At 40.1% G+C, this 425,244-nt stretch carries 370 protein-coding genes, 10 tRNA genes, 1 rRNA gene, 9 pseudogenes and 1 riboswitch; of the genes and pseudogenes, 219 read left to right on the top strand and 171 right to left on the bottom strand.

Features of this window, described 5'->3' with window-relative positions:
• Positions 1-89 precede the first annotated feature (89 nt).
• A 5S ribosomal RNA gene (gene rrf / locus B9T25_RS05125) occupies positions 90-204 on the top strand.
• 107 nt (positions 205-311) lie between these two features.
• Here rrf and B9T25_RS05120 read toward each other — a convergent pair.
• From B9T25_RS05120 to B9T25_RS05105, 4 genes are all read right to left on the bottom strand, one after another.
• Complete coding sequence (locus tag B9T25_RS05120; protein WP_086187388.1) at positions 312-728, bottom strand: roadblock/LC7 domain-containing protein; 417 nt, start codon at positions 726-728, stop codon at positions 312-314.
• 15 nt (positions 729-743) lie between these two features.
• Complete coding sequence (locus B9T25_RS05115) at positions 744-1,280, bottom strand: GTP-binding protein (RefSeq protein WP_086187387.1); 537 nt, start codon at positions 1,278-1,280, stop codon at positions 744-746.
• Positions 1,281-1,294: 14 nt separating this feature from the next.
• Positions 1,295-2,266, bottom strand: a complete 972-nt coding sequence (locus B9T25_RS05110; RefSeq protein WP_086187386.1) for a hypothetical protein — start codon at positions 2,264-2,266, stop codon at positions 1,295-1,297.
• A gap of 67 nt (positions 2,267-2,333) precedes the next feature.
• A complete protein-coding gene (locus B9T25_RS05105) occupies positions 2,334-2,693 on the bottom strand; it encodes a hypothetical protein (RefSeq protein ID WP_086187385.1) in 360 nt (119 codons plus the stop codon).
• A 481-nt stretch (positions 2,694-3,174) separates the two neighbouring features.
• Between B9T25_RS05105 and B9T25_RS05095 the strand changes: the two are divergent.
• The 3 genes and pseudogenes from B9T25_RS05095 to B9T25_RS05085 all read left to right on the top strand — a co-directional run bounded on the left by B9T25_RS05095 (position 3,175) and on the right by B9T25_RS05085 (position 7,815).
• Positions 3,175-4,368: pseudogene (locus tag B9T25_RS05095) on the top strand (MFS transporter).
• 141 nt (positions 4,369-4,509) lie between these two features.
• Positions 4,510-6,930: a YgiQ family radical SAM protein gene (locus B9T25_RS05090; RefSeq protein ID WP_086187383.1), complete on the top strand. Its 2,421-nt coding sequence runs from the start codon at positions 4,510-4,512 to the stop codon at positions 6,928-6,930.
• 339 nt (positions 6,931-7,269) lie between these two features.
• Entirely contained in the window at positions 7,270-7,815 is a 546-nt protein-coding gene (locus tag B9T25_RS05085; protein WP_086187382.1) for a DUF2726 domain-containing protein, read from the top strand.
• 49 nt (positions 7,816-7,864) lie between these two features.
• On the opposite strand, the gene B9T25_RS05080 is transcribed toward B9T25_RS05085, so the two are convergent.
• The 5 genes from B9T25_RS05080 to mdtD all read right to left on the bottom strand — a co-directional run bounded on the left by B9T25_RS05080 (position 7,865) and on the right by mdtD (position 13,381).
• Positions 7,865-8,224: a RidA family protein gene (locus B9T25_RS05080; RefSeq protein WP_086187381.1), complete on the bottom strand. Its 360-nt coding sequence runs from the start codon at positions 8,222-8,224 to the stop codon at positions 7,865-7,867.
• Positions 8,225-8,926: 702 nt separating this feature from the next.
• Complete coding sequence (gene dinB, locus B9T25_RS05075; RefSeq protein WP_086187380.1) at positions 8,927-9,991, bottom strand: DNA polymerase IV; 1,065 nt, start codon at positions 9,989-9,991, stop codon at positions 8,927-8,929.
• Between the two features lie 50 nt (positions 9,992-10,041).
• Positions 10,042-11,064, bottom strand: coding sequence for an MBL fold metallo-hydrolase (locus tag B9T25_RS05070; RefSeq protein ID WP_086187379.1), 1,023 nt, complete (start codon positions 11,062-11,064; stop codon positions 10,042-10,044).
• 63 nt (positions 11,065-11,127) lie between these two features.
• Positions 11,128-11,913 carry a GH25 family lysozyme gene (locus B9T25_RS05065; protein WP_171262721.1) on the bottom strand — a complete coding sequence of 262 codons (786 nt, stop codon included), beginning with the start codon at positions 11,911-11,913 and terminating at the stop codon, positions 11,128-11,130.
• A 76-nt stretch (positions 11,914-11,989) separates the two neighbouring features.
• Positions 11,990-13,381 (bottom strand): multidrug transporter subunit MdtD, encoded by a 1,392-nt coding sequence (gene mdtD, locus B9T25_RS05060; RefSeq protein WP_086187378.1) that lies wholly within the window; start codon positions 13,379-13,381, stop codon positions 11,990-11,992.
• 178 nt (positions 13,382-13,559) lie between these two features.
• Between mdtD and B9T25_RS05055 the strand changes: the two genes are divergently transcribed.
• Complete coding sequence (locus B9T25_RS05055; protein ID WP_086187377.1) at positions 13,560-15,398, top strand: choice-of-anchor I family protein; 1,839 nt, start codon at positions 13,560-13,562, stop codon at positions 15,396-15,398.
• Positions 15,399-15,560: 162 nt separating this feature from the next.
• Positions 15,561-16,526 carry a hypothetical protein gene (locus B9T25_RS05050; RefSeq protein ID WP_086187402.1) on the top strand — a complete coding sequence of 322 codons (966 nt, stop codon included), beginning with the start codon at positions 15,561-15,563 and terminating at the stop codon, positions 16,524-16,526.
• Between the two features lie 63 nt (positions 16,527-16,589).
• Here B9T25_RS05050 and B9T25_RS05045 read toward each other — a convergent pair whose 3' ends face one another.
• Positions 16,590-17,210: a TIGR00730 family Rossman fold protein gene (locus B9T25_RS05045; RefSeq protein ID WP_086187401.1), complete on the bottom strand. Its 621-nt coding sequence runs from the start codon at positions 17,208-17,210 to the stop codon at positions 16,590-16,592.
• A 337-nt stretch (positions 17,211-17,547) separates the two neighbouring features.
• Between B9T25_RS05045 and B9T25_RS05040 the strand changes: the two genes are divergently transcribed.
• The 6 genes from B9T25_RS05040 to B9T25_RS05015 all read left to right on the top strand — a co-directional run bounded on the left by B9T25_RS05040 (position 17,548) and on the right by B9T25_RS05015 (position 26,045).
• Complete coding sequence (locus B9T25_RS05040) at positions 17,548-19,125, top strand: TerC family protein (protein WP_086187376.1); 1,578 nt, start codon at positions 17,548-17,550, stop codon at positions 19,123-19,125.
• Between the two features lie 82 nt (positions 19,126-19,207).
• Positions 19,208-19,675 carry a YchJ family protein gene (locus B9T25_RS05035; RefSeq protein WP_086187375.1) on the top strand — a complete coding sequence of 156 codons (468 nt, stop codon included), beginning with the start codon at positions 19,208-19,210 and terminating at the stop codon, positions 19,673-19,675.
• Positions 19,676-19,735: 60 nt separating this feature from the next.
• Positions 19,736-20,380, top strand: coding sequence for a trimeric intracellular cation channel family protein (locus B9T25_RS05030; RefSeq protein ID WP_086187374.1), 645 nt, complete (start codon positions 19,736-19,738; stop codon positions 20,378-20,380).
• A gap of 136 nt (positions 20,381-20,516) precedes the next feature.
• Positions 20,517-21,836, top strand: coding sequence for an MFS transporter (locus B9T25_RS05025; RefSeq protein WP_086187373.1), 1,320 nt, complete (start codon positions 20,517-20,519; stop codon positions 21,834-21,836).
• Positions 21,837-22,000: 164 nt separating this feature from the next.
• Positions 22,001-24,220, top strand: coding sequence for a DNA topoisomerase IV subunit A (gene parC, locus B9T25_RS05020; RefSeq protein WP_086187372.1), 2,220 nt, complete (start codon positions 22,001-22,003; stop codon positions 24,218-24,220).
• Between the two features lie 145 nt (positions 24,221-24,365).
• Positions 24,366-26,045 (top strand): long-chain-fatty-acid--CoA ligase, encoded by a 1,680-nt coding sequence (locus B9T25_RS05015; protein ID WP_086187371.1) that lies wholly within the window; start codon positions 24,366-24,368, stop codon positions 26,043-26,045.
• A 53-nt stretch (positions 26,046-26,098) separates the two neighbouring features.
• Here the strand turns inward: B9T25_RS05015 and B9T25_RS05010 are convergent, their stop codons facing one another.
• Entirely contained in the window at positions 26,099-26,479 is a 381-nt protein-coding gene (locus tag B9T25_RS05010; protein WP_086187370.1) for a hypothetical protein, read from the bottom strand.
• A gap of 105 nt (positions 26,480-26,584) precedes the next feature.
• Here B9T25_RS05010 and B9T25_RS05005 point away from each other — a divergent pair, with 105 nt between their 5' ends.
• Positions 26,585-26,983, top strand: a complete 399-nt coding sequence (locus tag B9T25_RS05005; protein ID WP_086187369.1) for an MAPEG family protein — start codon at positions 26,585-26,587, stop codon at positions 26,981-26,983.
• A gap of 127 nt (positions 26,984-27,110) precedes the next feature.
• The gene (gene ppa / locus B9T25_RS05000) at positions 27,111-27,647 is read left to right on the top strand and encodes an inorganic diphosphatase (protein ID WP_086187368.1); all 537 of its coding nucleotides are present in this window, start codon (positions 27,111-27,113) and stop codon (positions 27,645-27,647) included.
• Positions 27,648-27,746: 99 nt separating this feature from the next.
• On the opposite strand, the gene B9T25_RS04995 is transcribed toward ppa, so the two are convergent.
• Entirely contained in the window at positions 27,747-29,024 is a 1,278-nt protein-coding gene (locus B9T25_RS04995; RefSeq protein WP_086187367.1) for an OprD family outer membrane porin, read from the bottom strand.
• 581 nt (positions 29,025-29,605) lie between these two features.
• On the opposite strand from B9T25_RS04995, the gene B9T25_RS04990 reads away from it, so the two are divergent.
• Positions 29,606-30,382 carry a TorF family putative porin gene (locus B9T25_RS04990; protein WP_086187366.1) on the top strand — a complete coding sequence of 259 codons (777 nt, stop codon included), beginning with the start codon at positions 29,606-29,608 and terminating at the stop codon, positions 30,380-30,382.
• Between the two features lie 452 nt (positions 30,383-30,834).
• Positions 30,835-31,593, top strand: a complete 759-nt coding sequence (locus tag B9T25_RS04985; protein ID WP_086187365.1) for a TorF family putative porin — start codon at positions 30,835-30,837, stop codon at positions 31,591-31,593.
• Between the two features lie 141 nt (positions 31,594-31,734).
• Here B9T25_RS04985 and B9T25_RS04980 read toward each other — a convergent pair whose 3' ends face one another.
• From B9T25_RS04980 to B9T25_RS04970, 3 genes are all read right to left on the bottom strand, one after another.
• Positions 31,735-32,241 carry a GNAT family N-acetyltransferase gene (locus tag B9T25_RS04980; protein ID WP_086187364.1) on the bottom strand — a complete coding sequence of 169 codons (507 nt, stop codon included), beginning with the start codon at positions 32,239-32,241 and terminating at the stop codon, positions 31,735-31,737.
• A gap of 6 nt (positions 32,242-32,247) precedes the next feature.
• Positions 32,248-33,735, bottom strand: a complete 1,488-nt coding sequence (locus B9T25_RS04975; protein ID WP_086187363.1) for a YifB family Mg chelatase-like AAA ATPase — start codon at positions 33,733-33,735, stop codon at positions 32,248-32,250.
• Between the two features lie 67 nt (positions 33,736-33,802).
• On the bottom strand, positions 33,803-34,030 hold the full coding sequence (locus B9T25_RS04970) for an accessory factor UbiK family protein (RefSeq protein WP_086187362.1): 228 nt from the start codon (positions 34,028-34,030) through the stop codon (positions 33,803-33,805).
• 277 nt (positions 34,031-34,307) lie between these two features.
• Here B9T25_RS04970 and glnK point away from each other — a divergent pair, with 277 nt between their 5' ends.
• From glnK to B9T25_RS04935, 7 genes are all read left to right on the top strand, one after another.
• The gene (gene glnK, locus B9T25_RS04965) at positions 34,308-34,646 is read left to right on the top strand and encodes a P-II family nitrogen regulator (protein ID WP_086174160.1); all 339 of its coding nucleotides are present in this window, start codon (positions 34,308-34,310) and stop codon (positions 34,644-34,646) included.
• Positions 34,647-34,705: 59 nt separating this feature from the next.
• Positions 34,706-36,112, top strand: a complete 1,407-nt coding sequence (locus B9T25_RS04960) for an ammonium transporter (protein ID WP_086187361.1) — start codon at positions 34,706-34,708, stop codon at positions 36,110-36,112.
• 139 nt (positions 36,113-36,251) lie between these two features.
• Positions 36,252-36,710, top strand: coding sequence for a transcriptional regulator NrdR (gene nrdR, locus B9T25_RS04955; RefSeq protein WP_086187360.1), 459 nt, complete (start codon positions 36,252-36,254; stop codon positions 36,708-36,710).
• A gap of 12 nt (positions 36,711-36,722) precedes the next feature.
• Positions 36,723-37,826 carry a bifunctional diaminohydroxyphosphoribosylaminopyrimidine deaminase/5-amino-6-(5-phosphoribosylamino)uracil reductase RibD gene (gene ribD, locus B9T25_RS04950; protein WP_086187359.1) on the top strand — a complete coding sequence of 368 codons (1,104 nt, stop codon included), beginning with the start codon at positions 36,723-36,725 and terminating at the stop codon, positions 37,824-37,826.
• Positions 37,823-39,115, top strand: a complete 1,293-nt coding sequence (locus B9T25_RS04945) for a DNA adenine methylase (protein ID WP_086187358.1) — start codon at positions 37,823-37,825, stop codon at positions 39,113-39,115. The genes ribD and B9T25_RS04945 overlap by 4 nt, the downstream gene beginning before the upstream one ends.
• A gap of 27 nt (positions 39,116-39,142) precedes the next feature.
• Entirely contained in the window at positions 39,143-39,802 is a 660-nt protein-coding gene (locus B9T25_RS04940) for a riboflavin synthase (protein WP_086187357.1), read from the top strand.
• A 119-nt stretch (positions 39,803-39,921) separates the two neighbouring features.
• A complete protein-coding gene (locus tag B9T25_RS04935) occupies positions 39,922-40,467 on the top strand; it encodes a VTT domain-containing protein (RefSeq protein WP_086187356.1) in 546 nt (181 codons plus the stop codon).
• Between the two features lie 120 nt (positions 40,468-40,587).
• Here B9T25_RS04935 and B9T25_RS04930 read toward each other — a convergent pair whose 3' ends face one another.
• From B9T25_RS04930 to B9T25_RS04920, 3 genes are read right to left on the bottom strand one after another with little or no spacing between them, the layout of a single operon-like run.
• Positions 40,588-41,220, bottom strand: a complete 633-nt coding sequence (locus B9T25_RS04930; RefSeq protein ID WP_086187355.1) for a hypothetical protein — start codon at positions 41,218-41,220, stop codon at positions 40,588-40,590.
• Positions 41,221-41,248: 28 nt separating this feature from the next.
• Entirely contained in the window at positions 41,249-41,656 is a 408-nt protein-coding gene (locus B9T25_RS04925; protein WP_086187354.1) for a DNA polymerase III subunit chi, read from the bottom strand.
• Entirely contained in the window at positions 41,649-43,097 is a 1,449-nt protein-coding gene (locus tag B9T25_RS04920; protein ID WP_086187353.1) for a leucyl aminopeptidase, read from the bottom strand. The genes B9T25_RS04925 and B9T25_RS04920 overlap by 8 nt, the downstream gene beginning before the upstream one ends.
• Positions 43,098-43,256: 159 nt before the next feature.
• Between B9T25_RS04920 and lptF the strand changes: the two genes are divergently transcribed.
• From lptF to B9T25_RS04900, 4 genes are all read left to right on the top strand, one after another.
• Positions 43,257-44,357 (top strand): LPS export ABC transporter permease LptF, encoded by a 1,101-nt coding sequence (gene lptF, locus B9T25_RS04915; protein ID WP_086187352.1) that lies wholly within the window; start codon positions 43,257-43,259, stop codon positions 44,355-44,357.
• A gap of 1 nt (position 44,358) precedes the next feature.
• Positions 44,359-45,429 (top strand): LPS export ABC transporter permease LptG, encoded by a 1,071-nt coding sequence (gene lptG / locus B9T25_RS04910; RefSeq protein WP_086187351.1) that lies wholly within the window; start codon positions 44,359-44,361, stop codon positions 45,427-45,429.
• A gap of 122 nt (positions 45,430-45,551) precedes the next feature.
• Entirely contained in the window at positions 45,552-47,099 is a 1,548-nt protein-coding gene (gene gpmI / locus B9T25_RS04905; RefSeq protein WP_086187350.1) for a 2,3-bisphosphoglycerate-independent phosphoglycerate mutase, read from the top strand.
• Positions 47,100-47,125: 26 nt separating this feature from the next.
• On the top strand, positions 47,126-48,301 hold the full coding sequence (locus B9T25_RS04900; RefSeq protein WP_086187349.1) for a S41 family peptidase: 1,176 nt from the start codon (positions 47,126-47,128) through the stop codon (positions 48,299-48,301).
• A gap of 5 nt (positions 48,302-48,306) precedes the next feature.
• Here B9T25_RS04900 and B9T25_RS04895 read toward each other — a convergent pair whose 3' ends face one another.
• The 3 genes from B9T25_RS04895 to B9T25_RS04885 form a co-directional block, all read right to left on the bottom strand.
• Positions 48,307-49,659: a sigma-54-dependent transcriptional regulator gene (locus tag B9T25_RS04895; protein ID WP_416202350.1), complete on the bottom strand. Its 1,353-nt coding sequence runs from the start codon at positions 49,657-49,659 to the stop codon at positions 48,307-48,309.
• A gap of 75 nt (positions 49,660-49,734) precedes the next feature.
• A complete protein-coding gene (locus tag B9T25_RS04890) occupies positions 49,735-51,303 on the bottom strand; it encodes a sensor histidine kinase (protein WP_086187347.1) in 1,569 nt (522 codons plus the stop codon).
• Between the two features lie 32 nt (positions 51,304-51,335).
• Complete coding sequence (locus B9T25_RS04885) at positions 51,336-51,971, bottom strand: response regulator (protein ID WP_086187346.1); 636 nt, start codon at positions 51,969-51,971, stop codon at positions 51,336-51,338.
• A 219-nt stretch (positions 51,972-52,190) separates the two neighbouring features.
• On the opposite strand from B9T25_RS04885, the gene B9T25_RS04880 reads away from it, so the two are divergent.
• Positions 52,191-53,231 carry a D-alanyl-D-alanine endopeptidase gene (locus B9T25_RS04880; RefSeq protein WP_086187345.1) on the top strand — a complete coding sequence of 347 codons (1,041 nt, stop codon included), beginning with the start codon at positions 52,191-52,193 and terminating at the stop codon, positions 53,229-53,231.
• Between the two features lie 207 nt (positions 53,232-53,438).
• Here B9T25_RS04880 and thrC read toward each other — a convergent pair whose 3' ends face one another.
• The 4 genes from thrC to xerD all read right to left on the bottom strand — a co-directional run bounded on the left by thrC (position 53,439) and on the right by xerD (position 57,985).
• Entirely contained in the window at positions 53,439-54,578 is a 1,140-nt protein-coding gene (thrC, locus tag B9T25_RS04875; RefSeq protein ID WP_086187344.1) for a threonine synthase, read from the bottom strand.
• Positions 54,579-54,635: 57 nt separating this feature from the next.
• Positions 54,636-55,940, bottom strand: a complete 1,305-nt coding sequence (locus B9T25_RS04870; protein WP_086187343.1) for a homoserine dehydrogenase — start codon at positions 55,938-55,940, stop codon at positions 54,636-54,638.
• A 123-nt stretch (positions 55,941-56,063) separates the two neighbouring features.
• Complete coding sequence (locus B9T25_RS04865; RefSeq protein ID WP_086187342.1) at positions 56,064-56,879, bottom strand: DsbC family protein; 816 nt, start codon at positions 56,877-56,879, stop codon at positions 56,064-56,066.
• Between the two features lie 188 nt (positions 56,880-57,067).
• The gene (xerD, locus tag B9T25_RS04860) at positions 57,068-57,985 is read right to left on the bottom strand and encodes a site-specific tyrosine recombinase XerD (protein ID WP_086187341.1); all 918 of its coding nucleotides are present in this window, start codon (positions 57,983-57,985) and stop codon (positions 57,068-57,070) included.
• Positions 57,986-58,157: 172 nt separating this feature from the next.
• Between xerD and B9T25_RS04855 the strand changes: the two genes are divergently transcribed.
• The 5 genes from B9T25_RS04855 (at position 58,158) to ftsW (ending at position 63,301) form a co-directional block, all read left to right on the top strand.
• The gene (locus B9T25_RS04855; RefSeq protein ID WP_213032987.1) at positions 58,158-58,421 is read left to right on the top strand and encodes a FeoA family protein; all 264 of its coding nucleotides are present in this window, start codon (positions 58,158-58,160) and stop codon (positions 58,419-58,421) included.
• A complete protein-coding gene (feoB, locus tag B9T25_RS04850) occupies positions 58,418-60,274 on the top strand; it encodes a ferrous iron transporter B (RefSeq protein WP_086187339.1) in 1,857 nt (618 codons plus the stop codon). Before B9T25_RS04855 ends, feoB begins: the two co-directional genes overlap by 4 nt.
• Before the next feature lie 47 nt (positions 60,275-60,321).
• Positions 60,322-60,573 (top strand): DUF6587 family protein, encoded by a 252-nt coding sequence (locus B9T25_RS04845; protein WP_086187338.1) that lies wholly within the window; start codon positions 60,322-60,324, stop codon positions 60,571-60,573.
• Positions 60,574-60,736: 163 nt separating this feature from the next.
• Positions 60,737-62,083 carry a UDP-N-acetylmuramoyl-L-alanine--D-glutamate ligase gene (gene murD, locus B9T25_RS04840; RefSeq protein ID WP_086187337.1) on the top strand — a complete coding sequence of 449 codons (1,347 nt, stop codon included), beginning with the start codon at positions 60,737-60,739 and terminating at the stop codon, positions 62,081-62,083.
• 21 nt (positions 62,084-62,104) lie between these two features.
• Positions 62,105-63,301 (top strand): putative lipid II flippase FtsW, encoded by a 1,197-nt coding sequence (ftsW, locus tag B9T25_RS04835; RefSeq protein WP_086187336.1) that lies wholly within the window; start codon positions 62,105-62,107, stop codon positions 63,299-63,301.
• A gap of 270 nt (positions 63,302-63,571) precedes the next feature.
• Here ftsW and gluQRS read toward each other — a convergent pair whose 3' ends face one another.
• From gluQRS to B9T25_RS04805, 6 genes are all read right to left on the bottom strand, one after another.
• Entirely contained in the window at positions 63,572-64,489 is a 918-nt protein-coding gene (gene gluQRS, locus B9T25_RS04830) for a tRNA glutamyl-Q(34) synthetase GluQRS (RefSeq protein WP_086187335.1), read from the bottom strand.
• A gap of 9 nt (positions 64,490-64,498) precedes the next feature.
• Positions 64,499-65,026 carry an RNA polymerase-binding protein DksA gene (gene dksA, locus B9T25_RS04825; RefSeq protein ID WP_067866069.1) on the bottom strand — a complete coding sequence of 176 codons (528 nt, stop codon included), beginning with the start codon at positions 65,024-65,026 and terminating at the stop codon, positions 64,499-64,501.
• Positions 65,027-65,235: 209 nt separating this feature from the next.
• Positions 65,236-66,045, bottom strand: a complete 810-nt coding sequence (cpdA, locus tag B9T25_RS04820) for a 3',5'-cyclic-AMP phosphodiesterase (RefSeq protein ID WP_086187334.1) — start codon at positions 66,043-66,045, stop codon at positions 65,236-65,238.
• 10 nt (positions 66,046-66,055) lie between these two features.
• Positions 66,056-66,676: an NUDIX domain-containing protein gene (locus B9T25_RS04815; protein ID WP_086187333.1), complete on the bottom strand. Its 621-nt coding sequence runs from the start codon at positions 66,674-66,676 to the stop codon at positions 66,056-66,058.
• A 75-nt stretch (positions 66,677-66,751) separates the two neighbouring features.
• Positions 66,752-68,647 (bottom strand): phosphomethylpyrimidine synthase ThiC, encoded by a 1,896-nt coding sequence (gene thiC / locus B9T25_RS04810; protein WP_086187332.1) that lies wholly within the window; start codon positions 68,645-68,647, stop codon positions 66,752-66,754.
• Between the two features lie 113 nt (positions 68,648-68,760).
• Positions 68,761-68,887: riboswitch (TPP riboswitch) on the bottom strand.
• A gap of 90 nt (positions 68,888-68,977) precedes the next feature.
• Positions 68,978-70,045, bottom strand: a complete 1,068-nt coding sequence (locus tag B9T25_RS04805) for a hypothetical protein (protein WP_213032985.1) — start codon at positions 70,043-70,045, stop codon at positions 68,978-68,980.
• A 316-nt stretch (positions 70,046-70,361) separates the two neighbouring features.
• On the opposite strand from B9T25_RS04805, the gene phoU reads away from it, so the two are divergent.
• Positions 70,362-71,081 carry a phosphate signaling complex protein PhoU gene (gene phoU, locus B9T25_RS04800; protein ID WP_086187331.1) on the top strand — a complete coding sequence of 240 codons (720 nt, stop codon included), beginning with the start codon at positions 70,362-70,364 and terminating at the stop codon, positions 71,079-71,081.
• Positions 71,082-71,160: 79 nt separating this feature from the next.
• On the opposite strand, the gene B9T25_RS04795 is transcribed toward phoU, so the two are convergent.
• Positions 71,161-72,963, bottom strand: a complete 1,803-nt coding sequence (locus tag B9T25_RS04795; RefSeq protein ID WP_086187330.1) for an ABC transporter ATP-binding protein — start codon at positions 72,961-72,963, stop codon at positions 71,161-71,163.
• Positions 72,964-73,097: 134 nt separating this feature from the next.
• On the opposite strand from B9T25_RS04795, the gene B9T25_RS04790 reads away from it, so the two are divergent.
• Complete coding sequence (locus B9T25_RS04790) at positions 73,098-73,715, top strand: alpha-ketoglutarate-dependent dioxygenase AlkB family protein (protein ID WP_086187329.1); 618 nt, start codon at positions 73,098-73,100, stop codon at positions 73,713-73,715.
• Positions 73,716-73,909: 194 nt separating this feature from the next.
• On the opposite strand, the gene B9T25_RS04785 is transcribed toward B9T25_RS04790, so the two are convergent.
• Positions 73,910-74,695: an IclR family transcriptional regulator gene (locus B9T25_RS04785; RefSeq protein ID WP_086187328.1), complete on the bottom strand. Its 786-nt coding sequence runs from the start codon at positions 74,693-74,695 to the stop codon at positions 73,910-73,912.
• A 469-nt stretch (positions 74,696-75,164) separates the two neighbouring features.
• Here B9T25_RS04785 and B9T25_RS04780 point away from each other — a divergent pair, with 469 nt between their 5' ends.
• From B9T25_RS04780 to B9T25_RS04770, 3 genes are read left to right on the top strand one after another with little or no spacing between them, the layout of a single operon-like run.
• Positions 75,165-77,249, top strand: coding sequence for an FUSC family protein (locus B9T25_RS04780; RefSeq protein WP_086187327.1), 2,085 nt, complete (start codon positions 75,165-75,167; stop codon positions 77,247-77,249).
• Positions 77,250-77,251: 2 nt separating this feature from the next.
• The gene (locus B9T25_RS04775) at positions 77,252-77,458 is read left to right on the top strand and encodes a DUF1656 domain-containing protein (RefSeq protein ID WP_086187326.1); all 207 of its coding nucleotides are present in this window, start codon (positions 77,252-77,254) and stop codon (positions 77,456-77,458) included.
• 48 nt (positions 77,459-77,506) lie between these two features.
• Positions 77,507-78,514, top strand: coding sequence for an HlyD family secretion protein (locus B9T25_RS04770; RefSeq protein WP_086187325.1), 1,008 nt, complete (start codon positions 77,507-77,509; stop codon positions 78,512-78,514).
• 99 nt (positions 78,515-78,613) lie between these two features.
• Here B9T25_RS04770 and ruvX read toward each other — a convergent pair whose 3' ends face one another.
• The 3 genes from ruvX to recN form a co-directional block, all read right to left on the bottom strand.
• Positions 78,614-79,057 carry a Holliday junction resolvase RuvX gene (gene ruvX / locus B9T25_RS04765; RefSeq protein ID WP_086187324.1) on the bottom strand — a complete coding sequence of 148 codons (444 nt, stop codon included), beginning with the start codon at positions 79,055-79,057 and terminating at the stop codon, positions 78,614-78,616.
• The gene (locus tag B9T25_RS04760) at positions 79,050-79,604 is read right to left on the bottom strand and encodes a YqgE/AlgH family protein (RefSeq protein WP_086187323.1); all 555 of its coding nucleotides are present in this window, start codon (positions 79,602-79,604) and stop codon (positions 79,050-79,052) included. The genes ruvX and B9T25_RS04760 overlap by 8 nt, the downstream gene beginning before the upstream one ends.
• Before the next feature lie 114 nt (positions 79,605-79,718).
• Positions 79,719-81,380 (bottom strand): DNA repair protein RecN, encoded by a 1,662-nt coding sequence (gene recN, locus B9T25_RS04755; RefSeq protein WP_086187322.1) that lies wholly within the window; start codon positions 81,378-81,380, stop codon positions 79,719-79,721.
• A 616-nt stretch (positions 81,381-81,996) separates the two neighbouring features.
• Here recN and B9T25_RS04750 point away from each other — a divergent pair.
• The 3 genes from B9T25_RS04750 to B9T25_RS04740 all read left to right on the top strand — a co-directional run bounded on the left by B9T25_RS04750 (position 81,997) and on the right by B9T25_RS04740 (position 84,156).
• Positions 81,997-82,320: a pyrimidine/purine nucleoside phosphorylase gene (locus B9T25_RS04750; RefSeq protein WP_086187321.1), complete on the top strand. Its 324-nt coding sequence runs from the start codon at positions 81,997-81,999 to the stop codon at positions 82,318-82,320.
• A gap of 134 nt (positions 82,321-82,454) precedes the next feature.
• Entirely contained in the window at positions 82,455-83,204 is a 750-nt protein-coding gene (rlmB, locus tag B9T25_RS04745; RefSeq protein ID WP_086187320.1) for a 23S rRNA (guanosine(2251)-2'-O)-methyltransferase RlmB, read from the top strand.
• 34 nt (positions 83,205-83,238) lie between these two features.
• Complete coding sequence (locus tag B9T25_RS04740) at positions 83,239-84,156, top strand: DMT family transporter (protein ID WP_086187319.1); 918 nt, start codon at positions 83,239-83,241, stop codon at positions 84,154-84,156.
• Between the two features lie 17 nt (positions 84,157-84,173).
• Here B9T25_RS04740 and coaE read toward each other — a convergent pair whose 3' ends face one another.
• Genes coaE through pilB form a run of 4 tightly spaced genes read right to left on the bottom strand, consistent with a single transcriptional unit; the run spans position 84,174 to position 88,607 of the window.
• A complete protein-coding gene (gene coaE / locus B9T25_RS04735; RefSeq protein WP_086187318.1) occupies positions 84,174-84,764 on the bottom strand; it encodes a dephospho-CoA kinase in 591 nt (196 codons plus the stop codon).
• Positions 84,765-84,778: 14 nt separating this feature from the next.
• The gene (locus B9T25_RS14765) at positions 84,779-85,639 is read right to left on the bottom strand and encodes a prepilin peptidase (RefSeq protein WP_086187317.1); all 861 of its coding nucleotides are present in this window, start codon (positions 85,637-85,639) and stop codon (positions 84,779-84,781) included.
• Complete coding sequence (locus B9T25_RS04725; RefSeq protein ID WP_086187316.1) at positions 85,639-86,865, bottom strand: type II secretion system F family protein; 1,227 nt, start codon at positions 86,863-86,865, stop codon at positions 85,639-85,641. Before B9T25_RS04725 ends, B9T25_RS14765 begins: the two co-directional genes overlap by 1 nt.
• 29 nt (positions 86,866-86,894) lie before the next feature.
• Complete coding sequence (gene pilB, locus B9T25_RS04720) at positions 86,895-88,607, bottom strand: type IV-A pilus assembly ATPase PilB (protein ID WP_086187315.1); 1,713 nt, start codon at positions 88,605-88,607, stop codon at positions 86,895-86,897.
• A 281-nt stretch (positions 88,608-88,888) separates the two neighbouring features.
• On the opposite strand from pilB, the gene tpiA reads away from it, so the two are divergent.
• From tpiA to B9T25_RS14825, 11 genes are all read left to right on the top strand, one after another.
• Complete coding sequence (tpiA, locus tag B9T25_RS04715; protein WP_086187314.1) at positions 88,889-89,680, top strand: triose-phosphate isomerase; 792 nt, start codon at positions 88,889-88,891, stop codon at positions 89,678-89,680.
• Positions 89,681-89,693: 13 nt separating this feature from the next.
• Positions 89,694-90,023, top strand: coding sequence for a preprotein translocase subunit SecG (gene secG / locus B9T25_RS04710; protein WP_086187313.1), 330 nt, complete (start codon positions 89,694-89,696; stop codon positions 90,021-90,023).
• Between the two features lie 53 nt (positions 90,024-90,076).
• Positions 90,077-90,161 (top strand) — tRNA-Leu (locus B9T25_RS04705).
• Positions 90,162-90,207: 46 nt separating this feature from the next.
• Positions 90,208-90,284 (top strand) — tRNA-Met (locus tag B9T25_RS04700).
• A 72-nt stretch (positions 90,285-90,356) separates the two neighbouring features.
• Positions 90,357-90,433, top strand: a tRNA-Met gene (locus B9T25_RS04695).
• 91 nt (positions 90,434-90,524) lie between these two features.
• Positions 90,525-90,601, top strand: a tRNA-Met gene (locus B9T25_RS04690).
• A gap of 211 nt (positions 90,602-90,812) precedes the next feature.
• Positions 90,813-91,337, top strand: a complete 525-nt coding sequence (gene rimP, locus B9T25_RS04685) for a ribosome maturation factor RimP (protein ID WP_086187312.1) — start codon at positions 90,813-90,815, stop codon at positions 91,335-91,337.
• Between the two features lie 39 nt (positions 91,338-91,376).
• Entirely contained in the window at positions 91,377-92,861 is a 1,485-nt protein-coding gene (gene nusA, locus B9T25_RS04680) for a transcription termination factor NusA (RefSeq protein WP_086187311.1), read from the top strand.
• Between the two features lie 10 nt (positions 92,862-92,871).
• Complete coding sequence (infB, locus tag B9T25_RS04675) at positions 92,872-95,589, top strand: translation initiation factor IF-2 (RefSeq protein WP_086187310.1); 2,718 nt, start codon at positions 92,872-92,874, stop codon at positions 95,587-95,589.
• Positions 95,589-95,993, top strand: coding sequence for a ribosome-binding factor A (locus B9T25_RS04670; RefSeq protein WP_086187309.1), 405 nt, complete (start codon positions 95,589-95,591; stop codon positions 95,991-95,993). The genes infB and B9T25_RS04670 overlap by 1 nt, the downstream gene beginning before the upstream one ends.
• Before the next feature lie 453 nt (positions 95,994-96,446).
• Positions 96,447-96,728, top strand: a complete 282-nt coding sequence (locus tag B9T25_RS14825) for a hypothetical protein (protein WP_416202349.1) — start codon at positions 96,447-96,449, stop codon at positions 96,726-96,728.
• A gap of 31 nt (positions 96,729-96,759) precedes the next feature.
• Here the strand turns inward: B9T25_RS14825 and B9T25_RS04665 are convergent, their stop codons facing one another.
• The 14 genes from B9T25_RS04665 to B9T25_RS04600 form a co-directional block, all read right to left on the bottom strand.
• Positions 96,760-97,137, bottom strand: a complete 378-nt coding sequence (locus B9T25_RS04665) for a Na+/H+ antiporter subunit G (RefSeq protein WP_086187308.1) — start codon at positions 97,135-97,137, stop codon at positions 96,760-96,762.
• Between the two features lie 11 nt (positions 97,138-97,148).
• Positions 97,149-97,424: a monovalent cation/H+ antiporter subunit F gene (locus tag B9T25_RS04660; RefSeq protein WP_086187307.1), complete on the bottom strand. Its 276-nt coding sequence runs from the start codon at positions 97,422-97,424 to the stop codon at positions 97,149-97,151.
• On the bottom strand, positions 97,421-97,942 hold the full coding sequence (locus B9T25_RS04655; RefSeq protein ID WP_086187306.1) for a Na+/H+ antiporter subunit E: 522 nt from the start codon (positions 97,940-97,942) through the stop codon (positions 97,421-97,423). The genes B9T25_RS04660 and B9T25_RS04655 overlap by 4 nt, the downstream gene beginning before the upstream one ends.
• 2 nt (positions 97,943-97,944) lie before the next feature.
• Positions 97,945-99,753, bottom strand: a complete 1,809-nt coding sequence (locus tag B9T25_RS04650) for a monovalent cation/H+ antiporter subunit D (RefSeq protein WP_086187305.1) — start codon at positions 99,751-99,753, stop codon at positions 97,945-97,947.
• Entirely contained in the window at positions 99,753-100,118 is a 366-nt protein-coding gene (locus B9T25_RS04645) for a Na+/H+ antiporter subunit C (RefSeq protein WP_086187304.1), read from the bottom strand. The genes B9T25_RS04650 and B9T25_RS04645 overlap by 1 nt, the downstream gene beginning before the upstream one ends.
• Position 100,119: 1 nt before the next feature.
• Entirely contained in the window at positions 100,120-102,963 is a 2,844-nt protein-coding gene (locus B9T25_RS04640) for a monovalent cation/H+ antiporter subunit A (protein WP_086187303.1), read from the bottom strand.
• Between the two features lie 356 nt (positions 102,964-103,319).
• Positions 103,320-104,687 (bottom strand): ATP-binding protein, encoded by a 1,368-nt coding sequence (locus tag B9T25_RS04635; RefSeq protein ID WP_086187302.1) that lies wholly within the window; start codon positions 104,685-104,687, stop codon positions 103,320-103,322.
• Positions 104,688-104,717: 30 nt separating this feature from the next.
• The gene (locus tag B9T25_RS04630) at positions 104,718-106,223 is read right to left on the bottom strand and encodes a UvrD-helicase domain-containing protein (RefSeq protein WP_086187399.1); all 1,506 of its coding nucleotides are present in this window, start codon (positions 106,221-106,223) and stop codon (positions 104,718-104,720) included.
• A 10-nt stretch (positions 106,224-106,233) separates the two neighbouring features.
• Complete coding sequence (gene hisIE, locus B9T25_RS04625; protein ID WP_086187301.1) at positions 106,234-107,016, bottom strand: bifunctional phosphoribosyl-AMP cyclohydrolase/phosphoribosyl-ATP diphosphatase HisIE; 783 nt, start codon at positions 107,014-107,016, stop codon at positions 106,234-106,236.
• Positions 107,017-107,265: 249 nt separating this feature from the next.
• Positions 107,266-108,345 carry a patatin-like phospholipase family protein gene (locus tag B9T25_RS04620; protein ID WP_086187300.1) on the bottom strand — a complete coding sequence of 360 codons (1,080 nt, stop codon included), beginning with the start codon at positions 108,343-108,345 and terminating at the stop codon, positions 107,266-107,268.
• 164 nt (positions 108,346-108,509) lie between these two features.
• The gene (locus B9T25_RS04615; RefSeq protein WP_086187299.1) at positions 108,510-110,129 is read right to left on the bottom strand and encodes an ABC1 kinase family protein; all 1,620 of its coding nucleotides are present in this window, start codon (positions 110,127-110,129) and stop codon (positions 108,510-108,512) included.
• Between the two features lie 12 nt (positions 110,130-110,141).
• Positions 110,142-110,822, bottom strand: a complete 681-nt coding sequence (locus B9T25_RS04610; protein ID WP_086187298.1) for a ubiquinone biosynthesis accessory factor UbiJ — start codon at positions 110,820-110,822, stop codon at positions 110,142-110,144.
• A gap of 10 nt (positions 110,823-110,832) precedes the next feature.
• The gene (gene ubiE, locus B9T25_RS04605; protein WP_086187297.1) at positions 110,833-111,777 is read right to left on the bottom strand and encodes a bifunctional demethylmenaquinone methyltransferase/2-methoxy-6-polyprenyl-1,4-benzoquinol methylase UbiE; all 945 of its coding nucleotides are present in this window, start codon (positions 111,775-111,777) and stop codon (positions 110,833-110,835) included.
• 162 nt (positions 111,778-111,939) lie between these two features.
• A complete protein-coding gene (locus B9T25_RS04600) occupies positions 111,940-112,650 on the bottom strand; it encodes an FFLEELY motif protein (protein ID WP_086187296.1) in 711 nt (236 codons plus the stop codon).
• 205 nt (positions 112,651-112,855) lie between these two features.
• Between B9T25_RS04600 and B9T25_RS04595 the strand changes: the two genes are divergently transcribed.
• Positions 112,856-114,274, top strand: coding sequence for a phosphate--AMP phosphotransferase (locus B9T25_RS04595; protein WP_086187295.1), 1,419 nt, complete (start codon positions 112,856-112,858; stop codon positions 114,272-114,274).
• Between the two features lie 55 nt (positions 114,275-114,329).
• Here B9T25_RS04595 and B9T25_RS04590 read toward each other — a convergent pair whose 3' ends face one another.
• Positions 114,330-114,836, bottom strand: coding sequence for a hypothetical protein (locus B9T25_RS04590; protein WP_086187294.1), 507 nt, complete (start codon positions 114,834-114,836; stop codon positions 114,330-114,332).
• A 182-nt stretch (positions 114,837-115,018) separates the two neighbouring features.
• Between B9T25_RS04590 and B9T25_RS04585 the strand changes: the two genes are divergently transcribed.
• The 3 genes from B9T25_RS04585 to recD all read left to right on the top strand — a co-directional run bounded on the left by B9T25_RS04585 (position 115,019) and on the right by recD (position 124,246).
• Complete coding sequence (locus B9T25_RS04585) at positions 115,019-118,711, top strand: exodeoxyribonuclease V subunit gamma (RefSeq protein WP_086187293.1); 3,693 nt, start codon at positions 115,019-115,021, stop codon at positions 118,709-118,711.
• Between the two features lie 6 nt (positions 118,712-118,717).
• On the top strand, positions 118,718-122,419 hold the full coding sequence (locus B9T25_RS04580; protein ID WP_086187292.1) for a UvrD-helicase domain-containing protein: 3,702 nt from the start codon (positions 118,718-118,720) through the stop codon (positions 122,417-122,419).
• A gap of 63 nt (positions 122,420-122,482) precedes the next feature.
• Positions 122,483-124,246, top strand: coding sequence for an exodeoxyribonuclease V subunit alpha (recD, locus tag B9T25_RS04575; protein WP_171262719.1), 1,764 nt, complete (start codon positions 122,483-122,485; stop codon positions 124,244-124,246).
• A 680-nt stretch (positions 124,247-124,926) separates the two neighbouring features.
• Here the strand turns inward: recD and B9T25_RS04570 are convergent.
• Positions 124,927-126,225, bottom strand: a complete 1,299-nt coding sequence (locus B9T25_RS04570; RefSeq protein ID WP_086187290.1) for a serine hydrolase domain-containing protein — start codon at positions 126,223-126,225, stop codon at positions 124,927-124,929.
• 243 nt (positions 126,226-126,468) lie between these two features.
• Here B9T25_RS04570 and rpsO point away from each other — a divergent pair, with 243 nt between their 5' ends.
• The 3 genes from rpsO to B9T25_RS04555 all read left to right on the top strand — a co-directional run bounded on the left by rpsO (position 126,469) and on the right by B9T25_RS04555 (position 130,509).
• Positions 126,469-126,738, top strand: coding sequence for a 30S ribosomal protein S15 (rpsO, locus tag B9T25_RS04565; RefSeq protein ID WP_004649994.1), 270 nt, complete (start codon positions 126,469-126,471; stop codon positions 126,736-126,738).
• A gap of 253 nt (positions 126,739-126,991) precedes the next feature.
• The gene (gene pnp / locus B9T25_RS04560) at positions 126,992-129,079 is read left to right on the top strand and encodes a polyribonucleotide nucleotidyltransferase (RefSeq protein WP_171262728.1); all 2,088 of its coding nucleotides are present in this window, start codon (positions 126,992-126,994) and stop codon (positions 129,077-129,079) included.
• 194 nt (positions 129,080-129,273) lie between these two features.
• A complete protein-coding gene (locus B9T25_RS04555) occupies positions 129,274-130,509 on the top strand; it encodes a magnesium transporter CorA family protein (protein WP_086187288.1) in 1,236 nt (411 codons plus the stop codon).
• Between the two features lie 91 nt (positions 130,510-130,600).
• Here the strand turns inward: B9T25_RS04555 and B9T25_RS04550 are convergent, their stop codons facing one another.
• The 6 genes from B9T25_RS04550 to B9T25_RS04525 all read right to left on the bottom strand — a co-directional run bounded on the left by B9T25_RS04550 (position 130,601) and on the right by B9T25_RS04525 (position 137,762).
• Positions 130,601-130,867 (bottom strand): YdcH family protein, encoded by a 267-nt coding sequence (locus tag B9T25_RS04550; RefSeq protein WP_086187287.1) that lies wholly within the window; start codon positions 130,865-130,867, stop codon positions 130,601-130,603.
• Positions 130,868-130,965: 98 nt separating this feature from the next.
• A complete protein-coding gene (locus B9T25_RS04545) occupies positions 130,966-131,304 on the bottom strand; it encodes a chaperone modulator CbpM (RefSeq protein ID WP_086187286.1) in 339 nt (112 codons plus the stop codon).
• Between the two features lie 10 nt (positions 131,305-131,314).
• Positions 131,315-132,280 (bottom strand): DnaJ C-terminal domain-containing protein, encoded by a 966-nt coding sequence (locus tag B9T25_RS04540; protein ID WP_086187285.1) that lies wholly within the window; start codon positions 132,278-132,280, stop codon positions 131,315-131,317.
• Between the two features lie 432 nt (positions 132,281-132,712).
• Positions 132,713-133,588, bottom strand: a complete 876-nt coding sequence (locus B9T25_RS04535) for an Hsp33 family molecular chaperone HslO (RefSeq protein ID WP_086187284.1) — start codon at positions 133,586-133,588, stop codon at positions 132,713-132,715.
• A 50-nt stretch (positions 133,589-133,638) separates the two neighbouring features.
• Complete coding sequence (locus B9T25_RS04530; protein WP_086187283.1) at positions 133,639-135,480, bottom strand: monovalent cation:proton antiporter-2 (CPA2) family protein; 1,842 nt, start codon at positions 135,478-135,480, stop codon at positions 133,639-133,641.
• Positions 135,481-135,539: 59 nt separating this feature from the next.
• On the bottom strand, positions 135,540-137,762 hold the full coding sequence (locus B9T25_RS04525) for a primosomal protein N' (protein WP_086187282.1): 2,223 nt from the start codon (positions 137,760-137,762) through the stop codon (positions 135,540-135,542).
• 152 nt (positions 137,763-137,914) lie between these two features.
• Between B9T25_RS04525 and gspF the strand changes: the two genes are divergently transcribed.
• The 3 genes from gspF to B9T25_RS04510 all read left to right on the top strand — a co-directional run bounded on the left by gspF (position 137,915) and on the right by B9T25_RS04510 (position 140,215).
• Positions 137,915-139,120 carry a type II secretion system inner membrane protein GspF gene (gene gspF, locus B9T25_RS04520; RefSeq protein WP_086187281.1) on the top strand — a complete coding sequence of 402 codons (1,206 nt, stop codon included), beginning with the start codon at positions 137,915-137,917 and terminating at the stop codon, positions 139,118-139,120.
• A 39-nt stretch (positions 139,121-139,159) separates the two neighbouring features.
• Positions 139,160-139,597 (top strand): type II secretion system major pseudopilin GspG, encoded by a 438-nt coding sequence (gene gspG, locus B9T25_RS04515; protein WP_004649983.1) that lies wholly within the window; start codon positions 139,160-139,162, stop codon positions 139,595-139,597.
• A 282-nt stretch (positions 139,598-139,879) separates the two neighbouring features.
• The gene (locus B9T25_RS04510) at positions 139,880-140,215 is read left to right on the top strand and encodes a hypothetical protein (RefSeq protein WP_086187280.1); all 336 of its coding nucleotides are present in this window, start codon (positions 139,880-139,882) and stop codon (positions 140,213-140,215) included.
• 256 nt (positions 140,216-140,471) lie between these two features.
• Here B9T25_RS04510 and lnt read toward each other — a convergent pair whose 3' ends face one another.
• A complete protein-coding gene (lnt, locus tag B9T25_RS04505) occupies positions 140,472-142,031 on the bottom strand; it encodes an apolipoprotein N-acyltransferase (protein WP_086187279.1) in 1,560 nt (519 codons plus the stop codon).
• Positions 142,028-142,867 carry an HlyC/CorC family transporter gene (locus B9T25_RS04500; protein ID WP_086187278.1) on the bottom strand — a complete coding sequence of 280 codons (840 nt, stop codon included), beginning with the start codon at positions 142,865-142,867 and terminating at the stop codon, positions 142,028-142,030. Before B9T25_RS04500 ends, lnt begins: the two co-directional genes overlap by 4 nt.
• A gap of 200 nt (positions 142,868-143,067) precedes the next feature.
• On the opposite strand from B9T25_RS04500, the gene tusA reads away from it, so the two are divergent.
• On the top strand, positions 143,068-143,325 hold the full coding sequence (gene tusA, locus B9T25_RS04495; protein ID WP_086187277.1) for a sulfurtransferase TusA: 258 nt from the start codon (positions 143,068-143,070) through the stop codon (positions 143,323-143,325).
• Positions 143,326-143,786: 461 nt separating this feature from the next.
• On the opposite strand, the gene B9T25_RS04490 is transcribed toward tusA, so the two are convergent.
• Positions 143,787-145,499 carry an electron transfer flavoprotein-ubiquinone oxidoreductase gene (locus tag B9T25_RS04490; RefSeq protein WP_086187276.1) on the bottom strand — a complete coding sequence of 571 codons (1,713 nt, stop codon included), beginning with the start codon at positions 145,497-145,499 and terminating at the stop codon, positions 143,787-143,789.
• Between the two features lie 189 nt (positions 145,500-145,688).
• Between B9T25_RS04490 and B9T25_RS04485 the strand changes: the two genes are divergently transcribed.
• From B9T25_RS04485 to B9T25_RS04465, 5 genes are all read left to right on the top strand, one after another.
• The gene (locus B9T25_RS04485; RefSeq protein WP_086187275.1) at positions 145,689-146,315 is read left to right on the top strand and encodes a DUF1285 domain-containing protein; all 627 of its coding nucleotides are present in this window, start codon (positions 145,689-145,691) and stop codon (positions 146,313-146,315) included.
• Positions 146,316-146,365: 50 nt separating this feature from the next.
• Positions 146,366-147,238 carry a glutamate racemase gene (murI, locus tag B9T25_RS04480; protein ID WP_086187274.1) on the top strand — a complete coding sequence of 291 codons (873 nt, stop codon included), beginning with the start codon at positions 146,366-146,368 and terminating at the stop codon, positions 147,236-147,238.
• 134 nt (positions 147,239-147,372) lie between these two features.
• The gene (locus B9T25_RS04475; protein ID WP_086187273.1) at positions 147,373-148,401 is read left to right on the top strand and encodes a DUF4062 domain-containing protein; all 1,029 of its coding nucleotides are present in this window, start codon (positions 147,373-147,375) and stop codon (positions 148,399-148,401) included.
• Positions 148,402-148,468: 67 nt separating this feature from the next.
• Entirely contained in the window at positions 148,469-149,482 is a 1,014-nt protein-coding gene (gene hemH / locus B9T25_RS04470) for a ferrochelatase (protein ID WP_086187398.1), read from the top strand.
• Between the two features lie 21 nt (positions 149,483-149,503).
• Positions 149,504-150,148, top strand: coding sequence for an MBL fold metallo-hydrolase (locus tag B9T25_RS04465; protein WP_086187272.1), 645 nt, complete (start codon positions 149,504-149,506; stop codon positions 150,146-150,148).
• Positions 150,149-150,213: 65 nt separating this feature from the next.
• On the opposite strand, the gene B9T25_RS04460 is transcribed toward B9T25_RS04465, so the two are convergent.
• Complete coding sequence (locus B9T25_RS04460; protein WP_086187271.1) at positions 150,214-150,399, bottom strand: DNA gyrase inhibitor YacG; 186 nt, start codon at positions 150,397-150,399, stop codon at positions 150,214-150,216.
• Positions 150,400-150,483: 84 nt separating this feature from the next.
• Between B9T25_RS04460 and B9T25_RS04455 the strand changes: the two genes are divergently transcribed.
• The 3 genes from B9T25_RS04455 (at position 150,484) to B9T25_RS04445 (ending at position 152,853) form a co-directional block, all read left to right on the top strand.
• Complete coding sequence (locus B9T25_RS04455) at positions 150,484-151,158, top strand: SAM-dependent methyltransferase (RefSeq protein WP_171262726.1); 675 nt, start codon at positions 150,484-150,486, stop codon at positions 151,156-151,158.
• A gap of 7 nt (positions 151,159-151,165) precedes the next feature.
• Positions 151,166-152,368, top strand: a complete 1,203-nt coding sequence (locus tag B9T25_RS04450) for a TIGR03862 family flavoprotein (protein ID WP_086187269.1) — start codon at positions 151,166-151,168, stop codon at positions 152,366-152,368.
• Between the two features lie 74 nt (positions 152,369-152,442).
• Complete coding sequence (locus B9T25_RS04445; protein ID WP_086187268.1) at positions 152,443-152,853, top strand: GFA family protein; 411 nt, start codon at positions 152,443-152,445, stop codon at positions 152,851-152,853.
• Between the two features lie 428 nt (positions 152,854-153,281).
• Here the strand turns inward: B9T25_RS04445 and B9T25_RS04435 are convergent, their stop codons facing one another.
• Together B9T25_RS04435 and B9T25_RS04430 are read right to left on the bottom strand one after the other, a co-directional pair.
• Entirely contained in the window at positions 153,282-153,866 is a 585-nt protein-coding gene (locus tag B9T25_RS04435; protein WP_171262718.1) for a hypothetical protein, read from the bottom strand.
• A 2-nt stretch (positions 153,867-153,868) separates the two neighbouring features.
• Positions 153,869-154,660: a class I SAM-dependent methyltransferase gene (locus B9T25_RS04430; protein WP_086187265.1), complete on the bottom strand. Its 792-nt coding sequence runs from the start codon at positions 154,658-154,660 to the stop codon at positions 153,869-153,871.
• Positions 154,661-154,782: 122 nt separating this feature from the next.
• Here B9T25_RS04430 and B9T25_RS04425 point away from each other — a divergent pair, with 122 nt between their 5' ends.
• The 3 genes from B9T25_RS04425 to B9T25_RS04415 all read left to right on the top strand — a co-directional run bounded on the left by B9T25_RS04425 (position 154,783) and on the right by B9T25_RS04415 (position 157,462).
• Positions 154,783-156,054, top strand: coding sequence for a hypothetical protein (locus B9T25_RS04425; RefSeq protein WP_086187264.1), 1,272 nt, complete (start codon positions 154,783-154,785; stop codon positions 156,052-156,054).
• Positions 156,055-156,198: 144 nt separating this feature from the next.
• Positions 156,199-156,396 (top strand): hypothetical protein, encoded by a 198-nt coding sequence (locus tag B9T25_RS04420; RefSeq protein WP_086187263.1) that lies wholly within the window; start codon positions 156,199-156,201, stop codon positions 156,394-156,396.
• A gap of 112 nt (positions 156,397-156,508) precedes the next feature.
• A complete protein-coding gene (locus tag B9T25_RS04415) occupies positions 156,509-157,462 on the top strand; it encodes a 2-hydroxyacid dehydrogenase (protein ID WP_086187262.1) in 954 nt (317 codons plus the stop codon).
• 50 nt (positions 157,463-157,512) lie between these two features.
• Here the strand turns inward: B9T25_RS04415 and B9T25_RS04410 are convergent, their stop codons facing one another.
• The 6 genes from B9T25_RS04410 to B9T25_RS04385 all read right to left on the bottom strand — a co-directional run bounded on the left by B9T25_RS04410 (position 157,513) and on the right by B9T25_RS04385 (position 161,035).
• Entirely contained in the window at positions 157,513-158,010 is a 498-nt protein-coding gene (locus tag B9T25_RS04410) for a hypothetical protein (protein WP_086187261.1), read from the bottom strand.
• A 205-nt stretch (positions 158,011-158,215) separates the two neighbouring features.
• Positions 158,216-158,605, bottom strand: a complete 390-nt coding sequence (locus B9T25_RS04405) for a hypothetical protein (protein ID WP_086187260.1) — start codon at positions 158,603-158,605, stop codon at positions 158,216-158,218.
• Between the two features lie 240 nt (positions 158,606-158,845).
• Positions 158,846-158,921 (bottom strand) — tRNA-Glu (locus B9T25_RS04400).
• 30 nt (positions 158,922-158,951) lie between these two features.
• Positions 158,952-159,027: transfer RNA gene (locus tag B9T25_RS04395), tRNA-Ala, on the bottom strand.
• 58 nt (positions 159,028-159,085) lie between these two features.
• Positions 159,086-160,594, bottom strand: coding sequence for a glutamate--tRNA ligase (gene gltX / locus B9T25_RS04390; protein ID WP_086187259.1), 1,509 nt, complete (start codon positions 160,592-160,594; stop codon positions 159,086-159,088).
• Positions 160,595-160,732: 138 nt separating this feature from the next.
• Positions 160,733-161,035 (bottom strand): hypothetical protein, encoded by a 303-nt coding sequence (locus B9T25_RS04385; RefSeq protein WP_086187258.1) that lies wholly within the window; start codon positions 161,033-161,035, stop codon positions 160,733-160,735.
• 374 nt (positions 161,036-161,409) lie between these two features.
• Here B9T25_RS04385 and B9T25_RS04380 point away from each other — a divergent pair, with 374 nt between their 5' ends.
• From B9T25_RS04380 to B9T25_RS04340, 9 genes are all read left to right on the top strand, one after another.
• Positions 161,410-162,411, top strand: coding sequence for a sulfate ABC transporter substrate-binding protein (locus B9T25_RS04380; protein ID WP_086187257.1), 1,002 nt, complete (start codon positions 161,410-161,412; stop codon positions 162,409-162,411).
• 247 nt (positions 162,412-162,658) lie between these two features.
• Positions 162,659-163,678 (top strand): sulfate ABC transporter substrate-binding protein, encoded by a 1,020-nt coding sequence (locus tag B9T25_RS04375; RefSeq protein ID WP_086187256.1) that lies wholly within the window; start codon positions 162,659-162,661, stop codon positions 163,676-163,678.
• A gap of 180 nt (positions 163,679-163,858) precedes the next feature.
• Positions 163,859-164,782 carry a 16S rRNA (cytosine(1402)-N(4))-methyltransferase RsmH gene (gene rsmH, locus B9T25_RS04370; protein ID WP_086187255.1) on the top strand — a complete coding sequence of 308 codons (924 nt, stop codon included), beginning with the start codon at positions 163,859-163,861 and terminating at the stop codon, positions 164,780-164,782.
• The gene (gene ftsL / locus B9T25_RS04365) at positions 164,782-165,114 is read left to right on the top strand and encodes a cell division protein FtsL (protein WP_086187254.1); all 333 of its coding nucleotides are present in this window, start codon (positions 164,782-164,784) and stop codon (positions 165,112-165,114) included. The genes rsmH and ftsL overlap by 1 nt, the downstream gene beginning before the upstream one ends.
• 13 nt (positions 165,115-165,127) lie before the next feature.
• Positions 165,128-166,948: a penicillin-binding protein PBP3 gene (gene ftsI, locus B9T25_RS04360; protein ID WP_086187253.1), complete on the top strand. Its 1,821-nt coding sequence runs from the start codon at positions 165,128-165,130 to the stop codon at positions 166,946-166,948.
• A 10-nt stretch (positions 166,949-166,958) separates the two neighbouring features.
• The gene (locus tag B9T25_RS04355; protein WP_086187252.1) at positions 166,959-168,455 is read left to right on the top strand and encodes a UDP-N-acetylmuramoyl-L-alanyl-D-glutamate--2,6-diaminopimelate ligase; all 1,497 of its coding nucleotides are present in this window, start codon (positions 166,959-166,961) and stop codon (positions 168,453-168,455) included.
• Between the two features lie 8 nt (positions 168,456-168,463).
• The gene (locus B9T25_RS04350) at positions 168,464-169,870 is read left to right on the top strand and encodes a UDP-N-acetylmuramoyl-tripeptide--D-alanyl-D-alanine ligase (RefSeq protein WP_086187251.1); all 1,407 of its coding nucleotides are present in this window, start codon (positions 168,464-168,466) and stop codon (positions 169,868-169,870) included.
• The gene (gene mraY / locus B9T25_RS04345; protein WP_086187250.1) at positions 169,870-170,988 is read left to right on the top strand and encodes a phospho-N-acetylmuramoyl-pentapeptide-transferase; all 1,119 of its coding nucleotides are present in this window, start codon (positions 169,870-169,872) and stop codon (positions 170,986-170,988) included. The genes B9T25_RS04350 and mraY overlap by 1 nt, the downstream gene beginning before the upstream one ends.
• Positions 170,989-171,071: 83 nt before the next feature.
• Complete coding sequence (locus tag B9T25_RS04340; RefSeq protein ID WP_086187249.1) at positions 171,072-171,875, top strand: putative RNA methyltransferase; 804 nt, start codon at positions 171,072-171,074, stop codon at positions 171,873-171,875.
• 42 nt (positions 171,876-171,917) lie between these two features.
• Here the strand turns inward: B9T25_RS04340 and ponA are convergent, their stop codons facing one another.
• Positions 171,918-174,449 (bottom strand): penicillin-binding protein PBP1a, encoded by a 2,532-nt coding sequence (ponA, locus tag B9T25_RS04335; RefSeq protein WP_086187248.1) that lies wholly within the window; start codon positions 174,447-174,449, stop codon positions 171,918-171,920.
• Positions 174,450-174,614: 165 nt separating this feature from the next.
• Here ponA and B9T25_RS04330 point away from each other — a divergent pair, with 165 nt between their 5' ends.
• The 19 genes and pseudogenes from B9T25_RS04330 to B9T25_RS14640 all read left to right on the top strand — a co-directional run.
• Complete coding sequence (locus tag B9T25_RS04330) at positions 174,615-175,676, top strand: pilus assembly protein PilM (protein ID WP_086187247.1); 1,062 nt, start codon at positions 174,615-174,617, stop codon at positions 175,674-175,676.
• Positions 175,676-176,317, top strand: a complete 642-nt coding sequence (locus B9T25_RS04325) for a PilN domain-containing protein (protein WP_086187246.1) — start codon at positions 175,676-175,678, stop codon at positions 176,315-176,317. Before B9T25_RS04330 ends, B9T25_RS04325 begins: the two co-directional genes overlap by 1 nt.
• Positions 176,314-177,069, top strand: coding sequence for a type 4a pilus biogenesis protein PilO (locus B9T25_RS04320; protein WP_086187245.1), 756 nt, complete (start codon positions 176,314-176,316; stop codon positions 177,067-177,069). The genes B9T25_RS04325 and B9T25_RS04320 overlap by 4 nt, the downstream gene beginning before the upstream one ends.
• Positions 177,069-177,596, top strand: a complete 528-nt coding sequence (locus B9T25_RS04315; RefSeq protein WP_086187244.1) for a pilus assembly protein PilP — start codon at positions 177,069-177,071, stop codon at positions 177,594-177,596. Before B9T25_RS04320 ends, B9T25_RS04315 begins: the two co-directional genes overlap by 1 nt.
• Before the next feature lie 61 nt (positions 177,597-177,657).
• Entirely contained in the window at positions 177,658-179,778 is a 2,121-nt protein-coding gene (gene pilQ, locus B9T25_RS04310; protein ID WP_171262724.1) for a type IV pilus secretin PilQ family protein, read from the top strand.
• Between the two features lie 36 nt (positions 179,779-179,814).
• Entirely contained in the window at positions 179,815-180,363 is a 549-nt protein-coding gene (aroK, locus tag B9T25_RS04305; protein ID WP_086187242.1) for a shikimate kinase AroK, read from the top strand.
• Between the two features lie 17 nt (positions 180,364-180,380).
• A complete protein-coding gene (gene aroB / locus B9T25_RS04300) occupies positions 180,381-181,466 on the top strand; it encodes a 3-dehydroquinate synthase (RefSeq protein WP_086187241.1) in 1,086 nt (361 codons plus the stop codon).
• A gap of 3 nt (positions 181,467-181,469) precedes the next feature.
• The gene (locus B9T25_RS04295; RefSeq protein WP_086187240.1) at positions 181,470-182,321 is read left to right on the top strand and encodes a hypothetical protein; all 852 of its coding nucleotides are present in this window, start codon (positions 181,470-181,472) and stop codon (positions 182,319-182,321) included.
• A 454-nt stretch (positions 182,322-182,775) separates the two neighbouring features.
• Complete coding sequence (gltB, locus tag B9T25_RS04290) at positions 182,776-187,251, top strand: glutamate synthase large subunit (RefSeq protein WP_086187397.1); 4,476 nt, start codon at positions 182,776-182,778, stop codon at positions 187,249-187,251.
• A gap of 72 nt (positions 187,252-187,323) precedes the next feature.
• A complete protein-coding gene (locus tag B9T25_RS04285) occupies positions 187,324-188,745 on the top strand; it encodes an FAD-dependent oxidoreductase (RefSeq protein ID WP_086187239.1) in 1,422 nt (473 codons plus the stop codon).
• A 380-nt stretch (positions 188,746-189,125) separates the two neighbouring features.
• The gene (locus B9T25_RS04280) at positions 189,126-190,010 is read left to right on the top strand and encodes a metal-dependent hydrolase (RefSeq protein WP_086187238.1); all 885 of its coding nucleotides are present in this window, start codon (positions 189,126-189,128) and stop codon (positions 190,008-190,010) included.
• 157 nt (positions 190,011-190,167) lie between these two features.
• Positions 190,168-190,758, top strand: a complete 591-nt coding sequence (locus tag B9T25_RS04275; protein ID WP_086187237.1) for a LemA family protein — start codon at positions 190,168-190,170, stop codon at positions 190,756-190,758.
• A gap of 67 nt (positions 190,759-190,825) precedes the next feature.
• A complete protein-coding gene (locus B9T25_RS04270; RefSeq protein ID WP_086187396.1) occupies positions 190,826-191,860 on the top strand; it encodes a TPM domain-containing protein in 1,035 nt (344 codons plus the stop codon).
• Complete coding sequence (locus tag B9T25_RS04265) at positions 191,854-192,414, top strand: TPM domain-containing protein (RefSeq protein ID WP_086187236.1); 561 nt, start codon at positions 191,854-191,856, stop codon at positions 192,412-192,414. The genes B9T25_RS04270 and B9T25_RS04265 overlap by 7 nt, the downstream gene beginning before the upstream one ends.
• 206 nt (positions 192,415-192,620) lie before the next feature.
• The gene (locus B9T25_RS04260; protein ID WP_086187235.1) at positions 192,621-193,166 is read left to right on the top strand and encodes a pilin; all 546 of its coding nucleotides are present in this window, start codon (positions 192,621-192,623) and stop codon (positions 193,164-193,166) included.
• Positions 193,167-193,370: 204 nt separating this feature from the next.
• Complete coding sequence (locus B9T25_RS04255) at positions 193,371-193,901, top strand: pilin (RefSeq protein ID WP_086187234.1); 531 nt, start codon at positions 193,371-193,373, stop codon at positions 193,899-193,901.
• 39 nt (positions 193,902-193,940) lie between these two features.
• Positions 193,941-194,675: a TfpX/TfpZ family type IV pilin accessory protein gene (gene tfpZ / locus B9T25_RS04250; protein ID WP_086187233.1), complete on the top strand. Its 735-nt coding sequence runs from the start codon at positions 193,941-193,943 to the stop codon at positions 194,673-194,675.
• Between the two features lie 88 nt (positions 194,676-194,763).
• A complete protein-coding gene (locus tag B9T25_RS04245; RefSeq protein WP_086187232.1) occupies positions 194,764-196,401 on the top strand; it encodes an O-antigen ligase family protein in 1,638 nt (545 codons plus the stop codon).
• 96 nt (positions 196,402-196,497) lie between these two features.
• A pseudogene (locus B9T25_RS14640) lies at positions 196,498-196,593 on the top strand (IS1595 family transposase); the annotation flags it as partial.
• A 128-nt stretch (positions 196,594-196,721) separates the two neighbouring features.
• On the opposite strand, the gene B9T25_RS04240 reads toward B9T25_RS14640, so the two are convergent.
• The 4 genes from B9T25_RS04240 to B9T25_RS14635 form a co-directional block, all read right to left on the bottom strand.
• Positions 196,722-197,819, bottom strand: coding sequence for a DUF1214 domain-containing protein (locus B9T25_RS04240; protein ID WP_086187231.1), 1,098 nt, complete (start codon positions 197,817-197,819; stop codon positions 196,722-196,724).
• A gap of 358 nt (positions 197,820-198,177) precedes the next feature.
• Positions 198,178-200,247, bottom strand: coding sequence for a glycine--tRNA ligase subunit beta (gene glyS, locus B9T25_RS04235; RefSeq protein WP_086187230.1), 2,070 nt, complete (start codon positions 200,245-200,247; stop codon positions 198,178-198,180).
• A complete protein-coding gene (gene glyQ, locus B9T25_RS04230) occupies positions 200,247-201,230 on the bottom strand; it encodes a glycine--tRNA ligase subunit alpha (protein ID WP_086187395.1) in 984 nt (327 codons plus the stop codon). Before glyQ ends, glyS begins: the two co-directional genes overlap by 1 nt.
• Positions 201,231-201,298: 68 nt before the next feature.
• Entirely contained in the window at positions 201,299-202,918 is a 1,620-nt protein-coding gene (locus B9T25_RS14635; RefSeq protein WP_228146853.1) for a hypothetical protein, read from the bottom strand.
• 194 nt (positions 202,919-203,112) lie between these two features.
• Here B9T25_RS14635 and B9T25_RS04220 point away from each other — a divergent pair, with 194 nt between their 5' ends.
• Positions 203,113-204,216 (top strand): HPP family protein, encoded by a 1,104-nt coding sequence (locus B9T25_RS04220; protein WP_086187229.1) that lies wholly within the window; start codon positions 203,113-203,115, stop codon positions 204,214-204,216.
• Between the two features lie 65 nt (positions 204,217-204,281).
• Here the strand turns inward: B9T25_RS04220 and B9T25_RS04215 are convergent, their stop codons facing one another.
• The 7 genes from B9T25_RS04215 to B9T25_RS04180 form a co-directional block, all read right to left on the bottom strand.
• Positions 204,282-204,557, bottom strand: coding sequence for a PspC domain-containing protein (locus B9T25_RS04215; RefSeq protein ID WP_086187228.1), 276 nt, complete (start codon positions 204,555-204,557; stop codon positions 204,282-204,284).
• A gap of 491 nt (positions 204,558-205,048) precedes the next feature.
• Positions 205,049-205,124, bottom strand: a tRNA-Lys gene (locus B9T25_RS04205).
• A 154-nt stretch (positions 205,125-205,278) separates the two neighbouring features.
• Positions 205,279-205,354, bottom strand: a tRNA-Lys gene (locus B9T25_RS04200).
• A gap of 57 nt (positions 205,355-205,411) precedes the next feature.
• A tRNA-Lys gene (locus B9T25_RS04195) sits at positions 205,412-205,487 on the bottom strand.
• A 22-nt stretch (positions 205,488-205,509) separates the two neighbouring features.
• A tRNA-Lys gene (locus B9T25_RS04190) sits at positions 205,510-205,585 on the bottom strand.
• 186 nt (positions 205,586-205,771) lie between these two features.
• Positions 205,772-207,613, bottom strand: coding sequence for a long-chain-acyl-CoA synthetase (locus tag B9T25_RS04185; RefSeq protein WP_086187226.1), 1,842 nt, complete (start codon positions 207,611-207,613; stop codon positions 205,772-205,774).
• Positions 207,614-207,786: 173 nt separating this feature from the next.
• Positions 207,787-211,224 carry an Rne/Rng family ribonuclease gene (locus B9T25_RS04180; RefSeq protein WP_086187225.1) on the bottom strand — a complete coding sequence of 1,146 codons (3,438 nt, stop codon included), beginning with the start codon at positions 211,222-211,224 and terminating at the stop codon, positions 207,787-207,789.
• A gap of 760 nt (positions 211,225-211,984) precedes the next feature.
• Between B9T25_RS04180 and B9T25_RS04170 the strand changes: the two genes are divergently transcribed.
• From B9T25_RS04170 to B9T25_RS04130, 9 genes and pseudogenes are all read left to right on the top strand, one after another.
• Complete coding sequence (locus B9T25_RS04170; protein ID WP_086187224.1) at positions 211,985-212,920, top strand: RluA family pseudouridine synthase; 936 nt, start codon at positions 211,985-211,987, stop codon at positions 212,918-212,920.
• 93 nt (positions 212,921-213,013) lie between these two features.
• Positions 213,014-213,682 carry an HAD-IA family hydrolase gene (locus B9T25_RS04165; protein ID WP_086187223.1) on the top strand — a complete coding sequence of 223 codons (669 nt, stop codon included), beginning with the start codon at positions 213,014-213,016 and terminating at the stop codon, positions 213,680-213,682.
• A gap of 74 nt (positions 213,683-213,756) precedes the next feature.
• A pseudogene (locus B9T25_RS04160) lies at positions 213,757-214,470 on the top strand (helix-turn-helix transcriptional regulator).
• 49 nt (positions 214,471-214,519) lie between these two features.
• Positions 214,520-215,124: pseudogene (locus tag B9T25_RS04155) on the top strand (glutathione S-transferase family protein).
• Positions 215,125-215,545: 421 nt separating this feature from the next.
• Positions 215,546-216,355: a fumarylacetoacetate hydrolase family protein gene (locus tag B9T25_RS04150; protein ID WP_074943727.1), complete on the top strand. Its 810-nt coding sequence runs from the start codon at positions 215,546-215,548 to the stop codon at positions 216,353-216,355.
• A gap of 37 nt (positions 216,356-216,392) precedes the next feature.
• Positions 216,393-217,301: an acetaldehyde dehydrogenase (acetylating) gene (locus B9T25_RS04145; RefSeq protein WP_086187222.1), complete on the top strand. Its 909-nt coding sequence runs from the start codon at positions 216,393-216,395 to the stop codon at positions 217,299-217,301.
• An 11-nt stretch (positions 217,302-217,312) separates the two neighbouring features.
• Positions 217,313-218,332: a 4-hydroxy-2-oxovalerate aldolase gene (gene dmpG / locus B9T25_RS04140; RefSeq protein ID WP_086187221.1), complete on the top strand. Its 1,020-nt coding sequence runs from the start codon at positions 217,313-217,315 to the stop codon at positions 218,330-218,332.
• A 495-nt stretch (positions 218,333-218,827) separates the two neighbouring features.
• Positions 218,828-220,066, top strand: a complete 1,239-nt coding sequence (locus B9T25_RS04135; protein WP_086187220.1) for an OprD family outer membrane porin — start codon at positions 218,828-218,830, stop codon at positions 220,064-220,066.
• 283 nt (positions 220,067-220,349) lie between these two features.
• Complete coding sequence (locus B9T25_RS04130) at positions 220,350-221,207, top strand: alpha/beta fold hydrolase (protein ID WP_086187219.1); 858 nt, start codon at positions 220,350-220,352, stop codon at positions 221,205-221,207.
• Between the two features lie 154 nt (positions 221,208-221,361).
• Here the strand turns inward: B9T25_RS04130 and B9T25_RS04125 are convergent, their stop codons facing one another.
• Complete coding sequence (locus B9T25_RS04125; protein ID WP_086187218.1) at positions 221,362-222,039, bottom strand: DUF1345 domain-containing protein; 678 nt, start codon at positions 222,037-222,039, stop codon at positions 221,362-221,364.
• 284 nt (positions 222,040-222,323) lie between these two features.
• Complete coding sequence (gene hcaR, locus B9T25_RS04120) at positions 222,324-223,223, bottom strand: DNA-binding transcriptional regulator HcaR (RefSeq protein WP_086187217.1); 900 nt, start codon at positions 223,221-223,223, stop codon at positions 222,324-222,326.
• Between the two features lie 282 nt (positions 223,224-223,505).
• On the opposite strand from hcaR, the gene hcaE reads away from it, so the two are divergent.
• The 8 genes and pseudogenes from hcaE (at position 223,506) to B9T25_RS04080 (ending at position 231,481) form a co-directional block, all read left to right on the top strand.
• Positions 223,506-224,873, top strand: a complete 1,368-nt coding sequence (gene hcaE, locus B9T25_RS04115; protein ID WP_086187216.1) for a 3-phenylpropionate/cinnamic acid dioxygenase subunit alpha — start codon at positions 223,506-223,508, stop codon at positions 224,871-224,873.
• Positions 224,870-225,388 (top strand): 3-phenylpropionate/cinnamic acid dioxygenase subunit beta, encoded by a 519-nt coding sequence (gene hcaF, locus B9T25_RS04110; RefSeq protein WP_086187215.1) that lies wholly within the window; start codon positions 224,870-224,872, stop codon positions 225,386-225,388. The genes hcaE and hcaF overlap by 4 nt, the downstream gene beginning before the upstream one ends.
• Entirely contained in the window at positions 225,388-225,714 is a 327-nt protein-coding gene (gene hcaC, locus B9T25_RS04105) for a 3-phenylpropionate/cinnamic acid dioxygenase ferredoxin subunit (RefSeq protein ID WP_086187214.1), read from the top strand. The genes hcaF and hcaC overlap by 1 nt, the downstream gene beginning before the upstream one ends.
• 2 nt (positions 225,715-225,716) lie before the next feature.
• Positions 225,717-226,532 (top strand): 3-phenylpropionate-dihydrodiol/cinnamic acid-dihydrodiol dehydrogenase, encoded by an 816-nt coding sequence (gene hcaB / locus B9T25_RS04100; protein WP_086187213.1) that lies wholly within the window; start codon positions 225,717-225,719, stop codon positions 226,530-226,532.
• Positions 226,533-226,872: 340 nt separating this feature from the next.
• Positions 226,873-227,838: pseudogene (locus B9T25_RS04095) on the top strand (3-carboxyethylcatechol 2,3-dioxygenase).
• A gap of 12 nt (positions 227,839-227,850) precedes the next feature.
• Positions 227,851-229,095 (top strand): 3-phenylpropionate/cinnamic acid dioxygenase ferredoxin--NAD(+) reductase subunit, encoded by a 1,245-nt coding sequence (gene hcaD, locus B9T25_RS04090; RefSeq protein ID WP_086187212.1) that lies wholly within the window; start codon positions 227,851-227,853, stop codon positions 229,093-229,095.
• A gap of 314 nt (positions 229,096-229,409) precedes the next feature.
• Positions 229,410-230,348, top strand: a complete 939-nt coding sequence (locus B9T25_RS04085) for a cation diffusion facilitator family transporter (RefSeq protein ID WP_086187211.1) — start codon at positions 229,410-229,412, stop codon at positions 230,346-230,348.
• 77 nt (positions 230,349-230,425) lie between these two features.
• Positions 230,426-231,481, top strand: coding sequence for an MBL fold metallo-hydrolase (locus B9T25_RS04080; RefSeq protein ID WP_086187210.1), 1,056 nt, complete (start codon positions 230,426-230,428; stop codon positions 231,479-231,481).
• A 5-nt stretch (positions 231,482-231,486) separates the two neighbouring features.
• On the opposite strand, the gene B9T25_RS04075 is transcribed toward B9T25_RS04080, so the two are convergent.
• The 4 genes from B9T25_RS04075 to B9T25_RS04060 form a co-directional block, all read right to left on the bottom strand.
• Positions 231,487-231,888 carry a DoxX-like family protein gene (locus B9T25_RS04075; RefSeq protein WP_086187209.1) on the bottom strand — a complete coding sequence of 134 codons (402 nt, stop codon included), beginning with the start codon at positions 231,886-231,888 and terminating at the stop codon, positions 231,487-231,489.
• Positions 231,878-232,321 (bottom strand): thiol-disulfide oxidoreductase DCC family protein, encoded by a 444-nt coding sequence (locus tag B9T25_RS04070; protein ID WP_086187208.1) that lies wholly within the window; start codon positions 232,319-232,321, stop codon positions 231,878-231,880. The genes B9T25_RS04075 and B9T25_RS04070 overlap by 11 nt, the downstream gene beginning before the upstream one ends.
• A gap of 94 nt (positions 232,322-232,415) precedes the next feature.
• Positions 232,416-233,936 (bottom strand): catalase, encoded by a 1,521-nt coding sequence (locus B9T25_RS04065; RefSeq protein WP_086187207.1) that lies wholly within the window; start codon positions 233,934-233,936, stop codon positions 232,416-232,418.
• Positions 233,937-234,244: 308 nt separating this feature from the next.
• On the bottom strand, positions 234,245-234,889 hold the full coding sequence (locus tag B9T25_RS04060) for a TetR/AcrR family transcriptional regulator (protein ID WP_086187206.1): 645 nt from the start codon (positions 234,887-234,889) through the stop codon (positions 234,245-234,247).
• 80 nt (positions 234,890-234,969) lie between these two features.
• Here B9T25_RS04060 and B9T25_RS04055 point away from each other — a divergent pair, with 80 nt between their 5' ends.
• From B9T25_RS04055 to B9T25_RS04045, 3 genes are all read left to right on the top strand, one after another.
• Positions 234,970-236,619 carry an acyl-CoA dehydrogenase family protein gene (locus B9T25_RS04055; protein ID WP_086187205.1) on the top strand — a complete coding sequence of 550 codons (1,650 nt, stop codon included), beginning with the start codon at positions 234,970-234,972 and terminating at the stop codon, positions 236,617-236,619.
• Between the two features lie 214 nt (positions 236,620-236,833).
• Positions 236,834-238,153 carry a flavin monoamine oxidase family protein gene (locus tag B9T25_RS04050; protein WP_086187204.1) on the top strand — a complete coding sequence of 440 codons (1,320 nt, stop codon included), beginning with the start codon at positions 236,834-236,836 and terminating at the stop codon, positions 238,151-238,153.
• A gap of 201 nt (positions 238,154-238,354) precedes the next feature.
• Entirely contained in the window at positions 238,355-238,546 is a 192-nt protein-coding gene (locus B9T25_RS04045; RefSeq protein WP_086187203.1) for a hypothetical protein, read from the top strand.
• A gap of 8 nt (positions 238,547-238,554) precedes the next feature.
• Here the strand turns inward: B9T25_RS04045 and ptsP are convergent, their stop codons facing one another.
• Both ptsP and B9T25_RS04035 read right to left on the bottom strand, forming a co-directional pair.
• The gene (ptsP, locus tag B9T25_RS04040) at positions 238,555-240,852 is read right to left on the bottom strand and encodes a phosphoenolpyruvate--protein phosphotransferase (RefSeq protein ID WP_086187202.1); all 2,298 of its coding nucleotides are present in this window, start codon (positions 240,850-240,852) and stop codon (positions 238,555-238,557) included.
• Between the two features lie 88 nt (positions 240,853-240,940).
• A complete protein-coding gene (locus tag B9T25_RS04035; RefSeq protein ID WP_086187201.1) occupies positions 240,941-241,417 on the bottom strand; it encodes an RNA pyrophosphohydrolase in 477 nt (158 codons plus the stop codon).
• A gap of 183 nt (positions 241,418-241,600) precedes the next feature.
• Here B9T25_RS04035 and B9T25_RS04030 point away from each other — a divergent pair, with 183 nt between their 5' ends.
• Positions 241,601-242,251, top strand: a complete 651-nt coding sequence (locus B9T25_RS04030) for an HAD family hydrolase (RefSeq protein ID WP_086187200.1) — start codon at positions 241,601-241,603, stop codon at positions 242,249-242,251.
• 403 nt (positions 242,252-242,654) lie between these two features.
• A complete protein-coding gene (locus tag B9T25_RS04025) occupies positions 242,655-242,900 on the top strand; it encodes a DUF2789 family protein (protein WP_086187199.1) in 246 nt (81 codons plus the stop codon).
• 57 nt (positions 242,901-242,957) lie between these two features.
• On the opposite strand, the gene B9T25_RS04020 is transcribed toward B9T25_RS04025, so the two are convergent.
• The gene (locus B9T25_RS04020) at positions 242,958-243,824 is read right to left on the bottom strand and encodes a LysR family transcriptional regulator (RefSeq protein WP_086187198.1); all 867 of its coding nucleotides are present in this window, start codon (positions 243,822-243,824) and stop codon (positions 242,958-242,960) included.
• Between the two features lie 192 nt (positions 243,825-244,016).
• Positions 244,017-244,259, bottom strand: a complete 243-nt coding sequence (locus tag B9T25_RS04015) for a DUF2061 domain-containing protein (RefSeq protein ID WP_086187197.1) — start codon at positions 244,257-244,259, stop codon at positions 244,017-244,019.
• 165 nt (positions 244,260-244,424) lie between these two features.
• Between B9T25_RS04015 and B9T25_RS04010 the strand changes: the two genes are divergently transcribed.
• The 5 genes from B9T25_RS04010 (at position 244,425) to leuB (ending at position 248,720) form a co-directional block, all read left to right on the top strand.
• Positions 244,425-244,616, top strand: coding sequence for a hypothetical protein (locus B9T25_RS04010; RefSeq protein ID WP_086187196.1), 192 nt, complete (start codon positions 244,425-244,427; stop codon positions 244,614-244,616).
• Positions 244,617-244,825: 209 nt separating this feature from the next.
• Positions 244,826-246,259 (top strand): 3-isopropylmalate dehydratase large subunit, encoded by a 1,434-nt coding sequence (leuC, locus tag B9T25_RS04005; protein WP_086187195.1) that lies wholly within the window; start codon positions 244,826-244,828, stop codon positions 246,257-246,259.
• Between the two features lie 19 nt (positions 246,260-246,278).
• Positions 246,279-246,929 carry a 3-isopropylmalate dehydratase small subunit gene (leuD, locus tag B9T25_RS04000; RefSeq protein WP_086187194.1) on the top strand — a complete coding sequence of 217 codons (651 nt, stop codon included), beginning with the start codon at positions 246,279-246,281 and terminating at the stop codon, positions 246,927-246,929.
• A gap of 104 nt (positions 246,930-247,033) precedes the next feature.
• Entirely contained in the window at positions 247,034-247,597 is a 564-nt protein-coding gene (locus B9T25_RS03995) for a hypothetical protein (RefSeq protein WP_086187193.1), read from the top strand.
• A 43-nt stretch (positions 247,598-247,640) separates the two neighbouring features.
• Positions 247,641-248,720 (top strand): 3-isopropylmalate dehydrogenase, encoded by a 1,080-nt coding sequence (gene leuB, locus B9T25_RS03990; RefSeq protein WP_086187192.1) that lies wholly within the window; start codon positions 247,641-247,643, stop codon positions 248,718-248,720.
• A 91-nt stretch (positions 248,721-248,811) separates the two neighbouring features.
• Here the strand turns inward: leuB and B9T25_RS03985 are convergent, their stop codons facing one another.
• Complete coding sequence (locus tag B9T25_RS03985; protein ID WP_086187191.1) at positions 248,812-249,216, bottom strand: hypothetical protein; 405 nt, start codon at positions 249,214-249,216, stop codon at positions 248,812-248,814.
• A gap of 338 nt (positions 249,217-249,554) precedes the next feature.
• Here B9T25_RS03985 and B9T25_RS03980 point away from each other — a divergent pair, with 338 nt between their 5' ends.
• A complete protein-coding gene (locus B9T25_RS03980) occupies positions 249,555-249,917 on the top strand; it encodes a lysozyme inhibitor LprI family protein (RefSeq protein ID WP_086187190.1) in 363 nt (120 codons plus the stop codon).
• A gap of 60 nt (positions 249,918-249,977) precedes the next feature.
• Here B9T25_RS03980 and infA read toward each other — a convergent pair whose 3' ends face one another.
• On the bottom strand, positions 249,978-250,199 hold the full coding sequence (gene infA, locus B9T25_RS03975; protein ID WP_001284370.1) for a translation initiation factor IF-1: 222 nt from the start codon (positions 250,197-250,199) through the stop codon (positions 249,978-249,980).
• A 230-nt stretch (positions 250,200-250,429) separates the two neighbouring features.
• Between infA and B9T25_RS03970 the strand changes: the two genes are divergently transcribed.
• On the top strand, positions 250,430-251,440 hold the full coding sequence (locus B9T25_RS03970) for an AraC family transcriptional regulator (RefSeq protein ID WP_086187189.1): 1,011 nt from the start codon (positions 250,430-250,432) through the stop codon (positions 251,438-251,440).
• 418 nt (positions 251,441-251,858) lie between these two features.
• Here B9T25_RS03970 and truA read toward each other — a convergent pair whose 3' ends face one another.
• The 5 genes from truA to asd all read right to left on the bottom strand — a co-directional run bounded on the left by truA (position 251,859) and on the right by asd (position 257,727).
• Entirely contained in the window at positions 251,859-252,656 is a 798-nt protein-coding gene (gene truA, locus B9T25_RS03965; RefSeq protein ID WP_086187188.1) for a tRNA pseudouridine(38-40) synthase TruA, read from the bottom strand.
• A gap of 17 nt (positions 252,657-252,673) precedes the next feature.
• Positions 252,674-253,636, bottom strand: coding sequence for an asparaginase (locus tag B9T25_RS03960; protein ID WP_086187187.1), 963 nt, complete (start codon positions 253,634-253,636; stop codon positions 252,674-252,676).
• Between the two features lie 48 nt (positions 253,637-253,684).
• Positions 253,685-254,992, bottom strand: coding sequence for a hypothetical protein (locus B9T25_RS03955; protein WP_086187186.1), 1,308 nt, complete (start codon positions 254,990-254,992; stop codon positions 253,685-253,687).
• Between the two features lie 66 nt (positions 254,993-255,058).
• Positions 255,059-256,462 (bottom strand): FimV family protein, encoded by a 1,404-nt coding sequence (locus B9T25_RS03950; RefSeq protein WP_086187185.1) that lies wholly within the window; start codon positions 256,460-256,462, stop codon positions 255,059-255,061.
• A gap of 143 nt (positions 256,463-256,605) precedes the next feature.
• Entirely contained in the window at positions 256,606-257,727 is a 1,122-nt protein-coding gene (gene asd / locus B9T25_RS03945) for an aspartate-semialdehyde dehydrogenase (RefSeq protein ID WP_086187184.1), read from the bottom strand.
• Positions 257,728-257,912: 185 nt separating this feature from the next.
• On the opposite strand from asd, the gene B9T25_RS03940 reads away from it, so the two are divergent.
• Positions 257,913-259,040, top strand: a complete 1,128-nt coding sequence (locus B9T25_RS03940) for an endonuclease/exonuclease/phosphatase family protein (RefSeq protein WP_086187183.1) — start codon at positions 257,913-257,915, stop codon at positions 259,038-259,040.
• A 1,013-nt stretch (positions 259,041-260,053) separates the two neighbouring features.
• Here B9T25_RS03940 and B9T25_RS03935 read toward each other — a convergent pair.
• From B9T25_RS03935 to B9T25_RS03920, 4 genes are all read right to left on the bottom strand, one after another.
• On the bottom strand, positions 260,054-261,160 hold the full coding sequence (locus B9T25_RS03935; RefSeq protein ID WP_086187182.1) for a glycosyltransferase family 4 protein: 1,107 nt from the start codon (positions 261,158-261,160) through the stop codon (positions 260,054-260,056).
• A gap of 38 nt (positions 261,161-261,198) precedes the next feature.
• The gene (locus tag B9T25_RS03930) at positions 261,199-262,134 is read right to left on the bottom strand and encodes a lauroyl acyltransferase (RefSeq protein WP_086187181.1); all 936 of its coding nucleotides are present in this window, start codon (positions 262,132-262,134) and stop codon (positions 261,199-261,201) included.
• 102 nt (positions 262,135-262,236) lie between these two features.
• Positions 262,237-262,998, bottom strand: a complete 762-nt coding sequence (locus B9T25_RS03925; RefSeq protein WP_086187180.1) for a 3-oxoacyl-ACP reductase — start codon at positions 262,996-262,998, stop codon at positions 262,237-262,239.
• Between the two features lie 201 nt (positions 262,999-263,199).
• On the bottom strand, positions 263,200-265,092 hold the full coding sequence (locus B9T25_RS03920) for an ATP-binding cassette domain-containing protein (protein WP_086187179.1): 1,893 nt from the start codon (positions 265,090-265,092) through the stop codon (positions 263,200-263,202).
• Positions 265,093-265,125: 33 nt separating this feature from the next.
• Between B9T25_RS03920 and B9T25_RS03915 the strand changes: the two genes are divergently transcribed.
• The 13 genes and pseudogenes from B9T25_RS03915 to B9T25_RS03855 all read left to right on the top strand — a co-directional run bounded on the left by B9T25_RS03915 (position 265,126) and on the right by B9T25_RS03855 (position 277,610).
• Positions 265,126-265,371 (top strand): SlyX family protein, encoded by a 246-nt coding sequence (locus B9T25_RS03915; RefSeq protein ID WP_086187178.1) that lies wholly within the window; start codon positions 265,126-265,128, stop codon positions 265,369-265,371.
• Between the two features lie 97 nt (positions 265,372-265,468).
• Positions 265,469-266,467 carry a hypothetical protein gene (locus B9T25_RS03910; protein WP_086187177.1) on the top strand — a complete coding sequence of 333 codons (999 nt, stop codon included), beginning with the start codon at positions 265,469-265,471 and terminating at the stop codon, positions 266,465-266,467.
• Between the two features lie 70 nt (positions 266,468-266,537).
• Positions 266,538-266,987, top strand: a complete 450-nt coding sequence (locus B9T25_RS03905; RefSeq protein ID WP_086187176.1) for an ammonium transporter — start codon at positions 266,538-266,540, stop codon at positions 266,985-266,987.
• A gap of 36 nt (positions 266,988-267,023) precedes the next feature.
• Positions 267,024-269,663: a type I DNA topoisomerase gene (topA, locus tag B9T25_RS03900; protein WP_086187175.1), complete on the top strand. Its 2,640-nt coding sequence runs from the start codon at positions 267,024-267,026 to the stop codon at positions 269,661-269,663.
• A 97-nt stretch (positions 269,664-269,760) separates the two neighbouring features.
• A pseudogene (locus B9T25_RS03895) lies at positions 269,761-270,741 on the top strand (NYN domain-containing protein).
• 33 nt (positions 270,742-270,774) lie between these two features.
• On the top strand, positions 270,775-271,533 hold the full coding sequence (locus B9T25_RS03890; protein WP_086187174.1) for a hypothetical protein: 759 nt from the start codon (positions 270,775-270,777) through the stop codon (positions 271,531-271,533).
• A gap of 130 nt (positions 271,534-271,663) precedes the next feature.
• A complete protein-coding gene (locus B9T25_RS03885; protein WP_086187173.1) occupies positions 271,664-272,236 on the top strand; it encodes an HdeD family acid-resistance protein in 573 nt (190 codons plus the stop codon).
• An 82-nt stretch (positions 272,237-272,318) separates the two neighbouring features.
• Positions 272,319-273,461, top strand: a complete 1,143-nt coding sequence (locus B9T25_RS03880; RefSeq protein ID WP_086187172.1) for a glycerate kinase — start codon at positions 272,319-272,321, stop codon at positions 273,459-273,461.
• Between the two features lie 417 nt (positions 273,462-273,878).
• Positions 273,879-275,867 carry an ATP-dependent helicase gene (locus B9T25_RS03875; protein ID WP_086187171.1) on the top strand — a complete coding sequence of 663 codons (1,989 nt, stop codon included), beginning with the start codon at positions 273,879-273,881 and terminating at the stop codon, positions 275,865-275,867.
• A gap of 99 nt (positions 275,868-275,966) precedes the next feature.
• Positions 275,967-276,245 (top strand): RNA recognition motif domain-containing protein, encoded by a 279-nt coding sequence (locus B9T25_RS03870; protein ID WP_086187170.1) that lies wholly within the window; start codon positions 275,967-275,969, stop codon positions 276,243-276,245.
• A gap of 43 nt (positions 276,246-276,288) precedes the next feature.
• Positions 276,289-276,616: pseudogene (locus B9T25_RS03865) on the top strand (ASCH domain-containing protein).
• A gap of 107 nt (positions 276,617-276,723) precedes the next feature.
• Entirely contained in the window at positions 276,724-277,227 is a 504-nt protein-coding gene (locus B9T25_RS03860; RefSeq protein WP_086187169.1) for a DUF6586 family protein, read from the top strand.
• 104 nt (positions 277,228-277,331) lie between these two features.
• Complete coding sequence (locus tag B9T25_RS03855) at positions 277,332-277,610, top strand: hypothetical protein (protein WP_086187168.1); 279 nt, start codon at positions 277,332-277,334, stop codon at positions 277,608-277,610.
• A gap of 50 nt (positions 277,611-277,660) precedes the next feature.
• Here the strand turns inward: B9T25_RS03855 and B9T25_RS03850 are convergent, their stop codons facing one another.
• The 4 genes from B9T25_RS03850 to B9T25_RS03835 form a co-directional block, all read right to left on the bottom strand.
• On the bottom strand, positions 277,661-279,379 hold the full coding sequence (locus B9T25_RS03850) for a cation:proton antiporter (protein WP_086187167.1): 1,719 nt from the start codon (positions 279,377-279,379) through the stop codon (positions 277,661-277,663).
• A 139-nt stretch (positions 279,380-279,518) separates the two neighbouring features.
• Positions 279,519-279,674 carry a 50S ribosomal protein L33 gene (rpmG, locus tag B9T25_RS03845; protein WP_001205031.1) on the bottom strand — a complete coding sequence of 52 codons (156 nt, stop codon included), beginning with the start codon at positions 279,672-279,674 and terminating at the stop codon, positions 279,519-279,521.
• A 12-nt stretch (positions 279,675-279,686) separates the two neighbouring features.
• Entirely contained in the window at positions 279,687-279,923 is a 237-nt protein-coding gene (rpmB, locus tag B9T25_RS03840; protein WP_086187166.1) for a 50S ribosomal protein L28, read from the bottom strand.
• Between the two features lie 161 nt (positions 279,924-280,084).
• Positions 280,085-281,533 (bottom strand): coniferyl aldehyde dehydrogenase, encoded by a 1,449-nt coding sequence (locus B9T25_RS03835; RefSeq protein ID WP_086187165.1) that lies wholly within the window; start codon positions 281,531-281,533, stop codon positions 280,085-280,087.
• Between the two features lie 117 nt (positions 281,534-281,650).
• Here B9T25_RS03835 and B9T25_RS03830 point away from each other — a divergent pair, with 117 nt between their 5' ends.
• The 5 genes from B9T25_RS03830 to B9T25_RS03810 all read left to right on the top strand — a co-directional run bounded on the left by B9T25_RS03830 (position 281,651) and on the right by B9T25_RS03810 (position 285,339).
• On the top strand, positions 281,651-282,361 hold the full coding sequence (locus B9T25_RS03830; protein ID WP_086187164.1) for a TetR/AcrR family transcriptional regulator: 711 nt from the start codon (positions 281,651-281,653) through the stop codon (positions 282,359-282,361).
• A gap of 69 nt (positions 282,362-282,430) precedes the next feature.
• Entirely contained in the window at positions 282,431-283,297 is an 867-nt protein-coding gene (gene purU, locus B9T25_RS03825) for a formyltetrahydrofolate deformylase (protein WP_086187163.1), read from the top strand.
• A gap of 208 nt (positions 283,298-283,505) precedes the next feature.
• Complete coding sequence (locus B9T25_RS03820; protein ID WP_086187162.1) at positions 283,506-284,291, top strand: TonB family protein; 786 nt, start codon at positions 283,506-283,508, stop codon at positions 284,289-284,291.
• A 20-nt stretch (positions 284,292-284,311) separates the two neighbouring features.
• Positions 284,312-284,935 carry a MotA/TolQ/ExbB proton channel family protein gene (locus B9T25_RS03815; RefSeq protein WP_086187161.1) on the top strand — a complete coding sequence of 208 codons (624 nt, stop codon included), beginning with the start codon at positions 284,312-284,314 and terminating at the stop codon, positions 284,933-284,935.
• The gene (locus B9T25_RS03810) at positions 284,935-285,339 is read left to right on the top strand and encodes an ExbD/TolR family protein (protein WP_086187160.1); all 405 of its coding nucleotides are present in this window, start codon (positions 284,935-284,937) and stop codon (positions 285,337-285,339) included. The genes B9T25_RS03815 and B9T25_RS03810 overlap by 1 nt, the downstream gene beginning before the upstream one ends.
• A gap of 68 nt (positions 285,340-285,407) precedes the next feature.
• On the opposite strand, the gene msrA is transcribed toward B9T25_RS03810, so the two are convergent.
• From msrA to thyA, 5 genes are all read right to left on the bottom strand, one after another.
• A complete protein-coding gene (gene msrA, locus B9T25_RS03805; protein ID WP_086187159.1) occupies positions 285,408-285,932 on the bottom strand; it encodes a peptide-methionine (S)-S-oxide reductase MsrA in 525 nt (174 codons plus the stop codon).
• Between the two features lie 118 nt (positions 285,933-286,050).
• Positions 286,051-286,512 (bottom strand): META domain-containing protein, encoded by a 462-nt coding sequence (locus B9T25_RS03800; protein ID WP_086187158.1) that lies wholly within the window; start codon positions 286,510-286,512, stop codon positions 286,051-286,053.
• 99 nt (positions 286,513-286,611) lie between these two features.
• Entirely contained in the window at positions 286,612-287,673 is a 1,062-nt protein-coding gene (locus tag B9T25_RS03795; protein ID WP_086187157.1) for a DUF4105 domain-containing protein, read from the bottom strand.
• 28 nt (positions 287,674-287,701) lie between these two features.
• Entirely contained in the window at positions 287,702-288,214 is a 513-nt protein-coding gene (locus B9T25_RS03790; RefSeq protein ID WP_086187156.1) for a dihydrofolate reductase, read from the bottom strand.
• Positions 288,215-288,334: 120 nt separating this feature from the next.
• On the bottom strand, positions 288,335-289,177 hold the full coding sequence (gene thyA / locus B9T25_RS03785) for a thymidylate synthase (protein WP_086187155.1): 843 nt from the start codon (positions 289,175-289,177) through the stop codon (positions 288,335-288,337).
• Between the two features lie 465 nt (positions 289,178-289,642).
• On the opposite strand from thyA, the gene B9T25_RS03780 reads away from it, so the two are divergent.
• Positions 289,643-290,173 (top strand): CHAP domain-containing protein, encoded by a 531-nt coding sequence (locus B9T25_RS03780; protein WP_086187154.1) that lies wholly within the window; start codon positions 289,643-289,645, stop codon positions 290,171-290,173.
• Positions 290,174-290,286: 113 nt separating this feature from the next.
• On the opposite strand, the gene B9T25_RS03775 is transcribed toward B9T25_RS03780, so the two are convergent.
• The 7 genes from B9T25_RS03775 to B9T25_RS03745 form a co-directional block, all read right to left on the bottom strand.
• Positions 290,287-291,690, bottom strand: coding sequence for an efflux transporter outer membrane subunit (locus tag B9T25_RS03775; RefSeq protein WP_086187153.1), 1,404 nt, complete (start codon positions 291,688-291,690; stop codon positions 290,287-290,289).
• 11 nt (positions 291,691-291,701) lie between these two features.
• A complete protein-coding gene (locus B9T25_RS03770; RefSeq protein WP_086187152.1) occupies positions 291,702-293,681 on the bottom strand; it encodes a MacB family efflux pump subunit in 1,980 nt (659 codons plus the stop codon).
• Positions 293,682-293,683: 2 nt separating this feature from the next.
• Positions 293,684-295,003 (bottom strand): MacA family efflux pump subunit, encoded by a 1,320-nt coding sequence (locus B9T25_RS03765; protein ID WP_086187151.1) that lies wholly within the window; start codon positions 295,001-295,003, stop codon positions 293,684-293,686.
• A 197-nt stretch (positions 295,004-295,200) separates the two neighbouring features.
• Positions 295,201-296,190 (bottom strand): DNA polymerase III subunit delta, encoded by a 990-nt coding sequence (holA, locus tag B9T25_RS03760; protein ID WP_086187150.1) that lies wholly within the window; start codon positions 296,188-296,190, stop codon positions 295,201-295,203.
• Between the two features lie 17 nt (positions 296,191-296,207).
• Positions 296,208-296,744 (bottom strand): LPS assembly lipoprotein LptE, encoded by a 537-nt coding sequence (gene lptE / locus B9T25_RS03755; protein WP_086187149.1) that lies wholly within the window; start codon positions 296,742-296,744, stop codon positions 296,208-296,210.
• A 204-nt stretch (positions 296,745-296,948) separates the two neighbouring features.
• Positions 296,949-299,588 (bottom strand): leucine--tRNA ligase, encoded by a 2,640-nt coding sequence (gene leuS / locus B9T25_RS03750; RefSeq protein ID WP_086187148.1) that lies wholly within the window; start codon positions 299,586-299,588, stop codon positions 296,949-296,951.
• Positions 299,589-299,744: 156 nt separating this feature from the next.
• Positions 299,745-300,053, bottom strand: coding sequence for a DUF4124 domain-containing protein (locus tag B9T25_RS03745; RefSeq protein WP_228146852.1), 309 nt, complete (start codon positions 300,051-300,053; stop codon positions 299,745-299,747).
• Between the two features lie 845 nt (positions 300,054-300,898).
• Between B9T25_RS03745 and B9T25_RS03740 the strand changes: the two genes are divergently transcribed.
• From B9T25_RS03740 to B9T25_RS03640, 21 genes are all read left to right on the top strand, one after another.
• Positions 300,899-302,626, top strand: coding sequence for an acetolactate synthase 3 large subunit (locus B9T25_RS03740; RefSeq protein ID WP_086187146.1), 1,728 nt, complete (start codon positions 300,899-300,901; stop codon positions 302,624-302,626).
• A complete protein-coding gene (ilvN, locus tag B9T25_RS03735) occupies positions 302,623-303,114 on the top strand; it encodes an acetolactate synthase small subunit (protein ID WP_004649846.1) in 492 nt (163 codons plus the stop codon). The genes B9T25_RS03740 and ilvN overlap by 4 nt, the downstream gene beginning before the upstream one ends.
• A 122-nt stretch (positions 303,115-303,236) precedes the next feature.
• On the top strand, positions 303,237-304,253 hold the full coding sequence (gene ilvC, locus B9T25_RS03730) for a ketol-acid reductoisomerase (protein ID WP_086187394.1): 1,017 nt from the start codon (positions 303,237-303,239) through the stop codon (positions 304,251-304,253).
• Between the two features lie 212 nt (positions 304,254-304,465).
• Complete coding sequence (locus B9T25_RS03725; protein ID WP_086187145.1) at positions 304,466-305,275, top strand: XAC2610-related protein; 810 nt, start codon at positions 304,466-304,468, stop codon at positions 305,273-305,275.
• A 1,451-nt stretch (positions 305,276-306,726) separates the two neighbouring features.
• On the top strand, positions 306,727-307,242 hold the full coding sequence (locus B9T25_RS03720; protein WP_086187144.1) for a DUF4402 domain-containing protein: 516 nt from the start codon (positions 306,727-306,729) through the stop codon (positions 307,240-307,242).
• A 68-nt stretch (positions 307,243-307,310) separates the two neighbouring features.
• Positions 307,311-308,012, top strand: a complete 702-nt coding sequence (locus B9T25_RS03715; RefSeq protein WP_086187143.1) for a molecular chaperone — start codon at positions 307,311-307,313, stop codon at positions 308,010-308,012.
• Positions 308,013-308,029: 17 nt separating this feature from the next.
• Positions 308,030-310,369, top strand: coding sequence for a fimbria/pilus outer membrane usher protein (locus B9T25_RS03710; protein WP_086187142.1), 2,340 nt, complete (start codon positions 308,030-308,032; stop codon positions 310,367-310,369).
• Between the two features lie 12 nt (positions 310,370-310,381).
• Complete coding sequence (locus B9T25_RS03705) at positions 310,382-310,792, top strand: hypothetical protein (RefSeq protein ID WP_086187141.1); 411 nt, start codon at positions 310,382-310,384, stop codon at positions 310,790-310,792.
• Between the two features lie 153 nt (positions 310,793-310,945).
• On the top strand, positions 310,946-312,229 hold the full coding sequence (locus B9T25_RS03700) for a glycosyltransferase family 4 protein (RefSeq protein ID WP_086187140.1): 1,284 nt from the start codon (positions 310,946-310,948) through the stop codon (positions 312,227-312,229).
• A 31-nt stretch (positions 312,230-312,260) separates the two neighbouring features.
• Positions 312,261-312,812: a phosphatase PAP2 family protein gene (locus B9T25_RS03695; RefSeq protein ID WP_086187139.1), complete on the top strand. Its 552-nt coding sequence runs from the start codon at positions 312,261-312,263 to the stop codon at positions 312,810-312,812.
• Positions 312,813-312,899: 87 nt separating this feature from the next.
• Entirely contained in the window at positions 312,900-313,100 is a 201-nt protein-coding gene (iscX, locus tag B9T25_RS03690) for a Fe-S cluster assembly protein IscX (protein ID WP_086187138.1), read from the top strand.
• A gap of 117 nt (positions 313,101-313,217) precedes the next feature.
• Positions 313,218-313,649: a nucleoside-diphosphate kinase gene (gene ndk, locus B9T25_RS03685; protein ID WP_004649839.1), complete on the top strand. Its 432-nt coding sequence runs from the start codon at positions 313,218-313,220 to the stop codon at positions 313,647-313,649.
• Positions 313,650-313,771: 122 nt separating this feature from the next.
• Positions 313,772-315,007 (top strand): 23S rRNA (adenine(2503)-C(2))-methyltransferase RlmN, encoded by a 1,236-nt coding sequence (rlmN, locus tag B9T25_RS03680; protein WP_086187137.1) that lies wholly within the window; start codon positions 313,772-313,774, stop codon positions 315,005-315,007.
• 45 nt (positions 315,008-315,052) lie between these two features.
• A complete protein-coding gene (gene pilW, locus B9T25_RS03675; protein WP_213032984.1) occupies positions 315,053-315,832 on the top strand; it encodes a type IV pilus biogenesis/stability protein PilW in 780 nt (259 codons plus the stop codon).
• Positions 315,823-316,611, top strand: coding sequence for a helix-turn-helix domain-containing protein (locus B9T25_RS03670; protein ID WP_086187136.1), 789 nt, complete (start codon positions 315,823-315,825; stop codon positions 316,609-316,611). Before pilW ends, B9T25_RS03670 begins: the two co-directional genes overlap by 10 nt.
• A 24-nt stretch (positions 316,612-316,635) precedes the next feature.
• On the top strand, positions 316,636-317,751 hold the full coding sequence (gene ispG / locus B9T25_RS03665; protein ID WP_086187135.1) for a flavodoxin-dependent (E)-4-hydroxy-3-methylbut-2-enyl-diphosphate synthase: 1,116 nt from the start codon (positions 316,636-316,638) through the stop codon (positions 317,749-317,751).
• Positions 317,748-319,043 carry a histidine--tRNA ligase gene (gene hisS, locus B9T25_RS03660; protein ID WP_086187134.1) on the top strand — a complete coding sequence of 432 codons (1,296 nt, stop codon included), beginning with the start codon at positions 317,748-317,750 and terminating at the stop codon, positions 319,041-319,043. The genes ispG and hisS overlap by 4 nt, the downstream gene beginning before the upstream one ends.
• 30 nt (positions 319,044-319,073) lie before the next feature.
• Positions 319,074-319,775 (top strand): YfgM family protein, encoded by a 702-nt coding sequence (locus tag B9T25_RS03655; protein WP_086187133.1) that lies wholly within the window; start codon positions 319,074-319,076, stop codon positions 319,773-319,775.
• Positions 319,775-320,923 (top strand): outer membrane protein assembly factor BamB, encoded by a 1,149-nt coding sequence (bamB, locus tag B9T25_RS03650; RefSeq protein ID WP_086187132.1) that lies wholly within the window; start codon positions 319,775-319,777, stop codon positions 320,921-320,923. The genes B9T25_RS03655 and bamB overlap by 1 nt, the downstream gene beginning before the upstream one ends.
• 436 nt (positions 320,924-321,359) lie before the next feature.
• Positions 321,360-322,769 carry a ribosome biogenesis GTPase Der gene (der, locus tag B9T25_RS03645; protein WP_086187131.1) on the top strand — a complete coding sequence of 470 codons (1,410 nt, stop codon included), beginning with the start codon at positions 321,360-321,362 and terminating at the stop codon, positions 322,767-322,769.
• Positions 322,770-322,858: 89 nt separating this feature from the next.
• On the top strand, positions 322,859-323,506 hold the full coding sequence (locus tag B9T25_RS03640; RefSeq protein WP_086187392.1) for a 4'-phosphopantetheinyl transferase family protein: 648 nt from the start codon (positions 322,859-322,861) through the stop codon (positions 323,504-323,506).
• Positions 323,507-323,713: 207 nt separating this feature from the next.
• Here B9T25_RS03640 and B9T25_RS03635 read toward each other — a convergent pair whose 3' ends face one another.
• The gene (locus B9T25_RS03635; RefSeq protein WP_086187130.1) at positions 323,714-324,487 is read right to left on the bottom strand and encodes an SDR family oxidoreductase; all 774 of its coding nucleotides are present in this window, start codon (positions 324,485-324,487) and stop codon (positions 323,714-323,716) included.
• Positions 324,488-324,609: 122 nt separating this feature from the next.
• On the opposite strand from B9T25_RS03635, the gene mazG reads away from it, so the two are divergent.
• The 9 genes from mazG (at position 324,610) to yjgA (ending at position 331,263) form a co-directional block, all read left to right on the top strand.
• Complete coding sequence (mazG, locus tag B9T25_RS03630) at positions 324,610-325,371, top strand: nucleoside triphosphate pyrophosphohydrolase (protein ID WP_086187129.1); 762 nt, start codon at positions 324,610-324,612, stop codon at positions 325,369-325,371.
• 10 nt (positions 325,372-325,381) lie between these two features.
• The gene (locus B9T25_RS03625) at positions 325,382-325,789 is read left to right on the top strand and encodes a ComEA family DNA-binding protein (protein WP_086187128.1); all 408 of its coding nucleotides are present in this window, start codon (positions 325,382-325,384) and stop codon (positions 325,787-325,789) included.
• Positions 325,790-325,925: 136 nt separating this feature from the next.
• Entirely contained in the window at positions 325,926-327,386 is a 1,461-nt protein-coding gene (gene pcnB, locus B9T25_RS03620; RefSeq protein ID WP_086187127.1) for a polynucleotide adenylyltransferase PcnB, read from the top strand.
• On the top strand, positions 327,383-327,871 hold the full coding sequence (gene folK / locus B9T25_RS03615; RefSeq protein WP_086187126.1) for a 2-amino-4-hydroxy-6-hydroxymethyldihydropteridine diphosphokinase: 489 nt from the start codon (positions 327,383-327,385) through the stop codon (positions 327,869-327,871). Before pcnB ends, folK begins: the two co-directional genes overlap by 4 nt.
• A gap of 39 nt (positions 327,872-327,910) precedes the next feature.
• Positions 327,911-328,720 carry a 3-methyl-2-oxobutanoate hydroxymethyltransferase gene (gene panB / locus B9T25_RS03610; protein WP_086187125.1) on the top strand — a complete coding sequence of 270 codons (810 nt, stop codon included), beginning with the start codon at positions 327,911-327,913 and terminating at the stop codon, positions 328,718-328,720.
• Between the two features lie 2 nt (positions 328,721-328,722).
• Entirely contained in the window at positions 328,723-329,568 is an 846-nt protein-coding gene (gene panC / locus B9T25_RS03605) for a pantoate--beta-alanine ligase (RefSeq protein WP_086187124.1), read from the top strand.
• 38 nt (positions 329,569-329,606) lie between these two features.
• Positions 329,607-330,458, top strand: coding sequence for an RNase adapter RapZ (gene rapZ / locus B9T25_RS03600; RefSeq protein WP_086187123.1), 852 nt, complete (start codon positions 329,607-329,609; stop codon positions 330,456-330,458).
• Complete coding sequence (locus tag B9T25_RS03595) at positions 330,455-330,724, top strand: HPr family phosphocarrier protein (RefSeq protein ID WP_086187122.1); 270 nt, start codon at positions 330,455-330,457, stop codon at positions 330,722-330,724. Before rapZ ends, B9T25_RS03595 begins: the two co-directional genes overlap by 4 nt.
• Positions 330,725-330,726: 2 nt before the next feature.
• Positions 330,727-331,263, top strand: coding sequence for a ribosome biogenesis factor YjgA (gene yjgA, locus B9T25_RS03590; protein WP_086187121.1), 537 nt, complete (start codon positions 330,727-330,729; stop codon positions 331,261-331,263).
• 92 nt (positions 331,264-331,355) lie between these two features.
• Here the strand turns inward: yjgA and B9T25_RS03585 are convergent, their stop codons facing one another.
• Complete coding sequence (locus B9T25_RS03585) at positions 331,356-332,993, bottom strand: acyl-CoA synthetase (protein ID WP_086187120.1); 1,638 nt, start codon at positions 332,991-332,993, stop codon at positions 331,356-331,358.
• A gap of 231 nt (positions 332,994-333,224) precedes the next feature.
• Between B9T25_RS03585 and B9T25_RS14755 the strand changes: the two genes are divergently transcribed.
• The 3 genes from B9T25_RS14755 (at position 333,225) to infC (ending at position 336,024) form a co-directional block, all read left to right on the top strand.
• Positions 333,225-333,353, top strand: coding sequence for a hypothetical protein (locus B9T25_RS14755; RefSeq protein ID WP_265733486.1), 129 nt, complete (start codon positions 333,225-333,227; stop codon positions 333,351-333,353).
• A 191-nt stretch (positions 333,354-333,544) separates the two neighbouring features.
• Positions 333,545-335,467, top strand: coding sequence for a threonine--tRNA ligase (gene thrS, locus B9T25_RS03580; protein WP_086187119.1), 1,923 nt, complete (start codon positions 333,545-333,547; stop codon positions 335,465-335,467).
• 59 nt (positions 335,468-335,526) lie between these two features.
• Complete coding sequence (infC, locus tag B9T25_RS03575; protein ID WP_416202348.1) at positions 335,527-336,024, top strand: translation initiation factor IF-3; 498 nt, start codon at positions 335,527-335,529, stop codon at positions 336,022-336,024.
• Between the two features lie 114 nt (positions 336,025-336,138).
• Here infC and B9T25_RS03570 read toward each other — a convergent pair whose 3' ends face one another.
• Positions 336,139-336,597, bottom strand: coding sequence for an Hsp20 family protein (locus tag B9T25_RS03570; RefSeq protein WP_086187117.1), 459 nt, complete (start codon positions 336,595-336,597; stop codon positions 336,139-336,141).
• A 298-nt stretch (positions 336,598-336,895) separates the two neighbouring features.
• Between B9T25_RS03570 and B9T25_RS03565 the strand changes: the two genes are divergently transcribed.
• The 3 genes from B9T25_RS03565 (at position 336,896) to B9T25_RS03555 (ending at position 338,352) form a co-directional block, all read left to right on the top strand.
• The gene (locus tag B9T25_RS03565; protein ID WP_086187116.1) at positions 336,896-337,519 is read left to right on the top strand and encodes a glutathione S-transferase N-terminal domain-containing protein; all 624 of its coding nucleotides are present in this window, start codon (positions 336,896-336,898) and stop codon (positions 337,517-337,519) included.
• A gap of 107 nt (positions 337,520-337,626) precedes the next feature.
• On the top strand, positions 337,627-337,911 hold the full coding sequence (locus B9T25_RS03560) for a hypothetical protein (protein ID WP_086187391.1): 285 nt from the start codon (positions 337,627-337,629) through the stop codon (positions 337,909-337,911).
• An 18-nt stretch (positions 337,912-337,929) separates the two neighbouring features.
• Complete coding sequence (locus B9T25_RS03555; protein ID WP_086187390.1) at positions 337,930-338,352, top strand: YqaA family protein; 423 nt, start codon at positions 337,930-337,932, stop codon at positions 338,350-338,352.
• A gap of 34 nt (positions 338,353-338,386) precedes the next feature.
• Here B9T25_RS03555 and B9T25_RS03550 read toward each other — a convergent pair whose 3' ends face one another.
• Together B9T25_RS03550 and B9T25_RS03545 are read right to left on the bottom strand one after the other, a co-directional pair.
• Positions 338,387-339,133, bottom strand: coding sequence for an energy transducer TonB family protein (locus tag B9T25_RS03550; protein WP_086187115.1), 747 nt, complete (start codon positions 339,131-339,133; stop codon positions 338,387-338,389).
• A 104-nt stretch (positions 339,134-339,237) separates the two neighbouring features.
• Positions 339,238-340,333: pseudogene (locus tag B9T25_RS03545) on the bottom strand (MFS transporter).
• A 266-nt stretch (positions 340,334-340,599) separates the two neighbouring features.
• Between B9T25_RS03545 and rpmI the strand changes: the two are divergent.
• Positions 340,600-340,794 (top strand): 50S ribosomal protein L35, encoded by a 195-nt coding sequence (gene rpmI / locus B9T25_RS03540; protein ID WP_067721945.1) that lies wholly within the window; start codon positions 340,600-340,602, stop codon positions 340,792-340,794.
• 12 nt (positions 340,795-340,806) lie between these two features.
• Entirely contained in the window at positions 340,807-341,166 is a 360-nt protein-coding gene (rplT, locus tag B9T25_RS03535) for a 50S ribosomal protein L20 (RefSeq protein WP_086187114.1), read from the top strand.
• Positions 341,167-341,283: 117 nt separating this feature from the next.
• Here rplT and B9T25_RS03530 read toward each other — a convergent pair whose 3' ends face one another.
• The 3 genes from B9T25_RS03530 to lgt form a co-directional block, all read right to left on the bottom strand.
• Positions 341,284-341,655 carry a hypothetical protein gene (locus B9T25_RS03530; RefSeq protein ID WP_086187113.1) on the bottom strand — a complete coding sequence of 124 codons (372 nt, stop codon included), beginning with the start codon at positions 341,653-341,655 and terminating at the stop codon, positions 341,284-341,286.
• The gene (locus B9T25_RS03525) at positions 341,655-342,041 is read right to left on the bottom strand and encodes a hypothetical protein (protein ID WP_086187112.1); all 387 of its coding nucleotides are present in this window, start codon (positions 342,039-342,041) and stop codon (positions 341,655-341,657) included. Before B9T25_RS03525 ends, B9T25_RS03530 begins: the two co-directional genes overlap by 1 nt.
• Positions 342,042-342,126: 85 nt before the next feature.
• Positions 342,127-342,939 carry a prolipoprotein diacylglyceryl transferase gene (gene lgt / locus B9T25_RS03520; protein ID WP_086187111.1) on the bottom strand — a complete coding sequence of 271 codons (813 nt, stop codon included), beginning with the start codon at positions 342,937-342,939 and terminating at the stop codon, positions 342,127-342,129.
• A gap of 93 nt (positions 342,940-343,032) precedes the next feature.
• Between lgt and B9T25_RS03515 the strand changes: the two genes are divergently transcribed.
• Positions 343,033-343,815, top strand: a complete 783-nt coding sequence (locus tag B9T25_RS03515; protein WP_086187110.1) for an NRDE family protein — start codon at positions 343,033-343,035, stop codon at positions 343,813-343,815.
• Positions 343,816-343,859: 44 nt separating this feature from the next.
• On the opposite strand, the gene B9T25_RS03510 is transcribed toward B9T25_RS03515, so the two are convergent.
• The 5 genes from B9T25_RS03510 to tatA form a co-directional block, all read right to left on the bottom strand.
• Complete coding sequence (locus B9T25_RS03510; protein WP_086187109.1) at positions 343,860-346,082, bottom strand: PhoX family protein; 2,223 nt, start codon at positions 346,080-346,082, stop codon at positions 343,860-343,862.
• Between the two features lie 687 nt (positions 346,083-346,769).
• Positions 346,770-347,090, bottom strand: a complete 321-nt coding sequence (locus B9T25_RS03500; protein WP_086187108.1) for a hypothetical protein — start codon at positions 347,088-347,090, stop codon at positions 346,770-346,772.
• A 501-nt stretch (positions 347,091-347,591) separates the two neighbouring features.
• Complete coding sequence (tatC, locus tag B9T25_RS03495; RefSeq protein ID WP_086187107.1) at positions 347,592-348,374, bottom strand: twin-arginine translocase subunit TatC; 783 nt, start codon at positions 348,372-348,374, stop codon at positions 347,592-347,594.
• Positions 348,371-348,838 (bottom strand): Sec-independent protein translocase protein TatB, encoded by a 468-nt coding sequence (gene tatB, locus B9T25_RS03490; RefSeq protein WP_086187106.1) that lies wholly within the window; start codon positions 348,836-348,838, stop codon positions 348,371-348,373. The genes tatC and tatB overlap by 4 nt, the downstream gene beginning before the upstream one ends.
• A gap of 6 nt (positions 348,839-348,844) precedes the next feature.
• Positions 348,845-349,078, bottom strand: a complete 234-nt coding sequence (tatA, locus tag B9T25_RS03485) for a twin-arginine translocase TatA/TatE family subunit (RefSeq protein WP_086187105.1) — start codon at positions 349,076-349,078, stop codon at positions 348,845-348,847.
• A 154-nt stretch (positions 349,079-349,232) separates the two neighbouring features.
• On the opposite strand from tatA, the pseudogene B9T25_RS14535 reads away from it, so the two are divergent.
• A pseudogene (locus tag B9T25_RS14535) lies at positions 349,233-349,385 on the top strand (permease); the annotation flags it as partial.
• A gap of 356 nt (positions 349,386-349,741) precedes the next feature.
• On the opposite strand, the gene rdgB reads toward B9T25_RS14535, so the two are convergent.
• From rdgB to B9T25_RS03430, 11 genes are all read right to left on the bottom strand, one after another.
• Positions 349,742-350,371 (bottom strand): RdgB/HAM1 family non-canonical purine NTP pyrophosphatase, encoded by a 630-nt coding sequence (rdgB, locus tag B9T25_RS03480; RefSeq protein ID WP_086187104.1) that lies wholly within the window; start codon positions 350,369-350,371, stop codon positions 349,742-349,744.
• Positions 350,372-350,483: 112 nt separating this feature from the next.
• Positions 350,484-351,071, bottom strand: a complete 588-nt coding sequence (locus B9T25_RS03475; protein ID WP_086187103.1) for a tetratricopeptide repeat protein — start codon at positions 351,069-351,071, stop codon at positions 350,484-350,486.
• A complete protein-coding gene (gene metW / locus B9T25_RS03470; RefSeq protein ID WP_086187102.1) occupies positions 351,068-351,661 on the bottom strand; it encodes a methionine biosynthesis protein MetW in 594 nt (197 codons plus the stop codon). The genes B9T25_RS03475 and metW overlap by 4 nt, the downstream gene beginning before the upstream one ends.
• Entirely contained in the window at positions 351,661-352,821 is a 1,161-nt protein-coding gene (metX, locus tag B9T25_RS03465) for a homoserine O-succinyltransferase MetX (protein ID WP_086187101.1), read from the bottom strand. The genes metW and metX overlap by 1 nt, the downstream gene beginning before the upstream one ends.
• Positions 352,822-352,922: 101 nt before the next feature.
• The gene (gene leuA, locus B9T25_RS03460) at positions 352,923-354,620 is read right to left on the bottom strand and encodes a 2-isopropylmalate synthase (protein WP_086187100.1); all 1,698 of its coding nucleotides are present in this window, start codon (positions 354,618-354,620) and stop codon (positions 352,923-352,925) included.
• Positions 354,621-354,905: 285 nt separating this feature from the next.
• Entirely contained in the window at positions 354,906-356,009 is a 1,104-nt protein-coding gene (locus tag B9T25_RS03455) for an alpha-hydroxy acid oxidase (RefSeq protein WP_086187099.1), read from the bottom strand.
• Positions 356,006-356,689, bottom strand: a complete 684-nt coding sequence (locus B9T25_RS03450) for a Fe2+-dependent dioxygenase (RefSeq protein ID WP_086187098.1) — start codon at positions 356,687-356,689, stop codon at positions 356,006-356,008. The genes B9T25_RS03455 and B9T25_RS03450 overlap by 4 nt, the downstream gene beginning before the upstream one ends.
• A gap of 114 nt (positions 356,690-356,803) precedes the next feature.
• Complete coding sequence (locus tag B9T25_RS03445) at positions 356,804-359,116, bottom strand: catecholate siderophore receptor Fiu (RefSeq protein WP_086187097.1); 2,313 nt, start codon at positions 359,114-359,116, stop codon at positions 356,804-356,806.
• A gap of 379 nt (positions 359,117-359,495) precedes the next feature.
• Positions 359,496-360,179 carry a Fe2+-dependent dioxygenase gene (locus B9T25_RS03440; protein ID WP_086187096.1) on the bottom strand — a complete coding sequence of 228 codons (684 nt, stop codon included), beginning with the start codon at positions 360,177-360,179 and terminating at the stop codon, positions 359,496-359,498.
• A 108-nt stretch (positions 360,180-360,287) separates the two neighbouring features.
• Positions 360,288-362,585 (bottom strand): TonB-dependent receptor, encoded by a 2,298-nt coding sequence (locus B9T25_RS03435; RefSeq protein WP_086187095.1) that lies wholly within the window; start codon positions 362,583-362,585, stop codon positions 360,288-360,290.
• A 214-nt stretch (positions 362,586-362,799) separates the two neighbouring features.
• Positions 362,800-364,995, bottom strand: a complete 2,196-nt coding sequence (locus tag B9T25_RS03430) for a TonB-dependent receptor domain-containing protein (RefSeq protein ID WP_086187094.1) — start codon at positions 364,993-364,995, stop codon at positions 362,800-362,802.
• 280 nt (positions 364,996-365,275) lie between these two features.
• Here B9T25_RS03430 and tig point away from each other — a divergent pair, with 280 nt between their 5' ends.
• The 4 genes from tig to B9T25_RS03410 all read left to right on the top strand — a co-directional run bounded on the left by tig (position 365,276) and on the right by B9T25_RS03410 (position 369,648).
• Positions 365,276-366,610, top strand: coding sequence for a trigger factor (gene tig, locus B9T25_RS03425; RefSeq protein ID WP_086187093.1), 1,335 nt, complete (start codon positions 365,276-365,278; stop codon positions 366,608-366,610).
• A gap of 190 nt (positions 366,611-366,800) precedes the next feature.
• A complete protein-coding gene (gene clpP, locus B9T25_RS03420) occupies positions 366,801-367,406 on the top strand; it encodes an ATP-dependent Clp endopeptidase proteolytic subunit ClpP (RefSeq protein ID WP_004649780.1) in 606 nt (201 codons plus the stop codon).
• A gap of 27 nt (positions 367,407-367,433) precedes the next feature.
• Positions 367,434-368,744, top strand: coding sequence for an ATP-dependent protease ATP-binding subunit ClpX (gene clpX / locus B9T25_RS03415; protein ID WP_086187092.1), 1,311 nt, complete (start codon positions 367,434-367,436; stop codon positions 368,742-368,744).
• Positions 368,745-368,934: 190 nt separating this feature from the next.
• Positions 368,935-369,648, top strand: coding sequence for a DUF2846 domain-containing protein (locus B9T25_RS03410; RefSeq protein WP_086187091.1), 714 nt, complete (start codon positions 368,935-368,937; stop codon positions 369,646-369,648).
• Between the two features lie 100 nt (positions 369,649-369,748).
• Here B9T25_RS03410 and B9T25_RS03405 read toward each other — a convergent pair whose 3' ends face one another.
• Complete coding sequence (locus B9T25_RS03405; protein ID WP_086187090.1) at positions 369,749-371,275, bottom strand: fumarate hydratase; 1,527 nt, start codon at positions 371,273-371,275, stop codon at positions 369,749-369,751.
• A gap of 705 nt (positions 371,276-371,980) precedes the next feature.
• Here B9T25_RS03405 and B9T25_RS03400 point away from each other — a divergent pair.
• The 3 genes from B9T25_RS03400 (at position 371,981) to B9T25_RS03390 (ending at position 374,697) form a co-directional block, all read left to right on the top strand.
• The gene (locus B9T25_RS03400) at positions 371,981-372,625 is read left to right on the top strand and encodes a class I SAM-dependent methyltransferase (protein WP_086187389.1); all 645 of its coding nucleotides are present in this window, start codon (positions 371,981-371,983) and stop codon (positions 372,623-372,625) included.
• A gap of 237 nt (positions 372,626-372,862) precedes the next feature.
• Positions 372,863-373,465 (top strand): TetR/AcrR family transcriptional regulator, encoded by a 603-nt coding sequence (locus tag B9T25_RS03395; RefSeq protein ID WP_086187089.1) that lies wholly within the window; start codon positions 372,863-372,865, stop codon positions 373,463-373,465.
• A 77-nt stretch (positions 373,466-373,542) separates the two neighbouring features.
• Complete coding sequence (locus B9T25_RS03390) at positions 373,543-374,697, top strand: MFS transporter (RefSeq protein WP_086187088.1); 1,155 nt, start codon at positions 373,543-373,545, stop codon at positions 374,695-374,697.
• Between the two features lie 120 nt (positions 374,698-374,817).
• On the opposite strand, the gene pta is transcribed toward B9T25_RS03390, so the two are convergent.
• The 4 genes from pta to B9T25_RS03370 form a co-directional block, all read right to left on the bottom strand.
• A complete protein-coding gene (pta, locus tag B9T25_RS03385; protein WP_086187087.1) occupies positions 374,818-376,956 on the bottom strand; it encodes a phosphate acetyltransferase in 2,139 nt (712 codons plus the stop codon).
• Positions 376,957-377,013: 57 nt separating this feature from the next.
• A complete protein-coding gene (locus B9T25_RS03380; protein ID WP_086187086.1) occupies positions 377,014-378,231 on the bottom strand; it encodes an acetate/propionate family kinase in 1,218 nt (405 codons plus the stop codon).
• 280 nt (positions 378,232-378,511) lie between these two features.
• Positions 378,512-378,925 (bottom strand): hypothetical protein, encoded by a 414-nt coding sequence (locus B9T25_RS03375; RefSeq protein WP_086187085.1) that lies wholly within the window; start codon positions 378,923-378,925, stop codon positions 378,512-378,514.
• A gap of 122 nt (positions 378,926-379,047) precedes the next feature.
• Positions 379,048-380,313 carry a glutamate-5-semialdehyde dehydrogenase gene (locus tag B9T25_RS03370; protein WP_086187084.1) on the bottom strand — a complete coding sequence of 422 codons (1,266 nt, stop codon included), beginning with the start codon at positions 380,311-380,313 and terminating at the stop codon, positions 379,048-379,050.
• A gap of 304 nt (positions 380,314-380,617) precedes the next feature.
• On the opposite strand from B9T25_RS03370, the gene B9T25_RS03365 reads away from it, so the two are divergent.
• Positions 380,618-381,949: an alpha/beta fold hydrolase gene (locus B9T25_RS03365; protein ID WP_086187083.1), complete on the top strand. Its 1,332-nt coding sequence runs from the start codon at positions 380,618-380,620 to the stop codon at positions 381,947-381,949.
• 26 nt (positions 381,950-381,975) lie between these two features.
• Here B9T25_RS03365 and B9T25_RS03360 read toward each other — a convergent pair whose 3' ends face one another.
• Entirely contained in the window at positions 381,976-382,836 is an 861-nt protein-coding gene (locus tag B9T25_RS03360) for a class I SAM-dependent methyltransferase (protein ID WP_086187082.1), read from the bottom strand.
• Between the two features lie 185 nt (positions 382,837-383,021).
• Entirely contained in the window at positions 383,022-384,044 is a 1,023-nt protein-coding gene (gene nagZ, locus B9T25_RS03355) for a beta-N-acetylhexosaminidase (protein WP_086187081.1), read from the bottom strand.
• A gap of 200 nt (positions 384,045-384,244) precedes the next feature.
• Between nagZ and B9T25_RS03350 the strand changes: the two genes are divergently transcribed.
• From B9T25_RS03350 to B9T25_RS03320, 7 genes are all read left to right on the top strand, one after another.
• Entirely contained in the window at positions 384,245-386,443 is a 2,199-nt protein-coding gene (locus tag B9T25_RS03350; RefSeq protein ID WP_086187080.1) for a carboxy terminal-processing peptidase, read from the top strand.
• A 646-nt stretch (positions 386,444-387,089) separates the two neighbouring features.
• Complete coding sequence (locus B9T25_RS03345; RefSeq protein WP_086187079.1) at positions 387,090-388,679, top strand: peptide chain release factor 3; 1,590 nt, start codon at positions 387,090-387,092, stop codon at positions 388,677-388,679.
• Between the two features lie 158 nt (positions 388,680-388,837).
• Complete coding sequence (locus B9T25_RS03340) at positions 388,838-389,662, top strand: hypothetical protein (protein ID WP_086187078.1); 825 nt, start codon at positions 388,838-388,840, stop codon at positions 389,660-389,662.
• A gap of 67 nt (positions 389,663-389,729) precedes the next feature.
• Positions 389,730-390,692, top strand: coding sequence for an RsiV family protein (locus B9T25_RS03335; protein WP_086187077.1), 963 nt, complete (start codon positions 389,730-389,732; stop codon positions 390,690-390,692).
• Positions 390,692-391,513 (top strand): TatD family hydrolase, encoded by an 822-nt coding sequence (locus B9T25_RS03330; RefSeq protein ID WP_086187076.1) that lies wholly within the window; start codon positions 390,692-390,694, stop codon positions 391,511-391,513. Before B9T25_RS03335 ends, B9T25_RS03330 begins: the two co-directional genes overlap by 1 nt.
• A gap of 286 nt (positions 391,514-391,799) precedes the next feature.
• Entirely contained in the window at positions 391,800-392,534 is a 735-nt protein-coding gene (locus tag B9T25_RS03325) for a Bax inhibitor-1/YccA family membrane protein (RefSeq protein WP_086187075.1), read from the top strand.
• Positions 392,535-392,698: 164 nt separating this feature from the next.
• On the top strand, positions 392,699-393,505 hold the full coding sequence (locus B9T25_RS03320) for an enoyl-ACP reductase FabI (RefSeq protein ID WP_086187074.1): 807 nt from the start codon (positions 392,699-392,701) through the stop codon (positions 393,503-393,505).
• 185 nt (positions 393,506-393,690) lie between these two features.
• Here the strand turns inward: B9T25_RS03320 and secB are convergent, their stop codons facing one another.
• From secB to rsgA, 4 genes are all read right to left on the bottom strand, one after another.
• Positions 393,691-394,146 carry a protein-export chaperone SecB gene (secB, locus tag B9T25_RS03315; RefSeq protein WP_086187073.1) on the bottom strand — a complete coding sequence of 152 codons (456 nt, stop codon included), beginning with the start codon at positions 394,144-394,146 and terminating at the stop codon, positions 393,691-393,693.
• Between the two features lie 42 nt (positions 394,147-394,188).
• Complete coding sequence (gene grxC, locus B9T25_RS03310; protein WP_086187072.1) at positions 394,189-394,443, bottom strand: glutaredoxin 3; 255 nt, start codon at positions 394,441-394,443, stop codon at positions 394,189-394,191.
• A gap of 20 nt (positions 394,444-394,463) precedes the next feature.
• On the bottom strand, positions 394,464-394,871 hold the full coding sequence (locus B9T25_RS03305; protein ID WP_086187071.1) for a rhodanese-like domain-containing protein: 408 nt from the start codon (positions 394,869-394,871) through the stop codon (positions 394,464-394,466).
• A 93-nt stretch (positions 394,872-394,964) separates the two neighbouring features.
• The gene (gene rsgA / locus B9T25_RS03300) at positions 394,965-396,032 is read right to left on the bottom strand and encodes a small ribosomal subunit biogenesis GTPase RsgA (protein WP_086187070.1); all 1,068 of its coding nucleotides are present in this window, start codon (positions 396,030-396,032) and stop codon (positions 394,965-394,967) included.
• A 125-nt stretch (positions 396,033-396,157) separates the two neighbouring features.
• Between rsgA and orn the strand changes: the two genes are divergently transcribed.
• Both orn and B9T25_RS03290 read left to right on the top strand, forming a co-directional pair.
• Complete coding sequence (gene orn, locus B9T25_RS03295; RefSeq protein WP_086187069.1) at positions 396,158-396,709, top strand: oligoribonuclease; 552 nt, start codon at positions 396,158-396,160, stop codon at positions 396,707-396,709.
• A gap of 160 nt (positions 396,710-396,869) precedes the next feature.
• A complete protein-coding gene (locus tag B9T25_RS03290; RefSeq protein WP_086187068.1) occupies positions 396,870-397,655 on the top strand; it encodes a ThiF family adenylyltransferase in 786 nt (261 codons plus the stop codon).
• 189 nt (positions 397,656-397,844) lie between these two features.
• On the opposite strand, the gene B9T25_RS03285 is transcribed toward B9T25_RS03290, so the two are convergent.
• The gene (locus tag B9T25_RS03285) at positions 397,845-398,888 is read right to left on the bottom strand and encodes a hypothetical protein (protein WP_086187067.1); all 1,044 of its coding nucleotides are present in this window, start codon (positions 398,886-398,888) and stop codon (positions 397,845-397,847) included.
• A gap of 156 nt (positions 398,889-399,044) precedes the next feature.
• On the opposite strand from B9T25_RS03285, the gene pheS reads away from it, so the two are divergent.
• From pheS to B9T25_RS03270, 3 genes are all read left to right on the top strand, one after another.
• Positions 399,045-400,025, top strand: coding sequence for a phenylalanine--tRNA ligase subunit alpha (gene pheS / locus B9T25_RS03280; RefSeq protein ID WP_004649748.1), 981 nt, complete (start codon positions 399,045-399,047; stop codon positions 400,023-400,025).
• Positions 400,026-400,153: 128 nt separating this feature from the next.
• Positions 400,154-402,535, top strand: a complete 2,382-nt coding sequence (gene pheT, locus B9T25_RS03275) for a phenylalanine--tRNA ligase subunit beta (protein WP_086187066.1) — start codon at positions 400,154-400,156, stop codon at positions 402,533-402,535.
• A complete protein-coding gene (locus B9T25_RS03270; protein WP_004649746.1) occupies positions 402,532-402,828 on the top strand; it encodes an integration host factor subunit alpha in 297 nt (98 codons plus the stop codon). The genes pheT and B9T25_RS03270 overlap by 4 nt, the downstream gene beginning before the upstream one ends.
• Before the next feature lie 246 nt (positions 402,829-403,074).
• On the opposite strand, the gene B9T25_RS03265 is transcribed toward B9T25_RS03270, so the two are convergent.
• The 3 genes from B9T25_RS03265 to trxA all read right to left on the bottom strand — a co-directional run bounded on the left by B9T25_RS03265 (position 403,075) and on the right by trxA (position 405,692).
• Complete coding sequence (locus B9T25_RS03265; protein ID WP_086187065.1) at positions 403,075-403,344, bottom strand: hypothetical protein; 270 nt, start codon at positions 403,342-403,344, stop codon at positions 403,075-403,077.
• A 424-nt stretch (positions 403,345-403,768) separates the two neighbouring features.
• Positions 403,769-405,037 carry a transcription termination factor Rho gene (rho, locus tag B9T25_RS03260; RefSeq protein WP_086187064.1) on the bottom strand — a complete coding sequence of 423 codons (1,269 nt, stop codon included), beginning with the start codon at positions 405,035-405,037 and terminating at the stop codon, positions 403,769-403,771.
• Positions 405,038-405,365: 328 nt separating this feature from the next.
• On the bottom strand, positions 405,366-405,692 hold the full coding sequence (trxA, locus tag B9T25_RS03255) for a thioredoxin (protein ID WP_004649742.1): 327 nt from the start codon (positions 405,690-405,692) through the stop codon (positions 405,366-405,368).
• 258 nt (positions 405,693-405,950) lie between these two features.
• Here trxA and ppx point away from each other — a divergent pair, with 258 nt between their 5' ends.
• Genes ppx through B9T25_RS03230 form a run of 5 tightly spaced genes read left to right on the top strand, consistent with a single transcriptional unit; the run spans position 405,951 to position 411,086 of the window.
• A complete protein-coding gene (gene ppx, locus B9T25_RS03250; protein WP_086187063.1) occupies positions 405,951-407,471 on the top strand; it encodes an exopolyphosphatase in 1,521 nt (506 codons plus the stop codon).
• Between the two features lie 48 nt (positions 407,472-407,519).
• Complete coding sequence (locus tag B9T25_RS03245) at positions 407,520-408,344, top strand: acetyl-CoA carboxylase carboxyltransferase subunit alpha (protein ID WP_086187062.1); 825 nt, start codon at positions 407,520-407,522, stop codon at positions 408,342-408,344.
• The gene (gene tilS / locus B9T25_RS03240; protein WP_086187061.1) at positions 408,281-409,630 is read left to right on the top strand and encodes a tRNA lysidine(34) synthetase TilS; all 1,350 of its coding nucleotides are present in this window, start codon (positions 408,281-408,283) and stop codon (positions 409,628-409,630) included. Before B9T25_RS03245 ends, tilS begins: the two co-directional genes overlap by 64 nt.
• Before the next feature lie 28 nt (positions 409,631-409,658).
• Positions 409,659-410,489 (top strand): pyrroline-5-carboxylate reductase, encoded by an 831-nt coding sequence (gene proC, locus B9T25_RS03235; RefSeq protein ID WP_086187060.1) that lies wholly within the window; start codon positions 409,659-409,661, stop codon positions 410,487-410,489.
• 27 nt (positions 410,490-410,516) lie between these two features.
• Positions 410,517-411,086, top strand: coding sequence for a YggT family protein (locus B9T25_RS03230; RefSeq protein ID WP_086187059.1), 570 nt, complete (start codon positions 410,517-410,519; stop codon positions 411,084-411,086).
• A gap of 159 nt (positions 411,087-411,245) precedes the next feature.
• Here B9T25_RS03230 and polA read toward each other — a convergent pair whose 3' ends face one another.
• The gene (gene polA / locus B9T25_RS03225; protein WP_086187058.1) at positions 411,246-414,011 is read right to left on the bottom strand and encodes a DNA polymerase I; all 2,766 of its coding nucleotides are present in this window, start codon (positions 414,009-414,011) and stop codon (positions 411,246-411,248) included.
• Positions 414,012-414,173: 162 nt separating this feature from the next.
• Between polA and B9T25_RS03220 the strand changes: the two genes are divergently transcribed.
• Complete coding sequence (locus tag B9T25_RS03220; protein ID WP_086187057.1) at positions 414,174-416,870, top strand: DUF2339 domain-containing protein; 2,697 nt, start codon at positions 414,174-414,176, stop codon at positions 416,868-416,870.
• Between the two features lie 109 nt (positions 416,871-416,979).
• On the opposite strand, the gene B9T25_RS03215 is transcribed toward B9T25_RS03220, so the two are convergent.
• Together B9T25_RS03215 and B9T25_RS03210 are read right to left on the bottom strand one after the other, a co-directional pair.
• Complete coding sequence (locus tag B9T25_RS03215) at positions 416,980-417,906, bottom strand: mechanosensitive ion channel family protein (protein ID WP_086187056.1); 927 nt, start codon at positions 417,904-417,906, stop codon at positions 416,980-416,982.
• An 8-nt stretch (positions 417,907-417,914) separates the two neighbouring features.
• Entirely contained in the window at positions 417,915-418,736 is an 822-nt protein-coding gene (locus B9T25_RS03210; RefSeq protein ID WP_086187055.1) for a hypothetical protein, read from the bottom strand.
• Positions 418,737-418,836: 100 nt separating this feature from the next.
• Here B9T25_RS03210 and gspE point away from each other — a divergent pair, with 100 nt between their 5' ends.
• The gene (gspE, locus tag B9T25_RS03205; protein ID WP_086187054.1) at positions 418,837-420,327 is read left to right on the top strand and encodes a type II secretion system ATPase GspE; all 1,491 of its coding nucleotides are present in this window, start codon (positions 418,837-418,839) and stop codon (positions 420,325-420,327) included.
• A gap of 42 nt (positions 420,328-420,369) precedes the next feature.
• On the opposite strand, the gene B9T25_RS03200 is transcribed toward gspE, so the two are convergent.
• The 6 genes from B9T25_RS03200 to B9T25_RS03175 form a co-directional block, all read right to left on the bottom strand.
• Positions 420,370-420,762: a DUF4951 domain-containing protein gene (locus B9T25_RS03200; protein WP_086187053.1), complete on the bottom strand. Its 393-nt coding sequence runs from the start codon at positions 420,760-420,762 to the stop codon at positions 420,370-420,372.
• Positions 420,763-420,995: 233 nt separating this feature from the next.
• Positions 420,996-421,421, bottom strand: a complete 426-nt coding sequence (locus B9T25_RS03195; RefSeq protein WP_086187052.1) for an organic hydroperoxide resistance protein — start codon at positions 421,419-421,421, stop codon at positions 420,996-420,998.
• A 114-nt stretch (positions 421,422-421,535) separates the two neighbouring features.
• Complete coding sequence (locus B9T25_RS03190; RefSeq protein ID WP_086187051.1) at positions 421,536-422,360, bottom strand: carbon-nitrogen hydrolase family protein; 825 nt, start codon at positions 422,358-422,360, stop codon at positions 421,536-421,538.
• Positions 422,361-422,384: 24 nt separating this feature from the next.
• Positions 422,385-422,903, bottom strand: a complete 519-nt coding sequence (gene gigB, locus B9T25_RS03185; RefSeq protein WP_086187050.1) for an anti-anti-sigma factor GigB — start codon at positions 422,901-422,903, stop codon at positions 422,385-422,387.
• Between the two features lie 113 nt (positions 422,904-423,016).
• Complete coding sequence (gene gigA / locus B9T25_RS03180) at positions 423,017-423,985, bottom strand: RsbU family protein phosphatase GigA (RefSeq protein ID WP_086187049.1); 969 nt, start codon at positions 423,983-423,985, stop codon at positions 423,017-423,019.
• Between the two features lie 113 nt (positions 423,986-424,098).
• Positions 424,099-425,019, bottom strand: coding sequence for a VacJ family lipoprotein (locus tag B9T25_RS03175; protein WP_086187048.1), 921 nt, complete (start codon positions 425,017-425,019; stop codon positions 424,099-424,101).
• Positions 425,020-425,244: the final 225 nt, after the last annotated feature.

The raw sequence follows: 425,244 nt of genomic DNA, 5'->3' as shown, positions 1-425,244 counted from the left end.
TAATCTGTTAATAACTCATTTGGAAAAAGCGAAGGCATACACTGAAAAGTGAATAAATAAGACCCAAGCAAGTATCCATAAACAGTTGTGCTGGCGACAATAGCAAGAGTGAACCACCTGATCCCTTCCCGAACTCAGAAGTGAAACCTCTTCGCGCTGATGGTAGTGTGGGGTTACCCATGTGAGAGTAAGTCATCGCCAGCTCATTATTCCTAAAACACCCCAACTCTAACCAGTTGGGGTGTTTTTTTATGGGGCTAAAGAATAAATCAAAAGAAAAGGCTCTTTTAGAGCCTTTCAATACCCCATTATTAAGAGCTGTAGTGTGTATCCGCTTCTAAAATCTTCTCAGAACATCTTTTAAGCGAAAAAAGTAGCTGTCCGAGTAAAACCTCCTGAGAGGTTAAGGCAACAATAAGCATCGGGTAGTTCTTGTTAGGTACAGCACTCAGGAAGGCTTTACCATTTTTAGCATCTAAAGTGATGCTTTGACAGCCATATAGATTAATTTCACTTAGAAAGGCTTGAACCATGGCGAGAATTGAACTGCTGACAGCAGCTAATTTCCCTGTATTTTCTACATTTTTTTTATAAGCAGAAGTAAGTTCAAAACCATCGGATGAACAAACCATGACATATTCAACACCAGTGACATTGGTCAATATATCTTTAATTTGTTGGTGTGCGATGTGAATTAGTGAGTCGGGTGCGGAGCGTTGTTGGAGCATAGAATAAGTCTTAAGTTAATATGTTATTTGGATTTCGGCATTTGCAATGAGGGATTCAAGCAGTAAAAGTACATCATCTTTTACGCGGGCATCAATAAAGAAAAGTGGATAAGTCGTAGATTGTTGTACAGCCCACTCTCGATAGATCGCGGTGGTATTTTCTGTTTTTATATCAAGATGAGTGATACCAATCACAATATTGTTACTCATCTGCTTAAAACTTTCTAAATATTCATTGAGTTGCTGAATTGGATTATGGACACTATGATCAATCAGGATAATTGTACCCAATGCACCTTTACAGATCATAGACCAAATGAAATTAAAACGTTCCTGACCTGGCGTACCATAAAGCCCCACTTTAATATCATCTTCTAAGGTAATTTCACCATAATCGATGCCGACTGTGGTCAAGGCTTTATGATGAGATGCCGTATCGGTGTTTAAGGCTTCTGTACTTAGGACGTTAATATCTGATATTGTTTGAATTGCAGCGCTTTTACCTGCGCCCATTGTTCCTGCAAATACTATTTTATAGTGTTGTAAAATCATTAAATCAAATGTCCTTAAATGCTGAGTTTTTTACGTAATCTACTGAAAAAGTTCCGTACACTTGATGTATTTTCTGCATTTTTACTTTCGATATTTTGATTTAAATATTGCTGTGTTTTATGTGCTGAAATTTCTTCAATAATATTTAAAATATTTGAAATAAAGAGATAGCGTTGAATAAAATCGGGGCTAATCTCAAGCTGTTGCTGGATATACTCAATGGAATTGCCTTGCTGAAAATAAGCAGAAAGCTTGAGAATATCTTTACGTTCGGCATTTGCAGCAGGTTGAGGCCAATGCTTGAGGCGATAACAACCATGATAAATCGGTGTTTCACCACTTAAATGATCCCAAATCCATTGCCATAAACCAGATTGAAGGTCTTGTACGGTATGTTTATGACGAAAATGAACGATTGAGTTTAAGTCGGCATGTACCAGTTGGAATATTTTATGAGTATTTTTCTTAAAATTTGGATCGATCCAGATGCTATTGGCTAAGGGGTCAATCAGTGCAATTTGAATGTTGTCATCTAACAGGAGCAACTTGCTCTTGTTATTTTCTTGCTTTAATTGAAGCAAGATATTCTGAAAATGAGTATAGTGAATTTTGTTCGTATGCTCATTTTTAGAGATATATGTTGTTGTACTGGTGGGAAATAAAGATGGAATTACGGTATTAAATAACCAATTCCTGAGTGGTAATTGATCGATTAATGGTAAGTATAAATTTTGTTCTTGAATTTGACCTGCTAAATCTAGGTTGTTTGATACTTTTAAAACAAATAAATTATCTTTCTTTATTTTTTTAATATTGGGTAAATCAAAAAAATCATGGTTGATAAGTAATACTTGTAAATTGGTATCTGCAATATTTGTCCAATAGATTGAGTAATCGGCTCCTAAAATATTATCGACAATTGTTTTTAGTTCATTAATGGTGCTTAGATTTAAACCAAATATTGATATATTAATATTTTTTTTCACAATAGGCCTTTCATCATCGATTTATTTATAGAGACTATTTTGAAAGTTAAAATAGTCTCTAAGGTTATTAAGAGAAATCTAATTCTTTTTCAAAACCTTTAAGCTCATGGCGAGCCATCGCTAAATTTGCTTTATTACGATCTAAAACCAAATATAAAAATAATGAGTCATTCGACTCTAATGGGCGAATAAGGTGATATTGTTTACCCAATGTAATTAGAACATCTTCAATAGAGTCAGATAGATTAAGCGCTTTGGCAACTTTACGTTTTGCACGTATTACTTCTGTATTGCCTGCTGCTGCTAATTCTAAATCAATACCGCTATTGCCTTGAGTTGCAAGTGCTAAACCACTTTCGCTATCTACAAGTGCAGAGGCAATAAAACCGTCAATCTCTGTTAGACTTTCTAAAGATACTTTAGCCATGATTTTCCCCGTTTATAATAATGAAATAGAATAGGTTTTATTAGTAACGTTAACCTATTCTTTATAATCAGATATTTTATCCAGCATAGCAATTGCCAAATATTACTATGTTTTTGGTGGTTGTTTTTTATACATTTTGTTTTAGCTATTAATTAATATGTAAAAAATATTAATTTTGTTGTTTTCTTAATCATTATTTTTGGTTTTTATTTTATATATAAATTATATCGGTTATGTTTCGAAATTTAATAAATATTATGCATTTTTCTGATTCATTTTTTATTTCTAACTTGGTGTGATTAAACTTGTACTCTGATTAATTAATTATGGATCGCTGGAGGATTGAATCCATAAGTATATGGATATTCTGGCTAGATCGCCTAGAGGAGGCTCATAAAAAATTTCTGTTTGAAAAAGTGATACATGGTTTTTCTATAAATAAAATAATCAAGCGTATACTCATCTGGCATAAGGAGTTTTTATATCTGATTCAGGTTCAATACCCACCTATATTGAGTATGGTTCCAAACCTTTTTTAGCAATTTTATATTCATTATTCTTAGCAGGTTTTGCCTCATTTTCATCACTGTATTGTGTACAGCCGATTTTTGCTCAATTTTTTGCAGTTTCACCGACACATAGCAGTTTTCCTTTATCATTTTCTACCGTTGCTTTGGCTGTAGGATTACTTTTTACTGGGTTAATTTCAGATTGTTTTGGTCGTAAACGGATTATGGTTTGGGCATTGTCTTTAGCAGCAAGCTTATTAATTCTTAGTTCATTATTTCCTGTTTGGTAGATATTTTTAGCGACTTGAGTATTGATTGGGGCAGCCGTTAGTGGCGTTGCGGCTGTTGCGATGACTTATATTGGTGAGAAAATTGCAGAAAAAGATGTGGGCTTTGCCATGGGATTGTATATTCGGGTATAGCGATTGGGGGGAATGGGCGGGCGTGTCATTGCCGGTGTACTGGTTGACTTCATTTCTTGGCAAATAGCAACGCTGATTATTGGTGTACTTAATTTAGTCATTGCGGTGACTTTTTATATGATATTGCCTGCCTCTAAGCATTTTAAAGCTTATCCTTTTCAATTTTCCCGTTTTAAAGAATCGTTTAAGAAAAATTTAGCTGACCCTAAACTTCGTCTTCTGTTTGCCGAAGGTTTTATTTTAATGGGCTGCTTTGTGACTGTATTTAATTACATGAGCTACCATTTATTAGAACAACCTTTTGAGCTGTCACAGACATGGATTGGTTTGATTTCGATTGCCTATCTGGCTGGAATCTATAGTTCACCGCGGGCTGCCAGTTGGGGGCAACGGTTTGGTCGTGACCGAGTTCTTCCTGTAATGCTAATCATGATGCTACTCGGACTGTGGATTATGCTTATTCCTTCGATTTGGCTGGTGCTATTTGGTCTGATTATCTTTACATTTGCATTTTTCGCAGCACATTCGACGTCTAGTAGTTGGGTTTCAGTGCAATCCTTGCAATATCGTGCGGTAGGCTCATCTTTATATTTGTTTAGCTATTATATGGGATCCAGTTTGTTGGGCAGTAGTAGTGGGCTCATTTGGGGAAATTTTGGTTGGAATGGCTTAAGCTTGTTTACGAGTGCTGTGTTGATGTTGGGACTATTTTTTGCCTTACAATTACGTTATCGATCATCTTGATATCTGACGGAAAATTAAAAATTTAAGCCACTGTTTTAGTATGTTTTTTAATCAAGCAAGATGAATGGAATTCATGGTAAAATGATCGGCTTTCATCTTAGATCTCTCCCGATCGCCATCTGCCAATCGAGATAAATAACCATGTCTACTGCTTATACTGCTCAAACAGCGCCTACTGCGTTGTTTGATTACGACAAATATTGGGCGTCGTGTTTTGAACCCGCACCATTTTTGCCGATGTCACGTGAGGAGATGGATCAACTCGGTTGGGACAGTTGTGACTTTATTTTGGTCTGTGGCGATGCTTATATCGACCATCCATCCTTTTGTTCGGGCATTATTGGTCGTACTTTAGAAGCACAAGGCTTCCGTGTCGGAATTATTGCGCAACCTGACTGGACCAATGCTGAAGCATTCCGCGTTTTGGGTAAGCCAAATATCGCTTGGGGTGTAACAGCAGGTAACATGGATTCGATGATCAACCGTTATACGGCTGACCGTAAAATCCGTTCTGATGATGCTTATTCACCCGATAATCAACCGAATAAACGTCCAGACCGCGCAGCAACTGTGTATTGCCAACGTGTGCGTGAAGCTTACCCTGATGTGCCTGTATTGTTAGGAGGAATTGAAGCCTCTTTGCGTCGTATTGCGCACTATGACTATTGGTCAGATAAAGTCCGTCGCTCAGTATTGATGGACTCAAAAGCAGATTTATTGATGTACGGTAACGGTGAGCGTTCAATCACTGAAGTGATGCATCGTTTAGCACGCGGCGAAAAAATTCACGAAATTACTGATGTTCGTGGCACTGCATTTATCGTTAATAAATTAAACCGTCCATCTAAAGCCAAATTTGTGGAAATTGCATCGAATGATGTTGATGCCATTGGTCGTGTCGACCCGATCATCAATCCTTATGTGATGACTGAAGATTTAGATGGTTGTGAAATTGAAAAAGATAAGGGTAATTCTTTAACCCAATACCAAAATTTCCAAAAAGAACCGGTTGCCAATCCTGTTATCCGCGAAGGCGATAATCTGGATGCAGATACACAAATTGTTCAGCTACAACTTGCACCATCGAAAGCGATTAAACATAAATTACCGCCACGTGAGTTGGCTGTGATTCGTTTACCTGCCTTTGAAGAAGTGTCAGAAGATCCAGTGCTGTATGCACATGCCAATCGTATTTTGCATTTGGAAACCAATCCAGGTAATGCACGTGCCATGGTACAAAAGCATGGTGAACGTGATGTTTGGCTTAATGCACCACCGATTCCGTTAACCACGGAAGAAATGGATTACGTGTTTGACTTGCCTTATGCACGTTTGCCACATCCAGCGTATGCTGAAGCACGTTTCCCAGCCTTTGACATGATTAAATTCTCTGTGAATATCATGCGCGGCTGTTTTGGTGGTTGTACGTTCTGTTCAATTACCGAACATGAAGGTCGTATTATTCAGAATCGTTCAGAAGAATCAATTCTGCGTGAAGTGGAAAAAATTCGTGATACCGCACCGGGCTTTACTGGCATCATTTCGGACTTGGGTGGGCCAACGGCAAACATGTATCGTTTGCAGTGTAAAGATCCTGAAATTGAAAAAAACTGTCGTAAACCATCCTGTGTATTCCCAGGCGTGTGTCAGAACTTACATACAGATCATGCACCGTTAACCCAGTTGTATCGTAAAGCACGTGCCTTAAAAGGCATTAAAAAAATCCTGATTGGTTCAGGTCTGCGTTATGACTTGGCTGTGTTAAACCCTGAATACGTGAAAGAACTGGTACAGCATCATGTCGGTGGTTATTTAAAAATTGCCCCTGAGCATACCGAAAAAGGGCCATTATCCAAGATGATGAAACCCGGTATAGGTGCTTATGACCGCTTTAAACAGATGTTTGATCGTTTTAGTAAAGAAGCAGGAAAAGAACAATACCTCATTCCTTATTTCATCGCGGCACATCCGGGTACGACCGAATATGACATGATGAATCTGGCGATTTGGTTGAAAAAGAATGGTTTTCGTGCTGACCAAGTACAGACTTTCTATCCATCACCGATGGCAACAGCAACCACTATGTATCACACTGGTAAAAACCCACTGGCAAAAGTGGCGCGTTATACCGAAAATGTCGATATTGTGAAAGGTGATAAACGTCGTCGTATTCATAAAGCATTCTTACGTTACCACGATTCAAATAACTGGCCATTACTGCGTGAAGCATTGAAGGAAATGGGGCGTGCGGATTTAATTGGTAACTCGAAACAGCATTTGATTCCAACCTACCAACCTGTGGGAACAGAAGGGCAATACCAATCGGCACGTAAAAAGAACTCGACGGTTGCGGGCGACTCACAAAAACGAAGTGCTGATAATGTGACTCGAAGTAATCAGGAAACGAATCAATCGCGTCCGTCAAATACCAAAAAACGCCCTGAACGAGGGCAGATTTTGACTCAGCATACAGGGTTGCCTCCACGTGAAACTGGGGATACGAAAAAACCGTTTGGTGGTACAAAGCCAAAGGGCAAATCTAAGCCAAAATCGAAAGTTTAATTTCGATTAGAATGAAGAAGGATGCTCAGGCATCCTTTTTTTACCAATAAGAAAAATAAAACAGTTCGTCGGAATTGTAGGACAATAGCTAATAGTCTTATTGAATCAGCGCTGGAGCTTGATATACACTCTTTTAAGGTCTATGAATATTGAATTAGACACCGATGATGAATCTAAAAGAAGTGCAATTTTTTGTTTGTTTTTATAATGATTTTGTCATTATTAAATGTAGTTTGTTTACTTGAAATATTTAATAAAAAGAGTGGCTGTATACTAAATTTCATAACAAACAATCGGTGTGACACCGGCAAGATTATAAAAAATTAAAGGACTAAGAGAATGATGATGTACATTTTTATCGGGAGTTTAATCCTACTGTGTGCACTGTTTATGGCGTGGAAAAGTCTGGGGAATAGTACCAGACAGCAAGATAGTGCTTTAAAACAAAGGGCTATTTTTAATATTAATCAACAAATCACATATGCTCGACTTAAAGAAATACTACCACAGAGCACGATCTTAGCGCATGTCTCATTTGATGCTTTATTGACGACGAAATATTCTCGTACACGGCATAAGTATCGGAATATGGTGGCGGATTTTGTGGTGCTGGATGAAAATCATCAAGTGACTGCCATTATTGCACTGGATGATCCCGCGGTATTGAAGCGTCGACAGAATGCACAATATCAAGATGCACTTTTAGCACTGGCAGGATATCGTGTGATTCGCTATGAAAATGTGCCTGAATATAATCAGTTGAGACAAGATTTTCTGATTGAAAAATTTTCTTATAATCAGTTAGACACTTCGCTAGAAGACCATACAAAGAAGTATAACTTTTATCCAACGTTGGGGCGAAAGAAAATCCGAATTTTAGGCTAATGAAAATAAGCATGAATAAAGAGACTTATCATGCTTATTTTTTATCAATTTAATTTGAAATACGCACAGCCGTAACTGTCATTTCAACTAAAACCTTAGGTGTATATAGCTTAGATTCAACACAGGTTCGGGCAGGGGCATGACCTTTAGCGACCCAAGCATCCCATATTTCATTCATTGCTGCATAATCTTGTTCTATATCTTTTAAAAAAATCAGTACAGATAAAATATGTGTTTTATCTGTACCTGCATCTGCCAATAAGCGGTCAATATTATCGAGTGTTTCTTGCGTTTGCGCCTTAATATCCAGTGAAGTATCGTTGGCCAATTGACCCGCTAAATGTACTAGATTTCCTGAAATAGCCACTTCACAATAACGCTTTTCTATATGTAGACGTTGAACGCTCATAAAATTTGAATCCTGTGTTTTTGGCATTATTGCCTAGACCGCCGTATCGGTTTAGTACCAAACAGTGAAATGAGAATCGGCATGCGCAATATTGGTCAGTAAAATAGCATTAAGGAAATAATTATCCACGTATTTTGTACATTTAATGCAATAAAGACAGAGAACACACCCATTAAATCACCGATGATACACATTTTTTGCTAATCAAAGTGATCTGTAATCTATGCAAAAAGAGCAATATTGCAACAACTGATTGCATTAAGCATCAAGGGCATATTGCGGAAGAGTTGTTTATCGATGTCTAGATTCTAGAGTGCATCATTCAGGGCGAATTTGTTCACCAAATACATAGATAGTTATTTTTTATTTAAAATATTTTTTTGTATGTGTGATGATGAGAATGATCGAGATTCGTAGCAGTGAAACTACGCAGAGTGGCTTTGGGGCGTGATATTTCTAGAGATTTAAAAAAGATATTCGCAGAAGATGCGTAAGAAATAATTCCATGATTAATAACAGAGTTGCCCTGTAATATTCGGATTTGATCGTCACGCCAATCACAGGACAGTATGCTAAAAGTAAAGGTGATTTTTAGCATCTCCGCGACTACATGGATAAATGTATCGCGTCGATAGAGTACCGTAAAAATAAGCGTTATGGGTAATCAATTGGTCTAATTTTATTCTTTTGTTTAAAAATTACTCAAAGTGTTGACCAAAGTGAAAGCTGAGGTTGATCTCGCTGTTCGGAAAGTTGGTAGATCCCAACACCAATTAAGCGAAATTGAGCATGTTCAGAAATTCGCATCTCAATCAGCAGTTGTTGTACCGCATCTTCTAATTGCTGTTTATTTTGTAAGGGCTGTTTAAAACTTTTACTGTGCTGTAAAACTTGGAAATTTTTCAGTTTGAGTTTGGCTGAAACGCCGCGTGCAGAAAGCTTTTTTTTCTCTAAGCTCGTCCAAATTTGCTCAATCAGTTGAGGCCAATAGCTTTGGCATTGAGTCAAAATAAGATCGTCATCAAAAGTAGTTTCTTTTGAAATTTGTCGGCGTTCACGTTCAGTCTGTACTGGGCGTTCATCAATGCCTTGAGCATATAAATACAGCTGTTGACCATATTTACCAAAATATTGAATCAAGATGGCTTCATCCATTTGTTGTAAATCACCCAGTGTTTCTAGTTGCAATGCCTTTAATTTGTCTTGGGTCACTTTGCCGACACCGGGGATTTTTTTCAGCGCTAAATGTTGAATGAAGTTTTGCACCTGACTGGGTTTAATCACACAGATGCCATTGGGTTTATGCCAATCCGATGCAATTTTGGCTAAAAATTTATTTGGTGCGACGCCAGCAGATGCGGTTAAACCGGTCACTTGAAAAATATCGTTCCGAATTTGCATGGCTATTTCCGTTGCACTTGGAATATTTTTTAAATTTTCAGTCACATCTAAATACGCTTCATCTAAAGACAAAGGTTCGATGATGGGGGTGTAACACTGAAAAATCTGATGAATTTGAGTAGAGACATGTCGATATTTTTCAAAATTAGGTTCAATCACCACCACTCGCGGGCACAATTTTTTGGCTTGTGACATTGACATAGCAGAGCGTAAACCGAACTTGCGTGCAGGGTAGGATGCCGCTGCAATCACCGCCCGTGGATGGTGTGAGGAAATCACCACAGGTAAGTCTTTTAAATCAGGGCGGTCTTTGAGTTCGACAGATGCATAAAAGGCATCCATATCGATGTGAATGATTTTTCTCATGCAGCGCTAGATTCTGCTTTGAATATAAGGTTAAGTTGAGTATCTCATTTTCACGGTTTGGAGTGTAGCGCTGGAGTCAGAGGATACGACACAGCTTGACTGAGTAAAACCACTTGTGAGTTCTGCTGTTTAGCTGCCTGAATTAAAATATTTAAACTTTTTTCGCTATTGTCCGCCAAATAAGGCAAAAATTCTAAAGGCTGATCAGCCGCTTTAAAGAAGTTATCCCAGTGAATCGGGACAACCACTTTGGGTTGAAGGGTTCTTAAAGTTTGATCAAGATAGTTTTGCTGGAATGCTTCAGACTGGCGTGAAAGTTGTGCAATACCTAAAAATAAAGTGTCGACCTTTAAGTTTTTTAGTTGCTCTGGAACAGTGCCAGTACTGGCTTTGACCAAGATTTTATAGCCTTGATATTCGATTAAATAATCAAAACTGCCACCTTCTTTAAACTCAGAAAAACGTGCGGGTAAGTGAAGTGGAGCTGTTATTTCCTCCCCTAAATCATTATTGACTGCGGTGGGCGGTGTGTGTCGTGAGGGAATTGCAGTCACACGAAAATTGGCAAAAGTTATGGGTTTCCATGGTTCAATTTGGATTAATTGTTGTTCAAAAACATAGGGGTTACCACGTGCAATATTTAATGTACTCGCGGAACCAATAATTTTAGCTTTGGGTAAAAGTTCTGCCAAAATTGGGATATCAAGTGTGTGATCATAATGTGAATGGGTAACGAATATGGCTTGTGTACGTTGTAACTGATTGTGCTGAATCACGTGTTTAATCAATTCAGGCTGACTGTGGATTTTTTCAAAGAGCACTTTGGTCAGGGATGGTCGAGTAAAAAAACCATCAATCAGGATCTGGGATTTTCCATCATCAAAAAGCAGGGTGGAAACACCAAAAAACTTCACGCTTAGCGTTGAGGGTGTAGCTATTTTCTTCGATGCTTGATATTGCCATTTTTCAAAATTTTCAACTTGACCTGAAGGCTGTAGTAAAAAAATGATCACAGCGACTAAGCACAGCATAAACAGCGCCAAAGAAATCAAAATTCCTTTTTTTATCGACATCAATTTTCCTGTTTTATCATTGTGTTTTGTTTTTATTATTGCGTTTTTGCAGGACTAATCTTGTTATTTTATCGGTAAATTTTCAATACTTTTATGAGGATCAATCTTATTTCTTTCCAAAAAATGGATCCAGTCAGACTGATCACCATTAAAGATATTTAAATCAACCACTTTGGTAATACCTTTGATGCTGCCTTGGTTGGTGTGTTGCCAGAACAGCCATTTTGGGTTGCCTTTTAAATTGGGTTTACCTTGGTATTCGCGTACCCAGAGCGGTGTTTTTGCAAATTGTCCCGCTAAAATAAGGTTATAAAATGACTTGGAAATATAGAAAATCGGTTGTTTGCCATAGTGTTGATACAGTCGATCATGCATGACCTGAATTTCTTTTAGCAGTTGTTCTTTGGTATAGGTATTAATGCAGTTACTGTCATACTCCAGATCAATCACAGGTGGCAGTGCATCGGATTTATTGGGCACGGTGGCAATAAAGTTTTGCGCTTGAATTTCGCCATCACGGCATAAACGATAAAAATGATATGCACCCACCAAAAAACCATGTTCACGGGCTTGCAGCCAGTTCTCCTGAAACTTTCGATCTTTAAAATCACCGCCTTCGGTGGCTTTTAAATAGATAAATTGAAATTTTTGGGGCGATATTTTTTTCCATTGAATATCACCCTGATGATGCGAAACATCAAAGCCTTTGACCGAATATTCCTGTGCTGAGGCAGGATTATGATGTAGGACAAAAACATACACCACGATTGCAATACAAATCAGCCCCAAGCCGACGCAAGAGGCGTAAAGCTTTTGTAGGCTGTTTTTGGCGAATCGTTTTTTAGGCATAACAGTCTTTGCGATAATGAACCTTGAATATGATACGCGATCTGAAGCTTCAGAGTACGTTGTTTCTGAAATCTGTTTAAACGGCTGTATCGCGTGGAATATGCCAGAAAATGTAAGCCGTAATGATGTTAATACAGCCTAAACAAATTAGTGTGTTATGAAATGCAAGGCTGATCTGCGCGCTGCCGTAATATGCAGTGAAAACATTGACCAAAGTACCTGCCAAAGCCACACCAATACTCATTGAGAGCATCATAATCATAGATAAAAAACTGTTGCCACTGCTGGCATCAGCTTGAGGTAAATCTTTCAGCGTTAAAGTATTCATGGAGACAAATTGGATTGAATTTAATATGCCAAAAATAAAGAAATGTAAAGTGCGTAGCCAAAGTGGCGTATCTGCTGTGGTTAAAGCCAAACTGGCAATACAGGCACCGACTAAAACCGTATTGACCAAGAGTACGTGGCGATAGCCAAAACGTTGAATAATCAGTCGAATAATTGGTTTTGATGCCAATGATCCGAGCACTGTGGGAATCATCATTAATCCTGTGATCAATGGACTAAAACCAAATGCCACTTGCAACATCAAGGGTAATAAAAAAGGCAGAGCATTACCGCCCAAACGCGCAAAAAAATTGCCTAAAACACCAATGGCATAGATTTTATTTTCAAATAATTTACTACGAAATAAGGCGTTTTCATGGGTGTGGGCATGGTAAGCATAGATTGCTACTGCAATTAATCCTCCCATGACCAGTACAATGCTGAGCCAAACAGAGCTATGTGGATTAGAGAAATTTTCAATGCCTAAGGACATGCCAATCATGGCAATAACCAAGAGCAGGAAGCCGCTAAAATCAAATTTTTGTACAGTCGGTTCGGTGACATTGGGCATGGCTTTAAACGTGACAATTACACCTAATAGTCCCATTGGGATATTAATCAAGAAAATCCAATGCCATGTAGCAACTTCAACCAACCAGCCGCCTAAAGTAGGGCCAATGAGAGGACCAATTAAACCTGCCAGACTCATCAGACTCATGGCAGATAAAAATTGTGTGCGTGGAATGACTTTCAGCATCGCCAAACGACCGACAGGAAGCAGTAAAGCACCGCCAATGCCTTGAATGACACGGAAAAATAACAGTTGTTCTAAACTTTGTGAAAATACGCAGCCCAAAGAGGCCAAGGTAAAAATAATAATGGATGAAAAATAAATATTACGTACACCAAAACGGTCTGCTAACCAGCCACTTAAGGGAATACAGGCAGCCACAGAAAGCACATAGGCCACCACGACACTGTGCATGCGTAATGGGTCTTCCCCTAGGCTTGCTGCCATGGCCGGAATGGCTGTATTTACAATGGTGGTGTCGAGTGCCTGCATAAAAAAGCCAATCGAGACTAAAAAGACCAACAGTCTAAATTCAGGTTGTAAGGCTTGATGCGATGGCGTGGCGTTCATATTTTGAAGAAGCTGAGGTTTCTAAAGAGTTTAAATGAATCTAGAAAGGTTGTTGTATTAAATCGTTGTTTTCATTTTGCCATAATAATGCAATAAAACAGCAATGCAGCCGTCATGCTGCTGACACATGGTGCTTATAACGTGGTCACAATTTTAATAAAAATGATGGATAAGCATAATGAAGATACAATTTTCGGCACTGATGATTGCTTTACTTTCGGTGGGGATGGTGGCGTGTAATGATGATCAGAAAAATGAAGTTATTGTGACACCAGCAGTCGTTGAGGAGAAAACTCCGAATAGCATTGAACTGGTGCGTATTGGTGGTTATGAAACGGGCATTTTCGGTGCTAGCGCGGCAGAAATTCCAGCTTTTGATGCTGCGAGCAAACGTCTATTTGTGGTGAATGCCAAAAAGGGCATGGTCGATGTACTGGATATGACACAACCTGAAAAGCCTGTACATATTGGGGAATTATCTGCACGTACATATTTGGCGGAATCAGACGTGAATAGTGTTGCGGTGCATCAGGGCATTGTTGCTTTAGCAGTGCAAGCTAAAAATAAAACGGACAACGGCATAGTTGCTTTCTTTAATGCCAAAGACTTAAGTTTTATTAGTCAGGTTGAGGTTGGGGCATTGCCCGATATGTTGGTGTTCACACCAGACAGCAAGAAGGTCTTGGTGGCGAATGAAGGTGAACCGAGTGCTGGATATGCCGTTGACCCTCAAGGCTCAATCAGTATTATTGATGTGAGTAATATCCAACGCCCTCTAGTAAAAACAGCAGGATTTAGCGCATGGAATTCGCAAAAGCAAAGCTTGTTGGAAGCTGGTGTCCGTATTTTTGGACCTGATGCTCGGCAATATGCCAATATTACAACGCAAGGTATTCCAACGACAACGGTTGCTCAAGATCTAGAACCTGAATACATTACCATCAGTACAGATGGCAAAACTGCATGGGCAACGCTACAAGAAAACAATGCCATTGCTAAAATTGATTTAATGAAAGATGAAGTCGTCGATATTTTCCCGATCGGCTATAAAGACCATGGTTTAGCTGAAAATGCCTTTGATGCCAGTGATAAAAATTTAGGCATTAATATTCAAGCATGGTCGGGTGTTTTTGGGATGTATATGCCCGATACAATTGCGCAATATCAGGTCAATGGTCAAACTTATTTGGTGACTGCCAATGAGGGTGATGCACGTGAATGGTTGGTCGATGCGGATCAGTATTTTAAAGGTGATGATTTAAACGCAGGCTATGCTGAAGAAATTCGTGTAAAGCACTTATTTAATAGCAAAGGTTTTAGAAATAATGGTGATTATGCTGCACATTTACGTCAGATTGCGCCAAATGTAAAAGGTGCAAAATTAGATCCATCAGTTTTTTGTCATGCTGTATCCGATGTGAATAGCTGCTTAAATAGCTTAATGAGTGATAGTCAATTGGGGCGTTTAACCATGAGTTGGACACAAGGCTATAAAAAAGATGCACTGACTGGTTTGCCACTACTCGATGAAAAGGGGCTGATGACCTATGACAAACTATATGCTTATGGCGGTCGTTCATTCAGTATTATTGATCCATTTTCGAAAAAAATAGTCTGGGACTCAGGCAAAGAATTTGAAGCAAAAGTTGCGGAAATGATGCCGCAATATTTCAATAGCAATCATGAAGAAGCAAAGTTTGATGACCGTAGTGACAACAAAGGGCCTGAACCTGAAGGCGTTGCATTGGGCAAGATTGGCAATAAAACTTTTGCATTTATTGGGCTTGAACGTCAAAGCGGTATCATGGTCTATGATATTAGTCAGCCGAAAAAAGGACAGTTCGTTCAATATTTTAATGACCGAAAAATGACTGAGCTACCAAATAAACAAGGGGATTTAGGACCTGAAGGTTTAATTTTTATTGCTGCGAAAGATTCACCCAATGGACAGCCACTTTTGGTGGTGGGCAATGAAGTAAGTGGTTCAACTGCAATCTATCAAGTGAAGTTAAGCTAATTCAAAGTGAGAAAAAAGAGCACAAAGTTGCTCTTTTTTTGTGTCGTGTAACAAAACCGTATCACTGTGATGTGATTAAAGTGATACAAAACTGTCATAATCTTGCACAACTCATTCGTCGTATTGGGTGGGGCTTTCATTGGCGAAAAAGGTTTTGTTGTTATGACAATCGAAATTTTGATGATTGTTGGTTTCTGTTTAGCTGCTTATTCAATAGTCGGAAATGATGTACCACAAACATTAGGTACCTTTATTTCATCGAATGCTCATCGTCCGTGGTGGTTACTTTGGCTTTATACCAGTAGTATTTTAAGCGTAGTTTTGTTTTACGGTTGGTGGGTTTCAGGGGTAGGGGATGCATCTTATGGTCGTCTTGAAACCATTCCTTTTCCTGAGTCAGGGATTACTTGGCTGTATATTGTTCCGCCTATATTGCTAATCTTGTTGACCAAGTATGGGATCCCCGTTAGTACTACATTTTTAGTTTTGACCATTTTCTCGCCAAGCAGTTTGGGAGCCATGCTGACCAAGTCGATGATGGGATACGCCGTTGCATTTGTGGTGGCAATTATTATCTATCGTTTTGTGATTAAAGGCATTTCGGTTTATTTCAGCAAAACGCGTGATCACAAACCATCACATATTTGGATTGGTTTACAGTGGGTATCTACGGCTTTTTTATGGAGCCAATGGCTGATTCAAGATTTGGCCAATATTTTTGTCTATGTGCCACGTCAAGTCCCGCTCGCATTTTTGATTTTTGCAATTTTGGTTTTTGTCATTTTATTGGGGATGATTTTCTACCAACGTGGCGGAGCCATCCAAAAAATTATCGACACCAAAACGGGTGTGGCAGACATCCGTTCAGCCACCATTATCGATTTTATTTACGCGCTCATTTTATTGGTGTTTAAAGAGTGGAGTAATATTCCAATGAGTACCACTTGGGTATTCTTGGGCTTACTTGCAGGTCGTGAATTTGCCATGTCTATGCATCTGGCTGAAGTGAATAAATATCGAACTTCGCGCAATGTCAGTAAGGATGCGATGAAGCTGATGGTAGGCTTAATCATGAGTATTGTTTTAGCAACTACCTTACCGTGGTTTTATAAAGTCATCTCAGGTTAATTGCATATTGATGCCTTAAAAAAGCGAGCCATGGGCTCGCTTTTTTGTTGTTACGGTATGTATTTAAATGGCAAAGTGTTTTGGAGCGTTTAGATTTTTAATTGCATTCACAATTTGATCCGCATGATTACAAACAATTAATTTCGCCCGATGCTGTGGCGGTAAGAACCCTTCTTCAACGGCATGATCAAGCTGAGCAATTAAAGCGTCATAGAAGCCGTTTACGTTATATAGCATCATCGGTTTTTGGTGTTGATTCAACTGCCCCCAAGTAGCGACTTCTAAAATTTCTTCAAACGTGCCTAAGCCACCTGGCAGTGCCACAAAAGCACTGGCGCGATCCGCCATCATCGCCTTACGTTCATGCATATTTTTTACAATGTGCAACTCAGTGAGTTGATGGTGTGCAATTTCATAATCAAGCATAAATTCAGGAATCACCCCAACAGTTTGACCACCATGTTGTATAACGGCATTGGCGACTTGTCCCATAAGACCAATACTTGCACCGCCATAGACCAGTCCAAAACCTAGATCAGCAAGACCTTGAGCCAGAGCAATGGCTTTTTCTGTATAAATAGGCTTATTTCCTGAACGGGAACCGCAATAGAGCGCAATTAAAGCTTGAGTCGTTTTAGGCGTGGGATTTTTATGTTTTGGAGTCATTTTTAATACACTGTTCATCATTATATTTTCACCATAACACTTTATGTTTTCAGGCTCTAGCTTAGGCAGAAAATATGACCACACCTGCTTTGGAATGCACAGCTTTGGTAAAAATTTGTTGAAATTTGGTGGTAGGAAAACGCAGTATATTGAAAAAAGGATGAATTTCTACTTCATCTTGTTATACTAAAAATCTGTTTTCCAACAAATGAATCAACATGGGTAGTGGTTGTCATCGCTCCGAACATATCAATTCGTACGAAAAAATTATACTGAATAATGTTCAGAGAACATGCACTGATTTTAATAGCATGACTCTAGAATCAGTCCTCAATCGTATGCAGGAGTACATCCAATGATCTTTGAATGGATGTCAGATCCATCGGCATGGGTTGGTCTTGCAACTTTAGTGGTTCTAGAAATTGTTCTCGGTATCGACAATCTGGTCTTCATCGCAATTTTGGCGGAAAAACTTCCCCCTCATCAGCGCAATGCGGGTCGTATTATCGGCTTAGTTTTAGCTTTGGTGATGCGATTAATTTTGCTGGCTTCAATTGCTTGGGTGGTGACCTTAACTCAACCGCTATTCCATCTTTTTGATCATGCTTTTTCTGGTCGTGATCTGATTCTACTGTTCGGTGGTGTATTCCTTTTGTTTAAAGGCACCATGGAACTGCATGAACGACTGGAAGGCACTCAACCGCAAAAAGAAGAAAATCCTGTACATGCCGCTTTTTGGATGGTGATTGTTCAAATTGTGGTGCTGGATGCTGTTTTCTCGCTCGATAGTGTGATTACCGCAGTGGGTATGGTGAAAGATCTTTCCGTCATGATGATTGCGGTGATTATCGCCGTTGGCATTATGCTGTGGGCATCGAAACCGCTCATGAACTTCGTTAATAAGCATCCAACCGTGGTGATTTTATGTCTCGGTTTCTTAATGATGATTGGTTTCTCACTGATTGTTGAAGGTTTTGGTTACCATATCCCGAAAGGCTATTTATATGCTGCAATTGGTTTCTCTGTGGTGGTTGAGTTTGTCAATCAAACCATGCGCCGCAATCAGGAAAAATTGGTCACTACAACGGACTTACGTTATCGTACTGCCTCTGCCGTGATGCGTATGCTAGGTGGAAAAAATGAATCACAAAATAATGAGTCTGAAGATGTACTGGCCACACGTGCCTTTGCCGATGAAGTGTTTAATGAAGAAAATGGTGCTTATCATAGTGTGATGGTACAAGGGGTACTTGGATTGTCTGAACGACCAGTGAAATCAGTCATGACACCACGTCCTGAATTGGAATGGCTTGATTTAGACGAAGATGAAGCTTCGATTAAAGAACAACTCTTGAGCATGACCCATTCGCGTTTAATTATTGCACGTGGTGAACTGGACAATATTGCAGGGATCGTACTCACGCATAAAATCATGAATGAATACATCGAAACGGGTGTACTCAATTTTGAACGTCACTTACGTGAACCCGTCATTGTGCATGAAAATGCCCAAGTGCTCATGGTGATGGAGCAATTACGCCAAGCACCGCTGCAAATGGCGATTGTGTTAAATGAATATGGTTCCATTGAAGGTATTGCGACGCCGATTGATGTGTTAGAGGCAATTGCAGGTGAATTCCCCGATGAAGATGAACTAGAAACAGCCGCGGAAAGTTTAGAAGATGGCACGCTTATTCTAGAAGGGTCTACCGATATTCGTCATGTTTCCTTATTGTTAGCACGTGATTTAGTTGATGAGTCTGAACAATATTCAACGTTATCAGGTTATATTTTATTCCATTTAGGGCGTTTACCCGAAAGTGGTGCAAAATTGGCAGCAGATGGTTATATCTTTGAAGTGGTCACGATGGATGGTCACAAAATTGATAAAGTACATATCATGCCGCAAGCGGAAACAGGTACAGAAAATTAATTAAATGACGTTATATCATTTTAAAATATACGGATAGATTAAAATAGCTCGTACAGTCGGGCTATTTTTATGGGAAAATTTCATGTCAGAAAGCAGTTGTCCTTGCGGGCGAGGGAATTACATAGAGTGTTGCCAACCATTGCATATGGGACAGCAAAAGGCGCAAAGTGCAGAACAGTTGATGCGTTCACGTTATAGTGCATTTGCTAAACATCTGATTGATTACATTGTCAAAACTACAGCTATGGGGCAGCAACAATTCTTGGATCAAGTTGCAATTGCTGATTGGAGTCAATCCAATCAATGGCTCAAACTAGAAGTCATTCAAGCTAAAGAAAAAATAGATAAAAATCATGCACAGGTAGAATTTAAAGCCTATTACCATGATGGAAAACAAGCACAGCTGCATCATGAAGTCTCTCATTTTGTACAACAGGATGGGGCATGGTATTTCCTTGATCCGACCACGGAGATGCAAATCAGCATGAAGCAAGCTTGCATTTGTGGTTCAGGCAAAAAATTTAAACAATGTTGTGCACAATATCTGTAGTTTTAGCTTAAATTTACCTTAGAATAGCGCGCATCGATTACCCTCAGTGGAAGATGGGCAATGTTACTATTAGTCATTTATATTGTTGCGATTACGGCTGAAGCGATGACAGGTGCACTGTCGGCAGGTCGACGTAGTATGGATTGGTTTGGTGTAACGCTGATTGCCTGCGTCACTGCACTGGGTGGTGGTTCGGTTCGAGACGTACTGCTCGGACATTATCCGCTGACTTGGGTTAAACATCCTGAATATTTAGTTTTGACCTGTGCTGCTGCATTTGTCACGATTTTAATTGCCAAATGGATGCGTCATTTACGTTCTATCTTTCTGATTTTAGATGCGATGGGGTTGATTGGCTTTACCGTGATTGGTTGTCAAGTCGCACTGCAAATGGGTCATGGTTTTGTTGTTTCAGCGGTTGCTGGCGTGTTGACTGGGGTGTCTGGTGGTATCTTGCGAGATATCCTATGTAACGATGTACCCTTGGTATTCCGCCGTGAATTGTATGCCAGTATTTCCTTTGTTTCCGTAATTTGCTATTGGGTCTGTCAAGAGATCGGCTTTTCTCTAGAAGTTACCGTCATTTCCACCCTCATTTTCGGTTTTTCTTTACGTTGTATCGCCATCTATTTTGGTTTGGAAATGCCGAAATTTATTTATAAAGATGATGATGAGCAATCTGCATCCTCTAAAGATGCGTCATAACTATTTGCATAAAAATGATAGATGACTGATGAAATAAAGCAGTCATCCTGTTTAAATGAGCGTATAAAAATAAGTACAACTATAAATCCTGTTGGGAAAGCAGTATGCATTCTTTCACCAAATCAGAGCGCTTATTATGGATTTAGTCTCACGTGTACAACGCTTACCAATCGGTAAATTTCACTATACCTTACTCTGGGTCATCGGACTGGGTTGGATGTTCGATGCGATGGATACTGGGCTTATTTCATTTATTTTGATCAGCATGGCTGAAGAATGGAACATGACACCGACGGAAAAAGGTTGGGTGGTATCGATCGGTTTTGTTGGCATGGCGATAGGGGCTGTTTTATCCGGTGGCTTAGCAGATCGAATTGGACGGCGTACCGTTTTTGCAATGACTCTAGTGATTTATAGTATTGCGACAGCTTTATGTGCTTTTGCACCGAATTTAACTTGGTTATTGCTGTTTCGTTTTATTGTTGGCTTAGGCTTGGGGGGACAACTTCCAGTTGCTGTGACTTTGGTTAGTGAATATATTCCTGCTCAAGTACGTGGACGGTTTATCGTTTTACTGGAAAGTTTTTGGGGCTTAGGTTGGTTGGTTGCCGCATTGGTATCCTATTTTGTGATTCCAAATTATGGCTGGCAGATCGCCTTTTTAATTGGCGGCTTACCCGCTATTTATGTATTTATGATTTTGAAAAAAGTGCCAGAGTCGGTACCGTATTTGATTAACCGTGGACGTATTGAAGAAGCACATGCATTGGTGCAGCAGCTTGAACGCCAGTGCGGTGTTGAGGTTATTGATTATATTGAAGTGCAGCCTGTTGCAGCAAAACAAAATATTTCTTTTCGTCAGCTTTGGTCAGGTGCATTTGCGCGCCGTACCTTAATGTTATGGCTGATTTGGTTTGGTATTGTTTATTCCTATTATGGCATTTTTACTTGGCTACCTAGTTTGTTGGTAAAGCAAGGCTATAGCATTGTGCAGTCTTTTGAATATGTGCTGATCATGATTTTGGCACAGCTTCCAGGTTATGTTGCAGCTGCATGGTTGGTGGAGAAATTGGGGCGAAAAGCGACCTTGGCAGGCTTTATTGGCATGTGTGCCGTTGCCGCTTATTTCTTTGGTCAAGCAGATACAGTGAACATGATTATGCTCTGGGGCTGTTTGATGTCGTTCTTTAATTTAGGGGCATGGGGCGTACTGTATACCTATACTCCAGAACAATATCCGACCAATATTCGTGCCTTTGGTTCAGGTTGGGCTTCTGCGATTGGCCGCATGGGTGGAATTGTTGCACCGATGGTGGTCACTCATATGATGATCATGGAGAATGGTTTTAGTCAGGTCTTTATGATGTTTACTGTCGTATTATTGGCTGTGGCTTTGGTGATTTTAATCTTAGGGGAAGAAACCAAAGGTAAAACGCTAGAATCGATGGGTTTATAAAATTGCTGCATTTTTAGTTGATTGCACATTATAAAATGGATATTTTTACGCCATAAGACACAATTTGTCGCGCAGTATGGGAGACTCCCCTTGTGTAGACAACACCTGCGACTTAGCATAACAACGTAGATACAAAAACGAATTAATTAGGATTTCACGCTTTTATGACCAGCCTTGTGCATCAAGCCACAGAAAATCGTTCCGTAGCAGAATTTACCGAACAAGCTTATCTCAATTATGCCATGTACGTGATTATGGATCGTGCATTACCGCATATTAGCGATGGTTTAAAGCCGGTACAACGTCGTATTGTGTATGCAATGAGCGAGCTCGGTTTAAAGAATAGTGGTAAGCCAAAAAAATCTGCCCGTACGGTCGGTGATGTACTGGGTAAATATCATCCACATGGTGATTCTGCTTGTTATGAAGCGATGGTGCTGATGGCACAGCCCTTTAGTTATCGCTACCCTTTTATTGAAGGTCAGGGCAACTGGGGCTCACCCGATGATCCAAAATCTTTCGCAGCAATGCGTTATACCGAAGCCAAACTTTCACTTTATAGCGAAGTGCTGTTGTCGGAATTGGGTCAAGGTACTTGTGAGTGGCAGGATAACTTTGATGGTTCAATGAAAGAACCGGTCAATTTACCTGCACGTGTCCCGAATATTTTGCTCAATGGTACAACAGGGATTGCCGTGGGCATGGCAACCGACATTCCACCACATAATTTACGTGAAGTGATTAAAGGCACGATTGCTTTAATTCGTAACCCCAATTTAACCGATGAAAAAGTGGCAGAATATATTCCTGCACCCGATTTACCGACCAAAGCTGAAATTATTACCCCCGCGGAAGATTTATTAAAAATTCAAACCACTGGTCGTGGTAGTTATCGCATGCGTGCGATTTATACCATTGAAAAAAATGAAATCGTGATTACTGACTTGCCATATCAGGTTTCAGGTTCAAAAATTATCACTCAAATTGCCGACCAAATGCAGGCCAAGAAACTGCCTTTAGTCAGCGATGTTCGAGATGAGTCCGATCATAAAAATCCGACTCGTTTAGTGATTGTGTTGCGTTCAAATCGTATTGATGCAGAAGGGGTGATGAGCCACTTATTTGCAACCACTGATTTAGAATCGAGCTATCGTGTCAATATGAACATGATTGGGGCGGATGCGCGTCCACAAGTAAAATCGATTCGTCGAATTTTATTGGAATGGATTGAAATTCGTAAAAATACCGTGACCCGTCGTCTACAGTATCATTTGAATAAAATTGAAAAACGCCTGCATATCTTGGCAGGTTTACTGATTGCTTATTTGGATTTAGATACTGTTATTCGCATTATTCGTGAAGAGGATCATCCGAAAGCAGAACTGATTTCACATTTCGGCATTGATGACATTCAAGCTGAAGCCATTTTAGAACTTAAGTTACGTCACTTGGCGAAACTTGAAGAAATGGAAATTCGCCGTGAACAAGAAGAACTAGAAGCGCGCGCTGCTATTATTCGTGAACAATTGGCCAATCCAGAATCATTAAAGAATTTAATCATCACCGAACTTAAGGATGATGCGAAAAAATTTGGCGATGATCGTCGTTCGCCAATCGTACAGCGTACAGAAGCGCAAGCCATCAATGAACAAGACATGTTGCCTGCTGATCCTGTGACGGTAGTTTTGTCTGAAGCAGGTTGGATTCGTTCTGCCAAAGGGCATGATATTGATGCTGAAAATCTCAATTTCCGTGCCGGCGATCAATATTTAAGTCATGCGCAAGGAAAATCAAATCAACGTGTATATGTTTTAGATGAAACGGGTCGCAGTTATGCACTGGCCATTGCGAGTTTGCCATCGGCACGGGGTTTGGGTGAGCCATTAAGCTCCAAACTTGCACCTGCAAATGGGGTGGGTTTTATCCAGATTTTAATCGAGGATGATGAGCACGATATTATTGCAGTGAGTTCTAAAGGCTATGGCTTTAAGTCGAATGCGAAACAACTCGATACCAGTGCTAAAGCGGGTAAAGCGTTCTTAACTGTAGCTGATGATGCTAAAGCATTACCGTTGCAAACGGTGGATGCCAATACGCATTTGGCGATGTTGAGTACCGCTGGTCGTTTATTGCTGATTGATTTGTCAGAATTACCAATGCTGAACAAGGGTAAAGGAAATAAATTGATACAACTTGAAGGCAAAGAACAAATTTTGTCCATGACATTAACGTCTTTAAATGAAATAATTCAAGTGGTTGCAGGACAGCAACAATTAAAATTAAAAGGTGATGATCTTCAAAGATATATTGGTAAAAGAGCCACGAAAGGTCAACTCTTACCACGAGGATATCAAAAAGCAAATAAACTGTTCATTCAAAGATAAAACTAGCATCCATTGATCAAAATACGTTATATATGATGAGTATTCGTGTAAATGGATGTCGTGTTATGCATAAACAAGTTAAATAATGACGCATAACATTGAAAACACTTGAAACTAAGGATTATAGATTGGAGATTAGGGCATTATGGAAAAGATTTGGTTTGCTGAATACCAAAAAACAGGGATTCCTGAAACTGTAGAATTGCCAGCAGAAAATACCTCACTCGTTGATATTTTTGAACGTAATTTTAAAAAATTTGGTTCACGTGATGCCTTTATCTTCATGGATAAAGTCTTAACTTTTGATGAACTAGATGAAGCCAGCCGTAAATTTGCGACGTATTTACAAAGTTTAGGATTGGCAAAGGGTTCCCGCGTTGCAGTCATGATGCCTAACGTCCTTCAATATCCAGTGGTTGCACTTGGTGTATTGCGTGCAGGTTTAGTGTTGGTGAACGTGAATCCACTGTATACCTCGCGTGAACTTGAACACCAATTGAATGATTCTGGTGCTGAAGCATTGGTGATCATTGAAAACTTTGCCACTGTTTATCAAACCATTATTGGTAAAACACCTGTGAAGCACGTCATTGTTGCTTCTGTAGGTGATATGTTGGGTACATTAAAAGGTACACTGGTGAATTTTGTTTTACGTTCAGTACGTAAACAAATTCCAGCTTGGAATATTCCAGGACATATTAAGTTTAATGCTGCAATGTCAAAAGTCAGTGCAAGTAACTATAAACGTCCAAACCTGACTTTAAGTGATACCGCAGTACTTCAATATACGGGGGGTACAACGGGTGTTTCTAAAGGTGCAGAATTAACGCACCGCAACCTTGTTGCGAACTTATTACAGTGTGACGGCATCTTCCAAAGTAAATTTGGCGCACAAGACGGCGCTAAAGATGACCGTATTTTCTGTGCATTACCGCTTTATCACATTTTTGCTTTCATGGTTTGTGCCATGTACGGTATGTATAAAGGTCAAGCGAACGTTTTAATTCCAAACCCGCGTGACTTACCTGCGGTGATGAAAGAATTGCGTAAATACCAACCTTCATTCTTCCCAGCAGTAAACACTTTGTTTAATGCATTGGTGAATAATGAAGAGTTTAGACAGCTCGACCATAGCAAACTTAAAATGGCAATGGGCGGTGGTATGGCGGTGCTTGCGTCCACAGCAGCAGAGTGGAAAAAAATTACCGGCACTAACATCATTGAAGGTTATGGTTTGTCCGAAACCTCACCAGTTGCGACAGCAAACCCACCTAATTCTGAAGAATTCAGTGGCAGCATTGGTGTTCCGTTACCATTAACTGAAGTTGCAATTTTGGATGACGATGGTAATGAAGTCGCATTAGGCGAACAAGGTGAAATCTCGATTCGTGGTCCACAAGTGATGAAAGGCTATTGGAACCGTGCAGATGAAACTGCCAAAGTGATGACAGCAGACAATTTCTTTCGTACCGGTGACATTGGTGTGATGGATTCGCGTGGTTATGTGAAGATTGTTGACCGTAAAAAAGACATGATTCTGGTTTCAGGCTTCAATGTCTATCCATCTGAAATTGAAGAAGTGATTTCGACACATCCAAAAGTATTGGAAGTGGCTGCTATTGGTGTTCCTGATGAAAAATCAGGTGAAGTACCTAAGCTTTTTGTAGTGAAAAAAGATCCGTCTTTAACGACAGAAGAAGTCCTTGCTTTTGCTAAAGAAAACTTAACAGGCTATAAACGTCCTCGTTATGTTGAGTTTATTGATGAATTACCAAAATCTAACGTAGGTAAAATTTTACGTAAAGATTTACGTAAAACTGCATAAAGCAAGTCATAAAAAAAGCGCCGTTTTCGGCGCTTTTTTTATGACTTTAAAAATCAATTTTTTATTAACCAGCGATCAATATACGGGCGACCAATGCCAAAAATACCGACAAAGGTAAACATGGTGCCAAACTGGCGGCTAAAACTGGGTAAATGAAATGCACCATAGCTCAAATAGTTATCTATCAGGCAATATACAAAAATAACCACTAACCAAAGTCGTAAATTTTGCCGCTTAATACTGACCATCCAAAAGGCAATAATTAAGATGATCAGCGTACCAATCGGTGACGCAATATTCATATTGGCACAGATGGTTGCGATTAAGAAAGCAACGATTGGCAACACGATTTTAAGTACACGATCCACTTGACGTTGATGTTGTTGCTGTTTTTCAAGTACATCGAACATTTCTTGTTGATCAGGGTTGATCATAATGGAGCCTTATTCCTCAGTGATAAAAACATTATAATTTAACAAAAATTATTGTTGAAACGCCATGCTATGATATGTGCAGAAAATTTTAATGAGAAAAATGAGATGCAGAGCATAAGCGGAATAGTTTATCTCATCTTAATTGCATGTTTAATGCCTTATGTTTTTACAGTAATTGCAAAAAAAACAGCTGGCTTTAAAGCACGAGATAACCAAAACCCACGAGAATTTTTGGGTAAAACCACAGGCTTGGCCGCACGTGCTAATGCAGTACAGCAAAATAGTTTTGAAAGTTTACCGTTGTTTATTGCTGCAATTTTAATGGCAGAATATATGGTTGTTCCACAAACGGTGATTATGACCTTTGGTATTGCCTATATTATATTTCGAATTCTGTATGGTATTTGCTATTTAGCCAATTGGTCAACTTTGCGCTCTATTGTTTGGCTTTTAGCGCTACTGTGCCCAATTTGCTTATTAATTTTGGTGATTAAATTAACTTAAAGTCGCTCCATCTATGGAAATACATATTTGGGCGTACCAGATGTATAATCACAAAGTTATTTAATTTTCAAAAACCGTTATAATCGTGCCGATTTAAATTAGATTTAACTTGTTAAAGAGTGATGCTATGAGCTACAGCAATATCCCAGCGGGTAAAGATGCACCAAACGACATCTATGTCATTATTGAAATTCCTGCAAATGCAGCACCAATCAAATATGAAATTGATAAAGATTCAGATGCTTTATTTGTAGACCGTTTCATGGGTACAGCAATGTTCTACCCAGCAAACTATGGTTATGTTCCAAATACTTTATCTTTGGATGGTGACCCATTAGACGTACTGGTTGTGACACCACATCCAGTTGAACCAGGTTCGGTAATTCGTTGCCGCCCTGTGGGCAAATTGAATATGGAAGATGATGGTGGTATTGATGCGAAATTAATTGCAGTGCCCCATGATAAATTAACACCACTTTACAAAGATGTTCAGGAATATACAGATCTTCCAGAGCTTTTGATCAAACAAGTTGAACACTTCTTTGCTCATTATAAAGACCTTGAAGCTGGCAAATGGGTAAAACTCAGTGGTTGGGAAGGTTCTGAAGTTGCTAAGCAAGAAGTTTTAAGCTCAATTGAAGCTTATAAAGAAGCGAATAAGTAATTTGAGTTAGATGAGACTTAGCTTTGGTTAAAAAGCCGAGTCCATAAAAAAACCTGCACATTGTGCAGGTTTTTTATTGTTCTTAAATATGCGATGAAATTAGAACAATTTCACAGGAATATCAAGGAATAAACGCCATTCGTTGGTGTCACCGATATAAGCGCCATCATAAGCATTATTTGCACGATAGATTGAGTTACGTACACGTAAGCTAGCATCTTTAGCAAAACCACTTTGTACGGTATATTTTACTTGGTTAAAGAACTCTTGCTCTTTACCTTCTTCGGCTGTACCCGCAACGTTGATATCCCAGCCATAAACATAAGCAGTTGTCCAATTTAGACCAGGCACACCGAATTTGCCTAAGTCTAAGCTGTATTGAACTTGTGCTGATTTTTCATGGTTGCCGATAAAATCAGACAGGTATGAGTTTGGTAGGTAAATACTTTGGAAACCGTCAGCATTTTGACCGTAATCATAGCCAGTGTTACCAGTATTTTGTTGGTAAGCCAGCATAAGATTATGCGCGCCAGTATTATAAGTACCTGAAATAGCCCAAATATTGTTGCTGCGACCAGAAACATCTTTGTTGCCAATTGTTGAAGAATAAGTATTCGCTTTTTCGTCAAATTCGGTGTGGTAGCCGCTGAAGTCATAAGTCAAAGAACTGTTATTTGCTAATGCTTGCTTATAGTTAGCATTTACATAGTGACGTTCAAGTGCATTTTTAGAATCTAAGCCATAGTATGACGCATTGATGGCATCATTTACTTTATATTTAGCACCCCAAACCACTGCACGGTCTAGCTTATTGCCATCCGTATTGATTTGTTCTGACATCTGATTTTTAGTGAATTTACCAGCAGTTAATTCTAAACCGTTAATTTCACGGCTGGTTGCTAAAACACCATCAAAATATTCAGGCACCATACGACCAGTATTGCTGGCAAGTACAGGCAAGTCTAAAACTTGTGTACCGTAACGGATATCAGTATTGGAAATACGTGCTTTAACATTTGCACCGCCACGCGCCCAATGGTCATATGCTGAACCATCATTATGCTGCGGTATCATGTTATTGCCAGCGTTTTTATTTTCGCCTAATTTGAATGATGCATCACCTACCACACCAATACCGAAACCAACCACGCCCTTGGTATAGCCAGACTCTAAATCAAAAATTGCAGATTGAGCTGCTGAACTTGTATCATCAACCCCATTTTTTTTATCACGGTTAACGTAGCCTGTACGGAACAAGACAGATCCTTCTGCATCTTCTACAAAACCTTTAGATTCGCTTTGCTCACTTGCAAATGCAGTAGAAATAAGAGCAGCTTGGATTAAAACTACTAAGGTAAGTTTTTGTGTTTTTTGCATTGGGAGAAAGCCTTATACAAAATAGGAGGAAGAAATTGCCAGAATTGTATACGTAATGTATAGCAAAAAAAGCTTTTTTTTATTGATTTTGTTTCGTTAAACTTATGCATTTTGTTGAATATCATTTTGGCTGTGTTTCTAAATAACAATTGAAAGTATGTTGCTTTGTTTAAATTATTATTTAAAACAATAATATATTTAAATTATGGATGATTTTTTATGTAATTTTTTAAAAAATAAGTCAGTGAAACATCGAGCTTGGTTTCTGTTTTTTAAGGCTTAATACTTTGGTCGTATAATGATCTTTAGTACTCATTGATAGGTCTTTATTGTTGGTTGGTATGATCTGTAGTTGGTTTCTTAACAGGGCTATATTTTTGATATTTAATGTAAAATTCATCTAATTTATAACCAGTAAAAATAGGTTTTTCTTCAGTGTAATCGTTGTATCACGCTAAAATTAAATAAAAAAAGGAGAATTCTCTTTGAAAAGAGCGACTAAAAATTATAAAAAGCTTTAGAATCCGCAGCTAAATTTGTCATCGAAAAAGAATCTTTAGTTGATTCTATAAGGGCTAGCAATGCATCAGAATTCACATAAAATTACGTTATCTTTGTTGTTGAGTATGAGCGCAATGTCTGCATTTGCTGAAGAAAAGACAACTTTAGCAACAGCGGGAGAATTAACAGGTAGTTTTACTGTGGTGAATAAATATATTTACCGTGGTGGTGTGGAAAATGATGATGTTGCTCTACAAGCTGCTGTTAAATATGCACATCAAAGTGGTGTTGCAGTAGGATACTGGGGTTCAACATTAGATTATGATCCATCTGATAATAGTGAAGATAAAGATCATGGTTTTGAACATGACTTTTATCTGGCATATGCTCAAGAGATTAACCAAGCGTGGCGCTATAAAGTTCAGGCTACTGCTTATTATTATCAAGATGGCGGCACCGTTTATGCTGAAAATGGTGATAATCGTAAAACAACAGCATTCGATGTATTGGGTGAGTTAGCCTACAAAGATTTAACTTTAGGTGCGGTGGTGGTACTAACAGACGCCTCTTTTGCCAACGCTGGAGATATCTATTTAAGTGCTACATATAGTTATGCTTTACCGCAAAGTTTTAGGTTAAATACCTCGCTAGGTGCATCTATTTATAATAGCAGCCGTGATGACAGCATGATTGAAACCCAAAATGATGTTGCTTTTAATGAAGCTCGTATCGGAGTTAGTAAAAATATTCCAAATACTGCCGTGACTGCATCTTTAGATTATGTGATTGGGGGTAAGGATCGTTTTGATACAAATTTTGATGATCAGGTGGTATTGGGTCTAAATTTTAATTTTTAAGCTAGAAAGTACTTAGATTTTTTAAAGTGCATAGATTATTTTAAGTTTATGCACTTTTTTTACGCATAATATAAAAATATGATTAAAAAATAGCCTTAAAAAGAGGCGTGATGTAAGTAAATATGAATTTTGATTTAGGGTGAGTCTGAATTTTAATGGCGAACAACCGAGCAAAGATATTGAATCAACGTGATCTTAGATAAAATGCTTTATATGGAAAAATTTATAAAAACTTTACGTGCTTTTGAAAAAGTGAAATAGAAAATTTACGTATAAACGACCGATACTGCCTGTCTTGATGATTGGTTTAAAAGGTTTATGCATGTCCATATTTCAAAAAGCTGCTTTTGCTCGTAAGAGAATTTTGATCTCCAGCCTTTTTAATTTTAAAAAATTGGCATAGTAATTGCTCATAAGAATTGAGTCTATAAAAAATTGTTGGGGATCTTCAAATGCTTAAAAAATTATTGGTTGTTGCGACATTAACTGGTTTATCTGGAGCTGTATTTGCTAATGAAGCACCAGCATTACCATTTGGTTTGTCGGTTAGTGGAACTGCTGCCTTAACTTCAGATTATCGTTACCGTGGCATGACACAAACGTTTAATGATCCAGCTGTGCAGGCGGGTTTTGTATTGTCACATGAGTCAGGCGCATATGCGGGTGTCTGGGGCTCAAATGTCGATTTTGGCGGTACAGCACACATTGAACTTGACCCTTATGTGGGTTATGCAACAACTTTAGACAACTTTGCAAATAAACCATTGTTAGACGTGGGTTTGTGGTACTACGCTTACCCAAGTGAAAGTGACTTAAACTGGTTAGAATTATACGGTAAAGTGACCTTCAAAGATGTGTTGGCAGAGGGTGCAAGCTTGTTAACTGCCGTGAACTATACCAATGATTTTTTGGGTTTAGATGCTAATTCATGGTACCTAAATGCAACTTATTCTGTACCTTTTGGTGCAACTGGTTTTGGCGGTGTCGCTGCATTGGGTTATACCACAGTAGATGAAGATAAATATACCTTTAACGGTGATGACAGCTATATCGATTGGAAAGCGGGTGTAACGTATTCATTTGCTTCAGTTAGTGGTCTAACTGCTGAATTGGCTGCAGTAGGTACAGATATTGATACTGATGGTATGACTAATTTAGGCAAGCGTGGTGTAGAGACGGGTGCTGTCTTCACGCTAACCAAAGCATTTTAATTTTTGATATTTTAATTTAAATTTCAAATTGAAAAGAACCTCTAGAGCTTGGCTTTAGAGGTTCTTTTTATTAAAGATGATTTAGGGGCTTCTGATATTTCATTCCCTTGCGCTAAAAATAAAGCATGGTTCTATTTTTGCTCATGTTGCAGAAAAAGCAGCATGATAGGTCACAATGCCTTGTGGAAATTTGCCATCAAAACTTAATGCTTGAAAATACTCTGCTGGGACATCTTCTAAAATAAGGCTGTTGATGGGCTGAAAACCAAATTGAGCATAAAAATTGGGATCTCCTAAAACAACGCAACCCGCTGCACCCATGGCTTTCAATTGCTTTAATGCCGTATTCATCAGCGTTGAACCTATGCCGTGTTGTTGCCATTCTGGCGAAACTGCAATAGGGCCTAGGCCAAACCAACCATCGGCACCTGAAGAAATGCTAACGGAAGAAATTGCGATATGCCCGACAACGTCTTGATTTAAAACAGCCAGCAATGAAATGGTGAGTTGTTGTGCATCACGTAAAGTATTCACAATGAATTGTTCGATATGAGTGGAATATTGCTGATCTTTAAAGGCTTGTTCAATCACATGTGAAATTGCAGCATAATCAGCAAGGCTTTCATTACGGATGATTAAATTTTGCATGAATGATTAACTCTGTGGTGCACGGTAAGACAAAGCTTCGGTTAAATGTTGGCTTTGAATGTCTGTATGTTGTGATAGGTCGGCAATCGTTCGCGCCACACGTAAAACGCGATGATAGCCACGCGCAGATAAATTTAAGCGCTGCTGCGCCATTTCCATGATGCTTTGGGTTTGGGTGTTTAGTGGTGCAAACTGCTCCAGTTGTTTCGGACTTAAAGCATGATTTAGACAGTTTTGTCGCTGTATTTGTTGCCCATAGGCTTGAATCACGCGTTCACGTACAGTCTGGGAGTTTTCTACGGGGCTTGTATCTTGTAATTCATGCGCTTGCAATGGTGGCACATCCAAATGCAGGTCAATACGATCCAGTAATGGCCCTGAAATACGGTTTTGATAGCGTTTAATGGCATCCGCAGAACATTGACAACGTGTATCTTGATTAAAGGCATAGCCACAAGGGCACGGATTCATGGCGGCAATCAGTTGAAAATTTGCTGGGAAAGTCATTTGCCGTGAGGCACGAGAAATCACAATTTCTTTAGATTCTAAGGGTTGTCTTAAAACTTCTAAAACTTTGCGATCAAATTCAGGTAGTTCATCTAAAAATAGAACGCCTAAATGAGCCAAAGTAATTTCACCAGGTTTCGGATGTGAACCACCACCAACAAGAGCAATAGCCGAAGCGGTATGATGTGGTGCACGAAAAGGGCGCTGTCCAAAAGAGTGCGAAGTATTGGCAACCGAATAAATACGCGCGACTTCTAAATTTTCCTGCATGGCTAAAGGCGGTAAAATACTGGCAAGGCGCGATGCCAATAAGGTTTTTCCTGTACCTGGCGGGCCTTTAAATAGTAAAGAATGCCCACCTGCCGCGGCAATTTCTAAGGCACGTCGTGGACGGCTTTGACCTTTGATATCGGCCAGATCAAATTTGTATTGGTCTAATGTCGCTGGGGTATGTGATTGATATTGTTGAATAGGCTGTTGATTGGATAAATGTTCACAGACATCTTTTAAATGTTTGGCTGCAAATATTTCAAACTGAGGCAATTGTGAGGCTTCTTGCGCATTGTGCTCGGGTAAAACCAGTTGATGCCCTGATTGTTGGCAAGCAATGGCAATACTTAAAACCCCCGTAATGGGGCGAAGTTGGCCATCCAAAGCCAGTTCACCAATGAATTCCAATTGATCCGTGACATGTTCAGGAGTTTGTCCTGATGCCATGAGAATGCCTAACGCGATGGGCAAATCGAGACGTGAACCATCTTTGGGCAAGTCCGCAGGGGCTAAATTAATGGTGAGTCGTTTGGTTGGAAATTGAAAACCACTATTAATAATAGCAGAACGCACCCGATCTTTACTTTCACGTACTGCTGCTTCAGCAAGCCCAACAATGGTTAAAGAGGGTAAACCTTGGCTGACGTGAACTTCGACTTCAATCAGGGGTGCATGAAGTCCAAGCAGACCTCGCGTATAAATTTTAGCAAAAGACATTTTTATTGTTCCATTATGGTGCGTTATTTTTAATCATTTTGTGTCTTTTAATGCACTAAGAAAGTGCTTATTTATTATTCTGGGTTTTAATTTCTAAAGCTTCAACTTGTTTAAGCAGTCCGTTTAATCGGATATTGGCATGATTGAGTGCAGTACGTTGACGATCAATTTCATCTTTTGAAACCAGATCCATTTTGGTAGCAGCTTCACCAAGTAAGGCACGTAAATTATGTTCAAGGTCTTTTTTAGGTTGCTCGATTTGTTCCATGATTGCTTGTAATAAGGTTTCGATCATTGCTGATTCCCTAACGATGGAGAGGTGGTTGCAGTGTAACATTGCTCAAACCTAGACCATAGTCCCATCGATGAGATATGGACTTGTTCGATCAATAAAATCGTCAATTTTATAGTAAAAATGTTGAGTTTTTAAAGATCGGACTACGCTTAAAAGTATAAAATAGGTTATAAAGAAAACTTGTGCTGAAAGTTTTTATTTCCCCTAACCAAAAACGTTTTGGCACGAAATTTGAACATAAAACCTTACTGGTGAAAGAAGCCGAAGGAAAACAAACATGAAGCTCGTAACTGCAATTGTAAAACCCTTTAAATTAGATGACGTGCGCGAAGCACTTTCTGACATTGGTGTTCAAGGGATCACTGTAACTGAAGTCAAAGGCTTTGGTCGTCAAAAAGGGCATACTGAACTTTATCGTGGCGCAGAATATGTTGTTGATTTTTTACCTAAAGTAAAAATTGAAATCGCGATTAGTGATGAAATGGTAGATTCAGTGATTGAATCGATTACGCGTGTTGCAAGCACAGGTAAGATTGGTGATGGTAAAATTTTCGTTACTAACTTAGAACAAGTCATCCGTATTCGTACAGGTGAAACAGGTGCAGATGCTGTTTAATTTGGCACGAAGTTTGCTGAGTACCTGAAAACTCAAAAAAACTAGGTTGGGGGATACGAATGAAAAAAATGCTACTGGCGCTGAGTTTATCTGGCGCACTTTTAGGTGGTTCTGTTGCATGGGCTGAAGAAGCTGCAATAGCACCTACTCCGTCTGAAGATGTCACAGTTGTTGCAACTGCTGATACATCATTAACAAATTCTGAATTGGCTGTGGCAACTATTGCTCCAGTTGAAGCAATAGCAGCACCTGTCGAAGAAGAAGTAAAATTAGATACAGGTGATACGGCATGGATTTTAGTGTCTACAGCACTAGTTTTACTCATGACCATTCCAGGTTTAGCGCTGTTCTACGGCGGTATGGTTCGTAAGAAAAACGTACTGAGCACGATGGCACATAGCTTTGTTGCTGCCGCAGTCGTGAGTATTACTTGGGTCGTGATTGGTTATACACTTGCCTTTGGTGAAGGTAATGCGTTCATTGGTGGTTTAGATAAAATTATGTTATCAGGCATTACCACAGATGCACTCACTGGAACTATTCCAGAAATTCTGTTTGTTATTTTCCAAATGACTTTTGCTATTATTACCGTAGCCATCATTACAGGCTCGATAGCAGAACGTATGAAATTCAGTGCTTTTGTGGCGTTCATTACCATTTGGAGTGTTGTGGTTTACGCACCGATTACCCACTGGGTATGGGGTGGTGGCTGGTTAGGGGACGACGGTGCATTGGATTTTGCTGGTGGTACTGTGGTTCACATTAACTCAGGTGTTGCAGGTTTGGTTGCTGCTTACATGCTTGGCAAACGTATGGGCTTGGGCCGCGAATCTATGGCACCGCATAACCTAGCTTTAACCGTGCTTGGTGCAAGTTTAGTTTGGGTGGGCTGGTTCGGATTTAACGGTGGTTCTGCACTGGGTGCAAACGGTTCGGCAGGTTATGCACTTGTCGTAACTCAAGTTGCAGCAGCAGCAGCAGCGATTGCATGGTTAATTACGGAAAAATTAGTGCGTGGTAAAGCATCAGTACTAGGTGGTGCATCTGGTGCAGTGGCTGGTTTGGTGGTGATTACACCAGCAGCTGGTTTTGTCACTGTAGGTGGTGCATTGGCCATGGGTTTAATTGGTGGTGTGGCCTGCTTCTGGGGCATTACCGCATTAAAACGTGCATTGAAAGCGGACGATTCTTTAGATGCTTTTGGCCTGCATGGCGTAGGTGGTATCGTGGGTGCACTGTTAACAGCAGTATTTGCCAGTGAATTTATCATGGGTGAGAAAGCACCTACAGATATGATGCATCAATTATGGGTACAAACTGAAGGTATACTCGCAACGATTGCTTATTCTGCAGTGCTTACGTTTATTATCCTTAAAGTGATTGATTTGGTGATTGGTATCCGTGTTACTGCTGATGACGAACGTATGGGTCTAGACTTAAGTCAACATGGCGAACGGGTAGAATAATAGATAAACCGCATAATCAATATATTGTGTGAAACAGCCCGAAAGGGCTGTTTTTTTTCCATATCTTGCGTAAGGCTCTACAAAGAGCAGAATTTTTGCTACACTCTAAATCCGATTTGATTTGTTCAATTAAACCGCTATGCATTGCCCATTTTGCAACGCCGCAGATAGTAAAGTGATAGATTCGCGTCTGGCTGCTGAAGGCTGTCAAATTCGTCGACGTCGTGAATGTATCAGTTGCGGAGAACGCTTTACCACTTTTGAAACCTACGAAGTTGTTATGCCACGGGTGATTAAATCTGATGGCAAGAGTGAGCCTTTTGATGAAGTTAAAATGCGTCGTTCATTGATGCATGCTCTGCAAAAACGACCCGTGACCCAAGAGCAAATCGAAACTGTACTGAGCGATATCCAATTACAAATTCGTCGCTTAGGCGAGCGTGATGTGAAGTCTCGTACCATTGGTGAAATTGTCATGCAATCTTTGTTTGCACTGGATCACGTAGCTTATGTGCGTTTTGCTTCGGTATATCAAGATTTCCAAGATGTAGAAGCTTTTCGTCGTCAAATTGAACAAATGCAACAACGTGAACACTAAAAGAGTTTCAAGATGTTTAAGTTAAGCCCAGATTTCATTCAGCAAGATCAAATGTGGATGCAATTTGCCTTAGCAGAAGCAGCGACAGCAATTTATCGAACACGCCCCAATCCAGCCGTTGGATGTGTAATTGTGAAAGACCATCAGATTGTTGGTCGTGGAGCAACAGCACCCGTAGGGGGATCACATGCAGAAGTCTTTGCTTTAAAGCAAGCGGGTGATCAGGCACATGGTGCAACCGCTTATGTGACTTTAGAACCATGTGCGCATTATGGCCGTACACCACCGTGTGCCAAAGGATTGGTTGAGGCAGGTATTACACGCGTTGTTATTGCCTGTTCAGACCCAAATCCATTGGTGGCAGGTAAAGGTATACAAATCCTTGAAAATGCAGGAATTGAAGTATTACAAGGTGTTTGTGAGGCGCAAGCTGCTGCACAAAACCGAGGCTTTCTGAAAGCGATTGCAATGGGCATGCCTTATGTGCGCTTAAAAATTGCTTCAAGCCTTGATGGTCGCACAGCCATGGCATCGGGTGAGTCGAAATGGATTACCGGTACTGAGGCACGACAAGATGTGCAACATTGGCGCGCGATTTCTGGTGTGGTCATCACGGGCATTGAAACGGTATTGGCGGATGATTGTCAGCTGAATGTACGTCAGTTAGACGGTATAGCAGATATCAGCACGATTGTTCAGCCTAAACGTCTGGTGCTTGATCGTCAGGGGCGTTTACCGCTTAATGCAAAAATACTACAGCAACCTAATACAGTGATGGTGATGGGGCCATTGCGTCAGGAACTTGCCGATTTAGGCGTGTTACAATTTACCGTACAGCCTTTAACAGACTTGCTACAGCGCTTAGCGACACAGCATCAAATTTATGATGTGTTGGTGGAAGCAGGGGCAACATTATCGACTGCCTTTTTACAAGCGCGGTTGGTCGATGAAATGATTAGCTATGTTGCACCGACCTTTTTAGGTCAAACGGCACGTGCGATGTTTAATGCGGAATTTAATCGTATGGCAGAGCAACTTCGATTTAAGCTCATAGATGTCACCCAACTGGGAAATGATGTGCGCTTAAGGTTAATTCCTTCTCAAGAGACAGTATGAATTCAGAGTCTTCGGTTTATCATAAACGTCGTCATTCAGCACGTACCACAGACGAATATCTTTTCAATCAGCTTGTTCCGTATTTAGGCAATAAGCGTCGTTTATTACATCTGATTTTAGAAGCGCTTGAGAGCACGGGAACATTAAAGAGTAAAGATGGTCGTGCGCCAATTTTTGCCGACTTTTTTGCAGGCTCAGGTGTGGTTTCACGTCTGGCGCGTCAAAATGGTTATCGGGTGATTGCCAATGACTGGGAACCGTATAGCCATGCACTCAATAGTGCGATTTTATCTTGCACTGAAGCACCGGCATTTAAGGAGTTGGGTGGTTATCAAAAAGCCATTGATTACTTAAACCGCTTACCTGAAGTGAAGGGCTGGGTCACGCATAATTTGTGCCCACGTAATGATGAAATTTATGATCCCACCCGCGATCGGTTGTTCTTCAAACGTCGTAACGGCATGCGTATTGATGCGATTCGTCAGCAGATTGCGACTTGGCAGGCGCAAGGGGCAATTGATGATGTCGAGATGAGTGCTTTACTGGCACCGTTACTTTATTCTGCCAGTTTTGTCAGTAATACCAGTGGTGTATTCAAAAGTTTCCATCATGGTTGGGGCGGTAAAACGCAAACCGCTTTAGAGCGAATTGAATCCTTACTTTGGCTGACACCGAGTCGTTTTTGTGCCATTGGTGAACCGAAAAAACCCGCTGCAGAAGTGTGGTGTGTCGATGCACAGCATTTAGCCAATCAAATGAGTGGTTTTGAAGTGGATGTTGCTTATCTAGACCCGCCGTATAATCAACATGCTTATAGCAGTAACTATCATGTACTCAATGCCTTAACCTTATGGGATCAGGCAGATTTACCTAGTCCAGATACCAAGGGTTATAAAAGTGGTATTGACCGAGCATGGCGTAAAGAGCGTCCAAGTCAGTACAATTCTTCTAAATATGCCAAAGAAGCCTATGAAAAATTGGTCGCTACCATTAATGCACGTTATATTCTGACCAGTTATTCTACCGATGGTAATATTGAAGCAGCTGATTTGCTGCAAGCGAATTTAAAACGTGGTCGGGTAACTTTACTCACGCAAGACGTGCCACGTTATCGTGTGAGTAAACAGCGTCAGTCAGAGCGTGCACGGGTGTTAGAGTTTATTGTAATTACCGATACCCATGCCAAATCAGGGCCGCCATTACGCCAGCTTTTGGGTCAGTTGTATCATTTTGCAGAACTGGGTGGGGTCGATACCACTGGTGTGAGTACACAATTGGCATTGTGGTAAAACAAATACGGAAGTAGAGAACAAGTTATGTTTACAGGCATTATTGAAAGTCTAGGTAAAGTAGAAAGCTTACAAAGTGTAGGCGGTGATGTGCGTTTACGTATTGGCACTAACCTCGACATGTCTGATGTGCATTTGGGTGATTCGATTGCGACCAATGGTATCTGCCTCACCGTGATTGAATGGGGGGAAAACTGGTATGCGGCTGATGTGTCACGTGAAAGTTTAAATCGCACCACACTCGGCACTTGGAAAGTGGGTCAGCCTGTAAATGTCGAAAAAGCCATGCTGCCAACGACACGCTTTGGCGGACATATCGTTAGTGGTCATGTTGATGCCGTGGGTGAAATTACCGTAGTACGTGAAGATGCACGTTCAATTTATTATGAAGTGACTGCGCCTGCTGAAATTGCAAAATATTTAGCGGAAAAAGGTTCGGTGACCGTCGATGGGATTAGTCTGACCATTAACCACTTACGTGGCAGTGTGATTAGCTTGAATTTGATTCCACATACCGCAGATCGAACCAATATTGGCACGTGGAAAACCGGCGCTAAAGTCAATTTAGAAGTCGATATTTTAGCCCGTTATATTGAGCGTTTATTGCTGGGTGATAAAGCAGCTGAGGTGAAGCAGCAATCAAAACTCAGTATGGCATTTCTTGCAGAAAATGGCTTCTTGAAGTAAAAAACCATAGAATAGAAAACAGTCTTATTGAAAAATTAGACTGTTTTTTTTGTTTTGATGAATGGTTTTGAATGGGTTATGCCATTCATAGGGCTCAAGTTTAAAGTGGATAGGTGAAAATGCTTGATTTTTTAATGCATATTGAACAGTGGTTGCCTACTTTGCTGGATCACTATGGCCTTTGGATTTACGCTATTTTATTTCTGATTATCTTTGCCGAAACCAGTTCTGTGTTTATGTTTTTCTTACCTGGGGATAGCTTGTTGCTAGCGATTGGCGCACTCTGTTCAACCACAGCAATCATCCATTTACACTATATGGGATTGTTACTTTTTACTGCGGCTGTACTGGGTTATATTGTCAATTATTATACTGGTCGGGTTTTGGGCTTTAAATTTTTTCATGCCCATGCAAAATTTTTAAAACCTGAATATATAGTCAAGACCAATCATTATTTTAGTAAACATGGTGGAAAAACCATTTTGGTGGCTCGTTTTATCCCTTTTGTCCGTTCTTTTGCGCCGTTTGCTGCGGGTGCAGGGCACATGAATATTTTCAGTTTTATGTTGTATAACTTAGTTGGCGGATTGATTTGGATCAGTTTGTTATTAGGGCTGGGGTATGGTGTTGGGAATATGCTTGGATTTGCCGTAGACGCATTTTAATTTCTAAAGCATTTTTAAATAAGCAAAGCCCACCGTAGTGGACTCTTTTGATGGTATGAATTCTCAGTGTTTGGTCATTCATCTTCCACTCACAACATAAGCCAAAATAAGCATCAAAACTTATATTTTTGGCTTTTCCGTTGAAAAGTTAGAATTTTTTAAAATATACTCGATTTCTTCTTGACTAGCCTGCTGTAACTTAGTACGAAATACAGAGACTGTTTGTTCAATCAAGGTTTCAGCTTCTAACTCTAAACGTAATCGAACATTTTCTAGTTCCGATAGCATGCTAGTGTTGCTAATCGACGGCATGCCTTTAGCAAAATTCAATGCCACACCTTCAGGATTCTTATGATAACGCGCCGTATAGGTTTGAATTTCACGATCTAAATTTTGCCGAATCAGGGACAGCGTTTGGCTTTGCTCAGCAAATTGTCGCGCTTCATCTGACTGTAAGGCTTGAGCATAGTCGGCTTGTGCAGCACGTTTTTTGGCTAAAGATTGTTCTAGCGCACGTTGATGGCGTAAACGGGCATCTTCAATCAATTGTGCCTTACGTTCTACATAAGCACGTTCAATTTTCTCAAAAGATTGTTGTTGTGCGTGCTCGTCCTTTTCTAACCATTTTTGAATATTAGTTTCAGGTTTGAGCACATTACAGACGCGGTGTAGGTCATCAATAAATGCCTGACGAACAGCATCAGGTACGTCTAACCAGCGCTGTTTAAAATCTTGACCGACATTTAATGCCACCGCATATCTCCTTAATTGGGTTGATCGGCTAAAGTTTGAAAGTGCGTGGTTCAATACCTAAACATCGGTATTGTTTAAATTTTTCACGACCCAGTTGTTTTGCCGATTCATTATTTTCGATGATTTCTATAATGTGACTAAATTTATCAATCTGTTCAAGCGCTTGATTGTTAAAATTAAACACGATCCAGTCCGATTGTTCTGGCAGGCGAGATGAAATACAAATTGTAGCCGATTCCTGATCAATACCATGCGGCATAAAACTGCTGGGATCAAAACTCCACAATCGTTCATCGAGCTGCTGTTGTAAGTCTGAGTCTGTACAATATAACCAAATACGTTCAGGCTGTTTCAGAATCTTACGGCACAAACGGCAAGTGCTTTCCACTTGCCGTTCGGGACTTTTTTCAAATAAGTAAAAGCTTACTTTAGCCATTGGACTGCGCACGATTGGCTAAAAACTGTAGCAATAATGGCACAGGACGACCAGTTGCACCTTTAGCCGAACCTGAGTTCCATGCAGTACCAGCAACATCTAAATGTGCCCAGCGGTATTCACGCGTGAAGCGCTGTAAGAAGCAGGCTGCGGTGACGGAACCAGCTTTAGGGCCACCAATATTGGCAATATCAGCAAAGGGCGAATCAAGTTGTTCTTGGTAATCGTCAATGACGGGCATGCGCCATACACGGTCAAATGATGTTTGTCCCGCAGCATGAATTTCAGCAGCCAGTTCATCATCTGGGGTGAATAGACCAGTCAGTACTGAACCTAAGGCAACCACACATGCACCAGTTAAAGTTGCAATATCAATGACTAATGCAGGATTAAAGCGTTTGATATAAGTTAGGGTGTCGCATAAGACCAAACGACCTTCCGCATCGGTATTTAAAATTTCTACTGTTTGACCGCTCATGGTTTTGACGATATCCCCCGGACGCGTTGCACGACCAGAAGGCATATTTTCAGCGGCAGCAATTGCACCAACCACATGAATGGGTAATTTTGCTTCACATAGCGCACGCATTGCACCTAACACAGATGCAGCACCACACATATCGTATTTCATTTCATCCATACCCGCACCAGGTTTGAGTGAAATACCGCCAGTATCAAAGGTGACCCCTTTACCCACCAAGACCACAGGGGCTTGTTCGGTATGGGCTTTATATTCAAGGGTAATCACACGACCGGGACGATCCGACCCTTTGCTCACTGCAAGGAAGGCATTCATGCCTAAATCAGCCATTTGTTGTTCATTAATCACCGTGACTTTGAGCAAGTCAGGATATTGTGCAGCGAGAGCTTGTGCTTGCTCTGCTAAATATTCAGGGAAGCAAATATTTCCCGGGCGATTGCCTAAATCACGCGCCCAGTTTTGACCTGATTGCACAGCATGAATCAAGTTAAGTTGTTGTGGGTTCAAGGTACTGTTGTTCGAAATCAGATGAATATTTTCGAGTATGAATTCATTTTTTTTCGATTTGTATTCATCAAAAGCATATGCAGCTTGGGTTAAAGCCAAGGCAAATAAATAATGTTGATCTGCTGCTAATGCGGAAATATCAATACTAATCTGTTTGAATTTTTTTTGTGACGTTTTGATAATGCTTTGCGCGATTTTTGCTAACTTATTCGGTTGTAGATCAGCGGCTTTATCCATGCCGATGAGTACAGTATTACTACATACAGATACTTTCCCGATGAGTGGTAAGCTTTCGGTTAAACTTGCTTTAAATTGTACTGCTTCGACTAAAGAGCTTAAGTTGTTGATTTCATAAGATGTCGCTGCCTTTTGTAGCTGCTCAGAATCGACTAATATCAACAAATATGGGCTAGATGCATTCTCTTGGAATGACGTATTAATTGTTAGTTTCATGTTCTGTATTCATGCCTTTGAATGTTTGCAAACCATTAAACCATTGAAACATTTCTATGAATAGAGTTTCAATGCGCAACAACAGTATAGGTTTTATATTTTCACCATTCGGGTAAACTAAGCCTAGTTTTTATTTGCCTCTTTTTTGGAAGAATTAATTTGATTATTCGGCGTTATTTGGTCAAGCAAGTGGTGTCTACATCCTTGGTTGTAATTGCCTTATTGACCTTAATCATGATGGGTGGTCGACTGATCAAGTACTTTGGTGTTGCGGCGCAAGGTCGTTTAGACGTTAGTATCCTGTTTAGTATTATTGGTTATCGACTGCCAGAATTTTTGACTTTAATTCTTCCATTGGGTTTTTTTATTGGCTTGATGTTGGTTTTTGGGCGCTTGTATGTTGACCATGAAATGGCGGTACTCAATAGTAGTGGTGTCAGTCGGCATCAGCTAGGGCGTTTACTGATTCCGCTGACCGTGGTTTTTCTTGTCGTACAATCGGGGCTAATGATTTGGATGTCTCCTTGGGGGCTGCGTCAGTTTGAGGAATTGACAACCAATCAAGCGGTGAGGACGGGCTTCGATTTGGTTCGCCCGAAGGAGTTCATTTCATCGGGCCCCTATACCATTTATGCCGGCGATTTGTCAGAAGACCGTCGTAATCTAAAAGATGTCTTTTTCTATCAACGTGCCCAAAAACCTGGTAAACCTGATGTAATGATTTTGGCGAAAGAAGCAACTCGTGTCGAAGTCGCCAATGAAACGGCCAGTATTGTCGATTTGGTCGAAGGGCGTCGTTATGAATTTTTTCCAGGCAAACCTAAATATAGCCAAGCAGAATTTCAATCCTATCGTTTACGGTTAGAAAGTGACACAGAAGCTAAATTTGAAAGTGCCGAAGTTGAAGCACTACCTATTTCTAAACTTTGGAATAATCGTGCTGACCCTGTCGTAGCGAGTGAATTGGGCTGGCGTATTTTTGTGCCATTCTCTGTTGTGGTGGCTCTAGCCTTAGCCATAGCACTTTCAGAAGTCAGTCCACGCCAAGGACGTTATTTAAAACTCTTTCCTGCTTTACTGATTTTTGCCAGTTTGATTGTGGCACTGATGGCGGTGAAAACGCGAGTCAGTAAAGATGAAATGGGAATTGGGGCATATCCGTTGGTTTTGGTGGTGTATGGTGTTGCTGCAGCATTATTTTCACGTAAACAAAAGCTTGCTCCTAAAATTAAGAAACGAATTCAGCAGGTGAGGTCTTAAAATGTTAGCACGTCGAATCATTGCCAAACATGTGACCAAAACCACAGCATTAGCGATGCTGGGTGCAACTGTTATTTTATCGGTTCTACAAGTTTTATTTACCTATTTAGGTGAATTAGGTGAGTTAAATGAAACCTATAGCGCTTGGAATGCCTTGGTTTACGTACTTTGGAGCGCACCTCGTTATTTATATGAAATCTTACCGATTTCCGCTTTAATTGGTGCGGTTTTAGGTTTAGGGGCTTTAGCTTCCAATAGTGAATTGGTGGTGATGCGTTCAGTTGGGATTAGTTTGTGGCGCATTGTCGGTTGGGTCATTCGCTCGGCATTAATTTTGGTGGTGTTATCCTTTGTTCTCAGTGAATGGGTAATTCCATATACCAACGAACAAGCCAAAAGCGTGAAAGATCACCGCAGTGTAAATTCATTGGGTGAAGTGAACGGTTATTGGACACGTGAAGGTCAGCGTTTTATTTATATTGATTATGCCAATGCACAAGGACAGCTCAAACATGTTCAAGTGGTTGACTTTGATGATCAGTATCGCTTGAAAGGAGTGTTAAATGCCGAGCAAGGGCAGTTCGTCAAAGATGGCGCTTGGAATCTAAAGGCTGCTTCGCAAATTGATATTTTACCGCAGGGTAATGCAACAGTGGTTACAGCAGAGCAGTTGCCTTTGGCTTTGGCATTGCAACCTAAATATGTGCATATGGTAACCATTGACCCTGAGGATTTATCACCTAGCCAATTGGTCAGTTTTATGAGCTATATGCATGAATACAGCCAAGTACCGAAAACCTATAAACTGGCATTTTGGCAAAAACTGGCTTCGCCCTTTGCTTTAATCGCATTGGTGCTGATTGCCTGTTCCTTTATTTTTGGTCCTTTACGTCAACAGTCGATGGGGTTTCGTTTGGTGATTGCCTTGTTCATTGGCTTAGGATTTTTCTATCTACAAGATTTCTTGGGCTATGCAAGTTTAGTGTATTCACCTTCACCAGCATGGTTTGTATTTATACCGATTATTTTCATGATGCTGGTGGGCGGTTATTTACTGCGACGCGCCCGTTAATCATGGAATAGAGCCCGATAAAATACTGTGTATGATCACTTTAGTTATGATCTGCAGATAGAGTCTTGACCGAAAATTCGGTAAGATATGACGATGAAATTGTAAACAAAAGAGTGTTCATTATGACGGGTGCAACTGCTGGCAAAATCCCTCACGTATTGGTAATTATGGATGGTGTAGGGCATCGCGAAACGGTCGAAGACAATGCTTTTTTAGCAGCCAAACGACCTCATTTAACGGCTATGCAAGAAAAGCATCCACATAGTTTGATTTCAGGTTCAGGTGAAGATGTGGGGCTACCTGATGGTCAAATGGGCAATTCTGAAGTGGGTCACATGAATCTGGGTGCAGGTCGTGTGTTGTATCAAGATTTTACCCGTATTACTAAAGATATTCGTACCGGTGCTTTTTTTGAGCATCAAGTTTTGATTGATGCAGTTGAAAAAGCCAAAGCTGCTCATGGTGCTATACATATTTTGGGTTTGTTGTCACAGGGTGGTGTACATTCGCATGAAGACCATATTGTGGCGATGTGCGAGTTGGCCTTAAAACGAGGCGCGAAAGTTTATTTACACGCGTTCTTGGATGGTCGTGATACACCACCTAAAAGTGCCCAACCATCACTCGAAAAATTAGATGCGCTCTTTGCACAATATTCAGGGCAAGGGCGTATTGCGACCATGATTGGGCGTTATTTTGCCATGGATCGTGATAATCGTTGGGATCGCGTTGAACAAGCCTATCGTTTATTGACTGAAGGTGAAGCAGTACGTACCGCGACAACAGCCGTAGAAGGCTTAGAGCAAGCTTATGCTGCTAAAGAAAATGATGAATTTGTTAAAGCGACGCGCATTGGCGATGTGGCTAAAATTCAAGACGATGATAGCGTTGTATTTATGAATTTCCGTGCGGATCGTGCCCGTGAAATTACCAAAGCATTTGTCGAAAAAGATTTTGCAGGTTTTGAACGTAAAGTGGTTCCAAATCTGTCTAAATTTGTGATGTTAACGCGTTATCAAGCCACGATTGATGCACCAGTGGCTTATATGCCAGATGCATTGCATAACTCGATTGGTGAATATTTATCGAATTTAGGTAAAACTCAACTGCGTATTGCTGAAACTGAAAAATATGCACACGTGACTTTCTTCTTCAGTGGCGGTCGTGAAGATGAATATCCAGGTGAAAAACGCATCCTGATTCCATCACCTAATGTTGCAACCTATGATCTTAAGCCTGAAATGAGTGCTTATGAAGTTACCGATGAGTTAGTGGCTGCGATTAACTCGGGTGAGTTTGACTTGTTAGTGGTTAACTTTGCCAATGGTGATATGGTTGGACACACGGGTGTATTTGATGCTGCAGTGAAAGCAGTGGAAACAGTAGATACCTGTTTAGGTCGTGTTTATGAAGCGGTGATGGCTCAAAAAGGTCATATGCTGATTACGGCTGACCATGGTAATGTAGAGCAAATGCAAGACTACAAAAGTGGACAAGTCCATACGCAACATACTACCGAACTTGTGCCTTTCATTTACGTAGGGCCAACTTCTGCAACGATTGCTGAAGGCGGTGTACTTGCCGATGTCGCACCGACATTATTAAGCTTAATGCAAATTCCTGTACCTAAAGAAATGCAAGGTCGTAATTTGATTACTTTAGACGCATAAAATAAATCGTATAAACAGGTGAACGGATGGCTTTACAACGCTGGAAGATGGTTATCACTTTAACCACATTATTCATGTGCGTGAGCCATTCAGCTCTTGGGGCGGTAAAAAACCCACCTGTTTTAGATTTTGCTGATGAAGCTGAACAAAATTATGCTGAAGTTCCAGTGGAGTCGATTCAGCAATTTGTGCAAATTTATAGCATTGTCAAAGACAATTATGTTGATGAAAAAAATGACGATACTTTGTTTCAACAAGCGATTAAAGGTTTGGTTGGTGGGCTAGACCGTTATTCTCGTTATTTAAGCCCAGAAGATTATAAGCTACTGTTGCAATATACCGAAGGTGATATGGCCTCGGTTGACTTTGAACTGATTTATGATCAACAGCTACATCAGTGGGTGATTCAAGGCTTAAAAAATAACGCCGATTCGACCAAACAAGGTTTAAGTAATGGCATCGCTGTATTTAAAATTGACGATCAAGAGCTGAAAAAACTCAATCATGATCAGGTGCAGAGTCTACTTAATGGCGCTATTGGCTCGACTTTAAGTTTACAGCTGGCTCAAAATAGTGCGCCAATGACTTTAGTCCGCAATAAAAAAATAGAAACCGATATACAAGCCAATGTATTACGTAATCAGGTTCTAGTGATAAAAATAAAAGTATTCCAGCAAGATACAGCCAATGAAATTAAGCGTTTAATTGAAGAACATTCGTCTTCACGCTTGAAAGCCGTCTTACTTGATTTAAGAAACAACCCCGGTGGACTCTTATCTGCTGCGGTGGAGTCGGCGGATTTGTTTTTGAATCAAGGGGTGATTGTCTCCACCAAAAGTCGTTCTGAAGGTGATCAACAATTTCAAGCCTTACCCAGTTTAGAGTTTCAAAATTTAAAGCTGGGTATTTTAATGAATAGCCGTTCTGCTTCAGCAGCTGAAGTATTTACCGCAGCATTAAAAGATCATGGTCGTGCATGGGTTGTGGGTGAAAAAAGTTATGGAAAAGGGGTAGTACAAAAACTATTCCCTTTGTCCAATGGTGCTGCTTTGCAGATGACGGTATCGCATTACTACACGCCTCAAGGTAACATGATTGAAGGGATTGGAATTCAGCCCAACCAACAATATTCTCTGCAACATGACATGAAAGAGGAAAGCTACCTTGAACATGTTGCAGACATTATTCTCAACCGTAAATAAACAGTCTATTCATCATCAGTATCTAAGCCAAATTTCTTTAAGCGATAACGTAAAGAACGAAAAGACATGCCCAATTTTTTTGCGGCCAGCGTTCTGTTCCAATGGGTCAGATTGAGTGCATTGAGTAAAATATCTTTTTCAATATTTTCTAAATAGAGTTCTAGACCTTCATCGGGTAGCTTTTTAGACGTTAGCAAAATTTCAGTACGAGGAATGATTGTGGATTCCTGATCTGCTATTGTACTGGCGATTGGATAACGTAATGGCGCACTTTGTAAATTCGGCAAGTCAATTTTTTCGTCATCACTTAACGTTATTGCGCGTTCAATAATATTGCGTAGTTCTCGGACATTACCGGGATAATATTGACCCAGCAAAAAGTTTCGGGAGCGCTCCGTCAACTGCTTGCTCGGAATACCCCATTCTTGACTGATTTTTTGAATAAAATGATAGGCTAATAAAAGAATATCATCCCCCCGTTCACGTAGTGGAGGAAGCACGAGATCCATCACATGAATACGGAAAAATAAGTCTTGTCGAAATTTACCTTGTTGTACCAAGGCTTCTAAGTCTTGGTGACTGGCACTAATGACCCGAAAATCGACATCAATTTCAGTGTCCGAACCAACAGGGCGAATACGTTTTTCTTGCACAGCACGAAGCAATTTGACCTGCATACTTAAAGGCAGTTCAGCAACTTCGTCTAAAAATAAACTACCGCCATGTGCAGACTGAATCAGACCTTGTTTATCTTGTGTTGCACCAGTAAAGCTGCCTTTTTTGTGTCCAAACAGCTCACTTTCCATCAGTTCAGTTGGAATAGCGCCACAGTTAATCGCAATAAAAGGACCTTCATTACGATTGCTTAAACGGTGTACCAGATTAGCAATGACTTCTTTACCTGTCCCTGATTCACCAGTAATAAAGACCGGTGCTTGAGAACGAGCAATTTTATTTAAGGTAATGCGTAATTGTTGAATCGGCAGCGATTGTCCAATCAACAATTTTTGTTCCAAACTATCTTCTTTACTATTTAAATGCTCAATTGGTTTGTTTAAGGCTTTTTGTAAAAGTTGTTCCAAGTGTTTTTGATTAATCGGTTTACTGACAAAATCAAAAGCACCTGCTTTTAATGCGGCAATCGCAATGTCCATATTGCCATAAGCAGTCAAGACTGCCACTGGTAAGGAAGGAAAACGTTGAGTCAACCATTCGACCAGTTGTAGTCCATTACCATCAGGTAAATTTAAATCTGTTAAACAGGCATCATAACTATTTTCAGATAAGAGTTTTTTTGCTTGTTCTAGACGATGTGCAATATGGGTCTTTATTCCTATACGCGATAAAGAGATTTGCATCAAAGTACATAAATCTTCCTCATCATCCACTAACAAAACAAGTGGTTGTCGTTCCACAGTTACACCCCAGAAATATTAATTTAAAGCAACTCGTAGGCATTCTATTCGAAAGCATGCCCCTTGTTCTTGTTTTACATAGTTAAGTTCCGCTTGATTTGCTTCACAAAAACTATGTGATAAATACAATCCTAAACCAGTTCCAGTAATTTCGGTACTAAAAAAAGGTTGAAATAAATAAGCAAGGTCCTGTGAAGCTACGCCAGAACCAAAATCACGGACATCAATTCGGACATTGGATTCATGTGAATAGATATTTAATTCGATATTTGAATGCGCTGGAGCATTATGCCGAATGGCATTACGTAGTAAGTTAATCAAAATTTGCCGCAGTTGAGCCTCATCAAAAGTGATCGTCATTTTATCTTGTATGCTGCATTTAATTTGTTGTGCAACATCCGATAAATCTTCTTGTAGGAATTGTGGAATAAATTGATTGAGTTGCAGCTGTGTAGGATGGGTTTCTTTATTGCGCACCATATTGAGTGTGTCTTGGATGATGCAATCAATCCGTAGCGCTTGCTTAGCAATCATTTGGCTTAATCGTTGCTGTTGCTCTGGATCACTATCCATCAGCAGTTCATTGGCTTGAACAATGGCAGCGAGGGGATTACGAATTTCATGCGCAATACTGGCTGAAAGTTGTCCTAATGCTGCGAGTTTTAATTGTTGTACTCTTTGATTGAGTTTACGGGCATCTTGTAGCACCAACAGGGTCAGGGTTTGATGTGGCACAATTAATTTTTGCACTTCAATGTGCATATGATACAGACTCAGTTGCGACTCGAACTGAAATTTTTCGCCGTTATTCAGTTGATCGAATTTGAGTAATTCAAATAAGTCAGGCTGGATTTTGTATAAGGGATATTTATCATAAGCATAGAGCGGAGGAATACCTAACAGCATACATGCAGCAGGGTTGCTGAGTACAATATGACAGTTTTCATCTAAGACCAAATAACCCAGTTCAATCTGTTCCAAAATATAGCGGTTCAAATTTTGTAGTCGATTGAGTTCCAAAGATTGCGAAAAATTTAAATTTTCTAACAATTGGAAGCGTCGTACCGCCACTTGACCACTGCCATACACGACAAAAAAGAGAAAAGCCAACAGGGCGCTATTGCCGATATTATTGAGTGATGAAAAATCAAATAAGCTACCCAAAAAAAGCTGATAAACAATACTAATGACCGCAATTAGGGTAATGATCAGTGCCTTTTTTGCATCGAGTAATAAAGACGCTGCAAAAATGGTAATCACGAAAAGTAAACTTAAATGTAGATTAGGTCCATCCATGGCTAAAGTCAGTAAGCTTAAAGCGATGACATCGGCAGTAAATAAAAAAATAAATTGTTGTGAGATTTTTGATCTTATTTTTTTAATCAAAATTAATTGGATAAAACTGATTGTGACGTAGCCTATCAGCACATAAAAATAAAGCTGAGGATATTGATAATCGGTATTTAAGCCTTGATGGGTCAGTACAAAAATCAGTAGAAGGCATGTCGCAATAATCAGTCTATAGGTGGCATACCACATGCCTAAATGATATTGATTATACTCAAAAGTATTGCTGTTTTGCGTCATGCATGTCTTCTAGAAAGCGAAATTAAAAAGTATTAAGGTTTAATCAGCCCATAACGAATGGCTAAATGGGTCAGTTTTACATCACTATCTAAATTAAGTTTTTCGAAAATACGGTAACGGTAAGTATTGACGGTTTTAACACTGACAAATAGTTTGTCAGCAATTTCTTGCGCACTAATACAATTCACCACCATCATTGCTACCTGCATTTCACGTTCTGATAATGCATTAAATGGCGACTGTTGTGTATCTGAAAGATATGAACTGGCCAGTTGTTCCGCAATGTCGGCACTAAAATATTTGCCGCCTTGCATGACCTTGTTGATGGCACGAATCATCTCTGTGACTGGAGCACCTTTGGTAATATAACCCTTAGCACCCGCTTTTAATAATAATGAAGGGTAAGGTTCTTCCGCTAAACCACTGACAGCAAGAACTTTGGTCTCAGGTGCGGTTTGCAATAGGCGTCGGGTGGTTTCTACCCCACCAATGCCCGGCATATTCACATCAAGTAAGACCACATTGGGGTGATGTTGACGGACTAAGGTAATCGCTTCTTCTCCAGATTCAGCTTGACCAATGACTTGAACATCCGCATGGTCTTCGAGCATTCGGCAAATCCCGGTACGTACTAACTCATGATCATCTACTACTAAAACTGTGATCACCTCGTTCTCCCTCAAATAAAAAAGCATGTTTTTTTGTTACATAAAGCAAAATAAGCTTGCAATGAAATGACAAAATTAGCAATGCTATTCTTAATCTTTAAATGAAATGTTAGACATAAAGTTGTGCGCTTAAAAAACACTCACCTTTGTGTTAGAATGTAAGACATATTTGAGGTAATGCACAAATGTATCTTACCTCCCAGAGTTGAGTGAACCATCGTGAAAAATTCGAACAAATCTTTAATGCATGTACTAAGTATTTCAATTTTACTTAGTATAAGTTCAAGCAGCTTTGCAGAACTCATCATGGATGCTTCCGAGGGGGCAGTTTTAAATTGGTCCTCTGAAGATGCTCAACAGCTACTCAATGGTGATATTTCATCAAGCGACGAAGCAACGCCACAAGGTTCAACTAAAATTACCACTTCTGTGCGTAGTTCGAATGGAGTTGTGTCGCATTCTGCACCTCAAACGGTACAAATTTTAAATAATTCGCGTTATAGCACTCAACCTGTAGTTAATGCACGTGCAGCATTGGTGATGGATTCTCAAACAGGGGAAGTGCTATACAGTAAAAATACCAATGCAGCGTTGCCGATTGCATCGATTACGAAACTGATGACTGCGGTGGTCATTGCTGATGCTAGGCTGAATATGTCTGAAGACATTACTTTACAGTCGGTTGATTTTGCAGGAGCGGGTGGTAAGAACTCAAGCTCGACTTTACGTGCTGGCGACTCAATGAATCGTGCGGAAGTTTTATTATTGGCGTTAATGAAGTCTGAAAATCCGGCTGCAGCTGCTTTAGCTCGAACTTACCCCGGTGGTCGTGCTGCTTTTATAGCTGCGATGAATACCAAAGCAAAATCTTTAGGTATGACTTCCGCTCATTATTATGAATCGACTGGGCTTGATCCACGCAATATCGCTTCTGCACGTGATTTAGGTATTTTGGTCAGTGCTGCTTATCAATATGGGTTAATCCGTCAGTTCTCAACCACGCCAAGTTATGATTTTAATTTGGGTTATCGAGTATTGAAATCGAATAATACCAATGCCTTGGTGCGTAATGGTGGTTGGAATATTAATATTTCTAAAACAGGTTATATTAATGAAGCAGGACGCTGTGTCGTTATGCACACCACTTTGAATAATCGTCCAGCGATTGTGGTGCTATTGGGGGCGGACAGTTCTCAAGCACGTACTGAAGATGCAATGCGTTTAATGAATTGGACAAGCCAGTTACCAAAACGTATTTAATACGATTTTTAGTCCTTGTAAAAACTCTTCTTCGGAAGAGTTTTTTATTTACTTAGATTTTTATGCATAACGACAGAATGAGTCTCAGTTGTCCATTTTATGCATGCGATGAACTGCAAGAGTATGCTGATTAAGAAAATTGATAGATAACGACCCAATAAAAAACCAGTTGCAGGCAACTGGTTTTTTATTGATGAAATTCTATGCTTACATATTGGAAAGAATAGAGCTTTTTACATCGTTCATGGTTGCATCAATGGTTAACATCACTGCATCAGAACATTGTTTGATTGCTGTGTCTGGGTCTTTTAAGCCATTGCCTGTTACGGTACAAACAATCACTGAACCTTCAGCAATTTTACCTGCTTTGATGTCACGAATTGCACCACCAATTGAAGCTGCAGATGCAGGTTCAACAAAGACACCTTCGTACATAGAAAGCAGGCGTTGTGCTTCTAAAATTTCGCTATCTTGTAGTTCATCAAACCAACCGTTTGAATCACGTACAACCGCTTTAGCGTGGTTAAAGCTTTGTGGGTTACCAATACGAATCGCTGTTGCGACTGTTTCAGGATTTGCAACTGGACCACCACGTAGGAAGGGTGCAGCACCTGAAGCTTGATAACCGACCATGATTGGTAAGCCTGCTGGTTTTGGCCCTGTGAAAGCATCCGTTGCAGCATCGTAAATCACTGGTTCGAACTGGTCTTTCGGCTGATTGGCAACAGCTTCGGTATAACCCATCCAATGTGCAGTGATGTTACCTGCGTTACCCACAGGTAAGCAGTGATAATCAGGCGCACGACCTAAAGCTTCAACAATTTCGTAAGCAATAGTTTTTTGACCTTGCAAGCGGTAAGGGTTGATTGAGTTAACAATCGTGACTGGTGCTTGATCAGCCACTTCTTTGACTAGACGCATACCGTCATCGAAGTTACCACGGATTTGCATGGTAATCGCACCGTACATCATTGCTTGTGCCATTTTACCCATGGCAATTTTGCCTTCTGGGATGAGCACGAATGCTTTGATGCCTGCACGTGCAGCATAAGCAGCCGCAGCAGCAGAAGTATTACCCGTAGAAGCACAAATAATGGCTTTAGAGCCTTCTTCAACCGCCTTGGTGACCGCCATGGTCATACCACGGTCTTTAAATGAACCCGTCGGGTTTAAGCCTTCGTACTTCACATAGATTTCAACATCTTTACCAATAATGCGGGGAATGTTCTCAAGCTTAATCAATGGCGTATTACCTTCGCCTAAAGAGATTGCACGAGTGGTTGCAGATACTGGTAAACGGTCGCGATAACGGTCAACTAAACCAGTATATCGATTGGCATTAGACATGATGATGTTCCAATTGTGTATAGAGCTTGGCAAGGGGAAAGACTCCCCTCAACCCGATTAATTATCAAGCGATTCTAAACGAATTCGTACAATCTCGCCATGAATGAAAGGCAATGCTTGAATTTGTTGAAGCGCTTCATCCATTTTTGATTCAAGCACAGGATCGGTGAGAATCACGATCGGAATCAAATCTTTTAAGCGTGGTTGTTGCATGATGGCATCAATGCTAATTCCAGCACGGCTTAAAATTGTGGTGACATCAGCAAGCACACCCATTTGATCTTCGGCATTAATGCGGATGTAGTATCCTGTGGTCATTTCTTCACGTGAAAGAATAGGCAAGTCGCTTAAGGCTTCAAAGGCCAATTGTGGGATCGTACCTGCACCATCTTCGGTATAGGCAATATCACGTACAATATCGACTACATCGGCAACCACAGCAGACGCTGTTGGACCTGCACCTGCACCTGCACCGTAATATAGGGTTGGACCGACTGCATTGGCTTGAACCAAGATGGCATTTTTTACCCCATTGACATTGGCAAGCAATTCTTCAGCAGGAATTAAGGTCGGATGGACACGCAGTTCAATACCCTTTGCGGCACGGCGTGCAATACCCAAATGCTTGATCCGGAAACCGAGTTCTTCAGCATATTTGACATCTTGCGCCGTAATTTTGCTGATGCCTTCAGTGAAGACTTTATCGAACTGTAAAGGAATACCAAAAGCGATTGATGCCAGCAGGGTTAATTTGTGTGCCGCATCAATGCCTTCCACGTCAAAAGTTGGGTCTGTTTCGGCATAGCCCAATTCTTGCGCTTCTGTTAGTACATCGGCAAAGGTACGACCTTTTTCACGCATTTCGGACAAAATGAAGTTGCCTGTGCCATTGATAATACCGGCAAGCCAATCAATTTTATTCGCGGCTAAACCTTCACGAATGACTTTAATAATCGGAATACCACCAGCAACAGCCGCTTCATAGGCAATTTGCACTTTATAGTCATCAGCCGCTTTAAATAAAGCAGTGCCATGCTCAGCAAGCAATGCTTTATTTGCTGTGACAATGTGTTTGCCGTGTTTCATGGCTTCCATAATCACTTCATAGGCAGGATGAATCCCACCCATGACTTCAACCACAACATCGACATCAGGTTGACGGACAATATCTAACAGGTCAGCACTTTGCTTAACGGATTCTGGTAGATCTAAATCGGGACGCGGACGACGGGTACCGACATAGGTAATTTCAATTTCTCGACCGGTGCGACGTCTAATCTCAGCAGCGTTTTCTTTTAATAGTTTAAGGGCACCACCACCCACAGTACCAAGACCGAGGATTGCCAGACGAACTGGTTTCACGTCACACTCCAATATCTAATCAATTTTAAGCGAGCCTAGATCATAGCTAAAAAAAGCATCAGACTCTAGGAAAGAAATCACTTTATCTTGAACTATAAAAATTAGTAAATTAACGAATAAAAATTAGTTATTTAAACGCTGTACCAATTCCTCTGGAGAGAGATAACCACCGAGATAAACACCCTCTTGGTTATAAATTGCTGGCGTACCATTGACCCCCATATTCAGACCCAATTGATACTGATCACGGACAGGGTTTTTGCATGTTGCTGGAGCAAGCGCTGTACCTGCAATAGCTTGATCAAAAGCAGCTTGACGATCTGCACTACACCAGACGCTTTCCATCGTTGGCATGAACTGCTCGCCACGTGGCCATGCGATATAACGTACTTCAATGCCTTTGGCATTAATTTCGCTCATATGTTCATGGAATTTATGACAATACGGACAGCTAGTGTCGGTAAAGACATAAACAATATGCTGGGTTTTACCTTTGGCTTTATAAACCAAAAGGTCTTCAGTTTTTAAATCAGCAAGTAATTTTTTGTTGGCTGTAGATTGCAGGTTTTCACTAACATTGTGAATTTTACTATCACCTAAGCGCAGCACATCACCTTGAATAATGTACTTACCATCGGCTGTGGCATAGACCGACGACATACCTTCAAGATTGACCCAATACAGATTGGGTACTTCAGTGGCTTTAATATCCAGCACTTTGGCATTGATATTGGCTTTTTTGAAGTGCTGTTGCAGGGTGCTGATGAGGCGCTGCTGTGTATTACGTTCAGAGAGATTAGATGCTTCTCCCGTTGCTGGTGTGCTTGCCGTTAAGGTATTTTGCTTTTTTTCATCGTTATTTGAGTTGGAACAAGCACTTATTGCCAAGCTGCTTGCCAAAGTACATGCAATAAAAATTTTTGAGCGGGTAGATGACATAATTAACCCTTTCTTTTAACTATAGATAAAATAGGTGGCTTAGCATAACAAAAAACCGTCATGCTGGTTAGGGGCTAGTGAAATTTGAGCAATGGATTGCATTGTTGCTGAACAACCTCGTGCAGTCGCAATCACTTTGAGATATCAGCCTCATACTTAATCGTCTGATATGCGTTCTAAACAGCCCTTTAAGCGCGAGGGTGATAAGTCGCATGTAGTTGCTGCATACGAACTTGGGCAACGTGAGTATAAATTTGTGTGGTGGATAAATCACTGTGCCCTAATAACATTTGAACCACGCGCAAATCAGCGCCATGATTGAGTAAATGGGTGGCAAAGGCATGACGTAACGTATGCGGTGATAATTCGGCTTGAACTCCAGCTTGTAGCGCATAGCGTTTAATGGCATACCAAAAATTTTGTCGGCTCATAATGCCGCCATGCTGCGTTAAAAATACATAGTCTGTGGCAGATTTATACAACTGAGAACGTGCTTCATTTAAGTATTTTTCAATCCATTCACACGCCATTTGTCCTAAAGGAACCAAGCGTTCTTTATTGCCTTTACCGACAATGCGCAAATAGCCTTGTTTCAAATTAATCAATTCAAGGCGCAAATTGAGTAATTCAGTCACCCGTAAGCCACAGGCATAAAGCACTTCGAGCATGGCACGATCGCGTAGACCTAATGCCGTTTCAATGTTGGGTGCATGAATAAGTGCTTCAACTTCTTGCTCTGAAATGTCTTTCGGGAGTGCTCGTCCAATTTTAGGAGTTTTATGGGTCGCCACGGGGTTATCCGAGCGTAATTTTTGCTCACGTAAAAATTTATAAAAAGAACGCAGTGCAGAAAGTGAGCGAGCGATGGAGCGTGGACTTTTACCTTGTTTAGTTAATGTTAACAAAACATTTGCAACGTCATCGCTAGACCAATCAGGCATTGCAACAGAATTACATTCACTAGATTGAATTAAATCAGATAGATAGGCGTTGCGTGTATGCGGGCTTACGGTTTGTGCAATTAAATCATCTCGGAAACCCTGTAAAAAACTTAAATGTTCAGGAATGCCCACAGGCGCAGGAATACGAGGTTTTTTATTGAGCATATTAGTTCTACATTAAATGGAAAATTCAAGTTTTTCTTGGTCTTAATCAATTTAGAGTAATTTTTTTACAATGTCGATGTGCAAGCGCAAGATGAGAATTAGAATCAAACCTTATTTGGTAATTATTCTCATTTGTTTGTATACTGGGGAAAATATTTTAGGATTAGATGCGGTGCGTTTATCTGATTTAAAAGTGAAACAAACAGCCACCATTAGCAAAGTCAACAGAACTTTAGATGGCAATCTTGTTCAAAACGATGTGGTGGCCAGTCGTTTAGAGACGCTAGGTTTTGTTCCAGGTATAAAAGTACAGGTGATTACCAAAGGTATTTTTGGTGGAGACCCTATTTTGATTCAAATTGGATTTACCCGATTCGCACTGCGTAAAGTTGAAGCTGAAAAAATTGAAATTAATCTTGAGGGAGCACCTGCATGAGTGATGCGCTGCGTATTGCCCTAGTAGGTAACCCAAACTGCGGTAAAACATCTTTATTTAACCACCTAACTGGTACGCGTCAGAAAGTTGCAAACTATGCAGGTGTAACTGTTGAGCGTAAAGTCGGGCAATTTACACTGCCGTCGGGTCAGCCCGTTCGTGTTTTAGATTTGCCGGGCACCTATAGTTTAGATGCCACCAGTCCAGATGAAGCGATTACCCGAGATGTAGTACAAGGTAAAATTGCAGAAGAAAGTCAACAAGACGCATTCTTGTGTGTGGTCGATGCGACCAATTTAAACCTACATTTAGGTTTGGTGCTAGAAATGATCGAGTTGGGTCGCCCAATTCTACTTGTACTGAATATGATGGATGAAGCACGTCGTCGTGGCATGCAAATCAACACGCAAAAACTTTCAGAACGTTTAGGGATTCCAGTGGTGGAAACCGTGGCAGTGCGGAATTCAGGGATTGAAAACCTGCTGAATGCGCTGGATCAAGGTAAATATTCAATACCGCATACAGAACTGAGCGGCTTAAAAGGTAATAGTCATCAAAAAATTGAAACGATTTTGCATGATGTTGTCCATTCCGTTGATCAAGAAGATAAGCGCTCTGATTTCCTCGATAAAATATTCTTACATCCCGTATTGGGCTTAGTCAGCCTTGCATTGATGATGTTTGTAGTTTTCCAAGCCGTATTTGCTTGGGCTGCACCTTTCATGGATGGCATTGAAACTTTCTTTGCTTGGTTCGGTGAATTTATCGGACAGTATATTTCACATCCATTGTTAAATAGTCTAGTGGTGGATGGTGTTATTGCTGGGGCAGGCAGTGTCGTGGTGTTCTTGCCACAGATTTTGATTCTATTTTTCTTTATTTTGGTACTCGAAGAGTCAGGCTATTTGCCACGAGCAGCATTTTTACTCGATAAATTGATGTTTAAAGCAGGCTTAAGTGGTCGGGCTTTTATTCCATTATTGTCGAGTTTTGCATGTGCTGTACCAGGAATTATGGCGACACGAAGTATCAGTGATCCCCGAGATCGTTTAACCACGATTTTGGTTGCCCCACTGATGACTTGTTCAGCACGGTTACCCGTTTATGCATTATTGATTGCCGCATTTATTCCAGAACAAATGGTTTGGGGTATTTTAAATTTACAAGGTTTAGTGTTGTTTGCTTTGTATATGGCAGGCATTGTTAGTGCATTACTGGTCTCATTTGTGCTGAAATTTTTCCAAACTGATAAATCACAACATATGTTGTTGATGGAATTACCAAGTTATCGCTTTCCCGATCCTAAAAGTATTTGGATTGGTTTACTTGACCGCGCCAAGATCTTCTTAAAACGTGTCGGTGGCATTATCTTTGCGCTTTCTATTTTATTGTGGTTCTTATGTACTTTCCCACAACCGCCTGAAGGTGCGACTTTACCTGCGATTGATTATTCTCTGGCTGGGATGCTTGGTCATGTGATGCAACCAATTTTTGCACCGCTTGGTTTTAACTGGCAGATCTGTATTGCTTTAATTCCTGCAATGGCGGCACGTGAAGTTGTGGTGGCAGCACTCGGCACAGTTTATGCCTTGTCTGCGACAGATGATGATGCCGTTGCCCAAGGTTTAGCTTCTATTATTAGCAGTGATGGCAGTTTGGGATGGTCATTGGCGACTGCTTTATCACTTTTGGTCTGGTTTATTTATGCGCCGCATTGCCTTGCAACATTGGCAACAGTAAAACGTGAAACTGGATCGTGGAAAACGGTCAGCTTTATGACGGCTTATTTATTTGGTTTGGCGTATTTAATGTCTTTCCTGACGTATCAAATTGCATCGCATTATTTGGGTTAATTTAATTTACTTTATTTGACTCAACATAATGTGCAGAGGAGATTGAGATGATTGAAGTTGTTATTGTTGCAGCATTGGTGATTTGGAGTACGCTTGTAGTCTTCAAAAAAGTCTTTCCTAAGACGGCAAGCTTAGTCTTTATGGCGCTGTCCAATGGATGTAGTCAACAAGGTTGGTCAACGCTGGCAAATTGGTTAAAACCTGCGATGGTTTCTGGTTGCGGTGGAAGTTGTGGTTGTGCCGCAACGGAAGACAGCGCACAGAAAAAAGTAGAAGTCCAAGCTGTAAAATGGAAATAAATCGTTAGTTCTAAGCTGATTTAAAAAAACCGTCTTCTTATGACGGTTTTTTTACGCGCTGACACAAAAAAAGACGTATAAAGTCAAAACAGAAAAAGCATTCAAAACAGCAAAGTGCTAACATTTTGTCAGTTTTACCAACGTACCAATATATGGGGCAAAAATGTTAATACAACGTGGTGGATTAAAAGTCGTTGCAGGGCTCGGAATTTCAGGTGTTGCAGCAGTAAATTTCTTACATGAACATGGCTACCGCGTTGCAGTAACAGATTCTCGAAAGACTCCACCGGGGCATGACCAAATTCCAAGTGACGTGCAAACCAGTTTCGGTCAACTCGATCAAGCACTGTTATTACAAGCCGAAGAAATTGTGATTAGTCCGGGACTGGATCCAAAATTGCCAGAAATTCAAGCTGCAATTGCTCAAGGCATTGCTGTAGTTAGTGAAATTCAAATTTTACGCCGTTTTACTGACAAACCGATTATGGCCATTACGGGTTCAAATGCCAAAAGTACTGTAACGACTTTGATTGGTCTCATGGCGAAAGATGCGGGGATTAAGGTCGCTGTAGGCGGTAACTTAGGTTGTCCTGCACTGGATTTAACCAAAGATGATCCAGAGCTATATATTTTAGAGTTGTCTAGCTTTCAATTAGAAACCACTTCGAATTTGCATGCAGAAGTGGCGGTTATACTAAATATAAGTGAAGATCATTTAGACCGTCATGGTGACATGATGGGCTATCACACCGCGAAGCATCGCATCTTTCAAGGGGTGAAAAAGGTGGTGTATAACCGCGATGACTCACTGACACGTCCATTGGTCCCAGATGCTACACCAATGCAAAGCTTTGGTTTAAATGCACCAGATATGAACCAATATGGCATCTTAAAAGAAAATGATGGCACGATTTGGTTAGCACGTGGTCGTGAACGGATATTGAAAAGTTCAGAGATGTATATTCAAGGTACACATAATGTTGCCAATGCTTTGGCATGTTTGGCTTTAGGCGAAGCGATTGATTTACCACGTGCATCGATGCTTGAAACTTTAAAAACCTTTAAGGGATTAGAGCATCGCTGTGAATTTGTTAAAGAAGTTCATGGTGTACGTTATTACAATGATTCGAAAGGCACCAATATTGGGGCGACACTGGCCGCGATTGATGGTCTAGGTGCTGCGATTGAGCCACAACAGGGCAAGGTTGCAATTATTCTTGGTGGTCAGGGTAAAGGTCAGGATTTCACAGCTTTACGTGATGCCTTAGCCAAATATGCAAAAGTGGCAGTACTGATAGGTGAAGATCGCGCTGTGATTGAAAAAGCGATTGCCAATACCACGACGCTGATTCATGCAGAATCTTTGCAAGAAGCGGTAGAATTATGTCAACAGCATACTCAAGCCCATGATGTGGTGTTATTGTCTCCTGCATGTGCAAGTTTTGACATGTTTAAAGGTTATAGTGAACGTGGACACCAGTTTGTTGAATGTGTGAACACACTTGCTTAGAAGAACGATAAGGAAAGTTGTATGGCTGGGTTAGCTCAGACGACCATAAATAAAATTAATCAGGTCTATAATGTGTGGGGAGCGAAAATCCCTGCTGAATTAACACCTCGTAATGTACTGATTTTTTGTGTGATTGCCTTATTGTGTATAGGCTCGATCATGGTGGCATCGGCTTCGATGCCCTATGCAGACCGTTTACATGAAAATGCATTTCACTACGTCATTCGACACGGAATTTCAATTCTGGTCGCAGCCGTTGCCGCATTTTTAACTTACAAAATATCGCTCAATATTTGGTTTAATAACACATTTCCATTGTGGCTAATGACCATTTTATTGCTTGCGGTGGTGTTGGTCGTTGGTACTGAAGTGAATGGTTCAACACGTTGGATTCGTATCGCAGGGTTTACTTTACAAGCATCTGAAGTGGCGAAAGTCATGATGGCTATTTTTACTGCGGATTATGTAGTACGACGGGCAGAAGAGGTTCGTAATAACGTATCGGGACTCTTTCGTTTAGGTGGCGTCATGGTGATCACGGTTGGCTTAATTCTGGCTGAACCGGATTTAGGTGCCACAGCGGTGATTGTCCTGATGATTTTGGGCGTGTTCTTTTTAGCAGGTGCACCGCCGATTCAGTTCATTGGTTTTATGCTGGCGATTATTCTGGGCTTAGCGGCTGCAATTATCTTCGAGCCTTACCGTTTACAACGTGCTTTATCTTTTACGGATCCTTGGGCTGATCCATTAGGTACAGGTTATCAGCTCTCCAACGCGCTGATGGCCTTTGGTCGTGGTGAATGGGCAGGCGTAGGCTTAGGACACAGTATTCAAAAAATGGCCTATCTTCCTGAAGCACATACTGACTTTATGTTGGCAATTTTAGGTGAAGAGTTTGGCTTCTTTGGCATCGCGACTGTTTTAGTATTGTCCTTTACCATGTTGGTCTGCTGTATCAAAATTGGTCATCGTGCCTTGCAACATCAGTATCTACGTGCTGGCTATTTGGCTTATGGCATCAGTATTATTTTCTTGCTGCAAATTTTGGTAAATGCTGGTATGAATATGGGCATGTTGCCAACTAAAGGTTTGACTTTGCCATTTATTAGTTATGGTGGCTCATCTTTAATTATGTGTGCGGTGATGATTAGTCTGGTGTTAAAAATTGATGCCACCACGCAAAAAACCAATCCGAGTAAAGAAGAATCAAGCTTCTAAGTTTGATTCAATTATTTAGCTTAAATACAAGTCATTAATATGATGTATGGATGCTGTAGATGATGCTTGGCATGGTCGCTCCATCATTAAGTATTCTCGCTCATTTCTTCTTTCTCTTTTGAAAGGGGAAATGGGGGGAGATCAATAATAAAAAAGTTCTAAATTTATTGTTTCTAATTTCAATTTCTTGCTTTAACAATCACAGTAAAAAGACCAATCATCAAACGATTCTTTTTAAGAGGGATTTTTTAGCTTGATGTTGTTGTGACTTTATAAAAAAGTCCCTTCAAGTTGGGTTGTATGCGGAATAAGTTGGATATTCCACTGAGCAATCGCTTGTATTAACATGTTTTTCGGTGTGTCCAAACCAACTTCAGGCTGATGTAAAGCACGAATCGCTTGCTGTAACAGCTCAGATGCACGATTCAGATTAAGCGCTTGCGCCAAATTTTGTTTAGACAGCTTTTGACCTTGATCATTCATCGCTAAAGGTAGGTGCATATACTCAAGTCTAGGATAGCCAAGTACAGCGCCGAGCCAGATCTGACGCTCAGTGTTATCCAACAAGTCTGCACCACGAACCACGTGAGTCATACCTTGTAGATAATCATCGATGACCACGGCCAATTGATAATTAATAATGCCATCACGACGCTTGAGAACGAAATCACCTAAGTCCTGTTGCAGGTTGGAGCAGTGCATTCCTTGCAGACGATCGTCGAAACAAATGTCTTGATCGGAGACTTTAAGGCGAATGGCGTGTTGTTCAAATGGTAAATTTAATTCACGGCAAGTGCCTGCATAAATATGATTGGAGCCCAATATTTTTCGGGTGCATTGGCAGGCATAAACCAGATGATTTTGTTGCAGTTGATGCAACACTGATTCGTAGAGATCTAAGCGATCTTTCTGGAAAATGATCGCGTCATCAGGTTCAAACTGAAAGGCAGCTATAGCACGTAGGATATGCGCTTCACTGTCAGGATAAATACGCGGAATGTCAGTATCTTCAATACGAACCAACCATGAACCTTGATGTGCTTTGGCGTCACAATAACTCGCCACTGCCGTGATGAGTGAGCCAAAATGCAGAGGGCCGGTTGGCGATGGCGCAAACCGACCCACATAAGCCTTCCTGTTATCCCTCTCCTTGGTTAAAGGTGGGGTTAGGGGAGGGTTATTCAGCATTAACTGTAATCAACCGTTGTTTTGCTTCTCTTTGATTTCTGCTAAAGTTTTGCAGTCAATACAAAGTGTTGCAGTTGGACGTGCTTCTAAGCGGCGCAGACCAATTTCAATACCACAAGTTTCACAGAAACCATAGTCATCGTTTTTAATCGCTTCGACTGATTGCTCAATTTTACGGATTAATTTGCGTTCACGATCACGTGTACGCAGTTCAATGGCAAACTCTTCTTCTTGTGTTGCACGGTCATTGACATCAGGCAATGCAGTATTTTCATCTTGCATTGTGTTTAAAGTACGATCTACTTCAGACATCAGCTCTTCTTTCCATGCCAACAGAATTTGGCGGAAATGTTCGAGCTGTCCTTCGGACATATATTCTTCATTTTTCTTCGGCTGATAAGGTGCAATACCAAATAAGCTAGCAGTAGAACCACTTTCTGACGCTTTTGGCTTGGTTTTTCGCACGCGTTTTGTAGATTTTTCATCTACAACATCAGTTTGTTCATCCAAGACTTGATTTTGGTTGTCATTCGCCATATAGGGCATTCCTCATCATATACGCATTATCTATACGCAAAAAATATGGTGATATGCAAGTGTTTTTATCCAACCCTTAGGATATTCTCCTTCGAGGGGCGTCATCATATAGACTTTTTCGACTTTTTGATAGTCTTTGATGCTTGGATTCTATCTATCACATTTTCTTTTGAAGCCATAAAGTAATAGAAAAAAAGCAAAATGAAAAGTTAATAACCTGAAATTTCACTATTAATTTTTTGTTGTACGTTTTTTACACGACAAACTTCAGTTTTGAGTTCGCCATTTGCTTGCAAATGTAGAACACGAAAACCTGGTGCTTCTTCATCTAGCGCAAAATCATCACTTAAAGGTTTGAACTGAACACAGGTTGAAGGGGTGGAAAAGAATTGAATATTACGCCATTCATTTAAGGAGTCTTGGTGGACGTGACCACATATCACGGCTTTCACATTACTGTATTTGGCTAAAAGATCGGTTAAATTTTCAGTGTTCTTTAGCTTATGTTGATCGATCCATTTGGATTTCATATCGAAAGGATGATGATGACATGCAATGATCACCCATTGCTGTTGGAATTTGGATAAAACTTGATCCAGTTGTTGGAGTTGCTCTTGCTCAATCCAACCATCTACTTTGCCGTGCACGGCACTATTGAGCAGCACAACGCTCCATTTGCCAAAATGAATGGCATGAACTTGGTTTTGATGGTGGTAAAACGGGAAATAATCAATATTGTCATGATTTCCCGGAATTTGGTAAAACGGTATGCCTAAGCGCTGCATAAAAGCCAAATAGCGGGCATAGGTTTCTGGCACAGGCACTTGTGCTAAATCACCGGTATGCACGATTGCATCAATATGAGGATATTGCTGCTGAATTTGCTGCATGACGGCGTGAAAGCTCTGTTCAGGATTCATATGCACAAATTCTAAATCATCCTGATTCATCAGATGTGTGTCTGAAATTTGAATGATGGTCCAGTCGGGCTGGTCGTCATGGTTCGGTGATAAAGTCATGTCTGACTCCTTAGACATTCCTTGTGGTTTTAATATGTTGTTGCAACCATTGCAATGCCATAATGACTGGTGCATTTTTTAATCGACCATTGGTCAGTAAATTTTTAATTTCATCATAGTCAATCAGATGTAATTGAATATTTTCACCTTCATCTGGCATGCCAAATACTCCACCTTGTTCAGGAAGTTCGGCTTGTGCACTATATAAATGGAACAATTCAGAGCAAGCGCCAGCAGACGGATAAAAGCTAAATAAATGCTGTAATTCATCAATTTCACAACCCGATTCTTCTAAACTTTCGCGGCGGATACAGCTTTCAGGTGATTCATCACCATCTAACACACCGGCAATAATTTCGAGTTGCCACGGTGAATCTACATCATCCATTGCACCGACACGGAATTGTTCAATTAAGGCAAATTTCTGTTGGCGATCATTATAAATGAGTACGCCCGCAGCTTCAGGTCGATGAACCAGTTCACGTTGAATCACTGAGGTAAATTCAGTTTGATTGAATAAACGATGTTTGAGATTCACTTTTTCAACCTGAATGAAGCCACGAAAAAGAGATTCGCGGGACTGAATTTTGACTTGGTCGCTGTTGTATGTTGCTTGTTGAATAATATTCATATAGCTCAGTCAGGATGAAAAGCGTACATTCATCCTAACTGAGAATTTTATGAAAATAAAAGATTTTTTGTCAAATTATAGTTTGTGGTATAATTTTTGACCATGTTCTTGGTAGGTGGTTTTCATGGCATTGAATCCAGCTTCAATCTCGGCACTTGTTTCGGGTGAGGTTTTTGTATTACTTTGATTTTTAGCATAATCTCGCACGTTTTGCGTGATTTTCATCGAACAAAATTTAGGCCCACACATTGAACAAAAATGTGCTGATTTATGTGCTTCTTTCGGCATTGTTTCATCATGCATACTGCGTGCCGTATCAGGATCCAGACTTAAGTTAAATTGGTCTTCCCAACGGAACTCAAAGCGTGCTTTAGATAGCGCATTATCTCGAACCTGTGAACCCGGATGACCTTTGGCTAAATCTGCTGCGTGAGCGGCAATTTTATAAGTGATAATGCCATCTTTGACATCTTTCTTATTCGGTAAGCCCAAATGCTCTTTTGGAGTCACGTAGCACAGCATTGCTGTACCATACCAACCAATCATCGCAGCACCAATGGCTGAAGTAATATGGTCATAACCCGGTGCAATATCGGTGGTTAACGGGCCAAGGGTATAGAACGGGGCTTCTTGGCAAACTTCAAGCTGTAGATCCATATTTTCTTTAATCATATGCATGGGCACATGACCCGGACCTTCAATCATCACTTGCACATCATGTTCCCAAGCACGATGGGTAAGTTCGCCCAAAGTACGCAATTCAGCGAATTGTGCTTCGTCATTGGCATCTTGGATACAACCCGGACGTAAACCATCCCCTAGACTGAAAGATACGTCATAGGCTTTCATGATTTCGCAGATTTCATCAAAATGGGTATAGAGGAAGTTTTCTTCATGATGCGCGAGGCACCACTGTGCCATGATCGATCCACCACGTGACACAATACCGGTTAAACGGTCTGCGGTCAGTGGTACATATCTTAAAAGCACACCTGCATGTATGGTGAAGTAATCCACGCCTTGTTCAGCTTGTTCAATCAGCGTGTCTTTAAAAATTTCCCATGTCAGATCTTCAGCGACACCATCGACTTTTTCTAAAGCTTGATAGATCGGAACTGTACCAATCGGAACAGGAGAGTTACGGATAATCCATTCACGGGTTTCATGGATGTTCTTACCGGTCGATAAATCCATGATGGTGTCTGCGCCCCATCGGGTAGCCCATGTCATTTTCGCCACTTCTTCATCAATGCTGGAACCCAATGCGGAGTTACCAATATTGGCATTGATTTTCACCAAGAAATTACGCCCGATAATCATCGGTTCAATTTCAGGATGATTGATATTGGCAGGAATGATGGCACGACCTTCAGCAATTTCCTGACGGACAAATTCAGGCGTAATTTCGGTGAGGTTTTTCGCACCAAAGTTTTGACCTACATGTTGACGTGCATCGACACCATCAAGCTGACGTTGGTTTTCACGAATCGCAATGTATTCCATTTCAGGGGTAATGATGCCCTGACGCGCATAGTGCATTTGGGTGACGTTTTTGCCTATTTTGGCTTTGCGTGGCTTAGAAATATGGGCAAAACGAATTTCGGCGGTGCGAATGTCATTGGCACGCTGCTGACCAAATTCTGATGAGAGTTTATCTAGACGTTCAGTATCATCACGTTCTGCAATCCAAGTTTCACGAACATTGGGTAAACCTTTGTTCAGATCAATGGCAACTTTAGTGTCGGTATATACGCCCGAAGTGTCATAGACCAAAATGTCAGGATTGTGTTCACCGCCTAAGCCTGTTGGGGTATCTGTCAGTTCAATGGCACGCATCGGCACTTGAATATTGGCACGAGAACCTTGGATATAGACTTTTTTTGAAGCGGGTAAAATACGGGTGAGATCTTTAGAGTCTTGCTCATGTTGAGCAGAAATATCTGTGGCAGATAGATTCGTTAATTGGTTCATTGCAATGATCCTTATGAATGACATCAACGAATCAAGCACGACCAAAAACGTGGCAGACTTATCTTATGTTCTAATTCAAGCTGAATTGAAAAATAGATAAATTGAGGGCTTAAGTTTTTAGATGGCTTGATTCCTACGCAGGTTTTAACCTGATCAGGTTCAACGGTACCCAGCATTTAAATTGAATGAATCAATTTTGCTGATCTCAGCGAGAAATTACTCGCACTCCGTCAAGCGATGGACAAATATTAACATGCCTATGCACTAAAAAACATTCACATTAAATATCGCTTTTATCGCGTATTAGAAATATTCAGGTGAAAGATTGTTTTAGAGACAAACTGCATCACTAAAACAATCACGTATTTTTGATAGATTGGTGTTTTTTAAGCCTAAATATTGCGCTAATTGTTTTTGGCTAAGTAAATTTTTAGACTGAGAATGTTGTTCTTGCGCACTCAGCTGAACAGGAATTTGCTTTAAACGTTGTTCTTCTGAGAGTTGTAAAAAGTACATAAATTTGCCTGCTTGAGTCGCCAATGCAGAACTTTTGATCTGTGCTAATTTTTCAATTTCATCTAAGGAATTGCTTTGAACCGCATCTTGATCTGGGTAGTTGTCAGAGACAGGAGAGTTACTCATTCCTTTAAATAAAAACACGCTATACATGTGTAAAAGGTATTCTGCATCTTTACGATAGCTGCTTTTAGGGTATTGATTTAAATACTCTTCCCAAAATAAGGCTCGAGTTACAATCTCATGGGGCTCAATCATTAAGGTCTTTTCGGCAAAGACTGGCATCATATTTTGTGTCGCCAAGTTTTCAATAAAGACCTGTTCTGCTTGTGGCATGTAGGGTGCAAAAATTTTGGCTAAATATTCAGGACTACGACGATAATTCAACATTCCCTTACCCGCATCAAACAGCTCAATATATGCTTGTCCTTTATGTTTGAGTAAATATTGATCACGTAAAGAGAGTTGTTCAAAATGGTTTTGTTGTACGGTAGGATGCTGAGATAAATCAAAAGCATATGCTTCGAAAGCGGATTGTTGCAGTGGTGTTCTATCGACGCTTAAAAAGTTTTTATACATTTGATTCGACAGGCTTAAAAAATGCTTTTGTTCATCGAAAGTTGACAGCGGTAAGCATAATTTTAAATTTTGATTAATTTGTTCTAAAGCAAAAGTGGTTCGTTCCGAATTAATGTTGAGTATATCGTGTTCAATATTTTTACATAATAAAGATAAATCAACAGGTTCATCTTGTTGTGATTGTTTTTGGGCTTGTTCCGGAATAGGCTGTGGCTCAGGTTTTTGACACCCAAGCAAAAGTATAAAAATGACCAAAGCAAAGCAAGGCTTTATAGGGTAACGTTTATTGAAAGGCACAGTCATTCTATATCTGGGTACATGCAAAATGTTTTTGGAAAACTGGGATTATTTTATCGCTAAAAAGCATTTTTTCTGTGTAGTATTGTGAAGGAGTTTAGTTACGCGTTGTGATGAGCAATCGATATTTTATAGATAAGTTGCTATCGCGGGGATAGATTGTAAAAAGTAATAAAAACAAATGAAGAAATGGTTGGTCGAGAAGTCGTTCCAATTAAGCCAGCTAAATATTAGGGCTGTTGTCATCAAAGTTTCATATTAGATGTGATTTAATCTTAACCAAAATTTCTAATCTTAAAATTGTTGTTGTGGAGTATGCCCCTTGCCAAATAATCCGGTGTTGAATCACCATATTTCTTCGCAATTTAATGAAGATTTGCAGGATGTAAATACCAAGTTTATGACTATGGGTGGCTTAGTTGAACAGCAAGTTGCCAATGGGATTCGTGCTTTATTGGATACGGATGCAAACTTGGCGATCGATGTGCAATTTCAAGACAATATCGTCAATCGCCTAGAGATGGAAATTGATGAAGCTTTAACCCTGATTTTGGCACGTCGTCATCCGGCAGCGATTGATTTACGCATGGTGATTGCCATGTCAAAAGCCAATACCGACTTAGAACGGATTGGTGATGAAGCGTCAAAAATTGCCCGTATTGCGCAAAATTTATGCGAAGAGGGCAGTTCACCGCGTGGCTATATGGAAACTCGCCATATTGGTAACCAAGTCCGCGTCATGATTCATGATGCTTTAGATGCTTTTGCCCGTTTAGATGTCGATCAAGCTTTACGTGTACTGCTTGCAGATGCAGATATTGACCGTGAATATCAATCGGCAACTCGCACCTTAATGACTTATATGATTGAAGACCCACGTCATATTTCACGAGTGATTAATGTGTTATGGGTGCTGCGTTCTTTGGAGCGGATCGGTGACCATGCACGAAACATTTCTGAACAAGTGATTTATATGGTGAAAGGTTTAGATGTGCGCCATATTAGTGTCGAAGAAATTGAAGAAAAAGTGCAAGTACGTTAATTTTTCAATTAAAAAAAGCCTCAACATTGTTTGAGGCTTTTTTATGGGCTAGATGGTCAAAAAAATATAAATGAAGAATTTAACTATGGGTTTCTTCTTCTGTATCATCTTCAAAAGTTTTGGCAATTTTTTCAATATTTAAGCTTTTGGCCATAGCATCAAAAATTTCTTTATACACCCCATCTTGATGGTAAAGCGCATCATGTTCGCCGTGTTCAGCAATAAAACCTTCTTTCATCACATAGGTATAATCAGCATCAATAATCTGCGATAAACTATGCGAAATAATAATCACCGTTCGCCCTTGTTTGATCTGATCTAGACTTTGTTTAATCTGTTCCGAAGCAATGGCATCTAAACTGGCTGTGGGTTCATCTAAGAAAATAATCGGCGGATTTTTCAAGAACATGCGTGCTAGCGCAATACGTTGCTGTTGACCGCCGGAAAGCATCAGCGCATCGGCTTCATAGGCATGTGGGAGTTGTAAGATTTGCTCGTGAATAGAGGCTTTTTTTGCCGCATTCATGACCTCTTCTAAACTGGCTTCTGTTTTACCATAACGAATATTGTCAAAAATGGTCCCTTGGAAAATATGGTTTTTTTGTAGCACTAAACCAATATGGTCGCGCAGATATTGGGTGTCGATATCCTCTAAATCTATACCATCGAGTTGAATTTCCCCCGAGGCAGGTTGGTAGAATTTATCCAGTAAACTAATCAGAGTCGATTTTCCTGCACCAGATAAGCCAACCAAAGCGGTAATTTTATTTGGTTGAATCACCATGTTGATTTTTTTTAAAGCATGATGCCCATTGGGATAATAAAAATCGACATTTTTCAGTTCAAACTTGCCCACGATGGATGGTTTCTGTACACCACTGGGTTCAATTTCATGATCGGCTTCTAAAATGCCAAAGAAGCTTTCCGAGTAAATCATGGCATCATTGACTTCGTCATAAATACGATGCAAAGAGCGAATGGGTGCAGAGACGTTATTGAATAATAAGACATGGTACATAATCATGCCGATACTCATTTGACCATCTAACACAAAATAAGCAGTCAGAATGATGATCAGCACAATACCAATTTGTTCGATAAAGGTTTTTAAACCATCAAACAGGAAACTGATTTGACGGGTTTGCATTTGATTGTTGGTGAGTTCTTTTTGTAGTTTAAGCTGTTTGTCAGACTCAATTGATTCACGGTTAAAAGATTTAATCACGGTAATTGAATTAATAATACTGAGGATACCTTGGCTCTTTTTTTCCCGTCCATCGCGTAAATTTCTTCGCCACCCACCTAATTTTTGTGCTTGTTTGAACGTGAGCCAGAAATAGATGGGTACAATACTTAAAGCTACCAATCCGACATAAAAGTTGGCATAAAACATTAAAGCTAGCGCGACAATTGCACTGGTAAATAACGGTAAAATATCAATAAAAAAGATTTGCACTAAACGTGTGAGCGAACCAATTCCGCGGTCAATACGGGTTTGTAACTTACCAGCTTGGTTGTTGTCTTCATTGAAAAATGCCAAGCGATAGGTCAAGAATTTTTCAATGATGCCTTGAGCTAAATCTTGCGAAACAAAAATGCGCAGCTTTTCGCCATAAAATTTTTGTCCAAATTGTACAAAGGCATTAATCACTTCTTTACCCAATAAAATGGTAGAAATCGTGATCAGAATATGCCAGCCTTCAGATAAGCCTAAGCCTGCTTCAATCAGTTGATTAATACTGTCAACGGCGTATTGTAAGGTGAGCGCATTTACTTGTGCAGTAAAAGAGCCAATTAAAGTTAAAATTAGCGTTGCGATCACCAATAAACGATAGGGGCCTACAAAAGGTCGAAGTTTTTGAAATAAGAGCCATAAGTTCATATGTAAATTTTTTATTGTTAAGCTTAATTTGAGTCTAAGCCTGATTAGTTCATGTCACAAGCGCATACAATGTTTTGAATTGTGATCAGAACATTGCGCTAGAATAAAAATGAAGCCTAAACTTATAATTGACCATGAATTTTGAATTATTTGCACCTGAAGCTCAAGCCAATGTATTGCCTTGTGATGGCGTAGTGGAAGACTTTGGCTTAATTTTAACAGCTGAGCAAAGCACACAATATTTGAATTATTTTTTAAAGCATCTGGCTTGGCAACAGGATGAAGTCATTCTACATGGTCAATACTACAAAACCGAACGTCAAGTTGCATGGTATGGTGATGAAAATTATCAATATCATTATTCAGGAACGTTTAAGCAGGCACATGTGTGGAATCCGGCATTATTTCGTTTAAAACAACATATTGAAAAGTTAGTTGGGTATCGTTTTAACTCTTGCTTAGCCAATTTATATACTGATGGTACGCAAGCAGTAGGTTGGCATAGTGATGATGAACCTGCGTTGGTATCTCAGGTAAGTCAAGAAATGCTGATTGCTTCTTTAAGTTTTGGTGCGACACGAAAATTTAGTTTTAAGCATAAAAGTAAAGCGGAAAAAGTCGATTTACTTTTATATAGTGGGCAACTCATTGTGATGCGAGGAAAGACTCAGCAGCATTGGAAGCATGCCTTAATGAAATCGAAGAAGATTATAGAGCCTCGGATTAATCTGACCTTTCGCCATTTTTTTTAAAAGTCAGCCAGATGAGAGACTAAAAATAACGGCAAAAAAAAGCTTATGCATAAGCATAAGCTTTTCCTCTGAGGATGTCGTTTAAATTGTCATGGAATACAATCGGCGACATGGTGATAATCATATTATGAGAAAGTGGTTGGTAATACAATATGCATTAGGTTTGTTTTTGCATAATTTGAGATTCTAAAAATCTATCGGTTTGTTAGAAAACCTTCATTTTCAGACAATTCAGTAAATTTTTTCTCAATCAATGCGGCATTTTCTTTCAAAATTTCAATTAATTTTTGTAAGTTTACAAATTCAAAGCGATTTTTTGATGCCAATAAGGTCAATGCTAATGGGGGCTCTTTGCTTGAGAACTTAATGGGGATAGATAAGCCTGCAATATTGGGATCTAATTCACCATTAGAAAAATAAAAGCCCTGTTTTTTAATTTGCTTCATTTTGAGTAAAAATTCAGCTTCATTCTCCGCAAAACCAACTTCGGCAAGTTCAACCGAGAAGCGTTGGTAATAGTCCAAAATCCCTTGTTTAGGTAAGTGTGAAATAATCACTTTCGGCGATGAACCGACAAATACAGGACGTGGGCAACCCCGACCATACGAGAGCAAGGTAATATTGTTGAATAATTCATGATGAATATCGATACATGAATCATGGTTTAAATGCGTGAGTAGGCAGCAAAATTCAGTACGTTCCACAATTTGCTGCATAAAAGGGATACTAATTTGTACCAAAGGATCAGTTGTTCGGGAGATGTAATCTAACACTGCAATTTTAGAGCCCAGTGTATAGTCCCCTGAAGTACCACTTAATCGTTGCAGTAATTCTGCTGAAACCAGTTCTTTTAAATATCGGTAGCTGGTGGGCTTAGATAGTCCTAATTCCTCACTAATGATATCGACATTAATGATAGGGCGAGGCACGGAAAATAGATCCAAAACAGTGAGAATCTTACCAAAACTAGAAAGTGCCATAAGTACCTGCTTGGTCAAAGCATAAAAAAGGAAATAACAATGAAGATTACTTTATAACAAAAAATTAAGTAAAAGAGCGCTTTTGTTGTGACGATGCCGTATTTGTAATATGTTTTTTATTTAATATGAGAAATTTAATGCTGATAAGTTGAATACTTCGACATTATTGTAATTAAATTATCGTTATAAGATATTTTGATTGACTTTTTTGGGGTTTTTTGAAAAAATAATCAGAGTAAATATCTAATACTGAATTTTTAGCTTAATTTGACTGATATTTTTCTTGTTTGTTTTGTCTAAATAACGCTCTGCGAAAATTTCTCTATTCATTTTGAATGACGATTATTTCTGATGACCTGCCTAGCTGGTATATTTTTTACACGATTTATCCGAAGGGTATATCGTGTCTTTTAGCCGTCATCTAAAAATGAGTGTGGTGAAGTGTTAAACCTTAATTTGAGATAAGCCAATGCTGCTAACCAAACCATTACTCGCTTTTCGACCAAGTAAATTGGATTGGATCTTTGCGACTAAAACTTTTGTGGCAGGCATGTTGGCGCTTTATATCGCATTTTCTTTAAATTTGGCTTATCCAATTTGGGCGATTGGTACAGTATTTGTGATCGCCAATCCATATTCTGGCATGACTTCATCTAAAAGTATTTATCGGCTATTGGGCACATTATTAGGTGCAATCGTGTCGATTGCCGTGACGCCATTTTTAATCAATACCCCCATACTATTTACCTTATTCTTGGCATGTTGGGTCGGTTTTTGTCTATATATCTCAATGCTAGACAGAACATCTCGCAGTTATGTCTCGATGCTAGCGGGTTATACCACGGTCATTATTTGCTACAACATGGTTTATTATGCCGACACAGTGTCTATTTTTGATATGGCACTTGGACGCTTTTTGGAAATTACCGTGGGGGTAGTGTGCAGTGCAATTGTCACCACCACCATTTTTCCAATGCATATTGGACCTGCGGTGGAAACCCGTGTTTCAAAAATAATTCAGGATATCAAAGTATTATTTGATCAAATTTTGCTGGATCAAAAACAACTGGATAATTACAACCAATGGTTGGGTAATATTACCCGAGATGCTTCAGATATTCATGTGCTGGCTGTTCATTTGTCCTATGAGCGATCGAGCCTTCAAGGCATGACTAAGCCCCTGCAAGAAATGTTGCATCAATTGACCATGCTGGTGGCAAATTTGGTTGCCATGTCGGAGCGTATGAAACAGCTAGATCAGATTGATATGACATACCGTGAGAATTTAAAAGTGGTGCATGGGCATATTGCAGAATTTTTGCACGATCATCACGACATTAAAGCACAAGAGTTGAATGTTTTACCCCATCAGTTTGAATCCGATTTTGCTGCTTTAGTCGTATCCGCACGTCCTGAACAGCAGATCATTTTAAATGGTTTGAAGATGGATGTTCGGCACTTTATTCAAAATGTGCGTGCGGTGAAATTGATTTGGCAACGTATTCAGCAAGGGAATGATACCTTGCCAGAAAGTATCACACCTTTAACCACAACCTATCCGAGTTTGCATCGTGATCATGGGGCGGCAGTACGAGGTGGAATTTCAGCGTTTATCACCATTCTGATTGCGACCTCATTTTGGATACTCAGCGGCTGGAAAGCAGGTTTTATGATGGCCGAAATGGCTGCGATTTGTGCCTGTATTTTGACGGCAATGGATAACCCTGTACCGGCATTAAAACTATTTATTCGAGCGAGTATTTATTCTGCTGTTGTGGTGTTTATTTATGCTTATGGTGTTTTTCCACATGTGACAACCTTTTGGGAGTTGGTCTTGGTGCTTGCACCATTCAGCATATTCTGCCTGATGTTGTTTCCACATCCACCATTAGCAGGACTGGGCTTACCTCTATTGATGAGCTCAATAATGGGGCTGAATTTGCAGAACCATTATATGTTGGATCAAATTACATTTTTTGATGCCTCTATTGGCACAGTGATTGGTCCTATTATTTCTGTTTATGTCATTCACATCGTTCGAGCGATGTCTCCAGATATGGCTGTACAGCGTATTTTAGCCTTACATTATAAAGCAGTCAGAAATGCCCTATATCTGTCTTATGGAGCCGATTTTAAAAAGCATCTGCGTAGTATGTTGGATCGGATTGGGGTATTAAATAGTAAAGCGGTACAGTCTGAACAGCTCAAAAATGATATTAATTTGGCATTAGTCGAAACCAGTACTGTGATTGATTTAACTCGATTACAAGAGTTAATCAACAAACTGCCACAACAAGACGCGATCATTTTTTATATTAAAGATTTACAACAGTCACTAGATGACTATTTCCAAGCCAAAGAAATGCAGCAAGCATCTGCCAATTTGTTACAAATTTTTTTGCACCGTCTTGCTGTGGTTCAGTCTGCAACGGATGACGTGGAAAATCGGGATATTGCACAGCGTTTGAATATTTCACTGAACAATATCCGCAGCAGTTTATGTCATCAAACGAATATAAAAATAACTGAACACGAAAAATGGGTAGGGATATAAGGATGGGTGAACTTAATCTTTATGGGGTCTACGTCCCGATCCTGTTAATTCAGAGCATGCTTGCTTATATCTTGCTGAAAATAGTGATGATGGCAACAGATCGACTGGTTGATCAAGGCTGGATTGCATGGCCAAGCCTATTTAATTTATGTCTCTATGCGGTGCTGATTTTTCTAGTGCATTGGTTATTTATTTTATCGGGTATCTAAAATGAAGATCAATATGGTTCAAATTGAAATGAATAAGGTAAAGCTGATATGAAATCTTTTGATTTGCGTAAAATAATTCGACCAATTGTTTTGCTGATCATGGTTGTAATTGCAATTTTTGCCATGATCCATATCTGGAATTATTACAATTCTGAACCGTGGACACGCGACGGGCGTGTGCGTGGTGATGTGATTCAGGTGTCTTCCGATGTTTCGGGTCTAGTGACGGATGTTTTGGTACAAGATAACCAAAGCGTTAAAAAAGGACAGGTGTTGTTTAAAATAGATGTAGCACGTCAAGCATTAGATGTGGAACAAGCAAAATCTGATTTGAGTAAAGCCAAAGCAAGTTTAGCCGCAGCCGAGGCTAGCTTAGTACAGGCCAAAGCCAATGTGGTTGCATCCCAAGCGAGCAGTACGCTGGCTGAAAAAAATGCCAATCGTTATGCCAATTTAATGGATGGTGCAATTTCTAAACAAGAACAAGATCAAATGTTTGCAGCACGAGATCAATTGCATGCTGAACATGAACAAATGCAAGCTGCAACAGAGCAGGCGCAAGCCAATATCAAGCAACAACAAGCCCTGATTGAAGTTGCAAGCAGTCAATTGCATATGGCACAGTTAAATTTACATCGTTCTGAAGTGATTGCCCCAGCAGATGGAACATTATCCAATTTTGAACTTCGTGTTGGTAATTATGTCAAAGTTGGGCAAGCGGTAGCAGCATTATTAGACCGTAAACAGTTGTACATAGTGGGTTATTTTGAAGAAACCAAACTTGATAAAATTTATGTCGGCGCACCTGCCACCATTCAGATGATGGGCGATTCTGAAAAATTAAAAGGGCATGTACAGGGTATTGCCTCAGGAATTGAAGATCGTGAACGAACATCGTCATCAGGGCTTTTAGCCAATGTAAATCCAACTTTTAGTTGGGTACGTTTAGCGCAACGTGTACCAGTAAAAATTGTATTAGATGAAATGCCTAAGAATGAATTGGCTTTTGTGGCGGGGCGCACGGCAACCATCCATATTGAAAAACCAGTCAAATAATCAGCTTACCTTTTATTAATCTTAATTCAAAAAAGTCATTCGATTTCGAATGGCTTTTTTGACGCAATATTTTTAAAATTGTTTGAACTTTTTAGAAAATTAAGGTGTAACTCCTTCAGGAGCTCGATACCAACTTTCAATAAAAAGTGCAGCGGCAATACTATCAGCTGCTAACTTTTTACCCCGACCTTGCGCTTGATAATGACCCAACTCATCACGTGCTTCACGTGTGGTTAAACGCTCATCCACCATCAATGTTTCAATATTGGTTTGATGGCGCAAACGACGCGCAAACTTGCGCGAGCGCGCAGAAAGTTCGGACTCCGTATCATCCATATTTAACGGTAAACCCACTAAAAATAAAGTCGGTTGATACTGTTTAACAATTTTCAGTAATTCATCCCAGTTCGGAATGCCATCTTTCATCGGAAACAGCGCAAGTGGATTGGCACTTTCAATCATGGATTGACCCACTGCCATGCCCATTTTTTGTGTACCAAAATCAAATGCCATAATCATGTAAGGTTGTGATAAATCAGGCATGTCCAATCTCTGATGAAAGCCAAGTTCGGTCTACGCCCATTTTTTTATAGGCAGCATCCAAACGGTCACCATAAGGTAAATTAAAAATTAAATCCATATCGGAATCACAAATCAGCCAAGCACCACGTGCCATTTCTTCTTCCAGCTGGTTTTTGCCCCAACTGGCATAACCTAAGGCAATTTGGTAACGTCCAACGCCTTCATTATGCGCAATGGCATCTAAAATATCTTTAGAGGTGGTAATACACACATTGTCACCCACAGCAATAGAAGAATGCCATGTCGGTTGACCAGTATGTAGCACAAATCCAGCTTCAGGGCGTAAAGGACCGCCTTGTAATACATCATGAGGATTGACATGATCCGCTTCAATTTCAAGGTCATTCAAGAGTTCTTTAATTGAAAGACCAGACGGACGGTTAATAATAATGCCTTGAGCGCCTTCTTCATCATGTCGTGCTAAATAAATCACGGTGTTGGCAAAAAAATCATCGGCTAAATCAGGAGGCGCAATGAGACAGCGATGTGTCAGATATTGTTTAGTCATCTAAGCCATTCCCCCTTTAAATTAAAAAGCTGATTAAAGTAATAATATTATTATCTTTAACTTACTAAACTAATGGAGTTTCGCCAATCATTTTTTATGATTTAACCGACAAACTTAAACTTGTTGAAATTTAAGCTGTCTTAATTGCTTGGCATGTTGCAGCGTGGTGTCATTAATTTCGACACCGCCTGTCATACGTGCGAGCTCATCAATCCGCTGTTCTTCAGTGAGGTTAATAATGGTACTGCTTGCAGGATCGGTTTGGCGTTTTTTAACCAATAAATGCTGATCAGATTGGGCAGCAACTTGTGCTTGATGCGTGATACATAAAATTTGCACATGTTGAGCTAAATCTGCCAATAAACGCCCGACCATTTCTGCGGTACCACCGCTGATCCCGACATCTATTTCATCAAAGACTAAAACCTCAGATTCTGTTTTTTCCGCATTCATCACTTGCATGACCAACGCAATACGAGATAGTTCACCACCTGATGCGACACGTGCCAACGGTTGTGCAGGAATACCTTTATTTGCGGTGAACAGCAGTTGAATAAAGCTAAACCCTTCGGCTGTTGCTTGTTCTAACGGTTCAAATTTGAATTCAAAATAGGCTTCGGGCAAAGCCAATTGTTTGACTTGTTCGGTCAGTTTTTTCGCCAAAGGTATTGCTGCTGCACAGCGAATCTCATCTAAGTGCTGTGCTTTGGCTAAAAAGTCTTGCTGAGATAAGGCAACCTGTGCGGCTAAAGTTTCAGGATCTTCCAGCTGATGTAGTTGTTCAAGCTCTGTCTGCCAAGTCTGATAATCTTGTTTCAACTGTTCAGGTTGGGTTCGATATTTACGCGCTAAACGATGAAAAATTTCGAGCTGTACATTTAGCTCTTCGACACGCTCAGGATTGAAGCTTTGACGATCAATAAATTGCCGCAAATTCACCGTTGCATCTTCAATTTCACTTTGTGCATTGAGCAGTGAGTTATAAATTTCGGACAGTTGTTCGCTACGCCCGGCGTGTGATTCTAAACGGCGAATAATTGAAGATACTTCTTGGGTGATGTTTTGCTCAGCATCATCCAAGGCAGCTAAACTAGAGCTACAATCTTGCATGATATGTTCATGATGGCTTAAACGGTCGAACTCTTGCTCAATCTCTTTATAGTCAATTGGGGTGATTTCTTCGAGCTCTTCAAGCTGCAATACTAAAGTTTCAATTCGTTGTTTTCGTGTCGCCTGTGCATCTAAGGCAGCTTGATGCTGACGAATATCTTTTTGCCATGTGCTATAAGCATCACGAACATCTTGTGCAGGTTGGTAAAAGTTGCTGTAACGATCGAGCCAATGCTTCGGATAAGGTGGTTCGAGTAATTGTTGCTGACTATGCTGACTATACAGTTGTACCAGTAAACGTCCAATTTCTTTGAGTTCAGACAGGCTGCTTGGGCGACCATTAATCCACGCTTTACTGCGACCTGTCGCAAAAATCACTCGTCTTAAATGAATTTCACCAGATTCATCATCCAGCTCATGGCTTTTTAACCATTCGGCTTCTGCGCTGTGTGCTTGATAACTAAAAATGGCGGTGACATCCGCTTTATCATGACCAAAACGAACGTAATTGGTATCCGTACGTTCGCCTAAACATGCCGAAAGGGCATCTAATAATAAAGATTTACCTGCACCTGTTTCACCCGTCAAAACATTGAAACCTTGTTCAATATCAATGGCTAAGTGGTCGGCTAAAGCAAAATTGATCAGAGTTAAGTGTGTCAGCATAAACGCATCCGAGCTGCGAAAAATTTTAATCTAAGATAGTGAAATTTTGTTTGGGTCACAAGACAACTTTTATTTTAAGATGACGTAAAACATGATTATTTTACCTGATATTCATTATAAAAATAAAACTACCTTTGACTGAAGATACGCTATAAAAGCCATATACATAAATTAAATTGCATTTTTAGACCCTATTTTGATGGTTATTGTATGCTCAAATGGAATAAAAACTTATCGATCAGTTGATCAATCCATATTTTTAGAGGCTTGTCAGAACAATAATCGTGATATTGCAATAATAATGTAGGCATATAAAGACTTCTGACTACGATCTCCCTCTGGGTTTATACCTCTTATCTGGATTTAATATTGGCCCTTGGGGAAAGTTAATTGACCTTTAGTCGAGGAAGCACGAAAACTTATTTGTGCTTCTGATATGCTTGTTTTAGACTCTCGCGAACAAGTGGGAAATTCTCTAAATATGGATGTCAAAAATATCCGTACATATTTGGAAAATATTAATTTAGCTTTATGAAACATCGATTGATTAGTTTAATGCTCAGCTTTAAACTACATCCGTCAAAAATTATAAATGCGCATTATCTGGAGAATACGCATGTCAAATCAGTTTGATCACGTGTCTGTTATTAAAAAATCGAATGTTTATTTCGGTGGGTTATGTATTAGTCATACTGTACAATTTGAAGATGGTACAAAAAAGACTTTAGGGGTCATTTTGCCAACCGAACAAGCACTGACTTTTGAAACGCATGTTCCTGAACGTATGGAAATAGTTTCAGGTGAATGCCGCGTACAAATCGCGGATAAAATCGAAAGTGAATTATTCCGCGCGGGACAGTCTTTTTATGTACCAGGCAATAGTCGTTTTAAAATCGAGACCGATGAAGTGCTCGATTATGTCTGCCATTTAGAAGGCTAAGCACAAGTCGCATTATTAAGGCAAAGAAATTTTAGCCTGAATCAGTTAAACTAGATTTAAGCATTAATCCTGTAAAGCCAGCTTTGCAGGATTTTTCTTTTTTGCATTGTATACATCTATTTTAGAGGCCGTTCATGGCAAAAACCGAATATTTTTATGGCGTTCACTCAGTGGAGTCATTACTTGAGCTTGAGCCAGAGCGTGTACTGACATTATTTACACTCAAAGGTCGTGACGATCACCGTTTGAAAAACGTTTTGGCTTTAGCTGACCCTTTTGGAATCAGTGTACAACAAGCCAGTCGTGAAAAATTGGAAAAATTGGCAGGTCAGCCTTTTCATCAGGGGGTGGTTGCCGCAGTTCGTTCACATCCAACACTGAATGAACAAGATCTGGATGATTTGCTGAAACAAAATCCTCAAGCGCTTTTGCTGGCTTTAGATCAGGTCACTGATCCACATAACTTAGGTGCCTGCATTCGTACAGCAGCGGCTATGGGCGTAGAGGCGGTGATTGTAGCGCGTGATCGTTCTGCAAGCTTAACCCCAACAGCACGTAAAATTGCTGCAGGTGGTGCAGAAAAAGTGAAGTTTATTCAAGTGACGAATTTGGCACGCACTTTAGGCAACATTAAAGAAGAGTTTAATGTTCGCGTGGTGGGTACCATGTTGGATGAAAAAGCCTTACCGGTACATGAATTCGATTTTACCGGAACAGGTATTTGTGTGGTGATGGGTGCTGAAGATACAGGTTTGCGTCCAATTACACAGTCACAGTGTGACCAAACAGTTTATATCCCAATGGCGGGTAATTTACAGAGTTTGAATGTTAGTGTTGCAACGGGTATGGCTTTATATGAAGTGTGCCGTCAACGTAACACGTAATCTTTTTTGATTTAAAATTTAAAAGTTGTTGGTGATGTCTCCTCGGTCTCAAGGTTATGTATTTGTTGTAATGACCATGTGTATTTGGGGAGGGTTCACTCTTACTGCGCGCTTAAGTGCCAATTGGGGCATTAGTGCATGGGATATTGTGGCATTACGTTTTGCATTAGCATTTTGTATTTTAATGCCGATTTTGATCTATAAAAAAGACACCGCTTTTCTATGGAAAAAACAGCCTTTTCTTTTGGCGATGATCGGCGGTGTAGGTTATTATTTGACCTGCTATAGTGCTTTTCATTATGTGCCCGCAGCACATGCAGCCATTTTCTTAAATGGCTGTATTCCACTGTGTACCGCCGTTGCTGCATTTCTGCTGTTTAAAGAACCCTTCGATAAACATACATGGCTCAGTTTGGTCATTATGCTGAGTGCCATCAGTGTAATGAGCTTTTTAATGTATCAAGAAACGGGTGTGGTTTTTGGTTTTGGCGACCTGTTGTTTTTCTTAAGTGCAGTTTGGTGGGGCATTTTCACAGTCTTGTTACGGCAATGGAAGCTTTCTGCGTGGCATTCTATGGCTAGTGTTGCGATTTGGTCTGCGGTTGTTTATATCCCAATCTATTTGATTTTTCTTCCAAAAAACTTGAGTGGACCTGAACCTATACACTTACTGATACAGACTCTTTTCCATGGTGTATTTGTAGTAATTGTGGCGACCATAACTTATGTGGAAGCGATTAAACGACTTGGTGTATTTAAGACGGGAAGTATTGTTACGCTGGCACCTTTTATGGCGGCAATTCTAGCTGTACCCCTTTTGGGTGAATCTTTAAGCTGGGCCATTATATGCGGTTTGATTGGCATGGCGATTGGTGCTTTACAACCATGGCGTTGGATCATGCATAAAGACAGTTTGCAGCAGCAATTGGATCAACAAAAAAAACAGTCTTAATCGACTGTTTTTTATTTTTAGCGTTTTAAATAGCGTTCATGCAGTACTTTTAAATGACTGTATAAATGTTCAAGATGACCATCATTTAGCACGATATCATTAGCCAAATGCTGTTTTTGCTGACGAGGCATTTGTGCCTGAATAATCTTGTGAATTTGCTCAATGGATTGACCATCACGTTGGCTGGCACGTTGAATTTGTAATTCCTCCGTCGCATCAATCAATAAGCTGTGATCGGTTAATTCATGTTGATTGGTTTCAAACAGCAGGGGTGAAACCAAAATGACATAGCGGCTTGTCGCAGCTTGCAATTGTTGAATAATCGATTGGCGAATAGCAGGGTGGGTAATATACTCTAAGGTTTGACGTGCGTTTGGGTCTTTAAAGATGTGTTCGCGTAACACTTGGCGATTTAGTTCACCATTTTCAAGTAAAACCCCATCACCAAAAGCGGCATGAATTTGTTGTAAAGCGGGTTGGCCTTTTTCAACCACTTCACGCGCCACGATATCCGCATCAACAACAGTTATGCCTTGGGTTTCAAACCATGTACTTGCAGCAGATTTTCCACTGCCAATTCCGCCTGTTAAACCCAAGATAAATGTCATATCTTCACCTGAAATTATTGTCCTAAATACGCTTTCATAATTTGCTCGCCCCAAATAAACGCAATCCAGCCCGCAATTGCAATATAAGGGCCGAATGCAAAAGGTTGATTTTCTTTACGTATTTTAAGCAGAATAATACCAATAATGGCACCAACCAAAGATGAAAGTAGCACAATCAGAGGGAGCATTAAAGGTCCCATCCAAGCGCCTAAAGCAGCAAGCAGCTTGAAGTCTCCATAACCCATGCCTTCTTTACCCGTAATGATTTTAAACAGGTAATACACAATCCAAAGGCATAAAAAGCCAATGATATAGCCCCAAATCGCAGAAGTAGCTGAGATATAAATGGCATAGCTATTAATGCCTAAACCCAGTGCTGCTAAGGTTAAGGTATAACGGTCTGGCAGGAGTTGGGTATCAAAGTCGATGAAAGTCAGCGCGATCAGTATCCACGTTAAAAGCAGTCCGAAGAGCATTTGTAGCGTTGGCCCAAATACAGCAACAATGACCAATGACGCAATTGCAGTCAGCAGCTCAATCAATGGGTAACGTATGCTGATTGGGTTTTGACAAGAACCACATTTGCCACGTAACACTAACCAACTGATGACGGGAATATTTTGATACCAACGAATTTCAGTATGACATTTGGGGCAGGTCGAAGCAGGCTTACTGAGTGTAAGTTTAGATTCGTCAATAATCGCTTGGTCAGGATGAAGAAACATTTGGCAATCTTGTCGCCATTCTTGCTCCATCATTTTAGGGGTGCGGTAGATGACGACATTGAGAAAACTACCAATACATAAACTAAAAAGCCCAACTGCAATATATAGTGCAGTTGAGTTATTCGTAAAATAAGCGATCAATTCTTGCATTAAACTACAGAACCCATTTGGAAGATTGGTAGATACATTGCGATAACCAGACCACCGACCAGTACACCAAGTACAGCCATAATTAGCGGTTCCATCATTGAGGTTAAACCGTCGACAGCATTGTCAACTTCATTTTCAAAATGGGTGGCAACTTTATCGAGCATTGAGTCGAGTGCACCCGATTCTTCACCAATGGCAACCATTTGTACTGCCATAGATGGAAATTTATTGGTGACGCGCATGGCAAATTGAAGTTGCTGACCTGTCGCAACATCATCACGGATTTTCAGTACAGCTTCTTCATAAACGCAATTGTTGGTTGCACCTGCAGTTGACTCTAAAGCATCAATCAATGGCACACCGGCAGCAAAAGTGGTGGCTAAGGTGCGGCTATAACGAGCAATAATCGCTTTATAGACTAAGTCACCAAAAATAGGGGCTTTCAGTGCTGCTTTATCGAGGAAATCACGGAATTTTTTACTACGTTTTTTGGCTTCAAGAAAGCATGCAATAATGATACCAATCACAATTATCAGTATAAACCAGTATTTCTGCATCCACTCCGACATATTCACCACCATTTTGGTAAAGGCGGGTAAATCTGCACCAAACGAGCTGAATACATTTTGGAATACTGGAACGACTTTGACCATGAGAATAATTGTCACCACAAGCGCAACCACAATAACAGCCGCAGGATACTTCATGGCCTTTTTGATTTTCTGCTTCAGAAGCTCACTTTTTTCTTTGTAAATAGCGACACGGTCAAGCATGGTTTCGAGTGCACCAGATTGCTCCCCGGATTCAACCAAAGAACAAAAAAGATTGTCGAAATATTGTGGGTATTTGCGTAAGGCGCCTGCAAAAGTATTACCCCCTTCAACCTCACCTTTAATGCCTAATACCACTTCACGCATAGATGGATTTTCAAGACCTTCTGCTACAATTTCGAAACTTTGGACTAAAGGTACACCAGCTTTCATCATTGTTGCTAACTGACGAGTAAAGATGGTGATGTCGAGTGTGGTGACCTTTTTTTTCATTAACCCTTCGAGAATGTTTTTTCGCTTTTCTCGAATAGTCTTAATAGTAATTCCTTGCTTACGTAAAGTCACTTTAGCCAGTGCCATATTACGTGCAGGTAATTCGCCCTTAAGTTTTGCCCCTTTGCGATCAATTCCTTCATAACTGAAGGTTGGCATCATCTGTGCTTTTTTAACAGCCATGAATTTATCCTTATTTTTAAATATTTTATCTATTCGCTAGTCACACGATTAACTTCTTGAAGAGAAGTTACCCCCTGCATGACTTTCATTAATCCTGAACGACGTAAATTACTAAACCCCGATTTTTCCGATGCTGCTGCAATTTCAAGTGCATTGCCATCTTCCATAATAATTTTCGAAATTTCAGGTGTTACCTTCATTACTTCATAAATACCAACACGACCTTTATAACCATCACGGCATTCTGAACAGCCTACGGGTTGATAAACGTGAAAATCTGGATGTCTTAAATCCTCTTCCTTAAAGCCCATTTCCAATAGACTTGGTTCTGGAATATCTGAAGGAATTTTACATTGTGGGCATAAACGTCGAGCTAAACGTTGTGCAATCACTAAGTTTACAGAGGTTGCAATGTTAAAGGAAGGTACGCCCATATTTCTTAAGCGCGTGAGTGTTTCGGGCGCACTATTGGTATGTAGTGTTGACATCACCATATGTCCAGTTTGTGCGGCTTTAACAGCAATTTCTGCGGTTTCTAGATCTCGAATCTCACCGACCATCACAATATCTGGATCTTGGCGTAAAAATGATTTGAGGGCGACTGAGAAGGTTAAACCTACTTTAACGTTGACATTGACTTGATTAATCCCTTCTAAGTTAATTTCGACTGGATCTTCGGCTGTTGAAATATTGGTATCTTCTCGGTTAAGAATATTTAAGCCAGTATATAAAGAAACCGTTTTACCTGAACCTGTAGGACCTGTGATCAGTAGCATGCCTTGTGGTTTATCCAAAGCTTGCATAAACAATTCCTTTTGTGCAGGTTCATAACCGAGTGCATCAATCCCCAGCATCGCACTGGATGGATCTAAGATACGCAGCACCAGTTTTTCACCAAAGAGGGTCGGTAATGAGTTAACACGAAAGTCGATGGCTTTGGTTTTTGAAAGTTTGAGTTTAATCCGTCCATCTTGAGGTAGGCGTTTTTCAGAAATATCCATCTGGGACATTACTTTTAAACGCGAGGCTAAGCGTGTGGCAAGTTGTAAGGGCGGGGTTGCAATGTGACGCAGTACCCCATCGACACGATAACGAACGCGATACGTTTTCTCATAAGGTTCAAAGTGTAAGTCGGATGCACCCATACGAATCGCATCAATTAAGAGTTTATTGATGTATTTGACAATCGGGGCTTCATCGGCTTGTTGCTCGTTGTCATCATCATCTTTGTTGCTTGGATCTTCTGGTTCAAGATTTAGGTCGATATCATCATCAGAAAATTCAAAGCTATCCGCTTCGGCAAAATTTTGTTCAATGAGTTTTTCTAATTTTGGATGCTCAACAATCACAGCTTCAATATTCATTTTACTATTGAAGCGTATCGCATCCATCGCATCGATATTGGTTGGGTTGCTGGTAGCGACGTAGAGTAAATTACCACGTTTAAAAATTGGTAAAATACGATGTTTGGTAATCAGTTTTTCGTCAATGCCCTCACGGATAATTTGTACAGAATCATAAACACTAAGGTCGAAAAGTGGCTCGCCAAACTCTTGAGAAATTTTTTCAGCAATATCTAAGGATGACATTTTTAATTGATCAATTAAAAAAGGCACAATATCTTGATTGGCTTTTTTGGCATTTAAGATCGCATTCTGCATATTTTCAGCAGAAATTAAGCCTTCTTCAACTAAACGTCGATTGAAACCGGTAAATCTAGGTGAACCTTTTAATGCTGTCATGCTTGAATATGCCTGCTAATAAATCAATTTGTTTATAATTGGTATTTTTAAATTATACTTTTGTTATATAAAAATACCATAACTTAAAATGTTGTCATCTACTTAATATCAGATAAAACTTTGAACCAGTCGTAATTACACGATGAAGTTTTTTTCAGAATGCAGTAATTTATTTTCAAAAATAGGTTTGGCATAAAAAGCTGTGCGAAAATTATCTAAAAAATATTGAATTCCGTGTAGAATGTGCGCGGTTTAATGAATTGTTTTTAATAGGTTACTGTATGTCGGGTTCGGCTATTACTCCTTGGGTTGTCGGCAATTGGAAAATGAACCCAATGCACGCAGATGCCAAAGAGCTGTTAAGTGGTTTTAAAAAATTATTGCAAAATAATGAAATTAAAGAAGAAAATTGTCATATAGGTATTGCGCCTAGCATGCTTGCTTTGGTCAGTGTTCAAGCAGAATTGGCAAGTTCGGTGCGTCCCATTTATACCGTTGCTCAGAATATTTCTCGTGTCGCGGGGCTGGGTGCTTATACTGGTGAAGTGAGTGCTGAGCTGCTGAAAGATCATCACATTGATTTTGTACTGATTGGTCATTCTGAGCGCCGTGAAATTTTTAATGAAACGCCGCAAATATTGAATGAAAAAGTTAAAAATGCTTTAACTGCTGGATTAACCATTATTTATTGTGTGGGCGAAAGCCTAGAGCAACGTGAAAATGGTCAAGCAGAGCAGGTAGTATTGCAACAAATCTGTGATATCGCAGCGGTGGTTCAAGCAGAGCAGTGGCAAAAGATTGTGATTGCATATGAACCTATTTGGGCAATCGGTACGGGTAAGACAGCATCACCCGAAGATGCTCAGACGATGCATGCCAAAATTCGTGAAGGTTTAACTCAAATCACAGCGTTTGGTGCAAGCATGGCTATTCTGTATGGCGGTAGTGTTAAAGCCGAAAATGCAGTAGAGTTGGCGACCTGTCCAGATATTAATGGTGCGCTAGTAGGTGGTGCATCTTTAAATGCAGCGTCTTTTTATGAAATTGCTCAAGCTTTTGCAAATACAAAATAATTAGGAGTTCGGCATGCAAACTTTTGTGCTGGTAGTACATATTATCTTAGCCATTTTAATGATTGTATTGATTCTGGTACAACATGGTAAAGGTGCAGATGCTGGTGCATCATTTGGTGGCGGCGGTGCTGCAACTGTATTTGGTGCGTCAGGTTCAGGTAACTTTTTAACGCGTTTGACTGCAGTCTTAACCGCACTGTTTTTTATCACCAGTTTAACTCTAGCTGTATTTGCTAAAAAACAAACCACAGATGCTTATAGTTTAAAATCGGTACAAACGACCACGACTGCTCCTATAAATTCGAGTGAAACTTCACCAGTTGCACCAAAAACAGGTGAATAACCTGATTTAGTCCTTTCTTTTTGGAGATGATCCGACTAGAATGCGACACAGCTGCGGTGGTGGTGGAATTGGTAGACACGCTACCTTGAGGTGGTAGTGCCTTCGGGCGTGGGGGTTCAAGTCCCCCCTTCCGCACCAGCTTATAATCCAGAACATAAGTTGGTGTGTGCAGCAAATCTGTTGATGCGGGATGGAGCAGTCTGGTAGCTCGTCGGGCTCATAACCCGAAGGTCGTTGGTTCAAATCCAGCTCCCGCTACCAATACTATTTAGAGGCAAACTAAATAGGCGATTTAAATTAAATTTTAATCGTGATTGAATTTTTGCAGGTTGATGCGGGATGGAGCAGTCTGGTAGCTCGTCGGGCTCATAACCCGAAGGTCGTTGGTTCAAATCCAGCTCCCGCTACCACTTTTGATTAAGGTGCAACTTAGTCAAGCAACCACTGAATAGTTTTTGATTGAAAATGTTTAGTAAGTTGTATATAATTTTTGCACGTTGTTGCGGGATGGAGCAGTCTGGTAGCTCGTCGGGCTCATAACCCGAAGGTCGTTGGTTCAAATCCAGCTCCCGCTACCAAGTTTCTAAAAGGCTCACAAAAATGGTGGGCCTTTTTGCACAGTGGACTTTGGTTTTTCTGTGTACACAGGGGCGATTACGCCCTTTTTTATTGGCTATCGTGTAGTGTCGACATCCATTGGTCAAATTGTCATGTTTCACTACTAATATAGTTGAGTTAGTCTGAACCGGTCACAGCGACAATTGAATCGCACAACAATGACGAGAGTAAATGAAGCTATCAAATAAAACACAAGCACTTCAAGATTTAATAACTCCTGCAGTGCAAGCTTGTAATGTAGATCTTTGGGGAATTGAATTTATTCCTCAAGGTAAACGTTCTTTATTGCGTATCTATATTGATAAAGCGAACGAAAATAACACGCAACCTGTCATGAATGAAGAGGGTGAGCTCGAAGAAGGTCTCGGTATTGGCGTACAAGACTGTGTTCGCGTAACACAGCAAGTAGGCGCTATGCTTGACGTACATGATCCGATTTCTGGCGAATATTCACTTGAGGTTTCTTCTCCTGGTTGGGATCGTCCATTCTTTCAACTTCACCAGATGCCAGCTTATATTGGAAAGCAAATTGCTTTACGTCTGATCAGTGCTGTAGAGAACCGTCGTAAATTTCAAGCAAAACTGATTGCTGTTGATCTTGAGAATGAGATCATTCATGTTGAAGTTGAAAATCAACACGTACTTGAAATAGACAGTCATAATATCGACAAATCAAATTTGATCTACCAAGATTAATTTATTCAATAAATAAGAATCTGAACGAATAGGTGACTTATGGCTCGTGAAATTCTTACCGTAGTAGAAACGGTTAGTAACGAAAAAGGTGTGAGTCGTGATGCAATTTTTGAAGCACTTGAACAAGCTTTAGTTGCTGCGACTAAAAAGAAATTTTACGAAGGCACACATGCAGAAGAAGCACAATTGCGTGTCGAAATTGATCGTAAAACGGGTGATTACCGTACTTTCCGTCAATGGGAAGTGGTTGCCGATGAAGATCATGAAATGCCTGCATGTCAAGATGCAATCTCTGACTTGGATCCTGAACAATGGTCTATCGGTGATATTCGTGAACTTGAAGTTGAATCGATTGATTTTGGTCGAATTGCTGCACAAATTGCGAAACAAGTGATTGTGCAAAAGATTCGTGAAGCTGAGCGTGCTTTAGTTGCGGATGCATACGAATCTAAAGTGGGTGAACTCATCTACGGTGAAGTGAAAAAACAAACCAAAGATGGCTTTATCATTGACTTAGGTGATAATGCTGAAGCGTATCTTTCACGTGAAGAAATGATCCCGAAAGAAATTCTTCGTCCTAAACAGCGTATGAACGCTATTCTATATAGCGTGAACCGTGAAGGTCGTGGTGCACAATTATTGTTGACACGTGCGCGTCCTGAAATGCTAATGGCATTGATGAAGAAAGAAATTCCTGAAATTTCTGAAGAAATCATTGAAATTAAAGCCGCTGCACGCCAACCGGGTGTTCGTGCTAAAATTGCTGTGAAAACCAACGATCATCGTATTGATCCTGTGGGTGCTTGTATTGGTATGCGTGGTACACGTATCCAAGCGGTGCAATCAGAGTTAAATGGTGAGCGTATTGATGTAGTGGTGTGGTCTGATGATCCAGCACAGTACATTGCCAGTGCTTTAGAGCCTGCTGATGTGTCGAGCATTGTGATTGATGAAGATGCGCATACTGCTGATATCATTTTCGCAGCTACTGATCAGTTGGCTCGTGCCATTGGTTCACAAGGTCAAAATGTCCGTTTAGCATCTGAATTAACAGGCTACAAACTGGACATGATGCTCGAAGAAGAATTTTACGCGCGTCAACAAAATGAAGCTCAACAATATTTGGACATGTTTGTGAGTCGTCTAGATATTGAAGAAGATTTGGCAATGGCTTTGGTTGAAATGGGCTTTACTTCTTTAGAAGAAATTGCCTATGTTCCAGCCGAAACATTTGATGAAATTGAATTAGATGCTGAAATTGTTGAATTATTGCAAAGCCGTGCAAAAGAAATTACATTGGCTGATGCATTAAAACAACAAGAAGACATTCAAGATCCAAGTGCAGAACTTGTTGCAATGGATGGGATGACACAGGAAATCGCGTACGCACTTGCGGCTCGCGGTGTGGTAACAGTAGATGATTTGGCCGACCAAGCGACTGACGATATTGAAGATATTGAAGGTTTAGGTGCTGAAAAAGCAGGTCAACTCATTATGAAAGCGCGCGAATCATGGTTTAACTAGGAGGAAATATATGACGGACAAGTCGATTAAAGAGTTAGCTCTCAGCGTATCACGTCCAGTTGAGAAGCTCCTAGAGCAGGTTCGTGACGCAGGTTTACCGCAACGTAAAGCTGAAGATATTATTTCCACTGAACAACAAGATACCCTCGTTCACCATTTGAAGAAAATTCATGGTCAAGACGATGGGCATGCAGGAAAAATCACGTTGAAACGTAAAACAACCAGTACGGCTAAAGTGGCAAGTACCTCAGGTAAGGCGAAGACAATTAACGTTGAAGTGCGTAAAAAGCATACGTTTACTAAGCCGAATCCAGAACAAATTAAAGCAGAAGCTTTAGCGAAAGCGGAACAACAATCACAGACTGAATCTAAAGGTCGTGATCAAGTGCAACAAAATACAGGTTCTGATTCTAGCGCGAATACTCAAGGTGCCTCTAAAGCCAAACAAGCTTTAGAAGCAATGCGTGCTGCTGCTAAGCAAGAAACGGCTAAGCAAGAAGTACCTAAAGCGGCTGTTGTGGTGAAGCGTAAATCGACTAACAAACCAATTGTTAAACAAGTGGTTAAAGTTACTGAAACTGCTGAACAGAAGAAAGTACGTGAAGCTCAATCAGCACAGTTAAAAGCAGTTGAAGAAGCAGCACGTCGTAAATCAGCGGAAGAAGGTCAACAACGTACGCTTGAACAAATGCGTCAAATGGCGTCTAAGTACACCGCTGAAGATACCACTGCAACGATTCGTGTGGTTGATGACTCTCCACTTGCCGCTGGTCTTGTCGGTCAAGCATATGAAGATTCATTTGCCAAAGAAGATCGTGAAATTAAACGGGGTGGTAATACGACTAGCACACGTGCACCGAAGAAAGGTGGACGTCGTGGTCAGGAAGAGCAAAGTTTCAGTAAACAGCCTAAACGTGGTTTGAAAACAAGTCAGTCAAATAAACATGGTTTTGAAAAACCTGTTAAAAAACAAGTTTATGATGTTGAAATCGGTTCTACGATTGTTGTTGCTGATCTTGCACAAAAAATGGCAATCAAGGTTCGTGAAGTTATCAAATCACTGATGAAAATGGGTGAGCTTGTAACGCAGAACCAAGCGATTGAGCAAGAAATTGCCGCACTTGTGGTTGAAGAAATGGGTCATAACCCAGTTCGTGTATCCGATACACAAGCTGAAGATAACTTACTTGAAGCAGCTGAAGAAGCACGTGGTATTCAAACGACTCGTGCGCCAGTGGTTACAATCATGGGTCACGTTGACCATGGTAAAACATCGCTTCTTGACCGTATTCGTCGCACTAAAGTGGCTGCGGGCGAAGCAGGTGGTATCACACAGCACATTGGTGCATATCATGTGGAAACTGAGAAAGGCATTATTACTTTCTTAGATACTCCTGGACATGCTGCATTTACTTCAATGCGTTCACGTGGTGCGAAAGCGACGGATATCGTGGTTCTTGTTGTTGCAGCTGATGATGGTGTTATGCCACAAACTGCTGAAGCGATTGACCATGCACGTGCTGCAGGTACGCCGATCATTGTTGCAATCAACAAGATGGACAAAGAATCTGCTGATTCAGATCGCGTATTAAACGAATTGACCACCAAACAAATCGTGCCTGAACAATGGGGCGGTGATGTACCAGTTGCTATGGTTTCTGCGCATTCAGGTCAAGGTATTGATGACCTTCTTGATCTTATCCTGATTCAAGCTGAATTACTTGAATTGAAAGCATCTGAAGAAGGTGCTGCACAAGGTGTGGTGATTGAAGCGCGTGTTGATAAAGACCGTGGTGCTGTTGCTTCTATTCTTGTACAAAACGGTACATTGAAAGTCGGTGATCTTGTTCTTGCTGGTGGTTCTTACGGTCGTGTTCGTGCGATGGTGGATGAAAACGGTAAACGTATTCAATCGGCAGGTCCTTCAATCCCAGTTGAGATTTTAGGTCTTCCTGAAGCGCCAATGGCGGGTGATGAAGTTCTTGTTGTAAATGATGAGAAGAAAGCTCGCGAAGTTGCTGATGCTCGTCTTTCACGTGAACGTGAACAACGTCTTGAGCGTCAATCTGCAATGCGTCTTGAAAACATCATGGCGTCTATGGGCAAGAAAGATGTACCTTATGTGAACGTTGTGCTTAAAACTGACGTACGCGGTACTTTAGAAGCATTGACCGTGGCATTGAACAGCTTATCTACTGACGAAGTTCGTGTACGTGTGATTGGTTCAGGTGTAGGTGCAATTACCGAGTCTGACGTTACCCTTGCTGAATCATCTGAAGCTGTACTTCTAGGTTTCAACGTACGTGCTGATACAACCGCGCGTCAAAAATCTGATGCAGATGGCATTGACATTCGTTACTACAGCATCATTTATGAATTGATTGATGATGTGAAAGCAGCAATGAGCGGTAAGCTTGCGCCTGAACATCGTGAAACGATTCTGGGTGTAGCTCAAGTACGTGAAGTGTTCCACTCAAGTAAGTTTGGTGCTGCAGCGGGCTGTATGGTTCTTGAAGGTATGCTATACCGTAATAAGCCAATTCGCGTACTTCGTGATGATGTTGTGGTGTTCCAAGGTGAACTTGAATCACTTCGTCGCTATAAAGAAGTGGTTGAAGAAGTTCGTGCTGGTATGGAATGTGGTCTTGCTGTTAAAGGTTATAAAGACATCAAAGCGCTTGATAAAATCGAAGTCTATGATGTTCAATTGATTAAACGGAGTCTTTAATGGCGGGTAGTCAACGTCTTAAGCGAATGGCGGATACTGTACAACGCGAGTTGTCGGAACTAATTCGTCAAGAGCTGAAAGATCCACGCTTAGGTGGTCTAGTGACCATCTCTGCGGTGAAAGTCAGCGCAGATTTAGGCTATGCAGAAGTTTACGTCACAGTGATGGGGCGTGAACTTGGCGATGAGCAAAGTGAAGTGGCAAATAAAGAAACTTTAGCTGTGTTAAATGGTGCTTCTGGTTTCCTGCGTCATGAATTAGGTCGTCGTATCAAGACACGTATTACGCCAAGATTGCGTTTTCATTATGATAAAACCAATGCATATGGTAACTATATGTTTGGTTTGATTGCTGAAGCAGTGAAGGATTTACCTCCTGAAGAAGCAAAAAAAGATGATGAATAATTAATATAGCGTAAGTTATATGTAAAAAAAGCCACCTTCGGGTGGCTTTTTTTATGTGAAGATAAAGATCAAATGAAAAGATGATTATACAATGGAGATGACGTTTGATTGCAGTTGAAATATTGCCAGACATTCTAAAATTAAAACCCTTAATTCATTCAAGTTCTATGTATGATGAACAACGTTGGGATAAGCTTGATTCGAACCTGAAAAGCTTAGTGTTCGCTTATTTAAATAAAAAAATATCTTAGCAGAATGTGATTAGTAGTTTTCAACAGTATTTTAATGAACCGATTGAGTTAGAGCAGCCTTTTGTTTTGACCATGATTGGGGGCTTTGCAGATACGGGTTATGGATGCTATAGAACCAATAAATATTACACTTCAGAAAATATGCAAAAGATGCAATTGGCTTTTTGCAGTTTAAAGTCATGACTTAAAAGTAGCTTATCGTATTTTAAAAACGATAGATGGGCTTAATATTAGTTATATATCTAAATTTCTTTATTTTGCTAGTCGTGAATTAGCACATGATCATTACTGTCTAATATTTGATATTCGTGTTGCCAGAGCTTTAGTACGCTTAACATGCCCAGCAGAAATAGTGGATATTGTCGATATTAAACCCTCAGATAAGTTTCAGGATTATCAATCCTACAACTCTTTAATGCATACACTTGCACAAAAATATGCTGTAGATGCCGAAGCATTAGAAATGTATTTATTTGAATTGTAAAAAAGGAGCCGAAGCTCCTAAAGGATGAAGACTATTTTTTTTGATTTTGCTGGCGAACTCGAGAACGTTGCCAAGGAAGCGGTCGGTCTAAACTTTCAGGTACTTCGCCACTGGTGGAACGTAAACGTAAATGTAGCGCTGCTTGTGCCATCAAGTTAGCCGACACTGGTGCAGTAATAAAGGCGAATAAGGTAATCAGTATTTCAGCAAAACCAAAACGTCCATTAAAGGCAGCAAGAATAATTGCAGCAATTAAAAAACTACCCAGCCCTAACGTACTTGATTTGGTTGGCGCATGTAGCCGCATAAATAAATCGGGGAGGCGAACCATGCCAATGCCACCCACTAGCGTAAAGAAGGCACCAATCAATAAAAAAATTGAAACTATAATTTCCATGACAAGTTGCATTATTTTTACTCCTAATCTACGACATGACCAGTGGTAAAGTAGCGGGCGAGGGCTACTGTTGAGACAAAACCAAGCATGGCAACCAAAAGAGCGCCTTCAAAAAATGCGGTGCTTGCCCAATAAATACCCAAAATGATAATTAAACAGGTGGCATTGAGAAAAAGGGTATCTAGGGCTAAAAGACGATCAACAATAGAGGGTCCTATGACTAAACGAATCAAGCAAAGGAACATTGAAATGGTGATGGCAACCATACATATGCCCAGCGTATAAGGCAAAATGCTCATGCGTCATCTCCTGATTGCACATTAAAAATCATCATCAGTGCTTTTTCATAACGATTTTTAATCTCTTGAATGTCTATTTCTACATTATCGCTGCTTAATGCGTGAACTAAAATATCGCCACGATCTTGGTCAATTCCAGCAGTGACTGTACCTGGTGTAGTGGTAATAATCAGGGCAAGCAAAACATTGACTTCTTCATGCTGAGTTTCTAAAGGCACGCGAAACCATTTGGGATGCAGTTTATGCGTAGGTCCAAGAACTAATTTAGCCACTTTAATATTAGAAATAATGATGTCCCAGAGCACCACAAAAAATAATTTACATGCCAATAGCCAGTTAATATTTGGTGTACGCGTAATAAAGGGTTTCACCAAACGAGGAATAAAAATCCCGAGGAACAACGCCATTAGCAATGTCGCTGAATCGAGGCTATGTGCCAGCATGATCCAGCTTAAAGCCACAATGACAGAAACAAACGGATGCGGTAGCCAGTTTTCCCAAAACGATGTTTTTTGCATAGTTAAGGCTCCATGGGTTTAAGTTTGGCATCATCTGGATGGACAGGTTCTTGCACGATTTGTTGATTGATTTGGCGCTGTTTATATTCTGAAATGTGTTCACCTTCTAAGGTGTTTTCAGCAATAACATAAGGGATTAGGTGTGCATTTGGATCAACCGTTTCACCACCATATTTGGTTTCGGGTAGATTTTCTGGATCATACGGTTGTACGCTGATGACCTGATTCAGATGATCCCTTTTTAAAAGCATGCTTTCATATAAGGCATTATTTTGTATTTGTTCAGCCGTTTTAAACATATATTGCTGAATTGGGCTGGCACAGACCATATACAGAATTAAACCTGAAAGCAGTAAATAGATGGTTTTGTCATTTCGAGCAGGGGCTTGATCGGGCAAGGCTTGATAGGCTTTATATTCTGCTGAATTTGGATTTTCTTCGGGTTGTGTTGCACGCCAAAACAGCACAAAACCGATGCGGGTAAAGGCGATAATACTGAGTAAACTTACAATTAAAATCACAATAATAATCAGTAATTGATAAGGCGAATGTGACGTGGCTTGTAAGATAAAGACTTTACCTAAAAAGCCACTAAATGGAGGTAAACCCGCCATCATTAAAGCAATTACAAAGAAGGTTAATGAAACGACTTTTTGTTGTTTTATTTGCGGTGCAACTTTGAAATGATCTTTAAATGTACCTCGTTGCGAGGTAATCCAGCCTGAGAGCAAATAAAATGCAGCGGCAATAATGGTGCTATGCACTAAATAATACAGTGCGGCTGCCCATGCCAAGGTATTGAAGAGCGAAATAGCAATTAAGATAGTGCCAATAGAAGACAGAATCATAAATCCGACGAAGCGGCGCAGTCGTTCCGCTCCAATTGCGCCAATCACACCATAGATAGAAGTAATAAGGCCAATTGGGAGTAACCAAGACACCAAAATACTTTGACTTAAAGAATCATTAAATACAGTGCCATTGATTCGTAAAATGGCATAGATACCGACTTTGGTCATAATGGTGAAAATTGCTGCGACGGGTGTTGTGGCAACGGCATAGGTTTTAGGCAGCCAGAAACCCACAGGCAGCATCGCAGCTTTAATACCAAAAACCACAAATAATAATAAGCCACCAGCCACGGCAAGCTTATGTTGATCGGGTTCTAACAGGGGGATTAAGCGTGCGACATCGGCCATATTTAAACTGCCGACACTGCCGTAAATAATGCCTAGACCAATCAGAAAGAGCGCAGAAGCCAGCAAGTTAATAGTGACGTAATGAATACCCAGTTGAAAACGTGCCTTGCCTTGCCCGTGTAAAAGTAACACATAGGATGCCATTAACAGGATTTCAAAAAAAACAAATAAGTTAAATAAGTCACCCGTGAGGAATGCACCGCATAAACCCATCAATAAGAAATGGAACATGGCATGGAAATAACGTCCACGTGCATCCCATTCGTGACTTGCAAACCATAAAATAGGCGTTGCTAGGGCATAAGTAAGAACAACCATTAGTGCAGAAAGTTGGTCTAGCACCAAGACAATCCCGAATGGTGCAGCCCATTCACCTAAATTGTAAACACTGATTTGCCCACTACTAGCATAGATTAAATAAAGAATAGCAGTGGCTAAACCTAAAATTGAAGAAACATAACTAATGCCACGACGCCAAGGTTGGCGCCAATCGTGTGCTAATGAGCCCGCGCCTGGATTACCGAGTAACACCAATAAAAAAGCAGTAAAAGCTGGAATTAAAATGCTAAAAATAGGGGTGTGTTCAGTCCAAAATTGGATGACAGCATTCATTAAGGCTCATCCTCACGTGGGTCAATAGGAATAATATCTTCTTTAGAGTCGACGTGATCGGTCCCTGTTTCATAACGACTGCGTAACGCAAGTTGCACAATAAAAGCAGTGGTGGCAAAACCAATCACAATCGCAGTGAGCACTAAAGCTTGTGGTAGGGGATCTGTTGCCTTAGAGGTTTCTGTGAGTACGGCTGGTGCATTGATTTGCAGACGGCCCATAGCAAAAAGAAATAAGTTAACGGCATAGCCGATCATCGCTAGACCGAGTACCACTGGAAAAGTACGTGCCCGTAAAATTAAATAAATTCCTGTTGCTGCAAGTAGACCAATGGCAGAGGCAAGTAAAAATTCTAAGCTGATCATTTTATTCCCCCTTCGGTACAACTGGACCAGTCATGCTGGAGTGACGCGAATCACCTAATACTGAAATCAATAGCATGGTTGCACCAACCACAGTGACATAAACACCGACATCAAATAACGCAGCGGAGGCAAGATGCATTTCACCTAAAATAGGTGGCGAGATATAAATATGCGCACTGGTCAGGAATGGACGCTCCCAGAGCCAAGCGCCTAAGCCTGTGAGTCCCGCAATGACCAAGCCTGCACCAATCCAAATTTCATATGAACGTCCTGACTTGGCTTTTAACATTTGCTCAGTTTGATCTTGACCCAGTGCAATGTATTGAATGATCAAAGCCAATGAGGTAATTAAACCAGCAATAAATCCACCACCCGGTAAGTTATGTCCACGCAGGAAGATATATAAACTGACCACCAGTGCTAACGGTAAGATCCATGAAGCAGTCACACGGAACATTAATGGTGACGGGTTAAAGCGGTAGGTTAAACCTTGGGTAATGGTGGTGCCATGTGCACGCATGCCATCCATTAAGCAAAGTGCACCAATTGCAGCAATACCCAGTACGGTAATCTCTCCAAAGGTATCGAAACCACGGAAGTCGACTAAAATGACATTGACGACATTGGTTCCACCACCCAAAGGAATAGATTGCTGCATGAAGAACCAGGAAATTGAATTATGGTCACGGGTTAAAATGAGCCAAGCAATCCAACCAATGCCGAGGCCACCGCCAATCGCAATCAAGGCATCACGCCAACGACGTGAGCCACTCGATTCATAAGGGGTGAGCTGTGGCAATAAAGACAAACTCATCAACAGCAAAACGGTGGTGACGACATCGACGGTAATTTGGGTTAAAGCAAGGTCTGGTGCAGATAACGTCACGAATACCATCGTGACCACTAAGCCTATTGCACCACTAATCAGGACGGCTTTAATTCGCTCATGGTGGAACCACAACATCATCCAGCAAGCAGAGAACAAGAGTAACCACAGCACAATGGCAATGGCAGGGGCGCGAATGAGTTCACGCGTACCTGTGGTTAAACCTTGATTAATTAACGGCATGGCAACCAATGCAATGGTAAAAGCCAGAATCCAGATTAAATAACTTTGTAGTGAACCATTTTCAGTTTTACGTTTCAACTGTCGTGATTTCAGTAGTAAATGTTTTAAAAATAAATCAAATAACACGCGGCCTTGGAACTTACCCAGTATAGGGTCAAGGTCAATTTCACGAATTTGGCCGCCTTTGGCTAAAGCAAAGTAGAAACACAACCCGCCTAAAAGTGCGATTGCACTCATCAGTAATGGCAGGTTGAAACCATGCCAAAGCGCAAGATGAGTACCGGCAAAATTGGGTAATTGTGTGCTGGCGCGCGTGGTTGAATTGACAATATTTTCAACCAAAAGGGCAGGGAAAAGTCCGACTAAAATACATAAAATTGCCAGAAAAGTAGCTGGTGCATGCATTCCCAAAGGGGGTTCATGTGCATTTTTATTGGGAACTGCCTTGCCGAGAGGTCCATCAAAGAAAACGCCATGAACCAGTCGCACAGAATAAGCAACAGCAAATATACCTGCCAACGTTGCCATAATTGCAGAACCAATCAGTACTGGCCCAGAAAGATTAGCCAATAATTCGGTAAAGAACATTTCTTTGGATAAAAAACCATTGGTCAGTGGCACACCCGCCATTGAGGCAGCGGTGATCATGGTTAAAGTGGCAGTGAACGGGAGTAACTGCCAAACACCACTGAGTTTACGTAAATCACGCGTGCCTGTTTCATGATCAATAATACCAGCGATCATGAATAGGGCTGCTTTAAATGTCGCATGGTTAATAATATGGAAGATGGCTGCGGCAATGGCGAGAGGCGAACCAATCCCCAATAAACAGACAATTAAACCTAAATGGCTGATGGTAGAGTAAGCCAGTAAACCTTTTAAATCTTCTTTAAAAATTGCAAAGAAGGCTGCCATACATAGCGTAAATAAGCCGACGAAGGTCACAATGTTGTGATACAGCGCAGCACCGACAAAAATAGGGGAGAGTCTTGCCAGCAGGAAAATACCCGCTTTTACCATGGTTGCAGAGTGTAGATAAGCTGATACAGGAGTGGGTGCTGCCATGGCATTGGGTAGCCAAAAATGGAACGGGAACTGCGCACTTTTGGTAAATGCGCCCATTAAAATAAGCAGCAAGGTTGGCACAAATAACGAATGATTTTGAATTTTTTCAGTCATGGTTAAAATTTGGTCAATTTGATAAGTCCCCGTTATTTGACCTAACAAAATGAATCCACCCAACATGGCTAAACCACCCATACCGGTAATGGTCAGTGCCATACGTGAGCCGCGCTGTGCGGCAGCGTAATTACTCCAGTAGCCTACCAAAAGGAAGGATGAAATGCTGGTCAGCTCCCAAAAAATAAGGAGCAAAATTAAATTATTGGACAGGGAGATGCCAAGCATTGATGCCATAAACAGCATGAGCAATACATACAGCTTACTCAGTGAGTTTTTAGGATTTAAATAATAATAAGCGTAGATATAAATGAGCGTGCCGATACCACTAATCAGCAAACAAAACAACAAACCTAAAGCATCTAAGCGGAAACTTAAATCGATTCCTAATTGAGGTAACCATGACCAAGTTTGTATGATGGTTGCACCATTAAAAACGTCTTTTGCTTGAGTCAGTAATAAGATTAGGCTGCTTAGACTGACCCCAATCGCCCCTAAGGCTGTTGCCCCGCGCGAAAACTTTTTCAGCCACGAGACAAGGGTGGTGCCAAGTACTAACGGTAACAATATAATAATCGGTAGCACACTCATATCCATTGTCATGAATTAGGTTTATAAAAAACCTAAGGGTGAATATTATCTTTCAAGGACTACAGGATCGCAAAGAGCAATCCAAATTTTTAAATCTTGAAAGCCAAGCAGAGTTAAAAAGATTGAAAAACAAGCTGTGTTGCGCAACTTGCTAAGACGTAATAGTGAAATCGGATTTTACTATAAAACTTTAAATATACTCGATCTTATTACATGAATAAAACAACATCAATTGTTTTTGTACCTACGTAACATATTATATGCCGATCTAGACGTAGCGTGTTGAGGTAGCTGAAAACAGAGGAACAAGTATTATTGCAGATGGAACTTTTTTGAATGCAATTTAAGCGGTTACGTTTGCGTTATGGCAAGGACCGATGTGAAGATGTATCGTCTTGTGCATTCATTAAACTCTGTAATTCAGCTTGTTGTTCTAGGCTTAAATGCTGTTGAATCTGTTGCCATAGGTTTTGTGGTGTAACGCTGTCTAATACAGGTTCAAACAAGCGATTTGTTTCAATCACTTCCTCATTAAACCCCAATTTTTCATAAATGTGATCAAACTTGTCCTGTAACGGTTGTAGTTGTATATCAAAAATCTGTTTATTTTCAATTTTTAAACATTGGTATTCGGCTGCATGCTCTAGTAATTCACTGCGATTGCCTGTAGCAATAATTTGTAGCCGCGGAAAAGCTTGATGTAAGCGCGGTAAAATCACTTGAGCGGTATTTTGATCCAGTTGATGATCAATCGCATCAATCAGTAAAATGCCATCGCCCTCAAGACAGGGATATAAACTATTCGGATTGAGTAAGCATAAACGCCGTACAATATCCCCCACCAGTGCAATCCAATTTTTCACGCTATTCGACAGTTGTTGATAGAGCATGGTTTTGCCTTGATAACGTACCATCAATTGTAGTTTCGGTTGGTACTGTACAAAAAATTCATCTAAAGCTGGGATGATCGTCGTTAAGGCTTGTTTTAATGCAGCTAAATGGGGGCTGTGCATCTGCTTTTGTGCATGAAATAATTGCTGTAGAAAGTCATTTTCTTTGTTTTTCTGAATAGATGGATTGGAGAGCAGTTGTTGAAATAATTGTGCGATCTGTGCATTTTCAATATCACTAACTTCACGCAACCACTCAAAAAAACGGTTAAAAGTGGTAAAGGGAATGGCTGAAATTTCATAAGCATGAGCAGTTTGAAAAATAAGCGGATTATTCTTACTCAGAATATTCATTTCATTGACAAAGCGTTCCGCTGGGTAATAGGCAATTAAAGGTAAGCCTTGTAGCTGATCATGTTTGATGGCATTTTGATACAGTTCGACTAAGTTTTCTAGTTGTTGGGTTTCTGCTTTACTGCTGCCAATGCCATGACTATTTAAGGTTTTATACAGTTGCCAATCGCAATAACACAGCGCTTTCTTTTGCACTGCACTGGATTCAGTTAAAGTACCGATATCGCTAGGGATATGTACTCGAATATCAATTTTGGATTGTAAGCGGGTCAACATAATGTCTTGATCAAGCATGACCACACCCGCAGCACGTGAATCTTTATAACGTGCTGAAAACCATGTCAGGGCTTGATAAGTAAATCTTAAAATGGTGGTTTTCCCTGTGCCTTGATCACCCATAATCAAGGTGATGGGTTGAGCATTAAATTTTAGCTTGAGGTCAGAAAAATGCAGGGCATGTTTGAGTTGAATAGTATCAATTTTCATAAAACACCTACATTGCACAATGAGCTGAAATTATTCTCCCACAGCTTTACGCAACGATAAGGGCATTTTCTTTTTGAGTTGTTGCACCAAATCGTAAATGTGGTGAATATTTAAACTTACTTTAGCACGTGTGCAAGCCACGTAAAGTAGTCTTAACTCTTCGTCACTAATTTTATGCTCTTTTTCATTGACCTTAAATTGATAGTCATCTTCGATATGCACACGATCCCATTCTAAGCCTTTGGCCTTGTGGGCGGTCGAAATAATATAGTCGGCATGTTCAATCGGGCTGATTTTGGCTAAGGCACGTTTCAATGGATCTGTGCCGTGATCATCGACCAATTTCACCAAAGGCTTAATGTCGCTGCCATCATTGGTTTCACAATATTCATGTACATCATGCCATGAATTAAACCAAGCGAGTTCAGGTACATCCGTCACTCGTTTGCCTTGTTTGAGCATACTTGCAGCATCGACAAAACGGTTCAGTTTGACATGATCTGCCTGCAAACTAACTTTATCACCATGCACTAAACCTGCCAGCAATAACTCCATCGCGCGAGCATTGGTGCGGCATAAAATGGCGTCACGTTGTTTGGTATGCGGTTTATTGACCACTTTGGAATGCAGATGCGGATTGCCCAATAAAGGAACCGTTTCATTTAAAGCGCCCAAGATGGCATTGGCATTCAACGCAATTTCTTCACCAAAGCGGAATGATGTGGTTAAACGAGATTCAGGCAAAGGCAATTGCTGCATAGCATTGACTGCCCCACGCCAAGCATAAATTTGTTGATGTGCATCACCGACATAAATCACTTGGGTGTTTTTCTGACGCAGCAAAATACCCAGCATTAGTGGGTCAGCATCTTGTGCTTCATCAAACAGTACATAATCGGTTGGAATATTGGGTTCAGACAATGCCCAAAGTTTTAGATAAATATCATGACCAATCCCTGCTTGGTGGTTTGGATCAATTGATTCTAACCAACGTCGTTCAATAGCAGGATAAAGGTGCTTTTGTAACTCAGTAATATCATCGGGATGCAACCAACTTGGTGCTTGAAGATGGCGTGGTGCTGGATATTGCGAACTGGTGGAACAAAAATAACTCACCGCATTGGCGACTAAGCTTGCCAAACGACTTGGCATCATCACGTATTTTTCGTAACGTCCACCCATCATGCGCCTTAAGGTAATTGGCTGTAGTCGATATTCTTTGGCGATGAAACTCGGGCTTAAACGTGGCAGACGCAGTTTATCGGTCACGCCACGCGGCACGCTACGAAATGCCAGCGAATGAAAGGTACGACAGTCGACACCACGATGAAATTTACTTTGCGCTTCTGATGCAATGGCTTTGTTAAACGCCAGATACATGCCACGCCGTTCAGGCATGGCATCACTGATCATTTGTAAAGTTGTGGTTTTACCTGTGCCTGCATAGGCAATCACTTTAAAGGATTTGCTTAAACGTGCGTTGTCGATGGCAATGGCTTGCTCATAGGTGGCGCTTGGTTTTTTCAGCTCAGACACAGTCATCGGCTTAGTGTTGACGGTTGGCTTTTTCAACCAAACCTGATAAGCCTTGGCGACGCGCGAGTTCGTTTAAAATCACTTGTGGTTCAATGTCGAAATAACCGAGCATCACAATGCTATGGAACCATAGGTCAGCCACTTCATAAATCAAATCGTTTTTATGGTCTTCTTGAGGCTCAGATTTAAAATCTTTGGCGGCAATAATGCTTTCAATACTTTCTTCACCGACTTTTTCTAAGATTTTATTTAAGCCTGTGTGATATAGCTTGGCCACATAGGATGAGTCTGGATCGGCTTTTTTACGTTCTGCCATCATCTGACCTAAATAGTCCAAAATTTCAACCTGTTCAGATTGAGTAGTTGAAGCATTCATCGCAAGTGTATGCGGATTAACTGATTTTTCCGCGTAAATTTGACTTGGGTCTTTCAATTGTGCATCGACAATTTTCCAGCCATTTGCAGTCAATTTACGATAGAAGCACGATTCACGACCAGTATGACAAGCAATGCCACCATGTTGTTCGATTTGCAATACAATGACATCGGCATCACAGTCTAAACGGATTTCATGTACGGTTTGGAAATGACCCGATTCTTCACCTTTATGCCATAATTTTTGGCGTGAACGTGAAAAGTAAACTGCTTGATTTTTTTCAGCAGTTATGGCTAAAGACTCACGGTTCATCCACGCGACCATCAGTACACGGCCTGTTTGATGATGTTGTGCAATGGCAGGGATGAGACCTTGTTCGTTAAATTTTACTTCATCGAGCCATTGCAAATTGTTCATGAGGATTTCACCAAAATATGTTCAAAATTTAAAAGAGCGACTTAAAATCGCAACTGCATAGTGTACGTGATTAGCGACTGTTTGAGAAAAAAATATACACCTGATCATCTCGATTGATCTGAATAAGTGTCTTATGTCTGATTTTTAAAATAGCTTTATTTTATTTTTTATAGCGTAAAATCAGTTAGACATAACTTGAATGAAGCTCGAACTAAAGCCTATTGCTAAATCAGCTTCAGTTCGACCATTTTATAAATCCTGCATAAACTCAGGGAAATTTTGTTTTTCCACCATCTCTAAAAATTCATCGCCTAAACGCTGACTTTCAGCCACACATTGATTCCACATTTGAATACGTTGTTTTTGATCTAAACCTTTTAAGCTGAAATCTTTACGATCGGGTAAACGCCCAAGGGGTAAAGATTGCAAATAGTCTGGCGAAGGCGAAAGTAATAACGTTCGTGCCTGATTTTCAGGGTTGGCTTTACGGTTTTTAAACATTCTATCGAACCAACCCGGTGTAATGCTGTCGCTAAAATGTGGGTACAGCACAATGCCTTGGCTTTCAAAGGGCAGGTCAAGATGATAGTCAATTAAACCACCATCACGGTAACTGCCTTTAGGTGCATCTGGAATATCGCGGATAGCTGCCATGACACCAGGAATAGAGGCTGATGCCATCAACCAAGGTATGGCATTGTCGCGATTTAAGGTTTGATAATGGGTGACAAAGTCATCCTCTACTTTAAATTGCTGACCTGACGATGGTTGGCTAATCACCCGTTGCATAAACAGACGATTGTGCTTACGACCCAGTGCATTACTGCCAATAATGCCTGCCACAGAGGCAAGTAAAGGTAGGGCTAGATCACTTTGGAAAATATGCTGGGCTTTAATGGAGATAATAGCCAAGTGATAGTCAGGATGATCAATCAATTGTTGTTCTTGACCTTGGATCAGATCAATCAACATGCCTTGGCAAATATTACCGACTTCCTGACGCGACATTTTTTTATGAAAAGATAGGTTGGTATAAAGCTCTGAAAGGCGCTCTGTACCTTCTTTTGCGCCCCAAGCAAGAATACTGGCAAAACGCCAACTGCCAATAGATGAGCCAATGACGGTTCTGCGCTGTGGAGCTTGGGCAAAAAAGTCACCAAAAATGGCTTGGTCTAAACCTTGAATGCCAATGCCTTTAGGGCCGCCTGCAGCACCAGGAATAATATCAACTTGCTGTGCATGTAAACCTTCTTTTTCAATCAATTGGCGTGCAAGGCGACCTGCACGAATCGTGAGAGAAGGGCGGCTCTTTTGCAGAATTTGCGTCATGGTCTAGAATTAAATATACAAGTGTGTTGTTATTTTAAGCTGCTAGGCTTCAGCGACAATGGCGATATTTATCACTTATTGACTGGTGAGTCATTATAGAACAAAAACAGCCTGATCATTTTCATCATCAGGTTGCTGAATATTCAAAATTTATAAAAATTTGGTTATTTCGCGATGCGCCAAATGGCAAGGATGCTTGAGAATACGATCAGTAAGATTGACACATACCACGGTGCAATAATGGCAATGGATAACAAAATCGCCATGATACTACCGAACATCCAACTGCGTTTTTGCTGATGTTCCATTTGCAAACGCATGCTTTGTAGTTCATTGAGTTGTTTGGAGTGCCAAGCGGATTGATTTTTTAAACCATTTAAACTATCAATCATCAGGCTGGGTAGGTCTTGTGCGCCCAGTAATAGATCTGGAATTTGCTGACCCAGTTCTTTCATATTTTTGACTGGACTCATATTGGCTTTAATCCAATCGGTCAAAATCGGTTTCGCCAGTTTCCAGATATCCAGCTCTGGGTACAGATCTGTGCCCAAACCTTCTACATGCACCAAGGTTTTTAACAACAGCATCAATTGTGGTGGAATTTCCAAATGGAAACGTCGAGCAATATCCATCACTTGAATTAGGATGCCTGCAAAATCCAGTTCATGCATTGGTTTCGAGACCATTGGCCCAACTGTACGACGCATTTCACGCGCTAAAGCATCTTGATCCGTACCAGGTGGAATCCAACCTGCTTGATGCACCACCAGAATCAGTTGCATGAAGTTGCTGTTCATTACCGCAAGCAACATGCGTGCTACGGTCATTTGGTCGTGTTTAGACAATTCACCCATAATGGCGCAATCCAGCGCAATAAAGCGAGGATTGCTTGGGTTGATCGTTTCGACAAAGACGTTACCCGGATGCATGTCGGCATGGAAAAAGTTGTCACGGAACACTTGGGTGAAAAAGATGGTTAAACCTTTTTCTGCCAATTCTGCACGATTCATCCCCATACGATCAAAGGTCGCGATATCGGAAATCGGCACACCTGTGATCCGCTCTGCCACCATCACATCTTTGCTGTCCATATACACTTCAGGCACGTACATCATGCTTGATCCAGTGAAGTAATGGCGCATACGACGGGTGTTGTCGGCTTCTAAAGTCAAATCCAATTCATTAAGAATAATTTGACGATAGTTCTGAATAATTTCAGAAAGATGAAGCGCGCGTGCTGCTTCTAGACGTTTTTCTAAGGCTTTTCCTAACCAATCTAGAATTTCAAAATCGTGTAAAATCTGCTGACGAATATTGGGGCGAGTGACTTTGACCACCACTTCACGACCATCATGCAAAGCAGCGGTATGCACTTGTGCGATTGAAGCTGCTGCAAGCGGTTGCTCATCAAAACGTGCAAACAAGGTGTTTACATCTGCTTTTAAAGATTCCTGAATGCGCATTTTGGCAACATGGTTGTCAAACGGTTTGACGCGATCTTGTAATAAAACCAATTGCTGTAAAACTTCAGGTGCAATCAAATCACGGCGGGTGGAGAGCAACTGTCCAAGTTTAATTGCAAGTGGCCCCATTTCCTCTAAAGCTTGTTTCAGCTTGAGTGGGTTTTTGCGTTCACGACTGGACCATGCAGCAGGGTGCATGCGAATCAGGCTTAAAGCATGACGGGCTTTTTCAGGTAATTCTTCCGCAGGAAACAACGTGTCGAGTCTATAGTGCGCGGCGATGCGCCAAAGTTCGAGTAAACGTGAAACGTGCGGAATCATATATGTTATTACCTAATCTTGAGGTGAAGCAGGAATTGCAGCTGCATCAATGTGTGCTTGAAGCTGTTGAATTTTGGCTTCAGCACGATCTAAATTTTGATTGAGAATACGCGTATCTTGATTTAAGTCATCCATCTGCCAGCGTGGGGCAAATACGGCTAAATCTTCTTTTAAGGCATCTTCAGCAAAGAACAAGTGGCTTTGCAGTGAGCGTTTTAAATGTTGCGGTACATGTTGAATTTTACCCAATTCATGTGCAAGGCTCGGGCCAATCCAAGGGCTTAAATGTGATGCTAAATCAGGTTCGGCTTGTTGCATGATCCGTTGAATATCTTGCAACAAGTGATAGTCACCTTGCAGTGGGATATTACCGACATCATCTGCGAACAATAACTTTAAAAGTTCAACCACATTTTTAACGTGTAATGTGGCCGTCGCTTCAGAAAGCTGTTGATTTTGATCAAATGGGCGTTGCTCGAATATCGATGTTTTTTCACTTTGTCCCGTGACTGTCGGTTCAAGGCGAAGTTTATTTTCATCAAAAAATACATCGACAGACAATTGCGGGGCATCAATGACCACACGCAATATTTTGCCTTGCAGTGCATTCAGTTGGATACGAGTAAGCGCATCCAAATCAATGACATGATGAATGAATCGTTCAACTGCACCCAGTGCCAAAATCGACCACATAGCGTAAACCCTAAAGTTTAAAGCCGCGGTGAACCGCCACAATACCGCCGGTTAAGTTATGGTAGTCACAGCTTTGGAAGCCTGCTTGTTCCATCATGCCTTTTAGGGTACGTTGGTCGGGGTGCATACGAATCGATTCTGCTAAGTATTTGTAGCTTTCTGAGTCATTGGCAATGATTTTGCCCATGATTGGCAATGCCGTAAATGAATACAAATCATAAAGTTTAGAGAATGGTTCAAATACAGGTTTAGAGAATTCTAAAATCAGTAAACGACCGCCCGGCTTAAGTACACGGTACATGGCAGCAAGCGCGGCATCTTTATCGGTCACGTTACGTAAACCAAAGCTGATGGTGAGCAAGTCAAAGCTGTTGTCTGCAAATGGTTCTAAGGTTTCAGCATTGGCTAAAACGAAATCGACATTGGTACAACCCGCATCGATTAAACGGTCACGACCGACATTGAGCATTGATTCATTGATATCTGAAAGAACGACATGACCTGTAGGACCGACTTCACGGCTAAAAACTTTGGCTAAATCGCCTGTACCACCTGCAATATCCAGTACATGTTGACCACGACGTACGCCAGACATATTAATGGCAAAGCGTTTCCATAGACGGTGAATACCAAACGACATCAAGTCATTCATGATGTCGTATTTGCTAGCAACTGAATGGAAGACTTCAGCCACTTTCTGTGCTTTATCATCACTGCTGACCGTTTGATAACCAAAGTGTGTGGTTGCACCGACGTTGCCTGTATTGGCACCACGTGGCAGATTATATTTGGGTACTGAACCTGTAACAGGGGTATCTGTCAGCGTTTGTTGTAAGGATTGTTGCTGACCTTGAGCGGTGCCTTGTGGAAGCGGTTCAGTTAAGAAAGGACTTACTTTGTCTGTATTTGGTGCCGACTCAGGGGTAGCGGTAGGCGTTTGATTTTCATTAGACATAGAGTCACTCCTAACATAAAAATAGGGTTAATGTTACAGTGCATGCATGATGACAGATTCTAAGACGTTGTACAGCAATCAGCATGCAATTGTTATGAATAATATACAGAAATCTATGCTGTATTTTTATTCACGGCTCGATTTGTTATGTGCAGAACAGCATCATTGATACTGAAATGGATTTGGATCAGCTGCGTGAACTTGATGGATAATTTGGCGTTCAACCGCAGTAAAATCTTTGACGAATTTCTCTGCCGACTTTAACGGTTTCATCGCTAAAAAGCCATCCTGCATAAACTCATACATCACCTGAAAACTGTATTTATTGGCTGCACCTTTACACATTTTAAATGCGGTATAGACCATAAATGAGCGCATATATTTATCTAAACTCAAGCCCAGTTGATCGAGCAAATCCAGCTGTTTGAGGCGTTGTTGTCCCTGATCGAGTTTAAGATAGGTCAAACGCATCATTTCATCGGTTAACTTTTCATGCGGATGGTAGTCTTCCAGCAATTGCATCGCGACTTGTTCATCCAGCTGTACGGCTAAAATAGCCAAAGTAACGCCTGATGTACCTGTTTTAATAGCATTTTCAGGAATCAGTTTTTCTGCTTTATGCGCATATTTCATTAAACGTGCAATTTGCCCCGCCAAAGCGTCAAAATCTGAACCACCATATAAACGATTGAGAAAATATTCAGACATTAAAATATTGTGCTTTTCAGCAAATTGTTGCAGATGCGTACTTTGCATGCGTACTTTTTGCCAAGCTTGTACGTCTTGTAAACGCTGAAAAATATCAGGATTTTGATGATAATTTAATTGATAATATAACTCTAATAAGTCATCCAATGCAGCCAGTTTTGACATCAAGCATCTCTATTATTTTTTAGATGGTTAAATCTTAGAGCTAGATGGGCAAACTCGCTATGACAATGTGCAATAAAAATGACTCAAAAGAAGTCAGTTTGATGCGAAAATAAGCAATTTCACGCAACATAAAATCCACGTTTTATGATTCAGAGTTGTTCTATGCTTGGATATACTGAAATAAATACAAAGATTTGGAAGTCATATGTCTATAGAAAAAATAAAAAGTCAGCTTATAAGTGAAGATCAGCTTTCCTTGAATCTGATTGAAGCACAATATTTGTTAAAAAATACCCGTGATCAAAAAAATGCGAAAAGTGTGTTGATTTTAGTCAATGGTATTGAATTGGCAGGTAAGGGTGAGTCTGTTAAGCAGCTGCGTGAATGGGTCGATCCGCGCTATTTGCGAGTAAAAGCAGATGCGCCGAATATGTTTAAGCAAAATCAAGCTTTTTGGCAGCCTTATGCACCATTTATTCCTGCTGAAGGTCAAATTATGGTGATGTTTGGCAATTGGTATAGCGACCTGTTAATGACGGCTTTACATGTGTCCAAACCATTAGATGAAACCCTGTTTGATGCCTATGTCGAGGATATGCGAACCTTTGAACAGGACCTAAAAAACAACCATGTTGATGTGGTGAAAGTCTGGTTTGACTTGTCATGGAAGTCTTTGCAGAAGCGACTGGACAATATGAAACCCAGTGAAGTGCATTGGCATAAATTACATGGTTTAGATTGGCGTAATAAAAAGCAATATGACAATGTGCAAAAACTGCGTCAGCGTTTTACCGATGATTGGACCGTCATTGATTGTGAAGATGCACAACTACGGGATCAACAATTTGCCCAGCATATTTTACGTGCTTTAGAGCATTGTCCAGAACATTTAAGCCAAAATAAAACCAAGTGGAAACAAGCGGCAGTTCCTGAGTTGTTATTACAACCAGAAAATAAGTCAGTTAATCAAGAAAACTATAAAGCCGAATTTAAAAAACTATCGCTTAAAGTGGCTGAAGCCCTGCGCTTCGATGATCGTAAAGCGATTATTGTCTTTGAAGGCATGGATGCTGCGGGAAAAGGGGGGGCGATCAAGCGCATTGTGAAAAATCTTGATCCACGTGAATATGATATTCACACTATCGCGGCACCTGAGAAATATGAATTACGTCGTCCATATTTATGGCGTTTTTGGAGTAAGTTACAGACCGATGAAGACATTACCATTTTTGACCGTTCTTGGTATGGTCGGGTATTGGTCGAGCGTCTGGAAGGTTTTGCAAGTGAGGTCGAGTGGCAACGTGCCTATGAAGAAATTAACCGTTTTGAAAAAAATTTGCTCAACAGTCAAACCGTGGTGATTAAATTCTGGCTTGCCATTAGTAAAGATGAACAAGAAACCCGTTTTAAAGCACGAGAAGAAACACCGCATAAACGCTTTAAAATTACTGCCGATGATTGGCGTAATCGTGAAAAATGGGACGGTTATTTAGATGCTGCCGCAGATATGTTTGAGCAAACCAGTACCGTACATGCACCGTGGCATATTGTCGCCACCAATGATAAATATATGGCGCGCTTAGAAGTATTGCGAACTATTTTAAAACAGCTGAGAGCGGATTAAGCTCTCAGTAGCGAGATCAGTCTACCTTGATGATCAAGACTTATGAACAGCTTGCTTAGCTAACAAGCTGAGCATTTTGTTTTTGTTGAATGCTTTTGGCAAGGCTGTAACATTCTTCCACATGCGCGGCAGCGACTTTTTTCATTATAATATAGCCTAAACTTGCTGCAATAATTTGCCCACCTAGGGGAATGAATTTAGTCACTTGTTTAGTGATGACTTTAGCGGCAACATTGTTGATGGATTTTTTAACCGCAGTACGCGCAATCACAAGTCCTGAGAATTCGATTCCCCGTTTGCGCAGTTCATGCCAATGCACTTGTTTGGTCTCGGGGTCATAGACACTAATTTGTTCAGGTGCTAAACCAAAGCGTGCATTCACTTCTGGAATGAGTTGTGACAATATTCCGATATCAATGACAACATCCAGAAATGGGACAGGCACGACAGCAACACCAGCAGAAATGTACGCCCGTTTTTGCACCAGTTCTAAGCATTCTGCACGAATGATTTCTAAATCTAATGCTGGGTCTATTGAGTCTGGAATTTTATCTATTTTCATAATGTAAATACCTTAAACTTCGTGTTAGTTTTTCTATTTAATGATGATTAAGGTAAGAATTTCAAAACATTTTTGAATCGAACCGAAATCTCAAAGTGACATAGACAGATGCAGATGTATAGTAAATAATTTTTATGCTTTTGTAGGCATTTTATTTTAAAAAAGAGTGGAGTAGGTAATTCATGGCAATTCATGTGATTCAAAGTCAGCGTATTGATGTGCTGGTGCATGCCATGTTGACGACTGTGAATAAGCCTGCCACAACGCCTTTTCAGGTGCTCAAAACCCAACATTTTATTGTGCCATCGCATGCGGTTGAAACATGGTTAACCCAAAAATTAGCCGAACAAAAAGGCATTAGCGCCAATACTCAATTCCATCACCGTATTCGCGGTTTTCAATGGTCAGCTTATCAATGGGTATTGGTCGAACAAAAAGAACAGGTCCGTAAAGCCAATATTCCACGGATTATTATTAAGTGGCGCATCTTTCAAGCCTTAAAAAGCTTTATTCAAACGGAACACAATCCTTTAAATACAGATCATCCTTTATATTCGATTGTACAGCGCATCTATGACAGTGCTGACCGCTTAGAACAAGGGGTGGAGAAGCAGCTGAAAAAGCAAGGCATGTTGTATTGGGTGTCGGAACAAGTCTCGCGTTTGTTTAGTCATTACATGGAATATCGTGGGCATTGTCAGAAGAATTGCCCAGCCAATCTGTGCAACTGTCAAAGCAATTGGTTGCAGGCGTGGGGACAAAATAAACAACTGCCCATTGAACAGATGTTTTTTAAAACCAATACCGAAATTTCTGAATTTACCTTGAATCAGGCTCATGAATTAGAAGCATGGCAGCGTTGGTTATGGCAGGAAGTCTTTCATCAAGATTTTGAACAGATGCAAAGTATTGATGCAATGTTTTGGGGAATTTTAGATGATCCTGAAACGTGTCAAGCGGCCTTAAAAAAACTGCCGCCCCAGTTGGTGATTTTTACTTTGCTTGATTTGCCACCGATGCAACTGGCGTTTTTACGCCGTTTGGGGCAATACATTGATATTTATATTTTGCACTACAATCCTTCGCAAGAGTATTGGGCGGACAGTGTCGATCCAAATTGGAAAGCGCGTTACGATGTTGGCGTGAAAGAACGTTTTATTGCTAAAAACCCCAAAGCCAGTGATGCAGACATTACCAAATTCTTTCAGGAATTTACTTTAAATTTTAATGCAGAACAGCGTGAATCGCGCCATCCGTTACTTACACGTTTTGGTAAACAAGCACGAGATCATTTTTCCTTATTATCTAATTTATCTTCAGGCGAAGATGGTATTTGGGCAGATGCCTTTGTCGATGATTATGCAGACCATTTACTAGGGAAAGTTCAGTCTGATGTGTTGTATTTGGTTGAACCTGAACAGCAGCAATATGTGTTAGATGAACTAGATGATTCGATTCAAATTCATGTGTGTCATTCTAGTTTACGCCAGCTTGAAGTTTTAAAAGAACAACTGATTCACTGGTTGGCGCAAGGCAGTAAAGATGCGCCGCGCAGACCCAGCGATATTTTGGTACTGAGTCCGAGTTTAACTGAACTTGAACCTTTAATTCGTAGCGTGTTTGCACCGCCACCCAGTGAACGCGATTTGATTCAGCAAAAAACAGGCAGTAGTCATCAACTGTCTAAAGACAGTGTGTATTTGCCGATTAAAATTGCAGGAGTCACTCAGCTCGATGCCTTAAATGCATGGCATGCTGTGCTAGGGCGTATTGAAATGATTCAAGGGCGTTTTAGCATTGAGGATTTTGCCGATTGGCTGAGTCTGAGCGCAACTCAACAATTATATGGTTTAGAAATCAATTCGATTGAACGCATGACTGAATTGTTGATTGATGCCGGTTTTAAACGTGGCTTAGATGCACAACATTTACAGCGTAGTTTATCCGCAGGTGACGACGACTATCGCTTTAGTTTTAAATTTGCGCTCGATCGTCTGGCTTTGGGTATCGCCATTCCTGAACATACTTTATTTCAAGGCACGCTCAGTTTTGCCAAAGTGTTACCGAGTGATTTTGAATTAATTGCCAAATTGATCCAGATTTATCAAGATTTTGATACCCGCCGTGACTGGATGACAGCACATGAACAAGGCAAAAGTGTGCCGGTTGAAACATGGCTGAAACGGCTGATGCAGGACATTGCTGAATTTGAAGATGCTGGGGTCGAATCGTTAAGCAGTGTCTATAAAATTATTAAAAAACAAGAACGCATGCTGACGCTCGCCAGTTTTTATGATGAGCACGATCATCATGCCTTACGCGCGTTGAGTTTGCCATTACCGTATTTGTTGGCTGAAATTAACAGTACTTTAGAAACACAACTAGAACATGCGGAACCGACGGGGCAAATTACCTTTAGTCAAATTGGTCAGATTCGTCCTGTGCCGTATAAACTGATTGTGATGCTCGGACTGGACAGTGGTAAATTTCCAAATCGCAGCCAGCACTTACCCTTTGATTTAATGGATTTGCTGAAACCGCAATTGGGCGATCGTTCACGCCTAGAAGATGACCAAGGGGCATTTTTAGATAACCTGCTTTTGGCACAGGAGAGTTTGTGGCTATTTTATAACGGTTTCGATATTAACGATGGTGAAGTGCGTGATCCATCAACCGTGTTACAGGAACTGATTCAACATCTGGCATTTATTGTGCAGTCAAAACAACCCGATGCAGCGGTCAATGAAACCGTGAATATTCATGGGGTCGAAGTGCCTGAACAACTGCAATCGCTTTATCACGTGCATCCTTTATTACCGTTTGATCCCGTTGGTTTTGAATCATTAAAGCCTGTGCGTTATCAGGATCAATGGTTCAGTGTGGCTGGGCAAATTCGTCACGCGACAGGGCAACGTGCGGCTTGGGTGAATACCCCATATCAACATCTGCAACAAGATGTGCAGGTGTTGGATAGTCATCAATGGATTCAGGATGTAACTTTCCCTGCACGCTTATATTTAAAAACCTTAGGCGTGGCAAATTTACGCCCTGAAGATTTACCCGCGCTGCAAGAACCGTTATTGCTGGATGGGTTAGGGCGTTATGCTGTACGGCATTTTTTACAGCAACATGAAGGTGAAGCAAAACCTGAATTATTGCTGGATCAGCTGCCGATTGGAAAATTGCAACACAGCAGTTGGCAAGTCAGCGTGTTGGAACAACAGCGCTTAAAAGATCGATTATTGAAATATGCATCTGAAATTACCCCGACGACGCAGCAGGTATGGAAGATCAATGATCAGATTTATATGAACCTTAGCCTACCCAAAAATAGTGCCGAACAATGGGTCAGTCTGGAGGCTTCAAGTGCGCGTGCCAAACGTCGTGCCAAAGTATGGTTAGAGTATTTACTTTGGCTGGCTTACTTAAATATGGGCGAGGGCGGTGAAAAACTAACAAAGATTGTGGTGTTTAGTGATCGAACTATTTTATGTCAGGGTGTCAGTTCTAATCAGGCTCGGAAATGGATTGAGCACTGGTTAGCTGCGTGGAAATACGGACAAACTCAGCCTTTGGTTTTACCTGCTGCTTTGCTACTTAAAATTGCTGAAAAAGACAAAGCGCATGACTGGCAAGCCAATGAACAGAGCCAGATGTGTATTGAAGATATGGATGTCATTTATAAAGACTGGCATGAAGATGGCAAATTTAGCGGTTTTTTAATTGCCGATAATGAAGCGACCAAAATGCATCGTGACTGGCAATTTATTTTACAGGAACAAGATGCCACCGCTTTGCTTGAACAGGCTTGCACACAATTTTCCTATCATTTATATCAGCCGGTCTTTTGGCATCAATCTGTGATTGAGGAATAAAGCATAATGAATCATCCTCAAACATTAACAAAAATATCCTTTAATCCCATTGTTGATATGCAATTTAAAGGTTTGCACTGGATTGAAGCGTCGGCAGGTACAGGCAAAACCTTTACTTTATCCAGTTTGATGGTACGGATTTTTTTAGGCGCTTATTTGCCGAATCAGGTGATTGCGACCACTTTTACCCGCAAAGCTGCCGCAGAGCTCAAAAACCGCATTCGGCTACGTTTAGTTGAAACCTTACGCTATTTTGAAGCTTGTCAATCGCTCACTGAGGCTGAAATTCAAGCCAAAATTACAGGTGAAACAGATCCTTTATTGCAAAAGGTTTTGCAGGAATATGCTACACGTGTGGATTATGCGTGCGAGCGTTTAAAACTGGTGATTGATCAGCTGGATGAGCTGTTTGTCGGAACACTGGATAGTTTCAGTCAAAAGTTATTGCGTGAGTTTTCCTTTGAAAGTGGCAAAATTGAACGTGCCGATATTACCGATGATGCCAAAAGTTATACTCAGCAATTAATTCACGATGTCTTGCGTGAATGGATTCAACTGCAACCGCAAAATGTTGTTGATTATTTACTTTTAAATCAAAAGCTTAAGTCACAAGAAGCCTATATCCCTGTGGTGGAGAATACGCTGAATTTTGCTTCGGCACAGTTTCAGGAAGTTATATCTCCAGAACTGGATTTAACTCAGTTTGAACAGTTGGTCGATGATTTTATTCAGCTCGATTTAAGTCTGATCGCAACCTTAAGTGAATATTATCAGCCAGAAGGGCAATATCATACCGTAATTGGTAAAAAATGGCGTACTGATGGCTTAATGCAACGTACCTTGTGTGAGGATTTACCCACTTTTATTCAGGCTTTGGCTGGGCAAGGCAGCTATGCTTTATTTGCGCCACATTTCGAAAAAACACTAAAAAATCTAACCGATCTCGCCACTAAAAAAGTCTTAAATAAATGTGCTGAAGATGTGTTGAATCAGTTTGATCAGCATGTGCTGATTCAGAGCTTACGTCACTTTTGTGAAGCGTTGTCCAAACTTAGTGTAGATTTGGATGTACTGGATGCGTATTTAAAGTTTTATTTAAGCCGTGAAGTGAAAAAACGCTTACCGCAAGTGTTACAACAAAAAAGTGAAACCACATTCGCACAGCAAATTCGCACTTTGTCGGAAGCATTGCAAGGCGAACAAGGTTTACGTTTCGCCAAGTTTGTACAGGCGCATTATCCACTGATTTTGGTGGATGAATTTCAAGATACCAACCAAGATCAAGATGATATATTGGCGCGAGTCTGGCGTGATGCCAAACGTTATAGCCAAAGTTGTATGATTATGGTTGGCGATCCGAAACAAGCGATTTATGGTTTTCGCGGTGGCGACATGCTGACCTATAACAAAGCCCGTGCCGATGTATTGAGTAAGCAAGGTCAGGAATACAGCCTTAGACATAACCATCGTTCTGTTAACGTTTTGGTGGAAGCGGTAGATGCACTGTTTCAACGGCAAATGGATTTTGGCGAAGAGGTGATTTACAGTCCCGTTACAGCAGGTGTTCGTCCACATCCAGCACTGGTGGATGTGCATGGCGAAAATCATCAACCGCTACGCTGGCTATTATTGAATGATAAAAAAGATGAACCGATTCAGGTGGCATGGAAAATTCGCGACTTATTGAATCAGGGTATCGAAGAAAAACTTTATCTAGCAGAACAAACCAATCCTCGATATTTGATTGAAAATGACATCGCAATTTTATCGAAAAACCACGATGGTTTAGATAAAGCCCAATATGAATTGGAACGTTTAGGCATTCGGGTCAATCGCCCTTCAAAACGCAGTGTATTTGATCATCAAGTCGCCAAAGATGTCGGAGCATTACTCACTGCGATTATGCATCCTTATGATGAAGCTAAAATTAAACGTGCTTTATTGAGCAGATTATTAGGTTTTGATTTACAGCAGTTAATACAACTTGAAGCGCAAGCCGATGGCTTAAGTCAGTTTATTTATGACTTTGATTGCATCCGCGAAATGTGGTTGGAAAAAGGCTTTTTAACCGCTTGGCAATACGCTTTGAATTTATTCCACGTTTGGAAAAATGTGGTGGCAACACAAAGCCGAGATAATGAACGTACCGTGGTGAATTTACGCCATCTGACTGAATTACTCAGTCAGCACAGCGAACAATATCAAGGTGCACAAAAGCTCTATCACTGGTATTTGAAACAACTACAATCTCCAGCAGAACGTGAGTGGGAACTGGAGCGAAAACTGTCGAATGAGGCAGGCATTCAACTGATGACCATCCATCAGTCTAAAGGTTTAGAATTTAAAATTGTTTTTCTGCTCGGGGCAGATAAAGATTTCAGGGAAATGAATAAAACCTTGAACTTTTCCACCGTAGAGCATATTCATCCCGTGACGGGTAAAGTGGAATTACAGCGTGTAGTTGCAGTGAATGATAAAAACTTGCTCGAACAAAATGCGATTGATCAGCACAATGCACGCGCTGTCGCAGAGCAGCACCGACTCTGGTATGTGGCACTGACCCGGGCCAGTCACCGTGTCTATGCCATGTTGCAGGATCAAGAGAGTAAGTCTGTCAATGGTTTAGCGTTTTGGCGTGGACAAAATTTTATTCACGCTGCCAGTGCAGATGAGACTTTGTTGAATGAAAAGCCCATTCAGTTGAAGATTAAACAGCAACAACAACTCTTGCCTTTGCAAGCCTTAGCATTTCCAATGCAGCGTTTTTATCCACGTTCAAAAACCAGTTTTACTGCCTTGGCACAACATTTAACGCGTAAACAAGCGATTGATGCTTTGGCTGTGCATACTGAAAAAATGCTCAGTGCAGCAGATGAAATACATCTGATTGACGTTGTTGAAACAGTTTCCACAGAGTCATTGTTATGGATTAAACGTCAGTTTCCAATGGGAACGGTCGCGGGAACATTCCTGCATGAAATTTTTGAACATATTGATTTTAAAGATCAGCAAGATTGGGCTTTAGAGATTCGTCGTCGTTTTAAAAATGACTATCCGAGTTTATGGGCCGAACTTTCGGCAAAATATATGCAAGAGTTTCAGCAAGAAGATGAAGAACAGTTGATTGCTTGGATGAGTGAATGGTTACAGCAAGTTTTAGCCACGCCCTTACATCAAAAATTCAAGCTGGATCAGTTGACCGAGCATGAGCATTTAGCCGAATTCCCTTTTTATCTGTCATTGTCAGATCATGTTTTAGCGATCCAGCGGATTCATCAGTTATATGCAGAATATGGTATTGAAATGCTGGATTTTAATTCTGCAAACTCTGCACGCTATTTAACAGGATCGATTGATTTGGTTTATTTTGATGGTCAGCAATATCACATTGCTGATTATAAAAGTAATTTTTTAGGTACAGATCAGACACATTATGGTGCAACGGAAATTAAGCAAAGTATGTCACAAGCCAGTTATTGGTTGCAGGCAGGCTTATATCTGGTGGCTTTGCACCGTTATTTAGCGCTACAAATGCAGGATTATGACATTGAAAAGCATTTGGGTGGTGCAAGTTATTTGTATTTGCGTGGCATGAATGGGCAAGCGGAGCAAGGATTCTATCATTGGAAACCAAGTGCTGAATTTGTGCTGCGTCTTGATGCTATTTTGGGCTACTTTGCTGAAGATAAAACCAGCAAAATTGTCTAGTTGATAGAGATTAAGAGTTTTTAAACAATAAATTAGGCTGTGGGTAACTTTGAGGATAACTGTGTGGAAAATAAACAAATGAAAGATGATCAAAGCGCTGAATGGATCAGCACTTGGAGTCGGTTTATTCGCCAGAAGCCCTTTAGTCATGCGCCAAAGCACGAAAATAGCAACGACATTATTGAGCAAGTTCTGGAGGCAATTCAACAGGGCGACAGTTGTATTTCTGCAAGTTCGGAACAAGCTGAGACTTTAAATGATTTGGTGGTTTCAGTTGCCCATATTGAGCAACAGATTGCGCCGTTTGTTTTTGATGAACAGCGCTTGTATTTGTATCGTTATTGGGCTTTGGAACAGTCCTTAGCACAGCAAGTGGCACGTTTAAAACAGCAACACATAGCAGCGGTTGATATTTCGGCTTATCCCAATTTGCTGACTGATGAACATCAAATTCAAGCTTTAACCATGGTCGCCAAGCACGGGCTGAATATTATTACCGGTGGACCGGGGACAGGAAAAACCTATACTTTGGCACGGATTATTGCCGTGCTGAATCAAGCGATGCCCAATATTCGAATTGCGATGGCAGCACCGACTGGTAAAGCTGCACAACGGATGAAAGAAGCCCTACAAAATTCTTTGAATGATGAAAAACTTCAGGACTTGGTGACAGATGAGTTAAAGCAATTAAGCCCAGTTACCTTGCATCGTTTATTGGGCTTAGGGACAAATGCTCAGCCGCGGTTTCATGCTCAACAACCATTGCCTTACGATGTCATTGTGATTGATGAAGCTTCGATGTTGGATTTAAGCTTGGCGAATATGTTGTTGTCTGCTGTGCCAGATCATGCCCGTGTCATTTTATTGGGTGATGCGGATCAATTGGCAGCAGTCGATGTCGGCTCAGTACTTGCTGACCTGCAACAAGTTGCAGCTTTAGCCGAGAATCGCGTGAATTTGCGCACCAGTCGTCGTTTTAAGCAAGGTGCGTTGATTGGGCAAATGGCGCAATTTATTCAAGCACAACAACCGAATCAAAATAGTGCAGCAGTGCTTGCAAAGTTCGCTGAGCAAGTGGTTCCTGCGAGTGAAATCAAAAGCATCACACTGACAGCTGAAATGGAAGATCAGATTCAACTGGAATATTTGCCAATCAATATGTCTAAGCAATGGGATCGAACGCAGTATTACGACAAATTGATGCTCGGTTATCAGCATTATATTGATGTCCTAAAAAGTTATTTAACCGCCGATGAGCCTGAACTTTGCATAGCAAAAGTGGTCAAAGTTTTTGATGATTATCGAATTTTGACCGCGATTCGACATGGCGCTTTAGGGGTGTCACAGCTGAATATCCAAATTGAACAACGCTTACTCGATGCTTTATCACTGCATATGAGCAAGCAAGGGGATTGGTATGTCGGACGACCGGTAATGATGACCTATAATGATTACCAACTGGGTTTGTCCAATGGTGATATTGGAATTTGCTTTAAACTCAGTCGGGATGGTCAGTCACAATTCGAAGTGTATTTTCCCAGTTTAGAAAAATGGGTGCCTGCGACACGCTTACCGAAAAGTATTGAAACGGCCTTTGTACTCACCATCCATAAATCACAAGGTTCTGAGTTTACGCATGTTGCTGTAGTGTTAGATGAAGCTGCGAAAAATTTATTGAGTAAAGAATTGCTTTATACCGCCATCACCCGGGCAAAAAAGGTCGTAAGCTTACTCGCAGACCCAGATGCTTTATTGCAATCTTTGACTCTTCGAACCTCAAGAAAGAGTGGTTTGTTAGATAAAATTAATAATTTTCTAGATTGTTAATTAGAAATAAACAATTTCTGCTTTTGTACGAAATTGCTTACAGTGATTCAAGAAATTAGCGCATAGAGCTTTATGAGGGTTTTTGAGATGATGGCTTCACATAAAAAGCTCAACACGGATTGTTGGGTATAATCGCCATAACATAATAATAATGTCTTCAGACAGCGAACTTACAGTGAAGTAAGATAAAGAGGAAACTTACAGCCGCTAAGCCTTGTAGTTTTGGGAGAGACTACAGGGCTTTTTTATATCTAAAAAATATTTCGTTCATCCAAAAAACTTATTTAATCTGACACATTCAATCAAAGTCGCTGAGAACTAAACGCCATATTTAGGTAACACTCTTTTTTTGTAGCCAATCACTCTTGATGTGAGCTTAATTGCTGTATTTAAAATAATCTGGGGCGTTAAGTTTACATTATTAAAAAAAAGACTAATCAATGTACGTAAACGCTTACACTGAGATACGAAAAAGTCGACTTCTTTACATAATGCTTTATGGCAAAATCTATCACATAAGGACGTAATAAATTGATACATGGATTGTTTATTATAAAAACGCGGAATAGCGAACATTATGACTATAAATAAAACAAGAAGAACTAAAATATAAGAAACTACAGCGCAAAAAAAAGCCCAAGCTTAGCTTGGGCTTTTTTTTGTATGTCTGGTTTAAGTACTTAAACTAAATCGGTTTCTGTACGATCTGTTGCAAATAATGAACGACGTTGGTTTTTCGGGATTTTCGGACAGTTTGTAGAAATTTGATAGAGCGTTTTTGCGAGTACAGGCAAATGTGTACCGACCACAGATTTTCCTGTCGTTAACAGCGATACACTAATATCACGTTCTGGATCGGCCCAACATAAAATATTGGAAAAACCGATATGTCCAAAAGCTTGTCCCGTCATTGGTCCAAATAAACCGATCGGATTACTGCCTAACATGGGACCTAAGGCATAACGCATGGGGGCTAATAATGTTCGATCTAAGCTGAGACCTGATGTTGGTAATGTTGAGCGGAATACAGTTTTGGCACTCATAATTTGTTTGCCTTGGTATTCACCACCACTCAAGAGCATTTCAAAAAAACGCCCCACTTGCTCAGCACTGGTATAAATATTTCCAGCAGGACAAATGGTGTCCATAAAGCGAGTGTCATTGGTGACATCTACGGCGAGCTGTAAACCACCACCGAGTACACGATTGAGATAATGGTCTGTACCTAAACTTGGATGCATGCCTGTTGCATAATTTAAAGCAACATCTGCACGATATTCAGGTTTTAGACCATAGTTGAAATAGTCTAAGCCCATCGGCTTCTCAATCTGTTCATGCAAAAATTCTCGCACACTTTGTCCAGTTACGCGCTGAACAATTTCACCCAAAATATAGCCTGCGGTGACTGCGTGATAAGCAAGGTGATTACCGGAGGGTGAAACAGGTTTAGCTGCATAAAGAAGTTTTAAAAATTTTTCTTGGTCAAAAAGGAGCTCAGGTGTGACTTTGCTGTCAATGCGAGGAATACCACCGCGATGGGAGAGTAAATGGAAAATTGTGGCACGACGTTTACCATTCACACCATATTCAGGAATATAGTAGCTAATCGGATCCAGTAAATTCAGATCACCACGTTCATCTAGCATGTGGATCAACATTGCAGTAATCATTTTAGACGCTGAAAATAAACAAACAGGGGTATCAGGTGTACCGAGCTTGGCATCAATTGCTAAGCCATCAGGCGAGTTACCTTGCGCATAACCAATACTACGATTTAAAAGAATTTTCCCCTGACGACGTAAACATAAAGTGGCTAAAGGATAATTTCCTGTTTTATAAAGAGACTCGACACTGTGCCAAATTTTTTGAATTTGTCTTTCCGTCATTCCACCCAATTCAGCCGGAACTTCATCTTTAGCGCAAATCACTTGATTCAGGTCATTTGGCACATAACAGGTATTTGTTGATAAAATTTTCACATTCCCTCGCAATATTTTTTATTTTCTTTGGTCTTTGCTATCTGTTGAAAACAGACGGATGTTAGTTTGCCTATTTTAATCAACGCTGTCAGTTGCCGAATTGCCAGCGAACTTAAAACATTTTTGCAATCACCTGACTTTTCCCTTAAAATAACGCACTTGCTGTAGTGATGCACGGCAGTCAATTGAGTAATCAATTGATTTCTATCATACGTAATTTTTTAAGCATCTCGGAGAAATCGAATGGCTTTAACAAACGCAGATCGCGCAGAGATCGTTGCTAAATTTGCTCGCGCTGAAAACGACACTGGTTCACCTGAAGTACAAGTGGCTTTATTGACTGCTCAAATCAATGAATTACAAGGTCACTTTAAAGATCACAAACACGACCATCATAGCCGTCGTGGTCTTATCCGTATGGTTAACCAACGTCGTAAGCTTCTTGATTACCTTAAAGGTAAAGATGCTACTCGTTACAGCGCATTGATCGCTGCTTTAGGTTTACGTCGTTAATTCGATTAAACTTATTTTTCGGACTATTGCATTTTGAATGCTTTACGACTGGAAAAGAAAGTCTACCTAGCTTCGGTTAGGTATTGGGAAGGGGCGAATGTTTCGCTCCTTCTTTGTGTCTTAAATTGGTGTTTTTAAAAATCTGGTGAGGTCGGCTTCTAAGCTTTGTCATTTATAGTTACATGCGGTAATGTGAATGCCAAACCTTAGGGGTCTCCACTAGAATAAAATCGGGAAACAAAAATACATGTCGATGTTTAATATTATTCGTAAAGAATTCCAATATGGTCAACACACTGTTGTTTTAGAAACGGGTCGTGTTGCACGTCAAGCAAATACCGTTGTGATTACCATGGGCGGCGTAACAGTACTTGTTGCTATTGTTGCTCAACCAAAAGCAAAAGCAGGTCAAGACTTTTTCCCGCTAACAGTTAACTACCAAGAAAAACAATATGCAGCGGGTCGTATTCCGGGTGGTTATGGTAAACGTGAAGGTCGTCAGACTGAATCTGAAACTTTAATTTCTCGCCTAATTGACCGCCCAATTCGTCCGTTGTTCCCAGAAGGTTTCTATAACGAAATCCAAGTAACTGCATCTGTAATTTCATCTGACAAGACTATGGATGCTGACATTGCTGCAATGCTCGGTGCTTCAGCTGCAATGTCAATTGCGGGTGTTCCATTCCGTGGTCCAATCGCAGGCGCACGTGTTGGTTTAATCAACGGTGAATACATTCTTAACCCGAACCACGAACAATTGAAAGCAAGTGATCTTGATCTTGTGGTTGCTGGTACTGAAGCTGCAGTACTGATGGTTGAATCTGAAGCGAAAGAACTTTCAGAAGACCAAATGTTAGGTGCTGTGCTTTTTGGTCATGACGAAATGCAAATCGCGATTCAAGCGATTAAAGAATTTGCTGCAGCAGCGGGTGCAGTTGAATCAACTTGGGTTGCTCCAAGCAAAAATGAAGTGCTTCTTGCTCAATTAAAAGATGCATTTGAAGCTAAAATTTCTGAAGCATATACCATTGCTGTGAAACAAGACCGCTATGCTGCGCTTGATGCACTTTATGCTGAAGCAGTTGCTCAATTCGTTCCTGAAAATGACGAAACTGGCATTGCTGACGAAGTCAATGAACTCTTTGAAGACTTAAAATACCGTACTGTACGTGACAATATCTTGTCAGGTAAACCACGTATTGATGGTCGTGACACCACAACTGTTCGTGGTATTGATGTTCAAGTGGGCGTTTTAGGTCGTGCACATGGTTCTGCATTGTTTACACGTGGTGAAACTCAAGCGTTGGTTACAACGACTTTAGGTAATACACGTGATGCATTGATGGTTGATACTTTGTCAGGTACAAAAACTGACAACTTCATGTTGCATTACAACTTCCCTGCATACTCTGTAGGTGAAACAGGTCGTGAATCTGGTCCTAAACGTCGTGAAATTGGTCATGGTCGTTTGGCGCGTCGTGGTGTTCAAGCGGTGCTTCCACCTGCTGATCGCTTCCCGTATGTGATTCGTATCGTATCTGATATTACTGAATCTAACGGTTCATCTTCAATGGCTTCTGTATGTGGTGCTTCATTGTCACTTATGGATGCGGGTGTTCCATTGAAAGCACCAGTTGCGGGCATCGCAATGGGTCTAGTGAAAGAAGGCGAGCGTTTCGCAGTTCTTTCTGACATCTTAGGTGATGAAGATCATTTAGGTGACATGGACTTTAAAGTAGCCGGTTCTGCAAACGGTATTACTGCGCTTCAAATGGATATCAAGATTGAAGGTATCACTGAAGAAATCATGGAAGCTGCATTAAACCAAGCTTATGCTGGTCGTATGCACATCCTCAACGAAATGAACCAAGTGATTTCACGTGCGCGTCCTGAAATTTCGATGCATGCGCCGACATTCCAAGTGATCAATATTAACCCTGACAAGATTCGTGACGTGATTGGTAAAGGTGGTGCAACCATCCGTGCCATTACTGAAGAAACTAAAGCGGCAATTGATATTGAAGATAATGGTACAGTGCGCGTATTTGGTGAAACTAAAGCTGCTGCTGCTGCTGCGGTTGCAAAAATCCAAGCACTAACTGCTGAAATTGAGCCAGGTACAATTTACGTAGGTAAAGTCATTCGTATCGTTGAATTCGGTGCGTTTGTAAATATCATGCCAGGTACTGACGGTTTACTTCACATTTCTCAAATTTCTAACGAACGTATTGCCAATGTTGCAGACGTATTGAAAGAAGGTCAAGAAGTGAGAGTACAAGTTGCTGACGTTGATAACCGCGGTCGTATCAAGTTAACAATGAAAGACATCGAACAAGTATAATTGTTCCTCGTTTAAAAGAAGCCCGCCTCATGCGGGCTTTTTTTAATTGAAATGAGATAGGAATGAGTAAATAAAGATTTATCTTATTGCTTAAATTTTATGCTCAGCACATAATTTTATAACGGATAGATTGTAAGTTTTAGCTAAATTTCTATCGGGTAAACAACAATAAAGCACAGTAGAGAGCTGTTTTAATGCAAGTTTATTATTTTTACCAGCATCCAACAGAACATTATCTTTTTGTACAAAAAGAGCTTCATGCCGAAGCAGGGCTTGAGTTTTTATGGGTCGATTGCACACGGGAAGATGTGGTGAATCGTGCAGATGTATGGCAAAAAGAAATTTACGAGCATACCAATATTGCACTCAATGAATTCCATGTGAAAGATATTCTTAATTTAGAGCATCCGTGTGTATTTGATACCATGGATGATTATGACTTACTTATTTTTCGTAAACTCATTACGCCAGATGATGCGATAGTAGCAGGTGAGAAAGCACTCGAGCAGCATGAAAAATTCTTTGGTTTAGCCACCACACCGATTAGTTTTATGATTACGCCACAAGTCCTGATTACTGTACGTGAACAAGGTAACAAGGCGATTGAAAATTATATTTCACGGATGGAAACCATATTTACTCGTCCACTACCAGAGCAGAATAAACCCCGAAAACTCGCAGTTACACCGCTAGATTTAGCGCTACGCTTATTGAATAGTATGGTAGATGGTTATTTAGATTTACGAGTACCACTGACCCGTCGGGTTGAATTTTGGCAGCAAGAACTGCTCCAAGGTCACCGTCGGTTTACTAAATGGAATCAACTCTTACAAGAGAATATGGCGTTTCAACAAGTCGAAAATCTCTGTGAAGAGCAAGTTGATGCTTTACAAGAATTACGCGATGAAATTGTAGATAATTACTCACATCTAAAAGGCAAGAAAAAGTCTGAACGACAGGACATTATGCTGATCCGTGTGGATGATTTAGTCAGTCATATTGAGCGAATTCAGAAACATACTGTTCGTCTTCGTGCTTCTGTTCAAGCAGCAATGGACTTGCATTTTTCAGCAATTGCCAATCAAACCAATGAAAATATGCGCATTTTGGCCATTATTACCGCAATATTTGCACCGCTCACTTTACTGACGGGCGTCTATGGAATGAACTTTGAATTTATTCCGGGATTAAAGTCTCCCATCGGATTTTTGATTATGTTGTTGGTCATGCTCATCACCGCGGTATTGTTAGTTTATTATTTTTATCGTAGACATTTAGTCGGGCGTGGGGAAAAGAGCGTGATTGATATGTTGGCACAACAGCATAAAGATCAGCATATTAATTTATTGTGGTTTTTAGATTACGGACCAATTAAGCAACCCGTTAAGGAAATGATCAAGGAAGTTGAAAAGCTGACCAAGCTTAAATAGCAGTTCTTTTTTAGCAAAGGAACTTAACTTTTAAGCACAACTATAACGTCAGCTTAAACTGAAAATCAAAGGTGTTGATCTTTCTTAAATCTTAAGCAAGATCATCCGCTTGAGCATTTTTTGTCAGCATTTTATAGATTTCATCTTTCATTTTTAGTTTTTTACGCTTCATGGATTCAATATCGTCATTAATTAAATTGACTGGATTGAGTTCAAGCTGGATGATCTCTTTATCCAACTCTTGATGACTCTCAAATATTTTTGCAAAATGAGGGTCATCATGACGAAGTTTATGAATTAAGTCCTGATGTTCGGGAAACATTCGTTTAATCTTTTTATTAAATTCTTTCGTTTTCATAAGCCTAGATTATTCTCTCAATGTTGGTTTTTATGATAGAAATATCACCCCTATTATGGGGCGATATAGGGCAGTACGATTCGATTTTAAAGCCTCAATTAAGAGTCTTTGATATGGATGTGTTTAACTTGCTGGCGTAATTGTTGTACTTCATCAATTAAGTCGAGCATCATGGCGACCGCTGAAAAGCTGGCATCAAAGTCACGTTGTAAACGGTAAGCTCGGCGTGCACGAGAGACGTCATCACCAAAAAATTGATGAATTCGTTCTTCTGGACGTGTATCTAAAATATCGTATTCTAGAAGTTGTAAAACCCATTCAGGACTCTGTCCGCAGGCATCAGCAAAATGCTTTAAATCAAAACTATGATGCTCATCTATGACTTCGGCATGATTGAATCCATCACATATAATTTCACGATAATGAATAGTGGTCATGATTCTCTCCTTAAGCATTACGAGGCTTAAATTTTAAAAAGGCTTCCGCGAAAGCTTGATAAGCCTGCTGTTCATGTTCAGTTTGTGCCGTTGGGTACACAATATTTAAAACCAAAAATAGATGACCTGGTGTTTTACTTGGTATTCCTTTGTCTTTTAACCGTAACTGTTGACCTGTTTTTGCATTTTTAGGTAAATTCACTTGAACTTTACTTCCTGCAGGAGTCAATACTTCAATGCTTTGACCTAATGCCGCCTCCCAAGGTGCGACATTTGTAGTGTAATAAATATCGGCACCTTCAACTCGAATCTGCTCGGTGTCTTTATAGTGAATCTCAATATAAAGATCACCATTTTTACCGCCATTGATGCCAGTTTGACCTTGTCCCGCCAGACGGATTTGTTGACCCTCTTTCATGCCTTTAGGGATTTTGACCTGTAATGTTTTACGTTGAACTTCGGGTTCTCCATAAGCATTTAAAGTTGGAATTTGTAAGGTGATATTTTGGGTTGAGCCATGAAAAGCAATGTCTATATCGATCTCTATACTGGCGTGTTGGTCTTCACCTTTATAACTACGTTGTTGCTGCCTTTGTTGATTTTGATATTGATGATTTCCTCCACCAAAGCCAGAACCAAAGCGCCCAAAAAGATCTTCAAAACCACTAAAATCTGAATGCTGCTGATTAGATCCTTGACGATAATATTGCGTATGGTCAAAACCATCTGTTCCAGTGTGTTGGTCAGATTGATAAAAGGCTTCAGGATGATCCAACTGAAAATCGTATTCAGTTTTTTTTTGTTCATTACTTAAAGTGTCATAAGCCACATTAATGGCTTGCATGTTTTCCTCGGCATTCACTTCTTTGCTTACATCGGGATGGTATTTTCGAGCTAATTTTCGATAAGCCTTCTTGATTTGATCTGGCGTGGCATTACGCGTAATACCAAGAGTTTCATAATAATTTTTAGTCATAAATGGGAAGTTAAAATTGGTTGTGTTTTAATCATTATTATGCCTTTCATAAAATTGAAATAGTGTAGATCTGTACCTTATTGTTTCAAATTATGACAAAAAAAAGACTCCTTAAGTGGAGCCTTTTAGAATCATTAATAAGATCAATATTTAATCCACATTACGCTACGTCCAATCATTGAAACGCCAACATAACCGCACAGATTTAAATGTTTGCCACTTCCGTTAATTCGTGTTTTGCCCTGATAGTAATACGTTGCTTGAGCGGATGTGATGAGAGTGACTCAAGCTGAAGTAATGGAGTCTTTAAATTGATAATTTACATAAATCAGCATTGCTGCATTTGATTGATTCAATTTTTATGCCTTTAATTTTTAGATAAAAAAAAGAGCAGCTCATATAGCCACTCTTTTTTTACCAATTGAGCTTACATTAGCTGAGATGTCTGCCAAATAAGCCAAAGGCTTCTTCGGCAGTAAAGCTATATTGGGTGCTACAGAATTGGCAGTCCATGGTAATTGGATTTTGAAATTCTAGAGTTTCACGTACCGCCTCAACACCAATTTGGATCAGGGCATTGGCACAGCGGTCTTTCGAACAGGTACAACCAAACTTTAATTCTTCAGCGTCAGGTAAACGAACTTCCTCTTCATTATATAAACGATAGAGAATTTCTGAGGCATCGAGCTTCATTAGTTCTTCAGGTTTTAAGGTTTCAGTCAACAGGGTTAGACGAGGCCATAGGTCTTCATCGACACGTTGCTGCTCTTCTTCACTATTGCGCGGTAACAGTTGAATGAGTAAACCACCTGAGCATTCAGCGGTACTGGCCAACATGATTTTGGTTGGAATTTGTGCAGATAAATCGTAATACTGCATCAAACAAGCGGCTAAGGTGTCGTGCTCAAGTGCAATAATGCCTTGATAGCGTTCACCAAATTCAGGCTCAATATTAATAAAAAGGACAGGATTGACCAGTGCTTTGAAAACGGTGCTGCTGTTTTCTGCCTGAGCGAAGTGAGAATCTTCTTCATAATCTGCTGATGCACGTAATTCACCTAAATGATTACATTCCGCCATCGCCCATTTGAATGTACCAGCAGCTTGAATTTGAAGGCTAATACGACCTTTAATTTTAAGGGTACTGGCAAGCAATGCGGTGGCACTTAGCATTTCGCCCAAAAGCACTTGAATAGCTTGAGGATAGTCACGTTGGGCAAGAATCGTTTGTAGTACTTTTTCCAGATGTACCACTTCACCGCGAACTGGGCAATTTTCAATATAAAAGCGTTGACGTAATTCAGACATAAATTTCTCCAATAGCCCGTGTTAATGGTGTCTACATTATAAAACACAAGCTAGTTACTATCATCTCGTGTGACATCAATACGCGGATGCGCTAAGCCGCGTTGTAAATTGACGCCAGTGGGTTCTTGACGAATTTGAGCATCACTTTCAAATAAGTGTTCTAGCTCTGCTAAAGCATTACGATGGGTTTCATAGATCTTTTGCTCATCGGTATAAATACGTTGTTGCTGAATTAATAACTTTTCATCGTAATCACGGAACAATTCAATACTTTTATACGCATCTTCTTCACTAATATCCAATTCACGCAAGGCACGATAGGCCATACCGAGCGATGATAAATAGGTTTCACGCCAGATCTGTTCGACGCCTAAATCACGCAATAAATGGACATGATGACGATCACGTGCACGTACCAACAGTTTCAGATTCGGATAATTTAAACGAATATGCCGTGCCACGTTCATGGAATCTTCAATATCATCAATGGCTAAAACAAAAACTTTAGCATGTTGAATACCGGCAGAGCGCAAAATATCGGGTTGCGTGGCATCTCCATAATATAACCTACCACCATACTGACGCACGAAATCAACTTTTTCTAAGTTGCTGTCAATCGCGGTAAAGGATTGATGTTGTAAGTGGGCAATACGTGCAATGATTTGTCCAAAACGCCCAAATCCAGCAATGATCATCGGGTTATGAATATCTGGAATTTCATCATAGACAGGGGCTTTTTCTTTATCAACTAGTGGAATAATCCATGTGCTGATCAGCCAATACAGCATTGGCGTAAGTACCATTGACAGCGTAACAATAAGAGTCAAAGGTTCCAAAATAGCTTGGGTGATGACTTTTTCACTATTCGCAACTTTTAGCACCACAAAGGCAAATTCACCACCTTGAGATAAGCAGGTCGCAAGTAGCAAACTGTTATGCCATGAATATTTTAAATAACGGGCAATGGCAGTAAGCGTGATGCTTTTCACTAGGATTAAAATAAATGCCCCGCCAATAATCAGCCACGGCATATCAACTAAGAGTGATAATTGTGTGGTCATACCCACGGTCATAAAGAACAGACCGAGTAAAAGTCCTTTAAAGGGGGCAATACTGGCTTCTAGTTCATGTCGGAATTCTGAGTCTGCCAGTAATACTCCTGTTAAAAATGCGCCCAAAGTAGTGCTAATGCCGAGTACATCCATTAGCACTACAACGCCCAAGACAATAAATAGCCCCACAGCCGTAATCAGTTCATGTGCACCGCTTTTAGCGACAAAGCGAAAAAAGGGACGCATCATATAACGGCTAAATAAAAACAAACCTGTAAAGGTGGCAATAATTGCGGCGAAATAGGCAATGCCGTGATGGGTCGATTCGCTGCCTGCCAATAGTGGAATAATCGCCAGCAGGGGAATGGCAGCAATATCCTGAAACAGCAGCACAGAAAAAGATTGTTGCCCGAAGGTGGTATTGAGTTGTTGTTTTTCGGCCAGCAGTTGTAAAACAAAAGCCGTTGATGACAGCGCCAGTGCAGTACCAATGACAAAACTTGCAGCAAGGCTTTGTGATAAGGCAAAAAAGATGATGATGGCAAGAATAATACCGCTAATGCCGACTTGTAGGCTGCCCATCAAAAAGATGGATTTACGCATTTCCCAAAGCCGTTGTGGTCTTAGTTCTAGACCAATAATGAACATTAATAAAATAACACCAAATTCAGCCAACTCTTGGATGGATTCTGGGTCACTGGCAATATTGAATACACTGGGACCCAGTAAAATGCCTGTAAACAAATAACCGAGTACGGTGGCAATTCCGAAGCGTTTGGCTAAAGGTACCAAGAGTAAGGATGCACCAAGGAAAATCGTAATTTGTAACAGCAGCGACATCAGCCTGTCCTAAAACTTATTTTCATTTCAAAAAAATTAAGCCAAAAGTGAACTTTAATTTAGCTTAATTCCTGAGGGTCTATATCTAAGGTAAGTTTCATGCTTGAGGGCTTTTGATGCAACATATTTTGCCACCAAGCACGAATATAAAAGTGTAATCGGGCACGATCTTGTGATAGCAGCACCATATGCGCTTGATAACGTCCTGCTTTGCGCTCCATCGGTGCTGGAATGGGTCCCCAAATATCAATCAGGTTTTCTGAAACCTGCCTTAAGGCTTGGGCATGTTGTTGCAGGAATTCTTGGTTTTGTTCCTGACTTTTTGATTCACAGCGAATCAGTGCAGCATAGCGAAAAGGCGGTAATAAAGCCGCTCGACGTTCTTTTAAGGTCTGTTTGGCAAAATGATGATAATCCTCTTGGATTAATGTATTCAGTAGTGGGTGATCGGGTCTAAGTGTTTGTAAATACACTTCACCTTTGTGTTCGCCACGACCTGCACGACCCGCTACTTGAATAATCAATTGTGCGGTACGTTCTGTGGCGCGGAAATCGACACTGAGCAAGCCTGAATCAATATCTAAAATGGCAACTAAGGTTACGTAAGGGAAGTGGTGTCCTTTTGCCAACATTTGTGTGCCGAGCAAAATAATTGGTTCACTTTTTTGAATTTTGTCATAAATTTTTTGCCAGCTCCCCACGCGACTGGTGGAATCTCGGTCAACTCGTATGACATCAAATTTTGGAAATAACTGTTGTAAATGCTCTTCAACTTTTGCCGTTCCCAGACCAAGTGACTTGAGTTCTGTATGCTTACACTGCGGGCAATGATCTGGCATGCGGTGAATCGTACCGCAATGGTGACAATGTAAATGCTGATACGGTTGACGGTGTACGGTGAAATTGGCATCGCAGTGTGGGCATTTCGCCTGCCATGCACAACTTTCACAAATCAACACCGGTGCATAACCGCGTCGGTTTAAGAACACCAAAACTTGTTCTTTTTTATCGAGGCGCTTTTGCATTTCATCAATCAGGCTTTGGCTAATGCCATTTTGCTTTTGAGCAATTTTCAGATCAATCAGATGAATTTTGGGCATCACTGCCACACCTGCACGCTGGCTCAGTTCTAAACGGGTCATTTTGCCGGCATCCACCAGTGCATAACTGTCGATGCTTGGGGTGGCTGAACCTAAAATAATCGGACAGCTTTCTAAATGCGCACGATACATCGCGACATCACGTGCGTGATAGCGAAAACCTTCTTGTTGTTTAAAGGACAGGTCATGTTCTTCATCTAAAATGATTAAACCTAAATTGGGTAGTGGTGTGTAAATGGCAGAACGGGTGCCCAAAATAATCGAGGCTTTGCCTGTTTGCGCGGCTTGCCATGCTTGTAAGCGTTTGGAGTCATTTAGTCCTGAATGAAGTAACACGATATTGCCGTGGAAACGTGATTGAAAGCGGCTAATGGTTTGTGGCGTTAGACCAATTTCAGGCACCAACACCAACACTTGTTTGCCTTGTTTCAGTACCTCTTGCATGATCTGCAAATATACTTCAGTTTTACCACTACCGGTTAAGCCATCCAGTAAGAAGGCTTGATATTTTTTCTGTACTTTGAGGACGTGTTGAATCGCTTTCTTTTGCTCTTCATTGGCGGTTAAGGGCATTTGTGCCAGTGTCACAGGCTGTGGAGAAAAATCTTGCTGTTCTAACACACATTCCACAATGGCTTTTTTTTCTAAAGCTTTCAGTGTGGCTGTTTCTATACCGGCTAAATTTAAAATATTTTCTGTGGTTCCCGTTGGATGCAATTTGAGTATTTTATACGCCTCTTGTTGTTTTTCCGAACGGGTGACTTTTGCTTCGGCATGTAGGTCTAAAACATTCCACATGCGTGCCAATAAATTATACGGTTTGCCTTGGCGTAAAAAAGTCGGTAAGGCACTCTGAAACACCTCACCAATCGGGAATTGGTAATATTGCGCTGACCATGTCAATAAACTTAAAATTTTCTGATCTAAAATGGTCTGTTCATCAAGCAGTTCGGTAATGGCTTTGAGTTTAAAGCGTGGGTCAATCGGGGTGTTAGGGGTTAATTTTTCCACAATAATCCCGATCAGATTTTGTCGTCCAAACGATACTGCAACACGTGAGCCCACTTGGGCCTGTTGGTATTGTTCTGCACTTAGCATGTAATCAAAGCAGTCATATATATGCACGGGCACGGCAACACGAATGCGATAAATATTGGATGGAGTCGATGTTGTATTTGGCATAAATAAGGGTCAAATCGTCCTAATCAAATTTCGTCGTGCTCAAGATCGAGTTATGTTAGAGTGAGCAAATCATTTATGTCTCAGAATATGAATGATTTTGGTGGTCAGACGCAACAGCGCTGAAGCAAATTTTGGAAAATTAGAGCATTACAATGCCTGCATATCAATTTACTGCCATTGATGCTTCAGGGAAGCAGCAAAAAGGCGTGTTAGAAGGCGATTCCGCGCGTCAAATTCGTCAACAGTTAAGAGACAAAGCACTCATTCCTGTGACGGTCGATCCTGTGGAGCAAAAAGATAAGCATCGCTCAGAACGATGGTTGCAGAAAAAAGTCACTGCTTATGATTTGGCCTTATTTACCCGCCAACTTTCAGTTTTGGTTGCCGCCGCAATTCCTTTAGAAGAAGCTCTACGTGCTGTCGGTAAGCAAAGTGAAAAAGCACATGTGCAAAACTTGTTGATGTCGGTACGCTCAAAGGTCATGGAAGGGCATTCACTTGCCAATGCCTTACAGCAAGCAGGGCGTTTACCTGATTTATATATTGCCACGATTGCTGCGGGTGAGCGTTCAGGGCATCTGGATTTAATTCTAGATCAATTATCAGACTACACCGAAAACCGTTTTGCCATGCAAAAGAAAGTGCAGGGCGCGATGATTTATCCAATTATTTTGATGCTAATGTCCTTTGCCATTGTGATGGGGCTGATGACCTACGTGGTGCCGGACATTGTAAAGACTTTTGATCAAAGTAAAGATGCACTGCCTTGGATTACCGTAGCCCTCATGAAAGCCAGTGATTTTATTCGGGTAGCATGGCCATTTTTGCTTGTCGCAGGTGTGGTGGGTTTTATTGCGTTAGTTCGATTTTTAAGAACTTCGGCTGGGCATTATGCTTTTGATCGTTTAACACTCAAACTGCCATTATTTGGTAAATTATCACGAGGTATAAATGCTGCACGTTTTGCCAGTACCTTATCGATTTTGACCAAGTCTGGCGTACCGTTGGTGGATGCACTCAAAATAGGTGCAGCAGTGAGTAATAATTGGGTGATTCGCGATTCTGTTAATTTAGCGGCAGAAAAAGTGACGGAAGGTGGCAACCTTGCAACGCAATTGGAGCGCAGTGGTTATTTTCCACCGATGATGGTACAAATGATCAAAAGTGGCGAAGCCTCGGGTGAGCTGGATCGCATGCTCGAGCGTGCATCAACCATGCAAGATCGTGAAGTCACCACCTTAATTTCAACTTTACTGGCACTGCTTGAACCCTTAATGTTGGTGGTGATGGCGAGTATTGTTTTGGTGATTGTAATCGCGGTGATGTTGCCGATTGTTAATATGAATAATATGATTTAACCCATTTTATAAAGATAAAGATTTTTGCGAGAGAGTTATATGCAAGCTAAAAAATATCAAGCGAAGCAATCAGGTTTTACCCTCATTGAAGTGATGGTGGTGATTGTAATTTTAGGGGTGTTGGCTGCACTGATCGTCCCGAATGTGATGGGACGTGGTGAGAAAGCCAAAGTAGATACCTCTGCAATTACTTTAAAAGGTGTTGCGGGTGCTTTAGACCAATACAAGCTTGATAATGGTAAGTATCCTTCGATGCAAGATGGTGGTTTGGATGCTTTAGTAAATCAACCTGCTTCTGCAAAAAACTGGATGCAAGGTGGTTATGTGAAAGGTGGCTATCCGAAAGATAGTTGGGATAATGATATTCAATATGTGATTCCAGGTGCCGAAGGTCGTGCATTTGATTTGTATTCTTTTGGCGCGGATGGTAAAGAAGGCGGTGAAGGCACAGATACCGATATTTATTATCAGCCTTAACTGAGAATCATTGTTTTTTGAGTTTATGGAATATATCACTTCACTTGATTTAACTATTCAATACTAAGTGAAGTGATAATAAATCTTAATACGTAGATATATATTAAGATGTTGAATTTTATTAAAATAATATAATAACAAGTGTTTGAGAGTTATAATAAGAATGATTTCCATATTTGATGGTTACAATAATGATTCAATGTGTAGATAAATAGCCTTTTTATTTATGAAAAAGCTTGCATAATGTTTGAAATGGCAACGATTTTGCCTATGGAGGATAGAATGAAAGCATTAATGATATCGGATGAAATTAGCCAATTTCATTGGGCGATGCTCAAGTCTGTTCTGCTAATTTTGAGTTTGCTTCCCATGAGTCAAGGCATTTTAACCTTATGGAATGCGACAGAAGGCAGTAGTCAAATTATGGTTGGCTTTTTTGCAATTAGTTTATTCAGCGCATTATTGGTATTGTGCTTCTGGTCTGCATTGAAAGCGACTGTATTAAGATTAAAACAACAACAGATTTCAGCTTTAGAGCATCGTGTGATCAAAATTTATTGTTATATCCCGATGCTGTTTTTAGCAGCGATGATGTCTTATTTAGTGACCCAGTTATAAAATGAATTGCATAAAAACCGAGGCATTGACCTCGGTTTTTGTATTTTTAAAAGCCCCTCTCTTTTAATAAGGGTGGTTGGGAGGGATTGGTATCATATTATTGGATTGTGGAAATATTTAATCCCCCTAAAATCCCCCTTTTGCAAAGAGGGACTTTTTTCTCCCTTTAGGATGAGGAATGTATTCCGCAAGGGGGTAAGGGGTAGTTTTAAAGACCTCTCCCTAACCCTCTCCTAAGAGGAGAGGGTACAAAACCTTAACGCCGTGATTTAAACGAAACATCCACCTGACGTGGACGATAAATCCAACCTAAAATCAACAATAACAATGAAAAAGCCAGAACTGGCCAATCACTGAGGCGCATATACAAGGTTTCACCTTGCATGGCTGGCAGTTCACCGCGAAGAACCGCTACTTGATCTGTTGGCGCTTGTTTTACAATATGTCCGTTATGATCGATAAATGCCGTGACACCCGTATTGGTGGCGCGAATAAACCAACGACCATTTTCTTTGGCACGCATTTGCACCATTTGTAAATGTTGCCAAGGCCCCGCTGTGCCTGTAAACCATGCATCATTGGAGACGGTCACCAAGAAATCACTTTGACGGGCATTACGACGCGTCAGGCTTGGATACGCCACTTCATAACAAATAGCTGCACCTAAGTGATGGTTTTTTACATCCAATGGTTTTTGGTCACGTGCACCACGAGAAAAACCGCTCATTGATGGATCATTTTGCAATGCAGGCAATACCCAACTGAGCCAGCCAGATAAAGGAATATATTCACCAAAGGGCACTAAGCGCTGCTTTTTATACAAACCTGTAGATTCATCGCCTAAAGCCATGATGCTGTTGTAATACATGGGATGCTGTTCAATTTGAGATTCTTTGAGATCCCAATAAGGAATACCCGTGACCCAAGCTGTGCCTGATTTTTCTGCTTGAACTTTCATTGCATCTAGGAAAGGTTCAATATCGGTTTGGAACAGCGGAATGGAAGATTCAGGCCAAACGATGAGATCGCGTCCCCATTCAGTCCGACTTAAATTGGCATAGATCATCAAGGTTTTGACTTGATATTCGGTCAGCCATTTTAGATCTTGAGGAATATTACCTTGAATTAAAGAGACAGAAAGTGCTTTTCCATCTTTTTCTTCAACAAATTTTAGATAGGAAGCGCCCCAAGCACCCAAGAGTAATAGTGCTGAGGGAATGATCCAAAATAGCCGTTTATTGAGGATTTCAACCAAGGCGCAGGCCAAAATAATCACCACAAACGAGACGCCAAAGATCCCGAATAACGGTGCATAGTGATCTAAAAAGCGTTCAGTAAAGGCATAACCGGCAAATAACCATGGAAAACCAGTAAATACCCAAGTTTTCGCCCACTCAAAAAACACCCAAAGCGGTGCAAAGGTAAGCGGTGTTTCAGGAAAGAAGCGGCGGTATAGAAATGTCTGTAAGGCGGTAAATAAGCCCATCAGCAAGGCCATGAACGCAATCATCAGCACACTTAAAAAAGCACTGGTATCACCATAAACATGGATAGAGGTATAGAGCCAAAATGCCCCGACAAACCATAAACCAAAGCCATAAGCCCAACCAATGCCAAAGGCTTGTCGAGCAGAACGTTTACGTAACGAAGCATAGAGTAAAGCGGGTGACAGTAGTGCTAGCCACCAGTAATAATAAGGTGCCAGTGCAAAACTGAACATGGCACCTGAAAATAATGAAATTAAAAAGGGGTAAATAAACGGGAGCTGCTTTTGTTGTTGGGATGAATTGAACAGCTTATTAAAGTAAGTTCTCATTTACGGACAGCTCGAATCAGATGAATAGTACGGGCATCTGCTTCTATAATGGTAAATTGCCAATTCTCAAGTTCAATAATTTGACCTTGTAAATCGCTGACCAAACCCATTTCTTGAAGCAATAAACCGCCGACAGTTTCTACCTCATCATCGGAAAAATCAGCATCTAAAACATTGTTAAAGTGTTCAATTGGTGTAAGTGCTTGAACTAACCATGTATTCGCGGTTTGAGGATCATTATCAGGAATGATGAATTGTGCTTCTTCATCGACCATATCATGTTCATCTTCAATTTCACCGACAATTTCTTCTAAAATATCTTCTAAGGTGACCAATCCAGACGTTGTGCCATATTCATCAATCACCACAGCAATATGGGTCTGGGTATTTTTTAACATCCGCAGAACTTGGTCAGATCGCGCACTTTCAGGCACAAAGATAGGTTGGCGCATCAAGGCACGAATATCGACTTTATTGCTCGGTTCGGTCAAATAGGGCAGTAAATCCTTTGCCAATAAAATACCGACTACATTATCGGGTTGATCGGATGAAAATACTGGAAAACGAGAATGTGCCGACTCTACAAGGGTATGTAAAATATCCAGTAACTGATCATCTTCTTGTAAGCTGATCATTGAAGTTCGTGGGGTCATAACCTCACGAATTTTTGTTGCAGGAAGGTCAAGTACGCCTTCAAGCATTGCAACAGTATCGGGTTCTAAAAAACGACGTGAATCTTGTACTAATTTTAGCAGTTCGTCGCGAGTTTCGGGTGCAGTGCTTAGCCATTTGCGTAAGCCACGCATGCCCCACGACGGGCCTGATTCCTCGTGCATGATCTTTCCTAAAGACTCTTAATATCTAAAAAAACGAATTTTATCATACCCGAGAAAATCTAGATGTCTATCTCTAAAATTGCTGTATTGCATGAATGTATAGGTCATTTTGCATGCTTATCTTGAACTGTATTTTTAAGCGAATGACGGTATTTAAGTTTATGTTAAAATAGCGAGGATTTTTATTACAGAGTTTACCGATGTCTGAACCGCTTGCTATACCAACTATTCAGCTGAATACACGAGGGCTACGTTGTCCTGAGCCTGTAATGATGTTGCATCAAGCGATTCGTAAATCTAAAGCGGGTGATGTGGTGGAAGTGTTTGCCACCGATAATTCAACTTCATGGGATATTCCAAAATTCTGTATGCATTTAGGCCATGAATTATTATTACAAGAAGAAGTGTTAGATGAAGCGGGCAACAAAGAGTTTCATTATTTGGTCAAGAAAGGCTAATTCAGAATATTGTGTTCTTCATTTTAAGATGACATAAAAAATCCCCTCGAAAGAGTAATGCCAGTCAGTTAAGGGTTTTAGAAATAAAGTCCTTAGTTTTTAGTTATTCATGACGGAGTCTTATATTTTTTAAGTCAAATACTTGGAGCTCATCTATTACTTTGGATAAGCCCAAATGAGAAGCAGAGCTTCGCAAGAAAGGCATCTTGCGGCGCAGTGCGCCTCACCGCAAAACTCGCCAAATCCCTTTTATTGATTAATAAATCGCAGAAACCGTACTTTTTTAAAATAGTTTTGCCTCGAACAGTTGCGGATGACGTTTCCGCGTGTCGAATAACATCATGAATTTAAAAAATAAAATGCCAGTCAAGTTCTGAACTGACTGGCATTACCTCGAAAGGGGATTTTTTATTGAATATTACATATTCGGGTATGAGAGGCACTGCCTCGCAAGGATTACCCTACATATTAGGGTAATTAGGACCACCGCCACCCTCAGGCGTGACCCAAGTGATGTTTTGCGATGGATCTTTAATATCACAGGTCTTACAGTGGACACAGTTGGCTGCATTAATTTGGAAGCGTTTAGAACCGTCGTTTTCTTCCATAATTTCATACACACCAGCAGGGCAGTAACGCTGAGCAGGCTCATCCCATTTTGGCAAGTTGACATTGACTGGAATAGAAGCATCGGTCAGTTTCAAATGTGCAGGCTGATTCTCTTCATGTACGGTATTGGATACAAATACAGAAGACAAACGGTCAAAGGTCAGTTTGTTATCAGGTTTTGGATAGTTTGGTTTGAATGTAGATGCATCTACCGTTTTCAATGCGCTGAAATCAGGCACTAAGTCATGCAATGTAAATGGCACTTTAAAGATGTTTTGATCGATAAAGTTAAATGCGCCACCAATCCATTGACCAAACTTGTGAAATGCAGGACCAAAGTTACGTGAGTTATGTAACTCTTCTTTCAGCCAGCTGTTATTGAACTTGTCGGTATAAGCCGTTAACTCTTTAGCAAAGAAGTCTTCACCTTCAGTGACACGGGCAATGGCAAGATCACCACCTTTTTCTACACCGGCAGCAATCGCTTCAAATACTGCTTCCGCGCAAAGCATGCCAGATTTCATCGCAGTGTGAGAACCTTTGATTTTAGCAAAGTTCAAGAAACCTGCATCATCACCAATAAGCGAGCCACCTGGGAAGGTGAACTTTGGTAAGGCATTAATTCCGCCTTTGGTAATGGCACGTGCACCGTAAGAAATACGTTTCCCACCTTCAAAATATTGCTTGATCAGTGGATGGGTTTTCCAGCGTTGCATTTCTGCAAATGGATACATGTTTGGATTGGTGTATGACAAGTCAACGATCAAGCCTAAAGTCACTTGGTTATTTTCCGCGTGGTATAACCACCAACCACCTGAAGAACCTGTTTCATTTAACGGCCAACCGGCACCATGCATCACCAAACCTGGCTTGTGTTTCGCAGGGTCGATTTCCCACAATTCTTTAATCCCGATACCGTAGTGCTGCGGATCAGCATCTTTATCCAAATCAAACTTAGCGATCAGGCGCTTGCCTAAGTGACCACGGCAACCTTCAGCAAAAATTGTATATTTCGCGTGTAGTTCATAACCTGGCGTAAAGTTGTGCGTCGGTTCGCCATCTTTACCAATGCCCATGTCACCCGTTTGAATGCCTTTGACTGTACCATCTGCATGATAAAGGATTTCAGACGCAGCAAAACCTGGGAAGATGGATACTTCAAGTTCTTCCGCTTTAGTACCTAACCAACGAACCACGTTACCCAGCGAGATGACATAGTTGCCATCATTATGCATGCTTTTTGGCACCATCCAATGTGGCGCTTCTTGTGATTTTTCATCAGACAATAAGAAATACGTTTTGTCTTCAGTCACTGGAACATTTAAAGGTGCACCTTCTTCCTTCCAGTTCGGGAACAACTCATTCATGGCACGAGGTTCAAGAACTGCACCCGATAAAATGTGCGCACCAACTTCAGAGCCCTTTTCCACGACACAAACGGATAAATCTGGAAGGTTGTTTTCAATTGCAAGTTGACGAATTTTGATTGCTGCAGAAAGACCAGCAGGTCCTGCACCAACGATGACTACGTCAAACTCCATCGCTTCACGTTCGATGTGTTCCATGTAGGACTCCTCATAGTATTTGAAGGTGGCAACCGTAGTTATTTCACTCGGTGCTGCCATGAGTGTTCTTAATGCCCAGACACAATTTTATTATCGTGTCTATTATATTGTGGGCTAGTATAGTTTTAAACCTTGATCTAGCCAATTGGCTGAATCATCTTATTTTTCCGTCAGCAGGGGTATTTAGTTATGTTGAATCCAAATAATTCACCAAATCCGACGAAAGAAGTAGCTATTGCTGATGATAAAAATTTAATGGGTATTGCACAATACTTAAAAGATGCACAGACCGGTCACAAAAGGTCAATACCCCCATTAGACCAATTTAACCCAAAGCATTGTGGCACAATGGATTTAAAGGTAAAAGCCAATGGAGAATGGTGGCACGAAGGTCAATTGATCAAACGTCAAGCCTTGATTGACTTGTTCTCAACTGTACTTTGGAAAGAAGAGGGTAAGTTCTACCTAAAAACTCCAGTCGAACAAATTGAAATACAGGTAGAAGATGAACCTTTATTGGTGAATCAGGTCGATCAAGTGGCAATAGATGGGAAAAATTACCTTCAACTGACCACCACCAATCAAGATATTGTCATAGTAGATGAAGCACATGCTATTTTTATGCGGGATTATTCTGCCGATGATGGGCAGGTCGAACACCGTCCTTATGTACATGTGCGTTTTGGTATTAACGCTTTAATTCAACGCTCTGCTTTTTTTCATTTAATTGAAATGGGGCAGCTCCTTGAAAATGCGCAAGGTGATACCATCTTAAGCCTACAAAGTGGTGATTTTTACTTGCAATTAGGCACATGAGGTTTAAGCTTTGTTCTCCCCCTCTTTTTTGAACTGCTGAAAGTGAAGCTATGACAGCCATTCATCCTATTTCTCCTTTAATAGACCCAATGCCTAAGGCGCAACCGAATGCACCGATTGGGATTTTTGACTCTGGAATAGGTGGGTTGTCGGTGGCACAGGAAATCGCTCGATATTTACCGAAAGAACGAATTCTCTATTATGCAGATACTGCCCATGTGCCTTATGGGCCACGTGATGATCAGGATATTCGTGAATTGACTGCTCAAGCGATTGAATGGTTATATCGGCAAGGTTGTAAAGTCGCGGTAGTGGCATGCAATACGGCATCTGCCTTTAGCCTTGATTATTTACGTGATCATTATGGTGAAGACTTCCCGATTATTGGCTTGGTGCCTGCTTTAAAACCAGCGGTATTGCACACCAAATCAAAAACGGTGGCTGTACTGGCAACGCCAGCGACATTTCGCGGCAAATTGATTCAAGAAGTCATGCAGCGTTTCGCACTTCCTGCTCAGGTCAATGTCATTCCTGTGATCTGTCTTGATTTAGTGCCCTTTGTGGAAAGTGGTACACAAATGAGTGTGGAATGCTTAGCTGTCTTAAAAGAAATATTACAACCTGTAGTGGAGCAAGGTGCTGATTATTTAGTCTTGGGTTGTACCCATTATCCCTTCTTAAAACCTGCAATTGAGTCTATTTTTGGTCAGAAACTGACATTAATTGACTCTGGTGTACCAGTTGCGCGACAAACAGCCCAAATTTTGATTAAAAATGAGTTATTATTTGAACAAGATCAAAATGATGGTTTGCGTATTGAATGTCATGTCAGTGGCAATAACGCAGAAAGTTTAAAAACTGTGTTGCAATACCTAATTCAAGATGATTTAACTTGGGATATTCGTAATATTACTGTTGAATAAGCGGTGAAACGCGACTAGTCTCTTGAAATATAGTATAAAAAATAACTTTTAGATTAGGGTCATCGGATTACAGCACAACTGCTAAGCATGGCTAAAGTTGAAGGTGTAATGTGCAATTGGAAGAGGATAACCAAATGCTCGATAAGCGTTATCAGGTTTTTATTTCTACTTCTGGCAGCGAAATGCAGCCAGAGCGTATTGTTTTAGCTCAAACTTTAGTGGGTATGGGGTTCTTTTCGTGGGGCTTGGAACAAAGGACACCTTTAAGTACTGCATTTGCACGTCGTCAAATTGACGATTGTGACTATGTGGTGATTCTTTTGGGCAGCCAATATGGCGAGCAATCAGTGTCTGGTGTTGGCTACATGCATTTAGAATATATCTATGCGGTGACCAAACAGAAACCTATTATTATATTTATGCATGAAGACCCATTATCTCGGGATTCGTCTTTGCATGATCAAAAGCCAGAACTATGTGATAAGTTTTTAGAGTTCCGTAAATTATTACAACAAGAAGCGGATCAAATTTTTACCTATCGCAGCATACGTGATTTAGAAATGGCAGTACGTTTTAATATGCCGCAGATGTTAGAACGCTATCCTGTTTCAGGCTGGGTGAGACCGCAGAACACCCAATTATTGCATGATGAAATTGATCAACTGAAAGTAAAAATTGAGCAACTTGAAACTGAAGTAGGTAAGCGTGAGGTCGATCCATTTTTAACTTTGCAAAAAGTTTCGATGCATGAAGTATTTGCTTTTGAATATCGTATGCATGCTTATCAGGACGGTAATTTTAAAGAACTGAAAATTCAAAAGAAACTGACTTGGGCACAGTTACTGAGTATTTTAGGCACCATGTTTACCAACCCAACACCAGAAGAATATTTTTCTAAATGTATGAATGAATATTTAAATGATTCTGGTTTGGCAGATGCACGGCTAGAAATGCCTCGTGCACATGCGGTTGCACGATCACAAATCAATATTCGGGCATTGCACAGCATTAAAATGCAAATGCGCCAAAATGACTGGATTATTCAATCTGGACGAGATGACCGTCAACGTATGTTGTGGCAGTTAACGCCGAAGGGACAGAAATTGCTGGAAAGTAATTTACTGGATAATAATCGTGCTTTTCAATTTAATTCGTCCTATTAATTGATATGGAGAAGGTGTAGAAAACTGTTAAAATAAACCCAGTTTATTCATGTTGGAAAAGGGTTTGATGTTTTCTGCACCTAAAGCGAAAGTCACCATTATTTTGGCTAATTTGGGTACGCCAGACGAACCCACTGCTGTTGCAGTCCGCCGTTTTCTGAAGCAATTTTTATCCGATCAGCGTGTGATAGAAATTCCAAAACCAATTTGGCAAATCATTTTAAGACTCTTTGTTTTACCCTTTCGTCCAAAACGTGTTGCACATGCCTATGCAGTGGTCTGGGGGCAAGATTCACCCATGCGTGAAATTGTCTTGCAACAAGTGCAAGCGGTTCAACAGCAATTGACTCAAGATTATCCGCAATTTGAATTAAATGTAGTGCCTGCCATGAGCTATGGCAATCCGGGGATTCAAGATTTACTGCAAAACTTAAGTGCAAATGTGCAAGATCACATTATTCTATTGCCTTTGTTCCCTCAATATTCAGCCACATCTACCGCACCACTTTATGATGCGATTGCGAAATGGATACTAACTCAGCGTAATTTGCCGGGTCTATCGATGATTCGTGATTATTATCAGCATCCTTTATATATTCAGGCATTGGCGCAAAGTGTGCGTAATTATCGAGCAGAGCATGGCAGTGCGGAAAAATTATTGATGTCATTTCATGGTATTCCACAGCCTTATGCCGATAAGGGCGATCCCTATGCTGATCGTTGTCATATCACAGCACAATTATTGGCTCAGGCTTTGAATTTAGCAGAGAATCAGTGGGCGATTAGCTTCCAATCACGTTTTGGTAAACAGGAATGGGTTAAACCTTATACCGATGTCATATTGCAGCAATGGGCAGAGCAAGGCGTGAAGTCGGTACAGATTATGAGTCCTGCTTTTTCAGCAGATTGTTTAGAAACGCTGGAAGAATTGGCGATTCAAAACGCAGACTTGTTTAAGTCAGCAGGTGGTCAAGACTACGCTTATATTCCAGCTTTAAATGTCGATGCAGATCATTTGGCATTGCTCACAACTTTGCTTCAAGCTAATCTTGATGCATTAACGCAGACATTAGCGCACTAATCTTATCGAGGTTTCACCATTATGTTGCAAGTCAAAATTGTTCCTGTCACGGCATTTCAACAAAACTGTTCAATTGTCTGGGATGCCGAGACTAAAGAAGCAATTTTGATTGATGCTGGTGGCGAAGCTGAGAAGTTAAAAGCTGAAATCGATGCTTTAGGTTTAACGGTAAAAGCCTTATGGCTCACGCATGGACATTTAGACCATGCAGGAGCAGTCGGTACATTAAGCAAAGTCTGGGATGTTCCTGTGATTGGGCCGCATAAAGAAGATGCTTTTTGGCTCGATATGATCCAAGAAGTATCTGCTAAGTATGGTTTTCCTATTCCAGAAAAAGTGCAGGTGAATCAGTGGTTAGAAGGCGGGGAAGTTTTAAAGTTGGGTGATGAAGAATTTGAAGTTCGCTTTGCACCAGGACATACCCCAGGTCATGTGATGTTTTATAACAAAAATTATGCTCTGCTTTGGACGGGTGACGTACTGTTTAAAGGTTCAATTGGTCGTACAGATTTTCCGCGTGGTAATCACCAACAACTGATTGATTCGATTAAACGTGAGTGTTTTAGCTTACCTGACGAAACGCAATTTATTTCAGGTCATGGGCCAATCAGTACCATTGGTTTTGAAAAGCAACATAATCCGTTTGTTGTAGGTAAAGCGGGTTAATTCGCAGAATGATGGTAAAAAGGTCTGTATATACAGACCTTTTTTATCGCTATTTATTTAAATTATTAGAATTGATCTTCTTCACGACCACCATCGGCTTGTGGTGCATCTTGAGTTGGAAGTTTATATTCATCATTTGCCCACGCGCCTAAGTCAATCATTTTACAGCGCTCTGAACAAAAAGGACGGAACTCATTGCCTTCCCAAGTTGAAGGTTTGCCACAACGTGGGCAAGGGAAAGTGCGAGTCATGTGATTCTCCAGATAAAAATGATGATTCGATTAGGCAAATACAGTCGCTCTTGCTAGACTTGAGCCGATTTTTGTTAGTTTGATCTGATTATGCCAATTCGTCAATTTCAAGCACAGCGTATGCATGCGCCTCGTGATTTTCAAATGATCAGCCCAGATCCCATTTGTGTGGAAATTGGCGCGGGTAAGGGTAAACATGCTTTGTTATTTTCGGGACAAAATCCTGAAAAAAAATTAGTGGCGATTGAACGGACACGTGAAAAATGTCTCGCCATGCATAAGCAGCATGTCCTAGAAGGACAAGCTAATTTACAACCGATTCATGCCGATGCAATGCCGTGGATTGTACATGCATTGCATCCTGCTCAAGTACAGCAGTTTTTTATTTTATATCCAAATCCAGAGCCACATAATCCAGCGCAGCGCTGGTTAAATATGCCATTTTTTGAATTTTTATTGTCACGTTTACAGGTTGGTGGAACAGTTACTTTAGCCAGTAATATTGCTGAATATATAGCTGAAGCAGAGCAGCAGTTAATAGATGTCTGGAAATTACCTTTTGTTAAGGAAGTGATTGCTGAAACCTCAGCTCGTACACATTTTGAAATTAAGTATTTAGAGCGTGGTGAATTGTGTCAGCAGCTGATCATCACCAAACCAGAAGGTTATCGCACCCATTTTGACGATTTTATGCCTTTACAGGGGCAGAATGCAGCTCAGCAAACAGATTTAGCTGCTGCTCCTCCAAAAGCTGAATGAGTCACTGATGAAAAAGCGAGTTGCAATTATAGGTGCTGGTCCTGCGGGTCTCATGGCTGCGGAAGTTTTAAGCCAGTCCGATTATGAAGTGCATGTTTATGAACAGAAACCTTCGGCTGCGCGTAAGTTTTTAATGGCGGGTAAAACAGGCTTAAATATTTCCCATGCCGAACCTGTGGCACAATTTATTGAGCGCTATGATCAAGCAGAATGGCTTGAACCGTGGGTGAGACAGTGGGATGCCGTCTGGATTCAAAGCTGGATGAAAGATTTGGGCATTGAATCCTATATTGGTTCATCTGGGCGGGTTTTCCCCATTGAAATGAAAGCCGCCCCGTTATTGCGTGCATGGCTTAAACGCTTGCAGCAACAGGCTATTCAATTTCATTATCGGCATCAGTGTTTAGACTTAAATGCAGCTATATTGACGGTCAAAGATTTAGTTAGTGAACAGGTTGCAGTACAGCATTTCGATGCAATCGTGCTGGCCTGTGGTGCGGTGTCTTGGTCAAAATTAGGCAGTGATGGTGCATGGCAGCAATGGTTAGCAAAGGGTGAGATTGAAGCCTTTCAAGCCAGCAATGCAGGCGTTGAACATCAATGGTCTAAGTTTATGCAACCTGTATTTGGTCAACCGTTAAAGCGGGTTGAAGCATGGGTGGATAATCAAGCTAAAACCATGGGTGATATTGTCATTAGCCATTATGGTTTAGAAAGTGGTTTGGTCTATAAGCAAGGTCGTGCATTGCGTGAGCAAGTGAAAAATGGTCAGACGATGCAGTTATATTTGGACTTACTGCCCGATCAAACCATTGCGCAGTTAGCCCAAAAATTACAACCCAGTAAAAAGCAGTCGCTCAGCAATGTCTGGCGTAAGGCTGGATTAGATTCAGCTAAAGCCAGTTTAGTCCGTGAATTGGTTGCCAAAGAGTTCTGGCATGATCCCTTGGCGTTGGCACAAAAGATCAAACATCTACTGATTCCTTTCACGGGTTTTCGCCCGATAGAAGAAGCGATTAGTTGTGCTGGCGGAATAAAACGTGAGGTACTGACCGAACAGCTGCAATTGCGTTCAAATCCACAGGTCTTTTGTTGTGGGGAAATGTTGGATTGGGATGCACCGACGGGCGGCTATTTATTGACGGCTTGTTTTGCTACAGGTCGTGCCGCAGCTGAGGGTGTGCAAAACTATCTTTTTGCTCAAAAATAGTCGTTGATTTTTTGAAGCATGATCAGAAATATGCTAGCTTAAAAACTCCCTTATGATAAAAAATGAAGTCGTTTATGGCTGAAGACAATCGATATACAGGAAGTTGTTTGTGTGGCGGTCTGCGCTATGAAATTCAAGGTAAAATAGGCGACATTATTCAGTGCCATTGCCAAAAATGCCGTAAAGCCAATGGCACTGCTTTTGCAACCAATGCGCCCATTCAAAAAGCAGATTTTAAAATTGTACAAGGTGAGCATTTACTGAAAAAATTTCAATCGACCACAACCACTCAGCGTTGTTTCTGTGCCGATTGTGGCTCACCGATTATCAGCATTAAAGCGGAAACACCTGATGTCTACCGTTTACGTATCGGGACCTTGGATACAGCACTGACACAAACGCCAACACAGCATATTTTTGTGGCTTCTAAAGCAGAATGGGATACGATTTTCGATACTTTTCCGCAATATGCTGAGCGAGCATAATGTTTTGCTAGCAGCTGCCAAAATGGGTCACGTGATTAATGCTGATCAGTTAAGGGGCTTCAAACTCCTTAGCTTTTTTAGTTATTCACGACGGAGTCTTATCTTTTTAAGTCAAATGCTTGGAGCTTGTTTGGTTCTTTGGTTTAGCCCAAATGAGAAACTCAAAATATATTTTGAGTTCGCAAGAAAGGCATCTTGCGGCGCAGTGCGCCTCACCGCAAAACTCGTCAAATCCCTTTTGTTGATTAATTAATCGCAGAAACCTTACTTTTTTAAAGTAGTCTTGCCTTGCGCTGCAAAATAAAGCCGTACTTTATTTATTGCTCAAGTTGCGGATGACGTTTCCATGTATCTAATAACATTATGAATTTAAAATAAAAAACCAGTCAATTTCTTAACTGACTGGCATTAATCAAGTAATCCTTTTTTTATGAGGCTGATTTTGTTGATTCAGGTTGCGCCATTTCAGGATATTGCGATTGCCAATGTTCAAGTTGTTCTTGGGCATGTAAAAACTCACCTAAGCCTTTAACTTGATCCTCTGACTTTTTCAAATCAACTGCTTTAGTTTCTTTTTTCTCATCATAAAGTTTGGCTTGTATTTGCCAATATTCTGCAATTAAGCCTTGAATATAACGACCTTGCGCCGTTTTTAAATCCAGTTCTTTTAACATGTTAAGTGCCGACTGGACATTGTCACGTTTGCGATAATATGCAAATTCGTCGCTGAGGGAACCAGCTTCTTGCATTTTGCTCAGCTCATCTTCCATGTCATCGCTCATTTGCGTAAAACGTTGATCAAAGTCGGTCAATAAAGCGATATCGTGCTGGTCATCTGGCGTTTTTTCAAAAGCTTTCACCGGTTCGGTAATTAACTCCTGCATGACTTTATCTTCAGGCTGGATTTTGTCATTTTCAGCCATGCTATTTTTACTGTTATCACAAGCACTGATTAGCAGGCTTGAGCAGAGTAAAAAAGGAAAACCAAGTTGTTTTATTTGCAGTTTATTCATGATCATTCCTTTATTTTTTTCATCAATTTTTTAAAGTCATAAGCATAGGTTAAATAGGGAAAAGCAATTTCATCTTGAGATTGTTTTCCAGTGTACTTGAAAACAATCTGTTCAAATTGGGTTTTTAACCGTTGTTGTTGGTGCTCTGGCATTGCTGCGATAAAACTGGTTGAAAGTAAGCGTTTAGAAACGACATTTTCCACAGTACCAATATGCGCTTGTTGAAAGGTCTGTACATGCTCCAGTTGAAACAATATTTGCTGCTCAAAGACCTTTTTCCATTGACCACTATGATAACGAGGTGTGTTACCCTCCAAAGGTTCAATGACATCTGCAAGGGCTTTGACCCAATCGACCTGTATATCACGTTGATTCCAAATCAGGGCCAAATGTCCTGTGGGTTTGAGCACATGATGAATTTGCTGTAATGTTTCAAAATTGGCAAACCAGTGGAACGATTGTGCACAGATTACAGCATCAAAACTATGTTTGGTTAAGGGCAGCTGGTCGCTCGATACTTGTAGTGTCTGAACGTCTGGATAGGCGCTTTGCAATTGTGCCAACATTTCCTGAATCGGTTCAATTGCGGTAATGTGTTTTGTGATCTGTTGTAAGTAAGGTAAGAATTTGCCAGTACCCGAACCTAGATCAATCACCCGTGATTTTTCATCAAGTTGAAGCTGATCTTGCAGCCAATGTACGATGTCTGGTGGATAACTGGGGCGAACCTGTTGATAGAGTTCTGCCGCTGAACTGAAGCCTTTTTGAGCGGCTGGATGTAGTGATTGTGTCATATTTTGCGCTTTTTAATCTTCTTAGCATCTATAAAATAACATATTCGCTTTTGGTAAATAGGCAAGCTGTCTATTTGTTTTATTGACTCTAAAAACAAGGGCCGATTTGCTTCGGTGTGGAAATGGAAAAACACATTATTTTTGAAGACGAACAAATTCGTGCAATTTTTTTAAAAGGTTCATCCGATGAGCTGATTTTCTCTTTTGGCGACTTAATTACGCGCGCCAAAGGATTGTCGATTAATGCTGAAAAGTCACTTTCTAAACATGGTTTTAATGTCATTGGCATTATGCCGAAGCAGAAATCGTGGTTTCCTGAAAGTTCAATGCGTCAGATGTTTGCCGAAATTCAAGATTTGATTGCACCCTTTAAAATACGCATTGGCTATGGCGGTTCAATGGGCGGTTATGCCGCGATTAAATATTCGAATTTACTTGATTTAAAGCGTGTGGTTGCCCTAGTACCACAGTATTCAATTAATCCTGACGATGTTAAAGACCCGCGTTACAACATGTTTTTTCATGCAGAATTGAATGCAAACATGCAAATCCAACCACAAGATGTTTCTGCTGAACGTGAATATATTGTGATTTATGATCCCTATTGTCCAGAAGATCGTGCGCAATACTTAAAGCTTGAACAGGTTTTACCGCAAATTCATACCTTGAAATTACCTTTTACTGGGCATGATGCCATTGCGGTATTGGCCAGTTCTGAGTTATTGCATGACTTTCTGTTACATGATTTTGATGCACCCTATTTTTATAAAAAAATCCGTCAGGTCAAAAAGAACAGTAAATTTTATTATCGTAAAGTCATTGAAAATTTATTGCCGCGACATAAAAATGCCTTGGGTTCAATTTTAATTAACAATGATTTACAGCTCGATAACCAATTTTTTGATTCAAAGCTCAAACAAATGCTATTAAGAGAATTGTTGAGCAATAAGAAAGTGAGTAAGCAAGATCTACTCAAACTGGGTATACAGCTTAATTTACCGCAAGAAAACCGCAGTCAGTTACTTGACTCTTTTGGTCATGGTTTGGTCTTTAATGTGATTAGCCAAAAAATTGAAAGTTATGCAGCCAGTGCTATAGCGCTAAATCATAAATTTTTGATTCCAATTTTTGCCAAAGGCAGTGCTCTGGTACAAATTACTTTAAATGATCAACGCTACGTTGTGGCAATGAATGATCGACAGGTCATGAAATTATTTAAAGAACAAGAGCCTTTAACCGTGGGCATGCATCCCATTGTAATGAAGAAATATAGCGACTACTATTTGCTCAGTTATAAGCATTTAAACTTAAATAATAATGAATATGGCGGTCATGATTTTATTGAAGACGCGCCTGAAACTGCTCAATTCGTGACGCAACCTGAACAACCTTAAGCTTACAATTGTTGATAAAAATAAACGCGACTTTAGTCTGGTTTTTGACCACTTGCTTTATATTTTAATCGGTCTAAGATAGAAAATATAAGGCAAGTTCAATTTGTTAAATGTCGAAGAATAAATAATAAAGGATGCTTAAGGATGAAGCGTGATTTTATACCGACCGTGTTTTTAGCCATACTTGCGCTATTGCTACCTTCTTATGCATTTGCCCAGATTCCAGATAGCACGTATATCATTATGGGTAGTGGATTACTCTTGGTTTTCGCCTTGGCAATGTATGTGTTTAGTCAAATACGCAAGTCTATTCAAGTCCATATTAATAAACCCGCTAAATAGTGGGTTTCTTCATAATAGATGTTTGAGTTTAGTTGAAAGATATAACAAATTTGGCTTTTAATCTTTAAAATGAATCTGTAGATTTTGATCAAAATTAGCCAAGGAATGCTCAATGAAAGCCGTATTTTTAGATTATGAATCACTCGATCAACATGATTTGGACTTGAGCGCACTAGAGGCCAGTTTTGACACGTTAAGTTTATATCCAAGCACAAACCAAGCGCAGTTATTAGAGCGTGTGCAATATGCGGATGTCATCATTAGTAATAAAGTGATTGTGGATGCAGCAACGATTCGACAATGCTCGAATTTGAAACTGATTTTAATTTCTGCAACAGGCACTAATAATATTGACCTGATTCAAGCACGTGCGCAGGGTATTGTGGTGTGTAATTGTCAGGGATATGGCACTTCTGCTGTGGCTCAGCATACCTTAACTTTAATGTTGGCTTTAGCCACCTCCTTAATTCAATATGATCGTGTGGTGCAGCAAGGGCAATGGAATAAATCACCCATTTTTTGTTTGTTGGATTTCCCCATCATTGAACTGGAAGGCAAAACTTTGGGAATTTTAGGCTATGGTGAGTTGGGGCAAGCCGTGGCTAAATTAGCCGAAGCCTTTGGTATGAATATCTTAGTTGGGGCTTTGCCAAATCGCCCATCTGATAGCAGTCGTATTCCTTTTGCAGCATTATTGCCTCAGGTTGATTTCCTCAGTCTGCATTGTCCATTAACAGAAGATACCCGCAATTTGATTGATGCCAAGGCCTTTGATGTAATGAAACCGAGTGCATTTTTAATTAACTGTGCACGTGGCGGAATTGTCAATGAAGCAGCCCTTGCTGATGCCTTAGTTCAAGGAAAAATTGCAGGTGCGGCGACTGATGTATTGACGGTTGAACCCCCGAAAGAGGGCAATATCTTGTTAGATCATCATCTTCCCAACTTAATTATTACTCCGCATAGTGCATGGGGGAGTGTAGATGCACGTCAGCGTATTGTGCAGCAGATGGAGGACAATGTTGCTGCTTTTAAAGCAGGACAGCCCATTCGACAAGTGAATTAACCGACGCTCTGCGCAGCTTTCTTCCAAATAAAAAAGAGAGGCTAGATGAATTATAAATTTATGCTTCCATTACTTTGCATTTGTGGTGTTTCTATTGTCGGTGTTGGAACTGGCATAGACTCAACAGGGATAGATGACTGGCTTAAAGGACGTGAAACAATTGGTGCAGGCTGTGCATTTGGGCTACTGATAATACCATCTTTGGTTTCATTGATTTTTCTGTTGACGGTTGCTGCGGCTTGCTGAGATTTCTCTTTTGCAAGCACTGAAGTCTCAGTTGCCAACGTTTTGCTTTCTTCCCAAGCATTGTCAACTTTAGGTTTTACTTTGGCGATGCCTCTTTGCGCTGCATGATCGACTTTATCCGCCGTGTTTTGTGCAACTTGTTGTGCTTTATGTCCCAACACTTTAAAGATATTCGGGTTATCGCCATAAGTAGGTGCTGTTTTAGGTGCTGGCGCTGTTTCTGCTGCCGAGGTACTTTGGATAAAAAGGTAAGTGGATGCTAAAATTACACTGCTGAATAGTGCTGTTTTCATCAGTTTCATATCTGTATTTATTCCTTTCATTGTGTCGCGATTATCTAGATTCTAGATTTATTGTAATCGCGAATGAAGCGGTTAAAGCAAAATATGCTGAAATTGATACAGCCTTACAACATGCTTATACATTTACTCCTACAGTGTGAATGGTGTAATAAAAAAGCCCCCATTTTCTATAAAAGAGGGCTTTTAGGACTATGTCAGAAACCTATTATTCACATTGTGCGAGGGCTTCTTTTGCAAAGTAGTTACGTAGAGCAAGGAAGTTCTTTTGTACCGTTGCATCGTGTAGGTCAAAATTAGTTGCAGTACTTGTACCATCTTTTGCAAAGCTTGCAGAACCGCCCGAAATAAGGGTTAAATTTTTAAATGACCATTGTTCTACAGACTTGCCAGCTTTAAGGTTCCCAGTAAATTCAATCACGCATTTGTCACTAAATTTAGTCAATTTGGCTTTGTTATTGGTGGTGTCTGGATAAACATCTAAGTTTTCTATTTCTTGTAGTACACCCGTTGCAAGTTGTGGGATCTTGGGTGTAGATGTACATGCAGTAAGAGCAACGCTAGCAAGACCAGTCAAAATAAGAGTTTTAAGTTTCATAATATTCTTTGTTGTTGAGTATTGTTAGTCTGAGTATATGAAATTGAAAGTGAATTGCCTATAAGTTTTGGTTTTATTGATGACGATTACGTTGTATATCTGTAGCTTGGCGGTTTCCCATAAATCATTGGACAGAAGAACAAAATGAGGTCGGTGAATCAATTTTTTACTGCTAGATCAATTTGCATAGTGTACAGATAATAAAAAAGCCACTGAATAGGTCAGTGGCTTTTTTGAATTTGGCGTCCCTACGGGGATTCGAACCCCGGTTACCGCCGTGAAAGGGCGATGTCCTAGGCCTCTAGACGATAGGGACTTATCGAGGCAACACAGGTAAAACTTGATATGGTGGAGTCAAGGAGGATTGAACTCCTGACCTCTACAATGCCATTGTAGCGCTCTACCAACTGAGCTATAACCCCCAGTCTGTGTGAGCGCAATATTAGGGGCATTGTGTTCACACGTCAACTATAAAATCAATTATGCCTCATCAACTGCATCATTTTTCGGCAATTTTAAGCTTTCATTGAGTTTTTCCCACACTTTCGCTTCTTTTTTGCTCGGACCACCGACCATTTCCAGTGCATGGCGTAAACGAGCAAAGGTTAAATCTGGGCCAATGGTGACCATAGACTGCATAACAGGGGTTGAACTGGTCGAACCAGCAATGGCAATAAAGAATGTAGGCATGAAATCGCGTAGCTTAATTTCCATTTGGGTCGCCAAATCCATCAAGGTTTGGCTAACGGTATCATTATTCCACGTAAATAAGCTTTCTAAACGCCAAATCGCGAATTGTAAGCTTTGGCGAACTTGTTCTTCAGACAATTTTTTGCTTTCAAACTGTTCTTTAGACAATTGTGGAAATTGATTGAAGTAGAAGCCCGCCCAATTCACTGCTTCAGACAATAAATTGATACGCGGTTGAATTGCCGCAGCAATGTCTTCCAACATTTTACGGTCTGCTTTCCATGCCAAAAGTGTATTTAACAATTCAGCAGGAGACAGGGCTTTAATCCATTGACCATTAAGCCAGTTGAGTTTTTCTACATCAAAGATTGGCCCACCCAGTGAGACACGTTTGATGTCGAAATGCTCAATCATTTCTGCCAAAGTGAATTTTTCACTTTCATCAGGCATTGACCAGCCCATACGAGCTAAATAGTTCAACAATGCTTCTGGAAGTACACCAATGTCTTTGTAGTAATTGATTGAGGTTGGGTTTTTACGTTTTGATAATTTTGATTTATCTGGATTGCGCAGCAATGGCATGTGGCAAAGCACAGGCATGTCCCAACCAAAATATTGATACAGCAACTGGTGTTTAGGCGCAGATGGAATCCATTCTTCACCACGAATCACGTGGGTAATTTGCATTAAATGGTCATCAACTACATTGGCTAAATGATAGGTCGGTAAACCATCTGTTTTAAGCAGAATTTGCATATCCACTTGCGCCCATGGAATTTCCACTTCACCACGGAGCATGTCATTGAATTGACATGTACCTTCAGCAGGAACTTTCATACGAATGACATGTGCTTCACCCGTAGCAAGACGAGTTTGTACTTCCGCTTCAGACAGTAATAAACCACGACCATCATAACGTGGGCTTTCACCACGTGCTTGCTGCTCGATACGCATTTGATCCAGTTCATCGCTTGTTGCGAAACAGTAGAAAGCATGACCTTTTTCAACCAATTCAAGCGCGTATTGCTTATAAATTCCCATACGTTCAGATTGGCGGTAAGGTGCATGTGGACCACCGATATCTGGGCCTTCAGACCAGTTTAAACCTAACCAACGTAATGAATCTAAAATCATTTTTTCAGATTCAGGGGTTGAGCGAAGTTGGTCAGTATCTTCAATACGAAGAATAAATTCCCCACAATGTTGCTTGGCAAAACATAGGTTGAATAAAGCAATATATGCAGTGCCTACGTGTGGGAAGCCTGTAGGAGAAGGGGCAATACGAGTACGAACAGTCATAATCAATATTTTTCAGAATGTGAATGGAAACTATTATAACGAAAAAGCCTAATCACTTAATGTTAAATTCAACATTGAAATGATTAGGCTTGATTGCAACGTCTTAAAGGGGAAGACGTTTTATCGTTATCTTAAATATTAAGAGTTATTTTGAGGAAATAGTGCTTGTACGAAGCGGGTGAATTTTTGATTTTGAGACGCAAAAAAGCTTTGTGTCGGTGCGACTTTAATTTCAGTGAGAATTTTTAAATCGTTATCGCCACGTAAAGTATTGCTCCCTTGCTTTTGCTGCTGCAGTGCTTTTTCAATCAATGATGAGCGTTCAGGAGCAAGTGTTACCTTTGCATCCGTAGCTTTAATAGCAGCCGTATGTCCCACTTGAGCCATCAGACCTAGAGTTAAACTTAAACTACATATTTTGATAAACTGTGTATATTTCATTTCAACTTTCCCCTTTTTCTACTGCCTTTTGGTACTGAAATTTACTAATAGCTTTTTTTATTCTAGCACCACCATTTAACCACATAAAAAAATATAAAAGTAGAACTAGGTCACATTCTTTTACAAAGTGATAAAAATGCATTGAATGTCATGACTTTGTATCAAAAAACTATGGATAGAACATGGAGATTTGTTCAGGTCATACAGATTAATCGGCATTTATTCTGTTTTTAGTCATAAAAATGCATACATCAGCATTTAAATGGATATCTATAAAACTGATTTTGAATGAATAAAACGATATAACCACATGATTGATAAAATTATTTTAGATTTATATAGTACTTAAGATCTTCAATAAGCGATGTATAAACATGAAAAAAATAATAGTGTCGACTCTTGTTGCTTTATTGGGTGGAATGACTTCACCGAGCTTTGCTGGAAAAGATTTTCTCAATGTTTCCTATGACCCGACCCGTGAATTCTATCAAGAATACAATCAGGCTTTTGGCACATTTTGGAAACAACGGACAGGGCAGGACATAGACTTTAAACAGTCGCATGGTGGATCGGGGAAGCAAGCGCGTTCGGTGATTGATGGTTTACAAGCCGATGTGGTGACCTTGGCTTTAGCCAATGATATTGAAGAAATTGTCAATGCAGGATTGATCCATAAAAACTGGCAAAAACAATTCCCGAATAATTCGGCACCGTATACCTCAACTGTGGTGTTCTTGGTGCGTAAAGGTAACCCTAAAAATATTAAAGATTGGAATGATTTAACCAAATCGGGCGTAGAAATTATCACACCAAATCCAAAAACGGGGGGTGCACCACGTTGGATCTATCTTTCAGCTTGGGGGTATGCTTTAAAACAGCCTGGTGGCGATGATGCTAAAGCAAAAGCATTGGTGACAAAACTCTACGGCAATGTGAAAGTGCTTGATTCAGGTGCTCGAGGTTCTTTAACTACGTTTGCTGAACGGGGTATTGGCGATGTGTTGTTGTCGTGGGAAAATGAAGCCTTACTGGCGACCCAAGGTTTGGGTAAAGACAAATTTCAGATTATTTATCCTTCAATTTCAATTCTAGCAGAGCCTTCCGTGGCCATTGTCGATAAAACGGTCGATAAAAATGGCAACCGTAATTTAGCCAAAGGTTATCTGAATTATTTATATTCGCCGAAAGGTCAGGATTTGGCGGCACAGTATTTTTTCCGTCCACGTAATCCACAAGTTGCAGCAAAATATGCTGCACAATTTCCAAAAATTAAACTTTTTACCATTGGTGATGTATTTGGTGGGTGGGCAAAAGCGCAGAAAACCCATTTTGTAAATGGTGCGATTTTTGATCAGATTTACAGCAGTAAGCAATAAATAAACAACCTGATTTTATTAAGTTTTAAGGATGTGGATAATAATTGTTATCCATTTTTATTATATGTAATTCATGAAATAGTATAAATATGGAATAAGTAAACTGTATTTGGAATTTCTAAACTAAAACAATAAATTAAAATAAAAGGCTCCAATTTTATAGTTTTTTCAGTAAGTTGAATGGATTGCGATTTATGATTTTATTTCATATATTTAGTACCAATGAAGATAACTTGTTTGTATCGTAATGAAAACTCAATTTAAAGCCTTATTCAGTGCAGCATTGCTGGCAACCGGCATTGCTTTTACTGCAACTTCTGCTCAAGCAGCAGATCGTGATTTTTTAAATGTATCTTATGATGCAACGCGTGAGTTTTATGATGAATTCAATCAATCCTTTGGTACGTATTGGAAACAGCGTACTGGTAATACGGTAAAGTTTAAACAGTCACACGGTGGTTCAGGTAAACAAGCCCGTTCTGTCGTTGATGGTTTGAAAGGCGATGTGGTGACTTTGGCTTTAGCTAATGATATTGAAGAAATTGTAAAATCTGGTCAAATTCAACCGGGTTGGCAAAAAGAGTTTCCACATAATTCTGCACCTTATACCTCAACCATCGTTTTCATGGTGCGTAAAGGCAATCCGAAGAATATTAAAGACTGGTCTGATTTAACCAAATCAGGCGTACAAATTATCACGCCAAATCCAAAAACAGGTGGTTTACCACGTTGGGTGTATTTATCGGCTTGGGGTTATGCGCTGAAACAACCGGGTGGTACTGATGCAACAGCCAAAGATTTTGTCGGTAAAATGTACCATAACGTAAAAGTGATGGACTCGGCTGCACGTGCATCAATGACTACATTTGCTGAGCGCGGTATTGGTGATGTCTTGTTGACTTGGGAAAATGAAGCCTTAGTGACGCAAAAAACCTTGGGTAAAAATAAGTTCGATATCGTCTACCCATCTATTTCAATTTTAACTGAGCCTTCAGTTGCTATTGTTGATAAGACGGTAGAGAAAAATGGCAATAAATGGTTAGCCAAAGGTTATATCAATTATTTGTATTCACCATTAGGTCAGGAGATGGCAGCAAAGCATTTCTATCGTCCACGTAATGCTAAAGTGTTGGCGAAATACAAAGCACAATTTCCGCCATTAAAAACATTCACGATTGATGAAGTGTTTGGTGGTTGGGCGCAAGCACAAAAAAACCACTTTGTGAATGGTGCAACTTTTGATCAGATTTATAATACACGTAAGTAACTGATTGACGTGTGATTTTAAAAGCTTCCGAAACGGAGGCTTTTTTTATGGCATATTGTGAAAAGTTGAAACGGTTTTCTCTATGGAAAGTAATATTTATCTACAAAAAGACGTTTGGAGCTTTATCAAAACAAGGTAATAATGTGCAGTTACACTTTTCATAGTATTGATTGAACCCTTATGTCGCATATTTCTGTATTACTTCACGAAACTGTTGATGCCTTATTGGCAGATAGAAATACAGGAATTTATGTAGACGGTACGTTTGGTCGAGGTGGTCATACACGTTTATTACTGTCTAAATTAGATGAAAATGCTCGTGTCTATGGTTTTGACAAAGACCCTCAAGCTTTAGAAACTGCGGCAATCTTAGAACAAGAAGACCCACGATTTAAAATTATTCATGCTAGTTTTGCCGATTTAAAACAAGAACTTGAAGTACGTGGAATTGGTTTGGTGGATGGCGTGATGGCAGATTTAGGGGTGTCTTCTCCACAGCTGGATCAGGCGGAACGTGGTTTTAGTTTTATGAAAGATGGTCCACTGGATATGCGTATGGACAATTCACAAGGTCCGACTGCGGCTGAATGGTTGGTCAATATAGAAGAAGAAGCTTTGGCCAATGTGATTTTCCAATATGGTGAAGAGCGTTATAGCCGTCGTATTGCCAAAGCCATTAAAGCAGCAGGTTATATTGATACCACCGCGCAATTGGCTGAAATTGTTAAAGTCGCGCATCCAAAATGGGAAAAAAAGAAGCATGCGGCAACACGAACTTTTCAGGGCATTCGTATTGCCATTAATAAAGAATTAGAAGATATTGAAGCATTCTTACCGCAAGCGGTTGAGGTGCTCAAAATAGAGGGTCGTTTGGCTGTGATTAGCTTCCATTCTTTGGAAGATCGTTTAATTAAACAATTTATTCAAAAAGAATCAACTTTAGCGGAAGATACCAGTTGGGGGATGCCACAAGAGCGGGAAGATACCCGTCGTTTAAAGAAAATTTCCCGAGTGCGTGCCAGTGAAGCAGAGATAAAAGCCAATTTTCGTTCACGTAGTGCATGGCTTAGAGTTGCAGAACGTTTAGCTTTAAAAGGCGAATAATGAAAACTGAAGTTGTTGAAAAGAAAACAGAAAAATTAACGATGAAAAAAATCATCGGTTATATCATTTTACTGGTCTTGGTCTTTGTGAGCGCACTTATGGTGGTATTTCAAGTATTTGAATATCGTCATGATTATCGTGAACTGAGTTCTTTTACCCGAGAAAAAGATGATCTTAATGCAGAGTGGGGACGGTTGTTGATTGAGCAACAAACCTTTGGTGCGACTGCACAAATTGGCACACGAGCGGTGACCCAATTACGCATGTATTCGCCACCTGCAGCACAGACCGTTGTAATTTCTTTACCAATGACTTCAGAAGATAAAAAATAAGGCTAGCGGTAATATGGTGGACAAGAGAAATAAGCAAGTACGTAAAAAGCAGTCTATTACAGAAAAAACAACACTGAGTGTCGATATGTGGCGTTTTTATCTGATGTGGAGTGTGGTTTTGCTCTGCTTCATCGCTTTGGTAGGACGTGCATTTTATGTGCAGATTATTAATAAAGACTTTTTGCAAAATAAAGCCAATGCCAATATTTTAAGAACTGAAAAAGTAAAGGCAATGCGTGGCGTGATTTATGATCGCCACGGTGTACCCTTAGCTATTAGTACGCCTGTCATGAAAGTGGTGATTGATCCACGTGATTATTTTGAAACTAAAAAACAATTTGAGCAAATTACTGCCGAACTGGCGAAAGATCCAACTAACCGTAAGCTGAAACGTCAATTACCCGATAAAAATTTAAACTTAGATGAACTTGCTGATGCGGTTGGACTTGATCGTGCCGAATTGAAAAAGAAAATGAACGAGCGTCCTCGTTCCCGTTATTTAGTCTTACAAAAAGAAATCCCACCTCAGCAAGCTGAACTGATTGCAAAACGTGAATTCCAAGGTGTATATACCGAAAAAAACTATAAACGTTACTATCCGCAGCCGCAGCCAAATGCACAAATTATTGGTTTAACCAATAGTGAAGGGATTGGAATTGAAGGTTTGGAGATGCAGCTCAATACTGTTTTATCGGGTCGTGATGGCGCACAGCAAGTTGTTCGTGATAAAAAAGGCAATCGTTTCAAAGACCCCGAAGTGATTAAAGAGGTGGAAGCCGGGGAAAATATCACCTTAAGTATTGATTCGCGTCTGCAATATATTATGTATCGTGAATTGACTGCTGCGGGTGTTGCCAATAATGCACGTTCAGCGACAGCGATTGCTGTGGATGTAAAGACAGGTGAAATTTTAGCCATGACCAGCTGGCCGTCTTATAATCCGAACGATAAAAAAAGTTTAGGCAATAAAGATGCCATGCGTAACCGTGGTGCTGTTGACTCATTTGAACCAGGTTCAACCATGAAGCCGTTAACAGTTTCAATGGCATTGGAAAGTGGAAAATATACTGCAAACTCAGTGGTGAATACCTCACCGGGTAGTATGCGTATCGGTAATCATACCATTCGTGATACCCATAATTATGGCGCGTTGACTTTAGGCGGCATCATTCAAAAATCATCTAACGTTGGCGTTGCGAAACTTGCCTTGTCCCTGCCTTATGCAACACTGCCAACCTTCTATAAACGGGTCGGTTTTGGACAGCGTTCAGCGGTGAAATTTCCGGGTGAAAGTGGCGGCTTAATTTTGCCACCGAGCAAATGGAATGTATCTGAAGTGGGAACCATGGCGTATGGTTATGGTCTAAATGCGACCGTATTACAAATTGCGGATGCTTATGCCATGCTTGCCAATAAAGGGGTCAAGGTTCCTTTAAGTTTATACAAATTAGAGCAACCACCGAAAGGTGAGCAAATTATTGATGCAAAAATTGCCGATCAAGTGCTCTTGATGATGGAAACCGCAACTTTGCCGGGCGGTACGGCAACCCGTGCCACGATTCCAGGCTACCGTGTTGCAGGTAAAACAGGTACGGCACATAAGTTACGTGCTGACCGAAAAGGTTATTCAACCAGTGAATATCGTGCCCTCTTTGCAGGTGTTGCGCCAGTGAGTGATCCACGTTTAGCGATGATTGTCGTGGTAGAAAATCCCCAAGGCAGTTATTACGGTGGTACGGTCTCTGCACCTGTATTTTCACGTGTGATGCAAGAGTCATTACGCCTAATGAATGTACCTTTAGATAAACCTTTAGATACTCCTAAAATCCAGTAATAGGTGATGAATGTCCATTACATTTCAAGAGCTCTACACTGCTGAGAAAATCACTGGCTGGATGGCTAGGCCATTCAGCGGTTTGAGTTTAGATAGTCGTAAAGTTGAAGCAGGGCAAATTTTTATTGCCCTGAATAGTTTTTCTCAGCCTGAAAAAACCTTGCAGTTTGCAGCCTCTGCTTTGGCAAATGGCGCTTTAGCGGTGGTCAGTGAGGTTGATTTAGGTTTAGAGCATAGTGTAGTTGTGCCGAACGTTCGTCATTTGATGGGACAGTGGCAAAAACAATATTTACAGGCAACAGCACCTGTACAAGTAGCACGAATACTTGCGGTTACAGGTACCAATGGAAAAACTACGATCTCTCGTTTAGTGGCTGAACTATTGATGCTACAAGGTCAAAAATGTGCAGTGATGGGCACGACAGGGAATGGTATTTTACCGAATTTAGAAGTTTCTTCGCATACGACATTAGATGCCTTGAATCTGCAAAATGCTTTGCATGAGTATGCACAACAAGGTGCTGCATTTGCTGCAATTGAAGCCAGTTCACATGGTTTGGAGCAGGGTCGTTTAAATGGCTGTGATATTGAAATTGCAGCCTATAGCAATTTAAGTCGTGATCATCTAGATTATCACGGCACGCTTGAAGCTTATGCTGAAGCAAAATCAGCTTTATTTAAATTTCCCTCTTTAAAAGTGGCGATTATTAACCTTGATGATGCACATGCAGAGATTATGCTGGATGCGGCAAAAGCCAATCCTGCACAGCCGAAAATTTTGACCTATTCAACCACGCAGGTTGCGGATTATCAGGTTGAAAATATTCAATATAGCTTGAATGGTGCAAATTTTAAATTGATTACTGCACAGGGCGAATTTACCGTGCAAAGCCCATTGTTGGGTCATTTTAATGTGGAAAATTTACTGGCAAGCTTGGTCAGTGCTGAACAGGCAGGCTTTGATTTGGCTGCATTAATTGCCGTGGTTGCGCAGTTAAAAGGTGCACCGGGTCGTATGCAGGTGATTCGTGATGCTGAGCGTTTATTTATTATCGACTATGCACATACCCCCGATGCTTTAACTCAAGTGTTGACGACCTTAAAACGTCATGTTGCGCAAAATTTATGGGCTGTGTTTGGCTGTGGTGGTGACCGTGATCGTGGTAAACGTCCACTCATGACTCAGGCAGCATTAGATGGCACAGACGTTGCTTTACTGACATCAGATAATCCACGAACTGAAGATCCAGAACAAATTTTTGCCGACATGAAAAATGGCATAGATTTTTCCACGCATATTGTTCATGAAATTCATGACCGCCGTGAAGCGATCAAATTTGCCGTCAATCATGCTCAGGTTGGTGATATTGTTGTAATTGCAGGTAAAGGTCATGAAAACTATCAGGAAATTGATGGCGTACGCCATTGGTTCGATGATGTCGTAGAAGTGCAGTCAGCCATTGATGCACAGCATCACAGTACAGATTCAGCATATCCGGCTCAATAGGAAAAATTATGCATACCTCGACGACAAGTACCGTAGCTTTAGAGCCTTGGACAGCAGATCTATTGCTTCAAGCGACACAAGGTTATTGGTTCAAGGATCAAGCCCCTGTGGGTGATATTAAGCGTATTTTGACTGATTCACGTCATGCAGAAGCTGGCGATGCTTTTTTAGCCCTCACAGGTGAGCGTTTTGATGCCCATGACTTTGTGGTACAAGTTGCCGCAAATGGCTGTCAAATCGCCATTGTGAGTCATCCTGTTGATGCTGATATTTGCCAGTTGGTGGTTGCTGATACTCGTTTGGCATTGGGTCATTTAGGTGCTTATCGCCGTGCGCAAAACACGCAATTAAAAGTGATTGCGTTAACGGGAAGTAGCGGTAAAACCACCACTAAAGAAATGCTCGGTAGTATTTTATCTCGTCTTGCGCCGACCTTGATTACACGCGGCAACTTAAACAATGATTTAGGTGTACCGATGATGTTGCTGGAGCTGCGTGCTGAGCATCAATATGCAGTCATGGAACTGGGTGCTAGTCATCAGGGGGAAATTGATTACACCTCCAATTTGGTTCAACCTCAGGTGGCAGGCATTATTAATATTGGCACAGCGCATTTAGGTGAATTTGGCGGACGTGATGGTATTTGCCGAGCTAAATCTGAAATTTATGCGCATATTGCCCCATCAGGGACATCGATCATTCCTGCAGCGGATGATTTTGTTGATAGCATCCGTCAGTCGGTCAAAACTGAACAGTGTTTAAGTTTTGGTGAAGGTGGTGAGATTTTTGCTACACAGATTGCATTGCATCCACAGTCATCTACCTTTAGCTTAAATACACCGCAGGGTGTGCGTACTGTGGATTTACCTTTTGCGGGTGAGCATAATGTGCAAAATGCCACTGCTGCGGCAGCATTTGCTTTGGCGATTGGCATTACTTTGGACGATATTGTGCAAGGTCTGGAACAAGCTCAAGGTGCAAAAGGGCGTTTGAACTTTATTCAGCAGGATAAATATTTATTCATTGATGATACCTACAATGCTAATCCAACTTCCATGCGTGCAGCAGCAGAAGTGCTTGCTCAGCAAGGTGGTGTGAAAGTGTTGGTGATGGGGGATATTGGTGAATTAGGCGCATCTGCGGCACAGCAGCATTATATGCTCGGGCGTGATCTGGTTGCGCAAGGCATTAACTTTGTAGTGGCGGTGGGAGAGTTTGCACCCGCAGCACAAGAAGGTGCACGTAGTACTCAATATGGTAAAAAAATGCAGGCCTTTTTGACACAGCAACAGGCATTGCCTTTTTTAATTGATTTAATTGCAACACATCAACCGCAATCCATGAGTTTCCTGTTTAAAGGTTCTCGTTATACCCACATGGAAACATTGATGGCTGATTTGATGGAGAAACTTTAATGCTGTTATGGCTATTTGAACAACTGGCGGGCTATAACAGCTCATTTCATGTGGTTCGCTATTTAACATTACGTGCTTTGCTCAGTGTTTTAACGGCACTGACGATTGGTCTGTTTTTGGGTCCAGTGATGATCCGTAAGCTTCAGGCACTCAAATATGGTCAAGCAGTGAGTTCATTCGCACCTGAAAATCATGCCAAAAAAATGGGCACACCGACTATGGGCGGGATTTTGATCCTACTGTCGATTGGTATTTCCACTTTGCTTTGGGCAGATTTATCTAACCCTTATGTTTGGATTGTACTGGCAGTCATGGTGATTTTTGGGGCTGTAGGCTGGGCTGATGACTGGATTAAAGTTCGCTATAAAGACAATGCAGGTTTACCTGCAAAGAAAAAGTTTTTTTGGACTTCGGTGGCATCTTTAGGTGCTGGTATTACACTGTATGTGATTGCGACACAACAAGCTAATCCAGTACATACTGCGAATATGCTGGATTTATTGGTTCCATTTTTTAAAAATTTCAGTATTCCATTATCAGCAATTCCTTTGGGTATAGGTTTTATTCTCTTTACTTATTTAGTGATTAATGGCGCATCTAATGCTGTGAATCTTACGGATGGTTTAGATGGTTTGGCGATTATGCCAATCGTTTTGGTTGCAGCAGGCTTAGGTGTATTTGCTTATCTTGCGGGTGATGTCCGTTTTGCCAATTATTTACATCTACCTTATGTGAAATATTCATCTGAACTGGTGGTGATTTGTGCTGCGATGATTGGTGCTGGCTTAGCATTTCTTTGGTATAACGCACATCCAGCGCAAGTATTTATGGGTGATGTTGGCGCGCTTTCATTAGGTGCAATGCTAGGCACTATTGCAGTAATGGTTCGTCAGGAAATCGTCTTTGCGATTATGGGCGGCGTATTTGTGGTGGAAGCGATTTCTGTATTTTTACAAATTGGCTCATTGCGGATGCGTAATAAACGCGTCTTTTTAATGGCACCTTTGCATCATCATTATGAGAAAAAAGGCTGGCGTGAAACTCAAGTGGTGATTCGTTTCTGGATTATTACAATTATGCTGGTTGTTTTGGGTTTAATGACCTTAAAATTACGTTAAGCAAATCCTTGAAAAAAGAGCCGGCATTTGCTCCCACATTTGCCGGCTCTTTTTATTGCACATTTACGCTTTTGGAGAAAATAATGAATCTGCTCATGTGTCCTGTATGTCGTGAGGCATTGCACTTAACTGAGAAAACATGGAGCTGTGTCAATAAGCATAGTTACGATGTAGCAAAGCAGGGATATGTGAATTTACATGTCGTACAACATAAGCATAGTAAAAATCCGGGTGATACACCTGAATCTGTGCAAGCGCGTCGTGCCTTTTTAAGTGCAGGTTTTTATGCACCACTACAACATGCTGTAGTGACAAAAATTCGTGAATTAGGTATTAAAAATCTACTGGATATTGGTTGCGGCGAAGGTTATTACACCAATGCGATGCAAGCTGAAGTGCAGCAATGTATCGGGGTCGATATTGCTAAAAATGCAGTACAGGTGGCAGCGAAGCTGAATAAAGAGGTGACATGGGTGGTGGGCACAGGCGCGACTTTACCTGTATTGGATGCTTCAATTGACTTGTGTACCAGCCTATTTAGTCCAATTCCAAAGCAAGAGATTTTACGTGTACTTAAACCTAATGCTTATTTAATGGTGGTCACACCTGCAACTGAGCATTTATATGCCATGCGTGAGGCATTATTTGAAGAAGTAAATCCACATGAGTCGCATAAGTTTGTTGAGCAATTGGAAGATGCTTTTGAATTGGTTGAAGAATGTGTTGTCGAATCAATATTTACTTTGCAACAAACAGATTTGAAAAACCTCATTGCAATGACACCCTATGCTTATAAAGCTAAACCCGAACGTCGTCAGGCTTTGGAGCAGAGTGAGCAATTTAAGTTAACAGGGCAGTTCCAAATTTACGTCTTTAAAAAGAAATGATATCAATAAAAAGCCCTCATCAAATGAGGGCTTTTTATTGTCTTATTGAACTTGATCAATTAGATGTTCAAGCGCATCGGGTTTAGGCGGTGCCTTTTGCATAGTTGGAGGTGTTACAGGTTTAGGTGTAAGTACTTCTTCATCAGGTAAATCATCAAAGTCACGTTCAGGCGCTCGTTTAGGTGCAACGGGTGCTGGGCGGTACAATGGTCGTGCTAAAGGTGGAGAAGAGCGGTTATCTTCGTTCTGCTCACCTGCAGGAACAGGTTGATTGCGATTGCTTGGTGCTTTTGCATTTTTATCGAGATGAACCCATGCTGCTGGTGTGCCTTTTAATGCATTACCCATAAAATTGGTCCAAATCGGCAAAGCCGCAACACCACCATATTCACGACGTCCTAATGTGGTCGGTTGGTCAAACCCAACCCATGCCACAGTAACAAGCTTGCCATTAAATCCAGCAAACCAAGCATCTTTGGCATCATTGGTGGTGCCTGTTTTGCCACCAATATCTCCACGACCAATTTTAAGTGCCGCACGACCTGTACCATGTTGAATTACATCACGCAGAATATTGGCCATGTCATAAGCAGAGCTTGATTTTAAAATGCGCTGCGCTTGACGATACTGACTTTTTGATTCATCTAATTGAGGTTGGGTCAGTTCTTTTTCTGTTGCCGAGGTTTGGTTGGTGACGTCAATGACTTCATCATCTGAGGTCACTGGTTCTGTCGAGTCAAGCTGTTCTGCATCAGTTTGATTAATACAAGAAATACAAGCATATTCAGGGTTGCTTTGATAGATTACTTTGCCATAAGCATCTTCAATACGATCAATAAAATGCGGTTGAATGCGATAACCACCATTGGCAAAGGTTGCATAACCAGTTGCCATTTGAATGGGAAGAACTTGTGGTGTTCCGAGTGCAATGGTGTAATTACGTGGAATTTGATTTTCGTGCAAACCAAAATCCATAAATAATTGTCGAGTACGTTCAATCCCGATTGTTTGCAACAGACGTACTGAAACTGTATTTCGAGATAGATATAATGCGCGACGCAGGGGGATCATGCCTAAATAACGTCCATCGGAGTTTCTAGGCGACCATTTACCAATGGTAATCGGGCTGTCATTGACCATGCTATAAGGGGTCATGCCACGTTCAAGTGCCAAAGCATATACAAACGGTTTGATGGTTGAACCGGGTTGGCGCCATCCTTGTAATGCGCGATTGAATTTAGATTGATAAAAATTATAGCCACCGACAATGGCTTCGATTGCGCCATTATTTGGGTTGATGGCAATGAGTTGCCCCTGAGCTTTGGGGACTTGAATCAGTGCCCATGAGGTTTTGTCGTCATTCGGACGTAAGCGAATAATATCTTTTACTTTTACAATTTGAGCGGCTTTGCTTGGCGCAGAACCGACGCTGTTGGCATTTCTATAAGGACGAGCCCATGACATGCCTGACCAAGGCACGCTCACAGTAGACCCATCTTGCATCATAGCTTCAAAAGAATTGCCATTTACTTTAATGACTTTAGCTGGGTAAGTATTTGCATAAGCATTGAATTCTGTCAGTGGTTTATCATGTGCTTCGGCACCACGCCAACCATGACGACGATCATAAGCTTCCAAACCTTTTTGAACTGCTTGTTCCGCATAAATTTGACGTTGACTGTCGACAGTGGTATAGACTTTATAGCCAGAATCGATGGCTTGCTCACCAAATTTTTTAACCAGTTCCGAGCGTACCATTTCCCCGACATAAGGGAATTGGTTGTTGATACTGCGGTCAGGCATATTTAAATTAATCGGTTCAGCAATCGCTTTTTGATATTGTGGTTGATTGATATACCCCAATTGCAACATTCGTCCTAAAATCCAGTTTCGGCGTTCTAAAGCACGGGTTGGATTGACGACAGGATTATATTTGGATGGTGCTTTAGGTAGGCCCGAAATCATTGCCATTTGAGCGATACTAAGCTGATCTAAGCTTTTGTCGTAATAAATTTTTGCAGCAGCGGCAATGCCGTAAGCATTTTTGCCTAAGAAAATTTTATTCACATACAGGGTTAAAATTTCTTCTTTGCTTAGATTTTGTTCAATTTTACGCGCCAGAAAAATTTCGGTTAGTTTTCGTTTTAGTGTACGTTCAGGACTTAAATAATAATTTTTTGCGACTTGCATGGTGATGGTTGAACCACCCGTTTGCACATTCGATCCAGTAATGGTTTCACTCACAGCTCGCCCTAAACCTTTAAAGCTAACGCCGCTGTGTTCAAAAAAGGAAGAATCTTCTGCCGCAAGGAAGGCAGAAATAAAGGGTTTTGGAATTTGTTTGTATTCTACAGGGACAGATAATTTGCCACCATATTCTGCAATGAGCTCATTATCGGCACTATACACCTGTAACGGTTTTAACAACGGCGCCTTTTTTAAGGTGGTCATTTTAGGTAAGGATGGGGCAATATAGAGATACATGCCATAGAATCCCATCGGAATTGAGACCAAAACAATAATTATGGTCAAAAAAAATGGATGAACACGGCCTGAACGAGATAGCTTTTTCATAACAAGTAAGTTTTAATAAGAGCTAATGGCAAACTAATTGGCGGTCAGTATAGCCTTTACAAATACAGATTGTTAGATGAGTTATTGTATCTGTATAAAATTATAGACCAACACTGATTAGTGGGTTACTTTTATTGGGGATAAAAAAATAATAGGAATTATATTGTGCTCAGGTTATATCGTAAGCCAAATAAGGGGTTAATTGGAGTAGATATTAGTTCTACTTCTGTTAAGTTATTGGAACTTTCTGTTAAAAGTGGGAATAGATATTGGGTTGAAAGCTATGCACTGGTTCCATTACCAGAAGGTAGTGTGGTTGAAAAAAATATATTGAATCCTGAGGCAGTAGGTGATGCATTAGAGCGAGCAATCAATCTAGCAAACACTCAATCTACAGCTGCGGCTTTTGCAATTCCAACCTCAATGGTGATTACTAAAACAATTGAGATGGATGCAGATATGACGGATGATGAACGAGAAGTTCAAATTCGTATGGATGCTGAGCAATATATTCCTTTTCCTCTTGATGAAGCGAGCCTTGATTTTGAAGTTTTGCCAGAGCGTTTGGCTAATCCAAATCGAGTAAATGTACTATTGGTCGCAACTCGTCTTGAAAATATAGAAGCACGTTCTGAAGTGCTAGAGCTTGCGAACTTGACACCTAAAATTGCTGATGTTGAAAGTTTTGCAATAGAAAATGCCTATCATGTATTTTCAGATACTTTGCCTATGGGTGTGAATACCGTGGGGATTTTAGATATAGGTCATACCATGACGACCTTATCTGTTATGCAAAAAAACAAAGTGATCTATACCCGAGAACAGGTGTTTGGCGGTAAACAATTGACTCAAGAAATTCAAAACCGTTATGGTTTGTCTTTTGAAGAAGCGGGTCGTGCCAAAAAAAGTCGTTCATTACCTGATGATTATGATGTTGAGGTTTTAGAGCCATACTTAGATGCAGTGGTACAACAGGCTGCAAGATCATTACAGTTCTTTTTCTCGTCTTCACAATTTAATGAGATTGATCATATTTTGTTGGCGGGGGGGAATGCTAATATTCCAGGACTCGCGAAGCTATTACAACAAAAACTTGGTTATCGCGTGACTATTGCCAACCCATTTTTGCAAATGGGATTTTCTCCACAAATTGATATTAAAAAGATAGAGAACGATGCTTCCTCTCTCATGGTGGCATGTGGTTTGGCATTGAGGAGTTTTGATTAATGGCAAGAATTAACTTACTCCCTTGGCGTGATGAGCTAAGAGAGAAACGAAAAAAACAATTTATTGCAATTTGTATTGGGGCGGCATTAATCGGGGTTTTAGCGGTTGCACTGGCATGGTTTTACTATAACCATAAACTTGAAGACCAAGAACAGGCTAATCAACTGATTACCAGTACCAATCAAAATCTTGATGTGCAATTGAAGTCTTTAGAAGGCTTGGAAAAGCAGCGTGATGCGATTATTGAACGTATGAAGCTGATTCAAGGTTTACAAGGACAAAGACCGATTGCCGTTCGTCTGATTGATGAAATGGTACGCGTGACACCAAGTAATTTGTATATTACTAAATTTTCTCGTGTAGGCGATAAATTTACCATTGAAGGGAAAGCGGAAAGTCCAAATACAGTTGCGGAATTTTTACGTAATTTAGAGGCATCCCCTTGGTATCGTAATGCCTTTATGAATTCTTTCTTAGCTGTAGAAGAGAAAAAAGATAAAGTACCAAGCTCTGTCGTACCACGTGTTGAGGAGAGTTATGGTTCATTTGTGGTGACTGCTGATTTAGATGAAATTGCAGCGCCAAAAGAACCAGAAGTACAACCCAATACAGCTAATTCAACAGCGGGGGCAGCACAATGAGTCTCGATGAATTTGATGAATTAAATCCAAAAGAAGGTGTTGCGACTAAAAAGAAGATGACGCTGGATAAGTTTCTTCAACAGTTCAATACCTTAGATATGAACAACTATGGTGGTTGGCCATTATCAGTCAAAATTACTTGCTGGATTTTGATTATCATGATGATTGCTCTGCTGGGTTATTTCGCATCGATTAAGAGTAAGTTAGATGATATTTCCAATGCTCATGCGCAAGAGCAAAATTTACTCAATGAATTTCGTGAAAAAGATTCAAAGCTGCGTAATTTGCAACAGTTACAAGCACAACTACTGGAAATGGAAGCAAACTTTAATCAGCAATTAGAACAATTACCAAAAGAAACTGAAATTCCAGGATTGGTTGAAGATATTAACGTCAGTGGTGTGAATTCAGGTCTGAAATTTAAAAATATTCGTTTAGAAAATGAAGTGAAACAAGAGTTCTTTATTGAACAACCGATTTCGATTGAAGCGACGGGTGATTATCATGCCTTCGGTTCTTTTGTGAGTGGTATTGCTGCATTGCCGCGTATTGTGACTTTGCATGATTTCGATATTACAGCAACGGAAAATAAAGAGAAAAAAACCGATATTCCTCAAGTCACTTATAATGTTAAAGCTAAAACATACCGTTACATTGGAAATACGGACAACAGCTCATCAGCCACTGGAACAGCTAATTCGACGGATAGTGCAACTGCTGGCTCACCTACTGTAGCAGGGGGGACACAGTAATGAAAATAGAAAAAATTACTTTAAGCCTGATGTTGGGATTGTTATTGGTTGGATGTGATTCTCGTATTGATGCTGTGAATGAGCAAATGGCGAGTATTCGTAATCAACCCCCTTTACCGATTGAACCAGCACCAGTGTTTACACCTGTGCCAACATTTGATTATTCAGCACATCAGCTCAAAAGTCCTTTTTTACCAGGCTCTCTGGCTGCTGAATTGCAAATTATGGCTGGAAAACGTGTCTATCCTAATTTGTCACGTCAACCACAACCCTTAGAAAGTTATGCAATTGAGTCCCTAAATATGAAGGGCAGTATGCGCAATCAATCTGGGCAAATTTTGGCATTGATTCAAACGCCAGATGGTGAAATTGAACGCATACAACTCGGTAGTTTTATGGGTGTTAATCACGGTCGTGTGGTGAAGATTACACCAACACAAATTGATCTCGTGGAAATTATTCCAGATGGGCGAGAAGGATACGTGGAGCGTCCAAGAAGTCTTATCTTAATTGGACCTGCGCCGTAAGTTTAAAGGAATAAAAATGAATAACAGTTTTAAAGATTTTATATTTGGGGATGGCAATACAATGAACCATTTGTTCCGTCAATTTTCTATGGGTGCTGTGGCGATTGCAGTAATGCAAGTTGCGAATGCACAAGTCAGTATTACCAATATTGTACCGATGCAAATTGCAGACCAAGGTACAGAAATTCGTGTCATGTTTAATGGCTTACCACCACAACCTCAAGCCTATCAATTAGAGCAACCATCACGTTTGGTTCTTGATTTTGATAAAGCACAGCAGAATTTAAAACAAAATAGCATTGCAGTTGCAACTCAAGAAGCCAGTTCTATTGATGTGAGTTCTGATGCACAGCGTTCGCGTTTAACGGTAAATTTGGCGGATGCAGGTGCCTTCACGACACGTGTTGAAGGTAATACCTTTATTTTAAAAATTAATGCTGCGGGTAATGCTGTTGGCACTCAGAATGTCGCTGCCCAGAAATCGGCACAAGGAATTTCCAATATTGGTTTCCAGCGTGGCGGTCAAGGTGAAGGGCAAATTGTTATTGATTTATTGGGGACGAATACGCCAGTCGATGTACAACAACAAGGCAGTAAGGTTGTGGTCAGGACTTTAGGAAATAAAGTGCCTACACATTTGGCGCGTCGCTTAAACGTCAATGATTTTGCAACACCTGTATCCACGATTGATGCACATAATGATGGTGGAAATGGTGTGGTGACCATTCAGACGGCTGGAAGCTATGAATACATGGCATACCAAGCTGATAATAAGCTCACCATCAGCTTGAAACGTCCAGAGGATAAAAGTCCACTGAAACCAAAAGCTGCAAATACTTATGCGGGTAAAAAGATTTCCCTTGATTTTCAGGATATAGAAGTACGTCGAGTTCTACAGTTATTGGCTGACTTTACTGAAATTAATATGGTTGCAGCCGATACCGTGCAAGGAAATATCACCTTGCGTTTAAAAGATGTGCCATGGGATCAAGCACTGGATATTATTCTAAAAACAAAAAATTTAGATAAACGTCGTAATGGAAGTGTGATTTGGATTGCTCCTGTTGCTGAGTTAATCAAATCAGAAGAAGAAGAGGCGAAAGCCATTGCTCAAAGTATTAAACTTGCTCCGATTCAAACGGAATATATTAAATTAAGTTATGCAAAAGCTACTGATATTGAAAGGTTAATTACCGAAACTAAATCATCAAATGGGAATGGATCAAATAGTGGCGGATCCAATAGTGGTGGTAATTCTAGTGAAAGTTTATTGAGTCCTCGAGGAACGATTTCGGTTGATGCGCGTACCAATACATTAATTATCAATGACACTGTCCAAAATGTTGATAAAGTTCGTAAAATGATTGACTTGCTCGATATTGCAGTTAAACAAGTTATGGTTGAGGCACGTATTGTTCGTGCTTCAACAGACTTTACCAAAGAAATGGGTGTGAAATGGGGGATTTTATCTCAAGGTATTAATAGCAATAACAATTTACTTGTTGGCGGTAGTGATACGACCTTATGGGATTTAAAAACACCTGATGATGAGGGTAAATATACGATTCAGCGCCCAGATAATCTAAATGTCGATTTAGGCGTAACAGCTCCGGGGGCAAGCAGTATTGCATTTGGTTTAATTAGTTTGTCTGATTTTATGTTGGATTTAGAACTTTCTGCATTACAAGCGGATGGTTATGGTGAAGTTATTTCGACACCAAAAGTCCTCACTGCAGATAAGCAGCCCGCTAAAGTTGCATCAGGGACACAAATTCCTTATCAGTCTTCAGAAGGGGGCGGTGCAAATGCTGTTTCTAAAACAGAATTTGTGGATGCAACTTTAAGTTTGGATGTGACCCCAAGCATTACGCCTGATGGTAAAATTCAAATGATGTTGAAAATTAAAAATGACTCAGTGGGTACGCCTACGCCAACAGGTCAATACACAATTAACAAGAATGAGATCAATACCAATGTATTGGTGGATAATGGTGAGACAGTTGTGCTTGGAGGGATCTTTGAACAGCTGACTTCTACGAGTCAGACTAAGGTGCCTTTCCTTGGAGATTTGCCTTATGTGGGGCGTTTATTCCGTAAAGATGCGAAAACGGATAAAAAGAGTGAGCTATTGATTTTTATTACACCACGAATTGTTAATGACAGTGTTTCAAGAAATCATTAATATATTTTGAATCTGACAAAATAAATAGGTGACTCCTTGCCAAGCAATGAGTTTGAAACCCTACCAAATATTTATTTGGTAGGGCCAATGGGGGCGGGTAAGACGACTGTTGGGCGACATTTAGCAGAACTGTTAGGGCGAGAGTTTCTTGACAGTGATCATGAAATTGAACGCAAGACGGGAGCGACCATTCCTTGGATTTTTGAAAAAGAAGGGGAGAATGGATTTCGTAATCGAGAGACCATGGTGATTAATGAACTTACTACCCGTTCACAACTGGTTCTCGCGACTGGTGGTGGTGTTGTCACTCAAGCTGCTAATCGTAAATTTTTAAAACAACGCGGAATCGTTATTTATCTTTATACGCCTGTCGAAATTCAATTACAGCGTACCTATCGGGATAAAAACCGTCCTCTACTGCAAGTTGAAAATCCTGAACAAAAGTTACGTGATTTATTGGCAATTCGTGATCCTTTGTATCGAGAAATTGCACATTATATTATTGAAACAAATCAGGGGGCTGCTCGTGATCTAGCTCAAAAAATCTTACATATGATTGTTTCCCAAGAAGCAGATTTAGTCTAATTAACGGTTTTAATTTCATGCAAACTTTACATGTTGAACTCGGCGATCGTCGCTATCCTATTTTTATTGGCAGTGATTTAAATCCACAATCTTTACTTGAGCCGTATATTCACGGAAAACAAGTCATGATTGTAACCAATACAACCGTTAAGCCTTTGTATTTAGATCATTATGCGAATGCGATTAAAGGTTTGGGGAAAACAGTTGCAACATGTATTTTGCCTGATGGTGAAAAATATAAAAATATTGAACATTTAAATTTAATTTTTGATGCCTTATTGGAAGCTGGTTTTAATCGTGATGCGACAGTCTTGGCGCTTGGTGGCGGCGTGATTGGAGATATGGCGGGTTTTGCATCTGCATGTTTTCAGCGTGGTGTTTATTTTATTCAAGTGCCAACCACGCTTTTATCGCAAGTGGATTCAAGTGTAGGGGGGAAAACAGGCATTAATCATCCTTTGGGTAAAAATATGATTGGTGCGTTCCAACAACCACAAGTGGTGTTGGCAGATATGGCGCAATTAAATACATTACCAGATCGTGAGCTTTCTGCGGGTTTGGCAGAAGTGATTAAATATGCCTTATTGGGTGATCTCGATTTTCTTACTTGGCTCGAAGAACATATGGATGCTTTGGTTGGGCGTGATTCCACACTGCTGGCTGAAGCTGTTTATCGTTCATGTGCACATAAAGCACGAATTGTAGCCAATGATGAAAAAGAACAAGGTGAGCGTGCTTTGCTGAATTTAGGTCATACTTTTGGTCATGCGATTGAATCCTATTTAGGCTATGGCGTTTGGCTACATGGTGAAGCTGTTGCAACAGGTATGCTTATGGCTGCGGATTTATCGCAGCGTATGGGCTGGATTTCACTTGATGATGTTGAGCGTACAAAAAAAATCATTCAACGTGCTCATTTACCCGTAAAATGCCCAGCTATTCCACTTGATGAATTCCTTGGTTTTATGGCACATGATAAAAAAGTGCTCAATGGACAATTACGCCTTGTATTGATGAAATCTTTAGGACAGGCTGTGATTACCAAAGAATTTGATGTGGAATTGATGAAACAAGCGATTTTAGCGAATCAAGAGAAGGTATAAGGCATGGCAACCATCCGTACACAATGGCAACGTATTCGAAATTATATCTGGCTCGTGTGTGGGATGGTGTGTTTACTTGCGGCACTGATTTTTTGGGTAATCACAGATAATAAAGCATTAGTGGAAGTCGAAAAATCTGCTGAAACTGAGTCTGAATTACAAATTCAACCTGAAAAAGTAGCTGCAACAAGCCTTTTAGGTGCACTTCAAGATGAAGTGCGTCCTTTGACAATGACGACTCGTATGGTGACGACGGCAAGTTATGAACCAGAATTTCGTGGCAGTAAATTTATTCATGAAAATAAAAAATTAGTAACGATTGAGCTGTTCCGAGTGACTGACGATGATGTTCTTCGAAGTTTTCTTAAAAAACAAATAGATCGTAACAACTTTTTTTATATTCGCCTAAATGGTGAAAATCAAATTGAACAATATGTGCTGCTTTACGGCCTATATAAAAATAATACTGAAGCTAAACAAGCACTAAAACAATTGCCGCTGCAATTTCCAAAGTCAATCCAACCTAAAGTGCAAGATATCAAAAGTTATGTAACATTGGTGAACGATATGGGTGCGGAAGAAATGGCGACGAATAATAAATTATATGCCGTCAAGTTAAAGCCTGCACCGTTGCCTCGAGTGGATGAGGCTGTATTGGCTTTACCCAATAAAAAACTTAAACCTGCGGTTGTGCCTGTTGACCCGAGAACAGCGACCACAACGACCAAGGTTACACGTCGTGATGCACAAGGGGATGTTGTTGATGTGCAAGAGTCTCATTCTACTGTTGACCCTATCTCTAAACAAAGTGGCAATAAAGCAGCAGAAAAAGAAATTAGTGATCCATTTAATTAAACATAGAGTTCTAAAATAGAGCAAATTAAGTTATAAAAATATTTGTATGCACAAATATAGTGCGAAAAGTGTTTTTGAAAAAATGCTATTGCGTTGCAGAAACTTTAATATTTCTATATTTAAAACATTTAGCATTGTATTTTTTAAATTGGCATAATTTTTGCTTTATTGGTGCATGAATTGAGTTGTTGTCCCTATTTTGGCGCGAAAAGATTCAATGATTGTGCGAAGTTGTTGAATTTACCTGCTTTAAAAGAGTGCGTAAAATCAATAAAACATTTTTGTAATTGACTCATGTATATAAGATGAAATGCGATTATCTTAAGCATGTGAAGAAAATGATTTTGCTCAATCTTGATTTGCGTGTGAGTAAATTGGACTAAATCGCAAAAAAGATATTTGATTGTTAGACGCCCGCTATAGGGCCATGTTGAAAGAAGGGTACGCTATGCACATGCCATCGCCTAATACTGTAGCTCCCGCTCAAGGTTTATACCAACCGGAAGAGTTCAAAGATAACTGTGGTTTCGGTTTAATTGCCCATATGCAGGGTGATGCGAGCCATGATTTGGTCAAGACCGCGATTCATAGTTTAAGTTGTATGACCCACCGTGGTGGTATTGCCGCAGATGGTAAAACAGGGGATGGTTGTGGTTTATTGCTGGCTATGCCCAAAGCGTTCTTCCGTGAAGAAGCAAAAAAACTGAGTGATATTACTCTGAGCGAAATTTTTGCTGTTGGTACTATTTTCTTAGATCTTGATCCCGCTATTGCTGCGCATTCAAAACAAATTCTTAGCAAAGAAATTGAATCGGAAGGTTTAAAAGTTCTGGCTTGGCGGTTGATTCCAACCAATGTCGATGCTTTAGGTGAGATTGCATTGCAATCGATGCCAGCCTTTGAACAAATTATTGTCAATTGCCCAATGGGCGTGACCGAGGTTGAATTCAACCGTAAGTTGTTCCTTGCACGTCGCCGTGCTGAACAGTTGTTAGTGAATGATTCATCATTCTATGTCACAACATTATGTTCAACTGTGATTACCTATAAAGGTTTAATGATGCCTGCAGCTATTGCAGACTTCTATACAGACCTTGCAGATCCACGCTTGGAATCACATATTGTGGTATTCCATCAGCGTTTCTCGACCAATACTTTACCGCGTTGGCCACTTGCGCAACCCTTCCGCTACTTGGCGCACAATGGTGAAATTAACACCATTACCGCAAACCGTAATTGGGCAATGGCGCGTGTGCCTAAATTAGAAAACCCATTGTTGCCGGGTTTAACTGAACTAAATCCAATTGTAAACCGTACCGGTTCGGATTCTTCAAGCTTAGATAATATGCTTGAAATTCTTGTCGGTGGTGGTATGGATTTATTCCGTGCGCTTCGTATGTTAGTTCCACCAGCGTGGCAAAATGTTGAAACTTTAGATGCAGATTTACGTGCATTCTATGAATTTAACTCAAAGCATATGGAAGCGTGGGATGGTCCTGCAGGTCTGGTGATTCAAGATGGTCGTCATGCCATTTGTATGCTGGATCGTAATGGCTTACGTCCTGCACGTTGGGTGATTACCAAAAATGGTTACATCACTTTGGCATCAGAAATTGGCGTTTGGGGTTATCAACCTGAAGATGTGATTTCTAAAGGTCGTGTAGGTCCAGGTCAAATTCTTGTGATTGATACTTTGACAGGTAAGTTGCTTGATACCAAAGATGTTAGCAACCATTTGAAAAATATGCGTCCTTACCGTCAATGGTTACGTGAGAATTCAGTTCGCGTGCAAGGCAGTCCAGAGCTTGAAGAATATTTGTGTGATCAAGGCTTAAAAGGTGATGACCTCAAAGCAGCACAAAAAATGTTTTTGGTGACTTTTGAGGAACGTGATCAATTGCTGCGTCCAATTGCAGAAAGCGGTCAGGAAGCAGTCGGTTCGATGGGTGATGATACGCCAATGGCAGTATTGTCTCGTCAAGTCCGTCATGTATCCGATTTCTTCCGTCAACAGTTTGCACAGGTGACTAATCCACCGATCGATCCATTACGTGAATCGATTGTGATGTCTTTAGAGACATGTTTGGGCCGTGAGCAAAATGTCTTTGAACAAAGCCCTGAACATGCGGATCGTTTGATTATTTCAAGCCCTGTACTTTCAAACTCTAAAATGCATCAAATGCGTACTTTAGGTCGTAAAGGCTATGAAATTGCCGATATCGACTTGAATTATGTGGCAACTGAAGGTTTACAGGCTGCAATTACACGTATTTGCGAAGAAGCTGCACAAGCTATTCGTGACGGCAAAACATTATTGGTTCTTTCCGATAAAAAGATCCGTGAAGGTTATTTACCCGCCAATGCTTTAATGGCAACGGGTGCGATTCACCATCACTTGATTCAAGTCGGTTTACGTACCGATGCCAATATTATTGTCGAAACTGGTCTGGCACGTGATCCGCATCAATTTGCTGTGATCTTAGGTTTTGGTGCAACTGCGATTTATCCATACTTAGCCTACGACGTGATCAATGATTTGGTTGCCAAAGGTGAGTTACTGGGTGACCCTATTCATGCACAAGCCAATTTCCGTAAAGGCATTGAGAAAGGCTTGTTAAAAGTTCTTTCGAAAATGGGGATCTCAACGGTTGCGTCTTACCGTGGTGGTCAGTTATTCGAAGCAGTTGGTTTATCCAATGAAGTAGTGGATAAGTGCTTCACTGGTGTGCCAAGCCGTATTCAAGGGGCAACCTTTGCAGACCTTGAAAATGATTTGAAAAAATTGGCGGAAAATGCGTGGAAATCACGTAAGCCAATCGATCAAGGTGGTTTGCTAAAATTTGTATTTGATAAGGAATACCACGCATTTAACCCTGACGTCATCAATGCTTTGCATAAATCGGTACGTTCAGGTCATTATGCAGATTTTAAAGAATATGCAGAGTTGGTGAATAATCGCCCGATTACCACCATTCGTGATTTATTCAAACTCAAAACAGACAATTCAATTGCCATTGAGCAAGTGGAATCAATCGAAGAAATTTTGCCGCGTTTTGACTCTGCTGGAATGTCTTTGGGTGCCTTATCTCCTGAAGCGCATGAAGCGATTGCGATTGCGATGAACACCATTGGTGGGCGTTCAAATTCAGGTGAGGGCGGTGAAGATCCTGCACGTTATGGCACCATTCGTAACTCGAAAATCAAGCAGATTGCTTCGGGTCGTTTTGGGGTAACGCCTGCGTACTTAACTTCAGCAGAAGTTTTACAGATTAAAGTCGCTCAAGGTGCAAAACCGGGTGAAGGTGGTCAGTTACCAGGCGGTAAAGTGAATGGCTTAATTGCACGGTTACGTTACTCCGTACCGGGTGTAACGCTCATTTCACCACCGCCACATCATGACATTTATTCTATTGAAGATTTATCGCAATTGATCTTTGATTTAAAACAAGTCAATCCTCAAGCGATGGTGTCGGTGAAATTGGTGTCTGAGCCGGGTGTAGGAACGATTGCAGCAGGTGTTGCGAAAGCCTATGCCGACTTCATCACCATTTCGGGTTATGACGGTGGTACAGCCGCTTCACCACTTTCATCAATTCACCATGCGGGTTCACCTTGGGAGCTCGGTCTTGCAGAAGCACATCAAGCCCTTCGCGTAAATGACCTGCGTGGCAAAGTACGCGTCCAAACCGATGGTGGTTTGAAAACAGGTTTAGACGTGGTTAAAGCTGCTATCCTTGGTGCTGAAAGTTTCGGTTTTGGTTCTACACCAATGATCGCATTGGGTTGTAAATACCTGCGTATTTGCCACCTGAATAACTGTGCGACGGGGGTTGCAACACAACAAGATCATTTACGTCAAGAGCATTATATTGGCGAGCCAGAAATGCTGATTAACTTCTTCCACTTTATTGCAGAAGAAACGCGTGAATGGTTAGCGGCTTTAGGCGTTTCAAGCCTCAAAGATTTGATTGGTCGTACAGATTTACTTGAAGTATTACCGGGTGATACCGATAAACATGCACACTTAGATTTCAGTGCCTTGTTAACCTCGCATCCTTCTGCGGAAGGTAAGGCGCAATACTGTCAAGTTCAAGGTAATGCACCGTTTGATAAGGGCTTGCTTGCAGAGAAAATGGTGGTTGAAATGCTTCCGACCATTGAAGCAGGTAAGAGCGGCGAGTTTAACTACAATGTTGTTAACTGTGACCGTTCAATTGGTGCGCGTATTTCAGGTGAAATTGCCCGTCGTTACGGCAACTTAAGCATGGAAGCGCATCCTGTAGTCATGAACTTAAAAGGTACAGCAGGTCAATCACTCGGTGTTTGGAATGCAGGCGGATTGCATATCAAACTGGAAGGTGATGCTAACGATTACGTGGGTAAAGGTATGGCTGGTGGTCGTATTTCGATTTTCCCACCCAAAGGTTCACCGTTCCAAACCCAAAATACCGCTATTATTGGTAACACTTGTTTGTATGGTGCAACGGGCGGTAAAGTCTTCGCTGCGGGTACTGCTGGTGAACGTTTTGCGGTGCGTAACTCAGGCGCGTTTGCCGTGATTGAAGGTGCTGGCGACCACTGTTGTGAATATATGACTGGTGGTATTGTGACGGTACTGGGTAAAGTTGGTCATAACTTCGGTGCAGGTATGACGGGTGGTTTTGCCTATGTGCTTGACCTTGATAATGATTTTGTTGATCACTACAACCATGAGTTGATTGAATTAAATCGTATTTCTACAGAAGCGATGGAAGAACATCAAGAGTTCTTAAGCCGTATCTTAGATGAACACATTCAAGAGACAGGTAGTGCGTGGGCGTATAAGATCCGCAATGAGTTTGATTTTTACAGCCGTAAATTCTGGCTTGTAAAACCAAAAGCTGCTAATTTGCAAACGCTTTTAAAAACGATTAAAGCCGATCCACAATAATTCCACTACTGCAGATTGACAGGCAGGTGTAGCGGATAAATAAACCGACTACACCTACCCACGGAGAGAGACATGGCAGAGCGCCTAAACAATGACTTTCAATTTCTGGATGTAGCACGCCAAGATCCAGAGAAAAAAGATCTAACTGTCCGCAAAGCAGAGTTTGTGGAAATTTATAAACCGTTTACAGCGGAAATTGCGGCCAATCAAACGCATCGCTGCCTCGGTTGTGGTAACCCGTATTGTGAATGGAAATGTCCAGTACATAACTATATTCCAAACTGGTTAAAGCTGATTGCTGAAGGTCGTATTTTCCAAGCAGCGGAACTTTGTCATCAAACTAATACTTTGCCAGAGGTTTGTGGTCGTGTATGTCCGCAAGACCGTTTGTGTGAAGGTGCTTGTACCTTAAATGATGGTTTTGGTGCAGTAACCATTGGTAATGCAGAAAAATATATCAACGATACAGCCTTTGCTTTGGGCTGGCGTCCAGATATGTCATCTGTAAAGTGGACAGATAAAAAAGTGGCAATCATTGGCGCAGGTCCTGCTGGTTTGGGTTGTGCAGATATTTTGGTACGTAGCGGTGTAAAACCTATTGTATTTGACAAACGTCCTGAAATTGGTGGTTTGCTGACTTTTGGTATTCCAGAATTTAAAATGGAAAAAGACGTAATGAAACGTCGCCGTGAAATTTTCACTGGCATGGGCGTTGAATTCCGTTTAAATACTGAAATTGGTACAGATGTGACCATCGAACAATTGCTTACGGATTATGATGCTGTCTTTATGGGGATGGGAACATACACCTATATGAAGGGCGGTTTTGCCGGTGAAGAACAGGATGGTGTTTATGATGCACTGGATTTCTTGATCGCTAATGTCAACCGTACGCAAGGTTGGGAAAAAGACCCAAGCGAGTACATCAGTGTTGAAGGCAAGAAAGTCATTGTGCTTGGTGGTGGTGACACTGCCATGGACTGTAACCGTACTTCAATTCGTCAAGGTGCTGAATCGGTCGTCTGTGCATACCGCCGTGATGAAGAAAATATGCCGGGTTCACGTCGTGAAGTAAAAAATGCACGTGAAGAAGGTGTGGACTTTCAATTTAATCGTCAACCCATTGAAATTGTCGGTGAAAATGGCAAAGTCACAGGTGTTAAAGTAGTGACGACACAATTGGGCGAAGCGGATAGTCGTGGTCGTCGTAGCCCTGAACCAGTACCCGGTTCAGAAGAAATCTTACCTGCGGATGCCGTACTTTTAGCCTTCGGTTTCCGTGCGAGCCCAGCAGATTGGTTTGCAGGTGCAAACATTGGTTTAGATGGTTCTGGTCGTGTGGTTGCAGCTGAAAAGCAACAATACAAATTCCAAACATCGAACCCAAAAATCTTTGCTGGTGGTGATATGGTTCGTGGCTCTGACTTGGTTGTGACTGCAATTTGGGAAGGTCGTGAAGCTGCTGAAGGTATTTTGGATTATTTAGATATCTGATTGGATACTGATGCTAAGCTGAAAATATTTTAAAAGTGAATCCCTGAAATCCCCCTTTGAAAAAAGGGGGATTTTTTATTACTGCATGTTTTTCCTCTCTTTTAAAGATGGATCTCTTCGTTTATAAAGCAGAGTTGGGGGAGGGTTGAGTAAAGAATTTGATGATATTTTTTAGAGTTAATAGCTCATTTGGGAGAAGGAAATGATTGAAAGTAACGTTTATTTTTTAACGTGGCTATTTTTTATTTTCCAAGCCTTTGAGACAAAAGCCGCTGATCATGTTGTATCTTTTGGCAAATTGAGTAAGCGCTTTTGCCATATAACAAGTGTGACTAACTTCGCATACTAAAATCCATTGTCTATTTTGACTGGATTACTTTATGAGCACCGTGGCGGCAGAAAAATCATATCAAAATCGTCCTAAAGCCGTTGGCATTACAGTGCGACGTTTACAATTTAATCCTCAGGCAATTCGTCGGCATTATTTTGCCAATTCTCCTGTCATGTCACATGTACTCACTGCACTTTCTTCGACTTTTCCTATTGGCGAACAATTTTTTGTCCATAGCGTAAGAAATGTGCGGGATAAAGTAAAAGATGAAAATCTACAAGCGCAAATCGCAGCATTTATTGGACAAGAAGCCATGCACTCCAAAGCGCATGCTGAATTTAACGCAGCTTGGCGCAGTGATGATTATAATTTAGATCGTTTTCAAGCATGGCTAGCGCGGAAAGATGACTATGTCAAAAATCTACATCCTAAAATTCAACTCGCGATTACCTGTGCTTTTGAGCATTTTACTGCATTACTCGGTGGTTATATTTTACGGCATCCAGAAGTTTTAGCGACCTTAGATGAGGATGCTGCAAAACTTTGGGTTTGGCACGCCATTGAAGAAATAGAGCATCGGGCTGTTGCTTTTGATGTTTATCAGGCGGTATATGGTGATGATAAAATCCGACGTATGATTATGCGCAGTGTAACAACAGGTTTTGCCAGCTTAACGCTGTATTCAGCAACGCGATTGTTTTTACAAGACAAGAAAAAAAGTTTGCCGAAAGTAGGCGGGAATATTTTCGGATTTTACTTACTCGGAAAAATGTTTCTGCAGCTTGCACCAGAATACTTATCTTATTTTAAAAGTGATTTTCACCCTTCGGAAATTGACTATACAAAACTGGTCAGTTATTGGAAGCAGCGTTTAGCAGAAGACTATCAAGTGGAAAGTTTTCAAAATGAATTGAAGCCAGTTTTACTGAGTTAATAACTGAAATGGATAAAATAAAAAGGGTGAATAGTGATATTTTCCCTTTTTTTATTGCTCATTTGAAATACTGAAATTAAACAAAACTTTGTATAAATATGTTTACAATAAAAATATTCAAACAAATACAAAGAAATATAGAAGAGGATAGAAATTGATGAATTCCATGAAAAAAAGTTTAGTCGCTATCGCGCTTGCCAGTACTTTAACATTATCGGGTTGTGGCTATAATACTTTACAGGTGAAAGACGAAGCAGTCACTGCATCGTGGTCTGAAGTACAAAACCAATATCAACGCCGTGCAGACCTTGTACCGAATTTGGTCAATGTGGTCAAAGGTTATGCCAAACATGAAGAACAAGTTCTCACAGAAGTAACGCAAGCACGTGCCAATGTCGCAGGTTTAAAAGTCGATAAAGAAGTATTAGAAGATCCAGTATTATTTGAAAAATATCAACAAGCACAGGCTCAAATGACCAGTGCATTATCACGTTTAATTGCAGTTTCTGAAAACTATCCAGACTTAAAAGCCAATGAACAATTCCGTGATTTACAAGTTCAGTTAGAAGGTACTGAAAACCGTATTGCTGTGGCACGTAATCGTTACATTACTACGGTGCAAGACTACAATTCATATGTGCGTCAGTTCCCTCAAGTCATGACTGCCAAAGTTATTGGCATGGATACCAAACCAAATTTTAGTGCTGAACAAGGTGCACAAAATACACCGAAAGTATCCTTCGATTAAGCCATGCATGATTGAATAGGAAGTGCCGATGTCTGATTTTGATAAAAAATACATTTCCCCTATAAGCATGCTGCAAGCCTTGTTATTGTGTTGCAGCATGTTGATCTGTTCAGTCACATGGAGCGAAGTTGCCACAGCGACGGATGACACTGCTGAAGCGGTGGTACTAGGCAAAATTGTAAAAGATCAACAACAGGCAGCGCAAAATAAAACGTCAATACAGGGCAATACCGAAACACCACTACAACAACCAAAAATTGCCAATGATATGGCAGATGGCGAATCTATTCGTGGATTGCCCACACTTAATGATCCCGTGGTTGATCAGGCAAATTTACTTTCTGCGAGTGAAAAACAAGCCTTAAGTCAGCGGATCATTAAATTACATCAAGAAGGTAAAGCGCAAATTGGTGTGGTGATTGTGCCCACTACGGGGCAAGAAGATATTTTTGATTTTGCCATGCGCATTGCAGAAAAATGGCAATTGGGTTCAGCAAAACAAGACAATGGTTTGCTCATGGCAATTGCGGTGAATGATCGGCGTATTCAAATTCTAACCGGTTATGGCTTAGAAGGTGTTTTACCCGATATTGTCGCCAGTCGTATTATTCGCAATCAAATCACGCCTTATTTTAAGCAAGCCCAATATGTACAAGGTATTGATGCTGGTTTAGCAGAAATTGAACGTATTTTAAATATGGACCCTGACGTGGCCGCACAAGCCGCAGAGGAACTCAAAGAACGCCAAGCACAGGCTTTACACGAACAACAAGCCAAAGAGAAAACTTTGAGTACGGCATTATTCATATTGATTGCAGGCATAGTGGCTTCTTTTGTTGTGGGTAAACGCTTAAGTGCTTCAACTGCTGCGGTTGCAGGCACAGTCGCAGGTTTGGTCAATGGTGCAGGTTTAGTTACCAGTTTGTTGATTGGTGGTGGGATTTTCTTTTTATTGATTACTGCGATTGCGCAAACGATATTTCAGCTGTTTTTAGCTTCCTCTGGTGGACGTGGTGGCAGAGGCGGTGGTGGTTTTGGTGGCGGTGGATATAGCGGTGGTGGCGGTGGTTTTGGCGGGGGAGGAGCATCAGGCTCATGGTAACAACAACAGATACGACAGAAATTGTCACACAGCCTAAAATTGAAGAAGTTGCTCAGCCGAGCTTTAAGCGTTGGCTCAAGCATTTTCTATATATGCCTGCTGCGAAGCGTTATTTTTCTAAACAAGATCAGCAAGCAATTGCTCAAGCTGTAACTGAAGCAGAACACGGGCACATTGGAGAAATTCAGGTCGTCATAGAAGGTTATATACCATCAAATCAAGCGTATAACCAAACGACCCGTATGCGTGCACGACAGCTTTTTGCTGAACTGGGTGTTTGGGATACCGAGTTTAATAGCGGTGTGCTGCTATATTTAAACTTATGTGAGCGAAAAGTTGAAATTGTGATTGACCGTGGCATTCAACAAGCGACTGAACAAGTGGTTTGGGATGGAATTTGTCAAAATATGATTACACAATTGGCAGCGCAGCAATATAAAGCAGCTGTGATCAACGGTGTATTTAGCATAGGTGAAGTATTAATGGAGTTTTATACAGATTCAATAGCAGATCAACAAAATGAATTGAGTAATCATCCCATTATATTGGGCTAGAAAATGGTGTTTAAGTGACAAAAAATGTCATTTTTTTACCAAAAAAAACATTAGAACCACACTGTAACAATTTTATTTTTTTAAAGTGCTGTTTTTTCTGTTAATTTTATTATAATCACTTTTGGCACATTTAGTGCTAAACATAAAATAAGCTAAATAAGTTTATAAAGCTTATAAATAAACAATAAACATTTGTGGAGAATGTTATGAAATCTATACAAAAGGGTTTTACTCTTATTGAATTAATGATCGTTGTAGCGATTATCGGTATTTTGGCTGCAATTGCACTTCCTGCATACCAAGACTACACCATTCGTACCCGTATTACGGAAGGTTTAACAATTGCTGGTGATGTACAAAAGCAGGTTGCTGGTGCTCCTACGGCTGTTGATCTTAAGGTTGCAGTCGATACTTGGAATGCACAAGCTGGTACTAATGGTGCACAAAGTAAGTATGTTAAATCAGTAAAAGCAGTGGCTGATACTGGTGTAATTACTATTTTATATAATGATGCTACCGTAGGTATTAAAGCAGGTGCGGATACTTTAGTATTAAGTCCGTATGTTCAAGTTGGTGGTGCAGCTGGAGTTACAGCACCTGTAGCTTTGAAAACAGCTTTGGTTGATGGTACAACGGGTTCAGTAGATTGGGCTTGTGCTTCTAAAAATAATGCTACTGCTACAGCTCAAGGTTTAACTGGTGCTGCTACAGGTTTGTTAGAAGCTAAGTATGCGCCATCTCAATGCCGTTAATATTGAGTTAAAAAGAAAGCAGCCTTTGGGCTGTTTTTTTTGTGTTTAAATTCGCACTTTGTATATAAAAATGTGAATAAGTGACAAATTTTGCCTTAATAAATTAATAATTAACTATAAGTGATTGAAATATATTTGTTTAAATATTGGTATGGTTTTTGAAAAGAGAATAAGAATAACGATATAGGCACAGGGGGCAGAATTATGCAACGCGGATTTACTTTAATTGAACTCATGCTGGTTGTCGCAATCATAGGTGTGCTTGCTGCCATTGCTTTACCTGCTTATCAAGATTACAGCATACGAGCACGGGTTTTGGAAGGCGTAACTTTGGCGAGTAGTGCAAAAGCTGCGATGGCTGCAGAAGCGATTGTGTCTGCTGGGGATTTGCAGCGTGTTGCACAGGCTTGGAATGATCAAGCTACGAATAAAGGTGCAACCAGTAAATACGTCGCGAGTGTATTAACAGATGGTCAGACTGGAGAGATTACAATTACATTTAAGGCTTCTATGATTGGTGTTGCTCCTACAGAAAATACACTAATGCTTAGTCCTTTTATTCGAGTCAATGCAACGACCATCGTACCATTACAAACAGCATTGACAGCAGGAAGTACGGGTATTGTCGATTGGGCTTGTTCGTCTAAAACGCAAGAAACAGCTAAAGTTATGGGAATGATTGGAGCGACTTTAGGTACAATACAACCTAAATTTGTTCCATCAACTTGTCGTTAGTCGAAAAAATATAAACTAAACGGTGTTTTAAGGTAAAGCATGAAAACAGCAAAATTTAAGTTTGTTACTGCACATTTAATTATTTCTATATGCGTGGCTGTCGTTGCTGCTGGTATTGTGTTCTTTTGTTGGTATCCATTCCCATTAAATAAAGCGGTAGGTGTTACTCATATTTTCCTGATGATGCTGGGGATTGATATTGTTTTAGGTCCGTTTTTTACTTGGTTGGTTTATAAAGAAGGTAAAAAGTCACTGAAATTTGATTTGACCGTGATTATTCTTATCCAAGTTATAGCGTTGGGGTACGGGCTTTATCAGATTGCAGATGGTCGTCCAGCATGGTTAGTCTACAATGTTGATCGTTTTGAGTTAATTAAGAATAATGAAATTGTGATGGAAAATCCTGAGCAGATTCAATCACAATTTAAGCAGGTATCTTGGTTTAAACCGCAGTTTGTGGCTGCTGAATTTGCAAAAGATCCAAAGCAGAGAAATAAAGAAATGTTTGCCGAGATAGGATCTGGTATTTCGATTGCACAACGTCCAGAGCGTTATGTTGAACTCAACAAAGCAAAAAAACAAATGCAAAAACGCGAACAAAAAATTGAATTATTACAGCAGTATAATAACAAAACCGATGTAGAAAAAATCTTAGCAAAATATCCACAGGCAAGTGCTTTTTTACCGATGAAAGCCAGTGCAGTAGATATGACCGTTTTAATAGATCAAAAGGCGAATGTCGTTAAAATTGTAGATTTACGCTCATGGCACTAAATCATTAAGAACGATGTAAGAAAAGCAGATTATCATTTAATCTGCTTTTTTATTACTATAGGCCCATTCTATTTTCACTGATTCAATCATGAAATTTTTCTTATTGCTTTTAGCCAGTGTATTCATTGCCCTTGGCTGGCTTTTGCCTATCCATTACCGCCCGTGGGTGACGTATACAGGTGAGCTATTTGCCTTTTTATCGCTGTTTGCCCTTGCTGCCCTTTATTTAAAAGACAAGATTAAGTTACCTGTTATCAGTTTGCCTTTATTGTTTTTGACTGGCGTGCCTCTATTGCAATATTTTGGCGGTGAACTCTTCTTCTTGGACAAAGCCTTACTTTGTTCACTCTTTGTTTTCGGATTTTGGCTTTGCAGCGTGTTGGGATATAACCTGACCCAAAGTAAAATCGACAGAGAAAATATTTTTATTGGTTTTAGCACGGTTGTACTCTTGTCAGGAACATTGACGGGCATCATCGCCATTTGCCAGTGGTTAACTCTAGATGCCCATATTCCGGGCATGGTGAATATGCAAAATGCTGTGCGCCCATATGCAAACTTTGCTCAACCAAATAACATGGCGACATTTTTGATCATGTCGTTACTGGCTAGCTTATATTTATATGAAAAACAAAAAATAAAAACATGGGTTCTTAGTCTTTGTGCATTTATCTTGATCTTTGCCGTGGCACTGAGCCAGTCTCGTACTTCTTGGGTGGCGTGTTTGTGTATTCTTGTTTACGGCGCTTATCAGCAATATAAAGGACTGATTACACTTAAGTGGTATTACACGCTGGCATGGCTTGCGCTCTTTATCGGTTTAATTGCGCTATTACCTGCGGTTACGCAATGGATTGGACAGATCACAGGCGTAGACATTGCTCAAACCAAAACGGCTGCTGAGCGCGCAACAGGGGATATGTCCCGATTAGCCATTTGGGAACAAATGCTGCATGCCATTTTAGATCGTCCTTGGTGGGGCTATGGTTGGAATCAAACCAGTGTTGCTTATACCTTGGTTAGTGATCATTTTCAGGGGCCAGTCTGGATACGTAGCGCACATAATTTTATTCTTGATTTTGTATTGTGGAATGGCTTACTGATTGGAATTCCATTTTTGGCATATTTTGGTTATTGGGGTTGTCAGCTCAATAAGCATGTCAATTCAGTGGAGTCCGTGATCGGTATTTTAATGATTGGGGCAGTGCTGGTTCATGCCATGCTCGAATTCCCACAATATTATGCTTATTTCTTGCTTCCTGTGGGCTTTATTCTGGGGCTGGTACAATCGCAGCAAGCGAATATCAAGACCATTACGCTTTCACCGCATTATATGCGTGTGGTTTATGTTGTGTCACTGCTGTTATTGGGATTGATTATTCGAGATTATACTGTTGTCACTGCAAAGCTCAATCAAGCGATACGTTATGAAAAAACATCTGAAAAAATAACCAATCAAAAACCCATTTATTTGCTTGAAGAATTTGATCGACGGATTGCATGGATTCGTATGAGTCCATATACAACGCTTAATCAGCAGGAATTGAACGAAATTCGGGAAATTGTTTTAAATTATCCGACCAAATATGATCTGATTAAATATGCCAAAGTACTGGCTTTTAATGGTCATGAAAAAGAAGCAAGGCATCAGCTTTGGCTACTTAAAAAATTAGGAAAAATGGATCTGGATTATGCGTCATTAGCCCAACCCATTTCTAAAAAATAATATTAACTGCAAAACAGCCAGTTAATTGATTTAATACCATTTTAGTTAAGGGTTTTAGAAATAAAGCCCTTAACTTTTTAGTTATACGCGACGGCGTCTTATCGCTTGTTTTTAGAAGAATGTAAGTTTAGATTTGATGATGATCGTCTAAAACAACAATTAAAAATTTTGCGATTTTGCGTTGGCATTTAGACCTTATTGAGTACAGTCCGAAAAATCTTATTTTTAGCTCAAGCAAACCACACAAGTGTCTAGTCCTAAAAGATTAGATAAAAAGCCGAATAATATTCGATACTATTCGGCTTTTTTGAGGCTAATTATTATGGTGTATAACGTAAATCATAACTTTGTTTACGTATTTTGAGTTGTTGCTCGCGTTCCTGCATTGTCACAAATTTTGTGCCTGTAGGTAATTCATTTTTCAAATCAGCCAGTTTTACTAATTTTAAAGCCGCTGTTGGTAAAGGCTGATCCGATTGACCTGATAGACCTTGCCAGCGTGGGTTTAAATAACCTCGATTCAAACCATCGGTATTCACCCAGTTATAAATCCCCGGATCTTTTTTCGAAATGACATACGTATAACTACCATCTACATTTGCTACAGACTGGGTGTTATTTAAGCTTTGTGTTTTATTGATATAGTCAGTTGTGATAAACCACTGATTATAAACAGGCAGAATAAAATAGTTCGCATCGGCAAGTGTTGTTGTAAAAATTAAAGCTTCATCGTCGGCAATATTAAAAGGACTATAGGTTGCTGCTTGTGTTGACAAACGACCCTGTGCTCCCCCTAATGTAATCTCTGGAAGGGTATTAACTACAGGTGTATTGGAAAGTTGATAATAATATTGATAAGCAGGCCCCGCACTTGTCAAGCTCGAAAGAAAACGATTTTTCTGTACTTCTTTACTTACGGTCACAGTGCGTTGAGATCCATCTGCACGCACGATGCTGAGTTTATCAAACTGCTGATTTTGCCAGTCGCTAATTGTGTTTCGAATAAAGAGGGATGAGCCATTTTCTTTTAATTCAATATAATTTAAATAATTTGATGGGGCTGATTTTTTACTGAGATAAATTTCAAATGAACCATCTTTATTTCTTTTTAAATCACTGGTAGCAAGGTTTGATAACGTTTGGTTATTTTGATCCCATAAGGAAAAATTGACGTCTAAAGGAATTTTGCTGTTCGCCGCTGCTTTAATGACATAACTCACATTTGGATCAAGCGGGATACTCCGATAAGTCGTATCTGGATTATCAAATACTGTACGTGAACCCAGTGTATTTAAACCGAACCATGAGTGGGCGGCAGCTAACGTAGAAATAATTTTTTCATTATTTCGATCACTATTAAAAATAGAGAGAGCACTTGCAAAAGCACTTTCCTGTGCCGCTTGATTTAAGAGCGTCATATTATAGTTATCAATTGGGGTATGATTATTTTTTGCAATTTGTAGTAAATCTTGTGCTTTTAATTTTAAAGCTTCTTGAGCTTCTGCAAGATTTATAAACTCTAATGCTTGTTTTTCAGCATTAATTTGATCTTCACTGGCTAAGCCATTTAAGCTAGTCGTCGGAGTAATTGCAGGTTGAATGACTTGATCTTTGGTTTAGGAGAGAGATTTTCTTTTATTAAATAATCAATTTTGCTGAGTTATAAAGAAATGAAGATATATATTTTTCTGCTTTTTCATGCTTAATTTATGAATAATTTAAAGCTATAAAAAACCCGCTTTAAAGCGGGTTTTTAAATTCAGCTATATCTTGGTGTTAGTGTTGAAGTACAGAAATATCCGCCACACTGGTAAATAAGCCACGTAATTGAGCCAATAAACGTAAGCGGTTGGCTTTCAATTCTGCATCATCTGCCATGACCATTACACCTTCAAAGAATGCATCCACAGGCGCACGTAAAGCAGCAAGCTTAGACAATGCAGTAGTGTAATCCTTCGCAGCAAATAATGGTTCAACTTCAGGTGTAATTTTAGCAAGTACAGCGAATAATGCTTTTTCAGCATCTTCAACCAAGTTTGCTTCAACCACTGCGCCCGTTGGTGCAGCTTCTTTGGCAAGAATATTGGCAACACGCTTATTTGCAGCAGCAAGTGCAGCAGCTTCAGGTAATGCACGGAAGTGATTTACCGCAGTAACACGCTTGTCAAAATCTAAAGGTGATTTTGGCGACAATGCTTGAACTGCTTGAATCACATCAACTGCAACACCTTGGTCTTCATACTTGGCACGGTAACGACCTTCAAGAAATGCAACAGCATCCGCTAAAGTCTTCGCGTGATCTGCTACAACATCGCCATAAGCGTTTAATGCAAGCTTGATTAAATCTTCAATCGACACATCAAGATTGTTCTCAGTCACCAAACGTAAAATACCAATGGCAGAACGACGTAAGGCAAACGGATCTTTCGAACCTGTTGGTGCTTGACCAATACCAAAAATACCCGTGAGCGTGTCTAAACGGTCGGCAAGGGCAATGGTTGTGCCTGTTTTGGTTTGCGGTAAAACATCGCCTGCAAATTTAGGTAAATATTGCTCACCTAAAGCTTCAGCCACTTCATGATTTTCGCCTTCAATGCGTGCGTAATACGTACCTGCAATGCCTTGAAGTTCAGGGAATTCACCGACCAATTCAGAGGTTAAGTCGCATTTAGCAAGTAGTGCTGCTTTTTCAGCATCAGCTGCCGTTGCGCCCGTGATGCTTGATAAAGCCATAGCCAATTTTGCAATACGTTGTGATTTATCCCACAACGTACCCAATTGTGCTTGGAACACCATGTTTGCAAGTTTTTCTTTACGCGATGCTAGCGGTTGCTTTTGATCTTGTAAGAAGAAAAATTCAGCATCTGACAAACGTGGACGAACTACTTTTTCATTGCCTTCAATAATTTGAATCGGATCTTTAGACTCAATATTTGAAACAGTAATGAAATAAGGCTGTAATTTATGATCGCTATTGACCAAGCAAAAATACTTTTGGTTGTCTTGCATCGTGGTGATCAAAGCTTCTTGTGGTACGGCAAGGAAGCGTTCTTCAAAACTGGCACGTAGCGCAACAGGCCATTCTACCAATGCGGTCACTTCATCACGCAGGTCGCTTGGTACAATCGCAATCGCATTGACTTCATCAGCCAACGCTTTGACTTGTTGGTCAATGATTGCTTGGCGTTCTGCAAAGTCAGCAACCACATAAGCCGCTTTTAACTTGGCAAGATATTCATCTGCATGAACCAAAGTAATCGCTTCAGGGGCATGGAAACGATGACCATAAGTCACATTGCCTGCTTTATGGTCTTGAATAGTGGCTTCAATCACATCATTGTCTTTGAGCAATACCATCCATTTTACAGGACGGACAAATTCAGTACGGCTTGCCGCTGAACGCATACGTTTTGCAATTGGGAGGTTATCCAAAGCTGCTTGTAAAATTTGTGGCAATAAAACGTCAAGGCTTTGACCTTTAACATCTTTCAAGAAGCACACTTTTTCAACTTTACCTGCTTGGAAAGTGGTGACTTGATCCGCAGTAATGCCTTGACCACGCATAAAGCCTTCTAAAGCTTTAGTTGGTTTGCCTTCCGCATCAAAAGCCGCTTGTTTTGCAGGGCCGTCAAAGCGTTTTTGTGTATCAGGCTGCGCGCCATCGACATTCACAATTTTAAGTGCCAAACGACGTGGCGCTGCATAAGCTTCGATTGAGTCGAATGCAAGACCTGCATCTTTTAAGCCTTTTACCGTTTCAGCTTGTAGTGCATCACGTAATTTTTTGAGGCTTTTAGGTGGAAGTTCTTCACAGCCAAGTTCGAACAATACTGTATGTTTAGACATTATTTGCTCTCCTTGTTTGCTTCTTTCGCTTCTGCTTCAACTTGTGCTTTTAACTGCGCCAAAACTTCATCACGTAATTTAGGTTCAGCCATCGGGAAGCCTAGCTTCGCACGTGCAGCCACATAACTTTGTGCGATTGAACGCGCCAAAGTACGTACACGTAAAATATAACGCTGACGTTCAGTCACTGAAATTGCACCACGTGCATCAAGCAAGTTAAAGCTATGTGATGCTTTAATCACTTGTTCATAGGCAGGCAGTGGAAGTTCAGCTTCAATCAAGCGTGTCGCTTCTGCTTCGTAAAAATCGAATAGTTCAAACATTTTTTCGACGTTGGCATATTCAAAGTTATAAGTTGATTGCTCAACTTCATTTTGATGGAATACGTCACCGTAAGTCACAGTACCGAATTGACCTTTAGTCCAAACCAAATCGTAAACAGAATCGACACCTTGCAAGTACATGGCAAGACGTTCAAGACCGTAGGTGATTTCGCCTGTCACTGGGTAGCATTCAACACCACCCACTTGTTGGAAGTAAGTGAATTGAGTTACTTCCATACCGTTGAGCCAAACTTCCCAACCTAAGCCCCAAGCACCTAATGTTGGAGATTCCCAGTTGTCTTCAACAAAACGAATGTCATGAACAAGAGTATCAATACCAATGGCTTTTAAAGAATCTAAATATAGTTGTTGGATGTTGTCTGGGTTTGGCTTAAGTACCACTTGGAATTGGTAGTAGTGTTGCAAACGGTTCGGGTTTTCACCATAACGACCATCTTTAGGACGACGTGAAGGTTGTACATAAGCCGCGTTCCACGTTTCAGGCCCTAAGGCACGAAGGAAAGTTGCTGTGTGGAATGTACCTGCGCCCATTTCCATGTCGTAAGGTTGCAGGATGACACAACCTTGTTCAGCCCAGTAATTTTGTAAGGCAAGAATTAAGCCTTGGAAGGTATCAATATGCGATATGGCGCGACTCATGGTCATCCACTTAAAATTAGAGAAAAATTGTGCTCAATTATAAGGTTTTTGCGAAGGTGTGGCAAAGGTTATGCACTTATACTTTCCTTCTGCTTTTGCTCTACCCAATGCTGAAAATCGGGATGATTCTTAATTGGATGAAAATCTTCATCACTTATCACATCTTCTATTGAATAGTTGAAGAATGATAAAAGACTTCCAAGTATAGAAGTGTTCTTATTTTTATATTTGATTTTATTCAAGTGACTCACCGCTAATTTTGGTTCATTTAGTAATGAGTAAACTTTTGCTTTTTCTAAGGATAATTCTGTACATAGATTTAGACTTGCTAAAGCTTTTTTTAGCAAATCATTTTTTGTAGTTTCGTCATTAGTTAGAGAGTGCTGATATCTGTAAAGCTCATAAAGTTTCCTAGCTTTAATATTAATATCCTCTGAGATATCTTTCTCAATGGATAGCTGATACTTTATTTCAGCTTCTTCAAGAAATTCATTTTTGTCTATTCCTTCTAATTTTGCCGTAGCAAATAAAGCGTCGCCCCAATACCAATATGTAGCATCGTGATCGGGTGATAATTGCGATATTCTTTCACAAACTTCTATTATTTTTTTTAAGTTCTCTTCATGAGGAGAGGGTATTTTGTTAGCAATGAGGTCTTCTAGATAAGCCAATAGCATGTCTACTTGATCAGCATGTTTAAATTGGCTAATAGCTGTATTAGTTTCTAATATTTCTATATATTTTTTAATTTTAGCAGTATATCTATGTTGAGAGGTTTTCGATGTTTCAAATCTAATTTCCTCTAGATACATTTCTAATTCCTTATATGGTCGCTCAATAAAATCTAAACTGCAATCAAGCAAATAAGAGATATTCATGAATGTTTCATCAGCATCACACTGATAAATGACTTTACATTCTTCATCATTTTCTAAGAAATTGTGACTTTCTTTCTGTAAAACTTGATTGCTATATTCCAACCAATACAGCCAATTGTTATATGGACGTAACTCGTTTAAGGCATCCATAAGAGGGTCGTTTTCTCCACTATAACCAGCTACGACCCAAGTTTTAGAACAACCAGTTGAACGAACGATTTGGCTTAGTGTTTCTTTATGAGCCTCTAGTTGATCAGTAGTATTACGCTGGACAAAGCCAACATGTTGACCATTTAAATAGACGATACTTGGATCATGTAACAGCTCGGCATTCACCTTACCCATTGCACCTAAATCATAAATTGCAGGGAATGGATACATACCAACCATATAACAAGCATGGATTAATAGAGGGTCAAAATTAACAGTGAGTATTCTGCTGAAATAGCCTTGTTTTAATAACTCTGCAATTGCGATATGAGCAAAGTTGAGTTTTGCCTTTTCTATTCCTTTATCTTCATTTCCTTCAATAAACCATTTGAATAACTCTTTACGTTTGACATTCGATAGTTTGGTCATAATGTCATTGTATTGAAGTTGGCTTAAATCTTCTTTAGCAAGCTTTTGTTCTTCTTCGGTAAAATAATTTGGAAAGTTTTCAATCGCGATTTTCATCAGTTTTTGAGCAGGTGGTATACCTGCTGAAACAGAATTACCTGCACCAACAAGGAGAATAGCACCACCATCTTCTTTGGCATCTTTAAGGGAGGCAGCTAAATGCTTGAGTAATTCTTCGCGATTTTGTTCCATTTTTTTCTTGAAGTTATAAAGTTGCTTTATATTAATCTTAAGCCAATGTTTATCAAAATATTTTATTGAATCTAAGTTATTTTAAAATGAGGACGACAAATGAATTGATAAATTTAAGATAGAAAATAAATACACCTTATTGTTTCATCATTCTATAATTTGTAAATCAATTCCACAATAACCAAAGGCATACTGTGTTTCATTCACAACTTAGATGGCTCAATATCTTAAAACCCAACTTTAAAATTCTTCCGTTAAAAGAGCGCTTACTGTGCGGTATCGGTGCATTGTTAGGGCTACTACTTTCATCATTGATCAGTTGGTTGGTGTTGGGTGATATTAACGCATGGTATATCGCGCCCATGGGGGCATCATCGGTATTGTTATTTGCCGTACCTGCTAGTCCGTTGGCACAGCCGTGGAATATGGTGGTTGGTAACACTATTGCAGGTGTTATTGGTGTGACCTGTGCAATGTATATCCCAAATTTAACCGAAGCCTTTAGTGTTGCCGTCGGGCTTTCTATCGTATTAATGATGACGACAGATTCACTGCATCCACCAAGTGGTGCAATAGCGATTACCGCTGTATTGGGTGGGGAAGCTGTACATCAACTGGGTTATCATTTTATTTTTTATCCAGTTTTATTGAATTCTATTTTATTATTGGCGATTGCAATTATATTTAATCGCATGCTGGGAAAACAATATCCGCAAGTTGCACAAGTCAATCAGCGCTCCAAAGATCCAACGCCCACACAAAAAGTCACTATTCAACCGCAAGATATTCAAGCCACTTTGGATCAACAAACTGAGCTTTTAGATATTAGTGAATATGACTTACAAAAAATTATTTTAGCTGCACAAGAAAAAGCCAATGCGAGGGGAGTGAGTCAGTTTAAGTGCCAGGATATTATGAGCAAAGATGTCATTGGTTTAAATGAACAGGATGACATTCATTCGGCTTTGGATAAATTCAAACATATGAATTTAATGAGTTTACCTGTGTTAGATGCTCAGCAGCAATTAGTGGGAACACTGGCTTTATATGAAGTAGTGGAATGGTTTAAACGTGCAAATGATCTGAGAACGACGTGGGAGCATCAAGTGAAACATATTATGGTGCGTCAAGTGGTTACAGTAAAACCAGAACAACCGATACAAGATTTGGTGCCTTATTTTGTCGAACGCTCATTTAATTATATTCCAGTGGTTGAAAATCAAAAAATGGTGGGTATTATTAGTCGTGCAGATATGATTGCGGCATTAAATCAACAGCTGAATCAAGTCAGCGCATAGCGAAATATAGACAAAAAAAAGCTACGACTCTTTGGGGAAAAGTCGTAGCTGAAAACTAAAAATGATTAACGGTATGGATCATTAAAATTTTGATTTACCGTACGAACGGGATTTTGATAGCCTTGAGCAGGATCGATATCTATTTGAAACTGTTTTTTAGGCATAATGAGCCATAAAACCAAATAGACCAAAATTCCTGGGAATGCAGCGCTCATTAGAGAAACAATGACGAAGATAATGCGAAGCAAATTTGCATTCCAACCAAATCGTTCAGCAATACCCCCCATTACACCTGCAACCATATTTTGGCGGTTAGAGCGATACAAGCCAACATTGGCCATCTAAGTCTCCTTAAAATTAAAAATAGATGAATTAAAACAATTTATTCATACTGATAAAATGGTGATGTAAATCAGTTTTTAAAGGGTTATCGACTAGAAAAATAGTTAAGTTGTGTAACTGGACATTTGTTTGTATTGAGTGATTAGATAAAAGAGACCTATTTAAAAAAAATCAATTAAATACCATCAAGCTCATGGAGCTGATGACGTAGAGCATCATCAAATTATTTTGCATCGTGGTAATGGGGTAGCGTTTTTTTATCACATTGATCAAGCTCAAAGCTTGGTCATGGATTTAGCTAAAATTTCTAATCAGACTAAGCGGAATAGACAATATTTTGCGCAGGGCAATGCTTTTCCTCAACATGCGTATCGTTTAGTGAAAGAACCAGTTAGATCAAGCCTATGATCAAATTCAGATGACAAAAACCTCCAAGTGCGGAGGTTTTTTTATGCTAGGGATATTGATTTGCAATTATTTTAATTCAGTTTGGTGGGTTGTGAGGGGCTCGAACCCTCGACCAATAAATTAAGAGTCTACTGCTCTACCCGCTGAGCTAACAACCCTAAGCCTATTTAAAACATGCTTTTAAATAAAGTGCAAGATGAAGCAAAATTTCGATAATGGCAAAGTGACCGAAATGTCAGGGGTTATCGTATTGAGAAGATTTTCAGGTTTCATTTCTGGTCAGGAAGACAGAAAGAAATTTGAAGAAATAAATGGTGGGTCGTCCGCGATTCGAACGCGGGACCAACGGATTAAAAGTCCGCTGCTCTACCAGCTGAGCTAACGACCCATTTGAAAAGAGTGCTTTAAAAGCTAAAAAAACTTCATGGTAGAAGTTTTTAGAAGATGGTGGGTCGTCCGCGATTCGAACGCGGGACCAACGGATTAAAAGTCCGCTGCTCTACCAGCTGAGCTAACGACCCATCTCTAGGTGATCAAAATAAGTGGTGGGTCGTCCGCGATTCGAACGCGGGACCAACGGATTAAAAGTCCGCTGCTCTACCAGCTGAGCTAACGACCCTGAACCAACATTCAAGTATGACCTGAATGAGTAGTGCAAGAAATATTTTCTAAACACCACTTCGTTTTGATGGGCGTATTGTAGCAAGTTATGAAACGAGCGCAAGTGAAAAATAGCAAACTTGTTGGCGTTTGATTATAAATGCAACAAATTTGCTATATCTAGTCAAAAAACATGCTTTTTGAATTAGAAACGGTATTGATAAGCTTGAATATTATTGAATATTTCAGCCGTTAAATCACAGTATTCTGTTGCATTTGGCAGTAAAACCAACAAGCGTTCGTCTGTTTTATTAGGATCAAAGGCTTGTTCTTTTAACTTGTTTTTTTGGTATTTAAAGGTGCCTGTGGTTTCAACTTGTACTTGAACACGTAAGAACACAGGAACCGCATATGCTGGCAAGCATTTTTTAAATTCAGTTGCCATTTGCTGTAAATCTTGTTTGGTAAATTCGGCATGATCTGCCAGTGTAATGGCTGCCATACCAGCACGACCATTGGTATTGGGAATTTCTACTCCATAAACCACGGCTTCAGCAATTTTTTCATATTCACTGACTATATTTTCAACTTCGGTGGTTGATACATTTTCACCTTTCCAGCGGAATGTATCGCCTAAGCGGTCAACAAATTGAGCATGACGAAAACCAATATCACGCACCAAATCACCTGTATTAAAGAAAGAATCCCCCTGAGTAAAGACATCTTTCATCATGACCGATTTGTTTTTTTCAGGGTCGGTATAGCCATCAAAGGGTGAACGACGGGTAATTTTGCCCACAAGTAAGCCAACTTCACCCTTTTTGACTTTCTTACACCAACCTTTAGCATCTTTCACAGGGGTATTGCTTTCTTTATCAAATTCAATAATCGCATAAGGCGTAGGGGAAAAGCCGACTGTATTATCAAAATTAAAAATGTTGCTGAAACCAACATTGCCTTCGCTAGATGCATATAACTCGAGAACTTCTTCTACACCAAAACGTTGTTTAAATTTGTCCCAGATATTTGGGCGCATGCCATTGCCGATCATTTTTTTGACACGGTGTCCATGTTCAAGTTCAGAGCTTGGCGCATCTATGAGGTAACGGCATAACTCCCCGACATAGCCAATAGCAGAGGCATCAAATTTTTTGACATCTTGCCAAAAAGCAGAAGTTGAGAATTTACGTCGCAAGGCCAGTGTTGCACTGCCTGCAATCACACCACACCAGCAGACCACAATACCTGTTGCATGGTAAAGCGGTAGGGTGCAGTACATCACATCATCGTTTGTTAAAGCCAAGATATGACCGTAGGTACCATATGCCAACGTCCAACGGCTATGGGTAAAAATAACTGCTTTAGGTAAACCTGTCGTGCCTGAGGTGTAGATGTAAAATAGACCATCTTTACCTTGAATACTGTGCGTGGTTGGTGTGTTGAATTTAGGAAAGTGAATAATTTTCTCTGCTAAATTTGTCCAGCCTTTAGGTGTTTTACCGGCATCAACTAAAGTTTCCTGATCTGCAAACCAGTGAAAGCGATCTTCTTTGAGGAGCAAGTCTTGACGTATTTCGTCTACTGCGGCACGGCATTCTTCACCAATAATAATGGCGATAGGTTTGACGAGATTAATACTATGCGTTAATGCTTTACTGGTTTGTGAGGTGTTGACTAAAGCCGCGGTGACCCCAATTTTGGCTAAAGCAATAATGGTAGCTACCAGTTCGGGGCGATTTTCCACCATGACGGCAATCACATCACCTTTACGTGCCCCAAGCGACAAATAAAAGTGCCCAATTTGGTTTGCCCATTCATTAAGTGCTTGATAGGTAAATTTTTGCTCTTCAAATAATAAAGCATTCCCTTGAGGATTGCGCTTGACGGCTTTTTCAAATGCAATGCCTAAGCCTGCGGGTGTATTGGGTGTGCGTAAATAGGCTTGTTTCAGTCCACTCAATAAATGCGGGACTTTACTGATAAATTTGGGTAACTTTGCTGTGACATCAGCAATACCAATCAGATCACTTTGTGTATTGTAGTTCATAAAAATCCTATTTATTTTTCATAATCCAGTATGTCTATTTGTTTGCGTTCATGTATACAGCTGTCTTTTTAGTGGTTTAACCCTAGAGCAATCAACCTAATTTGCTCAAAATAACAAAAAAAACCTAGTCACCGAAATGACTAGGTTTTTTTATTTTGCTGCATTAGAGCGAATTATGACTCGTTTGCAGGTATTACTTTCTTTGGTGGACGACCACGAGGGCGACGAGGACGGATAGGTTTGTCTTCATCATCTTCAGTTTCATCATTGTTAGCATCGGTTTTTGGTTCTGCTAATGCCTGTACGTCTTGAGCAACTTCTACAGGCGCTTCAGCTTGTACAGGTTTTGCTTCAACAGCCTTAGGCGCTACTGTTTTTGCAACAGGTGCAGGTTTTTCAGCCTTAATGACGGGTTTAACGGCCACTTTTGCTTCATCCACCACCACTACGTCTTCGATTACAGCGACTTGCTCTGTAATAGGTTCGTTTTTGGTCGCTACTGCTTCAACCACTTCTTTGGTTGTTTCAGGTTCACTATGCGTTTGCTTGGTTTGCTCTAGAGCTTGTTCCGCTGCAAGTTTTGCTAAACGACGACGTTCACGTGGATCATTGGCAACACGCTTATCTGAAATAGCAGTAGGTGGTATTAAGTCCAATACTGCTGCTGGTTCAGCCTCTGGCGCTGCCTTGGTTACCGCAACATCACGTGTAACAGGCTGTACTGGTGCTTCTGCCTCAGTTGCTTGATGCACGATGGTCGCAGCATATTGCTCAGTGAATTTCACCAATGCACGATTGAATGTTGGGATTAAACCAAACTGTTCAATCAGTACTGAACAATCCTCACCATACACATGGCGAATTAAACTGCCCACCGTATATTGCCCCAAGGTTGGAACCTGTGATGGATTCAACTTTGGCACTGGAGCCTGTTGTTTCGCTTGATTGTCACGTTTTTGGCGACTACGCATGCGTGGGTCGTTACTCGCACGGCGATCAGCAGAGCGTGGTTTATGTGCTTCTTGCGGTTTAGTTGTTGTTGCTGGCTTTTCTTCCTTCACAACCACTGGTTTTTCGGTTACCGCGACTTCAGTTTCTGTCACAGCGACAGGTGTTGCTGGTACAACAGGTGCTTCAACAACAGCTGATGCCGAGTTTAATGCGATGATTTCGCTCTTCGCTTGATCGACATTAATCACTAATGCAGTGGTCATAACATCCTGACGAGGTGTATCAATTACTTCGACTTTAGGTTGTTGTTCATTCACTACAGGAGCGGCAGCAACCGCTTGTTGAGGTGCTTGTTCGTTTAATACGCTTTGATCGCGGTGACGATTTGGGCGGTTTGGACGTTGCTGATGATTGCGGTCACGGCGTGGAACAGCATTTTGCTCGAGTTGAACTTCAGCATTTTGTTGTTCTGGATGTGGACGTCGAGTCGGGCGCTTGTTTTCACGCGGATCTTGACGTTGTTCCTGACGCGGATCTTGACGTTGTTCCTGACGCGGATCTTGACGTTGCTCCTGACGAGAGACTTGAACAATTTCTTCATGCACTTGGTTTTGTTGATTGTCATGCTGAATTTGTTCGCGTTGCTCTTTCGGCTTGTTAACGCGCTTTTTATTGTGACGTTGCGTTTTTTCTTCTTTATCAGAATATTTATCGGCAACTTCACGCTGTTCCTGTTTCTGTATCACAGGCGTATTTGGCGTTAAGTAAGCATTGTTGTTTGCAGTCACAACTGGTGCACTTTGAACAGGTGCAGCCGTTGTAACTTGACCTACTTGACCAAATTGACCACGACTTACAGCACCACCATTGATCATTTGTTCAATGGCTGCGGCAGCATTGTTTGCAGTACGTGCTTGATCAACAGTTTTCGCTTGCTTTTGTACAAACAAGTTTTCTAACCATGCACATGGGCTTGCTGAAGCTTGAGCAACAGGCGCAACTTGAGCTGGCTGTTGTTGCTGTGTTTCTTGAGCAACTTGTTGTGGACGACGTTGTTGCTTGTTGTCTTGTTGCTGAGCTTGCGGTGCAGCTTGAGCTTGTTGTCCATCATCTAAATGCCATTCAGACGATTCGTAACCCAACTCTTTTTCGCTTGAACGCGTAGCTTCAGTGCGTTCATAGCTGGTTGGGGCAAAGCCTTCGGCATTATAAGTAATTTCGTAATGCGGCGTTTCTAAATGTGGGTGTGGTAAAACAGTCACACGTACATTTGAAGTTTGTTCTAGGTAAATGAGGCTATGACGCTTTTCATTCAACAAGAATGCTGCAATTTCAACAGGAACTTCAACTTGAACTTCACCATGACGTTCACGCAGGGCAATTTCTTCCACTTTACGCATAATCGAAAGGGAAAGAGAGCGTAAGTCACGCACCATACCTGTGCCATGACAGCGTGGGCAAACGTAACCCGTCGCTTCTTCTAAAGAAGGACGTAAGCGTTGACGACTCATCTCCATTAAGCCAAAACGAGACAATTGACCGAATTGGATACGGGCACGGTCGCTTTGCGTTGCTTCGCGAAGTTTTGCTTCAACCATACGTTGGTTACGGTCTTTGGTCATGTCGATAAAATCGATCACCACTAAACCACCGATATCACGTAAACGCAGTTGACGCGCAATTTCTTCTGCTGCTTCTAAATTGGTATTTAAAGCGGTGTCTTCAACATCGTGACCACGCGTCGATTTCGCAGAGTTAATGTCGATAGACACTAAAGCTTCTGTTTGGTCGATGACAATTGAACCACCAGAAGGAAGTTTAACTTCACGTTCATAAGCAGTTTGAATTTGGCTTTCGATACCGAAGTGAGCAAATAAAGGCTCATTTAATGTATACGTTTTTAACTTTTCTAATTGACGTGGCATCACGGCTTTAACAAAGTTATACGCTTCGTTATAGGCTTGTTCAGAGTCAATTAAAATTTCAGCAACATCGTCACGTAAATAGTCACGAATCGCACGTGTTACCACACCCGCTTCTTGATGAACTAACATCGGTGATGGACCAGAGCTTGCAGTGCTTTGAATTTGTGCCCAAAGGTCTAGCAAGTGCTGTAAATCAAGTTGTAATTCTTCTTGAGAACGACCAATACCTGCAGTACGAACAATCACGCTCATGCCACGCGGTGTATTGAGTGACGCCAACATTTCTTTCAATTCTTCACGAACTGAACCTGAAATTTGACGACTAATACCGCCACCTTTTGGATTATTTGGCATAAGTACCAAATAACGTCCAGCCAGTGAAATAAAGGTAGAAAGGGCAGCGCCTTTATTACCACGTTCTTCTTTTTCCACTTGAACCAAAAGCTCAGTGCCTTCAGTGATCAATTCACGGATATTTGAAGTTTGACGTGGATCTGCTTTGTAGTATGAATTTGCGATTTCACGCATAGAGAGGAAGCCTTGACGACCTGCACCATACTCAACAAAAACAGCTTCTAATGAAGGCTCAACGCGAGTCACGTGACCTTTATAGATATTGGATTTTTTTTGTTCACGGGTACGATTTTCTAAATCAAAATCGTAAAGACGCTGACCCGTGACAAGTGCAACGCGAATCTCTTCGGCATGTGTTGCATTAATCAACATACGTTTCATGGGTATAACACCTAATAGTGATACACAACAAAACATCGCTATTCACGTAGCGAACATCACATATTACGGATCAACACTCAGATCTCAAAATGATACCTGTGGTCTGAGCTTTTTTACCGGCCTTTTTTGTTGGGCTTCGGTTTTTGATTCACGTATTGATGATGACAATACGGCTTCAATCTTTAAACGATTAAAGTCACCTGAGCGGACTCACTGGCGGACAAACGGTGCATTAGATGTGAGTAACTTTCACTGTCACGTAGCTTGAAGATCATCCCTTCGTTTAAGATAGAGCGTCTTGATACGGAATTATCATCGTATCTTTGCTTTATGTGCAGATCCAATGCATCAACGTTGTAGCCTGAATGCGACTTCAGGTTGCGATTCATTTGATGTGTATCAGTTTACGTTTAAGAACCAACTCAAAGTTGGCGACATATTTTTTAGAGCAAACTGATTTATGTACATTAAGTACAATTAAACGCAACAGTTTGCTTTTTTGCCGATATAATAAGCCTTCGGCGTTGGCATATTCTTTAGGGACCTTTCCGTATTTAGTATGAGTTGTAAAATTTAATGTTTAGCTTCAAAAATATTGAAGTAATTAAATTTTTTCACACTAACGGTGGTATCCGTGCGCTGACTATATCAAACCTTGCATCATCTGCCTATGGGCTAAGCTTAAATTTCTTGTGTAAAGCATAGCCTAAGTGATCAGTTTTTAATCAATTTTAGTATTTTTTTGGGTCATAGTAACTGTATGAATTCTACGCAAGAATGGCAAAGTGTCACTTGGTTTGAAGTGGACGAGCATCAATCTGGTCAACGTATCGATAATTTTCTATTTTCTAGGCTCAAAGGTGTGCCTAAAAGTCGGATTTATCGCTTGATGCGTGAAGGGCAAGTTCGGGTCAATAAAAAGCGCATTAAAGCTGAAACTAAATTGGCAATTGGCGATCAAATTCGTGTTGCACCGATTCGTTATGAACCTAAAGATGAAACTGCTGCACCAGTGTCAGACAAAGTCGCACAGAGCTTACTCAGCCGTGTGGTTTATGAAGATGAAGGTTTGATGATTGTAAATAAACCTTCAGGCATTGCTGTACATGGTGGTAGCGGTATTGCTTATGGCTTGATTGAAGGTTTACGCGCAGCCACAGGTAAAAAATATTTAGAGCTGATTCATCGTATTGACCGTGATACCTCTGGTTTAGTGATGATCAGTAAAAAGCGCAGTACGCTTAAAACCCTGCAAGATTTACTGCGTGAACGTAAAATTAAAAAAACCTATGCTGCGATTGTCAAAGGTCAGGTCAGTTTGGATAAGCAACTGATTGATGCACCTTTACATCGTTATGAATTGGCCAATGGTGAGCGTCGTGTCTGCGTATCTAAAGAAGGTAAGCCAAGTCAAACGCAGTGGAATGTCGCAGAGCGTTTCCGTCATGGCACTTTGGTTTATGCTTCACCGCTTTCGGGACGCACGCATCAAATTCGTGTGCATGGTTTGAGTATTGGTCATCCTTTAATTGGTGATGATAAATACGGACATGAAACTGAATATAAAGGCCCTGCGGCACGTCGTTTATGTTTACATGCGCTACGCTTAGAAATTCCGGGTTATCCTTTGATTGAAGCACCTTTACCTGAAGATATGCAGAATTTGGCAGCTCAGCTCCGTGCGCAGTCTAAATAATCTTCTTTAATCCTCCTTTGAAAAAAGGAGGATGCAGAGGAGGTTTAAATCTGAAAATATTTTTGCATCTAAATCAAATATTGGACGTTATTCATGAATAAACCTGTAGAACTGATTGTCTTTGATTGGGATGGAACTTTGTTTGATTCAGTGGGGCAGATTGTGGCAAGCCTACAGTTTGCAGCACAGCAATTTGAACAACCACTGACCCCTGAAGCGGCAAAAAGTATTATCGGTTTAGGTTTGCCCGAAGTGGCTCAAGCCTTATTTCCTAAAGTGCCTGAATTACATACTGATCTTTTGAAATGTTATGGCGATCATTATGTTGCTCATTCAACAGGTGATGCTTGGTTTGCTGGCATTGCTGAAATGTTGTATGGACTCAAAAATCAGGGTGTTCAGCTTGCGGTTGCGACGGGTAAAAGCCGTAAAGGTTTGGATCGTGTGCTGGCTCAAACCAAGAGCTATGATTTATTTGATATTACGCGTGCGGCAAGTGAAACCAAGTCTAAACCTGATCCACTGATGTTAGCTGAAATTTTAGCTTTCACAGGGGTAAAAACTGAACATGCGATTATGGTTGGGGATACTTCTTATGACTTGGAAATGGCGCAAAATATTGCCATGCCCAGAGTTGGTGTAGCATATGGTGTACATGCTAAAAATGTCTTGCAGCAGTTTAATCCTTTGACCATTGCAGATGATGTCGCAAGTTTAGATCAGTTTTTAAATCAGCAAGTGAGTACTTTCGATGTGGCTTAATCAAAGTTGATTGTTTTTCAAGGCGTATAAGGATATGCGCCTAAACTTAATTTTGAATAACAAGAAAATACGGTATGAGTCGCTCTATTTGATTACTTCATTTATTACAGCACCTCCGTGAACAGCGTTATCCTGTCACTGCACAACGTTTGGCTGAACATTTGCAAATCAGTGTGCGAAGTGTTTATCGAGATATTGAAAGTTTACGTGATCAAGGGGGCAATATTGAGGGGAGTGTAGGTTTAGGATTTCAATTGAAAGAAAACTTTCTACTTCCGCCAATGAGTTTGGATGAATCAGAAATTGAAGCGATGTATCTTGCATTACAATGGGCTAAATCTATTCCTGATCAAGCCTTGCAGCAGGCTTCACATTCGGTATTAAGCAAATTAAAAGCAGTATTGCCACAAAGAAAACAAGAATTCTTAAATGATACTTATCTAAAATCAATTCATTCATGGATCGAGGTTGATCAAACCATTGTTGAACAAGTTCGTATCGCAATTCGTTTACAAACTAAAATTCAGATTGATTATGTTGATGAGCAGAAACAGATTTCACACAGGCAATTATGGCCCTTTGCATTGGGATATTTTAACGACCAAATGTTATTGGCTGCATGGTGTGAACTACGTGAAGATTTTAGAAATTTCCGTTTAGATCGAATTCAAACGCTCATATTCACTGAGCAAATTTATCCCCAATTTAAACGCCATTTATTTCAACAATGGTGTCAAAAAGAATTTTCAAATTCAGAAGAATCACCAAGCACTACTGACAAAAACTGACACAGCTCAGTTCTATTCTAAAAAAACAATAAATACAGAGGATAGAACAATGGCTTTAACTTTATATACAAATACACAATCTCGTGGCGTTGTGGTGGATTGGCTTATTCTTGATTTGGGGATTGAGGTCGAGCGCATAGAAGTTGCATATGGTACAGAAATGAAATCAGCAGAATTTTTAAAATTAAATCCTTTTGGCAAAGTGCCTGTTTTGGTCGATGGCGATGTGGTGATTTATGAGCTAGATGCCATTTGTGCGTATTTGGCAGATCAATTCTCTGAAAAAGGTTTACCCCTGCACTTGATGATCCGAAAAGAGGTTTATATTATCGTTGGTTGTTCTTTGGTGCAGGACCTTTTGCAGCAGCCTCTGACAATGAACATTTAAAAGTTCAAGTTCTACCAGAACAAAAACTGTTTATGGGCTATGGTGATTATCAGGATACGTATCAAGCGTTGATTCAAGGTTTGGAACAAGCAAGCCCTTATTTATGCGGTTCACAATTTACGGCAGCCGATATTAGTTTAGGAGCAATGATCATGTGGCAATTAAAAATGAATTTATTACAGCCACACCCTGCGATTGAGCGCTATGTTGAGGTCATAAAACAACGTGAAAGTTTAAAGAATAATCCTGCTTTATTTGCAGCATAAAACCATTCTACTCAGATAAGCTTCTTTCATAAGAGGCTTATTTTTTTGTTGTAGATTTATACAAATAAACTTCACGCTTATTATCTTTTAGTCGTAGATGAAAAGTTTAATCAAAATATACAAAACTAAATTCTGAATGATTTGAGCATTTTTCTCTTTGATTTTTCTACGCTGTTTATGTTGATGGATAAAACAAAAAAAAGATTTATAGGTTCTAACTATTGTAAAAAATAAAATAAGTATTGGCGTAAAGTCGCCATTTTTCCGATGCTTAAACTGTTTATACACATACGCGTTTTATAGATGACCAGATACAGCTCGTCTGTCGCAATTGATCTAGTCGATCCGAGTTTTAAATCTTACTTAGTCATTTTTCATCTAAAACAGTATAAGTCCATTTTTGCAGTTTAAGGAAACATTGATGTCGAATTCTGCTGTTGTTGAAACGAGTGTTGAATCCGTTGCTTTAGCGCTTAGAGAAGCTGAACTGTCAAAAGTTGCGGTTGCACCTATTCGTCCACAATTGGGGGGTGAAAGTGCCGATGTCGATATCGCCTATGCCGCTCAAGAAGTGAATACCCAGCGTGCGCTTGCTGAGGGGCGTCGCTTAGTTGGACGCAAGATTGGTTTGACTTCAAAAGTTGTACAAGCGCAACTCGGTGTAGATCAACCTGATTTTGGGATGTTGTTTGCCGATATGGCCTATGGCGATGGTGAAGCCATTCCTGCTGGTTTGCTCATTCAACCGAAAGTTGAAGCTGAAATTGCCCTGATTATTAATAAAGATTTAACCCAAGAAAAACACACGTATGCAGACATTATCAGTGCGACTGACTATGCATTGCCTGCTGTAGAAGTGGTCGATAGTCGTATCGAAAACTGGAAAATTTCCCTGATTGATACGGTTGCAGATAATGCTTCATCTGCGGCTTATGTTTTAGGTTCACGTCCAGTGAAACTGGAAAATTTAGACCTTGTGAACTGCAAAATGGTAATGACCCGTGGTGACGAAGTGGTCTCTCAGGGGGTGGGCAAAGCATGTTTGGCAAACCCTTTAAACGCGGCAGTGTGGTTGGCTGATGAAATGGTTCGTCGTGGTCGTCCACTCTTGGCTGGTGACATTATCCTTACAGGTGCGCTTGGCCCAATGGTTGTTGCAAACCCAGGTGACGAATTCAAAGTTGAGATTGAAGGTTTTGGTTCAGTTGTTGCTGCTTTCGCTGCTGAATAACGTTTTTATATAAATCGGAATTTTAGAGAGTACATTCATGAAAAAGATTAAATGTGCATTGATTGGTCCGGGTAATATCGGCACAGATTTGCTTTACAAACTTCAACGTAGCGAATGGTTAGAACCGGTGTGGATGGTGGGGATTGACTCTACTTCAGAAGGTTTGGCACGTGCAGCGGAAATGGGTTTAAAAATAACAAGCGATGGTGTGGACGGTTTGTTGCCACATGTATTAGCAGACAATATTCAAATTGCTTTTGATGCAACCTCTGCCTATGTGCATGCTGAAAACAGCCGCAAACTAAATGAACTTGGCGTACAAATGATTGATTTAACGCCTGCGGCGATTGGTCCATTTTGCGTACCACCGGTAAACCTTACTGCATTGCTTGAACAAGGTGAATTACCAAACGTCAACATGGTGACCTGTGGTGGTCAAGCTACGATTCCGATGGTGGCGGCAGTGTCACGTGTTCAGCCTGTGAGCTATGGTGAAATTATCGCAACGGTATCGACTAAATCTGTAGGCCCAGGTACACGTAAAAACATTGATGAATTTACCCGCACTACTGCGGGTGCCATTGAGAAAGTTGGCGGTGCGAAAGCGGGTAAAGCGATTATCATCATCAATCCTGCTGAGCCACCACTTATGATGCGTGATACGGTTCATTGCCTCGTTGAAGGTGAACCCGATCAAGTGGCAATTACGGCATCAGTGCATGCCATGATCAAGGAAGTTCAAAAATATGTACCGGGTTATAAACTAGTGAATGGCCCAGTATTTGATGATAACCGTGTTTCTATCTATTTAGAAGTTGAAGGTTTAGGGGATTACTTGCCTAAATATGCCGGTAACCTCGATATTATGACAGCGGCAGCTGCACGGACTGCAGAAATGTTTGCAGAGCGTTTAATTGCACAACAAGCAACCACTGAAGCGGTATAAGGAGCAACCATATGTCTAAGATTATTGTTCATGATATGACTTTGCGTGATGGTATGCACCCACAGCGCCATCAAACGACTGTTGAGCAAATGATTGCGATTTCAACCGCCCTTGATGATGCAGGTGTACCTTTAATAGAAGTTACCCATGGTGATGGCCTTGGTGGTTCATCGGTGAACTACGGTTTTGCTGCGGCAACGGATGAGGAATATTTGTCTGCGGTTGTGCCACGTATGAAGAATGCGAAAGTATCGGCACTTCTTTTACCGGGGATTGGTACGGTTGACCATTTAAAAATGGCACATGAAATTGGTGTTTCAACGATTCGTGTTGCAACGCACTGTACAGAAGCAGACTGTTCAGAACAGCACATCACTGCTGCACGTAAATTAGAGATGGATACTGTGGGCTTCTTAATGTTGGCTCATATGGCAACACCGACTCAATTGCTTGAAGAAGCGAAAAAAATGGTGTCTTACGGTGCGAACTGTATTTATGTGACTGACTCTGCCGGTTATATGCTGCCACAAGATGTAACTGATCGTGTTGCTTGTTTGCGTGACAGCCTTGACCCGAGTATTGAACTTGGCTTCCATGGTCACCATAACTTAGGTATGGGTGTTGCCAATACCGTGGCTGCTGTTCAAGCGGGCGCGATACGGGTTGACTTGGCTTCTGCTGGTTTAGGTGCTGGAGCGGGCAATACACCACTTGAACTATTCATTGCCGTTGCGAATCGCATGGGGATGGATACAGGTGTTGATTTGTTTAAAGTTCAAGATGTTGCTGAAGATTTGGTGATTCCTATAATGTTGAACCCGATTCGTGCTGACCGTGATGCAGCAACTTTAGGTTATGCAGGCGTTTACTCATCATTCTTGTTATTTGCGAAACGTGCTGAAGCCAAATATGGTGTATCTGCACGCGAAATCTTAATGGAATTGGGTCGCCGCGGTACAGTAGGTGGTCAAGAAGACATGATCGAAGATTTGGCATTAACCATGTCTAAGGCCAAAGAACTGCAAGCTTAGTCGTCGTACTGATGTTTCAGTTAGAAAAGCACCTTTCATAGGTGCTTTTTATTGGCTGATGTAAAGGCATTTGATTAAGCATGGGGATGGTCATCTGCTTTTTTTAATGCAAAACGTGATTCATTGTTTAGAAAAATACAAAAAGTTAATAGATAAAAAATATCATGCCATACGCCAGTTATATTAATTTTTTCAAATATTTAGCTGAAAGAAAACCGCAGTTAAACTTAAAAGCGATCAGTTGTTTTTATTTGACGCAAATATCCCTGTTCTTTTATAAAAATAAGCCCGTGAACAAAGGCTTATAAAAAGTTGAATAAAATATCTGCAAAATATCTTATTGCTTTAAGTTCTAAACCAGCTTGGCATATAGATTCAGAAAGTCGTAATCATGCGTTAAAGGCATGAAAGCTTAATACTGTAGTCGGATTTCGCAACTTAGGATTGTTGAGCATGATGGCGCTATAGCTTAATTTGATCACTGGGAATTTAGCCATGCGTCGTCAAACACTATGGATAGCAATCTGTGCTGCTGCGGCAACACTAGGTACAACTGCAACGAATGCAGAATTTATCGACGATAGCCAAGTCCAATTAAAATTCAAAAACTTCTATTTAGATCGGCAATATGCCGATCTTCCACAAAACAACTGGGGCAGTTGGTCTCAAGCCGTGACTTTAGATGCTAAGTCTGGTTATGCCGATTTAGGTGCTGTAAAAGTAGGCGCTGATGTCTTGGTTCAACATGCTGTACGTTTGAACGGTCGTGATAAAAATCCAGATTGGGTTTTACCGCATGACGGTGAAAAACAAGCGCGTGACTTTGGTAAAGTGGGGGCAACTTTAAAAGCCAAAGTGTCGCAAACTGAATTGAAGGTCGGTGAAATTTTGCCTGTTTCGCCAGTATTGGTTTTTGACCCATCGCGTCAGTTGCTGACCACGTATAGCGGGGCATGGTTAGAGTCGAAAGACATTAAAGATACCAAGTTAACCTTGGCGTATATTGATGGCATTAACAACCGTTATGACAACCAATTCCGCGAATTAACTAAATTTGCACCACCTGCCTATGACCATGGTGCAGAAGCGGATGGGATGTACATTGCGGGTATTGATCATCAATTGAATAAGAATATTGGTGCAAGCTACTGGTATGCAGATGTGCAAGATATCTACCAGCAGCATTATGTCGCTGTGAATTACAAAACCATATTAGGTGCCAAGGCAAAATTAGATAGCCATATCCGTTATTTCGATAACTCGGAATCAGGTGATCAATTGTATGGAAATATTGATAATCAGGCGCTATCTGTAGGTGCTAAAATTAATCATGGCGCACATACCTTTGGTTTGGGCTATCAACAGATGTTTGGTAAAAATGCATTCCCAACCATTGGTGGTTGGGTGCCACAACCCTATTTAGTGAACTGGGGTATAGCTACATTTACCAATGTGAATGAAAAATCATGGGGCTTTACTTATGCTTATGATTTCTCTGAATTGGGTGCGAAAGGCTTAAATGCCACAGCAGTTTATTTCACGGGTTATGATGCTGATGTAGCCGGTAAGCAAGAACAAAAATCAGATGAAATTAATCTGATGGTGAATTACACCATTCCAGAAGGTAAGTTCAAAGGTTTAGGCATTCAAGGGATGTATATTGATGCTGACTTTGACTGGAAAACGGACTTAAAAGAGTATCGTATTGCGACAACCTATAGCTATAAATTCTAATCATCTGATGGAAAAAGAGCGGCTGTTAATCGGTCGCTCTTTTTTTGAGCTTAAGCATGTTGAGCTTGAAATGTCTGAGCTAAATTTTGGCGATGAATTAATTTTAAATATATTAAAAACAAAGACTTAAATTATCGTTTTTTTTATGGTTTATCATCGTTATTAAGTATCAGTTTGTGCTTGATGAACATGTAATATTAGGCTGTAAAATTGTCGAATTTATTATCATTCAGCGTGTCATTGAGTCAATCAAACACGTATCAATGCTGCACGAGGAGTATATATGAGTACTGTCCAAATCCCTGAATATACAACCGATTCATTCTTTGGCTTAGAAGATAAATGGATTGAAACTGCGGAAGGTGAGTTAACTCACTATCACGAACTGGGTGAAGGCACGCCTATTCTTTTCTTGCATGGTTCAGGTACAGGTGTATCTGCTGCGGCAAACTGGTGGTTGAACCTGCCACAGATTGCTGAACAAGCCCGTTGTATCGCAATTGACACCATTGGTTATGGTCAAACTGTTGTTGCACCCAATACGGCATATGGTATTCGTGCTTGGGTTGATCACGCCATCCGTACTTTAGATGCTTTGGGCATTGAAAAAACTTGGGTGGTGGGTAACTCATTGGGCGGTTGGTTAGCATTCCAAATGGTCTTAGATTATCCAGAGCGTGTGCTCGGAATCGTATCAATGGGTACAGGGGGGGCGAAACAAACAGCGGCACTCAAAGCACATGCAAATCCAGTTTTAACAGAGGAAGGTATCAAGCAAACTCTGTCTATGTTTGTCGTGAACAAAGATTTGATTACCGATGAATTGGTTAAAGTACGTTTTGATTCTGCCAAAAATGACTATGCATCTAACCGTCTGATGGATGTGGTTGGCGCACGTGACCGTGACCGTTTTGAGTTCCCACTCGACTTTGAAAAAATGAAAGATATTACTGTTCCAGTTTTACTGATTCATGGCGTACAAGATGTGGTGATTCCTGTATCTCGTTCATGGGATATCTTGAATATTGTTCCACATGCGGATGCACATATTTTCAGTCAATGTGGTCACTGGTCTCAAGTTGAAAAATCTGAAGAATTTAATACGGTGATTAAAGATTACTTAACTGCGCGCGGCGTATAATCTGCTTGAATTTAGTGATAAAAAAAGAGGGTGGCTTTTGCCATCCTTTTTTATTTTTTGAAATCCATGTCGACCCACTATTTGTATAAGCTCTTTTGTTCAGCAGACCACATGTCCTGATGTAATTTATTTGGGGGATAAGATGAGTTTGACTTTAAGCCATAATGAAACTGGCTGCGACATTGATACTGATAGCCAAAATAGTGGTGTTAAATCCATATGCCAAGATCAGGTGTAAAGTGTTCAACACTCGCATAGATTGGCTGGTCACTGAGACATCTGCCGTTTGAGCAGACGTGCCAATTACATAACTAAAATATAAAAAGTCGGGATAGGTTGGTTGCGGTGATTTGGGGAAATCTAAGCCGCCGTCTTGATGTTTTTCCAATGCCAAATAAAAGTCATGCGCATAATGAATAGCAAAGATGGTATGCATAAAGAACCAAGCAGAAATAATAGTCAGGATGGATAAAATTAAGTGCCCTGTTCGAATGGTGGGATCTGCGGGTAAGTGATAAATTTCAATAATAATAGCAATAAAGCACATGATTAATGTCATGACGACCAGCAGTAAAATAATCCATTTACTGGCATCTTGTTGCAGTGCTCGCTGTAAAATATGCGCATGATCTGTGCGCCATAGTTTTTTTATGGTTAAGAATAAATAGTTATAAATTGAGACATTCCAACTGATTAAAAGACAGCTAGACCAACTCCATTGGGTCAGCCATTGTAAAAAATAATACAACACTGCGATGGATGGAAAGATGATAAAAAAATAAGGGTGGTATTGAACACCTATCTTGATCCGATGCAGTGAGTGTATTTTCATAATGCTCTCTATGTCTGTCTTTATTTTTTATTAAAATTTTAATAATACAGCGGTGAGTTTATTAGACTTAAGTTGTAATTTTTTGATTATGATATATTTTTATAAGTTAATAGAAGAAAAGTTATACGTTATTTCCCATTAAGAAGGGCTTTATCATCAATAAATAGTCTAAGACTTAAGTCTTTGCAGTACAAAATAAAGATAAAAATAGGTAAAAAAAGACACCATCATTTATCAAAAAAATAATGGTGTGCTTAATTTAAAAAAGAAAGTGAGTAAATGGCCTAATCACGATTGATATTTAGATAAAACACGCGGGTGAGTAGTTCAACAAATTTATGAACTGCGATAGAACTACTGTTTTTATGGTAACTGACGTACAAGTCCAAATGCGGCAGTTCAACATCAAGAGCGCGAATGACCGTATTGTCCATGGTCAATGGTGCAACGTAGCCGGGTAAGATGGTGCAACCTAAACCCATGCCAACTGAGTTGATATTAAACAAGATATTATCGGCTTTTTGTACAATATTAAATTCAATACCGTTGGTTTTGGCAAAATCTAGAATGGTATTGTGGAGTGTCAGAGATTGTTCCGCAGCAGGAATGATAAAATCAATATTATTCAATGCCTTAACTGGGATTCGTTCATATTTTGCTAAAGGATGATTTTCCGGTAAAAGAAAGAGTAACGGTTCACGAAGTACAAATAAGCTTTCTATTTCATCACTGTTTAAATTCTGACGAGTAAAAGTAGCATCCAAATCGCCTTTCTTTAACAGCTTCATTTGCTCAGTATTATTGAGACTAAGTAATTCGATTTTAAAATCGGCGTTTTGTACCCGTAAATTGGGTAACACATAAGGAAAGATTTTCATCTCTGCAACAGGAACAAAACCAATACGCAACATTTGCTGCTTGGCTTGTGAGACTTGGCGCGCCATAGCAACGGCTTTGTCTGCTTGAGCCAATGTTAAACGCGCTTGCTCTAGAAATACGGCACCTTCTTCCGTCAGTTCAACTTTGCGTTTGGTACGATAGAGCAGTTGTACGCCAACATCTTCTTCTAGGTCTTTAATTTGCTGACTTAAAGAGGGTTGGGCAGTATAAAGCTTTAACGCCGCTTTACTAAAGTTAAGTTCTTCTGCAACGGTAATAAAATATCTTAGGTGTCGTAATTCCATATAATCTAGTCCAATGAGTAATCCAAAAAATGTCTTACTATAATTTGGCAAGAGTATAATCTATAAACAACTATGCCGTGAAGGTGATTCTGCCATTTAGAAAATAAATGGTTTTTAATTTTTCATGACCATTTGAATATAAGAAAAAATGCTGTGAATAATCCATAAAATATCTTAATTGAAACAAAAAAAATATTTCACCAAAACCATCTAAATATCCATTATCGATGAAAAGTTGAGTCTATTTACGTTGTGCCGTTGTCGGTCACAGGAGAGCTTTTCATGAATGGAAAAATTGATGTGCGCGAAATTGACGCTTTAGTCGATGCACAAAATGGACGTATCTCGCCATATATTTATACCGATCCAGATTTATATGAATTAGAGCTTGAACGCGTTTTTGGTCGTACTTGGTTATTCCTTTGTCATGAAAGCCAAATTCCTAAAGCGGGTGACTTTTTCAATACTTATATGGGCGAAGACCCGATTATTGTGGCGCGTCAAAAAGAGGGCTCAATCAAAGCATTTTTAAACCAATGCCGTCATCGCTCTATGCGTGTGAGCTTTGCAGACTGTGGTAATACGCGTGCATTTACTTGCTCATACCATGGTTGGTCTTACGGTGTTGATGGTTCACTCAAAGACATTCCACTAGAAGATCGTGCCTTCCCACAAGGTGCATGCAAAGAGAAATGGGGGCTGGTTGAGGTGAATCGTGTTGAGTCTTATAAGGGCTTAATCTTTGGCTGTTGGGATGAAACCACACCTGATTTAATCGAATACATGGGCGACATTGCTTGGTACCTTGATGGTGTCGTTGATCGTCGTTCGGGTGGTACGGAGATCATTGGTGGTGTGCATAAGTGGGAAATCGAATGTAACTGGAAATTTGCAGCGGAACAGTTTGCATCGGATCAATATCATGCCTTGTTCTCTCACGCATCTGCAATCCAAGTTTTGGGTGCAAAACCAGATGATGAAGGCTCTAAAAAATTAGGCGCTGCACAAACAGCACGACCAGTATGGGAAACGGCTAAAGATGCGATCCAATACGGCGCGCGTGGTCATGGTTCAGGCTTCTTCTTTACTGAAAAACCCGATGCAAATGTATGGGTAGACGGTGAGGTAGCCAATTACTTCCGTGAAACTTTTGAGGAAGTAAAGGAACGCTTGGGCGAAACGCGTGCATTACGTTTGGCGGGTCACAACAACATGTTCCCAACCATGTCTTGGTTGAACGGTACTGCGACACTTCGCGTATGGCACCCACGAGGTCCTAACAAAACTGAAGTCTGGGCATTTTGTATAGCCGATGCTGAAGCCTCGCAAGACGTGAAAGAAGCCTTTGAACGTTCTGCAACGCGTGCTTTTGGTCCCGCAGGTTTCTTAGAGCAAGATGACTCTGAAAACTGGATTGAGATTCAAAAAGTATTACGCGGTTATAAAGCACGTAATAACAAACTGATTATGGAAATGGGCTTAGGTAACGAGAAAAAACGTGAAGATGGTATCCCTGGGATCACCAACTACATTTTCTCTGAAACTGCCGCACGTGGCTTATACCGTCGTTGGGCAGACTTGTTGACCCATGAAACATGGGAAGAGGTAGAAAAAGCCGCTGACCAATATGAGAAGGAGCTCATAAAATGAGCCAGATCAGTTTAGAACTTCATCACGATATCAGCCAGTTTCTCTATGCAGAGGCAAAATTACTGGATGACTGGAAATTCCGTGATTGGTTAGCCGTACTCGCTGATGATATTTCTTATACTTTACGTACTACGCCCAATGCACAAACTCGTGACCGTCGTCGTTCAGTTGAACCACCAACCACTTGGGTATTTAACGATAGCAAAGATTTGCTGGAACGCCGTGTTGCGCGTCTTGAAACAGGTATGGCATGGGCTGAAGAGCCGCCTTCACGAACCACACATATGGTGTCGAACGTGATTGTAGAGCCGACTGATGTGGAAGGCGAGTACGACGTGTATGTTACGTACTTGTTGTACCGTACACAAAAAGAGAAAGACGTAACGATCTACTGCGGTAAGCGTCATGACAAATTACGTCAAGTTGAAGATGGCCTCGGCTTCCAAATTTTCAACCGTAAAATTACCTTAGATCAAGTGACTTATAACTCACATAACCTGAGTGTGTTCTTCTAATGAATAAGATTTTTGTTTGCCAAATTGGCGAATTAGACGAAGGCGCAGCGCTAAAAGTAGATTGCGGCATAAATGGGATTGAAGCACTTGCAGTATTCAACAATGGTGGTGAGTTCTTTGCCATGAATGACCGTTGTTCACATGGTAATGCATCAATGTCTGAAGGTTATCTTGAAGATGATGGCACGGTTGAATGTCCATTGCATTCAGCACGGTTCTGCTTAAAAACAGGTGAAGCATTGTGCCTACCAGCAACTGATCCAATCAAAACATTCTCTGTGATTGTTGAAGATGGTCAATTGTTCGTAGAAATGGCAGGAGAGTAATCATGGGTTGGCTACAAGGAGAAGTTGCACTTATTACTGGTGGCGGTTCAGGCTTAGGCTGGGCTTTGGTCGAGCGTTTCTTGGAGGAAGGCGCACAGGTTGCGGTCCTTCAGCGTTCACAAGCTAAAGTGGATGCTTTGCAAGAACACTTTGGTGACCGCATTCTTGCAATTGCGGGTGATGTGGCCAACTACGCGGACAATGTCCATGCTGTTCAAGCCACGGTTGAACATTTTGGTAAGCTGGATTGCTTCATCGGTAATGCTGGTATTTGGGATCATTACGCAGATATCGTCAATACTTCAGGTGAGCAGTTAGAAAAAGCCTTTGATGAAATCATGGGCATTAATACCAAATCACTTATTTTGGGGGCTAAGGCTGCTCTGGATGCATTGATAGCTTCTGAAGGGTCGATCATATTTACTTTGTCTAATTCAGCTTTGTACTCGGCAGGCGGAGGCCCCATATATACAGCCTCTAAGCATGCAGGTGTAGGCGTGATGAAAGAATTGGCTTATGAACTTGCGCCTAAAGTACGAGTGAATGCAGTCGCGCCGTCGGGTATGAATGTCAATATCAAAGGGGCTGCATCACTCGGTCAGGAAAATTTGGGTCTGCTCGATGCGCGTGACCCTGAAAAGATTGCTCGTGGTATGCCGTTAAATTTCTTACCAGAACCTGAAGACATGACGGGTTCATACGTCCTGTTGGCATCGCGTCAAAACAACCGTCCACTGACTGGTGTTTTAATTAATGCCGAATGTGGTCTTGGAATCCGTGGTTTACGTCAACCGCGTGCAGGTTTTTTTGACGAGTAATTTTAGCGTTAGTATCTTATTTTTAATCAGCCTAGATTTAAAGTAAATAAGGTACAGCCATAAATAACTTCAAAAGTTTGTATGGTTTTGCGTAGGCATTGCCTTACTTTTGAAGGATGAGCAGTGTACTGCGTAAGGTAACAAAAATCCCTTGTTGGGTGAGAGGTTCATCCCTGAAACCTTCACCCAACGGCGACATCCATGTCGCCAACCAAGATAATGAATAGCATTGTGAACTCTATATTTAATTCGACAGCATTTCATAACGATTTAAGTCATTTGCTAAAGGATTAACTTGGTAACTGTATTTTTAGCAGATATTTCAATTTCGGAGTCACATATGACCGTTAAACTGATTTGTGCTTCACATAGCCCACTCATGGAATTTGCTTCGCCACAGCGTGCAGAGCAGGAAATCAACGTTCGTGCTGCATTTGACAAAATGGCGGCTGAAGTCAAAGCCTTTGATCCAACTTTAATTATTACTTTTGGACCCGACCATTTTAACGGTTTCTTTTACGACTTAATGCCAAGTTTCTGTGTTGGTATTCGTGCCACAGCCGCAGGTGATTGGAATTATGGCGCAGAGAACAACAAGATTAATGTGCCAGAAGAAACAGCCATTAATTTAGTGCGTCGTGTCTTGGATGAAGGAGTGGATGTTGCTTATTCTTACCGTATGCAGGCCGACCATGGTGTCACTCAACCGCTACATTTTTTATGTGGTGGACAACTGGATCGTTATCCAACCATTCCAGTCTTTATTAATGGTGCAGCAGCACCAATGCCAACGACTAAACGTACGGTTGCTTTAGGTCGTGCTATTGGTCAGTTCATCAAATCACTGAATCTTGAAAATGAACGGGTGTTGATTTTAGGCACAGGGGGATTGTCGCATGATCCGCCAACACCGCAACTGGGTTCAGTTCCGCCTGAAGTAGAAGAGTTTCTAATTGCAGGACGCAATCCATCCACTGAGGCACGTCATGCGCGTCAAGCCAAAATTATTGCTGTGGGGCAAAAATTGGCAGCAGGCGATACCTCTGTTGCCGTGCCTTTAAATGCAGCATGGGATATTGCCTTACTTGAAACTTTTTAAAATGCTGATTTTGCTGCAATTGAGGCGATGACTGAAGCCGATATTCGCCGTGACGGTGGTCGTGGTGGTCAGGAGGTTCGCTCATGGATTGCCGCATTTGCAGCATTGTCTGAATTGGGCGAATACCAAATGACGACTCAAGTCTATGAAGCAATTAGTGAATGGATTGCTGGCTTTGGCATTGTATCGGCAGAATTGAAAAACTAAGGAATGACGGACATGAGCCAAACGCATATTGAAAGCATTGTTATAGTCGGTGCTGGTCAAGCTGGTGCAAGCGCAATTTTAGAACTTCGTGCTAATAAATATCAAGGCAAAATCATTTTGGTCGGTGATGAGACACATCTGCCTTATGAGCGTCCACCGTTGTCTAAAGATGTGATCTTCAACCCTTGCGATACTAAAATTGAAATCTTGTCACCACCAAAACTGGCAGATTTGAATGTTGAGATGATTCGTGGCAATGGCGCGGTGAAAATCAATAGCGATGCTCACAGCATTGAGCTTAAAAATGGTGACATTGTTGCTTACGATAAATTATTGCTTGCAACAGGCGGTGCTGCACGTCGTTTGCCAAATTTTGACGCTTTGGGTAAACACGTTTATACCTTACGTAACCTTGAAGACTCTCAAGCCTTAGTCCCTGTACTACAAGCAGGTCGCCGTATTATCTTGATCGGTGGCGGGGTAATTGGTCTGGAACTCGCATCAAGCGCACGGTTTAAAGATTGTGCTGTGACCGTAATTGAAATGGGTTCGATGGTGATGGGGCGTTGTTCACCGCTTATCCTCAGTGAGTTTTTGCTTGAACAGCATCGTGCTAAAGGTGTCGATATTCGTCTTGCAACGCAAATCGCTAATTGCCGACTGGATCAAAAGCAGGATGGCGACGAAATTGTAGTCACTTTGGCTTCTGGTGAAGAACTTCGTGCCGATGCTGTGGTTTATGGTATTGGCATTGTACCCAATGCGCAACTGGCGATTGATGCTGGCTTAGATGTGGATGTGGCAATTAAAGTCAATCAAAATTGTCAAACGTCAAATCCAGACATTTATGCCGCAGGTGATGTCGCCACTCAATTACGTGACTGTGGTCATCACCGCCGTGTTGAAACTTGGGAAAATGCCAACCTTCAAGCGGGGATTTTTGCGCGTCATGTGATGGGGGCGGAACATCCGAAAGCCAATCCAGCGTGGTTCTGGACCGATCAACTGGATATTAACGTCCAATTTGTCGGTGATATGGCTGCGGCTGAATGGCATATCCGTGGTGAAATGGATGCAACGAAGGGTGCAGATAACTCATTTGTGATGTATGGTGTGACTGATGGTCAAATTGTTGCAGGTATTACCGTCAATACCGGCAAAGAAATGCGACATTTGAAAAAAATGATCAGTAAAAATACGGCATTTGAAATGGAAAAGCATTTGGATGTCGCACAAGATTTACGCAAAATTGCTTAAAACTGATAAAGTTATTTTGAATAGACCTGTGCCCAGCACAGGTCTATTTTTTTATGTATGTTTAATGTTGTATTTATCAAAATTGCAGGTTTATCTATGACGTTATTTGGCATACGCTATTTTCGAAATCACAGATTGAGCACGTCTTGGCTACAATTTGGCCGACGTATGAATTCCTCATCTTCACTGACTGACATTCGCTTTTAAAAACAACAAAAAAGATAAACCATACGATCCATGCTTTCGTTACTATAAATATACTGGGGGAACCCTTATGGATGTGTTTGATCACAATAGGTCTAAGGTCAATTTGAATGTTTAATTCGAATAAAGTGGTGCTTTATGCAGCTTTACTGGGTAATTTAACCATTGCTTTGGTCAAATTTGTCGCTGCATATATCACCAATAGTTCTGCTATGCTGAGTGAAGCCATTCACTCTGTGGTGGATACGCTGAATGAAATTTTACTGCTTTACGGCATGAAAAAATCACAACAGCCTGCCAATGCGAAACATCCATTTGGTTATGGGCGTGAACTTTATTTTTGGGCCTTTATTGTTTCACTGATGGTCTTTACATTGGGTACAATTGTGTCGATTTATCAGGGCATACAGCAGGTGCGTCACCCTGAAGAAATGCTCAATCCAAACTTAAATTATATTGTTTTAGCGCTTGCGATTGTATGTGAAGGGTCATCGTGGCTGGTGGCGTTAAAAGTGTTTCGTCAGGTCAAAGGTCAACAAGGTTATTTTGAAGCTTTCCGTCGCAGTAAAGATCCCACCACTTTTACCGTATTATTTGAAGACACTGCGGCTTTATGTGGTCTGTTTATTGCCTTGATTGGGATTTATTTGGCGCATAAGTTAAATATTCCTGAGTTAGATGGTGTTGCCTCTATATTCATTGGTATTGTGATGGCTGTTTCTGCTATTTTATTGGCGCGAAAAACCAAAGACTTATTGCTAGGTGAAACTGCAGATCCACAATTACACAATAATATCTTATTGATCGCACAAGAAGACATTGCTGTTCTGTCTGCTAATGGTGTTTTGACTGAACAGATGGGTGCTCATCAAGTGCTTGCATCTTTAAGTTTAGAGTTTGAAGACGATTTGAAATCTGATGAAATTGAGGCATGCGTCAACAGAATTGAAGCGAAAATTAAACAGATTCATCCTGAAATTGTGGCATTGTTTATAAAACCACAAACGAAAAAGGTGTGGTTGGAACGTATGAAAGGACGTTTGGAATAGAAAACGTGATATATATGACACAACATTCAAAATATCCGATTTTGAATGTTAATGCCACACTAAGAAATTGAATGTACATGAAACAAAAAACCGAACAATTACACTTTCAACTGCCTACACAAGAATGTTGGTCACATACGTGGCGTCAACCTGCATTTCAATTTATTTATTCGAATCATTATGATGGTGAAAGATTTTTCAATGCATTACCGCGTCCAACAGGGCGTGGGCGAGTAGACTTGTTAAAATGGTTGTTAACCCGTAAGTCATCGACATGGAATGTCGACGTTGATAAAGAATATGCAGAATTTCATGCTGTTAAACGGGTGATTCCGCAAGATCGTCCACAGGCAAAGCTGGATGATTGGCAGGTGTGGTTTATCGGTCATGCGACGGTACTTTTACAAATCGGCCCGTATAACTTATTAACTGATCCTGTATGGTGTGAACATGTGGCCCCGAAGAAAAACAGAGGTCCAAAACGGGTTATTCCTGCGGGGATTGCTTTAGAGGAGTTGCCGACCATCCATGCGGTATTGCTTAGCCATAATCATTATGACCATATGGATTTAGCCAGCTTACAGTGGTTGCATGATAAATTTGCCATGCCAATTTATACAGGCTTAGGCAACTCATGGTATTTGCCAAAAAGTTTTTATGTATTAGAAATGGACTGGTGGCAATCTGCTTTATTACATGATTTAAAAATTGTCTACACACCTGCACAGCATGGTTCAGGTCGGGGTTTGCGTGATCAAAATCGTGCACTATGGGGTGGTTTTTCTGTTTTAGCAGGTAAAGATCATTGCTTTTTTGCAGGTGATACCGGTTATTCACCACATTTTAAAGAAATCCATAGTCGTTTGGGAGCACCGCGTATTTCGCTCTTGCCGATTGGTGCGTATGAGCCACGTGAGTTGATGCGTTATATGCATATGAATCCACCAGAAGCTTTTCAAGCGCATCAAGATTTACACTCGAAATGTTCATTGGCGATTCATTATCGAACCTTTCAATTGACTGATGAAAGTCGCGAACAACCTGAGTTAGATTTAAAAGTCGCCATGAAGAACAGCTCTAAATTGATGACCCCTTTTTACTGCGTGCGAGAAGGACGACGTTTGGTGGTTTGATCGTTTTAACGCTGACTATTTCTGAGCTTTAAAAGCTGAATCGCAACGATTGACAGAACTATCATGGCCATATTCATGACTACAGGATTAAATGCCGTGGTGAGTTGTAAGGGATCTGTGATCATAATCAGGAGTAATAATCCAATTAAGCCGAATATACTCAGCTGATGAAGAAATATTGCTCTTTGCCAAATAAGAAAGGCACAGCCAAACATCATTTCAAGTAGACCAGATAGAGCAACACATATTTTTGCCATATGTAATTCAAATCCCATCGTTTGCCAAATATCAATTTCAGCATTGGATTGAAATAAAACTTTCGGTATCAAACCCTGATATATCCAAAGAAGAGCAAGTGTAATTTGAATGAGTAGAAGCGGTTTTTCTAAGAATTGTTTATATGTCACGAAGCACGTGCTCCAAAAAATGGTGTTTATTATTGGCAGATGGAAGCAAGCAATGATCGGTTGTACCAAAAAGTTGATAGCGATTTAAGGCAACACGGTTATAGAGAAAATCACGGATAAAACGAGGTATCAGATAGCCGATGTTCATAAGAGAAAAGGGTAGTCCCAGATGTTGCATGACTTTTAATAGTGCAGATGATTCGGTATAAAGTTGTCCACCTTTAACCACGATCATGGTGGTGTAATATTCTGTCGACATTGCATAATGTTTTAAGATGTCTTCACCCAAAGGTGATTGAGCAGAAACCAATTTAAATTTTGAACTTTTATCGTATTTGATTAAGAATTTCGCCCAACCATTACAAATCACACAAATGGCATCAAATAAAATAATGTCATATTGTTGAATAATATCTGCAATTTTATATTCCATTTTTATACTTCTTTTTTGCTTTGTCTTGAATATAGCGTTTAAACGGATTAAAAAACCACCCGAAGGTGGTTTTTTAATTGGATTTAATTAAGAATTAAAGCCAGCCTGGATTATTTCGACCCGGATCAGTTGTACGCGCTGTTTGAGCATCTGCAACGGTCATACCTAAGGCTTTTGCCACACCTTCACCGTAAGCTGGATCACAAGCATAACAGTTACGGATATGTCGGTATTTGATGAAGTCTAAAGCATCACCCATCGCGTCTGCCGTGTTATTAAACAATGCCTGTTGTTGTTCAGGTTTCATTAAATTAAATAAAGCACGTGGTTGGCTAAAATAATCAGCATCATCGGCACGGAAATCCCAATGTGCTGCATCGCCTGAAATTTTTAAAGGGGGTTCTTTAAATTCAGCTTGCTCTTGCCACTGGCTAAAGCTATTCGGTTCGTAGTGAGGTAAACCATTATAGTTGTCATCGACACGACCTTGACCATCGCGGTGGTTGGAATGAACAGGGCAACGAGCGGCATTGACTGGAATTTGCTGATAGTTCACACCCAAACGGTAGCGCTGTGCATCGGCGTAGTTAAATAGACGAGCTTGCAACATTTTGTCAGGAGAAGCACTAATCCCTGGGACTAGATTGCTTGGTGCGAATGCTGATTGTTCTACATCTAAGAAGAAGTTTTCAGGATTTTTGTTGAGCTCAAACTCACCGACATCCATCATAGGATAATCAGCATGTGGCCAAACTTTAGTTAAATCAAATGGATGATAAGGTACTTTCTCAGCATCAGTTTCTGGCATGATTTGAATTTGGAGTTTCCATTTCGGGAAATCACCTTTTTCAATAGAGTTGAACAAGTCACGCTGATTACTTTCACGATCTGCTGCAACAACAGCTTCTGCCTCTGCATTGGTTAAGTTTTCAATGCCTTGTTGGGTGCGGAAATGAAATTTCACCCAAAAACGTTCATTATTGGCATTAATAAAACTATAAGTATGGCTACCAAAACCGTGCATGTGACGATACGACTTTGGAATACCACGATCTGACATCACAATGGTCACTTGATGCAGTGATTCAGGTAATAGCGTCCAGAAATCCCAGTTGTTGGTTGCACTACGTAAATTGGTTTTGGGGTCACGTTTGACTGCTTTGTTTAAGTCTGGAAATTTACGTGGATCACGCATAAAGAACACAGGGGTATTGTTACCTACCAAGTCCCAGTTACCTTCTTCGGTATAGAATTTTAAGGCAAAACCACGAATGTCACGTTCAGCATCGGCAGCACCACGTTCACCTGCAACTGTGGTGAAACGGGCAAACATTTTGGTTTTTTTACCCATTTGAGAGAAAATTTTGGCGCGAGTATATTGGCTAATATCATGCGTTACGGTAAATGTACCAAAAGCACCTGAACCTTTGGCATGCATACGGCGCTCAGGAATGACTTCGCGGACGAAGTTTGCCAATTTTTCATTGAGCCATAAATCTTGAGCAAGTAGAGGACCACGTGCACCTGCCGTTAAACTATTTTGGTTGTCTGTTACTGGAGCACCAAAAGCAGTTGTCAGGTGGGAAACGGGGCATTTTTTAGGGTCTTGACTCATTATATTTCTCCATTATAGGCCATGTTTGAACTCAAGGCGTAGCATGCTTCTATGCATAACATGTCTTTTAAAACATGACATTAACCGTTTTGTTAATTCAATTTAAATCATACTTATTACAACCAAATGGCTGTTTTTATTGCTCTGTGATTTTACAAAAATAACAGTCGAATCATCGACAAGCTACATAGATTAAAGTCACTTAATCTGTCTAAACAGTAAATGTAGAATGCAGTAAATACAAATGGATTAATCTATTCTTCATAACAGAAATATTCGATTAAACAATGCCTTGAATTCCTTGTTATTTAATCGGAAATAGCAGTGTGATTGAACTTGGCAATAAAAACGTGAGTTGCGAGTAAAATATCTTGTGTTAAATCATGCCAATTATTGAAACAACTATTTACAAGAAGGGTCTGAGAAATGAACCCATAACTGATGCGATGCAGATTTAATGCCATGCGTTGGCGTTGTTTTATTTCAGCAATAAAGGGCGTTAGGATTTCATTCCACAGTTCAAGCATTAATTCATAATGCTTTTGATATGCATCCTGACTAGAAACTTGTCGTTCAAGCTGGAAAATTTGTCGCCAAATCATCTGTTGTTGTTGAATTTGTTCAATCTGGAAATGAATAATTTGGCTTAAATAGGTTGTAATATCGTCAGTTGTGGATAACTTGAGCAGGCTTTGTGCATAACTTTTGAGTGCCGAAGCATTAGATTTAACCTGCTGATGAATGGTTAGCGCGATCAAATCCTCTTTTTTACTGAAATATTCATAAAAAGTGCCAAGTCCTACACCCGCAATATCAGTAATTTCACGAATGGTAATACTATCGCTCGATTGTTGTTGTAAAAGCCGAACAAAACTTTCAATTAAAGCTTCTTGAGTGAATTTGGCACGTGACTGCCGTGGTTTCCTGCGGGCTTGAACTGCGGTAATTTTCATGAAAGAAAGCCGAACATCCTGTCTATATTTTTTCTCTATACTGAAGTGAAAGTGGGAAAAGAACAAGCTAGGAGAATAATGTGAATACATGGATGACCCATCAAATATCGAATCAGTTTGATGAACTTCAAAACTACAATCTTTTTGCAACGGATCAAGTTTTACAGGAAATATTGATACGTTATGGCAGTCAAGATCGAACGACTTTGGCTGAATTTGGGCAGCATGTGGGTTCAAGTGAATATTATCAATATGCCGATTTAGCCAATACGCACACGCCTATTTTGCATGCTTTTGATGCACGTGGTCGCCGTCTAGATACTTTGGAGTTTCATCCTGCATGGCATAAATGGATGGGTTTAAATCGAAAATATGCGGTGCATGCTTATCCTTTTCATCATCCAACATCTGCTTCTAAATGGGTCGATTGGGCGGCACGATTTTATTTAACTGGACAAATCGAATGTGGCAATTTGTGTCCCCATGCCATGACACTGGGCAGTATTGCTTTAATTCAAAGAGAAACGGCGTTATGGGAAAAAATAGGAACAAAGCTTTTATCGACAGAATATGATGAACGTGATATTCCAATTGCGCAGAAAAAATCGATTTGGCTGGGCATGGGCATGACCGAAAAACAGGGCGGCTCAGATGTCCGTGCCAATGAAACCGTTGCGCTGCCTATAGGTGAAACTGGTCGTGGACAAGCCTATTTGCTGACAGGACATAAATGGTTTTTTTCTGCGCCCATGTCGGATGCACATTTGGTGGTGGCCAAAACGGAACAAGATGGCTTGGCGTGTTTTTATGTGCCACGTTGGTTAGAGGATGGTTCGAAGAACAATATTCATATTCAACGCCTTAAAGACAAAGTGGGGAACCGTAGTAATTCCAGTTCCGAAGTTGAATTTCACGATGCTTGGGGCATCATGATTGGTGAGGCGGGACGTGGAATTCCCACCATCATTGAAATGGCAAATTACACTCGTTTGACGTGTTCCGTGGGCAGTACAGCGATGCTCAGACAAGCATTGGTGCAATGTATTGCTTATACTCGTCAGCGCAAAGCTTTTGGTAAACATTTAGCGCAACAGCCTTTGATGCAAGCGGTACTGGCAGATTTAGCATTAGAAACAGAAGCCGCAATGCAGTTGAGTTTCCATTTGGCACATTGTTATGAGGCAGATGATGATTTATCTCAAGCATGGAAACGTATCATGACACCTGCAGCCAAATTTTGGATTTGCAAACGTAATGTAGAGCTTAGTGGGGAGACGATGGAAGTTTTTGGCGGCAATGGTTATGTCGACAACGGCATCATGGCGCGTATTTTTAAAGAAGCCCCAGTGAATACGATTTGGGAAGGCTCAGGCAATGTGATGTGTTTGGATGTACTCCGTGCGATTGGGCGTGATCCTGAATCGCTAGAAGTCTTGTTTAAAGATCTAGCCTCGACAGCCATGCAGGATCAAACATTGAAAGATGAATTGCAATCGCTGTTGAAATTGCTCCAGCAATCACCTGAAGACTTACAGTTTATGGCACGCAGTCTGGTCAGTCGGTTAGTGATTTTGGCACAGGCCGTTCTATTGAAACAATACGCACCAGACTTTGTCTCAACTGCTTTTATTCAGTCACGTTATAACGCATTTCACGGGCGTGTGGTGGGTATGTTGAATCCTCAAGATGTGAATGTGGAACGGTTGTTAATGCGAGCTTTTGCGGCTTGATTTGATGATGGACTATAGCTTGAAAAAGTTAAAATAGCACCATCAAGGTATACTTAGTTAGAAAAAGCCCAAAGCTTTAAATTCGGTTTTTTTATCACCTTTTAATCAATCATTGAACGGTGAGCAAAGTGATTTTTGTATCGCTTATATGATGTGAATGGTCGAATTTTTTTGAATAGGCTATGCTTGCTGTTGAATAATATCGGTAATTTTTATGACAAATAGCAGCCTTACAGTTTTACCCACGTTTATTATAGGGGCAGGCATAGCGGGACTTTCTTGTGCTCGAAAACTACAAGATGCTGGAGAAAATGTCGTTCTTTTAGAGGCTAGATATCGTATCGGTGGGCGTGTTCAATCGATAAAAAATGGTTTAAGTACTTATGATTTGGGGGCGTCATGGATACATGGGATTGAAAATAATCCTATTTGGGATATTGTGCAAAAGAGTGGCATAACGACAACGGTTTTTAATTATGATGAGTCAAATTTTTATCATAAAAATGGGCAAATATTTACATCTACAGAAAAACAAGAGTTTGAGTGCTATATAGAAAAAATAAACCATTTACTTTCCCAAACCAAGATTAATGCTGCACTTGAGGCAGTTCATGAAATTATCGGTTCGTTAACGTACTCTGGAACGATATTTTTAGAACAAGACTTAAAAGAATTACTGCTCAGTTTCTTTGAAAGACTGGCAAATGATCCATTTGCTACAGATCTTTCACAGCTTTCAGCACATTATCAGCAGTATGAAGGTTATTTTGACGGTGATGAAGTGATATTTCCTGATGGATATTACCAAGTTATAGCGAATATTTCTGAAAATTTAGATATTAAAACAGGGATTGAAATTCGTAAAATAGCTCTAAAAAATAATCATGTGGAACTCATGGATCAACACAATGTGACTTATTTAGGGTCACGTGTGATTGTTGCAGTACCATTAGGTGTATTAAAAAATAAAATGGAATTTGTTCCATCACTACCTGCTGAATATATTGATGCTATTCAAAAAATTGGTTTTGGTTCTTTTAATAAAGTTTTTCTTGAGTTTGCAGAGCCGTTACCTTTCCGAGCTAACAATTCCTTAGACAGTATTAGTGATTTTTATTGGTTTAATGGACATTGGTTTAATATCTTAGACTTGTCTGGAATTTATCATAAGCCTATTTACCTCATGCTATTTGGTGGAAAACAGTCAGTATTTATAGACCACGCGCCTGACAATAAAGTATGGGATTTTATTTTTAGTAGTCTCAATGCAAACTTTCCAAAAATACCAACGCAACCCAAAAACCTAACGATTACACGTTGGGGTATAGATCCTTATAGCTATGGTTCTTTTAGTTTTCCGACGTTCGAGCATCAAGAAAATCGGGTTGAAATATTAAATCAAGCTATTGAAAACCGCCTTTTCTTTATTGGTGAACATTGTAGTTCAAAATATGCAGGTACTGTCCATGGCGCTTATTTAAATGGCTGTGAAACAAGTCAAAAAATTATTAAACTCAAATTAAATTTAGAGTGATTTTGGGCTAAATCGCCTCATTTCCTGTTCATTTAGGATGATGCGTATTATGCTTAAGTAAGTACTCGCAAGTTTTAAATAGAGAGTTCTGTTTCTTTAAAAAACAAGATTGCTTGTAAAATGTACAAAAAAGCGTATCATCGCTTTGCCACAGATCATGTGGCAAAGTACAAAAACTTCTTAGCCAAATAGGTGAATGAAATGGCGAAACAAAAGAAAAAGCTAGAAATAGTGATTCATAATTTTGTAGCAAAACACATGCATGAAGTAAACCAAAGCCAAGTGTTTGTAGATCGAAAGAAAAATACAAAACGTGGTTATAGCAAACATAAGCAAGGGCGATATTCTGATGATTATCGCCCTTTTAGTTTGTGTGCTTTTAGTTTGATTTAAATCGTGAATTAAGCACCCACAATGCGGGTTGCAGATTTCACCATATCACCCAGACCATGGGTCTTAAAATAATATTCCATCCAACTTTTAATGATTAATGGGTTATCCATTTTTAATACATGTTCGAGTTGAGCCAGTGCATCCGTCATTGGAACATGGCAAATCGCTTTACGTACCCGTAAAATATTGCTTGAACTCATCGAAAGGGTATTGAATCCCATTGCCATTAATAAGATAGCAGCCAAAGGATCCCCCGCCATTTCGCCACAAATACTGATTGGTTTATTGTACTTGTGACATTCTTTGACCAAACGTGTTAAAGCACGCAGTACTGCTGGGTGAAAGTGTGAATAAACATTGGCGACACGTGGATTGTTACGGTCAACCGCAAGTAAATATTGCGTTAAGTCATTTGAGCCGACCGAGAAAAAATCAACCAATTCAGAAAATTCTTCAATTTGTAAAAGCACACTGGGTACTTCGACCATAATTCCTATTTTAGGTTTGGTGATTTTGACTTGTTCTTCTTCTTGAACGGCCATCCAATCGCGCTCAAGTAAATACAAAGCCTCTTCAACTTCACTAACACTGGTGATCATCGGCAATAAAATATGCAAATTATTTAGACCAATGCTAGCCTTAAGCATGGCACGAATTTGCGATGAGAAAATTTCAGGATGATCCAGTGTAAATCGAATCCCACGCCAACCGAGTGCCGAATTTTCTTCTTCAATTGAGAAATAAGGCAGATCTTTATCCGCGCCAATATCGAGGGTGCGCATCACCACAGGTTTATTGGCAAAGTGGCTGAGCTGTTGACGATAAATCGCCCGTTGTTCTTCTTCGCCAGGGAAGCGATCACGCAGCATAAATGGAATTTCAGAGCGATATAAACCTACGCCTTTCGCACCGCGTTGTACGCCTCGAACCACATCAATCATCAGGCCTGTATTGACGTAAAGTTTGACGGTAACGCCATCGGGGGTAATGGAATCCTTGGTTTCATATTGCTTTAAATCTTTGGCAATCTGTTCTTCTTCTTTTTGAATTTCTTTATAACGGGTTCGCAAGCGACGTGGTGGATTAATAAAGATCCGACCTTGATGTGCATCGACAATCATCTCGACATCATCAAGTGTATTAATTGGCAGTTCTGTCACACCAACCACGGTTGGAATACCGAGTGCACGTGCCACAATCACCATATGTGAATTCATGGCACCTTCAGTGGTGACAATTGCAGCAATTTTATCAACAGGCAATTCAACTAAAGCGGCGGTAGATATTTCCTCACCAATCAGAATACTTTCATCGGTCAGTTCGCGGTGGCTGGCATCTGCTTCTTGCAAGAACGCTAAAATACGACGACCCAAATCTTTCAGATCCGAGACACGTTCACGTAAATAGTCATCTTCCATCTGTGCGAACAGGGCAATATGGGTATCAATCACAATACGAACCGCCCCTTGTGCCCAATTACCATCGCGAACTTCAGCTTTAATTTCAGCAGGCAGTGCATTTGCATCTAACATGCGTAAGAACACACTAAACAAGGCACGTTCTTCTGCCATTAAGGCATCTTGCATTTTGTCGTCAAGTGATTGAATTTCTAGACGTACTGAATCAATTGCACGATCAAGCAGCTCAAGTTCTTCACTAATGTCATCTGCTTCACGGTCAGGAACTGAGGCTAAATCGGCAGGTGGATATAAAATGACAGCACGACCTAAAGCAATTCCGCCAGAACCTGAAATCCCTTGGAAGGTTTTATATGCAGGTAGGCTATTGGGTTTACGAAACACATCAATATTGCCGACCGCATGTGCATGGGCAATCACCCCTGAAAGCTGTGCACATAATGTTACGAGAAAAGATTCTGCCGCTTCACTAAAGTCGTGGGATTCTTTATTTTGAACGACTAAAACACCCATCACCTTACGACGGTACATAACGGGTACACCAAGAAAAGAGTTATAAATCTCTTCACCTGTTTCAGGTAGATATAAAAAGCGTTCATGTTTGGGTGCATTGTCTAAATTGACAATTTCTTCACGTTGTCCAACCAATCCCACTAAGCCTTCACCCGTATGCAGTGAAACGTGCCCGACAGCCTCAGGGTTTAAACCTTTAGAGGCCATGAGTAAATAGCGTTGATTACGTTCATCTAACAAGTAAATGGAGCAGACATCGACATGCATGGCTTCTGCCACTTGGTTAACCATAATGTCGAGGGATTCATGCAAACTGGTGGACGCATTGATCTCTTGTACAATACGTCGTAAGGTGTCCAGTTGCATATTCGACATAAAATCTGCTCCAAAAAAAAGTCTAAATCTATTTTATTTATAACAACATGTTGCTAAAAAATCTGCATTTTCATACGATTTTTTATGTTTATATTGATGGTAACTGATTGCACAGCTCCACCATCGCTTTTCGGTATACATCGCGTTTAAAATTCACGACTTGTCCTAATGGATACCAATAACTTACCCATTGCCATTGGTCAAACTCTGGTGGGTCAGACAAATTCAGCCGAATATTTTTTGCTGAAGCTGTCAGTTTAAGTAAAAACCACTTTTGTTTTTGACCAATACACACGGGGTCTGAATCCGAGCGTATATACCGTTGAGGCAAACGATACCGTAGCCAACCTTTTGTTTGCGCTACAATTTGAACATGTTCGGGCAAAAGGCCAATTTCTTCTCTCAGTTCACGATAAAGTGCCTGTTCAGGGGTTTCTCCATATTGGATACCTCCTTGTGGAAATTGCCAAGCATTGTGTCCAATGCGTTTTGCCCATAAAACTTGTCCAATGTCGTTTGCCAAAATGATCCCGACATTCGGTCGGAAACCTTCTGAGTCGATCATTTGGCTACCTAAATCTGCTTTTAATGTGTGGCTTTACTTTCGGGGATTGTTATTTCTACATCCATCTCGAAAAAAAGCACAGCTTAAATGTTAAAAATTGCTATGATCTTAACGAATTTCTATCGACTAGCGGAGATAGATTTACAAATTTTTTCTTAAATTTCAGTTTTTACGAGTATTTTCATGAAATTGGCTTTATTTGACCTCGATCACACCTTGCTAAACACCGATTCAGATTATTCATGGGGTGAATTTTTAGTGCATGAAGGTTTGGTCGATCCAATTCGACATCGTCAAATGAATGACCAGTTTTATGAAGACTATAAAGCGGGTCAACTGGATCCAATTGCGTATAACGAATTTGTATTTGAGTTTTTAACTCAACATGACCATGAATATTTGACTGACTTACATGAATTATTCATGCAAAAAGTGATTCGTCCACAAATGCGTCCCGAGGGTTTTGCGGCCATTGAAAAACACCGCGATGCTGGACATGAATTGGTGGGCATCACAGCAACATCTGACTTTATTACGACACCGATTTTTCATGAGTTTGGCATTACTGAAACGATTGCCACCAATGCAGAAGTTATCGATGGGCAATATACCGGTAAAGTCATTAATATTGCCTGTTACCAAAAAGGCAAATTGGCACGTTTAGAGCAATGGCTACAAGGCAGAAATGTTGAGGAATCATGGGCATATTCAGATTCAATCAATGACCGTTTTCTGTTGGACTATGCCGATCATGCTATTGCGGTCAATCCTGATGATCGCTTGGTTGTGCTGGCGAAAGAACAAGGCTGGGATATTCAAGATTGGTCAATATGATTGATGAATAGCATTTTTAAAATGATATTGAAAAGACAGTGCTTTTAAGGAATGTCAGTCAGTTAAGAAGTTCACTGAAATTTTCTTTTAAAATTCTAGATGTTATATGATTCACGGAAACATCATTCGTAACTTGAGCAATAAATAAAGTACGGCTTTATTTTGCAGCGCAAGGAACAAACGAGCTCCAAGCATTTGACTTAAAATATATGACTCCATCATGAATAGCGAATGTTAAGGAGTTGATTGCTAAAATCCTTAACTGATTAGTATTAGCACTTTTAAGTGTTGTTTTAAGTGCTGTCTTTTTATTTATGTGTATAAAATCCTTACATTTTTGCCCTTCATTTTTAAGATGAAGCTGTTATGTTATGCATAAGAATTAAAATGGATGGAGAAAGTAATGAGCGCTGTACGTCCAAGAATGACTCATTTATTTGAACAACTGGGCTTAGATGCCACTGAAGAAGCAATTGAGCTTTTTATTGCGACCCATCAATTGAATGCGCATACCAAAATTACTGAAGCGGATTATTGGTCAGATGCACAGCACCAGTTTTTAGCTGAAAAATTAAAGTCCGATGGTGAATGGGCGATTGTAGTTGATCAGCTCAATGAATCTTTACATGAAGAGTCAACCAATCGTTAAGGTATGTTGAATATGGGCGGGATTGAAAGAGATAAAACTTTCCTCTCCCGCTAGGGTTTAGCCCTTTATTTTCATCATTTCAATTAACTCTAAAACAGCCTTAGATTGACTGCGTCCAGGATGCCAAACCATACCCAATTGACGATTCATTTCAAAATTAATATCCAGTTGTTGTAAATCTTGATTGATTAAGGTCTTTGGCAAGACCGACCAACCGAGACCAATGGAAGCTAACATTCGAATCGATTCAAGCGGGTTATTGCTCATACTGATTTTAGGTTTTAAACCACGTTTTTCAAATTCAGCCAAAGTGATTTGACTGGTATAAGTTTGTGCAGCAGGTAATAAACTTGGATATCGGATCAGATCTTCAAGTTGTAAATTTTTTTGATTGGCTAAGGGATGAAATGATGCTGCGACAAAAACCAAAGGATCATCCCAAATGGTCACATAGCTAAGACGAGCATCGCCTTGGGGCGGTAATGTCAAAAATGCCAATTCTAAGTCGCCAGCAAGCACTTTTTCATGCGCTTGTTCGGAATCAACAAAATGCACATCTAAAGTCACCTCTGGAAATGTCTGAACATAATTTCGTAGATGAGTGGGTAAATGATGTAAACCAATATGATGGCTCGTGCCTATTTTAAGCTTACCTTGAACTTGCCCTTGTTCATGGCTCAAAGTATGGTGGATATCCCCCAGTTCATTGAGCCAGTTTCTTACTTTAGGTAATAGTGAGTTGGCGGCATGAGTGGCTTGAACCCCGCGACCCGCAGATTCAAACAGTTTTACCCCAAAATATTCTTCTAAACTATGAATTCGTTTAGTGACTGCTGGTTGGGTAATAAACAACAGATCGGCAGCCATAGAAATAGAACCTGTTTCCATAACTTTAACAAAAGCTTCAAAAGCAGCAAGATTCATACTGGTAGTCTGGTTATGAAATATCTCAATAAGTATAAAATATTTTTATACTAAAAGTGAATGCCAGAATAAAAATCAATGCTAAAAAATGTATGCAGATGTGAGTGTGAGTGGTAGAAATAAACAGCACTCTATATGAATGAACTAATTTGTTGAAAGGAGCTAGCTTGAACCCACAATATTTTCAATATATTAGGCAGTAATATCCTGATTCTTTTGCAAGGTTGAGGCATCTTTTTCCCAAACTTTTTCATGAAAGAAAAATGCAATCGCTTGGATGGTCGGTTCAAGTAAGCTCAGGGTTAATGCCATCCAGATACTGCCTGTGACAAAATAGCCAACCAACAGCGCAATAGCGATGTGCATGATGTAATAACTACAGGTTTTTTTTAAAGTTTTCTGGTTGTAAGTAACAAATTTTTGAATATGTGCCATAGGGGTATTTCTCAAGCTTTGTCTTCGGGATATGATTAAAGGATAATCAGTCTTCTTTGATTTGTAAAAACGAACATTTTGTATATTTAAATCGGTTTTTTGGATTGTAAATCAGTTAATCTAAAAAAGTATCAGCTATTGATACGTTATTAAAGGATCTAAGTTATGCACATTAAACATATAAAATACCTGCTTGATTTGTTCGAGGAAGCCGTGGAAAAACGTACTGCGGTTTATGAGCTTGCAGATGATGAAAATGATGAAAATCGAGCCGCGGCTGAATGTAGCGCAGCGAAAGCTGAATTAATTAAGGCGATTGAGGAACTACTGGAGAGTAAAGCAGGCCCATCTACATAACACGCTGTTCTTAACCAGCGACATGCTGGTAAAGAGATAGGTGAAAAATATCTAGTAAGAAATATTGTCAGTATGCATGGTTTCGATCTGCTTAAAACTAATTCCAAAAAGTTTTCAAACTAATAAAAATGATAAATTAGATTTATGTAAATACGTGGTTATAATCGAAGTTAATAAAAGCATTACCCAGTTCTATGGAGCACGTCGACATGGCAGGCAATACCCAAAAAGCAAAGACTTTGTATGACAAATTGTGGGATGACCATTTAGTAAAACAACGAGACGATGGTTCAGCCTTACTTTATATCGACCGTCATTTATTACATGAAGTCACTTCGCCGCAAGCTTTTGAGGGTTTACAGCTTGCAGGTCGTAAACCTTGGCGTTTAAGTGCCAATGTTGCGACTCCTGACCATAATGTACCAACTTCAAAAGCTGAACGTGATCAAGGGATTGCAGGTATTGAGGATGAAACTTCACGCATCCAAGTGCAAACGTTAGATGACAACTGTGAAGCTTTTAATATTGTTGAATTTAAGATCAATGATATTCGTCAAGGCATTGCCCATGTGGTTGGACCTGAACAAGGCTTAACTTTGCCGGGCATGACGGTAGTCTGTGGCGACTCACACACTGCAACACATGGTGCATTTGGTTGTTTGGCACATGGTATTGGTACATCTGAAGTTGAACATGTTTTGGCAACGCAGTGCTTAGTGCAAAAGAAAATGAAAAACATGTTGATTCGTGTTGACGGCACATTGGGTCAAGGCGTGACTTCAAAAGACGTGGTTTTAGCGATTATCGGTAAAATTGGAACTGCGGGCGGTACAGGTCATGCGATTGAATTCGGTGGTCAAGTGTTCCGTGATATGTCGATTGAAGGTCGGATGACCGTATGTAACATGGCCATCGAAGCAGGTGCTCGTGTTGGTATGGTGGCTGTCGATGACAAAACTATTGAATATGTGCAAGGTCGCAACTACGCACCGAAAGGCGAACAATGGGATGCTGCGGTTGAATATTGGAATACCTTACATTCTGATGAGGACGCGCATTTCGATACCGTTGTGGTGTTACAAGGTGAAGAGATTGAGCCACAAGTGTCTTGGGGAACATCGCCTGAGATGGTAATTGCTGTTTCTCAAGCGGTACCGACTTTAGAACAAGCCAAAGATGAGGTACAACGCAACGGCTGGACGCGTGCTTATCAATATATGGGTTTAAATGCTGGTCAAGCTTTGGCAGATATTCAATTAGACCGTGTATTTATTGGTTCATGTACCAATTCGCGTATTGAAGATATTCGTGCTGCGGCTGAAGTGATTCAAGGACGTAAAGTTGCCAGTTCAATTAAACAGGCGATGGTGGTTCCGGGTTCAGGCTTAGTCAAGCAACAAGCAGAAGCAGAAGGTTTAGATAAAATCTTCGTTGAAGCAGGCTTTGAATGGCGTGAGCCAGGGTGTTCAATGTGTTTAGCCATGAATGCGGATAAATTACAACCGGGTGAACACTGTGCATCGACCTCGAATCGTAATTTTGAAGGTCGTCAGGGCAATGGCGGTCGTACTCATTTGGTGAGTCCAGCCATGGCAGCAGCAGCAGCGATTGCAGGTCATTTCGTTGATGTTCGTTCATTCTAATTGGGACTAGGAGCAAATTATGAAAGCTTATACCGTTGAACAAGGTATTGTTGCACCCTTAGACCGTGCCAATGTCGATACAGATTTAATCATTCCAAAACAGTTTTTGAAGTCCATCAAACGCACCGGTTTTGGGGATAACTTATTTGATGAATTACGATATTTAGATGAAGGTTATCCGGGTCAAGACAATTCAATTCGTCCAAAAAATCCTGAATTTGTCTTGAACCAATCACGTTATCAAGCTGCATCAATCTTGATTACACGTGCCAACTTTGGCTGTGGTTCAAGTCGTGAACATGCACCTTGGGCTTTAGAAGAGTATGGCTTTCGTACTGTGATTGCACCAAGCTATGCCGATATTTTCTTTAATAACTGTTTTAAAAATGGCATGTTGCCAGTCATTTTGTCGGAAGAAATTGTTGATCAACTTTTTAAAGAAAGTGCCGCAACAGAAGGCTACCAGTTAACCGTTGATTTGGAAGCCCAAGAAGTACGCACACCAAGTAGTGAAGCCTTTAAATTTGAAGTGGATCCATTTCGTAAACACTGCTTATTAAATGGTTTTGATGATATTGGTTTAACTCTTCAAGTTGCAGATGATATCCGTGCATTTGAAGAAAAAACCAAGCAATCACGCCCTTGGGTATTTCAAGAAATTCGCGGTTAATTATCTGAAATTTCAGACATAGTAGTATCGGAGCTTAACTCTTGTTAATATCGAATCTATAAAAATATCTCGTTGGTTTTAATTGGTGAGGTTGGGCTCGAATAATGACAAAAGTTTACGGTCAGCTTGCTATGCTGGGGCTTATGCTTGCATTTTTAAGTGCATGTCAAAGCATTGATAAAATACGTATTAATAATGTGAAAGAAACAGAGTCGACAAAATCAAATGCGTTAATTTTTTGTGCTGGAACAGAACAATGTGAGTTTGAGCGTTTCGATCAAATGCCGATTGTGGATGCTCAAAGTCATCGCGTGAGTCGTGAAGCGATTGAGCAGAAGATTGTTCGTTTACAAACAAAATTGTTGGCAGAACCAAATTCTTTGTTTTTGTCCGTGCCAGCAGGGCAGCATGAGTTGGTGATTCGCTTTTATCCGATATCGAAAGATCGTGCTGAAACGCTACATGTATTTCACAAATTTAATGCTCAAAAACACTATACCTTTAAGATGTATCGGGACCGAACGAGACATCAAGGAAGTTTGTTGAATGTTTCTGCACCCGATCCACTCTGTGTAGAACTTCAGCAAGACCAGAAAACCATTCGACGTTTCTGCAAATCTTATAATGCCCTAAATGGCTTAGGTGAATTTGTAGAACAAAAAATTTAATATCACATCAGTCCAATGACTGACTTTGAAAATGGAAAACCTCATGTCAAAACATATTTTGATTTTAGCTGGTGATGGCATCGGTCCTGAAATTGTTAAAGCCGCAGAGCAAGTACTCACACGAGTAAATGAAAAATTCAATTTAGGTTTGACTTGGGAACAGGGTTTATTGGGTGGTGCAGCGATTGATGTTCATGGTGCGCCATATCCTGAACAAACAGCTGAACAAGCAAAAAAAGCAGATGCCATTTTACTCGGTGCTGTCGGTGGACCAAAATGGGATAGCATTGAGCGCTCAATTCGTCCAGAACGTGGTTTATTAAAAATTCGTAGTGAACTCAACCTTTTCGCTAACTTACGCCCAGCGATTCTTTACCCACAATTGGCAGATGCTTCAAGCTTAAAACCAGAAATTGTCTCTGGTCTAGATATTTTGATTGTACGTGAATTGACGGGTGGTATTTACTTTGGTCAACCACGTGGTATTCGTGTGTTAGAAAACGGTGAAAAACAAGGTTATAACACTGACGTTTATTCAGAATCTGAAATCAAGCGTATTGCTAAAGTGGCGTTTGAATTGGCAGGTCTTCGTGGTGGTAAAGTTTGTTCGGTGGACAAAGCCAATGTTCTAGAAGTGACCGAACTTTGGAAACAAACAGTCACTGCAATGAAAGAAGCAGAATATCCAAATATCAACTTGTCACATATGTATGTGGATAATGCTGCAATGCAATTGGTGCGTGCACCGAAACAGTTTGATGTGATTGTAACTTCTAACTTGTTTGGTGACATCTTATCTGATGAAGCTGCAATGTTAACAGGTTCAATTGGCATGTTGCCGTCTGCGTCTTTGGATGAAAATGGTAAAGGCATGTATGAACCTTGTCATGGCTCTGCACCAGACATTGCAGGTCAAAATATTGCAAATCCACTGGCAACGATTCTTTCTGTTGCAATGATGCTACGTTACACATTCCGTGAAGAAGCTGCTGCACAAGCCATTGAAGATGCTGTAGGCAATGTACTAGATCAAGGCTTACGTACCGCAGATATTATGTCTGAAGGTATGGGCAAAGTCGGTACTGCTGAAATGGGTCAAGCGGTGGTTGTTGCATTGAACTAAGTTTGTTTACTACAGATTTGCAATAAAAAATGCAGCCAAAGAGCTGCATTTTTCATGTTTAGTTTGCCAAAAGTGCATAAAGAGAGTGTTTTTAACAGGTGCGTCCTGACATTTGTACCGCTTTGGCAATATTTTGTTCCAAGAGAAAGCTAATACGGCAGTTCAAATTGACATCATAGCTTTGTGCAGCCGTGCTTGGGATGGGAACAGCTGTTCCTGCACCGATGCCCATGGCTGGATTTTGCGCCATAGGTACCGGTATGCTGATGGATCGAGCTGCAATATAGGTTAAGGTATTTGCCTTTAATATAGGTGGGCTGACTTGCTGGTAACCTATGCTGTTTAAATCAAGTTGGCTACGGATTTGATCACTGGATTGACCAATAAATTGCTGCAAATAGGCTTCCCGCTGCATGGCATTCATCGTTGGGGAAGATGTACAGCCATATAGCATGCAATAGGCGGCAAAGAGTCCAACCGAAAGTATAAATTTCATAAGCTGTTCTCACACCAAATAAAACTAGTTTAGACAGATCTGCTGAATCATATTGTTGTGATTCGATATACGGTCTTTACTTCAATAAAATAGGCTTAAAATGCTAAATGGTAGTTTACATGGTCATGAATGCATTATTTATACGTATCAACGGTATCTGTTTGATAAAAAAGAGGATCTCTAAATCAGATCAATGATAGGGGAATTCTTATAGATGTTTTTGATTGATGTGTCATTTTCGACAGGATTAGAGTTTTTAATATCCTGTCGAAGGCATTTCGCATAGACTATTTACGAAAATTATTTTTATAAAAGATAAAAAGGGTAAAGGAGTAAAGATGAAAAAAATCATTTTGATGCTGAGCGGCATCTTATTGTCTGGTGTTGCATTTGCAGATAACTGTGAAAATGCACGCAATACCTATGATGATGTCTATTGCACCAACAAATTATATGCCAGTGCAGATGCAGAATTAAATAAAAATTATCAGGCTTTGCGCGGAAAGCTATCAGATAAACAAAAAAATATTCTGAAGAAATCTCAGCTGGTGTGGATTCGCGAACGCGATGCACAATGTACCACGGACACAGGGATTGACGTGGAATGTCGTTTAAGTACCACTCAAGAGCGTAATAATTGGCTCAGAGAGCGGCTACGTGAATGCAGCACGATTGGCTGTAAAACCAATACATTGGACTGATTTTCGGGTTCAATGCTATAAAAAAAGCCACTTTAAAGTGGCTTTTGCTTGCGCTAAAACTTAGCGTGCACGATAAGTAATACGACCCTTGGTCAAATCATAAGGAGTCATTTCTACTTTAACACTGTCGCCAGTTAAAATACGAATATAGTGTTTGCGCATTTTACCAGAGATGTGTGCAATAACTTCGTGACCGTTTTCTAAACGTACACGGAACATAGTATTAGGAAGCGTTTCGGTGACAACGCCTTCGAACTCGATGAGTTCCTCTTTATTGGCCATAGCCTACCTGATGATCAAATTGGGAAGGCGCAAATTATAGTCAATTTTTTTGCATAAAACAAGGCGGAATGGGGCGTTGCCCGATCATCTGTCAGTTAAATAAGCGAACCATACATTTAAATATTTTCTACAAAAAACAGCATTGTTATGTTGTCAGTTTGGTCAATCGCAGTTAATCTAAAATTAATCTTTTAAAGTATAAATGAAGAACATACAAGGAAGGTCTTGGCGTGGGTCAGCTAACTGATGCATCGGTTATTTTACGATTAGGTTACCAAGCGATTCGTCGTTCGGGTTTACCAACTGAAGAAATTTTAACAAAAGCTGGTGTTGCCTTAAATCAGGTTGAAACCAATGATCGTACTCCGCTCAGTGCTCAATATGCGTTTTGGGTGGCAGCAGAAGAGGTGAGTAAAGATCCTGATATTGGTTTGCACCTAGGTGAACACTTACCTTTATATCGTGGGCAGGTGATTGAACATCTATTTATTTCAAGTGAAAACTTTGGCGAAGGACTAAAACGTGCATTGGCTTATCAACGGCTGATCAGTGACGCATTTCATGCCAAGCTGGTGATTGAAGATGGTCGCTGTTATCTAACCAACGGTGAACAGGGTGCATGGGTTAATAATTTAGTTAATCGTCATTTTTCTGAATGTGCGATGTCTGGTGTATTACGCTTCTTTAAATTTATTACTGAAGGTCGATTTAATCTGATCTACATCGATTTTAATTTTAGTGAAGGGGCTGATGATGATGAATACTTTAGAGTATATGAGTGTCCTGTCAGTTTAGGGCAAAAAGAAACCCGACTGTATTTTGACCCAGCCATTTTAGAGTACCAGTTATGGCAGGCAGAACCTGAGCTATTACAGTTACATGAGCAATTGGCTATTGAAAAGCTACAAGAGCTTGCCCGTTATGATTTGGTTGGTGAAGTCCGCCGTGCAATTGGTTCGACCTTAGAAAGTGGTGAAACGACCTTGGAAACGGTCGCAACACATTTAAACATTACGCCACGTCGTTTACGCACGCAGCTGAGTGAGGCGAATACCAGTTTTCAGCAAATTCTTTCGGATTATCGTTGTCGTTTGGCGAAAAAATTATTGGCCAATACCGCTGAAAGTGTGGAGCGGATTGTATATTTAACGGGTTTTTCAGAACCGAGTACTTTCTATCGTGCGTTTAAGCGTTGGACCAATGAAACGCCGGTGGAATATCGAAAGCGTAAACAGCGTTAACTTTATTTATCTTTTCATCCTCCCTTAAAAAGGGAGGTTGGGAGTAATGCTGATCAGTTAAGGGGTTTTACAATTAACTCCTTAGTTCTTTAGTTATTCACGATAGAGTCTTATCCTTTTAAATCAAATGTTTGGGAATTGTTTTGTTCATTGCAGAACAGTTTTTCTCATTCGCCAAAATGAGAAGCCTCAAAATATATTTTAAGCTCGTAAGAAAAGCATCTTACGGTGCAGTACGCCTCACCACAAAACTCGTCAAATACCTTTTATGGGTCAATTAATTGCAGAAACCTTACCTTTTCAAAGTAGTTTTGCTTCGAACAGTTGCATTTCCACGTATCGAATAACACTAAAATTTAAAAAAGACGATGCCAATCAATTTCTTAATTGACTGGCATTAGAGTTTGGGAGGGATTTCTTATTCAGGCATATTTAACCAGTGTGGCCCTAAAGGTACTTTAGGTAAATCAAACTGTTCAGGGTAGTGTGCTTGAATAAAATATAAGCCATCGGGTGGGGCGGTAATCCCTGCCGCTTGACGGCTTTCAGCGGCAAAAATTGTGTCAATATGGTCAATTTCATACTTACCTTGTCCTACTTCAAGCAAGCATCCTACGATGTTCCTCACCATATGATGCAAAAAACCATCGGCTTGAATATCGAGCACTAAATAACAGCCATGACGAATTAAACGACAGTGGTTGACATGACGTACCGGTTGCTTGGATTGACAAGAGCTGGCACGAAAGCTTTCAAAATTATGAGTTCCTTCAAATTTTTTCGCAGCTTCAATCATTTTATCCACATCAAGCGGGTAATAGGCATGAGTGACTTGTTGATAAAGTAGTGCAGGCCGGCTAGCTGAATTGTAGATGACATAACGGTAACGTCGTGATTGCGCTTTAAAGCGAGCATGGAAGTCTGGATCCACCTCTTTAATCCATTGGATGGCAATGTCTTTAGGCAAAGTACTATTTGCGCCCATGAGCCAACCCTGTAATGGACGAATGGCAGAGCTATCAAAATGTGCAACCATATTGGTGGCATGTACGCCTGCATCGGTTCGTCCAGCGCCATGAACAATAATTGGTTCATTTGCAATTTTACTGAGCACAGTTTCAATGGTTTCTTGCACACTGCGGATACCCGCTTGCTGGGTTTGCCAACCTTTATATTGCACACCACAAAATTCAATACCGACTGCAAAACGCTGCATATTTACCTCAAATTACGCTATTCATGCCAATGTATTTGCCATTGGTCTACAGCGTCATATTGTAAATACATTTTCAGTGCTTTTGCATAAAGATCTGCATGACCTAAGCAATCACTGATGATGATATTGGCATGTTGTGTCCATTCACTGATGGCATAGCGTTGGTCAATCGTGCCAAAAGGTACTTGAGTGGTAAGAATAATGGCACAACCTTGCGTTTGAATAGTCTGAAGTGCAGAGATGAATTCTGCATTTGTGGCTAAATTTCCTGTACCAAAGCCTTGTAAAATTAGTGCATGAGGGGCATGTTGTTGTACATTTTTTAAGTTCGCGATGTGCTGTTCGATGGTGAGCGGTTGCAGCATTAAACTCAGACAGTTAAATGCTGCTGCTTTTTCAATATCATGTTCATGCACGATATAGCTGGGCTGAGCCATTGCTAGATTCACTTGAGCATTGAGACCTGCGAAAGCAGCTAATTCAGTTGTATGTTGTTTGAGTGCAGTTTGCGCATGAATAAGTTGATGATGGAAGGCTAAATAGACGCCAGTTGGCGTGGTGGCTACCGCATCCAGAGCAAAATTAAGGTTATCCATGGCATCGGTAAATTCGCGGGTATGTGTACCCGAAACATTTAATAATGGATATTGGCTTCCAGTCAGTACCACATGGGCGGATTGACCGATAAAGCGTGCCAGTGTTGCGCTGGCATAGCTTAGAGTGTCTGTGCCGTGAATCACGACAAAGTGTTGATAATGTTTAAGTTGTAAGCTTTGAATCATCTGAATGAGTTTAAGCCAGTCCGTTGCAGTACAGGCGCTACTGTCTTGGATGACAGGTGCAACAAAACATTCTATATCCAGATGTAACGGAAGAATGCGTTGTAGTTGAGGGATAAAATGTTCAGCAGGCATTGGGCTCAGTGGCTCACCAATACAGCCAAATGTTCCACCCATATAGATTAAGGCTATTTTTTTCATAATAAAAAAGCAGTCAATGATGACTGCTTTATAGTAGATCGAAATAACTTAAGATGCTATTTGATTGCGTAACTGATTGGCTTGTTGGTTTTGTTCAGTTGTATAGTTCGCTTCATGCTCTGTTAATAATTCACTTGCAGCTTGGAAAGCGCCTAATTGAATATATTGCTCTGCAAGTTCTAAATTCAGGCTGATTTCATTCACATCAACCAGTTCAGGGAAAGATTGCACCAATGGATCATTTCGGTCTACTTGAGATGCAGATGAACTTACACTTGAGGCTTCCGCTGGCGCTGTTTCTACAGCCAGTAGCTCGTTTGAAATGCTAGCTCCTAAATTGAATTCTAAATCTAAACTGGATTTAGTTTTTTCAGTGACAATTTTTGCTTCAACAGCTGCAACGGCTTCTGTATGAGAGAAATTAAAATCAAATTCAGGTTTTTCTTCAACTGCTGGCTCAAACGGAATAGCAGCTTCAGTGGGTTGAGCAGACTGTTCTGCTGCTGGCGTATCTAGACTAAAAGAGAAATCTAAAGGTTGGATTTCATCTACTACAGGTATTGGTTTTGGCGTAATTTTAGCCGTGGTGTCTAAAGATAAGGTACTGAAGTCTAAAGGTTTAATTTCTTCAATTGTTGAGGTGGGCGCTTCGATTTTTGCTGCTGCAATAGGCGCCTGATCAAGAGAAAAGGTATTAAAATCTAAAGGTTTTATTTCTTCAACCACATCTTTTGGAGTTGAATGTGTTTCTTGTTGTAATAAGTCGAAAGATGCCTCATTTGCTGTTACAGATGGCGTAGCAGAATTATTATTCATTAGCGCATCGAAATCAGCCGTATTTTTTTGTTCTACGAGTGTTGGCACTGACGATTCAGTTTTGAAATCAATCGTGTCTCTAGAGCCTGCTGCTTCTTTGTCATGAGCTGCTTTTTTAGCAAGCGCTTGATCTAAAAATTCATCCAGTTCTAATGAGCGTAGATGATTAAGGAGTTGGCTAATTGCAAACTCATCTTTTTGTAAAATGTGAATGTCTAACAATAATAAATACAGCTCATGCTGTGAGTTGTCTTTATTTAATGCTTGATTAATCTGTGCTTCAGCAGAAAAAAAGTTGCGTTCGCTAATCAATGCGCCAATTTTATTACGCACATCATCAGATAAAGAAGTGGTTTTTTTCTTTTCAACCACAGGATCTGACACAATTTGAGTTTTCTGAGGTGTCTTTTTGGCTGCGCTGACTTTTTTAGCTTTCGCTTTCGCTGTTGAAGTTTGTTCCGCTTGTTTATTGGTTTCACGCTTTTTTAGGACAACTGCGATCACTAATAATAATATAAACGGAATCACATAAATCAGCATGTTGTTACCCCTTACAGGATTGAGTTATTAATGAAACTCATCCAAAAAATCAAATTGTATAACACATTAGCGTGTTGGCTTTTTCTCTACTTGTTGTGCTTTCAATTGTTGTTGCAATTGGGCAAGACGAGTATTCAATAATTGAATTCTGTGATCCTTGTGACGCAATGCCAATTCTAACTGTGTTACGTTTCTCTGTAATTTAACGGTTTTTTCACGAGATGTCATAACTTTTAATGATAACTCGTTTGAAGTTTGATTTTTTTCTGTGTTCTTCTTAGCAGAACCACTGGCTGAATCTTGTTCTTTCTCTGCAACTAAACTCATTTCTGCTTGGTTTAAGCGATATTTAGCTTTACCTGATTGTTTAGAAGATGTTTTTACTACATTTGAGACACTGACTTTTGGCTCTTCTTTTTGATGATTTGCTGTATTTAGGTTTAATGCAAAGCCACGACGTAAACGATTGCTATCCCCTTGAATAAAAGCATGTTGATTATTCGCTTTGATTTGCTTCATCACCTCGTCAATCGGGCGATTTTGCTCAATGGCTATACGTGAAGCGATTGCCCATAGAGATTCATTAGATTGCACCACATGCTTTGTAGTTTGAGCTGTCGTAGCTGTGGCATTTTGATGTGGCGCAGGTTTTTGTGCAGTGGGAGATGATTCAGGTTTTACTTTGGTTGCAGCTTGTTCCGCAGGGTTATTTACTTTTTTAGGCTCAGCGCCTTTTTGAGTAGAGGATTCCGCATATTTTTTGGCTAATGGGTCTGCGGAAAGTGTTGCATTAGGTGCGTTTAGCTCATTTTTTATCGTACTTTGAGCTACTGTTGTAATGGCTTCCGTTGCAAGCGTCGTCATTGATGAAATAGCCATCGGTGCAGAACGAGCCGCATTGAGGCTAGGCGGAGCTGCATTGTGTACCATTAATGGTGCTTCGAATGATTGTTGTGCTGTTGGTGATAATTTTTTAATTTGATATTGCGTGCTTTCAGGTAATTGCAAAGCAATTTCTTTTTCACTCACAATGCTGATTGGCGTTAAAAGTTTTTCATTAGTTTGAGGTCGTGCTTGAGTATTGACCGTGCTACGTTGTAGCGGCATTTTTATATGTTGTAATCGCGTCGCATTGCCTTCTTTAATTTTAATAATAATATTAAGTTCAGCTTCGGTAAGTGGGCGTGAAGAGGTAATGGTAATGACGCCATTGCCCGAGCCATCACGACGGGTAAAGAAATTAAGATGTCCAGGAGGCTGATGCGTTACGCCCAAAGAAAGAAGTTCTTCTGCTGTCGCTAAGCTGGCTTGTATTTGTGCATTAGGATCAGCTTGGCGAAAATTCATTTCCGCATAGAGCAATTCACCTGGCGTAGATTGAATTTGAATAGGATCAATCGTAATCGCATGAATATTCTGCGAAGCAATAATGGCTAAAATGGCGATCTTTAATTTGTTATATGCGGTCATCTTAATCTTTAGCTCGGTTTTGTATCGCATTGCGAAAGTTGTAGATTAACGAGATGTTGACGAGTTGTAAAATATTAACATAAAGGATACATAAAAAAAGCCGATCACAATAGATCGGCTTTTAATTTTTTGATTTTTAGCAATTAAGTACTTTTATACTCAATTAAGATGCGCAGCATACGACGTAAAGGTTCCGCAGCACCCCAAAGCAATTGATCGCCAACAGTGAACGCACCAAGGTATTCTTTACCCATGTTGAGTTTACGTAAACGACCGACTGGAACCGTTAAAGTGCCAGTTACCGCGACTGGTGTAAGGTCAGTCATCGATGCTTCACGGGTATTGGGAACCACTTTTGCCCATGGGTTGGATTGACGAATCATATCTTCGATTTCATCCAACGGCACATCTTTCTTTAACTTCAATGTTAAAGCTTGCGAGTGACAACGCATGGCACCAATACGAACACAGTGACCATCAATTGGTACGATGATTTGTTGATTACCTAAAATTTTGTTGGTTTCAACTTGTGCTTTCCATTCTTCTTTCGACTGACCATTGTCTAACTGTTTGTCGATATAAGGAATGAGAGAGCCTGCTAAAGGTACGCCAAAGTTTGCAGATGGGAAGCCTTCACCACGTTGCAAGTCTTCAATTTTAGAATCGATATCTAAGATTGGTGAACGTGGATCATCTAACAAATCTTTGGTGTTGTTATATAAATAGCCCATACCTGAAATCAGTTCACGCATGTTTTGTGCACCAGCACCCGATGCTGCTTGATAGGTCATGGCAGTCATCCACTCGACCAAATTGTTTTGGTAAAGCGCACCCATGCTCATCAACATCAATGAAACAGTACAGTTGCCACCGACAAATGTTTTAGTGCCTTTGACTAAACCATCTTTAATGACATGCATGTTCACTGGGTCAAGCACAATGATTGCTTCATCGTCCATACGCAGTGTAGACGCAGCATCAATCCAGTAACCATTCCAGTTTTCCGCTTTTAATTTCGGGAAAACCTCAGAGGTATAATCACCACCTTGGCAGGTAATAATGACATCCATTTGCTTCAGACTATCAATGTCTGTTGCATCCATAAGTGCTGGGGCAGTCTTCCCACCAAATGCAGGGGCTTCGCCACCAGCATTACTGGTAGAGAAATAGAATGGCTCAAAGTGAGCAAAATCATTCTCTTCAACCATACGTTGCATCAGGACAGAACCAACCATCCCGCGCCAACCGACCAGACCTACTTTCATGTCACTTCGCCTCGGTGCGTTAAAAAATAAAAGGGGATTCGAGTGTATCAAAAGAGCGTACAACTGCAAGCGCTACACAATGAAAACAGCAATATTGTTGTTTAATATATCTTGTTTATGTTACATGCAAAACTGATATAAATTTATGAATCATGAAAAAATTAAGAATATAAGAGAAGCGCATCATGGTCTGGGTAGAAATATTAGCAGTTGTGGTGATTTGGTTGAGTTTTTGGTCGCTCATTCCACGAGATGAATGGTGGTTTCGTGGTGCAGATTTTCCACGCTTGCAAATTTTGGTTTTGGGATTGATTGCTTTTGTCCTGTTGCTGGTTTGGGATCAGCCGTGGGATATATGGCGTAAACTGATCGTGATCACTTTGATTGCGGCGCTTGCTTATCAACTGAAAATGGTGCTGCCTTATACTTTTATGTGGAAAAAGCAGGTTAAACAGGTTTCTCAGCATCAGCTGAATCCAAAGCAGCAAATTTCTTTGATTATTTCTAATGTATTAACCTCAAATCATCAATACCATTTGTTGATTGAGCAGATTCAACAACATCAACCAGATTTAGTTCTTACTTTAGAATCGGATCAAATTTGGCAAAATGCATTGTCAGTGATTGAACAAGATTATCCATATCGTGTGCCTGTGCCATTGGATAATTTGTATGGTATGCATTTGTATAGTCGTCTTGAATTAAAAGACACTGAAGTGAAGTTTATCTTAAGTAATGAAATACCGTCTATTCATGCCACGGTGATTTTGCGTTCAGGGCAACCAGTACAACTCTATTGTTTGCATCCGAAACCCCCTAGTCCAACTGAAGCTAAATATTCAACACTACGTGATGCAGAATTGCTCATTGTCGGTGATCAAATTAAAGATTTGGATCAAAGCTGTATTGTAATGGGGGATTTGAATGACGTGGCATGGTCACGTACAACACGACTTTTTCAGCGCATTAGTGGCTTACTCGATCCGCGTGTGGGGCGGCATTATGTCAATACTTTCCATGCCAATTATCCTTTATTGCGTTGGTCATTAGACCATGTATTTCATAGTACTGATTTCGCTTTAATCAAGATGCAGCGCTTGCCGTATATTGGTTCAGATCATTTTCCTATGTATGTAGTCTTGCAGACTGGAAGGGCATTTGAGCAAGTACAAGAAGAGCCAGAACAAACGGACGCAGATGAAAAAGAGGCGCAAGAAGCGATTCAAGAAGGGATTGAAAAAGCAGAAAAAGAAGAAAAAATAGTCACAGATAAAATTGCACAGGATTATAAAAATGGAACTAAAATGCCTTAAATGACAATCGAAGATTATGGGAAAAGTGTACGAAATGGCTTACATTGATTTAGGTCTATGGCGAATAGCCCCTTTTCAAAATTTTACTTAAGATGCACACATCAGCCAAGGAGTTGGGAACGGAACATCCCATTATGGAAGACGATGCTGGTGGATAGTCATCATGGATATGATGTAGCAATGGATAGCCACAAGATAATAAAAACAAAATTTGAAAGCACAACCTTATTGACCCGAGTTTTGCAGGATGCAGGACTCGGGTTATGCTTTTATGGCAGAGGCTAAAAATAAAAACCAACGATGTGCTGATCAAAATTTCAATCATTTAAAATTTATATGGTTCATTTTACTGATTTAGCCCGTGCTACTTTGCAGAGCTATACAGGATTATTGCTATTCTTTATGGTTATTTTTTTCCATCACTGTCGGTTGAAATTATGTTGTTATTTTGTGAATAGTACAGTTTAGAATTTGGAAAAGGTGAGGGTTGATGATTTGGAAACGATCTAAAAATAATTTGATGAATAAGGCAATTTAAAAAAATGATGAAGCGAATAGCTAACTCACATAAATCAAAAAAGGTTCAATATTCGATTTTTTAAAATCAGCACTGCCTCATTTGATGGATTCAATTTTTATGCCTTTGCGTAGGCATTACCTCTACTTTTGAAAGGTCAAAATGAGGAGCTTAAAATATATTTTGAGTCCGCAAGAAAAACCTTTTATTTCCCATACACGACATCCTGAGCCAGTTTTAAGGCACTGCTTTAAAACGCAGCGCAAGGATGGGAAACGTGTGGCATCCATGCCACACTCATGAATCCAATACTGCCTAAAGTTGGTTTTTTAATTTTGATTAAAAAATGACTTGTCAAAGGCGTCTAATGATTAGCTCTCATTTTAAAAGTTAGTGCAAGTTGTGGCAGCGCAGCATTGATAAAATATTGAGTGTTTCGCAACCCGTCTACTTCTATAGATGACAGAAAGATAAAAGTAGACGAGTTTGAATAAACTTAATCTAGATTTAAAACATGTTTATATAAATCAATTGTTCGATCACACATTTCTTTTAAACTAAACATTGTGACGGGTTCAACACTTTGAGGTTCATCTATATGCTGCTGAACGGCATGTAATAATGCAGCTTGATCACCCACATCGATTAAACCTTGTGGGTAAAGATGAGATAAAATTTCCGCCACACCACCACGATTCCAACCAATCACGGGTGTTCCCACCGATAAAGCTTCTAAAGCGGTACGTCCAAAAGTTTCTGCTTGATTGGATAAAGACAGCACCACATCGCTAAACGCCAGCCATTCACGAATATCTGAACGATGACCAACAAAAGTAATTTTATCTCTTAAGTTTTTAGATTGAATATTGCTTTCCAGTTCTTCTAAATAGGCTTGTTTTTTAGCATCTGCGCCGCCGACCACGACCGCATGTAAATTTGGATACTGATTTTGCAATTGTTGCATGAGTTCAATTAAAGTTTCATGTCCTTTTAAACGCGTGATACGTCCAGGCAGACAAACTAAAAACTTATTTTCCAGTTGCGGAAAATCTTTAAAGCTTTGATTGATCCAGAGTGCAGAAGGTTGGTAACCGTGAGGAAATTCTTGCGGTGAAATTCCACGATAAATTCGGACAATATTTTCAGGTGGGCAGTTTTTATAATGCTCGGTAATATATTTCACCACGCTATCAGACACGGCAATGACTTTTTCTGCTTGCGTCATAATGGCACTATAACGATTGGTCGAATAAAAACCATGCACAGTCGAGATCAGATGTGGACGTTGCTGTACAGGAATGCCTTTGAGGGCAAAATGCGTTAACCAAGCAGGGACACGTGAACGAACATGAACAATATCGGGTTGATGTTGCTGAATGAGTTTGCGTAATGGTCGTATTTGCCAAAGGCTAGATAAGGATTTTTTATGAATAGCTAAGGTGAGGTGTTGTGATCCTTCAGCTTCAAGTTGAGCGACCAGTCGTCCACCATTTGAAACGACGATAGACTCATGACCTTCTGCAATCAGTGCACGTGCAATTTCTAATGTGCCACGTTCAACGCCACCACTGTTTAATTCAGGAAGAAGTTGCATAATTTTCATTGGTATTCTCTTCAACTTTTTTAAAGGTGGTTTTTTAATTAGTAAATTTTGTCGTAACCTTCAGGGCGAGTTTTAAAACGACGGTGGAACCACATATATTGAGTGGGTGCGATGCGCAGCTGATTTTCAATAATTTTATTCACAAGCGTGGCATCTTCAAGTTCATTGTCACTGGGTATGCTATCGACCATAGGTTCAAGCAGTACATGGTAACGAGGGTCTTTAATGTCACCATCGCGATAGAAATACAAAGGTACTGCGACTGCATTTGATATTTTAAGTAAACGACGATGTGCAGTAACTGTAGCAGCAGGTACACCAAAAAAGGGTGCCATGATGCCTTGTTTTAAACCATAATCTTGGTCTGGACTATACCAAATGGCATGACCATTTTTAAGCTTTCGGATTAAGTGCCGCATATCATCATGATCAATTTGAGTATCATAAATAGTGGCGCGGCAGCGGTAAATGAGCATGTCAAGCAGAGGGTTGTTCTGCGGACGATACACCACACCAAGCTCAAAGTATTGTGAGCACAGATAGCCGCCTGCATCTAATAATGTGGAATGTGTACCCAGTAGTAATACGCCTTTGCCATCAGCTTGTGCATGATGCAGATGTTCTAAACCTTCAATACTGACCCGATCTTTAAACCACTTTGGGCAGTACCATGCATTTAAGGTTTCAAAAATTCCTAACATTTGATCAACAAAGACTTTTTTAGCATTGTCCTGAAGTTGTTCAGCTGTCCATTCAGGAAAACAAACTTCTAAATTTCGAAGCGTAGTATGACGACGTGATTTAAGTTTATTGAATGCAAAGTTGCCTAAAAAAGAGGCTAAACGATGCTGAATCGCCCACGGTAAAATTGCCAAAATCATGAGGGAAATAATACCCATCCAGATGCCCCAATATTGTGGCAACAGAAATGACCATTGAAATGTACCAGGTTGATAATCGGGCTTTTGACTCATAAGTGCGAAATCAAATACTGAAAAATAGCGCTCAGTTTAGCATGAAGCTGAATTGAAAGAGAAAGTTAAGCCGGTATGGCACTGGTAACGTTATCAGCGCACTTAACCTTTGACTAAACCATCATCCACAATTAAATTCTGCCCTGTCACTGCACGTGAATAAGGCGATAAGAACATCATGATGGTAGAGGCAAACTCTTCAGGCGTGGTCACACGACGCAGTGGCGTAGAGGCTGCAATGATCTCGAAAACAGCATCTGGTGTGGCTTTACTGGCATCTGTGGTTTGTAACAGACCACCAGACAGCATGTTTACATTAATGCCATACTGTCCCAAGTCTTGTGATGCGGTGCGAGTGAAAGCTAATAGGGCTGCTTTGGCAGCGGTATAGTCGTGATAAGGCACCACAGGGTTCTGTACGAGGTTTGTACCAATATTAATAATTCGCCCGAAATGTGCCTGTTTCATATCTGCAAGTGCTGCTTGTGTGGTGTTTAAAGCAGCCAGTACAGCACCGTTAAATTGGCGTGTCATGGTTTCTGCGGTTAAGTCTTCTACTTTAGGGCGAGCGTCGCCATTAAACTCAAAGCTAATCAGTGCATTATTCACAATCGAAGTAATGGCTGAACCGAAGTGTTTTTGAGTTTCAGAAAATAGATGCATGACTTGCACTTTATCGGTGACATCAGCTTGAAATGCAAAGACTTGATCTGGAAATTGCTGTGCCAATTGTTCAGCCTGTGCTTTGCTAGAAAGATAGTTCACTGCGACACGCGCGCCTTCCGCAATCAACATCTGGCTGATGGCTAAACCTAACCCGCGTGCACCACCAGTCACTAAAACAATTTGATCACGAATTTGCATAGCTCAGGTCTGCATTGAAATTTGTGTTGAACCTTAGCAAATTTTTTTCAAAAAGCCAAAGTAGAATTTCAAACTAAACATGATCAAGATTGAAGCAAGATAAAAATAGATGGACAAGATGGTAGATCGGCGAATTTAATCAAGCTCAGACCATAAAAATGCCGTATCTAAATACGGCATTTTTATTTTTAAAGTATTAAATTAACCTTTGGTAAGATTTTCTAACGCTTCCCAGCGTTCTAACTTTTCCAGCAATAGCTCATCAATTTCAGCTAAACGTGCAGAAATTTTTGCAGCAGTATCAGCATCAGATACGAACAATGAACCATCAGCAAGTTTTTCATTTAAGCTAGCTTGCTCTGTTTCTAAAGCTTCCATTTCAGCAGGCAATTGCTCTAAAGCACGCTGATCTTTATAGCTGAGCTTTGCTTTTTTTGGCACAGCTGCTTCTGCTTTAGCGAGTGCTTTTTTTACATCACTTTTTTGATCAACAGCAGTTTGATCAGGGCGTTGTTCTAGATAGTCCTGATAACCACCGATGTACTCATCAATATGACCTTTACCATCAAAGACCCAAGTCGATGTTACGACATTGTCCATGAATGCACGGTCATGCGAGATCAGAAGTAATGTGCCTTTATAACCACCAAGCATTTCTTCTAATAGCTCTAAAGTCACCATATCCAAGTCATTGGTTGGCTCATCCATGACGATTAAATTCGATGGCTTAAGCAGTAGTTTAGCCAAAAGAATACGGTTACGTTCACCACCAGACAAGGCTTTTACCGGGGTACGCGCGCGTTCAGGTGAGAACAAGAAATCTTGAAGATAACTGTAAATATGACGACGACCGCCATTTACATCAACAAAATCCGTACCTTCTGAAATGTTGTCTTTAACCGATTTTTCAAGATCCAGTGCATTACGCAGTTGGTCAAAATAAGCGACTTCAAGCTGTGTACCTGTTTTCACAGTACCGCCATGCTCAATCTCACCTAAAATGGCTTTAATCAATGTAGTTTTACCCACACCGTTGTCACCGACTAAACCAATACGGTCGCCACGTAAAACCAATGCAGAGAAGTCTTTGATAATTGGTTCTTGGTCGCCAAAAGCAACACTGAGATGTTCAATATCGAAGACCAATTTACCTGAACGATTGGCATCTTGAGTCGCCATGCTCACTTTACCTTGCTGTGAGCGACGTGCTTTTGATTCTTCACGTAAATCTTTCAGCGCACGAACACGACCTTCGTTACGGGTACGACGTGCTTTAATGCCTTGACGAATCCAAACTTCTTCTTCAGCTAAGCGCTTGTCAAACAAAGCATTTTGCTTTTCTTCAGCTTCCATCTGCATCGCTTTAAGCTCAAGATAACGTGTATAGTTACCTTCATAGCTGCGCAAAGTACCACGATCAAGTTCAACAATACGTGTGGCAATGCTATCGACAAATGAACGGTCATGCGAAATAAATAGCAGTGTTAAGTTGTTTTGGTCGAGCAGGAATTTCTCTAACCATTCAATACTTTCAACGTCCAAATGGTTGGTTGGTTCGTCGAGTAAAAGAACGTCAGGTTGCGTTAAAAGCGCACGTGCCAAAAGGACACGGCGTTTACGACCACCCGATAAATCGGCTAAATCAGCATCAGGGTCAAGACCCATTTTGCTTAAAATGGAATTCACTTTAGTTTCTAAAGCCCAACCATCAACTTGATCCAGTTTGTGCTGGAGTTCGCCCATGCGGTCACAGGCGTCCATATCGCCCAATACACACGCATCACTGGCTTCATGGTAAGCTCTGAGCACAGTCGCTGCTTCACCTGCACCATCTGCAACAATATCAGCAACTTTACCAGAGTCCATGGGTACATCTTGAGCCAACATGGAAATGGTGATGCCATTTTGAATAGCAACTTCACCACGATCTGGTAGTAAACTTCCCTCAATGAGTTTAAGTAAAGTAGACTTACCTTCACCGTTACGGCCAATCAAACAAACTCGTTCACCGCGTTCCAAATTAAAGTTCGCGCCGTCGAGCAGGGACGGTCCGCCAAACGCGAGTTGGACATCCCTTAACGTAATATAGGCCATACTGTTTCCTGAAATCCAAAATGAGGACTTAAAATGACTAAACAAAAAAATCTTAATGATCAGGCGTCATTTTCCGCACCCTTGGAAGATTTGCAAGTGCGAATTACATTTTTAGATGATTTAGTTGAACAATTGAATGAACAAGTCACGCGTCAAAATGCCGAAATAGCTGATTTAAAGAAACAAATGCAGTTTTTGTATCAACGAATTGAATGTGCAGATTTATCCGAAGGAATTTCAGCTTTTGATCCAATGGCTGACCGTCCCCCGCATTATTAATTGAATATTTAGCAATCTTATGCCGAATTGATTTGACCTTTTAAGCCAAGCTCGCTCTAATGCGGGCTCAAAGCTTGCTTACTTGTTTATTGAGATTATGTCCAACAAAGTCGTTCTTCTTGATCTTGAAAATAATATGCCAACGGCACAGCTGTTGCGCGATATGATTCAACACTATGCTGTGATTTACTTATTTAACTGCACAGGAAAATTTGAATATTCACTGGAAGATTTAACTGAGTTTTCAAGTTGGGTCAGCAGCGGTCAAGTGGTGATTTTAGAAACCGCAGAGGTCGATCAAAAAGAATTTGAATATGCTGTGGTGGTTGGACAGCTCATTGCCTTGTTAGAACCTGAAATTTGTATTGAAGTCATTTCTGCCATGCCAAGCAGTGAAATCTTAATTGATATGATGCAATCATCAGATATGAATTGTAGTCTTATTCACGTTCAGGCTGAGCAATCTTCTTTTAATTCAAAATATAACATTCCAACTGTCGAGACGATTCAGCAAAAACCGAATCTGCTGTTGGTTAAAAAATATTGCGATGCACTGGGGAAAATGAAAGGGAAACCCAATTCGATTGAGAAACTTAAAAACTCGATGAGTAATATTTTGCAAGTGGCAAGTGAACAAGTACAGCCGCTTATTGGTCTGTTGATTAATTTAAAAATTGTAAAACGCTATGATGAGCAAATTAGCTTCCGTAAAAAAGTGTTGAAACAATGGATGCAACTTGATTTAGATGCAGTGAATTCTGTAGAAAAAGTACCAAATACAACCGAAATCTTTGCGCAACGACAACTGGAAGCGTTGTCCGATGAAGGGCTGGAGCATTTCAATACAATTCATCATGCACAAAAAGATTTATTTAAAAACTTTTCGAAAATTGATCCCGTTCAGGTGGTTATTGCGCGTAAATTACGTGAATTAAAATCAGATAAGCCGAAAGATATTTATGCTTTACGTGATTTATTAGAACAAATTTTCCCAAAATCGGATGTTCGATTGTTGCTTAAAGAATTGATTGAAAAAGGATATATTTATTGGGATGGCACAGAAGTGCTGTATAGTCATGAAATGTTCTTGAATTAATTTCATCGCTGTAACTTGCGTTTTATATTCAGCTTATGCAACTCTAATAAAGGAATATAAAGGTTGTACTATGGAAAATACGGGTATTTGGGTTGTTGGCTTCATTATTCTTTTTGTTTTGGGCTCGATTTTGGGTCTTCGCGTTAGTCCGCGAGAAAAAGCATTGGGAATGATGCGTGACAAAGCACGCAAGATGGGCTTGCATCCACGTTTAGTTGCGGCTCCAGAGTGGACTAAAATTCCAATGGCGTCCTCAAGCCGTGCCAGTATGGTTGCGTATTACAGTGTTTTAATTCCTGATGCTCGCTTGCCTCTTATGCGTGCACGTGTTGAAGATCAGAAGCTAAAAGTTGTGCAGGGTGATGATAAGTTTAACGCTTTACCCATTGCATTAAAGGGCATTTATGCTATTGATATGCAGGCAAACTGTGTAGGACTCTATTGGGATGAAGAATCAGACCTTCGAGCAACACAGTTAGATGGCATTAAAACTTATTTACAGTCTTTGGCTGAACTTTAATTTATATACCTATTTAAACAGGAATGACGGTTGACTATGGCGAACGCTCCTCGGTCCACATCCAAAAGCACCACAGCAAAATCACCGAGTGCTGCGAAAAAACGTGCCTTAGTGATTGTGGAGTCGCCTGCAAAAGCGAAAACAATCAATAAATATCTCGGCCCAGATTACATTGTAAAATCATCAGTCGGGCATGTCCGTGACCTACCTACGGGTGGTTCTAAAAGTACAGAAAAAAAACCTGTATCACGCGCTAAACTTACCGACGAACAGAAAGCTGAAAAATCACAAATGGCTTTGGTCAATCGTATGGGTGTAGACCCTGAACACGATTGGAAAGCGCATTATGAAGTGCTTCCAGGTAAGGAGCATGTGGTTGCGGAACTGAAAAAACTGGCATCGCAAGTCGATGAAATCTATCTCGCAACGGATATGGACAGGGAAGGGGAAGCCATTGCTTGGCATTTAAAAGAAGTGATTGGTGGTGATGATTCACGTTATCAACGTGTGGTCTTCAACGAGATTACTAAAAATGCCATTCAAGAAGCCTTTAAACATCCTTCTCGCTTAGATATTGATAAAGTCAATGCACAGCAAGCACGTCGTTTCTTAGACCGTATTGTGGGCTTTATGATTTCGCCATTACTATGGGAAAAAATTGCCCGTGGTTTATCGGCAGGTCGTGTGCAGTCGGTTGCAGCTAAATTGGTGGTTGAGCGTGAACGTGAAATTCGTGCTTTTATTCCTGAAGAATACTGGCAAGTTTTTGCAGACACCAAATCATCGAGCGATGACATTCGTCTAGAAGCAGTGAAACAAGGCGGTAAAACCTTAAAACTGCAAAATAAAGCACAAACCGATGCTTTATTAAAAATTCTAAATGATGCGGAATATAAAGTTTCTGTTCGTGAAGATAAACCCACCAAGGTTAATCCAAGCGCGCCATATATCACTTCGACTTTGCAACAAGCGGCCAGTACGCGTTTAGGTTTTTCTGTAAAGAAAACCATGACTATGGCACAGCGTTTGTATGAAGCGGGTTTTATCACCTATATGCGTACTGACTCGACATTCTTAAGTGATGATGCAGTCAGCATGGTACGTGATCATATTGAATCTGAGTTTGGGGCAAAATATTTGCCAGCTAAACCGAATAAATATGGTAATAAAGCTGGTGCGCAAGAAGCCCATGAAGCGATTCGTCCATCCAATGTTGCATTAAAAGGCGATAGCTTGGCGGGTGTGGATCGTGATGCACAGCGTTTGTATGATCTCATTTGGCGGCAGTTTGTAGCATGTCAAATGACATCTGCGGAATATTTATCTTCTACGATTTTGGTCGATGCCAATGGGGTAGAACTTAAAGCCAAAGGTCGTACCTTGGTATTTGACGGTTTTACCAAAGTACGTGGCGCAAACAAAGCCGATGATGATGTGTTATTGCCTGCGGTTAAAGTTGGTGAAGTTCTTAAACTTGAGAAACTAGATCCATCTCAGCACTTCACTAAACCACCTGCACGTTTTACTGAAGCATCATTGGTCAAAGAGTTAGAGAAAAAAGGGATTGGTCGTCCATCAACGTATGCGGCAATTATCTCTACCATTCAAGATCGTGGTTATGTGAAATTGGATAACCGTCGTCTCTTTGCCGAGAAGATGGGCGAAATCGTGACCGATCGTCTGGATGAAAATTTCAATAATTTGATGAATTACGCATTTACCGCGGATCTTGAAGGTCAGCTGGATAAAGTTGCGGATGGTGAGCGTAACTGGAAAGAGTTACTGGATAATTTCTACGGTGACTTTAAAAAACGCTTAACCACTGCACAAGGTGAAAACGGTATGCGCCGTAATCAGCCTGTGGAAGTGGATGCGGTGCATTGTAAAGAATGCGACCGCCCGATGCAGATTCGTACGGGAACGACGGGTGTGTTCTTAGGTTGTTCAGGCTATAACTTGCCGCCTAAAGAACGTTGCAAAGGCACATTGAATTTGACTCCTGTTGAGTCGCTAGCGGTATTGTCGGATGATGATAGTGCAGAAACAGCAGATTTAATGTCGAAAAAACGCTGCCCAATTTGCGAAACGGCAATGGACAGTTATGTGATTGATGGTGGTCGTAAATTGCATGTCTGTGGTAATAACCCAGATTGTGAAGGTTTTGAACTTGAAGAAGGTGAGTTCAAAATTAAAGGTTACGATGGTCCAAGTATTCCGTGTGATAAATGTGACGGTGAAATGCAATTGAAGACCGGTCGTTTTGGGCCATACTTTGCTTGTACTAGCTGTGACAACACGCGTAAGGTTTTGAAAAGTGGTCAACCTGCACCGCCACGTGTCGATCCAATTAAAATGGAACACTTACGTTCAACCAAGCATGATGACTTCTTTGTACTTCGTGATGGCGCGGCAGGTTTGTTCTTGGCAGCAAGCAAATTCCCGAAAGTACGTGAAACACGTGCACCGAAAGTAGCAGAACTGCGCTCAGTGGCAGATCAGCTTGATCCGAAATATCAATTCATTTTACAAGCACCAGATGTTGACCCTGAAGGGAATCCAACCTTGGTAAAATTCAGCCGTAAAAACCAAGTGCAATATATTGGTTCTGAAAATGCTGAAGGTAAACAGACCAAGTGGAGTCTAGTTTATCAAGATGGGAAATGGGCTGAAGCTTAAATATTGAAAGATTTAAAAATGCTGACGAAAGTCGGCATTTTTTATGGCAAAATCATTTGAATATAAAAGCTTAAAAATATTATGAAATGGGGTGGTAGTGGAAGTTCAAACTAAAAAATTTGCTGTATTAATTGATGCAGATAATTCATCTATTAATGCGATTTCGTCAATATTAGAGGAAGTCGCAAAATATGGAATTGCTAGTGTCAAAAGGGTTTATGGGGATTGGAGTAGTGAAACACTGAAAAATTGGCGAGATGTTTTACTTCCTCATGCTATTACCCCTGTGCAGCAATTTGCTTATACCAAAGGCAAAGATGCCACAGATATGATCTTAATTATTGATGCTATGGATTTATTGTATGCAGGTGCTTTAGATGGCTTTTGTATTGTATCAAGCGATAGTGATTTTACCCCTTTAGCTTCAAGAATTCGTGAAAATGGTTTGATTGTTTATGGTTTTGGGTGAAAAACAACTCCAGAGCCATTTAAAAAAGCATGTGATAAGTTTATTTCAGTAGAAAATTTAACCTTTGATGAAAAGGAAGAAATTAAACAGAATTCAATACTTAAAAAAGATAGCAGCGTTAAAGAGCCAATAAAAAGTGAAACAATTGAAAAAGAAGTGGCTAAACAACAAATAGATAAAGCTACATTAAATCTGATCTATAAAGCTGTTAAAGATAATTCAGATGATAGCGGGTGGGCATATCTTGGTTTAGTAGGAACATATATAACCACAGTAAAACCTGATTTTGATACACGAAATTATGGTCATGATAAGTTATCAGGTTTGGTAAAAGCATTAGGCGTATTTGAAATTAAAATGCAGGGTAGCCAAATGTATTTAAGAAAAAGCAGTTTTAGTTCATTTATTCGACTTGTACAAAAAGCTATTTATCATTATTCGGAGCAAAATGATTGGGTGAATATTCAGGATGCAGTGGAGTATTTAAAGAAAACAGATTTAAACATTAGAAATTATGAAGAGGTTATTGAATCTATCCATTCTGGATGGCTTGAATTTAAGGCTATTGGTAAGAAGAAATTTATTAAAATAAATAAAGTTATGGTGTAGGGCATAAATTATGCAAAAAGATGGTAAGAGTTAATGTGGAAAAATATTCGAATTTTGTGTTTATTGATAATTTTACTCATTGTCGCAGTCAATGCATACCGTGACCAGAACCAAGATTGGAATAAACCTATCATTGTTTTATTACATCCTGTGAATGCGGATGGACAAGGGGCGACGCAACAATATATTCAGCAATTGTCAGTAAATGACCTGAGCGACGTACAAGACTATTTGAAACAAATGTCGATTCAGTACCGTGGGCAACCAATTTCGATTTATTTCCAAAGGGGACGTGAGCTTAAACAACAGCCCCCTAAAGTGCCTGAAAATGCAACGATGCTCGATAGCATTTTATGGAGTTTGAAATTCCGTTTTTATGCGTGGAAACAGCATGAAAGTCGTGATGGTTCACCAAGTGTAACGCTATTTTTAAATTATTATGATCCAAAACAAAGCAAAGAATTAAAGCATTCCACTGCCTTGCAAAATGGACGAATTGGTTCGGTCAATTTATTTGCTTCAAAAAAACAAGCAGAGCAAAACAAAGTCGTATTGGTACATGAGTTATTACATGCTTTTGGTGCGACCGACAAATATGATTTGGCAACTGGCGTGCCGCTGTATCCAATTGGCTATGCATATCCAAATCAGCAGCCGTTATTTCCACAAGCCAAAGCTGAACTTATGGCAGGGCATATTCCAGTGTCTATAGACAAAAGCAAAATGCCAGATCATTTAGCACAGACGTTGATTAATGAAATCACAGCGATAGAATTGGGTTGGAAAAAATAATGTGGATAACGCTGAATTTATCCACAGTTTTGAAAAGTAGTGTGGATAAAAAATGCAGATTTTAAACAGACAACAGCTTGAAAATAGTCAACAATAAATTTTTTCCTAAACAAAAGACTTGAGAATAAACATGAAAACAGTAGGAAATGATTTAGTTCGGCATCAGCTGCATGAAAATCGAAAGTGGTATTTAGGTTTGGGTATTTTGCTGACCTTATTTGGTATTGTGTTATTGGCATCTTTACCTTTTGCAACGCTCTCGGCGGTATTTTTGTTTGGCGCGTTGATGATGATCGGGGGAATTATTCATTTCATTGCAGCATTCAAAATTTTTGATGGCGGTTTTCGTTGGTTGTGGGCATTGTTTGGCGTGTTGTATTTGGTTGCAGGTTATTATGCATTTACCACACCGATCAAAACAGCCATTGTTCTGACCAATATTTTAGCGATTTTGTTGATTGTTGCAGGTGTGATTCGTCTTTTTAATGCTTTTATTTTTCGTGCATTTCAGGGTTGGGGTTGGACTTTGTTTTCAGGCATTTTAACCTTGCTCACAGGGATCATTATTTTGATGTCACCTGATGCACCATTCTGGGTACTGGGTTTATTCCTTGCCGTGGATATTTTATTTCAGGGTATCAACTATTTGACTTTGGCCTCGTATATTAAAAGAGAAGTGCCGAAAAGTTCCGCAGATATTTAACTCAAATTCGACCAAAGAGCGCTATATGCGCTTTTTTTATTGCTTATGATAGATATCAATCAAACGAGAAAAATAAACTCTTATGGCTAAAACCTTTGTCCTTGCACCAGATTCATTTAAAGAAAGTATGACTGCTGAACAAGCTTGTCAGGCGATGCAACGCGGAATTGAAAAAGTATTTAGCGATGCGACTTTTATTCATGTACCGATGGCAGATGGTGGTGAAGGAACAGTAGACGCCTTGGTGGCAGCATTGGCAGGACAACAGATTGTTTGTGAAGTCACGGGGCCGTTATCGACACAAAAAGTTCAAACTTATTTTGGTTTACTTGATAATGCTCAAACAGCTGTGATTGAAATGGCAAAAGCCAATGGCATTCATCTACTGGAAAAATCGCAGCGTAATCCTTTGCTGACCACAACGTTGGGAACAGGGGAAATGATTAAAGCTGCTTTAGATCTGGGGGTTACTAAAATCATTATTGGTTTAGGCGGTAGTGTCACCAATGACGCAGGTGCAGGTATGGCACAGGCTTTAGGGGCGAAATTTTATGATATCGATGGTGGTGAAGTTGCTGTGGGTGGTGGGCACCTAAACCAAATTCATCAGATTGATCTTTCTGCTTTAGATGCTCGTTTAAAGCAAGTTGAAATCATGATTGCCAGTGATGTGAATAATCCTTTATGTGGTGAACAGGGCGCATCGTCTGTGTTTGGAGCGCAGAAAGGGGCAACGCCTGACATGGTGAAACAGCTTGATCAAAACCTCAGTCATTTTGCTGATTTGGTTGAGCAGCAATTCGGACTGAATATTCGAAATGTAGCAGGCGCGGGCGCAGCGGGTGGTTTGGGTTTTGGTCTCATGGCATTTGCAGGTGCAAAGATACGTTCAGGCGTGGAACTGGTGATTGAGCAAACTCAATTGGCTGAGAAAATTGCTCAAGCAGACTATGTTTTTACGGGTGAAGGTGGCATTGATTTTCAAACCAAATTGGGTAAAACACCGTTTGGTGTGGCACAAGTGGCGAAGCAATTGAATAAACCTGTGATTGCCTGTGCAGGCTATGTGGGTGAGGGCATAGAGGAGCTCTATGCAGAAGGCTTTACTGCGATTTTTGGTATTGTTGATGGTGCGTGTGATTTACAAACAGCTTTAGACCATGCAGAGAAGAATTTGGAAAGAACTTGTCAGAATATTGCTAGGATATTAGCGCTAACTTCGTAACAATCACGACCACATTATTCTCAATAAACTTAAATAATTTTGCGTAGGTCATGCCGTACTTTTCAAGGATGAAAAGTAACAAAAATCCTTTGTTGAATTGGGGGATGTCCCTATCCCCCAATTCAACGGACGGCATTCATGCCGTTTTGTCTAGTATCAAATTTTCTTTAAAATTAAAAATCTGCATAGTAAGTCTGGATAGATTGTATGGATTAAATCCAGACATTCTTGTTGATTTAAACTGCTTTGATTCAAATAAATGCTAATTCCATCGTCGTTGTAATGATTGATCTGTAATGGTTTATTTTGATTGACGCATTTGTTATATGTCAAACTATGCCATGATCATCAGGCTAAAATTCATAATTTATCTATAGCTCTGTTAAACTATTCATCTACCTAGCGCGATGAGACACCATGAGTTTAGCCACCCTGATTAATGAATTAAACCCTCAACAAAAGCAAGCAGCAACCACCGAAACAAAACATAGCTTGGTGCTTGCAGGGGCAGGCTGTGGTAAGACCAAAACGATTGTGGCACGTGCTGCCTATCTGATTGATCAAGGTGTGCCAGCCAATCAAATTCAGATTCTAACCTTTACTCGCCGTTCAGCCAGTGAAATTGTTGCACGTGTAGAGTTGGCTTTGGGCGACCAAGCCAAAGGTTTACGCGCATCGACTTTTCATACTTTTTGTATGTATTTATTGCGCCGTATGCCCAAAGCATTCGGCTTGGAACAATTCACGATTATTGACCGTGATGACCAGATCATGATGTTTCGTTTAATTCGCGGTAAAGATGATAAAAACAATCCGAATCAACTGCCAAAACCGAAAGAACTTTGTGATTTGTATTCTTTTGCACGAAATACCCGTCAAAAACTGAGCGTGGCTTTAGAAAAACAACATCCTGAACATATTGTATTTAAAGATCAAATTGCCACAATGATGCAAGAGTACGAAGCACGAAAACGTACACGTAGCTTCTTGGATTATGATGATATTTTGGCAATCGTAGCTTCAGCTCTAGAGCAATCTGAAGGCTTAGTCGATTATGTCTCTTCTATTTGCCAACACATGTTGGTCGATGAAATGCAAGATACTAATCCACTGCAATGGGCTTTACTTGAGCCGCTAAAAGATAAAGTGAGCCTATTCTGTGTGGGCGATGATGCGCAATCGATTTACGGTTTCCGTGGTGCAGATTTTGAAAATATTCACCATTTTAAAGAGCGTGTACCTGATGCGCAGATTTTTAAATTGGAACAGAATTATCGCTCGACTCAAGAAATTTTAGATTTGTCGAATTGGTTGCTTGACCAAAGTGAAATCAAATATGACAAACACTTAGATGCGCATCGTGGTGAAGGTGTTAAGCCGAAAATGCACATTTTCCCCAATGAGTTTGATGAAGCAAAATGGATTGCAATTGACATCAAAGAGCGTCATTACTTAGCTGGAAATGCATGGCGCGATCATATGGTGTTGGTGCGTTCAAGTTTTGCCGCACGTCATATCGAAGCTGCCTGTATTCAAGCCAATGTGCCCTACCGTTTTATTGGTGGAATGAAGTTACTTGAAACTGCACATGTGAAAGACTTATTAAGTTTGTTGCGAGTGATTGCCAATCCTTTGGATGATATTGCGTGGATGCGTTTCTTGACGCTGTGGAATGGTGTGGGTGATGTGGGTGCAAGTCGTTTAGCACAACAACTTTTACAACAAGCCGATATGGATGGTATTTTTGAAAAGTTGGAAAAATTCGCTCGGATTCCTGCCCAGACGTTATTGATCATGAAGCAAATGAATGTCTTGCGCCATGAAGTCAAAGAGTCGGTCAGTCTTGGCATTCAAGCCATTGAAACACAGCTTGCTGAAAATTATAAAAAAGATTGGAATCGCCGTCAGGGTGATTTTGAATTGGTGAAACAATTGGCATCGAAACATTCACAGCTCAGTGGATTTTTAGAAGAATATGTGCTCGATCCAGTGTCGATTAGTGAAATTGAACGCCAGTCAGAAGATGATGTGGTCACACTGATCACTATTCACTCTGCCAAAGGTACAGAACAGAAGGTTTGTTATGTGGCCAATGTCACTGCGGGGCAATATCCACATGCACGTGCGCAAGGCAGTTTTGATGATGTCGAAGAAGAGCGTCGTGTGCTTTATGTGGCATTGACCCGCGCACAAAATGAATTGATTTTGACCAAGCAGAGTTTAAACCTTTGGGCGCGTGATCAGGTCGATGAACAAGGGCGTAAAGTGGAAAGTTATTTTCTTAATGATTTAACCCGCAATTTGTGTACCATGGAAACCCATCACAAAACCCGTCAACAAACGGTAAAAAGTGCTTTAATCGAACGCCAATCGATTAATTTAGATTTTGGCATTGATCTCGATTAAACTATAACAATTGCGTTATTTTGTTTTTTTTATTGCGAAGTTCAAAAAGTCGAGTAGGCGAGTGCTTTTTGATGATTTTGCCTATTTAAAGGTTGTGAGATGAAAATTTTAGTTCGTAATTTAGAACGTACAGTAACTGAAGCTGAATTACTTAAGCTATTTCAAGCATTTGGTACTGTGAATGCGTGTACTTTGGTTCTAGACCCTGCAACAGGCAAATCTAAAGGTTTTGCTTTTGTCGATATGCCACATGGTCGTGAAGCAGTGAGAGCGATTAAAGGCTTAAATACGCTTCGTTTACACGGACATGGTATTCGTGTAAAACAGGCGGAAAATAAGCCCGAAGAGAAAGCTGAAGTGAAGTCAGAAGCAAAATAAAGATAAAAAGGAGCTTTGGCTCCTTTTTTATGGATTTATATTGATGAAACGGTATTTCCAAGCCCTGTCCATTGTTGCACCCAATGCTATGCGTATCGTGCAGGGTATGAAAACGTTAGAAGTTCGCTCATGGCAACCTGACCAACTCCCCTTAAAAGATTTACTGATTGTCGAAAATCAACATTATTTAAAGCATGCTGCTGATGAAGAGTCGGGTGTCGCGGTGGCTTTTAGTCGATGTCAAATCAGTCCATGTTTGGCAGCCCAATGAAATTGAAGCTGCGTGTGCTCATCATTGGCAGAAGATTTTTGCTTGGTCGCTGAGTAATGTTCGCTCCATCAAGGGCAAGATTGAAGTGCCTGCAAAATGAAAAATCTATTTAATTGAAATGGATCATGCATAATTCTTATTGTGAATTGATTCAAATAAAGTTTAATCTTAGTTATGTAAAAAATGCCAAAATTTAGGAATATCACTATGTCTCGTGTTGCTCGCTTCCATGCTGACCGTACCAATCAAAAACTGTATTTTGCACGTCTTTCATGTCAACAAGCAGAGCAAATTGAACATATTCAACAAGTACAAGCACATCGTGAAGCAGCAGTCTTTCACTTGCATGGTGCAGTATTGGCTTTTTTACAAGAATTGGTGCGTTATTATCGTTTAAATGACTTGGCACCCACTTTAAAGTCTATTGAAGAACATATGGCTGCAAAAGGACAAGTTTCTCCGGAAGTTACGGTAATGCAGCAATTGGCAAAACACGGTTTCATTGCAGAATTAAAGCGTGCATATCGTATGTGTCAATATGCACCTGAACCGAGTGCGCCAGAACCAGAAAATGAAACATCATCAAATTTAATTATTAAAGTGACGCAAACTCCACAAGCTTGGTTGCCTGATAGCAAAATTTTGCGTGAATGGCATCGTGATTTAACCCAGCTGATTGATGGTTTTCGTAACGAAATGGTTGAGTTTTAATCTTTGTGATCTGCTCTTGAAGTTTTTAGCATTGACCTTATATAAATAGTCTACGCAATGCAAAGTGCAGCAGCCTTTGCCACCATGTTGAACATGGAGGATATATGTCTATAGAACAGTTGAAAGAATTATTTGGTAATCAAGAAGCGATTTTAGAATTGGTTCAACTTGAAGGTGGCGAGTTGGCATTGCGAAATGCAGGCTCTGAAAAAGAACCCTTAGTTAAAATTCATTTTAATGATGAAGTGAAGACGCTGTTGGGTGATCAGATGCCAGTGATTGCACAGCATATGGTGCAAGCTGCTTTATATGCTTTAATGGAAAAACAAATGAATGAATGGCAGGCAGAAATTATCGATGAGCCACCTAAATATTTGAGTTGATTTCTTAATAAAAAAACGCACTAAAGAGTGCGTTTTTTTATGGATTAAAATTAATGCGTCGGATCTTGATGATGCGCAATCTGGATTTGATTGAGAATATGATTGGTCATATTTTTCGCCATTTCTTCTTTGGCAAAATAAACTTCGCCAATCGCTTCACGACGAATCACTTCAGCTTCTTCCTTGCTTTCGGCACAGACAAGCACCTGAATTTGCGGATTCAATGTCTTGGCAATATCGACAATTTTATGAATATCTAAAATATCCATAGGTGATAACACCAGTAAACGTGCATGTTGAATATGTGCCTGAATTAGTACACCCGCTTCGGTAGCATGCCCAGAAACCGCGGCAATCCCTTTCTCACGTAAATTTTCAACAATTTCTCGGTTTTCTTCTGCAATCACCACTTTAATATCTTGAGCCATTAACGTTTTGGTGATATGACGCCCGACTTCACCATGCCCGACAATAACCACCTGATCGCGTAAATAGTCTTGAGAGACTTCATCTGGCAGCATAGAGAGCGGATCACCACTACGTTCGAGTAAACGCGCCAAATGCGAGCGCTCTCGAATCCAGTTTTGAATAGGTTCAATCGCAGAAAATACAAAAGAATTTAAGGTGATCGAGATCAGGGCGCCAGCAAGAATTAGGTTTTGACCTTCAAGTGATAAGAGTTGTAGAGACACCCCCAAAGTTGCCAGAATAAAGGAGAACTCGCCAATTTGTGCCAGACTTGCACCTACGGTTAAGGCCGTATTGATTGGGTAGCGGAAAAACAGCACCAGTGCCATAGCGGCAATAGTTTTACCAATCATAATAATGCCAACTACTGCAAGTACATGCAGCGGTTGTTCGATCAAAATTTTGGGGTCGAACAACATGCCGACAGAAACAAAGAATAGAATGGAGAAAATTTCACGTAGTGGTAAAGTTTCTTCTTCAGCACGGTGACTAAAGTCCGATTCTTTCACCACCATACCGGCAAAGAATGCACCGAGTGCCATCGATACGCCAAAAACTTTATAGGCGCCAAAAGCAATAGAGACCGCCGCAGCAACTACCGTTAGGGTAAAGAGTTCACGTGAACCTAAACGCACCACAATTTGCATAATAAAGGGGACTAAGCGTTTGCCAATAATCAACATAAAGGCAATAAAACCAGTCACTTTAAGCAAGGTGATTGCTAAGGTCATCCAGGTATTTTCAGCAGGGTCTGATCCTGCAATAGGAGTTCCACCCAGTAAAACTGCTGTGGCAGGTAGGAGAACCAAGACCAGAACCATAACCAAGTCTTCAACCAATAACCAGCCCACGGCAATTTTTCCATTGACTGAGTTGAGTAAACCCCGATCACCTAAGGCTTTGAGTAAAACGACAGTACTGGCACAGGAAAGACTTAAACCAAAAACTAAGGCGGAACCAAAACTCCAGCCCCACATCATGGAGACACCTATTCCCAGTAAGGTGGCTACAGCAATTTGTAAAATCGCCCCAGGTAAAGCAATGCGACGTACCTGCATTAAATCACTTAAGGAGAAGTGCATTCCAACACCAAACATCAGGAACATGACCCCAAGTTCAGCCAGTTGGTTGGCAAGATGCATATCTGCGACGATGCCGGGCGTATTTGGACTAATAATAATCCCAGCAATGAGATAGCCAATAAGGGGGGGGAGGCGCATACGAGCGGCAATATAGCCAAAAACAAGCGCAAGTCCAAAGCCAACGGCCAGTAATATAATCAGATCTATGTCATGAGGCACTAAAAACTCCTTAAGCCTATGTTAAGGGTAAAAAGGACAAGCACAAAAAATGCCAAAAGATTATTTTAAAGTTTACCAAGTCGGGCAAAAAAAATGCAAAAAAAACGACCCAAAAGGTCGTTTTTTTAAAAAGCAAAAATTATTTAATTTTAGCTTCTTTGAAAATTACGTGTTGACGGATTTTTGGATCAAATTTCTTGATTTCCATTTTTTCCGGCATAGTACGTTTGTTCTTAGTAGTGGTATAGAAATAACCTGTACCAGCTGAAGAAACTAGACGAATTTTATCACGCATGGTTCAGACTCCTTAGACCTTTTGACCTTGAGCACGAATGTCCGCAAGAACTTTCTCGATACCCAATTTGTCGATAATACGCATACCTTTAGTGGTTAGGCGAAGACGTACAAAACGTTTTTCGCTTTCTACCCAAAAACGGTGGTGATGCAGGTTCGGCTCGAACCGGCGTTTGGTTTTGTTGTTTGCGTGCGATACGTTGTTACCAACGATAGGACGCTTGCCGGTAACTTGGCAAACCTTAGACATGGTGAACTCCATTGCTAGACGGCACCGATTGTGCGCTAGTCATTAAAAGTAAACGGATGAAATCATTCAAGGGGCGTTTTATACCAAAAATACGCTTAAAAGACAAGCGAATTTAATAAAAACGCAGCATGATTATGTGTGATAGCTCATGCCTTGATCAGTTATCGAAGAAGGGTCTTGGAAATTAGTCGATGAATCGGCTTGTTAAACGGTGGAAGAATAAATTTTAAGCTATACAGCTTAGGATTAGACATCACTGACCGTTCATGTGACAAACTGAAGAAACCTTCTGGACCATGGTATTTCCCCATACCTGAAGCACCGACCCCACCAAAAGGTAAGTCATCTTGTGCAACATGGGTCAAAACCGTGTTTTGTCCGAAATGCCCTGAATGAGTACGCTGTGCGACATAATCAGCACGCGCTTGATCAAAGTCGAAGTAGTATAATGCAAGTGGACGAGGACGGCTATTAATAAACGCAATAACATCGTCAATTTGATCATATTCTAGAATAGGCAGAATAGGACCAAAAATTTCTTCTTTCATAATCAGCATGTCTGTGGTTACACCAGTCAATAAAGTTGGTGCAATTTTTCGAACTAAGCTTAAATTTTCATGTGCAGGATTAACTTCAATAATTTTAGCACCCTGATTGCGGGCATCTTCTAAATAACCTTGTAGGCGATTGTATTGTTTGTCATTAATAATAGAGGTGTAGTCTTGATTATATTCAATATTTGGGTACATTTCTGAGACATACGTACTATAGTGCTCTATAAATTCAGCCGTTTTGCCTTTAGGTAAGAACATATAGTCGGGTGCAACACAGGTTTGTCCTGAATTCCATAATTTACCTGCAGCCAGACGCTGCGCAACATCTTGTAAATCGATAGAAGGGTGAACCAATACAGGTGATTTCCCACCGAGTTCTAAAATGACAGGCACTAAATTTTGCGCTGCTGCGGCCATGACTGTTTTGCCAATTTCGGTAGAACCTGTGAAAATAATTTTATCGAAGGCTAAATGGCTAAAAGCATCGGAGATTTGTCCGCCACCATTGAAGACTGCGACTAATTCGATTGGAAATGCTTCATTGAGCGCTTTTTCAAGAACCTGACCAAACTGGCTTGATGCACTTGAGATTTTGATCATGGCATGGTTACCAGCCGCAATTGCACAAATGAGAGGACCAACAGACAATAATAAAGGATAGTTCCAAGGGGTAATAATGCCGACTACACCTAAAGGTTGATATTGAACCCAAGCCTTTGCTGGTTGATGAATAATTCCGACATGGCGTTTCGAAGGTTTCATCCAATTGGTCAAATGCTTGCTATAATATTTAATATGTTCAAGACAGGTAAGTAGCTCGCCGATTTTGGTTTCGCTAATAGAACGGTTACCATAGTCTTGGTTAATTGCTTCGGCAAATTGATCTTGGTACTTAACTAAGATACGCTTTAGACGTGCTAAACGGTCAATGCGTTCCTTTGCTGTTGGTAAAGGATGGCGTTGATAGGCAGATTTTTGTTGTTCTAGCACATCATGTAAGTGCTGAATGTCAAAAGAATGTGGTGTCATTGAAGTTATTTTTGTTTGACTGTTCATGACTTAATTACCATTAAAGAAAAAGCGATTAATTTAATTTTTAGAGTAAAAGCTCTAAACTGTCAAGTTACTTTATGCGTTAGCTCGCTAACCTATTGAATGAATGGTTACTTTAGGATGTCTCACTCCAAAACGGTAAAAACCAAAGAACGTATTTTACAGCTTAGCTTACAGTTGTTTAATGAGCGTGGCGAACGTTCTGTAACAACAAATCATATTGCTGCAGAACTGAATATGAGTCCAGGTAATTTGTATTACCACTTTCGTAATAAAAACGAAATTATCAAAGAATTGATGGAGCAGTATCAAAAAGAAACTTTGGAAATGCTTGCATTACCAGATGAGCGCTTACTTGATGCTAATGATAAAATTCGCTATTTTCAAGTGCTTAGCAGTCAGCTTTGGGCTTATCGCTTTTTGCATCGTGATGTTTATCATTTGGTTGAAAATAATGAAGATTTTCGAAAAATGTATCCACGTTTTGCCGGTCAGGTGATGCAGCAGGGGCAGAAAATTTATAAAGCCTTTGTAAATGCAGGGTTAATGCAAATGACGGACTCGGAAATTGAGGCCTTAATTATTAACTTGTGGATTGTTTTGACCAACTGGACCAACTTCTTATATATGTCGGGTCATATTACCGATTCAAATACTTTAGAAGAAAAGTGGGTTTGGCAGGCATTACGTCAAATGGTGTTCCTAGAAGGGGCATATTTGCGTGGTGAAAGTCGTCAAACTTATGAACATTTGCTTGAAACGCTAGGTCCTTCAGAGCTTTTTGAGAGTTTATCCTCAAGTAAAAATCACGATGCTACATCGCCTATTTAGAAAGCCTTAAAAAAGCGTTAGAATGCTCGGCTTGTTTTTCAATTTAACTGATTAGTGATATAAACCAACATGAATATGAGCACTGCTAACACGGCACGTTTACTGATTACTTGCGAGGATAAACCAGGGATCGTGCAAGCTGTATCGAGCTTTTTGTATCATCAAGGAGCAAATATTACCGCACTTGATCAATACGCGACTGAAGCTCAGGGTGGGCGTTATTTCATGCGTGTTGAGTTTGAACTGGATGGTTTACAAAGTCGTAAAGAAAATTTAACTCAAACTTTTGCGAGTAATGTTGCAGAGCGCTATAACATGCATTGGCGTTTGGCATTGGTAAGCGATGTTAAAAAAGTTGGTGTTTTAGTCTCGAAAGTCGATCATGCTTTGCTTGAGTTGTTGTGGCGTCATGCGCGTGGCGGTTTACCGTGTGAAATTACCACTGTGGTGTCAAATCATGAAGATTTACGCGAATCAGTTGAAAATTTTGGTATTCCTTTTGTTGTTGTCCCTGTGAATAAAGACAATAAAGAAGAAGCTTACGCAAAAATTGATGAAATTATGCAAGGTAATGACCTACTTGTACTTGCACGTTATATGCAAATCTTAAGTGAAAGCTTTGTTTCTAAATGGGAAATGAAGATTATTAATATTCATCATTCATTTTTACCTGCCTTTGTCGGTGCAAATCCTTATAAGCAAGCTTATGAAAAAGGGGTGAAATTGATCGGTGCGACAGCTCATTATGTGACGGCTGATCTGGATCAAGGTCCAATCATTGAGCAAGATGTAGAGCGGGTCAATCACGATTTTACCGTTGATCAATTACGTGAACTTGGACAGGATGTAGAGCGTAATGTTTTGGCACGTGCGGTGAAATGGCATCTTGAAGACCGTATTATTGTGGATGGCAATAAGACGGTTGTTTTTCAATAATTTTTTAAAATGATCGACTCAAAAGGTATGCTTTAGGCATGCCTTTTTTGTTTTTGATTCAAAAAACTCATTAAAACTTTCCAATTAATAGTTGCAAATGAAAACACTTCTCATTTATTATTGCATTGCTTTAATTGTACTAACCGATGAGTTTGATTGTTGAAGTCTTTATTGATCTACAATCGCTTGAATTAGGTAACTGATTTTAATGAGTCAATCTTCTGCTCTACATATGCAAACTCCCAGCCCGATGAAAAAGAAAATTATCACCGCACTTATTGCGGTGATGGTCGGTCATATGGGCGTTTTATGGGCGGTGGGGCAAATGAAGACCCCTGAACTCAAACCGATTGAAAAAGAACCGTTACAAGTCCGTTTTGTTAAAATTCAAGAGCCACCAAAAGCTTTACCTCCAAAGCCTAAAGCTGAACCGAAAAAAGAAAAGCCGAAGCCTAAAGAAGTAAAACAAGTTAAAATTGTGGAAAAGCAACTTCCGCCACCGCCAAAAAAGGTCGAGAAAGTTCAACAAGTTAAAAAAGCAGAAACAGCAAAACCCGTTGTAAAACCAGTTGATGCCAAACCGACACCATCTCCTGTTGTAACGACCACTGTTTCTGAAACTAAAGTGATTAAATCTGCACCAGTCGTGACCCGAACACCTGATACTCCTCCAGCCCAACCTGCTACACCACCATCTCCAAAAAGTGTATCGATTGGTGGTTCGGGTGTGCAATGGAGTCGTTCGCCTAAACCGTCATATAACAATAAAGATTTAGACGGTCAAACGCGTACTGTGGTCGTGCATATTGAAGCGAATGAGAAAGGGGTGATTACCTCTGCACGTATTGCACGTTCAAGTGGTGTTGCTGCTTTAGATGACAAAATTTTACGCTCAGTGCGTAGTTCCAAATTCAAACCGTACAAAGAAAATGGCGTGGCTTATCCAATTAGTGCTGACCAACCATTTGAATTGACATTGAATCCACACGGCTAACATTTATTAGGAGTTCGAGTATGAACTTTTCAGTTTATTGGCAACATGCCGATGCAGTGAGTAAAACACTGTATTTCGTGTTATTGGCAATGTCGATTACGACATGGACGATCTTCGTTTTACGTTTGATGGGGACTCGCCAACTGAAGCAACAAGCTTATGCTCAACTTTCTCAAGCGTTAAGCAAGTTAAAAGCAAAATTTGCCCCTTTGAATTTTGAACAGCGTAAAGCTGTTGCAGAACAAGCTTTATTGCGTCAAATTTCTGCTGAAAAAGCCAATGCGGAAAAAGGCGTTGCCGTTTTAGGTACGATTGCTTCTCTGGCACCTTTTGTCGGCTTATTTGGTACCGTTTGGGGTATTTTTCATGCCTTAGTTGCGGTCGGTAAAAGTGGTCAAGCTGGTTTGGCACAAGTGGCAACACCCGTGGGTGAAGCTTTGATTATGACTGGTTTAGGTTTGGCAGTCGCTATTCCTGCAGTACTTGCTTATAACATTTGTGCGCGTGCTAACCGTAGTTTAGCGCATGAGTTACAAGACCAAGCACACGGCTTGTTAATTGATACCATGTTGCAACAAGATTCTGCTACACAAAAAGTAGAAGTGAAAGCAACTTCGGATAATTTAGTTGGAGGTCAAGCTTAATGGGTTTTCAATTGGGCGAAGACAACGATGTAGGCATGAATGAGATGAATCTCATTCCACTCATCGATATTATGTTGGTATTGATGATCATCTTTTTGGTGACAGCAACCGTTGCTAACCCATCAATTCCATTAACCTTACCAAAAACCACAGCGGAAATTACTCAACCGCCACCTAAAGCCATCACCGTCAGTATTAATGCCAATGGTGAAGTCGCTTGGAATGCCGAAGTGATTAGTTTAGATGAATTACAAACTCGTTTGAATGAAGCGGGTCAAGCTGAACGTAAGCCAACAGTTCAACTACGTGCAGACAAAGAAGCACGTTATGATACTGTGGCACAAGTCATGTCACGTGCGAGCGAAGCCGGGCTCAGTGATATTGCTTTCCTTAGTGATAATTAATTTGATTATTTAAAAAAGCGACCTAAAGGTCGCTTTTTTTATCGCTGAAATTTGCTCAAAAATAGCCCTTATTCGGACTTAAGTAGGCTTTGAAACTTACTGCGTAATTTCATTAATTTGGGTGGGATGGAAAAGTTACAGTAACCTTGTGATGGATTTCGGGCAAAAAAGTTCTGATGATATTCTTCAGCAGGGTAAAATTTAGGTGCAGGGCTAAGTTCAGTCACAATATTTAAGCCATCAGCTTTGAGTTGATCAATGATCTGTTGAGCCTGTTGCTGCTGTTTATCATTAAGGTAATAAATCACTGAGCGATATTGTGTGCCAATGTCATTGCCCTGACGATTTAACGTGGTTGGATCATGGGTGGTAAAAAACACATCTAAAAGTTGTTCAAAGCTAATTTGTGTCTCATCATAATCAATCAAAATGACTTCTGCATGGTTGCTGTCACCCCGACAAATATCGTCATAATTGGGATTGTCAGTATGACCGCCCGCATAACCGCTGACGACTTTGTGAACACCTTTAAGCTGTAAAAATATGGCTTCGACACACCAAAAACATCCACCACCAAATAATGCTTGTTGCATGGTTTTATCCTGTATTTGTTTATTGTTTTTAATATAGGGACTTTTTATGAAGCTACAATGTTTTTATCTATGATTAAAAGTAAAAAGCCTGAATTAACAGGCTTTTTATATCTGCTATTTAGCGTGGCTGAATTGAACTTTTTAATTGGACAAGGACATTGCCATGACGATCAAGCAATTTGAGTGTTTTACCAAATACTTGATAGTTCGCCACTTGAGTTAATGCTTGGTTAAATCTTTGAGAGACATTGCTGTTGTCTAAACATGCCATTTTTGTTCCTGCCATTTGATTCAAGACTAAGGTATCTCGTCCTGCTTCATAGCTGCCCATAATACGATTACAGCCATCTGCGCCACTCACACGTTTTGTTGTCGCGTCAAATTGTAAGCTTGGGATATTGTGTGCGGTAGGTGCTGTTTTAATTTCGGTATTGCCAATATGTGTTGCAATCCAAGTTTTGTTTTGCAATTGAATTAAGTTTGCAGTTTCAATGGTCGAAGATGCATTTGGTACTGTCTCACAACCTGTAAAAGCAATAGTTACACCAATGATGCTGATCGCGAATAATTTTTTTAACATATTCATGTCTCATTTTTTAATTTAGATTTCTATATTAAGCAAAAAAAGATGTAATTAACTAGTTTTAAATGTATGTTTTTTTATTTTAAAATTCCTATTTTAATTCGAATTCTCTATTTTTCTTTGTGGTACATTTTGGCGAATAAGTGCCGAATATTGTGTACTAGAAAGATGATTTAATTCACTAACCCGTGGGTTAATATGTGCTTTTTCATACCATTGTTTTATGCTGAGGTCGTGTGAAATAGCCTTTAAGTCATAAAGATAATTGGGTAAATAACCTGAAACCAGTAGACGATAATCGGTCGGTAAATGCTGTTTAGACACTGCTTGCACCATATCGAAAACCAGCGTGGTGCAGTTGCTGGTCAGGCTGTTATACCATTTAGGCTGTTGTTTTAATTCATTGGCTTTGTGTAGATATTCCTCAAATAAAGCGCGGCTTTCTGCTTTTGACATGTTTATGGGAAAGAAGTAGACCTGTTCACCACGGCTATTACTGCGGGTATAAATGAGATCTTTTTCATCCGCAGCCACGAGGCTGAGTTCATATTTTCTAAAAAAGCCACCGATGGTCGAAAATGTTTCATTTTTTTCTTTACGAATTTCAATTGAGAAGGTCAGTGGTTTGCTATTGGCAAAATCAAAACTCACCAAAGTATGGGCAATGCGCGGTCCCATCCAATAGGAGGTAATAATATTGACCCCTGTGATTTGCTTTAAATCAAACTGGCGAGATTCCCAGCGTTCATCATAACTGCCATCTGCATGCCAATTAAAATTACGTACATTGTGTAAGGTGACGAGATCACCTTGTTGTTCATAAGACAACACTTGGGCAACTTCGGGATTCCAGTCGCGATCTTGTTTGGCTTCTAAGCCAAAATACCACAATAAACCGCAGAGCAAGCCAACCATGTAAATCAAGATATCAGTGTGGCGGCTAAAGAAATTTTGGGTGGCATAAATTCCAAGAATACTAAGTGCAAAAGCAATCCAAATGCCTATCAGTATACGGGTGATCAACCAGCCAAAGGGTTCTTGAAACCATAAAGCAAGACACAGCCAAATAGAGGACACAATAACGAAAAGACTGAACATGGAATGTAGTAGCGCCATGCCCGAAGCAGCAAAAAACTCTGTTTTCCCAATATTATGCATATTTGACTGTTATAAATAATTATTTGCTTTATTTTTGATATGTTGCGAACTCGAAAGCAATCCCCGTTTTGTCGTCAATATGTTGTTCAGCTGCAACCTTTTTAAACTCAGTGGGAATTTCTGGATAATAAGCATCACCTTGAACATCAAGTTCGACATGAGTCAGTTCTAGGCGGTCGGTAATATTCATGGTTTGTTTGAAAATTTCACCACCGCCAATAATAAAAATGCTGGTTGGTTTTTCAGAAGCTTGCACATCGGCAACAGCTTGAGCTAAAGCATCTTCAATCGAATAAGCGACTTTTGTACCTTCAAATGACCAATTGTGGTCACGGGTAATGACCCAATTGACCCGTTTTGGCAGGGTTCGCCCCATAGATTCTAAGGTTTTGCGTCCCATGACCACAACACCACCTTGGGTGATGGCTTTAAAGTGTTTGAGATCAGCAGAAATATGCCAAGGTAAATCATTTGCTTTACCAATGCAGCGTTGTTGATCCATGGCTACAACGTGAACAACTTCTAAATTTTGGAATGACATGAATGAGTTCGCCTTAATCTTGATATTGACATTCCCCAAGCTTAAATTTGAAAGTCCACCTTGATAAAGGCGGATTTCGAGGGATTATTTATTTGGGGGTATAAATATGAAAAGAACAAATTAAACCGCAACAGGGGCTTTAATCCCCGGATGTGATTGGTAAGCTATAATTTCAATATCCTCAAATTTAAAGTCAAAAATATCTTTAATTTCAGGATTTAATTTCAGTTGGCATAGTGGCATTGGTTCACGGCTTAATTGTAATTGAGCTTGTTCAAAATGGTTGACATATAAATGCGTATCGCCACCGGTCCAAACAAAATCACCAACGCCTAAACCACATACCTGTGCAATCATATGAGTAAGTAGTGCATAGCTGGCAATGTTAAAGGGAACACCTAAGAATACATCTGCGCTGCGTTGATACAATTGGCAAGAGAGTTTGCCGTTCTGTACAAAAAATTGGAATAGGGTGTGACAGGGTGGCAGAGCAACATTGCCAGCTTCGTTTGGATTCCAACCCGAGACAATTAAACGACGTGAATTTGGATTACTTTTAATTTCATTAATCAGCCATTTGATTTGGTCAAAACCATCTTGCTCATATAAACCATGGTCTTTTTGAGTTGCGCCAAAATTACGCCATTGATGACCGTAAACGGGACCCAGCTCGCCTTCAGGACGACCAAAACGTGTCGTTTGTTCTTGGGTTGACCATTCATCCCAAATTGAAACTTTGTTTTCTTGGAGATATTTAACGTTGGTGTCGCCTTTGAGGAACCATAATAATTCAATCGCAATGGAGCGGAAATGAACTTTTTTGGTGGTTAGTAAAGGGAAACCTTGGGAAAGATCAAAGCGCATTTGATGACCAAATACAGAACGTGTACCTGTTCCAGTACGATCGCCTTTATCGCCACCGTTGTCGAGGATGTGTTGTAAAAGGTCTAAATACGCTTTCATAAAAATTCCAAAAAGTTGAGTTCCCCTAAGCACAAACCGAGTCATTTCAGGGCTGTTGCTACAAGATCATCTAAGTCGAGTTGACCTAGCAGTTTATACTAAAATACAGTTTTTTTTAAGCGTTAAGCTAGAGGCATTGGGTTGGGGCAACGGTGAAAAAATGCTGAATTTGAATTCAATCTTGTTAATTCATGGGGTGAAATCTTGAGAAAAAGGAAGAATTGCTTCATTATTCTTTGCACAAAATTTTATGCAGATTAATTTTATTTCACTTTTATACAACTAAAAATAAACTAAAAAATAGTCAGTTAGCGCCTCCATCTTAACAAAGACAAGATATCTTACATATTTTATATGAAAAATTCATATTCAGGGGTTACCATTCTGACCGCATAAACAAGCAGCTATGCGTATTGCTTAAGATTAAATTAGTACTGTATTTAAAGAGAAATTAGAGGTTTTGGAATGCTTTATGATCAACATATGGGGGTACGTGATATTCATGCACCCGCAGCAACAGAAATCATTATTCGTTCAAAATCAGGTCAAAGCTACAAATCTGCAGTCAATTCAGATCCTATTATCAGACCAGAAAAATCAAAAAATAAGAACTATACTTCTGGCAGTGCTCAGCGAATTGATATTGATAAATTTACCCAAAAATTGCAAAGCATCACCCGTCAAACCAGTTCAAAAAAATGTGCAAAAAGTATCAGAGTGGCTTTGGAGTCAGCAGGTGCTCAGTTTAAAAGCCATCCTGTTGCTGCTTCGGATTGGGGTAATACCCTGATGAAAATTGGTTATAGACAAATTAACCCTAAGTTTGATGCGCCTAAGCAAGGGGATATTTATATTATTCGTCGAACCAATAAACATACCTATGGTCATATTGCAGGCTTTACTGGCACACAATGGGTGTCCGATTTTAGACAAAGAAGTTATGATGTTTATAAAGAAAGTGGTTTGACTTACCAATATTATCGTCTTGGTTTTTAAGTTGTTAAAGATGTGAAAGTTGTTTAAATAATAAAAGCCCCAATCGGGGCTTTTATTATGAAAATGAGCAGATAATTGTGTCCAAGGGCACTTTTTATTTGGGCTTAAAGTGGTTAAGGCAGCTGTTTGATTGGACTACCACCTAAAGCCTGCATCAAGGTGACATAGGCATTGTATTGGCTTTGCTTCGTTTGTACTAAGGACAGGCGCGCATTGCGCGTAGTTTCTTGTGCATCTAACAGGTTTTTAAGTGCAATCGCCCCGTTACGGTAACGTACTTCAGTTAAACGCTCAGTTTTTTCAGCAAGTTGTACATTACGTTCTTGCAGCGCCACTTGTTTATTGAGTTCAGTACGTGCCGACAGCGCATTTTCAACATCAGCAAAAGCCTGATACAAAGTTTGACGATACTGGAGAATTGATTTTTCATAATCCAAATCACTGATTGCCAAATCTTTTTTCATATCATTGTATTGTAAGAACGGTAAGCTGAGGCTTGCGCCCAAAGTTAAAGCGGGATTTTTTAACAAGTTGCTTAACGATGTACTAGAACTACCTAAATTTCCAGTCAAACTTATGGATGGGTAGTAACTGGCTTTAGTGGCATCTTTACTGGTTAAAGCTTTACGTAAACGTAATTCGGCAGCTTGCAAATCTGGACGGCGCGCAAGCAAGTCCGCAGGTAAGCCTGCTGCAATGTTGGGTAGAGCAATACGGGGTAAACGAGCAGGTTCTTGAATGTTGAGTTGCTGTACGGGCATGTGTAGTAAAACAGCCAAAGCGGTACGTGCTTCTACGCGTTGCTGTTCAATTTGACTTAACGTCGCTTTTTGGCTTTGCACTGCTTGTTCCGCAGAGGTCAGGTCTAAACCTGAAACTGCACCAGCACGATATTGGGTACGCACCAGTTCATAGGTTTTCTGTGTGCTGGCTAGGTTTTGCTGCGCAATTTGATAACGCTCATTCAGATAACCCAGTTGCCAATATAAGTTGGCAGTGGTCGCAATTAAGCTTTGTGCGGTACTTTGTAAATCCTGTTCAGTTGCCAGTGCTTCCCAACGCGTTACTTCCGTTTGGTTGGCAAGTTTTCCAAATAAGTCCAATTCATAGCTGACACCACCACTCAGTGACAATCCACGTGAAGAATCATTACCTGAACTTAAGTCAATATTATGTCCTGTGGATACGCTTGAGCTAACACGTGGACCTTGCTTGTTTTGCGCTAAGCCAGCTTGTAAACGTGCTTGTTGTAAATTAATCCCTGCAACGGCTAAATCAGTATTGCTGCTGAGGACTTGATTGACCAATTGATTTAACTGGGTATCGCCAAACAAAGTCCACCATTGATCTGCATCAATATTGGCATGTACTTGTTGGCTTATGGCTTTGCTGTTTTGAAAATTGTTTGGAATATCTACACTGGGTTGTTGGTATGGCGTTTTCACCACCGCAGCGCAACCGAACAGTGAACCACTCAACATTAGGGCAGTGGCAAGTTTGGTAAAATTCATGTGCATTTTGAGTATCCTTATTCGCGAGAAAGTGCATCTACAGGATTTAACTGTGCTGCATTACGGGCAGGGATAAAGCCAAAGATAATCCCAATCATGCTTGAACAAATGAAGGCTGCGATAATGGACGTGGTTGAGTACGCCATTTGAAAGGTGTCTCCAGCAAAATGACCAATCAACTGCCCAATACCTAATGATAAAAGTACACCTAAAATGCCACCTAAAATACACACCAATACCGCTTCAATCAGAAACTGTTGCAAGATGTCACTTTGCCGTGCCCCAACCGCCATACGTACGCCAATTTCTTGAGTTCGTTCCGTTACAGAAACCAGCATAATATTCATTACGCCAATCCCTCCGACAATCAATGAAATCACCGCGATTGCAGAGACGAGGAGTGTCATGGTTTGTGTGGTTTGCTGAATAGTTTCACGAATACTGTCCGAATTCTGGGTAAATATGTCTTGCGCGCCATGACGTTGTACCAGTAAGTTTAGAATGGCATTTTCGGCAGTAGCACTTGGATATTCATCTTTAACACGGACAATGATGCTGCGGACATTCGACTGTCCCAACATGCGGCTCATCACAGTTGAGTAGGGTAAATAAACATTTAAACTGTCGGAATTCCCCATCATTGATTTTTGCGCTTCAATCACGCCAATAATACGACTTGGTACACTACCCAAAAGAATGACTTGACCTACAGGGTTAGTCCCATCACCAAAGAAGGTTTTCTTGGTATTGTCATCAATCACCACATCTTGCGCACGTTCAGTCACGCCTTCTTTGTCAAAAGGTTGCCCAGCTTGAAAGGTCATACCTTTGACATAGAAAAAGTCTGCGCTTACCCCATTCACAGTAGCTGATGCCTCAGTATCTTTAAATCGGGCAGTGACACTGCTGTTGACGGAAGGACTAACACCATCGACATAAGGCTGTTCAGCCAATGCTTCAGCATCGGCAGGAACCAAGGTTTTGACTTGGGCTGTTTTAGAGTTATCGCCAAAGCCACGTCCCTGATAAACGGTAATGGTGTTGGTGCCGAGGCTACTGATATTTTCCAGAATCTGTTTCTGAGAACCATTACCTAAAGCAACTACCGAGACCACCGATGCAATGCCAATAATAATCCCAAGCATAGTCAGGAAGGTACGCATACGGTGTGCATTCATGGCCAATAATGCCATGCGGAAGGCTTCAGCCAATCGATCTGCTGCTGAACGCCAAGAAGGCGTTTTCTTTTGCGGTGTACGGTTGAGCTGCTGTTTCTCAAGCACTTCACCATCTGCCTCAGGTACATTTACGCGATCGGAAATAATATTACCGTCACTAATTTCAATAATGCGTGAGGCATTTTTCGCCACGTTCATATCATGGGTAACAAGGATGATGGTATGACCTTTGGCATTGAGTTCACGTAAAATACGCATGACTTCAATACCACTGTTTTTATCCAATGCACCTGTGGGTTCATCGGCTAAGATCACATCACCACCGTTCATTAATGCACGAGCAATCGAAACACGTTGTTGCTGACCACCTGAAAGTTGACTGGGGCGGTTTTGGGTTTTTTCAGCTAAACCTAAGTCAGAGAGCAGTTGAGTTGAACGTTGTTGCCGTGCAGAGGCATCTACGCCTGCATAAATGGCTGGAACTTCGACGTTGCCCGCAGCAGTCAAATCTCCCAATAAATGATAACGCTGAAAAATAAAACCAAAGTATTCACGACGTAGCTGTGCAAGCTCATCGGCTTCTAATTTGCGTGTTTCACGTCCTTTGACCTGATAACTACCCGATGTCGGTTGATCTAAACATCCAAGAATATTCATTAGTGTGGACTTACCAGAACCTGATTGCCCAACGATGGTGACCAGTTCTCCAGCGTAAATTTCTAAATTGATGCTCTTTAGAATCTGAATGCTACTTTCCCCAGCAGGGAATTCACGAGTCAGATCTGTGACCTTGAGCAAAGGTGGTTGATTTTGACTCATGATTACATTCTCATTGGACCAGCGCCTGCGCGGTTACTACGTTTTGCAGCATCATTTGAGGTATCTGAAGCATCTGCAATCACGACCTTATCACCTTGCTTTAAGCCTTTGATGATTTGGGCAGTGACGCGATTATTTAAACCCACCAATACCGCTTGTGGTTTTGCCGTTCCATCCGCTTGAACCACGCGAACCATAGATAAAGACGCTTTACCTTGTTCGATGAGTGATTTTTCTTCAGCAGAAAGCTCTAGACGTTTCGGACGATCAGTCTTGGTTTGATCCGTTGAGCTTTTCGCTGTTTGTTCTTTTGCTGTATCGCTACGTTTAGCTTGAGAACGATTTGAGCTTTGTATTGCTGCGGCAGGAATGGTTAATACATTCTTGGCTTCACTAAGGATGATATAAACTTGTGCCGTCATATCAATGCGTAACTTGCCATCTTCATTGGGTACATCAAATAATGCGTTGTAATAAATTGCAGTGCTAGATGATGTGCTACTGGTTTCGGTATTAATTGAGTCAGGTGCAGGCTCTACTTGGCGTAATTTTGCATAATGTTTTTTATCGCTATTTCCCAGAGTGGTGAAATAAACCGTTTGACCTTGTTCAACTTTCATCACATCGGCTTCAGAAATTTCAGCCTTAATAGTCATCGTGTCAAGTTTTGCTAATTTAACAATCGTTGGTGCACTTTGGTTGGCATTTACGGTTTGACCTTCTTCAGTCACAATCGCAACAATCGTTCCGTCCATTGGTGCAATAATTTGGGTATAGCCTAAATCTTCTTTGGCTGTTGCAAGTGTTAAGCGAGATTGTTCAATTTGCGCATTAATGGCCAAAATATCCGCTTGTGCCGTTTTATAGCTTGCCAATGCCGACTCTAACTCTGCGCGAGATGTTGCATCTTGTGCATACATGGCTTGTTGACGTTGATATTCAGATTGCACTTTAGCCAGATTGGCTTGTTTAACTGCCAATTGTGCTTGTTGGTTTTTAATATTGGCTTCAGCGGTTTTTAAATCATTTTCCTGACGAATTGAATCAATTTGAGCAATCAGTTGACCTTGTTTCACTGGGTCACCTAGTTCGACATACATTTTTTTCACCTGACCTGAAACCTGTGCACCAACACTGACCATTTTGGTCGCTTCAAGTACACCAGTTGCAAGCACTGAGTCTTCAATATCACCGCGGTTGACTTCGCTAGTAATGTATTGAGGTGATTGTTCTTTTGGCTTTAAGAAAAACCATGCAGTAACTGCAATGGCAAGAATACAGACCACAGCAACGATTATTTTGGATGGTTTTATTTTTGGCATAGTGATCATAAGAATTCGGAAAATTGGATTGATTATAAAAGTTAAATAAGGATAAAACGTGAATTTTTAAAACAAATGAGAATTATTATTAAGAATAAAATGGCTTGAGTTTGAGTACGTTCAATATTGATGATTTAATCAAATCATCAATATGATTCATTTAAAAGATACATTACACAATTGCTGACAGGTAGTCATTATTCTGCAAATAAACGTTGACCGCAGAGACTAACAATTGCTTGCATCACTAAATATTCAGCATTTTCACGACTCAGTCCTTTAATTGCGGCATCAATACGCAACAATAGAGCAGGCCAAGTCAGAAAACAGTTCGGATTCAGTCGTCTGAGCGCTTGTTGATATTGACTGACTTTATTTTTCCAAATACCTAGTTGTAAGGCATTTTGTGGTTGTTCAAACAATTGCATCAGTAAGCGCATTTCTTTGCTAATGCTCCATAAAATCAGACTCATTGGCTCGCCTGAGGCAACCAAATATTGAAAAATTTTAATCGCTTGAGCTAAATTTCCAGCAAGAAGTGCATCATTTAAGTCGTAGGTGGTATAACGCGATTGATCCTGTAAACATGAGTACAAATGATCAATCTGAATGATATCGACATCTACAAAAGTATCACTGACGCGCATGAGACTGTTTTTTGCAGCGAGCAAATTGTGCTCATGGTGCTGTTCAAGCCATTGCCAAGCATCATTGGCCAGTTTAATACCGAGCTTTTCTGCCTCAATAGCTAAAATCCGTTGTCGATCTTGTGGATAGTTAGCCGTCAGAGGCACAGTAACCCCATTGGCATCTACCACTTGAAAAAAACTGGATTTTAAACTGCTGCTGTCTTGTTTAGGCATCACCATCAGCAACAGGTTTTGTTCGTTGTGTTGAATATAGTTTTTCAGCAGTTTGAGACTACTGGCATCTGGTTTGATGTTGCCATGTACTTCAATTGCCAGTTGATTGGAAAACAGCGATAAGCTATTTAAAGCATTAAAGACATTTTTCCAATCACTGACATTGCTAATGTCGTAACGTTGCCGTTCAATCTCTTGTTTGTGCCAACTTTGACGAAAAGCATCCAGTAAATTTTGTTCAAGTAATGGCTCTTGACCATACATAATCCAAGCGCCGCGAGCTTCATCAACACGTTTCAGTGCTTGTGGATAGTCAAGTTTCATAACTGAAGGTCTATATTTTAAGGTTGTGTTGCTGGTGTGGTAGGTTTGGTAATAACTTTGGGTAAACGATTAGATGAAATTTGACGCACAATTTGCTGTGCTACATCATCCACCATCACTTCGTTTAAATATTTTTGTTCTTGGTCATCGGTATTTACGGTCGCCACATCATACTGATAGCTACGTGAAGCAGTAATGGTTCGAGGTTCCGTCACAGGATGACCTTGCGCATCTTCAATGCGGAAAGTCACGGTTAAACGCAGTAAAGTTTCCACCAATTTACCGTTAAGCTCATGACGTTGTGGCTTATATTCAAGTACACGTAACACATAAGCATCAGGATTGTTGCTCAGTTGAATACCCGTTGCACCTAAATAAATCGCCAGTTTTTCGTGTAATTCTTCTGTGTTATTTGGCAGTGCTAAACTCATTTTAGAGTACGCGACAGGAGCAGTCGTTGGGTTCATGCCTTTTAAATGAAAACCACAACCGACTAAGCCGGCACTTAGACCCAAAGTTAATACAACCGCTGCAACACGTTGAACTAAGTGCATGCTTTTTCCTCTGTTTTATCCCAAAGATGGGTAAATGAATTTCTGAGTTGATTGTAAAGTCAAAGCCCGTTGATTGACAACGGGCTTTGTTTGGCTTTTGTTTTATTTCCTTAAAGTTCCTTCTCCCTTGGGGAGAAGGTTAGGATGAGGGGAATTACCTCTCCCTAACCCTCTCCTAGGAGGAGAGGGAATTTAATAAGGGAATTAAACCACCAAATTGACTAATTTATTCGGCACCACAATTTCTTTCTTGGTTGGGCCTGTTAAGAATTGCTGCACTTCAGGTAATGCTTTGGCTTGAGCCAAAATATCTTCTTTAGAGAGATCAACAGACACTTCCAACTTGCCACGAAGTTTACCATTTACTTGTACCACAATCGTTTGCGTGTTGCGTGTTAGCGCAGATTCATCAACAATAGGGAGCAATGTTTCAGTTAACTCAATACCGAATTGAGCCAATAAGGTCTGACTTAAATGTGGTGCAAATGGTGCAAGTAACGTAAGCAAGCTAATAATCGCCTCGCGTTCAACAGCAACATCATTATCATCTCTCGCTTCAAACTTATTGCAGGCATTTAATAATTCCATCTGCGCTGCAATGGCGGTATTAAAGGCATGACGACGTTCAATGTCATCACCGACTTTTTGAATGGTTTCATGTGTTTTACGACGTAGATCTTGTGCTGCTGATGACAAGTTCGCTGCATCAATTGCAGCAGCATGGTTGCCTTTTTCTAAGAAACCTGTGGTTAAACGCCACACCCGTTTCAAGAAGCGATTTGCACCTTCAACACCTGCATCAGACCATTCAAGTGATTGATCGGGTGGTGCAGCAAACATCATAAATACACGTGCAGTATCTGCGCCGTATTGCTCAATAATCGATTGCGGGTCGATACCATTATTTTTTGATTTCGACATTTTTTCTTGACCGCCAACCACAACTTCTTGACCATCACCAGTGTATTTGGCAGAAAGAACACGACCTTTTTCGTCTTTTTCTAACTCAATATCCGCAGGGTTAAACCATGTTTTTTTGCCAGATTCAGCTTCACGGTAGAAGGTGTCTGCTAAAACCATACCTTGAGTTAGCAAGTTGGTGAAAGGTTCATTACCTTGTACCACACCTTCATCACGCATCAATTTGTGGAAGAAGCGAGCATACAATAGATGTAGGATTGCGTGTTCTACACCACCAATATATTGGTTCACAGGTAACCAAGATTGAGCTGCCGCAGGTTGTACGATACCGCCCTTAAATTCTGGTGATGCAAAACGTGCATAATACCAAGACGATTCTACGAACGTATCCAAAGTATCTGTTTCACGACGTGCATCCGCACCACAACATGGACAAGTTGTCTCAAAAAATTCAGGCATTTTATTCAAGGGATTGCCTGAACCATCTGGAACAACGTCAGTTGGTAAAATTACAGGAAGTTGTTCTTCAGGTACGGGTACTTGACCACAAGTGTTACAATTGATCATTGGAATTGGACAACCCCAATAACGCTGACGAGAAACACCCCAGTCACGTAAACGGAATTGCACTTTCGGATTTGCCAGTTGTTGTGGCTCAAGTTTAGCCAATAACGCATCATATGCTTCTTGAATGGTTAAGCCATTTAAGTCACCTGAATGAATCAGCTTGCCTTCTTTTGTGCCATACCAATCTTGCCATGTGGTTGAATCATATTCACCATCATCTGCTTTAGCATTGTCAATCACTTGGGTAATTTGAAGACCGAACTTATTGGCAAATTCGAAGTCACGTTCATCGTGTGCAGGTACGCCCATCACCGCGCCTGAACCGTATGACATCAACACATAGTTTGCGATCCACACTGGAACTAATTCGTCAGTTACAGGGTGTTTTACAAACAAACCTGTTGCCATGCCTTTTTTCTCAGCAATAGCAAGATCTGCTTCTGCCACTGAACCCATACGGCATTCTTCAATAAATGCTTTTAATGTTGGATTACCAGCTGCTTCTTGAATGGCAGCCGCTTTCAGTGCAATCGGATGTTCAGCAGCAACAGCCACATAGCTCACACCCATTAATGTATCTGGACGCGTGGTATAAACGCTTAAGCCATCTGCATAAATTTCAGTGTTTGCAGAAGGGAAAGTAACATCCATCCCTTGTGAACGACCAATCCAGTTGCGTTGCATGGTCAAGACTTGTTGTGGCCAACCATCTTTTAATGTATCTAAATCATCCAATAATTCTTGTGCATAATCGGTAATACGGAAGTAATACATTGGAATATCACGTTTTTCTACCAATGCACCCGAACGCCAACCACGACCATTTTCAACTTGTTCATTGGCTAAAACGGTTTGGTCTACAGGATCCCAGTTTACCGTTGAAAGTTTGCGATAAATCAAACCTTTCTTATACAACTGTACAAATAACCATTGTTCCCAGTGATAATATTCTGGAGTACAGGTCGCAAATTCACGATCCCAATCGACTGAAAGCCCCAGCTTTTTTAACTGGTCACGCATATAAGCGATGTTTTCAAAGGTCCATTTTGCAGGTGCAACTTGGTGTGCAATCGCTGCATTTTCAGCAGGCAGACCAAAAGCATCCCAACCCATCGGTTGCAGGACAGTTTCACCTTTGAGACGGTGGAAACGACTAATCACGTCGCCAATGGTATAGTTACGCACATGACCCATATGCAGTTTGCCGCTTGGGTAGGGGAACATCGATAGGATATAACGATGTTTACCTTCTACAGTGTCGGCAACTTTAAAGGCTTTGCGAGTTTCCCAATCCTGTTGGACATTTGGCTCAATCGCACTAGCTTGATATTCAGGGTCAATGTGAGAAGTAGTCATATACGTATATTAAGAACAATGGTTAAAAAGTTTGTTGCACAGCATAGCGCAAAATGCACTAAAAAGTGAATTTTGCGCCTGACATAAAGCATAAAATATTGAAGTTTTTAAACAGCAAAAATGAGATTCATAGATAAAATTAGAAATCTTTATCTTTCAGCGGGCACTTGATGGATGAACGACTTCATCACCAACTGATAGTGTATTAGGTATAGTACCTGCTGGAATTTGAGGAATTGAAACAACGGGGCTACCTTCTTGAGCAGCCTCATTTGCCGAAGGATGTGCTTGATTACTTGGTGCAACTGTAGTTGATGCGTGATTCCAACCATATGTACCCACTTTCCCTTTTTTCTGTGCAGATTTTGGTGGTGGGGTTGCGGTGTAATGGGTAGAACCTTTTGCATCCACCCATTTGTAATATTCTTTCGCGAAGCTGGTGGTCGAACTTAGGCTGAAGCTCAAGCATATCGCCATGAATCTAAACTTGATAAAAGGTGATGACATGAGAAAGAAGTCCTTATCGTAATAATGGGTTAGAGTGAAGGCTGGAATTTAGTCAAACTACATGTTCTACATTTTATATGGTTTTTATTGATTTGCAGAAAAAAAAGATAAGCTGACCAATGTAATTGATGACTGGACTAAGCATAAATAATTATTGGATAAATGCTCATTTTAAAAATATAAATCGTTAAATTTTAATTAATTTTTGATCTGGTTATTCATGTTCTTCAATGAAAATTACAACTATATATATTGAGTGAGAGAGGGTGTGGTTTAACTTTTCGCCATATGTGTCTAGCTCAAAATCAATAAAATATTAAATTTATTTATCTAATTTATAATATTTTTTTATTAATGGGGCTTTTAGTTCGAAGGAACTGTTGGTTTTTCAAATAAAATTGCAGACGGAAAAATCAAATCTGAAAGTGGGTGTTTAGCTTAAAAAATAAACGGCTTGTAAATAAACAGAAAAAAGCCAATTTTTAAACTTGACTTTAATAGGCGAAACCACAAAAATGCTGGCTGTAGTTTTATATGTGTTTATTTGATCACCCTTCGAATAAATGTCATGTCATGCAATGGGCATTCTCTCTAGCCGAGAAAATGAACAAAGTAAACAATGAAATGTGTTTATCCCAACACGTTTTAGATCTCATATTGCTCAAACAGCAAACAGATCAGAATTTTTTCCTATTGCTGCGAAAACTATGAAATATGTGTGCTATAACAGAGCTCACAATCAATGAATGAAACACTGTTTATGTCTTTCATAACACAGTGAAAAAAGATTAGGGTGAATCACGTTGGAACTTTTATCTGGTGGTGAAATGCTTGTTCGCGCATTGGCGGACGAAGGCGTTGAGCATGTTTTTGGATACCCAGGCGGCGCAGTATTACATATTTATGATGCGCTCTTTCAACAAGACAAAATCAATCATTACCTTGTGCGTCATGAGCAAGCTGCTGGTCATATGGCAGATGCTTATTCACGTGTAACAGGTAAAACGGGTGTTGTTCTCGTCACATCAGGCCCAGGCGCAACCAATACTGTAACGCCAATTGCAACGGCATATATGGACTCAATCCCAATGGTGATTTTGTCTGGTCAGGTTGCAACACATCTAATTGGCGAAGATGCATTCCAAGAAACAGACATGGTGGGCGTTTCTCGTCCGATTGTGAAGCATAGTTTTCAAGTGCGTCATGCGAGTGAAATTCCTGCGATTATTAAAAAAGCATTTTATATTGCCTCTTCTGGTCGTCCAGGTCCTGTAGTGGTTGATATTCCTAAAGATGTAACCAATCCTGTCGATAAATTTGCTTACGAATATCCTGAAAAAGTGAAGATGCGTTCTTATCAACCACCGCATCGTGGTCATTCAGGTCAAATTCGTAAAGCCATTGAAGAGTTGATTAGTGCTGAACGTCCGATCATCTATACCGGTGGTGGTGTTGTTCAAGGCAATGCCTCTGAATTATTGACTGAACTTGCACATCTTTTAAATTACCCAGTAACCAATACCCTTATGGGTTTAGGTGGCTTCCCGGGTGATGATGAGCAGTTCGTTGGCATGTTGGGTATGCATGGTACGTATGAAGCCAATATGGTCATGCATAATGCAGACGTTATTTTGTGTATCGGTGCGCGCTTTGATGACCGTGTTACCAATAATCCTGCAAAATTCTGTCCAAATGCTAAAGTGATTCATATTGATATTGACCCAGCGACGATTTCAAAAACCATCATGGCACATATCCCAATTGTGGGTGCAGTAGAACCTGTACTTCAAGAGATGTTGGTTCAATTGAAGCAAATGAATGTTTCTAAACCAAATCCTGAAGCGATTGCGGCTTGGTGGTCGCAAATCAATGAATGGCGCAAAGTACATGGCTTACGTTATGAAGCGGGTACGAATGGTGTAATGAAGCCTCAACAAGTGGTTGAAGCGATGTATAAAATGACGAACGGTGAAGCGATCATTACTTCAGACGTTGGTCAGCATCAAATGTTCGGTGCAAACTACTATAAATACAAACGTCCACGTCAGTGGATTAACTCTGGTGGTTTAGGGACAATGGGTGTGGGCTTGCCTTATGCAATGGCGGCAAAACTTGCCTTCCCAGACCAACAAGTGGTGTGTATTACGGGTGAAGCATCTATTCAGATGTGTATTCAAGAGTTATCGACATGTAAGCAGTATGGCTTAAATGTGAAAATTCTTTGCTTGAATAACCAAGCTTTGGGCATGGTTAAGCAGTGGCAGGATATGAATTACGAAGGTCGTCACTCAAGTTCTTATGTTGATTCACTGCCTGATTTTGCCAAACTCATGGAAGCGTACGGTCACGTTGGTATTCAAATTGACCATGCGGATGAGCTTGAATCTAAGCTTGCTGAAGCGATGGCGATTAATGATAAATGCGTGTTCATTAATGTCATGGTTGATCGTACTGAACATGTTTACCCGATGTTGATCGCGGGTCAATCGATGCAGGATATGTGGTTAGGAAAAGGAGAGCGTACGTCATGAGACATATTATATCGGTACTCGTTGAAAACGAAGCTGGTGCGCTTTCTCGTTTAGTGGGTTTATTTTCTCAACGTGGTTATAACATTGAGACTTTAAATGTTGCACCAACCGAAGATCCAACTATGTCGCGTTTGACTCTGACCACGTATGGTGATGACCATAAAATTGAGCAAATCACCAAGCAATTGAATAAATTGGTTGAAGTGGTGAAAGTGGTTGATTTGTCTGAAGGCGCGCACATTGAACGTGAACTCATGTTGATTAAAGTAAAATCACTTGGGGCAGCACGTGCAGAGATTAAACGTACTGCTGACATTTTCCGTGCGCAAATTGTAGATGTCACACCAACGACCTATACCATTCAAATTGCTGGTACAACAGAAAAACTCGATGGTTTTATTGATGCACTTGCAGAAAATACCATTCTTGAAGTTGTACGTTCAGGTGTTTCAGGCATCGCACGTGGCGAAAAAGTTTTAACGATCTAACAGATTTTAATTTTATTCACACATTCTACTCATCTTTCAGGTGAGGTTCTAAGCCAGTGAATACCAATAACATCATTGGCTTAGATAAAAGGAAACAAAAAAGCATTTTAGCGGAGACAGCAATGCAAATTTTTTATGATAAAGACTGTGATTTATCGATCATCCAAGGTAAAAAAGTAGCAATCATTGGTTACGGTTCACAAGGTCATGCGCATGCGCTTAACCTTAAAGACTCAGGCGTTGACGTAACTGTTGGTTTACGCGCTGGTTCTACTTCTTGGAAAAAAGCTGAAAATTCAGGTCTTAAAGTATCTGAAGTTCCTGCTGCTGTTGCTCAAGCTGACGTAGTAATGATCTTGACTCCAGATGAGTTCCAATCACAACTTTATCGTGATGTGATTGAACCGAACATCAAGCAAGGTGCAACTTTAGCATTTGCTCATGGTTTCGCTATCCTTTATAACCAAGTTGTACCGCGTGCTGATTTAGACGTGATTATGATTGCTCCAAAAGCACCAGGTCACACGGTACGTTCTGAATACCAACGTGGTTCAGGTGTACCTGACTTAATCGCGATTCATCAAGATGCTTCTGGTAATGCACGTAACGTTGCGCTTTCTTATGCTTCTGGCGTGGGTGGTGGTCGTACAGGTATTATTGAAACTTCATTCCGTGAAGAAACTGAAACTGACCTTTTTGGTGAGCAAGCAGTTCTTTGTGGTGGTGCTGTTGAATTGGTTAAAATGGGTTATGAAACGCTTGTTGAAGCGGGTTATGCTCCAGAAATGGCGTATTTCGAATGCTTGCACGAACTTAAATTGATCGTTGACTTGATGTTTGAAGGCGGTATTGCGGACATGAACTATTCAGTATCGAACAATGCTGAATATGGTGAATATGTAACGGGTACTGAAGTGATTAACGAACAGTCTCGTGAAGCAATGCGTAATGCATTGAAACGTATCCAATCTGGTGAATATGCAAAAATGTTCATCCAAGAAGGTGCGTTGAACTACCCATCAATGACTGCACGTCGTCGTCAAAATGCTGCACATGGTATTGAAGTAACAGGTAACAAGTTACGTTCTATGATGCCTTGGATTCAAGCAAATAAAATCGTAGACAAAGAAAAGAACTAATTTTCTTTGAGTTTGTCTGAAACTTCGTTCTTGCACTCGGGCAAAGCAATGCTTTGTCCTCGTTCATACCTTGGATTCAAGCAAACAAAATCGTAGACAAAGAGAAAAACTAAGTTTTTCACTGTGTATTGATTAAAAAAAAGCCGCTCATTTGAGCGGTTTTTTTATGCTACATTACTCATAACAGTCTGCATTGTTGAGTGTGTTGAACCATGAAAACTAAATTGCTGCTTTGTATTGCTACTCTGATTTTTTCCAATATAAGTCATGCTGAAATAGCTTTAAATGCTATGGAATTAAAACCATTCAATAATGTTCGTGTTTCTATGCAACGTATGTTGCGCTCGAGTGAGGGTAAATATTTCCTGAGCTTATATGCAGGCATTTGGAATCCACATGCGACTTTATACAATCTTGTTGATCAGCAGGAGATCAATTTAAAAGGGCTGCAAAAAGGAGATCAGCTGACTTTAAAATCTGTTGGCTCGGATAAGCTTGAAAATGGACAATATCAATTCACAGGGCTACTTGATTCAAATACAGGCAACCTTAATGCACATCTTTTGAAATCTGATCATAGTTTAGCGCAGTCCATTTCGTTTGAGCCTGCAAACAAAATTTCAAATAAACCAAATTTTATTTTTAAATTTTATGGTTTAGACAATCTGAGTGAACCATATAGTGCGGCACTCAAACAGCTAGATGTCGTGAATAAAAATAATAACACTGTTGCACAAAGCTTGGCAGGATTTACGGCATTTCCAAAAAGTATCGGTTATATGGATGTTAATTTTGATGGTTATTATGACATTGTGTTGTCAGATATTTCACAAGGCCGATCGATCAAGGATAGACGTTATATTTATTGGATGTATAACCCTCAAACACAACAGTTTCAACGCTCTCCTCAACTTGAAAATATCGTAGGCTTTCCTAGTTTACATGGGGAAAAGCAGCAAATTGATTTTGGAAATGGGCAATTATATCAAGTCGAAAATGGCTTGTTAAATCGAATCGAATAGCCAATTTTATTTTAGTCAGAATGTAGTCAAGGCATAATTTTATAGACATTAATATGCCGTGTATTGATCTTTGCTCAAGATTAAGTAGCCGCTATAGGTATTTTGAGATCACTATTAACTCATTATGCTCGACTCTGTAGAGTGTGGTGAGTTTTCACAAAGTGATATTAGAGAAAAGAGTATTATTTAAGTTGTATAAGGTATTAGATAAAATGGAGCGTGTACCTTCGTGGCTCCGATTAATGGCAAACATTCACTGCTTGCTAGATTGGCGAGCGCACATTATTTTAACTATTAAGCAGTTGTCTGTATCCAAATCTCCATGGGCATGATCTTGCCCAAAGCCCCATGCCTAACAATCAGTGCCATGAGTATGGTCGTATAAGTTCGTGTAAATAACCAGTTGATTTGACAAGATCAAAACTTGGCTGGGCTGCTTCCTGAAGTTACTCTATGGCATGTAATGAGAGCCATAATCTAGTTGCTGTAAAAAGTGATTTTTGAGTTCTCGTATTTCGCTCATGAAGCGAGGCGAGGCTTTAATTGGCGATTAACGAGATCCTTGATTCGCTCGGTGTTGCTTATTGCTCAAAATAAGAATGACTAAATAGATGATCAATTTTTTAATCAATGCTTTCGTTATGATGAAATGCGCCATACTAAATTCTATACATTTATTCTATAAAAACAATGGACTGAAATATAAAAATGATTTTCAAGACATTCCCGTGAGATGTTTTGAAATACTGCGATGATGGATGATTGTTTTCTCAAAACATTACATGCTGTATTGAAGATAAGTAGGATAAGTAGGATAAGTTACCATTGAGAAAATTTTCGGATTAAATAAATACAGATGAAAATAAGAATTGTCTGTATTTTTAAGAATAAATGGAAGTAATGTTAGGTCATAAAGTAAATTATTAGTTATTTTATATGCGGTTACGTGTTTATTGATTTAAGTTTTTAACCCAGTTAGCTGAAATTAAGAGGGTTAAATTTTGTTGAAAAATACTATAAAAATGTAGACAAAATCACATTTTTATCAAAAAAGACCAATAAATTAATGTTTTTTTGTAAAAAGTGTAATTTTGACATGTTTTTGTGTAAGTGTTTAATCGCCTAAAAAATCAATAAAATTATAGATTTATTTTTTTAGTTCATTTATTTGTAAACTGATTATTTTTTTAAAAAGTTAATATGAAATGAACTGAAATTTTATTATGTTTATTTAAAATAAAACATAATAAAAATGAGCCACTTTTTGAGTTTGTAAGTAAAAGTATAATGAAAATAAAGATAGTGTGAATAATAACACTTTTGTGTGTTTTTTAATCAATGGTAATAAGATGATTTAACAGTTACGGAAGCTACTAAAAGAGTTACAAACGTAATTGTTAAAACTCTTACAAATGCACATTCTTTTTTAAAAAAAAGAAATGGAGAAGACCATGAATAAAATGACAAAAGTTGCTTTGGCAACATTAATGTTAGGTATGTGTTCTACGGTAGTTTTAGCTGATGGTGAGGAGGCAGCTAGGGGAGATGATGGGCATCATCAACCTGGTAAACATGGGTGTGGAACGAAGTGTGATGGAGACATCGATATCGAACTAACTGTTGAAAAACATTGTGACTTAGATATCAATAAAGAAAAAATTGTAATGGCAAAAAATCTTATTGGTGGTAAATGGAGTGGGCAATCTAGCTTTGATGTGAGTGCAAATGCACCATATAGCTTGAACATTACCAAACCAGCCACTTTAGTCAATCAAATAAATCCAGCACAAAATATTCCAGTGGGTGTTAATACCTTATTAGGAGTAGTTCCTTATGTTGGTGCTGTTTTACCATATAGTCCATTAACAAGAACCTTCACTGTTAAGGCAGAAACCACTAATCCAGTTTCAAACATGGCTCATTGGGGCCTCTATAAAGGAACGTATAAAGTGGCAGTTGCATTCTAAGTAAAAGTAGGGAATAGTGGTGTATGCGAATGGCGTGCACCACTATTATAAATAATAAAGGAATAAATATGCATAAAATAGTTTTATTCTTAATTTTGAGTAGCTTAACTTGCCCTTTATTTGCTGGAATTAAATTCACTCCAATTCAATTATATTTAGGTAATAAGAGTAAACAGCAACGCAGTGCAACGGTGGTCGTTGAAAATTCTGGTTTTGATAGCGCTAAAATTTTTGAATTATCGGCGGTGAAATGGGAGCAAAATGAAAAAGGAGAAGATATATTAGTAGAAGAAAAAAATATTTTGTTTAATCCTAAAATTTTTGAATTAAAACCAGAAAGTAAACAAATTGTGCGGGTTGGGTTTATCCAACCATTTTCGAAACAAGATTTAGAGAAAGAACAAACTTGGCGTGTTATTTTTAATGAAGTAACCCCTATAACGGAAGATGAGGCTATTAATTTCCAATTTAATTTTTCTTTACCATTGTTTGTAGGTAAACAAGATAAAACTAATTTAGATGTGAAGTTAAGATCCGAAAATAATAATATGATAGTCGATGTTAAGAACCTTGCAAAATCACATGCGCAAATCACGAATATTAAATTGGTCGATAGTAATAATAAGGAATTGGTACAAAAAAATATTAATCGCTATTTACTGATTGGGCAGAAATATACTTTTGATTTAGGGATGGTGAATCATAAACAGAACGATAAAATAAAAGTCAAAATTAAAACCGATAAAGATGGAGATTTATTGGAATATTAAATCTAAGGGGTGATTCTATGAAATGTTTTAGAGTTGTTCTTGTTTTTTTTAGTGTAGTTGGAACTGCACAAGCTAATGTAGAGCTGTTAGCCCAATCGCGAGCAAATGTTGAGTCATTAACACAAACAGATGCGGGTGCACTTATTGTAAATGTATGGCTTAATGGTGTAGATCGGCACATAGAAACAGTATTGATTGTCACTAAGGATGGTGAATATATAGAGTGTAAAACGCTAGAAGAGTTGGGAGTTAATTCCCTTAAGTTCGTCAAAAATCAAAGCAAAGTTGGTTTTTGTCTTATGCGTAGTCCAGATATAAAATTTCAAAAAGATGATGCTTTACAGGCGATAAAAATTGATTTACCTGCCTCATATTTTAAAGACAGTAATTACGATAATTTAATCACTACTCCAACTAAGGCTAATTTTGGAGGGTTTCTTAATTATGATTATTTTTACTCTAAGGATGACTATTCCACAGATTTTAATGCTTATTCCGAAATTGGAATTTTTAAAGACTATTGGATGTTGAGTAATTCTATTTTGTATCGAGATTCCCCAGATGAGGATGAAAAACAATTTTTACGCGTGAGTTCTCTATTTGAATTGGAATTTCCAGATAAATATTTGAAGTTAAGAGTTGGTGATACGACCAGCGTTTACAACTCATTATTTAATTCATTTCGATATGGTGGTATTAGTTTTGGTACAAATTATACAGATCGCCCTGATTTTGTGTATTGGAATATGCCAAGCCTACAAGGGAGTGCAGCATTACCATCGACTGTAGATTTATATATTAATGGGGTAAATTTATACAAACAATCCATTACACCAGGGAATTACTCGTTACAAACAGGTGCCACTATTGATCAGACGGGTGATGCAAAAATTGTGGTAGAAGATATTTTGGGGAATCAGACTGTAAGGAGTTTTCCAGTTTATATCAGTAGTCAGCTATTACGTATCGGCTTGAATGAATATGATATTTCTTTAGGTAAATTAAGATATAACTATGATGAAGACGATAGTGATTATCGTGACTTTTTTTCAAAAGTATATTTTCGCCGAGGGGTTGCTGCAACTACGACACTGGGCTTTGATGCGATTTATTCGGAACAAGTTAGTAATTTAAGTTTTATGTGGACACAGGGTATTAGTAAGTTCGCATTGTTAGATACAGCCTATGCGCTCAGTGATTATAATGGCGATGTGGGGCATGCGGTTTCGGTTTCGTTATCTAGAAGCTTTGGAACTTGGTCATTTGGCTTAAATAGCCGTTATTATACAGAGGAATTTCAGCAGTTAGGTTTTGATGAGTATGAATTTAATACAAAAATGTCTAATCTTGCTTATATTAATTTTTCAAACTTAAAATATGTTGATGGTTTAAGTTTAACTTATGTTGATAATAAAAATTATGATATGCATGGTTTTGATTCGATTGATAGTCAGATCATCAATATTGGTGTGCAAAAAAAGCTCACGAGAAATATGTATACAAGTTTAAACTATTTTAAAAACTTCGAAGATGGTGATGATAGTTTTAATATTATGTTTAGTTACAATTGGGGTAATCGAGGAAGTATAGATTTAGAGCACAGTACGGATGATGGAGAAACTATATTAAGTTATTCTAAAAATAGTATCTTACAAAATGGTTTTGATTATTCGGTTGCAGTTGCACATATGGATAGTGATGTTAATTTCCATGGCTTTGGTTTGTATAAAACCAATATTGGTGATTTCAGAGCTTCTTATGATGAGTATGAAAATAATAAAGTGATGCAAGCACAATATCAGGGTGCATTGGTCTGGTTGGGAAATAAAATATCTATGACGAAGTATGTAGATAATGCATTTGCTTTGGTTCATGTTGATGGTATGAAAGATGTCGATGTTTTAAGGTCATTATCTGTTGTGGGTCAAACAAATAAAAATGGCTATCTTTTTGTACATAATATCATTCCTTATATTAATTACGATATTTCATATAATCAAGATCAACTTCCTTTGGATTATTCATTTGAAAACTCAAATCAAAAATTAAGTGCTTTAAATCAGAGGGGGTATGTTTTAGATTTTAAAGTTGCTTTAACGAGGAGATTTACGCTTCATTTAAAAGATTCTAATAATAATAATTTTCCTTTGAGTTCAATTGTAGAGCTGGATGGAAATAATGAAGAAAGTTATTTTGTCGATAGTAACGGCTTGGTTTATCTTTATCTATCTAAACCATCTAAATATGATTTGAAAGTCAAGACGCAGGAGGGTAAAACATGCAATACAACATTTAATATTTCTCAAAGTCAAATTGATAGCGCTGATACACCGATTATTGATTTGGTATGTAAATAATAGGAGGTTTTTATGAAACCATTATTTTTAGCATGCATTGTTTCGATGGCTTATTGTTCAGTGTATGCTTCTGAATGTTACATTGGTGGTTTTTCGGCACATGAAATGAAGTTGGCGAATTATTATCATAGTCAAACAGCAACATCATTTAATGTGACTTGCGATCAGAATTATTCAATTTCATTTCGCAGTCAGAATTTGGTGAATTCTAGTGGTTCAAGCTATGTATCTAACGGGCCGTATAGACTAAGAACGCAGTTGAATATCAGAGGTGCAAGTGAAAACCTTTGGGGGGTTCAAATAAATCAGCGGGGTGGAAGTAATCAAAAATATATTATTTCAGCACAGCTTCAAGAAAACCCTTTATATACCGTCCCTGCGGGAGTTTATCGTGACCGAATCTATGTTAATGTGGATTTTTAATTTAAAGAAATGGTCTCTTAGTTTTATAAAAGACCAATAAAAGGGAGATTGAAAAGATCTCTCTTTTTTTATTTCATCTAAATGTAAAGTATTGATCATCAAACTGTCAAAATAGGCATCTAAGCTATAAGAAAATCAAGTAATAGGTGTCATATGTCCAACATAGCCACTACAAGCCTGTTAAAACAACAAGATTTTCCTGAGAGTTTTAAGTTTTATTTTAAATTACAAAAAAATAAAAACCATATAGAAGAAATTAGTGTTTTAAAAGATTTGGTTCGTCCACGCTTAAAAATAGCCATCGTTACCGAAACATGGTCACCAGAAATTAATGGTGTCGCATTATCGTTGCTACAATTATGTAAAGGATTACAAAAACAAGGTCATAAAATTTTATTGATTCGACCCGAGCAAGAACAGTCTTGTCGGGACTTTTCGCCAAATAAGGAGTGCTTGGTTAAGGCACAATCTATTCCTAAATATCCATCTTTACAATTTGGTTGGCCGCAATTTTTAAAGGTCTCAAATGCACTGGACGCTTTTGCACCCAATGTGGTGCATATTGTGACAGAAGGCCCCTTGGGTTTGAGTGCTTTACAGGCGGCAAAAGTAAAAGGGATTCCTGTTTCAAGTGGCTTCCATTCACCTTTTCAGGAATTTAGTCGTTTCTTCGATTTGGCCTTTTTGGTTAAGCCTATTCAGTGTTATTTACGTTGGTTTCATAACAATACCCAAATGACCTGTATCCCAAGTAAAGATACCGAATATATTTTAAGACAGTTTGGTGTTTGTTGTCCGTTGGTGGTTGTGGGACGTGGTGTGGATATTGCATGTTTTTCCCCAGAGTATTATTCGGATGCTTTACGTCAAAAATGGGGAGTAAATTCAGACACAAAAGTATTGCTATATGTAGGTCGACTATCGCCTGAAAAAGAAATTGATGTTTTGGTGAGTGCTTATTTGGCAATGAAGCAAACAGCGAAACACGATATAAAATTGGTCATTGTTGGTGATGGACCAGAACGAAGCCGTTTAGAGATGCTATCGCAAGGTCATGGTGTTGTTTTTACAGGTGTTTTAACCGGTTCGAATTTAGCCCAAGCCTATGCAAGTGCAAATGTTTTTGTATTTGCAAGTCAGGTTGAAACTTTTGGTAATGTGGTGCTTGAAGCGATGGCCAGCGGTTTACCTATCATCGCTTATGATTATGCGTGTGCACATTTACATGTCAAACATGCTGAAACAGGGTGGTTAAGTCCTTTAGGTAATGTGACAAGTTTGATTCAGTCAATCTATACTTTACCCAATAATCCGCAGTTGAAATATATGGGGCTTAAAGCCCGAAAAACGGTGCAGCATATGGGTTGGCAATATCCAGTACATCAGTTTGAAGAGGCATTGTATGGGGTGGTGAAGGAGATACAAATGACATCCTAAATTTTAAGCCAACGCTTAAAGGAGAATCATGATGAATTTTAAACAAGTGAAAATAACGGTGTTGGATCTCGATTTAAAAGGCTGTGTATATTTAAATCATTTTTCACACTCAAAAATGATCGCTTATTTTTTTAAAATCATTAGCCGTTTGGGTGATGGTTTGTTTTGGTTAGTGATGTTGGCTAGTCTTTGGATGTTGGAAGGGGTATTTTATCTGGTACAGCTACTTTATCTCATCATGAGCGGATCCATCGGAACGGTCATTTATAAAATTTTAAAACAAAAAACAACGCGACCTCGACCTTATCAAGTGCATCAAGTGATTCGATTACAAGAACAGCCGCTGGATCACTTTAGTTTTCCGTCTGGGCATACTTTACATGCTGTCATGGCAAGCACAGTAATAGGTTATATACAGCCGATGCTGCTGATTTTGATGTTGCCCTTTACCATTTTGGTTGCAATCTCACGGATGGTACTCGGTCTGCATTATCCAAGTGATGTATTGGTGGGTGCATTGATTGGTGTGGTTATCGCCAGTGGGATTATTTGCACTGCACCATTTTTAAATATCATCTTATAAAAATGTGCTGTTAAAAACCAAAAAACTATTTTTCGATTTTAGGAATTTGTTAAAGTAACGGTATTCATTTAGCGCTAAGGAATACCCATGGGTTTACGTTGGACTGACACTATTGATCTTGCCATTGAGCTTTTAGAAGCACATCCAGATGTAGATCCACAATGGATTCGCTTTACTGACTTACATGCGTGGGTCTGTGCATTGCCAAATTTTAGTGATGATCCGACCAAATCGACAGAGGGTCTGTTGGAAGGGATTCAAATGGCATGGATTGACGAAGCAAACTGATCCTCTGCTTTCTGCATGTCGAAAAAAGCATTTTTTTACATATCAAAAGCAGAAAATTGCCCATTATTCGGTATAATGCGCAAAATTTTAACGTCAAATTGACCTAAGGAGCCAATCATGGCTATTGAACGCGCTTTATCTATCGTAAAACCTGATGCTGTTGCTAAAAACAATGTTGGCGAAATTTTTGCTCGTTTTGAAAAAGCGGGTCTTAAAATCGTTGCAACTAAAATGAAACATTTGACTCAAGCTGAAGCTGAAGGCTTTTATGCTGAACATAAAGAACGTGGTTTCTTTGCTGACCTAGTTGCATTCATGACTTCTGGTCCTGTTGTAGTATCTGTTCTTGAAGGCGAAAACGCTATTCTTGCACACCGTGAAATCCTTGGCGCAACAAATCCTAAAGAAGCTGCTCCAGGTACTATCCGTGCCGATTTCGCTGTAAGCATCGACGAAAATGCTGCGCATGGTTCTGACTCAGTTGCATCTGCTGATCGTGAAGTTAACTACTTCTTCGCTCAAACTGAGATCTGCCCACGTACTCGTTAATTCGAAGTATTCAAACCAGATAAGTGTTATTATACTTATCTGGTTTTTTTATTCTCTGAATAAAGCTTTGCTCATATATTGAGCTTCTCCTTTCATCTTTAGACATGGTTTAGGTAATACACATGAGTACTGAAGTAGTCGCTACAGCAGCAATTTCTGCTGAACAGCAACAGTCTCCATCCGCTCCGACGCAGCAAAATACTGTTACGAAAGTGAACTTACTTGGCATGTCACGTCCGCAATTGGAAAATTTTTTCGAAGATATCGGTGAAAAAAAATTCCGTGCGGGTCAGGTGATGAAGTGGATTCATCAATTCTTTGTGACTGATTTTGCTGAAATGAGCAATATTTCAGGCAAATTGCGTGAAAAACTTGAAGTGCTTTGCGAAATTAAAGCACCAGAAGTGGTACATAAAAATTATTCTAAAGATGGCACGCGTAAATGGGTATTCCGTGTTGGAGAAGGCGCAGGTTCTTTGGTTGAAACTGTCCTGATTCCTGCTGAGCATAGAAGTGGTTTACGTCGGACATTATGTATTTCTTCGCAAGTTGGTTGTGCCTTGGATTGCTCATTTTGTTCAACAGGTAAACAAGGCTTTCAACGTGATTTAACCCCTGATGAAATTATTGGTCAGTTATGGGTAGCAAACTATTCATATATGGAAGACGTGCCTGTTGCTGATCGTGAGCGTTCAGTCACCAATGTGGTGATGATGGGTATGGGTGAGCCATTGCTCAATTATGATGCAGTACTCAGCTCAATGCGTATTATGCTTGATGACTTTGCTTATGGTATGTCTAAACGCCGTGTGACTTTGTCAACTTCAGGTGTGGTACCGAAAATTGATCAGCTGATAAAAGATATTGATGTTGCTTTGGCGATTTCTTTACATGCGCCAAATGATGAGTTGCGTAACGAATTAGTTCCAATCAATAAGAAATATCCGTTAGAACAACTGATTGCTGCATGTCAGCGTTATATTACCAAAGATGGTAATGAGAGTTCACGTAAACATGTCACCATTGAGTATGTGATGTTGGATGGTGTCAATGATCATCCTGAGCATGCGCAGCAGATGATTAAGTTATTAAAGAACTTACCAAGTAAAATTAATTTAATTCCATTTAATCCCTTCCCGCATGCACCATATGACCGCTCAAGTCGTAACCGTATTATTTCTTTCCAAAAAACTTTGTCTGATGCCGGTTTTGTGTGTACGATTCGTCAGACACGTGGTGATGATATTGATGCTGCATGTGGACAGTTGGTCGGTCAAGTGGCTGATCGTACACGTCGTGCAGAACAGTGGAAAAAGAAAGTGGCGCAACAAAATGAGATTATGCGCTCGCAAGGATAATAAAGGGGATGTCAATTGAGAAAGCCCACATATAAATTAGCTTTTATGACAACAATTTGTATGTCTGCTATTTTTGTTGCTGCTTGTCAAACATCGACAGCAACAATGAGTAAGAAAGACCCTGAAAAAGCTGTTCAAGTTCGTACTCAATTGGCAGCCGAATATATTAAATCTGGGGAATTGGATTCTGCAAAACGAGCTTTAGATCAGGCACTGGATATCGACTCTCGGGACTCAGCAGCCAATATGATGATGGGGATTTTACTGCAACAAGAGGGCAGTAAAATCAGTATGGACAAAGCAGAAGCATATTTTAAGCGTGCGATCTCTGCTGATCCCCAAAATGCACAAGCCCGTAACAACTATGGTACTTATTTGTATCAAATTGGGCGTTATAATGATGCTATTGAACAGCTTAATGTGGCAGGGACTGCATTAGGGTATGAGCAACGTTATAAAGCTTTGGAAAATGTAGGGCGGATTTATTTAAAATTAGGTGATGTTGCGAATGCTGAAAAATCATTCAAACAAGCCCTACAAGTGAATCGTGATTCCTCTATTTCAATGTTAGAGTTGTCGGAAATTTTTTATTTGAAACAACAGATCACTGCTGCGACACAATTGTATGAACAATTCGTGCGTACAGTTGGTCAAAAAAATCAAGGTGCGCGTGCGCTTTGGATTGGTATCCGAATTGCACGAGCAAATAGTGACACGATGGGAATGCAGGAACTTGTTAATCAATTACGAGCACTGTTCCCGGAAAGTCCAGAATACCAACGTTATCTGCAATTAAAGTACAGTACTGAGGCCGTATGGAAGTAAATCCTAATTCACAGCAATCGAATGGTTCAAGCGTAGCACCCAATGCATTAGGAAATGTTCAGCGTCCAGGTGAGTACTTGCGTCAAATTCGAATTGCACAAAAGCGTGAATTAAATGACGCTGCTAAAGATTTGAATATCCCTTTGAAAACTTTGACCGCTTTAGAGCAAGATGACTATAAATCTTTACCTGAAGCGACCTTTATTAAAGGTTACTATCGCATCTATGCAAAATACTTAAAGGTAGATGCAACCAGTATTATTCAGCGTTTTGATGAGATTTATCAAAATGATACGGGGTTGTTGCCAAACCATGCTTTAAACAATTCACCTATTAAAATCATGGGTAAGCTCTCAGGTTCTAATAGTGATCGTAATAAAAAGTGGTTAAAGCGCATAGTCATCGCTGGCGTGATACTGGTGATATTGGCTATTGCCACTATGGCGATACAAAATTGGTCGGCAAGCAAAAGTGATAGTCATGACGTTGCTCCTGCGGAATCAGATGTAGAAGTATTGAGTTTAGATAATTCGGCAGCTGTATCTGGTGATCAATTGGAACTCGAGTTTAGTCAACCAACCTCTGTTCATATTGTAGATTCGACTGGAAAAGTACTTGCAACAGGTCGTCAAGCAGCGACAGTGAAATTGAATGGTGAAACACCGTTTCAAATTCGCCTTGATGATGCATCGGCTGTAACCTTAACTTTGAATAATGAAAAGATTGCCTTGTCACCTTATACAGTGAATGGCAAAGCCGACTTCCGTTTGTCACGTTAATGGGTAAAGAGAAGAGCGATATTCATGATTGTAAATCCGATTAAGCGTCGTCCCACTCGTAAAATTCGTGTTGGTTCAGTCTATGTGGGTGGTGATGCACCAATTAGCATCCAAAGTATGACCAATACTGAAACCTGTGATGTTGATGCAACCGTTGCTCAAATTGAGCGTTGTGCCGAAGTCGGTGCGGATATCATGCGTGTTTCAGTTCCATCGATGGAAGCTGCAATCGCATTTGGTGAAATTCGTAAACGTGTTTCTGTGCCTTTGGTTGCTGATATTCATTTCGATTATAAAATCGCATTGAAAGCTGCTGAAATGGGGGCGGATTGTTTACGTATTAATCCAGGGAATATTGGTTCTGAAGCAAAAATTCGTGAAGTGGTTGCTGCGGCAAAATATCATGATATTTCCATGCGTATTGGTGTCAATGCGGGTTCGCTAGAAAAAGATATTCAGAAAAAATATGGCGAGCCAACGGGTCAAGCATTGCTTGAGTCGGCAATGCGCCATATTGATATTTTAGATCGTTTAAATTACCAAGAATTTAAAGTTTCGGTTAAAGCATCAAATGTGTTTTTAACCATGGATGCGTACCGTCTGTTGTCTAAACAGATTGATAATCCGTTGCATTTGGGTGTCACTGAAGCAGGAATTTATCGTACCGGTTCAGTGAAATCTGCGATTGCGTTAGGTGGTCTATTGATGGAAGGCATCGGTGATACGATGCGTATTTCATTGGCTGCTGAACCTGAAGAAGAAGTGAAAATTGGTTTTGATATTTTAAAATCACTTAGCTTGCGTTCCAATGGAATTAACTTTATTGCTTGTCCAAGTTGTTCACGTCAAGAATTTAACGTGATTGCTGTGATGCAAGCTTTAGAAGAGCGTTTAGAAGATATTCGTACCCCAATGGATGTATCTGTCATTGGATGTAAAGTGAATGGCCCGGGCGAAGCCAAAGAAGCCGATATTGGCGTTGTGGGTGCTGCACCGCGTTCACTGGTATATCGTAATGGTGAAAAAAGCCATTTAATTGATACCAATCAGTTGGTTGACGAAATTGAAGCTATGGTTCGTCAACGTGTAATAGAGCTTGAAGAAGCTAAATCTAAAGAGATTATTCGTAGTTCATCATGAGTTCAATTGTCGCAATCAAAGGTTTTAATGACGTTCTGCCAACGCAAACTGCTGCGTGGAGACGTCTTGAGCAACATTTAGCATCACTTATGGATGCGTATGGTTATCAGCAGATTCGTTTGCCTATCGTTGAACAAACCAATTTGTTTAAACGCTCAATTGGTGACGCGACGGATATTGTCGAAAAAGAAATGTATACATTTCTGGACAAAGGTAATCCACCTGAGTCTTTGACTTTACGCCCTGAAGGAACTGCGGGCTGTGTCCGTGCCATGCTTGAGCATAATTTGCTTCGTGGTGCGACCCCTCGTGTGTGGTATATCGGTCCAATGTTCCGTTATGAAAAACCACAAAAAGGTCGCTACCGTCAGTTTCATCAATTTGGTGTGGAAACATTTGGTGTAGCTACGCCTGACCAAGATGCTGAACTGATTTTGATGACTGCACGTTTGTGGAAACGCATGGGTGTTGCCGATAAAGTTCAGCTTGAACTCAATACTTTGGGTGAGTCGGACGAACGCGCAGAATACCGTGCCGCATTGGTTGAATTTTTGAACCAGCATAAAGCTGAATTAGATGAAGATTCTCAGCGCCGTTTAACCACCAATCCACTGCGTATTTTGGATTCTAAAGACGCACGTACACAACAAATCCTTGAAAATGCACCAAAATTGCATGACTTCATGGGTGAAGACAGCATGAATCACTTTGCGACTTTGCAGCAGTATTTAACTGATGCAGGCGTAGAGTTTGTGATTAATCAAAAGTTGGTTCGTGGTCTCGACTACTACAACAAAACAGTCTTTGAATGGACGACGACACATTTAGGTTCACAAGGAACCATTTGTGCAGGCGGTCGTTACGATGGTCTTGTGGGGCAATTGAAAGGCAAGGCTGATCAATCTGTACCTGCTGTTGGTTTTGCCATGGGGATGGAGCGTTTACTGCTTCTACTTGAGCAAGTTGAAGACCAAACACCGCTACGTGATTGCGAAGTGTTCTTATTGTCAGATGCTGCATTGCAAGGTAAAGCATTGCTTCTTGCAGAACAAATTCGTAACCAACTTGAAGCAGAAAATAGTAATATTCGTCTGAAAGTGGGTTCACAAGGTTCGATGAAGAGCCAAATGAAAAAAGCGGATCAATCGGGCGCTATTTTTGCTGTGATCGTTGGTGAGCGTGAGTGGGAAGCGCAGCAATTAACGGTGAAAGAATTGGCGACTGCCGAGCAAACTGAAGTTGCCGTGGCAAATGTTGTACCCTTCTTCATTCAAAAATTTTCTTCAAAATAAGCTTAAAAAACATAAGGAAAAGGTAATCACATGAACGCATTGAGTGATAATGAACAACTTGATAGCTTAAAATCTTTCACTAAAAAATATGGTTCTGCCATGATTAGTGGGATTTTAATTGCGTTGATTGCCTTTTTTGGTTGGGAGTATTGGCAGAAGAAAAATTTGGCTGAATCACAAATGGAAACAGCCAAAGTTCAACAGTTGATGGATGATGCGAAGAATGCACAAGGCAATGCCGATGTATTTAATGCCTTATCTGCGACTGCGGACAAAATTGTCAAAGACGCACCAGATTCTGCACAAGCCATTCAAACGCAATTGCTCATGGCGAAATTGGCTTATGACAAAGCAGATTATGCACATGCAGAGCGTGCATTGAAAAAAGTTGAAAATTCTAAGCTGGATGATACGGGCTTAGTTCAAGTGGTTAAACTCCGCTTGGCTTATGCTCAGCTTGCTCAAAACAAATATGATGAAGCAATTAAAACATTATCTTTAGTGACAGATCCTGCTTTTAAAGCGACAACCGATGAAGCGCGTGGAGATGTGTATGTCGCTAAAAATGATATCGAAAATGCGAAGAAATCTTACATGAGTGCATGGGATGCACTGGTTGAACGTCAACAAGAACGTCAAATTTTACAAATTAAACTCGAAAGTGTCGGCGTTTTAGTTGATGATCCTGAAGTTGAACGCCCAATTTTAGAAACACAAGTGGATGAGTCATGATGGATAGAAAATACAAAATATCTTTTGCGCTAACAATTTTAACTTTTGCACTTGTTGGTTGTTCAACAAATAAAATTAAAGTGGAGAAGGTTAAACCCAATCCATTGCCGAAATTAGTGCAAGCCAAAAGTCTTGTTCCTGTATTTTCTCAAAGTGTTTCTTCAACCAGTGAAGAAGATTCATTACGTCTACGTTTAGATGTGGACAATGGTGTGATCTTTACTGTCGACCCAAAAGGTGAAGTATCTGCTTACCAAGGGAAGCAACGCTTATGGGAAAAACAAATTTCTAAACAGGGCTTAAGCTCTGGGGTAGAAGCGAGTGAAGGGACTGTTGTCGTTGGTAATAAAAAAGGTCAACTCTTTGCACTTGATCAAGCTATAGGTGAACAAAAGTGGACTGCACAGTTATCCGGTGCTCTATTGTCGGCTTCATTGATTCAATCTGGTCGAGTGATTAGCGTCAGCAATGACGGCACTGTTTATGCCCATGATCTGGCAACAGGTCAGCAAGTTTGGACATATAACTTGCCTAATGTACAATTTAGCTTACGTGGTATGGCATCACCTGTTGCACTCGATTCGCGTACAGTTTTGATTGCTTCATCCAATGCTTATGTCTATGCGCTTGATGTACTCAGTGGTATTCCGCGCATGCAGCGCCGCGTTGCGGTGAGTGACGGTCGTTCAGATATTCAACGTCTGAATGATATTGATGGTGATCCTGTGGTTGCAGGACAGTTCCTTGTTACGACTAGTTTTCAAGGACAGGTTACTGTTACCGATTTAGCTTCACAACAAGTGGTGTGGAGCGAAGATGCAAGCAGTATTTTGCGTCCAGAAGTGTTCAATAACACTGTTTATGTTGCTCAAGCCGATGGCAAAATCACGGCTTATGAACTAACAACAGGTGAACAATTGTGGCAAAACGATAGTTTACTTAATCGTAATTTGAGCAATCCCGTGATTTTAGGTCAAGACCTTGTCGTTGGTGATTTAGATGGTGTATTACACTTAATCGATCCAGCTTCTGGGCAATTGATTGGTCGCTCAAAAACCAGTGGTGAAGTGCGTTCACTACGTGTAATTGATAATCAGCTGTATGTTTCCACTCGAAAGGGTGCGTTAAGCGTTTGGCAGAATCGTTAATTTTGTTCTAGCTTATGTTAAACTAGACAAAATCCGTATTTTTTGAACACGGGGTATTTGAAAATTTTCAATGCCCCGTGTTTTATTTAGTTAGGGTCTGTTGATATTTCAGCCATGCATTGCGTTATTCACTAAAACAACTCAAACAAGGCATGAAATGCAGACAATGGTTGATCCCCTTGCCAAGTTTCATAACGAAGTTTGGGGAAGTTTTAGTGATAACCCTATGGGACAGGGACATTTTTCCGCTACTGCGTTATGTTTTACTCATTTAGAATGACTAAATTTTGCAAAACATGCCTTGTAGCGTCTAAAAAATGTCCTCTGTCGCAAGCATCTGTGAAATGTCAACAGACCCTATTTATATTTTATTTTCTTCCATTGTTTCTGATGTTCAGACCAGTCTCACTGGCTGATTTTGAATAAAGGTTATTCTATGAAACCCGTAATTGCGCTCATTGGTCGTCCGAACGTCGGAAAATCAACGTTATTTAATCAGATTACCAAGAGCCGTGATGCACTCGTTGCTGACTTTGCTGGTCTTACGCGTGACCGTAAATATGGCGACGCCGTTTTCCAAAATAAATCATTTATTGTTGTCGATACTGGTGGTATTGGCGAAAGTGAAGCTGGTATTGATGCCTATATGGCAGAACAGTCTAAAACAGCCATCAATGAAGCAGATATTATTGTTTTTGTTGTCGATGCGCGCGCAGGACTACTTGCATCTGATGAACAGATTGCCCGTGAAATTCGTACTTTGGGTAAAAAAGTTTACCTCGTGGCGAATAAAGTAGACGGTGTGCATGCTGAAGCTGCTGTGGTTGAGTTTTATCAACTGGGCTTTGGTGAGCCGTTACATGTTGCGGCCAGTCATGGTCGTGGTGTGGCACAAATGCTTGAGGAAGTGCTTGAAGACGTTCCTGAAGATGGTGACGAAGCTGAACACGATAAAGCAACAGGTTTACGTTTAGCGGTGATCGGTCGTCCTAACGTCGGTAAATCGACTTTGGTTAACCGTTTATTGGGCGAAGAACGTGTTGTTGTTTTCGACATGCCTGGAACGACGCGTGATTCTATTTATATTCCGTATGAACGGAATGAAAAGAAATATACCTTGATTGATACCGCGGGTGTGCGTCGTAAAGGTAAAGTAGATGAAATGATTGAGAAGTTTTCGATTGTTAAAACTTTACAAGCGATTAAAGATGCGCATGTTGTGGTTGTGGTCTTGGATGCACGTGAAGGGGTGGTTGAACAAGATCTGCATTTAATTGGCTATGCTTTAGAAGCGGGTCGAGCAATGGTGATTGCCATCAACAAATGGGACAACATGTCAGACTATGACCGCAAGCAATGTAAGCTTGATGTTGATCGTCGTTTTGACTTTATCCCATGGGCAAAAGTGCATCTCATTTCTGCATTACATGGTACAGGGGTAGGTGATTTATATCCTTCGATCCATCGTGCTTATGATTCTTCGCATTTAAAAGTTTCACCTGCGAAAATCACGCAAATTTTGAATGATGCGACTGAAGCACATCAACCGCCTATGATTAGCGGTCGTCGTATTAAAATGCGTTATGCGCATATGGGTGGACAAAATCCACCAACGATTGTGGTTCATGGTAATAAGGTGGATAAAACTCCAGCAGATTATCGCCGCTATCTTGAGAACGTATTCCGTAGAGTTTATAAGCTTGAAGGTACGCCAGTTCGAATTGAGTTTAAAACCTCTGAAAATCCATTTGAAGGCCGTAAAACGCAAGTGGATGAACGCGTTGCAGCACGTAAACGTCGTCATGTGCAGAAATTTAAAAAGGCTGCTAAAAAGTATAAAAGCTAATTAATCCAGTCTTGATTGAAAAAAGCCCGGAGTTTACTTTGGGCTTTTTTCTTTTAAGATGTGATTATATTTTTGATCAGGTGATTGATGTGACCAGACGGATACGCGTAGATGTAGATACATTGGAACATATTGTACCTTTATCTAAGGTATTGGATCGAAAGGCTAAAATTCAGCTGCAAAAGCAGGAAGTCTATCGTTATCGCAATCAATTGTTGTCCGAGCAATTACAGATCACGCTGCAACAAAGTGATTTTTCTAAGACCGAGTACGGCAAACCGCATTTAATCAATTTCCCCAAATTTTATTTCAATCATAGTCATAGCCAAAAACATTATGCTTTAGCAAGCAGCATGCAGATGCAAGATTTAGGTGTGGATGTTGAAGACTTAGATCGTAAGGTACGATTTGAAGCTTTAGCAACACATGCTTTTCATCCTAATGAATTACAACATTGGCATGTGTTAGAACAAGACCGAAATTATTGGTTTAAGGTTTGGACCACCAAAGAAGCAGTCTTAAAAGCCGCAGGATTGGGGGTGCGTTTGAACTTAAATGAATTAGATACACGGGTACATCCAGTTCATGATGGTGGATTATGTCATCATCCTTTAATTGGTACATTTGCCTATCAAAACTTCCATTTAGCTCAGGTGATGCTTACGGTTGCATGGCGTTCTGAAGCCTCCTGTCAAGGTTTTACTTTTCCCAAAATTCAAATTATTTCTGCGGTATAGTTTGTTCATCATCTTTTAAATTGGATGGTTGTTCAAAAACTTCTGATCCAAAAGAGAAGAAAACTCTTCTCACCGTAAAATGCATCAATCCTTTTCATGGCTCAAGTTGCGGATGATGTCTCTGTGAATCGCATAAAATTTAAAAAATGCCAGTCAATCTCTTAACTGACAGGCACTACTCCAAAAAACAGACTTTTTTGATTGAGCTTATTTTCTTTTGGCTAAAATACGATTGCTGATTCGATTCACAAACTGTGGACTCATACCAGACAGTGTAAAGAGAAGTTTAGTTTTGAAGCCTACGAGCTGGTGTGTTGGCGTAAAGATGCTATCTTGGCGTTGCACCAATTGATAAATCTGTTTTGCAACATCATGGGCGCTTAAATGCACCCCCATATTTTGAATACTGCCGGCATCCATATCTTTAACCATGGCTGTTTGTACAAACAGTGGCATCACATCTAAAACCCGTATGCCATATTTTTGCCATTCAATGTCCAATCCTTCGGTAATGCCGCGCACGGCAAACTTACTGGCAGAATAAGATACCAGATCGGCTTGCCCATAAATGGCAGAAGCAGAAGATAAGTTAATCACGCGAGCAAATGATGCTTGTTTTAAAAAGGGCAAGGCAGCATGGCAACCATTTAAAACCCCTTTGACATTAATGTCGATGGTGCGATGATGCGCGGTGATATCGGTCTGTTCAAAAGCACCTGAATATAAAATCCCTGCATTATTGACCAATACATTTAATTCACCTGCCCAAGCCTGAAATTCGCTCAGAGCTTGTTGCCATTGGCTATAATTAGACACATCCAGTAACCCCGCTTTTGCCTGCGGTCCCAATTGTTGGGCCAGTTTTTGCGCTTGGACGAGGTTAATATCATAAATGCCCACTTTATAACCGTGTTGGTAAAATAGCGTGGCAATTGCAGCACCAATGCCTTGTGCTGCCCCGCTAATAAATATACTGTGCATGTCATTTTCCTTGTTCATTTTGTTTTTGTTACGTTTAGGTTTTTTCATTTATTTGGCTTGAGCATAACAAATATTAACAGTGAAAACCTCAGTTTAGATAATGTGATTGGAGTGATGAAAACATGGATAAATTGTTGGCGGTGATGCGTGAGTTACGTGAAAAATATCCATGGGATCAACAACAAACGCCACAAAGTTTAACCAAATATGCCATAGAAGAGGCTTATGAAGTGGAAGCCGCAATTCGAGATGGCAACACCGATGATATTCGTGATGAACTTGGTGATCTACTGCTGCAAGTGGTTTTTCAAGCGCAAATGTATAGCGAGCAAGGTGCATTTAATTTTAATGATGTTGTACAGGCGATTACTGAAAAATTAATTCGTCGTCATCCACATGTATTTCAAGCAGAACAGTTTTCGCAATTAGGTGCAGCGGATGTTGCGGTGTTATGGAAGCAAATTAAACAACAAGAAAAACAAGGTAAAGTACAATCTCGCTTAGATGAGATTAAGCATGGACCTGCAATGCAGCAAGCAGATGAAATCCAAAAAAATGCCGCACAAATCGGTTTCGATTTTCCAGATGTTGCAGGCGCTTATGGCAAATTAAATGAAGAATTAGCCGAATTACAGCATGCTATACAAAAGCAAAATTCCGACGAAATATTCGACGAATTTGGTGATTGTTTGTTTTCACTGATCAATGTTGGACGTAAACTTGGCGTGTCTGGTGAAATGGCACTTTTAAGCACCATTCATAAATTTAGAACACGTTTTGCTTTCATTGAAGATCAGGTACAACGACAACAGCAACAAATTGAGGAGCTCTCTTTAGAAGAAATGGATCAATTGTGGGAGCAAGCGAAACAACAATTAAAATAATAGGTGTCTAATGAAAAAAATAAAGCAGCTGCTGCAGCGCATTTTTTATCTTTGTATATTTCTGTCATTGTTGAGTGGATCGAATCTTTATGCGCAACAATTTGACCAACAATATTTAAAATGGAAGGCTGAACAAGACGCCCAAGATGCACGTTTAAAAATTCCACGCGTCTCCACAACTAGGAATCATTATTTGGCAAAGCCGGCTTTACAGCCATCCAGCGCTGCTAAAATAAGTTTGAATCAAGCTAATTTAGCGCAATTACAAGAATTATCTGGCATTGGATTAAAAAAAGCAGAAGCGATTATTGGCTATCGTCAGAAAAATGGAAAATTTAAAAACATTGAGGAATTGCAACAGGTGAAGGGCATTGGACCTGCTTTATTTGCCAAGAATAAAGACCGATTAGGTCTGTAATTTATGGTTTAAGTGGGCAAGAAAGAGCGAACAATATATTCAGCATTGAGATAATCAAATTGCCCTTTGATGGTGTTAGATATATGATTAGCGTCATCTTAGATATTTTACGTTCAGACGTAGGAGACAGCGTCTTTTGCAAACTTTGCACGCGTCAAAATGTGGTTTATCAACCGCTCAATTACCTTCTTACATCTTAGATGTTATCGATGCCTTAACTAAGGCAGGCTTTGAAGCGTATATCGTCGGTGGTGGTGTTCGTGACTTAATGTTGGGTCTAAATCCTAAAGATTTTGATGCCGTCACCGATGCGACACCCGCTCAAGTGAAAGAAGTTTTCGGACGACGTTGTCGTATTATTGGACGACGTTTTGAACTTGCTCATGTCTATTCCGGTCGAGAACTGGTCGAAGTTGCCACTTTCCGTGCGCCACCGAAAAAAGAGGTTACCTCTGCTTCAGGTATGATTTTACGGGATAATAATTGGGGCACGATTGAGCAAGATTTTGCTCGCCGTGATTTTTCGATTAATGCGATGTATTATCAACCGCGTAAAGGCATCGTGCTCGATTTTTGTCATGCCATTGATGACATAAAAAATAAAACCTTACGCTTACTGGGCGATCCAACTTTACGTTTTGAAGAAGATCCCGTCCGTATGCTGCGTACTTTACGCTTTGCAGCAAAGTTGAATTTTAGTATTGCACCTGACATTTTAGAAGTTTTCACTCCTGAAATGACCCAGTTGCTGCGTGATATTTCTCCGCATCGTTTATATGATGAATCGCAGAAATTATTCACCATGGGGCATTTGAATCGTGTGCTGCCGATGCTGATCGATTTTGATATTTGGCGTCAGCTCTTTGCAGACATCGATCCAGAGATCTCAACATTTATTGAACGTGCTGCCATCAATACCGATCAACGTATTCAAATCGGTAAAACCATCAATCCTGCATTTTTCTATGCGGTTTTGTTGTGGAAGCCCTTTTTAGAACGTTGTGAGTTTTATTTAAACAAAGGTGTGGTTGCTGCTGAAGCACGTGCACAAGCGGGTTTAGATGTTTTAAAACGTCAAGCAACGCGAACCATTATTCCACGTTTTGCAGAAACTTTTATTCGTGAAGTTTGGGAAATGCAAACTCGGTTGCTCAGCCCTAAACCACAGCAAATTCAATCTTTATCGACCCATGCGCGCTTCCGTGCAGGATTTGACTTTCTGTTACTGCGTGAGAAGTCTGGTGATCACAGTACACAAGGTATGGGAACGTGGTGGGATTCGTATCAGCTGATGAACACCGATGAAAAAGAACGTGCGATTAGCCAATACAATCGTCAGCGTGCTAAAAGCCGTCGTAAAGCATCAGTAGACGATGTGGTTGAGTCTAAATCCGTGTCTGTTGAAATTGAACCTTTGGTTCAAGAGGTTGCACCACGCAGTCGTCGTGAACGTGACCGTAAGAGCCGAGGTAAACCTGAAAGACCTGTTCAAATGGTGACTTCTGGTAGCTCAGAAATTCGCGCAGATCACCCGATTTTAAAACGTAAACGGGTAACACGTGATTTAAACCAAGTGGTTTTTGGGCCGACACAATGACCGCTGTAACCTATATTGGCTTAGGCAGTAACTTGGGTGATTCACGACAAATTTTGATTGAAGCTGTGCAAAAGCTAGCAACACTTGGAACAGTGAAAACATCGAAGTTATATCAAAGCCCACCGATGGGGCCACAAGACCAACCGAATTATTTAAATGCGGTGGTGCAACTAGAAACTGATTTAGCTCCTTTGGCTTTGTTAGATCAATTGCAAAGTTTTGAGCAAGAGTCTGGTCGGGTACGTTTACGCCATTGGGGTGAACGTACTTTAGATTTAGATTTATTGGTCTATGGTCAGCAACAAATACACAATGCACGTTTAACGGTGCCACATGTTGGACTGTTTGAGCGTGATTTTGTGGTGATACCCTTGTTAGACTTAGATGCAAATATAGAAATTAAAGCGCAACGATTAAAAGATTTACCCATGGTACAACATCCGACCCTTGTGGTTTTGGATGATGACTCTTGGTCAAATATTTAATTTAGACATGTTCTTGGAACGTGTTAGAGGAACATTTTGATGATTAGTCTCAGTGACTTAAGAAAATTTAAAACTGACGGACGCAAATTTTCTTGTTTGACTTGCTACGATGCTAGCATGGCGAAGGCAATGGAAATTGCAGAAGTCGACACTATTTTAATTGGCGATTCTTTGGGGATGGCAATTCAGGGGCGTGATTCAACGTTGCCTGTTACTGTAGAAGATATGGCTTACCATACCGCAGCAGTACGTCGTGGTAATCAGCATGCTTTTATTATGACTGATTTACCGTTTATGAGCTATGCCACTTTAAATGATGCATTAAGCAGTTCAAAAACTGTGATGCAAGCGGGTGCGCAAATGGTCAAAATGGAAGGCGGTGCATGGTTAAATGAAACCGTCACTGTTTTGACCCGAAATGGTATTCCAGTCTGTGTGCACTTAGGTTTAACCCCACAATCGGTTCATGTCCTTGGTGGCTATAAATTACAAGCGCGTACACGTGAAGCGGCGGATCGCTTGATTGCTGATTGTAAAGCGGTGGTTGAAGCGGGTGCTGCTTTATTATTATTAGAATGTGTACCTGCACAATTAGGCAAAGAAATTAGTGAATTGTTCCCGCATGTTCCTGTGATTGGCATTGGCGCGGGTGTGGATACGGATGGTCAAGTATTGGTTGTTCAAGATATGCTTGGTTTGACCTTTGGTCGCGTGGCTAAATTTGTGCGTAATTTTATGAAAGAACAAGCAGGAGAAACTGCAATTTTGGATGCTTTTAAAGCCTACCATACTGCGGTGCTAGAGGGCTCTTTCCCTGCTAAAGAACACACTTTTCAAGTCGAGCTGTAAAGATGAAAACAGAAACCACGATTCAAGGATTATCGGCTTCACTGAGTCCAGCCCGATCAGCGCGAAAAATTATTGGTTTTGTTCCAACCATGGGGAATTTACACGAAGGTCATTTAAATTTAGTGCGTGAAGCGCGTAAAATATGTGACGTCGTGGTGGTCAGTATTTTTGTCAATCCCATCCAATTTGGCCCAAATGAAGATTTTGAAAATTACCCGCGTACTTTAGAACATGATAGTCATTTGTTAGCCGATGTCGGTTGTGACATTGTTTTTGCGCCAAGCGTTGAACAAATGTATGGCAACAAACCACGCTTCACCAATATTAGCGTGTCTGATATCACCAATGATTTATGTGGTTTACAGCGTCCAGGTCACTTTGATGGCGTGGCGGTGATTGTCACTAAATTGTTTAATATTGTGCAGCCGAATTTTGCTTTCTTTGGACAAAAAGATTATCAACAACTGGCTGTGATTCGTCAGTTTGTACGTGATTTGAATATTCCTTTAGAAGTGATTGGTGTACCGATTACTCGTGCAGAAGATGGTCTGGCACTCAGTTCACGTAATGGTTATTTAACTGAAGAGCAGCGCAAAATAGCCCCTGCCATTTTCCAAAGTTTAAAAGTGGCTGAACAAGAACTTCAAAGTGGTGTTAACCTTGTAGAAGTGTTAGAAAATATTAAGCACACGTTGACACAAGCTGGTTTTATTGTGGATTATGTGGAAGCACGTATACCTGAATTGCAAAAAATTGAAGCATTTAATCAGGATGTTATTCTATTTGTTGCGGCTAAATTAGGTACAACTCGACTGATTGATAACGTACAGGTTAAATACACTGTATAGTTTTAAGCAAACAGCATAAGTTAAAGGACAGCCTTGCCATGAAGCGTATTTTAATCGTTACAGGACAATCTGGATCAGGGAAATCATCTGCCTTGCAGGTGCTTGAAGATTTAGGTTACTACTGTATTGATAATTTACCTCTGGCATTGTTACCTGAAATTGTGGCTAAGCTGGATTGTGAAAATAATCTAGAGCAATTGGCTTTAGGGGTGGATGTCCGCAGTACTGGTGCAGACTTGCAAGAGTTTGACCATGTTTTTGAACAATTACAGAAACATGGTTCGGTTGATATTATTTATTTGACCACGCAAGACCAAGAATTGATTTCTCGTTTTAGTGCATCACGTCGTCCACATCCATTATCAAGTCGTTTTAAAAGTTTGACTGAATGTATTCAGGAAGAAAAAACTTTATTACTTCCGATACAATTACGTTCAACAGTACATATTGATACCACCGATAAAAGTGTGCATGATTTAAAGCACACTTTATTGTCTAAACTTGGGCAATCGGATAACTTAATTTTAATTTTGCAATCTTTTGGTTATAAGCACGGTATTCCACTTGATGCCGATTATGTGTTTGACGTACGTCATTTGCCTAACCCACATTGGGATTTGGAATTGCGAAAATATTCAGGTTTAGATTTACCTGTACAACAGTTTTTGCTACAAAGTGAACAAACCAATGAGATGTTCCAAGATATTTATTATTTTTTAGATAAGTGGTTGCCTGCTTTTGCAGAAGGTCATCGTCACTATATAACGGTGTCTATTGGATGCACCGGAGGGCAGCACCGTTCAGTATATATTGTGGATAGACTCAAAAAAGCCCTTGAGGAAAAATGGTCTATTCAAGTCTTACACAGGGAAATGAAGCACTGGTCATGATTGACACAACTGTTGACGTAATTAATAAACTAGGTTTACATGCGCGTGCGTCTGGAAAGCTAATAGAAGTTACCACCAAATTTCGTTCATCGATTCAAATTGGTAAAGGTGATAAATTAGTTGATGCAAAAAATATTATGTTCTTGCTCATGCTTGGTGCAGGCAAGGGCACAACTTTACGTTTAGTGCTTGATGGTGCAGATGAAGAACAAGCTTTATCTGAAATTCAGGCACTATTTGCAGCAAAATTTTATGAGGCAGATTAATCGTGGCACGTCGACCGCAACAGCGTTTTACTGAAGATGACTTTGACACTTTAGAAGGGCGTGCAAGTAAGACTGAACAAAAAAAAGCAGTGCAACGTATGGCTGCTTTAGGTGAACAATTGGCTGAATTGAGCCTTAAGCAAATTCAGAAACTTCCAGTTGAAGAGCGTTTAATTGATGCGTTGTTAGAAGTGCGTAATATTACGGCACATGAAGCACGCCGTCGCCAATTTTTACGTATTGGTAAATTGTTGCGTAATGAAGATGAAACGGTGATTTTATCTTATTTAACGCCACAGCAAGGTGCGAAAAAAACAGCACAATTGAACCGTTGGGTAGATCGCATGATTGCTCAAGGTGATCCTGCGATTAAGGAATTCATGAAAGCGCATAATGCGGCAGAACATCATCCTATTCGTCAGCATATTTTGCGTATTCATCGTGATATTGCAAAACAATTGCCTGAAGATGAATTGGTGGCTTCGAAGCTCAAATTGTTTAATTACATTCAACAAGTGGCTTTAATTTCAGATAATTAAGCTTCTTACTTTCAAAGTAAAAAAAGCGGCTCAGAAGAGCCGCTTTTTTTATCGGTAAAAATCTTCATTGTGTTGATGACGGTTGCAGGGAATTAATTAAATTCATCTACAGCACGCTCTTTGGCCCAATTACGTAAAATAAATTTCTGTAGTTTCCCTGTCGATGTTTTAGGAATTTCGGTAATGATAATATCTTTAGGCACTTTAAAACGTGCTAGATGTTGTTTACAGAATTTAATTAGTTCTTCAGGAGTTGCTGTTTGACCGTTTTTAAGTTCCACAAAGGCACATGGAACTTCTTGCCAACGTGGATCAGGTTTGGCAACCACGGCTGCTGTGAGTACGGCAGGATGTTTGTACAATATTTCTTCTACTTCAAGTGACGAAATATTTTCACCCCCTGAAATAATCACGTCTTTTGAACGATCGGTAATTTTGGCATAACCATCGGGTTGGCAAACGGCAAGATCACCTGTATGAAACCATCCACCAGCGAAGGCTTCAGCTGTTGCTTCTGGGTTCTTTAAATAGCCCTTCATCACAATGTTGCCACGGAACATAATTTCGCCCATAGTTTGTCCATCATGAGGTACTTCCTGCATGGTTTCAGGATCAAGTACTTTCATGCTGTCTTGCAACGGATATGGTACGCCTTGACGTGAATGAAGTTGTGCTTGTTCTTGAATGGATAAATCACTCCAACCTGCCTGTGAGGCGCAAAGCGCAGAAGGACCGTAGGTTTCAGTTAAACCATAAACATGAGTCACATTAATACCAATATTACGCATTCCTTCAATGGTTGTCGCAGGTGGTGCAGCGCCTGCGACCATGACTTCCACACGGTGGTCAAAGGCTGTTTTTTTATCCTCTGGGGTGTTAATCAGCATGGATAAAACAATAGGTGCACCACAGAAATAGTCGACTTTATGTTCAGCAATTAATTTGAAAATTTGTTCAGCATCCACTTTACGTAAACAAACATTGGTACCACCGTTGGCTGCCATGGTCCATGCAAAGCACCAACCATTACAGTGGAATAGAGGAAGCGTCCATAAATAGGTTGCGCGAGGTGTCATACCGCAAGCAATGATATTGCTGGCTGCGTTAATGTAAGCACCACGATGGTGGTAAACCACGCCTTTAGGATTGCCTGTGGTTCCAGAGGTATAGCTTAAACTGATCGCATCCCACTCATCTGTGGGTAAATACCATTCAAAATTTGCGTCACCCTCAAGCAGCCAGTCTTCATATTCAATTTGGCCAATGGGCGTTGAAAAGCCATATTCAGCATCATTGACATCAATCACATAGATGTCTTGTGGAACCAGTGCAAGCGCTTCTGTGGCAAGCGCTGCAAATTCAGGGTCGACCAATAACACTTTAGTTTCCGCATGTTCAAGCATGAAGGCCAAAGTTTTAGCATCCAGACGTGTATTTAAGGTATTGAGCACAGCACCAGCCATAGGAACAGCAAAGTGCGCTTCAATCATGGCAGGAATGTTTGGAAGTAGTGCAGAAACGGTATCATTTTTACCGATCCCTAGTTTTTGGAGTTGGCTAGCAAACTGACGGCAACGATTGTATGTTTCACGCCAAGTGATACGACGCTGAGCATAAATAATCGCATTCTGATTTGGATAGATATACGCTGCACGATCAAGGTAGCGTAGCGGTGACAACGCTACAAAGTTTGCGGGAGTACGCGGTAATTCATCGTATGCGCTCACCATTTTAAAACTCCATTCTATATTTATTTTTAAACCCTGCTGAAAAGATATGCATTTCTAATGAGTCTTGCATTTAGGCTTTAGTCGAGTGCTTTTTTTGAAATTGTAATAGATTGAATATTAATAAAATTATTTTATTGTTCGGTTTTTTTTGAACGTATGGGTTCCCATATTTGATTTTTTAGGTATTTTACTCTAATTGAGGGCTGAAGTGATATCAGCCAAGGAATAATAATGAAAATACAACAGGTGAATGAAACATGGAGCAATTGGTCGGGAAGCCAAAAAGCTTCGCCGCAAATTTTCCAACCTAGACATGGGCTTAAAACATGCTTCCCGTTGTTTTGGGAAGGGCGTGACTAGGCAAAAAATCACAAATTTATCGTAGATCGAGTTTTTTCCTGCGAAAAGGTTTAATCCAAGGGTTAAGACGTGTAAAATTCTAATCGATTTTTATTTATCCACCGTTTTTATCTTTTGAGGTTCTCCTCGATCATAATCTCGCGGTGATATGCCCCATGGTACGGGGCATCACTCCTTAAGGATTTTTTTATATGCCAATTATCACTTTGCCAAATGGCGATCAAAAACAATTTGATCAAGCCGTATCTGTGATGGACGTTGCGTTAAGCATTGGTCCTGGTCTTGCGAAAAATACAGTAGCAGGTCGTGTAAACGGTCGTTTAGTTGATGCATCAGACTTGATTGCTGAAGATGCAACCGTACAAATCATTACACCGAAAGACGAAGAAGGTGTAGAGATTATTCGTCACTCTTGCGCGCACTTGGTTGGTCATGCTGTTAAACAATTGTTCCCAGAAGCAAAAATGGTCATTGGTCCTGTCATTGAAGAAGGTTTCTACTATGACATCTGGATGCCACGTCCATTCACTTTAGATGACATGGCTGCGATTGAAGAGCGTATGAAAAAGCTTATCGATCTAGATTATGATGTCGTGAAAAAAATGACACCGCGTGATGAAGTAGTTGCAGAATTCACAGCACGTGGCGAAGAATACAAATTACGCTTGATCGCGGACATGCCTGAAGAAACGCAAATGGGCTTGTACTACCATCAAGATTATTTGGATATGTGCCGTGGTCCGCACGTACCAAACACTAAATTCTTAAAATCATTCAAGTTGACTAAAATCTCTGGTGCTTACTGGCGCGGCGATGCGAAGAATGAACAATTACAACGTATTTACGGTACAGCTTGGTCAGACAAGAAACAACTAGCTGCTTATGTAAAACGTATTGAAGAAGCAGAAAAGCGCGATCATCGTAAAATTGGTAAAGCGTTAGATTTATTCCATATGCAAGAAGAAGCGCCAGGTATGGTGTTTTGGCATCCGAATGGCTGGACGATTTACCAAGTGCTTGAACAATACATGCGTAAAGTTCAGCAAGACAATGGTTATCAAGAAATTCGTACACCACAAGTGGTTGATTTTTCACTTTGGGAAAAATCAGGTCATGCGGCAAACTATGCAGACAATATGTTTACCACGCATTCGGAAAACCGTAACTATGCGGTAAAACCAATGAACTGCCCATGTCACGTGCAAGTATTTAACCAAGGTTTAAAATCTTACCGTGATTTGCCAATTCGTTTGGCTGAATTTGGTTCATGTCACCGTAACGAACCATCGGGCTCACTACACGGTATTATGCGTGTTCGTGGCTTTACTCAAGATGATGCGCATATTTTCTGTACCACTGAACAGATTGGTAAAGAAGTTGCTGATTTCATTAAGCTCACTTTAGATGTGTATAAAGATTTTGGTTTTGAAGAAGTACAAATGAAATTATCAACACGTCCAGAAAAACGTGTTGGTGATGACAAACTTTGGGATATGGCTGAAAAATCTTTGGCAGATGCTTTAGATGCAGCAGGTCTGGCTTGGGACTTACAACCGGGCGAAGGTGCATTCTACGGTCCAAAAATTGAATTCTCCTTGAAAGACTGCTTAGGTCGTGTCTGGCAATGTGGTACTATTCAGTGTGACTTCAATTTACCAGAGCGTTTAGACGCATCTTATGTGACTGAAGACAATGGTCGTGATCAACCTGTTATGTTGCACCGTGCAATTCTTGGCAGTTTCGAACGATTTATTGGTATACTAATTGAACACTACGCTGGCTTTATGCCACCTTGGTTAGCACCAACACAAGTGTGTGTAATGAATATTACAGATTCACAAGCTGAAGCATGTGAGTCAGTCGTCGCGAAACTTAAAGAAAGTGGAATTCGTACCATTTCTGACTTGAGAAATGAGAAAATCGGCTTTAAGATTCGTGAACGTACTTTAGAGCGTATTCCTTACTTACTGGTTCTTGGAGACCGTGAAGTTGAGGAAGGTACAGTAAATGTTCGTACCCGCTCAGGAAAAAATTTAGGTACTATGTCAATTGATGCCTTCGTTGACCTAGTGAATGTAGCCGTCGCCGAACGTGGCCGGTATATTGTGGAGTAAGAAAGATTAAACAGCCTGACCGTAACCAACAACAAGGTGCTAAAAGCAATCGTCCTGCATTGAATGATGAGATCCGTGCGAAAGAAGTACGTCTCGTTGCTGCAGATGGGGAACAAAAAGGCATCGTTTCACTTGCTGAAGCGTTGCGTGCTGCAGAAGAAGTTGATCTTGATCTTGTTGAGATCGTTGCTAATGCAGAGCCACCTGTTTGTAAAATCATGGACTTTAACAAACATTTATTCGATCTGAAGCAAAAGCAAAAAGATGCGAAGAAAAAACAGCATCAAGTTCAGGTTAAAGAGATTAAGTTGCGTCCGGGTACAGATATTGGTGATTACAACATCAAGTTACGTGCCATTCTTCGTTTCTTAGAAGAAGGAAACAAGGTGAAAATTACCTTGCGCTTCCGTGGTCGTGAAATGGCTCATCAACAATTAGGTCTTGCTCAATTACAAAAAGTTGAAGCAGATGTAATTGAATACGGTACTGTTGAACAAGCACCAAAAATGGAAGGTCGTCAAATGGGTATGCTAATTGGACCGAAACGTAAAAAATAAGCACTCATTGAATAAAAAAGCACTGCACATGCAGTGCTTTTTTATGTCTGTGTTTTGATGGGGCTTATCTTAGAATATAAAAAAGACCAGTCAGTGACTGGTCTTTTTTATGGTTTATTCAGCTTTAGGCAAATCTAAAAGTTCATTACCTTTTCGACCAATTGGAATGTGCCGCGGTAATTTTTCTTCAGGAAGAATCCGCTGCAATTCTATGTTCAATAAACCATTTTCATAGTTAGCTCGTTGCACCTCAATATGCTCATCTAAACGTAAAGACAGTTTGAATGAACGATTGGCAATGCCTTTATGTAAAAATTCAACGGACGTATCCGACTTTTCTTCAGTTGATTTACCTGTGATCGTGAGTACCTGATTTTCAAGATTAATTTTAAGTTGATCTTGATTAAATCCGGTTGTTGCAACGACTATACGATAATTATTGTCACTAGTTTTTTCAATATTATATAGCGGATAATTCGGGGTATCGCTTTGCATCGCATAATCGAATAAGTCATTGAGTTGGTCAAAACCAATGCTACGATGGAATAATGGACTAAGGCTTAAGTTGCTCATTGATAGAACCTCCTGAAATTAGCAAAGTTTTATAAACAAGATCTTGATTACTGCTTTCGCAGAACTTTCAGCAATATCATGAAAGATCATTGCTGTATCTTAAATATAGGATTGCTTTTATAGATTTCAAGAATAAAAATTAAAAAATCTTCATTTGATAATTGATTGAGAAATAATGTGTTTAATCACAGTACTTTGTATATGAAGTACTACAGTTTGTTGCAATAAAACATGCTATAACTAGCTATAAATCTCAATAATGTGATGTAAAAAATGAGAAAAGTGGAAGGTAGATAACATGATTGATTTATATTATTGGGGTACGCCCAATGGTCATAAAATTACAATAGCATTAGAAGAAATGGGATTGGATTATCAAGTTTTTCCTATTAATATTTTGGAAAATGATCAGTTTCAACCCGACTTTTTACGTATTTCTCCCAACAATAAAATTCCAGCCATTGTGGATCAAGATGGCCCTCGCAGCGAAGCAATTTCAGTGTTTGAGTCTGGTGCAATTTTACAATATTTGGGTCGTAAAACAGGCTTGTACTATCCAACAGATGAACAGCAACGGGTTGAAGTTGAGCAATGGTTGATGTGGCAAATGGGCGGTTTGGGGCCGATGTTAGGACAGAATCATCATTTTAATAAATTTGCACCTGAGAAAATTCCATATGCAATAGATCGTTATGTGAATGAAACCAAACGTCTTTATAGTGTGTTGAATAAACAGTTAATTGGTCAAAAGTATGTAGCAGGTGAATATTCAATTGCTGATATGGCGATTCTGCCGTGGATATTACGTTATGAGTGGCAGCAAATTCAGTTAGATGATTATCCATATGTAAAAGAATATATTACGCGTTTAACCGCACGTCCAGCAGTGCAACGAGCCTTAGCGCTTAAAGTGAGTACTTGATTGTAAAATAGCGTATATTTTTGTGCTAAGATCTTTGTATGACAAGCACTTAAATTTCGCAGAAATAAACCACCCATTATGGTGGTTTTTTATTGGATAACATGATGATGAAAGATTTTTTCTTAAATTTAACGCGTATTATTGAAAGCAATGCGAAGATTTATTGGGCGATTATCTTTGGTATTGCATGTTGTTTGTTGCTCTATATTGCCGAAGTAGTGCATATGCAATCCTTGGCAGAGATGCTAAAAACAGGTGCTCCATCGATATCGGGTGAAGTCTTTGGCACGATTGCACGACGTTATAATTTAGCGCGTGGATTGGTCATGGTGTTATTTATTCTTTGGTCTGTCTATGAATATAAAAAGACCAAGAAAAAGCTTGGGCTTTAAGCCAGTATTTATTGCATGTTGTCCTATTTTTTACTGTTTATTTCGGCTTTTGGTGCAGCAACCTTATTACCATTGCAGTCAGAAGCTGTTTTATTGGCATTGTTAGCCGAAGGCAGTCATTCTGTTCTTGGCTTACTCTTTTTTGCCAGTTTAGGAAATATTCTGGGTTCTTGTGTGAATTGGTGGCTCGGTTTTAAAATCGAAAACTATAAAGATAAAAAGTGGTTTCCTGTTTCTGAAACTAAAATGCTCAAAGCACAGATTCTGTATCAAAAATATGGCTACTGGTCATTGTTGTTTAGTTGGGTGCCGATCATTGGTGATCCGATTACTTTAATTGCAGGTTTGCTTAAAGAAAATTTTGTGCGGTTTATATTGATGGTGAGCCTTGCGAAAGTAGGGCGTTATGTTTTTATCTATTGGGCTTTTTCAATGTTTTAAAAAAGAGATACTGCTGCATCTCTTTTTATGCTTTTTATTCTGGACATTGATTGAGGTCAAACTTAATTTCATCTTTCAGGGTTGATTTTTTATATAGCCATAATGTGCTAGCTGTGCGCTTCACAGAAATTTGGCTATGTGAAACTGCCTGAACAACAGCTTGGTCTATCGCATAAATACCTGAACCTTTTTTCACTTTGACTTTCTTTACATCACCATGTTTATTCACTTTGAAGGTGAATTTAACCGCACGATTATGTCCATTTAACTGGTCAGAATCGAGCTCTAAAGTCGGTTGAGTGCGATATGAAAAGACGGTTTTTTTCTTTTGCTGTTGAGCCTGCCAATTTTTAGAATCAAACTGATACTGGCAAACCTCTCTGTCATTATCTGGGCTTAATTTTAAGCTGAAGGTTTGGTAACCAATCACTGGCGTTGCGGTATCATTTTCAACATGCGGTTTGACATGTGCTTCACGAACCGCTTTCACTAAAAGATTATCTAAATGCGCTAAACCGGTACTTTCCTGTACGCGAGCTTCGGCAATATTGCCTTTTTCATCGGCATAGATACGAATAATGGCACTTCTATTTTGGTCTTTTAAATCTTCATTTTTATACTGTGGGCGCGGAAACTTGCTCCACTGAATACGTGTAGTCAAATGCGCGGGAAGGGCTGCGCTTTTCTGAACGGAGAGTTGTTTTGTGGCTTTAGGTTCAGCACTATAGGCAGCGCTTAACGGTAAGCTGATGAGTAGAGAAAAACACATAATTTGTTTCATAAATATTTATTTCTTTAATCAAATCAGAGATAGCAGCGATGGCGGAGCATTGTGAGTGCGCAGTATTTCCTGAATTGAAAATACTCGCAAGTCTAAAAAATAAATTAATCTCTCTGATCATTGCCTTTACCAATGTCTACACCAAATAAATCTTTGTTTTTGATCCAGCTTATTGTGGCTACGAACATGGTTACACAGCCGCGAAACACAGTTGCCATCATGGCTCCCATATATTTTGCTGCTACGCCAGATTCAAAAGTACCTAATTCATTGCGGCTTGAGACAAATATGCCATTCACAGCGACAATGCATCCGCGCATATTTTCAGGGGAATAAATTTGCAGAATGGTTTGTCGAACCACGACTGAAATGTTGTCACAAGCCCCGTTAGGGCTAAAGCCAACAGTGATAGCCATATATTCTTTGAGAAAGCAAATAACAGTGTGAATAGCCCAAAACCTGCGACAGCCAATAACATATTGCGCCAAGCATTCTGTGTGGGTGGAAACTTGGTTAAAGCAATCATGGTGATGAGTGCACCAATAGACGGTGCTGCACGTAAATAACCCAAACCTTCAGGGCCGACTTTTAAAATATCTTCAGCAAAAATAGGCAGTAGTGCAATCACACCACCAAACAGTACAGAAACCAAATCGAGAGAAATTGCCCACAGTACAATTTTAGTTTTCCAGATAAAACGGAAACCATCACCTAAGCTTTCTCTTTGTTTTAATTTTAGGGAAATTGCGCTTTTTCAGCAGATTAATTAATATAAAACAGATGGCTAGTAATATTACAACGGACAGTAAACGACTTTCACGACCTAAAAATGCCAACATGAATCCACCCAGCATTGGGCCAATAATTACGCCGCTTTGCCAACCAATCGTAGCCCAAGTTGCGCCATTGGCATATAGCTCCATAGCGATGAAACAGCCACCATAAAACGATTGGCAAGGGTAATGCAAAGAACAAACAGATTTTCATGATGGTCTGTTTGTTAAAGTGGTCGGTAAAATAACTACTCCATAAAGACAGTGCCATAAATAGAATAGCTTTAGCTCAACCAATCAACCCTAAGGTTAAAGGCTCTTTGGTAATTTGATAAAGTGAATAGGCGACAATAATTTCTTGAATTAAAATGGCGAGGGTGAGACAGAACTGGTTTATCGTCACAATTGAAAAACCACGATAGTGCAGTGTTGCAAAAACATCCTATGTAGGGCTTATATGGGGCCAATATTCTTATTTTATGATAATTGTAATGATTAATCTCTATTTTAATTATAAAAAAAGCTGACTTTTATCTTGAAAAATAAAGCAAAGCAATTAGATGGTTGGTTGCAGGTTTTTATGATATTTGCTTTTGTTTTAAGCAAAGATGCTTTAGAATACTGGCTCCCTTACCTGCAGGTCGTTTTTGCAATGGTGCAGACGTTCCGAACAGGTGTTCAAAAGAGGTTGTTATGCCTAAGATGAAAACTCGCCGTGGTGCTGCTAAACGCTTTAAAGCGACAGCTAACGGTATCAAGCGTAAACAAGCGTTCAAACGCCACATTTTGACCAAAAAATCTGCTAAGCGTATTCGTCAATTGCGCGGCTGTGTAATGGTTCACGTAAGTGACGTTGCTTCAGTTCGCCGTATGTGCCCATACCTTTAAGGAGATTTATAAATGGCTCGTGTAAAACGTGGTGTCCAGGCGCATCGTCGTCATAAAAGAATTCTTGCTCGTGCTAAAGGTTACTACGGCGCTCGTTCACGTGTATATCGCGTAGCGTTCCAAGCAGTAATCAAAGCTGGTCAATATGCTTACCGTGACCGTCGTCAGAAGAAACGTCAATTCCGCGCTTTGTGGATTGCTCGTATCAATGCTGGTGCGCGCTTAAACGGTTTGTCGTACAGCCGTATGATTGCTGGCTTGAAAAAAGCTCAGATCATCATCGACCGTCGCGTACTTGCTGATATCGCTATGCATGATGCAGTTGCATTTGCTGCTATCGCTGAAAAAGCGAAAAGCGCATTAGCTGCTTAATCATCATAGATGATTCAAAAAAGACCGCTTTTAGCGGTCTTTTTTATTGTGAAAATTTTATAAAAACACATTGGTATATCGTAAAGGTCTGAGGATAAAAACTTGAGTTATCTGTTGTTAAGTTGGATAAAATTTTCGATTCGGAAAGGTCGATAGGATAAATAAACCAATGGCTGTAAATCCTATCGCTTGTAAGATCAGCATGATTTTATGCTCGGTAGGCAATGCTGCAATTAAAGTCATCAATGCAATAAGCGGCATTACCCAAAATAGAAGAGTAAAGCCATTTTTATAGGGGTTATTTGCTGTGATCTTTAAGCTTAAAGCTCTAAGTAGATGTATGCTCATACCAATGACTAGGCTAATTCCCGTAAACATAGCGGAGAGTTGTTGTGCTATGGAAGATAGATAAATCATGCCACAGGTGGCAATGCATACCATCAATTTAATTTGACGGGTACATCTGTCCGAATACCAAAACTGCAACATTATTTTTGCTCATCTGCAATGTCATTTTTATTCATCAATGATAATGGCGAGAATAAACAAATAGCTAAAGCCATAAAGCCAATCCCTTGTGCACCGGGAATTAAAATTTCACCCTCTTTCATATGCATAAAAATGAGTGACATTAATAGCGCAATTGGAATCCATGTGAGCAGTCGATATAATAAACCTGTTGGATTTTGAGTGGCAAAATGAAGCTTGCAATAACGACAGATCAGAAAAATGATGCCTGTACCTAAGAACATGAGTATTGCATCAAGTTTGAGTGGTTCCATCCAATAAAGCACACCTGTGGCAATCGCAATAGCAAAAAAAATCATGAGTTTACGAAGGATAGAAACTTGAGGATTAAACCAAAATTCGAGCATATTTTTCGGATAGATCAATGAGGGCTGAATTGTACTTTAGCAAAAATAGAGATAAAAAAGCGAGGCTTTTGCCTCGCTTTAAATTTTATGAGTTTTTAAGTGGACCCCAATCATAAATTTTCTTTTGATAGGCATACCACATCATCCATAGCCCAATCAAAATCATGGGTACAGTAAGGAATTGACCTTTACTCATCCAGCCAATAAACAGTTGACCATTGTCTGGTTCGCGGAAAAATTCAACCACAAAGCGTGCAATACCGTAGCCAATCAAGAACAGGGCTGAAACTGCCATACGTGGACGTGGTTTTGAACTGAACCACCAGAGCACAATAAACAGAATAAGACCTTCTGCAAATGCTTGATAAAGTTGTGATGGATGACGAACCAATTGTAGAGGATCGGTTGGGAAGATCATCCCAAGCGCAAAGTTGGGATCAGAGACTTGACGACCATACAGTTCACCGCCAATAAAGTTACCAATGCGACCAAACATTAAACCTGTTGGCACACAAGGGGCAATAAAATCGAGGGTTTGGAACCAAGTCATCTGGTATTTTTTACACCAGAACAGCATGGCAATCATCACACCCAAGAAGCCGCCATGGAAGCTCATACCGCCTGTCCAGACTTGGAATAACCACAGTGGATTGGCAAGAAATTGCTCAAAGCCATAAAAGAACACGTAGCCCATACGACCACCGACGACGACACCTAAAGCACCATAGAAAATCAGGTCAGAGACCATATCGGGTGTCCAGCCATCACGTTGTTTGGTTCGATAGGTTGCAAGCCCCCAAGCAAATAAAAATGCCAATAAATACATTAGTCCATACCAATGTACTTGTAGGGGTCCCAGTGATATAGCAACTGGATCAATATTTGGATAGGTCAGCATTCCTGTTCCTTGTCATTATGTTTTGCACAGATTTTAGCTGAATGTGGTGAAAAATGTTGTACATTCAATGTGTAAAGATAATGAGCACGGATTATGTGTATTGTAGCTTTAGCTTGGCAAGTGTTGGATGATACGCCTTTATGCTTAATTTCAAATCGTGATGAGTTTTATCAGCGTCCGACCAGTGGTTTAAAACCTTGGCAAAATAGTCTGATTATTGCTGGACAAGATTTACAATCGGGTGGAACGTGGATGGGGGTGACGGAGTCAGGACGATGGGCTGTATTAACCAACTTTCGAGATGCCACCGATCAAAAAAAATATCCGACTTCACGCGGACACTTGATTCAACGTTTTCTTAAATCAGATTTAACCCCTATCAGATTTGCTCAAGCATTAGAAAAGCAGCAATGTGATTATGCGGGGTTTAATTTATTTGTAGGGGATCAGCATCAAGCGGTCTATATGAGCAACCGAGGTGAAGCACCACAAATCTTGGCTCAAGGGGTATATGTGGTTTCCAATGGTTTAATGACGGAACATTGGGAAAAGACCAAACATTTGCGTAAACGCTTTACCCAAGAATTTTTACCCATGTTGCAATCGAGCACGACAGCAGAAGCAGATTTGGAATTTGCAGTGTGGGATATTTTAGAAGATGAACGTAAAATAATCGCTGAACTTCTTCCTCAAACAGGGATTAGCGCTGAAATGGAAGAGCTACTCTCTTCTACTTTTATTCAAAGTCCCATTTATGGTACACGCTGTTCTAATTTTTTAAGGATGAAAAATCAGACTTGGTTCTGGCAGGAAAAATCGCAACAAGGGCAAACACAAGGCAAAATCATTAAGCTTGATTTTCCTTTGAATCCATAAAAAATGCCGACTTCAAGTCGGCATTTTTGATCTTTAATGAATGATTAAACTTTTGGCTGATTGGCTTGCTCTAAAGATTCACCAGCAATTTCCTTACCGTCTTTACGAGTAATAACGAGTGTTGCAGAACGAGGACGGCTACCTAAAATCGCTTTACTCAAGTTTAATGCAGAAGGGTGGTTTGCAGGCCATTGATTGCCTGGGTGTTGGATATTCACAAAGATGGCTTTATAGTCAGGGGTCATGGTTACCCCAGTAATTTCACAACCGCTTGGACCCGTCAGGAAGCGACGCAGTTGAGTGTTGTCGAGTTCAGTACCTGTAGGTGTTTTTAAGCCAGCAGTGGTTTTAACTTGACCATCACCAACTCGCCCTGGGAGTGCAGCAAGCATCATGCAGTTGGTTTCATCAGTATAGGAACCATCATCGGTTTGAATCCACAGTACACCACGTGGGTCGAACCACATACCATCTGGACTTGAAAAATCATTGTCAGAACCAAGTTTTGATAGGTTTACATCTGGTACTGAATCTTGTTCTGCACCAAACAGGAAAATATCCCAAGTAAATGTTAAAGCACTAACCACATCACCTGTTTCTTTAAAGCGAATGATGTGACCATTGATATTGCCTTTCGGGGTGCCACCTTTGTCTGCATCAGCATAGTTACGTGGGTTAGCTGCATCCAGTGGATGGCTGGAACCACGTGATGAGTTATTGGTCAAGGTGACATAGACTTCGCCATTATGAGGGTTCACAGCAACCCATTCAGGACGGTCCATTTTGGTTGCACCAATAGCATCCCCCGCCAAACGTGCATTGACTAATACATCCGCTTGGTCTGCAAATTTGTATTTGCTATAACCTGAAATGAGCGGATTATTGATATTCAATTCAACCCATTCACCTGTCGATTTTTGAGTCGCTGTATCAAAGTTAAACTTGGCAACGTAGAGTTTGCCTGAGTTCATATATTTATCACCAGCGGTATAACCACCATTAATATCTTTGGTATCCCAAATTGCATCTGATACAAATTTATAGATGTATTCCCCTTGAGAGTCATCACCCATATAGAAAGCTAACGGCTGACCTGCAATAGCACGACTTGCACGACAATCCTCATGAGCAAAACGTCCAAGAGCTGTGCGTTTTACTGGATATTGGCTACCATTGAATGGGTCAATTTCAACAATCCATCCAAATGTATTGGTACTATTACGAAAGTCTTCATTTGCTTGAGTAGCTGAGACTTTTGTTAACCAACGGTCATAAATATCTTGGATATTTAAACCTTTAATATCATCTGTGCGTGATGTTTCTGTTGCTTTCACGGTATGCCATTTATAACTACTTGTTGCTGGAATTTTATAGCGGTCTAAAGCAACGATGTTATTAGCATCGCGTGCGATATCATCCCGTGAGAAATATTGATTAAAATTTTCTTCAGTCGTGAGATAAGTTCCCCACGGTGTATAACCATTACCACAGTTATTGATTGTTCCTAAAGCAAAATCACCTTGAGGGCTGAACTTGGTTTGAACCAACTTATTCCCTTTCACTGGACCTGCAAAATTAATGCGTGAAGCGGCTGTAATTCGACGGTTAAACACAGATGCTTTATTGATATTCACCAGTTGTGTTTGATTGTCTTTTTTCAATTCAATAACGGAAACACCGTGGCAGTTAATTTCACGTAATGCTTCATCTTCAGATCTTTCAGCATCATTAATTGTATTGATCACAGGATGTAGAATTTTTTTATCATCTACATATTCGTGGTTCATGACCAATAAACCTGAGCTTGATTGTTTTGCATCAAAGCGGCTGTTGCTCATACCAAAAAATGTCATACCATCATGACATTCACCTGAACGTCGAATAAAAGAAGCACCTGATGGAATATTGTTTTCATCCCATTCAGTTAAACCTTCTGATAATGGGTCACCTAGTGCATAAAGTACACGTGCTTCATAACCTTCAGGTACAGTCACTTGATCTAACGTATTCTTGCTAACAGTTTTAAACTTTAAAGAGGTCGGTGTTTTATTTTCTTCAGCTTTTACAGGTGGTGTTGAATTACCACTGCCATTGTCATCATCATTACAGCCCGTGAGTGAAGCTGCTAAAGTAAGTGCAACTGCGCCACCTGCAGTTTTTGTAATTAAATCACGACGTGTAATTTTCTTATCAAATAAGTCGGAAAACTCAGCATTGCCAGAATTATTGCTATCGTAATCATCATTAAAAGGCATTTGGTCAGTCATATGTGTTCCTAGCGAATAAGCTTGGTTGTTTTTAGAAAGTTACACATAAAGTAAAGAGCGAATATGACAGGGGGGTGAAGTTAATATTTCAGATCAATGAAATTATTGGCTTATTTTGATGACATAACTGATCAGCACATAATGAGGCATAAATTCCTGCCAAAACCTGCAATGCTGCGATATTGACTTATGACTAGTTGCGACCTTTTAGTAAATTGAATAGCTTCTTTATTTTATTACGCTGCCTTTAGTTATATTTATCTGCTTTGGATTATTGAACTAATTGCATATTTTTACGCTGATATATAACCAATTTAATGGCTTGAACTTTAATTTTCAACTTTAAATCCTAACTGATATAGCCCCGATCAGCATAGATTTTTTACTTTCAATCCATCCGCAAGCTACTCAACCATTATACTAAATAGCAATAAACATAATTTCTGAAAGAAAAAGCTGAGCTGATCGAAATCTCGAAAAATTGCTCTGTTGTTTTAAATTTTTTCAATAAATTGACTCGAATTTCTGAAAAAAGTCATCAGCAACACAGAATAGTCCAGTATGAGCCATATATGGTACAGGTACATGGTCGTTAAAATTTTAGGGGGGAGTAACTTCCTAATAGCTTCTAACGATCATTTTTCAAATACATTTCTTATCGGCGATTCGGGTTATTAGATCATTCGTTTACTTTTTTAATTTTAATAGGGTATCTGCTTCAGTGATTGAAGCTTTTTGTTTAGATTTCTGCCATAAACATAATTCACGTCCAAGCTTATTCTTCATATGTGCTTGAGGATAGCGACCCTCTAAAACTATAGCTGAATACCCCACACGATCATCAAATAACATAATGTCACTGACTACCTTTGTATTTTTTAACTGGCTCGCCTTAATACAAGCAGTTTTAATATTCTGATCATGTTTTTTCCATGCCTCCTCTGAGCTGGCATGAGCAGTGTAAGATATACAAATTGAACTTAATAAAATAAAACGTATAGTTTTCATTATTTTTATTACCTTATTTAAAATATTAAATTTAATAATACACAGAGTTAACTCGATTTTTAAGACATAATTTACAATACTTAAAATAATTTATTCAATTTCATAATTTACTCGTTGATAACACAGCAGAAGTTTTAACCAAATGGTTTGTATTCTGTTTTAATCATGAAAATGATTTTAAGTTATTGAAATATAGGTATTTATACTGAGTTCGGATGAGTGCAGTCTCCGAAATATTAAGTAGGGTAGACGGTATTCTAAGACGGTTGTGGTTTTCTTTTAGAAATTTGCAATAGGTCGCTTTAAATGTCTGAAAAAATCATTAATAACACAGACTAAGTGATTATGAGCCATATATGGCGCAAATATATAGTTACTAGAGTTGTGAGCTTAGCGTGGTAGCTCAACGGATGGCTCTAGTAACCACTTTTTCAAGTTTTTTCTTACCCGCGATTCGGGGGTAGTTAATAACGCAATGTATAGCTGAAATATCAACAGACCCTAAGCGATGCGCCGTTTTTCAATCAATTTGCCAAAGAACAAACCTATTTCGAATAATAACCACATGGGTATTGCGAGCATGATCATGGAAATAGCATCGGGTGGGGTGACAAACATGGCGACAAAGAAACAGCCGACCACAATAAAGCGCCGTTTTTCCACTAATTGTTGGGTTGAAACCAGTCCGATTAAAATGAGGAGTAAGGTCACAATTGGGATCTCAAAGGTAAAACCAAACACCAAAAACAGTTTTAGACAGAAGGCTAAGTAACTGTTAATGTCGGTCATTGGTGCGACCGTTTCGGGCGAAACACTAATGAAAAAATGTAGAATGGACGGCAGTGCAACACAGTATGCAAAGGCAATACCTGCGTAAAATAAACCAATGCTGCCAAGCAATAATGGCATCGCTAAGGTTTTTTCTTTCTCATAGAGTGCAGGTTTTACGAAGCTCCACAGTTGATAAATAATGAACGGCATAGCCAACATCAAAGCAACAAAGAAATTTAATTTAAACGGTGCCATAAATGTTGCTGTGACATCGGTCGCAATCATGGAGGAGCTAACTGGGAGCTGTGCACGTAAAGGCTCAGACAACAGTTGATAGGTTTGATTGGCAAAAGGCAGTAAGCAAAAAAACAGGACAATCAATAAGCCCACAATTTTAAATAAATGCTGACGCAAAACCATAAGATGTCGTGTAATCGGCATCTCTTCGAGATTCGATGATGCTTTATTCTCTATAAGGGTAACAGCTAATGGGCTTTCTACAGGGGTATTCATACAGCCACCTTAAATTCGTTTAATTGCGAGGTTGCAGGTGTCATGTTTAAGCGCTGTTTTGCTGAGATTGCAGTTTGACAAGACGCTTGTGCATTTAAGTAAACCGACGTGGGCTGAGGTTGTTTGATAAAAATATAAAGGATGGGAGTATTCTTATTATGAGGCACTGCGTTTGGTAATTGTTTTTCTATTGCAGGCTGTGATTGTTGTTGTAGTTCATGCATTTGAGCTTGCATCTTCTGCTCAAGCTCTTGAATCCGCTGCATTTCATTTTGCATCTGTTCCCGTAGTTCAGATAAACGCAATTCGCGGTCAATATCATTTTGCACACTGCTGATCATACGTTTGATTTTACCGTACCATTTCCCAGCAAAGCGCGCAGCTTCTGGAAGCTTATCTGGCCCGAGCACCAATAAAGAAATGATGCCGAATGCCAGCAGTTCAGTCATACCAATATTAAGCATAACGTTTTAGCCTGAATGTGTTTTTACCGTGGAATTGACATCGGCATGCGTGTTTTGATGTTCAATCGTTTTAGGTTCATTTAAAGCGGATGTTGCAGCTTCATCTTCCTTAATCGACTTTTTAAAATCTTTAACGGCACCACCTACATCTTTACCTAAATTTTTGAGTTTAGATGTACCAAATAATAAAATCACCACAATTGCGAAAATCACAACGTGCCAAATCGATAGTCCTGCCATGTTCTTTACTCATGTTTTGTTGAGTACCATCTGAACATTTTGCCATGACAGCAATGTGACTGAAAAATTGCAGTTTAAAGACAACAGAGATTAGACCTGCTGTTGTGTTTGATTCAGTGCTAGCATATTTATATTGAGTATTTAGGATGATGTTGTGGCTTTGCTGTTACCACTTTTTGGCTTTTTATGTGGCTGGGGACTTGCTTCAAGCCAATTTTCAACACGTTTAAAATCACTATTCGCGAGCCTATTGGCACGGATTTTTATGCCCGTTGTGATTATTTACAACATGGTGTTTTATCAGGCATGTAAGGGGTTTTACAATTAACCCCTTAGCTTTTTAGTTATTCACGACGGAGTCTTATCATTTTAAATCTAACACTTGGAGTTCATTTATTACTTTGGATAAGCCCAAAGTAACCAAAGGCATTGTCATCCGCAAAACTCGTCAAATATTTTTTATTAATCAATTAATCGCAGAAACTTACGTTTTCAAAGTAGTCTTGCCTCGAACAGTTGCGGATGACATTTCCGCGTATCGAATAACATTATGAATTTAAAATAAAAAAGCCAGTCAATTTCTTAACTGACTGGTATTACTTTAAAAAGAGGGGCTTTTTTTGCCTAAACAGGGTGAGCAGCAAGATTGTAAGGGCGTAATGCTTAATGATTCTCCAAGCTCGCTTTAAACAACTGCATCGCTTGCCCGCGATGGCTTATTTTATTTTTATCTTCTTTCGACATTTCTGCACTTGAGATCCCCACTTCAGGTAACCAGAACAAGGGGTCATAACCAAAACCATTTTCACCACGTGCTTGTTCTAAAACTTCGCCTGTCCAAATGCCTTGGAAAATTTGTGGCAGAGGATCTTCTGCATGTTGAACCAGTGCAAGTACACAAACAAACATACCTTCAATTGCTTCGCCATCTTTACGCAAAGGTTTAAGGTCTGCTAACAGTTTTTCATTATTGGCAGCATCATTGCCATGGTCACCTGCATAGCGTGCAGAGTAGATGCCAGGTGCGCCACCGAGTACGGGAACACAAATACCTGAGTCATCGGCAATGGCTGGTTTGCCAGAAATTTTTGAGGCATGACGGGCTTTAATAATGGCATTTTCAACAAAGCTTAATCCGTCTTCGATGGCATCATCAATATTCAACTTACCTTGAGCAATCACTTCAACAGGAAGATTAAGCCCAGCAAATAATTTTTCAAATTCAGCAATTTTCCCTTTGTTATTGCTGGCAAGGACAAGTGTCCCCTGAGATAACCAATCTTGTGTAGACATGATCAAAAACTCTAATCTTTAAAAATTGAGCTGATTTTACCTGAAATATGTACTCACGAATCATTAGCCCATAAAAAAGCACCCGAAGGTGCTGTCTAGAATCAGTGCAATATTATTGCGCTTGAATCCATTTGTCGGCACGGTCACGCGCCATACGAATTTGGTCTTGGCTTAAGTTTGCGGCTAAAGCGGTTTTTTTACCTTCAGACAGTGAAATCACTTTGTTGTCGAGCATGCCATCACGGGTTGAAAGCTCATACCATTGGTATGCACCCACGTAATTTTTCTTTTGCTCTTCCATCATTGCGAGGTTAAAGCTGGCGCGGTTGTCGCCGTGGCTGGCTGCTTTTTCAAAATATTTACGGGCTAAAGTTTCATCTTTTTTAGTACCGACACCATCAGCCAGCATACGGCCCACATTCAATTGAGCAGCAGAAATGCCTTGATCCGCAGCGGCCTTATACCAAGTAAAGGCTTGCTTTTCATCTTGTTGAATATCTTTGCCATGCTGGTATTTGGTTGCTAAATAGAATTGTGCACCCGCTTGACCAGATTTAGCCGATTTAATCAGACTATTAATATCCATTACAGAATATTGTGCAGCCTGACTGGAAACAGAAGGTGTAGAAGCAACATAATCCGCATGGGCTTGAATACTAAAAAATCCAACCAATAGTGTGCTGAGTAATATTTTTTTCATAGTGCGCTCACTCGATAAATAGCGACTTCACCAAATAGATTCGGAACATGTTTACTGAGTAAACTACCTTGTTGGTTCCCATTCACAGCGAGTCGATTAATAATCTGGATGTTATTTTCAGCACAAAGTGCTTCAAAATCACGGAAAGTACATAAGTGGATATTCGGTGTGTTATACCACATGTACGGTAAAGCATTTGAAACCGGCATCATTCCCTTTAAAGCCAAGAAAGAACGCGTCTTCCAATGAGCAAAGTTAGGAAAGGTAATAATGGCTTGTTTCCCCACACGTACCATATCACGTAATAATACGTCTGGTGCATCTACAGCCTGCAAAGCCTGAGCCATAACCACATAATCAAAAGACTGGTCTGCAAAGCGACTTAAACCAAGATTTAAGTCTTGCTGAATAATATTTAACCCTCGACTGACTGCAATTGCAATCTTTTCTTGATCGATTTCTAGCCCATAAGCACGAATGTTGTGCTTTTTACCCATATGTGCCAGCAATTCGCCATCACCACAACCCAAATCGAGCACACTAGAGTCAGGTTTAATCCATCTTTCAGCAAGTTGATGATCGATACGCATTACACAGGCTCCTTAGGTGTTGCTTCGAGATGTTCTACGCCACCTAAAAATGCACGTAATGATTTCACGTAAAGCGGAATAGGGAACAAGAACGAATCGTGACCTTGTTCTGCATCAATATCGACATAACTGACCGGTTTATGATTGCTGATTAGCGCATCGACAATTTCTTGTGAGCGCTGTGGAGTAAAACGCCAATCTGTGGTGAAGGAAACCACCAAGAAACGGCATTTGGTGTTCGCCATTGCCTTGGTTAAAGACAATTCATATTCACGTGCTGGATCAAAATAGTCCAAGGCTTTGGTCATAATCAGATAAGTATTGGCATCAAAGTTACGGCTGAATTGCTCACCTTGATAACGCAAATAGCTTTCGACTTGGAACTCAACGTCAAAACCATACATAAATTTACCTGACTTTAAGTCACGGCCAAATTTCTGTTTCATGGCCTCTTCAGATAAATAGGTGATATGACCGACCATGCGTGCCAAAATTAAGCCGCGTTTCGGATAGCTGTCATTTTCCAGATAGCGCCCGTTATGGAAATCGGGATCAGATAAAATGGACTGCCGCGCCACTTCATTAAAGGCAATATTTTGTGCTGAGAGTTTTGGTGCACTGGCAATAATGACACAATTTTTTAATCGATCAGGATAATCCACCGACCATTGCAAAGCCTGCATGCCGCCGAGTGAACCACCAATGATGGAATACCAAACCTCAATACCTAAACGATCGGACAGTAACGCTTGTGTTTTAACCCAGTCACGCACTGTCACCAATGGAAAATCTGGACCATAAGGACGATTGTCATTTTCAGGATTGGGTGATATTGGACCCGTTGAGCCACTGCAACCGCCAATATTATTCAGGGAAACCACAAAGAATTTAGAGGTGTCAATCGCTTTGCCCGGACCTATACAGGCATCCCACCAGCCTGCTTTTTTATCATCAGCATGATGATAGCCTGCAGCATGATGATGCCCCGATAACGCATGGCAAATCAGAATCGCATTGGATTTATCTGCATTCAGTGTACCGTAGGTTTCAACCATGATTTCGAAACGTGGCAGTATACGACCACATTCAAGCTCTAACGGCTCTTCAAATGAGAACTTTTGCGGGACAACGAGGCCCACTGAGTCAGCTGGAAAAGACACAGGAATAATTCGCCTTAAATCTTTAGAATGTATAAACAAAAGGATACCACTTGAGGGTATCCTTCTAAAGTCATTTTAGTGCTAAATATTAGTGCTAATACTTATACCGCAGCAGCAATCACTTGGTCTGTGCTAAGTACACCTTGCTCAATCAAGCGGTTGGTACATGCAATAATTGCTTCGATTGAAGAGGTCACGATGTTGTCATGAACCCCAGCACCAAATGCAGATTTACCTGTACCTTTGACTTGAAGTTCGATCAAGGCTAAAGCTTTGGCATGTGCGCCAGAACTGATACTCCGTTCTTCATAACTTAAAACATCAATAGGCAATTGAAGTGCATTTAAGATTGCAGAAATTGGGCCATTGCCTTCACCGCGCAATTGTTGAGTTTCACTGTTAATTTCGATATCTAATTCAATTACTTGACTGCCATTTTCGTCAGACAATCTATAGTTTTTTACAGAGTAGTGTGCATCTTTAGCAGCAACATAATTCTGTTTGAACAATGCCCAAATATCTTGTGCTGTGACTTCTTTGGCTTGTTCATCAGTGACTTGTTGTACTGTTTGCGAGAATTCAATTTGTAAACGACGTGGCAACACCACGTTGTAATTTGATTCTAACAAGTAAGCGATACCGCCTTTACCCGACTGTGAATTGACGCGAATCACCGCATCATAGTCACGACCTAAATCTTTCGGATCGATTGGTAAGTAAGGCATATCCCACATGTCTTGGTTCTTCTGGAACTCGAAGCCTTTCTTGATCGCATCTTGATGCGAACCCGAGAATGCGGTGAAGACCAAGTCACCAGCGTATGGATGACGAGGATGTACAGGTAAGCCTGTACACTCTTCAATGGTGGCAATGATTTCGTTAATGTTGGAAAAATCTAAGTTAGGTGCAACACCTTGGGTATACATATTTAAAGCAATTGCAGCAACGTCGACATTACCTGTACGTTCGCCATTGCCAAACACACAGCCTTCAACACGATCTGCACCCGCCATAATCGCCAATTCAGAAGCTGCAATACCACAGCCACGGTCGTTATGACAGTGCACCGAAATGATCACGCCATCACGACGTTGTAAGTTGCGGTGCATCCATTCAATTTGATCGGCATAGACGTGCGGACCTGAAACTTCAACCGTTGCTGGCAAGTTTAAAATCACTTTATTGGTTGGAGATGCTTCCCAAATTTCAGTGACCGCATCACAGACATCTTTCGCGACGTCTAATTCAGTTGCTGTGAAACACTCAGGGCTGTATTGGAAAATCCAGTCCGTATTTGGATATTGTGCTGCGTATTCTTTGACTTTTGTCGCCGCATTCATGGCTAATTTTTTGGCACCAGCCACATCAACATTCAAGACTTTTTCACGGAAAGTCGGTGAGTTTGAATTGTAAATATGCACGATGGCACGTTTTGCACCTGCTAAAGATTCAAAAGTACGTTCAATTAAATGATCACGTGCCTGAACCAAAACCTCGATATAAACGTCATCTGGAATATGACCTTCTTCAATCAATTTACGGGTGAAGTCAAAGTCAACTTGTGATGCAGAAGGGAAACCAATTTCAATATGTTTAAAGCCAATTTTCACCAACATTTGGAACATTTTGAATTTTTGTTCAAGATCCATCGGCTCAAAAATTGCTTGGTTACCGTCACGAAGGTCTGTGCTCATCCAAATAGGCGCTTGATTGATTTCTTTATTCGGCCATTGACGATCTGGCAAGTCTACACGTTGATACATGCGACGATATTTTTTACTTGGATCAGCTAACATCATGAGGTAACTCCTTGTGCAGTATAGGTTGCTCGCGTCTTGGGTAAAGGCAACTGCTTACTACTTTTATAGATTGTGTCTATTGTATCGATTTACAAGTAATTTTCGGGGGATTTTCACCTAAAGTAGCGTAAATTTTATGCGGTGGATTAAACACCTCATAAGCTTAAACACGGTTATCTTGTAAATGGATTAACTTGATTCTAATTCTAAAATAGAGTACTTGGAAATAATTCCCTTATTTTGCAGGGTATGATTGAATTAAGAAAAAAAATTTCTTAAAATGGTTTATTTGTGCAAAATATATTCTTTATTGATATCATTGACGGTGGCTGTTCCCATTAAAGCCATCGTAATCTCAAATTCTTCCTTTAAAATTTTAAGCACATGTGCCACGCCTAAAGCCCCTGCGGTTGCCAGTCCATAAATATAAGGACGACCAACACAGACAGCTTTCGCACCTAAAGCAATCGCTTTGAACACATCAGAACCACGGCGAATACCGCCATCCAAAATTAAAGGGAAATCTGTAGGGACGACTTCTTTGATCAGTTGCAAAGCGGTGAGGGGAGAAATACAGGTATCTAAGACTCGACCACCATGATTAGAAATAATCAGTCCTTGCACACCGTATTGCAGTGCCAGCTTTGCATCTTGAGGATGCACAACACCTTTTAAAATCACAGGCAGGGAGGTGCGTGCAATGATCCATTCAATATCCTCCCATTTCGGTGCAATCTGCATTAATCCATTAAACACAGGATGTTGATTTTCAGCTATTTCAGGTAGTGGAATATGCGTTGGTGTATGTGGATGTTGCATCCCTTCAGGTAACTGAAAAAATACCCGTCGCTCACGATCACGAATGCCTGTATGCGGTGAATCAACGGTAATGACGAGGGCTTTAAAATTTTGTTGTTCTGCTAGTTTAACCAAGGCTAAGGATTTTTCACGATCACCTTGCCAATACAGCTGAAACCATTTGTATGGGTTTTCTACTTTTAGGCTACGCATATCGGTATTGCTAAAATTACTTAAAATAAAATTGCTTTCTAGTACTTCAGCAGCCAAAGCCGTAGCCAGTTCCGCTTCAGGATGAAACTGTTGCTGATGTCCAATGGGGGCTAAAAAGATAGGATGAGGAAACTGTTGACCCAAAATTTCACAGGCGGTATGACCTTGGGTCAGGTTATTTAAATGCCTTGGAATCAGTTGTATGTTTTTAAATTGATCAAGATTAGCTTGGACACTCAGCTCATCCATCGAGCCACCCTGTAAATAGTGCCAGACCATGCTTGGAAGATGCTGCTGTGCTTGTTTTTCGTAATCGGCAATGGTTTGTAAATGAGGCGGAATTTGTTTTAACGGAGCGAGGGGAGCAAAAGCTTTCATAGGTCGCCCCATTGGCGTAATAAATTATGATAATGACTGGTCAAATGGATGATTTCTTCTGAATCACCGACTTGCTGGCGTAGTTTCATAATGGTCATATCAAGATTAAACAACATGCTACGTTGCCAGTCATCTTTCACCATGCTTTGTAACCATGTAAATGCAGCCACCCGTTTGCCCGCAGTGACTGCTTCAACCCGATGTAAACTAGTGGCAGGGTAGAGAATGGCATCACCAGCATCTAACTTGACATCATGGCTACCATAATGATCTTCAACAACCAGTTCGCCGCCTTCATATTCATCGGGTTCCGACAAAAATAGGGTGAGGGAGACATCAGTCCGAATTGCTTGTCCCGTTGCTGTTGAATATTGCACCGCGCTATCGACATGGTTGCCATAACTGCCATCATGTTGATAAGAATTAAATAAGGGTGAGAGTATATGTTTGGGTAATGCTGCTGATTTGACCAGTGGATTCTGTTGTATGGCGTGCAATATTTTGGGAGCAAGGGATTGATAGATGATGCTGTTCACATCAATTTGTAGATTATGCTTAATTTTTTGAGCCTGAGAGCCCGCACTTTGTTGTCCATGAATCCATGCCTGACTGGCATCTAATTGCTGACGTAATTCAGTCACTTGCTGTTTTGTTAAAACTTCAGGAATATGTAACATCATCAGGCTTATCAACCGTCCTTAAATGGGTTGAACCCAAAAATAAAAATGTAGTGCATTAGGTATAACACACTACATTTATACTCAATTTTGTCAGCTTAATTAAGCTTAAGTGACTTAAAACTTATAATTAAAGGTCAGTGCAGCTGAACGAGGTTGACCCATCACTAAACGTGCGCCACTATTATTTAGCGTACTAATGTATTCTTTATCTGCAAGGTTGTAGATATTAAGGTTTAATGATGCTTTATTATTCAAGGTATAACCTAGCAACGCATCAAATACTACATAACTTGGAATGACTGGCATGTTCGTCGTTGCAGTTGAATTTGGAGTAATTGAACGTTTTTGTTCATCGACATAACGCGCACCTAGACCTGCTCTAAATCCAGCAATACTATAAGTAGTCCATAGCGTGGCGGTCCAGTCTGGAGACCAGCGTACGGCATTATTTTCGGTCCAAACGTTAGTGGTTGCATTATAGGTCTGTTGATTTTCTTGTTCGCTATCCATAAAAGCAACACCTGCCGATACATTCCATGCCCGGGTAAGCTGTCCTACTGCACCAAGTTCTAAACCCTTAACCGTAGTTTTTCCTTCTGGAATATATTGTAAGGTAATCGGATCTTGGGTAATTTGATTTTCATTTTCAGTATGATAGGCCGCAGCAGTTAAGATGAGCTTATCTTCATTGAACGTCCATTTTGTGCCAACTTCATAATGATGTGTTTCTTGCGGTTTGGCCGTAGGGTCATTGGCGGAGCTTGCAGTATTACTTAAAACAGAAGCTGTGCCTGGTGGGGTGAAGGATTTTGCATAAGACGTGTAAATGCTGCTTGCGCTAGTCGGCTTAAAAACACTGCCTAGCTTCCAGCTGACTAACGTGCCATGCGTGCTCAAATTGCTTGGAGTTTTAGTCACGGCTAAAGTTGTGGCATTGGTTGCAACGGTTAATGCATCCGCTTCAGTATCATAATAGTCAACGCGCACGCCGCCATTTAGCTGGAAACGCTCGCCAAACTTAAGTGTGTCAAATAAATAGGCTGCAGCAGTATCTGTTTTCCCATTTGCATAAGCCCCTGTATAAACGAGGTCTGGCAATGTTTGATAAGGGTCAGGAGAGTACAAATTTGCTGCTGGAATTGTCGGCATTGCCTGCCCAGGCGTTTGTACATTTAAGGTATTGTTAAACTGCTCTTCCCGTAATAGCTCTAAACCAGCGACAATATCGTGTTCAACAAAACCTGTTTTAGCCTTGATATTGAGCGTAGTTTGGTTGGTGAGAATTTTATTTTCTTGATCAACCCCTTGACGCGTGCGTACGACAGACCATGAATTTGGATCTTTAGGGGTCGCCAGATTGCTGATAACCAACGCATTAACACCTGTTAATACACGATCCATTTCAGTTTTTCCAAATCTGGAAATATTGGTGAGTTTGACATTCTCGTTCAGATCACTTTCAACTTTTGCGGTGAATATGTCAGCATCAACATCTTCATGATCATTAATATTGCCGTAAAAAGTTTCGCGGTCTACAGGTTCCGCAGCATTGACTGCGGTATTAATGATGTCACGCTGCGCCTGTGTCAGTTTTGCATCGGTATTATTGTAATAAAAGCCTTTCATGCCGATGGTCGGAATACCGCCATCAGGAATATTGCGCTGGCGAATATGCTGTGAATACAAGTAAAAACGCGTATCACTGTCTAAGCCGAATGCAATCGAAGGGGCAATGGCATAGCTGTTATTTTCGGCATAATCACGGCCGTCTATACCACCTTCCTGACCCATTACGTTTAAGCGAATCGCGGTTCCAGCAGAAAGTGCTTGGTTAATATCTGCAGTCAGGCGTGTATGTTTGGCTGTATTGTAAGTTGCAGAGACTTCCTGACTATTCTCTAAATGCGGGAGCTTACTGACTAAATTGATATATCCACCAGCACCACCACGACCAGCTTCTGCACCTGAAGGGCCTTTGACCACTTCAATTTGTTCTAAGTTATAGATGTCACGGCTGATTGCACCAATATCGCGGATACCATCTAGATAAATAGAGTTTTTGGTATCGAAACCACGCATTTGGAAAGAGTCTCCAGCACTGGTATTGCCATTTTCACCAAGTTGTAAAGTAATCCCGGGCGTGTTACGTAATGCTTCTGTTAAGGAGGCTGCCCCTTGTTCTTTTAATAATTCTTTTTTAATCACGGAAATCGTTTGCGGTGTATCGACTAGTGGTTGAGTGTATTTTGCTGAACTAACTTTATTGGCTTTATATTTATTTTCGACTTCAGATTGAACTGTAATTTTTGGTAGAACCGTTGTCTCATCTTTAGGGAGTGTTGCCGCATGTGTCATCAGGGGGAGAGATGCAGCTAAAGCAACCAATGGAGCTGTTCTATTATGTTTACGGCTTTTAATCTGTGTCATTGTGGGTAATCCCTAATATCGTATATGACAGAATTTCCTTACTGCCTGCAACTTTTGAGATGATGCAAAATGGCAGTAAATATGGAGGTATTGTTATGGTGAGTAACAATTGATGCGAATTCTAGTGATAATAGTTATCATTAACAATGTTATTTCTTTGAAATATGCCGATTTAATGATGGAAATAATGTTTAAATGAGACTTAGTGATTTAAGAAAACAATCACGATAGATGAAAGGTGAACTAAATTTTATAAAGGAATAAATCGAATGGTAAAATATATAAAAACCAGTGTGTTGGTAAGTTTGTGAAAAGAAATAAAATATTCTGAAGTTGATAAAAACAATCTTCAGAATTAAATTTATAGAATAATTTTTTCTTAAAGTTCTGCCCATTTTCGCATCAGGTTGTGATAAAGATTGGTCAGTTTGACCACTTCCTCGTGTTGATCACCCAGTTGCGTACGTAGGTTTTGAATGGATTGGTCTAAATTAAACAACATATGGCGTTCAACATCATCACGGATCATGCTTTGCACCCAAAAAAATGAAGCAATACGGCAACCTGATGTTACGGGAGTGACTTCGTGCAAACTGGTCGATGGATAAAGAATCATATCGCCCGCAGGAAGCTTAATTTCATGGTAACCATAAGTGTCTTCAACCACTAAGTCACCACCTTCATAGTCTTCCGGTTCAGTTAAAAAAACGGTACAGGATAAATCTGTACGTAAACGCTCGTTGGTTCCTCGAATACGACGGATTGAATTATCGACATGAAAACCAAAGGCTTCATTGTTTTCATAACGGTTAAACAGTGGGGGAATAATGTCTAAAGGAATCGCCGCAGATAAAAAAAGCGGATGCTGACCTAAAGATTCTAAAATAATCGTACTTAAGTGCTGAGTCAGTGGAAGGTCTTCAGGCAGTTGTTGATTTTGTTTAACCGTCGCAGACAGCGTTCCAGCGGTGACTTTGCCATTGACCCATTCAATTTTTGCCATTTCATCACGAAAATATTGAACTTGTTCTTTACTTAGTACGTTTGGAATATGATGAATCACACTAATACACCTTTAGAAAAATGAATTCTTTGGCTATAAAAATAGCCTCATGATGAGGCTATTTTAAATCATAACCCATAAAGTATTTATGGATTATTTGATTGGATTTTAGTATTTAAAGTTCAATGATAATACAGCGCTACGACCTTCGGCTTCTGTTGCATAGTGTGATGAATATGCTTTAGTGAAGTAACGTTCGTCAGATAAGTTGTTTACATTTAATTGTAAATCAACATTTTTGTTCACGTTATAACGCGCCATTGCATCGTAACGTACGTAACCTGACACGTATTTAGTATTTGCAGCATTACCATAGACTTTATCCATAGCAACAGCGCCAGCACCTAATGTTAACTGTGGCATGACTTGGTAAGTTGTCCAAAGGGTTGCTGAGTTTTTAGCAACGTTTTGAACTTGTTTGCCATTATTTCTGTTTGAAATATAGATAGGGGCAGCTGTAGTTCCAATATTTTCAAAACCACCGTCAACCAATTCGCTGTCTAAATAGGTATAACCCGCAGATACAGCCCATTTATCAGTAATGTTACCGTTTACGCCAAGCTCGATACCATCGACACGTGTTTCACCAATATTACGTGTAGTCCCGTCTTCTGCTGTTGCACGAGTGTTGGCTTTTTCGGTACGGAAGATCGCAGCAGTTAAATTCAACTTATTATTCAGCACATCCCATTTGGTGCCGAGTTCATAAGTTTTAACTTCTTCTGGTTTGAGATTGTTGATTGCTGCAGTAATTCCTTCAGAACCATCACCACCATCTACACCAACTGGGTTTGCAGAAGTCGCATAGCTTGCATAGATACTGCCATTTTCTACAGGTTTGAATGTAATACCAGCTTGGTAGTTGATAAAGTCTTTATCATTTTCAAGCTTAACAATAGTTCCTGCTGGAGTCGTTGTATTAAAACGACCTGCAACCATAGTTTGTTCAGTTGAATAGTCATCCCAACGAACGCCCAAATCTAAAATCCATTGTGGATTAAATTCAATGCTATCTAAGAAATAAACAGATTTTGATTTACTTTGAATGTTGTATTGGTCTGCGCCATCAGTACTGATTGAACCTGTCCAAGGCGCATTACTTGGGTTTTGTACCGAAGTACACCAACCTAATGCAATCGACGCAGCAGAACAGGTTTGATGTGCGCTACCTGTTGCATTTAGACCATTAATAATGTATTGCGTACGGTCTGTTTCTTGGTCGCTATATTCAGCACCCAAGTTAAAACGATGTTTTAGTGTACCAGTATTGAACTTACCCGTTAATGCAAGCTGGTCGGTAAAGGTATCCGTATCTGCAACACGTGAGTTTACACGGCGCCAGACATTACCAGTTAATTCACCTGAAGGTTTGGTATAAAAGTTACCCTTGGAATCATCAGGATTCGTCCAAAGGTAATCATTTTTAGAGTTGTTATAAACAGCAGTATTTGTAATTGTCAAATTATCTGTTAAGTCATGTTCAAGCTTGATCGTACCACTTTGATTTTCCTGTTTTTGGAAGTCACGGTCTTTCCAGCCATAATATAGACCTTGCTTAACATCAATCGGTTTACCATTGCCATTAAGACCAGCATTTGCATTGCTTGCGGCAAATGGATTGTTATAGGGAATACCCGAATCTGGCGTGTCATCAGACTTTAAGTAGTAGTAGCTTAAAGTCGCACGTGTATCGCTATCTAAACCAAAAGTAATACTTGGCGCAATACCAGCACGTTTATATTCTGCACCGTCTGCTTGACCTGCTTTTTCATTATGGTGACCCATCACAGCAACACGTGCAGCAATACCATTACCAAAATCTTTATTACCATCTAAGGTAATACGTTGGTAATTGTCTGTACCAGCGCCAACAGAACCTTCTAAAAAGTCACCTTTTTTAGCGACTTTAGTAATCATGTTGATGCTACCACCAGAACCACCAGCACCACCTAAAACAGAAGCAGAGCCTTTAGTGACTTCAACTTGTTCTATGGCAAACATCTCACGGTTTTGTGAAGTTGCACTACGTACACCATCCACATACATAGAACTTTCTGAGTTATAACCACGAATAAATGGACGGTCACCATTTGGGTTGCCACCTTCACCTGCGCCAAGGGTAATACCTGGCACTGTACGTAAAGCATCGCTTAAAGTCGTCACTTGAGTATCTTCAATCAACTGTTTAGAAATAACAGAAACTGATTTAGGGGTATCAAGAAGGGGAGCTACAAATTTAGAATTTGCAGATTTATCTATTTTTAAACTTTGTTCTGTTTTTGCTTGAGTGTGAATAGTATCAAGTTGAGCAACTTGATCTTGTGCAATTGCGTTACCAGCTATTATTGAAAGTGATGACACAATCGCAGAAGATACGATTTTTTTGCGTGTTTTAATGAAGGCCATTTCTAACTCAAAATGTATACTGTGAAAAAGTATGAGAATAATAATGATTCTTATTTTTTATCACTATTAAGTTGAATTGGAATTGACGATTCTCAATATAGAATAAAATGGGATATTAGATGCAATAATGTAACATATTGTAATTAAGTGATTGATTGTATTGTTATATAGGAAAACCCTGCATAAGCAGGGTTTTTTATGGGGATTTTGAATTTTAGAATTTAAAGGTGGTGCTTAACTGAACACGACGACCTTCTTGAGTATTACTATAGTTGTTGTAATAGCTAGAACCAACTTTTTCAAAGTCAACAAAATTCTTATCGAAAACATTGTATAGCGCAACTCCAACATCCAAGTTGTCGTTTACCATGAAATTAGAGCCAATATGAAGCAAACCATAGGATTTAAAGTCACCTAGAGTATTGTAAACGCTCTTTTCTGTAGTTGTCATATTTTCATATGATTTTAAATAACGTGTTCTTTCACTTCGATATTCACCGCGTGCCCATAGTTGAATATTGTCATCTGCTTGCCATTTTAGTGAGGCATTCAATATGTGTTCAGGAGTATCATTTAGTGATGGATTCCCTAGAGCTTTATCTTTGATTTCAGTTTCGGTCCAAGTGTAATTCATACCGAATTTCCAAGCAGGAGCGAATTCCCAATTGAAACCAGTTTCTATACCATAAATTTCTGCTTCTTCGGCATTGATTGAACGACTGACGCTCCAGCCTCGGTTAGCACCATTTTGATCTGTATCACCAGGCTGCATTTCCCAAGGTGTACCTACACTCGCCATGTATTCTTCACATTTTTGCTTGTTCACATTAGCATCACATCTAAATTCTGTATTACCAGTGACAATTTTGTCTTCAATCTGACTAAAGAATGCTGTGATATTGGCATCAAAGTTTTTATTATTACTAAAATAAGTCCCAAATTCTAAATTTTTGCTGGTCTCTGGTTTTAAATCAGGATTACCAAAAAGAGGGCTTCGGCCTTGACCACCGACATTATAAATTCCGTTGGTAAGACGTTCTAAGCGAGGTGCTTTATAGCCTTCGCTATAACCGCCTTTAAATGTCCAATTGTCATTGGTATTCCATACTAAATAAGCTCGCGGTGTCCAAAAATCACCAAAAGTATCATGGTTGTCATAACGTAAACCCAGTGTTAAAGCCAGTTGATCTGTCAATGCCCAAGTATCTTCAGCAAATAAACCAAGCTGTTCAAAAGAGACTTCTTTGTTAACACGCAGTCCATCTTTGATACTGGCATCCCACCATTGTCCACCTAGTGTGATTTTATGTTGATTGAAATGCTCAGTTGTAAATTTAGTATCAAAAATAGTATCTTCACTTTCTAAAAGACGAGGTGTGACAACAGTTGATCCACCTTGTGCACGAGAAGGAATTAAGCGTCCGATCGTTTCGGTCTGAGTGTTGCTGATACTCGACTCAAGTGTTCCAACCTTGTTGCGCCATGTATGCGCTAAAATAACTTTATCTCGATTATATTCTTGTGCTTTATCATATCCACCATTCGCACCTAATGTGCCTAATTGTCCTTTGCTGTTATCGTACCATTGCTCTGTTTGTTCATATTCAACAGATAAATCATGATCATCTGTAGGTGTGAGGGTTAAGCGAACACCAATGGTTTCTAAGTCAGATTTAGTTGGATTTTGCCCCATATTTAATTCTACATCTTGATCACTTTCATCCAAATATCCAACATTTGATTGATCGCGTTCAGCTTTTCGTGCGCGAAGTTGAATACCGAGTAAATCTTTAACAAGAGGTCCAGATACAAAAGCATCTACAGCACGTTGATTACCGAAATCAGAACTATTCGGAAGCACTGTGCCTTCTAAGGTGACAGCGCCAGTCCATACAGGTGAAACTTTTTTAGTAATAATATTGACTACGCCACCCATTGCATCTGAACCATAGAGCGTAGATGCAGGACCACGAATAACTTCGATACGTTCAATGGCTGATATTGGTGGAATAAAGCTATTATTGGACTCTCCGAATCCATTTGGCGAAATATCGCCAGTACTATTCTGTCTGCGTCCATCTACTAAAACTAATGTGTATTCTGAATCCATACCCCGAATACGAATATTTAAACCACCTGTTTTTCCAGCAGTAGGGCTAATGTCGACACCTTCTACATCTACTAATGCATCCGCTATGGAATTAATTCGTTTACTTTTTAAATCTTCTGCAGTAATCACAGTGATAGAAGCTGGTGCATCTTTAATTTTCTGTTCATAACCTGCCGCGGACACCACAATGGTCGAAAGCTGATGTTTAGAAGAGGACTCTGTTTTAGTATTTGCAAAAACGGAAGCGGAGGTAATTCCTAGAATAGCGATGCTAAGCGGGCGAAGGTTGAACTTACTCATAAAATAGAATTCCAAAAATGGACGAGATAAATAATTGAAAACAAATAAAATAAAAACAAACAGCTTAATAGTAATGATAAAGTTTATCATTTTCAATAAAAAATATACAAAAGTGCCACTAATGAAGAAAGATAGGAGTTTTGTTTACATAAAACGTAGACTTTATGGGGGAAAAACGCAAAAATAGTGGTTAAATTATCCTGCTTTGTATATCTTTCAATGTTGTCATATAATGTGGCACTTTAAAAATTGCAATTACTATTTCTATATCGAGGAAGCCATGCAAGTAACTTCTGAAGCGGTTTCGGGCGTTGCCCGTCGTTTAAATGTATCTGTACCGACGAGCCGTGTGAACGAGCAATTTGAAGCTCGTTTAAAGCGCACTGCTAAAACTGCGAAGATCAACGGCTTCCGTCCAGGTAAAGTGCCTTTAAATGTTGTACGTCGTGAATATGGCGCAGGTCTTTATCAAGAAGTTGTGAACGATGTTATTCGTGACACAGTATTTGAAGCAATTCAGCAAGAAAAAATCAATGCTGTTGGTATGCCAAACATTGATAAAGTTGAAAACAAAGACGATGCTCTTGTTTATCAAGCAACTGTAGAAGTTTATCCAGAAGTTGAAGTGAAAGCTTTTGATACATTAGAAGTTGAACGTAAAAAATCTGAAGTTAACGACAAAGACGTTGACCAAATGATTGAGAATCTTCAAAAACAACGTGCATCTTGGGCTGAAACAAAAGGCATGGCTAAAAAAGACATGCAAGTAACTTTTGATTTCGAAGGTACTGTTGACGGTGAAAAGTTTGAAGGCGGTACTGCTGAAGACTTTAAACTTGTTTTAGGTTCAGGTCGTATGATTCCTGGCTTCGAAGACGGTATCGTTGGTATGAAGAAAGGCGAAGAGAAAGTGATTGACGTTACTTTCCCTGAAGACTACCAAGCTGAAAACCTTGCAGGTAAAGCTGCACAGTTTAAAATTACTGTTAAACTTGTTGAAAAACAAAAACTTCCAGAAATTGATGCTGAATTCCTAAAAATCTTTGGTTTAACTGAAGAAGAAGGCGTTGAAAAATTAAAAGCTGACGTTCGCAAAAATATGGAACGTGAAGTACTGAATGGTCTTCGTAACCAAGTTAAAGCTGCAACTTTTGATGCACTTGTCGCTGCAAACGAAGTTGAAGTTCCTGCTTCTATGTTGGCTCAAGAAATTGACCGTCAACGTCAACAGATGATCCAACAGTTCACGCAACAGTTTGGTGCTCAAGGTGCGCAAGCATTTGACAGCAGCATGCTTCCAGATGACTTGTTCAAAGAACAAGCTGAGAAAGCTGTTAAACTTGGCGTGTTGGTAAGCAAAGTTTTAGCTGATGCTAAAATTGAAGTTGACCCAGCACGTGTTGAAGCTTATATCAATGACATGGCTTCTTCTTATGAAGATCCTACAGAAGTGATTGAATACTTCAAAAATGACAAACAACAACGCGCTCAAATCGAAGCTGTTGTATTAGAAGATCAAATCGTTGATCACATTTTAGCTGCTGCTAAAGTGACTGATGCAGATGTAAGCTACGAAGAATTGTTGAAAGAACAACAAGCTCGCCAACAAGGCTAAGCTAAGTTGACCTAAAAAAGGCGCATCATGCGCCTTTTTTTATGTATGCTTTTATATAAATATGTCCCGAATTCACAATGTTTATATAAAAAATATCTGTTATTTAATTGGGAATATTTTGCAATTTCAGCAATTATCCCTCATATTGTGATTATGAGTTGTGTAACAAAAATTTAGGAATAAATAACGTATGTATGTTCCAACAATTGATAACGCTTTAGTACCAATGGTGGTAGAACAATCCTCTCGTGGTGAGCGTTCTTTTGATATTTTTTCACGTCTTTTACGTGAACGCGTCATCTTTTTGACTGGTGAAGTTGAAGACAACATGGCAAATTTAATTGTTGCTCAGATGTTGTTTTTAGAAGCAGAGAACCCAGATAAAGATATACACCTTTATATTAATTCACCAGGTGGATCTGTAACTGCTGGTATGGCGATTTATGACACCATGCAGTTTATTAAACCTGATGTTGTGACTTACTGTATGGGACAAGCAGCATCAATGGGTGCTTTTCTGCTCAATGCAGGGGCAAAAGGCAAACGTTATTGCTTAGAAAATGCACGTGTGATGATTCACCAACCACTCGGTGGTTTCCGTGGTCAAGCATCAGATATTGAAATTCATGCACGTGAAATTCTATTCATTAAAGAACGTTTAAATCGTTTAATGGCTGAACATAGTGGTCAAGACTATGAACGTTTAGCACAAGATACCGATCGTGATAACTTTATGACAGCTCAGGCTGCGAAAGAATACGGTCTCGTGGATGAAGTGTTAAGCAAACGTCCATAATTTTCAGATTTTAATATTGGAGTGAATATGTCCGAACATCCTCAAGGACAAAAACATTGTTCATTTTGCGGTAAAACGCAGTCTGAAGTCGGGAAACTGATTGCAGGCGAGGACGCGTACATCTGTAATGAGTGTGTGGACGTATGCTTAGATTTAGTCCAAACCAGTCAACAAGTTGAATCTAGTGATTGGGCAACTAAGCCTTTGCCTAAGCCACATGAAATTCGTGCTGCACTCGATCAATATGTGATTGGGCAAGATGTTGCGAAGAAAACATTGTCAGTTGCGGTGTATAACCATTACAAGCGTTTAAAAGTCACCAATTCAGGTCATAAACCTAATGATGCTGTAGAACTTGCGAAAAGTAATATTTTACTTGTAGGTCCAACAGGTTCAGGTAAGACTTTATTGGCACAAACTTTAGCGCGTCTTTTAGATGTTCCTTTTGCGATGGCCGATGCAACTACTTTAACCGAAGCGGGTTATGTCGGTGAAGACGTTGAAAACATTGTACAAAAGCTTCTACAAAAAGCAGATTATGATGTAGAGAAAGCGCAAAAAGGGATTATCTATATCGATGAAATCGACAAGATTACCCGCAAGTCTGAAAACCCATCAATTACTCGTGATGTATCGGGTGAAGGTGTTCAGCAAGCGTTATTGAAAATGATCGAAGGTACGGTGGCTTCAATTCCTCCTCAAGGGGGGCGTAAGCATCCGCAGCAAGAGTTCATTCAAATTGATACTTCAAATATCCTGTTTATTTGTGGTGGTGCATTCTCAGGTCTTGAGAAAATTGTGCAACAACGTCAGGAAAAAGGCGGTATTGGTTTCACTGCTGATGTGAAGAAAAAAGACGAAGCTAAAAAATTGTCTGATTTATTCCGTCAAGTGGAAGCAAATGACTTGGTGAAGTTTGGTTTGATTCCAGAATTCATTGGTCGTTTACCTGTGATTGCAACATTGGAAGAGTTAGATGAAGAAGCACTCATGCAGATTCTAACTGAACCTAAAAATGCCTTAACACGCCAATACCAATATTTATTCAGTATGGAAAATGTTGACCTAATATTTGAAGACTCTGCATTACGTGCTGTTGCGAAAAAAGCATTAGAACACAATACTGGTGCACGTGGTCTGCGTTCAATTCTAGAAAACTCTTTACTTGAAACGATGTATGACTTACCAAGCCGTACCGACGTAGGTACTGTAGTGGTGAATGATGCAGTGATTAATGCTGGAGAAAAACCAGAACTAAAACCAGAGCGTCAGCCAAAAACAGAGACTGAAACTGCGCCTAAAGTAGATTTAAAGGTGATTAACTCTAAATCTGCTTAATTCGTTATTCGTCTGAAACGTGCGGAAAACTTGTGTTTTCGCACGTTTTTTATTTCCAAAAATAAAACTGAATGCTAATCTGGGTAATTAGGTGTGGACACCTAATTACGATCAAATTATCGCAGTGAATATATCAAAATGAAGTGCTCAATTTAGTACAAAAATAAAAAATACGCGGTGAGGGAAAATCATGCGTGAAGTCTATATTGCCGTTTGTGCAAGTTTTATTTTATTGGGATGTCATGGTAAATCTACTATTGAACATACTCAAGTAACATCGACCTTAAAACCTGTGAATACTGAACATGCACCCGGTATGGTAGAGCAATACCGTTTTGGTATGTTTACTATTGGGGGCTGGGTCAATCAAACACCCGGACAGCGCTTCCATCCTGTACATGCACAAAACGATCAGGCTGCAATCGTGTATATGTATCGTCCCGACAGCAAATGGAATCGTCAGGAAATAGTGGCATCCAGTCTTTTTATTAATAGTGAACGTATTCCCAGTTTATTAAATAATCATTATTACTGGATTGAATTGCCAGCAGGGACTTATCGTTTATCGACCAGTCGTCCTTTGGGTGTGCAACATTTTCAAAAACCAAAATATTTAGATTTTACCGTAAATGCAGGACAGTCCTATTTTATTAAATACGATGAGGAAAACCTCAGTACTCGTCGTGAAGTTTCAGGCCCTTTAATTATTGTGCCTGAAAAAACAGGCTTAAATGAAATCGCATTTACCCAGTGGAAATCTGAAAGTTTTAACTTTGTGGCGAATGATCAAAATACCGGAAAAATTCGTAAAAAAGCGCAAACGCTGAAACCTGCAAAATATGATCCAGCGGATGATGTACAGTTAATAAAACCGTTTAAACTATGGAATCCAATGACTTGGTAAAAGTTATGTCGGCTTAAGTAGGTCTTTATCTATGGATCAAATAAGCGAATTTGTGGATATAAAAAAGCACCCAAGTGGGTGCTTTTTTTACAAGAAAAAATTAAACCGCAGCAGCATCAACCACTGGAATTTTACCAATTTTCGCTTGCCAGATTTTTGGTGCAGTGGCATGAATAGATGTACCATTCACATCAACGGCAACGGATACAGGCATATCTTCAACCACAAATTTGTAGATTGCTTCCATACCTAAGTCAGCAAAAGCAACAACTTCAGCTTGACGTACCGCTTTAGAAACTAAGTAAGCAGCACCACCAACAGCCATCAAATAGGTTGCTTTGTTGTCTTTAATCGCTTCAATTGCAGTTGGACCACGGTCTGCTTTACCAATCATGCCGTACAAGCCAGTTGCTTCTAAAACTTGACGGGTAAATTTGTCCATACGTGTTGCAGTTGTCGGACCAGCAGGGCCAACCACTTCATCACCAATAGGGTCGACTGGACCCACGTAGTAAATGAATTTACCTTTTAAATCTACAGGTAATTCTTCACCGTTATCTAACATTTCACACATACGTTTATGCGCAGCGTCACGACCTGTATAGATCGTACCGTTAAGCAATAAAGTATCGCCTGGCTGCCAAGAATTCATTTCTTCTTGAGTGATATTGTCTAGATCAACACGTTTAGAGGTTGAAGAATCCCAAGTCACGGCAGGGTAGTCAGACAATTTAGGTGCTTGAATATGTGCAATACCAGAACCATCTAACTGGAAATGTGCATGACGCGTTGCGGCACAGTTCGGAATCATACCGACTGGTTTACCAGCAGCATGGCAAGGATAATCTTTAATTTTAATATCAAGAACAGTCGTTAAACCGCCAAGACCTTGTGCGCCAATACCCAAAGCATTTACTTTTTCGAAGATCTCGATACGGAGTTCTTCCATTTGGCTTTGTGGGCCACGACGAAGCAATTCGTCCATGTTGATTTCTTCCATAAGTGCTTCTTTAGCAAGCATCATGGCTTTTTCAGCAGTACCGCCAATACCAATACCCAACATACCCGGTGGGCACCAGCCTGCACCCATTGTAGGAACAGTTTTAAGTACCCAATCCACAATTGAGTCAGATGGATTCAGCATGGCCAATTTAGATTTGTTTTCTGAACCGCCACCCTTCGCAGCGACAGTAATGTCGACTTTATTACCCGGTACGAGTTTGTAGTGAATTACAGCAGGGGTATTGTCTTTGGTATTTTTACGACCAAAAGCAGGATCAGCTAAAACAGATGCACGAAGAATGTTCGAGTTTTCTAGGTAACCCTGACGTACACCTTCGTTAATCGCGTCATCTAGGCTCATGGTTAAATCAAATTTAACGTCTAAACCCACTTCAAGAAATACGTTAACAATCCCTGTATCTTGGCAGATCGGACGATGACCTTCTGCACACATACGAGAGTTAATTAAGATTTGTGCAATAGCATCTTTTGCGGCTTTGTTCTCTTCACGATCATAAGCACGGCTCATCGCTTGGATAAAGTCTTGTGGATGATAGTAAGAAATGAACTGAAGCGCATCTTTTACTGATGTGATCAAGTCATCTTGCTTGATAATAGTTGTCATATCAAATATCTCTTGAGCGGGCTGTTAGCTAGCGGGCTAAATTATAAGATAAAAAGCAAGTTTTGTGGGCATTTTGACTGCTTTTTGGGCGAAAGTTTAATAGGTATTTCTACTCAAGATTAAGGTCATTTTTGTGGTGTTTTTTAACATAAATATGATGAAAGATTGTCATATTTCAGGGTGAAGATCGTATTCAAAGCATGACTTAAAATATATTTTTGGTCGTATTTGTTTGAAAAATAATAATTAAAAACATTATTTTGAGTTTTATTAAATATGACATTATTGTCATAATGCTGTCATAAAACTTTTACATAATGACTTTATTAAATTTAGAGTGTAAAAGCACATGATTACAGCAGTTGTTTCAGTGGTTGGTTTTTCAATGTTTATCGCAGCAACTTGGTTCTACGGTCAACAAGAAGATCAGGCTTAAGCTTTATCTTCTTTTTTTGTTTAAAATAAGTCAAATACATCCGATTCTCTATCTTCAAATCTTCAAATCTTCAAATCTTCAAATCTTCAAATCTTCAAATCTTCAAATCTTCAAATCTTCAAATCTTCAAATCTTCAAATCTTCAAATCTTCAAATCTTCAAATCTTCAAATCTTCAAATCTTCAAATCTTCAAATCTTCAAATCTTCAAATCTTCAAATCATGATTTAAATTTGCGTATACTGTTAAAAATATAAGAAATTTTTGATGATGAAAAATCAATCCGCTCTTGCGCAAAATATTATTGAAATTTATAAAAAACATGCCCGTACATGGACTGACTTACGTGGCAATTTCCTGTATGAAAAAATATGGTTAGATCATTTTCTATCACTGATTCCTCAACATTCTAAAATATTAGATTTAGGTTGTGGTTCTGGAAAACCCATAGCAGATTATTTGATTCGGCCTGATCATAAAATAACGGGTGTCGATAGTTCAGATGTAATGATTGAAATGGCACAACAAAATTTTCCGAAACAGCACTGGCTTCAAGCAGACATGCGAACCGTTGAATTGGATCAAAAATTTAATGCGATTTTGGCATGGGATAGTTTTTTTCATTTAACACCAGATGATCAGCGGCAGATGTTTAGGCAATTTGCACAATTTGCGCAGCAAGGCACAGTATTAATGTTTAGCAGTGGTCCAAGCCATGGTGAAGCAATAGGTGATCTGTTTGGCGATGCTTTGTATCATGCAAGTCTTGCACCTGAAGAATATCGAGAATTATTAAAACAATATGGGTTTAAAGTGATAAAAATGGTAGCTGAAGATTCAGAATGTGCAGGGCGTACAGTGTGGTTGGCAAAGAAACTTAATAAAGAGATTCTAAATAAAAATGTGGAACAATGATTAAATAATGAGCATTCAACACAACTATTCACGTAAAAAGCCCCAGACTGGGCTTTTTGATAAACGCTAAGAAAATGATTTATATGGAAATAAAAAGAATATTTCGTATAAAGTGTATTATGTTAATTTTAGAAAATCTATAAACTAGCTATTATTTTTAAAATTTAATTTAATATTTGACAAGTCGTTCCATAATATCTAGTATTCCCCTCAGTTCACTCCCACTCAGGCTCATCCATGAGTGATGACAAATCCAATTATCCAGGCCGTCCTAGACAGTTTGAAGATAAAGAAATCATTGATGCAGCCATAACTGTCTTTAGCAGCAATGGCTATGCAGGTACTTCTGCGCAAAATTTATGTGATGTTACTGGATTAGGGCGAGGAAGTTTATATAACGCCTTTGGTAGCAAACAAGCTTTATATGAACAAGCTTTGTTGCGTAGCCATGAACAAACCATGGCAGCACAATTATCCATTCTCACACGGTCAGGGCTGTTCAAAGAACGATTACGGTCCCTTTTACTTTGGGGGATTGCTGAAGATCTTTCACAATCAGAACAGCACGAAGCCATGGTCTTATTCTCTGCTTTGGAAATGGGAGATAAAGATCAGGTTGTCTCAAGCCTGAATCTAGAATATCGACAACGCCTAGAGAACTCTCTCCTCACAGTATTTGTCGAAGGACAAGCAAATGGGGAATTAAGTACCAAAGCCTCAGCTCTTGAAATGGCGCGAGGCTTTTTAGCCGGCTACTACGGTTTGCGTGTGCTGAACAAAAATATTTCAGATAAAAGCTTTCTGGAAGATGTGGTTAATGGTCTCTTAGCCAACTTGTAACTGCATCATCAGTGCGAAATAAATTAAACCCTTTAATTTTGTAATGATCGTTAAAGAAATAGGAATGTATTAAAAAAATGCCATTAGCAGTATATATATTAGGTCTGGCGATTTTTTCAATTGGTACAGCAGAATTGATGGTCGCTGGTATGACCGCCACTTTATCCCAAGCCTTTGGAATCAGTGTAGGTGATGTTGGACATTTAATTTCATATTATGCCTTTGGTGTCATGTTGGGCGGGCCTGTACTCACCTACTTTTTTCTCAAATATAAAGTTCAATATCGAAGAGTCTTGCTGATTCTTTTAGCACTCTATGTAGTGATCCAAGGTTTAAGCGCCTTTATCTCCAGCCATACTATTTTAATCGCAATCCGTTTTATCACGGGTGTCTTATGTGCAGGCTGTTTAAGTCTTTCTCTTGCCATAAGTATGGCCATGGTACCTAATCATAATAGGCCTCGAGCAGCAGCTATCGTTATTGGTGGCTTTATGATTTCCAATGTGTTTGGTGTCCCTCTTGCGACGATGATTGATCAACAATGGGGCTGGCGTATTACTTTTGGCTTAGTCGCTGTATTGGTATTCGTTTGTCTCATCGCTCTAGAACGTCTTTTACCTGAAGTATCGGGTGGTGGACAGCTCAGAATGGAAGAAGAGATCAAGGCCTTTAAAAATAAAGCTTACTGGAAAGCCTGTGCAACAAGTTGCTTGATTTTAGGTGCAAGCTTTGCAGCCTTTAGTTATTTCGTCCCTGTTTTGGTCGATATCACTGGATTTAGCATGCAAATTATACCCTTTATTTTAATGGCATTTGGGTTTTCAAACATTGTAGGTAATACGATTACTGGTCGTTTAGCACATAATCACAGCCTTAAAATTATGCTCGTTGGACTGACCGTATTAAGTATATCCTTATTCGCTTTTGCAATCTTTGCCGAATATAAAACCGTAGCAATCATTGCAATAATTTTGATTGGATTATCTGGTGTTCCAATGAATCCAGCAATGATGGCAAGAATTGTCAGTGTTGCGCATCCGGGTCCTATGGTCAATGCAGTACATACCTCAGTGATTAACATTGGCTTAGGTGGGGGTTCCTATATAGGTGGTTTAGCAATTACAAATGGTTACGGCTTACGTTCAGGCTTATGGATTGGTGCAGTATTGGCAGTATTGGCATTGGCTTCACTTCTGCCTTACGTACGTAATCGTCAACAAGGTTGGTCTTGATGAAAATGTAACGCAATGATTAAATATGATGGATTATTTAACATAATGGCCGTTATACGAAATATATAAAAAAGCCATCCAATTATTTAATTAGATGGCTTGGAGAACTGCATTAAACTATTAAACTTCTTGCTGTTCCGCCTGAATAGCAGTTAAAGCAATGGTGAATACAATATCATCCACCAAAGCACCACGAGACAAATCATTTACAGGTTTGTTTAAACCTTGCAACATTGGTCCTACACTCACGATATTTGCCGAACGTTGAACCGCTTTATACGTGGTATTTCCTGTATTTAAGTCAGGGAAAATAAAGACATTGGCACGACCAGCAACTTGTGAATCTGGTGCTTTTGATTTACCAACACTTTCTACAGATGCAGCGTCATATTGTAGTGGACCATCAATGAGTAGGTCGGGGCGACGTTGTTTGGCAATTTCAGTCGCTTTAGCCACTTTTTCAACTTCTGCACCTGCACCCGATGTTCCTGTTGAATAAGAGATCATGGCGATACGCGGCTCAATCCCAAAGGCTTTAGCAGAGTCAGCAGACTGGATTGCAATTTCAGCCAATTGTTCAGCATCAGGGTCGGGATTAATCGCACAGTCACCATAAACGTAGACTTCATCTGGTAACAACATGAAGAATACCGACGATACCAATGAATATTCAGGTGCAGTTTTAATCAGTTGGAATGCAGGGCGCACTGTATTGGCTGTCGTATGCACTGCACCAGAGACCAAGCCATCCACTTGATCTAGAGCAAGCATCATCGTACCTAAAACAACGGTATCTTGAAGTTGTTCACGCGCTTGTAATTCGTTGATTTTACCTTTACGTAGTTCAACCATTTGTGGCACGTAGTTTTCACGAATCAGGTCAGGATCAATAATTTCTAAATCATGCGGTAATTCAATATTACGTGCTTTAGCGACTTCAACCACAACTTCAGGTTTTGCCAATAAAATACAATGCGCGATACCACGTGATTGGCAAATGGCTGCTGCTTGAATGGTACGTGGCTCATCACCTTCTGGTAATACAATACGTTTTTTCGCCGCAATTGATTTTTGCACCAATTCATGGCGGAAAGCCGAAGGGGATAAGCGTGGTTTATATGAACCATTTAAAAGTAGCGCAATCCAATCTGCATTGATGTGGCTAGAAACGAAACGTGTGACTTGTTCTGCGCGTTCAGTATCATCAATTGGAATTTCATTGCTCAAATTTGCAAGATTCTGTGCTGTTTCAAATGTGCTTAAAGACGTATGCAGAATGGGTAAGCCATTTTTAATTGCCGATTGGCAGAATTCTAAAACGGAAGCATTCGGTTCATGGTGTTCAGTTAAGACTAATCCTGCCAATGGAATACCATTGCTTGTTGCTAAGCTACTTGCCAATAAAACATCAATGCGGTCAGAGGCACTAATAATCAGTTCGCCAGCGACAAATTTATTCAGTTCATGTTCTATATTTGACGCAATTAAACTGCTGTGTAATACCCGACGTTGTTTAGCTTCACCTTGGTTAATCCATTCTGCTGAAATATGGGCTGCCAAATCAGAGATTCGTGGCACACTTAGCGTATTACTAAATGGCACTAAACCAATCACTGGGAGCTTTTCGGAACCAATATGAGCATGGGTTTTTTGAATACTAGCTGTAAATTTATTGGTATCGCTAATCAAGCGTAAGCTTGGGTCGATGGTTACTGGAATCTTAGCAGAGTCTTCTGGTAAGCCTTTAGTACGCATGAACAATACGCCAGCCATACGGGTAGACGATGCACCACCCAAATAGCGTAATTGATTTTCAACTTTCTCAGCGGTTACTTCGGGTTTGTTAATATCGGCACTACTGACGATAATTACTTTTGCATCCAGTGCTTGAGCCAAAGCGGCATTAAGTTCTGAAGCAAACGAGTCACGACTGTTTGGAACCAGACCTTCGACAATAATCAAATCATGATTTTTCGCAATTTGGCGATGTAATCGTACTGCATCTTCAAGTAACTCATAACTCTCACCTAAGTTGAGCTGTTGAATGAGCTTAAGATAAGGAATCGGTTCAACCGTCTCACTGTTTGATAAATGGCGATACAGCGCAGTTGAACGGTCTGATTCTTGATGCGTTTCTTGTGAAAAGGGCTTCAGAAAACCAGCTTTTACACCTTGGCATTCCAAAGCGTAGACTAGACCTAAGCAGGCGGAAGTTAAACCTACACCTTCTCCAGTTGGTACGAGCAAAATTGTTTTCATAAATTTATTCTAAATAATAAAAGATTCGTTTAATCCAAGCATAAAATTTGTGTGTACTTAAGCAATCGCAACATCTTTAGACTTTTTTGCAGCTGCCTGATTCACCTCTTGACTCACTACATACTCAGTTTCTTTGGCGATACGACCTTCTTCATCGGTCGGAATAACCCAAATTTGAGGACCTGTTCCGGCATCGATACGACCTTCAGTGCCACGCTTTAAGTTGTCGTTTTGTTCTTTACTTAAGTTGAAACCAAAGTGAGGGAGGTATGCCAGTGTTTTTTCACGAATATAGGCAGAGTTTTCACCAATACCACCGGTAAAGAATAAACCATCAATGCGTGGTAAGCCGCAGCTTAATGCAGCAAGAGATTTAGCGAGGCGGTAGCAGAACACTTCAATTGCAATGGTTGCATCTTCATTGCCTTGTTCTGATGCCTCAATTAGCGTACGCATATCATTAGACAAATTAGACAAGCCTAATAAGCCACTTTGGCTATTAAGCATTTTGTCAATTTTATAAATATCCCAACCTAAGTTGCTTGCGAGGAAACTATGGAGACTTGGGTCGACATCACCACTACGGGTACCCATCACGACACCTTCTAATGGGGTTAAACCCATAGAAGTATCTACACTTTCACCATTCCAGATGGCACAGGTAGAGCTACCGTTACCTAAGTGTGCTGTCAGCCAACCGCCTTGTTTATAACTGCCTGCCAATTCAGAACCACGTTCTGAAACATAGGCATGGCTAGTCCCATGAAAACCGTAGCGACGGACATTATGTTCTGTATACAAAAATTTAGGCACTGCGTAACGATATGCATGTGCAGGCATGGTCTGATGGAATGCCGTATCAAATACAGCAACTTGTGGTAATTCAGGGAATAAACGCATGGTTGCATCAATGCCAACCAAATGTGCTGGGTTGTGAAGAGGCGCAAGCGGTGTTGCTGTACGAATACGGTCAATAATTTCTGGGGTCAGTAATTCTGCTTTGGTAAGCGTACCACCATGTACCACACGATGACCAATGGCTTGCGGATTATAATGCGATAAACGCTCTAAAATCGTTTCCAAAGCCTTTTCATGGTCGGCATGTGGAATTGAAAGTTCAAGTGCTGTCCCACCTACGGTAATGCCTTTGATGCGTGCTTCAGCAGAGCCTAAATTTTCCGCCAAACCAAAAATACGATCTTCACGACGTTCAGAAACGAGAGCATATTTGATTGATGAAGATCCGCAGTTAATTACTAATACTGATGTAGACACGTTTTTATACCCGAATTCTAATTGAAAGTAAGTCGTCCGTAAGTGATCTTCATGCAGTACGATTTAATGCAATCTGGATCTTTAAAGATGTTTTAACATGTGTTTTTTTTCTGTCCAAGATAGACTTTAGGTGATTAGACTTAAGCACTATCGACCTGAAACGGATTAATACTTAAAATTTATCAGTTGATTGTTTTTATTTATAGCAGTGTTTTGTTTGTCAAATACGTTATTGCTTGTACAACAGTAGCATAATGTATCTGGAATCATCGAATAGGCTTTATTCTGAAGGCTTAGATTGGTATTTAATTTCTGACCAACGCACAATAACATAAGCGATTAATGCCACCATAAAAAAGACCAGCATCATCCAAGCTAAGCCCTGTAGGGTTTCAATAATCGTGCGGTAAATTTCCAGTACCCAGCGTTCTTGAGTTAATTCAATCACAATTTTTTTGTCATTATCGGTATAGGTCAGTGGGGTGATGTATTTTTCCATATCATAAATACGAATACCTGATGACGTGCCAACGACCATGCCCGCAAATTTGGTGTATTTAGCCCAAGCACTGTGAATGGGGTCATTAATAATACGGGCCAGAATTTGGTTAATTGAATTGGAAAAAATTTTCATGACAGCAAAAGAAACCAATAATGCCAATAAAAATGTACAGATGATTAAATAATAGAACATCATATTTTTCCCTTTTATCGTTGTTTTTATTATGTTACGAAATTTAGCTGAAGAATATTGTAGTGCCTGTGTTCAGTCTCATGCTTGAAACTGAACACTAAAACTTCTAGCTAATACAGCTATTATTGGCGAATTTGACCATCACCGAAAACTACCCACTTTTGCGAGGTGAGACCTTCCAGTCCAACAGGACCACGGGCATGAATTTTATCGGTTGAAATACCAATTTCGGCACCTAGACCATATTCAAAACCATCAGCAAAACGCGTAGATGCATTGATCATTACTGAGCTTGAATCCACACGTGCTAAGAACTGGCGGGCAAGACTAAAGTTTTCAGTAATAATCGCATCGGTGTGATGTGAACCATATTTGTTGATATGCTCAATGGCTTCATCAATGCCACTCACCACTTTAATGGCTAAAATGGGTCCTAAATATTCGGTATACCAATCTTCTTCGCTGGCAGGTTTTACCGTTGCACCAAGAATGCGCTGTGTTTCGCGGCAGCCACGCAGTTCAACTTGTTTTTCTGCGTACAATTCAGCAATGCGTGGTAAAAATTCTTCCGCCACTTTTTCATCGACCAGCAAGCTTTCCATGGCATTACAGACACCATAACGATGTGTTTTGGCATTCAGCGCAATCGGTAAGGCTTTTTGTAAATCGGCTTGTGCTTCAACAAAAACATGACAATTGCCATCTAAATGTTTAATCACTGGAATACGTGCTTCATTGCTAATCCGTTCAATTAAGCTTTTACCACCGCGCGGCACAATGACATCGACATATTCAGACATGGTAATCAGATGACCCACCGCAGCACGATCTGCCGTATTAATCACTTGTACCGAATTTTCAGGCAGCCCTGATGCTTTCAAGCCATGTTGAATGGCTTGGGCAAGGGCTTTATTGGATTCTAATGCTTCAGAACCACCACGCAAAATAATCGCGTTGCCTGACTTTAATGCCAACGAAGCAGCTTCCAAAGTCACGTTGGGACGTGATTCGTAAATCATCCCGACAACACCTAAAGGTACGCGCATTTTGCCCAATTGAATGCCTGAAGGGCGATAGGCTAAATCAGTGATTTCACCAATTGGGTCGACCAAATTCATAACATCTTTTAAGCCATGCAACATATCTTTAAAGCGTGTGGGGGTAAGTTCTAAGCGATCAAGTAATGCACTGTCCAAATTACTGTTACGACCTTTGGTCATATCCATTTGGTTCGCAGCTAAAATAGCAGCTTCACTGTCTTGTAAAGCAGTGTAAATTGCAGATAAAGCATTGTTTTTAGTTTGGGTAGAAGCGCTTGCCAACACGCGAGAAGCTTGGCGTGCTTGTTGTCCTACCGTTTGCATATATTGTTCAATTGAATCTTGCATAGCGGTTTGATCACTTAGAAATTACACCTTTGATAGTAACAGTCTGCAACACGACAATGAAGCATCTAGATCGAAAAAAACTTTGAAACGTTTCAAGCTGTTAATATTTTGAAATCTTTTTTGTTTGTAAATTTAGATGAGTGGTGATGGAATAAGTTGCGTGCCAAATCATCCTCTGTATAGAATGAAAATATAGGGACATTGACGTCTGATAATTAAAGCGAAGAATGGATGCAGTACAGCGCAGAAATTCTATAGATATTTTCTTGCAAAATAACAATAAGGCAAGAATGGAGGAAGGGATATGAATTCCATGATCCAAATGGATGCGGAAGTACAGCAATCAGATATGAGCGTTGGTTTTTTTGATCTTTATCATCGAAACAGTTTTAAAGAGCCTGCACGTACCACATGGATTGATGGCTGGAAAATTGAATATATGGCGATTGCTCAGCCTGAAACGATTCAAAATACGCCCATTCTGATTATCGGTGGGGCATTTCAAAACTTTAATTCTTATAAATACTGTGTTGAGCAGTTGCTTAGTGCGGGTCCTATTATCTTAATTGATCTCCCTTCAATGGGTGCAAATCAACAAATCAGCAACCACGATACCCATATTTCGGCTGGAACTTTAGAGTTAGCCGATTTAGCCAGAATGTTAGGGCAATGGCTCGATATCGAAAATTTGTCCAAAGTCTCCGTGATGGGAATGTCACTGGGTTCGGTGGTTGCTTCGAGTTTTGCCGTGCAACGACCAGAATTGGTTGATCGCATGATTCTGATGGGCGTGATGCAAAAAACTCGTAAAAGCTGGCGCATGTTGCTTGAAGAATCTTTACATTTGATGAAAGAACAACGCATGGATGAATTTGGTCAGGCGGTGATTTTATATTTGGTCAATCATGCCAAAATGGATAAAACGCGAATGTCCCCTACCGCAAAGCGTTTGTTTTTTAGGCAAATGGCTGAGTTTACTGCAACCGAGCAAGAACGCTATGAAATTAACTGTAATCGTTTGCTGCGTTTAACTGATGTGCCTATTCCGCAATGTAAAGTGCTGGTGGCATGTGGGCAATATGACAGTTTCACCTTGCCACATGAAAATGCCAATTTTGCGTTGCAATGTCCAGAGATGGAATTTGCCATGATTGCCAATGCAGACCATGTGCCACAATTACAACGTCGTAAAGAAACCATGAGTTTGTTCGCGACCTTCTTACAAGGTTTATCCATTCAAAATGTGGAAGGCATTATTCCGATGACGCGGGCGCAGTTACTTACCTTAGAGCGTCGTGGAGAAGAACGGATTACGGTACAACAACCGATGACTGTATTGACCCATCGTCATTCGGATTTACATCTACCCACCTATATTATGGATTTAAACTACTTTGGCATTTTACTTGAATTTGCTGAAGGCTTAACGGCACAAGCTGAACAATATCCACGTGATTTGGCTTTGCACTTGGAAGATGACGAAGGTCAATTTAAAATTGAATGTTTGATTTTTGATGTGGCTTCTACACAAATTCGTGCTTTATTTAAGCATGGCAGCTTTGAAGTGGCAGAGCGCTTAATGCGTTACATACAACGGCAAAAAGAAGCCGTTGCTGTATTGGAAGCTGTGAGTTAATTTTTTCAATACGGTAAAAAACAGCGTTAATCAACGCTGTTTTTTATGCTGGCATGAATCATCCAAACCAAGTCGCCTAGATGTTCCTCGCTAGAGGATAATGGGGGGGGCTGATGGTTAAAATAGTGTTGCGGTTGAACAATGTTGACTTGTTCAAAACCTGCTTGCTGAAAAAAATCTTGGGCTTGTTGTGGATGAATGAAGTGAAAACTAAAAGCACTACGTGACATCCATTTTAGTAATTTACTGCAACCCCAAATAAAATTGGCTAATTTATTCTTGACTGGTTCAGGATAAATATCCGTGAGGTAATGCAGTTCTTTGAAGTTTTGACCATAATGTGCAATGGCACGTAGCAATTGTAATAACATGTCTTTGTTGAAGTAATTAATTAAACCTTCGCTAATCACCACCAATGGACGCGTGGGATCAAAGACTTGGAATGCTTGTTCAAAGTCCGCAGTGAATAAATCGACCGCTAAAACTTCGGGGCTATTACGATCAATTTTTTGGAGAGCTTGGGTTTTAACTTTCGCCATATCGGGTAAATCAAGTTCGCGATAATCAATGTTGGGGAATTTCTGTCGAAAATTCCAACCACGTGGTGAAAGACCACTGGCGATTTCCAGCACTTGTAAGTCGGGGTGCTGCTCAATCAGTTGAGTCAAATGTTGGTCAATCATGCTGTGGCGTTGTTTGAGTGTGCTGCGCATGCTGCCACCAATAAATTTTTCAGCCCAACTTTCTAATGGATGAACCAATTTTGCCAGCATTTTACCTTTAGCTGTCGCAAACACAGGGTGGGAAATCCCCATGCTGTACCAAATATAGCCAGTATAGTGCGCAGTAAATGAAATATGCCGATGTTCTGAAAGCTGTTGTGTCATGTCATCCTGACCTTGTCTGTTTTTTTAGTTTTAAATATCTGTTAATTCGATTTTTACATTCACCACGCTTATTTCTTAAATTTCTTTTGCAAGATAAAATGAGCTAAGCAATGTAAAAAGTTTATGTCTTTATTTTTGATTATCATAAAGAAAAAGGAACACCTTGTCGTGTTCCTTTTGTCGCATTAATTGAATGATTTTTTAAAGTTTTCGATATTGCTTCGAACTTTTTCCCATTCAGCCCCTAATTCAAGGGTTTGACCCACAGTGATGGCTGGGATTTTCCCACGCATACGTTCCAAGCGTTCTTGATTGGGTAGGGGAAGCTGCGCCATACCGGCTAAAGCAGTACAAGCTGCTGAACGGTCATTACAGACTAAGCCCATATCACAACCGGCTTTTAGTGCAGCTTGAATACGCGCATCTGCACCACCTACAACGCAGGCAGCTTGCATGGTTAAATCATCTGAGAAAAGTACACCCTCAAAGTTTAATTCCTGACGTAAGATGTTTTGAATCCAATAGGGTGAAAAGCCCGCTGGATTGGGATCGATTTGATCGTAAATCACATGTGCTGGCATGAGTGCATCAAGTTGCGGCATGAGTTGAATAAAAATTTGCATATCTTTGTTATAGATTTCGTCATAACAACGTGAATCTACAGGCGCTGCAACGTGAGAATCTGCCTTGACTGAGCCATGACCTGGGAAATGTTTTCCGGTATTTGCCATACCAGCACGTTTCATTCCTTTCAAAAAAGCACTTGCAAGCGGGGCAATATCTTGAATATTTTGGGCAAATGCACGGTCACCAATTACATCGCTGACATCATTTAAGTCCAATACGGGTGCAAAGCTAAAGTCGATACCCACAGCAAGGACTTCAGTTGCCATCAACCAACCACATTGTTCTGCTAAATCTATGGCTTGTTCAGGTTCGCTGAGATAACGTTCACCTAAACGACCCATCGCAGGCAGCAATGTAAAACCCTGTTTCAAACGTTGCACACGACCACCTTCTTGGTCAACGGCAATTAAAATATTGGGTCTTACACGACGCATATGATCTGTTAAAGCACGAACTTGTGCTGGTGATTCTATATTTCGCGAAAATAAAATCATGCCGCCTACTTGCGGTGCTTGTAATAGTTCAATATCTTCTTGAGTAAGTTCTGTGCCAGCGATGTCTAGCATCAATGCGCCAATCATATCGGTGTCCGTGTTGGTATTTTATAAAGCAAAAACAATACCTGAATTCTGCAATGATTTGCTACATTTTAACAGTACAGAATATGATAAAACTAAACGACATACATATATTAAGTTGTTTAAGAATTTGAATATACTCAATTCATGCTGAAAAACAACGTTGTAATATTGGTCAAAGACCAAGGAAGTACTAATTATTTATGAAACTTCAAACATTAGCTTGTGCCGTTGCAATTGCGACTGGTGGATTTTTCTTTTCCCATGTAATGAACGAGGCAATTGCAGCCAATAATACCGTTGCAGCGCCTCAAACCATTCAATCGACACAAGAACAAGCACTGGTATCACGCCAATTGGCAACGTTGGTTGACCGTCAACATTACTTAAATATGCGTTTAGATGGCAATACTTCTAATCGAATTCTTGATTACTATTTAGATAGTTTAGATGCAGACCATTCATTGTTTTTAGCCTCTGAAGTTGAACAGTATAAGAAAAATTATGGTGCAACTTTTGGCGCTGCATTAAAAGCAGGGGATTTATCGGGTCCTTATTTGATTCACGCACAATACCGTGAGCGCTTAAAACAGTTTTATCAGTTTATGTTGGCTGAATTGAAAAAACCACAGAACTTAAAGCAAAGTAATGTGTATATTGAAACCGATCGTGAAAAAGCGCCTTATTTTAATGCTGTAGAAGAACAGCAGAAGCATTGGCAAAAAATGTTGGTCTCACAGCTGATTAACCTCAACATTAGTAAAGAAGAAGAGTCTGCTAAGCAAAAAGCATTAAAAGCTGATCCTACTTTAGCCAATGGTCAAGACTTAACCAGTCCAGAAGATTTAACACCAGTCCAAACATTGACCAAGCGTTATACACGCCAACTTGAACGTGTTAACCGCATTAAAAGTGATGATGTCTTGGACAAAACTTTAAATGCGATGATGCTGACCTATGATCCGCACAGTAACTATTTCCCACCTGTAGATGCAATGGAGCTAAACCGTCAAACGACGTTACAGTTGGAAGGGATTGGGGTTTCAATTCGTCCTGAACGTGGCAATGAAGACTACACCAAGATTGAAACCATTGTTGAAGGTGGTCCAGCCAGTAAGTCAGGTCAGATTAAATCGGGCGATCGGATTATTGGTGTTGCACAAGATGGCGACAAAATGGTCGATGTCGTAGGCTGGGCAAGTAACGAAGTGGTCGGTTTAATCCGCGGTAAGCGTGGCACAAAAGTTAGCTTGCGTTTACTGGGTGCTGGTGCATCAATGAGCCAAGCCCGTACTGTGAGTTTGGTGCGTGACGTGATTCAAGAAGAAGATGCGGGTGTTCGTTCACGTACCGTTGATATTAAGCGCGATGGTAAAAACCATACTTTTGGTGTGATTGAAATTCCATCATTCTATTTGAACTATCGTGCACGCCGTGCTGGAACAGAATATCGCTCAGTTTCTGAGGACACCAACAATGCGCTAAAAGCTTTGGCTGCAAAGAATGTTGAAGGGATTATTATTGATTTACGTAATAACCCAGGTGGATCACTCGAAGAAGTTGCACGTATGTTAGGTCAGGTCATTAGGACGGGTCCAGTGGTACAAATACGCGATGGCAGTGGTAATGTCAGCGTATTTGAAGATGATGATGGCGGCGCACAAACCTATGCAGGTCCTCTTGCTGTGATGGTGAATTTGGCTTCGGCATCTGCCAGTGAAATTTATTCAGCAGCAATTCAGGATTATGAGCGCGGTATTGTGATTGGTAGCACAACCACAGGTAAGGGTACAGCTCAAGTTCAACTGGATACGTTGGCTCATGGTCAAGCGACTTTAACGCAGCGCAAGTTCTATCGTGTTACTGGGGGAAGTACCCAAAATAAAGGGGTTGTACCAGATATTAAACTTGTTGATATCTACAACGAAGAGTTTGGTGAGCGTAAAGCGAAAAATGCCTTGAAGTGGGATACGATTCCAACCGCACCCTTTAAACGCGAGGGGTCTGTACAACCTTATGTACAAAATTTAGCTCAGTTATCACAACAGCGGGTGGTGAATGATCCGCAATTTAAATATTTGGAACAACGCAAAGCGATTGCTAAAAAAACCGATGAGCAAAAACGTGTTGTACTTGATATTGATCAACGTAAAGCAGAGTTGAATGCGTTAGAGCAGAAAACCTTAGAGTCAGAGAATCAACGCCGAGCTGTGACAGGACAAAAACCGTATGCCAATTGGGAAAGCTATCAAGCTTCTATGGAGGCTTTGATAGAGGCACGTGCAAAAATGAAAGCAACACAACGACCTGCTTTAGCAGAGGAAGAAGTGTTTGTCACAGAGTCTGCTCATGTTTTATTGGATTATGCTAAATTACAATCGACACAGGCATCTGCTCAATAAAATTACTGCTTACGTATTGTTTATTTAAATGTAAAAAACCAGTCAGCTTAGTTGGCTGGTTTTTTATTTTGGTGCCAAGATTTATTTGGCTATATCGGCATATTAAGATTCTGGGGCAGTGGGATGCAGTGATTGCCGTGGCGGCATTATCCAAAATTTAGAGCTGCTCGCATCACAGTGTTGGGTGGGTGTATCGATTTATTGCACGAATACCTATCATTTTTCCAATCTTTTTTATGAAAGTTTCTAAAGAATAACTGTGTATGAATAGCACTGTATGCTGTGAATAAGGGGGAAACATGAGCATATTCTGATTAGATTTATCGTTTTAAAAGTTGGTTACAGTACTGGTCTCTACCTTTGGTTGGAGGTGACTTTGTTGTATAAACATTTAAAAGATGAAATGTTCCAAAATTCATAAACTCAAAGTACAACTCGGGTGTGCAGTCTGCCCAATTCAGTAAAATTATTTATCATAAAAATTCGTTCATGTGCTTTATATACAGCTGTCAATCTGAGTCTTTTGCTATTAGTTAATGCCTTTAGAAATCTGCTACAATTGCGCCAATTTTAAGTTATCACTTCACGGGTTTAATACACATTTATAAGTGTGTACAAAACTGTGTACAGATTGAAGATTTCCCTTATGTTTAAAGATCAATTAGCTAGAGAAGTAGCGTCTCGCAGGACTTTTGCAATTATTTCCCATCCCGATGCTGGTAAAACCACCATGACAGAAAAACTGTTGTTATGGGGTAAGGCAATTCAGGTTGCAGGGATGGTCAAAAGTCGTAAGTCAGATCGCGCTGCAACTTCTGACTGGATGGAAATGGAAAAAGAACGCGGTATTTCCATTACCACATCAGTAATGCAGTTTCCTTATAAAAAACATGTTATTAACTTACTAGACACCCCAGGGCATGAAGACTTCTCTGAAGATACCTATCGTACTTTAACTGCGGTTGACTCTGCATTAATGGTGATTGATGGTGCAAAAGGTGTTGAAGATCGAACCATTAAATTAATGGAAGTGTGTCGTATGCGCGACACGCCGATTATTTCTTTCGTCAATAAAATGGATCGTGAAATCCGTGAGCCTTTAGAGCTTTTGAATGAAATTGAAAATGTCCTTAAGATTCAGTGTGTGCCAATTACATGGCCATTGGGTACAGGGCGTGACTTCGCTGGGGTGTATAACCTACTCGAAGAAAAGTTTTATGTGTATAAAGCAGGTTTTGGTTCAACTATTACCGATATTGAAGTTCGTGATAGCTATGACCACCCTGACTTACGTGAAAAAGTGGGCGACCTTGCTTTTACTGCATTTGAAGAGTCATTAGAGCTTGTACAAATGGCCAATGAGCCGCTAGATCGTGACTTGTTCCTACAAGGTAAACAAACACCCGTATTGTTTGGTACGGCTTTGGGTAACTTTGCGGTAGATCATGTACTAAATACATTTATTCAGTGGGCTCCTGAACCTAAAGCGCATCCAACACAAGAACGTACAGTTGAAGCAACAGAAGATAACTTCTCTGGTTTCGTATTTAAAATTCAAGCCAATATGGACCCGAAACATCGTGACCGTATTGCTTTCATGCGTATCTGTTCAGGTAAGTATGAAAAAGGTCTGAAAATGAATCATGTGCGTCTGGGTAAAGATATACGGATTAGTGATGCCTTAACGTTCCTCGCAGGAGAGCGTGAACAGCTTGAAGAAGCGTGGCCGGGGGATATTATTGGTTTGCATAACCACGGAACCATCCAAATTGGCGATACATTTACTTCGGGTGAAAATCTACACTTCACTGGTATTCCGCACTTTGCACCAGAAATGTTCCGTCGTGTCCGTTTAAAAGATCCGTTAAAATCGAAACAGCTACAAAAAGGCTTAAAAGAGCTTTCGGAAGAAGGTGCAACGCAGGTATTTATGCCACAAATCAGTAATGATTTGATTGTGGGTGCCGTCGGTGTGCTTCAGTTTGATGTGGTTGCCTATCGCTTGAAAGAAGAATACAAAGTGGATTGTGTTTATGAGCCAGTCAACATTAATACCGTACGTTGGGTTTCATGTGATGATGAAAAGAAATTCAATGAGTTTAAGAAAAAAGCCCATGATCAATTGTCTCTTGATGGCGGTGGTCATTTGACCTACCTTGCACCAAGCCGTGTAAATTTACAGTTGATGCAAGAGCGTTACCCAGATATTCAATTCCGGGCGACGCGTGAACACTAAATAGAATGAAAACTAAAACAGCTTCTTTATGAGGCTGTTTTACTAGGGGGCTGATGACAGTTCATAAATATGTGTCGTCGCAAACATAGACGAAGTGTTAACAGCCGCCCTTAGCATCATTTATATCAATTAATCACTTTAAAAAAAGAGTTGTGAGCATGAACGGGAAAATAGTGGCTACATCCGTGATCGCCATTGGTTTGATACTCAGTGCCTGTGATGCTTCAAAAAAAGAATCCAAAGAGCCGACACAGGAAAAGTCACAAGCTTCTATATTTAAAACAGAGCAAGCAGAAGTGCTACCGTATTTAAATATTCAAGAACAAGAGGCAAAAATTGCCTTACCTTTTTGTGAAACCAAGAATTGTATTGATCTCAGTATTCAAACAGTACATACCGAAGATACTTGGCTTAATGATTGGATTGCCAAGAGTCAAGCCAAGGTGATTCAAGATCAGATTGGTCTGAAACAAAATATGACTTTGCAGCAAGCCATCAATGCTTATGTGAAAAAATCGGATGCATGGCAAGCGGAATTTTCCAAGAATAAAGCCTATGAATTGTCAATGTATACCCGAATCGCCTATCAACGTAATCAGTATGTGCTGATGCAATTAGGCGTGGATAGCAAGCAAGAAGGGATTAATGTTAAAGAGCGCTATTACTTTTTTGTCGCGGATCGTAAAAAGCAGCAAACTGTGGTTTTATTAGATTTAATTCAGCCCAAACAGCAAGCTCACCTGAATAATATTGTGCAGCAGGCGTATCAGAAATGGTTAAAAGAACAAAGTGCTGAAGTTAAACAACAAGCGCCGAAAAAACTGTATTGGGGACAAGCAGATTGGTTTTTTGATCAAGAAGGCGTTGGTTTACATTACCGTACCCATGAAATTGTTAAAGATGGTGCACAACTGGATATTTATTTAAATAAACAACAAACGCAACAGATATTGAAAGTTGATGCTTATCAGAATATGTTCTAGTCATTGGTCGTCAATCCAGATATTTAATGACAGTCAATTTATTAGATAAAAGTTATAGGTCAGAATCATGTTAAAAAATAAAACCATATTTACGATCAGTATTCTTGCATCAATGATGGCATTGAGTGCGTGCCAACCTAAACAAAATGAGCCAAAAGAAGATTCAGTACAGAAACCAGCGATAGTCGAAGCTGAAATTTTAAAATTGACAGGTGATACTGAAAAGTTAGCTTTGGTTCTACCCGAATGTGATGGTAATAGTTGTCCTGAAATTTCGATTGAACGTCTGTCTAGTAACCACGCTTTTATTGATGAGTTGATTGATCAACAAATCTTAAAACAATTAAACCAAATTTTAGATATTTCGCCAAAGTTGCTGAAGGGCAGTAAGGACAGTACGCTCAGCGATCAAGAAGTTGCCGAAAAAGCATTGGCAACTGTTGAAACATCCAAGCAAAAACTGGAAAAACAAGTTGCCCCTTATTTAGTGACATTCTTGGCTTTAGATAAAGAATTAAAAGCTTTAAGTGCTAATCATCAAATTAGTTTGATGATTAAGCCAAAAATTTTAAATGCAAATTTACCTTTGGCGACCGTAGTTTTAAATTCCAGTAGTTATTTGGGCGGAGCACATGGTTCTTCGGCACAGCGCTATTATAATTTTGACCTGAAACAGAAAAAACAAGTTGAGCTCAATGATCTTTTAGCAGCCAATCAAAAAGCCAATTTAGAAAGAAAAGCACATGAGGTTTTTAAAACGTGGGTACTGGAATCCAAATTAGCCAATAGCGTTGAAGAATATGAACAAGCATGGAAATTTACTCTCTCAGATAATTTTTATTTATCTAAACAAGGCTTGGTTTTGCAATATGGCGAATATGAAATTGGTCCTTATGTCGTAGGACTACCACGTTTGATGATTCCCTATGATCAGTTGCAAGGCATACTGAAAAAAGAATATTTACCTCAGGCTGAAGTAAAAGAAGCCGAGGCTGCAAGTGCTGCCACAGTAAATAAAGCCAAACCTTAATGCTTTATTCACTGTTTGATACCCATACCCATTTTGACGTTGCTGATTTTGATCTAGATCGGGAACAATTGGCACGCGCAGCAAAAGCGGTTGGGGTAGAACGCTTAATTTTGATTGGTTTTATCCAATCACGTTTTCAAACTTTGCTACAAAGCCAGCATGATTTAAATCAATTAGATCATGCACCGAAAAGCTATTTAGCCCCAGGTTTACATCCTTTTTATATTGAAGAACATCAACTGTCCCATCTTGCTGATCTGGAAGTTATTTTAAAAACAGAAGAATGTGTGGCAGTTGGAGAAATTGGCTTAGACACCTTTTTTAAACAACACAAGCATCCTGAAACTTTTCAAAAGCAAAAAGATTTTTTCTCTGCACAAATTGAATTGGCTGAGCAGTTTCATAAGCCCGTGCTTTTACATATTCGTAAATCGCATGCTGAAACATTGGCGATTTTGAAACAGCATCAATTTAAATTAGGTGGAATTGCCCATGCTTTTAGTGGTGGAATAGAAGAAGCCAAAGCCTTTATTAAACTGGGTTTTAAAATTGGTGTGACGGGACAAATTACCAATCCGAATGCGAAAAAATTACATGCTGTGGTGCAAGCGATTGGTGCTGAACATCTAGTTTTAGAAACCGACTGCCCAGATATGACACCGCTCTGTTGTCAAAGTTCAACTGAACATCGAACCCGAAATACGCCAGTCAATTTACCGCATGTTTTAATAGGCTTGGCAGAAACACTGTGTCTTGATCCCGATGTTTTAGCAGCGCAGTTATGGCGAAACTCGCTTCAGACTTTACAGCTTAAGTGTTGAAAAAGCGTGGTTCAAAACCTTTTATCTATAAATATTCGTATTTAATTTTAGAGTCTGCTATGAATATTATTGTATTTGACTTGGTCATGATTCTGTCTTTAGTTAATGTTTTATCTGGCTTTTACTCTACAGAATAGTGGCATGGAAAAAACAGACCGATTAGATTAGACCAAGGTATGGTTTTTAGTATGAGATGCTCTTGAGTTGAATGACAAAAGATCGCTTTTTTATTATTAAAACCTATCTATACTATTTTAAAAATCTAAATGAAAAGAATGAGTGAATTATGCAAAGTAATAACCCCATTTTAACTCGGGTAGAAACCCACAGTGATTTTAACGACACGATGACCGTGCAAGGTGCAATTCAAAAATCGATCTTATTAACCGTCATTGCGGCTGTAGTTGGATTATCGCTATTTTTTTATAGCTTCATGACCTTAAATTTATCATTGGCCTATGCCGCGGCAATGGTTGGTGCCATTGGTGGTTTGATATTGGCATTGATCGCTACATTTAAGCCAAATACTGCACCCGTGTTGGCCGTTCCTTATGCCTTGTTTGAAGGGGCATTTTTAGGGGGGATTTCAGTGGTCTTCCAAGTTAAATTCCCAGGTGTACCTTTGCAAGCTTTACTTGCTACGTTTATCACTACCTTGGTGATGTTTGCGTTGTATCGCTTTCAAATTATTCGTGCTACAGAAAAGTTTAAGGCGGTCGTGCTGTCGGCATCTATTGCGATTGCCATTGTTTTTGTGGTGCAAATTGTAATGAGCTTAGCTTTTAGTTCAAGCGTTCCTTACATTTTTGAAAGCAATTGGCTTGGGATTGGTTTTGCTGCATTTGTTGCGGTGGTTGCTTCTTTAAGTTTAATTCTAGATTTTGACCTGATTGAATCATCAGCTGCACAGTATGCACCGAAAGCGATGGAATGGTTGTGTGGTATCGCATTACTCGCGACCTTGGTTTGGATGTACTATTCTTTCCTTCGTTTGCTCAGTTTATTGCAAGGTGATGATTAATCACGCTAAAAGTAAATTGATTTTAGCCTCCAATGCCCCTTGATAAGATTAAGGGGCATTTTTTATGATTTTTACAGAACATATTAAAAAAAGGCGCATTATGCAATTTCGTAAATGCTTTAGACTTGGCATTATGCTTGTAAATTATTTTGAGCGAGATTCACATGGCACAAGGACTATTGGCGGGTAAGCGTTTTTTAATTGCGGGCATTGCAAGTAAGTTATCCATTGCATTTGGTATTGCTCAAGCTTTACACCGTGAAGGTGCTGAACTCGCATTTACTTATCCAAATGAAAAATTAAAAAAACGTGTCGACGATTTTGCTGCACAATTTGGTTCAACTTTAGTTTTCCCTTGTGATGTTGCTGTTGATGCAGACATTGACCAAACTTTTGTTGAATTGGCAAAACATTGGGATGGTTTGGATGGTGTGGTTCACTCTATTGGTTTTGCGCCTGCAAACACTTTAGATGGTGACTTTACTGATGTTACAGATCGTGAAGGCTTTAAAGTTGCACATGACATTAGTGCATATAGTTTTATTGCAATGGCACGTGCTGCAAAGCCATTATTAACCGTTCGCCAAGGTTGCTTACTGACTTTGACTTACCAAGGTTCTGAACGTGTGATGCCAAATTACAATGTCATGGGTATGGCAAAAGCATCATTGGAAGCGGGCGTGCGTTATTTAGCGTCTAGCTTGGGTAGTGAAGGAATTCGTGTAAATGCGATTTCAGCGGGTCCAATTCGTACCTTAGCTGCATCAGGGATTAAATCTTTCCGTAAAATGTTAGATCTTAATGAAAAAGTTGCACCACTTAAACGTAATGTCACCATTGAAGATGTAGGTAATGCTGCATTATTCCTTTGCTCGCCTTGGGCAAGTGGTATTACGGGTGAAATTCTATATGTAGATGCTGGTTTCAATACCGTCGGTATGAGCGCAGATCTCATGGCAGATACTGAATAAGCTTTTTTTCTAACAAAATTAAGCTTTTCTCCTTCTCCCTCTGGGATGAGCAGCATTGCTGCGCAAGGGGGATGAGGGAATTAATAAATAACCTCTCCCTAACCCTCTCCTCTCAGGAGAGGGAATAAATTGAGAATAAAAAAGACCGCAAATGCGGTCTTTTTTAATACAAAAGCAAAGCTAAATTAAGCTTGACCTTCAGCAGCAACTTGAGCACGTTGCATATTCGCTTCGAATTCAGCATCGAAGTTAATCGGGGTAAGAAGCAATTGTGGGAAGCTTCCTTTGGTTACCATATCATTTACAGCTTCGCGTAAGAATGGGAACAAAATATTTGGGCAATATGCACCCAGAATATAAGGAAGACGTTCTTCTTCAACGCTATCTACCAAGAAGATACCCGATTGAGTTACATCTACGATGAATGCTGTTTCACCTGCGTTGTTCGCGTGAACAACCACTTGTAAAGCCACTTCATAATGCGTTGCATCAATTTTTTCTGCAGAAGAAGACAAATTGATATTTAGTTCAGGCTGCCATTCTTTGGTAAATACTTGTGCCCCAGGTACTTCAAAAGAAATATCTTTAGTGTAAATACGCTCTAATGCCAATTGTGGTTGAGCTTGTTGTTCTTCACTCATTCTTTAATCCTTAATTATGAAGAGGTGATTTAATTTAAAGTTTTAAGCCAATAGTTCGTTGAGTTTGCCTTCACGCTCTAAAGCATAAAGTTGGTCAAACCCACCAATGAACTGATCGTTAATAAAAATTTGTGGAACAGTACGGTGATTGGTGCGTTGCATCAATTCCATACGGACTTCAGGCGCTTCATTAGACAAATTAATTTCTTTATAAGCCACGCCTTTACGCTCAAGAAGTTGTTTTGCACGAACACAATACGGGCAAACTGTGGTTGAGTAAATTATTACTTCAGCCATTTAAATTCTCCTTAAGTGAATTATTTGCTTTTAATTAGAGGTAAGCCTTGGGCTTTCCAATTGTTTACACCACCATCTAAACGATAGCTATCAGCATGACCCACTTGTTGTAATGCTGTACCAGCGATTTGGCCTAAGTTGCAAATAAACACCAGTGGGCGATCTGAAGATTTTAACTCTTCAATATGGCTTGTAATTTGGCTATACGGAATATTACGGCTACCACTGATATGACCTTCACGGAAGTCTTTCGCATCGCGTAAATCAATCAGCATGGCATTTTTAGCTTTGACTAAAATACCCAAAGATTGTGCTGAAATTTTACGGCCATTGCGTTGTCCTTCTAAAACGAAGAACAAAACAATCAAGACCCCAAGTGTTCCAAACAAGAAGGGGTGATTCCCCATAAATGCCAACCAACGTTCCACAAGTCACCTAATTACAATTTAAAATTGCGTAGAGTATAGCTCATAAATATGGCGATCAAAATCGCTGCTTCAAGGGCTAAGGGTTAAGAAAAATTAATTTTTTTGCTGTGCTTCAGCAATTTCATCGGTTAAACGTAAATAACTGTCTAAACGACGTTGTAAAATTTCACCTGATTGTGCTGCTTGACGCAAGGCACATTGCTTTTCATGCTTATGGGTACAATTGCGGAATTGGCAATATCCCAGCAGATTTTCAATTTCAGGAAAACCACATTGAACTTTGTCTGGGTTCAAATGCCATAAGCCAAATTCACGAATTCCGGGTGAGTCAATCAGTGCTGAACCTTCGCCAAAAGCAATCAAACGCGTCGAAGTCGTGGTATGTTGACCCAGTGCTGAGTTTTCCGAAATGATATTGGTTTTTTGTGCAGCATCAGGAACGATGGCATTAATCAGTGAGCTTTTCCCAACACCAGACTGTCCGACAAAAGCGACGGTTTCACCAGCCAAGCGATTTGCTAGCGCAGAGATAGCAGAGGCATCACCCGTCGACTGACATTGCATGACTTCATAACCTAAGGCTTGATACTCTTGCATCAGCTTTAAAATCGGATCATTTTCTTTAATTAAATCAGCTTTATTTAACACCAACAGCGCAGGAATTTGGGCATCGGCACACGCCACGATATAGCGGTCAATGAGACTGGGTGCAACTTCCGGGAAGGATGCAAACACAATCACAATTAAACTGACATTGGCTGCCACAGGTTTAACTTTGTGGTAACGGTCTGGGCGTGTCAGGAGTGATTGACGTGGATGAATCGCAGTAATAATACCTAAACCAGTATTTGGATCTGCTTGCCATTTAACCCGATCACCTGTTACCAAGGCTTCTAAATTGGTACGGGTATGACAGCGCCATACACTGCCGATCTCAATCGGCTTCCAAAATGGCTCTGGTTCACCCGATTTGACTTCAGATTTAGTCGGATGCTTTTCGGGAGACGAAAGGGCTTGAACTTCAAGTTGACGACCATAATGCTGTACCACTAAGCCTTCGAGGTCATTTGAAGTGTCGAGTTCTTCTTGACGTGTTTTCTGTTGTTTCTGAATGCGACGTTGTTGCTGTTCAGTTAAACGACGTTTACGAATTAAAGCCATTCATATCCTAAAAAAACCATTAACTAAGGAAGGCAAAAATAGCATGAAGCAGGGTATGAGTTACAGCCAAGTTGCAATAAATTTGCTACTATAGCCGTTTTTAAGCCTAATAAGATTGCACATTTATGAGCAGCACTCCTGATACCCGCCTCATTTGGATTGACCTTGAGATGACAGGTCTAGATACCGATAACGATAGAATTATTGAGATTGCGACCATTGTGACCGATGACAAGCTCAATATTTTGGCGGAAGGTCCTGTGCTAGCGATTCATCAGTCACCTTTGATCCTCAATGCGATGGATGAATGGAATACGCGTCAACATGGTCAGTCTGGTCTGATTGAGCGCGTACGCCGTAGTAAATTAACTGCACAAGATGCAGAACAGCAGACCATCGAATTCTTAAAAAAATGGATCAATCCTAAAGTGTCGCCAATGTGTGGCAACTCAATTTGCCAAGACCGCCGTTTCATGCACCGTTTGATGCCTGAATTGGAACAGTTTTTCCATTATCGTAATTTAGACGTATCTTCGGTAAAAGAATTGGCTAAGCGCTGGCGTCCTGAAATCATGAGCGGTTTGAAAAAGAATGCCTCACATTTAGCGATGGATGATATTCGTGATTCGATTGCCGAATTAAAGTATTACCGTGAATACTTTTTTATTATGAATTAAGGTGTATAGAAAGAGGCTTAAGCCTCTTTTTTTATGAACTAAATTACAAGCTAATTTTTATTTGAATCACATTCTATTTATTCTCTTGAACAGATAGATTATCCGAACAAGACAGAATTTGATAAAATGCGCTGGTATTTTTTTAGCTGTTAGATGACGAATGACTGATCTCCCTCAAGATGATGAATATGAGCGCCGCTTTGCAGGTGTAGAAAAAATTTATGGAGAGGATGCTTTTCGTCAGTATGAACATAGCCATGTCATGGTAATTGGGATTGGTGGTGTGGGTTCTTGGGCGGTTGAAGCTTTAGCGCGAACAGGCATTGCTGAACTGACTCTGATTGATATGGATGTGATTGCAGCATCCAATATTAACCGCCAATTGCCCGCCATGAGTTCGACATTAGGGCGAGAAAAAGTTGAGGTAATGGCTGAGCGTTGTTATTCGATTAATCCGCGTATTAAAATTAATGTGGTCGATGATTATTTAACGCCTGAAAATGTTAAAGAACTTTTAGCCAATCCGCCAGATGTTGTTCTCGATTGCATTGATGATGTCAAAGCGAAACTCGCACTGATGCTACATTGCCGATTTAATAAAATTCCTTTGATTGTTTCAGGTGGAGCGGGTGGGAAGCTTGATCCACTGAAAATTCGGGTAGCAGATTTGTCTAAAACCGAACAAGATCCCATGTTGGCAAAATTACGCAGTCAATTACGCGCCAAAGGTATTTGTAAAAAGAGCAAAGAAAAATTTGGCATTACCTGCGTGTATTCGATTGATAATTCATTTTCAAGCGCAGAGGTTTGTCCAAGTGCGGGCTTACGTTGTGGTGGTTACGGCTCAGCGGTGGTGGTGACTTCAAGTTTTGCCATGGTGGCAGTATCTGAAGTGTTAAAAAAATTGGCTGCGAAAAAACCTAGAATTGAATTGGAAAAGTCATAATAAAACTCAGGAACTGTTGATATTTGAATGTGGAAATAACAATACAAATGTCCTTATCATAAAAAGCACTGCAAATAAGCAGTGCTTTTTTGTGGATGTTTGGCGATTGATTTAAAGCATCATACAGAGCGTATGCTGAGTTTAAGTTTTCCAAACACCTAGCATCGATTCTAGAATCTTGCTCAAAAATCAAAGTCCAAAATAATAAGCACAGATACAAATGACAATGGTTAACAAAATTAGTTTAATCACCCCCGATGCACCGACTTTGTGTGAAGTATGCACGGTGTGGGTTTTTAAATTTTGTGCCGTGTGGGGTGCTGAATGAGCACCATCTAAAGGATTGGCAACTTCGACAGGGGTTAGTTTTGCAGACTGATAATGATTGGCAACTTTAATAATAAATTTTGCCGTTAAGTCATCTAGTTTTTGTGAAAAATGACGCAGATTCAGTTGTTCTTCAGGTGTGAGTTCACTGCCATCAGCATGATGAGGATGTTGTAGTTTGTGCTGAATATGGCTTGATAATGCATCTAAACGATGTAGTGTTGTATGTGCATAATCTGCTTGATACTCGGTGGGTAGTAACGGGAGATACTTACTTTCTGCTACAGGTGAGCTATCGACACTGTCTAGGTTAGGTGGAGTGATTCCGTAATAAGGGAAATCTCGGTTTGCAGGTTCCGTAAAGCCTTGAACAAATTTGCTCTCGAACAATTCATTGTTGGTATAAAGCTGAATATCATCCCAATTTGGCTGTTGTAAATCGGCATCTACACGTTTTGCCAGTTTTGGATTCAGCTCAAAACGCCAAAATGTTTCCTGACGGCATTGTTCTTGTTGTAGTTTAGGCACTTCATAGTCATGGTCAGCGCTATACCATTCTGCCAATTCTTTGCCAAAGATCCATGCGGTTTTTTTATGCTGTTCATGACTGATAATAATATGCGGAATCTGTAATAGCTCTACATTGGCATTTGGATTTTTTTCATCATTTAAAAGGCTTGAGCTGTGTAAGCTAATACGCTGTGTGCCTTGTTTTTTCAGTGCTTCTAGCCAAACTTGAAAATGTTGCGCAAGTAAATGCTGTGACAAAAGATCACGGAAATGCAAGTTATGTTGGTTAAAAATGGCATGTTGTACCCAATGATTAAAGCTTAAATTTTGCTTCAGATACTCATTACCATAGGTCACTAAAGTCAGTTGTTGTTTCCAAATTTGATCGAGAGCCATTGTTATTGATCTCATGAATATTGGCTTTATCTTATCCTTTTTATAAATCCGGATGCTAATCTAATTTTCCTGTACTGGGAACTTCATCAATACGTTCAAAAACTGTTAGAATATGGGGTTTTATTATATTTTTAAATTGTTGCTTTGAGAGTTATTATGTCACTGGAAGCCCTGACCACTGAAGCGCTCGCTGCGATTGCAGCAGCTCAAGACCTTGCTACACTCGATCAAGCCCGAGTGCAATTTACAGGGAAGAAAAGCCAGCTCGCGGAACAATCGAAAGCTTTAGGCAAGATGGACCCTGAAGAACGTAAAGTTTTTGGGGCAAAAATTCACGCTGTTCGTGAAGCTATTACTGGTGCATTAACGACACGCCAAGCGGAACTACAAAAAGCTGCACTAGAACAAAAACTTGCTAGCGAAGTGATCGACATTACCTTGCCAGGTCGTGGTCAAAGTGTGGGCAGTATCCATCCTGTGACTCAAGTGCAGGAACGTATTTGTCAATTCTTTACCAAAGCAGGTTTTACTGTTGCGACTGGTCCAGAAGTTGAAGATGATTATCATAACTTTGAAGCATTGAATATTCCGGGGCATCATCCAGCACGTGCGATGCATGACACCTTCTACTTTGATGTGAATCATTTATTGCGTACACATACTTCTGGTGTGCAGATTCGTACCATGGAAACGCAACAACCGCCTATTCGTATTGTTTGTCCGGGCCGTGTATACCGCTGTGACTCAGACCAAACCCATTCTCCAATGTTTCATCAAATTGAAGGTTTATACATCGCTGAAAATACCAGCTTTGCAGAACTTAAAGGTTTGTTGATCAATCTGTTAAATGAATTTTTTGAAAAAGATTTAACCGTTCGTTTCCGTCCATCTTATTTCCCATTCACAGAGCCAAGTGCTGAAGTGGATATCATGGATGAACGTGGTCGTTGGTTAGAAGTTTTAGGTTGCGGTATGGTGCATCCAAATGTACTTCAAGCAGCAGGCATAGATCCTGAAAAATATAAAGGTTTTGCTTTTGGTCTAGGTGTGGAACGTTTTGCAATGCTTCGCTACGGTGTGAATGATTTGCGTATGTTCTTCCAAAATGATGTGCGTTTCTTACGCCAATTTGCTTAAACAAATTTAGACCTCTCCCTGACCTCTCTTAAAAGGAGAGGGGCTGTCCAAGCAGGACACAGGGTTCTCCCCCTTTGAAAAAGGGGGAGAGGGGGATTTAAAAAATTGATTTATAGGTTTTTAACGAAATGAAAATTAGCGAAAATTGGTTACGCACGTGGGTAAACCCTGCCGTTGATAGCGAAACTTTATCTGACCAACTCACCATGCTTGGTTTAGAAGTCGATGAGATGATTCCAGCCGCGAAGCCTTTTACAGGTGTGGTGGTGGGTGACGTTTTAACTGTAGAACAACATCCAGATGCAGATCGTTTACGTGTCACTACCGTGAACATTGGTACAGCTGAAACCTTACAAATTGTCTGTGGTGCGCCAAACGTGCGTGTCGGGATGAAAGCCCCAGTTGCAACGATCGGTGCTGTATTACCGGGTGATTTCAAAATCAAAAAAGGCAAACTGCGTGGTATTGAATCACAAGGCATGCTTTGCGGTGCTTCTGAAATTGACCTTGAAGATAAAATTGATGGTCTGTTAGAACTACCAAACGATGCACCTGTTGGTATCAACATCCGTGAATATCTCAATCTTGATGATCACGTGATTGACATCAGCATCACACCAAACCGTGGCGACTGTTTCAGTATTCGTGGTATTGCGCGTGAAATTTCGGTGATTAACCAGTTGGCTGTAACTGAACCTGTCATTACAGCGGTTGCTGCAACAATTAGCGATGAGAAAAAAGTTGTCGTTGATACCGATGGTTGCCCTCGTTATTTAGGACGTGTGATTAAAAATGTGAATACCAAAGCAGCGACTCCAGCATGGATGGAACAGGCTTTAGCTCGCTCAGGTATGCGTCAGCACAGTATTTTAGTTGATATTACCAACTACGTACTGATTGAATTGGGTCAACCTTTACATGCATTTGATGGTACGAAAGTTCAGGGTGCTGTCCATGTTCGTCAGGCAACTGCTGCAGAAAAACTTATTTTGCTCAATGAACAAGAAGTTGAATTGACTGAAAATGTGATGGTCATTGCCGATGATGAAAAAGCATTGGCGATGGCAGGCATTATGGGTGGCTTGTCTTCATCTGTAACAGATGAAACCACTGAAATTTTCCTAGAATCAGCATTCTTTGCACCGCTTGCAATTGCAGGTCGTGCCCGTCGCTATGGTCTGCATACCGATGCATCACAACGTTATGAACGTGGTGTAGACTTTGAATTGCCAATCATTGCGATGAATCGTGCATCACAATTGATTGCAGAATTAGCGGGTGGTGAATTCGGTCCGATTACGGTTGCAGAAAAACTGGAACTTTTACCTACACGTGAAGCAATTGAACTTAAACAAGTACAAGTCGATCAATTGTTGGGTTATGCCGTTGAAAGTGATTTTATTGCGGACGCACTACAACGTTTAGGTTGTATCGTGACGGTAAAAGCATCAGGTGAGTGGAGTGTTATTCCTCCATCACACCGCTATGATATGGCAATTTATCAAGACCTGATTGAAGAAGTTGCTCGTATTCACGGTTATGACAACATTCAAATCAGTCTACCTGTGATTGATGTGAAATTAGCCAAACATCAAGATCAGTTTGAATTACCTCAGCTGCGTCAAACATTGGTGACTTTAGGTTATCAAGAGGCAATTAGCTTTAGCTTTGCCGATGCCAAGCTTGAAAAGCAACTCAATCCGAATGTGAATCCATTGATGTTGGCAAATCCAATTTCAAGTGAATTGGCTGCAATGCGTTCAACGTTGTTATCTAGCTTGATTCCATGTGTACAGTACAATATCAATCGTCAGCAAAGTCGTGTGCGTTTCTTTGAGCTGGGTTTACGTTTTGATTATCAAGATGCAACAAGTATTCATGATTTAAAACAAATCCCGACTTTAGCGTTAATTGCAGTTGGTGCTAAAACTGCTGAATCTTGGCATGCTAAAGTGCAGCCGATGAATTTCTTTGATCTAAAAGGTGAAATTGAAGAAATTTTAGCAGCGGGTCGTGTCGAAGTTGAGTATGTGCGTTCAGAGCGTGAATGGTTACACCCAGGTCAATCTGCTGAAATTTTAGTGAATGGCAAATCTATCGGTTACCTAGGTCGTTTACACCCATCTTTAGAAGATGAGCTAGATTTAGGTGTCACTTGGGTGGCAGAACTTGATCAACAGGCTGTTTTGCAAACTTATGTATCTAATTTTACAGAATTATCACGATTTCCATCGGTAAGACGTGATATTGCGCTTTTAATTAGTGATAAGATTAATGTTAGTGAAATTCAGCAACTTATCGAAAAAACGGGTGGAGAGCTGTTAGACTCAACTTGGTTATTCGATGTGTACACTGGACAAGGTGTTGAAGAAGGTAAACGCTCACTGGCATTTGCAATTCTTTGGCAGCATCCAACCCGTACACTTGAAGATGCTGAAATCAAATCCGGTATGGACAATATCCTACAAGTGTTGGAAAACACTTACCAAGCGACATTGAGGGCTTCATGACAGCATTAACAAAAGCAGAAATGGCTGACCATTTAAGTGAGCTCACGAGTTTAAACCGTCGTGAAGCAAAACAAATGGTCGAGTTGTTCTTTGATGAGATTAGCCAAGCGCTCATCTCGGGCGAGCAAGTTAAACTTTCAGGTTTCGGTAACTTTGAGTTGCGTGATAAACGTCAACGCCCAGGACGAAACCCGAAGACGGGTGAAGAAATTCCGATTTCTGCACGTCGTGTGGTGACCTTCCGTGCTGGTCAGAAATTTAGACAGCGCGTTGGAAATGAGCAGATCGATTGATCTGCTTTTTTATTATTTAATTTTAATAGATTAAGTTACTGGTCTAGAAAATAGAGAGGTAACGACATTGAGTAATATGAAAAAATTATTTTGAATAATGATTATTATAAGGTGCGATATTTAATGAATGCAAAATGTGTTTTGAACACAGCATAAATGCTAAGAATGTTTTTATTCATATTATATTTTTAGAGTGATAAAAAAGAGAGCCAAAGGCTCTCTTTTTTTACTGTCTAATCTTAAAGATTAGTGAGCAGCAGAAGCAGCAACTTCAGCAGCAGCATCAACAGCTACAGAAGCAGCAGCTACAGCTTCAGAAGCAGCATCAACAGCTACAGAAGCAGGAGCAGCTTCAACAACAGCAGCAGAAGCAGCAGCTTCAGCTTCAGAAGCAGCAGCTACAGCTTCAGAAGCAGCAGCTTCAGCAGCAGGAGCTTCTTCAGTTTTTTTAGCACAACCAACGAAAGCTAAAGTAGTAGCAACTGCAGCAGCAATAGCGATTTTTTTGAATAACATGGCATCACTCTCTAAATATGAGATTAAAAAAAACCCTTGTTAGCCTGTTGATTGCTTTTATTCTGCCTAATATTTTTTAGGTAGTAATAATAATGCAGAGACAGTCTAACTGGTCTGCGAATATGCTATCACTGCGCATTTTTAAATACTACTGGTTTGATTAAAAAAAAGACTAAAAAAGTAGATTTTCCTTCCATTCTTTAACAGAAAATAACAATCAATTATGAAGTTTGTATTGGAGAAGTACTAAATAACTTCCTAAAATTTATACACTTTTTTATATGATTATTTTATTTATCATTAACTTGCAATTTAATTTACATAAAATCGATGGGAGTGTGTTTTTATGTAAGCAAGGTCAACCAAATAAAAAAGCCATCGTTATAGATGACTTTTTTATCAATAAATAGAGGGGGAGGATACTTTAGCTTGTTGCTTTACGCTTCATCTGATCAAAGAAATCATCATTGGTTTTGGTTTCTTTCATACGATCCAACAAAAATTCCATTGCAGCCAATTCATCCATCGGATGTAAAAGCTTACGAAGAATCCATACTTTACGTAGATTATCTTCGCTCATCAGGCGTTCTTCGCGACGAGTACCTGACTTTTTGATGTTCATTGCAGGGAATACGCGTTTTTCAGAAATACGACGATCCAGTGTGATTTCTTGGTTACCGGTACCTTTGAATTCTTCGTAGATCACGTCATCCATCTTACTGCCCGTTTCAATTAAAGCAGTTGAGATAATAGTCAGTGAACCACCTTCTTCAATATTACGTGCTGCACCAAAGAAGCGTTTTGGACGTTCTAGTGCATGTGCATCTAAACCACCGGTCAAAACCTTGCCAGAAGAAGGGATAACGGTGTTATAAGCACGTGCCAGACGTGTAATAGAATCCAGTAAAATCACTACATCTTTACGATGTTCAACCAGACGTTTTGCTTTTTCAATCACCATTTCAGCCACTTGGACATGACGTGCAGGTGCTTCATCAAATGTTGATGCAACCACTTCACCACGAACAGTACGTTCCATTTCGGTTACTTCTTCAGGACGTTCGTCAATTAGAAGTACGATAAGGAACACTTCAGGGTTGTTACGAACAATCGACTGAGCGATGGTTTGTAGCAACATGGTTTTACCCGCTTTTGGCGGAGCAACAATAATTGAGCGTTGACCTTTACCAATTGGTGCAACCAAGTCAACCACACGTGAAGTTAAATCTTCAGTTGTACCGTTACCTAATTCCATAATTAATTGTTCAGTTGGGAACAATGGCGTTAAGTTTTCGAATAAAATTTTGTTACGTGAATTTTCTGGTGTGTCGTAGTTAATTTGATTCACTTTTAATAAAGCAAAATAACGTTCGCCTTCTTTAGGTGGGCGAATTGTTCCTGTAATGGTATCGCCAGTACGTAAGTTGAAGCGACGAATTTGAGATGGGCTGATATAAATGTCATCAGGGCCTGCAAGATAAGAACCTGCTGCAGAGCGTAGGAAACCAAAACCATCAGATAGAATTTCTAGAACACCATCACCAAAGATCTCTTCGCCATTCATTGCATGGCGCTTTAAGATGGCAAAAATGATGTCTTGCTTACGGTTACGCGCCATTCCTTCTAGGCCCATAAACTCAGCAATCTTGATGAGTTCGCCAATCGGTTTTTTCTTGAGTTCAGTTAAATTCATAGGTGGTCAGATAGAATCAAAATTCTGGAATACAGATGAGAAAAGGGAGCAACATTCAGCCGCTTACACGTAATAAAAATAACGTAATTGTATTTGCACAATAACAATTCAGGGGTCTGATTCATTGTTTCGAAGAATAAAGTGTAAAACAATATATGTTGCCGAGCGGCGATCTTATGTGTTGTGTCTTGTAAGAAAATGCTGGATTGGAAAATCCTTTATTCCTTGAATATGTAATATAAGAGGTAATATCTTTTTTGTCAATTTATAGACGAAAAAAATACGCTATCTTTGGATAGCGTATTATATCAAATTGCGCTGTTTTGAATTAGATATTTTCTTCAATAAAAGCAGTCAATTTAGATTTTGGTGCAGCACCGACTTGTTGCGCGACGACTTCACCATTTTTGAACATCAATAGGGCAGGAATGTTACGAATGTTGTAGTTGACTGCAGTCGCTTCGCAAGCCGTAACATCAACTTTAACAATTTTAACTTTACCTTCGAATTCTGTAGAAAGTACTTCTAATACAGGGGCAATTGCTTTACATGGTGCACACCAGCCTGCCCAAAAATCGACAAGTACAGGAACGTCAGATTGTAAAACGTCAGCTTCGAAGTTCGCATCAGTTGTGTTTACGATATTGCCAGACATGGATATGCTCCAAAAATTTTAAATAGTTCTATAACGAGAAGTATTACATAGCCTTGTTTAACTATGTAGTGCGATATGTAAATTTTCAAACATTATAGTGAGTTTGTCTAATTGATGCTCACGATATTGATCATCGTGTCCTACAATTATACTTTTGACTAAAAAATTAAAAACTCCTGCATTTGTGTTTATAAATGGCTTTTAAATTGCATGTATGTGAATTACTCTAAGCATAATTCTTATAGGTTCGTTTGAATAATGTCTGATTTTTTGATTGATGAAGAGTTACTTGCTGCCATCGATATGGGGTCGAACAGTTTTCACCTTGCTATTGCCCGTGTAGATCATGGCGAAGTAAAAAAGGTGGCTTCAATGTCAGAAAAAGTACAATTGGCAGCCGGTCTGGATGAAAATAAAAACTTAACTGAAGCCGCGCAGCAGCGTGGATTGGCATGTCTTGCGCGTTTTGTCGGGCGTTTAAGTTCAGTACAAGCCAATCGTATGCGAATTGTGGCAACCAATGCTCTGCGTCAGGCCAAAAATGGGCATGAATTTATTCAAAAAGCGGCAGAAATTTTACCTAAACCGATTGAAATTATTGCCGGTCGTGAAGAGGCGCGTCTAATTTATTTAGGCGTATCGCACACCATGGCGAATAGCGGCCGTCGTTTAGTGATTGACATTGGTGGAGGTTCTACCGAGCTAATTATTGGCGAAGAATTCGAACCCATTCATACTGAATCTTTGCAAATGGGTTGCGTCGCTTTTACCAAAGCCTATTTTAGTGATGGCGAAATCAATCAGAAGAATTTTGATAAAGCGGTTGTTGCTGCGCGTAAAGAGCTTTCTGGCATTGCCAATACCTATAAAACAGCAGGCTGGGATACAGCTGTCGGCTCAAGCGGCACCATTAAAGCATGTCGTCAAATTACCATCAATATGGGGTGGAGCGATGAGCAAGAAAATTTAACCCGTGAAGGTTTAGAAAAGCTCAAAGAAAAATTACTTAAATTTAAAGATATTTCTGAAGTCGATTTTGATGGCTTAAAAGAAGATCGTCGAGCAGTTTTGCCAGCTGGGGTTGCCATTTTATATGCTGTGTTTGATGTACTTGAACTGGATAAATTAGTTTATTCCGATGGTGCACTTCGTGAAGGCGTGATGTATGACTTGCTGGGGCGTTTTCAGCATGAAGATATCCGAGATCGAAGTGTTCAAGCTTTAATGGGACGCTATAACGCCGATCCTAAGCAAGCTGAACGTGTGGTGAAAACAGCGCAGCACTTATTTGATAGTGTCGCTAATGCTTTGAATTTAAACAGCGAAGACAGTGATTTACTGCGCCGCGCTGCATATTTGCATGAAATAGGTTTGGCCATTAGTCACGGGGGTTATCATCGTCATAGTGCATATTTATTGCAACATTCTGATATTGCCGGCTTCTCACAAATTGATCAAAACCATCTTTCACATTTAGTGGCACATCATCGTCGTAAGTTACGCAGTGACAGTCGAGTCGATGTGATGAAGGTGGGGGGTAGCAAATTAGTTTATCTTTGTCTATTGCTTCGTCTCGCAGTTTTACTCAATCATAGTCGTAGCGATGAGATGCTTCCTGCCATTGAATTAAGTGTCGGCAATGAGCAACAATGGCAACTCAGTGTTTCTGGCGATGCCAAACAATGGCCTTTGCTTGTAGCAGACTTGCACGATGAGCAAGTGCAGTTCAAGCATTGGGATATTGAATTGAATATTCAGTCGGAACAATTTATCTATTAACAAGTGATTGGTTAACAAGTGATTGTTAATTTAGGGAATGGTTGACCTATGAAAAATAAAGCTGCTCAATCTAAAGCATGGACAACGGTTCAAATTGCACGTCATCCTGAACGTCCGCAATTTTTGGATTATGTTGGTGAAATCTTCACTGAATTCGATGCTTTACATGGAGATCGGGTGTTTGGTGATGATGGTGCAATGATCGGTGGCTTGGCACGTTTTAATGGTCAGCCAGTCATGATTGTTGGACAACACCGCGGTCGTAGTACGCGTGAAAAATTGCAACATAACTTCGGGATGAGTAATCCAGAAGGCTACCGTAAATCGCAGCGTTTACTGGATATGGCAGAACGATTTAATCTACCTGTGTTTACTTTTATTGATACGATGGGTGCATATCCAGGTGTAGGTGCAGAAGAACGTGGTCAAGCCGAAGCGATTGCGACCAGTCTTGCACAACTTTCAAGTTTAAAAGTACCTGTGATTGCAACGGTACTTGGTGAAGGGGGCTCAGGTGGTGCACTCGGTATTGGTGTCGCAGATCGCGTGATTATGTTGTCTCACAGCATTTATTCTGTAATTTCACCTGAAGGCTGTGCTTCTATTCTTTGGAAAACAGCTGAAAAAGCTGAACAAGCCAGTGAAGCATTAGCATTGACTGCTGAAAAACTCAAAAAAATGGGTATTGTGGAATATGTAGTTGATGAAGGTGCAGGTGCACATTTGCAACCTGAACAAGTCATGCAAGCACTTAAAGAGGTTTTACAGCAAGCTTTAGAAGAATTGCAACCAATGGAAGCGAATGAACGATGCGAAGCACGTTACCAGCGTTTAATGAAGTTTGGCAGCGACAATTTAGGTCTGATGTCTTAAAACAGGAACAACAGTTTCCTGAAAATACCTGCTTTTTAATTGGATGTAGTGGTGGCATGGATTCCATGTTGCTGCTGCATCTGATGTCTTATTTATACCCTGAAAAAATCCGTGCCATATATATCGACCATCAATTACAAACGCTCAGTGCCAGTTGGGGTGCATTCGTCTCTGATCAATGTGCTGCGTTGAATATTCCTTGCATTGTGGAAGCGGTAAATGTGCAGTCTGGAAATCTAGAACAACAAGCCCGTGAAGCACGTTATCAAGCCTATCTAAAGCATTTAAAACCCAATGAAATTTTAGTTTTAGCCCATCATCAGCAAGATCAAGCGGAAACGTTAATCTTGCGTTTACTTTCTGGTACAGGGGTACAGGGTTTATCTGCTATGAAAAAAGTGGATATTCGAGAGCAATTTACTCTTTGGCGACCGCTCTTAAATACTTCTCGTGAGCAGATTTGCCAATGGTCAGCACAGTTAGATGTGCAAAATATTGAAGATCCAAGTAATTTGAATACCGATTATGATCGGGCATGGTGTCGTCATGAATTGTGGCCAATGCTACAAAATCGCTATCCGAAAATGCAACAAGCCTTAGGTCGTACCAGTTATTTAATGCAAGATGCAGATGAAATTCTGCAAGATGTTTTGCAGCAAGATTTAGCATTTTGCGGAACAGTAGCTGAACTTGATTTAAAAAAATTGTCTCAATTATCTACCGCTCGTCAAAGACAGCTTTTATCTGCATGGATGAAAGGGCAGGAGACTTATCGACCTAATTTTGGAATGGTTGAACGCTTGCGGTATGAAGTGATTGAGTCCAAGTTGGATGCGCAAGCGGCTTTGCATTGGAATCAACATTATTATCTGCGTTATCAGCAAAAACTTTTTCGTTTAAGTTTGGATGAATATCTTGCTGAGAAAAATCAATCGGATACTTTAGTTGTAACGATTCAAGTACAATTAAATCAAAATATTAAAGTTCTTTCAGGGCAGTATCTTGCTGAACCTAACAAAATAGGATTATCAGCATCCTTATTGGGTAAAACATTAAGTTTGGTGCTGCGCCAAGGTGGAGAAAAAATTTATTTACATGGACGAGTGGGGAGTTGGCCATTAAAAAAAGCTATTCAAGAAGCACAAATTTTTCCTTGGCAGCGTCATACAATTCAAATATTAAGCATAGATAATGTTATGCTTGGTGTTTTTACGCCACAAGGGTTTTGGTTGGCTCAATCTGAATATTGTGAAGTCGGTGGTTGGCAACCAAATTTGATCTCTTAGTTAAAAAATTCTACGTCGAGTATGATTTATGAGTGCAGCTTTAAATTGTAATATTTGTTTTATTGGTGGCGGTAATATGGCTCAAGCCTTAATTGGCGGGTTAATTTCACGTGGTTTGCCTCCAACACGTATTACAGTTTCTGATCCGGTCGAAAAAGTACGTCTTTTATTACAAGAAAAAGATGTCTGTGTGACCGATGATAATATTGCTGCCATTCGTGATGCCGATATCGTCCTTTTTGCGGTGAAACCACAGGTATTGGCCAGTGTATTAAAACCACTCAAAGGTTTGTTTGAAGGCAAATTGGTCATGTCGATTGTTGCTGGTGCTGAAATTGCAACCATTGCAACGCTTTTAGCAACAGATCGAATTGTTCGTGTGATGCCGAATACACCTGCTTTGGTGCAAACAGGCGCACATGGTCTGTATGCGACTGAAGCGGTTGACACAAAAGACCGTGAGCTTGCAAGCCAAGTTCTAGCTGCAACAGGTTTAACCCTTTGGGTAAATTCAGAAGCACAGATTGATGCAGTTACGGCCGTATCTGGTTCTGGTCCTGCATATTTCTTCTATATGATGGAAAGCATGATTCGTGCAGGTAAAAACTTAGGTCTGGATGAAAAAGTAGCGACAGCGCTGACTTTACAAACGGCCTTAGGTGCTGCACAAATGGCGATTACCAGTGCAAATACACCTGCGGAATTACGTAAAAATGTAACTTCACCAAATGGTACTACTCAAGCTGCACTTGAAGTTTTTGATCGTGCACAAATTTCTCAAAATATTCAGGCTGCTTTGGCTGCAGCACAAAAGCGCAGCCAAGAACTTGCTCAAGAGCTAAGTGAAAGTAGCAAATAACTCGTTTTTATTTAGGAAAGTTCCAGTATGGGTGCAAACTCTGCGCTGATTTTTGGCATTATCATTAACGTAGCGATTTTGCTCGTATTCTTTCGTTTTCTCATGCAGTTGGCAGGGATAAATGCTTATAACCCAGTAGTGATGTCTACGGTTAAAGCAACGAAAATAGTGGATGTCTTTGGTCGTATTTTTCCAACGGTAGCAAAAGGTCGTGTCAATTTAGCGGCTTTGGCTTTGCTGTTGGTTTTATATTTACTTAAAATTTTTGGTGTCATGTATTTGTCAGGTGCTATGCCGAATAGTCCTGTACATTTGCTGATTTTAACGTTTGTCACCATGATCCAAGACTTGATTCGCTTCTGTCGGTATTTGATTTTTGCGACGATTATTTTAAGTTGGGTCGTGATGTTTACCCAAACTCGATCGCCTTATATCGAAGTAATTCAAGAGCTTGCGGAACCATTACTGGCACCGTTTCGTCGTATTTTGCCAAATATGGGTATGATTGATTTATCTCCAATTGTTGCATTTTTAGCTTTGTATGTTGCTGAAATTATCATGAATGAAGTGGCGATTGCACTTCTGACAGGGCTTTAAACTCTAAGCAATAAAAAAGGACTCTATTGAGTCCTTTTTTATTGCTTAGATGAAACTCCCTCTCCTTATAGGAGGTGAGAATCTTCAGAATATATTCCTCACCGCCTAAAAGAAGGAAGGAACTGTCCCTATTTTAAAGAAAAGTCAAAAAAGGTGCTTTTAATGCGCCTCATCCCAATTCATACCTTTTCCAACTTCAACAATCAGCGGAACTGAAAGTTTTACCACCGATTGCATCACTTCAGCCAATTTAGTTGCCAGTTCATCAGCAATATCGGCATCGACTTCAAATACCAATTCATCGTGTACCTGTAATAACATTTTCGCTTGATCTTTCGGTAATATTTTATCGACTTCAATCATCGCCATTTTAATAATGTCAGCAGCACTTCCTTGTAGTGGGGCATTGATTGCCGCACGTTCAGCACCTTTACGGATCATCATATTGCGTGCATCAATATCAGGGGTGTATAAACGGCGACCTGAAATCGTTTCGACAAAACCTTGTTCCAAAGCCACTTGACGAGTGCGTTGCATATACTCATAAATGCCCGGATAACGATGGAAATATTGTTTGATATAGTCCTGCGATTCTTGACGGGTAAAGCCCAACTGACGAATCAAACCAAACTCAGACATACCATATAACAGACCAAAATTGACAGCTTTAGCTTGACGGCGTTGGTCATGTGTTACATCTTCAAGTTCAATGCCTAAAACTTCAGCGGCTGTACGACGATGCACATCTTGTCCATGATTAAAGGCATGCACTAAAGCATCATCTTGAGAAAAATGCGCCATTAAACGCAGTTCGATTTGTGAATAATCGGCTGCAAGCAGCACACGACCTTTAGGTGCAACAAAAGCCTTACGAATTTGACGGCCAATTTCTTCACGGACAGGAATGTTTTGTAAGTTTGGATCGGTCGATGATAAGCGACCAGTTGCTGTAAGTGCTTGATGATAACTGGTATGGACACGGCCACTGTCATTGTTGGCCTGTTTTTGTAGACCATCCGTATAGGTGTTTTTAAGTTTTGAAAGACCGCGGTATTCCAAAATTAACGCGGTAATGGGGTGATCAATTTTTTCTAAAATACTTTCACTGGTGCTGTATTGTCCAGTGGCAGTTTTCTTGCCGCCTTTTAATCCTAGCTTATCAAACAGGATCTCACCGACTTGTTTTGGCGAGCTGACATTAAAACTTTGTCCTGCCAATTCGGTAATTTGATTTTCTAAATTTTGAATGGCATTTGCAAAATCTACCCCTAATTGATCGAGGAATTTTAGATCAAGCTCAATGCCATTTTCTTCCATAATGGTTAGAACACGGGCAACAGGCATTTCAATATTATGCAAAATATTGTCGAGTTCAGGTACGGTTTTTAATTTTTTCGACAATACTTCATATAAGCGATAAGTCACATGCGCATCTTCAGCAGCATAATGCGCAGCGATTTCAATCTCAATTTGATTAAAGGTTTTTTGTTTCACGCCTTTGCCCGCTACTTGTTCAAAGGTGGTGGTCAAATGACTTAAATATAAACGTGCAACATCATCCATGCCGTGACGCGTTGCCACAGAGTTGAGAACGTAAGAGGCAAGCATGGTGTCGAAATACCAACCTTGTAATTCAATCCCATGATTCTGCAAGATATGTGCATCATATTTTAAATGATGGCCAATTTTTTCAACGGCAGCATCTTCTAAAATCGGTTTGATTTGCGCGAGAACCGTTTCACGGTTGAGTTGTTCGGGAGCGCCTTCATAGTCATGGGCAAGGGGAATGTAATAGGCATCATGGGCATCAAATGCTACCGAAAAACCGACCATTTCAGCAATACGATAATCCAAACTGGTGGTTTCAGTGTCAAATGCAAAACGTTTTTCACTGCTAAAACGCTGAAAAAGTTTATCCCAGTCTGCTTGGCTTAAAACGGTATGGTAAGTCGCTTGTCCCAATTGATCATCGACACTGGTCATGTCAGCTTGATCTTCAGTTTCAATAGTTTCTTCTTTACGTGCAGATTTTTCAATCACTTTTGATGTTTGCTTGTAGACCGAACTATTTGGATTATTTGGATGGTCTAAAGACTGTAATTGGTTACGAAATTCAAGTTCGGTATAAAGCTGACGTAAGGCTTCAACATTGGGATCAACCAGTTTTAAATCGTCATAAGTGAGATTTAAATCTAGGTCAATCACAATACTGGCAAGTTGATGATCGAGGGTAATACCTTCAACATTGTCTTTAATATTTTGACCAACTTTACCTTTAATTTGATCGACATTTTCTAAAATTCCACCGATGGAACCATATTCGGTCAAAAGTTTAGCAGCCGTTTTTGCGCCTACACCGGGTACGCCTCGAATCCCATCGGAAGCATCACCCATCAGAGTTAAATAATCGATAATTTGATTCGGCCAAACTCCGAATTTCTCAAAGACCCCATTAACATCCATTGGCTTATCTTTAAAGCTGTCTTCTAAAGTCACTTTGTCGGTGACCAGTTGCGCCATGTCTTTGTCGCCGGTGGAAATGAGCACTTGATGACCTGCTTTTTCAGCACGTTTGGCCAGTGTTCCAATCACGTCATCGGCTTCAGCACCCGGCAGGGTGTACAAAGGAATGCCTAAAGCACGAATCAGATTGTGCAGATAAGGAATCTGTTGAGAAAGTTCCTCAGGCATACTTGGACGATCACCTTTGTAAATCGGTGAAAGGATATGTCGGAAAGTGGGTTCTGGCGTATCAAAAATCACTGCCATATGGGTCGGTTGAATACGACGCATCAATTTTTGAATTGCAGAAATCGCACCACGAATTGCGTTGGTCTGTAAACCCGTAGAAGTGGTTAGTGGTGGCAGTGCATGGTACGCACGAAATAAAAAATATGAGCCATCGACCAAAACAAATGGTGGCATTGCAAGATTCCTAATTCAAATAACGAGCTTATTGTACGTGATTTTACCGCTGATCACAGGCACATCATGCAAGATGCGTGTTACCGAATATCTGATGAATGCTTAAAAATCAAAGTTGGAGCTGTTGTATGATCAATTCATCAGGATGCAGAGAAAGACAAGATGCACAAAGGGCAGAGCGAAATCCGGATGATTTGGCTGATGGTACTGATTATTGTCGGTGTAGGGGCGTGGTTTTTTAAACTACAGATATTTACTTATTTGTGTGGCTTAGCCTTTGTCATGAGTGTGATGCAGTATGTCGATACGCTGCAAACACCAGCCACCCAGATTGCGACAGAGACGCATATTTCATTGCAAGAAACCTCAAAAGTTCCGCTCTATCTTGCATCCATTATTGCGCTTGTCGGTGGGGCAATGGATTGGGGTTTGGTTGTCGGTGCAGGGATTACGGCTTGGATTTTTTTCTTTCTACGCTGGTTGCGGCGTTTAGAAGGGTTGTTAAATCAAGTCCAAATGCGAGTACAACAAGTTCAAACCACGACTTATGCTGCTATTGAACAGATATCCTATACAGAACCACCTGAATTAGCAGCGACATCAAATTCGATCAGTCTGGTTGATCAGTTCAGGCAATGGATATTTCAGGGTAATCCTGTTTTAAAAGTTGCCATCTTGGTACTGATTATTGGCATCGTGTTATTGCTACGTTTTGCCACCGAACATTGGCAGTTGAGTTTGGCGTTGAAACTGGCGATTGTTGCAAGTGTAAGTGGTGCAGTGACTGCATTGGGGCATGGATTACAGGCTAGAAACCGCAGTTTTGCTTTGGCTTTAGAAGGTTTAGGTTTAGCGGCATTATTTTTGACCTTATTCTTTGCTTATTACAATGGGGTAATTTCGACTTTAGGGATCGCAGCATTGTGCTTTGCGGTCATTATGGGCGTAATGCTCACATTAAGCTTAAAGCAGCAATCGATTGAATTGGCACTCATGGCCATGATCATTGCCTATATCGCACCATTCACTTTACCTGTTCGCAATGCGACAGCGGTTGAATTGATTGCTTATTATGTAGTGATTAACCTTGCTGTGGCTGTACTGAGTACATTACGTCCGTGGAAAATTCTGAATCAAATAGCCTTCCTTGTCACGGTGATCGTTGGTGGAGCTTATGCTTTTTATCAGGGCGAAGCAGAAGAGCGTAGGATTTTAACAGCACTGGTTGTGGCACATACCGCCATCTTTGTTTGGCTGAGTTTTCGCTTTAGTCAACTGCTTGCCAAAGCGGATCTAGCTCAATTTAAACTTAAACCTGCTTTAGATATTGCGCTTATTTTTGGCGCACCTATTGTGGGCTATATTTTTATTTATTTAATGTATTTTGATGAAATGTATTGGCAAGCAGGTGCAAGTTTAGCCTTTGCAGTGGTTTATGCAGGGCTGTATCAGCTTTCTAAACGTCATCAAGCGGCGCAACTAATTTCGCAAAGCTATTTAAGCCTTATGTTGATTTTCTTGGCTTTGATTCCGCCGATACTGTTACCTGAGCAATGGAGTGTGATTGGTTGGGCTGTTGAAGGTTTAATGATTTTTATTTATGCCTTGTATCGGGAATCGAATGTCAGTCGTTATCTGGGTATGGGGTTATTGGTCGTTGCAGGCTTATCCAGTTTTTATTATCTGGCGGAGCTGAGTCAATTTCCACGTGAAATGTATTGGGGACTGTGTCTGAGTTATTTTGCGGTAGTGTTGCTTGCCAATAGTCGCGCCTCTTTTCGCAAGCAATTGAGCCATGCCACGATCGCTTTTCATTGTTTACAGATGTTGTCCGCCACCACGATGTTCATTGTTTTATTGCTTGATCAAATCGATAGTGCGAGTCAGTTGGTGATTTGCCTATTGATCGTCAGTGGATGCTATTTGCTGATGAATGAAGTCATGTTGTATTGCAAAGCCACATGGTCGTGGTTATTGCCGAAATGGCTCGGGTTAATTCCAGTCTTTATTTTGGCCTTTATTATTGTGCTTGATCAGAGTAAGCAAGGTATTATCGTTTGGTTATCGACTTTTGATCGCATTGCTTTCGTACTCTCTGCTTTGATGTTGACTGCCTTGTGGCTGCGTCCCGTGTTGGGTGTTCGAGCCGAAAAAGAGTGGGTAAGTTTCGGAGTTTTGCTTAGCCTCGCCATGAGTAGTTTAAGCTTGGTTCCGAGCATGCCGTATATGAGTATGGTGATTTTCCCTTTGTTGTTCTGCGCTTGGTGTTATTGGCAAGTGGATAATTTAGATTGGAAAGTATTTTGGCAAGCACGCAGCACTTTGCTTTTAATGGCGACTTGGATGCTGTGCTCACAACTCTTTACTCAACAGGCATTTCAAGCGTATGTACTGCCGATTTTAAATCCATTTGATTTGGTCAGTATCGCCATGTTGATTGGATTTATGTGGATGCTGTCCTTACAGGTTAAATCAGGTTTGGATAAAGGCATCGTTGCAGTGCTGATGGTGTTAAGTTTGCTTTGGCTAAGTAGTTATATTGTGCTGCGTGCATTACATGTTTATTTAGGCACACCATTTAATGAGCTGGCTTTGTGGCAAGATGGCACGGTTCAACTCAGTTTAACTTTACTTTGGGTTGGTTTGGCATTTATGACCATGAGTTTAGCCAGTCACAAACAACTGCGTTCAGTCTGGATTTTGGGCGGCAGTATTTTGGTGGTCGTGACCTTAAAATTGGTACTGTTTGATTTGTCCCATATTGGGACTTTAACTCGAGTTGTTTCATTTTTAGGTGCGGGCTTTGTGATGTTGATGATCGCTTATATTGCCCCGATGCCTGAAGGTGAAAAGATTTGATATTTTTTACCTCTCCCTAACCCTCTCCTATTAGGAGAGGGAACTGTTTCCTTCTCTTGCGCCATATATAGCTCAGGGAGAAGGTTAGGATGAGGGTGTAATTTAAGAATTATTTTAAATCAGGCTCTCGTTTTATTTCTTGCGCATTGGCATATTGATCTATATCTGCATCATTTAAAGGCTGCATATTGGCTGGTCGATCGACAAAGCCCATTTTAGGCACAGGAATTTCAATTTGATTGTCGACGAAACCATTCCTGATTCGTTCTTGCATTTCATCGCGAACTTTTAAGAAATTTTCATCGTTACACCAAATCGCAAATAACAGTTCAATGGAAGATTCACGGAATGCAGTCACGGTCACTGCGGGTTTCGGGTCAGCCAAAACCAAGGGATATTTATTGGCAACATCAAGCAGTACTTCACGAACTTTAATAATATCTTCATGAAAGTTAATCGCTAAAGTAATGGGAATGCGCCGTATCGGAAATTTTGACAAGTTATGGACGGGGGCGCGAATTAGCTGTTCATTCGGGAGCCGAACATAGACATTATCTTGAGTTAACAGTTTGACAGAAAGTAAATCAATCGAAATGACCTCACCTTCAATGGTGTGTCCACGAATCAAAGTCAATTGAATGGTATCACCAATTTCAAAAGAACCTTCACCAATCAAGAATAAACCGCTGATTAAGTTGGAAGCAGAGGTTTGTGATGCAAAACCCAAAGCAACGGTTAAAATCCCTGCTGCACCTAAAAAGACACTGAGTTTAAAGCCTGCTTCTTTTAAGCTTGCCATGACAAAAATTAAGAAAATAAAATAGAAAATACCGCGTCGCCAAACCAAACGTTGGTGTGCGTTAAAACGTGAACCAATAGTACGAATAAAGGCATTTGATACGAAGCGTGCAATCAGGAAACCAATAATGGATAAGATTACAGCCACTAAAATTTCACTGAGACGTTCAGTATTGATATTGGTGAAAATTCCCTTGAGGCTTTGGGTAATTTCTTTTGGAATATTTGAATCGGCCATTTTGCCCCCTAGAAAAATGAATCAAACATATTAAATAAAGCACTTGCTGGCGCACGTGGTGGATGGACATACATGACTTCGCCTGCATGTGGTGGGGTACGATTTTCAATACGAATTCGAGGTGGGCGATCTAAACCTTCATGTAGAACTTTAATTTGTGATGTCCATAATCGACCAGTACTTTCACTATAAAACAGGGGTAGTGCAGAAACAGGTACATTCATCCGGTCAAAGCGTAATTGTTGATGACTGGTATTATGAAATTCAATCGGGGTGACTGCACGAAAGGCACGCGGTTTTAACAGATGTAATTCGGTACGACCATCGACAGCGGTCGCATAACAGATCTCGCCCATACGATGATTCGGACCAAACCAAGTGTCTTTGGGAAGAATGACTGGAATATCAAACAGTGGATCTTTTTGTCCTTCGACAAAACCAGCAATCCATAAGGGCGTGCTGATATACAGTGTGCCACGTTGTCCAGCAGGAATATAAATCGGGTCAACTGGTTTAATCACCACAGAACGATCCGCTAAACGCGGCATTAATTGCAATTTACTTTGCGTCGATTTGAACATATAGCGTTCTATTTGTGCGGGCTGAGGAAAACCAAAATAAGGATCTTCAATGGCATGCCACTTTTGTTCATAGTCATACTGAACTTGTGGGCGATGAAATTCCATCCGCCATTCTTGTAGTCCGCGAGTAAGACGAAATAACAGTGAACCAAATTGCCATGCTTTGGGCTTATTTAATTCAAAGCTGTGTTCGCCCCACCATTTTAAATTGGGATGCTCAGGTTCGATCAATTCATTATTTTTAGACAACAGCACATTTCCTATATTGCTTAATCAGTAAAAAACAGACTTCACGCTGCCATATGCTTAGAGTACACTCAAATCAATTTATCCATCATTATAAACTTTGATGCAAATATTTAAACAATTACAAATACCCTATAGTTTTGCTAAGCGTCATGGCGTATTGCTCCGATACGAGGGTGATCAAGCCTTTATTGTACGCCGTGAAAATACCCCATTACTTGCGATACAAGAAGCCCGTCGCTATTTAGGTCATTCTGCGCAGTATCAATTATGCAGTGAACAAGAGTTTCATCAATTGCTCAGTTCAAGCTTTGCAGGAGGGGATACAGGTGAATCGCAACAAGTAGCAGCTGGTTTAGAAGATCATCCAGATTTACTCAGTTTGGCAGATTCAGTCCCTGAGGCTGAAGATTTAATGGATCAGGAAGATGATGCTCCAATTGTTCGTCTGATTAATGCCTTGCTCTCAGAAGCCATTCGAGTCGGTGCTTCCGATATTCATATCGAATCTTTTGAGAAAAAATTGTCTGTCCGTTTACGTGTTGATGGACAACTTCGTGAAATCGTACAGCCTCGCCGTGAACTTGCACCACTATTGGTGTCACGTATTAAAGTCATGGCAAGACTCGACATTGCTGAAAAGCGTGTGCCACAAGATGGTCGTATGTCTTTAAGGTTGGCAGGACGTGAAGTCGATGTGCGTGTCTCGACCTTACCTTCGTCACATGGCGAACGTGTGGTGATGCGTTTACTTGATAAGCAAGCAGGTCGGTTAAATATGACGCATTTGGGTTTAATGCAGCCTGATTATGAGCGTTTAACCCATTTGGTGCATCGTCCACATGGCATTATTTTAGTCACTGGGCCAACAGGTTCGGGTAAAACCACCACTTTATATGCAGCCTTATCGGACTTAAATGATGGCTCAAAAAATATTTTGACTGCGGAAGACCCAATCGAATACCAATTGGAAGGCATTGGGCAAACGCAGGTCAACACCAAGGTGGATATGACTTTTGCTCGGGCTTTAAAAGCCATGTTGCGTCAAGATCCTGATGTGGTCATGGTGGGTGAGATTCGTGATTTGGAAACTGCAGAAATTGCTGTTCAAGCCTCATTAACAGGTCACTTAGTCTTGTCTACGCTACACACCAACACTGCGATTGGTGCAGTCACACGGTTAAAAGATATGGGGATTGAACCCTTCTTGCTAGCAAGTTCTTTGATTGGCGTGATTGCACAACGTTTAGTACGTACCTTATGCACACGCTGTGCAACATGGCACGAAGCCGATGCTTTTGAAACCGACATTTTTCGACATTTAAATGCAGAAGCTGAACTGAAGTTGCCACAACCCAAAGGCTGTGATCATTGCTCGCATACGGGTTTTATGGGACGAACTGCAATTTATGAAATTGTTCCAGTCGATGATAAAATGCGCCGTTTCATCCATGGTCATGCTGCGGAATATGAATTAGAGGCTTATGCACGTCAGCAATCAGGCTCTATTCGTGATGACGGTTTACGCAAAGTGTTGGCCGGAAAAACCACCTTAGAAGAAGTACTTCGCGTTACCAATGAAGCGGTAGATTAACGCGAAGTATTTTGATGTTTTATCATTTAAAAATTGCTGAACTTACCAAAGTTTGGCAATTTTTTTCATCAGTTGGGCACGAAATGGGGCAGTCGGATTACTTGCGTTACGCTGGGTTTCATTTTCATAAAATGTTTGCCAAGTTTGAATCATCTCAAGAGTCACACCTTGAGTTTTTAGTTTTTTGACATCTGTTTGAGTGATGTTATGCAGACGTTTTTCTGCGTCGTCTGGTCCTGTACCCCAACCAATAATGCCTTGACCAAATGCTGGTAATTTCATGTTGTTGGGTGTGGGCGGAATTTCTAAACGCTGAATATTGGGATTAACCAGAGATTGGACTTGAGGATGAATTTTTTCAGAAAGACTCATCTCTGCAAAAGAGGTGCTTGCTGTAGAAAGCAGCAGCGTGCTTATCAGGAAATATTTAAACATGAATAAAAGTTAATAATTGCAAATAATAATCATTATATATTAGTGGTGTGATTTCTTATCTTTTTGAGATATTTTTAAGCTTAAAATTACAGTATTTTGCTGGTTTTGTAGTCGGTTGAGCCTTTTTAAGAAGATCATGATGAGTCGGTTGAGTAAATAAGAGCTCATCGATGGATAAAAGTAACTCTATCCTAAAATACTCAGGTCGATTTTAGGATAGATAAAGACTTTGATTAGGTCATCACATTTAAAGTGATATTAATATTGCCACGAGTTGCGTTGGAATAAGGACAAACAATGTGCGCTGCATCGACCAATTTTTGCGCCTCTGCCTGATCCATGCCTTCTAAATGAATATTTAATTTCACCTCAATACCGAAACCCGTCGGAATAGGTCCAATACCAACTTCGCCTTCAATATAGGCATCTTGACTAATATTGAGTTTATCTCGATTTGCGACGAATTTCATTGCACCAAGAAAACAAGCTGAATAGCCTGCTGCAAAAAGTTGTTCTGGGTTTGTACCGCCACCCGCACCGCCCATTTCTTTAGGTACAGCTAATTTCACATCTAAAATGCCATCTGATGAGGTAGCCCGTCCATCACGACCACCTGTTGCTTTCGCTTTTGCTGTATAGACTGCTTTTTCTAAAGCCATTTTTATGATTCCTGTGAATGATATGAGCTGTTATCGTGTGGGATTTTGCAGGAATAATAAGCAGTGATTTTGTAATTTTTATAGCGGAAAATTTTGATATAAAGGCGAAAATAATTAGAAATTAATAATTTTACGATGCTGTATCAAAGGCATGGATGCACGTATTGCCTGTTGTTCTTGTAAATCAAAAGGCACGGTAATTAGCTGAGCACCCTCAGTCTCTGTAATTGCTAAAATTTGACCACGGCTATTGGTTGCGCCTGCCTGGCCCCAAGTTTGACGTTTTTCTCCGTGCCAGCCTTGTTGTGTAGCACCTAAAATATGACATTGACTGTCCATTGCCCGTGCTTGTAGCAATAACTGCCAATGCATTTGACCTGTGGTGTAAGTAAATGCCGCAGGTGCGGTGAGTATATTTGCACCTTGAGCACGTAAAGTGAGCGCCAATTCAGGAAAACGTAGGTCATAACAGACCATTAGTCCAATATGACCAAAAGGAGTTTTTGCAACAACAACATCTGTTCCAGGCTCAAAAAATTTAGATTCTTGATATCCGCCGACAGCATCACCGACTTGCACATCAAACAAATGAATTTTGTCATAACGTGCTTCAGTACGTTCAGGACTAATACACAGGCTTACAGTACGTACACGACCATCAGGAATGATTGAACCATCAGGACGAAAGGGACAGGGAAGTGTCCCTGCCACAATCCAAATTTGATATTGCTGGGCAAGATGTTCTAACCGCTGTTGAATCGTTTCAAACTGCGCTGCTGTCTCGCGTTGTTTTCCACCTGCAAAACAAACAAAGTTTTCAGGGAAAACAATCAGCTCTGCACCATCTGCTTTACTTTGTTGTATCAACGACTCAATCACGATGAAATTGGCTTCAATATCATCTTGGGAATTCATTTGTACAACAGAGAGTAAAGTCATGTGGTGAGCTCTAATAAGTAGTTTTTATACGTTTTGTTGAGATACTTGCTCAATGTTATCTTGTTCTTTTTGCAGCTGTTTAACTAAAGGCTCAAACATATTAAGGTTGTTTTCATTCAACTCCATTAGTGTTTTATGCGCATCTAAAACAGTGGTTAACATGGTGTTATGACTAATGTGTTCTTCCATTAATTCAAGTGTGCATACTTTTGGGTCACCACAATAATTTAAAATCACAAAAACTTGACCCAGCCCCATACTATTGGCCAAAGTCGTAATATCGGGGTTGGTAGATAACATGACTGCCTGAATGTGATGAGTTTGCTTGAGCTTGAGACCAAGCTTGGCGAGTACACCTAAAACAGTACTGTCAATAAATGTGGTTTGGGTTAAATCTACGATTGCCCCAACCACATTTGATTGTTGTTCAATTTTACTAAGGAGTTTGTCTAGACTGATACAAGATTGGGCACGCACTTCGCCAATAAGCTTAAAAATATGCGTTCCATTCAAGCTTGCATATTCAACATGACCTGTTGACATATAAATGCCATTTGCAGAGAAGGATTGTAAAATTATCACATAGGGCCACTAGAGACTCAAGTAGTCAAAGGGCGTAGTTTGCTCAGTTAAAAGTTAACGTGTTGATTATATGATTAATTCATTCTGCGTAAACTTAAGATTGCAATGTCATCTGCCACATGTTCAGGGGCTTGGAATGATTGATTTTGCAAATGAAAGACTAATTTTTCAAATTGTTCATTTAGACCACCATCAAAAGGCTCGAGTGCGCCATCTGAACAAATAATAAACCGTGCATGACGATTCAGCATACATTCAAATTCTTCGACTTCAAGATCTTCGGTCAGCCCCAAAGGAAAACTACTGGTATTGAGAATTTTTGGTGGTTGATTCGGTTCAAAGATAATCGCTGGAGGATAATGTCCTGCACTTGACCAACGTAACTGATGGGTTTCTAAATTTAAAACACCAGCAATCATCGTAATATGCTTTTCAATATTCTCTTGAACCAGCATACCATTGAGCTTTTTAATCAATTCACGCGGCGTTTTAGATCGACCATGAAAGGCAGCCATCCAAGACGTGAGTAAACTGCTGGTTACGCCATGTCCAGAAACATCAGCCAGATAAAACATAATTTCTTTATCGCTGATTTTCCAATAATCGTACCAATCACCAGACAAATATGCAGAAGGTTGAAATAATGTTTCAACCTTGTAGTTCATCAATTCAATTGGATTGGGGAGTAAACATTTTTGTAGATGTGCAGCGGATGGCAAGTCGCGACTATCTTGATTGCGTTTATATTGTGCATCAATTTTGAGTAATGCACCTTCAGGATCAAGCGGGAGCTTATTCCAGACCCAGCCTGCTAAAGCACCCAGTTCCCATGCTTGAGCTAGAGCAGTGCCTTCATTTTCAAAAGCTAGCACAATTGTAGGGAGCGACCATTGATGGGTTAGATAGTCTTGTACATCAGCAATGGCTAAAATTGTGGGATCATACAAATCAATATCATCTATGCAAATCATTTGCACACTGGGTAGTGTACTGAGTACCTTATCTAAATAAGGAATATTACGAGTTGGTTGAATGAAATACATAAAGAAATTGTATGACCCTTAAAGTGATAACATATTAGAGTTGTGCTCTAACAATCTAATGCTCAGCAAAGAAAGATGCTTAACTGATCATATTTTTAATAAATAAAAAAGACTTATTTGCTTGTTGTATCTACATCATCTTCTGGCACGTCATTCTCAGTGCTATCTTGATCATCATCAATAAACATTGACTCAGATTCTAGTCCTTTTTTTTCTGCAATTGCGAAATTTTTACGTTGTAAGTAAATATCACGAATTGCCGCATATTTATCACCCTGTAAAACATCCTCTATATCTAAAAGTTGAGAACGAGTATCAATGCCTCTTAAAGCTTGGTCTGTCCAATAAAGTCCTTTGCGATTTTCAAAGATATATTTTTGTGGTCGGGCTTGGCTATCGATAGCTAGCCCCACAGTATCTCGAAATGTACTTGGACCAAAAATAGGTAAAACCAAATAAGGTCCCGAAGGAATGCCGTAATAACCTAAGGTAGTACCAAAATTTTCTTCTTCAGTATATAAGCCCATACGTCGAGCAGGATCGGCAAAACCTAAAGTGGTAATGGTGTTAATGGAAAAACGGCCTAATGATTCGGCCGCTCGAAGTGGTCGACCTTGAATCAGTTGATTGACCGCATTCCATGGTTCGCCTAAATTTTTGCGAAATTGACGATATGATCCGCGCACATCAGAAGGTACTTTTTCCTTATATTGAACGGCTAGCGGTCGAGCAATATGTTGGTCTAGAGCATCATTGAAAGCATAGACTTGTCGATTTAAGGGTTGTAACGGATCTTTTTTACTTTCAGGCTGAGTTGCATTGGCATTTACGTTTAAATCTTTAGCTTTTACATTTTTTAATTCTTTTAATGCTTCAAGACGAGGATATTGAGCACCTTGGATTTTTTTCGCTGAAAGTGTTTCTAAGCCTTCTTTTGTTGGTGATTCAGAAGTATCAATTGAATCATTTGCAAATGCAGGAAAAATTAACCCAAAAGATAAAAGGCTAGCCCAAACATAATGGAATTGACGCATAAAAAATCCTAAAACTCTAGAGTAAGCTGGTGCTTAAAGCTGAAAATTACGTAATAAACTATATTAACAGGTCTTTGAATACGCGTATTAAAACAAATTTGATCAAAATATGTAGAAAAAGAAGACAAAAAGACTAAAAAACATCCTAACGATAAGAAAGTTTTGAAAAAGGGGTTGCGTGGGGATTTTTTTCGCCTATAATGCGTATCCATCGGCGGTGATGTT

This window comes from Acinetobacter sp. ANC 4470 (genome assembly GCF_002135335.1).
GTDB lineage: Bacteria > Pseudomonadota > Gammaproteobacteria > Pseudomonadales > Moraxellaceae > Acinetobacter.
This window is presented reverse-complemented; position numbering and strand designations above follow the sequence as displayed.

Bases quoted from the DNA above. Each gene is read 5' to 3' on its own strand.
- B9T25_RS05120 (WP_086187388.1), bottom strand. From the start codon at position 728: ATGCTCCAACAACGCTCCGCACCCGACTCACTAATTCACATCGCACAC.
- B9T25_RS05115 (WP_086187387.1), bottom strand. From the start codon at position 1,280: ATGATTTTACAACACTATAAAATAGTATTTGCAGGAACAATGGGCGCA.
- B9T25_RS05105 (WP_086187385.1), bottom strand. From the start codon at position 2,693: ATGGCTAAAGTATCTTTAGAAAGTCTAACAGAGATTGACGGTTTTATT.
- B9T25_RS05090 (WP_086187383.1), top strand. From the start codon at position 4,510: ATGTCTACTGCTTATACTGCTCAAACAGCGCCTACTGCGTTGTTTGAT.
- B9T25_RS05085 (WP_086187382.1), top strand. From the start codon at position 7,270: ATGATGATGTACATTTTTATCGGGAGTTTAATCCTACTGTGTGCACTG.
- B9T25_RS05080 (WP_086187381.1), bottom strand. From the start codon at position 8,224: ATGAGCGTTCAACGTCTACATATAGAAAAGCGTTATTGTGAAGTGGCT.
- dinB (WP_086187380.1), bottom strand. From the start codon at position 9,991: ATGAGAAAAATCATTCACATCGATATGGATGCCTTTTATGCATCTGTC.
- B9T25_RS05070 (WP_086187379.1), bottom strand. From the start codon at position 11,064: ATGTCGATAAAAAAAGGAATTTTGATTTCTTTGGCGCTGTTTATGCTG.
- B9T25_RS05065 (WP_171262721.1), bottom strand. From the start codon at position 11,913: ATGCCTAAAAAACGATTCGCCAAAAACAGCCTACAAAAGCTTTACGCC.
- mdtD (WP_086187378.1), bottom strand. From the start codon at position 13,381: ATGAACGCCACGCCATCGCATCAAGCCTTACAACCTGAATTTAGACTG.
- B9T25_RS05055 (WP_086187377.1), top strand. From the start codon at position 13,560: ATGAAGATACAATTTTCGGCACTGATGATTGCTTTACTTTCGGTGGGG.
- B9T25_RS05050 (WP_086187402.1), top strand. From the start codon at position 15,561: ATGACAATCGAAATTTTGATGATTGTTGGTTTCTGTTTAGCTGCTTAT.
- B9T25_RS05045 (WP_086187401.1), bottom strand. From the start codon at position 17,210: ATGAACAGTGTATTAAAAATGACTCCAAAACATAAAAATCCCACGCCT.
- B9T25_RS05040 (WP_086187376.1), top strand. From the start codon at position 17,548: ATGATCTTTGAATGGATGTCAGATCCATCGGCATGGGTTGGTCTTGCA.
- B9T25_RS05035 (WP_086187375.1), top strand. From the start codon at position 19,208: ATGTCAGAAAGCAGTTGTCCTTGCGGGCGAGGGAATTACATAGAGTGT.
- B9T25_RS05030 (WP_086187374.1), top strand. From the start codon at position 19,736: ATGTTACTATTAGTCATTTATATTGTTGCGATTACGGCTGAAGCGATG.
- B9T25_RS05025 (WP_086187373.1), top strand. From the start codon at position 20,517: ATGGATTTAGTCTCACGTGTACAACGCTTACCAATCGGTAAATTTCAC.
- parC (WP_086187372.1), top strand. From the start codon at position 22,001: ATGACCAGCCTTGTGCATCAAGCCACAGAAAATCGTTCCGTAGCAGAA.
- B9T25_RS05015 (WP_086187371.1), top strand. From the start codon at position 24,366: ATGGAAAAGATTTGGTTTGCTGAATACCAAAAAACAGGGATTCCTGAA.
- B9T25_RS05010 (WP_086187370.1), bottom strand. From the start codon at position 26,479: ATGATCAACCCTGATCAACAAGAAATGTTCGATGTACTTGAAAAACAG.
- B9T25_RS05005 (WP_086187369.1), top strand. From the start codon at position 26,585: ATGCAGAGCATAAGCGGAATAGTTTATCTCATCTTAATTGCATGTTTA.
- ppa (WP_086187368.1), top strand. From the start codon at position 27,111: ATGAGCTACAGCAATATCCCAGCGGGTAAAGATGCACCAAACGACATC.
- B9T25_RS04995 (WP_086187367.1), bottom strand. From the start codon at position 29,024: ATGCAAAAAACACAAAAACTTACCTTAGTAGTTTTAATCCAAGCTGCT.
- B9T25_RS04990 (WP_086187366.1), top strand. From the start codon at position 29,606: ATGCATCAGAATTCACATAAAATTACGTTATCTTTGTTGTTGAGTATG.
- B9T25_RS04985 (WP_086187365.1), top strand. From the start codon at position 30,835: ATGCTTAAAAAATTATTGGTTGTTGCGACATTAACTGGTTTATCTGGA.
- B9T25_RS04980 (WP_086187364.1), bottom strand. From the start codon at position 32,241: ATGCAAAATTTAATCATCCGTAATGAAAGCCTTGCTGATTATGCTGCA.
- B9T25_RS04975 (WP_086187363.1), bottom strand. From the start codon at position 33,735: ATGTCTTTTGCTAAAATTTATACGCGAGGTCTGCTTGGACTTCATGCA.
- B9T25_RS04970 (WP_086187362.1), bottom strand. From the start codon at position 34,030: ATGATCGAAACCTTATTACAAGCAATCATGGAACAAATCGAGCAACCT.
- glnK (WP_086174160.1), top strand. From the start codon at position 34,308: ATGAAGCTCGTAACTGCAATTGTAAAACCCTTTAAATTAGATGACGTG.
- B9T25_RS04960 (WP_086187361.1), top strand. From the start codon at position 34,706: ATGAAAAAAATGCTACTGGCGCTGAGTTTATCTGGCGCACTTTTAGGT.
- nrdR (WP_086187360.1), top strand. From the start codon at position 36,252: ATGCATTGCCCATTTTGCAACGCCGCAGATAGTAAAGTGATAGATTCG.
- ribD (WP_086187359.1), top strand. From the start codon at position 36,723: ATGTTTAAGTTAAGCCCAGATTTCATTCAGCAAGATCAAATGTGGATG.
- B9T25_RS04945 (WP_086187358.1), top strand. From the start codon at position 37,823: ATGAATTCAGAGTCTTCGGTTTATCATAAACGTCGTCATTCAGCACGT.
- B9T25_RS04940 (WP_086187357.1), top strand. From the start codon at position 39,143: ATGTTTACAGGCATTATTGAAAGTCTAGGTAAAGTAGAAAGCTTACAA.
- B9T25_RS04935 (WP_086187356.1), top strand. From the start codon at position 39,922: ATGCTTGATTTTTTAATGCATATTGAACAGTGGTTGCCTACTTTGCTG.
- B9T25_RS04925 (WP_086187354.1), bottom strand. From the start codon at position 41,656: ATGGCTAAAGTAAGCTTTTACTTATTTGAAAAAAGTCCCGAACGGCAA.
- B9T25_RS04920 (WP_086187353.1), bottom strand. From the start codon at position 43,097: ATGAAACTAACAATTAATACGTCATTCCAAGAGAATGCATCTAGCCCA.
- lptG (WP_086187351.1), top strand. From the start codon at position 44,359: ATGTTAGCACGTCGAATCATTGCCAAACATGTGACCAAAACCACAGCA.
- gpmI (WP_086187350.1), top strand. From the start codon at position 45,552: ATGACGGGTGCAACTGCTGGCAAAATCCCTCACGTATTGGTAATTATG.
- B9T25_RS04900 (WP_086187349.1), top strand. From the start codon at position 47,126: ATGGCTTTACAACGCTGGAAGATGGTTATCACTTTAACCACATTATTC.
- B9T25_RS04895 (WP_416202350.1), bottom strand. From the start codon at position 49,659: ATGCAAATCTCTTTATCGCGTATAGGAATAAAGACCCATATTGCACAT.
- B9T25_RS04890 (WP_086187347.1), bottom strand. From the start codon at position 51,303: ATGACGCAAAACAGCAATACTTTTGAGTATAATCAATATCATTTAGGC.
- thrC (WP_086187344.1), bottom strand. From the start codon at position 54,578: ATGTCTAATGCCAATCGATATACTGGTTTAGTTGACCGTTATCGCGAC.
- B9T25_RS04865 (WP_086187342.1), bottom strand. From the start codon at position 56,879: ATGTCATCTACCCGCTCAAAAATTTTTATTGCATGTACTTTGGCAAGC.
- xerD (WP_086187341.1), bottom strand. From the start codon at position 57,985: ATGCTCAATAAAAAACCTCGTATTCCTGCGCCTGTGGGCATTCCTGAA.
- feoB (WP_086187339.1), top strand. From the start codon at position 58,418: ATGAGTGATGCGCTGCGTATTGCCCTAGTAGGTAACCCAAACTGCGGT.
- B9T25_RS04845 (WP_086187338.1), top strand. From the start codon at position 60,322: ATGATTGAAGTTGTTATTGTTGCAGCATTGGTGATTTGGAGTACGCTT.
- murD (WP_086187337.1), top strand. From the start codon at position 60,737: ATGTTAATACAACGTGGTGGATTAAAAGTCGTTGCAGGGCTCGGAATT.
- ftsW (WP_086187336.1), top strand. From the start codon at position 62,105: ATGGCTGGGTTAGCTCAGACGACCATAAATAAAATTAATCAGGTCTAT.
- gluQRS (WP_086187335.1), bottom strand. From the start codon at position 64,489: ATGCTGAATAACCCTCCCCTAACCCCACCTTTAACCAAGGAGAGGGAT.
- dksA (WP_067866069.1), bottom strand. From the start codon at position 65,026: ATGGCGAATGACAACCAAAATCAAGTCTTGGATGAACAAACTGATGTT.
- cpdA (WP_086187334.1), bottom strand. From the start codon at position 66,045: ATGACTTTATCACCGAACCATGACGACCAGCCCGACTGGACCATCATT.
- B9T25_RS04815 (WP_086187333.1), bottom strand. From the start codon at position 66,676: ATGAATATTATTCAACAAGCAACATACAACAGCGACCAAGTCAAAATT.
- thiC (WP_086187332.1), bottom strand. From the start codon at position 68,647: ATGAACCAATTAACGAATCTATCTGCCACAGATATTTCTGCTCAACAT.
- B9T25_RS04805 (WP_213032985.1), bottom strand. From the start codon at position 70,045: ATGACTGTGCCTTTCAATAAACGTTACCCTATAAAGCCTTGCTTTGCT.
- B9T25_RS04795 (WP_086187330.1), bottom strand. From the start codon at position 72,963: ATGAACTTATGGCTCTTATTTCAAAAACTTCGACCTTTTGTAGGCCCC.
- B9T25_RS04790 (WP_086187329.1), top strand. From the start codon at position 73,098: ATGAATTTTGAATTATTTGCACCTGAAGCTCAAGCCAATGTATTGCCT.
- B9T25_RS04785 (WP_086187328.1), bottom strand. From the start codon at position 74,695: ATGGCACTTTCTAGTTTTGGTAAGATTCTCACTGTTTTGGATCTATTT.
- B9T25_RS04780 (WP_086187327.1), top strand. From the start codon at position 75,165: ATGCTGCTAACCAAACCATTACTCGCTTTTCGACCAAGTAAATTGGAT.
- B9T25_RS04775 (WP_086187326.1), top strand. From the start codon at position 77,252: ATGGGTGAACTTAATCTTTATGGGGTCTACGTCCCGATCCTGTTAATT.
- B9T25_RS04770 (WP_086187325.1), top strand. From the start codon at position 77,507: ATGAAATCTTTTGATTTGCGTAAAATAATTCGACCAATTGTTTTGCTG.
- ruvX (WP_086187324.1), bottom strand. From the start codon at position 79,057: ATGCCTGATTTATCACAACCTTACATGATTATGGCATTTGATTTTGGT.
- B9T25_RS04760 (WP_086187323.1), bottom strand. From the start codon at position 79,604: ATGACTAAACAATATCTGACACATCGCTGTCTCATTGCGCCTCCTGAT.
- recN (WP_086187322.1), bottom strand. From the start codon at position 81,380: ATGCTGACACACTTAACTCTGATCAATTTTGCTTTAGCCGACCACTTA.
- B9T25_RS04750 (WP_086187321.1), top strand. From the start codon at position 81,997: ATGTCAAATCAGTTTGATCACGTGTCTGTTATTAAAAAATCGAATGTT.
- rlmB (WP_086187320.1), top strand. From the start codon at position 82,455: ATGGCAAAAACCGAATATTTTTATGGCGTTCACTCAGTGGAGTCATTA.
- B9T25_RS04740 (WP_086187319.1), top strand. From the start codon at position 83,239: ATGTCTCCTCGGTCTCAAGGTTATGTATTTGTTGTAATGACCATGTGT.
- coaE (WP_086187318.1), bottom strand. From the start codon at position 84,764: ATGACATTTATCTTGGGTTTAACAGGCGGAATTGGCAGTGGAAAATCT.
- B9T25_RS14765 (WP_086187317.1), bottom strand. From the start codon at position 85,639: ATGCAAGAATTGATCGCTTATTTTACGAATAACTCAACTGCACTATAT.
- B9T25_RS04725 (WP_086187316.1), bottom strand. From the start codon at position 86,865: ATGGCTGTTAAAAAAGCACAGATGATGCCAACCTTCAGTTATGAAGGA.
- pilB (WP_086187315.1), bottom strand. From the start codon at position 88,607: ATGACAGCATTAAAAGGTTCACCTAGATTTACCGGTTTCAATCGACGT.
- tpiA (WP_086187314.1), top strand. From the start codon at position 88,889: ATGTCGGGTTCGGCTATTACTCCTTGGGTTGTCGGCAATTGGAAAATG.
- secG (WP_086187313.1), top strand. From the start codon at position 89,694: ATGCAAACTTTTGTGCTGGTAGTACATATTATCTTAGCCATTTTAATG.
- rimP (WP_086187312.1), top strand. From the start codon at position 90,813: ATGAAGCTATCAAATAAAACACAAGCACTTCAAGATTTAATAACTCCT.
- nusA (WP_086187311.1), top strand. From the start codon at position 91,377: ATGGCTCGTGAAATTCTTACCGTAGTAGAAACGGTTAGTAACGAAAAA.
- infB (WP_086187310.1), top strand. From the start codon at position 92,872: ATGACGGACAAGTCGATTAAAGAGTTAGCTCTCAGCGTATCACGTCCA.
- B9T25_RS04670 (WP_086187309.1), top strand. From the start codon at position 95,589: ATGGCGGGTAGTCAACGTCTTAAGCGAATGGCGGATACTGTACAACGC.
- B9T25_RS04665 (WP_086187308.1), bottom strand. From the start codon at position 97,137: ATGCAACTTGTCATGGAAATTATAGTTTCAATTTTTTTATTGATTGGT.
- B9T25_RS04660 (WP_086187307.1), bottom strand. From the start codon at position 97,424: ATGAGCATTTTGCCTTATACGCTGGGCATATGTATGGTTGCCATCACC.
- B9T25_RS04655 (WP_086187306.1), bottom strand. From the start codon at position 97,942: ATGCAAAAAACATCGTTTTGGGAAAACTGGCTACCGCATCCGTTTGTT.
- B9T25_RS04650 (WP_086187305.1), bottom strand. From the start codon at position 99,753: ATGAATGCTGTCATCCAATTTTGGACTGAACACACCCCTATTTTTAGC.
- B9T25_RS04645 (WP_086187304.1), bottom strand. From the start codon at position 100,118: ATGATCAGCTTAGAATTTTTACTTGCCTCTGCCATTGGTCTACTTGCA.
- B9T25_RS04640 (WP_086187303.1), bottom strand. From the start codon at position 102,963: ATGGATATGAGTGTGCTACCGATTATTATATTGTTACCGTTAGTACTT.
- B9T25_RS04635 (WP_086187302.1), bottom strand. From the start codon at position 104,687: ATGAAAATTGATACTATTCAACTCAAACATGCCCTGCATTTTTCTGAC.
- hisIE (WP_086187301.1), bottom strand. From the start codon at position 107,016: ATGAACAATTTGCAATGGCTCGATGAAGTAAAATTTAACGAACAAGGT.
- B9T25_RS04620 (WP_086187300.1), bottom strand. From the start codon at position 108,345: ATGACGCAAATTCTGCAAAAGAGCCGCCCTTCTCTCACGATTCGTGCA.
- B9T25_RS04615 (WP_086187299.1), bottom strand. From the start codon at position 110,129: ATGATTCCGCACGTTTCACGTTTACTCGAACTTTGGCGCATCGCCGCG.
- B9T25_RS04610 (WP_086187298.1), bottom strand. From the start codon at position 110,822: ATGTGGTCGATTTTGGCACTGGGTGCAGTTGAACGATTCATTCATCAT.
- ubiE (WP_086187297.1), bottom strand. From the start codon at position 111,777: ATGTCTAATGAAAATCAAACGCCTACCGCTACCCCTGAGTCGGCACCA.
- B9T25_RS04600 (WP_086187296.1), bottom strand. From the start codon at position 112,650: ATGTCAAAACTGGCTGCATTGGATGACTTATTAGAGTTATATTATCAA.
- B9T25_RS04595 (WP_086187295.1), top strand. From the start codon at position 112,856: ATGTCTATAGAAAAAATAAAAAGTCAGCTTATAAGTGAAGATCAGCTT.
- B9T25_RS04590 (WP_086187294.1), bottom strand. From the start codon at position 114,836: ATGAAAATAGATAAAATTCCAGACTCAATAGACCCAGCATTAGATTTA.
- B9T25_RS04585 (WP_086187293.1), top strand. From the start codon at position 115,019: ATGGCAATTCATGTGATTCAAAGTCAGCGTATTGATGTGCTGGTGCAT.
- B9T25_RS04580 (WP_086187292.1), top strand. From the start codon at position 118,718: ATGAATCATCCTCAAACATTAACAAAAATATCCTTTAATCCCATTGTT.
- rpsO (WP_004649994.1), top strand. From the start codon at position 126,469: ATGGCTTTAACAAACGCAGATCGCGCAGAGATCGTTGCTAAATTTGCT.
- pnp (WP_171262728.1), top strand. From the start codon at position 126,992: ATGTTTAATATTATTCGTAAAGAATTCCAATATGGTCAACACACTGTT.
- B9T25_RS04555 (WP_086187288.1), top strand. From the start codon at position 129,274: ATGCAAGTTTATTATTTTTACCAGCATCCAACAGAACATTATCTTTTT.
- B9T25_RS04550 (WP_086187287.1), bottom strand. From the start codon at position 130,867: ATGAAAACGAAAGAATTTAATAAAAAGATTAAACGAATGTTTCCCGAA.
- B9T25_RS04545 (WP_086187286.1), bottom strand. From the start codon at position 131,304: ATGACCACTATTCATTATCGTGAAATTATATGTGATGGATTCAATCAT.
- B9T25_RS04540 (WP_086187285.1), bottom strand. From the start codon at position 132,280: ATGACTAAAAATTATTATGAAACTCTTGGTATTACGCGTAATGCCACG.
- B9T25_RS04535 (WP_086187284.1), bottom strand. From the start codon at position 133,588: ATGTCTGAATTACGTCAACGCTTTTATATTGAAAATTGCCCAGTTCGC.
- B9T25_RS04530 (WP_086187283.1), bottom strand. From the start codon at position 135,480: ATGTCGCTGCTGTTACAAATTACGATTTTCCTTGGTGCATCCTTACTC.
- B9T25_RS04525 (WP_086187282.1), bottom strand. From the start codon at position 137,762: ATGCCAAATACAACATCGACTCCATCCAATATTTATCGCATTCGTGTT.
- gspF (WP_086187281.1), top strand. From the start codon at position 137,915: ATGCCTGCATATCAATTTACTGCCATTGATGCTTCAGGGAAGCAGCAA.
- gspG (WP_004649983.1), top strand. From the start codon at position 139,160: ATGCAAGCTAAAAAATATCAAGCGAAGCAATCAGGTTTTACCCTCATT.
- B9T25_RS04510 (WP_086187280.1), top strand. From the start codon at position 139,880: ATGAAAGCATTAATGATATCGGATGAAATTAGCCAATTTCATTGGGCG.
- lnt (WP_086187279.1), bottom strand. From the start codon at position 142,031: ATGAGAACTTACTTTAATAAGCTGTTCAATTCATCCCAACAACAAAAG.
- B9T25_RS04500 (WP_086187278.1), bottom strand. From the start codon at position 142,867: ATGCACGAGGAATCAGGCCCGTCGTGGGGCATGCGTGGCTTACGCAAA.
- tusA (WP_086187277.1), top strand. From the start codon at position 143,068: ATGTCTGAACCGCTTGCTATACCAACTATTCAGCTGAATACACGAGGG.
- B9T25_RS04490 (WP_086187276.1), bottom strand. From the start codon at position 145,499: ATGGAACACATCGAACGTGAAGCGATGGAGTTTGACGTAGTCATCGTT.
- B9T25_RS04485 (WP_086187275.1), top strand. From the start codon at position 145,689: ATGTTGAATCCAAATAATTCACCAAATCCGACGAAAGAAGTAGCTATT.
- murI (WP_086187274.1), top strand. From the start codon at position 146,366: ATGACAGCCATTCATCCTATTTCTCCTTTAATAGACCCAATGCCTAAG.
- B9T25_RS04475 (WP_086187273.1), top strand. From the start codon at position 147,373: ATGCTCGATAAGCGTTATCAGGTTTTTATTTCTACTTCTGGCAGCGAA.
- hemH (WP_086187398.1), top strand. From the start codon at position 148,469: ATGTTTTCTGCACCTAAAGCGAAAGTCACCATTATTTTGGCTAATTTG.
- B9T25_RS04465 (WP_086187272.1), top strand. From the start codon at position 149,504: ATGTTGCAAGTCAAAATTGTTCCTGTCACGGCATTTCAACAAAACTGT.
- B9T25_RS04460 (WP_086187271.1), bottom strand. From the start codon at position 150,399: ATGACTCGCACTTTCCCTTGCCCACGTTGTGGCAAACCTTCAACTTGG.
- B9T25_RS04450 (WP_086187269.1), top strand. From the start codon at position 151,166: ATGAAAAAGCGAGTTGCAATTATAGGTGCTGGTCCTGCGGGTCTCATG.
- B9T25_RS04445 (WP_086187268.1), top strand. From the start codon at position 152,443: ATGGCTGAAGACAATCGATATACAGGAAGTTGTTTGTGTGGCGGTCTG.
- B9T25_RS04435 (WP_171262718.1), bottom strand. From the start codon at position 153,866: ATGAATAAACTGCAAATAAAACAACTTGGTTTTCCTTTTTTACTCTGC.
- B9T25_RS04430 (WP_086187265.1), bottom strand. From the start codon at position 154,660: ATGACACAATCACTACATCCAGCCGCTCAAAAAGGCTTCAGTTCAGCG.
- B9T25_RS04425 (WP_086187264.1), top strand. From the start codon at position 154,783: ATGGAAAAACACATTATTTTTGAAGACGAACAAATTCGTGCAATTTTT.
- B9T25_RS04420 (WP_086187263.1), top strand. From the start codon at position 156,199: ATGAAGCGTGATTTTATACCGACCGTGTTTTTAGCCATACTTGCGCTA.
- B9T25_RS04415 (WP_086187262.1), top strand. From the start codon at position 156,509: ATGAAAGCCGTATTTTTAGATTATGAATCACTCGATCAACATGATTTG.
- B9T25_RS04410 (WP_086187261.1), bottom strand. From the start codon at position 158,010: ATGAAACTGATGAAAACAGCACTATTCAGCAGTGTAATTTTAGCATCC.
- B9T25_RS04405 (WP_086187260.1), bottom strand. From the start codon at position 158,605: ATGAAACTTAAAACTCTTATTTTGACTGGTCTTGCTAGCGTTGCTCTT.
- gltX (WP_086187259.1), bottom strand. From the start codon at position 160,594: ATGACTGTTCGTACTCGTATTGCCCCTTCTCCTACAGGCTTCCCACAC.
- B9T25_RS04385 (WP_086187258.1), bottom strand. From the start codon at position 161,035: ATGAAATATACACAGTTTATCAAAATATGTAGTTTAAGTTTAACTCTA.
- B9T25_RS04380 (WP_086187257.1), top strand. From the start codon at position 161,410: ATGAAAAAAATAATAGTGTCGACTCTTGTTGCTTTATTGGGTGGAATG.
- B9T25_RS04375 (WP_086187256.1), top strand. From the start codon at position 162,659: ATGAAAACTCAATTTAAAGCCTTATTCAGTGCAGCATTGCTGGCAACC.
- rsmH (WP_086187255.1), top strand. From the start codon at position 163,859: ATGTCGCATATTTCTGTATTACTTCACGAAACTGTTGATGCCTTATTG.
- ftsL (WP_086187254.1), top strand. From the start codon at position 164,782: ATGAAAACTGAAGTTGTTGAAAAGAAAACAGAAAAATTAACGATGAAA.
- ftsI (WP_086187253.1), top strand. From the start codon at position 165,128: ATGGTGGACAAGAGAAATAAGCAAGTACGTAAAAAGCAGTCTATTACA.
- B9T25_RS04355 (WP_086187252.1), top strand. From the start codon at position 166,959: ATGTCCATTACATTTCAAGAGCTCTACACTGCTGAGAAAATCACTGGC.
- B9T25_RS04350 (WP_086187251.1), top strand. From the start codon at position 168,464: ATGCATACCTCGACGACAAGTACCGTAGCTTTAGAGCCTTGGACAGCA.
- mraY (WP_086187250.1), top strand. From the start codon at position 169,870: ATGCTGTTATGGCTATTTGAACAACTGGCGGGCTATAACAGCTCATTT.
- B9T25_RS04340 (WP_086187249.1), top strand. From the start codon at position 171,072: ATGAATCTGCTCATGTGTCCTGTATGTCGTGAGGCATTGCACTTAACT.
- ponA (WP_086187248.1), bottom strand. From the start codon at position 174,449: ATGAAAAAGCTATCTCGTTCAGGCCGTGTTCATCCATTTTTTTTGACC.
- B9T25_RS04325 (WP_086187246.1), top strand. From the start codon at position 175,676: ATGGCAAGAATTAACTTACTCCCTTGGCGTGATGAGCTAAGAGAGAAA.
- B9T25_RS04320 (WP_086187245.1), top strand. From the start codon at position 176,314: ATGAGTCTCGATGAATTTGATGAATTAAATCCAAAAGAAGGTGTTGCG.
- B9T25_RS04315 (WP_086187244.1), top strand. From the start codon at position 177,069: ATGAAAATAGAAAAAATTACTTTAAGCCTGATGTTGGGATTGTTATTG.
- pilQ (WP_171262724.1), top strand. From the start codon at position 177,658: ATGAACCATTTGTTCCGTCAATTTTCTATGGGTGCTGTGGCGATTGCA.
- aroB (WP_086187241.1), top strand. From the start codon at position 180,381: ATGCAAACTTTACATGTTGAACTCGGCGATCGTCGCTATCCTATTTTT.
- B9T25_RS04295 (WP_086187240.1), top strand. From the start codon at position 181,470: ATGGCAACCATCCGTACACAATGGCAACGTATTCGAAATTATATCTGG.
- gltB (WP_086187397.1), top strand. From the start codon at position 182,776: ATGCCATCGCCTAATACTGTAGCTCCCGCTCAAGGTTTATACCAACCG.
- B9T25_RS04285 (WP_086187239.1), top strand. From the start codon at position 187,324: ATGGCAGAGCGCCTAAACAATGACTTTCAATTTCTGGATGTAGCACGC.
- B9T25_RS04280 (WP_086187238.1), top strand. From the start codon at position 189,126: ATGAGCACCGTGGCGGCAGAAAAATCATATCAAAATCGTCCTAAAGCC.
- B9T25_RS04275 (WP_086187237.1), top strand. From the start codon at position 190,168: ATGAATTCCATGAAAAAAAGTTTAGTCGCTATCGCGCTTGCCAGTACT.
- B9T25_RS04270 (WP_086187396.1), top strand. From the start codon at position 190,826: ATGCTGCAAGCCTTGTTATTGTGTTGCAGCATGTTGATCTGTTCAGTC.
- B9T25_RS04265 (WP_086187236.1), top strand. From the start codon at position 191,854: ATGGTAACAACAACAGATACGACAGAAATTGTCACACAGCCTAAAATT.
- B9T25_RS04260 (WP_086187235.1), top strand. From the start codon at position 192,621: ATGAAATCTATACAAAAGGGTTTTACTCTTATTGAATTAATGATCGTT.
- B9T25_RS04255 (WP_086187234.1), top strand. From the start codon at position 193,371: ATGCAACGCGGATTTACTTTAATTGAACTCATGCTGGTTGTCGCAATC.
- tfpZ (WP_086187233.1), top strand. From the start codon at position 193,941: ATGAAAACAGCAAAATTTAAGTTTGTTACTGCACATTTAATTATTTCT.
- B9T25_RS04245 (WP_086187232.1), top strand. From the start codon at position 194,764: ATGAAATTTTTCTTATTGCTTTTAGCCAGTGTATTCATTGCCCTTGGC.
- B9T25_RS04240 (WP_086187231.1), bottom strand. From the start codon at position 197,819: ATGACGCTCTTAAATCAAGCGGCACAGGAAAGTGCTTTTGCAAGTGCT.
- glyS (WP_086187230.1), bottom strand. From the start codon at position 200,247: ATGTCTAAACATACAGTATTGTTCGAACTTGGCTGTGAAGAACTTCCA.
- glyQ (WP_086187395.1), bottom strand. From the start codon at position 201,230: ATGAGTCGCGCCATATCGCATATTGATACCTTCCAAGGCTTAATTCTT.
- B9T25_RS14635 (WP_228146853.1), bottom strand. From the start codon at position 202,918: ATGGAACAAAATCGCGAAGAATTACTCAAGCATTTAGCTGCCTCCCTT.
- B9T25_RS04215 (WP_086187228.1), bottom strand. From the start codon at position 204,557: ATGGCCAATGTTGGCTTGTATCGCTCTAACCGCCAAAATATGGTTGCA.
- B9T25_RS04185 (WP_086187226.1), bottom strand. From the start codon at position 207,613: ATGAACTACAATACACAAAGTGATCTGATTGGTATTGCTGATGTCACA.
- B9T25_RS04180 (WP_086187225.1), bottom strand. From the start codon at position 211,224: ATGAAACGTATGTTGATTAATGCAACACATGCCGAAGAGATTCGCGTT.
- B9T25_RS04170 (WP_086187224.1), top strand. From the start codon at position 211,985: ATGAATTCTACGCAAGAATGGCAAAGTGTCACTTGGTTTGAAGTGGAC.
- B9T25_RS04165 (WP_086187223.1), top strand. From the start codon at position 213,014: ATGAATAAACCTGTAGAACTGATTGTCTTTGATTGGGATGGAACTTTG.
- B9T25_RS04150 (WP_074943727.1), top strand. From the start codon at position 215,546: ATGTCGAATTCTGCTGTTGTTGAAACGAGTGTTGAATCCGTTGCTTTA.
- B9T25_RS04145 (WP_086187222.1), top strand. From the start codon at position 216,393: ATGAAAAAGATTAAATGTGCATTGATTGGTCCGGGTAATATCGGCACA.
- dmpG (WP_086187221.1), top strand. From the start codon at position 217,313: ATGTCTAAGATTATTGTTCATGATATGACTTTGCGTGATGGTATGCAC.
- B9T25_RS04135 (WP_086187220.1), top strand. From the start codon at position 218,828: ATGCGTCGTCAAACACTATGGATAGCAATCTGTGCTGCTGCGGCAACA.
- B9T25_RS04130 (WP_086187219.1), top strand. From the start codon at position 220,350: ATGAGTACTGTCCAAATCCCTGAATATACAACCGATTCATTCTTTGGC.
- B9T25_RS04125 (WP_086187218.1), bottom strand. From the start codon at position 222,039: ATGAAAATACACTCACTGCATCGGATCAAGATAGGTGTTCAATACCAC.
- hcaR (WP_086187217.1), bottom strand. From the start codon at position 223,223: ATGGAATTACGACACCTAAGATATTTTATTACCGTTGCAGAAGAACTT.
- hcaE (WP_086187216.1), top strand. From the start codon at position 223,506: ATGAATGGAAAAATTGATGTGCGCGAAATTGACGCTTTAGTCGATGCA.
- hcaF (WP_086187215.1), top strand. From the start codon at position 224,870: ATGAGCCAGATCAGTTTAGAACTTCATCACGATATCAGCCAGTTTCTC.
- hcaC (WP_086187214.1), top strand. From the start codon at position 225,388: ATGAATAAGATTTTTGTTTGCCAAATTGGCGAATTAGACGAAGGCGCA.
- hcaB (WP_086187213.1), top strand. From the start codon at position 225,717: ATGGGTTGGCTACAAGGAGAAGTTGCACTTATTACTGGTGGCGGTTCA.
- hcaD (WP_086187212.1), top strand. From the start codon at position 227,851: ATGAGCCAAACGCATATTGAAAGCATTGTTATAGTCGGTGCTGGTCAA.
- B9T25_RS04085 (WP_086187211.1), top strand. From the start codon at position 229,410: ATGTTTAATTCGAATAAAGTGGTGCTTTATGCAGCTTTACTGGGTAAT.
- B9T25_RS04080 (WP_086187210.1), top strand. From the start codon at position 230,426: ATGAAACAAAAAACCGAACAATTACACTTTCAACTGCCTACACAAGAA.
- B9T25_RS04070 (WP_086187208.1), bottom strand. From the start codon at position 232,321: ATGGAATATAAAATTGCAGATATTATTCAACAATATGACATTATTTTA.
- B9T25_RS04065 (WP_086187207.1), bottom strand. From the start codon at position 233,936: ATGAGTCAAGACCCTAAAAAATGCCCCGTTTCCCACCTGACAACTGCT.
- B9T25_RS04060 (WP_086187206.1), bottom strand. From the start codon at position 234,889: ATGAAAATTACCGCAGTTCAAGCCCGCAGGAAACCACGGCAGTCACGT.
- B9T25_RS04050 (WP_086187204.1), top strand. From the start codon at position 236,834: ATGACAAATAGCAGCCTTACAGTTTTACCCACGTTTATTATAGGGGCA.
- B9T25_RS04045 (WP_086187203.1), top strand. From the start codon at position 238,355: ATGGCGAAACAAAAGAAAAAGCTAGAAATAGTGATTCATAATTTTGTA.
- ptsP (WP_086187202.1), bottom strand. From the start codon at position 240,852: ATGTCGAATATGCAACTGGACACCTTACGACGTATTGTACAAGAGATC.
- B9T25_RS04035 (WP_086187201.1), bottom strand. From the start codon at position 241,417: ATGATCGACTCAGAAGGTTTCCGACCGAATGTCGGGATCATTTTGGCA.
- B9T25_RS04030 (WP_086187200.1), top strand. From the start codon at position 241,601: ATGAAATTGGCTTTATTTGACCTCGATCACACCTTGCTAAACACCGAT.
- B9T25_RS04025 (WP_086187199.1), top strand. From the start codon at position 242,655: ATGAGCGCTGTACGTCCAAGAATGACTCATTTATTTGAACAACTGGGC.
- B9T25_RS04020 (WP_086187198.1), bottom strand. From the start codon at position 243,824: ATGAATCTTGCTGCTTTTGAAGCTTTTGTTAAAGTTATGGAAACAGGT.
- B9T25_RS04015 (WP_086187197.1), bottom strand. From the start codon at position 244,259: ATGGCACATATTCAAAAATTTGTTACTTACAACCAGAAAACTTTAAAA.
- B9T25_RS04010 (WP_086187196.1), top strand. From the start codon at position 244,425: ATGCACATTAAACATATAAAATACCTGCTTGATTTGTTCGAGGAAGCC.
- leuC (WP_086187195.1), top strand. From the start codon at position 244,826: ATGGCAGGCAATACCCAAAAAGCAAAGACTTTGTATGACAAATTGTGG.
- leuD (WP_086187194.1), top strand. From the start codon at position 246,279: ATGAAAGCTTATACCGTTGAACAAGGTATTGTTGCACCCTTAGACCGT.
- B9T25_RS03995 (WP_086187193.1), top strand. From the start codon at position 247,034: ATGACAAAAGTTTACGGTCAGCTTGCTATGCTGGGGCTTATGCTTGCA.
- leuB (WP_086187192.1), top strand. From the start codon at position 247,641: ATGTCAAAACATATTTTGATTTTAGCTGGTGATGGCATCGGTCCTGAA.
- B9T25_RS03985 (WP_086187191.1), bottom strand. From the start codon at position 249,216: ATGAAATTTATACTTTCGGTTGGACTCTTTGCCGCCTATTGCATGCTA.
- B9T25_RS03980 (WP_086187190.1), top strand. From the start codon at position 249,555: ATGAAAAAAATCATTTTGATGCTGAGCGGCATCTTATTGTCTGGTGTT.
- infA (WP_001284370.1), bottom strand. From the start codon at position 250,199: ATGGCCAATAAAGAGGAACTCATCGAGTTCGAAGGCGTTGTCACCGAA.
- truA (WP_086187188.1), bottom strand. From the start codon at position 252,656: ATGCAGCGTTTTGCAGTCGGTATTGAATTTTGTGGTGTGCAATATAAA.
- B9T25_RS03960 (WP_086187187.1), bottom strand. From the start codon at position 253,636: ATGAAAAAAATAGCCTTAATCTATATGGGTGGAACATTTGGCTGTATT.
- B9T25_RS03955 (WP_086187186.1), bottom strand. From the start codon at position 254,992: ATGCTGATTTATGTGATTCCGTTTATATTATTATTAGTGATCGCAGTT.
- B9T25_RS03950 (WP_086187185.1), bottom strand. From the start codon at position 256,462: ATGACCGCATATAACAAATTAAAGATCGCCATTTTAGCCATTATTGCT.
- asd (WP_086187184.1), bottom strand. From the start codon at position 257,727: ATGAAAGTAGGTCTGGTCGGTTGGCGCGGGATGGTTGGTTCTGTCCTG.
- B9T25_RS03940 (WP_086187183.1), top strand. From the start codon at position 257,913: ATGGTCTGGGTAGAAATATTAGCAGTTGTGGTGATTTGGTTGAGTTTT.
- B9T25_RS03935 (WP_086187182.1), bottom strand. From the start codon at position 261,160: ATGAAAATTATGCAACTTCTTCCTGAATTAAACAGTGGTGGCGTTGAA.
- B9T25_RS03930 (WP_086187181.1), bottom strand. From the start codon at position 262,134: ATGAGTCAAAAGCCCGATTATCAACCTGGTACATTTCAATGGTCATTT.
- B9T25_RS03925 (WP_086187180.1), bottom strand. From the start codon at position 262,998: ATGCAAATTCGTGATCAAATTGTTTTAGTGACTGGTGGTGCACGCGGG.
- B9T25_RS03920 (WP_086187179.1), bottom strand. From the start codon at position 265,092: ATGGCCTATATTACGTTAAGGGATGTCCAACTCGCGTTTGGCGGACCG.
- B9T25_RS03915 (WP_086187178.1), top strand. From the start codon at position 265,126: ATGACTAAACAAAAAAATCTTAATGATCAGGCGTCATTTTCCGCACCC.
- B9T25_RS03910 (WP_086187177.1), top strand. From the start codon at position 265,469: ATGTCCAACAAAGTCGTTCTTCTTGATCTTGAAAATAATATGCCAACG.
- B9T25_RS03905 (WP_086187176.1), top strand. From the start codon at position 266,538: ATGGAAAATACGGGTATTTGGGTTGTTGGCTTCATTATTCTTTTTGTT.
- topA (WP_086187175.1), top strand. From the start codon at position 267,024: ATGGCGAACGCTCCTCGGTCCACATCCAAAAGCACCACAGCAAAATCA.
- B9T25_RS03890 (WP_086187174.1), top strand. From the start codon at position 270,775: ATGTGGAAAAATATTCGAATTTTGTGTTTATTGATAATTTTACTCATT.
- B9T25_RS03885 (WP_086187173.1), top strand. From the start codon at position 271,664: ATGAAAACAGTAGGAAATGATTTAGTTCGGCATCAGCTGCATGAAAAT.
- B9T25_RS03880 (WP_086187172.1), top strand. From the start codon at position 272,319: ATGGCTAAAACCTTTGTCCTTGCACCAGATTCATTTAAAGAAAGTATG.
- B9T25_RS03875 (WP_086187171.1), top strand. From the start codon at position 273,879: ATGAGTTTAGCCACCCTGATTAATGAATTAAACCCTCAACAAAAGCAA.
- B9T25_RS03870 (WP_086187170.1), top strand. From the start codon at position 275,967: ATGAAAATTTTAGTTCGTAATTTAGAACGTACAGTAACTGAAGCTGAA.
- B9T25_RS03860 (WP_086187169.1), top strand. From the start codon at position 276,724: ATGTCTCGTGTTGCTCGCTTCCATGCTGACCGTACCAATCAAAAACTG.
- B9T25_RS03855 (WP_086187168.1), top strand. From the start codon at position 277,332: ATGTCTATAGAACAGTTGAAAGAATTATTTGGTAATCAAGAAGCGATT.
- rpmG (WP_001205031.1), bottom strand. From the start codon at position 279,674: ATGCGTGATAAAATTCGTCTAGTTTCTTCAGCTGGTACAGGTTATTTC.
- rpmB (WP_086187166.1), bottom strand. From the start codon at position 279,923: ATGTCTAAGGTTTGCCAAGTTACCGGCAAGCGTCCTATCGTTGGTAAC.
- B9T25_RS03835 (WP_086187165.1), bottom strand. From the start codon at position 281,533: ATGAACAGTCAAACAAAAATAACTTCAATGACACCACATTCTTTTGAC.
- B9T25_RS03830 (WP_086187164.1), top strand. From the start codon at position 281,651: ATGTCTCACTCCAAAACGGTAAAAACCAAAGAACGTATTTTACAGCTT.
- purU (WP_086187163.1), top strand. From the start codon at position 282,431: ATGAATATGAGCACTGCTAACACGGCACGTTTACTGATTACTTGCGAG.
- B9T25_RS03820 (WP_086187162.1), top strand. From the start codon at position 283,506: ATGAGTCAATCTTCTGCTCTACATATGCAAACTCCCAGCCCGATGAAA.
- B9T25_RS03815 (WP_086187161.1), top strand. From the start codon at position 284,312: ATGAACTTTTCAGTTTATTGGCAACATGCCGATGCAGTGAGTAAAACA.
- B9T25_RS03810 (WP_086187160.1), top strand. From the start codon at position 284,935: ATGGGTTTTCAATTGGGCGAAGACAACGATGTAGGCATGAATGAGATG.
- msrA (WP_086187159.1), bottom strand. From the start codon at position 285,932: ATGCAACAAGCATTATTTGGTGGTGGATGTTTTTGGTGTGTCGAAGCC.
- B9T25_RS03800 (WP_086187158.1), bottom strand. From the start codon at position 286,512: ATGTTAAAAAAATTATTCGCGATCAGCATCATTGGTGTAACTATTGCT.
- B9T25_RS03795 (WP_086187157.1), bottom strand. From the start codon at position 287,673: ATGCATAATATTGGGAAAACAGAGTTTTTTGCTGCTTCGGGCATGGCG.
- B9T25_RS03790 (WP_086187156.1), bottom strand. From the start codon at position 288,214: ATGTCATTCCAAAATTTAGAAGTTGTTCACGTTGTAGCCATGGATCAA.
- thyA (WP_086187155.1), bottom strand. From the start codon at position 289,177: ATGAAAGCGTATTTAGACCTTTTACAACACATCCTCGACAACGGTGGC.
- B9T25_RS03780 (WP_086187154.1), top strand. From the start codon at position 289,643: ATGCTTTATGATCAACATATGGGGGTACGTGATATTCATGCACCCGCA.
- B9T25_RS03775 (WP_086187153.1), bottom strand. From the start codon at position 291,690: ATGCACATGAATTTTACCAAACTTGCCACTGCCCTAATGTTGAGTGGT.
- B9T25_RS03770 (WP_086187152.1), bottom strand. From the start codon at position 293,681: ATGAGTCAAAATCAACCACCTTTGCTCAAGGTCACAGATCTGACTCGT.
- B9T25_RS03765 (WP_086187151.1), bottom strand. From the start codon at position 295,003: ATGCCAAAAATAAAACCATCCAAAATAATCGTTGCTGTGGTCTGTATT.
- holA (WP_086187150.1), bottom strand. From the start codon at position 296,190: ATGAAACTTGACTATCCACAAGCACTGAAACGTGTTGATGAAGCTCGC.
- lptE (WP_086187149.1), bottom strand. From the start codon at position 296,744: ATGCACTTAGTTCAACGTGTTGCAGCGGTTGTATTAACTTTGGGTCTA.
- leuS (WP_086187148.1), bottom strand. From the start codon at position 299,588: ATGACTACTTCTCACATTGACCCTGAATATCAAGCTAGTGCGATTGAG.
- ilvN (WP_004649846.1), top strand. From the start codon at position 302,623: ATGAGACATATTATATCGGTACTCGTTGAAAACGAAGCTGGTGCGCTT.
- ilvC (WP_086187394.1), top strand. From the start codon at position 303,237: ATGCAAATTTTTTATGATAAAGACTGTGATTTATCGATCATCCAAGGT.
- B9T25_RS03725 (WP_086187145.1), top strand. From the start codon at position 304,466: ATGAAAACTAAATTGCTGCTTTGTATTGCTACTCTGATTTTTTCCAAT.
- B9T25_RS03720 (WP_086187144.1), top strand. From the start codon at position 306,727: ATGAATAAAATGACAAAAGTTGCTTTGGCAACATTAATGTTAGGTATG.
- B9T25_RS03715 (WP_086187143.1), top strand. From the start codon at position 307,311: ATGCATAAAATAGTTTTATTCTTAATTTTGAGTAGCTTAACTTGCCCT.
- B9T25_RS03710 (WP_086187142.1), top strand. From the start codon at position 308,030: ATGAAATGTTTTAGAGTTGTTCTTGTTTTTTTTAGTGTAGTTGGAACT.
- B9T25_RS03705 (WP_086187141.1), top strand. From the start codon at position 310,382: ATGAAACCATTATTTTTAGCATGCATTGTTTCGATGGCTTATTGTTCA.
- B9T25_RS03700 (WP_086187140.1), top strand. From the start codon at position 310,946: ATGTCCAACATAGCCACTACAAGCCTGTTAAAACAACAAGATTTTCCT.
- B9T25_RS03695 (WP_086187139.1), top strand. From the start codon at position 312,261: ATGAATTTTAAACAAGTGAAAATAACGGTGTTGGATCTCGATTTAAAA.
- iscX (WP_086187138.1), top strand. From the start codon at position 312,900: ATGGGTTTACGTTGGACTGACACTATTGATCTTGCCATTGAGCTTTTA.
- ndk (WP_004649839.1), top strand. From the start codon at position 313,218: ATGGCTATTGAACGCGCTTTATCTATCGTAAAACCTGATGCTGTTGCT.
- rlmN (WP_086187137.1), top strand. From the start codon at position 313,772: ATGAGTACTGAAGTAGTCGCTACAGCAGCAATTTCTGCTGAACAGCAA.
- pilW (WP_213032984.1), top strand. From the start codon at position 315,053: ATGACAACAATTTGTATGTCTGCTATTTTTGTTGCTGCTTGTCAAACA.
- B9T25_RS03670 (WP_086187136.1), top strand. From the start codon at position 315,823: ATGGAAGTAAATCCTAATTCACAGCAATCGAATGGTTCAAGCGTAGCA.
- ispG (WP_086187135.1), top strand. From the start codon at position 316,636: ATGATTGTAAATCCGATTAAGCGTCGTCCCACTCGTAAAATTCGTGTT.
- hisS (WP_086187134.1), top strand. From the start codon at position 317,748: ATGAGTTCAATTGTCGCAATCAAAGGTTTTAATGACGTTCTGCCAACG.
- B9T25_RS03655 (WP_086187133.1), top strand. From the start codon at position 319,074: ATGAACGCATTGAGTGATAATGAACAACTTGATAGCTTAAAATCTTTC.
- bamB (WP_086187132.1), top strand. From the start codon at position 319,775: ATGGATAGAAAATACAAAATATCTTTTGCGCTAACAATTTTAACTTTT.
- der (WP_086187131.1), top strand. From the start codon at position 321,360: ATGAAACCCGTAATTGCGCTCATTGGTCGTCCGAACGTCGGAAAATCA.
- B9T25_RS03635 (WP_086187130.1), bottom strand. From the start codon at position 324,487: ATGCACAGTATATTTATTAGCGGGGCAGCACAAGGCATTGGTGCTGCA.
- mazG (WP_086187129.1), top strand. From the start codon at position 324,610: ATGGATAAATTGTTGGCGGTGATGCGTGAGTTACGTGAAAAATATCCA.
- B9T25_RS03625 (WP_086187128.1), top strand. From the start codon at position 325,382: ATGAAAAAAATAAAGCAGCTGCTGCAGCGCATTTTTTATCTTTGTATA.
- folK (WP_086187126.1), top strand. From the start codon at position 327,383: ATGACCGCTGTAACCTATATTGGCTTAGGCAGTAACTTGGGTGATTCA.
- panB (WP_086187125.1), top strand. From the start codon at position 327,911: ATGATTAGTCTCAGTGACTTAAGAAAATTTAAAACTGACGGACGCAAA.
- panC (WP_086187124.1), top strand. From the start codon at position 328,723: ATGAAAACAGAAACCACGATTCAAGGATTATCGGCTTCACTGAGTCCA.
- rapZ (WP_086187123.1), top strand. From the start codon at position 329,607: ATGAAGCGTATTTTAATCGTTACAGGACAATCTGGATCAGGGAAATCA.
- B9T25_RS03595 (WP_086187122.1), top strand. From the start codon at position 330,455: ATGATTGACACAACTGTTGACGTAATTAATAAACTAGGTTTACATGCG.
- B9T25_RS03585 (WP_086187120.1), bottom strand. From the start codon at position 332,993: ATGGTGAGCGCATACGATGAATTACCGCGTACTCCCGCAAACTTTGTA.
- B9T25_RS14755 (WP_265733486.1), top strand. From the start codon at position 333,225: ATGAAAATACAACAGGTGAATGAAACATGGAGCAATTGGTCGGGAAGC.
- thrS (WP_086187119.1), top strand. From the start codon at position 333,545: ATGCCAATTATCACTTTGCCAAATGGCGATCAAAAACAATTTGATCAA.
- B9T25_RS03570 (WP_086187117.1), bottom strand. From the start codon at position 336,597: ATGAGCAACTTAAGCCTTAGTCCATTATTCCATCGTAGCATTGGTTTT.
- B9T25_RS03565 (WP_086187116.1), top strand. From the start codon at position 336,896: ATGATTGATTTATATTATTGGGGTACGCCCAATGGTCATAAAATTACA.
- B9T25_RS03560 (WP_086187391.1), top strand. From the start codon at position 337,627: ATGAAAGATTTTTTCTTAAATTTAACGCGTATTATTGAAAGCAATGCG.
- B9T25_RS03550 (WP_086187115.1), bottom strand. From the start codon at position 339,133: ATGAAACAAATTATGTGTTTTTCTCTACTCATCAGCTTACCGTTAAGC.
- rpmI (WP_067721945.1), top strand. From the start codon at position 340,600: ATGCCTAAGATGAAAACTCGCCGTGGTGCTGCTAAACGCTTTAAAGCG.
- rplT (WP_086187114.1), top strand. From the start codon at position 340,807: ATGGCTCGTGTAAAACGTGGTGTCCAGGCGCATCGTCGTCATAAAAGA.
- B9T25_RS03530 (WP_086187113.1), bottom strand. From the start codon at position 341,655: ATGTTGCAGTTTTGGTATTCGGACAGATGTACCCGTCAAATTAAATTG.
- B9T25_RS03525 (WP_086187112.1), bottom strand. From the start codon at position 342,041: ATGCTCGAATTTTGGTTTAATCCTCAAGTTTCTATCCTTCGTAAACTC.
- lgt (WP_086187111.1), bottom strand. From the start codon at position 342,939: ATGCTGACCTATCCAAATATTGATCCAGTTGCTATATCACTGGGACCC.
- B9T25_RS03515 (WP_086187110.1), top strand. From the start codon at position 343,033: ATGTGTATTGTAGCTTTAGCTTGGCAAGTGTTGGATGATACGCCTTTA.
- B9T25_RS03510 (WP_086187109.1), bottom strand. From the start codon at position 346,082: ATGACTGACCAAATGCCTTTTAATGATGATTACGATAGCAATAATTCT.
- B9T25_RS03500 (WP_086187108.1), bottom strand. From the start codon at position 347,090: ATGAAAACTATACGTTTTATTTTATTAAGTTCAATTTGTATATCTTAC.
- tatC (WP_086187107.1), bottom strand. From the start codon at position 348,374: ATGAATACCCCTGTAGAAAGCCCATTAGCTGTTACCCTTATAGAGAAT.
- tatB (WP_086187106.1), bottom strand. From the start codon at position 348,838: ATGCTTAATATTGGTATGACTGAACTGCTGGCATTCGGCATCATTTCT.
- tatA (WP_086187105.1), bottom strand. From the start codon at position 349,078: ATGGCAGGACTATCGATTTGGCACGTTGTGATTTTCGCAATTGTGGTG.
- rdgB (WP_086187104.1), bottom strand. From the start codon at position 350,371: ATGTCTACACAAGATTGGTTATCTCAGGGGACACTTGTCCTTGCCAGC.
- B9T25_RS03475 (WP_086187103.1), bottom strand. From the start codon at position 351,071: ATGAAAAAAATATTACTCAGCACACTATTGGTTGGATTTTTTAGTATT.
- metW (WP_086187102.1), bottom strand. From the start codon at position 351,661: ATGCGTATCGATCATCAACTTGCTGAAAGATGGATTAAACCTGACTCT.
- leuA (WP_086187100.1), bottom strand. From the start codon at position 354,620: ATGATGTTAGCTGATCCAAGTAAAAAATATCGTCGCATGTATCAACGT.
- B9T25_RS03455 (WP_086187099.1), bottom strand. From the start codon at position 356,009: ATGAAAGCTTTTGCTCCCCTCGCTCCGTTAAAACAAATTCCGCCTCAT.
- B9T25_RS03450 (WP_086187098.1), bottom strand. From the start codon at position 356,689: ATGATGTTACATATTCCTGAAGTTTTAACAAAACAGCAAGTGACTGAA.
- B9T25_RS03445 (WP_086187097.1), bottom strand. From the start codon at position 359,116: ATGACACAGATTAAAAGCCGTAAACATAATAGAACAGCTCCATTGGTT.
- B9T25_RS03435 (WP_086187095.1), bottom strand. From the start codon at position 362,585: ATGGCCTTCATTAAAACACGCAAAAAAATCGTATCTTCTGCGATTGTG.
- B9T25_RS03430 (WP_086187094.1), bottom strand. From the start codon at position 364,995: ATGAGTAAGTTCAACCTTCGCCCGCTTAGCATCGCTATTCTAGGAATT.
- tig (WP_086187093.1), top strand. From the start codon at position 365,276: ATGCAAGTAACTTCTGAAGCGGTTTCGGGCGTTGCCCGTCGTTTAAAT.
- clpP (WP_004649780.1), top strand. From the start codon at position 366,801: ATGTATGTTCCAACAATTGATAACGCTTTAGTACCAATGGTGGTAGAA.
- clpX (WP_086187092.1), top strand. From the start codon at position 367,434: ATGTCCGAACATCCTCAAGGACAAAAACATTGTTCATTTTGCGGTAAA.
- B9T25_RS03410 (WP_086187091.1), top strand. From the start codon at position 368,935: ATGCGTGAAGTCTATATTGCCGTTTGTGCAAGTTTTATTTTATTGGGA.
- B9T25_RS03405 (WP_086187090.1), bottom strand. From the start codon at position 371,275: ATGACAACTATTATCAAGCAAGATGACTTGATCACATCAGTAAAAGAT.
- B9T25_RS03400 (WP_086187389.1), top strand. From the start codon at position 371,981: ATGAAAAATCAATCCGCTCTTGCGCAAAATATTATTGAAATTTATAAA.
- B9T25_RS03395 (WP_086187089.1), top strand. From the start codon at position 372,863: ATGAGTGATGACAAATCCAATTATCCAGGCCGTCCTAGACAGTTTGAA.
- B9T25_RS03390 (WP_086187088.1), top strand. From the start codon at position 373,543: ATGCCATTAGCAGTATATATATTAGGTCTGGCGATTTTTTCAATTGGT.
- pta (WP_086187087.1), bottom strand. From the start codon at position 376,956: ATGAAAACAATTTTGCTCGTACCAACTGGAGAAGGTGTAGGTTTAACT.
- B9T25_RS03375 (WP_086187085.1), bottom strand. From the start codon at position 378,925: ATGTTCTATTATTTAATCATCTGTACATTTTTATTGGCATTATTGGTT.
- B9T25_RS03370 (WP_086187084.1), bottom strand. From the start codon at position 380,313: ATGCAAGATTCAATTGAACAATATATGCAAACGGTAGGACAACAAGCA.
- B9T25_RS03365 (WP_086187083.1), top strand. From the start codon at position 380,618: ATGAATTCCATGATCCAAATGGATGCGGAAGTACAGCAATCAGATATG.
- B9T25_RS03360 (WP_086187082.1), bottom strand. From the start codon at position 382,836: ATGACACAACAGCTTTCAGAACATCGGCATATTTCATTTACTGCGCAC.
- nagZ (WP_086187081.1), bottom strand. From the start codon at position 384,044: ATGATTGGCGCATTGATGCTAGACATCGCTGGCACAGAACTTACTCAA.
- B9T25_RS03350 (WP_086187080.1), top strand. From the start codon at position 384,245: ATGAAACTTCAAACATTAGCTTGTGCCGTTGCAATTGCGACTGGTGGA.
- B9T25_RS03345 (WP_086187079.1), top strand. From the start codon at position 387,090: ATGTTTAAAGATCAATTAGCTAGAGAAGTAGCGTCTCGCAGGACTTTT.
- B9T25_RS03340 (WP_086187078.1), top strand. From the start codon at position 388,838: ATGAACGGGAAAATAGTGGCTACATCCGTGATCGCCATTGGTTTGATA.
- B9T25_RS03335 (WP_086187077.1), top strand. From the start codon at position 389,730: ATGTTAAAAAATAAAACCATATTTACGATCAGTATTCTTGCATCAATG.
- B9T25_RS03330 (WP_086187076.1), top strand. From the start codon at position 390,692: ATGCTTTATTCACTGTTTGATACCCATACCCATTTTGACGTTGCTGAT.
- B9T25_RS03325 (WP_086187075.1), top strand. From the start codon at position 391,800: ATGCAAAGTAATAACCCCATTTTAACTCGGGTAGAAACCCACAGTGAT.
- B9T25_RS03320 (WP_086187074.1), top strand. From the start codon at position 392,699: ATGGCACAAGGACTATTGGCGGGTAAGCGTTTTTTAATTGCGGGCATT.
- secB (WP_086187073.1), bottom strand. From the start codon at position 394,146: ATGAGTGAAGAACAACAAGCTCAACCACAATTGGCATTAGAGCGTATT.
- grxC (WP_086187072.1), bottom strand. From the start codon at position 394,443: ATGGCTGAAGTAATAATTTACTCAACCACAGTTTGCCCGTATTGTGTT.
- rsgA (WP_086187070.1), bottom strand. From the start codon at position 396,032: ATGGCTTTAATTCGTAAACGTCGTTTAACTGAACAGCAACAACGTCGC.
- orn (WP_086187069.1), top strand. From the start codon at position 396,158: ATGAGCAGCACTCCTGATACCCGCCTCATTTGGATTGACCTTGAGATG.
- B9T25_RS03290 (WP_086187068.1), top strand. From the start codon at position 396,870: ATGACTGATCTCCCTCAAGATGATGAATATGAGCGCCGCTTTGCAGGT.
- B9T25_RS03285 (WP_086187067.1), bottom strand. From the start codon at position 398,888: ATGGCTCTCGATCAAATTTGGAAACAACAACTGACTTTAGTGACCTAT.
- pheS (WP_004649748.1), top strand. From the start codon at position 399,045: ATGTCACTGGAAGCCCTGACCACTGAAGCGCTCGCTGCGATTGCAGCA.
- pheT (WP_086187066.1), top strand. From the start codon at position 400,154: ATGAAAATTAGCGAAAATTGGTTACGCACGTGGGTAAACCCTGCCGTT.
- B9T25_RS03270 (WP_004649746.1), top strand. From the start codon at position 402,532: ATGACAGCATTAACAAAAGCAGAAATGGCTGACCATTTAAGTGAGCTC.
- B9T25_RS03265 (WP_086187065.1), bottom strand. From the start codon at position 403,344: ATGTTATTCAAAAAAATCGCTATTGCTGCTGCAGTTGCTACTACTTTA.
- rho (WP_086187064.1), bottom strand. From the start codon at position 405,037: ATGAATTTAACTGAACTCAAGAAAAAACCGATTGGCGAACTCATCAAG.
- trxA (WP_004649742.1), bottom strand. From the start codon at position 405,692: ATGTCTGGCAATATCGTAAACACAACTGATGCGAACTTCGAAGCTGAC.
- ppx (WP_086187063.1), top strand. From the start codon at position 405,951: ATGTCTGATTTTTTGATTGATGAAGAGTTACTTGCTGCCATCGATATG.
- B9T25_RS03245 (WP_086187062.1), top strand. From the start codon at position 407,520: ATGAAAAATAAAGCTGCTCAATCTAAAGCATGGACAACGGTTCAAATT.
- tilS (WP_086187061.1), top strand. From the start codon at position 408,281: ATGCGAAGCACGTTACCAGCGTTTAATGAAGTTTGGCAGCGACAATTT.
- proC (WP_086187060.1), top strand. From the start codon at position 409,659: ATGAGTGCAGCTTTAAATTGTAATATTTGTTTTATTGGTGGCGGTAAT.
- B9T25_RS03230 (WP_086187059.1), top strand. From the start codon at position 410,517: ATGGGTGCAAACTCTGCGCTGATTTTTGGCATTATCATTAACGTAGCG.
- polA (WP_086187058.1), bottom strand. From the start codon at position 414,011: ATGCCACCATTTGTTTTGGTCGATGGCTCATATTTTTTATTTCGTGCG.
- B9T25_RS03220 (WP_086187057.1), top strand. From the start codon at position 414,174: ATGCACAAAGGGCAGAGCGAAATCCGGATGATTTGGCTGATGGTACTG.
- B9T25_RS03215 (WP_086187056.1), bottom strand. From the start codon at position 417,906: ATGGCCGATTCAAATATTCCAAAAGAAATTACCCAAAGCCTCAAGGGA.
- gspE (WP_086187054.1), top strand. From the start codon at position 418,837: ATGCAAATATTTAAACAATTACAAATACCCTATAGTTTTGCTAAGCGT.
- B9T25_RS03200 (WP_086187053.1), bottom strand. From the start codon at position 420,762: ATGTTTAAATATTTCCTGATAAGCACGCTGCTGCTTTCTACAGCAAGC.
- B9T25_RS03195 (WP_086187052.1), bottom strand. From the start codon at position 421,421: ATGGCTTTAGAAAAAGCAGTCTATACAGCAAAAGCGAAAGCAACAGGT.
- B9T25_RS03190 (WP_086187051.1), bottom strand. From the start codon at position 422,360: ATGACTTTACTCTCTGTTGTACAAATGAATTCCCAAGATGATATTGAA.
- gigB (WP_086187050.1), bottom strand. From the start codon at position 422,903: ATGTCAACAGGTCATGTTGAATATGCAAGCTTGAATGGAACGCATATT.
- gigA (WP_086187049.1), bottom strand. From the start codon at position 423,985: ATGTATTTCATTCAACCAACTCGTAATATTCCTTATTTAGATAAGGTA.
- B9T25_RS03175 (WP_086187048.1), bottom strand. From the start codon at position 425,019: ATGCGTCAATTCCATTATGTTTGGGCTAGCCTTTTATCTTTTGGGTTA.